The 453,665-nt window shown below is 58.5% G+C and carries 435 protein-coding genes and 4 tRNA genes (2 of these 439 only partly in view); 206 read left to right on the top strand and 233 right to left on the bottom strand.

What is annotated here, in order from left to right:
* Together ABXH05_RS05045 and rpmF are read right to left on the bottom strand one after the other, a co-directional pair.
* Positions 1-31, bottom strand: partial view of a hypothetical protein gene (locus ABXH05_RS05045; protein WP_353560053.1) — the 5' end (the start) only. 362 nt of this gene lie to the left of the window's left edge; 31 of the gene's 393 nt are visible here — the first part of the coding sequence; it begins with the start codon at positions 29-31; its stop codon lies off the left edge, out of view.
* Positions 32-290: 259 nt separating this feature from the next.
* A complete protein-coding gene (gene rpmF / locus ABXH05_RS05050) occupies positions 291-476 on the bottom strand; it encodes a 50S ribosomal protein L32 (protein ID WP_043949986.1) in 186 nt (61 codons plus the stop codon).
* A 135-nt stretch (positions 477-611) separates the two neighbouring features.
* On the opposite strand from rpmF, the gene ABXH05_RS05055 reads away from it, so the two are divergent.
* On the top strand, positions 612-1,811 hold the full coding sequence (locus tag ABXH05_RS05055; protein WP_353560054.1) for a glycosyltransferase family 4 protein: 1,200 nt from the start codon (positions 612-614) through the stop codon (positions 1,809-1,811).
* Here ABXH05_RS05055 and ABXH05_RS05060 read toward each other — a convergent pair.
* Positions 1,808-2,935 carry a DegT/DnrJ/EryC1/StrS family aminotransferase gene (locus ABXH05_RS05060; RefSeq protein ID WP_353560055.1) on the bottom strand — a complete coding sequence of 376 codons (1,128 nt, stop codon included), beginning with the start codon at positions 2,933-2,935 and terminating at the stop codon, positions 1,808-1,810. The two genes, ABXH05_RS05055 and ABXH05_RS05060, sit on opposite strands and share 4 nt — an antisense overlap.
* A gap of 198 nt (positions 2,936-3,133) precedes the next feature.
* On the opposite strand from ABXH05_RS05060, the gene ABXH05_RS05065 reads away from it, so the two are divergent.
* Both ABXH05_RS05065 and ABXH05_RS05070 read left to right on the top strand, forming a co-directional pair.
* The gene (locus ABXH05_RS05065) at positions 3,134-4,432 is read left to right on the top strand and encodes a nucleotide sugar dehydrogenase (protein WP_353560056.1); all 1,299 of its coding nucleotides are present in this window, start codon (positions 3,134-3,136) and stop codon (positions 4,430-4,432) included.
* 30 nt (positions 4,433-4,462) lie between these two features.
* Positions 4,463-5,467, top strand: coding sequence for an NAD-dependent epimerase (locus ABXH05_RS05070; protein WP_353560057.1), 1,005 nt, complete (start codon positions 4,463-4,465; stop codon positions 5,465-5,467).
* A 9-nt stretch (positions 5,468-5,476) separates the two neighbouring features.
* Here the strand turns inward: ABXH05_RS05070 and ABXH05_RS05075 are convergent, their stop codons facing one another.
* Positions 5,477-6,556 carry a glycosyltransferase gene (locus tag ABXH05_RS05075; protein WP_353560058.1) on the bottom strand — a complete coding sequence of 360 codons (1,080 nt, stop codon included), beginning with the start codon at positions 6,554-6,556 and terminating at the stop codon, positions 5,477-5,479.
* 89 nt (positions 6,557-6,645) lie between these two features.
* Here ABXH05_RS05075 and ABXH05_RS05080 point away from each other — a divergent pair, with 89 nt between their 5' ends.
* Complete coding sequence (locus ABXH05_RS05080) at positions 6,646-7,779, top strand: glycosyltransferase (RefSeq protein WP_353560059.1); 1,134 nt, start codon at positions 6,646-6,648, stop codon at positions 7,777-7,779.
* Positions 7,780-7,782: 3 nt separating this feature from the next.
* Here the strand turns inward: ABXH05_RS05080 and ABXH05_RS05085 are convergent, their stop codons facing one another.
* The 5 genes from ABXH05_RS05085 to ABXH05_RS05105 are packed head-to-tail and all read right to left on the bottom strand — an operon-like array spanning position 7,783 to position 12,475.
* Positions 7,783-8,655, bottom strand: coding sequence for an NAD-dependent epimerase/dehydratase family protein (locus ABXH05_RS05085; protein ID WP_353560060.1), 873 nt, complete (start codon positions 8,653-8,655; stop codon positions 7,783-7,785).
* A gap of 24 nt (positions 8,656-8,679) precedes the next feature.
* A complete protein-coding gene (locus ABXH05_RS05090) occupies positions 8,680-9,594 on the bottom strand; it encodes a transketolase family protein (protein ID WP_043949992.1) in 915 nt (304 codons plus the stop codon).
* A complete protein-coding gene (locus ABXH05_RS05095) occupies positions 9,594-10,436 on the bottom strand; it encodes a transketolase (protein ID WP_348136047.1) in 843 nt (280 codons plus the stop codon). The genes ABXH05_RS05090 and ABXH05_RS05095 overlap by 1 nt, the downstream gene beginning before the upstream one ends.
* On the bottom strand, positions 10,433-11,116 hold the full coding sequence (locus ABXH05_RS05100; protein WP_353560061.1) for a class I SAM-dependent methyltransferase: 684 nt from the start codon (positions 11,114-11,116) through the stop codon (positions 10,433-10,435). Before ABXH05_RS05100 ends, ABXH05_RS05095 begins: the two co-directional genes overlap by 4 nt.
* 60 nt (positions 11,117-11,176) lie before the next feature.
* Positions 11,177-12,475: an SGNH/GDSL hydrolase family protein gene (locus ABXH05_RS05105; RefSeq protein ID WP_353560062.1), complete on the bottom strand. Its 1,299-nt coding sequence runs from the start codon at positions 12,473-12,475 to the stop codon at positions 11,177-11,179.
* A gap of 251 nt (positions 12,476-12,726) precedes the next feature.
* Here ABXH05_RS05105 and ABXH05_RS05110 point away from each other — a divergent pair, with 251 nt between their 5' ends.
* From ABXH05_RS05110 to asnB, 17 genes are all read left to right on the top strand, one after another.
* Entirely contained in the window at positions 12,727-13,311 is a 585-nt protein-coding gene (locus ABXH05_RS05110) for an SIS domain-containing protein (RefSeq protein ID WP_043949995.1), read from the top strand.
* Positions 13,305-13,865, top strand: coding sequence for a D-glycero-alpha-D-manno-heptose-1,7-bisphosphate 7-phosphatase (locus ABXH05_RS05115; RefSeq protein ID WP_353560063.1), 561 nt, complete (start codon positions 13,305-13,307; stop codon positions 13,863-13,865). Before ABXH05_RS05110 ends, ABXH05_RS05115 begins: the two co-directional genes overlap by 7 nt.
* 57 nt (positions 13,866-13,922) lie before the next feature.
* Entirely contained in the window at positions 13,923-14,663 is a 741-nt protein-coding gene (locus ABXH05_RS05120) for a transaldolase (RefSeq protein ID WP_348136054.1), read from the top strand.
* Between the two features lie 95 nt (positions 14,664-14,758).
* Positions 14,759-15,763 (top strand): NAD-dependent epimerase/dehydratase family protein, encoded by a 1,005-nt coding sequence (locus tag ABXH05_RS05125; RefSeq protein ID WP_353560064.1) that lies wholly within the window; start codon positions 14,759-14,761, stop codon positions 15,761-15,763.
* Entirely contained in the window at positions 15,760-16,776 is a 1,017-nt protein-coding gene (locus tag ABXH05_RS05130; RefSeq protein WP_348136057.1) for a GDP-mannose 4,6-dehydratase, read from the top strand. Before ABXH05_RS05125 ends, ABXH05_RS05130 begins: the two co-directional genes overlap by 4 nt.
* Before the next feature lie 7 nt (positions 16,777-16,783).
* Entirely contained in the window at positions 16,784-18,331 is a 1,548-nt protein-coding gene (locus ABXH05_RS05135) for a PfkB family carbohydrate kinase (protein WP_353560065.1), read from the top strand.
* A 48-nt stretch (positions 18,332-18,379) separates the two neighbouring features.
* A complete protein-coding gene (locus ABXH05_RS05140; protein ID WP_353560066.1) occupies positions 18,380-19,312 on the top strand; it encodes a Gfo/Idh/MocA family protein in 933 nt (310 codons plus the stop codon).
* Positions 19,309-20,595, top strand: a complete 1,287-nt coding sequence (locus tag ABXH05_RS05145; protein WP_353560067.1) for a nucleotide sugar dehydrogenase — start codon at positions 19,309-19,311, stop codon at positions 20,593-20,595. Before ABXH05_RS05140 ends, ABXH05_RS05145 begins: the two co-directional genes overlap by 4 nt.
* The gene (locus tag ABXH05_RS05150; protein WP_353560068.1) at positions 20,588-21,466 is read left to right on the top strand and encodes an NAD-dependent epimerase/dehydratase family protein; all 879 of its coding nucleotides are present in this window, start codon (positions 20,588-20,590) and stop codon (positions 21,464-21,466) included. The genes ABXH05_RS05145 and ABXH05_RS05150 overlap by 8 nt, the downstream gene beginning before the upstream one ends.
* A 76-nt stretch (positions 21,467-21,542) precedes the next feature.
* The gene (locus ABXH05_RS05155; protein ID WP_353560069.1) at positions 21,543-22,727 is read left to right on the top strand and encodes an FAD-dependent oxidoreductase; all 1,185 of its coding nucleotides are present in this window, start codon (positions 21,543-21,545) and stop codon (positions 22,725-22,727) included.
* Positions 22,728-22,791: 64 nt separating this feature from the next.
* A complete protein-coding gene (locus ABXH05_RS05160; protein WP_353560070.1) occupies positions 22,792-23,568 on the top strand; it encodes a class I SAM-dependent methyltransferase in 777 nt (258 codons plus the stop codon).
* Between the two features lie 31 nt (positions 23,569-23,599).
* Positions 23,600-24,316 carry an O-methyltransferase gene (locus tag ABXH05_RS05165; RefSeq protein ID WP_348136067.1) on the top strand — a complete coding sequence of 239 codons (717 nt, stop codon included), beginning with the start codon at positions 23,600-23,602 and terminating at the stop codon, positions 24,314-24,316.
* 38 nt (positions 24,317-24,354) lie between these two features.
* Positions 24,355-26,028 (top strand): SGNH/GDSL hydrolase family protein, encoded by a 1,674-nt coding sequence (locus ABXH05_RS05170; protein ID WP_353560071.1) that lies wholly within the window; start codon positions 24,355-24,357, stop codon positions 26,026-26,028.
* Positions 26,029-26,048: 20 nt separating this feature from the next.
* Complete coding sequence (locus ABXH05_RS05175) at positions 26,049-26,198, top strand: DUF5989 family protein (protein ID WP_353560981.1); 150 nt, start codon at positions 26,049-26,051, stop codon at positions 26,196-26,198.
* A 48-nt stretch (positions 26,199-26,246) separates the two neighbouring features.
* Positions 26,247-27,647 carry a hypothetical protein gene (locus tag ABXH05_RS05180; RefSeq protein ID WP_353560072.1) on the top strand — a complete coding sequence of 467 codons (1,401 nt, stop codon included), beginning with the start codon at positions 26,247-26,249 and terminating at the stop codon, positions 27,645-27,647.
* Positions 27,637-28,707, top strand: coding sequence for an SGNH/GDSL hydrolase family protein (locus tag ABXH05_RS05185; RefSeq protein ID WP_353560073.1), 1,071 nt, complete (start codon positions 27,637-27,639; stop codon positions 28,705-28,707). The genes ABXH05_RS05180 and ABXH05_RS05185 overlap by 11 nt, the downstream gene beginning before the upstream one ends.
* Before the next feature lie 43 nt (positions 28,708-28,750).
* Positions 28,751-30,706: an asparagine synthase (glutamine-hydrolyzing) gene (asnB, locus tag ABXH05_RS05190; protein ID WP_353560074.1), complete on the top strand. Its 1,956-nt coding sequence runs from the start codon at positions 28,751-28,753 to the stop codon at positions 30,704-30,706.
* Here asnB and ABXH05_RS05195 read toward each other — a convergent pair.
* Positions 30,703-32,217, bottom strand: a complete 1,515-nt coding sequence (locus tag ABXH05_RS05195) for a fasciclin domain-containing protein (protein WP_353560075.1) — start codon at positions 32,215-32,217, stop codon at positions 30,703-30,705. The genes asnB and ABXH05_RS05195 overlap by 4 nt on opposite strands.
* Before the next feature lie 439 nt (positions 32,218-32,656).
* On the opposite strand from ABXH05_RS05195, the gene ABXH05_RS05200 reads away from it, so the two are divergent.
* Positions 32,657-34,153, top strand: coding sequence for a hypothetical protein (locus tag ABXH05_RS05200; protein WP_353560076.1), 1,497 nt, complete (start codon positions 32,657-32,659; stop codon positions 34,151-34,153).
* A 17-nt stretch (positions 34,154-34,170) separates the two neighbouring features.
* On the opposite strand, the gene ABXH05_RS05205 is transcribed toward ABXH05_RS05200, so the two are convergent.
* On the bottom strand, positions 34,171-35,520 hold the full coding sequence (locus ABXH05_RS05205) for a hypothetical protein (RefSeq protein WP_353560077.1): 1,350 nt from the start codon (positions 35,518-35,520) through the stop codon (positions 34,171-34,173).
* Between the two features lie 143 nt (positions 35,521-35,663).
* Here ABXH05_RS05205 and ABXH05_RS05210 point away from each other — a divergent pair, with 143 nt between their 5' ends.
* Together ABXH05_RS05210 and ABXH05_RS05215 are read left to right on the top strand one after the other, a co-directional pair.
* Positions 35,664-36,638: a tetratricopeptide repeat protein gene (locus ABXH05_RS05210; RefSeq protein ID WP_353560078.1), complete on the top strand. Its 975-nt coding sequence runs from the start codon at positions 35,664-35,666 to the stop codon at positions 36,636-36,638.
* A 270-nt stretch (positions 36,639-36,908) separates the two neighbouring features.
* Positions 36,909-38,030, top strand: coding sequence for a hypothetical protein (locus ABXH05_RS05215; RefSeq protein WP_353560079.1), 1,122 nt, complete (start codon positions 36,909-36,911; stop codon positions 38,028-38,030).
* A 21-nt stretch (positions 38,031-38,051) separates the two neighbouring features.
* Here ABXH05_RS05215 and ABXH05_RS05220 read toward each other — a convergent pair whose 3' ends face one another.
* Complete coding sequence (locus ABXH05_RS05220) at positions 38,052-39,329, bottom strand: SGNH/GDSL hydrolase family protein (protein ID WP_353560080.1); 1,278 nt, start codon at positions 39,327-39,329, stop codon at positions 38,052-38,054.
* Positions 39,330-39,478: 149 nt separating this feature from the next.
* Here ABXH05_RS05220 and ABXH05_RS05225 point away from each other — a divergent pair, with 149 nt between their 5' ends.
* The gene (locus tag ABXH05_RS05225) at positions 39,479-40,795 is read left to right on the top strand and encodes an SGNH/GDSL hydrolase family protein (RefSeq protein WP_353560081.1); all 1,317 of its coding nucleotides are present in this window, start codon (positions 39,479-39,481) and stop codon (positions 40,793-40,795) included.
* A 6-nt stretch (positions 40,796-40,801) separates the two neighbouring features.
* Entirely contained in the window at positions 40,802-41,950 is a 1,149-nt protein-coding gene (locus tag ABXH05_RS05230) for an SGNH/GDSL hydrolase family protein (protein ID WP_353560082.1), read from the top strand.
* On the opposite strand, the gene ABXH05_RS05235 is transcribed toward ABXH05_RS05230, so the two are convergent.
* Positions 41,947-42,933, bottom strand: coding sequence for an FkbM family methyltransferase (locus tag ABXH05_RS05235; RefSeq protein ID WP_353560083.1), 987 nt, complete (start codon positions 42,931-42,933; stop codon positions 41,947-41,949). The genes ABXH05_RS05230 and ABXH05_RS05235 overlap by 4 nt on opposite strands.
* A gap of 367 nt (positions 42,934-43,300) precedes the next feature.
* Between ABXH05_RS05235 and ABXH05_RS05240 the strand changes: the two genes are divergently transcribed.
* From ABXH05_RS05240 to ABXH05_RS05320, 17 genes are all read left to right on the top strand, one after another.
* Positions 43,301-44,578, top strand: coding sequence for a hypothetical protein (locus ABXH05_RS05240; RefSeq protein WP_353560084.1), 1,278 nt, complete (start codon positions 43,301-43,303; stop codon positions 44,576-44,578).
* Between the two features lie 164 nt (positions 44,579-44,742).
* Entirely contained in the window at positions 44,743-45,564 is an 822-nt protein-coding gene (locus tag ABXH05_RS05245; RefSeq protein ID WP_353560085.1) for a sporadic carbohydrate cluster 2OG-Fe(II) oxygenase, read from the top strand.
* A gap of 23 nt (positions 45,565-45,587) precedes the next feature.
* Entirely contained in the window at positions 45,588-46,010 is a 423-nt protein-coding gene (locus tag ABXH05_RS05250) for an LIC12192 family sporadic carbohydrate cluster protein (protein ID WP_353560086.1), read from the top strand.
* A complete protein-coding gene (locus tag ABXH05_RS05255) occupies positions 46,007-46,891 on the top strand; it encodes an NAD-dependent epimerase/dehydratase family protein (protein WP_353560087.1) in 885 nt (294 codons plus the stop codon). Before ABXH05_RS05250 ends, ABXH05_RS05255 begins: the two co-directional genes overlap by 4 nt.
* Positions 46,892-46,960: 69 nt before the next feature.
* Positions 46,961-47,404, top strand: coding sequence for an SxtJ family membrane protein (locus ABXH05_RS05260; RefSeq protein ID WP_353560088.1), 444 nt, complete (start codon positions 46,961-46,963; stop codon positions 47,402-47,404).
* A gap of 10 nt (positions 47,405-47,414) precedes the next feature.
* Positions 47,415-47,564 (top strand): DUF5989 family protein, encoded by a 150-nt coding sequence (locus tag ABXH05_RS05265; RefSeq protein WP_171815978.1) that lies wholly within the window; start codon positions 47,415-47,417, stop codon positions 47,562-47,564.
* A 21-nt stretch (positions 47,565-47,585) separates the two neighbouring features.
* The gene (locus tag ABXH05_RS05270) at positions 47,586-49,424 is read left to right on the top strand and encodes a carbamoyltransferase family protein (RefSeq protein ID WP_353560089.1); all 1,839 of its coding nucleotides are present in this window, start codon (positions 47,586-47,588) and stop codon (positions 49,422-49,424) included.
* A gap of 65 nt (positions 49,425-49,489) precedes the next feature.
* The gene (locus ABXH05_RS05275; RefSeq protein ID WP_353560090.1) at positions 49,490-50,686 is read left to right on the top strand and encodes a hypothetical protein; all 1,197 of its coding nucleotides are present in this window, start codon (positions 49,490-49,492) and stop codon (positions 50,684-50,686) included.
* On the top strand, positions 50,679-51,509 hold the full coding sequence (locus tag ABXH05_RS05280; RefSeq protein WP_353560091.1) for an ABC transporter permease: 831 nt from the start codon (positions 50,679-50,681) through the stop codon (positions 51,507-51,509). Before ABXH05_RS05275 ends, ABXH05_RS05280 begins: the two co-directional genes overlap by 8 nt.
* 4 nt (positions 51,510-51,513) lie before the next feature.
* Entirely contained in the window at positions 51,514-52,296 is a 783-nt protein-coding gene (locus ABXH05_RS05285; protein WP_353560092.1) for an ABC transporter ATP-binding protein, read from the top strand.
* Positions 52,293-52,790: an NUDIX domain-containing protein gene (locus tag ABXH05_RS05290; protein WP_353560093.1), complete on the top strand. Its 498-nt coding sequence runs from the start codon at positions 52,293-52,295 to the stop codon at positions 52,788-52,790. The genes ABXH05_RS05285 and ABXH05_RS05290 overlap by 4 nt, the downstream gene beginning before the upstream one ends.
* Positions 52,791-52,817: 27 nt before the next feature.
* Complete coding sequence (locus ABXH05_RS05295; RefSeq protein ID WP_353560094.1) at positions 52,818-53,711, top strand: NAD-dependent epimerase/dehydratase family protein; 894 nt, start codon at positions 52,818-52,820, stop codon at positions 53,709-53,711.
* 42 nt (positions 53,712-53,753) lie between these two features.
* The gene (rfbF, locus tag ABXH05_RS05300; protein ID WP_353560095.1) at positions 53,754-54,554 is read left to right on the top strand and encodes a glucose-1-phosphate cytidylyltransferase; all 801 of its coding nucleotides are present in this window, start codon (positions 53,754-53,756) and stop codon (positions 54,552-54,554) included.
* Positions 54,551-55,627: a CDP-glucose 4,6-dehydratase gene (rfbG, locus tag ABXH05_RS05305; RefSeq protein ID WP_353560096.1), complete on the top strand. Its 1,077-nt coding sequence runs from the start codon at positions 54,551-54,553 to the stop codon at positions 55,625-55,627. The genes rfbF and rfbG overlap by 4 nt, the downstream gene beginning before the upstream one ends.
* Before the next feature lie 8 nt (positions 55,628-55,635).
* Positions 55,636-56,880: a methyltransferase domain-containing protein gene (locus tag ABXH05_RS05310; RefSeq protein ID WP_353560097.1), complete on the top strand. Its 1,245-nt coding sequence runs from the start codon at positions 55,636-55,638 to the stop codon at positions 56,878-56,880.
* Positions 56,877-57,422: a dTDP-4-dehydrorhamnose 3,5-epimerase family protein gene (locus ABXH05_RS05315; protein WP_353560098.1), complete on the top strand. Its 546-nt coding sequence runs from the start codon at positions 56,877-56,879 to the stop codon at positions 57,420-57,422. The genes ABXH05_RS05310 and ABXH05_RS05315 overlap by 4 nt, the downstream gene beginning before the upstream one ends.
* Complete coding sequence (locus ABXH05_RS05320; protein WP_353560099.1) at positions 57,419-58,288, top strand: NAD-dependent epimerase/dehydratase family protein; 870 nt, start codon at positions 57,419-57,421, stop codon at positions 58,286-58,288. The genes ABXH05_RS05315 and ABXH05_RS05320 overlap by 4 nt, the downstream gene beginning before the upstream one ends.
* Before the next feature lie 11 nt (positions 58,289-58,299).
* On the opposite strand, the gene ABXH05_RS05325 is transcribed toward ABXH05_RS05320, so the two are convergent.
* Entirely contained in the window at positions 58,300-58,881 is a 582-nt protein-coding gene (locus tag ABXH05_RS05325; RefSeq protein WP_353560100.1) for a D-sedoheptulose 7-phosphate isomerase, read from the bottom strand.
* 243 nt (positions 58,882-59,124) lie between these two features.
* Complete coding sequence (locus ABXH05_RS05330) at positions 59,125-60,675, bottom strand: NADP-dependent isocitrate dehydrogenase (RefSeq protein WP_353560101.1); 1,551 nt, start codon at positions 60,673-60,675, stop codon at positions 59,125-59,127.
* A 143-nt stretch (positions 60,676-60,818) separates the two neighbouring features.
* Between ABXH05_RS05330 and ABXH05_RS05335 the strand changes: the two genes are divergently transcribed.
* Positions 60,819-61,757, top strand: coding sequence for a hydrogen peroxide-inducible genes activator (locus ABXH05_RS05335; RefSeq protein WP_348136117.1), 939 nt, complete (start codon positions 60,819-60,821; stop codon positions 61,755-61,757).
* 11 nt (positions 61,758-61,768) lie between these two features.
* Here the strand turns inward: ABXH05_RS05335 and ABXH05_RS05340 are convergent, their stop codons facing one another.
* Positions 61,769-62,863, bottom strand: coding sequence for an MBL fold metallo-hydrolase (locus ABXH05_RS05340; protein WP_353560102.1), 1,095 nt, complete (start codon positions 62,861-62,863; stop codon positions 61,769-61,771).
* A gap of 494 nt (positions 62,864-63,357) precedes the next feature.
* Between ABXH05_RS05340 and ABXH05_RS05345 the strand changes: the two genes are divergently transcribed.
* From ABXH05_RS05345 to ABXH05_RS05355, 3 genes are all read left to right on the top strand, one after another.
* A complete protein-coding gene (locus tag ABXH05_RS05345; RefSeq protein WP_353560103.1) occupies positions 63,358-64,494 on the top strand; it encodes a type III PLP-dependent enzyme in 1,137 nt (378 codons plus the stop codon).
* 50 nt (positions 64,495-64,544) lie between these two features.
* On the top strand, positions 64,545-65,999 hold the full coding sequence (locus ABXH05_RS05350; RefSeq protein WP_353560104.1) for a homospermidine synthase: 1,455 nt from the start codon (positions 64,545-64,547) through the stop codon (positions 65,997-65,999).
* A 94-nt stretch (positions 66,000-66,093) separates the two neighbouring features.
* The gene (locus ABXH05_RS05355) at positions 66,094-66,990 is read left to right on the top strand and encodes an amino acid ABC transporter substrate-binding protein (protein ID WP_353560105.1); all 897 of its coding nucleotides are present in this window, start codon (positions 66,094-66,096) and stop codon (positions 66,988-66,990) included.
* Positions 66,991-67,079: 89 nt separating this feature from the next.
* On the opposite strand, the gene ABXH05_RS05360 is transcribed toward ABXH05_RS05355, so the two are convergent.
* Complete coding sequence (locus tag ABXH05_RS05360) at positions 67,080-68,516, bottom strand: PQQ-dependent sugar dehydrogenase (protein ID WP_353560106.1); 1,437 nt, start codon at positions 68,514-68,516, stop codon at positions 67,080-67,082.
* Positions 68,517-68,702: 186 nt separating this feature from the next.
* Here ABXH05_RS05360 and ABXH05_RS05365 point away from each other — a divergent pair, with 186 nt between their 5' ends.
* Entirely contained in the window at positions 68,703-69,128 is a 426-nt protein-coding gene (locus ABXH05_RS05365) for a hypothetical protein (RefSeq protein ID WP_353560107.1), read from the top strand.
* Here the strand turns inward: ABXH05_RS05365 and ABXH05_RS05370 are convergent.
* From ABXH05_RS05370 to ABXH05_RS05380, 3 genes are all read right to left on the bottom strand, one after another.
* A complete protein-coding gene (locus ABXH05_RS05370) occupies positions 69,125-69,535 on the bottom strand; it encodes a VOC family protein (protein ID WP_353560108.1) in 411 nt (136 codons plus the stop codon). The two genes, ABXH05_RS05365 and ABXH05_RS05370, sit on opposite strands and share 4 nt — an antisense overlap.
* A 14-nt stretch (positions 69,536-69,549) precedes the next feature.
* Complete coding sequence (locus ABXH05_RS05375) at positions 69,550-70,359, bottom strand: acyl-CoA thioesterase (RefSeq protein ID WP_353560109.1); 810 nt, start codon at positions 70,357-70,359, stop codon at positions 69,550-69,552.
* A gap of 119 nt (positions 70,360-70,478) precedes the next feature.
* Entirely contained in the window at positions 70,479-71,582 is a 1,104-nt protein-coding gene (locus tag ABXH05_RS05380; protein ID WP_353560110.1) for a DUF2855 family protein, read from the bottom strand.
* Positions 71,583-71,723: 141 nt separating this feature from the next.
* Between ABXH05_RS05380 and ABXH05_RS05385 the strand changes: the two genes are divergently transcribed.
* Positions 71,724-72,671, top strand: coding sequence for a radical SAM protein (locus ABXH05_RS05385; RefSeq protein ID WP_353560111.1), 948 nt, complete (start codon positions 71,724-71,726; stop codon positions 72,669-72,671).
* On the opposite strand, the gene ABXH05_RS05390 is transcribed toward ABXH05_RS05385, so the two are convergent.
* Positions 72,672-73,358, bottom strand: coding sequence for a cupin domain-containing protein (locus ABXH05_RS05390; RefSeq protein WP_353560112.1), 687 nt, complete (start codon positions 73,356-73,358; stop codon positions 72,672-72,674). It lies immediately after the preceding gene.
* A 108-nt stretch (positions 73,359-73,466) separates the two neighbouring features.
* Here ABXH05_RS05390 and ABXH05_RS05395 point away from each other — a divergent pair, with 108 nt between their 5' ends.
* Entirely contained in the window at positions 73,467-74,021 is a 555-nt protein-coding gene (locus ABXH05_RS05395) for a D-glycero-alpha-D-manno-heptose-1,7-bisphosphate 7-phosphatase (RefSeq protein ID WP_353560113.1), read from the top strand.
* Positions 74,022-74,201: 180 nt separating this feature from the next.
* Here the strand turns inward: ABXH05_RS05395 and ABXH05_RS05400 are convergent, their stop codons facing one another.
* Together ABXH05_RS05400 and ABXH05_RS05405 are read right to left on the bottom strand one after the other, a co-directional pair.
* Positions 74,202-75,917 carry an N-acyl-D-amino-acid deacylase family protein gene (locus tag ABXH05_RS05400; protein WP_353560114.1) on the bottom strand — a complete coding sequence of 572 codons (1,716 nt, stop codon included), beginning with the start codon at positions 75,915-75,917 and terminating at the stop codon, positions 74,202-74,204.
* 71 nt (positions 75,918-75,988) lie between these two features.
* Positions 75,989-77,185: an acyl-CoA dehydrogenase family protein gene (locus tag ABXH05_RS05405; protein ID WP_348136134.1), complete on the bottom strand. Its 1,197-nt coding sequence runs from the start codon at positions 77,183-77,185 to the stop codon at positions 75,989-75,991.
* Between the two features lie 60 nt (positions 77,186-77,245).
* Between ABXH05_RS05405 and ABXH05_RS05410 the strand changes: the two genes are divergently transcribed.
* Together ABXH05_RS05410 and ABXH05_RS05415 are read left to right on the top strand one after the other, a co-directional pair.
* Entirely contained in the window at positions 77,246-78,265 is a 1,020-nt protein-coding gene (locus ABXH05_RS05410; RefSeq protein WP_353560115.1) for an NADP-dependent oxidoreductase, read from the top strand.
* 2 nt (positions 78,266-78,267) lie between these two features.
* Positions 78,268-78,882 (top strand): NUDIX hydrolase, encoded by a 615-nt coding sequence (locus ABXH05_RS05415; RefSeq protein WP_353560116.1) that lies wholly within the window; start codon positions 78,268-78,270, stop codon positions 78,880-78,882.
* 4 nt (positions 78,883-78,886) lie between these two features.
* On the opposite strand, the gene ABXH05_RS05420 is transcribed toward ABXH05_RS05415, so the two are convergent.
* Positions 78,887-79,222, bottom strand: a complete 336-nt coding sequence (locus ABXH05_RS05420) for a hypothetical protein (RefSeq protein WP_353560117.1) — start codon at positions 79,220-79,222, stop codon at positions 78,887-78,889.
* A 166-nt stretch (positions 79,223-79,388) separates the two neighbouring features.
* Between ABXH05_RS05420 and ABXH05_RS05425 the strand changes: the two genes are divergently transcribed.
* The 6 genes from ABXH05_RS05425 (at position 79,389) to ABXH05_RS05450 (ending at position 84,852) form a co-directional block, all read left to right on the top strand.
* The gene (locus ABXH05_RS05425; RefSeq protein WP_348136138.1) at positions 79,389-80,024 is read left to right on the top strand and encodes a glutathione S-transferase family protein; all 636 of its coding nucleotides are present in this window, start codon (positions 79,389-79,391) and stop codon (positions 80,022-80,024) included.
* A 4-nt stretch (positions 80,025-80,028) separates the two neighbouring features.
* Positions 80,029-81,057, top strand: coding sequence for a glutathione S-transferase N-terminal domain-containing protein (locus ABXH05_RS05430; protein ID WP_353560118.1), 1,029 nt, complete (start codon positions 80,029-80,031; stop codon positions 81,055-81,057).
* A 29-nt stretch (positions 81,058-81,086) separates the two neighbouring features.
* A complete protein-coding gene (locus ABXH05_RS05435; protein WP_353560119.1) occupies positions 81,087-81,965 on the top strand; it encodes a crotonase/enoyl-CoA hydratase family protein in 879 nt (292 codons plus the stop codon).
* 11 nt (positions 81,966-81,976) lie between these two features.
* The gene (locus tag ABXH05_RS05440) at positions 81,977-82,402 is read left to right on the top strand and encodes a DUF1330 domain-containing protein (RefSeq protein ID WP_353560120.1); all 426 of its coding nucleotides are present in this window, start codon (positions 81,977-81,979) and stop codon (positions 82,400-82,402) included.
* A gap of 85 nt (positions 82,403-82,487) precedes the next feature.
* Positions 82,488-83,963 carry a CHASE2 domain-containing protein gene (locus ABXH05_RS05445; protein WP_353560121.1) on the top strand — a complete coding sequence of 492 codons (1,476 nt, stop codon included), beginning with the start codon at positions 82,488-82,490 and terminating at the stop codon, positions 83,961-83,963.
* Positions 83,941-84,852 carry a hypothetical protein gene (locus ABXH05_RS05450; protein WP_348136143.1) on the top strand — a complete coding sequence of 304 codons (912 nt, stop codon included), beginning with the start codon at positions 83,941-83,943 and terminating at the stop codon, positions 84,850-84,852. Before ABXH05_RS05445 ends, ABXH05_RS05450 begins: the two co-directional genes overlap by 23 nt.
* Before the next feature lie 33 nt (positions 84,853-84,885).
* On the opposite strand, the gene ABXH05_RS05455 is transcribed toward ABXH05_RS05450, so the two are convergent.
* The 3 genes from ABXH05_RS05455 to ABXH05_RS05465 are packed head-to-tail and all read right to left on the bottom strand — an operon-like array spanning position 84,886 to position 96,127.
* Entirely contained in the window at positions 84,886-87,933 is a 3,048-nt protein-coding gene (locus ABXH05_RS05455; RefSeq protein ID WP_353560122.1) for a CHAT domain-containing protein, read from the bottom strand.
* Positions 87,930-94,475 (bottom strand): two-partner secretion domain-containing protein, encoded by a 6,546-nt coding sequence (locus tag ABXH05_RS05460; RefSeq protein WP_353560123.1) that lies wholly within the window; start codon positions 94,473-94,475, stop codon positions 87,930-87,932. Before ABXH05_RS05460 ends, ABXH05_RS05455 begins: the two co-directional genes overlap by 4 nt.
* Positions 94,472-96,127, bottom strand: a complete 1,656-nt coding sequence (locus ABXH05_RS05465) for a ShlB/FhaC/HecB family hemolysin secretion/activation protein (protein ID WP_353560124.1) — start codon at positions 96,125-96,127, stop codon at positions 94,472-94,474. Before ABXH05_RS05465 ends, ABXH05_RS05460 begins: the two co-directional genes overlap by 4 nt.
* 413 nt (positions 96,128-96,540) lie before the next feature.
* On the opposite strand from ABXH05_RS05465, the gene ABXH05_RS05470 reads away from it, so the two are divergent.
* Positions 96,541-96,975 carry a tellurite resistance TerB family protein gene (locus ABXH05_RS05470; protein WP_353560125.1) on the top strand — a complete coding sequence of 145 codons (435 nt, stop codon included), beginning with the start codon at positions 96,541-96,543 and terminating at the stop codon, positions 96,973-96,975.
* Between the two features lie 22 nt (positions 96,976-96,997).
* Here ABXH05_RS05470 and ABXH05_RS05475 read toward each other — a convergent pair whose 3' ends face one another.
* On the bottom strand, positions 96,998-98,089 hold the full coding sequence (locus tag ABXH05_RS05475; protein ID WP_353560126.1) for a M14 family metallopeptidase: 1,092 nt from the start codon (positions 98,087-98,089) through the stop codon (positions 96,998-97,000).
* A 6-nt stretch (positions 98,090-98,095) separates the two neighbouring features.
* On the bottom strand, positions 98,096-100,018 hold the full coding sequence (locus ABXH05_RS05480) for an alkyl/aryl-sulfatase (RefSeq protein WP_353560127.1): 1,923 nt from the start codon (positions 100,016-100,018) through the stop codon (positions 98,096-98,098).
* Between the two features lie 98 nt (positions 100,019-100,116).
* Here ABXH05_RS05480 and ABXH05_RS05485 point away from each other — a divergent pair, with 98 nt between their 5' ends.
* Complete coding sequence (locus ABXH05_RS05485) at positions 100,117-100,707, top strand: class I SAM-dependent methyltransferase (protein ID WP_353560128.1); 591 nt, start codon at positions 100,117-100,119, stop codon at positions 100,705-100,707.
* Here ABXH05_RS05485 and ABXH05_RS05490 read toward each other — a convergent pair.
* The 5 genes from ABXH05_RS05490 to ABXH05_RS05510 form a co-directional block, all read right to left on the bottom strand.
* Complete coding sequence (locus ABXH05_RS05490) at positions 100,704-101,633, bottom strand: alpha/beta fold hydrolase (RefSeq protein ID WP_353560129.1); 930 nt, start codon at positions 101,631-101,633, stop codon at positions 100,704-100,706. The two genes, ABXH05_RS05485 and ABXH05_RS05490, sit on opposite strands and share 4 nt — an antisense overlap.
* Positions 101,634-101,663: 30 nt before the next feature.
* A complete protein-coding gene (locus tag ABXH05_RS05495) occupies positions 101,664-102,851 on the bottom strand; it encodes an acetyl-CoA C-acyltransferase (protein ID WP_353560130.1) in 1,188 nt (395 codons plus the stop codon).
* 76 nt (positions 102,852-102,927) lie between these two features.
* The gene (locus ABXH05_RS05500; protein WP_353560131.1) at positions 102,928-103,707 is read right to left on the bottom strand and encodes a hypothetical protein; all 780 of its coding nucleotides are present in this window, start codon (positions 103,705-103,707) and stop codon (positions 102,928-102,930) included.
* A 65-nt stretch (positions 103,708-103,772) separates the two neighbouring features.
* The gene (locus tag ABXH05_RS05505) at positions 103,773-104,165 is read right to left on the bottom strand and encodes an MAPEG family protein (RefSeq protein ID WP_353560132.1); all 393 of its coding nucleotides are present in this window, start codon (positions 104,163-104,165) and stop codon (positions 103,773-103,775) included.
* 83 nt (positions 104,166-104,248) lie between these two features.
* Entirely contained in the window at positions 104,249-105,490 is a 1,242-nt protein-coding gene (locus tag ABXH05_RS05510; RefSeq protein ID WP_353560133.1) for a Glu/Leu/Phe/Val family dehydrogenase, read from the bottom strand.
* Positions 105,491-105,700: 210 nt separating this feature from the next.
* Between ABXH05_RS05510 and ABXH05_RS05515 the strand changes: the two genes are divergently transcribed.
* Entirely contained in the window at positions 105,701-106,810 is a 1,110-nt protein-coding gene (locus tag ABXH05_RS05515; protein WP_353560134.1) for an efflux RND transporter periplasmic adaptor subunit, read from the top strand.
* A gap of 19 nt (positions 106,811-106,829) precedes the next feature.
* Positions 106,830-109,943 (top strand): efflux RND transporter permease subunit, encoded by a 3,114-nt coding sequence (locus ABXH05_RS05520; protein ID WP_353560135.1) that lies wholly within the window; start codon positions 106,830-106,832, stop codon positions 109,941-109,943.
* On the opposite strand, the gene ABXH05_RS05525 is transcribed toward ABXH05_RS05520, so the two are convergent.
* The gene (locus ABXH05_RS05525; RefSeq protein WP_348136158.1) at positions 109,924-112,299 is read right to left on the bottom strand and encodes an efflux RND transporter permease subunit; all 2,376 of its coding nucleotides are present in this window, start codon (positions 112,297-112,299) and stop codon (positions 109,924-109,926) included. The genes ABXH05_RS05520 and ABXH05_RS05525 overlap by 20 nt on opposite strands.
* A gap of 168 nt (positions 112,300-112,467) precedes the next feature.
* On the opposite strand from ABXH05_RS05525, the gene ABXH05_RS05530 reads away from it, so the two are divergent.
* The gene (locus ABXH05_RS05530; protein WP_353560136.1) at positions 112,468-113,562 is read left to right on the top strand and encodes a carboxylesterase family protein; all 1,095 of its coding nucleotides are present in this window, start codon (positions 112,468-112,470) and stop codon (positions 113,560-113,562) included.
* 69 nt (positions 113,563-113,631) lie between these two features.
* Here ABXH05_RS05530 and ABXH05_RS05535 read toward each other — a convergent pair whose 3' ends face one another.
* The 7 genes from ABXH05_RS05535 to ABXH05_RS05565 all read right to left on the bottom strand — a co-directional run bounded on the left by ABXH05_RS05535 (position 113,632) and on the right by ABXH05_RS05565 (position 122,645).
* Positions 113,632-114,894, bottom strand: coding sequence for a cytochrome P450 (locus ABXH05_RS05535; protein ID WP_353560137.1), 1,263 nt, complete (start codon positions 114,892-114,894; stop codon positions 113,632-113,634).
* Between the two features lie 81 nt (positions 114,895-114,975).
* Complete coding sequence (locus ABXH05_RS05540; RefSeq protein WP_353560138.1) at positions 114,976-116,238, bottom strand: cytochrome P450; 1,263 nt, start codon at positions 116,236-116,238, stop codon at positions 114,976-114,978.
* A gap of 79 nt (positions 116,239-116,317) precedes the next feature.
* Positions 116,318-117,574 carry a cytochrome P450 gene (locus tag ABXH05_RS05545; RefSeq protein ID WP_348136162.1) on the bottom strand — a complete coding sequence of 419 codons (1,257 nt, stop codon included), beginning with the start codon at positions 117,572-117,574 and terminating at the stop codon, positions 116,318-116,320.
* A 78-nt stretch (positions 117,575-117,652) separates the two neighbouring features.
* Positions 117,653-118,918 (bottom strand): cytochrome P450, encoded by a 1,266-nt coding sequence (locus ABXH05_RS05550; protein WP_348136163.1) that lies wholly within the window; start codon positions 118,916-118,918, stop codon positions 117,653-117,655.
* A 266-nt stretch (positions 118,919-119,184) separates the two neighbouring features.
* Positions 119,185-120,162: an NAD(P)H-dependent flavin oxidoreductase gene (locus ABXH05_RS05555; RefSeq protein WP_348136164.1), complete on the bottom strand. Its 978-nt coding sequence runs from the start codon at positions 120,160-120,162 to the stop codon at positions 119,185-119,187.
* 136 nt (positions 120,163-120,298) lie between these two features.
* A complete protein-coding gene (locus tag ABXH05_RS05560; RefSeq protein ID WP_353560139.1) occupies positions 120,299-121,744 on the bottom strand; it encodes an efflux transporter outer membrane subunit in 1,446 nt (481 codons plus the stop codon).
* 103 nt (positions 121,745-121,847) lie between these two features.
* Positions 121,848-122,645 (bottom strand): H-type lectin domain-containing protein, encoded by a 798-nt coding sequence (locus tag ABXH05_RS05565; RefSeq protein ID WP_353560140.1) that lies wholly within the window; start codon positions 122,643-122,645, stop codon positions 121,848-121,850.
* Positions 122,646-122,964: 319 nt separating this feature from the next.
* Between ABXH05_RS05565 and ABXH05_RS05570 the strand changes: the two genes are divergently transcribed.
* Entirely contained in the window at positions 122,965-124,617 is a 1,653-nt protein-coding gene (locus tag ABXH05_RS05570; protein ID WP_353560141.1) for an NfrA family protein, read from the top strand.
* A gap of 21 nt (positions 124,618-124,638) precedes the next feature.
* On the opposite strand, the gene ABXH05_RS05575 is transcribed toward ABXH05_RS05570, so the two are convergent.
* Genes ABXH05_RS05575 through wecB form a run of 3 tightly spaced genes read right to left on the bottom strand, consistent with a single transcriptional unit; the run spans position 124,639 to position 128,743 of the window.
* Complete coding sequence (locus tag ABXH05_RS05575) at positions 124,639-125,181, bottom strand: tetratricopeptide repeat protein (protein WP_353560142.1); 543 nt, start codon at positions 125,179-125,181, stop codon at positions 124,639-124,641.
* A 2-nt stretch (positions 125,182-125,183) separates the two neighbouring features.
* Complete coding sequence (locus tag ABXH05_RS05580; RefSeq protein WP_353560143.1) at positions 125,184-127,547, bottom strand: glycosyl transferase family protein; 2,364 nt, start codon at positions 127,545-127,547, stop codon at positions 125,184-125,186.
* The gene (wecB, locus tag ABXH05_RS05585; protein ID WP_353560144.1) at positions 127,547-128,743 is read right to left on the bottom strand and encodes a non-hydrolyzing UDP-N-acetylglucosamine 2-epimerase; all 1,197 of its coding nucleotides are present in this window, start codon (positions 128,741-128,743) and stop codon (positions 127,547-127,549) included. The genes ABXH05_RS05580 and wecB overlap by 1 nt, the downstream gene beginning before the upstream one ends.
* A gap of 356 nt (positions 128,744-129,099) precedes the next feature.
* On the opposite strand from wecB, the gene crtY reads away from it, so the two are divergent.
* The 3 genes from crtY to ABXH05_RS05600 are packed head-to-tail and all read left to right on the top strand — an operon-like array spanning position 129,100 to position 132,773.
* Positions 129,100-130,290 carry a lycopene beta-cyclase CrtY gene (gene crtY / locus ABXH05_RS05590; RefSeq protein ID WP_353560145.1) on the top strand — a complete coding sequence of 397 codons (1,191 nt, stop codon included), beginning with the start codon at positions 129,100-129,102 and terminating at the stop codon, positions 130,288-130,290.
* Positions 130,287-131,801: a phytoene desaturase gene (locus ABXH05_RS05595; RefSeq protein WP_353560146.1), complete on the top strand. Its 1,515-nt coding sequence runs from the start codon at positions 130,287-130,289 to the stop codon at positions 131,799-131,801. The genes crtY and ABXH05_RS05595 overlap by 4 nt, the downstream gene beginning before the upstream one ends.
* An 18-nt stretch (positions 131,802-131,819) precedes the next feature.
* A complete protein-coding gene (locus tag ABXH05_RS05600; RefSeq protein WP_353560147.1) occupies positions 131,820-132,773 on the top strand; it encodes a phytoene/squalene synthase family protein in 954 nt (317 codons plus the stop codon).
* Here ABXH05_RS05600 and ABXH05_RS05605 read toward each other — a convergent pair.
* From ABXH05_RS05605 to ABXH05_RS05640, 8 genes are all read right to left on the bottom strand, one after another.
* The gene (locus ABXH05_RS05605) at positions 132,770-133,243 is read right to left on the bottom strand and encodes a sterol desaturase family protein (RefSeq protein WP_353560148.1); all 474 of its coding nucleotides are present in this window, start codon (positions 133,241-133,243) and stop codon (positions 132,770-132,772) included. The two genes, ABXH05_RS05600 and ABXH05_RS05605, sit on opposite strands and share 4 nt — an antisense overlap.
* Entirely contained in the window at positions 133,240-134,028 is a 789-nt protein-coding gene (locus ABXH05_RS05610; protein ID WP_353560149.1) for a fatty acid desaturase, read from the bottom strand. Before ABXH05_RS05610 ends, ABXH05_RS05605 begins: the two co-directional genes overlap by 4 nt.
* Positions 134,025-135,134 carry an ABC transporter permease gene (locus ABXH05_RS05615; protein WP_353560150.1) on the bottom strand — a complete coding sequence of 370 codons (1,110 nt, stop codon included), beginning with the start codon at positions 135,132-135,134 and terminating at the stop codon, positions 134,025-134,027. The genes ABXH05_RS05610 and ABXH05_RS05615 overlap by 4 nt, the downstream gene beginning before the upstream one ends.
* The gene (locus tag ABXH05_RS05620; protein ID WP_353560151.1) at positions 135,134-136,078 is read right to left on the bottom strand and encodes an ABC transporter ATP-binding protein; all 945 of its coding nucleotides are present in this window, start codon (positions 136,076-136,078) and stop codon (positions 135,134-135,136) included. The genes ABXH05_RS05615 and ABXH05_RS05620 overlap by 1 nt, the downstream gene beginning before the upstream one ends.
* A 10-nt stretch (positions 136,079-136,088) precedes the next feature.
* Positions 136,089-137,063: a polyprenyl synthetase family protein gene (locus tag ABXH05_RS05625; RefSeq protein WP_353560152.1), complete on the bottom strand. Its 975-nt coding sequence runs from the start codon at positions 137,061-137,063 to the stop codon at positions 136,089-136,091.
* 199 nt (positions 137,064-137,262) lie between these two features.
* Entirely contained in the window at positions 137,263-138,390 is a 1,128-nt protein-coding gene (locus ABXH05_RS05630) for an acyl-CoA dehydrogenase family protein (protein WP_353560153.1), read from the bottom strand.
* Between the two features lie 19 nt (positions 138,391-138,409).
* The gene (locus ABXH05_RS05635) at positions 138,410-139,618 is read right to left on the bottom strand and encodes an acyl-CoA dehydrogenase family protein (RefSeq protein WP_353560154.1); all 1,209 of its coding nucleotides are present in this window, start codon (positions 139,616-139,618) and stop codon (positions 138,410-138,412) included.
* A gap of 13 nt (positions 139,619-139,631) precedes the next feature.
* Positions 139,632-142,937 carry an acetyl-CoA carboxylase family protein gene (locus tag ABXH05_RS05640; protein WP_353560155.1) on the bottom strand — a complete coding sequence of 1,102 codons (3,306 nt, stop codon included), beginning with the start codon at positions 142,935-142,937 and terminating at the stop codon, positions 139,632-139,634.
* Positions 142,938-143,188: 251 nt separating this feature from the next.
* On the opposite strand from ABXH05_RS05640, the gene ABXH05_RS05645 reads away from it, so the two are divergent.
* A complete protein-coding gene (locus ABXH05_RS05645; protein ID WP_353560156.1) occupies positions 143,189-144,715 on the top strand; it encodes a flavin-containing monooxygenase in 1,527 nt (508 codons plus the stop codon).
* 89 nt (positions 144,716-144,804) lie between these two features.
* Here ABXH05_RS05645 and ABXH05_RS05650 read toward each other — a convergent pair whose 3' ends face one another.
* The 3 genes from ABXH05_RS05650 to ABXH05_RS05660 all read right to left on the bottom strand — a co-directional run bounded on the left by ABXH05_RS05650 (position 144,805) and on the right by ABXH05_RS05660 (position 146,912).
* A complete protein-coding gene (locus tag ABXH05_RS05650; protein WP_353560157.1) occupies positions 144,805-145,194 on the bottom strand; it encodes a VOC family protein in 390 nt (129 codons plus the stop codon).
* A gap of 117 nt (positions 145,195-145,311) precedes the next feature.
* On the bottom strand, positions 145,312-145,797 hold the full coding sequence (locus tag ABXH05_RS05655) for a YHS domain-containing (seleno)protein (protein ID WP_348136176.1): 486 nt from the start codon (positions 145,795-145,797) through the stop codon (positions 145,312-145,314).
* Positions 145,798-145,985: 188 nt separating this feature from the next.
* Entirely contained in the window at positions 145,986-146,912 is a 927-nt protein-coding gene (locus ABXH05_RS05660) for an AraC family transcriptional regulator (protein ID WP_353560158.1), read from the bottom strand.
* Between the two features lie 179 nt (positions 146,913-147,091).
* Between ABXH05_RS05660 and ABXH05_RS05665 the strand changes: the two genes are divergently transcribed.
* A complete protein-coding gene (locus tag ABXH05_RS05665) occupies positions 147,092-148,942 on the top strand; it encodes an acetyl-CoA hydrolase/transferase C-terminal domain-containing protein (protein ID WP_353560160.1) in 1,851 nt (616 codons plus the stop codon).
* A gap of 27 nt (positions 148,943-148,969) precedes the next feature.
* On the opposite strand, the gene ABXH05_RS05670 is transcribed toward ABXH05_RS05665, so the two are convergent.
* Complete coding sequence (locus tag ABXH05_RS05670; protein ID WP_353560161.1) at positions 148,970-150,688, bottom strand: FAD-dependent oxidoreductase; 1,719 nt, start codon at positions 150,686-150,688, stop codon at positions 148,970-148,972.
* Between the two features lie 63 nt (positions 150,689-150,751).
* Entirely contained in the window at positions 150,752-151,600 is an 849-nt protein-coding gene (locus ABXH05_RS05675; protein ID WP_353560162.1) for an ATP-grasp domain-containing protein, read from the bottom strand.
* Positions 151,601-151,868: 268 nt separating this feature from the next.
* Here ABXH05_RS05675 and ABXH05_RS05680 point away from each other — a divergent pair, with 268 nt between their 5' ends.
* Positions 151,869-153,218 carry a sensor histidine kinase gene (locus tag ABXH05_RS05680; protein ID WP_353560163.1) on the top strand — a complete coding sequence of 450 codons (1,350 nt, stop codon included), beginning with the start codon at positions 151,869-151,871 and terminating at the stop codon, positions 153,216-153,218.
* Between the two features lie 5 nt (positions 153,219-153,223).
* Here ABXH05_RS05680 and ABXH05_RS05685 read toward each other — a convergent pair whose 3' ends face one another.
* Positions 153,224-154,114, bottom strand: a complete 891-nt coding sequence (locus ABXH05_RS05685) for a TauD/TfdA dioxygenase family protein (protein WP_353560164.1) — start codon at positions 154,112-154,114, stop codon at positions 153,224-153,226.
* A 175-nt stretch (positions 154,115-154,289) separates the two neighbouring features.
* Here ABXH05_RS05685 and ABXH05_RS05690 point away from each other — a divergent pair, with 175 nt between their 5' ends.
* A complete protein-coding gene (locus ABXH05_RS05690) occupies positions 154,290-154,991 on the top strand; it encodes a hypothetical protein (RefSeq protein WP_353560165.1) in 702 nt (233 codons plus the stop codon).
* Here the strand turns inward: ABXH05_RS05690 and ABXH05_RS05695 are convergent, their stop codons facing one another.
* Positions 154,992-155,900: a LysR family transcriptional regulator gene (locus tag ABXH05_RS05695; protein ID WP_353560166.1), complete on the bottom strand. Its 909-nt coding sequence runs from the start codon at positions 155,898-155,900 to the stop codon at positions 154,992-154,994.
* Positions 155,901-156,004: 104 nt separating this feature from the next.
* Between ABXH05_RS05695 and ABXH05_RS05700 the strand changes: the two genes are divergently transcribed.
* Positions 156,005-156,628: a class I SAM-dependent methyltransferase gene (locus tag ABXH05_RS05700; protein WP_353560167.1), complete on the top strand. Its 624-nt coding sequence runs from the start codon at positions 156,005-156,007 to the stop codon at positions 156,626-156,628.
* Positions 156,629-156,732: 104 nt separating this feature from the next.
* Here the strand turns inward: ABXH05_RS05700 and ABXH05_RS05705 are convergent, their stop codons facing one another.
* Complete coding sequence (locus ABXH05_RS05705; protein ID WP_353560168.1) at positions 156,733-157,899, bottom strand: sterol desaturase family protein; 1,167 nt, start codon at positions 157,897-157,899, stop codon at positions 156,733-156,735.
* A 226-nt stretch (positions 157,900-158,125) separates the two neighbouring features.
* On the opposite strand from ABXH05_RS05705, the gene ABXH05_RS05710 reads away from it, so the two are divergent.
* Together ABXH05_RS05710 and ABXH05_RS05715 are read left to right on the top strand one after the other, a co-directional pair.
* Positions 158,126-158,797 (top strand): TetR/AcrR family transcriptional regulator, encoded by a 672-nt coding sequence (locus tag ABXH05_RS05710; protein WP_353560169.1) that lies wholly within the window; start codon positions 158,126-158,128, stop codon positions 158,795-158,797.
* A gap of 87 nt (positions 158,798-158,884) precedes the next feature.
* Positions 158,885-159,673 carry an enoyl-CoA hydratase/isomerase family protein gene (locus ABXH05_RS05715; RefSeq protein WP_353560170.1) on the top strand — a complete coding sequence of 263 codons (789 nt, stop codon included), beginning with the start codon at positions 158,885-158,887 and terminating at the stop codon, positions 159,671-159,673.
* 12 nt (positions 159,674-159,685) lie between these two features.
* Here ABXH05_RS05715 and ABXH05_RS05720 read toward each other — a convergent pair whose 3' ends face one another.
* From ABXH05_RS05720 to ABXH05_RS05740, 5 genes are all read right to left on the bottom strand, one after another.
* Positions 159,686-160,180 (bottom strand): anthrone oxygenase family protein, encoded by a 495-nt coding sequence (locus ABXH05_RS05720; RefSeq protein WP_353560171.1) that lies wholly within the window; start codon positions 160,178-160,180, stop codon positions 159,686-159,688.
* 107 nt (positions 160,181-160,287) lie between these two features.
* Positions 160,288-160,377 (bottom strand) — tRNA-Ser (locus ABXH05_RS05725).
* A gap of 553 nt (positions 160,378-160,930) precedes the next feature.
* A tRNA-Ser gene (locus ABXH05_RS05730) sits at positions 160,931-161,020 on the bottom strand.
* Between the two features lie 327 nt (positions 161,021-161,347).
* Positions 161,348-161,542, bottom strand: a complete 195-nt coding sequence (locus ABXH05_RS05735; RefSeq protein WP_353560172.1) for a hypothetical protein — start codon at positions 161,540-161,542, stop codon at positions 161,348-161,350.
* A gap of 34 nt (positions 161,543-161,576) precedes the next feature.
* Positions 161,577-162,299, bottom strand: a complete 723-nt coding sequence (locus ABXH05_RS05740; protein ID WP_353560173.1) for an SIMPL domain-containing protein — start codon at positions 162,297-162,299, stop codon at positions 161,577-161,579.
* Positions 162,300-162,375: 76 nt separating this feature from the next.
* Between ABXH05_RS05740 and ABXH05_RS05745 the strand changes: the two genes are divergently transcribed.
* The 18 genes from ABXH05_RS05745 to ABXH05_RS05830 all read left to right on the top strand — a co-directional run bounded on the left by ABXH05_RS05745 (position 162,376) and on the right by ABXH05_RS05830 (position 179,408).
* A complete protein-coding gene (locus ABXH05_RS05745; RefSeq protein WP_353560174.1) occupies positions 162,376-163,134 on the top strand; it encodes a CDP-alcohol phosphatidyltransferase family protein in 759 nt (252 codons plus the stop codon).
* A gap of 172 nt (positions 163,135-163,306) precedes the next feature.
* A complete protein-coding gene (rplU, locus tag ABXH05_RS05750) occupies positions 163,307-163,618 on the top strand; it encodes a 50S ribosomal protein L21 (RefSeq protein ID WP_348136202.1) in 312 nt (103 codons plus the stop codon).
* Between the two features lie 44 nt (positions 163,619-163,662).
* Positions 163,663-163,941 (top strand): 50S ribosomal protein L27, encoded by a 279-nt coding sequence (rpmA, locus tag ABXH05_RS05755; RefSeq protein WP_043950092.1) that lies wholly within the window; start codon positions 163,663-163,665, stop codon positions 163,939-163,941.
* A gap of 125 nt (positions 163,942-164,066) precedes the next feature.
* Entirely contained in the window at positions 164,067-164,618 is a 552-nt protein-coding gene (locus ABXH05_RS05760; RefSeq protein ID WP_353560175.1) for a GNAT family N-acetyltransferase, read from the top strand.
* 7 nt (positions 164,619-164,625) lie between these two features.
* Positions 164,626-165,234, top strand: coding sequence for a GNAT family N-acetyltransferase (locus ABXH05_RS05765; protein WP_353560176.1), 609 nt, complete (start codon positions 164,626-164,628; stop codon positions 165,232-165,234).
* A complete protein-coding gene (gene obgE, locus ABXH05_RS05770) occupies positions 165,231-166,313 on the top strand; it encodes a GTPase ObgE (RefSeq protein WP_353560177.1) in 1,083 nt (360 codons plus the stop codon). The genes ABXH05_RS05765 and obgE overlap by 4 nt, the downstream gene beginning before the upstream one ends.
* Positions 166,310-167,491, top strand: coding sequence for a glutamate 5-kinase (gene proB, locus ABXH05_RS05775; RefSeq protein WP_353560178.1), 1,182 nt, complete (start codon positions 166,310-166,312; stop codon positions 167,489-167,491). Before obgE ends, proB begins: the two co-directional genes overlap by 4 nt.
* Positions 167,488-168,780 carry a glutamate-5-semialdehyde dehydrogenase gene (locus ABXH05_RS05780; RefSeq protein WP_353560179.1) on the top strand — a complete coding sequence of 431 codons (1,293 nt, stop codon included), beginning with the start codon at positions 167,488-167,490 and terminating at the stop codon, positions 168,778-168,780. Before proB ends, ABXH05_RS05780 begins: the two co-directional genes overlap by 4 nt.
* Positions 168,781-169,410 (top strand): nicotinate-nucleotide adenylyltransferase, encoded by a 630-nt coding sequence (locus ABXH05_RS05785; protein WP_353560180.1) that lies wholly within the window; start codon positions 168,781-168,783, stop codon positions 169,408-169,410.
* Positions 169,411-169,565: 155 nt separating this feature from the next.
* On the top strand, positions 169,566-170,924 hold the full coding sequence (egtB, locus tag ABXH05_RS05790; RefSeq protein ID WP_353560181.1) for an ergothioneine biosynthesis protein EgtB: 1,359 nt from the start codon (positions 169,566-169,568) through the stop codon (positions 170,922-170,924).
* Between the two features lie 77 nt (positions 170,925-171,001).
* Positions 171,002-172,015: an L-histidine N(alpha)-methyltransferase gene (gene egtD / locus ABXH05_RS05795; protein WP_348136210.1), complete on the top strand. Its 1,014-nt coding sequence runs from the start codon at positions 171,002-171,004 to the stop codon at positions 172,013-172,015.
* Positions 172,016-172,193: 178 nt separating this feature from the next.
* Positions 172,194-172,613: a ribosome silencing factor gene (gene rsfS, locus ABXH05_RS05800; protein ID WP_497887543.1), complete on the top strand. Its 420-nt coding sequence runs from the start codon at positions 172,194-172,196 to the stop codon at positions 172,611-172,613.
* Between the two features lie 25 nt (positions 172,614-172,638).
* Complete coding sequence (locus ABXH05_RS05805; protein WP_353560182.1) at positions 172,639-173,130, top strand: 23S rRNA (pseudouridine(1915)-N(3))-methyltransferase RlmH; 492 nt, start codon at positions 172,639-172,641, stop codon at positions 173,128-173,130.
* Positions 173,131-173,215: 85 nt separating this feature from the next.
* On the top strand, positions 173,216-174,724 hold the full coding sequence (locus tag ABXH05_RS05810; protein ID WP_353560183.1) for a hypothetical protein: 1,509 nt from the start codon (positions 173,216-173,218) through the stop codon (positions 174,722-174,724).
* Complete coding sequence (locus tag ABXH05_RS05815; RefSeq protein ID WP_353560184.1) at positions 174,708-175,952, top strand: murein hydrolase activator EnvC family protein; 1,245 nt, start codon at positions 174,708-174,710, stop codon at positions 175,950-175,952. Before ABXH05_RS05810 ends, ABXH05_RS05815 begins: the two co-directional genes overlap by 17 nt.
* Positions 175,953-176,071: 119 nt before the next feature.
* Complete coding sequence (locus ABXH05_RS05820) at positions 176,072-177,427, top strand: S41 family peptidase (protein WP_461494733.1); 1,356 nt, start codon at positions 176,072-176,074, stop codon at positions 177,425-177,427.
* 229 nt (positions 177,428-177,656) lie between these two features.
* The gene (locus ABXH05_RS05825) at positions 177,657-178,904 is read left to right on the top strand and encodes a divergent polysaccharide deacetylase family protein (protein ID WP_353560185.1); all 1,248 of its coding nucleotides are present in this window, start codon (positions 177,657-177,659) and stop codon (positions 178,902-178,904) included.
* 18 nt (positions 178,905-178,922) lie between these two features.
* Complete coding sequence (locus ABXH05_RS05830) at positions 178,923-179,408, top strand: RNA pyrophosphohydrolase (protein ID WP_348136215.1); 486 nt, start codon at positions 178,923-178,925, stop codon at positions 179,406-179,408.
* A 19-nt stretch (positions 179,409-179,427) separates the two neighbouring features.
* Here the strand turns inward: ABXH05_RS05830 and ABXH05_RS05835 are convergent, their stop codons facing one another.
* The 6 genes from ABXH05_RS05835 to ABXH05_RS05860 form a co-directional block, all read right to left on the bottom strand.
* On the bottom strand, positions 179,428-180,240 hold the full coding sequence (locus ABXH05_RS05835) for a ferritin-like domain-containing protein (RefSeq protein WP_353560186.1): 813 nt from the start codon (positions 180,238-180,240) through the stop codon (positions 179,428-179,430).
* Between the two features lie 150 nt (positions 180,241-180,390).
* Positions 180,391-180,786, bottom strand: a complete 396-nt coding sequence (locus tag ABXH05_RS05840) for a F0F1 ATP synthase subunit epsilon (RefSeq protein ID WP_348136217.1) — start codon at positions 180,784-180,786, stop codon at positions 180,391-180,393.
* A gap of 36 nt (positions 180,787-180,822) precedes the next feature.
* Positions 180,823-182,247 (bottom strand): F0F1 ATP synthase subunit beta, encoded by a 1,425-nt coding sequence (gene atpD / locus ABXH05_RS05845; protein ID WP_348136218.1) that lies wholly within the window; start codon positions 182,245-182,247, stop codon positions 180,823-180,825.
* A gap of 365 nt (positions 182,248-182,612) precedes the next feature.
* Positions 182,613-183,491 (bottom strand): F0F1 ATP synthase subunit gamma, encoded by an 879-nt coding sequence (locus ABXH05_RS05850; protein ID WP_348136219.1) that lies wholly within the window; start codon positions 183,489-183,491, stop codon positions 182,613-182,615.
* A gap of 35 nt (positions 183,492-183,526) precedes the next feature.
* A complete protein-coding gene (gene atpA, locus ABXH05_RS05855) occupies positions 183,527-185,056 on the bottom strand; it encodes a F0F1 ATP synthase subunit alpha (protein WP_348136220.1) in 1,530 nt (509 codons plus the stop codon).
* Positions 185,056-185,616 (bottom strand): F0F1 ATP synthase subunit delta, encoded by a 561-nt coding sequence (locus ABXH05_RS05860; protein WP_348136221.1) that lies wholly within the window; start codon positions 185,614-185,616, stop codon positions 185,056-185,058. Before ABXH05_RS05860 ends, atpA begins: the two co-directional genes overlap by 1 nt.
* Before the next feature lie 364 nt (positions 185,617-185,980).
* Here ABXH05_RS05860 and ABXH05_RS05865 point away from each other — a divergent pair, with 364 nt between their 5' ends.
* On the top strand, positions 185,981-188,449 hold the full coding sequence (locus ABXH05_RS05865) for a putative bifunctional diguanylate cyclase/phosphodiesterase (protein ID WP_353560187.1): 2,469 nt from the start codon (positions 185,981-185,983) through the stop codon (positions 188,447-188,449).
* 7 nt (positions 188,450-188,456) lie between these two features.
* On the opposite strand, the gene ABXH05_RS05870 is transcribed toward ABXH05_RS05865, so the two are convergent.
* On the bottom strand, positions 188,457-190,673 hold the full coding sequence (locus ABXH05_RS05870) for a primosomal protein N' (protein ID WP_353560188.1): 2,217 nt from the start codon (positions 190,671-190,673) through the stop codon (positions 188,457-188,459).
* Positions 190,674-190,795: 122 nt separating this feature from the next.
* Between ABXH05_RS05870 and ABXH05_RS05875 the strand changes: the two genes are divergently transcribed.
* Both ABXH05_RS05875 and ABXH05_RS05880 read left to right on the top strand, forming a co-directional pair.
* The gene (locus ABXH05_RS05875) at positions 190,796-191,662 is read left to right on the top strand and encodes a DUF484 family protein (RefSeq protein ID WP_353560189.1); all 867 of its coding nucleotides are present in this window, start codon (positions 190,796-190,798) and stop codon (positions 191,660-191,662) included.
* An 18-nt stretch (positions 191,663-191,680) separates the two neighbouring features.
* Positions 191,681-192,658, top strand: coding sequence for a tyrosine recombinase XerC (locus ABXH05_RS05880; protein ID WP_353560190.1), 978 nt, complete (start codon positions 191,681-191,683; stop codon positions 192,656-192,658).
* A 10-nt stretch (positions 192,659-192,668) separates the two neighbouring features.
* Here ABXH05_RS05880 and lpdA read toward each other — a convergent pair whose 3' ends face one another.
* The 7 genes from lpdA to ABXH05_RS05915 form a co-directional block, all read right to left on the bottom strand.
* Positions 192,669-194,075, bottom strand: a complete 1,407-nt coding sequence (gene lpdA / locus ABXH05_RS05885) for a dihydrolipoyl dehydrogenase (RefSeq protein WP_353560191.1) — start codon at positions 194,073-194,075, stop codon at positions 192,669-192,671.
* A 43-nt stretch (positions 194,076-194,118) separates the two neighbouring features.
* Positions 194,119-194,403, bottom strand: a complete 285-nt coding sequence (locus ABXH05_RS05890; protein WP_353560192.1) for a hypothetical protein — start codon at positions 194,401-194,403, stop codon at positions 194,119-194,121.
* A gap of 71 nt (positions 194,404-194,474) precedes the next feature.
* Positions 194,475-195,719 (bottom strand): 2-oxoglutarate dehydrogenase complex dihydrolipoyllysine-residue succinyltransferase, encoded by a 1,245-nt coding sequence (gene odhB / locus ABXH05_RS05895; protein WP_353560193.1) that lies wholly within the window; start codon positions 195,717-195,719, stop codon positions 194,475-194,477.
* Positions 195,720-195,774: 55 nt separating this feature from the next.
* Positions 195,775-198,741, bottom strand: coding sequence for a 2-oxoglutarate dehydrogenase E1 component (locus tag ABXH05_RS05900; RefSeq protein WP_353560194.1), 2,967 nt, complete (start codon positions 198,739-198,741; stop codon positions 195,775-195,777).
* A 229-nt stretch (positions 198,742-198,970) separates the two neighbouring features.
* Positions 198,971-199,846, bottom strand: coding sequence for a succinate--CoA ligase subunit alpha (gene sucD, locus ABXH05_RS05905; protein ID WP_348136230.1), 876 nt, complete (start codon positions 199,844-199,846; stop codon positions 198,971-198,973).
* Entirely contained in the window at positions 199,847-201,016 is a 1,170-nt protein-coding gene (gene sucC, locus ABXH05_RS05910; protein WP_043950112.1) for an ADP-forming succinate--CoA ligase subunit beta, read from the bottom strand. It abuts the gene before it with no gap.
* Positions 201,017-201,223: 207 nt separating this feature from the next.
* The gene (locus ABXH05_RS05915; protein ID WP_353560195.1) at positions 201,224-201,640 is read right to left on the bottom strand and encodes a hypothetical protein; all 417 of its coding nucleotides are present in this window, start codon (positions 201,638-201,640) and stop codon (positions 201,224-201,226) included.
* 161 nt (positions 201,641-201,801) lie between these two features.
* On the opposite strand from ABXH05_RS05915, the gene ypfJ reads away from it, so the two are divergent.
* Complete coding sequence (gene ypfJ / locus ABXH05_RS05920) at positions 201,802-202,731, top strand: KPN_02809 family neutral zinc metallopeptidase (protein ID WP_353560196.1); 930 nt, start codon at positions 201,802-201,804, stop codon at positions 202,729-202,731.
* Between the two features lie 82 nt (positions 202,732-202,813).
* Here ypfJ and mdh read toward each other — a convergent pair whose 3' ends face one another.
* Positions 202,814-203,776 carry a malate dehydrogenase gene (gene mdh, locus ABXH05_RS05925; protein WP_043951153.1) on the bottom strand — a complete coding sequence of 321 codons (963 nt, stop codon included), beginning with the start codon at positions 203,774-203,776 and terminating at the stop codon, positions 202,814-202,816.
* A 767-nt stretch (positions 203,777-204,543) separates the two neighbouring features.
* On the opposite strand from mdh, the gene ABXH05_RS05930 reads away from it, so the two are divergent.
* Positions 204,544-205,383: a hypothetical protein gene (locus ABXH05_RS05930; protein WP_353560197.1), complete on the top strand. Its 840-nt coding sequence runs from the start codon at positions 204,544-204,546 to the stop codon at positions 205,381-205,383.
* A gap of 75 nt (positions 205,384-205,458) precedes the next feature.
* Here the strand turns inward: ABXH05_RS05930 and zapE are convergent, their stop codons facing one another.
* The 13 genes from zapE to sdhC form a co-directional block, all read right to left on the bottom strand.
* Positions 205,459-206,586 carry a cell division protein ZapE gene (gene zapE / locus ABXH05_RS05935; RefSeq protein ID WP_353560198.1) on the bottom strand — a complete coding sequence of 376 codons (1,128 nt, stop codon included), beginning with the start codon at positions 206,584-206,586 and terminating at the stop codon, positions 205,459-205,461.
* Positions 206,587-206,663: 77 nt separating this feature from the next.
* Entirely contained in the window at positions 206,664-207,491 is an 828-nt protein-coding gene (locus ABXH05_RS05940) for an enoyl-CoA hydratase-related protein (RefSeq protein ID WP_353560199.1), read from the bottom strand.
* Positions 207,492-207,495: 4 nt separating this feature from the next.
* A complete protein-coding gene (locus tag ABXH05_RS05945) occupies positions 207,496-208,341 on the bottom strand; it encodes an arylamine N-acetyltransferase family protein (protein WP_353560200.1) in 846 nt (281 codons plus the stop codon).
* Between the two features lie 100 nt (positions 208,342-208,441).
* Positions 208,442-209,938, bottom strand: a complete 1,497-nt coding sequence (locus ABXH05_RS05950; RefSeq protein ID WP_353560202.1) for a CoA-acylating methylmalonate-semialdehyde dehydrogenase — start codon at positions 209,936-209,938, stop codon at positions 208,442-208,444.
* Between the two features lie 139 nt (positions 209,939-210,077).
* Entirely contained in the window at positions 210,078-210,743 is a 666-nt protein-coding gene (locus ABXH05_RS05955; RefSeq protein ID WP_353560203.1) for an aquaporin, read from the bottom strand.
* A gap of 6 nt (positions 210,744-210,749) precedes the next feature.
* Complete coding sequence (locus tag ABXH05_RS05960; RefSeq protein ID WP_353560204.1) at positions 210,750-211,256, bottom strand: arsenate reductase ArsC; 507 nt, start codon at positions 211,254-211,256, stop codon at positions 210,750-210,752.
* Between the two features lie 34 nt (positions 211,257-211,290).
* Positions 211,291-211,803 carry an ArsI/CadI family heavy metal resistance metalloenzyme gene (locus ABXH05_RS05965; RefSeq protein ID WP_353560205.1) on the bottom strand — a complete coding sequence of 171 codons (513 nt, stop codon included), beginning with the start codon at positions 211,801-211,803 and terminating at the stop codon, positions 211,291-211,293.
* Between the two features lie 44 nt (positions 211,804-211,847).
* Entirely contained in the window at positions 211,848-212,195 is a 348-nt protein-coding gene (locus tag ABXH05_RS05970) for an ArsR/SmtB family transcription factor (protein ID WP_353560206.1), read from the bottom strand.
* Positions 212,196-212,269: 74 nt separating this feature from the next.
* Positions 212,270-212,632 (bottom strand): VOC family protein, encoded by a 363-nt coding sequence (locus ABXH05_RS05975; RefSeq protein ID WP_348136242.1) that lies wholly within the window; start codon positions 212,630-212,632, stop codon positions 212,270-212,272.
* Between the two features lie 18 nt (positions 212,633-212,650).
* Positions 212,651-213,433 carry a succinate dehydrogenase iron-sulfur subunit gene (locus ABXH05_RS05980; protein ID WP_353560207.1) on the bottom strand — a complete coding sequence of 261 codons (783 nt, stop codon included), beginning with the start codon at positions 213,431-213,433 and terminating at the stop codon, positions 212,651-212,653.
* 21 nt (positions 213,434-213,454) lie between these two features.
* Positions 213,455-215,284: a succinate dehydrogenase flavoprotein subunit gene (gene sdhA / locus ABXH05_RS05985; RefSeq protein WP_348136245.1), complete on the bottom strand. Its 1,830-nt coding sequence runs from the start codon at positions 215,282-215,284 to the stop codon at positions 213,455-213,457.
* A 28-nt stretch (positions 215,285-215,312) separates the two neighbouring features.
* Positions 215,313-215,696: a succinate dehydrogenase, hydrophobic membrane anchor protein gene (gene sdhD / locus ABXH05_RS05990; protein ID WP_348136246.1), complete on the bottom strand. Its 384-nt coding sequence runs from the start codon at positions 215,694-215,696 to the stop codon at positions 215,313-215,315.
* Positions 215,696-216,112 carry a succinate dehydrogenase, cytochrome b556 subunit gene (sdhC, locus tag ABXH05_RS05995; protein WP_348136247.1) on the bottom strand — a complete coding sequence of 139 codons (417 nt, stop codon included), beginning with the start codon at positions 216,110-216,112 and terminating at the stop codon, positions 215,696-215,698. The genes sdhD and sdhC overlap by 1 nt, the downstream gene beginning before the upstream one ends.
* 287 nt (positions 216,113-216,399) lie before the next feature.
* On the opposite strand from sdhC, the gene ABXH05_RS06000 reads away from it, so the two are divergent.
* From ABXH05_RS06000 to ABXH05_RS06010, 3 genes are all read left to right on the top strand, one after another.
* The gene (locus ABXH05_RS06000) at positions 216,400-216,867 is read left to right on the top strand and encodes a hypothetical protein (RefSeq protein ID WP_353560208.1); all 468 of its coding nucleotides are present in this window, start codon (positions 216,400-216,402) and stop codon (positions 216,865-216,867) included.
* Between the two features lie 193 nt (positions 216,868-217,060).
* On the top strand, positions 217,061-217,510 hold the full coding sequence (locus ABXH05_RS06005; protein WP_348136249.1) for a PaaI family thioesterase: 450 nt from the start codon (positions 217,061-217,063) through the stop codon (positions 217,508-217,510).
* Positions 217,511-217,522: 12 nt separating this feature from the next.
* Complete coding sequence (locus tag ABXH05_RS06010; RefSeq protein WP_353560209.1) at positions 217,523-218,248, top strand: crotonase/enoyl-CoA hydratase family protein; 726 nt, start codon at positions 217,523-217,525, stop codon at positions 218,246-218,248.
* Here the strand turns inward: ABXH05_RS06010 and ABXH05_RS06015 are convergent.
* On the bottom strand, positions 218,245-219,288 hold the full coding sequence (locus ABXH05_RS06015; RefSeq protein ID WP_353560210.1) for a MaoC family dehydratase: 1,044 nt from the start codon (positions 219,286-219,288) through the stop codon (positions 218,245-218,247). The two genes, ABXH05_RS06010 and ABXH05_RS06015, sit on opposite strands and share 4 nt — an antisense overlap.
* Positions 219,285-220,154: an HpcH/HpaI aldolase/citrate lyase family protein gene (locus ABXH05_RS06020; protein WP_348136252.1), complete on the bottom strand. Its 870-nt coding sequence runs from the start codon at positions 220,152-220,154 to the stop codon at positions 219,285-219,287. The genes ABXH05_RS06015 and ABXH05_RS06020 overlap by 4 nt, the downstream gene beginning before the upstream one ends.
* 118 nt (positions 220,155-220,272) lie before the next feature.
* Here ABXH05_RS06020 and pdxY point away from each other — a divergent pair, with 118 nt between their 5' ends.
* A complete protein-coding gene (gene pdxY, locus ABXH05_RS06025; RefSeq protein WP_353560211.1) occupies positions 220,273-221,094 on the top strand; it encodes a pyridoxal kinase in 822 nt (273 codons plus the stop codon).
* Here pdxY and amt read toward each other — a convergent pair.
* From amt to ABXH05_RS06050, 5 genes are all read right to left on the bottom strand, one after another.
* Entirely contained in the window at positions 221,091-223,238 is a 2,148-nt protein-coding gene (gene amt, locus ABXH05_RS06030; RefSeq protein ID WP_353560212.1) for an ammonium transporter, read from the bottom strand. The genes pdxY and amt overlap by 4 nt on opposite strands.
* A gap of 153 nt (positions 223,239-223,391) precedes the next feature.
* Positions 223,392-224,300: a phytanoyl-CoA dioxygenase family protein gene (locus ABXH05_RS06035; protein WP_353560213.1), complete on the bottom strand. Its 909-nt coding sequence runs from the start codon at positions 224,298-224,300 to the stop codon at positions 223,392-223,394.
* 13 nt (positions 224,301-224,313) lie between these two features.
* Positions 224,314-224,916 carry a TetR/AcrR family transcriptional regulator gene (locus tag ABXH05_RS06040; protein WP_353560214.1) on the bottom strand — a complete coding sequence of 201 codons (603 nt, stop codon included), beginning with the start codon at positions 224,914-224,916 and terminating at the stop codon, positions 224,314-224,316.
* 102 nt (positions 224,917-225,018) lie between these two features.
* Positions 225,019-226,041 (bottom strand): aspartate-semialdehyde dehydrogenase, encoded by a 1,023-nt coding sequence (locus ABXH05_RS06045; protein WP_353560215.1) that lies wholly within the window; start codon positions 226,039-226,041, stop codon positions 225,019-225,021.
* Between the two features lie 337 nt (positions 226,042-226,378).
* Positions 226,379-227,101, bottom strand: coding sequence for an SRPBCC family protein (locus tag ABXH05_RS06050; RefSeq protein WP_353560216.1), 723 nt, complete (start codon positions 227,099-227,101; stop codon positions 226,379-226,381).
* A 135-nt stretch (positions 227,102-227,236) separates the two neighbouring features.
* Here ABXH05_RS06050 and ABXH05_RS06055 point away from each other — a divergent pair, with 135 nt between their 5' ends.
* Together ABXH05_RS06055 and ABXH05_RS06060 are read left to right on the top strand one after the other, a co-directional pair.
* Complete coding sequence (locus ABXH05_RS06055) at positions 227,237-227,497, top strand: hypothetical protein (protein ID WP_353560217.1); 261 nt, start codon at positions 227,237-227,239, stop codon at positions 227,495-227,497.
* A gap of 9 nt (positions 227,498-227,506) precedes the next feature.
* Positions 227,507-227,803, top strand: coding sequence for a hypothetical protein (locus ABXH05_RS06060; RefSeq protein WP_353560218.1), 297 nt, complete (start codon positions 227,507-227,509; stop codon positions 227,801-227,803).
* A 115-nt stretch (positions 227,804-227,918) separates the two neighbouring features.
* Here ABXH05_RS06060 and leuB read toward each other — a convergent pair whose 3' ends face one another.
* The 3 genes from leuB to ABXH05_RS06075 all read right to left on the bottom strand — a co-directional run bounded on the left by leuB (position 227,919) and on the right by ABXH05_RS06075 (position 230,570).
* Positions 227,919-229,022, bottom strand: coding sequence for a 3-isopropylmalate dehydrogenase (leuB, locus tag ABXH05_RS06065; RefSeq protein ID WP_353560219.1), 1,104 nt, complete (start codon positions 229,020-229,022; stop codon positions 227,919-227,921).
* Between the two features lie 694 nt (positions 229,023-229,716).
* Positions 229,717-230,103: a TerB family tellurite resistance protein gene (locus ABXH05_RS06070; RefSeq protein ID WP_353560220.1), complete on the bottom strand. Its 387-nt coding sequence runs from the start codon at positions 230,101-230,103 to the stop codon at positions 229,717-229,719.
* Complete coding sequence (locus tag ABXH05_RS06075) at positions 230,100-230,570, bottom strand: DUF4188 domain-containing protein (RefSeq protein WP_353560221.1); 471 nt, start codon at positions 230,568-230,570, stop codon at positions 230,100-230,102. Before ABXH05_RS06075 ends, ABXH05_RS06070 begins: the two co-directional genes overlap by 4 nt.
* A gap of 371 nt (positions 230,571-230,941) precedes the next feature.
* On the opposite strand from ABXH05_RS06075, the gene rsgA reads away from it, so the two are divergent.
* The gene (gene rsgA / locus ABXH05_RS06080; protein WP_353560222.1) at positions 230,942-232,042 is read left to right on the top strand and encodes a ribosome small subunit-dependent GTPase A; all 1,101 of its coding nucleotides are present in this window, start codon (positions 230,942-230,944) and stop codon (positions 232,040-232,042) included.
* A gap of 124 nt (positions 232,043-232,166) precedes the next feature.
* Here rsgA and leuD read toward each other — a convergent pair whose 3' ends face one another.
* From leuD to ABXH05_RS06125, 9 genes are all read right to left on the bottom strand, one after another.
* Positions 232,167-232,772 (bottom strand): 3-isopropylmalate dehydratase small subunit, encoded by a 606-nt coding sequence (gene leuD, locus ABXH05_RS06085; RefSeq protein ID WP_353560223.1) that lies wholly within the window; start codon positions 232,770-232,772, stop codon positions 232,167-232,169.
* A gap of 12 nt (positions 232,773-232,784) precedes the next feature.
* On the bottom strand, positions 232,785-234,191 hold the full coding sequence (leuC, locus tag ABXH05_RS06090; RefSeq protein WP_348136269.1) for a 3-isopropylmalate dehydratase large subunit: 1,407 nt from the start codon (positions 234,189-234,191) through the stop codon (positions 232,785-232,787).
* A 147-nt stretch (positions 234,192-234,338) separates the two neighbouring features.
* A complete protein-coding gene (gene rplS / locus ABXH05_RS06095; RefSeq protein WP_348136270.1) occupies positions 234,339-234,734 on the bottom strand; it encodes a 50S ribosomal protein L19 in 396 nt (131 codons plus the stop codon).
* A 53-nt stretch (positions 234,735-234,787) separates the two neighbouring features.
* Positions 234,788-235,531, bottom strand: coding sequence for a tRNA (guanosine(37)-N1)-methyltransferase TrmD (gene trmD / locus ABXH05_RS06100; protein WP_353560224.1), 744 nt, complete (start codon positions 235,529-235,531; stop codon positions 234,788-234,790).
* Positions 235,524-236,096 carry a ribosome maturation factor RimM gene (gene rimM / locus ABXH05_RS06105; RefSeq protein ID WP_353560225.1) on the bottom strand — a complete coding sequence of 191 codons (573 nt, stop codon included), beginning with the start codon at positions 236,094-236,096 and terminating at the stop codon, positions 235,524-235,526. Before rimM ends, trmD begins: the two co-directional genes overlap by 8 nt.
* A gap of 12 nt (positions 236,097-236,108) precedes the next feature.
* Positions 236,109-236,549, bottom strand: a complete 441-nt coding sequence (gene rpsP, locus ABXH05_RS06110; RefSeq protein WP_353560226.1) for a 30S ribosomal protein S16 — start codon at positions 236,547-236,549, stop codon at positions 236,109-236,111.
* 128 nt (positions 236,550-236,677) lie between these two features.
* Positions 236,678-238,243 (bottom strand): signal recognition particle protein, encoded by a 1,566-nt coding sequence (gene ffh / locus ABXH05_RS06115; protein WP_353560227.1) that lies wholly within the window; start codon positions 238,241-238,243, stop codon positions 236,678-236,680.
* A gap of 224 nt (positions 238,244-238,467) precedes the next feature.
* Positions 238,468-240,378 (bottom strand): ATP-binding protein, encoded by a 1,911-nt coding sequence (locus ABXH05_RS06120; protein ID WP_353560228.1) that lies wholly within the window; start codon positions 240,376-240,378, stop codon positions 238,468-238,470.
* 476 nt (positions 240,379-240,854) lie between these two features.
* Positions 240,855-241,985: a hypothetical protein gene (locus tag ABXH05_RS06125; RefSeq protein WP_353560229.1), complete on the bottom strand. Its 1,131-nt coding sequence runs from the start codon at positions 241,983-241,985 to the stop codon at positions 240,855-240,857.
* A gap of 91 nt (positions 241,986-242,076) precedes the next feature.
* Between ABXH05_RS06125 and ABXH05_RS06130 the strand changes: the two genes are divergently transcribed.
* On the top strand, positions 242,077-242,511 hold the full coding sequence (locus ABXH05_RS06130; RefSeq protein WP_353560230.1) for a hypothetical protein: 435 nt from the start codon (positions 242,077-242,079) through the stop codon (positions 242,509-242,511).
* A gap of 10 nt (positions 242,512-242,521) precedes the next feature.
* Here ABXH05_RS06130 and ABXH05_RS06135 read toward each other — a convergent pair whose 3' ends face one another.
* Entirely contained in the window at positions 242,522-243,352 is an 831-nt protein-coding gene (locus tag ABXH05_RS06135) for a PIG-L deacetylase family protein (protein ID WP_353560231.1), read from the bottom strand.
* 86 nt (positions 243,353-243,438) lie between these two features.
* On the opposite strand from ABXH05_RS06135, the gene dapF reads away from it, so the two are divergent.
* From dapF to ABXH05_RS06155, 4 genes are read left to right on the top strand one after another with little or no spacing between them, the layout of a single operon-like run.
* The gene (gene dapF / locus ABXH05_RS06140; protein ID WP_353560232.1) at positions 243,439-244,290 is read left to right on the top strand and encodes a diaminopimelate epimerase; all 852 of its coding nucleotides are present in this window, start codon (positions 243,439-243,441) and stop codon (positions 244,288-244,290) included.
* Positions 244,287-245,549, top strand: a complete 1,263-nt coding sequence (gene mtaB / locus ABXH05_RS06145; protein WP_353560233.1) for a tRNA (N(6)-L-threonylcarbamoyladenosine(37)-C(2))-methylthiotransferase MtaB — start codon at positions 244,287-244,289, stop codon at positions 245,547-245,549. The genes dapF and mtaB overlap by 4 nt, the downstream gene beginning before the upstream one ends.
* Complete coding sequence (ftsY, locus tag ABXH05_RS06150) at positions 245,546-246,580, top strand: signal recognition particle-docking protein FtsY (protein WP_353560234.1); 1,035 nt, start codon at positions 245,546-245,548, stop codon at positions 246,578-246,580. Before mtaB ends, ftsY begins: the two co-directional genes overlap by 4 nt.
* Positions 246,577-247,200, top strand: a complete 624-nt coding sequence (locus tag ABXH05_RS06155) for a septation protein A (protein ID WP_353560235.1) — start codon at positions 246,577-246,579, stop codon at positions 247,198-247,200. Before ftsY ends, ABXH05_RS06155 begins: the two co-directional genes overlap by 4 nt.
* Before the next feature lie 186 nt (positions 247,201-247,386).
* Here the strand turns inward: ABXH05_RS06155 and ABXH05_RS06160 are convergent, their stop codons facing one another.
* Both ABXH05_RS06160 and ABXH05_RS06165 read right to left on the bottom strand, forming a co-directional pair.
* The gene (locus tag ABXH05_RS06160; protein ID WP_353560236.1) at positions 247,387-248,520 is read right to left on the bottom strand and encodes a DUF2332 domain-containing protein; all 1,134 of its coding nucleotides are present in this window, start codon (positions 248,518-248,520) and stop codon (positions 247,387-247,389) included.
* A 97-nt stretch (positions 248,521-248,617) separates the two neighbouring features.
* Positions 248,618-249,286 carry an NUDIX hydrolase gene (locus ABXH05_RS06165; protein ID WP_353560238.1) on the bottom strand — a complete coding sequence of 223 codons (669 nt, stop codon included), beginning with the start codon at positions 249,284-249,286 and terminating at the stop codon, positions 248,618-248,620.
* Positions 249,287-249,681: 395 nt separating this feature from the next.
* Here ABXH05_RS06165 and ABXH05_RS06170 point away from each other — a divergent pair, with 395 nt between their 5' ends.
* Entirely contained in the window at positions 249,682-250,329 is a 648-nt protein-coding gene (locus ABXH05_RS06170; RefSeq protein WP_348136285.1) for a MarR family winged helix-turn-helix transcriptional regulator, read from the top strand.
* A 25-nt stretch (positions 250,330-250,354) separates the two neighbouring features.
* Here ABXH05_RS06170 and ABXH05_RS06175 read toward each other — a convergent pair whose 3' ends face one another.
* From ABXH05_RS06175 to ABXH05_RS06205, 7 genes are all read right to left on the bottom strand, one after another.
* Positions 250,355-250,714, bottom strand: a complete 360-nt coding sequence (locus ABXH05_RS06175; protein ID WP_353560239.1) for a hypothetical protein — start codon at positions 250,712-250,714, stop codon at positions 250,355-250,357.
* Positions 250,715-250,786: 72 nt separating this feature from the next.
* Positions 250,787-251,371 (bottom strand): DsbE family thiol:disulfide interchange protein, encoded by a 585-nt coding sequence (locus ABXH05_RS06180; protein WP_353560240.1) that lies wholly within the window; start codon positions 251,369-251,371, stop codon positions 250,787-250,789.
* On the bottom strand, positions 251,368-251,535 hold the full coding sequence (gene ccmD, locus ABXH05_RS06185; protein WP_353560241.1) for a heme exporter protein CcmD: 168 nt from the start codon (positions 251,533-251,535) through the stop codon (positions 251,368-251,370). Before ccmD ends, ABXH05_RS06180 begins: the two co-directional genes overlap by 4 nt.
* Positions 251,535-252,275: a heme ABC transporter permease gene (locus ABXH05_RS06190; protein WP_353560242.1), complete on the bottom strand. Its 741-nt coding sequence runs from the start codon at positions 252,273-252,275 to the stop codon at positions 251,535-251,537. Before ABXH05_RS06190 ends, ccmD begins: the two co-directional genes overlap by 1 nt.
* 84 nt (positions 252,276-252,359) lie before the next feature.
* Complete coding sequence (gene ccmB, locus ABXH05_RS06195) at positions 252,360-253,013, bottom strand: heme exporter protein CcmB (RefSeq protein WP_353560243.1); 654 nt, start codon at positions 253,011-253,013, stop codon at positions 252,360-252,362.
* On the bottom strand, positions 253,010-253,612 hold the full coding sequence (gene ccmA, locus ABXH05_RS06200) for a heme ABC exporter ATP-binding protein CcmA (RefSeq protein ID WP_353560244.1): 603 nt from the start codon (positions 253,610-253,612) through the stop codon (positions 253,010-253,012). Before ccmA ends, ccmB begins: the two co-directional genes overlap by 4 nt.
* A gap of 9 nt (positions 253,613-253,621) precedes the next feature.
* Positions 253,622-254,464: a crotonase/enoyl-CoA hydratase family protein gene (locus tag ABXH05_RS06205; protein ID WP_353560245.1), complete on the bottom strand. Its 843-nt coding sequence runs from the start codon at positions 254,462-254,464 to the stop codon at positions 253,622-253,624.
* A 271-nt stretch (positions 254,465-254,735) separates the two neighbouring features.
* Between ABXH05_RS06205 and acnA the strand changes: the two genes are divergently transcribed.
* A complete protein-coding gene (gene acnA, locus ABXH05_RS06210; RefSeq protein WP_348136293.1) occupies positions 254,736-257,507 on the top strand; it encodes an aconitate hydratase AcnA in 2,772 nt (923 codons plus the stop codon).
* Positions 257,508-257,712: 205 nt separating this feature from the next.
* Positions 257,713-258,477, top strand: coding sequence for a DUF1223 domain-containing protein (locus ABXH05_RS06215; protein WP_353560246.1), 765 nt, complete (start codon positions 257,713-257,715; stop codon positions 258,475-258,477).
* 24 nt (positions 258,478-258,501) lie between these two features.
* On the opposite strand, the gene ABXH05_RS06220 is transcribed toward ABXH05_RS06215, so the two are convergent.
* Genes ABXH05_RS06220 through ABXH05_RS06235 form a run of 4 tightly spaced genes read right to left on the bottom strand, consistent with a single transcriptional unit; the run spans position 258,502 to position 263,391 of the window.
* The gene (locus ABXH05_RS06220) at positions 258,502-259,632 is read right to left on the bottom strand and encodes a DUF4340 domain-containing protein (RefSeq protein WP_353560247.1); all 1,131 of its coding nucleotides are present in this window, start codon (positions 259,630-259,632) and stop codon (positions 258,502-258,504) included.
* Entirely contained in the window at positions 259,629-261,617 is a 1,989-nt protein-coding gene (locus tag ABXH05_RS06225) for a GldG family protein (RefSeq protein ID WP_353560248.1), read from the bottom strand. Before ABXH05_RS06225 ends, ABXH05_RS06220 begins: the two co-directional genes overlap by 4 nt.
* Positions 261,618-261,622: 5 nt before the next feature.
* Complete coding sequence (locus ABXH05_RS06230; RefSeq protein WP_348136297.1) at positions 261,623-262,357, bottom strand: ABC transporter permease subunit; 735 nt, start codon at positions 262,355-262,357, stop codon at positions 261,623-261,625.
* Entirely contained in the window at positions 262,354-263,391 is a 1,038-nt protein-coding gene (locus ABXH05_RS06235) for an ABC transporter ATP-binding protein (protein WP_353560249.1), read from the bottom strand. The genes ABXH05_RS06230 and ABXH05_RS06235 overlap by 4 nt, the downstream gene beginning before the upstream one ends.
* A gap of 684 nt (positions 263,392-264,075) precedes the next feature.
* On the opposite strand from ABXH05_RS06235, the gene ABXH05_RS06240 reads away from it, so the two are divergent.
* On the top strand, positions 264,076-264,465 hold the full coding sequence (locus tag ABXH05_RS06240; protein WP_353560250.1) for a DUF2794 domain-containing protein: 390 nt from the start codon (positions 264,076-264,078) through the stop codon (positions 264,463-264,465).
* Between the two features lie 3 nt (positions 264,466-264,468).
* On the opposite strand, the gene ABXH05_RS06245 is transcribed toward ABXH05_RS06240, so the two are convergent.
* A complete protein-coding gene (locus ABXH05_RS06245; RefSeq protein ID WP_353560251.1) occupies positions 264,469-265,710 on the bottom strand; it encodes a cation:proton antiporter in 1,242 nt (413 codons plus the stop codon).
* A 90-nt stretch (positions 265,711-265,800) separates the two neighbouring features.
* On the bottom strand, positions 265,801-266,556 hold the full coding sequence (locus tag ABXH05_RS06250; protein ID WP_353560252.1) for a Bax inhibitor-1/YccA family protein: 756 nt from the start codon (positions 266,554-266,556) through the stop codon (positions 265,801-265,803).
* A 122-nt stretch (positions 266,557-266,678) separates the two neighbouring features.
* Between ABXH05_RS06250 and ABXH05_RS06255 the strand changes: the two genes are divergently transcribed.
* On the top strand, positions 266,679-267,113 hold the full coding sequence (locus ABXH05_RS06255; RefSeq protein WP_353560253.1) for a PaaI family thioesterase: 435 nt from the start codon (positions 266,679-266,681) through the stop codon (positions 267,111-267,113).
* A gap of 154 nt (positions 267,114-267,267) precedes the next feature.
* On the opposite strand, the gene ABXH05_RS06260 is transcribed toward ABXH05_RS06255, so the two are convergent.
* Genes ABXH05_RS06260 through ABXH05_RS06270 form a run of 3 tightly spaced genes read right to left on the bottom strand, consistent with a single transcriptional unit; the run spans position 267,268 to position 271,159 of the window.
* Positions 267,268-267,798, bottom strand: a complete 531-nt coding sequence (locus tag ABXH05_RS06260) for a GNAT family N-acetyltransferase (protein WP_353560254.1) — start codon at positions 267,796-267,798, stop codon at positions 267,268-267,270.
* A gap of 2 nt (positions 267,799-267,800) precedes the next feature.
* Positions 267,801-270,413 (bottom strand): ABC transporter permease, encoded by a 2,613-nt coding sequence (locus ABXH05_RS06265; protein ID WP_353560255.1) that lies wholly within the window; start codon positions 270,411-270,413, stop codon positions 267,801-267,803.
* Entirely contained in the window at positions 270,410-271,159 is a 750-nt protein-coding gene (locus ABXH05_RS06270) for an ABC transporter ATP-binding protein (RefSeq protein WP_348136305.1), read from the bottom strand. The genes ABXH05_RS06265 and ABXH05_RS06270 overlap by 4 nt, the downstream gene beginning before the upstream one ends.
* A gap of 151 nt (positions 271,160-271,310) precedes the next feature.
* On the opposite strand from ABXH05_RS06270, the gene ABXH05_RS06275 reads away from it, so the two are divergent.
* The 4 genes from ABXH05_RS06275 (at position 271,311) to ABXH05_RS06290 (ending at position 274,261) form a co-directional block, all read left to right on the top strand.
* Positions 271,311-271,964: an arylesterase gene (locus ABXH05_RS06275; RefSeq protein ID WP_353560256.1), complete on the top strand. Its 654-nt coding sequence runs from the start codon at positions 271,311-271,313 to the stop codon at positions 271,962-271,964.
* Between the two features lie 149 nt (positions 271,965-272,113).
* Positions 272,114-273,154, top strand: a complete 1,041-nt coding sequence (locus ABXH05_RS06280; protein ID WP_353560983.1) for an NADP(H)-dependent aldo-keto reductase — start codon at positions 272,114-272,116, stop codon at positions 273,152-273,154.
* A 227-nt stretch (positions 273,155-273,381) separates the two neighbouring features.
* On the top strand, positions 273,382-273,930 hold the full coding sequence (gene thpR, locus ABXH05_RS06285; protein WP_353560257.1) for an RNA 2',3'-cyclic phosphodiesterase: 549 nt from the start codon (positions 273,382-273,384) through the stop codon (positions 273,928-273,930).
* 40 nt (positions 273,931-273,970) lie between these two features.
* Positions 273,971-274,261, top strand: a complete 291-nt coding sequence (locus ABXH05_RS06290) for a 4a-hydroxytetrahydrobiopterin dehydratase (RefSeq protein WP_353560258.1) — start codon at positions 273,971-273,973, stop codon at positions 274,259-274,261.
* A 12-nt stretch (positions 274,262-274,273) separates the two neighbouring features.
* Here the strand turns inward: ABXH05_RS06290 and ABXH05_RS06295 are convergent, their stop codons facing one another.
* On the bottom strand, positions 274,274-274,933 hold the full coding sequence (locus tag ABXH05_RS06295) for a class I SAM-dependent methyltransferase (RefSeq protein WP_353560259.1): 660 nt from the start codon (positions 274,931-274,933) through the stop codon (positions 274,274-274,276).
* 136 nt (positions 274,934-275,069) lie between these two features.
* Here ABXH05_RS06295 and ABXH05_RS06300 point away from each other — a divergent pair, with 136 nt between their 5' ends.
* Positions 275,070-275,636: a MarR family winged helix-turn-helix transcriptional regulator gene (locus ABXH05_RS06300; RefSeq protein ID WP_353560260.1), complete on the top strand. Its 567-nt coding sequence runs from the start codon at positions 275,070-275,072 to the stop codon at positions 275,634-275,636.
* Between the two features lie 12 nt (positions 275,637-275,648).
* The gene (locus ABXH05_RS06305; protein WP_353560261.1) at positions 275,649-276,095 is read left to right on the top strand and encodes a hypothetical protein; all 447 of its coding nucleotides are present in this window, start codon (positions 275,649-275,651) and stop codon (positions 276,093-276,095) included.
* Between the two features lie 58 nt (positions 276,096-276,153).
* On the opposite strand, the gene ABXH05_RS06310 is transcribed toward ABXH05_RS06305, so the two are convergent.
* The 3 genes from ABXH05_RS06310 to ABXH05_RS06320 form a co-directional block, all read right to left on the bottom strand.
* On the bottom strand, positions 276,154-276,522 hold the full coding sequence (locus tag ABXH05_RS06310; protein WP_353560262.1) for a VOC family protein: 369 nt from the start codon (positions 276,520-276,522) through the stop codon (positions 276,154-276,156).
* A 168-nt stretch (positions 276,523-276,690) separates the two neighbouring features.
* Entirely contained in the window at positions 276,691-277,059 is a 369-nt protein-coding gene (locus ABXH05_RS06315; protein WP_043950181.1) for a VOC family protein, read from the bottom strand.
* 178 nt (positions 277,060-277,237) lie between these two features.
* The gene (locus tag ABXH05_RS06320) at positions 277,238-278,020 is read right to left on the bottom strand and encodes an SDR family NAD(P)-dependent oxidoreductase (RefSeq protein WP_353560263.1); all 783 of its coding nucleotides are present in this window, start codon (positions 278,018-278,020) and stop codon (positions 277,238-277,240) included.
* Positions 278,021-278,282: 262 nt separating this feature from the next.
* Between ABXH05_RS06320 and ABXH05_RS06325 the strand changes: the two genes are divergently transcribed.
* Positions 278,283-278,687: a YkvA family protein gene (locus tag ABXH05_RS06325; RefSeq protein ID WP_081826525.1), complete on the top strand. Its 405-nt coding sequence runs from the start codon at positions 278,283-278,285 to the stop codon at positions 278,685-278,687.
* Positions 278,688-278,691: 4 nt separating this feature from the next.
* Here the strand turns inward: ABXH05_RS06325 and ABXH05_RS06330 are convergent, their stop codons facing one another.
* The 5 genes from ABXH05_RS06330 to ABXH05_RS06350 form a co-directional block, all read right to left on the bottom strand.
* Positions 278,692-279,612 (bottom strand): DMT family transporter, encoded by a 921-nt coding sequence (locus ABXH05_RS06330; protein ID WP_348136312.1) that lies wholly within the window; start codon positions 279,610-279,612, stop codon positions 278,692-278,694.
* Entirely contained in the window at positions 279,609-280,562 is a 954-nt protein-coding gene (locus ABXH05_RS06335; RefSeq protein WP_353560264.1) for a DMT family transporter, read from the bottom strand. The genes ABXH05_RS06330 and ABXH05_RS06335 overlap by 4 nt, the downstream gene beginning before the upstream one ends.
* Before the next feature lie 171 nt (positions 280,563-280,733).
* On the bottom strand, positions 280,734-281,549 hold the full coding sequence (locus ABXH05_RS06340; protein ID WP_353560265.1) for a GDSL-type esterase/lipase family protein: 816 nt from the start codon (positions 281,547-281,549) through the stop codon (positions 280,734-280,736).
* Positions 281,550-282,551: an NADPH:quinone oxidoreductase family protein gene (locus ABXH05_RS06345; RefSeq protein ID WP_348136315.1), complete on the bottom strand. Its 1,002-nt coding sequence runs from the start codon at positions 282,549-282,551 to the stop codon at positions 281,550-281,552.
* Between the two features lie 125 nt (positions 282,552-282,676).
* Positions 282,677-283,168 carry a DUF2141 domain-containing protein gene (locus ABXH05_RS06350; RefSeq protein WP_353560266.1) on the bottom strand — a complete coding sequence of 164 codons (492 nt, stop codon included), beginning with the start codon at positions 283,166-283,168 and terminating at the stop codon, positions 282,677-282,679.
* Between the two features lie 262 nt (positions 283,169-283,430).
* Here ABXH05_RS06350 and ABXH05_RS06355 point away from each other — a divergent pair, with 262 nt between their 5' ends.
* A complete protein-coding gene (locus ABXH05_RS06355; protein ID WP_353560267.1) occupies positions 283,431-284,081 on the top strand; it encodes an RNA methyltransferase in 651 nt (216 codons plus the stop codon).
* Here the strand turns inward: ABXH05_RS06355 and ABXH05_RS06360 are convergent.
* Together ABXH05_RS06360 and ABXH05_RS06365 are read right to left on the bottom strand one after the other, a co-directional pair.
* Positions 284,026-284,736, bottom strand: coding sequence for a ChrR family anti-sigma-E factor (locus tag ABXH05_RS06360; RefSeq protein ID WP_353560268.1), 711 nt, complete (start codon positions 284,734-284,736; stop codon positions 284,026-284,028). The genes ABXH05_RS06355 and ABXH05_RS06360 overlap by 56 nt on opposite strands.
* A gap of 3 nt (positions 284,737-284,739) precedes the next feature.
* On the bottom strand, positions 284,740-285,348 hold the full coding sequence (locus tag ABXH05_RS06365) for a sigma-70 family RNA polymerase sigma factor (RefSeq protein ID WP_353560269.1): 609 nt from the start codon (positions 285,346-285,348) through the stop codon (positions 284,740-284,742).
* A gap of 326 nt (positions 285,349-285,674) precedes the next feature.
* On the opposite strand from ABXH05_RS06365, the gene ABXH05_RS06370 reads away from it, so the two are divergent.
* Both ABXH05_RS06370 and rlmN read left to right on the top strand, forming a co-directional pair.
* Positions 285,675-286,235, top strand: a complete 561-nt coding sequence (locus tag ABXH05_RS06370) for an invasion associated locus B family protein (RefSeq protein WP_353560270.1) — start codon at positions 285,675-285,677, stop codon at positions 286,233-286,235.
* 7 nt (positions 286,236-286,242) lie between these two features.
* On the top strand, positions 286,243-287,451 hold the full coding sequence (gene rlmN / locus ABXH05_RS06375) for a dual-specificity RNA methyltransferase RlmN (RefSeq protein WP_353560271.1): 1,209 nt from the start codon (positions 286,243-286,245) through the stop codon (positions 287,449-287,451).
* Here rlmN and ABXH05_RS06380 read toward each other — a convergent pair.
* Complete coding sequence (locus ABXH05_RS06380; protein ID WP_353560272.1) at positions 287,444-288,709, bottom strand: hypothetical protein; 1,266 nt, start codon at positions 288,707-288,709, stop codon at positions 287,444-287,446. The genes rlmN and ABXH05_RS06380 overlap by 8 nt on opposite strands.
* 23 nt (positions 288,710-288,732) lie before the next feature.
* Entirely contained in the window at positions 288,733-289,320 is a 588-nt protein-coding gene (locus tag ABXH05_RS06385) for an ImmA/IrrE family metallo-endopeptidase (RefSeq protein WP_353560273.1), read from the bottom strand.
* Positions 289,321-289,463: 143 nt separating this feature from the next.
* On the opposite strand from ABXH05_RS06385, the gene ABXH05_RS06390 reads away from it, so the two are divergent.
* Positions 289,464-291,194, top strand: a complete 1,731-nt coding sequence (locus ABXH05_RS06390) for a tryptophan halogenase family protein (RefSeq protein WP_353560275.1) — start codon at positions 289,464-289,466, stop codon at positions 291,192-291,194.
* A 153-nt stretch (positions 291,195-291,347) separates the two neighbouring features.
* Positions 291,348-292,673: a DUF3422 family protein gene (locus ABXH05_RS06395; RefSeq protein WP_353560276.1), complete on the top strand. Its 1,326-nt coding sequence runs from the start codon at positions 291,348-291,350 to the stop codon at positions 292,671-292,673.
* A gap of 32 nt (positions 292,674-292,705) precedes the next feature.
* Here the strand turns inward: ABXH05_RS06395 and ABXH05_RS06400 are convergent, their stop codons facing one another.
* A complete protein-coding gene (locus tag ABXH05_RS06400; RefSeq protein ID WP_353560277.1) occupies positions 292,706-293,140 on the bottom strand; it encodes a VOC family protein in 435 nt (144 codons plus the stop codon).
* 155 nt (positions 293,141-293,295) lie between these two features.
* Between ABXH05_RS06400 and ABXH05_RS06405 the strand changes: the two genes are divergently transcribed.
* The gene (locus ABXH05_RS06405; RefSeq protein WP_353560278.1) at positions 293,296-293,883 is read left to right on the top strand and encodes a TetR family C-terminal domain-containing protein; all 588 of its coding nucleotides are present in this window, start codon (positions 293,296-293,298) and stop codon (positions 293,881-293,883) included.
* Here the strand turns inward: ABXH05_RS06405 and ABXH05_RS06410 are convergent.
* Positions 293,880-294,815 carry a LysR family transcriptional regulator gene (locus ABXH05_RS06410; RefSeq protein WP_353560279.1) on the bottom strand — a complete coding sequence of 312 codons (936 nt, stop codon included), beginning with the start codon at positions 294,813-294,815 and terminating at the stop codon, positions 293,880-293,882. The two genes, ABXH05_RS06405 and ABXH05_RS06410, sit on opposite strands and share 4 nt — an antisense overlap.
* A 114-nt stretch (positions 294,816-294,929) precedes the next feature.
* Here ABXH05_RS06410 and ABXH05_RS06415 point away from each other — a divergent pair, with 114 nt between their 5' ends.
* The 3 genes from ABXH05_RS06415 to ppa all read left to right on the top strand — a co-directional run bounded on the left by ABXH05_RS06415 (position 294,930) and on the right by ppa (position 297,309).
* Positions 294,930-295,403, top strand: coding sequence for an MAPEG family protein (locus ABXH05_RS06415; protein ID WP_353560280.1), 474 nt, complete (start codon positions 294,930-294,932; stop codon positions 295,401-295,403).
* Between the two features lie 134 nt (positions 295,404-295,537).
* Positions 295,538-296,758 (top strand): argininosuccinate synthase, encoded by a 1,221-nt coding sequence (locus ABXH05_RS06420; RefSeq protein ID WP_353560281.1) that lies wholly within the window; start codon positions 295,538-295,540, stop codon positions 296,756-296,758.
* Positions 296,759-296,781: 23 nt separating this feature from the next.
* Complete coding sequence (ppa, locus tag ABXH05_RS06425) at positions 296,782-297,309, top strand: inorganic diphosphatase (protein WP_348136329.1); 528 nt, start codon at positions 296,782-296,784, stop codon at positions 297,307-297,309.
* Between the two features lie 77 nt (positions 297,310-297,386).
* Here the strand turns inward: ppa and ABXH05_RS06430 are convergent, their stop codons facing one another.
* Entirely contained in the window at positions 297,387-297,758 is a 372-nt protein-coding gene (locus tag ABXH05_RS06430) for a VOC family protein (RefSeq protein WP_353560282.1), read from the bottom strand.
* A 40-nt stretch (positions 297,759-297,798) separates the two neighbouring features.
* Between ABXH05_RS06430 and ABXH05_RS06435 the strand changes: the two genes are divergently transcribed.
* On the top strand, positions 297,799-298,335 hold the full coding sequence (locus ABXH05_RS06435) for a winged helix-turn-helix transcriptional regulator (RefSeq protein ID WP_353560283.1): 537 nt from the start codon (positions 297,799-297,801) through the stop codon (positions 298,333-298,335).
* Positions 298,336-298,349: 14 nt separating this feature from the next.
* On the opposite strand, the gene ABXH05_RS06440 is transcribed toward ABXH05_RS06435, so the two are convergent.
* Complete coding sequence (locus ABXH05_RS06440; protein ID WP_348136332.1) at positions 298,350-298,943, bottom strand: TetR/AcrR family transcriptional regulator; 594 nt, start codon at positions 298,941-298,943, stop codon at positions 298,350-298,352.
* 90 nt (positions 298,944-299,033) lie between these two features.
* Between ABXH05_RS06440 and ABXH05_RS06445 the strand changes: the two genes are divergently transcribed.
* Genes ABXH05_RS06445 through ABXH05_RS06455 form a run of 3 tightly spaced genes read left to right on the top strand, consistent with a single transcriptional unit; the run spans position 299,034 to position 301,673 of the window.
* Positions 299,034-299,666 (top strand): GNAT family N-acetyltransferase, encoded by a 633-nt coding sequence (locus ABXH05_RS06445; RefSeq protein ID WP_353560284.1) that lies wholly within the window; start codon positions 299,034-299,036, stop codon positions 299,664-299,666.
* Between the two features lie 24 nt (positions 299,667-299,690).
* On the top strand, positions 299,691-300,686 hold the full coding sequence (locus ABXH05_RS06450) for a hypothetical protein (protein ID WP_353560285.1): 996 nt from the start codon (positions 299,691-299,693) through the stop codon (positions 300,684-300,686).
* Positions 300,687-300,698: 12 nt separating this feature from the next.
* Positions 300,699-301,673 (top strand): NAD(P)-dependent alcohol dehydrogenase, encoded by a 975-nt coding sequence (locus tag ABXH05_RS06455; protein WP_353560286.1) that lies wholly within the window; start codon positions 300,699-300,701, stop codon positions 301,671-301,673.
* A gap of 4 nt (positions 301,674-301,677) precedes the next feature.
* On the opposite strand, the gene ABXH05_RS06460 is transcribed toward ABXH05_RS06455, so the two are convergent.
* From ABXH05_RS06460 to ABXH05_RS06480, 5 genes are all read right to left on the bottom strand, one after another.
* Complete coding sequence (locus tag ABXH05_RS06460; RefSeq protein WP_353560287.1) at positions 301,678-303,204, bottom strand: serine hydrolase domain-containing protein; 1,527 nt, start codon at positions 303,202-303,204, stop codon at positions 301,678-301,680.
* On the bottom strand, positions 303,204-304,265 hold the full coding sequence (locus ABXH05_RS06465; RefSeq protein ID WP_353560288.1) for an aldo/keto reductase: 1,062 nt from the start codon (positions 304,263-304,265) through the stop codon (positions 303,204-303,206). The genes ABXH05_RS06460 and ABXH05_RS06465 overlap by 1 nt, the downstream gene beginning before the upstream one ends.
* Before the next feature lie 32 nt (positions 304,266-304,297).
* Positions 304,298-305,191, bottom strand: a complete 894-nt coding sequence (gene folD, locus ABXH05_RS06470; RefSeq protein WP_353560289.1) for a bifunctional methylenetetrahydrofolate dehydrogenase/methenyltetrahydrofolate cyclohydrolase FolD — start codon at positions 305,189-305,191, stop codon at positions 304,298-304,300.
* A 41-nt stretch (positions 305,192-305,232) separates the two neighbouring features.
* The gene (locus tag ABXH05_RS06475; RefSeq protein WP_353560290.1) at positions 305,233-305,511 is read right to left on the bottom strand and encodes a YggT family protein; all 279 of its coding nucleotides are present in this window, start codon (positions 305,509-305,511) and stop codon (positions 305,233-305,235) included.
* 100 nt (positions 305,512-305,611) lie between these two features.
* Positions 305,612-305,890 (bottom strand): SemiSWEET family sugar transporter, encoded by a 279-nt coding sequence (locus tag ABXH05_RS06480; RefSeq protein WP_348136340.1) that lies wholly within the window; start codon positions 305,888-305,890, stop codon positions 305,612-305,614.
* Between the two features lie 366 nt (positions 305,891-306,256).
* Here ABXH05_RS06480 and ABXH05_RS06485 point away from each other — a divergent pair, with 366 nt between their 5' ends.
* The gene (locus tag ABXH05_RS06485) at positions 306,257-306,742 is read left to right on the top strand and encodes a hypothetical protein (RefSeq protein ID WP_353560291.1); all 486 of its coding nucleotides are present in this window, start codon (positions 306,257-306,259) and stop codon (positions 306,740-306,742) included.
* On the opposite strand, the gene ABXH05_RS06490 is transcribed toward ABXH05_RS06485, so the two are convergent.
* On the bottom strand, positions 306,739-307,431 hold the full coding sequence (locus ABXH05_RS06490) for a Crp/Fnr family transcriptional regulator (protein ID WP_353560292.1): 693 nt from the start codon (positions 307,429-307,431) through the stop codon (positions 306,739-306,741). The genes ABXH05_RS06485 and ABXH05_RS06490 overlap by 4 nt on opposite strands.
* A gap of 122 nt (positions 307,432-307,553) precedes the next feature.
* On the opposite strand from ABXH05_RS06490, the gene ABXH05_RS06495 reads away from it, so the two are divergent.
* The gene (locus tag ABXH05_RS06495) at positions 307,554-308,636 is read left to right on the top strand and encodes a glutathione S-transferase family protein (protein ID WP_353560293.1); all 1,083 of its coding nucleotides are present in this window, start codon (positions 307,554-307,556) and stop codon (positions 308,634-308,636) included.
* A 96-nt stretch (positions 308,637-308,732) separates the two neighbouring features.
* Positions 308,733-309,458, top strand: coding sequence for a glutathione S-transferase family protein (locus tag ABXH05_RS06500; RefSeq protein ID WP_353560294.1), 726 nt, complete (start codon positions 308,733-308,735; stop codon positions 309,456-309,458).
* Positions 309,459-309,497: 39 nt separating this feature from the next.
* Here ABXH05_RS06500 and ABXH05_RS06505 read toward each other — a convergent pair whose 3' ends face one another.
* The gene (locus ABXH05_RS06505) at positions 309,498-310,076 is read right to left on the bottom strand and encodes a TetR/AcrR family transcriptional regulator (RefSeq protein WP_353560295.1); all 579 of its coding nucleotides are present in this window, start codon (positions 310,074-310,076) and stop codon (positions 309,498-309,500) included.
* Between the two features lie 24 nt (positions 310,077-310,100).
* Positions 310,101-310,583, bottom strand: coding sequence for a nuclear transport factor 2 family protein (locus ABXH05_RS06510; protein ID WP_353560296.1), 483 nt, complete (start codon positions 310,581-310,583; stop codon positions 310,101-310,103).
* A gap of 176 nt (positions 310,584-310,759) precedes the next feature.
* On the opposite strand from ABXH05_RS06510, the gene ABXH05_RS06515 reads away from it, so the two are divergent.
* The gene (locus ABXH05_RS06515) at positions 310,760-311,800 is read left to right on the top strand and encodes an SDR family oxidoreductase (RefSeq protein ID WP_353560297.1); all 1,041 of its coding nucleotides are present in this window, start codon (positions 310,760-310,762) and stop codon (positions 311,798-311,800) included.
* A 43-nt stretch (positions 311,801-311,843) separates the two neighbouring features.
* On the opposite strand, the gene ABXH05_RS06520 is transcribed toward ABXH05_RS06515, so the two are convergent.
* The 3 genes from ABXH05_RS06520 to ABXH05_RS06530 form a co-directional block, all read right to left on the bottom strand.
* A complete protein-coding gene (locus tag ABXH05_RS06520; protein WP_353560298.1) occupies positions 311,844-312,317 on the bottom strand; it encodes a 2TM domain-containing protein in 474 nt (157 codons plus the stop codon).
* Positions 312,318-312,459: 142 nt separating this feature from the next.
* Positions 312,460-313,656: an acyl-CoA dehydrogenase family protein gene (locus ABXH05_RS06525; RefSeq protein WP_353560299.1), complete on the bottom strand. Its 1,197-nt coding sequence runs from the start codon at positions 313,654-313,656 to the stop codon at positions 312,460-312,462.
* Between the two features lie 62 nt (positions 313,657-313,718).
* Positions 313,719-314,192, bottom strand: a complete 474-nt coding sequence (locus ABXH05_RS06530) for a DUF3237 domain-containing protein (RefSeq protein WP_353560300.1) — start codon at positions 314,190-314,192, stop codon at positions 313,719-313,721.
* Between the two features lie 81 nt (positions 314,193-314,273).
* On the opposite strand from ABXH05_RS06530, the gene ABXH05_RS06535 reads away from it, so the two are divergent.
* Positions 314,274-314,873 (top strand): methylated-DNA--[protein]-cysteine S-methyltransferase, encoded by a 600-nt coding sequence (locus ABXH05_RS06535; protein ID WP_353560301.1) that lies wholly within the window; start codon positions 314,274-314,276, stop codon positions 314,871-314,873.
* Between the two features lie 19 nt (positions 314,874-314,892).
* On the opposite strand, the gene ABXH05_RS06540 is transcribed toward ABXH05_RS06535, so the two are convergent.
* Positions 314,893-315,504 carry a TetR/AcrR family transcriptional regulator gene (locus ABXH05_RS06540; RefSeq protein WP_353560302.1) on the bottom strand — a complete coding sequence of 204 codons (612 nt, stop codon included), beginning with the start codon at positions 315,502-315,504 and terminating at the stop codon, positions 314,893-314,895.
* A gap of 150 nt (positions 315,505-315,654) precedes the next feature.
* Between ABXH05_RS06540 and ABXH05_RS06545 the strand changes: the two genes are divergently transcribed.
* Positions 315,655-317,199, top strand: coding sequence for a flavin-containing monooxygenase (locus ABXH05_RS06545; protein ID WP_353560303.1), 1,545 nt, complete (start codon positions 315,655-315,657; stop codon positions 317,197-317,199).
* On the opposite strand, the gene ABXH05_RS06550 is transcribed toward ABXH05_RS06545, so the two are convergent.
* The 9 genes from ABXH05_RS06550 to ABXH05_RS06590 all read right to left on the bottom strand — a co-directional run bounded on the left by ABXH05_RS06550 (position 317,196) and on the right by ABXH05_RS06590 (position 327,804).
* Complete coding sequence (locus ABXH05_RS06550) at positions 317,196-317,528, bottom strand: hypothetical protein (protein ID WP_353560304.1); 333 nt, start codon at positions 317,526-317,528, stop codon at positions 317,196-317,198. The genes ABXH05_RS06545 and ABXH05_RS06550 overlap by 4 nt on opposite strands.
* Before the next feature lie 93 nt (positions 317,529-317,621).
* Positions 317,622-318,389, bottom strand: coding sequence for an SDR family oxidoreductase (locus tag ABXH05_RS06555; protein WP_353560305.1), 768 nt, complete (start codon positions 318,387-318,389; stop codon positions 317,622-317,624).
* A gap of 47 nt (positions 318,390-318,436) precedes the next feature.
* Positions 318,437-319,237, bottom strand: a complete 801-nt coding sequence (locus tag ABXH05_RS06560) for an enoyl-CoA hydratase/isomerase family protein (protein ID WP_353560306.1) — start codon at positions 319,235-319,237, stop codon at positions 318,437-318,439.
* Between the two features lie 102 nt (positions 319,238-319,339).
* On the bottom strand, positions 319,340-319,984 hold the full coding sequence (locus tag ABXH05_RS06565; protein ID WP_353560307.1) for a TetR/AcrR family transcriptional regulator: 645 nt from the start codon (positions 319,982-319,984) through the stop codon (positions 319,340-319,342).
* An 86-nt stretch (positions 319,985-320,070) separates the two neighbouring features.
* A complete protein-coding gene (locus tag ABXH05_RS06570; RefSeq protein WP_353560308.1) occupies positions 320,071-321,264 on the bottom strand; it encodes an acyl-CoA dehydrogenase family protein in 1,194 nt (397 codons plus the stop codon).
* A gap of 47 nt (positions 321,265-321,311) precedes the next feature.
* Positions 321,312-322,115 carry an enoyl-CoA hydratase-related protein gene (locus ABXH05_RS06575; protein WP_353560309.1) on the bottom strand — a complete coding sequence of 268 codons (804 nt, stop codon included), beginning with the start codon at positions 322,113-322,115 and terminating at the stop codon, positions 321,312-321,314.
* A gap of 149 nt (positions 322,116-322,264) precedes the next feature.
* Entirely contained in the window at positions 322,265-323,320 is a 1,056-nt protein-coding gene (locus ABXH05_RS06580; protein ID WP_353560310.1) for a WD40/YVTN/BNR-like repeat-containing protein, read from the bottom strand.
* A 347-nt stretch (positions 323,321-323,667) separates the two neighbouring features.
* Positions 323,668-325,032: a DUF1329 domain-containing protein gene (locus ABXH05_RS06585; RefSeq protein WP_353560311.1), complete on the bottom strand. Its 1,365-nt coding sequence runs from the start codon at positions 325,030-325,032 to the stop codon at positions 323,668-323,670.
* Positions 325,033-325,191: 159 nt separating this feature from the next.
* Positions 325,192-327,804 (bottom strand): DUF1302 domain-containing protein, encoded by a 2,613-nt coding sequence (locus ABXH05_RS06590; RefSeq protein ID WP_353560312.1) that lies wholly within the window; start codon positions 327,802-327,804, stop codon positions 325,192-325,194.
* Between the two features lie 712 nt (positions 327,805-328,516).
* Between ABXH05_RS06590 and ABXH05_RS06595 the strand changes: the two genes are divergently transcribed.
* The 4 genes from ABXH05_RS06595 to ABXH05_RS06610 all read left to right on the top strand — a co-directional run bounded on the left by ABXH05_RS06595 (position 328,517) and on the right by ABXH05_RS06610 (position 333,258).
* A complete protein-coding gene (locus ABXH05_RS06595) occupies positions 328,517-329,887 on the top strand; it encodes a parallel beta-helix domain-containing protein (protein WP_353560313.1) in 1,371 nt (456 codons plus the stop codon).
* Between the two features lie 38 nt (positions 329,888-329,925).
* Positions 329,926-330,963, top strand: coding sequence for an SO2930 family diheme c-type cytochrome (locus ABXH05_RS06600; protein ID WP_353560314.1), 1,038 nt, complete (start codon positions 329,926-329,928; stop codon positions 330,961-330,963).
* Between the two features lie 107 nt (positions 330,964-331,070).
* Entirely contained in the window at positions 331,071-331,490 is a 420-nt protein-coding gene (locus ABXH05_RS06605; protein ID WP_353560315.1) for a GFA family protein, read from the top strand.
* Positions 331,491-331,533: 43 nt separating this feature from the next.
* The gene (locus tag ABXH05_RS06610) at positions 331,534-333,258 is read left to right on the top strand and encodes an N-acyl-D-amino-acid deacylase family protein (RefSeq protein ID WP_353560316.1); all 1,725 of its coding nucleotides are present in this window, start codon (positions 331,534-331,536) and stop codon (positions 333,256-333,258) included.
* On the opposite strand, the gene ABXH05_RS06615 is transcribed toward ABXH05_RS06610, so the two are convergent.
* From ABXH05_RS06615 to hemC, 10 genes are all read right to left on the bottom strand, one after another.
* Positions 333,255-333,638 carry a limonene-1,2-epoxide hydrolase family protein gene (locus tag ABXH05_RS06615; RefSeq protein ID WP_353560317.1) on the bottom strand — a complete coding sequence of 128 codons (384 nt, stop codon included), beginning with the start codon at positions 333,636-333,638 and terminating at the stop codon, positions 333,255-333,257. The two genes, ABXH05_RS06610 and ABXH05_RS06615, sit on opposite strands and share 4 nt — an antisense overlap.
* An 11-nt stretch (positions 333,639-333,649) precedes the next feature.
* Positions 333,650-334,114: a tellurite resistance TerB family protein gene (locus ABXH05_RS06620; RefSeq protein WP_353560318.1), complete on the bottom strand. Its 465-nt coding sequence runs from the start codon at positions 334,112-334,114 to the stop codon at positions 333,650-333,652.
* Positions 334,115-334,257: 143 nt separating this feature from the next.
* Complete coding sequence (locus tag ABXH05_RS06625; RefSeq protein ID WP_353560319.1) at positions 334,258-334,866, bottom strand: protein-methionine-sulfoxide reductase heme-binding subunit MsrQ; 609 nt, start codon at positions 334,864-334,866, stop codon at positions 334,258-334,260.
* Between the two features lie 290 nt (positions 334,867-335,156).
* Positions 335,157-335,232: transfer RNA gene (locus ABXH05_RS06630), tRNA-Thr, on the bottom strand.
* 176 nt (positions 335,233-335,408) lie between these two features.
* Positions 335,409-335,858: a GNAT family N-acetyltransferase gene (locus ABXH05_RS06635; RefSeq protein WP_353560320.1), complete on the bottom strand. Its 450-nt coding sequence runs from the start codon at positions 335,856-335,858 to the stop codon at positions 335,409-335,411.
* A 96-nt stretch (positions 335,859-335,954) separates the two neighbouring features.
* The gene (locus ABXH05_RS06640; protein WP_353560321.1) at positions 335,955-337,076 is read right to left on the bottom strand and encodes an alpha/beta fold hydrolase; all 1,122 of its coding nucleotides are present in this window, start codon (positions 337,074-337,076) and stop codon (positions 335,955-335,957) included.
* A gap of 69 nt (positions 337,077-337,145) precedes the next feature.
* On the bottom strand, positions 337,146-338,822 hold the full coding sequence (locus ABXH05_RS06645; protein WP_353560322.1) for a heme biosynthesis protein HemY: 1,677 nt from the start codon (positions 338,820-338,822) through the stop codon (positions 337,146-337,148).
* The gene (locus ABXH05_RS06650) at positions 338,819-340,312 is read right to left on the bottom strand and encodes a COG4223 family protein (RefSeq protein WP_353560323.1); all 1,494 of its coding nucleotides are present in this window, start codon (positions 340,310-340,312) and stop codon (positions 338,819-338,821) included. The genes ABXH05_RS06645 and ABXH05_RS06650 overlap by 4 nt, the downstream gene beginning before the upstream one ends.
* Before the next feature lie 95 nt (positions 340,313-340,407).
* Positions 340,408-341,127 carry a uroporphyrinogen-III synthase gene (locus tag ABXH05_RS06655; RefSeq protein WP_353560324.1) on the bottom strand — a complete coding sequence of 240 codons (720 nt, stop codon included), beginning with the start codon at positions 341,125-341,127 and terminating at the stop codon, positions 340,408-340,410.
* A 6-nt stretch (positions 341,128-341,133) separates the two neighbouring features.
* Positions 341,134-342,084 carry a hydroxymethylbilane synthase gene (gene hemC, locus ABXH05_RS06660; RefSeq protein WP_353560325.1) on the bottom strand — a complete coding sequence of 317 codons (951 nt, stop codon included), beginning with the start codon at positions 342,082-342,084 and terminating at the stop codon, positions 341,134-341,136.
* 131 nt (positions 342,085-342,215) lie between these two features.
* Between hemC and tsaD the strand changes: the two genes are divergently transcribed.
* Positions 342,216-343,289, top strand: coding sequence for a tRNA (adenosine(37)-N6)-threonylcarbamoyltransferase complex transferase subunit TsaD (gene tsaD / locus ABXH05_RS06665; RefSeq protein WP_353560984.1), 1,074 nt, complete (start codon positions 342,216-342,218; stop codon positions 343,287-343,289).
* A gap of 558 nt (positions 343,290-343,847) precedes the next feature.
* Here the strand turns inward: tsaD and ABXH05_RS06670 are convergent.
* Together ABXH05_RS06670 and ABXH05_RS06675 are read right to left on the bottom strand one after the other, a co-directional pair.
* Positions 343,848-343,991: a hypothetical protein gene (locus tag ABXH05_RS06670; protein WP_353560326.1), complete on the bottom strand. Its 144-nt coding sequence runs from the start codon at positions 343,989-343,991 to the stop codon at positions 343,848-343,850.
* A 517-nt stretch (positions 343,992-344,508) separates the two neighbouring features.
* On the bottom strand, positions 344,509-345,159 hold the full coding sequence (locus tag ABXH05_RS06675) for a TetR/AcrR family transcriptional regulator (RefSeq protein ID WP_348136392.1): 651 nt from the start codon (positions 345,157-345,159) through the stop codon (positions 344,509-344,511).
* Between the two features lie 71 nt (positions 345,160-345,230).
* Between ABXH05_RS06675 and ABXH05_RS06680 the strand changes: the two genes are divergently transcribed.
* Positions 345,231-346,241 carry an NAD(P)H-dependent glycerol-3-phosphate dehydrogenase gene (locus tag ABXH05_RS06680; RefSeq protein WP_353560327.1) on the top strand — a complete coding sequence of 337 codons (1,011 nt, stop codon included), beginning with the start codon at positions 345,231-345,233 and terminating at the stop codon, positions 346,239-346,241.
* Here ABXH05_RS06680 and ABXH05_RS06685 read toward each other — a convergent pair.
* A complete protein-coding gene (locus ABXH05_RS06685; protein WP_353560328.1) occupies positions 346,238-346,657 on the bottom strand; it encodes a hypothetical protein in 420 nt (139 codons plus the stop codon). The genes ABXH05_RS06680 and ABXH05_RS06685 overlap by 4 nt on opposite strands.
* A 160-nt stretch (positions 346,658-346,817) precedes the next feature.
* Between ABXH05_RS06685 and ABXH05_RS06690 the strand changes: the two genes are divergently transcribed.
* The 3 genes from ABXH05_RS06690 to ABXH05_RS06700 are packed head-to-tail and all read left to right on the top strand — an operon-like array spanning position 346,818 to position 347,850.
* On the top strand, positions 346,818-347,096 hold the full coding sequence (locus ABXH05_RS06690; RefSeq protein WP_353560329.1) for a YciI family protein: 279 nt from the start codon (positions 346,818-346,820) through the stop codon (positions 347,094-347,096).
* Positions 347,097-347,098: 2 nt separating this feature from the next.
* The gene (locus tag ABXH05_RS06695; RefSeq protein WP_353560330.1) at positions 347,099-347,422 is read left to right on the top strand and encodes a YciI family protein; all 324 of its coding nucleotides are present in this window, start codon (positions 347,099-347,101) and stop codon (positions 347,420-347,422) included.
* Entirely contained in the window at positions 347,422-347,850 is a 429-nt protein-coding gene (locus ABXH05_RS06700; protein ID WP_348136397.1) for an EVE domain-containing protein, read from the top strand. Before ABXH05_RS06695 ends, ABXH05_RS06700 begins: the two co-directional genes overlap by 1 nt.
* On the opposite strand, the gene ABXH05_RS06705 is transcribed toward ABXH05_RS06700, so the two are convergent.
* The gene (locus tag ABXH05_RS06705) at positions 347,843-348,274 is read right to left on the bottom strand and encodes a bleomycin resistance protein (protein ID WP_353560331.1); all 432 of its coding nucleotides are present in this window, start codon (positions 348,272-348,274) and stop codon (positions 347,843-347,845) included. The two genes, ABXH05_RS06700 and ABXH05_RS06705, sit on opposite strands and share 8 nt — an antisense overlap.
* A 77-nt stretch (positions 348,275-348,351) precedes the next feature.
* Here ABXH05_RS06705 and ABXH05_RS06710 point away from each other — a divergent pair, with 77 nt between their 5' ends.
* The 4 genes from ABXH05_RS06710 to ABXH05_RS06725 all read left to right on the top strand — a co-directional run bounded on the left by ABXH05_RS06710 (position 348,352) and on the right by ABXH05_RS06725 (position 350,374).
* The gene (locus ABXH05_RS06710) at positions 348,352-348,873 is read left to right on the top strand and encodes a GFA family protein (protein WP_353560332.1); all 522 of its coding nucleotides are present in this window, start codon (positions 348,352-348,354) and stop codon (positions 348,871-348,873) included.
* Positions 348,874-348,884: 11 nt separating this feature from the next.
* Positions 348,885-349,259: a Rieske (2Fe-2S) protein gene (locus ABXH05_RS06715; protein WP_353560333.1), complete on the top strand. Its 375-nt coding sequence runs from the start codon at positions 348,885-348,887 to the stop codon at positions 349,257-349,259.
* Positions 349,260-349,299: 40 nt separating this feature from the next.
* Positions 349,300-349,701, top strand: a complete 402-nt coding sequence (locus ABXH05_RS06720) for a DUF1761 domain-containing protein (RefSeq protein ID WP_353560334.1) — start codon at positions 349,300-349,302, stop codon at positions 349,699-349,701.
* Positions 349,702-349,876: 175 nt separating this feature from the next.
* Complete coding sequence (locus tag ABXH05_RS06725; protein WP_353560335.1) at positions 349,877-350,374, top strand: flavodoxin family protein; 498 nt, start codon at positions 349,877-349,879, stop codon at positions 350,372-350,374.
* Here ABXH05_RS06725 and ABXH05_RS06730 read toward each other — a convergent pair.
* Together ABXH05_RS06730 and ABXH05_RS06735 are read right to left on the bottom strand one after the other, a co-directional pair.
* On the bottom strand, positions 350,371-351,117 hold the full coding sequence (locus ABXH05_RS06730; RefSeq protein WP_353560336.1) for a creatininase family protein: 747 nt from the start codon (positions 351,115-351,117) through the stop codon (positions 350,371-350,373). The genes ABXH05_RS06725 and ABXH05_RS06730 overlap by 4 nt on opposite strands.
* Positions 351,118-351,122: 5 nt before the next feature.
* Complete coding sequence (locus ABXH05_RS06735) at positions 351,123-351,617, bottom strand: GNAT family N-acetyltransferase (RefSeq protein WP_353560337.1); 495 nt, start codon at positions 351,615-351,617, stop codon at positions 351,123-351,125.
* Between the two features lie 45 nt (positions 351,618-351,662).
* Between ABXH05_RS06735 and ABXH05_RS06740 the strand changes: the two genes are divergently transcribed.
* The 4 genes from ABXH05_RS06740 (at position 351,663) to ABXH05_RS06755 (ending at position 356,934) form a co-directional block, all read left to right on the top strand.
* A complete protein-coding gene (locus tag ABXH05_RS06740; protein WP_353560338.1) occupies positions 351,663-352,127 on the top strand; it encodes a GNAT family N-acetyltransferase in 465 nt (154 codons plus the stop codon).
* 15 nt (positions 352,128-352,142) lie between these two features.
* On the top strand, positions 352,143-353,393 hold the full coding sequence (locus tag ABXH05_RS06745) for a CaiB/BaiF CoA transferase family protein (protein WP_353560339.1): 1,251 nt from the start codon (positions 352,143-352,145) through the stop codon (positions 353,391-353,393).
* Positions 353,394-354,030: 637 nt separating this feature from the next.
* Positions 354,031-355,983 carry an acetate--CoA ligase gene (gene acs, locus ABXH05_RS06750; RefSeq protein ID WP_353560340.1) on the top strand — a complete coding sequence of 651 codons (1,953 nt, stop codon included), beginning with the start codon at positions 354,031-354,033 and terminating at the stop codon, positions 355,981-355,983.
* A 156-nt stretch (positions 355,984-356,139) separates the two neighbouring features.
* The gene (locus tag ABXH05_RS06755; RefSeq protein ID WP_353560341.1) at positions 356,140-356,934 is read left to right on the top strand and encodes an SDR family NAD(P)-dependent oxidoreductase; all 795 of its coding nucleotides are present in this window, start codon (positions 356,140-356,142) and stop codon (positions 356,932-356,934) included.
* Between the two features lie 9 nt (positions 356,935-356,943).
* Here ABXH05_RS06755 and ABXH05_RS06760 read toward each other — a convergent pair whose 3' ends face one another.
* Both ABXH05_RS06760 and ABXH05_RS06765 read right to left on the bottom strand, forming a co-directional pair.
* Entirely contained in the window at positions 356,944-357,645 is a 702-nt protein-coding gene (locus tag ABXH05_RS06760) for an extensin-like domain-containing protein (RefSeq protein ID WP_353560342.1), read from the bottom strand.
* A 57-nt stretch (positions 357,646-357,702) separates the two neighbouring features.
* Positions 357,703-357,921, bottom strand: coding sequence for a DUF1674 domain-containing protein (locus ABXH05_RS06765; protein WP_353560343.1), 219 nt, complete (start codon positions 357,919-357,921; stop codon positions 357,703-357,705).
* Positions 357,922-358,086: 165 nt separating this feature from the next.
* Here ABXH05_RS06765 and htpX point away from each other — a divergent pair, with 165 nt between their 5' ends.
* The 6 genes from htpX (at position 358,087) to ABXH05_RS06795 (ending at position 365,099) form a co-directional block, all read left to right on the top strand.
* Positions 358,087-358,959: a zinc metalloprotease HtpX gene (htpX, locus tag ABXH05_RS06770; RefSeq protein ID WP_353560344.1), complete on the top strand. Its 873-nt coding sequence runs from the start codon at positions 358,087-358,089 to the stop codon at positions 358,957-358,959.
* A 61-nt stretch (positions 358,960-359,020) separates the two neighbouring features.
* On the top strand, positions 359,021-360,391 hold the full coding sequence (locus ABXH05_RS06775) for an RsmB/NOP family class I SAM-dependent RNA methyltransferase (RefSeq protein WP_353560345.1): 1,371 nt from the start codon (positions 359,021-359,023) through the stop codon (positions 360,389-360,391).
* Positions 360,392-360,449: 58 nt separating this feature from the next.
* Positions 360,450-361,109, top strand: coding sequence for a ribulose-phosphate 3-epimerase (gene rpe / locus ABXH05_RS06780; RefSeq protein WP_348136417.1), 660 nt, complete (start codon positions 360,450-360,452; stop codon positions 361,107-361,109).
* A 53-nt stretch (positions 361,110-361,162) separates the two neighbouring features.
* A complete protein-coding gene (locus ABXH05_RS06785; protein WP_353560346.1) occupies positions 361,163-363,058 on the top strand; it encodes a heparinase II/III family protein in 1,896 nt (631 codons plus the stop codon).
* Positions 363,059-363,144: 86 nt separating this feature from the next.
* Positions 363,145-364,758: a bifunctional phosphoribosylaminoimidazolecarboxamide formyltransferase/IMP cyclohydrolase gene (purH, locus tag ABXH05_RS06790; protein ID WP_353560347.1), complete on the top strand. Its 1,614-nt coding sequence runs from the start codon at positions 363,145-363,147 to the stop codon at positions 364,756-364,758.
* A gap of 20 nt (positions 364,759-364,778) precedes the next feature.
* Entirely contained in the window at positions 364,779-365,099 is a 321-nt protein-coding gene (locus ABXH05_RS06795; protein ID WP_353560348.1) for a YbjQ family protein, read from the top strand.
* Between the two features lie 3 nt (positions 365,100-365,102).
* Here ABXH05_RS06795 and ABXH05_RS06800 read toward each other — a convergent pair whose 3' ends face one another.
* From ABXH05_RS06800 to ABXH05_RS06815, 4 genes are all read right to left on the bottom strand, one after another.
* A complete protein-coding gene (locus tag ABXH05_RS06800; RefSeq protein ID WP_353560349.1) occupies positions 365,103-366,533 on the bottom strand; it encodes an MFS transporter in 1,431 nt (476 codons plus the stop codon).
* 3 nt (positions 366,534-366,536) lie between these two features.
* A complete protein-coding gene (locus tag ABXH05_RS06805) occupies positions 366,537-368,012 on the bottom strand; it encodes an MFS transporter (RefSeq protein WP_353560350.1) in 1,476 nt (491 codons plus the stop codon).
* Between the two features lie 74 nt (positions 368,013-368,086).
* Positions 368,087-369,514: an MFS transporter gene (locus tag ABXH05_RS06810; RefSeq protein WP_353560351.1), complete on the bottom strand. Its 1,428-nt coding sequence runs from the start codon at positions 369,512-369,514 to the stop codon at positions 368,087-368,089.
* A gap of 65 nt (positions 369,515-369,579) precedes the next feature.
* Complete coding sequence (locus ABXH05_RS06815) at positions 369,580-370,218, bottom strand: TetR/AcrR family transcriptional regulator (RefSeq protein ID WP_353560352.1); 639 nt, start codon at positions 370,216-370,218, stop codon at positions 369,580-369,582.
* A 155-nt stretch (positions 370,219-370,373) separates the two neighbouring features.
* On the opposite strand from ABXH05_RS06815, the gene ABXH05_RS06820 reads away from it, so the two are divergent.
* Together ABXH05_RS06820 and bioB are read left to right on the top strand one after the other, a co-directional pair.
* Positions 370,374-371,804, top strand: coding sequence for an NAD(P)-binding protein (locus ABXH05_RS06820; protein WP_353560353.1), 1,431 nt, complete (start codon positions 370,374-370,376; stop codon positions 371,802-371,804).
* A gap of 179 nt (positions 371,805-371,983) precedes the next feature.
* On the top strand, positions 371,984-373,006 hold the full coding sequence (bioB, locus tag ABXH05_RS06825) for a biotin synthase BioB (RefSeq protein ID WP_353560354.1): 1,023 nt from the start codon (positions 371,984-371,986) through the stop codon (positions 373,004-373,006).
* Positions 373,007-373,048: 42 nt separating this feature from the next.
* On the opposite strand, the gene ABXH05_RS06830 is transcribed toward bioB, so the two are convergent.
* The 4 genes from ABXH05_RS06830 to ABXH05_RS06845 all read right to left on the bottom strand — a co-directional run bounded on the left by ABXH05_RS06830 (position 373,049) and on the right by ABXH05_RS06845 (position 376,759).
* Positions 373,049-373,813, bottom strand: a complete 765-nt coding sequence (locus ABXH05_RS06830; protein WP_353560355.1) for a TVP38/TMEM64 family protein — start codon at positions 373,811-373,813, stop codon at positions 373,049-373,051.
* Between the two features lie 18 nt (positions 373,814-373,831).
* Positions 373,832-374,602 carry a glycosyltransferase family 2 protein gene (locus ABXH05_RS06835; RefSeq protein WP_461494601.1) on the bottom strand — a complete coding sequence of 257 codons (771 nt, stop codon included), beginning with the start codon at positions 374,600-374,602 and terminating at the stop codon, positions 373,832-373,834.
* A gap of 97 nt (positions 374,603-374,699) precedes the next feature.
* On the bottom strand, positions 374,700-375,461 hold the full coding sequence (locus ABXH05_RS06840) for an FkbM family methyltransferase (RefSeq protein ID WP_353560357.1): 762 nt from the start codon (positions 375,459-375,461) through the stop codon (positions 374,700-374,702).
* A complete protein-coding gene (locus tag ABXH05_RS06845) occupies positions 375,458-376,759 on the bottom strand; it encodes an MFS transporter (RefSeq protein ID WP_353560358.1) in 1,302 nt (433 codons plus the stop codon). The genes ABXH05_RS06840 and ABXH05_RS06845 overlap by 4 nt, the downstream gene beginning before the upstream one ends.
* 215 nt (positions 376,760-376,974) lie before the next feature.
* On the opposite strand from ABXH05_RS06845, the gene ABXH05_RS06850 reads away from it, so the two are divergent.
* Both ABXH05_RS06850 and ABXH05_RS06855 read left to right on the top strand, forming a co-directional pair.
* Positions 376,975-378,234, top strand: a complete 1,260-nt coding sequence (locus ABXH05_RS06850; RefSeq protein ID WP_348136432.1) for a cytochrome P450 — start codon at positions 376,975-376,977, stop codon at positions 378,232-378,234.
* Positions 378,235-378,246: 12 nt separating this feature from the next.
* The gene (locus ABXH05_RS06855) at positions 378,247-379,506 is read left to right on the top strand and encodes a cytochrome P450 (protein ID WP_353560359.1); all 1,260 of its coding nucleotides are present in this window, start codon (positions 378,247-378,249) and stop codon (positions 379,504-379,506) included.
* Between the two features lie 62 nt (positions 379,507-379,568).
* Here ABXH05_RS06855 and ABXH05_RS06860 read toward each other — a convergent pair whose 3' ends face one another.
* The 3 genes from ABXH05_RS06860 to ABXH05_RS06870 are packed head-to-tail and all read right to left on the bottom strand — an operon-like array spanning position 379,569 to position 381,291.
* The gene (locus tag ABXH05_RS06860; RefSeq protein ID WP_353560360.1) at positions 379,569-380,363 is read right to left on the bottom strand and encodes a sulfite exporter TauE/SafE family protein; all 795 of its coding nucleotides are present in this window, start codon (positions 380,361-380,363) and stop codon (positions 379,569-379,571) included.
* Positions 380,363-380,911, bottom strand: coding sequence for a rhodanese family protein (locus ABXH05_RS06865; protein ID WP_353560361.1), 549 nt, complete (start codon positions 380,909-380,911; stop codon positions 380,363-380,365). The genes ABXH05_RS06860 and ABXH05_RS06865 overlap by 1 nt, the downstream gene beginning before the upstream one ends.
* Positions 380,908-381,291 carry an ArsR/SmtB family transcription factor gene (locus ABXH05_RS06870; protein ID WP_353560362.1) on the bottom strand — a complete coding sequence of 128 codons (384 nt, stop codon included), beginning with the start codon at positions 381,289-381,291 and terminating at the stop codon, positions 380,908-380,910. The genes ABXH05_RS06865 and ABXH05_RS06870 overlap by 4 nt, the downstream gene beginning before the upstream one ends.
* A gap of 88 nt (positions 381,292-381,379) precedes the next feature.
* Between ABXH05_RS06870 and ABXH05_RS06875 the strand changes: the two genes are divergently transcribed.
* Positions 381,380-382,252, top strand: a complete 873-nt coding sequence (locus ABXH05_RS06875; protein ID WP_353560363.1) for an MBL fold metallo-hydrolase — start codon at positions 381,380-381,382, stop codon at positions 382,250-382,252.
* Positions 382,253-382,262: 10 nt separating this feature from the next.
* Here ABXH05_RS06875 and ABXH05_RS06880 read toward each other — a convergent pair whose 3' ends face one another.
* On the bottom strand, positions 382,263-382,844 hold the full coding sequence (locus ABXH05_RS06880; protein ID WP_353560364.1) for a DUF427 domain-containing protein: 582 nt from the start codon (positions 382,842-382,844) through the stop codon (positions 382,263-382,265).
* A gap of 12 nt (positions 382,845-382,856) precedes the next feature.
* Positions 382,857-383,657 (bottom strand): acyl-CoA thioesterase, encoded by an 801-nt coding sequence (locus ABXH05_RS06885; RefSeq protein ID WP_353560365.1) that lies wholly within the window; start codon positions 383,655-383,657, stop codon positions 382,857-382,859.
* A 144-nt stretch (positions 383,658-383,801) separates the two neighbouring features.
* On the opposite strand from ABXH05_RS06885, the gene ABXH05_RS06890 reads away from it, so the two are divergent.
* Genes ABXH05_RS06890 through ABXH05_RS06905 form a run of 4 tightly spaced genes read left to right on the top strand, consistent with a single transcriptional unit; the run spans position 383,802 to position 386,807 of the window.
* Positions 383,802-384,425: a TetR/AcrR family transcriptional regulator gene (locus ABXH05_RS06890; protein WP_353560366.1), complete on the top strand. Its 624-nt coding sequence runs from the start codon at positions 383,802-383,804 to the stop codon at positions 384,423-384,425.
* Positions 384,422-384,628 carry a hypothetical protein gene (locus ABXH05_RS06895; protein WP_052535471.1) on the top strand — a complete coding sequence of 69 codons (207 nt, stop codon included), beginning with the start codon at positions 384,422-384,424 and terminating at the stop codon, positions 384,626-384,628. Before ABXH05_RS06890 ends, ABXH05_RS06895 begins: the two co-directional genes overlap by 4 nt.
* Positions 384,625-385,533 (top strand): fatty acid desaturase, encoded by a 909-nt coding sequence (locus ABXH05_RS06900; RefSeq protein WP_353560367.1) that lies wholly within the window; start codon positions 384,625-384,627, stop codon positions 385,531-385,533. The genes ABXH05_RS06895 and ABXH05_RS06900 overlap by 4 nt, the downstream gene beginning before the upstream one ends.
* A gap of 50 nt (positions 385,534-385,583) precedes the next feature.
* Complete coding sequence (locus tag ABXH05_RS06905) at positions 385,584-386,807, top strand: metal-dependent hydrolase family protein (RefSeq protein WP_353560368.1); 1,224 nt, start codon at positions 385,584-385,586, stop codon at positions 386,805-386,807.
* Between the two features lie 18 nt (positions 386,808-386,825).
* Here the strand turns inward: ABXH05_RS06905 and ABXH05_RS06910 are convergent, their stop codons facing one another.
* From ABXH05_RS06910 to ABXH05_RS06920, 3 genes are all read right to left on the bottom strand, one after another.
* Positions 386,826-387,296 carry a group III truncated hemoglobin gene (locus ABXH05_RS06910; RefSeq protein ID WP_353560369.1) on the bottom strand — a complete coding sequence of 157 codons (471 nt, stop codon included), beginning with the start codon at positions 387,294-387,296 and terminating at the stop codon, positions 386,826-386,828.
* A gap of 114 nt (positions 387,297-387,410) precedes the next feature.
* Positions 387,411-388,250 carry a class I SAM-dependent methyltransferase gene (locus ABXH05_RS06915; RefSeq protein WP_353560370.1) on the bottom strand — a complete coding sequence of 280 codons (840 nt, stop codon included), beginning with the start codon at positions 388,248-388,250 and terminating at the stop codon, positions 387,411-387,413.
* Entirely contained in the window at positions 388,251-389,030 is a 780-nt protein-coding gene (locus ABXH05_RS06920; RefSeq protein WP_348136449.1) for an SDR family NAD(P)-dependent oxidoreductase, read from the bottom strand.
* 236 nt (positions 389,031-389,266) lie between these two features.
* Between ABXH05_RS06920 and ABXH05_RS06925 the strand changes: the two genes are divergently transcribed.
* Entirely contained in the window at positions 389,267-390,130 is an 864-nt protein-coding gene (locus ABXH05_RS06925; protein ID WP_353560371.1) for a fatty acid desaturase family protein, read from the top strand.
* Here ABXH05_RS06925 and ABXH05_RS06930 read toward each other — a convergent pair.
* The 3 genes from ABXH05_RS06930 to ABXH05_RS06940 all read right to left on the bottom strand — a co-directional run bounded on the left by ABXH05_RS06930 (position 390,127) and on the right by ABXH05_RS06940 (position 393,689).
* Positions 390,127-391,722: a DUF3336 domain-containing protein gene (locus ABXH05_RS06930; protein WP_353560372.1), complete on the bottom strand. Its 1,596-nt coding sequence runs from the start codon at positions 391,720-391,722 to the stop codon at positions 390,127-390,129. The two genes, ABXH05_RS06925 and ABXH05_RS06930, sit on opposite strands and share 4 nt — an antisense overlap.
* A gap of 220 nt (positions 391,723-391,942) precedes the next feature.
* Positions 391,943-392,728: an alpha/beta hydrolase gene (locus ABXH05_RS06935; RefSeq protein ID WP_353560373.1), complete on the bottom strand. Its 786-nt coding sequence runs from the start codon at positions 392,726-392,728 to the stop codon at positions 391,943-391,945.
* A 73-nt stretch (positions 392,729-392,801) separates the two neighbouring features.
* Positions 392,802-393,689 carry a LysR family transcriptional regulator gene (locus tag ABXH05_RS06940; RefSeq protein ID WP_353560374.1) on the bottom strand — a complete coding sequence of 296 codons (888 nt, stop codon included), beginning with the start codon at positions 393,687-393,689 and terminating at the stop codon, positions 392,802-392,804.
* A 141-nt stretch (positions 393,690-393,830) separates the two neighbouring features.
* Here ABXH05_RS06940 and ABXH05_RS06945 point away from each other — a divergent pair, with 141 nt between their 5' ends.
* Positions 393,831-394,442, top strand: a complete 612-nt coding sequence (locus ABXH05_RS06945; RefSeq protein WP_353560985.1) for a glutathione S-transferase family protein — start codon at positions 393,831-393,833, stop codon at positions 394,440-394,442.
* An 80-nt stretch (positions 394,443-394,522) separates the two neighbouring features.
* A complete protein-coding gene (locus tag ABXH05_RS06950) occupies positions 394,523-395,500 on the top strand; it encodes a pyridoxamine 5'-phosphate oxidase family protein (protein ID WP_353560375.1) in 978 nt (325 codons plus the stop codon).
* 8 nt (positions 395,501-395,508) lie between these two features.
* Here the strand turns inward: ABXH05_RS06950 and ABXH05_RS06955 are convergent, their stop codons facing one another.
* Positions 395,509-396,177 carry a crotonase/enoyl-CoA hydratase family protein gene (locus ABXH05_RS06955; protein WP_353560376.1) on the bottom strand — a complete coding sequence of 223 codons (669 nt, stop codon included), beginning with the start codon at positions 396,175-396,177 and terminating at the stop codon, positions 395,509-395,511.
* A 127-nt stretch (positions 396,178-396,304) separates the two neighbouring features.
* Complete coding sequence (yghU, locus tag ABXH05_RS06960) at positions 396,305-397,180, bottom strand: glutathione-dependent disulfide-bond oxidoreductase (RefSeq protein ID WP_353560377.1); 876 nt, start codon at positions 397,178-397,180, stop codon at positions 396,305-396,307.
* Positions 397,181-397,448: 268 nt separating this feature from the next.
* Between yghU and ABXH05_RS06965 the strand changes: the two genes are divergently transcribed.
* The 3 genes from ABXH05_RS06965 (at position 397,449) to ABXH05_RS06975 (ending at position 400,946) form a co-directional block, all read left to right on the top strand.
* On the top strand, positions 397,449-397,829 hold the full coding sequence (locus ABXH05_RS06965; RefSeq protein ID WP_348136459.1) for a DUF4345 family protein: 381 nt from the start codon (positions 397,449-397,451) through the stop codon (positions 397,827-397,829).
* 149 nt (positions 397,830-397,978) lie between these two features.
* Positions 397,979-399,841, top strand: coding sequence for an arylsulfatase (locus ABXH05_RS06970; RefSeq protein ID WP_353560378.1), 1,863 nt, complete (start codon positions 397,979-397,981; stop codon positions 399,839-399,841).
* A 19-nt stretch (positions 399,842-399,860) separates the two neighbouring features.
* Positions 399,861-400,946, top strand: coding sequence for a glutathione S-transferase family protein (locus ABXH05_RS06975; protein WP_353560379.1), 1,086 nt, complete (start codon positions 399,861-399,863; stop codon positions 400,944-400,946).
* Here the strand turns inward: ABXH05_RS06975 and ABXH05_RS06980 are convergent.
* Positions 400,943-401,665: an HD domain-containing protein gene (locus ABXH05_RS06980; protein WP_353560380.1), complete on the bottom strand. Its 723-nt coding sequence runs from the start codon at positions 401,663-401,665 to the stop codon at positions 400,943-400,945. The genes ABXH05_RS06975 and ABXH05_RS06980 overlap by 4 nt on opposite strands.
* Entirely contained in the window at positions 401,662-402,078 is a 417-nt protein-coding gene (locus ABXH05_RS06985; RefSeq protein ID WP_353560381.1) for a hypothetical protein, read from the bottom strand. The genes ABXH05_RS06980 and ABXH05_RS06985 overlap by 4 nt, the downstream gene beginning before the upstream one ends.
* A gap of 91 nt (positions 402,079-402,169) precedes the next feature.
* Between ABXH05_RS06985 and ABXH05_RS06990 the strand changes: the two genes are divergently transcribed.
* The 3 genes from ABXH05_RS06990 (at position 402,170) to ABXH05_RS07000 (ending at position 404,400) form a co-directional block, all read left to right on the top strand.
* Positions 402,170-402,799: a TetR/AcrR family transcriptional regulator gene (locus ABXH05_RS06990; protein ID WP_353560382.1), complete on the top strand. Its 630-nt coding sequence runs from the start codon at positions 402,170-402,172 to the stop codon at positions 402,797-402,799.
* A gap of 72 nt (positions 402,800-402,871) precedes the next feature.
* Entirely contained in the window at positions 402,872-403,810 is a 939-nt protein-coding gene (locus ABXH05_RS06995; RefSeq protein WP_353560383.1) for an XdhC family protein, read from the top strand.
* On the top strand, positions 403,807-404,400 hold the full coding sequence (locus ABXH05_RS07000; protein ID WP_353560384.1) for a nucleotidyltransferase family protein: 594 nt from the start codon (positions 403,807-403,809) through the stop codon (positions 404,398-404,400). Before ABXH05_RS06995 ends, ABXH05_RS07000 begins: the two co-directional genes overlap by 4 nt.
* On the opposite strand, the gene ABXH05_RS07005 is transcribed toward ABXH05_RS07000, so the two are convergent.
* From ABXH05_RS07005 to ABXH05_RS07020, 4 genes are all read right to left on the bottom strand, one after another.
* Positions 404,401-405,006, bottom strand: a complete 606-nt coding sequence (locus tag ABXH05_RS07005; protein WP_353560385.1) for a hypothetical protein — start codon at positions 405,004-405,006, stop codon at positions 404,401-404,403.
* An 11-nt stretch (positions 405,007-405,017) separates the two neighbouring features.
* Positions 405,018-407,234, bottom strand: a complete 2,217-nt coding sequence (locus ABXH05_RS07010) for a xanthine dehydrogenase family protein molybdopterin-binding subunit (protein ID WP_353560386.1) — start codon at positions 407,232-407,234, stop codon at positions 405,018-405,020.
* Positions 407,235-407,248: 14 nt separating this feature from the next.
* Positions 407,249-407,704: a (2Fe-2S)-binding protein gene (locus ABXH05_RS07015; protein ID WP_353560387.1), complete on the bottom strand. Its 456-nt coding sequence runs from the start codon at positions 407,702-407,704 to the stop codon at positions 407,249-407,251.
* 224 nt (positions 407,705-407,928) lie between these two features.
* Positions 407,929-409,851 carry a DUF3604 domain-containing protein gene (locus ABXH05_RS07020; RefSeq protein ID WP_353560388.1) on the bottom strand — a complete coding sequence of 641 codons (1,923 nt, stop codon included), beginning with the start codon at positions 409,849-409,851 and terminating at the stop codon, positions 407,929-407,931.
* 244 nt (positions 409,852-410,095) lie between these two features.
* Here ABXH05_RS07020 and ABXH05_RS07025 point away from each other — a divergent pair, with 244 nt between their 5' ends.
* Complete coding sequence (locus ABXH05_RS07025; protein ID WP_353560389.1) at positions 410,096-410,758, top strand: glutathione S-transferase family protein; 663 nt, start codon at positions 410,096-410,098, stop codon at positions 410,756-410,758.
* Here the strand turns inward: ABXH05_RS07025 and ABXH05_RS07030 are convergent.
* Positions 410,755-411,528: a DAPG hydrolase family protein gene (locus tag ABXH05_RS07030; protein WP_353560390.1), complete on the bottom strand. Its 774-nt coding sequence runs from the start codon at positions 411,526-411,528 to the stop codon at positions 410,755-410,757. The genes ABXH05_RS07025 and ABXH05_RS07030 overlap by 4 nt on opposite strands.
* A gap of 47 nt (positions 411,529-411,575) precedes the next feature.
* Positions 411,576-412,640 (bottom strand): metal-dependent hydrolase, encoded by a 1,065-nt coding sequence (locus tag ABXH05_RS07035; protein WP_353560391.1) that lies wholly within the window; start codon positions 412,638-412,640, stop codon positions 411,576-411,578.
* 385 nt (positions 412,641-413,025) lie between these two features.
* On the opposite strand from ABXH05_RS07035, the gene ABXH05_RS07040 reads away from it, so the two are divergent.
* The 6 genes from ABXH05_RS07040 (at position 413,026) to ABXH05_RS07065 (ending at position 419,126) form a co-directional block, all read left to right on the top strand.
* The gene (locus ABXH05_RS07040) at positions 413,026-414,237 is read left to right on the top strand and encodes an acyl-CoA dehydrogenase family protein (protein ID WP_353560986.1); all 1,212 of its coding nucleotides are present in this window, start codon (positions 413,026-413,028) and stop codon (positions 414,235-414,237) included.
* A 117-nt stretch (positions 414,238-414,354) separates the two neighbouring features.
* Positions 414,355-415,863 carry a sulfatase family protein gene (locus tag ABXH05_RS07045; protein ID WP_353560392.1) on the top strand — a complete coding sequence of 503 codons (1,509 nt, stop codon included), beginning with the start codon at positions 414,355-414,357 and terminating at the stop codon, positions 415,861-415,863.
* A 191-nt stretch (positions 415,864-416,054) separates the two neighbouring features.
* Complete coding sequence (locus ABXH05_RS07050) at positions 416,055-417,083, top strand: alpha/beta fold hydrolase (protein WP_353560393.1); 1,029 nt, start codon at positions 416,055-416,057, stop codon at positions 417,081-417,083.
* 23 nt (positions 417,084-417,106) lie between these two features.
* A complete protein-coding gene (locus ABXH05_RS07055) occupies positions 417,107-417,973 on the top strand; it encodes an SDR family oxidoreductase (protein ID WP_353560394.1) in 867 nt (288 codons plus the stop codon).
* Positions 417,974-418,088: 115 nt separating this feature from the next.
* Entirely contained in the window at positions 418,089-418,496 is a 408-nt protein-coding gene (locus ABXH05_RS07060; protein ID WP_353560395.1) for a hypothetical protein, read from the top strand.
* A gap of 27 nt (positions 418,497-418,523) precedes the next feature.
* Positions 418,524-419,126: a CPBP family intramembrane glutamic endopeptidase gene (locus ABXH05_RS07065; protein ID WP_353560396.1), complete on the top strand. Its 603-nt coding sequence runs from the start codon at positions 418,524-418,526 to the stop codon at positions 419,124-419,126.
* 8 nt (positions 419,127-419,134) lie between these two features.
* Here the strand turns inward: ABXH05_RS07065 and ABXH05_RS07070 are convergent, their stop codons facing one another.
* The 5 genes from ABXH05_RS07070 to ABXH05_RS07090 all read right to left on the bottom strand — a co-directional run bounded on the left by ABXH05_RS07070 (position 419,135) and on the right by ABXH05_RS07090 (position 424,987).
* Positions 419,135-419,689: an NADPH-dependent FMN reductase gene (locus tag ABXH05_RS07070; protein ID WP_353560397.1), complete on the bottom strand. Its 555-nt coding sequence runs from the start codon at positions 419,687-419,689 to the stop codon at positions 419,135-419,137.
* Between the two features lie 6 nt (positions 419,690-419,695).
* Entirely contained in the window at positions 419,696-420,502 is an 807-nt protein-coding gene (locus ABXH05_RS07075; protein WP_353560398.1) for an SDR family NAD(P)-dependent oxidoreductase, read from the bottom strand.
* Positions 420,503-420,504: 2 nt separating this feature from the next.
* On the bottom strand, positions 420,505-421,725 hold the full coding sequence (locus tag ABXH05_RS07080) for a cytochrome P450 (protein WP_353560399.1): 1,221 nt from the start codon (positions 421,723-421,725) through the stop codon (positions 420,505-420,507).
* Entirely contained in the window at positions 421,722-422,201 is a 480-nt protein-coding gene (locus tag ABXH05_RS07085) for a DUF3237 domain-containing protein (RefSeq protein WP_353560400.1), read from the bottom strand. Before ABXH05_RS07085 ends, ABXH05_RS07080 begins: the two co-directional genes overlap by 4 nt.
* Positions 422,202-422,287: 86 nt before the next feature.
* On the bottom strand, positions 422,288-424,987 hold the full coding sequence (locus ABXH05_RS07090) for a winged helix-turn-helix domain-containing protein (protein ID WP_353560401.1): 2,700 nt from the start codon (positions 424,985-424,987) through the stop codon (positions 422,288-422,290).
* Positions 424,988-425,179: 192 nt separating this feature from the next.
* On the opposite strand from ABXH05_RS07090, the gene ABXH05_RS07095 reads away from it, so the two are divergent.
* Positions 425,180-426,265, top strand: coding sequence for an LLM class flavin-dependent oxidoreductase (locus ABXH05_RS07095; protein WP_353560402.1), 1,086 nt, complete (start codon positions 425,180-425,182; stop codon positions 426,263-426,265).
* A gap of 115 nt (positions 426,266-426,380) precedes the next feature.
* On the opposite strand, the gene ABXH05_RS07100 is transcribed toward ABXH05_RS07095, so the two are convergent.
* Positions 426,381-427,274 (bottom strand): SDR family oxidoreductase, encoded by an 894-nt coding sequence (locus ABXH05_RS07100; protein ID WP_353560403.1) that lies wholly within the window; start codon positions 427,272-427,274, stop codon positions 426,381-426,383.
* Complete coding sequence (locus ABXH05_RS07105; RefSeq protein WP_353560404.1) at positions 427,271-428,935, bottom strand: FAD-dependent monooxygenase; 1,665 nt, start codon at positions 428,933-428,935, stop codon at positions 427,271-427,273. Before ABXH05_RS07105 ends, ABXH05_RS07100 begins: the two co-directional genes overlap by 4 nt.
* Before the next feature lie 88 nt (positions 428,936-429,023).
* Between ABXH05_RS07105 and ABXH05_RS07110 the strand changes: the two genes are divergently transcribed.
* Positions 429,024-429,623 (top strand): TetR/AcrR family transcriptional regulator, encoded by a 600-nt coding sequence (locus ABXH05_RS07110; RefSeq protein ID WP_353560405.1) that lies wholly within the window; start codon positions 429,024-429,026, stop codon positions 429,621-429,623.
* 125 nt (positions 429,624-429,748) lie between these two features.
* Here the strand turns inward: ABXH05_RS07110 and ABXH05_RS07115 are convergent, their stop codons facing one another.
* The 4 genes from ABXH05_RS07115 to ABXH05_RS07130 are packed head-to-tail and all read right to left on the bottom strand — an operon-like array spanning position 429,749 to position 434,290.
* The gene (locus tag ABXH05_RS07115; protein ID WP_353560406.1) at positions 429,749-430,987 is read right to left on the bottom strand and encodes a cytochrome P450; all 1,239 of its coding nucleotides are present in this window, start codon (positions 430,985-430,987) and stop codon (positions 429,749-429,751) included.
* Positions 430,988-431,005: 18 nt separating this feature from the next.
* Complete coding sequence (locus ABXH05_RS07120; RefSeq protein ID WP_353560407.1) at positions 431,006-431,872, bottom strand: fumarylacetoacetate hydrolase family protein; 867 nt, start codon at positions 431,870-431,872, stop codon at positions 431,006-431,008.
* A gap of 37 nt (positions 431,873-431,909) precedes the next feature.
* Complete coding sequence (locus ABXH05_RS07125; protein WP_353560408.1) at positions 431,910-432,815, bottom strand: VOC family protein; 906 nt, start codon at positions 432,813-432,815, stop codon at positions 431,910-431,912.
* Between the two features lie 11 nt (positions 432,816-432,826).
* On the bottom strand, positions 432,827-434,290 hold the full coding sequence (locus ABXH05_RS07130) for an aldehyde dehydrogenase (RefSeq protein ID WP_353560409.1): 1,464 nt from the start codon (positions 434,288-434,290) through the stop codon (positions 432,827-432,829).
* A gap of 268 nt (positions 434,291-434,558) precedes the next feature.
* On the opposite strand from ABXH05_RS07130, the gene ABXH05_RS07135 reads away from it, so the two are divergent.
* The 8 genes from ABXH05_RS07135 (at position 434,559) to ABXH05_RS07170 (ending at position 442,084) form a co-directional block, all read left to right on the top strand.
* The gene (locus tag ABXH05_RS07135) at positions 434,559-435,131 is read left to right on the top strand and encodes a TetR/AcrR family transcriptional regulator (protein WP_353560410.1); all 573 of its coding nucleotides are present in this window, start codon (positions 434,559-434,561) and stop codon (positions 435,129-435,131) included.
* Positions 435,132-435,203: 72 nt separating this feature from the next.
* On the top strand, positions 435,204-435,983 hold the full coding sequence (locus ABXH05_RS07140; RefSeq protein ID WP_353560411.1) for an HpcH/HpaI aldolase family protein: 780 nt from the start codon (positions 435,204-435,206) through the stop codon (positions 435,981-435,983).
* Entirely contained in the window at positions 435,976-436,767 is a 792-nt protein-coding gene (locus tag ABXH05_RS07145) for a 2-keto-4-pentenoate hydratase (RefSeq protein ID WP_353560412.1), read from the top strand. The genes ABXH05_RS07140 and ABXH05_RS07145 overlap by 8 nt, the downstream gene beginning before the upstream one ends.
* A gap of 60 nt (positions 436,768-436,827) precedes the next feature.
* Positions 436,828-437,628 carry a dioxygenase family protein gene (locus ABXH05_RS07150; RefSeq protein ID WP_353560413.1) on the top strand — a complete coding sequence of 267 codons (801 nt, stop codon included), beginning with the start codon at positions 436,828-436,830 and terminating at the stop codon, positions 437,626-437,628.
* Between the two features lie 560 nt (positions 437,629-438,188).
* A complete protein-coding gene (locus ABXH05_RS07155) occupies positions 438,189-438,386 on the top strand; it encodes a hypothetical protein (RefSeq protein WP_353560414.1) in 198 nt (65 codons plus the stop codon).
* Positions 438,373-439,005, top strand: coding sequence for a TetR/AcrR family transcriptional regulator (locus ABXH05_RS07160; RefSeq protein WP_353560415.1), 633 nt, complete (start codon positions 438,373-438,375; stop codon positions 439,003-439,005). Before ABXH05_RS07155 ends, ABXH05_RS07160 begins: the two co-directional genes overlap by 14 nt.
* Positions 439,002-440,909 carry a primary-amine oxidase gene (locus tag ABXH05_RS07165; protein ID WP_353560416.1) on the top strand — a complete coding sequence of 636 codons (1,908 nt, stop codon included), beginning with the start codon at positions 439,002-439,004 and terminating at the stop codon, positions 440,907-440,909. Before ABXH05_RS07160 ends, ABXH05_RS07165 begins: the two co-directional genes overlap by 4 nt.
* A 14-nt stretch (positions 440,910-440,923) precedes the next feature.
* Positions 440,924-442,084 carry a serine hydrolase domain-containing protein gene (locus ABXH05_RS07170; protein ID WP_353560417.1) on the top strand — a complete coding sequence of 387 codons (1,161 nt, stop codon included), beginning with the start codon at positions 440,924-440,926 and terminating at the stop codon, positions 442,082-442,084.
* A gap of 533 nt (positions 442,085-442,617) precedes the next feature.
* Here the strand turns inward: ABXH05_RS07170 and ABXH05_RS07175 are convergent.
* Positions 442,618-443,514 carry an SDR family oxidoreductase gene (locus tag ABXH05_RS07175; RefSeq protein ID WP_353560418.1) on the bottom strand — a complete coding sequence of 299 codons (897 nt, stop codon included), beginning with the start codon at positions 443,512-443,514 and terminating at the stop codon, positions 442,618-442,620.
* A 94-nt stretch (positions 443,515-443,608) separates the two neighbouring features.
* A complete protein-coding gene (locus ABXH05_RS07180; RefSeq protein WP_353560419.1) occupies positions 443,609-444,955 on the bottom strand; it encodes a carotenoid oxygenase family protein in 1,347 nt (448 codons plus the stop codon).
* Positions 444,956-445,251: 296 nt separating this feature from the next.
* Between ABXH05_RS07180 and ABXH05_RS07185 the strand changes: the two genes are divergently transcribed.
* A complete protein-coding gene (locus ABXH05_RS07185; RefSeq protein ID WP_353560420.1) occupies positions 445,252-445,827 on the top strand; it encodes a TetR/AcrR family transcriptional regulator in 576 nt (191 codons plus the stop codon).
* 198 nt (positions 445,828-446,025) lie between these two features.
* Here ABXH05_RS07185 and ABXH05_RS07190 read toward each other — a convergent pair.
* Positions 446,026-446,100: transfer RNA gene (locus ABXH05_RS07190), tRNA-Gly, on the bottom strand.
* 381 nt (positions 446,101-446,481) lie between these two features.
* Here ABXH05_RS07190 and trxA point away from each other — a divergent pair.
* The 6 genes from trxA to ABXH05_RS07220 all read left to right on the top strand — a co-directional run bounded on the left by trxA (position 446,482) and on the right by ABXH05_RS07220 (position 449,760).
* The gene (trxA, locus tag ABXH05_RS07195) at positions 446,482-447,420 is read left to right on the top strand and encodes a thioredoxin (protein ID WP_353560421.1); all 939 of its coding nucleotides are present in this window, start codon (positions 446,482-446,484) and stop codon (positions 447,418-447,420) included.
* Between the two features lie 40 nt (positions 447,421-447,460).
* Positions 447,461-448,132: an LON peptidase substrate-binding domain-containing protein gene (locus ABXH05_RS07200; protein WP_353560422.1), complete on the top strand. Its 672-nt coding sequence runs from the start codon at positions 447,461-447,463 to the stop codon at positions 448,130-448,132.
* Positions 448,133-448,170: 38 nt separating this feature from the next.
* Complete coding sequence (locus ABXH05_RS07205; RefSeq protein WP_353560423.1) at positions 448,171-448,431, top strand: Trm112 family protein; 261 nt, start codon at positions 448,171-448,173, stop codon at positions 448,429-448,431.
* A 10-nt stretch (positions 448,432-448,441) separates the two neighbouring features.
* The gene (locus tag ABXH05_RS07210) at positions 448,442-448,822 is read left to right on the top strand and encodes a gamma-butyrobetaine hydroxylase family protein (RefSeq protein WP_353560424.1); all 381 of its coding nucleotides are present in this window, start codon (positions 448,442-448,444) and stop codon (positions 448,820-448,822) included.
* Between the two features lie 41 nt (positions 448,823-448,863).
* The gene (locus ABXH05_RS07215) at positions 448,864-449,313 is read left to right on the top strand and encodes an HIT domain-containing protein (protein WP_353560425.1); all 450 of its coding nucleotides are present in this window, start codon (positions 448,864-448,866) and stop codon (positions 449,311-449,313) included.
* Between the two features lie 75 nt (positions 449,314-449,388).
* Complete coding sequence (locus ABXH05_RS07220; protein WP_353560426.1) at positions 449,389-449,760, top strand: hypothetical protein; 372 nt, start codon at positions 449,389-449,391, stop codon at positions 449,758-449,760.
* Here ABXH05_RS07220 and ABXH05_RS07225 read toward each other — a convergent pair.
* Entirely contained in the window at positions 449,757-451,013 is a 1,257-nt protein-coding gene (locus ABXH05_RS07225) for an FAD-dependent monooxygenase (RefSeq protein WP_353560427.1), read from the bottom strand. The two genes, ABXH05_RS07220 and ABXH05_RS07225, sit on opposite strands and share 4 nt — an antisense overlap.
* A 109-nt stretch (positions 451,014-451,122) precedes the next feature.
* Here ABXH05_RS07225 and ABXH05_RS07230 point away from each other — a divergent pair, with 109 nt between their 5' ends.
* Positions 451,123-452,481: an amidase gene (locus tag ABXH05_RS07230; RefSeq protein ID WP_353560428.1), complete on the top strand. Its 1,359-nt coding sequence runs from the start codon at positions 451,123-451,125 to the stop codon at positions 452,479-452,481.
* A gap of 298 nt (positions 452,482-452,779) precedes the next feature.
* On the opposite strand, the gene ABXH05_RS07235 is transcribed toward ABXH05_RS07230, so the two are convergent.
* Positions 452,780-453,665, bottom strand: the 3' end of a protein-coding gene (locus tag ABXH05_RS07235; protein ID WP_353560429.1) for a PQQ-dependent dehydrogenase, methanol/ethanol family. Its footprint extends 1,400 nt past the window's final position; only the last 886 of its 2,286 coding nucleotides appear in the window; its start codon lies beyond the right edge, outside the window — the gene reads right to left on this strand; the stop codon is at positions 452,780-452,782.

Raw genomic sequence — 453,665 nt, forward strand, 5'->3', positions numbered from 1 at the left:
AAAGCAGCAGCAGTGGAATAATAGCAAACATGTGGGTCTTCCCCCGGATCCGTTAGATGGGCGCAGCCAAAAGGGTACGTCGCCCGTGTTATAAGTGGCCCCTGGAAATACGTACCATAGGCCACCTCAATCCCTCGCGTGGTTCAAAGAGGTACAGTTAAAATACGGCACAGCCGTGACGCGTACGCCTCACTTGCGCAACTCAAAAACACGAGAACAAAACAAGAAAAGGGGCCCCGAGGGACCCCTTGAACTTGTCATTTTTGGCTGAAAGCCTAAAGAAACGCCGCTTATGCGTCGTCTTTTGGTTCCAGAACCTGACGGCCGCGATACATGCCGCTCTTCAGGTCAATGTGGTGCGGACGGTGAAGTTCACCGGAATCCGGGTTTTCCACATAAGCCGGCTGCCCAAGGGCGTGATGGCTCCGACGCCAGCCGCGACGAGCCTTTGTTACTCTACTTTTGGGAACCGCCATGGGTATCTGCCTCAGTCTTGTGTTGTCGCGAATGCCCGCCCCCAGTAAAGGTAAGGCCGCGCGCCAGTTCTTAGAAAAAGTGCGAGGCCCGAGCCGCTTTTCAGCGCCGGGCCAGTTCAAGTTGCGAGGGTATACATGAAGACGCGGGTCAGTGCAAAGGGGGATTCAGCGCATTTGGCCGCTGATATCGCCACCCCTGCCCCGTCCGGCCCCCGCCTGCTGCTCGCGGCAAATCAGCTGGACTCATTCTTCAACCACCGTCTGCCCATTGCAAAGGCCGCTCAGAGCCAGGGCTGGGACGTGCATGTGGCCATCAACGAGGCCGATCAGGCCCGGGAAATGGACACAAACGGCTTCACCTTCCACCCTTGGCCCCTCGCGAGAAGCTTTGCGTCCCCGGCCCGTGAACTGGAAACCCTGGCGAGCCTTAACCGGCTGGTCAGCGCGCTGAAGCCAGACATTGTTCATGCCTTCACTCTGAAACCGGCCCTCTATGCAGCTCTCGTCTCCCGCTGGCAGCGGCAGGCCACGGTCATGTCCGTGACAGGCGTGGGCTCTTTCTTTTTGGGCCAAGGCTCCAAAGAACAGGCCATTCGGATTGCGCTGACAACAGCCCTGCGGCTGGCCCTTGGCAGCAAAAGGCAAATGGCAATCGTCCAGAACCCGGACGATCAGACCCTCGTCACCACCCGCTTTGGTGTTCCGGTAACGCGCACCCGCCTCATTCCCGGCTCCGGTGTGGACCTTGAGCAGTTTTCACCCACCCAAACGCCTGCACCGCCACCCGTGCAGATTGTACTGGCCGCTCGCATGCTGGCCGACAAGGGCGTGCGCGAGTTTGTGGACGCCGCCCGGCAACTCACGGGCGAAGGGCTAAATGCACGATTCGTGCTGGCAGGGGGGCTTGATCCGGCCAACCGGTCCGCCATCTCGGAGACTGAGCTGAAAAGCTGGCAGGCAGAGGGGTCAGTGTCCTGGCTGGGTCAGGTGCCGGATATGGCCGCGCTCTACCGCGACAGCCACGTTGCCTGTTTGCCATCCTATCGCGAAGGCCTGCCTAAGGCGTTGCTGGAAGCGGCTGCCTGCGGCCTGCCCTGTGTCACCACCGACGTGCCCGGCTGCCGGGACGCCATCATCGCCGAAGAAACCGGTCTGCTGGCTCCCGTGCGCGATGCAACGGGGCTGGCGGACGCCCTAAGACGCCTCATCACCGATGCAGCCTTGCGTCAGAAAATGGGTGCCGCTGGTCGCAGCTTCATATCCAAAGGGCATTCCAACGAGGCCATCGCCGCCGCTGTTCTGGAGACATATGCTCTGCTTGGCGCGCGCGCCTAACCGGCAATCGCCGACCGCACACCCTCGATGATCCGGTCCTGCGTCGCCTCATCCAGATAGGGATGCATGGGCAGGCTCAGAACGTCCGCTGCCAGCGCATCACATACGGGCAATCCACCCGGGCCTGTCGGGTAGTGCTTGTAAGCCGTCTGCCTGTGCAGCGGGATCGGGTAATAGACCTGGGTGGGAATGCCCGCGTCCTGGCATCGCGCCCGCACCGCATCACGGTCCGCAACCCGAAGCGTATACTGCGCCCAGGCAGACTTCGCCGCATTGCCCACAAAGGGGACCGTGGCGACGCCTTCGAGCGCTGCATTGTACCTCTCGGCAATCCGTTGCCGTGATACAAGCTCTTCTTCAAAGATCACCAGTTTCTCAATCAGGATCGCCGCCTGGATCGTATCAAGGCGGCCATTCATGCCGATGCGCACATTGTCGTAGCGGTCGGCGCCGGCCCCATGGTTGCGCAGCGACCGAATGTGATCCGCCATGTCGGCATCATCCGTAAAGATCGCGCCGCCATCGCCATAGCAGCCAAGCGGCTTGGCCGGGAAGAAGCTGGTCGTCGCCGCATCCCCCAAAGACCCGACCCGGTTGTCGGCCAGCGCACCGCCATAGCTCTGAGCCGCATCCGCCAGCAGGAAAAGGCCTTCTGCGTCACAGATGTCCTTCAGGGCCGGGTAGTCTGCAGGCTGACCAAACAGATCCACCGCAATCACGCAGGCAGGCTTCAAGCCCTGTTCCTTGGCCGAGGCGATGGAAGCCTCAAGATGGCGCGGGTCCATATTGAAGGTCCTGGGGTCCACATCCACAAACACCGGCGTTGCACCCAGCCAGGCCACAGCTTCACCTGTCGCGATAAAGGTAAAGGCTGGCACAAAGACGGCGTCTCCCGGCCGCAGCCCCCGCGCCATCAGCACCAGTCCCAGAGCATCCGTGCCGCTGGCACAGCCAATCACATGCTCTGACCCGCTGAATGTGCCCAGCTGCGCCTCAAGTTCGAGGATTTCCGGCCCGTTGATGTACATCCCATGGTCCAGAACCTTCGCAATCGCGACATCTACCTTGTCGCGGATACGGGCCTGCTGGGCGGCAAGATCAATAAAGGCTATCGGATCGCTCATTTGGGATGCTCACAATTGGGTCCATGCAATACACAAGGCCAGCACTTAGCGGTCCCAAGCCTCGCCCGCAACCTGTGCGATGGCCAGGGCTCAAATTCACCATCAATCCCGCTGTGGACTTGCTTTTTTCCGGCGGCCCTTGCAAAGACAGCGGATAGATACTCCCGCAAACGGGACCAATTCCAGAAGGACGCCGAGATGGCGAAACCAGCCGAGCTTCCCGCAGATATCTCAGGCCTTCGCCCTGCCGTCATCGGCATAGGCTATGTCGGCCTGCCGGTCGCGGTCGCCTTTGGCCATGCTCGCCCGACGATCGCCTTCGACGTCAATCCAAAACGTGTCGCCGACCTGACCGCAGGCCATGACGAGACCCGCGAAGTCGAGCCTGAAGAATTGGCCGCAGCATCCCAGCTGACTTTTGCCTCCAACCCGGATGATCTGGCGACCGCAAACTTCTTCATTGTCACCGTGCCGACGCCCATCGACGCCTTCAAGCGCCCGGACCTGTCCTACCTTGAACGGGCCAGCGAGACTGTCGGCAAGGTTCTCAAGCGCGGCGACATCGTTGTTTATGAATCAACAGTTTTTCCTGGCGCCACGGAAGAGCACTGCGTGCCCGTGCTCGAGAAAGTGTCCGGCCTCAAATTCAACGAAGACTTCTATTGCGGCTACAGTCCCGAGCGCATCAATCCCGGCGACAAGAAACATCGGCTGGCCGATATTCAAAAAGTCACGTCCGGCTCGACGCCGCAGGCAGCTGATCTGATTGACGCGCTCTACAGCAGCATCATCACGGCAGGCACGTTCAAGGCCTCGTCCATTCGCGTGGCAGAAGCCGCCAAGGTGATTGAAAACACCCAGCGCGACGTCAACATTGCCCTCGTCAACGAACTCGCTGTTCTGTTCTCCCGCCTTGGCATCGACACCGAAGAAGTGCTCAAGGCTGCGGGAACGAAATGGAACTTCCTGCCGTTCCGTCCCGGACTTGTCGGCGGCCACTGTATTGGCGTTGACCCTTACTACCTGACCCACAAGGCACAGGAAGTGGGCCATCACTCCGAAATGATTCTGGCTGGCCGCCGTATCAATGATGGCATGGGTGACCATGCAGGCCAGCTGGTGCTCGACGCGATGATTTCCAAAGGCACGGCCCCTGCCAGTTCACGGGTGCTGATGCTGGGCGTGACCTTCAAGGAAAATTGCCCGGACATTCGCAACACCCTTGTGGCCCGCACCATTTCCTACCTGCAGGCCCGCGGCGTAACCGTGGATGTGCATGATCCCTGGGTCGACGCTGAAGAGGCCCGCAAGGAACTGGGCCTTGATCTGGTTGAGACCCCTGAAAAAGGCGCCTATGACGCTGCCGTTCTTGCGGTCGCCCACGATGCTTTTGAAAAGATGGGGGCCAAGGGTGTGAAAGAGTTCCTCAAGCCCACAGGCATTCTCGCTGATCTTAAATGGGCCTTTGACGCAACCGACACCGATACCCGGCTTTAAACGCAACGACCACTCCAGACAGGACACATCATGACTTGGCTCGTCACCGGCGCTGCCGGCTTCATCGGTTCTCACGCAGCCCATGTGCTCCTCGACCGGGGCGAAACCGTGGTCGGTCTGGATAACCTCAACGACTATTATGACGTGCGCCTGAAAGAAGCCCGGCTGGAACGCCTCACCTCGCGTGACGGCTTTACGTTCCACAAGGCCTCTTTGGAAGACAAACCGGCCCTCACAAAGATTTTCGAGCAGCACAACATCAAGAAGGTCATCCACCTCGCCGCCCAGGCAGGTGTGCGCTACTCAATCGAAAATCCGGACGCCTATATTCAGGCCAACATCGTTGGCTTCCAGCACATGATTGACCTGGCCAAGGAAGCAAAGGTCGAACATTTCGTCTACGCGTCCTCAAGCTCCGTTTACGGATCAAACGAAAAGATGCCGTTCGCAACGGCAGACAGTGTGGATCATCCGGTAAGCCTCTATGCCGCCACCAAGAAGGCCAACGAGCTGGTGGCGCACACCTATTCGCACCTCTATGACCTGCCCACGACTGGCCTGCGGTTCTTCACGGTCTATGGCCCCTGGGGACGGCCGGACATGTCGCTGTTCCTGTTCACCCGCAAGATCATTGCAGGCGAGCCGATTGACGTGTTCAACCACGGCAAGCACCGCCGAGACTTCACCTATATCGATGACATTGTGGATGGTGTCATCCGCGTGGCCGACAACACACCGACCGCAAACCCGGACTACGACCCGCTTTCAGGTGATCCAGCCGCCAGCCATGCGCCCTATCGGGTCTACAATATCGGCAACAACAAGCCTGTTGAGCTGATGACGTTCATCGAAACAATCGAAAAGCATCTGGGTCTTGAAGCCAAAAAGAACTTCCTGCCCCTCCAGCCCGGCGACGTTCCCGCCACCTATGCAGACATCGAGCCCCTGCGCCGTGACACAGGCTTTGAGCCGCGCACCTCGATTGACGAGGGCATTGGCAACTTCATCGACTGGTACCGCACGTTCTACAACTAGAACAACGGCCTAGCGCTCATACAAAGCAGCAAACCGGTCAACGCACACGTCCATCGAAAATGATCGCTCAATGTGGTCGCGCGCACGGGCGCCCACGGCCGCGCGCTCGCCCGGTGTCAGCTGCGCCATCGTAGCGATGGCGGCACTCAGAGCCATTGAGTCTTCCGCAGGTACCACGCGGCCGTACTCATCCACAATCAGCGATACATCACCCACATCCGTGGCAACAGCAGGCAGCCCCGCTGCCATGCCTTCAGCCACGGCATTGGGAAATCCTTCGCTCTTGGACCCCAGAACGACCATGTCACAGGCGGACAAAATCTCCGGCACATCGCGGCGCATGCCCAGCACCACATGCTGCCCCGCATCCAGCTTTTCCGTGTCCGTTCCAACGAACACGCCAGTGACACCACCCGCATGATCCAGCGCCGCAATGGTCCCCGGCAGATCCTTGGCCGGATCGTTGCGCGCAATGACAGCGGCGGCAATTGCATGTTCACCCAACCCAAGAGACGCCCGCATTGAGTCGCGCCTGTCAGGCAGGGGACGAAACCGCTGTGTATCAATTCCGTTCTGAATGACCTGTAGCTTCTCAGGTGAAAAGCCCAGTTTCTGATGAGCCTCACGGCCCGCATCACTGTTGAAGACCACAGCACCCGGCCTACGGGACAGCCAGGCACCCAGTTTCACCACAAGACGCAGGCTCCAGCCATAATCTGCCGGGTCCATTTCAACAGATCGAATATTCCAGATGAGCTTTGCACGTGGTGCTGAGACCGCGGCCACAAGCGCCGCCACAAGGTTCGCGTGGTACAGCCAGCCCTGAACCACATCCGGGTTGAACGCTTTCATGCAGCGCGCCAGCCGCAGCAATCCACGCGGATCAGGTACACCGCGCGACATGCCAAGCTCATGCACCACAAAGCCCGCGTCACGCAGGGTGGTGGCGTGATCGCCCCCATCCACCATTACGGCAATTTCCTGCTCGATGCCGCGCGCGCGCAGTTTTGGCGCCAGCCCGGCCAGAAACCCTTCCGTGCCGCCACGGTCCAGTGATGTTATGACGTGCAGGACGCGGCGACTGGACATGAAATCTCTATCGTTTCCCTTGAGCCTCTAGGTGCTTACCCCTAAGAAATCCTGCGCGCAACGGCGCACCGCAATCGGACCCTGACGACGTGAGTGCAAACAAGCCCAATTTGATGTTCCTGATCCGCAGCCTGGAAACCGGCGGTGCGGAGCGCCAGCTTGTCGCTCTGGCAAACGGGCTGGCCGACACTGGCTGGGCCATCAGCGTGGTCACCTACTATCCCGGCGGCGATCTTGAAGGCACCCTTTCCCCCAGGATTGCCCGGCACGACTTGGGTAAAACAAGCCGCTGGCACCTCATTGGCCCTCTGCTCACCTACCTTTCACTCATCCGGCGCATCCGCCCGCAGGCCGTTCACAGCTACATGGACAGCGCCAATCTTCTGGCCGCAGCGCTTCGGCTTTTTGCGAAGCCTCACAAGCTCATCTGGGGCATTCGCACGTCAGACATGCGCGACGGCCATCAGGATGCGTTGCAAAAGCTGCTGTTCCGCCTCGAAACGCGCCTGTCGCGATCAGCGGACCTGATCATTGCCAATTCACAGACCGGCCTGGCATTCGCCCAGAGCCAGGGTCTGAGCACATCAAATGGCATTGCCATCCGCAATGGCATCAACACCGAAAAATTCAGCCGCAACGAACAGGCCGGCACAGCCTTGCGCAACAGTCTCGGCATCCCCGCCGTCGCGCCCGTCATCTCAATAGTGGCCCGCCTTGATCCCGTGAAAGGACATGGCGTGCTGCTTGAGGCTTTCTCCATCCTTGAGGACAAACACACACACCTGATCATTGCCGGTGGCGGGCCAGACACCCTGCGAACGGGCCTTGAAGAACAGGCCGCATCCCTTGGCATCACAGACCGTGTGCACTTCCTTGGAAACGTCACGGACACACAAGCCGTCTACAGCGCCAGCGACATTGCTGTTTTGTCTTCGCTCTATGGCGAAGGCACACCCAATGCTCCCGCCGAAGCCATGGCCTGTGGGACACCCTGCGTCGTTACTGAGCTTGGCGATGGTCCGTTCGTCGTTGGAGACACTGGCGAAACAGCACCGCCCGGTGACGCCCAGGCGCTTTCCACTGCGATTGGGCATCTGTTGCATCGCGTGAGGTCAGAGCCTGACCTGCGCCATCGCGCCCGCACACGCATAGAAGAGGAACTGTCCGTATCCAAACTGATAGCGGACACCGAGGCCGCACTTGAACGCGCTCTCGAAAAGTAGCTACTACCGGTTCTCTGAAATAAACCTGTCGAGCATGTCGCTCACGCTCATGGGCGTGTAGCCATACTCGTCCTGTGCCCGCGCACTGTCGATGAGGAACGTCCGCAGCTTTCGGTCGCCGACACTGATCTCAGATGTCGTATCCAGCCCTTGCGCAAGCCGCGTCACCACATCACGCACAACCATATCGCCCCCGGCACCAACGGCAGTCATATGGGCGCCGGTACGCTCGCCCGACAGCCAGCCAAAGATCATCTGGGTCAGGTCTTCAATGTGGCAGGCATTGTTGAACCGCACATCGGGGTTCACATAACTCAATGGCAACCCGGCCTTAAGCTTTCGCACACATTCAGAAAGCCAGTTCCGTTTGGAGCCCGGGCCGATAACCGCCGGCAGGCGGATCGACAGGGAAGGAAGTTGATCCTTCACATCTTCCAGGAGCCGCTCACCCAGCAGCTTGGTCAACCCATAGGCATCCGGATTGACCGATGGTGTCGCATCGCTGACCACATCATCGGCAACGTCGCCGAAGGCGGAAAAGGATGAGAAGAAAACGAATGCCTTGGCCTCACAGGCCAGCGCATGCCGGACCAGGGCCTGCGTCGCAGCCACATTGTCGCCGAGCATCTGATCAACGGTGATCCCGTCCCAGATCGACGTCGCAGCTGCATGCACAACCGCATCTACCGCAGGCAGGTCTTCACCTGCAGCAAGGTCTGCATGCACAACTGAAAAACGGGCTGCCGCATCCGCATCATCCGGCGGCGTCACCGGACTGGACCGGGTGAGTGCCACAACCTCCACACCCAGAGCAGCAAGCCGCCGGGCGGCATAGCCGCCGGCAAACCCACCTGCTCCGGTGACCAGCACCTTCATGATGCGGCCTTTCGCGAAGGGGCCCTAGGCAACCTGCTCAAGAATGAGCGGTACCGAGATGCCGTGCGCGGCCAGAAGGTCGTCCTGGCTGCCATAGTTGTGAATGAACTCATCCTTGAGCGTGAAGGTGTGCAGCTTGCACTTGGCCTGAACGTCCCAGGCAATCTGCTTCACACGGGAGGACAGACCCCCCTCCGGCACATGGTCTTCAACCACGATGACCTGATCGTGGCCGTTGAGTGCGGCTTCAATGCCCGGACGGTCCAGCGGCTTGATCGTGTGTGCGGAAACAACAGACACAGACTTGCCCTTGGCTTCCAGTTCCTTGGCCACTTCCATGGCTTTGGCCATGATCGTGCCATAGGCAAGGATGCAGACATCCGTGCCCTTCTGGATGTAGCGGATCTTGCCGAACTCGAACTTGTCCACGGCTGTATCGGTAAAGGTGGGCTCGCCCGCCTTGCCAATACGCAGATAGACAGGGCCTTCCTTCTGGTAAGCGCAATAGCGTGTCGCTTCCACAAGTTCAGCCGGGTCGCATGGTGCGAGCACACGCATGTTGGGAATGGCACTCGCCACCGCAACGTCTTCCATCGTGTGATGCGTGCCGCCAAGCGTTGAATAGATAACGCCTGCGCCCATGCCCACAATCGTCACCGGCAGGTTCTGGTAGCCCAGATCATCACGCACCATTTCAAACGGGCGATAGAGCGTGAACGTCGCAATGGTGTAGGCAAATGGCTGGCAGCCCTTGAGCGCCAGACCGGCACACATGCCGATCATCGTCTGTTCGGCCACGCCTACATTGATGAAGCGGTCTGGATGGTTGGTCTGGAAATCCATCATTGGGCCGGCAGGCGAAATGTCTGCCACCACGATGTAGATGTCAGGGTTTTCGCTGGCGCACTCAAAGAGTGTCTGTGAGAACATATTGCGCATTAGTTGGCCTCGTCGATCTCGCGGATCGCCTGCTTGTATTCTTCAGGATCAGGCGAGCGGTAATGCCACATGGGCACGCTCTCCATGTAGGACACGCCTTTGCCCTTGGTTGTTTTGCAGTTCACCAGCAACGGCTTGTCACCTGAGCGGTTCTGCACAGCATTGAAGATCGCTTCGCTGTCATGGCCGTCAACTTCAACAGCTTCCCAGCCAAACGCTTCGTACTTTTCAACAACCGGATAGAAGCTTGGATGCGTGTCCGTGGTGAACGTCGCGCTCTGCATGTTGTTGTTGTCGATGAAAGCCACGAGGTTCGACACACCAAGCGACGACGCCATCAGCGTTGCCTCCCAGGTGGAACCTTCCTGCACTTCACCGTCAGACATCACCGTGTAGATCGTGCCATTGGTGCCGCGGGTTTTCTCTGCATACGCCATTCCCAGCGCCATGCCCATGCCATGGCCCAGCGAGCCGGTTGAGGCTTCGATACCCGGGTTGCCGTAGTCAGGATGCACCCCGAGGATACCGTGCGGTGTGCAATAGCCCCGCAGATGCTCCTCAGTGAGGATGCCAAGATCAACGAGCAGCATGACCTGAATCATGTAGCCGTGCCCCTTGGACATCAGGAAGGTGTCCGGAGCCTCATCCCCCACAGGATTGCCGTTGGGGCCTGGCCGCATCAGATTGTAGTAGATGCAATCCACGATCTCGGTAGACGAGAAAGCGCCGCCTACATGGAGCGCCGTCACATACTGCGTCATGTCCAGGATGCGTTTGCGGTGACGCTTGCAGCGATCCTTCGCGGCAGCCACATCGAACGCGTTTTGTTCAGTTGCGGTCATTCGGTTTCCGTGTCCTCTCCAAGGATCAGCGTCCAGTAATAGTCGCCCTTGTATCCGGCTTCATCGAAGATGGCTTTCCACTCATCGGGATACCCGTAGGTATAAGCGGTGAGAACCCAGTCCTCGAAAATCTCTTTTTCTTCCGGCGTGCGGTAGCTATCCACCTGCACATACGCCTTGTTGTCCCGCGCCACGCGCTGGATTTCAGACAGGGCGTTGATGAGCTGCGGCCGCTTCAGGTTATGCAGCGTGTTGAGGCAGATCACAGCGTCAAAGCTGTCGTCTGGAAACAGCAGCGGGTCATTGAGGTCATGCTGATGCAGACGGCCTACGACTTCCGGTTCGCAATTCATCATCGCGTAACCTGAGATGTCAGAGCCGAAAGCCTGAATGCCCGGCTCGGCAATCATGAAATCCTTGACCAGAAACCCCTTGGCACACCCAAGGTCCAGCACCCGGTCGCCCGGCTTCAGGTCCCAGTGCGCAATCATGTCCTTGGCAATGGGGACCCAGCGGCCATCATAGCGGTAGCCGCCATAGCCGACTTCACGCGGTCCATCAAAATACTCTTCGCCATATTCACGCGACAGGGCGATCAGCTCATCCGTCTTTGAGGACGCGCGCTTTTCAATGTTGCGCTTCTTGCGCGGAAAGGCGCTCAGTAGATTGACTTCAGCCATGAGGTTTCCGGTTCCGGTAGTGGGTGTCAGCAGTCAGGTTCGTTCAGCAGGTGCAATATCTTATGGCTGCGGGGCATTCAAGTCGGCGTCCTGGGTGAGCCGCACCGCAATATGCTTTGCCACCAGTTCATTGCCTGCATTCGACATGTGACCAAAAATGCGGCCTTCGTCATGCATTACGAACAAGCCACGGTAGGCATCCATATCGCGCAGACCAATATCCTTCTGCGGCTGCCACATATCCAAAGTGTCTATGCCCGCCTCTCGCGCGCAGTCGAGCACGTCAGCGGCGTGCGGCTGACGTTCGACAATATCAATGGCTGCACGCCCGCCGAACTGCATGACAAACAGCAAACGCACGTCCGCAGCATCAAGGTCAGTCTGCAGTTTTTCAAGCAGCTTGCAGCTCACAGCGACAGGGTCATTGCCCGCCGATACATAGCTGGTCTGCGATCGCGCCCAGTAGCCGCCAAAACCGGTACGCTCTGCAACAAAGGTCACCAGATAGGAATAGCCAAGGACGCTTAGTCCCCCCACTTCCTCAGCCTTCCCTGTAAACAGGGGCACGGGATCATAATGGCGAACCAACGCGCCATCCTCGACGGTGAACCATGGCTTGTTTGACCCTGCATAGGTCCGATACCCGCTGCGCAGGATGTCATCCTGAAAGAACGACACGACCACAGTGTGCGGCTCAACAACCGGCAACAGGTCATAGACCCGGCGTACAATCTGATCTGTCGCCCACCCACCGACGCCGCCATTGACCACCGGAACGTCGATCATCTGTTCCAGTCGCGCTGGCCACGTATATTTGTTGCCGACTTCAGAGCCGGCAGTAAACGAGTCGCCAGTAGCAAGGATGCCGCCTTTGGGCAGTACCGACTTCATTTCAAAATCGTTCATCCGCACGCCGTGAACGCCGGTAGTGACGGAAACGCCCTCCGGGTTGGCGGGATTGCCCGGCATGTTGGGCGCAAGTACCCAGCCCAAATCAGGATGATAGACATTCGCCGTCTGAGTCCGCAGCAGGGCCTGACGCTCAGCAGTGATGTTTCTGAGCGGCCAGAAATCGATCCCGTCCATCACCCGCACAACCACTTCGAGGAAGATGAGCCCAACCAGCACTGACGCGAGTACGACACCAGAATTTCCAAGAAAGACCTTGAAGGTTTTCCAACGGGCCGAGTCGCGGTCCGGCAGTCCGACATAGGCCACAACCGCCAGCAATCCGGCAAACAGGATCGCAAAAAGCATCAAAATAACGGTGGCAGTCCGTGACCAGCCAAATGCGAGGTAAAGGTAGAAGGCCTCTGTCAGCCCTAGCCCCAGCGGCTTTGCCAGAAAGGCCGAAGCCATGAGGAGAAGCGCAATAGCAAAGAGGCCGACTGCCACAAGGGCCAGCGTGGGCAATTGCCAATCGATTCTCTGCCATTGAGCGGAAATTTGCGATCGCGCTCGTTCAAACGCTTCAGCGATGGCCTTCACCGGCGTCCCCCGACCCCAAATAGCTGATTTTATTGGCCCGACGGCCATTGCTGCATTGCATTGCCGCGATGTGCCGGGTACATGAGCGGGTCTTACGAAATGAAGAGCAGAGGCGCAAGCAAATGAGCCACGCAGAGAACTTTTTTAAGCTGGCCGCAGACATCGCCCTAGGCCTCCCCGCAGCTGATGTGGATCGGATGGCCCAGGAGCTTGCAGACCTGCGTGAACGCGGCGGCCGCCTCTTTATTCTGGGTGTTGGCGGCAGTGCCGGCAATTGCAGTCATGCCGTCAATGACTTCCGCAAGCTCTGCAATGTCGAAGCCTATGCGCCGGTCGACAATGTGTCCGAGCTTACAGCCCGTGCAAACGACGAAGGCTGGGACACGATCTTCGACGCGTGGATGAAAGTCAGCCGCGCCAATGAGAAAGACGCGATTCTTGTATTCTCAGTTGGCGGCGGGAACAAAGAGAAGAACATCAGCCCGAACATCGTCAAAGCTGTCGATCTGGCCAAGGAACTTGGCATGAAGATCTTCGGTGTGGTGGGCAAGGACACCGGCCACACCGCCAAGCACGGCGACATCGTGGTGGTTGTTCCAAATCCTGATCCTGATCTGGTGACCCCGCACTCAGAAGCTTTCCAGGCCGTTGTCTGGCATTGCCTCGTGTCGCACCCAGCTTTGCAGGTAAAATCAACCAAGTGGTAGCAGGACCGGCCGGTTCTGACCTCAAGCGGGCCGTTTTCCTTGATCGGGACGGCATTATCAATGAGTCCGTCGTCCGCAACGGCAAGCCCTATCCGCCCGCAACACTTGAGGATGTTGTCATCCTGCCCGGCGTCAAAGACGCGCTAGAGCGTCTGAAGGCAGCCGGCTATCTTACCATCATCGCCACCAACCAGCCTGATGTGACCACAGGGAAACAGTTGCAGTCGGTTGTAGATGCTATTCACGACATGATGCGCGAAACACTGGCACTGGATGATATCCGTGCCTGCTTTTGCGTTGAAGGGCCTGATTGCCCATGCTACAAGCCAAAACCTGGCCTCCTGACCGAAGCGGCAAAAGACTGGAAAGTCGAATTAAAACAAAGCTTTATGGTCGGAGACAGGTGGCGTGATGTTGGCGCTGGACAGGCGGCAGGCTGCACCACCTTCTTTGTGGACTATGGCTATCACGAAGACCTCACTTTCACTCCGGACTTTACAGTTTCGGGGCTGAGCGAGGCGGCAGACATTATTATTTCCGGGCGCGCCGACTGATTTTCAGCTATCGCACCGTTGAAACTTGAAATTGTGCTTATTGGGGGGATGTACCAGATGCGCAAAGTTGAAGACCTGAAGGTCAAGATTTTCGCCGACGGCGCCGATATCGATGCGATGCTCAAGCTCGCAGAAAATCCGCTGGTTAAAGGCTTCACCACCAACCCGACGCTGATGCGCAAGGCTGGCGTTGAGGATTATGCGGGCTTTGCCCACAAAGTGATTGCGGCCATCCCGAACCACCCTCTTTCATTTGAAGTCTTTGCTGACGATGTAGCCGAGATGGAAGCGCAGGCGCTGGAAATTGCTTCCTGGGGCAAGAACGTCAACGTCAAGATCCCCGTGACCAATACCAAGGGTGAGTCGACGGTTCCTGCCATCCGCGCGATTTCAGCCAAAGGCGTGCAGGCAAATGTGACTGCCGTATTCACTCTGGATCAGGTGCGCGAGATCACAGACGCGCTGGACGCAGACACACCCGCCATCATTTCAGTCTTCGCTGGTCGCATTGCTGACACGGGCATCGACCCTGTGCCCGTCATGGCCGAAGCTGCCAAGATCATGAAGTCAAAGCCAAAGGCTGAACTTCTCTGGGCAAGCCCGCGCGAACTCCTGAACATCTATCACGCTGAAGACAGCGGCAGCCACATCATCACCGTGGCCCACGATATCCTCGGCAAGCTCGGCCTCATTGGCAAAGACCTGGACCAGTACTCACTGGAAACAGTGGACATGTTCTACAAGGACGCCACTGCGGTCGGTTACACGATCAACACCAATTCTCAGGCTGCGGAATAACAAGCAGCCAATAGCGTGATCTGCCCTGACCAAGGGCGGGTCACGCTGACTTTCATCCTTATTGCGAACGATTTGGCGAACGAACGGGGACTATTGTGTTCAAGAATGTGCTTGTGACCGGCGGTGCCGGCTATGTGGGAAGCCTGCTGGTACCGCAGCTTCTGGACGAGGGCTACAACGTGACTGTCTTTGACATCATGTTTTTTGGCGATGACTTCCTGCCCAAGGACAACCCCAACCTGAAGATCATCAAGGGCGACATTCGCGAAACCGCGAAACTGGCCGAAGCCTTCAAGGGCATTGATGCAGTCATCAGCCTCGCCTGCATTTCCAACGACGCAAGCTTCGAGCTGGACGCGAACCTTTCAACCTCCATCAACATGGATGCGTTTGAACCAATGGTCATCGCGGCGAAGGAAGCAGGCGTTAAGCGCTTCGTCTACGCGTCATCATCTTCCGTATACGGCATTTCTGACTCACCCAACGTGACTGAAGACCACCCGCTTGTACCGCTCACGCAGTACAACGAGTACAAAGGTCTGTGTGAACCTCTTCTCTTCAAGCATCAAAGCGATGACTTTGTATGCGTGACCATCCGTCCGGCCACACTGTGCGGCTACGCACCGCGCCAGCGCCTCGACCTGTCGGTCAACATTCTCACCAATCACGCTGTGAACAACGGCAAGATCACAGTGTTCGGCGGCACACAGAAGCGCCCGAACCTGCACGTGGCCGACATGTGCGATCTGTATTCGCACCTGTTGAAGGAAGACTCCGCCAAGATCGCCGGCGAAGTCTTCAATGCAGGCTTCCAGAACATGTCCATCATGGAAATTGCTGAACTGGCCCAGAAGGTCGTTCAGGAACTCTTCCCTGAAAAGGGCGAGATCGAAATTGTCACGACACCGACGGACGACAACCGCTCCTACCATGTGAACTCCGACAAGATCCGCAAGCAGCTGGGCTTTGAGCCCAAGCGCAATGTGGAAATCGCGATCCGCGATCTTTGCCAGGCGTTCAAGGAAAACAAGCTGCCAGACAGCATGACCGACGACTTCTACTTCAATGTGAAGCGTCTGAAAGCCATGGAAGCCGCATGAGTAAGAAGCCTGTCGCTGTTGTAACCGGTGGAGCGGGCTTCATCGGAAGCCATATGGTTGATCTGCTCGTTGACGAGGGCTTTGAAGTCCGCGTCATCGACAGCCTGATCGGTGGTCGCGAAGCCAATATCGAGCATCACGCCAAAAACGACGTGACTGCCGAGTGGCGCGACATCCGCTCGCTGCAGCCCGGCGACAAGCTCTTCTCTGAAGTGGACTATGTGTTCCACTTTGCTGGCATCGGCGACATCGTGCCGTCGATCGAGCAGCCGCTTGAATATATGTCTGCGAACGTTCAGGGCACGGTCCACGTGCTCGAAGCAGCGCGCGCAGCGGGCACACTGAAGAAGCTTGTGTATGCCTCTTCGTCCTCCTGCTACGGTATGGCGCAGACGCCGACCCGCGAAGACCACCCCATCGAGCCGAAATACCCCTATGCCCTGTCAAAGTATCAGGGCGAACAGGCGGTGTTCCACTGGCACGAGGTCTATGGCCTTCCCGCCAACGCGGTTCGTATTTTCAATGCCTATGGCACCCGCTCGCGCACTTCTGGTGCCTATGGCGCGGTATTCGGCGTGTTCCTGCGTCAGAAGTTGGCCAACACCCCCTATACGGTTGTTGGAGACGGCACCCAGAGCCGCGACTTTGTGTACGCCAGTGACGTCGCCAATGCGTTCTACCTCGCAGGCATCTCAGACACTGTGGGCCAGGCCTACAATATGGGTGCGGGCGACCCTCAGTCCGTGAACAAGCTCGTTGAGCTGCTCGGCGGCGAAGTCACCTACATTCCCAAGCGTCCCGGCGAGCCCGACTGCACATTTGCAGACATCACAAAAATCACGAAGGAACTTGGGTGGAAACCCAAAGTATCTTTTGAAGAAGGCGTTCAGCGCATCGTCCAGAACATCGGCTATTGGGCGGAAGCTCCCCTGTGGGACCCGGACTCAATTGCCAAGGCCACGAAGACATGGTTCGAGATGCTGTCGCCTGAAGAAGAGTCAAAGAAGAGCTAGACCAGACATGGTTGAGAATAAATACAAAGCGAAAATCAAGACGGTCGAAGAGCTGGTTGATGCCATCGGCACCCGTCCCCGGCAGCAAAAGGTCATCATGTGCCACGGCACATTCGACGTTGTGCACCCTGGGCACATCCGCCATCTGATGTATGCAGGCGGCAAGGCTGATGTTCTCGTTGCCAGCCTTACTGCAGACGAACACATCAAGAAGGCCAACTTCCGCCCGTATGTCCCAGAAGAGCTGCGCGCGCTTAACCTCGCTGCCCTCGACATGGTCGACTACGTCATCATCGACAAGAACGAAGCGCCGCTGGAAAACCTCAGCCGCATCCAGCCGGATTACTTTGCCAAGGGCTATGAGTACGTCTCAAGCGGCCTGCCGCCCAAGACCCAGGCTGAAAAAGACATTCTCGACAGCTATGGCGGGGAGTTCATCTTCACGCCGGGCGACATTGTCTACTCTTCTTCCCGCATCATTGAGGCAGCTCCACCAAAGATCGGTGCAGACAAACTGCTGTCTTTGATGGAAGCCGAAGGCATCACCTTTGACGACCTGCGCAACACGCTCTCAAAAATGAAGGGCGTGAAAGCGCATGTGGTAGGCGACACGATCGTCGATACCTACACCTACACAGCCATGATCGGCGGCCAGACCAAGACACCGACAATCTCTGTTCGGTATGAAGGCCAGGACGATTATGTCGGCGGCGCCGGCATTGTGGCCAAGCACCTCAACGCCGCAGGCGCGGACGTGACCTTCTCAACGGTGCTGGGCGACGACAAGTGGCGCAGCTTCGTGATTGATGACCTGCGCACCGCAGGCGTGCACATGCGCGAAGTCATCGATGAAACACGCCCGACCACCAACAAGAACGCTATCGTCTGTGCGGATTACCGCATGCTGAAAGTCGATACCCTCGACAATCGCACGATCTCGGAAGCCATCGTCGAAAAGCTGGTGGACGCCATCAAGACAGTTGAAAGCGACTGCGTTGTTTTCTCCGACTTCCGCCACGGCATTTTCAACAAGGCAACAATCCCCACCCTTAGTGCCGCCATTCCCGAAGGCATGTTCAAGGTCGCGGACAGCCAGGTCGCGAGTCGCTGGGGTGATATCTGTGAATTCCAGGGCTTTGATCTGATCACGCCCAATGAGCGCGAAGCGCGCTTCTCTCTTTCGGATCAGGACAGCGTCGTCCGCCCGCTTGCTCAGAAGCTCTACGAAGTATCAAAAGCCAAGAACCTGATCCTCAAACTCGGACCGCGCGGCCTGATTGCCTACCGCCCAACCGAGGACAAGGAAGATGTTCGGTCGTTCTTTGCCGTCGACACTTTCGCCGACGACGTAAAGGACGCGGTTGGCGCAGGCGATGCATTGCTGTCCTACGCAACACTGGCTCACGTGGCCGGTGGGTGCGAGGTGTGTGCAGCGGTGCTGGGTGCCATGGCCGCCGCTGTTGAATGTGAGCATGACGGCAACATTCCGGTGACGCCTGATCATGTTCTCGACAAGATCAACAAAAGCGAGCAGCGCGCCAACTACGAAGGTTAGTTCCGGCACCTTCCGGTCCAGAAGGTCGCCCACGAGGAGTACGCAGGCATGAAAGTTATCGTCGTCGGGCTTGGTGTTCAGGGCCACAAGCGCCGCCACCACGCAGGGGACGATTTCGTCGCCACGGTCGATCCTGTTAATCCGGATGCGGACTACAAGTCCATTCAGGACGTGCCCCTGGCAGACTATGACGCGGCCCTGTGCTGTGTGCCGGACGCACCCAAGATAGACCTGCTGACCTATCTGTTTGAAAACGGCAAACACGCCCTCGTTGAAAAGCCGCTCTTTGCGGCTGACGACGCAGACCTTCTGAAGCTCGAAGCACTTGCCCAGAAGAACGGCGTTGTCGCCTACACAGCCTATAACCACCGCTTTGAGCCGCACTATGTGGCGATGCATGACCTGATTGCGTCCGGCAGGCTCGGCCGCATCTATCATTGTCGCATGTTCTACGGCAACGGCACGGCGCGCCTGGTGCGCGACAGTGCATGGCGCGACAAGGGATCAGGTGTGTTGCCGGACCTTGGTTCGCACCTGCTCGACACAGCTTCATTCTGGTTTGGGGATCTGGGTGACGACTTCAACATCGTCTCCTCCAGCAACTACGAAAACGAAGCGCCCGACCATGTGGTGTTTGCCTCCGGCGAGACCCGTCCAAAGCTCGAAATGGAAATGACGCTGCTCATGTGGCGCAACCATTTCACGTGCGACATCTTTGCGGAAAATGGCACCGCCCACATCACGTCCTTGTGCAAGTGGGGACCGTCTACCTTCACCACCCGCATGCGCGTGCTCCCCTCTGGCCGTCCGCCCGAAGAGAGCAAAACGCTGGTGCAGGAAGACCCCACATGGGCGGCCGAATATGCCCATTTCAAAGGTCTGGTGACCTCTGGCGCCAAGACCAGTCTTGCAAACGACATTTGGCTGAACCGGCTGCTCGGCAAACTGAGCGCGGAAGCCCTTGAGAAGGTGAGCCGATGACATCCACCGACACTCTGCCGGTCATCGGCTTTGCCGGGATGACCCATCTGGGCCTGAACTCTGCCGTGGGGATGGCTGAAAAAGGCTTCAACGTCGTTTGCTTTGATCCGGATGCCACGCTCATCGGGCAGCTGGAAACAGGCGAGATGCCGGTCCTGGAACCAGACCTGCCCGAACTGGCCGCCAAGAACAAAGACCGCATCACCTATGCCAGCGACCTGTCCGTTCTGCAGCAATGTGACGTGCTCTATGTGGCACCAGACGTGCCGGTGACCGATGACGGTGTGAGCGACCTCACTGACCTCGATGCCCTGCTTGAGAAAGTCATTCCGGCCATTCGCAAGGATGCTGTGCTGGTCAATCTAAGTCAGGTTCCACCCGGCTTTACCCGCGCCCGCACGCGCCCCGGCCTCAACATGTTCTACCAGGTTGAAACGCTGATCTTCGGCCGCGCCATAGAGCGCGCCCTGTATCCCGAGCGCTACATCATCGGCTGCCCGGATCCAGACGCACCCTTGCCGGATGCGTTCCGCAAATGCCTTGAAGCCTATGACTGCCCAATCCTGCCCATGCGCTATGAAAGCGCCGAGCTGTGCAAGATTTCGATCAATTGCTGCCTTGTGGCCTCCATCAGCGTGGCCAACACGCTGTCAGAGCTGTGCGAAGGCATTGGCGCTGACTGGTCAGAGATTGCCCCTGCCCTCAAGCTGGACCGCCGTATCGGCCAATACTCCTACCTGTCACCGGGCCTTGGCATTGGTGGCAGCAATCTGATCCGTGACCTCATCACCGTCACGCGCTTTGCTGAAGAGACCGGCAGCGACGCGTCTGTTATTGCCGCATGGATCCGCAACAGCGCCTACCGCAAGGAATGGGCGCTGCGCACCTTGCACGAACGCGTGCTGTCCACCATGGATGATCCGCTGGTTGCGGTCCTGGGCCTCTCCTACAAGGAGAACACCCACTCCACCAAGAACTCGCCCGCCTTCGCCATGATCGAAAACCTTCACCCCTACCGGGTCACAGCCTTCGATCCAGTGGTGAAGACCAGCGCCGCTCCCCATCCAGCCCCAATTGATGCCGCTGATCCATTGGACTGCGCCAAGGGGGCTGACGTCGTGTGCATCATGACCCCATGGGATGACTTCAAATCCATCGACCCAGCCAAACTGGCAGATGCCATGGCCGGTAAATGGGTCCTTGATCCATATCGGGTGCTGGACGCCAAGGCCTGTGCCAAGGCCGGCCTGTCCTATCTAACATTGGGGGTGTCTGATGCTTGAACACCTGAACACTGACCCGACCGCCCCTAATCGCGTTGTCATTCTTGGCCGTGAGGGCTTTGTTGCAAGCACGCTGGCTGCAACGCTTGAGGCTGCAGGCATCAATCACCTGGCCCTGGGGCATGCGGAGCTTGACCTGACAGCACCAGCTGCCGGCGAACAGCTTGCCGCAGCCCTTGAAGAGACCGATACGCTGGTTTTTGTCTCAGCAATCGCACCCAGCCGGGACGCGGCTGCCATGGCAACGAACATGCGCATGGTTGATTCGGTTGTGCAGGCGGTGTCCACCCGCTCGGTCAACCACCTGGTAAATATCAGCTCAGACGCGATCTATGAGGATGCGGCCCATCTGGTGCATGAGGGGCTGGCCCCGGCACCTGGCTCGCCCCACGGCGCCATGCATCTGGCCCGCGAGATACTGTTAACCGGGGCCATGAAGGGCGCTGGCGTACCCCTGGCCCACCTGCGTCCCAGCCTCCTTTATGGCGCCGCCGACCCTCACAATGGCTATGGCCCGAACCGCTACCGGCGTCAGGCCCAGGCTGGTGAAACCATCACATTATTCGGTGAAGGCGAGGAAAAGCGCGACCATGTGGCCATTGAGGACGTTGCCGCCCTCATTTCCCAGGTCATCCAGCACCGTTCGACCGGTATCCTTAATGTCGCCACCGGGACCTCACGCTCCTTCCGGGAATGCGCAGAACTGGCCGTGGAAATCGCAGGCAAAGGCGGTGTTTCAGGCACCCCACGCCAGAACCCGATTACCCACCGGCATTTCGATGTGACGGCTCGGCTTAAGGCCTTCCCGGCATTCAGCTTTATCGATTTTGACGAGGGATTCCGAAAATCCTTCAACCGGGTTGACTCATGATGGCGGCGTGCCGATTGTGCGCCGCAATGTTACCGCCCACCGCCTTCTGCGGACGGGTTTTTGGGGGATATAGGACGTGAAAACGGCTCTCGTTATTGGAGGCGGCTTTGCAGGCTGCGCCGCGGCTCACCAGCTTCAGCTGCAGGGCGGCTGGGACACCACCGTTGTTGAGGCTGCACCCTTTCTGGGTGCCGGCGTGCGCACCCAATATTATGGCGGCCACCCTTACACCTTCGGCCCACGTCACTTCCTGACGCCATGGCCCCATGTCTATGAATTCCTCAACACCTACGTTCCCATGCGCCGCTGCGCGGACCATCAGTTCCTGACCTATGTGTCAGACGATGAACAGTTCTACGGCTACCCGATCCACGCCGACGACATTCCAACAATGCCGGAAGCCAACCAGATCGAAAACGAGCTCTCCGCCGTTAACATGAGCGCCATCCAGCGCCTTGATAACCAGAAGTTCGCTGAGATGACCCGCAAGGACGTGCGGAACCTCAACAACGCTTCACTCGCCACAAACTTCGAGGATTTCTGGATCAACTCGATCGGCGAAACCCTCTACAAGAAGTTTGTCGACAAATACTCCCGCAAGATGTGGCAGATCGACGACAACAAGCAGATTGATGACTTCACCTGGTCCCCCAAGGGCGTGACCGTGAAGGAAGGTGGCCGCGCCGCTTGGGATACAGCCATCTCGGCCTATCCCATCGCCTTCAACGGCTATGACGACTATTTCAAGATCGCGACAGAAGACGCCAAGGTTCACCTGGCAACGCGCATCTCCGACTACGACATCCCCAACAAGACGGTGGTGATCGACGGCGAGAAGCGCAAGTTCGACATCATCGTCAACACCATCTCGCCAGACCACCTGTTCGAACAGTGCCATGGTGAGCTGCCATATGTCGGCCGCGATCTGCACACCATCGTATTGCCGGTAGAGTTCGCTCTGCCTGAAGACGTGTACTTCATCTACTTTGCAGGCGACGAAAAGTTCACCCGCATCACCGAGTACAAGAAGTTCACACTTCACAAGGCGCCAACGACGTTGATCACACTCGAGATCCCGTCAATGACGTCCAAGTACTACCCAATGCCGATTGAATCGGAAAAAGCCAAAGCACAGAAGTATTTCGACGAGATGCCGGACGGCGTGTTCTCCGTCGGCCGTGCCGGCAGCTACCTCTACAATGTGGACATCGACGACACGCTCGATCACGCCATGAAAGTTGCAGCCGACCTCAAGTCGTAACCATCCAGCCGGGTGTGACCGGCACCCCGAAGTCTCAACGGGTCTGAACTAGAAAGAATTTTCCATGTCCGACAAGAAAACCATGCCGCCAGTTGCAATTGAGCCCAGCCTAGATGAGCCATGGGTCAACCTTGGCAATGCCGACAGCCACAAGGACTGGGGCCGCGACGAGGAAATTCAGTACAACCAGACCAACCGTCAGACGGAGAAGGCGCACTTCTATCGCAAGACCTTCGACTTCCTGACCGACAACCGCGTGCATGGCGACTATCACGAGTTTGGCTGCCACCGCTGCCGTACATTCCGCATGGCGCTGACAGAAGCCCGTCGGCACAACCTCGACAACATGCAGTTCCACGCCTTTGACAGCTTCGAAGGCCTGCCCGACCCCACCACCGATACGTCAGTGGAAATCTGGAAGAAGGGCGTGCTCACCACAACTGAAGAACAGTTCATGGGCATGGTCAAAGACCACGGCATGTATGTCGACAACGTCTCGACCATCAAGGGCTACTACGACGACAGCCTGACAAAGGATCTGCAGAAGCAGTACCTCGATTCAGGCCGCAAGATTTCCCTCGTGAACATCGACTGCGACCTCTACGAGTCAGCGGTTCCCGTGTTCAACTTCATCGAGCCGCTCCTCCAGGAAGGCACGGTCATCTACATGGATGACATGTTTGCCGGCTACAAAGGCAGCCCCAAGAAGGGCGTCGCCAAGGCATTCCTCGAATGGCAGGAGCGCTCACGCTGGAAGATCGTCCGTCACATGGACATTTCCTGGTGGGGCCGTTCCTACATCGTCTATCTCGACAAGACCGGCGTCGACGGCGTCATCTAAATCCCGTCTGGCCGATCAGGAGATCATGGACATGAGCGACAAAGAAACAGTGCACTTCTGGGACAAGATGCTCCCCGACCAGCACGAGCACACCTACCACTACTCGGGCGACAACTACGCAAAGGCCCTCTATGAGGTCATTGCTTCCTCAAGCGGCATTCCAAACCCGCATGAGACGTTCAAGCTTGAGCACACCGACATGTTCACCGTTGAGGAAATGGCCTCAAACCCGGTCAGCATGCGCTTCTTCGAGTTTCTGATTGCGGTCGCTGGCATCAAGCGCGTGCTTGAAATCGGTGCCTTCATCGGTGTCTCGACCATGAACTTCGCCAAGTCCGTACCGGCCGACGGCAAGGTCGTTTCCATTGAGAAGTTCGATCACTTTGCAGCCATCGCCCGCAAGAACTTTGAGCTCAATGGCCTGTCAGACAAGATCGACCTTCACGAGGGCGATGCTTTCGAAGTCATCGACAGCCTGCCCAAGGACGAAAAGTTCGACCTGATCTTCGTGGACGGCAACAAGGAACGGTATCTGGACTACGTCCTCAAGACCGAATCCCTGCTCAACTCCGGTGGCATCATGGTCGTGGATGACTGCTTCTTCCACGGCGACGTCGCCAATGACACGCCGGTCAACGAAAAGGGTGCCGGCACCAAAGCCTTCATGGACTGGGCCGCCGGACAGGACAGCTGGTTGCGCATCGCCCTGCCGCTGGCGAACGGCATCTACCTGATGGTGCGCAAATAGCGTTCTTCGCCTACCCTCACCGTCAGGAGAGGTAAAAAGTGGCAGACAACCCGATCAGATCAGCGCTTGTTAATGGCGCTGTTATCGCAGGCACTTTCGTTGTTGGCTTCGCGTTCCTCGAAGTGGGACTACGCGTGGTCAACGGCGTGCCTGCGGCCCCCTGGTCGGACTGGCGAACCGCCTACGCTGTTGAGACAAATGCGGCCACGGCGAACCGCTATGATGAGACGCTTGGCTGGGTTCTCCGCGAGAATTTGAAATCCAATCACCTGAATACCATTGAGTACGGCATCCGCCGCAATGGACCTGACACAGTGCTGGCAGAGGGCGCGGTTCTGGCGTCTGGCGACAGCTTTACAGCCGGGTCAGAAGTCTTGGATCACGAGTCTTGGCCAGCGCATCTGGAACAGCTGATAGGCGAGCCGGTCATGAATGCCGGTGTGGGTGCCTATGGGACGGACCAGATTGTACTGCGGGCCGAGCAGCTGATCGATCCACTCAAGCCGCACACCATTGTTCTAAGCTTTTTTGATCAGGATATTCTGCGTTCAGGTTACTCACGGTACGGGGAAAACAAACCATACTTTGTAGATTCCCCCACGGGCATAGAGCTCAAGAATGTACCGGTGCCCGACTCCACACAGAACACCGCGCCGCAACGCGCAACCGGCATTGGTCACAACTTGTACCTTCCAGCCATCGTCATGTCAGCAATTGGCGGTACGCCTCTATACACTCCGACAGGGTCAACATATCGCAAGATAGCCAATGACCCAGTAGCCGTGTCTTGTGCCCTGCTGCAGCGGATGAAGCAGCGCACCTATGAGCAGGGCATCCATCTTGTTCTAGTGCTTCAATATGGCGGACAGATTCACCATTTGAGCGCTCCCCGACCGGGGCATGCAGATTTGGTAATTGATTGTGCCGAATCCTTGGCAATACCGGTGGTCGATGAGTTCGACAGCATTCGGGGCATCGCACAGGAAAGTTCCAGCAGCTTGCAGGAACTTTATGTTATGGGGGCTGGGGAGTTTAACTTTGGCCATATGTCATCAAAGGGAAATGCACTCGTCGCAAGACTGATTTCCGCTGCACTTGCTGACCTCCCCGAAAAACCGATGCCGCCTCCGGTTGATGTCATGTTTGGCCCCTCACCGTTTACTACCCCTCTAGGGGATGTTCTCGCGACAAGCGACCACGCCTTGGATCTGTCCGCTTTCGAGAACAACTTGATTGACGTGAGCCACTTGTGGTGGGGTCAAGATGGCTTCACACTTTCTTCTGACGGGCCAACCGGAGAACATTACCTTACAATTCCGATCCAGAAGAGCCTTCCTGCAGGACGGTATGAACTAAGCCTGCAAATGCGAGCTGGCTCGTCATCGCGTGCGCGCCTTCAACTCTTACATAGTGAAGTTGTGGGGGTCTTGGCGGATATCGACCTCTCAAACGAACAAGCAGACCTGACCCGGTTGGGTCCCGTACAGCGCATTGGCGCATCGGTCGAAGCATCTTTGCGGGACGAAGAGTGGAAAGAAGTGCGCTTCTACGCGCAATTCCCTGAAGGCAATGTTCGCATCTTACTGCAATTGCTTGATAGTGAGGGAAGCAGCTTGCTCCCCGGCAACGGTACCGATATCGATGTCGCAAATCTCAAACTAGATGGCTTCATTGGTGATGATCAAACTCCACCTATAGCCGAACGCAACTAAGAAACGGATCAATCAAGATGTTGAGTATTTTCCAGGAGTTGTGGCTTTTTTTGAGAGTCCGGAAAAAGTTCTGGCTGCTGCCAATCTTCGTAGCAATGGCTTTCTTCGGCGGTCTTGTCGTAATGACAAAAGGCAGCGCAGTCGCCCCGTTCTTGTACACTTTGTTCTAGGTCATCGGCCAGATCAGCGATTTATTGCATCGATGAAAGGTCGCGAAAATGCCATCGGTCAAAGACATCCTCCTTGCAGGCATATCCATCTTGTTCTGCCTTCTAATGGTGGAGGTCGGGTATCGATTCTATCTAAGTAATGAGCTGCAAACATCCGTCAACCAGCAGATCGAAGCCGCAAGGCTAGAAGCCGACACGTCCTCAAGTTTCACCGTGTATGAGTCTCCGTCACCCTGGGTGTACAACGAGGCCTATGGCTATGACTATCGCCCAGGCAACTGGTTGTCAGCGACGATTGAAGAGGGACAAATCGCCGAATGCGAACGGATTATCGGCGCAAATGATTTTGGAAATCACGCAAATACCACACCAGATTATTGGGACAGTGACATCCGCATCATGTTTCTCGGCAGCTCCTACACACAGACCAAGGATGTTAATGACCATACTCCGATCCAGCTACTGGAACAGGCACTCTCGGAACAATTGGGGGCATCCGTCGCGATACTGAATTTTTCGCGCGACGCTTCTGGCCTTCTTCTCTCCTTCGACCTCGCAGCTGCAAAGATTGAGGAATTGAAACCAGACCTCCTGATCTTTGGTTTTAACTCCACAGCACTAGGATATTCGCGCCACTGGCGAACAACGGTTCCGGTGACAGAAGACGTGGAACGGTTGCTTTTCATGCTTGACCCGCTGGACGCATCGGGCGCGCTGCCTCCGCCGGAGCGTGTCGTTGGAATGCCGCAACTGGCATCACCTCTGATTACCCAAGGTCTCTGCGATCGAGGCGCGCATCAAGACACAGGCAATGACAACAAAAACTCCGATGATCTTGAGGTCGCAGTCGAACAGTTGATCGAGGCACGGCGCAGAATAATTGTTGAGCCGAAAATCGACCCGATTGCCATCAACTTTTGGCGAACTGACGTGTCATTTGTCTGGAACGCAATCAACTATGACACTCCGTATGCGGACATGAAAATCACCCGCGACAACACGGTCTTCAACTCCCTGCGTTTGCTGGCATTTGACGAAGACCCGAGAGCTGCAGATGCAATATCGGCCGTTGTGTCATCAGACATTCCAATGGTTTTTCTACATATCCCGACCTATGAAGAAATGAAGGGCTCCTCGGATGGCCACATCATCCATGGCCGCGCTGGTGTAGACCCGACAGTCAGCAAAGCACTACTGCAAGATCTCCAGCGCCTTACCGGACGGGATGTGCACCATCTGTATCAGTGGTATTCCGAAACCGCGAAATCCTCTCCACGAGATTTGGTTGTTTCCGAGAGCGACTCCCACCCTACAAAAACAGGTGTTCCTGCCCTTGCAGCGTCCATGGAAACTGCACTCAAAAGCATTGATGAATCGGCCCAACTGCTTACAAAGTGGCGAAATTCAAATGACGCCAATTCGCCACAGGAAACAAACAATGCCGAGTAACACTCCTATTGCCCCTGAGGAGAAGAACGATAATGAGGCCGCCTCTCAGGGATGGGTTGCAAACAGCATTCTGCTAGGCGTCATCTCAATAGGCATTATCGGCATTCTTGAGCTCTACGTGCATGTATTCGTCGATGACGGCATGCAATATGACCTCGAAATGTGGAAGTACGCACGGGAAATCAAAAAGGTCGCTGAAAATCCGAACATAGGTCACGACCACCGGCCAAATGCTGAAGCACTTCTAATGGGCACCATGGTGACTACGAATAGCCTTGGCTTTCGTGACCGGGAGTTAGATGCATCACCATCGGCAAAGACCATCCGCATCGCAAGCGTTGGCGACAGCCTGACATTCGGCTGGGGCGTGCCCCAGGATCAGACATTTTCCAGAATCTTGGAAACAGAATTACGCTCAAGAGGGCGCGATGTAGAGGTGATCAACACCGGCGTGGGTAACTACAACTCAAAAATGCAGGCGGCAGCCTTCTTTGAAAAAGTGGTGCCATTGAAGCCTAACGTCGTTTTGCTCAATTACTTTATCAACGATGCTGAGCAAACGCCGACATATGAAACGAGTTTCATTGAGCGACATTCCAAGGCTTGGACGTTCTTCGCCGCGCGTTTGGATATAGCGGAACGCCAGTTAGGATTTGGTAGCAATGAAGACTGGCTTACCTATTATCGCGGCCTGTATGATTCACAGACAAATCCAAGCGGATGGGAGGATGCATCAGCGGCTATCCTCTCCATAGCGGAGTGGTGCAAGGAAAATGAAGTGCCACTCCTGATTTCTCACTTCCCTGAACTCAGACAACTTGACCCATACCCATTTGTGGATGTTGAAAGCAAAATTGAGGCTCTCGCTGACCGCGCCAACGCGCCTTACATTGATTTGCTATCCGCGGTTCAATCCGAAGAACCAGCATCGCTTTGGGTGACGGTCCCCGACCCGCACCCAAACACAAAGGCAAATCGGCTTTTTGGTAGAGCTCTGGCAGACTGGATTGACGAACAACCAAACCTTCTTGTCGGGGAACAGATTGGTCAATCAAATTGACAACAGGGTCAATAACCCGACCTGATCGCAAACCGGTGTACCCATGTGCGGCATAACAGGCTTCGCGACTGGCAAACATCTGTCCGCTGACGACGCACGCATCCTTCAGGGGATGACAGATGCGCTCGTTCATCGCGGACCTGACGCCGACGGCATGTGGAGCGACCCAGAAGCGGGCGTTGCATTTGGTCACCGCCGGCTTTCCATTGTCGACCTGTCTGAAGCTGGCGCACAGCCGATGCATGATGCGTCCGGTCGATACGTCATCACCTATAACGGCGAAATCTATAACTTCCCGGCACTGAGAAAAGATCTCGAAGCTGTCGGCGTGACATTCCGCGGACACTCGGACACCGAGGTCCTTATAGAGGCCTGCGCGTACTGGGGGATTGAAGCAACGCTCAAGAGACTGAATGGCATTTTTGCTTTCGGGCTCTGGGACCGTCAGCAACGCAGCCTTACGCTTGCGCGCGATCACATCGGCATCAAACCACTTTACTGGGCCAAAGCCGGGTCAACCCTACTGTTCGCGTCCGAACTGAAATCGATGCATGCGCATCCACAGTTCAACACGGCCATCAATCGCAACGCCGTGGCTGCGTTCATGCGGTTCAACTACATCCCTCAGCCACACTCCATCTATCAGGGCGCACACAAGCTTCCGCCAGGCTGCTATCTCACCTGCGACCTGTCTGGCGGAGCACCGTCAGAACCAGTCATAAAGACGTACTGGGATGGCCTGGAAACAGCGGAACAGGCGGCGGCAGACCCCTTCACTGGCTCGCCTGAAGAGGCCGTCGATCAGCTCAGCGATCTTCTGCACGACGCCATCGGCCAGCAGATGATTTCGGACGTGCCACTTGGCGCATTCCTGTCAGGCGGCATCGACAGTTCAACCGTCGTTGCTCTCATGCAGGCCCAAAGCAGTCAGCCGGTGCGCACATTCTCAATTGGCTTTTCAGAAGAAGGGTTCAATGAGGCGCACCACGCCGCCGAAGTTGCCAAACATCTGGGCACGGACCACACCGAGCTGTACCTGTCGTCCAGGGATGCGCTCGACGTCGTCCCCCAACTGGCGGACATGTATGACGAACCCTTTGCGGACAGCTCACAGATCCCCACCTATCTGGTCTCCAAGCTGGCCCGCCAGCACGTCACCGTGTCGCTCTCCGGCGATGGCGGAGATGAGCTGTTTGCCGGATACAATCGCTATGTCTGGGGTCGAACCCTCTGGCGCACGATCCGCACGCTCCCCTTGCCGGTGCGTCGGCTTGTGAGCCGAAGCATCCGCGGTCTGTCACCAGCACGGTGGAACCAGCTGACGCGCCCGATCCCCGACAGGATCAAACCCGGCAATCCCGGCGACGCGCTGTACAAGCTGGCATCTGTCGTGGAGCTGGATGGCCCCGGCGCCATCTACCGGCGACTGGTCTCAAACTGGATGTCACCGGAAGATGTTGTGCAGCAAAGCACCGAGCCGCCCGGTCTTCTGTGGGACGAGACAATGCGTGAGCGGTTCAAGGAACCGATCAGCCGCATGCAGGCCACGGACCTCATGACCTATCTGCCCGACGACATTCTCACCAAGGTTGATCGCGCCAGTATGGCAACCAGCCTGGAAGCACGTGTCCCCTTGCTTGACCCGCGTCTGATTGAATTTGCCTGGCGTCTGCCACTGAGCATGAAATTGCGCGATGGCCAGAGCAAATGGGCACTGAGACAGGTTCTGTACCGCCATGTCCCGCAGTCTCTCATCGACCGCCCAAAAATGGGATTTGGCGTGCCCGTTGGAGACTGGCTGCGCGGTCCGCTGCGTGACTGGGCGGAGCACCTGCTCGACGAAAAGAGACTCCGGGAGCAAGGCCTCTTTGACCCGAAAATCGTAAGAACCCATTGGGAAGACCATCTCTCCGGCCGCCGCAACTGGCACTACATGATGTGGAGCGTCTTGATGATGGAAGCCTGGCTCGACCGCTGGGAGCACAATCCACCGGGTTAAGCTGGAACAGAATCGCCGGACGGCAAAGTACCAGTATGGGTTAGCATCGAGCCGGCAGGCTCCAGCACTTTGTCGACGATGTAGACAATGTGTGGCCCCAACGAAATAGGCTCACCGACAACACGCGCGCCGCTGACAAAGAGCACGCCGTCGCGCCGATCTACGGTGTGGACCTGACCGGACACTGTGCCAATTTCTGCATTCACATCAGACAATGCCAATTGGGCCAGCGGATCAACGCCCGCCTCCACAGGGTCATGCTCAGGTACCAGATGCGCTTTAAACAGCTGACTGCGCACGGCATGCGACTTTGCGTCAAACAGGGCATCCACGAACTCTTGGCCCTCAGCCTCAAGCGCTTCATCAGAAGGCAGCAATACAATGTTGCCTTTGCGACCACGCGCCACACGGGCAGCAAGTCCCGTATAGATCGACAAAGCAATTAACTTCGCAGCAAGACGACACCCAAGATGACGCGCACCAAGCCAAAGACGGTTGGCCTCTCGGTTGGCGGCGGCTCGCCGGATAAACAGATCAGATGCCAGTTCCGCTGCCTGCCACTTCTTCTCCGTAACCGGCGCAAAGTGCCATCGGACTTTATGCGAAACGACAAAGTCATTTACCGGACTGTCGTAAGAAAGCCACCAGCCACCAACATCAATCGGATCAGCCGTCCGTCGGTTCACGTGCCAAGCAAGGTCAGTGCCCAGCGGCGCAAGGCTGACGGCGAACAAATCGTCGCTATCATCAATGAAGCAAGCTTCACCGGGTTTGAATGGTCGGTTTGGCAACGCCACCGCATTCAATTCAGCCTTGTTTGGATCGAAAAGAAACATTTCACGCGCAAGGACGCGCAGAACCATTCCTTCATCCTTGACCGGCCAGAACATCATTTCGGGGTGGATCGGGAAATAGTCACTGTTTCGCAAGTAGGCAGCCATCAATGGGTGAAGCGACCGCACGCAAAGCGTCACAAGATCATTTCCGCTGATCGTCAATGAATGAGATCCCGCAGTCCTCAAAGCAAGAATGTTTTTTTCAAACGATTTGTCTTCCACCCGAAGATAGGTCATCAAAATCGCCTGATGGCCTTCGGCAAGTTTCTGCCCAACTGTCTTGAATGAAGTCGATGACCACGCCACATCCGGCGGCATCAGCAGAGCGAGCATTCCAGCTGCCCGGGCCAAGTCGATTCCTTTTGCCCAAGCCGCATGGTGAGCCGCAATCGGGTTTGACAGGTCCACGTCCTTCAAAAGAGTGACGTTGACTTTCATGTAGCGCCGCATCTCGAGAATAATGGGGGCCTTGTCCAGACGATCAAAATCCTCGTCCCGCGTGTATATGACGTAGGTCACATCCACCTGCTTGGAGAGCGCCGGCATGTTGTCCGGGGCCAGCAAGGTTGGAATATTCATTTCCAACAACATTTTTGTATGCCAGTCGCCCCACACCGCGGTTACCATCATCAGCTTTGGCCTGCTGGATGACTGATGTTTTGCGCTCGATGTCACTGTAGGCTCCCCAAACACTCGAGTTGACTGTACCTTCTCTAGACCTTTCGAATACCAATCGCTAGTGCAATAGTCTCCGGCAACAAGCTGGGTCGAAAGCGCGCCAAAACTCGCCCCGCAAGAGATCGAAAAAGCACCCGAACCTTACGCCATGAACACAAGTCAGATCGAAAAAGCGACACTCGAAGTGGGTCAGTTCAATCACGACGAATGTAATCTTGAAGTGATCGAGAGTGCATTTTCCACATTGGGCCAAGTGCCTCGGCTAGGGGAACATGGCGTCACAGATACCCTCAAGGCTTCTGCGCTTGGGACGACCCACAGACAGCGGAGGAAACGAAGACGACAGGGAACACAGGAAAATTCCCAAAATCAGACTCCCACTGGTTGTATGGCGAGCCTGTCGGCTCTGCGCGAGTGCCAACTCAGAGCGTTCGACATGCGCGAACCTACCTACCTCGAAATCAACCGCCATTTTTTTCCACTACTGGACAATCCGTCCTACCAAGGGAGCCTGCCGGCCAAGGGGCTGTTTCAGGAATTGGACCGGATGCGGGCCAAGGGGGACTATGACAGCGCAGCCATTGCGCTCAGCAATGCGCTTTTCGATCTACGCGAACCGGAGTTCTTCTGTCTTTCTTGGAATCTGACCAGAGACATCAAAGCCTCACACCACGTCATGGAAGCAGCACGCCAGGCTTTTGGGGAAACTGCACCGCGCATAGATACAATGAGTATAGATTCTATGCCTCTGGTATCGGCCATCCACGATGTGGCACAGGAAATCGAGGCCTCTATTCCCAGTCAGTTCAGCGGCCTTCTGGAGATCCGATCCGCAATCCAGATCACAGCCTATGAAAATGCCCTGGATGGCATGAACATCACCCCCCACCTGCCGATGTTGAAAGACCAGTGCGTCGGCGGCTCTGTAGCGGCAAAAGTAGTTCTTGCAGAAGTCGCCATGCGGAACGAACAATTTCACCTGGCAGACAAAATCCTGAGCGATCCAGATGTTCAAAACAGCCCAACCAATCTGGTTCACAGACGCAAGGGTGAACTGGCCCTGCGCCGCGGCGATGGTGCAGCCGCAGCAGACGCCTTTGAGGCAGCAGCACTGATCCCCAATGAAAACCTGTCAAACGCTGATCGAGACCGAAGTAAGACCATGCAACTGGCGCGCCTGTCTGACTATTATTTGATTTTCAGATTTGAAGAAAAATACATAATTGTGCCTCAGGACAGAATGGTGGCTGGCCTGACCCGTGTGGCCGGCAGACCTGTACTGCTTCTAAAGGACAAGCAGCAAACTTGGCTTGAACGAAAAGCCTTTGATGCCGCACGGAAGGTCAAGCATCTGCTCGACCAGCGCTTTCTGACTAAAACGGCGCCAACACAGTCGGGGCCGACGATTTCACAGGTCTCACAGTTCAGCAAAGTCAGGAACTACGTAAAATCAACTGCGACTATGGTGTGGTCGATCCTGGCAAACTTCATAAGAAGAATCGGGGACTACCGCTCCTGGATGGCTCGCCTTCCTGCGCCTCTGACCAGAGTCCTGACCGCTGGCCTTGGCATTTCGAGAAGGGTCCTCAGTTCGCACAGATTAAAGAAGGCCAACCAGTTGAAAAAACGGGTGGTCAACATTGCCAAGCCTGCTCTAAGGCCGGCATTCCGCATCCTGATCCAACCTGTGAACTTCATTGTGGCCGCAGGTCGCAGGTGGGCCCAGAGTTCACTCAAGGACATCGTTTTCCATGCGTCACGCGCAATCTATCGAACACTATTGGGGCCAATAGTCATGAAGCTTGTGGGCGCACAGGTAGTCCAGCCACACCAAATCGCAACTGACCTGAATCAGTTGATAGAGTGTCTGTCTGACACATATGCCAATTCAGATGACGGCACACGCTCGCCGTTGCAATCGCACGCTGGATAAGCGCCAACTGGATGCAACTAACAGGGAGCAAACAGCCAAACAGTGCTGCCCTCAATGTCGAGTGAGTTCGCAAGCTGGCTGGACGTTGCAAGCTTCGGCGTGTCGGTTTGAGTCCAATCAACGGAAACTTCAGCATCGCCAAGACGAACAACCGTGCTCTCACCCACAGGCACACGGAGAGACATCAAAAACGCTCGCAGATGTGCTTCATGTCCTGGCTCGATAAGCCTCAAAAGCTCCTCACCAAAAGTCTGTGCAACAAGACGGTCCGTGAACGCAACGAAATCCAAGGGCTCATCTTCACGCCAGCGGCGTAAAAGGGGCGTCTCAAAAATCGCTACAGAAACGAGCTTGGCGAGTTGAGTGGCTCCATTTTGCTCAAGTGCCCGAACAATCTGCAGTGCTCTTCGACCTCCTTCCATCTCGATGGCCGCCGCCAACGACCTTGACTGTTCGCGCGTGTTCACCGCGCAGTCACCCCCATGGATACGAACATCCTCGCGCACAAATGACCGAGTGTGTCCGGTATCATTGAGCGGGTGCATGGTTGTCCGAGATAGGTCTATCGGTCCCATTGAGTGCCCGAGAATATAGTTCTGCGGATATTTGCTGATCGGGTCCACGCTCAGCATCAGCATGTCGTCGCTATCATCGCCAAAATACACGCGCGCATCAGACGGCTCTCCGCCTGCGTACCACAAAAACGTAATCGGGCATTTGTTCGGATCAAACGCCACAAGTTCACGAACAGCATACCGGCTGTGCATCACGTTTTTGTCGGCAGCCCAATGCATTTCGAACCCCGGCCTCGCATGGGGCGCCCCGGGCATGGCCAACATATGCAAAGGGTGCAAGTGCTGCAGGCCAAGTCTGCTCGTCTCAGCGCCTGTCAGGGTAATGGCCGTGCCATCATCATAAGCCTCAAGTTCCGATACCAGTGTGTCTGAATTGACCAGCAAAAATGGGCAAGCAACCCCATCATATCCATCGGCCAGCTTCTGCGCGAAGAACTCAAGACTACCGTCGGTCCACAACGTATCCGGCGGGATGAAGACCGGACATGCCCCTGCAAGTTTTGCCTCAGCCGTGGAACGATGAAACCAGTGCACATGCCAGACCACATCAGGCGTCCGGTCGCCAAGAGGGGTGACGAATTCAACCTCGCAGACAGCCTTCAGCGCCTCAAAGATCGGGCTCTGTGATATCTGATGTTGGCCGGCAAGCGTTGTGAAGATGCGGTAAGTCACACGGCCATATGCACCCATGGCCGGAAGGTTTCTGGCAGACAGAACATTGCGCAATGTCACGTCCAGGAAGAAGGCCACGTGCCGCTCGCCCCATACATTGGTGACGATATGGAAATGCATCAGGAATCCCCTTGCTGACTTGGCCGACCGGTCACATCACCGTATAGATACAGAGCAAACCACATAGATATCGCCCCTTCCCGCACTTAGCTATCCCGCTATGATCTGCGGCACCAAAAAGTCGCTTCCAGAAATACCGAAACATGGCCAGAAACACCTCGAACACATTTCCGGCTTTGGACATAGCCTTGGAGGCTGCCGCGCAGCAGCCTTTGTTGAACGAGCTGGGCGCACCCCAAAAGTCAATTTTGGACGAACGCGAAGGCTCCGATCAAAGCCTGGTATGGCTCCATCTGGGTAGCGCGTGGCTAAAAATGTCCGTGATTGCTGATCTGGCCGAATTTTACTGCAAATCGACCAGGACACCCCTTGAGTGGCTGGGCTACGGCCAAATTCTGCAAGAGGCTGGGGGTGCGTCGGGAATACGTGATGAGGCGCGCACATGCTTCAAGGCCGCCTTGGACGCAAACAATCGCCTCGCAGAAGCCCACTTTGGTCTTGGCCGCATCGAACAATTGGGCGGCAACGCCGACCAGGCGCTTGAACACTTTCAAACCTGCACCGGTCTTGCGCAGCACGCACATGCGGCGCCAGATGCACATCTCAAGGCAAATGCATTTTGGGAAGCAGCAACAATTCTGGATGACTCCGGACGCGATACCGAAGCCCTCAGCTGCTATCAAAGCGCAATATCACTCCTGGACAGCTTTGGGGTCCATCATGTGCAGTATGCCCGCTTCCTGCGCCGCATAGGCCGGCGGGAGGAAGCCGCCGATCACTATCTGGCCTGCGCAAGGTATACCCACCGCTATTTTCCAGAGTTCCAGCCACCACGCCTTGGGCCCGCAGCTGCGCCTGCATCTGTCGACGGGCTGGACACCATTTTTACAACGCCTGACGGCGACAACGTCTACTTTCATGCTGGTAAGTACACGTTGCTTCCTGCCGGCGAGCAGCCAAACAGCCCAGCAGAACTGGCCAAGCTGTTTGAGCCGGCGACCGCAGACCCCGGTGCCGGGCGTCGCGCTCGACTAATCAATTCGGTGACCCGGCTTCTGCGCCCAAAACTCAACCGCCCGTCGCCTCCGCTCGCCAACTCCGTTGCAGAGCTGGTTTGATGCGATCAGAATGTGTCACAAAGCATCCAAACACAGCACTTGTAGACATTTCACCTAGGGCTTTTGATCGGAACCAGGAATTTGCGTGATTTTCTAAGAGAGACCAAAAAGGTTTTGCGTCCGCGCACGCGGGTTCAAACTGCATTGAATGCGCTGTCTGCGAGAATGGCCAAGCCCGCATCAAACCAGACGCGTGTCGCCCCGACAGCGGCTCCAACACCTCCTGCAGCACCTGCCGAACCATTCATCAAGGGAGCCGAGGCGCCAAAAATGGTCGACCTATCAACATGGCAAATGCCGCTGTCTCCGAAATTCGAGGCAGACAAGTCCTCGTGGCGCGCCATATCGACGGCCGACTACAATGCCTCGGAGCAAGCCGCCATGCGGCATCTCAGCATTCCCAGTCTCATGGCCTTCCAGCCAGCTTCATTCCAGTCTGTCGGTTGGCCAACGCATGTTCGGGATGATGAAGAACTGGCCCGATACGCGGACCATAACTTCGAAGCTGAAGTGCCCGCGATGTATCATCAGAATGCGGAGTTTTCTCCCGTCGGTTTCGTCAACGCTTTCACCCCCATTGAGGCAGAACTGGCAGCAAATCTGCGCGAGACCGTTGCTGACTTTACGGCCCGGAGGTTCGGCCGCGCCGTCAAGCCAATGACAAATCTCATGGTGCAGTTTGGCCCCTATCGATGCATGGAAGCACTTTCCAAGTCCTACGGCCGAAAACTGGATGTATTCGAGCCGGGCCCCGGCGCCGGGTTCCTTGGCGCCCTCCTCGCCCAGAATGGATATACCTACGCAAGCTATGACGTGACCCAGTCACTCTATCTTTGGCAGAGCCACCTCTTGGACGCAGCAACAGGTGGCGGTTTCACTGAACTCGCCCATTCGGACAACCTGAACGATGTAGACAGAACCGCTGTCCTGCATTTGCCCTGGTGGATGTTTGCCCTTCAGCTCGGCACCACACCCTTGCGCTACGATCTTGTCTATTCGAACTCTAACCTTGGAGAAATGACCGCTGTCGCGTTCCGCCAGCTGATTCTCTATAGCAAGCTGCTGCTGCAAGACTCTGAAGTCGGTGCGTTTACCTTCTTCAGCAGCGGCATGACCCGCTATCAGACGCTTGAAACAATCGATGCAGGACTGCGCGCCGAAGGTTTTGTTCCAGTGATGACCGAGCCGTTCCACTGCTACCAGCTTCAGGGCCGCGACCCCAAACCAATACTGGACGCCTTTGAAAATGGGATCCCGCACATCGGTGGCACAAGGGCCGATGCGACACTGGATGCAAATGAGGTTTTCAGGACTCCAGTCAGCGAAGCTCCCGTGGATATGGAGCTCACCAAGTGGTTCCACGGGTGGAAGGCACCAACCAGCAACGACTAGCCCGAAAGCCAATCCCGGGTGTCAGTTTGCGGCTTTTTCGCGCGCAATCGCCTCTATGGTCGCTTCAAACACCAGTTCGTTGCCGGCTTGGGTGTAGTGACAGCAGTCATCGACATACATCTCACGCAGGTCTTGACCATCGAATACGCGTGTCATGTCAACGAAACTCACGCCCTGCTCACGTAAGGCTGCCCCGGCTGTGCGAAATGCGGGATAGACCGTGTTGATGGGCTCAATCACCCAATCATATGGATGGTCTGGTGCAATAGGATCATAGTCCGTCGTGGCACGATCCCACTGGTTGGGCTGCAGAATGTGCAGGTAGATTGCCCCATGCGCTTCAGCCAGAAGCGCCATGCTGCGGCTGGCCTGAGCCCAGCTATCGACGGTGACGTCCCAAACATCACTCCCATCCGGGATCGGGGATTTGATTGATGTTGGGAAATACCCGGAGCTTTTGAGCTCGGCCGGCGCCTTTGCCGCATTGCGGCCAGCCCGCCAGCGGTGCCAGCCGACCAGCCCCTTGCGGTAGAGTTTCAGCGATGCCAGCCGCGTATGGTGAGCATCATATGACGCCTGCTGGGCCGCGAATGAGTGATAGTTGGATAACTGGTTCCACATGCTGGCCGGGGCACCTTGCTGATCCAGATGTCGCCCCCAGGCACCCCACAGAGAGTCTGCAGGATAGGTTGGTTCAACGCCGCTATCCCAGTTCTTGAACGTTGTGACCGCTTCGTTGAAGCCATCAATGTTGATGACGATGTCGAAGTGCTGGCCGATGTTCAAAAAATACGCAAGCGTCATCAGCTGCTGCGGCTGCTTGAATCCAGGCAGCGCAAAGTTCAGAACACGAACTGTCTTGTTATCCCAGTCCCCGACTGTTCCTAACCTGGCAAGCGTACCGGATATCTGGCTGGAAAGCGCATAGCCACTGCCCACTGACCCACCGAAGACTCCCACCACGATTTCGTCTTCTTGAGGTGTATACGGATAGTCGCAACAGGCACTTCCGTCTTCGCGGACCAGATTGTGGATGCCGCGATTGTTTGCTCGCCATTGGGTGTCATCGATATATGCTCCTTCGCGGGTTGGGCGCAGCACATACCCCGCATACGGATGGAACACTGCATCAGCAACCTGGAGACCCGGGATGGTGATCGTTCCGTCCGCCTCATCCGGACCAAAATATGGAAGCCGCCCTTCATCAACGAGAAAGAACAAAGCGGCCATAACCTCAAAAATGACGACAAGCACTGCCGCTACAGCCAAATAGGGGGCAACAGTTTGAGCATTCGGCAAATTCAAATTCCGCACGTTTCCAGCCTAGTCAAAATATGTGATAACCCGCACCCATCGCGGGGGCGGCCAGTAACCTTGCGATGCAGATGACCTTTGCCGCGTAAGACTGTCAACCAGCAAGGCCATCAAAGCCAGGGAGCCTATGCTTTATGAGCAACTTTTGGGATGACGAAAGGGTGCGACGCGCCAGGCGGCTTGTCCGGGAAAAGGCGCTGCCTGAACTTGGCAGCATCTTCACGATCACATGCATTAGCCTTGTCGGCGGGCTTATTTTCCTGCTCTTCGCGAATTGGGCAGCATCCGGCTATCTGCGTGCCAACCCAGACATACTTCTATCCAGAGCAGAGCGGATCAACGAAAACACGCGCTCGGTTCGAGAGAAAATGATCCCGCCGGACAAAATTGCAGAGTGGTATGATTTCACATCCCCAGACGAACTGCAGCCCATGTGGGACGAGTACTACCAGGCGGGGGCCGTTTTTGAGAGCTATGTCCACTATCGCTCAAGGACACTGATCGGTGACTACTATGGAATGCGGGAAGAAGGCTTCCGCAATGTCCGCGATCAAGGCCCATGGCCGCTGGAAGCGTCAAACTACAACGTCTTCTTCTTTGGCGGATCAACTTCCTTCGGCGTGGGGCCCTATTGGGGCACGGTCGCATCTTACCTGCAGGAGGAGCTGAACTCGGCCGGCCAGTTTGAACGTCCAGTGAAGGTCTACAATTTTGGTCGGTCCGGCTACCACTCCAATCAGGAGCAAATTCTGTTTCATCGGCTCATGAGTGATGGGCATATGCCGGATGCCGTCGTCTTCCTGGACGGCCTCAATGATTTCTGCTTCCTAGATGGTCAGCCGTCCAGCTGGCAGATGCTCGCGCGCCACTTTGACAGTGTAAACGAGCAGGCACGCGCGCGAAGCAGCGGCGAAGACGTGGACACCAACTGGTCCGACCTCGGCGCATTCATAAGCGGCATGCCTCTCACACGCCTCATCGGTGCCTGGAACGCTCGCTCAAATGAAGAAGCCATTCCGACTTATACTGGCCCCCAAGGCGCTATTGATGAGCCTTCGCCACCGGCTGAAAAACTCAACAAGGTCATAGACCGCTACCTTGGCAATATCAGCCAGGTGGAAGCGGTTGCTAAGGCAAATGGCATTGCCTCTTTTTTCGTTTGGCAGCCCATCCCCACCTACAAGTATTCCGCCGAGCACCACCTTTTCTACCCGGACCGGCTGGGTTGCCACACCGGCTCCAAGTTCGGTTACCCGATCATGGCAAAACGGGTCGAACAGGGTTTGAACACAGAGTCGTTCATCTGGGCGGCCGATATGCAGAAAGATCTGCGGGAAAATGTGTATATCGACGCGTTCCACTACACAGCGCCCTTCTCACGCGACATTGCGAAATTGATCGCGGGCAACATGACCCCGTTCGGCACCACCACCGGAAAGACGTCGGAGTAAAAACTTATGAGCGCCGATCAGTTGGATAAACGGCAGATTGCGGTTGCAACCATCGCTGTCACAAGCGTTATTGCGGTCTGTTTCGTCGTTCTGGAGTTGCTGGTTCGCACGTTCATCTTTGACCCCGGCCTCTCCTACATCCGCACCCCTGGCTGGTCGATGCTTGTAAAGACCAACGGTCAGCTGCCGCATGTTGAAGGTGACCACCGCATCATCATCAACAGCCAAGGCTTTCGTGGTGACTTACCGCCTTCAGATGCCGCGCCACATATTGCAGTGATTGGAGGCAGCACGGTCGAGGATTGGGTGCTCAGTGAAGATGAAACCTGGTCAAAGCAATTGCAGGAAGATCTGCGGAAATGCGCACCAACGGCCTGGGCTTCCAACCTTGGCAAGTCAGGCACCAATGCACGGCATCACCTGATCCAGCTTCCCGAAACCGAAGCCTACATGCAGCACAACGACTACATCGTCGTTCTAATGGGGCTGAACGACTTTTTGTTCGACTTTCGGATACATCACCCATTCGAACTGCCGGAAAACTGGTGGATAGATCAGGCGCTGATGTCTCAGGGTGGTAGTGAAGGTTCATTAGCGTCGGTCGCACTCGCCAAAAGGCTGATCAGCGGTATCTTCGCGCCATCCAGTGGGGAACAGGTATCAGATTTCGGTGCCTATATGGAGTATCTGTGGGAGGCCTACCGGAACGTGAATGACGATCAATGGGTGGACACTTTGCCAGACGCCTCAGAGCACCTTGCGACTTACCGGCAAACAATCCGAAGCCTTAAGCAGTATGCTGATGAAAACGGCACCAAGATTGTTTTCGTCACGCAACCCTACGCCTGGTCCGACGACATGGACGAGACAGTCCGAAGACAGATTTACGCGGGCTTCATAGGTTCGGACATTACAAGCCCGGATACGAAGTGGTACACGCCTGACGCTCTGAGGCGCGGCCTCGATGCGTACAATGAAACGCTGCTAGATGAGTGTGAATCAGGCAACTTGATGTGCGTTGACGCAGCCCAAACCATGACGGGGCGTGCGGAGTTTTACTATGACGACTTCCACTTTTCTGAGCGAGGAGCAGACCACATCGCACAACGGGTGTCCGAGTTGCTGACACAGGATATCAAGAACGAATGCCGCTAGTTGAGCAGCGACATGTAGAGATGCCGGCCATTCGCTGACAGTTCAGCAATATCAGCAGCCTCTTTGTCACTTCCTTTGCCCTGCAAATGCTTTTCAAGCCAACCCAGCAACTCAAAGGCATACTCGACCTGGCCGAACACCTCGGCAAACGAAACAAGCTTCAGCACCTTTTCCAAGGTGAAAGCCGACATGTCTTCACCCTTCTGTTCGCATCGAATGGGGTCGCGGAAGTAAACGCCATGTGCCTCTATCAATTGGCCCCAAAGCGGATATAGACCCGGCAAATGCGATGCTGTCACATCTGAAGCGCTTCGTCCCATGTAGTGCAGGCCAATCATGTCAAAAAACTCAAAGCCTGCGGCTCGAAGATAGCTATCAATGTCGCTGAAGAAGGGGCGGTCTTTGTAAGACTCCACAAAGGAAATTTCTGCCATGATCCCAATCACGTTGGGCAGAAGTGTTTCGCCACCTCGAAGGATCTCTAGTTCAGCACCCTGAACATTGACCTTCATGAAATCAATGTCCGCGCCTCCACGCTTTTCAGCCCAATCGTCAAGCGTTGTCGTCTGCCACTGCTCAGTGCCGGTTGGATAAAAGATATCGGTCGACATGAAAGCGTCCTGCTGGTTCTGGAATTTCCAGCGGTCAGTCAAATCCGTATTCTGGGGAAAACAGGATCCGCCGCCCGGACTCTTGTTTTCATAGAATGTCACTTCCGTCTGTGTGCCCCACAAGGCTCCGGGGAAATACTGATAATCCAACCCGCGGTCAGCCGCTTCCTTATTGAGGTTTTCCACTTCTGCGGCATCAGGCTCAAACCCAAAGAGGCGAACCCGACTTGGGTCAAAAACCTGCCATCGGGGGTCCGACAAAGCCTCGCGAGCACCCCCGTCAAGAATAGTGAAACGCTCATCAACACCAAGTTTTCTGGAAATAATATCGGTCAGAATAAAGCCCTGACGGGTGGTGTAGCGGGTCCGCATCGCAGTGTGCTCATCTGAGAGCACGGGCGGAACAGCACCCTCATCGCCGGCTCCGTCAATAGACGCACCTGACTGTGGGCGCGCGGGAGAACGCAGAAACAAGCCCTTCACGAAATCACCAAGATTGGAATCTGGATCCGCCACTGATGCGCGATAGGCGCGCCTGGCACTACCCAACTTTGATCGTAAGCGGAATACAGCGTTTTTCATGTTAGATCCTTAGGCCCCAGACAACCGATGAGCCGACTCAACACCAAGTTACGTAGGCTGCGTATATCCGGAATGGTGTTATCGCCAAGGGTTTGACACTATTCCGTCCGCCATCCAAATGAAACCAACCTGAAACAAGCGACACCTCATGGGTCATATGGACAGATTCAAGCAGCCTGCACTGATTGCATTGTCAATTTTGATGGCAATCGTCCTGCTGGAGATATTCTCGTTCATTGCCCTGAGCATAAGGGCCGCCTCAGGCCCCAAGGTTTCCATTTTTGAGGCCGCCGACACGCTCGTATCCCGCCATCCGTGGATTGCCGAGAGCCTTCCATATGGCCTCTATGACCCTGTGGTCACCCAGCGCTACCGGTTCGGGCAGGACCAGGGGACCATGGAGATCAACGCGTCAGGCTTTATCCACAACGGATCTGACGAGCCGCTACTGAACACTTTCCCGGAAAAACCAGATGGTGTGTTTCGCATCATGTTACTGGGCGGCAGCTCCATGGCAGGCAATGCTCTGCAAAGCGGCAACACACAGACCATCGCGGCTTACTTGGAACGCCAGCTCAACGCGTCAGGTGTTTCAGCAGAAACAGGGCTGACATTTCAGGTTCTGAACTGGGGGCATAGCGGCGCGTACTCATATACCGAGGCGGTCAGGTTTCTGTCAGACGGCATCCACGTTCACCCCGACATGATCATGATGCTGGATGGCTGGAACGATACTGTGCAGGCCAATCTTGAGCACCGTCGGATGGACGTGCCCCACGCCCTGCTAAATTGGGGTAATTTGCACTACCAGTTTTATGATCGGATGTTCGCCCTGAGATCATCCACAAGCGGTCCTGCTCTCTTCACCTACACGATGGGTGTCATCAACTGGATGGGGCTGGGCGCGAATACCAGTGAGAAGCGCCCTGCCGCCTACGAAACAAACCCTGTCTACCCGCTTTCAAGCCACATCCTAAAAAGCGATCCAACCATGGCGGGCGTCCTGGCCGGCAATTGGAAAATCGTGGCTGGCTGGGCGGCTGCCAGCGACGTTGGCTTTGCCGCCTATCTTCAGCCCTTTGCCGGTCATCTAAGGGATGCCGCGCCACAAGAGGAAACAACCGATCTTGAAGCGCGTTTCCGCCTTCTGGCGGATATCCACGGGCCGGACTGGCAGCAGGACAACTACATGGCCACTATGACCGCAGCTTTTGACGCGTACCGCCAGGAACTCCGCCCACTGAACGACGCATTTCCCTCCCCGGATGTCCGGTTTGTGGATTTGACTGATTTCTTCTCGAATGTGGCTGAACGGGTCTATCTGGATCAGATCCACTACAACGAGCGCGGCAACGAAATGCTGGCCACGCGGTTTGCCGCAGATGTCGAAAAATACCTGGCGCAACGTCGCCAGACATCATCTGAGACCAACTGACGCGGTTACCTATGGCAAGCAGCAGCCAGACTGGGTATGACTCCCTCACTCAATATCCTGTTCAGCCAAGCTGATCTGGATCATTCCCGCACTTGGCAGCTTCTGGCAGATACCAGACACAGTTTGCTACATGAGTTCGAGACCACGGGGGCTTTCGCTGGACTATGGCACTTCAAACTTCCTTCATGTCGGAAGACGAACAGGACATTGCTTCTGAATTCCTTGAGCAGGGCTATGTCATCCGCCCTGTTGACGACAAGGCAGGCCTGGACGCCCTGCGTCTGGGTATCGTCGAAATCGCCTGCGAGCATCTGGGTATCGACGTCCCCAATGACATCGACCACTTCCTGAACAATTTTCAGGACCACGTCTCGATCGAAAATCTTAACGATCTGCGCCTCAACACCTACCGCAAGATGAATGCGAAAGAGTGGTTCCGGCCCACCTACTACGCTGCGGGCAAATCCAAGCTGGCAGCATTGGTCGGCAATGAGCTGGCCATGCAGAACCGGGTGAACCTCTCGATTCAGCTTCCTGATGACGACAGTTCGCTGCTGCCCATTCATGCGGACTCCTTCGGCGGCGAGACGCCCTATCAGGTCGTACAGTGGCTACCGCTTGTGGATTGCTACAAGACCAAGACCATGTTCATCCTGCCGCGCCCGGTAACGGAGCGCGTCTATGCTGATTTCAAGAAGTACGAAGGCCAGGGCCTGGATGCTTTGTATGAAGACGTAAAAGACGAACTCGTCTGGCTCGATGTGCCCTATGGCAGTGTTCTGATCTTTTCGCCCAACAATTTGCACGGCGGCGTCATCAACGTGGAACGTGAAACCCGCTGGTCCATGAACTGCCGCTTCACCGGTCTGTTCACGCCCTATCGGGGCGCTGAGAAGAAGCTTGGCTCTTACTACCTGCCCATCACCACACGCGCTGTGACCAAGACGGGCATGCAGTACCGTGAGCCATCAGGCTTTCAGGAATAGGAACGAGGAAGAGGGACACTCACATGACCAATCGCCATGGCTATCGCGGCTACGTCACCAATCGCTCCTTTGGCGGCCTGCAAATGCCGGTGCCCGTCCAGGCCCTCGTCATGCGCGACTACTGCCAGCGCAACGGCCTGACCTACAAGCTGCACATCAACGAAAACATCTTCCCGCACTCCTACATCGTGCTGGAAGGCCTGCCGGACGAACTCAACATCTATGAGGGCATTCTGGCGACATCGATGTTCATGATGCCCGCCCGCGCCGAGCGTCGTCGCCGCATTTATGAGCGCATCCTGGAAGCGGAAGGCTCCCTGCACTTTGTACTGGAGGATCTGGTCATCAGAACCGAGGCAGATATTGAGCCGGTTGAAGAAATCCTGATGGTGACCCAGTTGCTCGGGGAATCCCCATCACCTGACCAGGCTGGTGCTGCCGCTTGAGGGTCGCAGTCACCGGCGCGGGCGGCTTCGCCGGCAGCCATATAGCCAGGCATCTGAAGTCAGCAGGCATGGATGTAACTGCGGTCATCCGCAGTGTGCATCCCGATACGCTGGCTTCGCTGCCCCATGTCGATGTGCAGCAGGCAGACCTGACATCCGGAATCAGTTTCTCAGCACCCATCAATGCCCTCGTGCATTGCGCCGCTGAGATACCCGCCCGCTGCCCGGACCCCAATCAGCTATATGCCGCAAACGTCGATGCTACCCGCAACGTGCTTTCAGCGGCACTTGATGCGGGTGCGACACACATCATCTTTTGCTCATCCATGTCTGCCTTCGGCACCATCACCGCAGACCTGGTCACCCCCCAGACCCCCGTCTCAGATCCCGACAGCTACGGCCGCTCCAAGCTCGCCGGTGAAACAATGCTTGATGAGATGGTGGCCGCAAGGCCCGAGATTGGATCTGTGTCCCTGAGGTTGCCAGGCATCGTTGGCCCCGGATCTCATGACAATTTCCTGTCAGCTGCTGCGGGCCGCATGCTCGCTGGCGACCAGATTAACGCCCGAAATCCCGATGCGCCCTTCAACAACATCCTGCCGGTCGCAAGCCTCGCGAGATTTGTGGAACATCTGATCACACACACCCTGCTAGGCCACACAAGGTTAACGCTCGCGGCCCAGAACCCCGCCCCCATTCGCCAAATTTTGGCGGAAATACAGGCCGGAGCAGGTACACACGTGCCTGTGGCGTTCGGCTCAGGTGGCCACTCTTTTCTGGTGTCGTCCAAAGACGCCTGCAAATTTGGCTATCAACCGCCCGATGCCTGTCAGGCTGCTCGTCAATTCGGGCAGGATTGCAGGGATTTCAAAGACTTATAAATCCAGATGCGAATTGCATTGTGGGCCGCCAATATGCTACTGACCCGCAGATCAATGAGGGGTTAGCGCGTGGCTTCCAAGAACAACTCTCACGAGGATTATTCCCGTGAGGATGACGTACAGGTCGGCTCAGAACGCAGCTTCGGCTTTGTGTTTGCAGCCGTGTTCGGCATCATTGCCGTTATCAAGGTGGTTTTCGGCGCCGGAATGACCAATTGGACCATTTTCTGGTTCAGCGGCTCCGGTGTATTTCTCGCAGTCGCCCTTATCATTCCACGAATTCTGCGCCCCTTGAACGTCGTCTGGTTCAAGTTTGGCCTGCTGCTGAATTCGATTGTCAGCCCAATCGTCATGGGGCTCCTGTTCTTCGTAACAGTGACGCCCATCGGTTTGCTGATGCGCCTGTTCGGCAAGCGCCCCTTGAACCTGAAATTCGAGCCAGAAGCCGAGAGCTACTGGATTCACCGTACACCGCCAGGCCCTGAGGCCGGCTCCTTCAAAAACCAGTTCTGAGTGAGATCCAATGTCGTTTCTGCGTGAAATCTGGGCGTTCCTGATGGCCCGGCGTAAGTTCTGGCTGATCCCGATCTTCGTCATGATGGTGATTTTCGGTGGTCTTGTGGTGCTGTCGAAGGGCTCCGCCGTGGCGCCGTTCATCTACACCATTTTCTAGGCAGCGCTGGACATATCACCGATGAAGATTCTGGGCCTTTCCGCCTTCTATCACGACTCCGCCGCCGCCTTGCTGGTGGACGACCGCATCGTTGCGGCCGCCCAGGAAGAACGCTTTACGCGCAAGAAGCATGACTCGGCCTTTCCGACGCACTCGATCAATTACTGCCTTGAAGAGGCAGGCCTGACGATCGACGACATTGACCATGTGGCCTTTTACGATAAGCCGTTCCTGAAGTTTGAACGGCTGCTGGAAACATACGTGGCCTTTGCGCCGCGCGGCTTCCGCTCATTCCGCATGGCAATCCCGGTCTGGCTACGTGAGAAGCTCTTCCAAAAGGACCTTCTGGGCACTGAGCTCAAGGAAATGGCCAATAACGGCTTCGATCCGGCTGAACAGCTGCTGTTCTCCGAACACCATCTCAGCCACGCGGCCAGCGCGTTCTACCCTTCCCCCTTTGAGGAAGCGATCGTCCTGACGATGGATGGTGTAGGCGAGTGGGCAACCACTTCCGTGGCGCACGGCAAAGGCAACAAGCTTGAAGTCTTGCGGGAAATCCACTTCCCCCATTCCATCGGCCTGCTCTATTCAGCTGCGACCTACTACACGGGCTTCAAGGTCAACTCTGGCGAATACAAGGTCATGGGCCTGGCGCCTTACGGTGAGCCGCGCTTCAAAGACCTGATGATGGAGCACCTGATCGACGTGAAGGAAGATGGTTCCTTCCGCCTTGACCAATCCTATTTCGACTATTGCACCGGCCTCACGATGACCAATGACAAGTTTGCCAAACTGTTTGGCGAACCCGTCCGTGACGCTGATGAGCCTTTGACCCAGTTCCACATGGACATTGCCGCCTCTGTGCAGGCTGTGACCGAGGAGATTGTTCTGCGTCTGGCACGCAGTCTGCGCAAGGAATTTGGCATTCCAAATCTTTGCCTGGCCGGCGGCGTGGCTCTCAACTGCGTGGCAAACGGCAAGGTCGTCCTTGCAGACATATTTGACCGTGTATGGATTCAGCCTGCAGCCGGCGATGCTGGCGGCGCCGTTGGTGCTGCACTGGCAACCCGCTACCTGAACTTCGGCGAAGAACGCACAGTGCCAAATGGCCTTGATGCCATGGCTGGCTCATACCTTGGTCCGGAATACTCTCAGGAAGAAATCGAAAAGCAGCTGACCGAAGCTGGTGGCGTGTTCACCACGCTGTCTGACGACGACCTGTATGATCAAACGGCAAAGGCCCTCGCAGACGAAAAAGCCATCGGCTGGATGCAGGGCCGCATGGAATTTGGTCCTCGCGCCCTGGGCAACCGCTCTATCATTGGCGATCCACGCAGCCCGGCGATGCAGAAGACGCTGAACCTACGCGTGAAATACCGCGAGTCCTTCCGCCCCTTCGCTCCATCGGTTCTGCGCGAAGACGTTGGTGATTGGTTCGAGCTTGATGACGATTCGCCCTACATGCTGCTGGTTGCGGGCGTCAAAGAGTCTCGTCGCAAGGCAATGACTGCAGAAGAAGAGAACCTCTTCGGCATCGAAAAGCTCAATGTGCCGCGATCAGACCTACCGGCCATTACCCATGTGGACTACTCTGCGCGTATCCAGACCGTCCACAAGGAAAGCAATCCGCGCTACCACGCGTTGATTTCCGAGTTCAAGAAACAGACGGGTTGCCCGGTTGTGGTCAACACCAGCTTCAATGTGCGCGGTGAGCCTATCGTCAACACCCCACATGACGCCTTCCGTTGCTTCATGGGGTCAGACATTGAAGTTCTGGTCATTGGCAACGCCTTCCTGCGCAAGGAAGATCAGGACCCTGCCCTGGCACTGGACTACAAGAACGCCTTCGAACTCGACTAGAAGGCCACAGGCCTGACTGCTGGCTCAAACGAGCTGCGTGCAACAAATCAAGATGTCAGATCCGTATGTCGGACAATGACTATCCATCGCTAACCGCCCGCCTTGTGGATGCTGTCCGCAAGGGCAGGGAACGCGGATTGGGATGGGCAGTCACTCGCATGCGTGAGGAACTGGTCACGCCAACCTCAACGCCCGGCAGCGCTCTGCGCAACCTTCTGGCCGCCATTGAGCGGGGCATCCGCGCGCGAACACCTGACGCGGCATCGCAAAACACCCTGCACTACTTCTACGATCTCGAAATCGCACCCATCACCTACGACTTCGCGTCCTATCTTGCCTTGGCTGAAATGGAGCGGCGCAAACGCGGCCTGAACAAACTGCACATCGTCATAGTGCCGGGCCGGCGTCTGGAAAGAGAATTCGACGACTACCAGCACATCGTGACGCCGCAAATGCGGCAGGCCAGAATCATGGACATGCTGGCCCCGCTGGCAAAACTCCTGCCTTCCTGTATCGACCTAACCATCTGTGCATCCAAGTCTGAAGCCGCAAGCCTGCGCTTCGCGTCTGCAGCACACATCTGGCCTAACGGGTATTCCCCAACATTCCCCGTGTCACCTCACCACCGCCTCGTGCGCGACCGGGCACGCCAGGGCGAGGCCGTGTTTCCTGTTTTCACAGCGCCCCGTGAAGCGATGGAAACCGTACAACAGACATTGGCGCCACAACTTGAAGGGGCGCTGCCTGTCGTCATCACACTACGTGAATATGGATACAATCCCGCCCGCAACAGCAACATCGAAGCCTGGGGCGCATTTGCCCGCGGTCTTGATAAAACGCAGCACCGCGCAGTCTTCATCCGCGACACACAAACTGCCTCGGATCCGATCCCTCAAGCCCTCGATGGGCAGATCATCTACACCCCGGCAAGTTATGACCCGGTCCTCAGAATGGCGGCCTACGAGCTCGCCTACATGAACCTCGCTGTGATGCATGGCCCAATGGAGCTGTGCTGGTACAATCAGGCCTGCACATATGGCCTGTTTCTGGAGGCAGGAACGGCCCCACAAAACACCGAAGAAGCCATGATCAATCAAGGCTTTAACCTTCATGGCGACTTGCCGTTTGCGACGGCCCGTCAACACTGGTATTGGCAGGGCGATACGCACGACACGATTGCTCATGCCTTTGATGACATGGTCACTCGCATAGAGAAAAATCCCCCGGAAACCGAAATGCAGGCCGGACACAAACATGACTAATGCCAGCCAAGTGGTCGGTCAGGATAATAGAAGCCCCTTGCGTAAAGCGGTGGACGACATCGCAGACGGATTGCGCGAATGGCGCGTCTGGCACTTGCTGGGCCTGAACGAAATCAAGCACCGCTATCGGCGGTCAACAATCGGACCATTCTGGTTGACGCTTTCAATGGGGGTCCAGGCGGCCGTCATGGGCATTCTGTTCGCCTACCTTTTCCAGTCTCCGATTGACCGCTTTCTGCCTTTCCTCACCATGAGCCTGGTGCTCTGGGGCTTTCTGAATGCCACCATCATGGATGGGTCAAGCACATTCATATCTTCTGCCAGTTTCATCCTGCAGTCGCGGCGACCACTGAGCATCTATGTATTTCAGAACCTGTGGAAGAACATCATCATCTTCTTCCATCTGATCGTGATCTTCTTCATCGTGGCCGCGATCTACGGCATGTATCCGGGATGGCATTATCTCGTCGGCCTACTGGGACTATTGCTGTTCTGGGTCAACCTGGCCTGGGCCTCGTTTGCAGCAGCAATCCTCGCAGCGCGTTTTCGCGATGTTCAGATGATCATCCAGAATGCGTTTACCGTTCTATTTTGGGCGACTCCAATCCTTTATGCGCCCGAACAGCTCGGCGGCGGCCGCGCGACCCAGATAGTACAGTTGAACCCGCTCTATCACGTGATTGAAGTAGTGCGAGCACCAATGTTGGAGAACATGCCCAGCGCAATGAACTGGTACGTCGCCGGTGGCACCGCGATTGCCGGATGCATCTTCACGCTCTTCTTGTATGCACGTACCCGTGCACGCATCCCTTATTGGATTTGAAATTATGGAACGCGTGATCGCCGACATGGTCAATGTCGAGTACCCGGTATTCGACGCCAGCTCGCAGTCCTTGCGACATATGCTCTTTCTCAACCACATTCCGCGGTCTAGCGGCTCTGTGCATGTTGGCGGCACCCTTGAGCGGACGAAACACCGAAGTTTCGTCCGGGCTCTGAAGGATGTGTCATTCACAATCAAGGATGGCGAACGTGTTGGTCTTATCGGCCATAACGGATCAGGCAAAACTACGCTGCTGAGAACGCTCGCAGGTATTTACGAGCCGGCTACAGGCACAATGGCGACCAAAGGCCGTGTGATGCCGCTTTTCAACCTCACCGAAGGCATGTCACCGGATGCAACGGGCCGCGAACTGATCATGATTCGCGCCGTACTGCTGGGACTGTCGGAAGCTGAAACAGAAGAGATCACGCCTGAAGTGATGGAGTTTGCCCAGCTGGGTGACTACATCGACCTGCCCGTCCGCACATATTCCACCGGCATGCTCGTGCGGCTGGCATTTGCCATCACCACAGCAATCACGTCGGAAATTCTTCTGTTTGATGAGCTGATTGGTGCCGGTGATGCTACATTTGTTGATAAGGCACAGGCCAGACTGCAAAAGTTCGTTGAAAAATCCAGCGTCATGGTCGTCGCAACGCACTCTGCCGACATTATGAAAAAGTGGTGCAACCGCGCGATGGTCTTTGAGCATGGCACCATGATGTATGATGGCCCGGTGAACAACGCCTTGGCTGAATACGAAAAGATGGTGCACGCCGCAAAATGACAAAAGGCGAAGAGTTGGCTTATCTGGAGCCTATCGGCTCTTTGTCTCCGGCTCCTGCGGCGGTAGCGCTGATCGTCGACGAGCAAGGTCGCTATCTCGTCCAGTTGCGTGACGACATTCCAACGATCTTCTTCCCCAATCACTGGGGCTGTTTCGGCGGGGCTCTCGAGCCGGGCGAAACCCACCTTGAGGCACTCCATCGCGAGCTTCACGAGGAGCTTGAACTGGATTCAGCGCCTTTGGGTGCTGAAGAATTCACCCGCTTCACCTTTGATTTTGGTTTTGCCGGCGGCGGTATCATCGACCGCGCTTTCTTCGAGGTGCCAATCAAAGCCGCCCAGGTAGCTGATATGGTCCTCGGCGAAGGCAGCGAGTTGCGCCTATGGGAAGGCCCAAAGCTATTGAAGCAGCCTGTCGTCCCCTATGACAGGTTTGCCATCTGGATGCACTGCTACAGAACACAGCTTGCCCTGGGGCAATCCCCCACGCCATAACGACACTCCAACAGGAGATAACGATCCATGAGCCTTACGCATCTCAACGCCACCCCAACCAATCCGGAAAACACAGTCATTCTGGGTGCCGGTTTTGTGGGCGCAGCAACCGCCCGTCATCTTAAGGCTGCAGGTGCGAACTGCACCGCGCTCTCCAGCAAGGATCTCGACCTTCTCGCCGACGGCGCCGCAGACAAGCTGGCAGCGCTTTTGACACCCCAAACGACACTTGTGATCGTTTCCGCCCGCGCACCGGTCAAAAATCAGCAGATGCTGATCGAAAACCTGCAGATGTTGGCTCCCATCTCGGAGGCATTGACCAAGGTCATGCCCGCCCACGTGGTGTATGTGAGTTCCGATGCTGTCTACAAGGACAAGGACGGCCCCTTGGACGAGGCCTCCTGCGCTGAGCCAGGAAGCCTGCATGGTGTTATGCATCTGGCCCGTGAGGTCGCTATCGCAGACGCTGTAGGCAACACTCCCTTTGCAGTGGTACGTCCCAGCCTCCTTTATGGTGCAGGCGACCCTCACAACGGATATGGCCCAAATCGCTTCCGTCGATTGTCAAACACCGGCCAGACCATAACTCTATTCGGCGAAGGCGAAGAGCGCCGCGACCACATCCATATTGATGACGTCGGCACGCTGATTTCGCGGATCATCCGCCAAAAGAGCACTGGGGTATTGAACATCACGACCGGAGAAGTGGCATCATTCAAGGAAATCGCAGAAAAGGCCAATGCTCTTGCCGGCGGTAAATCCTCGATCGAGGGCTCACCCCGGGTAGGCGACATGCCCCACAACGGTTACCGCCCGTTTGACGCATCAGCCACTTACGCCGCTTTTCCTGACTTCAAATACCTTTCGATTGATGAAGGCCTGGCCAAGGCGCAGACTGAGGCAGACGCGGAAGGCAACTAGCCCTCCGGAACCCTGCTGCGATCAACGGAAAGCTAAAACACCATGAAAGCCGTAATTCTAGCAGGCGGATATGGCAGCCGACTGAGCGAAGAGACCGCCCTGCGGCCAAAGCCCATGGTGGAAATCGGCGGACGCCCGATCCTTTGGCACATCATGAAGATCTACGAACGCCATGGCATCAATGAGTTCATCATCTGCCTTGGTTACAAGGGTTACGTGATCAAGGAGTATTTTGCGAACTACTTCCTGCATCACGCCGACGTGACGATTGATCTCGCCTCCAACGGTATGGAGTTTCACCAGGCCAATGCCGAGCCGTGGAAAATCACACTTGTAGACACCGGCGTTGAGACAATGACCGGCGGCCGCATCCGACGCATTTCCCAACACCTTGATCCGGACACCCCCTTTTGCCTGACATACGGTGATGGCGTCGGTGATATCGACATTTCAGCATCCATTGCGTTTCACAAAAAGCAGGGCGTCGAAGCGACTATGACCGTGGTCGCACCACCCGGACGCTTCGGTGCAACAGTTCTGGATGGTGATCGCATCGCAGCTTTCGAGGAAAAGCCACGCGGAGATGGCGGCCGCATTAATGCGGGCTTCTTTGTGTGCGAACCAAGCGTCGTCGAGCATATTGTCGGTGACACAACTGTCTGGGAGCAGGAACCGCTGCACGCCCTTGCCGCCAAAGGCAGCCTTGCCGCGTGGCGTCACGACGGTTTTTGGCAACCAATGGATACCCTGCGTGAGAAACAAATTCTTGACGGCCTGATTGCTGACGGCACGGCACCGTGGATGCCGGATAACTCATCTGTGTCCGGAGCACCTAAAACGTGACCGTCCCGTCTCCCAGCTTTTGGCGAGGAAAACGGGTTCTGCTGACCGGCCACACAGGGTTCAAGGGGAGCTGGCTCGCAACCTGGCTTCTGGACATGGGTGCTGAAGTCCACGGCTTGGCGTTGCCTCCCGAAACTCAGCCCAATCTGCATGAAATCCTAGTGCTGCCATATACCTCACAAACCATCTGCGATCTTCGTGACGCAGAGGCAGTTTCAAATGCCGTCAAACAGATCAACCCGCAGATCGTCCTGCATCTCGCGGCACAGGCGTTAGTGCGCCGCAGCTATAAAGACCCTGTGGAAAGCATTGCTACCAATGTTCTGGGCACGGCCCATCTGCTTCAGAGCCTGCGCGGATGCGATACGCTGGACGCGATATTGGTCGTAACGAGCGACAAAGCCTACGACAATCCCGCATATGCGCCTGGACACACGCACCCTCCTTTCAAGGAAGGTGACCCGCTGGGCGGCCGCGATCCATACAGCGCCTCCAAGGGCGCTCAGGAGATCATTACACGGAGCTTTGCTCAGAGCTTCTTCAAAGAGGCAAATATACCGGTCGTCACAGCCAGAGCTGGAAACGTAATCGGCGGCGGCGATTGGTCGAATGATCGCCTGATGACAGATGTCATCGCAGCCTCCGCGAACGGCCAGCCGGTCATCTTGCGAAATCCACATGCCACCCGCCCATGGCAACACGTGCTGGATCCCCTTGCCGGATACCTGACCTACGTTGAATACACCTGTGCTCGCACCACAGATGCACCTGCTTTAAATTTTGGGCCGGATGGAGCTCATACGGTGGCCGAAGTCGTGGATGAATTTGCCAATTGCTGGCCGGGCAGCTTGGGATGGGCCCGTCCGGAATCTGCCACACCAGTTTCCGACAAAGCTGAGGCATCCGTGCTTGCCCTTGACCCCAGCCTCGCCAGGCAGACAATCAACTGGCAGCCGAGACTCTCATTTGCAAATTCTATTGAGTGGGTAGCAACCTGGCATCAGGCACATTTGGCCGGAGATGATATGGCTACGACTACCCGTGATCAGATCACCCGATTTCAGGACCTGTAACGCACGCCATGACCAACTTGCCCACCACACCTGCCTGCCGGTCATGCGGTACAGCGCTGACGCATACGCTGGTCGACCTCGGAGAAACGCCATTGGCAAACTCCTACGTCCGTCCAGACGAGGTCGCACGCCAAGATGCAGCTTACCCCCTGCACGCCCGCGTCTGCGCCAACTGCTTTTTGGTTCAGGTGGATGACGTGGTGCCCCCGGAAGCGATCTTCCGAGATTATGCCTATTTTTCCAGCTTTTCAGAGAGCTGGGTGGCACACGCCAAATCATACGCGGAAACGGTCCTAAACCGCCTTGAGCTTGACGCAACCAGCCTTGTTGCCGAAGTCGCCTCCAATGATGGCTATCTGCTGCAACACTTTGTAGCTCAGGACATACCGGTGCTTGGTATTGACCCTGCCCTTGATGCAGCTGAGGCAGCGCGCAAACGCGGCGTGAGAACAAAGACAGAGTTTTTTGGCCGTGAAACCGCAAAGTCCATACGTAAAACTGATGGGTCCGCCGACCTCATCGCCGCAAACAATGTCCTGGCACATGTGCCTGATATCAACGATTTTGTGGCCGGCTTCGTCGAACTCCTGTCAGACGACGGCGTGGCGACTTTTGAATTTCCCCACCTACTGAACCTGCTTCAAAGGGTCCAGTTCGATACAATCTATCATGAACACTTTTCCTACCTGTCACTCTATGCAGTAGAAGCCTGCTTCACGCGAGCCGGCCTGAGAGTATTTGATGTAGAAGAACTACCCACCCACGGAGGAAGCCTCAGGGTCTGGGCGTGCCGAACGGACGCAGCGCACGAAGAAGCTCCCGGTGTCTCCAGGATGCGTGACAAAGAGCAGGCATTCGGGATTGCCACCTTGTCCACATATGAGGGATTCACTTCGAGAGTTGAAGCGATCCGCAAGTCTCTCCTCAAGTTCCTGACCGACGCAAAGGCAAAGGGCAAGACTGTTGTCGCCTATGGCGCAGCCGCCAAGGGCAATACCTTGCTGAACTATTGCGGTGTTACTGCGAAGGACATCCAGTTTGCCGTCGATGCCAACCCCGCCAAACAGAATACATTGCTGCCCGGCAGCAGAATTCCCGTAAAAGCACCTGAAGAAATCAGCACTGCCAAACCGGACTATCTTCTCATCTTGCCCTGGAACCTGGCGGATGAAATCAGCAACCAGACGTCTCATATCCGCGACTGGGGTGGGCAACACGTTGTCGCCATTCCAGAGCTAACGTTCCTGCCATGAAGATCACTCCGACAAAGGTTGATGGCGTGATGCATATCGGCCTGATGCCGATAGAGGATGAACGTGGTTTCTTTGCCAGGAGTTTCTGCACCTCCTTTTTGGCTGAGGCAGGGCACCCCTTTGAAATCATCCAGGCCAATCTGTCGTATAATCACAAGGCAGGCACACTACGTGGGATGCATTATCAGGCAGACCCGCAGCCGGACCCGAAAATCGTGCGCTGTGAGCAAGGCGCAATCTTCGATGTCGTCGTGGATCTGCGCCCGAAATCACCCAGCTACCTGAAGTGGACGGGAAGCGAACTCACCGCGGACAATGGAAACGCACTACTCGTGCCTGCCGGCTGTGCCCATGGGTTCATCAGCCTCGTTGACGAAAGCAAGGTGCTGTATCTGATGGGCGCACCCTACGTCGCAGAACTTGCACGTGGCGTAAGATGGGATGACCCGGCCTTTGATATTCAATGGCCAATGGCTCCCGCAACGATACACCCACGCGACGCCTCATACCCAGATTACCAACCCGAAAAGCCTCTCTTATGAGAATTTTGGTCACAGGGGGCCACGGCTTCATCGGCAAGGCCGCTGTAGAAAACCTGGTGTCTCAGGGACACGAAGTATTTGCCCCGCGGCATTCAGAGTGCGATCTGCTTGACGCAACGTCCCGTCAGAAGCTGCTAGACCGGACAAGACCCGAAATACTTGTTCACCTCGCCTGGCAGACGGAGCACGGCGTTTTCTGGACCTCGCCTGACAATGTTTCATGGCGAGATGGCACCATAGGCTTCCTGCACGAATTTCTTGAGTGCGGTGGCACACGCGCGGTTCTCGCGGGCACTTGTGCTGAGTACGACTGGAACACCGGTGCCGGCAGGCTCGTTGAAACCGCACCCTGCAATCCAGCGACCCTGTATGGTCAGTGCAAGCATGAGACATTCACCGCATGCGAAAAACTTTTGGCTGAAGGTGTCTCAATTGCGTGGGGACGGTTGTTTCTACTTATGGGGCCTCGCGAAACGCCCACACGCTTCATGCCGTCAATCATTCGTCCAATGCTCCAGGGACATGCCGCACAAATGAGCGACGGTCGCGGCCTTCGCGATTTCATGCATTGCGCCGACGCTGGTGCGGCCTTTGGGGCCCTTGCAACACATGAAATGACTGGTGCGATCAACGTCGCAAGCGGACACGGCGCGAGCCTGGTCGAGGTTGCAAGGATCGCTGCCGCCAAGATACCCAATGGTCAACTGGACATCGGTGCACTACCCACACGCAAGGATGAACCGGATGCGCTGGTTGCGGACGTTACGCGCATGACGCAAGAGCTAAAATTCACCCCTCACCATGCGATTGAATCAGCCGTGGAAGATTGCGTTGAATATTGGAAGACGCAGGTTTCAGCGAAATAAGAGACGCCAATCTAATCAGCGTAGCCGAGTTCTTTTTCAATTGCGCCACAGAGCATCTGCCCAAGCAGAATATGCATCTCCTGCACGCGTGCTGTCGTGCCTGAGGGCACAACCAGCAACGGGTCCGCAACTGAACCCAGACTAGAGCCGCCGTTGCCTGTCAGGGCAGCGGCACCAATGCCAGCGTCCTTGGCACACTTGAGCGCCTCAACCACATTGGCGCTCGTGCCAGATGTCGTAATGCCAATGGCCACATCACCTGGCCTGCCAATGGCTTCGATCTGACGCGAGAACAGCTGCTCAAAGCCCAGATCATTGCCGATGGCGGTAATGGTGCTGGTGTCAGTGGTCAGCGCAAGAGCCGCAATGGCAGGTCTGTTCTTGATGTATCGAACGGACAGTTCCGTTGCCAGGTGCTGGGCATCTGCCGCACTGCCACCATTGCCAAAAAACATCAGCTTGCCGCCATTTTTCAGGCTGCTGACGCATAGCTCAACCAAGGCTTCGAACGGTCCACGCAGGTCTGCCCGCGTCGCGGCAACCACCGCGGCGTGTTCTTCCAGTTCGTCGTCATAAAACGATGATACGTGCACTGAAGTCCAGCTCCCCTGCGCTGCCGAAGCACCGGCAACTCTGAGGGGTTCTCATACAGGGTTTTCGCTTGCAGCGCCAAGTCCTGCTGATGAGATGGTGAACTGTTGAGTCAAAAAAGAGTTCGCCCGCCACGCACATGCCACGGGTCAGAAGCATGCGTATGACGGGCGAGGTCGCCTGTACGGGATCATCCGGGGGAGGGAATGGCCCGCACAAACGGTTTGGCGGATGTCTGTTGGCCCCTACTGCCCTTGGGCAACCGAGAAGCCGGGTGTTCCATCAATCATTTGAAGCCGCTCCACATGGCACCACCGGGCAAATTTGGAGATCCGGGCCATAAGTTCAGCCATTTGCTGTTCGGGCAGATCGTCCTGCGGGGCGCGGCTTGCAAACCGGCAGCGCCAGTGATCGGCAAAATCGGCCATCGGGACTGTTCCGGGATAAACCTTGAGCCCCCGGTTTGAGATCATCGCCAGCGTAAAGGGCAAGTCCGCAGAGGCGGCCCTAAGGCAGGCAGCAAGCTCGGTTGGACTGCCGCCATACTCCACAAAGATGTCCATGCCAGCGTCCGTCCGCTTTGTCGGGGCAGAGACCGCTGTCATCTGCAGCTTACCCTTGGGCATTGTGAGAGACGCTTTGGGGGCAGGTGGGCAGTTCTGAGACCGACGTCCAAGATTGCTGATGATGCGGTCGGCAAAGGCCACCGTTGAACCCGCCTTGACGTTGCGCGGGCCCGCCATGTCGGCAGTCAGGTCCTTGCCGTCTTCAAGCGTCACATAAAGAGCCTGCTCAATCCGCTCAGCGGCGGCAAGCTTGCCACCCTGCCGCAGCATCATGATCGCTGCCAGCAGAAGCGCCGTCGGATTGGCCAGACCTTTGCCTGCAATATCAGGGGCAGACCCATGCACCGCTTCAAACATCGACATCCGGGCACCGAGGTTGGCGCTGGGCGCAAGCCCCAGACCGCCGACCAGGCCGGCCGTCAGGTCGCTGATGATGTCACCATTCATGTTGGTGGTGCAGATCACATCGAAATCTTCCGGCGACATCACCAGACGGTGGGCCAGATTGTCGATGATCATATGGTCCGACTGAAGGGTCGGGTGCTTGGCAGCCACATCTTCGCAGGCCTGTTTGAACAGCCCCTCAGAGAGTTTCATGATGTTGGCTTTGCTTGCCACCGTCACCCGCTTGCGGCCTTCGGCCTTAGCCAGGGCGAAAGCGGCTTCTGCGATCTTGGTCGACCCGGCCCGTGTGATGAGTTTCAGGCATTGCGCCACATCCGGCGTCTGCATGTGCTCGATGCCAGCATACAGGTCCTCAACGTTCTCACGAACCACGACCAGATCAATGTCCCGATCCATGTAAGGGGTGATGACGCCAGGCAACCTCCGGGCAGGCCGCACATTTGCATAGAGCTCAAAGTGCTTGCGCAAAGTGACGTTGGCGCTTTTGCCACCAGCGCCGATACCGGTTTCAAGCGGACCCTTGAGAACAAATCCGGCTTTCGCGATTTCATCGAGCGTTTCGCCCGGTAGTCCCGAGGCAGCACCCTTGGCATTGGCCGAGGCACCAGCCTCACATGTGGTCCAGTCTATCCGTGCACCACCCGCGACCAGAATACGCTGTGTGGCGTCCATGATTTCCGGTCCGATTCCGTCACCGGGCAAGGCAACCGCTTTCAGACGAGACGGGACAAGCTTTGGCTTGCGTGCAGCAGGTGTTTCCTGCGCAAAGGCAAAGTCTGTTTCAGAACCGTCATAGGCCTGCTCAAGGGAAGAATTCAGCGTCATGGGTCATCTCCGGTGTAGGAGTGCATATCAGGCAGCGGCAATGCCTGTTTGATGACCTCAACTTAGGAAACCCGGTTACATTGATATAATCGATTTACTTGTGTAAATACATAGATATTATCTATGTATGAGAACTGGATCACATGCCCACACTGCGTCAGCTGACATATCTGGTTGCCATCGCCGAGACAGGTCATGTCGGACGTGCCGCAGAGCGCGTAGGCGTCACACAGCCAACCTTGAGCGCACAGATAGCTGAGCTGGAACGCAAGCTGGGCGTGAAGCTCGCAGAACGCGGCCGCTCCGGCGCCATGCTCACAGACATTGGCCGGGACACGGTAAAGCGGGCACGTGACATTCTAAGCGCAGTTGAAGACTTGAAGGACCATGCCGCCGGCGCCCAGACAGGCCTGGCGGGCACCATGCGCCTTGGCGTGCTGCCGACCATCGGGCCCTACCTGCTGCCGCACATTCTTCCCGCCCTGCACAGCCGCTACCCTGACCTGCGGCTTTATGTACGCGAGGATTTTCCTGGTCCATTGGAAACCGGATTGCTCGATGGCCGGTTTGATCTGCTCATCGTCTCTCTGCCGGTAGACATGGGTGGGTTTGAGACGGCTCCACTCTTTCGCGAGGAAATGCAGCTTGCCCTTCCCCATGACCATGCTGCGACTACCGCCGAGGAAGTGCCCCGCACACTCCTGCGCGGTGAAGACTTTCTGGGACTTGAATCCGGCCACCGGTATCACGCGCAGGTAAAAGACCTCTGTGAGGAACTTGGTGCCCGCCTCCTGCCGGACTACGAAGGCACCAGCCTCGATACATTACGGCAGATGACCGCCATGGGCGCGGGGCTGACATTCCTGCCCGCTCTCTACGTTCACTCGGAAATTGGTCCCAAGGGAAAACGGCAACGCGCTGAAGTGGCCGCGCGCAGCATTGCACCTCGCCCCCCACACCGCACGGTGGGCATGGCTTGGCGTCGCCAGGCATCCAATCGCAAAGACTACGAGACACTCACAACGTTGATCCGAAGCCGAATGAAGTCCCTGAAGATCGACGGTGTGACTGTCACCGACTGATCACAGCGCCTTTAAAGCCGCTCACTGTGGTGGATATCATCACTGCCAGCAGGCAGGGACCAGAAGTCTCCATCTACCGCAATCACCGCAGGGCCATCATAGGCATCACTCACACCTTCCATGAACACATCCTCGAGAGGCGCAAGGGGAAGCGGTGGAACGATGTGATGGAACACGAGCATATCGACACCTGCTTCCTGTGCCGCTTCAGCCGCCTGCACTGGGTAGGTGTGATAGTCGAGAATATCGACAGTGATTGTCGCGATGTTGTCACGCCCTGCCTTGCGGGCGCCATCCGTAATGATACCCACAAGCGTCGGTGACAACGCTTCATGCATCAGCAGGTCCGCGTCTTTTGCAAAACGAATGAGATTGTCAGATTTCACAGTGTCACCGGAGATCACAATTGACCGGCCCATGAAGTCAAACCGATAGCCGACTGCCGGTGAGACCGGAGTATGATCTACCTTAAAGGTCGTGATCTTGAGGCCATCGCGGTCAATAATGACAGGCGCCACTCCATCAACAGGCTCCGCAAAGGCAACGGCTGTCATACCCGCACCCGAAGCTGGCACAATGTCATCACCATGATGATCCGTACGGTGAACGAAATCATGGGAATAGGCTTCGTTGAAACCGTTCACAACGCGCTCAACACCAGCCGGCCCATAAACAGGAAGCGGTGACGTCGCGGTTCTGTTGACCCACCGCTGCATGGCAAGTTCGCCAAGCCCGTCGATGTGGTCAGAATGAAAATGCGTCAGCAACACGCCATCAATGGCGCCAACCGGTAGCATCATCTGTTGAAGCGTGCGTACGCCGCCCGTCCCCGCATCAACAACAAAGGCCTGAGTCTTGTCGCCTTGCTTGGCGATGACGACCGCACACGGACCACCACGGGCATTGTCAGCCATGGGCGCACCTGCACCGCACAGCCCCACATGCAATCCTTCGGAGAGCTCACCCAGCGGGTCGCTGGCCATATTCCGCTCGACCACCCCAGCCATCAGGCGGAGCGCGATTTGCTCGCGCATGGAATAGAAAACCGCCACCACAATGGCGCCAACTACCACTAGCCCCAATAATACTTTGCCGAAACGACCCATTTCTCTGCCCTCACAAATCCACTAATGCCCTGCATTATATAAATTGGCAGTAACATTGCCATTATAATCGGCATCGCCATGCGGAACCGCATAGGTGGGTCGCCCCACTTTTTTGGCAAAATGTCTTGAAAGCCGCTGCCAAAAGCCGTATTTCCCGCGTCGCCCAATAGTCGCACGTGCCCGTAGCCGCTGGAACACCAACAACACCAGTAGCCAAAAGCAACGACGGTGAGGGCTTTTTTGGTCTCAGTCGGTCTTCCAACCACCGGCGACGCTAAAGAGGCACACCTTCTTTGCCCGCGTGAGGACTTGGGGATGCTCCCAAATCCAATCCGGCATCAAACCACCCGGCGATGTTTCGCGCCAGTTTGGCCAATGAAGCAGACCCGGATCTGTCGCGCTTCTGACGGCGCCCGTGCAATGCGTCTCCAACACGCAGTCCACGGGCATACACTCAGATGGCGTGATGTATCTGGAACTGGGAGACCACCCCAATGGTGACCGACCGCATCAAAGATTTCCTGCGCACCACCCGATCAGACGAGCCCTTTGTCGTCGTCGATCTGGATGTGGTGCGTGACAACTACAATCGCCTGGCCCGCGCACTGCCGGAAAGCCGCGTGTACTACGCGGTGAAGGCAAATCCGGCCCCAGAAATTCTGGCGCTTCTCGCCAAACTTGGCTCGTCCTTTGACGCAGCCTCCGTTGCCGAAGTTGAAATGGTCCTGGCCGCCGGCGCCAGTGCTGACCGCATTTCCTTTGGCAACACAATCAAGAAAGAACGCGACATCGCCCGCGCCTACGAACTCGGCGTGCGCATGTTCGCGGTTGATTGTCCCGAAGAAGTTGAGAAGGTGGCGCGCGTTGCCCCCGCTTCACGTGTCTTCTGCCGCATCCTGACCGACTGCGCCGGTGCTGAATGGCCCCTGTCGCGCAAATTCGGTTGCGTGCCCGATATGGCCAGTACTGTGCTGCTTCACGCGCACAAACTTGGCCTTGAAGCACATGGCGTGTCCTTCCATGTCGGCTCCCAGCAGCCCGACACAAGCGCGTGGGACCGCGCTCTGGAAGACGCCAGCACCATCTTCCGCACGCTGGCCGATCAGGGCATCCACCTCAAAATGGTCAACCTCGGCGGAGGCTTCCCGACCCGGTACCTCAAGGAGGTGCCCTCGTCTGAAGACTATGGCAAAGCCATTTTTGGCGCGTTGCGCCGACATTTCGGCAACCAGATCCCCGAAACGATCATCGAGCCGGGTCGCGGCCTGGTGGGAGACGCTGGCGTCATTCGCGCCGAAGTCGTGCTGGTGAGCCGCAAGACGCAAGAGCCTGACGCCGACCGCTGGGTCTATCTTGATATCGGCAAGTTCGGTGGGCTGGCAGAAACCATGGATGAGGCAATCCGCTACCCCATCCGCACACCTCACGACGGTGAGCGCACGACACCTTGCGTGGTAGCAGGACCTACTTGCGATTCCGCAGACGTACTGTATGAAAAAACACCCTATGACCTTCCCGTGTCCCTTACCATCGGCGACGAGATTCTGATCGAGGCAACCGGTGCATACACCACCACGTATGCCTCGAATGGCTTCAACGGGTTTGCCCCCCTTAAGTCGTACATCATCTAAGCGGGACACCTGGGCCACGGACACCTGCGACCGGGAGAGATAAGACCACCATGACCACCAAGACCCCCTGGCCCGTCTATCACAGGATCTCCGGCCCCATCGTCATGATCGGCTTCGGCTCCATTGGTCGCGGCACACTCCCCCTGATCGAACGTCACTTCGATTTCGACAAAAGCCGGATGGTCATCATTGATCCAAGCGATGCGGGCAAGACCCTGGCAGACAAGCACGGTGTCCGTTTCCTCCAGCGCGAGATCACCAGCGAAAACTACAAAGAAATTCTGACGCCACTGCTGACGGAAGGTGAGGGTCAGGGTTTCTGCGTCAATCTTTCTGTCGACGTCGGCTCGGTTGACGTCATGCGACTGTGCCGGGAAATCGATGTGCCCTACATCGATACCGTTGTTGAGCCCTGGTTTGGTTTTTATGTCGACCAGGACAATGATCCAGCGGAGCGCACCAATTATGTCCTGCGCGAAACAGCCCGCACCGAAAAACGCAACAATCCGGGCGGCACAACGGCCGTCTCATGCTGTGGCGCCAATCCCGGCATGGTGTCGTTCTTCGTCAAACAGGCCCTCATCAATCTGGCAACCGACCTTGGGCTTGATTTCGACGAACCCGCCGCAGAAGACCGCGACGGCTGGGCCCGGCTCATGCAGCGCACCGGCACCAAGGGCATTCACATTGCCGAGCGAGACACGCAACGCGCGAAGTCACCAAAACCACTTGGCACTTTCGTCAACACCTGGTCCGTAGACGGATTTATTTCTGAAGGGCAGCAGCCCGCTGAACTTGGATGGGGCACCCACGAAAAATGGATGCCTGACAACGCACACCATCAAAAGGACGGTACGGGTTGTCAGTCGGCGATCTACATGACGCAACCCGGCGGCGCCACCAAAGTGCGCACATGGTGCCCGACACCCGGCCCCCAGCATGGCTTTCTTGTAACCCACAATGAGAGCGTCTCCATCGCAGACTTTTTCACCATCGGCGAAGGCACCAATCCGGAATACCGCCCCACGGTCCATTATGCCTATCACCCGGCGGATGATGCGGTCGTGTCCCTACACGAACTGTTTGGCAATGAAGGCAAGCCGCAGGCCATCTATCACATTCTTGATGAAGACGAGATCGTGGACGGCATAGATGAACTGGGCGTGCTCCTCTATGGCCACGCGAAAAACGCCTACTGGTACGGCTCGCAGCTTTCCATAGAAGAAACCCGGGACATTGCGCCCTACCAGAACGCAACAGGTCTGCAGGTCACATCCGCCGTCATTGCAGGCATGGTCTGGGCCATCGAAAACCCAAATGCCGGCATCGTTGAAGCCGACGAACTGGACTACAAACGCTGCCTCGAAGTGCAACTGCCCTATCTGGGGCCAGTAAAGGGCTTCTACACCGACTGGACGCCCCTTGAGGGCCGACCCAGCTTTTTTGCCGAAGACCTGGACGAAAGCGACCCCTGGCAGTTCAAGAATGTGCTTGTGCGGCCCTAGTTACGGTTAACGCACGAACAGGTCTGGCCAGCCCGCCAGTCCGGTGGCAAGGTCACCTCCAACAGCCATACTCTTAGCTGACTGGAGCCAATGAATGTCGCGCACGTCCACACTTCTTGACCACACCCGAACCATGGGCATCGCTGCTCTTGCTGTCTCCGCCTTTGCCATTAGCAGCCTTACTTTGTCCGGCAACGCTGAAGCAGGAACGCTTGAGAAGATTGCTGCCGACGGGCGCATTACCGTCGCGAATGTCGAGGACCTTGCGCCTTTCTCCTTTACCGGCGACGACGGCATTCCATCGGGCCTTTCCATTGAACTGTGTCGCGCCATTGTTTCCGAGCTCGCAACACAAATCGAAGTTCCAATTATCTCCATCGACTATGTACCGGTCACGGTGCAGTCGCGCCTCGACACGGTCGTCAGCGGGCGTGCAGACATGGAATGCGGCGCGACAACAGTGACGCTTGGCCGTCGCGAACGCGTCGATTTCTCGGTTCCATTTTTTGCATCAGGTGCATCCGTGGCTGTGGCCGACATCCAGTCGCTACCCGACATCGAAGCTCTGGCGGGCAAACGCGTGGCCGTGATCGAAGGATCAACAACACAGGTCGCGATCAAGAGAGCACTAAGGGCACAACGCATAGATGTCGAAGTCATTGCGGTAGAACGCACCGTCGATGCAGTTGCGGCCATCAAGGAAGACAAAGCGGATGCAATTGCCCACGACAAGATGATCCTTGTGGACCTGATGCAGGACCCGCTTGGCGCTGACCTTGTCGCGTTGCCCGGCCTTTTGTCCTTTGAGCCCTATGGCATCATCCTGCCACGTGGCGACGCGGATTTCCGCCTCGCCGTCGACCGCGCCATCATTGGTCTGTATCAGGACGGTGTGCTTGATGATCTGTATGAGAAGTGGCTGGCACCCCTTGGCGCCCGCCCTGGCGTAACCCTGGAACGGATGCTCCAGTTGCAAGCCGTGCCGGAGTAAACACACCAGGCGGCACAAGCAAAACAAAAGGGCAGCTTCAAAAATGAAGCTGCCCTTTTTCTTCTAACAGGATTGCAGCAAAGGCACGGTTATTCAGCGGGCGTGTCCGTAGCATCCGTTGACACGGCTTCCTTCACCGCATCCGCACCCTCTTTCACAGCCTCGGCTGTTGCTTCCACAGCATCATTTACAGCTTCTGCAACATCATCCTTGTTGGCCTCTATGACTTCCTCGACGGCCTCTGCCGCCGCTTTGGCACCTTCAGTCACGGCTTCGATAACGGCCTGTGTGGCTTCACCCACCGCTTCACGCGCGTCATCCAAAGAGGCTGAAGGACCAGGCATGCCGCCAGCCGGCACCAGACGCAGCACGTGCCCGCCTTCGCCATCAGTCAGCACATAGATGCTGCCATCCGGCGCCATGCGCACGTCACGCAGGCGCGGCGTGTCATCGCCTTCGGCACCAGGCACGGTGACACGAAGGGCTTCTTCACCCGCAAGCTTGCCATCATCAATAATGACGCGGCGCAGGTTACGGTCAGCAAATTCAGCGACATTGCCCGGCGCCAGTGCGGTGACAAGAAGATCACCATCCCAGTCACTGAAGGCCTCACCCGCTACTAGTGCCATGCCTGATGGAGCGATGGACGGCGTCCAATAGGTCAGAGGCTGGCTGGACCCTTCAAATTCTGTGAGGGGCGACACATAAGCACCGGAGTAATCAAGACCGAAGGTGGCAAGCGGCCACCCGTAATTGCCTTTGGGCTCAATGATGTTGATTTCATCTCCGCCCTGCGCCCCATGCTCATTTTCATAGATGCGGCCGGTGGAAGCGTCATACACAATCGCCTGCGGATTGCGGTGCCCGTAGGAGTAGATCTCGTCCCGCACGCTGTCATCGCCCACATAGGGATTGTCAGCAGGCACAGTCCCATCATCATTGAGCCGCAGCATTGCCCCAAAATGATTGTCCGTGTTCTGAGACTGCTCGCGATAGTCAAACCCATCGCCGCTGGTGACCATGAAGGTACCATCCGGCAGGAAGGTCATTCGCGCACCATAGTGCACGAGGGTTGAGCGATAGGCGTCAGCTTCAAAGACCACTTCAAAGTTCTCAAGCGCACTGCCTGTGAATTCAGCCCGCGCCACCACAAGCGTGTTGCCCTTGTCCCGTGCTGCTGAATAGGTGAGATAGACCAGATTGTTGGTCGCAAAGTCCGGGTGCAACACAACGTCAGACAAGCCACCCTGCCCGCCATAGATGACCTCAGGGGTGCCCGAGATAGGCGCTTCCACAAGCTCACCGTTATCGATCAGACGAAGCTGTCCAGTGAGTTCCGTCACCAACATGTCGCCATCAGGCAAAAACGCGATTGACCAAGGGAAATCGAGCCCTTCGGCCACTGTTTCCACAGTGAACTGATCATCCGCTGCGGCGGTAACGTCCTGCGCCAAAGCCGGCGTGACCAATACACCCGCCAGCATCAAGGCCCCCGCAACTGTGACCCGATCCAATCGATTAACCATGCCGCTTTCCCCGTTTCCGCCGTTTTATCTGTTCAATGCCAGTATCTGGCCCCCATATAGTACGCAAGATGGGGGCAACCGGGCTGGTTCTCAACGCCATCTTAAGCGAATATGGCACATAAACGCGACGCTTTAACCGCGCCGCCTGATCGCAGATGCGATGATAAATGGGGGAGGACGAACCTGATGCGCATGGTTCTTGGATACATTCTGGCTGTTGTGGTGGTGCTGATTGTTGGCGCCGGTGCCCACGCTTTTTTCAATCAGGGTGACCTTGCAGCGCTCGGCGGAGAGTTCTCCATCGGCCAACGCATTGAATGGATCCTCCACGACATCGTGGGCATGGCCCCCATCTATGGCGCGATCATGGGTGCTGCGCTTCTCGTAGCGTTCCTGATCGCAGGCCTTCTGTCCCGCTTCATGTCAGGCCTCCGCAGCATTGTGTTTGTGGTAGCCGGTGGCGTTGCCGTGGCAGTCGCACTTACCGCAATGACTCAGGTCTTCGGCATTACAGCCATTGCCAGTGCACGCGAGATGGACGGCTTCATCGGTCAGGCCATTGCCGGCGCTCTTGCGGGCCTCACTTATGTGATGATCAAGCGCCCGGCTTAAGGCGCAAGATCAAACGTCACACACTCAACGTTGTGGCCTTCAGGGTCGGTGACGAACGCTGCGTAGTACTCCGGGTGGTACATCTCCCGGACACCCGGCGCGCCATTGTCCACGCCGCCAGCGGCGATCGCCTGCTCATGGAACGCACGCACAGCTGCCCGTGATCCAACCCTGAAGCAAAAATGCGTTGTGGGGGTCTGATGGCCAGTGGCGGCAATCCACAGATTACCTTTTCGACCTTTGCCAAAGGCAACAAAGTGGGCGCCACCAGTGATGTCAGGTGTGAGTTCAGCTACGAGCTCAAGCCCTGCAGGCGCCAGCGCCTTTTCATAAAACGCCTTGGCCTTTGCAATATCTGCAACGCTGAGCGTCAAATGGTCGATGGTCAACGCCAGTTCGTCGGTCATACAGTTTCTCCGTGCTAATCGTGAACACGCACGATCATGGACTGGCTGGCGGTCGCCATCAGCTCGCCATCCTGAGCAAACTGCAGCATGCGCCCATGGGCAAACCCACCATGAACACCGTGGATTCGCGTATCGCACAGCACCCAGTCCGTGGGAACCACATGACGAATGCGCAGAGTATTGTCGAGGCTATTGCCGCCTGCATTCTTACCGATCGCATTGCCAACGGCTGATGGGATGAAATCAGCAATAATCGCAAGCATGCTGGTATCGATCTCGCGACCATCCTTGGGGCGGGCCCACAGATAGACTTCACCATCGTCGCTTTTCACACCGTCCCGGCGTGCTTTGCCATAGCGCCCCTTGGCTACGCGCAATTCCATGTGGTCGTGCAGCTCTTCGTCATCCCGCTCCCAGCGCTCCATGGGCGGGCAATCTTCCGGCTGCGGCACGTCCGGCATGGTGGCCCACTGCTCGCTATCATCGGTAGGCCGCTCACCAAGGGCTGCACTTGCCGTGATGATCTCCTGATCACCCACATGTGCCTTCGTGCGGGCCTGTGAGTTGAACTTGCCCGACACGGGCACCTCCACGTCCACATCAACGATGGAACCCGGCCGCGCAAAAGATAGATATTGCGCCGCAGCCCAGATCACCCGGCGGCCAGTCGTGCCTTCCATGGCTTTGATGGAGGCAGCAAGCCCGACGCCGCCAAACATGAACATGTTTCCTGTGCGGCCAACGCAGAGACCCTGAGTGACTTCAAGGGTCCAGCGATTGGGATTGTGAGTAGAACGGAGATCAAAAAAAGCAGAATTCGACATAAAGCACTCAACCTGCAGGCAAAGAAAAAGGCATGCGCGTACCTAAGCGCGCGCATGCCTTATGACAACTACCGCAAACGTATACCCGCTAGGCACACATCCGCAGAATTTGAGCTTTTCTAGTCCCAAAGCGACAGAATATGCGCCTTGTTGGGGGGTGTCTTGCCGCCAAGCACCTCAAGATAAACGTCTTTCACCTTATCAGCGCCAGCGGAGTGAATGACCTCAATCCACTTCTTGGTTTCAGGAATGAAACCGCCCCATGCCTTGGCGACACGCTCCTGGAAACCAGGGCCGCCCCATTCTTTCATCCGGCGCTCAATATGCGTGGGCGCAAAGAACAGCTCCACTGCAGGGCCGGGCAAATTCTCCTGACCACCACCAACACTGTCCCAATGGGTACCGCCAACAGCAGACGACACCTTGAGATTGTCCTTGAAGTGGTTGTGCACATCAGCACGCACAGAGGAGTTGCCCGCCATGTCCACAATGCCCGTCGGCACAGAGGCATCCATGTCGGAAATCTTGTCGTAGGTCACAATCTCATCATAGAAATTCGTGCCCTCGACAAACGCCACATTGGAGGGTGAGGTAAGCCCGACCACGCGGACCTTATCGCCACGGTTCTTCTTCAACAGATGTGCAAGGCCAAGCGAGGTCTTGGAAGATGCACTGGTCAGAATGATGGTCTTGGCGCCAAAAAAATCATTCTCCGCCAGCCAGTCATCCAGAATAAAGCTGGTGGTGAACAGCGGCCGGAACAGCATGATCTGGTCTTCGTCTTCCTTGGCATAAAGCGGGTCAGACGTCGTGGCCATGAACTGGCTGTAGACCGGCGCGAGCTCACCGCGAACACCTGAGGCATCCATGAAGCCGTGCTCGGAAATCTTGGCGGCCTTCGCAACCCGGTAGTTGGACATCGGGAAATATCCATAAACGCGCGATCCCACCGCCACGCCATCAGCGTTGGAGGCAACAACTTCGCCAAAGCCCCAGACCGGGATGCGGCCAAATTCAGCACCTTCGGTGCGGTCCGAAAAGAAGTCCCAGTAGCGCATGGCATCGCCAAACACGGCATAGGTGATGTTGTTTGCTGTGAGAGAGAACCGCTCAACCTTCATGAGCACCTCACCGGCACCGATTTCCGGCACTGCACCGGTTTCGGCGCGAGATGTGGTGAGTTCGCTCTTGCGGACTTCAAAATCAATGGCCTGATCGGACATGGATGTTTCCTCTTGATAGGGAGTATCTGATGGGTGTTGCGGCGGAGTGTGCCACGGCCACACGGCGAAGTAACAGGGGTTTGAGCAAAAGCCTTTGCCTTTTTGATAGACGCCGGACGATTTGAGCGTTTATGTGCCCTCATGAACGAAATGCCCCGCACAATCTCTGGCAAATTTCAGGACCCGCACCTGACCCTCAAAGGCGAAAAACGCGCCTGGATCATGCCGCACACCCTGGAAACCCTGTGGATCAACACAGGAACCTTGTGCAATCTCGCCTGCGCCAACTGCTACATTGAATCCACCCCCACCAATGATGCGCTGGAATACATCTCCACCTCCGAGGTGGCTGATCTGCTTGATGAAGCAGAGCGTGAGCATCTGGGACTGAAGGAAGTCGGCTTTACCGGCGGCGAACCCTTCATGAACCCGGACTTCATTCCAATGCTCGGCGACGCCCTGTCCCGCGGCCACAATGCGCTGGTGCTGACAAACGCCATGCGGCCCATGCAACGCCCCGGACCCGCTGAAGCCCTGCTGGCGCTGCAGGCACTTTATTCAGCCCGCCTCACAATCCGGGTCTCCATGGACCACTACACGAGCAAGGTTCACGAAGAGGAACGAGGGCCGGATTCCTGGGCCCCGATGATCGACGGGCTGATTTGGCTGAACCGCAATGGCTTCCAGCTGTCCATCGCCGGTCGCATGCTGTCTGGGGAAACGGAAGCCGATGAGCGGGCTGGATACGCAGCACTGTTTACAGAACTCGGCCTCGAACTTGACGCCACCAACCCAAACGACCTTGTGATCTTCCCAGAGATGGACGAGAACACCGACATCGCGGAAATCACCACCGGTTGCTGGAAGACATTGAATAAATCTCCTCGGGACGTGATGTGCTCAAACGCCCGCATGGCCGTAAAACGCAAAGGCGCCGATGCGCCTGCGATCCTGGCCTGTACGCTGATTGCGTATGACGATCGTTTTGAATTGGGACCAACACTCAAAGGCAGCATGAAGCCTGTGTCTCTGAACCATCCGCACTGCTCACGCTTTTGCGTATTAGGCGGCGCCAGCTGCTCCGGCTAGCTAAACGTCAGCGAGGTGACCGCGCTTCACCCAGATGCGGCATCCATCCGGTGACGCCATCGGCATTTCCTGGCCAGCTGCACGACGCAACCACGTGCCTTTGCCACACAGCGCACCGCCATATGACAAAGTACCTTCCAGCACGAAAACTTCCTCGCCCCCGGCAACATGCGCATCAATGCTCGTTCCCGGCTGCAGACGTTCAATCGTCACTTGCTCATAGCCTGAGTCAAACAGCACCTGCCTCTCATACCCAGCGACGCCGGCCGGCTCAAACGGCGCGGTCTTCGTATCAACATGGACCGTACGATCTTCGTCGTCAGGCATCTGCCGAAGCTTTACGAGAATCACACAGCCTTCATCCGTATGCGGTGCATGTGAAGAGCCTGGCGGATTGCGGACATAAGTCCCTTCAGGGAAGTCACCATCATTGTCTGAGAACGTGCCGGACAGAACGATGTATTCTTCGCCCATATCATGACGATGAGCCGAAAACCGGCTGCCGGCCGCATAACGCACAAGACTTGTTGCCCGTGCAACCTCACCACCGTCGCGCTCTATCATGCGGCGCTCCACACCTGCCATAGGCGATGGAATCCAGTCGATTGCCTGGGTATCCACCTGCGCTGATTGAGACAGATCCGCAAAAAGCGTAATCGGAGCCTGGCTGGCAGTCTGGTGTGACATCGTCGTGTTCCTTTGCTCAAGCGAGCGTCTTCGCGTTAGATAGGCGTAGAATTTTCCATGCGCCGCTCACAAGCTCGTGATGCCTTTCGACAAGGACACAAAACTGCCGTGACACGCCGAGCCCTATTTCTGGACCGTGATGGCATCATCAACGTCGACAAGGGATATGTACATGACGCAAAAGACTTTGAGTGGATGCCAGGCATCTTCGAGCTGGCACGAACAGCAATCGACCTCGACGCGGCCCTGATCGTTGTCACCAACCAATCTGGCATTGCGCGCGGTTACTATACGGAAGAGCAGTATCAAACGCTCACGGCCTGGATGTGTGCCCGCTTTGCAGATGAGGGCGTTGCGCTAACGGACGTGTTTCACTGTCCACACCTGAAAGGCCCTGACGGCCTCGACCACCCCATGCGCAAACCCAATCCCGGCATGCTCTACGCCGCCCGCGACGCCCATGACATAGACATGCCAGCCTCCGCCATGCTGGGCGACAAGTGGACGGATATGGAGGCTGCCATTGCCGCTGGCGTCGGCCACATGGCCATCATCGGTGACATGATCGAAGAGAAACGCAGCGACGCCAACTACACCACTGTCGCCCGCCATCCCGATTTGAATGCGGCTCTCACATGGCTGAATGGGGTTTTTGACGCCTGAATCGACCGGCCAATGACGACTAGCCACCCATCGAACGCACCAACAACCACAACCCGCATCCCCGGACTTGATCCGGGGTCCACTCTCATTTGCTGCAGCCTGAAGCGTCCGCGAGTAGGCCCCGGATCAAGTCCGGGGCTACGGCGTGCAAAGGTAATGCCCAGTCAACATACAGCGCGCCTAACCGCGTATTAGCCGTCCCGGCAATGCACCTGTCGGCTGGCCGTTCTCATAAACGGTTTCGCCGGACACGACGGTCGCAACATATCCATCAGCCCGCTGAAGCAAACGACGTCCACCGCCTGGCAGGTCGTGTGCAATCTCAGGCGCATGCAGGCGAAGCCCCGCATGATCGATCACATTGATGTCCGCCTTCATACCCGGCTTGAGCAGGCCACGATCAGACAGACCCACCGCGCGCGCGGTGTCAGCAGTCTGAGCTCTGATCACAAACGGCAGGTCCAGCTTGGGGCCCCGCGTGCGGTCGCGCGTCCAGTGTTGCAGCAATGTGGTGGAGAATGACCCGTCACAGATCGTACCCATATGTGCCCCACCATCTGACAGACCCATCACCGAATTGGGGTGCTGCATCATGGCGTAGGACGGATCGAGTGAGCCGTTAGCATAGTTGAGGAACGGGAACAGCAACATGCCCGTCCCCGGTCCACGCCCGCCGTCAGCCATCAAATACTCAAGCGCCAGTTCCTCAACGCTCTTGCCCTGCGCCTTTGCCTGCGCGCCGAGCATCTTGTCCGGAGTTGGCTCATAGTCGGGCACGTCACCCAAGGGGAACATCTGGTCGAACTGGCGGATAAGCGACTGCACAAACGGATGGTCCGACGATGGCTCTTCGCTCAACATCCGCGCCCTGAATGCAGGGTCAGACAGCTTTGCCATCTTCTCAGAAAGCGGCGCGTCTTCGATTTCCGCATAGGCCGGGTAAGCCGTGAACGGATTCAACGTCAGCTCAAGCCCAACAAGAATGCCCACTGGCCGCGGAGCGACCTGCGCCCGCATCTCAAGACCACGCTCATTCGCCCCTTCAATCTCCGACAGCAGCCACTTCCAGGCATCCGGCGCAAGGTCTGTCTGCGCGACGGAAATCGACATGGGGCGGCCGGACTTTTCAACGATGCGCTGGAACATTTCCATTTCATCGCGGCGTTTCTTGAAATCGGAAACAACCTGCAGCACGCCTTTGCCCGCTTTACCGATCTCCAGAGCAATGCCCATCAACTCATCTTCAGCAGCCGTCAGCGTCGGCGTTGGATCGCCTTCTGACGTTTGATGGTTCAGCGTGCGCGACGTCGTAAAGCCAAGCGCACCTGCTTCAATGGCTTCGCGCGCCAGAGTGGCCATGGTTGCGATGTCCTCGCCCGTCGCCATATCGCGATTGGCACCGCGCTCACCCATGACGAACACACGCAATGCCGCATGGGGAACCTGGGCCGCAAAGTCGATGTCAAAAGTCTTGCTGCCGAGGCTGTCGAGATATTCCGGGAAGCTCTCCCAGTTCCACGGAAGGCCATCCGCCAGCACTGGAAACGGAATGTCCTCAACGCCTTCCATCAACCGGATCAGGCGCGTGTGATCTTCAGCTTTGCAAGGCGCAAACCCAACCCCGCAATTGCCCATGATCGCAGTCGTGACACCGTGCCAGGACGAGGGCGTCAACTGACTGTCCCACGTCACCTGTCCATCATAGTGGGTATGAATGTCGACAAAGCCTGGCGTCACAAGGGCGCCGTCTGCGTTGATTTCGCGGGTTGCCGTGCCGGAAACCGAGCCGACCTCAGCCACAACGCCGTCCTTGACGGCCACGTCGCCGGAAAAAATCTCAGCCCCGGACCCATCTGCAATGCGTCCGCCGCGTACCACCAGATCAAATGTGCTCATCCGACCGCTCCCTGATTTTGTTTTCGCGAGGGAGACTAGCAGGGGGAAGTGCAGCTTGTCGCTAGTGCTGCTTACTCAGGCAGCCCCAGCCGAGCAGCAATATTGTTGCGCTGCATGTTGGAGGATCCGCCGACAATCGGCATCCCCAGAATATCCCGCACATGGCGCTCCATGTCATAGGCATCTGACAGGGCATAGGCCCCCATCACGCGCTGACACAGAAGAGCAATCTCCACGGCCGTATCACCAATAAAAAGCTTGGCCATGCTGGTTTCCACCGAGCAGGGGCGATCTTCCTGTGCCAGCCAGACCGCATGATAGAGCATGTGTCGGCAGGCCTGCAGCTTGGTGCGCGCATCGACCAGCGCGTGCCGGACGGACTGATGACCAGAAATCACCCGCCCGAACTGTTCCCGTTCCTGCGCGTACTGCCATGCCTCTTCCACCGCGGCACGGGCCAGACCAAAGGCCACCGCGGTGATCTCGATCTTTTCAACATCCAGCGTCTTGCCCGCCAGCTGCCCCCAGCCCTTGTTCCATTTTTCCGGCCCGCCCAAAACTGCTGATGCGGGCACACGCACGTCATCGAAATACACATCCGACGACAATGTGTAGCGTAGGTTGGCATGTTCAATCGGCTGCATGGTGACACCGGGCGCATCCGTCGGGATCAGCACCACGGAGAGGTTCTTGTACTTCTTGCCGTCCGGGTCGGAGTTGACCAGGCAATAGATCACGTCTGCAAAGTCCGCCCCGGTGCACCAGCGCTTGGACCCATTGATGACGATCTCATCGCCTTCCATCCGGGCGCGGGTTTTGACACTGGGCAGATCGCCCCCAACATCCGGCTCTGATAGTCCGTAGGCAAAAAACATCTCGCCGGCTGCAAGTTTGGGCAGCATCTGTGCCTTTTGAGCATCCGACCCGTTCTCGGACACATTGGCGCCACCATAAAAAGCCGCATGGATAAACGGCCCGGCCAGAAATGCGCCTGCCTGCGCCAGCTCCTCGATCACCGCCACCGCAGCAACCAGATCGACACCCGCCCCACCATTCTCCTCGGGAATTGTCAGCCCGCAGATGCCGAGCTTTGCCACTTCAGCAAACACGTCGCGGGGAAACTGGTGTGACTTGTCCCACTCACGCCGCTTTTCACGGGGTGCTTTTTCTTCCACGAACCGCTTCAGCGTTTCACGCAGCATGCCCACATGTTCCGGTTCGTCGATATAGGACTGCAACCCGCCAGCACCCCCAGCATCTCTTGTCATTTCATTTTTCCCCAAAGGCTTGCTATGTCGTTTGCAACAACAAAGCAGGGAGCGCCGCAAATGGGAAGCATGACAACACGCCGCTGGGTACTGGCTGAACGGCCTGCGGGTATTCCCGACGACAAGACCTTCAAATTCGAAGAGCAGGAACTGCCTGCGCTGGAAGACGGCCAGGTGCGCGTGCGCGTGACCCACTTCTCCCTTGATCCCGGTATGCGCCCGGCCCTGTCCAGGGACACCTATGTGGGGGCCACCCCCATCGGCAGCCTTATCACCAGTGCCGGCATTGGCATTGTGGAAGAGACCCGCGACGAAAAACTGGAAGTTGGCGACATGGTCACCGGCGGCTTTGGCTGGCAGTCAGGTCTGGTGGTGAAAGGCCGCCATTGCGTGAAGCACAATCCAGCGCTCTTCAAAGGCAAGGTAACCCCCACCGCCGCAATTGGCGTGCTTGGCATCCCGGGCATGACATCCTGGTTCGGCCTCAAGAACATCGCCGGTCTCAAGAACGGTGAAACCGTGTTGATTTCTTCGGCCTCAGGCCCCGTGGGTGCCACCGCAGGGCAGCTTGCCAAACTCATGGGCGCAGGCCGTGTAGTCGGCATTGCCGGTTCCAAGGCCAAATGCGACTGGCTCACGGCAGAAGCAGGCTTTGACGCAAGTATCAACTATCGCGATGCAGCCAATCTTGAAGACGCCATGCGGGAGGCAACCGGCGGCGGCGCTGACATCTATTTCGACAATGTCGGCGGCGAAATGCTGGATGCTGCGATCAATGTCCTCAAGCCCGGCGGCCGCATTGCGGTCTCCGGTCAGTTGGCCGAATACAATCTTGATGAGCCACGCGGCATTCGCAATACACTGCCCTTCATCACCCAGCGCTTGACCATGCAGGGATTCGTTGTGCTCGACTTCGTGCGTGAGTTTGGTCCTGCCGCCATGCAGATGGCCCAATGGATCAACGAGGACAAACTGCTCTACCGCGAAGAAGTGGTGGACGGCATCGAGAATGCACCGGCGGCGTATGCAGGCCTCTTCAAGGGTGAGAATTTCGGTCGCCGCCTTATCAAAGTCTCCTAAGCATGACCTCGGACCACGCCTTGCGTCGACAGATGCAGCAGAACCTGGCGTCCTTTGAGCCAAACCTGCTGGCCCAGACGGATCTGAAACGAGCAAGCGTTGCGGTCATCACAACGCTTGATGAAACAGGTGATGATCCTGCATTCATTATCACCCGTCGGGCGGCCAAGCTGCGGGGCCATGCGGGCCAATGGGCGTTTCCCGGTGGTCGGCTGGACGCCGGAGAATCATCGCTGGAAGGTGCAATCCGCGAAACCCAGGAAGAACTTGGCCTGACGCTCACTGACGAACATCTTCTGGGGCAGCTCGATGATTACGAGACCCACTCTGGATATGCGATGTCTGCTTTTGTGTTCTGGGTGACCAAAGCACAGATGACCGCAAACCCAGATGAGGTTGCGGCCATCCATCACTTTGAAATTGCATCCTTGGACCGACCGGATTCACCGGAGCTCTTGCCCGGCCCAGATCCAGAAAGGCCCATAATCCGAATGCATGTGGGAGCGGTCGATATCCATGCACCGACCGGCGCCATTTTGCATCAGTTTCACGAGGTGGCAGTCAAAGGCCTGAACACCCGCGTCGCCCATTTCGATCAACCCGATTGGGCGAGGTAAACACCTAGTCGGTGAATTCCCATTCGCCCAGATCGCACAGATCAGAATCGTACTCGACATATTCAGAACCATCATCCCAGACGGCGCGAATGTCGTAGTTGCAGTTGGACTGACCGTCCGCAATCAACACCTCAATCTCGTTGCCGGCTGGCAGCACATAGCCGCTGGGAATGAGATTGTCTGTCCAGTAGTCATCGCCTGGGTCAGACACCTGAAACTCGATGATGTCCGCGCTGGACGCATTTATCAGCAAAAAGTCCAGATCTTCAGCTTGTGCCGGACCAGCGTAAACAAACGCAGCCAACGCTGAAACCGCAGCAAACTTAGTAAAACTTGTCATTGGAAGTCCCCCTTTATGTGATGCACCCAAGCACCTGAACGAAACGCTACCTATGAATGACCATCATTACCAGCCGCCCAAATGGTATTTCGGGCCGCTTAGGAGTCGCCTCCTAGCCCCCGTTCATTTATAAAACCCGATAAATTGACACTCAGGGAGCCAATACATGCCGATAACATTTTATGACTTCACCCCCGCCCCCAGCCCGCGCCGAGCTCGCATCCTGCTGGCCGAAAAGGGAATTGAAGTAGAAAACAAACAGATCGACATGATGCAGGGCGAGCAGCTCTCTGACGAATACAGGAAGATCAATCCCAGCTGCACCATTCCTGCCCTGCAGCTCGAAGACGGCACAATCCTGACGGACAATTCGGGCATTGCGGCCTGGGCAGACGCCTACAAGCCTGAAAATCCAATCGGCGGGTCCACACCTGCTGAAAGGGGCCTGGTCGCCAGCTGGAACGCGCGCATCGAGTTTGAAGGCCTGATGGCCGTCGCAGAAATTCTGCGCAACACGTCTAAGGGCATGCAGGGCCGCGCCATGACCGGCCCCCTCAACCTTGAACAGATTCCAGCCCTCGCTGAGCGCGGCAAAAAACGTCTTCCGCTGTTCTATGACATGTTGAACGAACGCCTTGAGGGACGGGATTTCATTGCCATCGACACAATCTCCGTGGCCGATATCACTGCACTGGTCTGTGTTGACTTTGGCGCGTGGGTGAAAGTCACACCAACGGAAGCCCACACAAACCTCAATCGCTGGCACGCTGCAATGTCGGCCCGCCCAAGTGCCAAGGCATAAATCCATGACACTCAAAACACCTGTTACCCTCGCCGGCGCTCCGCCGTCGCCCTACACACGCAAAATGCTCAGTGTCCTGCGCTACCGGCACATCCCCTACCGCGTGATCTGGAAAAACCCACGCGAGATTGATGACCTGCCTCAGCCAAAAGTAGGTCTGTTGCCAACTTTCTATCTCGACAACGACGCCGGTGAAGTTGAAGCCGTCGTGGACTCGACACCGCTTATCACCCGCTTTGACGCTGAAGTTGCAGAACGTCGGGTCCGCCCGACGGAGCCTGCCATCCGCATGGTTGATGATCTGCTCGAAGACTATGGCGATGAATGGCTGACCAAGGCCATGTTCCACTACCGGTGGTACTATGACGCTGACATCAAGCAGGCTGGCGACGTTCTGCCCCGTGCCCGCATCCAGTCACCGAGCGAAGAACAGGCCAATGAGCTGGCAAAGATCTTCAGCGAACGACAGATTTCGCGGCTCTATGTGGTTGGCTCAAATGATGTAACAGCCCCTGTGATTGAAGAGAGCTACCGCCGCATTGTGGAAGCCCTGCGGGCCCATCTCGTTGAGCACCCCTTCATCATGGGCAACCGTCCCGGTGCGGCTGACTTTGCTTTCTTTGGGCAGCTCACACAGCTTGCCCAATTTGACCCGACACCGCTGGCCGTCACACTTGAGTCAGCGCCCCGCGTCTATGCCTGGGTATTGCTGATGGAAGATCTGTCAGGCGAAGAACCAACCGAAGACGGGTGGTTTGCCGCCAATGCAGTGCCCGACACACTCAAGGCCATCCTGACCGAAGTCGGTCGCGTCTATGCACCGTTCCTTCTGGCGAATGCCAAGGCACTGGAAGCAGGCGCTGAGGAAGTGGACACCACCATTGCCGGTGCCCGCTGGACGCAGAAACCGTTCCCCTATCAAGGCAAATGCCTGATGGAGCTGCGCAAGAACTATGCTGCGCTGGACGCTAATGCCCGCACGGCATTTGATGCCATCATTGCCGGAACCGGCTGCGAATCCATTTTTGCCTGATCAGAAAAGTAACGTCTCAGGAGACTGTCATGACAACAACCAATACCGAATGCTTTGAGGTCTCGATCGAGAACCGCATCGCACACATCAAGCTGAACCGGCCTGAAAAGCGCAACGCGATGATCCGTTCATTCTGGTCCGAGCTTCCCGGCATCATCAACAAGATCGACACCGAGGCGGAAGCCCGCGTGATTGTCATCTCATCTACAGGCCCGCACTTCACAAGCGGACTTGATGTCTCCTCCTTTGGTGGATCCGAGATTTCACCGGGCGGCGCAGGCGACGATGAAAACGCAAAGCGCAAGGCCAAGCTCACAGCCGGGCAGGCGTTCTACAACAACGTCCTGGGCATGCAGGATTCGTTTTCAGCTCTGGAGAATTGCCGCATACCGGTGCTGGCAGCCATTCAGGGTGGCTGCATCGGTGGCGGTGTGGACCTCACAACCGCCTGCGACATGCGCTATTGCACGGAAGATGCCTTCTTCACGATCTACGAAACAAAGATCGGCATGACCGCGGACGTCGGCACATTCCCGCGTATCGTCAAAATCATCCCTGAAGGCATCGTGCGCGAGCTGGCTTACACAGGTCGCCGCATTCACGCCGCTGAAGCCAAGGAAGTCGGCCTCGTAAACCGGGTCTTTGCTGACCAGGCAGCCATGCTGGACGGCGTGATGGAGATTGCCCGTGAAATTGCAGCCAACGCACCGCTTGCGGTCTCCGGTTGCAAGCGCCTCATCAACTATTCCCGTGACCACACCACGGCCGACGCACTGGACTACATCGCCATCTGGAACGCCTCCATGCTGCAGACCAGCGAAATCATGGAAGCCATGACAGCCAACGCGGAGAAGCGTGAGGGCGACTTTGCAGAACTGCCACCCAAGCGCAGCCTTGGCGCCGCATAGGAGTACGACACATGAAAATCGAAAACCGTGTCCTGCCCGACAAAGATCAGATTGAGACCATGATCAATGATCCGGGTCCTGATGGTCCCATTGTCATGGTCAATCTTCTGAAGTTTCGTGAAAAGGCAGCCTATGCCGATGGCAGCAACCCGGACATGACCGGAAGAGAAGCCTACGCACATTACGGCGCAGGCGTTGCGCCGCTCATTGCCAAGCACGGCGGTCGGATGATCTATGCCGGCCCCGTCTCTTTCTTGATGCTCGGTCGTGCCGATGAAATGTGGGATCAGGTTGCGCTTGTAGAATATCCCAAGCGCGCCAGCCTCTTCGAAATGTCGACATCTGAAGCGTATCAGAAAATCTCGCACCATCGCGATGCTGGTCTTGAGGGCCAGCTGAACATCGAGACAACCCCTGATTTCATTCTTCCCTCCTGAAATTGATCCTGTCTTAGGTCGTGCCCTGAGCTTCTCCTTGCGTTAGTCTTGCCCCGGCAGGGCTAACTCTTGGGGGCGGCATGAGATGACATCCATCACGCAGGATGCATCACCACAAAAAGAACGACTGGTTGAGACCGGCAAGGGGATGTTTGACGCAAACTTTCTCCTGAGTCTGGGGCTTGCGCTGATCGTATGGGCCATTCTGCGCACCCCCGAAGGCTGGCAGACTTTCCTGGGCGAAGCAGACCGCGAAGTGCTGCAGATCGCATTTGAACTCCGGGTCAACCAGACGGTCAAAGGCACCGGCCCGATCCTCTTTCTCAATCTCGACGAAAGCGTCTGGCAGTCCGATGAAACCGACGGGCCCGCCCTCGCCTATGCCCCGCGCAAGGTAGTGGCTGACATGCTCGAGGCCGCCTACGGCATTCCCGGCTTCCCTCGCCCGAAAGTCGTCGTGGCCGATATTGATCTCTTCTGGCGCACACCCGAAGAGGAACAGGAATCCCGCATAGACGACATTCTCACCCGGTGGGGAGCAGATACCGAAGCACCATTGTTGGTGATGCAGCGCGAAGTCGTTGATGGTGATGGCCATCGGGACCAGCTCGCCCGCGCCCGAGGCTCAGCGCGCGAGCGTATTCTCGCCGATGCCCCTGCCCAGAATATCGTGTGGTCCGTGGCCCAGATCACCGGCGACGAAGTTGTCGGTGCTCGCTACATGGCTCACTACCTGTGCATCAAGACACAGGCCGGCACGGATATTGTGCCCACAACCCCGCTCTACGCCATCGCCGGACGAACGGCATCATCCGCACAGGAAGCCATTGCGCTGGTAAACCGCGCCGTCGAGCGCCCGCGTCAGTTCTGCCGCGGCGAGATCGATGATCCGAGCTTTAATCTGCAGCGCATCGACCGCGAACCCATCGTTTTTGCGGAGCAGGAAAGCTTCATCAACTATTCGGCCCATCCCGGCAATGACCCGGTCACGGAGCCATCCCTTTTGGCTGCAGACATGTTCTATATCCCCGCTGGCTTTGCCAATCCGCCGATGGTTTCAGGCCTTGCCTCGAGTAATGGCGTCGTCATCATCGGCTCCGCTGCGACCATGGCCAGGGATCGCCACATGACGCCTTACGGCCTGATGGGCGGCAGTATGGTCATCGCCAATATGATCCGCGGCCTGGAAGAAGGGGGCGAAATACGGCGGCTTTACTGGCTTCTGGACGCAGTTTTGCTGACAATTTTCGTCAGCATGATTGTCGCATCCTTCTGGTACGCCCGCATTGCCCGCGACTGGATCGGCCCCACGTCACATTTACCATTTTTGGCGCGAATGGCCCGGTTACCAGCGAAATTGCTGACAAACCCTGTTATTGTTAAGCTATTGATTGGGGTGGGGATTTTCTGGGTCAGTACATTTGCCAGCTATCTTCTGCTAGACAATGGAATATGGGTGAGTTTTGCAGCGCCTGCCTATGTGGCCGCTTTGAACGAAGCCCGCGAAGATTTTGAAGAATTGATGGAGAGCTTGCGAAATGCGCGCAGCCAAGCAGCTTAGTTTTGCCGTTTCAGGTGCCATGGCACTTGGAGCCGTCGCCACGGGTTTCGTTGTCCCGACACTACCTGCACATGCAGCTGTCGGGCCTTGCTCAACACCTACAGTTGCCTTCGTCAAAGACGTTCAGGGCAGTGACGATAGTGTGCGGATTGCACGCGGCGGCTCTGAAGGCCCTCTGGGTGTATTCTCGCCACTTTGCGAGGGTGACGTACTGAAGCTTGGATCATCCGCTGACCGGGTTGTGGTCGCTGTTGCCGGCGCTTCGCACCCACGTGAGTTCCGCGGGCCATCATCACACACCATCGGTGGCGCCGAGACCGCATCACAGTCCGTGTCTGAGATCATCGAAGGCCGTCTGCTTCCACTCGGTGACCGCATGGTCGCTCAGGGGTTGGGACGGTCAGCAGAGGAATTCACTTTCGGTCTTCTCGACCTTGAAGCTGAATCTGCCCAGATCAAATCCGGCTTCCGCCCTCTGTGGGTGGGTTGGACCGGAGGTCAGGCTCCGTTCGAACTTCTTGTACTAGACCCGGATGATCGCATCTTTGCGTCCACCACCCTGTCCGACAAGTCCACCACCATTGCCGCTCGGGAAATTGTCCCCGGCCGCTATTCAATTGTCGTCAAAGACAGCTTTGGTCGCACAAACCAGACATTCTTCGATGCGGTGGACACAGCGCCACCCGCACCCGAAGTAGAAGCCCCGAACTGGATGGGCCGCGATACGGCCGCCATGTTCTCCGCTTTCTGTGTGGCGTCAGAAGACCCGTTCACGTGGTCTTATGAAGCAGCCCAGATCCTCAACCAGGCATCAGACAATGGCCTGGACCGGGATGCAGCCCTTGCTCTGCTGGCCTCCGGCGATACTGCTGCACTCTGCCCCCTTTAAGGCTTCGGCAGGCATTCACACCGACGCGGCAACCTAGCTGCGCGCATCCAGCGCGTGGGTTGCATCACCAATCACCACATAGGGCGCCCAGAAATAGGGGTGCGCTGTGTCGCTGGCATTCATCAATGATGCCTGCGCGTTTCTCAACGCCTCGTGCATGGGTGCACCGCGCGCTTCAGCAAAGAACTGCCGGGTGATGGCATCAGCTGCTTTGTCATCGGCAACCCAGTGGGTCGCCAGTACGGCGCGCGCACCTGCATAGATAAAGCTGCGAACCAGACCATCAAGCTGCGCACCATCGAACAATGCTGCAAGTCCCTGCGCACCTTCTCCGGTCCGTGCTGTGTCACACGCCGCAAGGAAAACAAGGTCAGCGGATATTTCCATGTCGAGAATTTCTGTTGCCGACAGCAACGCATCCCCCTCACTGCCAAGACTTGTCAGCAGGGCAGGTTCGGTAATGCAGAAGCCATCTCCAAAGAAACCATGTGTCACAAAAACCAGAACCTGCTGATCCCCGATGGATGGATCATTGAGGATTGCCTGATCGGTGAAGGCTGACCCATCGACGGTTCGTCTGCGAAAAGAACTCGCAACGCCCGGCGCCAATGGCGTGAGCGGCGCCTGGAGGTTGTCCTGCCCGGCAAACACTCGCCCGCAACGTTCCGGACGCCCCGCTTCCACCATGCGCTGCGAATACCGGTTGATCCACGGATCCGTGGACCGTGGTGGTGTAGGCGGACCAAACACCGTCAAACCGCCTGGCGCGGATTTGCGCTCCGTCCGTCGTGTGGCAACAAAACTGCCTGCACTTGGGGAGGATATGAACGCATAGTCTTTCGCCAGAAACGCTATCTGGCTGTAGTCCCGGCTCCGCATGCTGCCTCCATCCAAAGGCAACTCCGTCACCAAAGCCGCCGGTGGCATGGACCCCAACGATCCGCGAGGAGAGAATATCAATGTTTCGACACCCGCCGATTTCATATCGGCATGGACGGGACCAAACACACCTTTGAAAAGGTCATGCGCCTGCGCCACCGCATAAGGCACCGTACCCCCACGTCTGCTGCGCAGTGTAAGGCGCAGTCGGCGCACCAGCTTGGCAGCCTCACCACTGGTCAGATCGGTTCTGAAGGGGCGCACCCGACCATCAAAAACCGCATAGCCAAACCCGCCGGACCGCGTTGCCGCAAAAGCAACAAATGCTTCCCCGGGCAGCACTGCTTCCACAAGGTCAGTTGCCGACGCGCCCTTGTTGACCAGCTGCATGTATTGGGGCTGCGCGCGACGCGCTGCATCCTCCGCCGCAAGAAGTTCCTGCTCAATCACATCCGTGGCTTCGCGTAGTTCGGCCAGGCGCACAGGATCCGCAGTGCCTGCTTCTTCCTGCAAACGCTTTTGCGCATCCGCCAGTGCGCGTTCCGCATCCTGCAGTTCACGTATTTCCGTCGCCGCATTGTCGTTTGCCAGACGGGCGGCAGCCTGGGCCATGGCCGCTGCAGCCCGCGGCTCGACCACATCTTCAAACGCATTGAGGAAATCAAGCGTTGCCTGCGCATTCCCGCCGTCTCCGGCGCGTCGAACCAGCAGATCAAGATACTCGCCTGCCCGGTCCGGAGACACGCCGAAGGATCCTTCGACGCTGGAGTAAAGATCAAAGGCCTCGCGATAGGAGACCAGTGCCTGTTCCTCACGGCCAGCTGCAGCCTGTGCCCGACCGAGACTCGACAGAAGCTGGGCCGTCAACAAAGAACGCGGCTCCCGGCTGCGCCAGTCTGCCAGAATAGACAGAAGCTGCGACTCCGCCGCCGATGCGCGGCCGTTTTTAAGGGCCGTGAGTGCACGCTTCTCGCCAATAAGGGCCCGCAACCAGGGCGCGGAGCCAGCCGGCGCGGCACTCACGCGCACATCCGCTTCATTCAGAGCATCAATCGCACCTTCACGACCGCGCAAATCAAGAATGGACGCAAGAATGTAAGCACGGTGGGCTTTGAGGATGGTCGCCCGAATACCAGGCTCAAGCGCACTGTCTGAATATAATGGCGGGACTTCTTCACCACGACGCTGATTCACAAATTCTGCTGCACGCGGGCTGATAGTTGTCAGCTTGCCACCACTTTGCGCACTGTCGAATGCCGCAATAGCGCCCGTGGTTTGTGAGGAGAACGGCGATTGCGCCATTGCCAGTGCTTCACGCAATGCCCCTTTGTTGAGCAAGTGCACCGCCCGATAGTTCGTAAGTTTGTCGCTCAGCCAGGGTGTGCCCAGCGTCGCCGATGCGTCACGCGCATCGTCCAGCAAAGTTTCAGCTTCGGCAAAACGCCCCTGACTTGAAAGATTGAGAGCAAGATCAAGCGCGATGTCCGCACGCCGCACCGGGTCTCCACCAAACAGCCCATCCTGAATGGACACGGCGCGGGCAAAGTCTTCAGCGGCCAGAGCAAACCGGAAGGAGGCGTTGCGCTTGTGCCCACGCCGCCGCAAAACTTCCTGATCCTGCAAGGCAACAACTCCAGGCAGCCCCTCAACATCGCTAGCTGACAATTCGACAGGCGCTTCATTGCCAACAATGGCCGCCGCGCCACGTCGCATCACCGGCAGGAGGGCAGGCAAGCCGCGTCCGGCGCTAACCAGACCATTGCCCTGGTCGCGCACCGCTATGTCGCGGAACAAGTCCGCTGATGATGTTCCCGGACAAGTCAGGCCCGAGGATGCCAGCTGCAACTCTTCTTGGCTGACCGCTTCGCCCGTCACGCCTTGCCCGCGGACACAGCCTGACAGAAAGGTTTCAAGCTCTGATGTGCTTTGTTCAGGATAAACCTGAATGATACCGGCAGGCCGACGCCAGGACCCGCAGAACACGTCGTACTGCGCCCCGAGCCCTGCCAGCTGCATGTCGATGCGTCGGGTCGCACGGCACTGCTCCGCATCCGCACTCGTGCCAAGATCAAGAGCCTCCGGCAGCCCGCCAGACGTGGTGGCAACGCCTCCAAAGCCAACACCCTCGCTGATGGATTCACAGCCAGCCAATGCAAGGCCCGCCACCAGCAGCACCGTCAATGATTTCTGTTTTGCGATCATGGTAGGCCAACCCCCCAAAGACCTTCATTGCCGGAGCCTGCTACGCCACCAAGATCCTCTTCCTCATCGTCATCGTCATCGTCGTCTTCAAACCCGAAGAGTGTCGAGTTTGTCAGACTGCTGAGCGCGCTATTGCGCGACCGCGCACTTTCCTGCGCTTCGCGAAGGATGGCGATGGAGCAGCTGGATGAGTCTCCGATAACGCAAAGGTTGAGACGCAACTCACCATTCTGCGACAGCCCCGGGCCAAGAAGGTTTGGCTCCAAGCCGGCTTCAAAGCTGGTCACCCGCTCACCGGTTGAGCGAATGACCGTCCCGAAGAGATTGACCCGCTCCGGGCCACCGCCGGTATTGACGATTGTGCCCTCGCCGGCCGGTGCCTCACCAAAGACAACCCCAGCGCCGACAAAACTCGTTCCGGTGTTCAGTTGTACAATTTCGCCCGGCGCGAACAGACGCAATTGATCAGCGGCAATGAACACATGGTCCTGTGTACCATTGAACCGCGCGAGATCTGGCTCACCCAGCGTGGATAGATCAAGGTCACCACCTGCACGTTCAAACTCATCAAGAAACGCTTGCGTGCCGATCACGATATCTTCCGAACTTTCCAGTCTCAAAGAGGCAAGACGGTCAGCGGCAGTATCCTTGCCAAGTGCGCCTGAGACCAGGATCAGACCCGGCCTGGCATTGGCAGCACCATCCACAAAACCCAGCTGAAGGTGAGGAAGGCCCGTGACGTTGCCCGCTGCAATGATGCGCGCATTCACGTCAGCGCCGAGGAAAAGGGACTGAAGAGCAGCAGGATCAAACGTCGCATCAAGCAACGCCAGATCGTTGGCACCTGCATTGATCTGAAGCTTTGAGGCAATAATCCGGGTTACTTCGGACGCATCAAGGGTAAAGCCCTGTGGACGGCGCAGCGTAACCCCGTCCGTTCCCCCCGAACCGCCAATAATGATGGTGCGCCCGGTACCAGCCGGTGTCAGGTTGAATTGGTCGCCAGCACTGATCGTGCCGGTAAGGTCGAGATCAAGTACCACCAGCGACACATCTGTGTTTGACGCAATGCTGTTGATGACAGCCGACCCCGACGGCGCTTCGATGAGCAAAATGCCACCCGTGGCCGCCACTGATCCCGCTACATGCACATTACCTGTCAGGGCTTGTAGCGTTGCCGTGCCGCCAACAGTCGAGGCCCCGGTCATGGTGCTTGACCCACCAACAAGAGACAGGTCGCCGCCGATCATGACATTGTTCAAAGTTGCAGCGCCGCCAATCGCGCGCGCCGTCAGACCTCCATTGGGTGCCACCACGGAGCTGGCACCACCGCCTGTCAATGCACCTGTCAGCGCTTCAAGATTTACTTGGCCCTGGGTAACCAGCGCCCCTGCGTAGTTCACCGCCGCACCGACAAGGGAAATACCCCCTGGCGCGTTGAGACCCTGGATCGAAACCGTACCAGCCGGTGCACGCAGATCAGCAGACCCCGCCGTCGTCGCCATATCGCCGCCGGTCGCTGTGATACCGCCGGTTGATGCATCAAGGTCAATGCCAGTCCCGGCCTGCACCGTCCCGGTCAGGCTGATGGACCCCCCGTCAATATCCAGAAGACCCGGCGTCGAAATGTCACCAGCAGTAGCGGTCAGTGACGCAGGCCCTGCGCCCGCGTTGATGCTGCCCGTCACATCAATGTCCTGAGCAACAAACGTGGCACCGGTCGCACCGGAAACCGACGTAACGTCTATATCGCCATTGACCGCACTCAGGGCAACGGTACCGCCCGCGGACGTCACAGCGCTATCCGCACTCACATTGCCAGTGGTTCCCGAGAGCGCCACACCACCAGCGCCATTGACCGGTCCATTCACAGTCACAGACGTGCCGGTGACGTCCACCACACCGCCTGAAGAAATGACCGTCACATCGGCTGTCAGGGCCACAGCACCCCCGGCTACAACCGGCCCGGAGAGCTGGATGCTGTCTCCATCAATATCCATGGCCCCGGCAGCGGATATGTTGTTTGCGCCACCACCGGTCGCCGAAAGCGACGTAGCACCGTTCGCAGATTGCACAGATCCGCCTGCGCCCGTCAGGTCAACATCAGTACCAGAGATCGTGACACCAGCAGGACCTGTGACGTTGCCCACATCCACGGCGCCAAGCGTCGACACCACACGTACGGTCGTTGTGGCGGAAACGTCATCAACGTCGATCCCGTTGGAGGAGTCGACTGACACGCTGCCACCTGTGGCTGTCAGCGTGCCGCCATTCACAGGTCCGTTGGTTGCATCAATATCGATGCTGGCACCTGTCGTTGCCCCCGAAAGATTGACCTGATGCGCATCAATGTCGATTGCACCCGCAGCAGAAATATTGCTCGCACCACCACCAGTCGCTGTCAGGTTTGCAGGCCCCGTCGTGACCTGCACAGACCCGCCTGCACCGGTCAGATCAATGTCGGTACCGGAGATATCTGCCTGCGTAACTGCCGAGACATCTCCCACATCAACAGATCCAGTTGATGAAACCACACGCACGGACGTCGTTGCCGAGACATTGTCGACGTCGATATTGCCAGTTGCGTCAACGGCAACAGCCCCACCCGTCGCTGCAATGCTGGTTGCCGTAACCGGGCCAGCGTCAGCATCAATATCGACCGACCCGCCCTGAATGCTCGTCGCACTCACCTGGTTGGCCGTCAGCGTAATCCCGGTGGACGCCTGAATGGCTTGAAGGACTGCATTGCCCGCATTGGCAACGACAGACACCAGACCACCGGTAGAGGTGATGGACCCATTGGTGGAAGCATTGCCCGTCGCCGCATCGATGGTGATGTCACCCGTCGCCGACATATTGCCACTCAGGGTGACCACATTGCCATCAATATCGATCGCACCCGCCGACGAGATGTCGTTCGCACCACCGCCAGTTGCCGTCAAAGCTACAGTGCCAGCCGTGGCAACAACGTCACCATTGGTGCCCGTAAAATCAATGTCCGTTCCCGACACTGTCACACCCGCAGGGCCGGTAACATCCCCCACATCCACAGCCCCGGTGCTCGACACGACCCGAACTGTCGTGGTTGCGGAGACGTTATCCACATCAACATTGCCGGTCGCGTCGATAGAGGCTGACCCGGCTGACGCGGTGATAGCATTGGCTGTGACCGCTCCATTGTCCGCATCAATGTCTATCGCAGTGCCCGTCAACGGACCTGACAGCACCACGGCATCGCCATCAATATCCATGGCACCCGCCGCTGAAATATTGTTCGCACCGCCCCCGGACGCGACAACCAATATGGTGCCACCGGTGGACTGCAAGCTGCCGCCCGCGCCAGTGAGATCGACATCCGTGGCTGAAATCGTGATGCCGGTTGCGCCGGTCACATTGCCCACATCCACAGCGCCGGTCGTGGAAACAACCCGTGCTGTCGTCGTCGCCGAAACGTTGTCCACATCGACATCACCAGCGGCCTGCACCACAGCAGACCCACCCGTCGCGGTGACACTCGTTGTCGTGACCGTGCCCACATCCGCGTCAATACCAACAGATGAACCTTGTACCGTCGTCGCTGAAATCTGGTTGGCTGCCAGCGTCACGCCGGTCAGAGCCTGGACGGCTTGCAGAACCGCATTGCCTGCATTGGCAATGACGGAAACCAGCCCACCCGTTGACGTGATCGAGCCGGTGGTGGATGCGTTGCCGGTCGCCGCATCAATGGTGATGTTGCCTGTAGCGGACGTGTTGCCGGCAAGCGTCACCGAGTTGCCATCGATATCAATGGCACCTGCGGAGGAAATATTGTTCGCGCCGCCTCCCGACGCGGTCACCGAAACCGCGCCATTCGACGCCTGGACGTCACCATTGGTGCCGGTCAGATCAACATCCGTACCCGAAACCGTAACGCCGGTTGTGCTAGTGATGTCGCCCACATCAACAGCGCCGGCGCCAGACACAACCGAAGCTGTTGTGGTGGCAGAGACGTCATCCACATCCACATCACCCGTCGCATCGACGGAGGCTGACCCGGCGGACGCGGTGATCGCATTGGCCGTGACCGTCCCATTATCCGCATCAATATCCACTGTTGTGCCGGTAACCGGTCCCGAGAGGGCAACCACATCACCATCAACATCAATGCCGCCAGCCGACGAGATGTTGTTCACACCGCCGCCAGACGCTGTAACCGATACTGTTCCGCCGGTGGATTGCAGCGAGCCACCTGTGCCGGTCAGATCAACATCTGTGCCGGAAATGGTGATGCCGCCCGGGCTGGTGACATTGCCCACGTCCACAGCTCCAGCACTCGATACGACTCGGGCTGTTGTGGTTGCGGAGACATTATCCACATCGACGTCGCCGGTAGCATCAATTGACGCTGATCCGGCTGAGGCTGTGACAGCGTTGGCCGTGACGGCCCCGTTGTCAGCATCAATATCTACCGCGGTCCCCGTCAGAGGCCCGGATAGCACCACGGCATCACCGTCAATATCGATTGCTCCAGCGGACGAAATATTGTTTGCCCCGCCCCCTGATGCTGTTACCGAAACCGCGCCGCCGGTCGACTGAAGCGAGCCACCAGTGCCCGTCAGGTCCACATCGGTTCCCGACACCGTGATCCCGCCCGGCCCCGTGACATTGCCCACATCAACGGCGCCAGCGCTGGAGACAACCCGTGCCGTCGTCGTGGCTGACATATCATCCACATCGACGTTCCCCGTCGCGTCAACGGACACAGCGCCAGCAGATGCCGTAATCGCATTTGCGGTGACAGTTCCGTTGTCGGCGTCGATATCAATGCTGGTACCTGTTGTCGCCCCGGAGAGCGAAACAACATCAGCGTCAATGTCGATTGCCCCGGTTGCCGAGATATTGTTCGCGCCGCCACCTGTCGCCGTGACAGACACGGTCCCGCCTGTCGATTGGAGCGATCCGCCGGTGCCGGTCAGATCAACGTCGGTGCCCGACAACGTGATGTTGTTGTCACTTGAGACGTTGCCAACCTTGAGGGTGCTGGCGGTAGATATCACTTCTGCTGACTGGCTGGCGGTGACGTCACCAACACCAACACTCCCGGTAGCGCCAATGCGCACAAACTGGACGTTGAAGTCATCCGCTGTGACCGTTCCTGGCACAGCATCTATGGCCCAGGACGAAGTGGCGCCGGTCGCATTGCCGCTCAAGGTGACATTGGTACCGACATCGATATCGACAATACCCGCACCCTTGGAGATGTCGCCGTTGGTGGCGGTCAGAGAGAGAGCCCCGTTGGTCGTACGCAGCACCGTTGTCGTGCCTGTCGTATTTCCGTTTGTCAGGTCGATATCGCGCCCTGAAACGGTAATACTTCCCTGGGCAATGAGTTCCGCTACGTCGATATTGCCGTTTGTGGCCTGAATGTTCACATCCCCGGCTGTGGCCTGGAGGTCGGCTGCGATCGTGACGTCACCGGTTGTGCCGGTGACACTGATGGCACCGGTGCTGCTGTTTGTGTTGCCGCCGGTGTTGAGTGGTCCTACGGCGTTCCCGATGGTTACTGCCGTGCCCTGCAAAGAAGCGGTTCCCGGCGCCACGATGGTCATGTTGTCCGTCTTGACGGCATCGGTGGCGGCTGCCCCCAAAACGCCGCCGGTGATATCCACGCCGCCAAGCAGCATGACATCACCCGACAGGGTCCCGACGTTCTGCGCTTCGACCAGCCCTTCCATATTGAGGAAGGCGCCACCGCCGACGCGGGACGCATCGGCAATGACGCGGCCCCCAATGGCCCGACCAGTAGATGTCTGATGCACGACATCCCCACCGGCAGCTACGGTGGAAGATCCGCCATCAACGATGAAGTCGGTCACAAGCAACTCGTTGAACGCCGCACCATTATTGCGTGCCGTGCTGGCAAATTTGATGCGGAAGGCTTCCGCACCTCCCAGCAGCACATCACCGTGGGACGATGTGAGGTCACCCGAATTGGTGACCATCGGCGCCACCAGCGCGAGAAGTCCCGTCGTGTCGAGGTCCGCGCCATTGGCAACGATGATGGCTCCCGTGCCGCCGGCATCGGTAAAGGTGAACGTGCCGGTAGTCGGGTCAGTGGCCATGAAGGTGGCGTTGTCGATGTCCGCCGTCGTGGCCAGCAGCGCTCCCACATCAATATTTGCGTTGGCCCCGAAGGCCACACCGGCAGGATTGAGAATCCACACATGTCCGTTGGACTGGAGAATGCCGTCAATAGTGCTCTGCGCCAGTGGCCCGGTGACCTTGTTGAGCGCAATCGACTGGTTGTTCAGCTGGTTGAAGATAACCGTGTCGCCATTGTCGATATTGAAGCTGTCCCAGGTAATGACGCTCCTGGGGTCTGTCCCGGTGTTGATGGTCACGTCACCACCCGACGGAGTGATGCTGCCGCCAGCGCCACCGGCAACAAAGGTGCCGTTGGCCGGTGTCGCCGACGCCGCCGACACCGCAAGGGCCGCCGTCGATACGCCAGCCAGCAGCCGCGCGAGTGTTTTGCGGATCAATGGAGTAGAGGACTTTGTCATCCGCCATGCCCCCCAAACAGACCCGAGACCGCGTCATACGCATCCTTGGCAACGCGGCCGACATTCGTTGTCAAAGAGAACAGGACTCGCGGGCTTTGAACGCCCTCGCCCTGTCCGCGCGGCTCACGCATGGGTTCCGCGTAGACGATCTCAGCGCGTGCATACTCATCAACAGTTACCCGCATGCCGACACCGGATGACGCAAGCGTATGCTGTGCAACCGCAGCCTGATCCCGGTTCCAGTACTCGCCCACATCCAGGAATCCGAAGAATTCAACATGAGTGCGATCGTTGAAAGGGCGATGGCCAAGGCCGGTTAGCTCCACTGACCCGGCAACTGCCGCATCCCCCGTCGCAGCGCCGGGGTCATATCCGCGTACAATCGTGTAATTGCCGAAAGAGAACTCTTCCACGGCCATGAGCGGATCGCGCGCATGCTGCCCCATGCCGCGCAGGTCCAGGCGGAAGGTCTGGAATGTCGGCGTCGTGATGTTGGTTTCAGCAAGCAGTGACCATGCATTGGGTCGCGCCTCAGGCCGAGCAAGATTGGGCTCGCCACGTTTGCTGGCCCCCATGATGCCCACACCCTTACGGGCCTCAACCCAGGTATCGATGGACCACCCGTCCCAGCTGAACTCACTTTCAGCACCCAGATAGGCGGTGCGTGTCTTGTCGTTGCTCAAAAGAACAGTCTGGTTAAACAGCTCGCCTTTCAGGTCCGCATAATCCAGCCCGCCATAAAGATCGACCAGATTGGTCCTGTCCCGATAGATCGGGTGGCTGACTTCAAGCTTGCCCGTGTAGCTGCGCGAGGTCGCTCCAAGCGTCGCCACAACGCCGGTTGGCTCTGCTTCCCCATAGGTACCTTCAACCCGGACCTTGAGACCGCTGGCAGTCAGCCCACGCTCATAGGCCAGTTGACCGACAAACTGCTCGCCCCAGTCCCGGGTCGTGAAGAACGAGGCCTGGATTTCATCGCCATAGAGCGCCAGCCCGGGCACACGCACAAATCCGGTGATCCCCTCACGCCCCAGCGCTTCAGGCCCCCAATTGTGCATATTGATGAGAAAGCGCGGCTCTTCACGCTTGGCTTCAGCAATGATCCGCATGGTGCCCGGCCCCTGCGTGCCGCGGGCAAGGGAGACATTGGCATTCAAACCGGGAATATCCGAAAGGGCGGCAATAGCCTCTTCAACCGACGCCACGGGAACAGGCCCAAGATTGTTCAGCTTGGATAACTGAGCTTCCGCCTGACGCTTCGCCGTCGGCGACTCGCCTAAAACGACCACACCCTCAATCTGGCCTTCGATGACCTGCAGTTTGACCTGGCCGTCAGCCACACGCTGTGGCGGCAACACGACCCGCACATAGGGATACCCTTCGTCACGGAAGACGGCTTCCATGCCGGTCGCTATCCCGCGAAGCTCATCGAGTGTTACGTCCTGACCAATCAGGCCATCTGCGGCCGCGAGCAGCATGTCATCGCTTACAGCACTTTCTTGCGGTAGCTCGCTGACGCGCTCAAGTTCAATCGATTTGAGGGTGAGGCGGGGCGCCTCCGCCGCCGGTGCGGTTATCTGAGCAGCAGCTTCAACGCGCGCTTGCTCAGCCGGCGGCACAGTGGCCCCGGCTGGCACTGCAGGCGTCGGCAATACCGAACACCCGGCAGCCAACCCGGCCCACAAGACCGTTAGCGCCAAAAAGGCTAAAGCCCGCACGAAAAATGCCCCCCAAGGACAAAGGCAACGCAACAAAGTGCATCATGTGCAAATGCCGGACCGCCAACCCCAAATGTGGCGTTCCGACTTGCGTGCCTTCCAAGTCCAGAAATCTAGAGGGTTTCAGCGCGAATCTCACTGAAAAAGTTACTAACTTCTTAATACTGTGCCGAAACCGGACACAGCCGGTCTGCCCCACGCTGACCACCTGTGATCCAAAACGGCTCATTCGGTTTCCCCGGCCAGGGGCGTTTATTTGAGATAGGGCACCGCAACTGCTCGCAAGGGAGCGCGCGAAGTCGCTATAGTCCCCCCAAACCAACACCAGATATCGCGGAGACGACCCCATGATCGACGCCCTCAAACAGCTGCTTGGAGGTGGATCAGACCTGCCGGATGAAACTACTGTCGCAGTTGGATTGTTGCTGGAAGTCATCCGCATGGATGATGACTTTGATGCAGCCGAGCGTGCCGCTGTGGCGCGGACCTTGTCGCGGCGGTTTGGAATGTCTGAAAGCGAGGCCGGGCGCATGGTGGTTGAAGCAACAACGAAACCCCGCACAACTTACGATGACAACCAACTTCTCAAGTCGGTGAACCAGCATTTTTCACTCGAGCAGAAGACCGCTTTGGTAGAGATGCTGTGGGAAATTGCCTTGGCGGATGGCGAGCTGCACCGGTTTGAAAACCACGCGATTTTGGCAATTGCCAACCAACTTGGCATGGGCCAGGCCGAACTCAATGCGACCCAGGCAACTGCCAAAGCTCGTTTAGCGGCGTAGATCTGGCACATCTTAATGACAACTAAGTTGCGTTAATAGCCTGTCGGACCGCGATTCGAGTCTGATCGACCACCGTTGTGCGCCAGCCGGCATCATCAGGGTAAAACGCCTCCCGCATCTTCTGCTTGATGGCGGGGGCAAGGCTACCCGTTGGATCGCTGTGTTCAACAAGCCAGTTGTCCAACCGCAACGCCACCAGCACCGAAACCGGGTCCTGCGTGCCATACTCCAGGGCAATTCCCGCAGCATCCATATCCGGTGAAACCGCGTCGAAAAAAGCGCCGCCGATATCACCGGCGACTACAGCAGACACGCTGTCGCCGCCTGCCAGATCGGTGACGTCTTCACCCCAGACGCTTTGGGCCCTTTTGACGTCGCTCGACGTCCCAAGCCCCAGTTTTTCGCCATGACCAAACGGGCCAAGACCGGTGTGGATATCAATAAAGCGAATCCGCGTCGCCTTGGCAGCAAGGCTCTGCATCAACTCCCTGACCATGCTGTTGGACCATGAGGGTGCTGTCCCCCCAAAAAACAGCCCGTCCGGGCGGGTGTACTGCCCCCCACTCACAGCCTGCCGAAAGGCATCCATCCCGTGGGCACCAATCCACTGCAGCACTTCAAGATCCCAATGCTCCGGGCGATCGCCATAGTCCGCCGGCGCAATAATCGGGTGGATGGCTTCATAGGCTGCACTGTCAGGATAGCTGGAAGCGTGATTTACAAAATTCCGGTTGAGGTCGACATTATTCTCATTCACACGCCGTTGGTGTGAAAAGCCATACGGATTGACCGCGTGCACGAGAACGACCCGGGTATCCGAGGGCAAGACGCCAAACAGGCCCTCCTGCACCAAGGCGGTCTGGCAGCCTGATCCACAATACCCCTCAATACCGTGCGTCCCCGATGTAACAAGGATCACGCTGGACGCATCCTTTGGCCCCTTTGAGGCAATGTCAGCGTAGAGCGCTTCTCCATCGCGACCGCTCGCAGTGGTATTCTGAACGGCCTCCAGCTCAAATCCGGCAGCCTCGCAGACAGACAGAAACTTTGCTCGGGCTTCAGAGTAGGACGCCGAAAAACAAGCCTCCACGCTAGGCGTGCTTGCGTCGGACATCAGTGTCTAACTCCAGGCTGGGCGCGGCGTCACAATCGGCCAACGCGGGTTGAATTTGTCGAAGAATCCCGCCAGCTCAGCAAAAGCCAGCGCTTCACCTTCTATCTCAAGCTTACCTTCTCCCATCAGAGTCGCAGCATCCCTGACTTGAAGCATCAACAGTTTGAAATCCAGGGTCGCCAATTTGAGGGTCGCCGTAGGGCTGGGGTTCGAGCGCCCCGGGAAATAGTTGAGCACGCAATTCTCCAGAGTCAGCTCATAGCTCTCCTTGGTGTCCGTAAACTCGAAGTTGAAGGCAAAAGTCTTTCCGTCCGCCTTGGGCCCATTGAGCCGAACAGCCATCGCCTGAAACAGGTTTTCAAGCGGCATACCGGCAGCCATGCCCTCACTGACCTGCAGTGGACGCCCTTCCGGCACGCCATGACGTAGCTCGAGCGCACCACACAGATAGAAATTCCGCCACGGCCCGGATTCAGCCTGATACCCCAGCTGCTCAAGGGCATCTGCTGCCAGCAATTTCGCCTCGGTGTTGGTCTCGTCCGCCATGATTACGTGGTTCAACACCTCCGCCACCCAGCGATAATCACCTTCATCAAACGACTGCCTGGCCTGCGCAATCACGTTGTCGGCGCCGCCCATGAATTTCACATAGCGGGCACCGGCAGCAGTGGGCGGGTGAGGGAAAAGATTGGCCGGATTGCCATCAAAGTGGCCCAGATACTTGACGTAGACAGCCTTCGCGTTGGCTGCGAGCGCCCCGTAATAGTCGCGGTTGTAGAATTCTTTGGCCAGCGACGCAGGCAATTCAAGCTGCTCAGCGACCTCTTCCTTGTTGTAGCCAAGGTTCGCCAGACGCAGCGACTGGTCATGCACATATTTGTAGAGATCACGCTGCTTTTTGAGATAGTCCACCGCCCGCTCACGGCCCCAGATGGGCCAGTGGTGTGAGGCAAACTCGACTTCCAGCCGATCGCCGAACAGATCAATGCTTTCATTGATCTGAGCAGACCAGGCCAGCGCGTCGCGCACCTGCGCACCGCGCGGCGTATAGACATTGTGCATGTGGTGAGACGTAATCTCCGACATGCAAAGCGCTTTGAACTGCGGGAAATAGAAGACCATTTCCGCAGGCGCTTCGGTGCCTGGGGTCATTTGGAATTCAATTTCAATCCCGTCCAGCACCCGTGTTTCACCGGTTTCACAGATCTCGTCATTGGGCGGCACAAATCCGGTTGTCCCCATGGAGAGGGCCGCACCAAGGCCGGTGGTCAAAAACGCTTTTGGGTCCGGCTTGAGCAGATTGCCGTACATGTACGTCGCACGCCGCTGCATGACCGGGCCGGCCAGCACGTTTTCGGACAGGGATTCCTGCGTGAACCCGACCGGTGTCACCAGCGGTATCTTGCCCGAGGCCACATCAGCAGGATCGACCACACCCAAAGTGCCCGCAAAATGGTCTGCGTGACTGTGGGTAATGATGATGGCCTTGACTGGCCGTTCTCCAAGCTCCCTGTTGGCAAGGGCAAGAGCGGCAGCCGAGGATTCAGACGATGTGAGCGGATCAATCACAATCCAGCCCGTTTCGCCCTTGATGAGGGTCATATTGGCAATATCGAAGCTGCGGACCTGATAAATGCCCGGCACCACTTCAAAAAGGCCATGATTGAGGCCATTGAGCTGCGCCATGCGCCACAGGCTTGGATTTGCCGTGGCCGGGGCCTCACCCTCCAGAAACTTCACCGCCTCAAGGTCATAGGTCGTCTTGCCGTCGCTCTCGCGCGTAATGGTGATGGGATCAATCGTCGCGATGAACCCACGACCGGCATCCTCAAAACTCTGACGATCTGAAAAATCCAGTACACCGTCCATGACAGCTGCATTGGCTGCGGCTGTAATGAGACTTGCTTCTTTTGGATTTGTGTCCGACATCCCTTGATCCTCTCCCAAAAACACGCCGCATTTTGTGTTGTTTGCAGCGCGCGCGTTCACATTTTCTGCCAGTATGCGCGACCCGTAGCGTCTCCGCCATGAGTTTGATGACAGACATTAGCCAACCCCCGAAAAAACCGTCTCCGCTGAAGTTTATTTGGCAGTTCATTCGCAACCCGAAGAGCGTTGGCGCTATTGCACCGTCCGGTGCAGTCCTGTCTCGCAAGATGGCAACTGGCCTCGACGCGAACTCGAAGGTGCTGGAGTTGGGCGGCGGCACCGGCACACTGACACGCGGCATCGCGAATGCAGGTGTCAGCGGCAATAACCTGACAGTGATCGAAATGAACCCGGACTTCATTCGCTCACTTATCGAGCAGTTCCCCGGCGCACGCATTGTCGATCATTCGGCTTTTGAAATTGAGACGCTGCCCGAAGAGGTCTGCGACCTCGACGCTATTGTCAGCGGCCTGCCGCTGGTGAACATGTCTCGCGACAACCATCGCGCGATCATGCGCGGCGCCTTCACCCGGCTGAAATCAGGAGGGTGCTACAGGCAATTTACCTACCGGCCGCGTTGCCCGATCGGCCCTGATGTCCTGGATGAGTTCGATCTCAAAGCGACCTATGAAGCGATGGCGCTGCGCAATATTCCACCAGCCTTCGTCTACAGGATCGAGCGCGCCTAGATACCATTCGCCTTGAAGAAGGCAGATAGCTTGCCAGCCAGTTCATCCTGTTTGGTCGCAGAGAAGAAGTGCCCGCCCGTATAGGTATGGACGTCTGCGGCTTCGTAATTGCTGATTGCAGCCTGAACGCTTGTTGGCGAAATTTCAGGATCATCCGTCGCGTACACGAACTGCGTCGGGATGTTGGCCGCAGCAATGGTCGCGTGATCATCCAGCCGGCTGGACATGGCATCGCCCGTCAACATGGACATCAGCAGGCGTTGGGTGCCCTGCACTTCAAACTGCGTCTTGAAGTGATCCACCACCCGCCGCTGCTCTTCGGTTTCAACGCCAAAGCTCTCACCACGATCAATGATCGCAGGCACCAAGACCATGCGGCCGACCAGAGGTTTGATCAGCGGCAGACTGGCAAGCTGCAGCAACCCACTGCGAGGTGATTCAATCAGCGGCACCTGGAAGCCAAGACCGGTCACACGATTAGGGTGAGCTGCCGCAAACCGCGCAATGACGGCGCCCCCGAATGACACGCCATACAAAGCGGCATTCTCGATCTCAAGGTGGTCCAGCAGGCCAAGCAGCTGCGTGTGCATCAACTCAACCGAAAGCTCTGCATCAGGCCGGTCGGAGAACCCCCGGCCATACTGGTCATAGGCAATGACGCGGTACCCGGCATCCAGAAACGGCTGATAGTAAGCCTCATAGGCAACAGACCCCAGCGTCGCGCCGTGCACAATCACCAACGGAGCTGCATCCTTTGGGCCCATGTCCTTATAGGCCGTGACGCCGGTAGTAAGGGCAACAGTCTCGTATCCGGAACCCGCACGGAATTCTTCTGCGGTCATCGTCTCGCGATCTGCCAGCGCATACGCAATAGCAACACCAACAACGATTACCGCCAGAACGCCGATGATCCAGAACTTCCACATAGAGGTTGCCTCCTGGCCTGAGCTGCGTTGCTAGTTCAGCATCTCAAGGGCAATAGCGGTTGCTTCGCCGCCACCGATGCAAAGAGAAGCAACGCCCTTTTTCTGACCCCGATTGCGCAACGCATTCATGAGCGTGACCATGATCCGCGCGCCAGATGCGCCAAGCGGATGTCCAAGCGCACAGGCGCCACCATTCACATTGACCTTGTCGTGGGGCAGGCCGAGGTCATGCATCGCTGCCATGGCAACAACAGCAAAGGCTTCATTCACCTCAAAGAGATCGACGTCATCCGTTGACCAGCCAGCGCGGTCAATGACCTTCTCAATGGCCTTGACCGGCGCCGTCGTGAACCACTCAGGCGCGTGTGAATTCGTCGCGTGCGCCCGAATAGCAGCGATGGGCTTGAGACCGCGCTTTTCAGCTTCTGACTGACGCATCATGACAAATGCCGCAGCGCCATCTGAAATGGAACTGGAGTTTGCGGCCGTTACCGTGCCGTCCTTGCGGAAGGCTGGACGCAAATTGGGGATCTTTTCCGGTGATGCCTTGAACGGTTGCTCATCCGCCGAGATCGTCACCTCACCCTTGCGGGTCTTGATGGTCAGCGGTGCAATTTCGCCGTCAAAGCTGCCGTCTTCGTTCGCAGTTTTGGCGCGCTTGAGGCTTTCAATCGCATAGGCGTCCTGCGCCTCGCGCGTGAACTGGTACTTCTCGGCAGTGTCTTCCGCGAAAGTGCCCATGGCACGGCCTTCTTCATAGGCGTCTTCCAGACCATCCAGGAACATATGGTCTTTCACTTCACCATGGCCGATGCGCATGCCGCCGCGGGCATTGGGCAACAGATAGGGAGCATTGGTCATGCTCTCCATACCACCAGCAACCACAATATCCGCGGACCCGACCAGAATGCCGTCATGGGCCAGCATGGCGGCTTTCATGCCCGAGCCACACACCTTGTTGATCGTTGTAGCGCCTGCTTCGTCCGGGATACCTGCGCGGCGTGACGCCTGGCGGGCTGGTGCCTGACCGGTCCCGGCCGGAAGCACCAGACCCATAATCACTTCATCCACCTGATCAGCCTCAAGGCCCGCATCTTCAAGAGCGGCTTTGATGGCATGGGTCCCAAGATCAGGCGCACTGACACCAGACAGATCACCCTGAAACCCGCCCATGGGCGTGCGCTTGGCACCAACGATTACAACGGGATCTTTTTCCATGGGGCTTGCTCTCTTCTTTGAAGATGGTCTGTCGATGTCGGCATCAAGGCCGAGACATATCAATATGGGCGCGGTTTTAGCGTATGGCGCCGGTGATTGAAAACGTAAAGCTGTCGTCCCGATCAATCACCACATGAGCCCGCGCGGGCATTTCGTCCCAAATACGCAGGGTCAATCGCTCATAATGCGCCACAAACCGGCGCACCGCGGCTTCATCCATGGTGGGTTTGTCAGGTTCAGCGGCAGCAAGCCCCGCTTCCTGCTTGATACGCGACTGAACAACACTCTCGATCCCCGCCACACGGATCAAAATGAGTGGATCAAGGTCGCACCAGGTAGGCCAGTAGTCATTGGCAAGTGCTTCATTCCACCATCGCCACCAAACGCCATCCGGGTCTTCCGAGGCTTCAAGATCGTTGATCGCTCCCCGCCAGCCATCCAGTGCCTGCGGTTGAGCCCCTACGCACCAGCCTTCAAACAAAACCACATCCGGACACCCGACATAGCTGTCCCATTGGTCCACCGGCAGGCGATCATCATCGAGCTTTGAAAAAACCGGCAACGCCGTCGTCTCCTGCGGTCCAGCAGATGCGACAGCCGCAAGTGTTGATGAGTAAAGACCCATGTCATGGGTACCCGGCACACCGCGAGTGGCACAAAGCGAATGGACCTCACGGCCAAGCTGGTTGCGATCAGCTTTGGGTAGATAAAAATCATCAAGCGACAGGGTGAGCGCCCGCCTGCCACGCGCCGCCAGTTCATATTCCAGGGCATGGGCAAGCGTGGTCTTGCCAGACCCCTGTGCACCACAGATGCCGGCAACCACAAGACCATTTGGCCCAGGTCTCGTAGTCATCAACCGATCAGCAAGTGCTGGCAACAGGGCTGTCAGGCTCGGATCAATAAGTGTATTGCCCCCGGTCACGCGACCGTCTGATAGGCCGCGAAGCACATGGCAAAACCGGCAACATAGGTTCCAAGCGCGCCAACGGCCTTAAACACATGTGGCTTTTCAAGGGTCTTGCAGGTGAGAAATCCGAGCACCACAAGATAACGACTGACGGCAGCGACAATCATCGCCCAGCCAACCCACGCCGCAACATCCTGCGTGCCAAGGTAAAGGATCAGAATGGCAAGGACCGGCACATACTCGGCGGTGTTGCCATGCGCGCGCACCGCTTTATTCAGCCCGCTCGTCGGGTCGGTTTCAACGCCCGTCATGACGTCGGTTCGCCCGCGTTGGATCGAGACCCAGAACCCGAGCAGAAAAATCAGAAGCGCCATTGCAACGACGCACAGAACAGCAGTGCCCATATCAGAAATCCCCCTTGCAGTTGTGCCGTTAAGCCGACACTTGGCCTGAGACTAACATGCAAGGGCCAGCAAAGTTAAAAGGTCTATTCGTTGAACAGGCGACGCGTCCCCATGGACTCAATGGCTTCAGCTATGCGCGACACCGCAATGCGATAAGCCGCAGATCGCAGATCCGTATCATCACGCATTGCCCGGCTTGAAACGGCATGCGCCATACGCTCCATCCTGGCATCCAGATCAGCAAACACCTTGTCCCGACCCATCTGTTCGCCAGAGCGGTTCTGCACCCATTCAAGATAGGACACACTGACACCACCTGAGTTCGCCAGAATATCCGGCACCACATGGACACCGCGTTCCGTCAATCGATCAGCGCCCTCCACCGTGCATGCCTGATTGGAAACTTCGACCACAACGCGCGCTGCCACATGGTCCGCGTTCTTTCCATCAATCCAGCCACCCAGTGCTGCAGGAACAAGGACATCTGCCTCAACCCGGCGCAGATCATTGTGCGCCACAGTGTCAGCAAAACCCTTCAGGCTTCCGGTCTTTGCCTTGTAGCGCTCCGCCTCGCGGGGATCCAACCCGTCAGCCGAATAGACAGCGCCGGAAGAATCCGACAGGGCCACAATGCGGAAACCCGCCTCGTGCATGTCATTGGCAAACTGCGCACCCGCGTTGCCAAACCCCTGAACGGCAAAACTGGCATCATCTGAAAGGTCAAGATGATCCTTTAGCGCCATCACCACCTTCGCAGCGCCCCGTCCGGTTGCCTCTGCACGACCTTCGATACCACCCAGCACAATGGGCTTTCCGGTGATACTGGCGGTCTGAGCAGTACCTTCCAAAGCAGCTAACTCATCAGCCATCCATGCCAGAACCGTCCCGTTGGTATTGACGTCAGGCGCCGGCACATCGCGGCCAACACCAAGGTCATGACGCAACGCACGCACATATCCACGTGCCACGCGCTCCAGCTCATGGCGGCTCAGATCACCTGGATCAACCGCCACGCCACCCTTGCCGCCACCAAATGGCAGCCCTGCCAGCGCTGTCTTGAACGTCATCAAAAAAGCCAGTGTGTTGACTTCTTCTGCATCAACGGAAGGGTGAAACCGAATACCGCCCTTGGCAGGCCCAAGAGCATTTGAGTAAATGGTCCGCCATGCAGGAAAGGTCTGAAGAGATCCATCACCCATACGAACATTAATGCTTGCAGCAACGGACCGCTTGGGATGCCGCAGTACCTCACGCACATCTTCATTGAGGTCTAGCGCCTCAGCAGCGCGCTCCAGGAAAGTGCAAACATCAAGAGAAGAAGACATGAAAAACGCTCCGATCTACTGCTAGGGGCTTTCATATGGGTCTGAGACGAGTGGACGCCACTCACAAGAATTTGTCATTTCCGCATTGAGCAAGAGGTGGCGTACACTAGGATGAATCCCCATGAGCCTGTTTCCAGCACAGACGCGTCGGCGTTTTACATAGGGTGCTTTGTCACAGGTCGAGCCAATCGCCGGAAACGTTTGAAAGCCATGCAGCGCTCACTCCGTCAAACCACATCCGTCCTCGTAGCTTGCATCGCAATGGCTGCACTGTCGCCTGCCTTGGCTCAGGGACGCGGCGGCCCGGCTCAGGTCTTTGTGCAGGAAGCAACCACAAGCCGGTTCGTGGATCGCATTGAAGCCATCGGCACCCTGCGGGCAAATGAAACCGTTGAAATCACAGCGACCGTTACCGACACAGTAACGGGTGTCTACTTTGACGATGGCGCGAGGGTCGGCGTTGGCGACACACTTCTGACCATGGCGGACGGCGAAGAACGCGCCCTGCTTGAAGAAGAAAACGCCGCAGCAGAAGAAGCCCGCCGACAGTTGAACCGCGCCAGAACACTTGTGGGACAGGGTTCCATCTCTCGCTCGGTCATGGACGAACGCAACAGGGCCTACGAGACCGCCGTCGCGCGCAGACGCGCGCTCCAATCCCGCTTGAAAGACCGCGTCATCTCAGCCCCCTTTGACGGCGTGGTTGGACTGCGCCGCATCTCGGTCGGCGCCCTCGTCACACCGGGTGACATCATCACTCGCATCCATGATGACGGCGTCATGAAGCTCGATTTTTCTGTGCCCTCCACTTTTCTATCGTCACTAAAGCCGGGCATTGCCATTCGCGCCAAAGCCCGCGCCCTTGAAGGCCGGGAGTTTGAGGGCGAAATTTCCAGCCTCGATAATGAAATCGACCCGGTCACACGCTCCATCATCGTGCGCGCCCTGCTCCAGAACGAAGATCGCGTGCTGCGCCCAGGCCTCCTCATGTCCGTTGAGCTTCTACGCAACCCGCGCGAGGCCGTTTCCATTCCCGAAGAAGCAATTGTTCCCATTGCGCGCGAGACCTACGCATTTGTGGCGGTTGAAAAAGATGGCGTCATGATTGCCGAGCGCCGCCGCATCACGATCGGTGCGCGCCGTCCCGGCGAGGTGGAAGTGATTGAAGGGCTGAGTGCAGGTGAAGCCATCGTGACCCGTGGCGCAGGCCAGTTGCAGCCAGATCAGGCAATCATTGTTCGGGCGAATGGCACACAGGGCGACACGCTGGAAAACCTTCTGGGTTCAGACGCTGCGACCAACACACCTGCTGACGGATAAGCAAACAGGACACACTGCCATGTTTCTCTCCGACCTTTCCGTTACGCGACCCGTTTTCGGCATGGTGCTGGGGATGCTGCTGGTTGTCTTCGGCATCGTGTCGTTCACACAGCTCCCCTTGCGCCAGTACCCGGACATCGATCCACCCGTCGTCACCGTTGAAACCAGTTATCCCGGTGCCGCGGCTTCAATCGTTGAATCACGGATCACCGAAATCATCGAAGACCGAATCTCCGGCATTGAAGGTGTGGACTTCATTCAAAGCAGCAGCGAAGACGGCGAGAGCAACGTCACCATACAGTTCAAGACAGGCCGGGATGTGGATGCCGCCGCCAATGATGTTCGCGACCGCGTGTCCAGAATCCTCAACAACCTGCCCGAAGAAGCCAATCCACCGGAAGTCCAGAAGCGTGACGCCAATCAGGATGTGATCGTCTGGCTGTCGCTCTCCAGTCCGGAAATGTCCGTTCTGGAACTCACGGACTTTGCTGAGCGATATGTATTGGATCGCTTCTCGGTACTGCCCGGTGTCGCGCGTGTGCGACTGTCAGGTGCCAAGAGCTATGCCATGCGTATCTGGCTGGATCGTCTGGAAATGGCAGCACGCGGCCTCACAGCTTCAGATGTCGAACGCGCGCTGCGCGCTGAGAATGTCGAGCTTCCGGCAGGTAGCGTCGAAAGCCTGGAACGGCAATTCACAGTGCGGGTCGCCCGCTCCTTCAACGACGCTGACGACTTTTCCCACCTTGTGCTGGCACGCGGCGACGACGGCTATCTTGTGCGCTTGGGCGATATTGCGAGGGTAGAGCGCGCGGCTGCGGAGGATCGCACATTCTTCAGAGGCAATACGTTGCCGCGCGTCGGCATTGGCATCGTGAAGCAATCCACCGCCAACACAATTGATGTGGCGCGTGGTGCCAAGGCTGAGGCAGACCGCCTCAACCCAACACTGCCCGAAGGCATGTCCGTCACGGTAAGCTTTGACACATCTATTTTCGTCGAAGGTGCAATCAACGAAGTCTATAAGACGCTGGCCATCGCCATGGTTCTTGTGGTGCTGGTGATCCTTGCTTTCCTCGGCAATCTGCGCGCCATGCTGGTGCCCGCTGTCACCGTCCCGATCTCGATCATCGCAAGCTTCACGCTTGTTCTGATCCTTGGCTTTTCTATCAACCTGCTGACTTTGCTCGCACTGGTGCTTGCCATCGGATTGGTGGTTGATGACAGCATCGTGGTGCTTGAGAACATTCAACGCCGAATGGATGAGCTGAAAGAAACGCCCCTGGTGGCAGCTTTTGAGGGAACCCGCCAGGTCGGTTTCGCCGTCATTGCCACGACCATGGTGCTCATTTCGGTTTTCGTACCCATCGCATTCACCGAAGGGGACATCGGACGACTGTTCGCCGAGTTCGCCCTGACCATGGCTGCAGCCGTCGCGATCTCAAGCCTCGTTGCCCTCACCATCTCCCCAATGATCGCTTCAAAGATCCTCAAGCCCAACAAGTCGGACAGCGGCATCGGTGTTCGTGTGGAGGCACTGCTCCTGTCTTCCCGCGACTGGTACGCAGGCGCCCTTGAATGGTCTCTGTCACGCCCATTGATCGTCGGCGGCGTGTTCGTGGTTCTTCTGGGTGGCACTGTGGGACTGTTCGGTCTTCTCCCTAGCGAGTACTCCCCGCGCGAAGACAGAGGTGCGTTCTTCATTATCGTCAACGGCCCTCAGGGGGCAACGCACGACTACATGAGTGAATACATGGACGAGATCGAGGCTAGGCTGGTGCCCTATCTCGAGAACGAAGAAATGCACACGCTGCTCGTCCGCAGTCCGCGCAGCTTCGGCAACATCACCAGCTTCAACACAGGCATTGTCATCTGCGTTCTGAATGACTGGTCAGACCGCCGATCTGCTTTTGTGATTATTGATGAGGTGCGCCAGAGACTTTCCGATTTGCCGGGTGTCCGCGCCTTCCCGGTGATGAGCCGTGGCTTTGGTGGCGGTTCCAGCAAGCCTGTGCAGTTCGTTATCGGTGGCGGCACCTATGATGAAATTGCCCAGTGGCGGGACATCATTCTCGAAGAGCTGGAAACCAACAATCCGGGATTGGGCGGCCTTGACTGGGACTACAAGGAAACCCAGCCACAAGTGGAAGTCGATGTAGACTATGACCGCGCTGCGGAGCTTGGCGTCACGGTGTCGGAGATCGGCAGAACCCTTGAGACCATGCTCGGCTCCCGCCGCGTCACAACCTACATCGATGGCGGCGAGGAGTATGACGTCATCCTTGAAGGAGAACGCGACGCCCAGCGCACGCCGACCGACATGCAGAACATTTATGTTCGCTCCACACGCAGCGACAGGCTGATCCCGCTGTCAAACCTCGTAACGATCCGGGAGTTTGCCGGGTCCACAACCCTCAATCGCTACAACCGCGTCCGCGCGATAACACTCGAAGCCAATCTGGAAGACGGGCTGTCACTGGGAGGTGCCATCACACATCTCAATCAGATCGTTGACGACAAACTCCCCGAGACCGTGGTCGTTGACTACAAAGGCGAGTCCCGCGATTTCTTTGCAGCGGGTGGCGCACTGCTATTCGTCTTCCTGCTTGGTATCGCAATTGTGTTCCTGGTGCTGTCCGCTCAGTTTGAGAGCTTTGTGCATCCGCTCATCATCATGCTGACTGTACCGGTCGTCATCGGTGGCGGGTTACTCGGCCTGTGGCTTACAGGCTCCAGTCTCAACATCTACAGCCAGATTGGCCTTGTCATGCTGGTCGGCCTTGCCGCCAAGAATGGCATTCTGATTGTGGAGTTCGCTAACCAGCTACGCGATCAGGGTGTCGAGTTTGCCGACGCCTTGCGCGAAGCATCCATCACGCGCTTCCGTCCCATCCTGATGACCGGCATCACGACGGCGGCCGGAACCTTTCCCTTGATACTGGGATCAGGTGCAGGCGCCGAGACGCGTGCCGTCATCGGCATCGTGGTGCTGGCAGGCGTCCTCACATCAGTAGCGCTGACACTCTTTGTGGTGCCGGTGGCCTACAACATCATGGCGCGCAATACAGGCTCACCCGGTGACGTACGCCGCCGCCTGTTCCGCGAGCGTCCGTCTAGTCAGCCTGCCGAGTAATCTTGCGCGGCGCCAATCCTTCAAGCAGCCAGGCAAGTGCCGGCAGCAGCGTGACGGCTCCCACCATGTTCACCAGGAACATGAAGGACAGCAACAGCCCCATATCCGCCTGAAACTTGAGCGCTGAGAACGCCCAGCTTGCCACGCCGATTGACAGTGTCAGGCCGGTGAACACCACCGCCATGCCGGTTTCCTGCATGGCCTGCGGGAACGCATCCTGCAGACGAATGCCTGCCTCCAGCCGGAACTGCAGCCGGTTGTAGATGTAAAAGGCGTAGTCCACGCCGATGCCAACGGCGAGCACCAGCACCGGCAGCGTTGACGACTTAAGACCAATACCCAGCTCCGTCATGAACCAGTAGCCCATGAAGGTGGCTACCAGCAGGGGCGCACAGCAGCAGATGATCGCGCGCCAGTCACGATAGGCAAACCCTACAAGCACAATGATCGCACCGAAAACATAGAGCAGCATCGGCAACTCATTCTCGCTGATCACCTCATTGGTTGCTGCAATGATGCCTGCATTGCCGGTTGCCAGCCGCAGTGTCAGCCCTTCAACAGGGTAATCTGCAATGTAGCTTTCAGCTGCAGCCACTACGCGCTCAACCGTTTCAGCCTTGTGGTCCGTAAGGAACGCAATCACCGGCATCACATTACATCGGCGATTTATAAGGCCGGTGCTGGATGGAATGGGTGATGTAATGAGACCAAGCGTTGTCGGGTTACGCGGCAGGTGCGACCAGCGAAGGTCATCCTCCATCCAAAGGCGCATATTGTTGCGCGCAACGGTAGCCGTGGACACGACGGCAGCAACACCCGGCACATTGTTGAGGTGCCAGCCATAGTCTTCCAGCGCCTTCATGTAAGTGTGGTCGATGCACGCTTCTCCAGGAAGCTCTGCCACGGTGATGAAGGCGTCAAGCGAGATGGCGAAGTTGTCAGTTACAAAATTTACATCCTGATTGTAGCGGGCATCTTCCCGCAGCTCCGGCAGGCCTGCATGAAGGTCGCCCACATGTCGGTCACGCGACTGATAGATCGACACAACAAACAAAACCGCACCCAGCAGCAAAATGAGTTTTGCAGGTCCTGGACGCGCCACGCCGCCCAGCTTTTTCATCAGGCTCGCGCGCGACGCACGCAGCTTGGAAATCTGCGCGACAAAATTGGCGCGCGGTTTCATGTATGAGGCCAGCAGGGGCAGCATGATGAGGTTGGAGATGATCTTGAGCGCAATACCCACCGTGGCGACAATCGCCATTTCCTGAATGATGGGGATAGGCACGAGTGCCAGAGTGAGGAAACCGACAAGGTCGGTGATCAGCGCCATGGAACCCGGCAGGAACAACCGACTGAAGGTCGACCGCGCAGCCGTCTCCGCCGTCGCACCATCAATCAGCTCACTGGTGAACAGATTGATCTGCTGCACCCCGTGACTGACACCGATGGCATAGACAAGGAAAGGCACAAGGATGGCCAGCGGGTCGAGACCATAGCCCAGCAAATAGAGGGCCCCGAACTGCCAGACCACAGACACGAGCGAGCTGCCGACAGCCAGCAGCATGAGCTGGAATGAACGCGCATAAAGATAAACAGCGATGGCCGTGAGGATGAGCGCCAGGCCCATGAAATAGACGACGCCGGCCGCCCCGTCCGCAATGTCGCCAATACCTTTGGCAAACCCGATGATGCGGATGGTGGTTTTATCGTCTTCAAACTTGCCGCGCAGTCCGATTTCAAGCTGATGGGCCAGTTCGATGTAATCCAGTCGCTCGCCCGTAATCGGGTTGATCTCTGCAAGTTCAAACCGGATGAGAACCGCGCTGTTGTCATGTGCCACATACTGGCCTGCAAATCCGCCGCGTACAGTGTCAACGCGAATGCGTTCAAGGGCTTCGGCAGTGATGCGTTCACGGGTCACGTTGGCAGGGATCAGGTTGTAGGCCTTGAAGCCTTCCTCATTGATTTCCATCACCCGCGTATTTGGGGTCCACATGGAGCGGATGGTGGCGCGGTCGACACCGGGCAAATAGAAAACTTCGTCAGAGATATCGTAGTAGCGCTGGAAAAATTCCGGCGTCCACACGTCCCCGTCATTGGCCTCGACCGCCACGATCACCGCATTGGCACCAGGAAGCTTCTCCCGGTAATCCGAAAAGGTCTCGATATAGGGATGCTCGGATGGCAACTGCTTCAGGAAGCCGGCATCGATTGCCAGCCCACTTGCCAGATATCCACTGATAAGCGTCAGGAGAACGAAGAAACCAAGAATGGTTCCACGAAAGGCGAACAAAAATCGTTCAGCCCCAGCAACAAACCCGGCGAGGGGACCCGGCGAAGCGGAAGAAGGCGACATAAGCATCCTCGAGGAAAATTGGCGGAGACCGTCCGCTCCTTATGTGCTCGCATATCGCAGACGCCGTCACAAGACCCGCACATCATCTGGAGTTTTGCGCGCACCTCAGATTCATGGCCAACTGGCTGGGAAACATGATTCTTAACCATGCTTGGGAGGCGGCGCATCATGGCTGATGACGACGCAACAAACGGCCAGCTCATTGCCGCCATGACGGCGCTCCTGCCACCCCTGTTGGCTGCCATGGACACATTGGACTACGTCGCCCGCAAGCTGCACCCGCCACAAGTAGATGACTTGATTAGCCATGTTGCAGGTGTGGATATGGCAGTGAGGGACGCTCGGCCGCAATTCGAAGCAGCTCCCTGGCCTGAACATCTCTTTCCAGTGCGCGACAGGGTGCTCAAGGCAGCCGAAGAAGTTCTCATGGCCTATGGCGAACTCGCGGCAGCCGGCAATGCGGAGAACGCCATTCTTGAATGTTACAAATCCCTGCGCCACGCATCGCGGGCCAGTGAGGCAATCTACCCCGTCTCCGCCATTCTGCCTCCCGTCAGCCGGTTCTTTCTGGAAGCCTCCGTGCGGGACAACAAGGAAAAGATCGAGGCACTCTCGTCTGGCGCAGACAGGGACAATACGGGCGTCATCGAAGCCAGCAACGCGCGCGACCAGCGCGGAGGGTTTTCTCTTTATGTGCCGGAGGACTATGACGAGGCACGCGCCTACCCGGTCATCATGGCGCTGCACGGCGGTTCAGGCCATGGCAGGGCATTTTTGTGGACATGGCTGCGCGAAGCCAGAAGCCGCGGCGCCATCCTCATATCGCCAACGTCCCGCGGCGACACCTGGTCACTGATGGGCCCGGACGAAGACACGCCCAACCTGGAAGCGATGCTTACTCATGTGCGCGAACGCTGGAACATCAACCCTGCAAAAATGCTGCTCACCGGCATGAGCGACGGCGGCACATTCTCCTATGTGACGGGCCTGCGTGACGAAAGCCCCTTCACTCACCTCGCCCCCATGTCGACAGCCTTTCACCCCATGCTGGGTGAGATGGCCTCACCCGGGCGCCTCAAGGACCTGCCCGTTTATGTCATTCACGGAGCGCTGGACTGGATGTTCCCATCCAAGTTTGCGGAAATGGCCGCACAGACACTCACCGCAGGCGGCGCCAACGTGGAACTGGAAATACTGGCCGACCTGTCTCACACCTATCCGCGTGAAATGAATGCGCGCGTGATGGACTGGTTCTTGTCCTAAGCCCCAAAAACAAAAACGCCGCAGCTCCTGTAGGAGGCTGCGGCGTTTTCATATCGGATAGCATCCGGCTTATTTCGGAATACGCACTGGCATGTAGGTGTAACCCTTCACGAAGCAGCCCGGTGAGCGTGTCGGCTCGGCCATGAGTTCGATCTTCGGGAACCGCTTCAGGATTTCTTCCCACAGGATCATGATCTGCAACTCGCCAAGACGGTTGCCAACGCAGCGGTGAATGCCATAGCCGAATGACATCTGACGACGGGCATTCGCGCGATCAATGATCACATCATTCGCGTTTTCAAAAACCGTCTTGTCGCGATTGCCTGACACGTACCACATGGCAACCTTGTCGCCCTTCTTGATCATCTTGCCGCCAAGCTCGAAGTCTTCAAGCGCGGTGCGGCGCATGTGAGCAAGCGGTGTCTGCCAGCGGATGATTTCAGATGACAGGTTGGGGATCAGACCCGGGTCAGCAATGAGCTTGTCGTATTCCTTCGGGAACTTGTTGAGCGCATAGACGCTGCCCGTCATGGAATTGCGGGTCGTGTCATTGCCGCCCACGATCAGCAGAATGATGTTCCCCAGATATTCCATGGGGTCCATGTTCTTCGTCGCCTCACCACGCGTCAGCATGGTGATGAGATCATTGCCTGGCTTGTCTGAGTTGACGCGCTGGTTCCACAATTCAGTGAAGTAAGCGAGGCACTCAAGCAGGTGGCCTTTCCACTCTTCCTCACCGCCTTCAAGTGTATTGGCATCGGTCGTGACCATGTCCGACCAGAAGGTCAGCTTGCGCCGGTCTTCAAACGGGAAGTCAAAGAGCGTGGCGAGCATCATGGTGGTCAGCTCGATGGACACATTGTCCACCCAGTCAAACGTTTCGCCGCGCGGCAGTGAATCCAGCACCATGCCGGTACGTTCACGGATCAGCGGTTCCCACGACTTGAGATTGTTGGGCGCCACAATCGGCTGAACCGTCTTGCGTTGTTCATCATGCTTTGGCTGGTCCATCGCGATGAACATGGGCAGCTGGAAATCTTCCGGCCCATCAAAAAGCGTGATGCCGCCGTGTTCCCAGCTTGAGGAAAACACCTGGTGATTGGTGTCTACCGCCATGATGTGTTCGTAGCTGCTGACCGCCCAATACTCACCGAACTCTTCGTCGAAGCACTTGTGAACCGGCGCTTCCTCACGAAGGCGCTCGAAATATGGCCAGATCACATCATTCTGGAATAGATCGCGCTGCGCGGGATTGAACTCATTCAAAGGCATGCTCCAGGCACGCTCGGTATGATCAATCTCGGTCTGCGGTTCGGCAACGGCCTGGGACATGATCTCTTCTTTCCTGATAGTGACGACGCGTCATTTTTAAGTGAGGGCGCGCCCTGTAGATTTCAACCTAATTCACAAAGATTAAGCGGGAATACGCACCGGCATGTACGTGTAGCCTTTGACGAAGCAGCCCGGTGTGCGCGTTGGCTCTTCCATCAGCTCGATCTTGGGGAAACGCTTGAGAATCTCTTCCCACAGAATCTTGATCTGAAGCTCGCCAAGGCGATTGCCGACACAGCGATGGATGCCATAGCCAAAGGACATCTGACGACGGGCATTAGGCCGGTCGATGATGATGTCGTCAGCATTTTCAAAAACGTCCGCATCCCGGTTGCCGGACACGTACCACATGGCCACCTTGTCGCCCTTCTTGATCATCGTGCCATTCAGCTCGATGTCTTCAAGGGCCGTGCGGCGCATGTGGGCCAACGGCGTCTGCCAGCGAATGATCTCTGACGACAGATTGGGGATCAGGCTTGGATCCGCGATCAGCTTGTCATACTCACCGGGGAACTTGTTCAGCCCATAGACGCTGGCCGTCATGGAGTTACGGGTCGTGTCATTGCCGCCCACGATGAGCAGGATGATGTTCCCCAGATACTCCATCGGGTCCATGTTCTTGGTGGACTCCCCACGGGTCAGCATAGTGATCAGGTCATTGCCTGGTGTGTCGGAGTTGATGCGCTCATTCCAAAGGCCGGTGAAGTACTCCAGGCATGCCAGAAGATGGCCGCGTTTTTCCTCAACGCCGCCTTTCAGAGTCTTGGGATCCGTCGTCACCATGTCGGACCAGAAGGTCAGCTTGCGGCGTTCCTCAAACGGGAAATCAAACAGGGTGGCCAGCATCATGGTGGTCAGCTCAATCGATACATTGTCCACCCAGTCAAACGTTTCGCCGCGCGGCAATGAATCCAGAACAAAGCCGGTGCGCTCGCGAATGAGACCTTCCCAGTTCTTCAGATTGTTGGGCGCCACGATCGGCTGAACGGTAATGCGCTGCTGGTCGTGCTTGGGCGGGTCCATGGCAATGAACATCGGCAGACGGAAATCCTCCGCTGCATCAAAAAGCGTGATGCCGCCATGGGTCCAGTCTGAGGAAAACACGTGGTGGTTTGTGTCCACCGCCATGATGTCTTCGTAGCGCGTGACGGACCAGTACTCGCCAAAGTCCTCATCATAGGCCTTGTGAACCGGCGCTTCCTTACGCAGGCGTTCAAAGTACGGCCAGATCACGTCATTCCGAAACAGGTCCCGCCGCGCTGGGTTGATCTCATTGAGCGGCATGCTCCATGCGCGCTCGGCATGATCGATATCAGTCTGCGGTTCAGCAACGGCCTGAGACATGAACTCTACTTTCCTTTGATGCAACGGCGCCCTCATGGACTGAGGACGCCGCGCCAAACTTACAAAATGTGTGTGCCAGTTAGGCGGGAATGCGAACTGGCATATAGGTGTAGCCCTTAACAAAGGGAGAGCGGGTGCGGGTCGGCTCTTCCATCACTTCGATCTTCGGGAAACGCTTCAGCAGCTCTTCCCAGAGGATCTTGATCTGAAGTTCGCCAAGGCGATTGCCCACACAGCGATGGATGCCATACCCAAATGACATCTGACGGCGGGCATTCGGGCGGTCGATGATCACGTCATCCGCATTCTCAAAAATTGCGGTGTCCCGATTGCCGGAGACATACCACATGGCAACCTTGTCACCCTTCTTGATCATCTGGCCATTCAGCTCAATGTCTTCGAGCGCCGTACGCCGCATGTGAGCGAGTGGTGTCTGCCAGCGAATGATTTCTGACGAAAGGTTGGGGATCAGGCTTGGGTCTGCAATCAGCTTGTCGTACTCGCCGGCAAACTTGTTGAGCGCATAGACGCTGCCTGTCATGGAGTTGCGGGTCGTATCATTGCCGCCAACGATCAGCAGAATGATGTTCCCCAAATATTCCATGGGATCCATGTTCTTGGTGGATTCGCCACTGGCCAGCATGCTGATGAGATCATTGCCTGGCGTATCGGAGTTCACCCGATCGTTCCAAAGGCCGGTAAAGGCCTCAAGGCATTCCATCAGCTCGCCACGCCACTGCTCTTCACTCTTGTAGATTTCCGGGTTGTCGCGACCGGTCGCCACGTCAGACCAACGGGTCAGGCGGCGGCGCTCTTCAAACGGGAAATCAAACAGCGTTGCCAACATCATGGTGGTGAGTTCGATGGACACCTTGTCCACCCAGTCAAAGGTTTCACCGCGCGGCAGTTCATCCAGGATCAGACCCGTGCGCTCACGAATGAGACCTTCCCAGTTCTGCAGGTTCTTGGGCGCAACGATGGGCTGCACCGTAATGCGCTGTTTGTCGTGCTTGGGTGGGTCCATGGCGATGAACATCGGCGCCTTGAAGTCTTCCAACGGGTCCGCCAGCGTGATGGCACCTTCAGAGGAAAAGACATGATGGTTGGTATCCACCGCCATGATGTCTTCGTAGCGCGTCACAGACCAGTAATCGCCGAATTCGTCCGAATGCCCCTTATGGACGGGCGCCTCTTTGCGCAGCCGCTCGAAATAGGGCCAGATGGCATCGTCCTGAAAGAGCGCGCCATCAGCAACATTGATGTCTTCAAGAGGCATGCTCCAGGCACGTTCTTGATGGTCGATTGTGGAAGATGTTTCGACGGCGGCCTGTGACATGGGTGTTCCTCTTGATTGATGGCGTCAGACGCCCGGGACCATGCGACATGGCACCGGGCGGTCTTGTCGTTTCAACGGCTAGGCAGGAATGCGAACCGGCATGTAGGTGTAGCCCTTCACAAAGACGGACTTCGTGCGTGTCGGCTCTTCCATCACTTCAATCTTCGGGAAGCGCTTGAGAATTTCTTCCCACAGAATCTTGATCTGCAGCTCGCCCAACCGGTTACCCACGCAACGGTGGATGCCATACCCAAATGCCATCTGGCGGCGGGCATTTGGACGATCGATGATCACCTTGTCCGCGTCTTCAAACACACTCTCATCGCGGTTGCCTGACACGTACCACATGGCCACCTTGTCGCCCTTCTTGATGTGAGCACCGTTCAGAACGATGTCCTCAAGAGCCGTCCGGCGCATATGCGCCAGCGGCGTCTGCCAGCGAATGATCTCGGACGAAAGGTTCGGGATCAGATCCGGGTTGGCGATCAGCTTGTCATACTCACCAGCAAACTTGTTGAGGGCATAGACGCTGGCCGTCATGGAGTTGCGGGTCGTGTCATTGCCACCAACGATGAGCAGGATGATGTTTCCCAAATACTCCATCGGGTCCATGTTCTTCGTGGACTCGCCACGGGTCAGCATGGTGATGAGATCATTGCCCGGCGTATCGGAATTGATGCGTTCATTCCAGATGCCTGTAAAGGCTTCAAGGCACTCCAGCAGTTCCGCGCGCCACTGCTCATCGTCAGCAACAATCTCCGGGTTGTTACGACCAGTTGCCACATCAGACCAGCGCGTGAGTTTGCGGCGCTGTTCGAACGGGAAGTCGAACAGGGTCGCAAGCATCATGGTTGTGAGTTCGACGGAGACATTGTCCACCCAGTCGAACACTTCACCGCGGGGCAGCGCATCGAGAATCTGACCGGTACGTTCGCGGATCAGGCCTTCCCAGTTCTTCAGATTGTTTGGCGCCACAATCGGCTGCACCGTGATGCGCTGCTGATCATGCTTGGGTGGGTCCATCGCAATGAACATGGGCAACTGAAAATCAGAGATCTGATCGAACAGAGTGATGCCACCATGTTCCCAGCTGGACGAGAACACATGGTGGTTGGTGTCCACCGCCATGATGTCTTCGTAGCGGGTCACAGACCAGTACTCACCGAAGTCGGGGGAGTAGGCTTTGTGGACCGGAGCTTCCTTACGCAGGCGCTCGAAATACGGCCAGATGGCATCCGCCTGGAAAATGTCCGGATCAGCGATATTGATGTCCTTGAGCGGCATGCTCCACGCACGCTCTGTGTGATCAATCTCTGCTTCAGGTTGGATAGCTGCCTGCGACATGAACCGTTTCCTCCGGTTGGTTGGCACTCATACGAATGCCGACATGACAAACGACCCCGCCTCCCCGTTTGTTTCCACGAGGTAAGCCGAGCGTGCCGCATGTGACCTGCGGCCAGTTGGGAAAAGAGTAACGCAGCGGAAATCGAGGTTCTATAAAAAAATGACGCGGGCGTCATTTTTGCTGCACCGCAAAACAACCCACAAAAAAGGCGGGCTTTTCCTACAAAAAGACCCGCCTTCTGCCGATTTTTGCGTGTTGAGCCGATCTAGGCGGCGCGGAAGCCCGCCAGACGCTCTGCGATAATCTCGTCGGCTTCCTTCATGATCCGATCCACAAGCTCTTTGCAGGTCGGAATGTCATGGATAAGCCCGGCAACCATGCCACAGCTCCAGCCGCCCGCATCCATCTGGCCGTCTTTCATGATTTTTGGATAAACGCCGGCCACTTCTTCGGCGATGTCGCCAAAGCTGAGCTTGTCGCCCATTTCCTGTTCCTTCTGCAGAAGACGCTCAACCGCATCATTGTTGAGCACCCGTTCGGTGTTCCGAAGGGGGCGCATGATCAGGCGCGTGTCGAGTTCGCTTGCAGCAATCAGGGCCTGCTTCACATTCTCATGCACGGGCGCTTCCTGTGTGGCGATGAAACGTGTGCCCATGTTCATGCCTTCAGCACCCATGGCCATGGACGCAACAAGGCTGCGGCCGTCTGCCATGCCGCCTGACGATACGAATGGGATTTTGAGCTCTTCTGCGGCCCGTGGCAGCAAGATGAAGTTGGGCACATCGTCTTCACCCGGATGACCACCGCACTCAAAGCCATCAACACTTACAGCGTCACATCCAATGGCTTCAGCCTTGAGAGCGTGGCGCACAGATGTGCATTTGTGGATGACCTTGATGTCCGCTTCCTTGAGGGCGGGAAGCCACTTGGCTGGATTGTTGCCAGCCGTTTCAACAGCTTTGACACCGCTCTTGATGATGACATCAACAAATCCTGGATAGTCAGGAGGCGTTACGGCTGGGAGGAACGTCAGGTTCACACCAAAAGGCTTGTCGGTCATGCCTTTGCAGCGCTCGATTTCCGCAGCCAGTTTTTCAGGCGTGCCCTGCGTCAGGCCAGTGATGATGCCAAGACCACCTGCATTGGAAACAGCAGCAGCCATTTCCGCAAAGCCCACATAATGCATGCCGCCCTGAATGATCGGATGCTCAATACCAAAGAGTTCTGTAATACGCGTGCGCATGTTCGCCGCCCCATATGTTTTTGAAGACTGGTTCACGGCATGCTGAAACACGCCATCTCATGGCGCATTTTGGCCATCCCGGCGCGAAAAGCTAGAGCGTTCTTTTTTAAAACTGCGGAAGGGTATGAGAGATCCGCTAGAGGCCTGCAGCACTGGCCATTTCAGCAGGGCCATTGCTCCAACCGCCGCCCAGTGCCCGGAACAGGCCGATCTGGAACTGGGTTGTGTTTGCCTGCGACTGGGCAAGCGTGATGTCTGCATCTGCCAGCGTCCGCTCGGCATCCAGCACGGTAATGAAATCGTCAGCCCCCAACTCGTAGCGCGATTGCGCCATACGGGCGGACTGAGCTGCCGCATCGCGAGCCAGCGTCAAAGCAGCCTGCCGTTCGAGCTCCGCTGCATAGTTCTGCAACGCCGTTTCAGTTTCTTCCAGCGCAACCAGAACAGCCTGGTCAAACTCCGCCAGCGCCTGGGCCATACCGGCTTCCGCCGCCGCAATCCGAGCACGACCGGCCCAGATGTTCGGGAACGTCCATGAGATCAAAGGGCCAAACGAAAATGAAACAGCACCATCCTCCTTGAGGCTGGCAATCTGAAGGGCTGTCGTATCAATTGAGCCGCCAAGAGATATCTGCGGGTAGAGTTCTGCCGTCGCAACGCCAACACGTGCTGCAGCAGCCTTCAGAGCATTCTCCGCCTCACGCACATCTGGACGTCGCGCAATCAGGCCCGCACCGTCACCTACCGGAATGGTCGCCGCGACAATCGGCGCTCGCGTGCAATCCGTTGCTGCCTCCACCATCGCTGCAGGTGGCTGGCCCACAAGCGTTGCCAGACGGAAGCGTGCATTTTCACGATCCGCTTTCAACTGTGGCAGCGAGGCTTTGGTGTTTTCTACATTCACCTGCGCACGAACAATATCGAGCTTGGTGCCTTGACCGCCTTCGGTCAGCTGACGTGTCAGATCCACCGTACGCGTTTGAAGGTTCAGGGTATTCTCTGTTACGGCAATCTGCTGATTGGCAGAACAGATATCCGCATAGGCCCGAGCCGTTTCAGCGGCAATCGTAATGCGCGATGTGTGCAGCGCTGATTCAGCGGCCTGCGCATCAGCACGCGCTGCGGCAACTGAATTGCGAACACGGCCAAACAGATCAATCTCGTAAGAGAGGCTGAAGCCGGACGTATAGGAAAGGTCTTCCTTGTTGGCTTTCTGCGTTGCCTGTTGCGCTGCATCACGTTCATAGGTAGCGCCTGCATTAATATCCGTAGACGGAAGGTATGCACTACGGCTCTCGCCAAGCGCTGCAAGCACACGGTCGAGATTGGCAAACGCAGCCTTTAGGCTGTTGTTTTCGGATAGGGCCTTGGTGATGTACCCATCAAGCTCCGGGTCATCATAAAGACGCCACCAATTGGTGTCGGGGGCTTCTGGAGAAACAGGTGCAATTGCAGCAGTCACGAATTCGCTCTGGGCAATCGGCGTAGTCGCGACGGTGGATTTGGGAACGTCCGGCGCAAATGAGCACGCGGCCAAAGCCGCACTTGCCACACCACATGCCACTTTTGAACACGTACCCATTGCCTGCTCTCCTGAACGCCACCCTTCGGATGGCAGAATTTCAGGAAGAACAGTGCCTTATTCTGGTTAACACGACCCTTATTGGGGCCTGACGGCGCCAGCCCTACTCGACGGAGCCCACGGCAATCCAGTCAACCCGACAATCAGAAATTGTTGAGGCCCCGGCAGCCCGAATGGTCAGATCAAACTTGTTTTCAGTGATGCTGCCAGCTTCAAACGCAAGAATGACATTTGGCTCGCGGTAATAGGCTTCCAGGAGGTTTGGCGCCAAAAACACTTTGGGAGGGGAGGTGAACCCGGACTCAAAAGACACCGTCCGGGTCATGACTTCTTCCCAGCTATCTTCTGTCGGCCGATAGGCATGACCGCATTCAAATGAGCCTGCCTGGAGCCGGGACGCCATGAGCTTGTCGGCCAGCACGGACTGGACGGCCCCGGACCCAGCAACGGCAGCCGCCACCTTATCGAGCTTGCGATCCAGGTCCTCAGCGGCCGAAATCATGCGCTCGGCTTTAGCTGCTTTCTTGGCCAGCTTTCGGTAGGCCGCAGCAATGTCTTCCGCTTCATCACGGAGCTGCTCCTGCTGGCCACGCAGACTGGAGACTTCACGTTGGGCAAACCGTACTTCGTCAGTAATGCTCTCAGCCTGACGAAGCAAAAACTCGCTCAAAACCTCGCGATTGTCACCACCACCGCCGCCACCGTCAGCGTAGAGATTGCGCCAGTCCCAGGTGCCCTGATTTACCCAGAAGAAGAAGCCAAGGCCGCCTGCCAGCACGACAAGCAGCAAGAAGCTCAGCACACCAAACGTACCACCGCTATTGCGGTTGGTCCGCCCACGCACTTCAGCGTCAATCAGTCCACGCAATGCGGCGCGCTGTTCGTCAGAAAATTCAGCCATGCCCTGCCTCAGCCATTTGCCGGTTCATCTACATGAAGATTTACCGATTTCTATCCGATTGGACGGTCGCATACATCGCATCCGCCGCAAGGCACCCACTGGCAAGACCTATACCGCAAATACGACGAGCGTGTGCCCATCGTTCTGTTTACGGATTGTTAATCCGAATGCACGTGTCGGCACAGCAACACTCTGCTCGTTGGTTAACCGATTTGTCTTAGGTTTCAGCGCAATCTGCCAATTCAGGCTATGATGCCCACGACCCGGCTAGACAATTGCATGGTTGCGGGAAATAGCTCTTTTGCGGGAACAACACCTGATGACGTCACGACCCACCATTGCATTTCGCAACGCAGGCATCGCCATTCTGGCAGCCGGTGTCTTGCTGCCGGCAACACTTTCAGCAGCAACGCCTGATCAGCCCAATCAAATGGTTGTTGCCCAGGCCGAAATTGGCCAGACGCTCATCGCGGATGGCGACAAAGCATGGCAGGCAGGAAATCCGACACAGGCCGCAGACCTGTATAGCCGCGCCGTGGAAACAGGAAACCTCACCTCAGCCCAGCGCGCCTATGCCTTAAGAGCCCTTGGCTTCGTCTCCGCCGAGATCGGCAATCCTGACGAGGCAGCCCGCGCCTTCAAGGCATCCTTGAACATTGAGGACAATCCGGGCGCTGCCTTGGGTTTGGCTGTCTCACTTCGCCAGGCAGGCGATACCGCAGGCGCGAACGCAGCCCTTGCCAAGGTAGACCGGCGGGTCCTCACGACGGACCAGTTACCATTCTATCTCGACGAGAAAGCATCTGCGTCTCTACCGGGAAACCCTCAGGCAGCCATCACCGCTCTTGAAGAAGCCGTCAGTCTGAACGAAAGCGTCTACCGGCGTGTTCGCCTGTCTCAGCTTTATCGCCAGACAGGTGACACCACAAAGGCTCAGGCAAATCTCGAAAAAGCAGAAGCCGCCCTGGCCGCACAGCCTGGCGCTGCGGCGGATGTTGCATATGCAGCCTTGACGTCCGGCGACGACGCGGCTGCGGCCCGCTATTTTGAGCAAGCACGCGCGGGCGGTGGGCTCACATCCAACGGCCTTGCCGATTACGGCTATGCCCTCAAGCGCCAGGGCGATCTGGATGGCTCAACGGAACTCTTCCGCGATGCCATTGATACCCATGACGCCAGCCCGGACGCACAGGACGCATCTGGCAAGCGCCGCTTGTTCCGCCTGCGCCGTGAAGTCTCGTACACCGAACGGACCTGGTACGCGGATGCATTCCTGTCCTTCCGTGACAACTCAGTGGATCTGGTCAGCGCGCCGGAAGCCGGCGAAAGCGACAGCTTTGCAGGCTGGGAAGTCGGCTACATTGCGCCACAGATCGGCAGCATGAAACACCGCGCCCTCACCCTGTTCACCCGTGGTTTCACGGGGTTTGAAGGCGACACACTCAATACACGCGACGAATCCCTGCAGCTGGGTGTCGGCGCCCGATTCCGTCCCCTGACTGACCATAATCTGGTTTTCACCGTCGAACGGCTAATTTCCGTTGGCGATGCGGCACGCGATGCCTGGCTTCTGGTTGCCGGTTATTCTCTGGCTGACGGCTTGGATATTGATCCCGTGCTCAACGACTGGGAAAGCTGGAACGTCTATGCCGACGTGGCTTACATCCCTGACGACCCCCGCTTTGTTGCGACCAACTTGGAAGGCTGGTACGGCCATAGCTTCAAGCTGAGTGAGTCAGTCGTGTTGACGCCCCATGTGGTGGCAGCTGCCAGATACTCAGACGACAAGTTCGACACCAACCGTGTTGTTGAAGCGGGCCCCGGTGTTGGCCTGCGCTACTGGTTCAATGAAGACAAGTACACCGGGCCGCGGTCATATTTCGACTTCAAGGTTCAGTACCGCTACGCGTTCGTCAACGAAGATGATCGTGACGATGGCGCATTCGTTGGAACGGCCATTCTTCACTACTGATCCAAATAAAAATCGGATCCGCTACTCGCCGAGCGTTTTTTGCGCCAGCTCACGCTCGGCTTGTGTCAGCCCGCCGGCAGCAAGAGCTGCCGCGTAGTCCACGCGCGCTGCCACCACTTCACCTGCAACATCACGGGCAATCGCGCGATATAAAATCGCGCGTCCACTGGTCGCATCACGCGCGGCAGCCTCACTGGCAAACTCGGCTGCTTGGGCTGTCCTGCCTGATTGAATCGCAGCCTGTGACGAGATGATCCAGACCTGCGCTCGATCCGGATTGGTTGCACGTGCCCGGGCCAGATAGACTTCCGCTTCTGCGTACTGACCATCCGCCATCAGCCCATAGGCCCGATGGATAAATGGATAACTCTTGAAGTCCGCCATGGTCGTCGTGGGAAAAGGCGCGGCCTGCTCATCGGTCAAGGTCTGCGCGCGCATTACCGACAGATCCGGAATCCACATTTCCTTCGTGGCGAACCAGATACCCACGGCGCCAAAGACCATGAAGGCCGTCAGCACCAACGAAGCCTTGATACGTGCCCGGCGTTTTTCACTGGGAGACATCTTTAGCGCGCCCCCTCTAGCTCTTTTTGAACCTGCTTGACCTGAGACGCCGGGATAAGCCCAAGCTCAACAGCGACACTCAGGATATCAAGCGGTGGATGCGGCTGCAGGTCCAGTGCATCACTCAACTGGGCTTTGGATATGGCTCCGGATGACACAAGCGCGTCACCGATCAGCTGGACATTGTCGCCTCGTAGCGCCAGCGCATTGGTCAATGCGTCATGTGACACGAGCCCAAGGCGCACCAGCACGTCACCAAGCAGCACGTGGCGGCGCCGCATATGCCGCCACAAACGTTCGATACCGTCATGATCAACCATCTGCAAACGCCGCAGAAGAACCGCGTCTTTGATTTCCCGATCGATGGGTGTGTGATCCCACGCATAACGCAGCCCGAACGCCACATCGCTGCGCGGTGCAATCACAATGCTGATACGACGGACAGAGGAGAGGCCGGCGCGCAGTGCCTCAATCTGATCCTTCGAGAGAGGCTCCGCAGCAGCCAGCTTCAATTCACCGTTGGAGAGCGACACAGGCACGACTGCAAACCGAGCCGCATCACGCGGAGACAGCTCCGCAAGCGCCTCAGCCTGAACCTTGAGCGCATCAAATCCTTCAAACGCTACCCCCGCCTGCTCAGCAAACGCATTGGCCAGACTGTCTTCGTCCACCAGGGCCTGATCAAGAAGCGATAACCCAAAGGGGCGATAGGAATCCTGTTGCTTGGCCAGCGCTGTCTCTACATCTGCTGCTGCAATGGCGCCCCAATAGGTCAGCACCTCACCAATCTTGGGTTTGCCCTGCTTCAGTTCGGCAAGAGATGGATAGGCATGGGTTGTCTTGTCCCATGTCAGCCGCTGGCCGGAAATCCGGTACCAGAGATACTGCTTGAGGGCGCGCAAGCTGGCACGGAAGCCGATCCAGTTCGCCACCACCGCCCGCAATGGAGACAGCGGCACATAGATCAGTCCGTGCGTTCGCCCGACAAACCACGCGCGATGGAACAGCCTGTTGAGCAGAAAGAACAGATTGGCGGCGATGATGTACCAGACCCAGCTGCCCGGTTCGATCAGTGGCGGCATCTGCCACAGATCCGGAATGTAATTGAGCGCCAGATAGTAGGCCGCAATCTGCAGAACAATTGCATAACCAATAATGGCTGCTGGAGCGGTGATCATGCCCTTACGATCACGATACAGGAAGTACAGATCCTGCCACCGGCCTTGCCAGCCAAGTTGTTCCCACCCCAGAAACGAAATGCCAAGCGTCCACCGGGCCTTCTGGCGGATGGAGGCCCACATCTGATCCGGGAAGAACTCCTTGGTGGAGACGATCTCGCGCTTTGTCCGCATGACCTTGCGGCCAGTGATCCAGCTGGCCCGTTCACGGGGCACTTCAGCCCAGTAGCGAACAAAAGCGCCGGGCATATCAAGGTCATGCAGGCGCATGGCGATGTCATAGTCTTCCGTCAGACTGTCCGTGTTAAACGGCTGATCATCGGTCGCAGCAGACAGGGCGATAAGCGCGTTACGTGAAAAGGCGCTAGCAACACCGGCGCTCGGCACGATGCCCGTCATCGCTTCGCGCACCAGCAGGTCCTTGTTATGCCACTCGGCAAACTCGTCCATGTAATGGCAGGCCACCATGTCCAGCGGATCCCGGTTCATGGAGAATACCGGCAACTGCATGAAGTCGCGTGATGGCAGCACCCAGTTGATCACCCTCAAGGAGAGTGGGTTCACCACATCCTCGGAGTCCTGCATGACAAAGCCATCGAACTTCTCACCAGTTTCTTCTTCGTACAGAAAAATCCGCTGTACGATCCAATTGAGGCAATCGGCCTTGCTGGTGGGTCCTGGGTGTCCGACCTCTGCGCGGTGCACATTGGGGTAGCGCGCAGCCATACGATCCACTTCACGTGCCGAATCCGGATCGTTGGAATAGGTACCTGCGAAAATATGGAAGTTGTCGTAATCGACCGTGTTGATGGTGTTGGAGATCATCCGCGCGATCACATCGCTCTCGTCCCATGCGGGCACGATGATAGCGAGCTTGAGCTGCGGCACAGCCTTCAGGCTCTTCAGCTTGCGCGGTAGCTCATGCGGATCCTTGTCACCCAGCCGCTTTAATCTCAGCCACCAGTAATAAAGGTCGATAAAGAGGTCTTCCGCACCGCTGACAAAAATCACCAGTGCTATCGTCAGCATCAAGAACTTGATGACAAACCAAAGGACGGCAAACGCCTCTACAAGGTCGAAGCCGAAAGACTGGGAGGCAAGATAGGACCAGTCGAGCAGAAACACCCACTCGATACCGAGCAGGATGTTGCTGACCATGTCCTGGAACGCACTAAGCGTTTCCGCCATCAAGAGGCGGATCGCCGACCAGTACCATCCTTGGCACCATCCGGCCCTTCTGTTTCACCGCTACGAACAACACGCAAAGCACCAACCTCGCGCGCCAGCAGCGAGGCAATGCGTTCACCCGCCTTACCATCACCAAACGGGTTGCCGCCCTGCGCCATGACCTGGCGGTCCGTTTCATGAGTGAGCAGGTGGATCGCCAGTGTTTCGATATCATCACGGTCAGTGCCGACAAGTTTTGCAACACCAGCGTCCAGCGCTTCGGTGCGCTCGGTTACCTTGCGCATCACAAGCGTGGGCACACCCAACGTCGCGGCCTCTTCCTGCACACCGCCTGAGTCAGTCAGGACAAGCGACGAGCGACGCAATACGGATACAAAGTCTCCATAGGCAAGCGGAGGCGTCAGTCGCACACCCGGATGCGTATCGAGAACAGCCGCGAGTGGGTCCCGCACAACAGGGTTGGGGTGCACCGGCAAGATGATTTCAGCATCAGGGACGGCATCGGATATAGACGCAACGGCGCGCGCAATGCCCTCAATCTGCTTGCCCCAGCTTTCCCTGCGATGGGTCGTAACAAGCACAAGCCGCTTGCCTTCCTGCGGTGCCTTAAGCGTTTCAGGCCATGCTGGCAGCGTCGGGAGGACGCTCAGCAAAGCGTCGACAACAGTATTGCCTGTGACGTGGATTCGCCTGTCGGAAAATCCTTCAGCGCGCAGGTTTGCAGCGGCGTTTTCGGTGGGCGCAAAATGGAGCTGTGCCAGACGGGCAATGATGACCCGAATGCTTTCCTCCGGGTTTGGATGGTCAAAATCAAACGAGCGCAGACCTGCTTCCACATGGGCCACAGGAATGCCCCGGGCAGCAGCAGCAAGGGCACCAGCAAGAGCAGACGAGGTGTCGCCTTGAACAATCACAAGCTCCGGATCAGACGTGACCAGCGCTGGTGCCAGAGCGGCAACAGTTGCCCCGACTTGAGCCGATACGCCCGCAGGCACATCCGTCAGCTCAACAGTCATGTCCGGTTTGACGCCGAAATCAGCAAATGCCTGATCAGCCAGAGAACTGTGCTGGCCAGTGGCGATCCACGTTGGCGCAAAAATTTCGGGGCGTTTCGCCAACGCGGCATAGACCGGCGCCAGCTTGAGGATCTCAGGCCGGGTACCACTGATAATGCTTATGCGATGAACTGCTGCCACGTTGTCCCAATCTCGTCCTGCCTCGGACGCGTTTTCGCCCAAAGGTAATCAAACCCTTAACTTTCGGTCTCCAGAGACCACATCCCGCCTGTCTGGAACATGAACGGCAGTTCAGACCGGCAAAAAAGCCTGCTGAGGCAGGGGTTTTGGCTTTCGATTGTGACCTGTCAGCCGCACTTGAATGACCCAGAATGGGACACTTGCGATTGAACAAGCCCAATTTGAGCAAAACCCCGCCTCAAATCGGATTTCCCCTCTGACACAGCAAGAGATACGCCGCTTTTCTCATCCACATGTCGGGTTTCTGCGTATCCTGAAGCAGTGATTTAACAACGAGCTATGAGCGCCCTATCTCCGTGTCCGCTTCCCCACATTTGCCAAACCTCAAATACGACCTGCTGCTGGCAGGGGCGGGAATGGCAAATGCTTTGATCGTACGGGCCCTCAAAGTCTCTCACCCCGATTTGACAATTGGGATGGTGGACCGGAACCCGCAGCCCGACCCCAGCCACACCTGGTCTTTCCACACCAGTGACATTTCTGACAGTGCACGCGCCTGGCTTGACCCGCTGATAGCCTATGAGTGGCATGGGCAGGATGTCCGTTTTCCCGGACATGCCCGCGCGCTGAAAACCGGCTACGCCAGCATCAGCGAAGAAAAACTCCGCAATCAGCTTGTACGAGACATGGAAGCAACGCCGATCCTCGAAGGCGAAGTTGCCTCTTTGGATGAGGAAGGCGTGACACTCAAGGGCGGACGCCGCATCGACGCCCACGCCGTCATCGACGGACGTGGCCAGAAAGCGAACAATTCACTGACCATTCGATTCCAGAAATTCGTTGGCCAGGAACTGGAGCTTGAAGAGCCACACGGGCTGACCCGCCCCGTCATCATGGACGCCACGGTTCCACAGGAAGACGGCTACCGCTTCTTCTACCTGTTGCCCCACACACCGACCTCATTGTTGGTGGAGGACACCCGATACTCCGACGGCGCTGAGTTGAACGACGACGTATTTCGCGATACCATTGAGGACTACGCCACCGGCAAAGGGTGGAGGATTAAGACAATCCTGCGCGAAGAGCGCGGTGTGCTCCCAATCGCCCTTGGTGGCAATTTTGATACTTTCTGGGAAGAGACCCCGAAGGGCACAGGCAGAAGCGGACTGGCCGCAGCCCTCTTTCACCCCGTGACCGGCTACTCGCTCCCGGACAATGTGCGTCTGGCGCAGGCGATTGCCGCTCTGCCACACATCACATCACAAACTGTCGCGCAGACAACCCACGCCCACGCCAAGGCCGCCTGGGACAAGCGCGGATTTTATCGCCTGCTGAACCGCATGCTGTTTGACGCCGCGCGCCCGCAGGATAGGTACAAGGTTCTGGAGCGCTTCTACCGCCTGCCCGAACCTCTCATCGCCCGGTTTTACGCTGGAACGACAACACTGCCTGACAAGGCCCGCATTCTCACAGGCAAGCCGCCCGTCCCCATCATGGCTGCGATGCGCTGCCTCAAGGAACCTAAGCCCGGAGTATCACAGACATGAATATCGCAACGCCTTCATCAAAGAAGGCCGTCGTTATAGGTGCAGGATTCGGGGGCATTGCCCTCGCCATTCGTCTGCAGTCAGCAGGCTTTCAGACAACGCTGCTTGAAAAGCGCGACAAGCCCGGTGGACGAGCCTACGTCTATGAGGATCAGGGTTTTACGTTTGATGCAGGCCCCACGGTCATCACAGACCCATCCGCACTCGAGGAGTTGTTCGCACTCTCCGGCCGTAAGATGGAAGACTATGTGACCCTTCTACCGGTTGACCCGCTCTACCGCCTGGAATGGGAAGACGGCACAAGCTTCAATTACACAAACGATTCCGACGAGCTGTTCCGTCAGATCAACAAGCTGAACCCCAAGGACGTGGACGGCTACAAGCGGTTTCTGGATTACTCCCGGGAGCTGATGGAAGAGGGCTACATCAAGCTGGGCCACGTGCCGTTCCTCAATTTCCGCTCCATGATCAAGGCCGCACCACAACTGGCCCGCCTGCAAGCCTGGCGCAGCGTGTACTCAAAGGTTTCAAGTTTCGTCGAAGATGAGCACCTGCGTCAGGCGTTCAGCTTCCACTCGCTGTTGGTCGGCGGCAATCCGTTTGAGACATCCGCCATCTATGCGTTGATCCACGCACTGGAGCGTGAATGGGGCGTTTGGTTTGCCAAAGGCGGCACCGGCGCACTGGTGAGCGGCATGCTTGATCTGTTCAAGGATCTGGGCGGCGAGCTCTATCTAAACGCGGACGTTGCGGAGATCACCACATCCGGCACCAGGACAACCGGCGTGACCTTGAAAGACGGCACCCACTTTGTCGCCGACATGGTCGCCAGCAATGCAGACGTGGTTCACACCTACGAAAAAATGCTTGGCCACACAGACCGCGGACGCAAGGAAGCTGCCCGCCTCAAGTCCAAACGCTTCTCCATGTCGCTCTTTGTCATCTATTTCGGCGCCAGCAAGCCTTACGAAGATATTCAGCATCACACCGTCATCTTCGGGCCGCGTTATCGCGAGCTGATCGGTGAAATCTTCAAGGGCAAGGAACTGGCCGACGACTTTTCCCTGTATCTCCATGCCCCAACGCGCACGGATCCGTCGCTGGCGCCAGAAGGGCATGGATGTTTCTACGTATTGTCACCCGTGCCGCATTTGGGACACGCCGACATCGACTGGGATGTGGAAGGCCCCAAATACCGCGACCGCATTCTGGGCTATCTCGACAAGCACTACATGCCCGGCCTGATGGACAATCTCGTCACGACACGTCACTTCACACCAAACGATTTCCGCGATGAGCTGAACTCCTACAATGGTTCCGCTTTCTCGCTGGAACCGGTACTGACCCAGTCAGCATGGTTCCGCAGCCACAACCGTGATGACAAGCTGCAAGGCATGTACATCGTCGGTGCAGGCACGCATCCAGGTGCCGGTATTCCAGGGGTTGTGGGGTCTGCCAAAGCAACCGCGCGTATCGTTCTGGAAGACTTCGACATGGAGCCTGTGGCCTAGCGCCAGGAAAACCAGACCATGGATGACGTCGTCGCCGAAGCCCGCACCACGATCCAGCAGGGCTCCAAGTCCTTTGCCGGCGCTGCCGCCCTGTTTGGGCGCGACATGCGCGAAAGCGCCTACATGCTCTATGCATGGTGCCGCTACTGCGATGATGTAATCGACGGTCAGGAACTCGGTTTTGCGAAGGCCGAGGAAGACACGAGCGATCCCCACGCCCGCTTTGAGATGCTGTTGGAGCGCACCCGTGCCGCCTATCGCGGCGAGCCGGTGAATGATCCGGTATTCACGTCGTTCCAGCGCGTGGTGCAAAAGCATGATGTACCAGAGCAATATCCACTGGATCTGCTGCGCGGCTTTCATATGGATGTGGCGGAACACACCTACGCCACCCCAGCAGACACATTGACCTATGGCTACTACGTGGCGGGGGCAGTGGGCGTCATGATGGCAATGGTCATGGGTGTGCGCGACGAGCATATTCTTGACCGTGCCTGCGACCTCGGCATCGGTTTTCAGCTCACCAATATTTCGCGCGACATCATTGATGACGCCCGCATTGAGCGCATCTATCTGCCAAAGAGCTGGCTGGAAGAAGAGGGCGTTGCCTATTCCACGGCGGCTATTCTTGATCCAGACAACCGTCCTGCCATCGCCCGCGTCGCCCGCAGGCTGGTGATGGAAGCAGAGCCCTACTACGCATCATCCGTTTATGGCATTGCCCATCTGCCGTTTCGCGCCGCATGGGCCATCGCCACGGCAAAACGCATCTATCGCCGTATCGGCATGGAGGTGCTGGCCAAGGGCGAACAGGCCTGGGACGACCGTGCGGGAACCTCAACGCTACAGAAAATTGGCTATGTGTTCCTGGGATTGGGCGATGCAATCGTGTCGCGCTTTCGCAAATCGGCGACAGGCACCAACCGCACCGGGCTCTGGACCCGCGCTACGGATCTCGAGGCTGTTGACTAGGCAGCCTTCTTGCTCGCTCTAAGTTGCTCTCGGAGTTTGTCCGGGTCCGGTGCATATACAAATCCGAACGACACACATCCCTCCCGCGTATGCACCGCATGATGAAGATGGTGACTTTCCACCAGCCGCCCTAGATAGCCACCCTTGGGGTGGTATCTGAAAGGCCAGCGTTGATGCACCAGCCCATCATGGGCCAGATAATACAGCACGCCATAGGCAGTGATACCGGCAGCCACCCACCAAAGCGGCAACCACAGATAGGTACCCGCCAGGAAAAGCAGGATCGAGAACCCGGCAAAGACGAGCGAATACAAATCGTTCTTCTCAAACCATCCGTTGCGGGCACGGTGATGGCTTTCGTGCCACGCCCAGCCCCAGCCATGCATGATGTTCTTATGTGCCCACCAGGCAAACAGCTCCATAGCTGCAATGGTGCCAAGCACAATTGCCAGAGGGCCAAACATACTCATGCTGCGCGAGCCTCCCCGTTATGAGCCACAAGCGACACCCGGCGAACCGCAGGTAGACGCCACCATGGTTCGTTTGGATGATGGTGGTGCTCGAGATGGTAGCCGAAGTGAAAACAGGTCAACAGCGACAACACCGGCGGCAGATCAACGCTGCGGGCCCGATGGTCATCTTCAAACGGTTCGCCCGCAATCGGGCGGTGCGGCTGATAGGTACCAAAATAGAAAAGCTGCAAAGACGACAGCAGCGCGGGCAGCGCCCAGAACACCAGCAGATTGACAATCGGCGCCCCGATCACGAACACATAGACCGCAAGAATGGCCGTGAGAATGCCAAACTCCTTCAGCCCGAAATAGTATCGAAAGAAGCCGTAGTACCAGGCCACAAAGCTGTTGGGATTTTCAAAATTGTAGTCGGGATCATCGGCAGTCCCCGGCCTTGCGTGATGCCGCATATGTTCCCTGGCCAGGGCCTCAAACGAGAACCCCGCGTAGATCAGCAGGCAGAACCTCGCTATGCCACGGTTCAGCCCCGGTCGGAACGGCGCTATGGACCCGTGCATACCGTCATGGGCAACAATGAAAAGCCCGACCGACAGCACGGTCTCGGTTGCCACTAACACGGGTGCCAGCCATACCCACACGCCGGAAAGCGGCAAAATGAATACGGCCGCAACGTGCACTACGAGCCAGGGCACAATGACTACGGCAGACACAGCAAGACCCATCACCGTCTGCCGGTTTCGCGATAGCTTGGGCAGCCGCCCGTCACGGAGCGGATTCGTCATGCAGCGCGCTCCTTCACCCGGGTAGCGATCCACGAAAACAACAAAGCCACCAACGAGAACCCGGCAAGCAGCATCCATGTGCGCTCAAGGTCCGGGGCGGCAACATCCCTGAACAGGACTGCCTGATAGGCGTCAATGACCCAGCCTGTCGGGGTCATTGCGCCAAGGTCCTGTATCCACTCTGGCATCATATAGCGCGGCACCATGGACCCGCCCACCGCTGACATAACCAGCACAATGGCGTTGCCCGTCGCAAGCGCCTGTGCCCGCGTGGCAGCAACAGACACAATCGCCATGGCAAGCCCGGCAGCTGATGTCGCTGCAAGAAGCGTCGTCACCGCAAAAGTCCCAAACGCATCCCAGACCATGACTTCATAGCCAAGCCAGGCAACCGCGAAAACCACAATCGCCTGCATGGCCCCCTGCCCGGTCAAGAACAGGTATTTGCCAGCAACCAGGGCTCCGGCGCCACCACGTGTGAGCATCAGGCGATCGACAATACCGCTCGCGCGGTCCTCGATCATGCCCACCGCCCCCTGAAGCGCGGCAAAGAACAGAAACATGATGGTAATGGCCCCGGCATAGTAGGTGACAGCAGGGTCACGCTCCCCCTCCGCCGCCGCCTGGATGTCAACGACCGGAGGTGACACAGACCCTGGCACCGCGTCACCCAGTGCCCGCTGCACAGCTGCAGCGGCCAACGCGCCGGCGATTGGTTTGGCATCGTCCGCCAGAACAACGACGGGAGGTGCGCCCGGTTCCCGTGGACCTGGCACTAAGACAGGTCCCACCACAACAATTGCCGCATCTGCTTGGCCGGACAGCACCATGTCGCGCGCCGTCGCCCGCGACATGCCGTCTGCTGGTGCGCCGCCCTGTGCAAAACGTAGCTCTGCGTCGCTTGAAAGAGCACCCCCGATGGCTGTGCCCTGTTCGGACTGCGTGGTATCGGCGAACACCACCTTGATCTCAAGTCCGTCGCCTTGCGTGCCTGAAAACACCGCAGCAAAAATCACAAAAATGAGCGCAGGCAGGACGAACGCCATGATGAGAGCACCGCGATCTCTCAACAACCCGATGAGGCTGGTGTATGCGATGACGAACACTATGCCACCTCACTTTCACCAGTCAGGTCCGCATACAGGCTATCAAGCCCCGGCTGGCGCACTCGCATTTCGCGAAGTCTGGCACCGGCTGCAGACAATTCCGCCGTCAATTGATCAACACTCGGTCCCGTCGAAGACATCCGTCCGCGCCAATGGCGTCCTTCTTCCAACGACTTGAAACCGTGACGGAGCAGAAGCGCTTCAGCTTTGCTCTGCGCTGGTTCCCCTAGCAAAAGGACCAGCTCCTGATCATCACCAAAGCGCGCGGCAACCAACGCATCCGGGGCCCCGGATTCAACGATACGCCCCTCAATGATGATACCCACAGTGCTGGCAACAGACGCTGCCTGATCAAGATCGTGAGTTGTAATAAGAACGGACATACCGCTCTCTGCCAGGGAGCGCAGGACGGCATTGATGCTGTTACGCGCATCAAGGTCAACACCCACAGTCGGTTCATCCAGCACAAGAAGTTTAGGTGAGTGCAGCAAAGCTGACGCAATATTTGCCCGTCGTTTGTAGCCGCCCGACAGAGTCTCGACACGCTGGTCAAGGCGGTCTTGCAATCCTGTTGACGTTACCGCGTGATCAATCATTGCAGTCAGACGCACGCCTCGAACACCAGCAAGCCGCCCGAACACCGACAGATTCTCCGCAACTGTCATGTAGGGGTAAAGTGCAATGTCCTGTGGAACGAGTCCGATGCATCCACGGGCAGCCCTTGATCTGGCAGGGTTGCGTCCATCCACCAAAACGGTGCCGCCGTTTGGCCTGAGCCGCCCACAAAGCGTCCGGATGAGCGTGGACTTTCCTGCACCATTGGGGCCCAGCAAAGCGAACACATCGCCGGATCGGACCATAAGACCAATCTTGTTCAGGGCAACACGCTCACCATAGCGATAGGAGACGTTGTCGATTTCAAGAACGGGGACAGGTTTGGTCACGAGATGCCTGTTACGTCTTGAGCGCTGCATCGAAGACGAAACCGCACAGGTGCCGCATATCCGGGGACGGCCCGACACCTGCCTCAAACGCTTCAAGCGCATGGTCTATGTGATGGCGTACCGCCGCGCGAGCGGCTTCCATACCTTCAACGCGAGCAAGCGTCGGTTTGCCACCATCCTGATCTTTGTCTTTTCCTGTACCAGCAACCGAGGTCACATCCACATCAAGGATGTCGTCAAGGGTCTGAAAGGCGAGGCCAAGATGATTGCCAAAGTCATCCAGATGCTTCAACTGATCGTCCATGTTGGCTGCATCACCGGTGAGCGCACCCGCTTGCGCTGCAAGTGAGAACAATGCACCGGTCTTGCGACGGTTGACAGTTTCAATGTCTGCAGGACTGGCACCCGCCGCACCGTTGACGTCATATTCCTGCCCACCGGCAAGCCCCTCTGGTCCTATCGCCTGCGTGAAAAGTGTCGCCATCCAGGTGCGGTGCTCCGCATCAATGCCGGAAAGGCCTGCAACAATCCCGTAGGCCTGGTTCATAACCGATATGGCCGCCAGAATGCCCGTTGCATCACCATAGACACGATGTGTGGTCGCCCGACCGCGACGCAGTTCGGCATTGTCCATTGCGGGGAGATCATCAATCACCAACGAGGCAGCGTGAACCATTTCGACGGCACACCCTGCATCAAGCGCGGCGGCTTCGTTCCCGCCGCATTGGCGTGCCACCAGCCCGGTGATCACCGGGCGCAAACGCTTGCCAGGAGACAAGACGCTGTAGCGCATCGCAGCATGAAGCTGCGACGGCGCACGATCTTCTGGCGGCAACAGGTCCGCCAGTCTCGTTTCAATTCTCTCTCGAAATGCTGCGATCATTGCAAGCGTAGCGTCCAAGTCGTCTACTGACGCAGAACCTGCTTCATCAGCCAGACCGAGATGTGACGTTGCAATCGACAAAGACGCAGCAGCTCCTGGCACGTGACCGCTCCAAACAAATCCGAACCTGGAAAAATCGCAGGTTTCCTACCCATCCATTATGTACGACCTGGATAGGAGATCGGATTGCAGCACTGAGACCAGGATAGGCCACGCCGGGCGGTCACCCACGAGTGTGACACGCAAAAACGGGCCTGTCTTGGTAAACAGACCCGCTCATACACACATCCCAGGTGCGGCTTTAAAACATCAAGTCCGCGAGCTTTTTGCGCTGATAGGCAGCGTCACCATGCTGGCTGTCACCCCAAAAGGCGCGGCGGCGATAAAGCTGGGCGTCACAGTCATAAGTGAAACCAAACCCACCATGGAACTGAATGGCCCGGTCCGCGGCAAAACTCATGGCAGTCGCCGCCTGTGCCTTGGCCATGCGGGTAGCGATTTCGCCCTCGCCCTGCTCCGAGAAACTGTGCGCTGCCGCATAAACATGGCTGCGGGCCTGCTCATAGGCGATCAACGCATCCACTGCGGGATGCTTCAGAGCCTGATAGGAGCCGATGAGCTTGCCGAACTGTTTGCGGGTTTTGAGATAATCGACCGTGTAGTCGATGCAGCTGGCGGTGCCGCCACACATCTCAGCGGCCACCAACAGGCTCGTCACTAGGTCGATATGCGCCAGTGTCTGCACCGCGGTAGCGCCACTCAGCAGCTGGTCCGCCGATACGCGAACGCCATCAAGTGTGACTTTGTAAGAGCGGCGCGTCTCATCAATGACAACTTCCCGCGTCAGTGCATCAGCACCCAACGCGTCCTTCGCCACAATGACCAAAGCAGGCGCGCCATCAAGGGAAACAGACACCAGCAACCACGCAGCAGCCGCAGCATCAGCCACAAGTACCTTGGTGCCCGACAAAAGGAGCTCATCGCCGTCACGTGTTGCTGTGCAGGCTGCTTTGGTGAGATCCCAATCGCCTGAACCTTCCACGAGAGCAACAGCTGCCGGCGTACCCGCGCACAGGTCCGGCAACAGCGTATTCTTCTGGGCGTCCGTCCCGCCATGCAGCAAGCCTTGGGCCGCGATGGTTGTTGAGAGGAACGGGCCACCCATCAGTGCCCGGCCCATCTGTTCAACCACCGGCACCACTTCTGCGAGGCTCAGACCCACGCCGCCAAACTCTTCCGGCACCGCAATGGCGAGCCAGCCAAGCTCCGACAACTCGTTCCACACAGCCGGGTCATGACCGGTTTCGTCATCGATCAATGAGCGCACTTTGTCGACGGGCGATTTTTCGCGGCAGAAGCGCTGGGCAACCTCCAGAAGTTCCGCCTGTTCATCGGAAAACCCGATGGATCCATTGTTGCTGAATGTCATTTTCTAGAACCTGCGCTTCTTATGATTTCGGCAGGCCGAGCACATGCTCGCCCACAATATTGTGCTGGATCTCGCTGGTGCCGCCGCCAATGGTGGCCGAGAACGAATTGAGATAGCCACGCTGCCAGACGCCATGCTCATGGGCATCCACGTCGCCCACATAGTAGGCCGCACGTGTGCCCTGGAGGCGCGTCGCAAACTCAGCCATGTGCTGCATGAACTCGGTTGAGGCGAGTTTCGAAGACAGGGGAATGGAAAGTGGGCGATCCTGATTGAGCGGCGCCAATCCTGTACGCGCAGACGAGAGGCGCAGTGAACGGCTCTGCATCAGGAGACCAACCAGCTCATCCCGAATGAGCGGGTCTTCAATGGCAGGCTTGCCGTTGTAGTTTGCCGTCTTGGCCAGCTCCACAACTTCCGTAATGTCTGGATATGTCATGACATATCCACCCGGCTGGCCACCGCGGGCGCCGCGCTCATATTCAAGGGTGCGCATGGCTACTTTCCAGCCTTCGCCTTCTTCACCCATCAGGCAATCACCTGGAATGCGCGCTTCGTTGAAGAAGGTCTGCGTAAATCCGTACTCACCGGTGAGCTTGCGGATTGGCGTCGTTTCAATGCCCGGTGCATCCATGGGAGCCAGAAAGAAGGACAGACCCTTGTACTTGGTAGGTGCATCCGGATTGGTGCGCGCCAGAAGGATCATGTACTTGGCGAAATTGCCTTGGGTCGTCCAGATTTTCGAGCCATTGATGACCCACTCATCACCATCACGCACAGCCTTGGTCTGCGCATTGCCAAGGTCCGAGCCGTGGTCAGGTTCGGAGAAACCCTGACACCAGATATCTTCCGCAGACAGAATATTCTTGATGTAACGCGCCCGCTCTTCTTCGGTGCCCATATCCAGGATCAACGGCCCGGCCCAGTTAAGACCAATCGCATTGAGCATGATCGGACCACTTGCGCGGCCCATCTCCTTGGTCGCGATGTTCTGAAACACCTCAGGCAGACCGCGCCCGCCATACTGCTCGGGCCAGTTGGACCCCAGATAACCGGCAGCCCAGACCTTGTTCTGCCATTCGCGCAGAAAATCAAACTGCTCCTGTGTACCCACTTCCATGAAGGTCAGTGGCAGCATGAAGCCGGGATCCTTGGGCGTGTTCTCGGTGAACCAGGCCCGCGCATCGTCGCGGTACTCGTCCAATTCGCGTTGGGTAGGATTGCTCACAATCATGTCTCCGTTACCAGGTATCTACAAAGGGACGGCGGCGCTGTCGGGATGCGGCTTCAACGGGCACCGTCTTGATGCCGTTGACAATCCATTTGCGCGTCTCAATCGGGTCAATCACCGCGTCAATTTCGTGGAGCGTTGAAACGCTCAGGGCCTTGCCGTGCTCGTAATAGGCCGCAAGAAGTTTCTCAAACAGGGCATCGCGTGCCTCGGGACTTTCAGCAGCCGCCAGTTCTTTTGAATAGCCAAGCCGCACAGCGCCTTCGAGGCCCATGCCGCCATATTCCCCCGTAGGCCAGGAGATCAGGAATACCGGCGACGTAAAGCTGCCCCCGGCCATTGCCTGTGCACCAAGCCCATAGCCCTTGCGCAGACAGATCATGAAGAGCGGCACTGAAATGCTCGCGCCCGTTACCAGCATTGACGATGCACGGCGCACGGTCGCCAGCTCCTCATGGTCTGGCCCGACCATGAAGCCCGGCGTGTCACACAAGGACAACAACGGAATGCCGAAGGCATCACACAGCTGCATGAAGCGTCCGGCTTTTTCGGAAGCCTCTGCATCAATGGCACCACCCAGATGGTGCGGATCATTGGCAAACAGGCCAAACGGGCGGCCTTCAATGCGCACAAGCGACGTGATCATCCCGCGCCCATAGCCTTCGCGCAGCTCAAGCACTGAACCTTCGTCGGCAATAAGAGAGATGGCGTCACGCATATTGTAAACGCGCTTGCGGTCTTCGGGGATCACATGGCGCAGCTTGCGCTGGTCGGCACATGTCCAGGTGTCAGTACTTCCCTGAAAGAACGCCAGCAGCTGCTTGGCCTGCGCCACCGCATGGGCTTCATCATCCGCCACCAGATCAACAACGCCATTGTTGGCCTGTACGTCTATGGGCCCGACTTCGTCCGGCGCGTAGGTGCCAAGACCTCCACCTTCAATCATGGCAGGCCCGCCCATGCCAATGGCGCTGGACTTGGTGGCAATCGTCACATCCGCACAGCCGAAAATGACGGCATTGCCCGCAAAGCAGCGACCATTGTTGATGGCAACGCGAGGCGCCGCGCCCGAAGACGCCGCAAAAGTCGCAAAGGTTTTTACGTCGAGACCAGTTGCCGACACATTGCGCACATCCGTATCACCGGGGCGGCCACCGCCACCCTCGGTGAAGAACATCACCGGCACATGCCACTTGTCGGCAAGCTCCAGCACGCGGTCAGTCTTCTTGTGGTTGAAGTAACCCTGCGTCCCGGCCAGCACCGTGTAGTCATAGGCCAGCACCGCGGCACGGCTTGTGGTCTCGTCAAAGGTGTTGCCGTTGATGGCCCCAAAGCCCGCCACCATACCGTCGCCCGGCGTGTTGGCGATCAAGTCATCCAAATCGCGCCGGTTGCGCTGGGCCGCCAGCACCATCTGCCCGTATTCAAGAAAGCTGTCCTCGTCGCACAGGTCAGATACGTTTTCGCGCGCCGTGCGGAAGCCAAGCTTGTGGCGCTTGGCAACTGCAGCCTGCCGCTCATGGTCCAATGTCTTGTTGATGCGCGCGTGCAACTCAGCGAGATCCGGTCGGATGTAATCAAGATCAATATCGGCAGTCGCGGCGTCTTGTGTGCCTGCGTCATCCGTCGGGTCGATGAAGAGAACAGCTGAACCTTCGTCCAGAACATGGCCAGGTTCTGCCGCCAGTACGCGAACGGTACCCGCGCGCGGCGCTGTTACACCGTGCTGCATCTTCATGGCTTCAAGCACAGCCACTTCCTGCCCTGCCGTTACCTGCTCGCCTTCAGCAACCATGATGGAAACAAGCAAGCCCTGAAGTGGGGCTGCGGCGCCAATTGTGCCGTCCGGCGCATCCATCTGGACCATCGTCTGCGTGGCTGCGACCGGAGCATCTGTGTCAACAGTCCGCACGCCATCATCATTTGCTGCGGACGCAGCAAGTGCAGCACCATTGCGCTCAATCAACCGGGTGTCGACCTGCCAGTTTGAAACCTCATCACTGGCCAGTAACGCCCGCAGGAATGTCTGGTTGGTATCCACGCCACCGATGGCGAATTCGCCAACTGCCCTATGCGCCTGACGCATCAAGCCCGGCCAGTCCTGATCACTTCGTCGAATGATGAGCTTGGCCAGCAATGAGTCGAACTGCGGATTGGTCGCGTAACCGGCAAAGCCGTGACTATCGACGCGAATGCCCTGCCCACCGGGTGCATCAAACCGTGTCAGCGTGCCGCCGGCAGGCCGCACAGCGCCGTCAGCTTCCATGCTCTCCGTATTGACGCGCAGCTGCACAGCCGACGCCGTCGGCACTGGTAGTGCATCAAGTCCGCAGTCAGCAACGCTCTCGCCCGACGCCAGACGGAACTGCAGCGCAACCAGATCAAGCCCGGTGATTTCTTCCGTCACCGTATGCTCCACCTGAATGCGTGGATTGCATTCAATGAAATAGAATGGCGTATCGTCGCCCTCGCCGGAGGCATCAAGCAGAAACTCGATCGTGCCCAGGCCCAGATAGCCCGCAGCCTCACCAAGCTTAACAGCTGCCTCGAGCATGCGCGCCCGAAGTGCCGGAGCCAGACGCGGCGCGGGTGCCAATTCAATGAGCTTTTGATGCCGCCGCTGAATAGTGCAGTCGCGCTCCCACAAATGGGCAACACTTTGACCGTCACCGGCGATCTGCACTTCGATGTGCCGGGCGCTTGGCAGGTATCGCTCCATGTAAAGCGAGCCATCCCCAAAGGCGCTTTGCGCTTCAGCCGATGCCTGCGCGAATGCTGAAGCAATTTCATCCGCACTCTGAATGATGCGCATGCCGCGCCCGCCGCCACCGGCAACAGCCTTGAAAATCCCCGGCGCACCATTGAGCGATGCAAAAAAGGCCTGCGCGTCGGCTTCGTTTGCAAGAACCGGTGACCCTTCAATCAGGGGAATACCGTTGGCCTTGGCAAGGTCTCGCGCTGCGACCTTGTCGCCAAGCTGTGACAGTGTTTCGGGTTTGGGACCAATGAATACCAATCCGGCATCAGCGCAGGCAGCTGAAAGCTCAGCACTCTCCGCAAGCAGCCCATACCCCGGATGGATGCTGTCGCACTTCTCGGCCTTCGCGATGCCGACAATGGCCGACACATCAAGATAGGCAGCAACACCCGCACCCTTAAGCTGAACGGTCTTGTCCGCAATCTGGGTGTGCAGCGCCCCCGCATCGTCCGGCGAGTTGATGGCGACCGTTTCGATGCCACGCGCTGCCGCAGTGCGCACGACCCGCACGGCAATCTCGCCACGATTGGCAATCAGGCACTTATGATTCGAGGTCAAACTGGTGTCCCTGGTAGATATTTTTGTTTTTTCGGGCCGCATACTGGCAGGGCTTGGCCGCAATCAAAAGGGGCATTAGTCCCGGAATTCTGCGGGCTTCCCCAAGGCCGACCGCTACCAACCCCTTGAAGGTGAACAGGGATCACACTACCTGACATCTTGTCAGTTGAGCAAAAATACTGTTCTGTCGGTGACAAAGCGACATATCCCCGACGTAAAGCCTTACATGTCGGCGAAATCAGGTGGACCACATGACACTTCAGGAAACTTCGATCACGGCCAAGCCGGAGCATATTGATGTGCTCATCGTTGGCGCAGGCATATCTGGCGTCGGTGCCGGCTATCACCTCAAGGCCAACAGCCCGGGCAAGAGCTTTGCCATCCTGGAAGGCCGCGAAACCATGGGCGGCACCTGGGACCTGTTCAAATATCCAGGCATTCGCTCTGACTCCGACATGTACACGCTGGGCTACTCCTTCCGCCCGTGGACAGATCCCAAGGCAATTGCCGATGGCCCATCGATCCTGAAATACGTCAAGGACACAGCGCGCGAACACGGCATCGACAAGCACATCCGCTTTTCGCACAAGGTCATCAGCGCCGACTGGTCCACACCTGACGCCCTGTGGCACATCAAGGCCGAGCGCGGCCCGCTGAAGGAACCGGTGAACTTCACCGCCAACTTCCTCTTTATGTGCGGCGGCTACTACAATTATGACGAAGCCTTCACGCCTGATTTTGAAGGCCGCGAGGACTTCAAGGGTGAGGTGATCCATCCGCAGTTCTGGCCGGAAGACATGGACTACTCCGGCAAGAAGGTGGTGGTGATCGGCTCCGGTGCCACCGCAATGACACTCGTGCCTTCCATGACCGACAAGGCAGCGCATGTGACCATGCTGCAGCGGACACCGACCTATGTCGTGTCCCGCCCCGGCACGGATGCCTTTGCCAACTTCATGCGCAAATACCTCCCCAGCAAGCTGGCCTACGGCATCACCCGCTGGAAGAACGTCCTCATGGGCATGTACTTCTATCGCATGTGCATGAAGCAGCCTGCCAAGGTGAAGGACTACCTGCTTGGCATGGTCCGCGAGGAAATGGGCGATGAAGAAGTGAAGAAGCACTTCACGCCCACCTACAATCCTTGGGATCAGCGCGTCTGCCTTGTTCCTGACAGCGACCTCTATGGGGCACTGAAATCCGGCAAGGCATCAGTCGTGACAGATCACATTGATCGCTTTACGGAAAACGGCATCAAGCTCAAATCCGGTGAAACGTTGGACGCGGACATCATCGTCACCGCAACCGGCCTCAAGCTGCAGGTCTGGAACGGTCTGGATGTGTCGGTCGATGGAAAACTCATGACCGCCTCGGACACCATGGCCTACAAGGGCTTCATGTATTCCGGCATTCCCAACATGGCATCGTCCTTTGGCTACACAAACGCTTCATGGACGCTGAAATGCGACCTTACATGTGAATATGTGTGTCGTCTGCTGAACCACATGGATGCCAAGGGCCTGGATCAGGCAACGCCAAGCTTCACTGAGGGCGACGTGGAAGTCGAACCCTGGCTCGACCTCAAGTCGGGCTATGTCCAGCGCGCAATGGAAAGCTTCCCCAAGCAGGGCTCCAAGACGCCGTGGAAGCTGCATCAGAACTACGCCAAGGATCTGGTGATGCTGCGCTTCGGTAGCCTGCACGACGACGGCATGGTGTTTTCAAAAAAGCCTGCAGCGAAAGCAGCTGCCGCACCGACTGCGATTGCCGCTGAGTAGCAGCCCTCACAAGACAAAAATCACGCCCACCCCGCAAGCTATGTGGGGTGGGCGTTTTGGTTTCAGCAGCGCAAAAACCTGTCTGCACCCTAAGCTGCAAAGCCACCAAAAATGACTTCAAGCTTGTTGCCGAACGGGTCACGCACATAGGCAGTGTGCACGTCCGGATTGGGATACCCATCCCGTGGACCCGGCTCGCCCTCACACATGCCGCCATTAGCAATGGCGAAAGTGTGGAAAGCATCAACATCTTCCCTGCCAGCCGCCTTGAAGCAGATGTGGGTTCCATTCCCTGCTGAATAGGGCTGCCTGTTGAAGGGCAGCATGATGAGGAAGTCGACAGTCTCCTTGCCGTAGGCCGCAAAGCCATCAGTTGTGGCGAGACGCGAGCAACCAAGCGTCGCAAGAAGGCCGTCATAAAAAGCGCACCCGTTCGCTATTGACGGGACACCTACACTGAGGTGGTCAATGATCTGCATGTTTCTGTTCCGAAGTTTGGACTTTGAAGGGGGATCCGTCTGCAGAGATGGCCCATGTCACCACCCCCACAGACGAATGAAGCTCAGGCTCTGTCAGTCAGCCAGACCTGCGCTGGCTTAGAGGTCAGTGGACTTTGTGTGCTTGATGTCTTCCCACTTGGATTCAGCTGTGGCGATCGTGCCTGCCTTGTCCTTTTGGTAGGCGTTGAAGATCTCTTCATTGAGAAAGACATAGAGCTTGCCGTTCTGCACATCTGCGAACTGCGGGTCACCGTCGAACTTCTTTCCAACCGAAACCCCATAAGTGCAAAAGCCACCATTCTGCGGCGTGTAACGCTCAGGGTTGGCTTCAAAAGCCTCCATGTTGTCTTCAGACGCAAAGTAGTACGCCACGCCGTCATGGACGGCTGTAAAGTCTGACGTGCCCGACAGGCGGTTGCCGATATCAAGAAAGGCAACCGGGTCCACACCATGCAGGCCCAGGGGCGCACCAACGGCAGTAAGGCCGGGTACGACATTGTGTTCATCAGCTGCAAAGGCAGGGGCCGTCACGGCAAGGCCCGCAAGTGCGAATGCGGCAGCGGCAATAAGTGTCTTCGACATTGGATAACTCCCATTGAGTGTTTTCAGCCACCGGAGGAATGAAGAACCCCGCATGATGCGGTGCCGGTGACGATAGGAGCGATTTGAGGGGAGCTGGACGATCTATCAACCAGCAGAGCTGTTTGGCGGACGGCCTGCAACACATCTTGGACCATGCGCAAAGTCAGGCGAGATTTGAGCCGCTATTGCTACGCTGACTGGCGGCGCATCTGGGTTGGAGCAACCCCAAACTTGTCAGAAAACGCCCGGGTGAATGCGGCTGGCGACCGATAGCCCGCCAGTGCTGCCACCTGTTGAACTGGCAACTGCGAGTCCGTCAGCAAGGACAGTGCCTTTTGCAAGCGCCAGTCTGACAAATAGTGCATGGGACCAAGTCCCACCGTTTGCCGGAACTGGTCGGCAAAGCTGGAACGCGACATGCCCACTTCAGCGGCTAGCGTTGCAACAGTCCACGGGTCACCAGGGCACTTATGGATCAACTCCAGTGCTTTTCCAATTTGTGGATCACGCAGGCCACCCAGAACTTTCGCCAGATGCTCGTCAGCCCCGATACCAAGTCGCAACAGCTCAATGAAAATGACTTCAGACATCCGTCGTACCGCTGATGCTGACCGGCCTGCATCCTGGAACACCCGCCGTGTTAGCAAGCGCAATGTTTCGTCAAACAGCGGCTCTTTGGCCCGGTCCGCAGCACTCGCCACAATGAAGTTGGGAAGAGCTCGCAAGATTGGATGATCCGCACCCTGTCGAAATGAGAAATGGCCGCACACCATTTGAGTGGACGCACTCGGGTTCCCTGATCCAACCACGAGGACGTTATCGTCCTCATAACCGGCATCCTGCAAAACAGTTTCAAGTGGCGGTGCATCACGTCCCGGCTGGTCGGAAAGCTCATGCGATTGACCGCGGGGAATGAGTATCAAGTCACCCGGACCAAGCTCGACTGTTTCATCGACGCCAGTTCGAACGTGACAGCGCCCCTGAACCACCAGGTGAAACCGAGCAACCTGCTCATAGTCCGGCACCGTGACAGCCCAGGGTGCAGAAAAATCCGTTCGAAAGTAGAGCGCACCCCTTAGCGCAAATGTGTCGAATATGTCTTCAAGAACGTCCATCAGGTGCCCCTGCTCTCAATAGCAATGACGACAATCGCACACACATAGACACACCAACGCACCCACACGATGCACAACATCGTGACTAGCATCGCCTTACGCCGCAAATCAGGGAGGTGATCAGCACAAATTGCGATAAAACAATGCAAGGACCCCTGATCCGCAGCCAAGGTTGGACCATGACGAAGCACCACACTGATCCATCGGCCCTTGCCGACGACATCATTGCCGCCACGGGCGGCAAGATCGTGCTTGCCATGCCGCTGGGGTTGGGAAAAGCCAATGTCACCTGCAATGCCCTGTTTGCCCGGGCCATGGCGGACCAATCCATCTCACTGACCATCCTGACGGCACTGACGCTGGAAAAGCCCAATCCGGGAAATGAGCTTGAACGCAACTTCATCAAGCCGGTCATTGATCGCCTGTTTGGGGACTATCCCGAGCTGGACTACGTACGGCCGCTGCGCAAAGGCGCGCTTCCAGACAACATTACGATTGTTGAGTTCTTTTTCCTGGCCGGCAAATGGCTTTCGACGCCTGCCGCACAGCAGAACTACATTTCAGCCAACTACACACATGCACTGGGCGCCATTCTTGATCGCAAACCAAATGTCATGGCCCAGATCGTGGCGCGGCGTGAAACGGCGGATGGCCCCAGAATATCGCTGAGCTGCAACCCCGACCTGACCGTTGACCTGCTCAATGCCCGCGATGAAGGCATCATCAGTCCCATCATGGTCGCGGAAGAAAACGAAAATCTCCCTTTCATGGGGGGTGATGCAGACTACGCAGAAGGTGAACTCGACCATCTACTCACAGGCCACACCTGGCCGCTATTTGCCCCGCCACGCGAACCCGTGAGCCTAACCGACCACGCCATCGGCCTGCAGATCGCACGACTGGTGCCCGATGGCGGCACGTTGCAGATAGGCATTGGCTCCATAGGCGATGCCGTGGCTGCCGGCCTGATCATGCGGCACAGCAAGAACGCAGATTTCCAAGAAGCGATCACAAGCCTTGAGGGCACCACCATCCGCGGCCCTGCACATATGGACCCATTCGACCAGGGTCTGTTTGGTGCCAGTGAAATGTTTGTGCCCGCCTTCCTTGATCTGATTGAGGCAGATGTCCTCAAGCGCGAAGTTGACGGTGTCTGTCTGCAGGCTGGCTTCTTCCTGGGGCCAACGGACTTCTACCAACGCCTGCGCGACATGGACGAAACACAGCGGGCCCGCATTGCCATGCGCCCCGTCTCCTACGTCAACGAACTCTACGGACCCGAAGCGGAGAAACGCCGCGCACGCACCAATGCCCGTTTCATCAATAGCGGCATGATGGCCACCCTCATGGGCGCTGTGGTGTCTGACGGTCTTGAAGATGGGCGCGTCGTCTCAGGCGTCGGGGGCCAGTACAATTTTGTGGCTCAGGCATTTGCACTGGAAGGCGCACGCTCAGTCATTGCCATACGCGCAACGCGCGAAGGCACAAAAGGTGCTGAGAGCAACATTCGCTGGTCTTATGGGCACACGACCATCCCCCGCCACCTGCGAGACATCGTGGTCACGGAATATGGCGTCGCTGACCTGCGCGGAAAATCAGACGCGCAAGTCATCGCCGCCATGCTGGAAATCAGTGACAGCCGCTTCCAGCCTGACCTGATGGCGCAGGCCAAGAAGGCAGGGAAGCTGCAGGCCGACTACACCATTCCCGAACACGCCTTTGAAAATACGCCCGACGGCCTGGCACGCCGGCTCAGGACAACATCAGCGAAAGGGGACCTACCGGCCTTTCCGTTTGGTTCGGACTTCACGGATATTGAACAGCGGCTCATTCCAGCCCTGGGGCAGATGCGTGAAGCATCCGCCTCTCCCCTCGCGGCCCTGCGGCTTGCGATGACGGGCCGAGGCAAGGGATCAGCAGATGAGGATGAAGCTGTTGCGCGGATGAAACTGGACGCACCCAAAGACATGCGCCAAAAACTCTATGCAGCCTTGCTGCGCGGCGCGCTGCGCAAGACCGCAACAGCCTAGTCTCTTTCCCTGGTCTCCCCAGTGGGTCTAACGCGTGTCTCTCTGGCTTTCAGAGATGGCGCTGTGGACAAAACTCACACATACCGAGCCATCGCCCACGGCAGAGGCCACCCGTTTGATAGACCCCGAGCGGATGTCACCGACGGCAAAGACCCCCGGGCAGCTCGTCTCCAGATGAAATGGCTTTCGCTCCAAAGGCCAGTTCGCGGTTTCAAGATGGTCCGCAGTCAAAGTATCGCCTGTACGGACAAACCCCTTTTCGTCACGGATGATCCTGTCTTCCAGAAAGCCCGACGCGGGTTGCGCACCGATAAACAAAAAGAGGTGCGTTGCATCCATCGCTGTGTCTTCACCGGTTTGGTTGTTGCGCACGTGAATGCGTTCCACGCCGCTCTCACCTTCAAGGCGCTGCACCTCTGTGTGAACAACAAGCTCGATGTTCGGTGTGCTTTCAATCCGCCGGATGAGATATTGCGACATGGTATCGGCCAGACTGTCCCGGCGGATCAGGATCGACACCTTGCGGGCGCGGCCGGAAAGATAGACCGCCGCCTGTCCGGCTGAGTTTCCACCGCCGACAATCACGACATGCTGGTCCCGGCACATCATCCCCTGGATATGGCTGGCACCGTAGTGAACGCCCACGCTTTCAAACTTCTCAAGACCCTCAATATCGGGCTGACGGTAGATTGCACCTGACGCAATCACAACAGCTCGCGCTTTCAATTGCCCACCGCAATCAAGTGTGAGGTGATGAAAGGGTGATCCGCAGGTCAATGCTGCGGCTTCCTGCGCCACGGCAACTTCAGCGCCGAACTTTTGCGCCTGCAGGAATCCCCGCCCTGTAAGCGCCTGACCGGAAATGCCGGTGGGAAACCCAAGATAGTTTTCAATGCGCGACGATGAACCCGCCTGACCGCCAATGGCGCATTTTTCAAGCACCACAACATCCAACCCTTCAGAGGCGGAATACACCGCAGCAGCAAGGCCCGCAGGGCCACCGCCAATGACAGCGACATCAAAGGATGCGTCAGCCGGCAATTCCGCCGTCAGCCCAAGACAATCCGCCACTTCCTTGATTGTGGGCTGCGATAGCCGCGTATGACCACAAATCACCAAGGGCTTGGGGCAGGTTTCGGCATCCAGCGCATTGCGCCGTTCAGCCGCCACGTCAGATGAGGCATCAACCACCGCATAGGGAACGGCATTGCGCGACAGAAACTCGCGGATACCGGCAGCCTGCTTGTCGGCCTCATCACCAACAATAATGATGTCACCCAGATGCTTCGAAATCATATTCATCCGCCTAAGGATGAACGCCTGCAAAACCTTCTCACCCAGCTCAGCTTCGACAGCCAGAAGATCGCGCAACAGGTCATTCGACACCTTGACCGCACGCAGGTCAGATTTTGCAGCCCCTGCAACGAAGGCACCTCGCCCGGTCATCGTGACAGTTTCACCGCTGAAACCGCCCCGCTCATGGGTATAGACGACGTGCTCACCCGCCTCGTCACGGCGCAGGATATCCATCTGCCCCTCCAGCACGAGATAGAAGGCAACGTTGCGCTCACCGATCTCCCACAGACGTGTCCCCGCAGGCACTGAAACTTCATCGCCATACGTCAACACGGTTTGGGTTTCAGCCTCATCAAGGCGGGGATAAAGCTCATCCATGCGTCCTTCGACGCCGGCCGCCCATGGCGGCGCGTCAGGGGCCGGAGATGGCTGGACATCAGACGTACTCATGGAACAACCCTCACTCTGGCATGGATATAGGCATCGGCAGGCGCACCAAGTTACCTTAGCCCGTCACATAGAAGCCAAGCCATCGCCGCCAAGTGTTCTCGCGCACGCGGAAGCCAGCATGGCCCCAAGACCATCATTGTAGCCTGGGAAAAGATGCGCCTCGATCGCTTCGAGCTCCATCAATAAAAGCTGACCTTGATGCGGTACAACATCAACGCGGGTAGCCAACGCAGGCGCTGGCATCACATCGAGGAAGGCCCGACAGGCATCAATCTCCGCCGAAGAAGGAAGGTACGCCTCGTCCGCACCCCCATGATGGGTATGGATCAGATAGTTTCCATCAGCAGGCCGCTTGCGCAGAGCGTGAGAAAACTCACGCTCGACAAATACGAACGACAGTTCGCCCTGATCCAGAATTCCAGAGATGAACGGTTGGGCAAAATGGGTGTCGGCAACCAGGTCCGCCCCATCTTCATCATGCGTTACCCTGCGCATATCAAACCCGCCGCCCCCATAAAGCGGCTTGAGCACGATCTCCCGCGAGCCCAACCGCTCTCGCAGATCGTCCACGATGGTTCCGGGACCATCAACAAAGGCACTTGGGATCACCGGTAGCCCCTTGGCTTGCAGTTCACCGAGATATCGCTTGTTCATGTTCCAAAGAATGGTCTGAGGATCATTCATTACGGGCGCAAACTTGGCCGCGCGCACAAGAAAGTCCGCGAACGCATCGGGCTTTTCTTTGTAGTTCCAGGTCGTACGCACGAAGTAGAGGTCAAAGTCATTCGAGGCTGGATCAACCTGCTCCCAATCCACCTCAATCAACTCAAGCCCAACCGCAGCAAAGGCAGGCACAAAAGCCGCTAGCTCGACATCATGCTCAAACGCATCAGGCCACCTGTCAGGCGACATCGTCAGATTGTGCTTGCAGGCAAGAAAAGCGATCTTTCTGGGGGCAGGCATATGGCACCAAAAACAGTTTGATTACGATACGGGCAAGTTCGCCAGCATAGCGACACCCGCCCGCCCCGCGACCACTTTCCCATGGGTGCAAAATGAGCCTCAAAGATGTAAGCGCCCAGCGGGATGGAAAATCCGTAGTGCTTTGAAGTCATTGGCCTTTGATTAAGACAATCATGATTAGGTACCAAGTTACCCGCACCACACTTGGCACCCTGATATGCTCAGCCTGCTGAAGACGAAATACTGGCCTGCGACGCGCGAAGGCGCCGAACTTCTGGTCGCTTCAGAGCGCACATTTGCAACCTTCTGCATCCTCGCCGGCGTTTCAGGCACGCTCGTCTCAATCACCAATATACCCTATCTGGCCGTTCACCCGGTTGAGGTTGTGGTTGGCCAACTGATCGCCATTGGATTTCTGACCGGGCCCACCTTCATCAATGGGCGCCCATCGTTCAACAGGCGAGTAACCCTGACCGGCTATGGCGTCATGACATTGTTCATCATGATGTCGCTCAGTCTGGGCAATCTGATTTCATCCACCAACCTCCTGCTGCTCCCGGCCATCGCAGCCTTCACCCTCATCCTGGGGTGGCGGTTTGGCCTCCTGACAACGGTCGCTGCCTGTGGTGCATTCGTCTTTGGCTACATCAGCCAAATCAGTACTCCCGCCGGGCCGCAGCCAGATCCTGCATTTCTGGTCAGTCTCACCTGCGGGTCAATTATTCTCTTCCTTGGCAGCACGATCTATCGCCACGAAATGCAACGCGCCACGAACCGGATTGAGGCCGAACGCAAACGCGCTATGGAGGCCGACAGGGCCAAGTCAGAATTTCTGGCCATGATGAGCCACGAAATCCGCACACCGATGAATGGCGTCATCGGCATGCTGCAGTTACTGACAATGTCTGAGATGCAAAAAGCCGATCATGAACATGCCGAGATTGCCCTGCACTCAGCTCGATCGCTTCTATCCATTCTCAATGACATTCTTGACTACTCAAAAAATGAAGCAGGCGGCCTCAAGCTCAAATTCGCATCGTTTGATCCGACCCAGCTGGCAAATGAAGTCAAAGACCTGTTCAGCCCCCTAGCCTCTTCCAAAGACGTGGCTTTGACCCTTCACGGCCTTGATGCGCTACCCCCGCTCGTCATGGGCGACCGTGAGCGGATACGTCAGGTCCTTTCCAACCTGATCAGCAATGCCGTCAAGTTCACGGACGCAGGCTCAGTGGATGTAACCTTCAAACACACACGCAGTATCGGCGGCGGGCGACTATACGTGGAAGTGCGGGACACCGGCATCGGCATTCCCAATGACCAGGTCGGCACAGTCTTTGATCGTTTCAGACAGGTTGAAGCCAGTAACACCCGTCGCTACGGCGGCACCGGACTTGGCCTCGCGATCTGCCGTCAGATCACGGAGCTTATGGGCGGCAATATCAGCGTGAGCAGCCGCCTGGGCGAAGGCTGCTGCTTCCGGTTTGACATACCTAGCGCCGCAGTTGCTGCAGGTATCGCGCCTCAGCAGACGCCAACGCCTGCATCAAAGGCCAGCCTCGCAGGCTGACGGGCCTACTCAGCAGCCTGCTTGCCTTCACGGTCCCGCAAGAACCTGTAAAGCTGCGCGTCCCAATGGCTGGTGGCTGACAGCTTAGCCCGCTTGGTCCACGGTTCGAAGTGGGGAGCCCGCACACCTTCAGGACGATCACCCAATACCGTCACACGCTGAATGACACGCTCGCCCACAAAATCATTGATTACGAAATGCTGGGTTACCCGATTGTCCCACATGCCGATCATGCCCTGGGACCAGTTGATGCGCGCCGTGAAACGCGGGTTTTGAACCCAGCGTGTGAGGAACGCGAGGAGCGCCTCGCTTTCGAACGCATTCATCTCGACTATGCGCCGCGTGAAATGCTCGTTGACGTAAAGTGCCTTCTCTCCGGTTTCAGGATGCACCCGCACCACCGGATGAATAGCCATCGCTTCGCGGTTGCCGTGCGGCCGCGCATCGTGGAGGGCTGTAAGCCCTTCAAGCATTTCCTGCATCGGTTCTGAAAGGTCAGCATAGGCAGCAATCAGATTGGTCCACATGGTGTCACCACCAGACTCCGGACACGTCACCATGTTGAGGATCGACATCAGGGGTGGCGAGTCGGTGAAGGTCAGGTCCGTATGCCACTCATCCGCAATGCCGCCTTCACTGGCTGCAAGCTCAAAGATGTGGGGGTCAGGTGCATCGGGCTTCGCAAGGTTCGGATGCGCCCCTTCCAGTTCACCGAACTTCTGTCCAAGGGTGACATGTTGTGCTGGCGTCAGGTTCTGGTCTGGAAAAACAAGAACTTTGTGTTCCGTAAGAACAGACTTGACCGCATCCACATCACTTTGGCTGGCCTCCGCCAGATTGACGCCAGTCACCTCTGCTCCCAGCGAACCCGCCAGCGGACGGATGTCCAAACTCATGCTCATATCCTGCCCCTTACGATCATGGGATCTAGTGCGTCCCTTGATCCCATTATTCAACGGAAGCCGGCGCAAGGCCAGCATCGACCGTGCCGAAAACTATTGACACTTAAAATGCCAATATTACCATGAAGCACTTGCGTATGGATTGTTGGGTTCGAATGAAGGCCTCCGGATGAAGCTATTTGCCAAGATTGCCCTGTCCACGGTGACCGTACTGTTTATAGGTGCAGCCGGTCTCTTCTGGTTTGCCTTATTCTCAGAGCGCCCGCCCCTGGCAACAGAGCAGGCGACGCTGGAAGGTGATGGCAGCCTCATCGACTATTGCGCCATCCCAGAACTCGACGGCAGCGGCAAACTGGCAGCGGACATTCCAAAGGGAAACACGCCCGGCTGCAGCTACTCGCACTTTCCCCTGCCGATACTACGCGCGTGCACAGAACCGTTGCCGGATGGCGCCGCTGACATTCGCGGCCTCTGGATTGCTGTCACCGGCAAAGTCGGACACGTAGAGCGCGTTGAGCAATGCGGCACACGGACGGTCATCACCAGCAGCGGCATCATCCACGATTCAGGCCCCAACAGCACCGGTGGCTTCACCTCCAACGACACGGAAGGCATGGTGCTGTTCACTATCGGTGACAGGGAATACTGCCCACGCACATCCGCCGGGATGACCTGGAACCAGAACATCCTTGAGTTTCGAGTATTCGGCTGGGGCCCCATCGTGGTGAAACGCTATCTCGATGGGCAACAACTCGTCTGGGAGTATGCTGATGGCAGCACGACAAGGATGAACCGTATCTGCGCATTGCCCGAAGACCAGAAGGTCCCAACACCACGCGGCCCGCGCTACTCCTTGTTCGCCACAGACTGATCAGTTGCCGGGCGACACAAGATCGCCGGAAAGCCGTTCCGCCAGCAGGTCAAAAACAATCCGAATACGGCGGCTTGTGCGCAACTCCCTGTGGGTTACAAGCCATACGGGCACCGGGACGGGCTCCATGGATGGCAGTACCTTTTCAAGGTCGGCATATCTATCTCCCGCATCATGAGTCAGGAAGGTGGCCCCGACACCGGCACGCGCAAGTTCCACAAGCAGACTGCCACTGGACGTACTGGCGCGCATGTTGTTCCGCGTCACCGGCATGCCCAGTCCCTGCAAAAACGGAACGATGTTTTCCGCTTCATCAAAGCTGATCAGGTCAAGATCGGCCATATCGTCCATGGACCGCGGTCGCCCTACCCGGTCGAGATAGGCTTTGGACGCATACAGATGCGCCGTCGTCTCATTCACCAAGCGGCCGATAAGGTCAGCCTGCTCAGGCCGTGCGTGCCGGATGGATATGTCTGCTTCACGCCGGGTGAGATCGCGCACGTCATTGGAGACGATGACCTCGACAAGAAGCCGGGGTGCAATCTCCTGAAGCTCGGAGATGATAGGTGCCAGATGGTAGCGGGCAAAAAGCTCGGTGGCCGTGATGCTGACCTTGCCCTCCACATGCTGGGACTGGCCGGATGCCGCAAGCGATACCTTCAATGCCGCGTCACCCATCGCCCGCACATGGGCCAGCACCTCATGGCCAGCCTGGGTCAGCCGCATGACGCGCGGACCGCGCTCGAACAGAACCACCCCAAGCGCTTCTTCCAGGCCCGTGACCTGCCGGCTGAGGGTCGGTTGCGTCTGCCCAAGGACGCGGGCGGCCGCCGACAGCGAGCCTTCTTCAGCCGTCGCCAGAAAAGCGCGGATTTGGTTCCAGTCAAAAGCGATTGCAGGCCAATTCATGGATTTTCGTATACCAGATCGACAAAATTCAGCAATTTCTATCTGAAATACGCATAGGTATGTAAGGGCCCAACAACACACCCACCAACACGCAGGAGCCTTCCATGGCGCATGAAAGCAAGTTCTGGGACAACATAGCGGACAAGTACTTTGCCTCTCCCATCGGCAATCCGGAGGCCTATGAGGAAAAACTTCGCCTCACCCAGGAGCAGTTACGACCGGACATGAAAGTGATGGAGTTTGGCTGCGGGACCGGCGGCACCGCGTTGCGACATGCACCACACGTCGCCCAGATTGACGCCTTCGATATCGCAGAGGCCATGCTGGTCATCGCCAGACGGCAGGCGGACGAGCAAAATGTCCGCAACGTCACCTTTCAGCGCGCTGACATCGCCGAGATGGATGTGGCGGATGACACCTATGACGCCGTCCTCGGCAACAGCATCCTGCACCTCATCGAAGACCCGGCAGCTACCGCGAAAAATGTGTACCGCTGGCTCAAGCCCGGCGGCATATTTGTCTCAAGCACCGTATGTTTGGGCGACGGCATGAACTGGCTGAAGCTCATCCTGCCCCTCGGCCGCGCCATCGGCAAGGTGCCCTATGTGCAGTTCCTCAAAGGCAACGGCCTGGTCGGCTTCATGACCGATGCTGGTTTCAAGGTCGAGACCCACTGGCAGCCCGGCGACGGCCGCACGGTGTTTCTCATCTGCCGCAAACCCGGGTAGCCAATTGGGCGACGGGCGCACCCAGGGAAAGTCCTGGATACGCCCGCTCATTTGGTCTTGATCTTTGTGCCATTCGCCGACCACTTGCCGGCGTTCAGGCGGCATCAGGTGCTGGCTTCACCCACCTGCAGGGGAGGGTCAGATACTGGCGGCGCCTCACTGCTGGCCTGCTCACTTTCAGGACCGAACACCTTCTGGTCCGGCAGGAAGGGTGCGATCAGTAGTCCGGCCACGGTCATTGGGTAGTTGGGCGCTGTGCCGATGCCAATGTTGTCGCTTGGACGTTCGTTTGCCGGATTGTGGAATGTCCCGAAGAGAATATCCCAGACGATGAACTCACCGCCGTAATTGCTGTCGCCAACTTCCTTGTTTGGGTAGTGGTGGTAGCGATGGTTGTCGCCAATCGAGAAGATGTATTCCCAAAAGCGCAGCTTCAGATCCATGTTGCCATGCTGAAACACGCCAATGCACAGCTGCATGAGGATGGCGACCATCGCTATCTCTGGAGAGGGCTGCAGCAGGGCGAAGGGCAACGCATAGAAGAACACCTGCATCACCACTTCAACAGGATGGCTGCGAATGCCGTTGAGCCAGTAAAGCCGTTTCACCGAGTGATGGGCTGCATGGAATCGCCACAGGAATGGTACTTCATGCATGGCGCGGTGAAGCCAGTAGCGGAAGAAATCCTTGATCAGGATCAGCAGGAAAACCTGTACGACACCAGGCAGCTCCGACGGCCACAGACCATGACCATACGGCTCCAGCACTTCGATCAAGCTCAGGATGAAGAGCACCTGCAACAGGTACTGGCCAAAGCCATTCCAAAAAGCGCCGGATACAAAAAAGATAATATCGACCGTCGTGTCGTTCCCGCCTTCCAGCCACTTGCGGCTGAACGGCATCAGCCGCTCAATGGGCGCCACAATAAGTCCAATGATGACCGGTACCAGCGCCAGCGTGAGCAGCGAATTGAACGTCACACCGTTGGCCGCAAACTCAAACCCCAGCCAGAGCGAGAATATCAGCGCCGCAGGAAAGATCGTGTGCTGCAGGACGCGCCGTAGCAGCGTGCCTTCCAGCCGATACGACAGCCCGTCGAGATGCCGCAGCGCCCAGTTCATGGGCAGGACAATCAGATACGCCCCGATCAGTTCAAGCAGGTTGAAGGGCAATCCAGCCCATTTCTCGAGTCGGTAGGCCATCCGGGAGGTCGGCGGCAGGGTTTTGTTTTTCAGCGCCGATGTATGCGCCTGAGCGTCAGCTTGTGTCACGTCGCTCTCTCCTTTGGGTATGGAGCGCCTGGGGGTTGGCGCTCATTGGGCAAACGGGCGGCCGGCTAGTCGCCGCGCCTCACAGGTTTAATGAACATGTTCTTTTTACTGTTCGCTAAATGCCCTGTCAACCCGGCCCAAGACAGCAAACGTGCAAGACAGGACATGAAAGGCGATCGAACACGGCCTTCGACTTGCGCCCGCGCGAAGGAAATGCCACTTCGGTATGACCAGTTACAAAAGGCAGTTTCCCGTGGCCCGACCGTCAATAACCCCAGAAAAGCGCGAAGAAATGCGCAGCCATGTGCGCGAGGCCGTCGTCCGGCTGGTCCGCAAGCGCAACATCGCACCCGGCGACACGCAGGCCTGGAACGACATCTCGATCAGAGACGTGATTGAAGAAGCCGGGATATCGATCGGGACGTTCTACAAATACTTCGAAAACCGCGCGGACCTGGCCCAGACCCTGTGGGCTGAACCGGTCGGACGCCTGCGCGACGACATGCAGGCCAGCGTCGATGCCGCCTCAGGTCCCGTCGATAAGGTCCGCGCCCTGCTCGACCACTACGTGCGCTTTGCGCTCGACAACGACCGTCTGTTCCGAAGCGCTTTCCTGCTGGTGCGCGACAAAAGCAGCAGCCCGCCGGACCAGGCAGACCTCAACGAGGAGACCTTCTACAGAAATCTCTGCGCAGCTTTCCGCGAAGGTCAGGAAGCAGGCCTCTTCAAGCCCTTCGACCCGCACATGATGGCGCAGATTTTCTGGGCTGGCATCCACGGCAGCCTCGCCCTGCCCATCAATCTGGACCGATACAAATTTGAAGCCCCCAAGGTGCTGGCCGCCCGGATGGTTGATGCATTGATGGAGCTTGTGAAAACCGACATACCGGAGAGTTGATCTCCCGCCCCCTATCGGTGGGGCCGGGTGTTCAGCTTCATACAAAATCGCCCGAAGAACTCAAGCACTCACCCCTAGGAGACACACATGACCGACGCCCCCTTTGTCGCCACCCAGCTGGACGCAGTGCGCGTCATCTCCATCAATGACGCGCCTTACAATCGCATGTCACTGGCCTTCATGGACGAATTGGAAAGGGAGGTCGAGGCTATTGCCGATGACGATGCGACACGCGCCGTCGTCATTACCGGCGAGGGGACGGAGAACTTTTCCGTTGGAATGAACCTCAAGGAGCTTGGCGCGGGCATGGCCGAACGGGGCGGCCCGGACGCCATATTCGATCAGCGCCTGAAAGTACTCGGTGCCATCGAGAATATGGGAAAACCATGGGTGGCAACACTCTACGGATATTGTCTCGGCGGCGGTCTTGAACTGCCATTTGCCTGCCACTTCCGGGTTGCTGCAGAAACCGGCGCCCAAATCGGGTTGCCGGAAGCTGATCTGGGGTCAGTGCCTGCATGGGGCGGCAGCGCCCGCCTGTGCAAACAGGTCGGCAGCACCAATGCCCTCGACATGATCCTCCGGGCCAAGAAGATTTCAGGCCCGGAAGCCTTCCGCATTGGCCTCGTCAACGAGGTTTGGCCCATGGACAAGCTGAAGGACAAGGCGGTTGCATTGGCGCAGGAACTCGCAGCTGCGCCGCGCATGACTGTCCGGACCATGATGAACAATCTGGTGCATGGCGACGAGAAGAGTCTGGATGAACTTATCCGAATGGAGCGCGAAGCCATCCACGCCTGCAACGGCACACCCGATGCCAAAGAGGGAATCCTAGCGTTCTTGGAAAAACGCGAGCCTGTCTTCAACCAGAACTAGGCGCATCCGCAATCAGAGCCACGTGAGGGCCACCAGCAGAAGAATGACCGTAAGAGTCGCCGCGATGGTGCGAAAGGTATTCCAACGCACCCAGCGCCTCTTGAAAGCCTCCGCGGTCTCGACAATCTCGGATTCTGCCACAGCGTCGAGATCCAGAGACTGAAGACGATTGTTGAGCGGTATGTTGAAGGCGATCGTTGGAACCTGGACGCAAAAAATGTAGAGCGCGCAGGCAATGATCAGCAGGCCCCCGTCTGGTCCGTCCAGTTGCAAGGCACCCAGTGCGGCCGCTGCGATCAACACAAGCGCGGACCCAAGCCAGACCAGAATGAAAACCGGTGGGTTGTTCTGAATGATCCCGTCCATAGCCTTGAATGACCTGAGAAAGTCCCGGTCGCCCAAGGTCCTGATCCCCGGCATAACCACGACCGAAAAGCAGAATACAAACCCCGCCACCAGCGAACAAAGCAAGGCCGATACAAGCACCAGAATCTGAATGAGTTCCAAAGGTGTCGCCTCCTGGCCATTGTCCCAACGTCTGCACGCCCTTGAACATTACCACCAATTGCAGACTATTGGCGATCCGTATTCGGACGGACTTTGGCAGACTGAATTGGCGGAGAGGGAGGGATTCGAACCCTCGGTACGCTTGCGCGCACAACGGTTTTCGAGACCGCCCCGTTCGACCACTCCGGCACCTCTCCGCGGGGCTTGCATGCACTCAACCCAAAGCAAATGATAGCGCACTGACGAACGGGGGCCTGTCGGCACACAGGCTGGAACCAACAGGAGACATACTATGAGGCTAGCGCTGCCAACAGCGGTCGTTTCGGGTATCGGCTATTGGGTATTCATGACCCAGGACCGCTGTGCATTTGGCTTCTATGTGAGTGTCGTAATCGGACTAACAATCGCTCTCGTCTTGCTTTGGTATCGAAGCACAGCATTGTCAGCCAATCCACATACTACAAAACCGACTGACCAACTATACAACGATCCCCCGCTGAATAGCCGAACGAAGAGCCTGTTGAAGTCAATTGGTTCGATTACCGTCCTCGCACTCTTCTGGATGGCCATAGTTGTTGGATTCTCGCTTTCGGACCACACGATCACAAGAGCAGTCTTCTTTGGTTGTTTCTTTGGTTACATAGTTTTTTTCCACGATTACGTGTTCTACCGCCGCTGTAGTCCAACCTGATCGGTTGTTCCACAACTTACGTGAAGTGCCGTGTGTCAATGAGAATGGAGCTTTGTCATTGGCGGAGAGGGAGGGATTCGAACCCTCGGTACGCTTGCGCGCACAACGGTTTTCGAGACCGCCCCGTTCGACCACTCCGGCACCTCTCCGCGGGGCATGGGCTGATGGCGCATTACGTGCCAAGCCCACTGGTCAACAGGGCGCGGACAATAGACGCGCGGTGGCGTGATCTGCAAGCGGCGGGGCTTGGAAATCCGTTGAGGCTGGTGGCCCCACCTACAAGCATCATGGTCGGACAGGTGCGGGTGGACCCCGGGTCAAGCCCGGGGATACGGAGCTGGGTGTGGGGGTCGGTGCGTCATCACCGTGTCCCCGGGCTTGGCCCGGGGCCTACTCGCTTTGGTACCAACCGCAAATTTGGAAATGCCGGTGTAGGCCGGCCACGCCAAGGCGACCTCGACACCGCCTGAAAGCGACTACCCGTCCGTGATTGCATCCCATAGGGCTGACAGGAAATCTGACAGCCAGTCGATCACGGGATCAGCCACATCAAAGAACGGGATGTAGTCCTCCAGCACATCGCGGATGTCGCTATCCAGCGCGGCTGCGAAAAGCGCGATGAGCACTGCCCAGAAGATGATGATGAGAAGTCCGCGAAACAGCGATCCCATGGGGGAGTCCCTTTGGTGTGCGACGTTGGAAGATCTAGTCGCTTAGAGAGTAGTCCACTGTCGCCACAACGCGAACCGTCTTTTCAAGCTGGCTTTCCTGACTGACACCGCCGGTATTATCCCGCGGGCGAATGACGATGACGCCTTGATTGGCGCGCAGAATGCCGCCCAGCTTCGAGCCTGAATTGTCGGCAAATTCCTGGGCACCCGTCCGCGCAGCGGCTGTCGCCTGCGCAATCAGCTCCGGCTTGATCGCGTTGAGACCATTGAAGGAGTAGGTCGGCCCGCCAAGGTCTGCCAGCACCACGCCACGGCGCACCAGCTCGCCCGTGTCGCGGCCCAGCTCATCCAACAGTTGAACATTCGTCGTCCGCAGCAGCAGGTTCTGCGCAATGATGTAGCGCGCCTGACCGATGCCGCCGGAGCGGTAAGCCTGCGCCAGGAGGTCTGTCACCTCGAGGCGTTCAAGACTGATTTCCTCTGCCTTGACGCTGCGCGACATCAAGAACTCGCGAATGGTGTCCGTATTGCCGTCAATCTCGGCCTGCACCTGCGTGAGGTCACTGCCTGCCGCTGTATAGCGCAAACGCCACATGGCGAGGTCAGCGGTTACATCCCGCTCTGCCAGCCCTTTGACGGTGACATAGCGCTCAGCCTTGCGGCCTTCAAAAAAGCCTGTGCCCACCTGCCACCCGGCAAATGCAACGCCGACCGCCAGCACCACGGCGCCCAGAAATCCAAAAGGTCCGCTATTCATTGATCCCGCTCCCACCGCCAATTGCCGGTTATGACGTACCTGCCCTCGAGGCACCTGCTATTGTTATGCGACTTTGATGATCCACGAATCGAGCAACAACATGGCAACAGTGCCACCCGACCACGCGCCTGACGAGACTTTCACGGCCTTTGACCGCCAGCGCGCATGGGCGATTCATGCCTTTACAGCGTCCGGCGCCATTATTGCCATGCTCGCACTGACCGCCGTCACCAATGGCGACCCGCAGGCCGCATTTTTGTGGCTGGGCCTGGCTTTTGTGGTGGATGGGCTCGATGGACCTCTGGCCCGTCGCTACCGGGTTCTGGAGGTTTTGCCCCGGATTTCCGGAGAAACCCTCGATCTGGTGGTGGACTACCTGACCTATGTGGTGGTGCCCGCCCTGATGCTGGCGAGCCTCGGCCTGCTGCCCGAAGGCTGGGGCGCTGCCACCGCCGGCGTGGTTCTGGCCGTGTCGCTCTATACCTTCGCCAATCGCGACATGAAGACCGATGACAACTACTTTGAGGGCTTTCCAGCCGTCTGGAATGTGCTGGTGCTCTATATGTGGGTGCTGGAAACAGACCCTTGGGCGAATCTGGCTGTGATTGCCGTGTGTGCGGTGCTCACCTTCACCCGGTTGAAGTTCACCCATCCCATGCGGGTGGTGAAATTACGGCTGGTTACCTTGGTTTTCACAGCCCTTTGGGCCGCATTGAGCCTGGTCATGGTGATGACCTATCCAGCCCCGCCCATGTGGGCTGTGGTCATCTGGATCGCGCTCATAGCCTATTTTCTGGGTCTGACGGCGCATAGGAGCCTTGTTTCAGGCAGTTAAGCGCCCCAAACGGCCAGAGGCGGCTTGACTTGAGGCCCTCAAAAAGTATGATCCGCGCCCAATCGCCGGGTATCTTTCGATCTCCGGCGGATTTTCTTTTGACCAAGGGCATCTTTGGCGCGGAACGTGTCCGCCGCCTTTCCTCGTGCCCTTCATTATATGGACGACGCTCATGTTCGCGGTCATCCGCACCGGCGGTAAGCAGTACAAAGTGGCTCAGGACGATGTCCTGTCAGTTGAAAAGCTACTTGGCGAGCCCGGCGACAAGATTGAAATTTCAGAAGTGCTGATGGTCGGTGGCGACGGTGCCCCGAAAGTCGGCGCTCCGCTTCTAGAAGGCGCTAAGGTTTCTGCCGAAGTTGTCGGCCAGAGCCGTGACCGCAAGGTACGCATCTTCAAGAAGGTCCGTCGGCACACCTATCGCCGCACGAAGGGCCACCGTCAGCACAAGACACAGATCAAGATCACTGGCATCAGCGCGTAGCACGCAGCCGACCGGTATTTTAAAGACATACGGAGACAAACAAGATGGCACATAAAAAAGCAGGCGGCTCATCCCGCAACGGTCGCGACTCAGCCGGCCGTCGTCTTGGTATCAAGAAGTACGGCGGCGAAGCCGTAATCCCAGGCAACATTATTCTGCGTCAGCGCGGTACCAAGTGGCACCCGGGCGACAATGTCGGCATGGGCAAGGACCACACGATTTTTGCAAAGGTCGAAGGCAACGTGTCCTTCCGCACCCGCGCAGGCGACCGCACCTATGTATCAGTGGTACCGGCAACCCCGGCATCAGCGGCAGCTGAATAAGAACACGGTGGACCAATTGCCACCGTTTGGTGGCAATCCATTCATGAGGCAATAGCCAACCGGGAGGGAGATGGATCGCCATCTCCCTTTTGTTTTGCTCTCTCGCCATCATGAAAGGACGTCCCATGCGGGCGCAGATGAAGACACAACGCCTACTGCTGCGGTGGTTGGAACCAGAAGACGCCAAAGCCGTGCAGGCAGGATGTAACAACTGGAACGTGGCCCGGATGCTGGCCGTGGTCCCGCATCCTTATCCTGACGGTCTGGCCGAAGAGTGGATTGCCGGACACGCCAACCAGCGCGCACGCGGCCTGGGCTCAGCCTTTGCCATCACGCTTGAAGGCACATTGATTGGTGTCGTGGGGATCGACAACCAGAAGACAGGCGAGTTCGAGCTTGGATACTGGCTGGGCGAAACTTACTGGGGCAAAGGCTTTGCGACAGAAGCAGCGCAGGCCGCCGTTACCATCGGATTTGCCGATCTCGGCGTGGGACATCTCACATCCGGCTACTTTGAAGAAAACGCAGCCTCCGGCGGCGTGCTCACAAAGTGCGGCTTCGAGTATAGTGGCAAATCCAACCGCCATTGCCTGGCGCGCGGCGAAGACATGCCTTCCCTTGATCTGGTCATGACACGTGACCGCTGGATCGATGGGCTGGTGCAACAGGGAAGCTGAAAAAATCATGGCGCATACACTGCCCGGCATGAGCGACATTCTGATCGAGACGGACCGTCTGATCATGCGTCCGCTCGCGTCGAGGTATGCGGATGACTACGCCCGCATTGCTAGTGATGCGCGGATTGGTGCCGTGATGTCTCACATTCCCACACCCTGCCCTGCAGAGTTGGTGCAGCAGTGGAGCACCCGTGTGCCCGAGCTGATTTCAGCGGGCACAGACTACCAGCTGATCATCACCGCCAAATCGGATGGCGCCCTCCTTGGCGCGACAAATATCGGCTGCATGGTCGAGCTCGGTGTCAGCGGACGCCAGTATGAACTCAGCTATTGGGTGGACCCTGCACGCTGGGGTGAAGGTCTCGCCACGGAGTGCGCCATCGGCTGCCGCGACTGGGCTTTTGAGATGCTCAAGGCCGGTGGCCTGCGCGCCGCCTGCGCCATGGGAAATGCAGCGTCGGCGCGGGTGCTGGAAAAAGCCGGGTTTCATTTCATGAATACGGCGATGTCAGCCTCATCCGATGCTGATGACGCAAAGCTGCGTAACAACTATCGTATGGACAAGCCCCGCTGGGAAACACTCAAGAGGCGTCCTCACATGAGTAAAGCATCATGAAGTTTCTTGATCAGGCAAAAGTCTTTATCGCGTCCGGCGCAGGCGGCAACGGCACCATCTCGTTCCGGCGCGAAAAGTACATCGAGTTCGGCGGACCCGATGGCGGCGACGGCGGCAAGGGGGGCGATGTCTGGGCCGAGTGTGTCCACTCCCTCAACACCCTCATCGATTACCGCTACCAGCAGCACTTCAAGGCACGCCGTGGCGAAAGTGGTGCTGGCCGTGACCGTTTCGGCAAGGGTGGCGACGATGTGGTGCTCAAGCTACCCGTCGGCACTCAGATCTTTGAAGAAGACAACGAAACCCTGATTGCTGATCTGACCGAGGCTGGCCAGCGCGTGCTGCTGGCCCAGGGCGGAAACGGCGGCTGGGGCAATGCCCGCTTCAAAAGCTCAACCAACCGCGCGCCCCGCCGCGCCAATGAAGGTCAGGAAGCCGAAGAACGCTGGATCTGGCTGCGCCTGAAGCTGATTGCCGATGCGGGCCTCGTTGGCCTGCCCAATGCCGGCAAGTCCACCTTCCTTGCAACTGTCACGGCTGCAAAACCCAAAATCGCCGACTATCCCTTCACAACGCTGACGCCCAACCTTGGCGTCGTCAAAGTAGACGAGGCGGCCTTTGTGCTGGCCGACATTCCCGGCCTGATTGAAGGCGCCAGCGAAGGCCTTGGCCTTGGTGACCGCTTTTTGGGGCATGTGGAACGCACAAACGTGCTGCTGCATCTCGTAGATGCAACACAGGAAGACGTTGCCGCAGACTACCGCACCATCCGCGGCGAACTTGCCGCCTATGGCAATGGTCTGTCTGAGAAACCCGAATTGGTCGCGCTGAGCAAGGTGGATTCTCTGACGCCGGAAGCGCGTGCCGAGAAGGAAGCCGAAATCACGGCCATCACCGGCACCAAACCCATCATGCTGTCCAGTGCCAGTGGCGAAGGCGTCACAGAAGCGCTGCGCGCCATCAACGTCTACGTCGCCAAGGTACGCCAGATGCTGATTGATGAAGCGGAAGCGAAAGAAGCAGAAGAGCTCGCAGCCAAAGAGCAGCGGCCCGCGCCGTCCGAAGGCTGGCGCCCATGAGCGATCGCCTGGTCACAGCAAAACGCGTTGTTATCAAGATCGGGTCTGCCTTGCTAGTGGACTCAGCGTCTGGACGCATGCGCCGTGACTGGCTTCAGACCCTGGCCGACGACGTGGCACGGCTGCGCGCCCGTGGACAGCAGGTGATCATCGTCTCCTCAGGCGCCATTGCGGTCGGCAGCAAGGCGCTTGGCCTTGGCGCACGCAATACACTGGCCCTGGAAGAAAGCCAGGCCGCGGCTGCCTTTGGCCAGATTGGCCTGGCCCGCGCCTATCAGGAAGCGCTTGAGACCCGTGACATCCGCATCGCACAGGTTTTACTGACACTTGGCGACACGGAAGGGCGGCGATCCTACCTTAATGCCCGCTCGACCCTGACCAAACTGCTGGACTTCAATCTGGTCCCCGTTGTGAACGAGAACGACACAGTCGCCACCACCGAAATCCGCTATGGCGACAACGACCGGCTTTCAGCCCGCGTTGCCAGTATGGTCGACGCAGACTGTCTTGTTCTTCTCTCGGATGTCGATGGTCTTTATACGGATGACCCTGTCCGAAACCCGGATGCCACTCTCATCCGCGAAGTTGATGCCATCACACCCCAGATTGAAGCGATGGCCGGCACCGCCGGCACTGACATGTCCACTGGCGGCATGATCACCAAACTCGAAGCCGCCCGCATTGCGACGGAAGCCGGTGTGCATATGGTGATTGCAAAGGGCGCAACCGACCATCCCCTCAAGGCCATTGAAGACGGTGCCAACGCCACCTGGTTTGCCGCCCACGAAACACCTGTCGTGGCGCGCAAACGCTGGATATCCGGCAGTCTCCAGCCTTCCGGCATCATTACCGTAGATGATGGTGCTGCCGCCGCCCTGGCCCGCGGCCGCAGCCTTCTGCCCGCCGGCGTCTGCAAGGTCAGCGGTACTTTTGATCGCGGCGACGCTGTGATTGTGCAGACAAAAGCAGGTGTAGAGCTTGGCCGGGGCCTTGTGGCCTATGCATCAGCTGATGCCTCCCGCATCGCTGGTCACAAAAGCGGTGAAATCGAAGCCCTGCTTGGCTATCGTGGTCGTGACGAGATGATCCACCGGGACCATCTGGCCTTGAACCGCGCCGCCAAGGACACACAACAAACTACGAGTAAGACCAACACAAAAAGCGAGCTGGCAAAATGAGTGTCGTTGAAAAACTCCATACAGCAGACCCTGATGTGGTCGCCACCATGCGCGACATTGGCGCCCACGCCCGTGACGCTGCCAAAGTACTGCGCTCAGCTCCGCGCAAACAGAAAGACGCAGCCCTGCTTGCTGCTGCAATGACTATCCGCGCCGACGTGGATCTCATTCTTGCCGCCAATGAAAAAGACATGGAAGCAGCACAGGCACGTGGCCTGACCGGTGCTATGCTTGATCGTCTGAAACTTGACGATGACCGCATCGAAGCCATCGCCAAAGGTCTTGAGGCCATTGTTGAACTCGAAGACCCCGTTGGCACAACCATCACTGAATGGGACATGCCTTCCGGACTGCACATTGAGCGCCGACGGGTGCCCCTTGGTGTCATCGGGATCATCTATGAAAGCCGTCCCAACGTAACCGCGGACGCTGGCGCACTGTGCCTCAAATCCGGCAATGCAGTCATCCTGCGTGGCGGTTCGGAGAGCTTTCATTCATCGCGCGCAATCCACACCATTCTGGAACACGGGCTTGATGCAGCGCAGCTCCCTTCAAAGGCAATTCAGCTTGTGCCCACCACAGACCGAGCGGCCGTTGGAGAAATGCTCAAGGGCCTTGATGGCTCCATCGATCTGCTCGTGCCCCGCGGCGGCCGCAGCCTGACAGAACGCGTGACCAATGATGCGCGTGTGCCTGTGCTCGGCCACCTTGATGGCCTTTGCCATGTCTATGTCGACAAAGACGCAAACATTGAGATGGCACAGAAGATAGCCGTTAACGCCAAGCTGCGCCGCACCGGCATTTGCGGATCTGCTGAAACACTGCTGGTCGATGAAGCCGTCGCAGACACCCACCTGCCTGCTGTTGTGAAGGCACTACAGGACAAGGGCTGTGAAATCCGGGGCGATGAAAAATCTCAGGCTCTTGTGCCCGGCATTTCTGCAGCCACGCAGGAAGACTGGAGCACCGAATATCTCGACGCGATTATTGCTGTTGCTGTTGTGCCCGGCGTCAAAGGCGCGCTGGCGCACATTGCCGAATATGGCTCGCAGCACACCGAATGCATCGTGACCGACAATCAGGAAACCGCAGACAAGTTCCTGACCGATTGCGACAGCGCCATTCTGCTGCACAACGCCTCAACACAATACGCTGATGGGGGTGAATTCGGCATGGGCGCTGAAATCGGCATTGCCACTGGCAAGCTGCATGCGCGCGGGCCCGTTGGCCTGGAGCAACTCACATCCTTCAAATATGTGGTGCGCGGCAGCGGCCAGACCCGGCCGTAGATGTCGTCAGAGCTCAGCAGCAACCCGATCAATGGCATGATCGGTGGATTGCGCATCGGCCTGCTGGGCGGATCGTTCAATCCGGCTCATGAAGGGCACAGGCATATCAGCCTCGTAGCGTTGCGCCGGTTGCAGCTCCATCAGGTGTGGTGGCTGGTGTCTCCGCAGAACCCGCTGAAGCCCGAAAAAGGTATGGCCCCGTTTACACAGCGCATGGAAAGTGCGCAGGCAATGGCAGATCATCCCGCCATTCGCGTGACGGACATCGAAACTCAGATGGGCACCCGGTACACTGCTGACACTATCCGTCAGTTGACCGATCGAGCGCCCGGCACGAGTTTTGTGTGGTTGATGGGTGCGGACAATCTTCTGAGCTTTCCCAAATGGCATCAGTGGACCAGCATCATGGAACGCGTCCCCGTCGCAATTATTGCCCGCCCCGGCTACAGCCTGAAAGCACGGCTGTCACATGCTGCAAACCGTTATGCTCACAGGCAATTTCCCGTTGAGCATGCGTCGCGTCTGGCCAATGAAGAAGCACCTGCCTGGGTCTTTATCGAAGACCAGCCAACACCGCTCTCATCGACACAGATCCGTCGTCAGAACGGATCAGACTGGGTCGCAGACTGACCTCAGAAATGGTCCGTAGCGGTCCAATTGCGGGGCGCGGGTCGCCTCTGGAAACACACAATCGCGTCACTTACCTGACACGTGGTTGACTTACGCCTTTGAACTTGGCGGAGTTGGCACCTCGCAGTTCTCAAAAGATGCCGAAAGACGCCGCTATGCCTTCTTCTGCCAGCCAAGCGACAGCCTCCAGTGACATTGCATCCACTGGTGCACAACGCCTGTCGCGCGCGACGCTCATGGCACACTTTGAGCGCGTGCGCGCTGCAACTGAAAGCCTGGCTGCCCCGCTGACGCCGGAAGACCAGATGCTGCAATCCATGGAGGATGCAAGCCCGGCCCGCTGGCATCGTGCGCACACCACATGGTTCTTTGAGACATTTGTCTTGAAGCCACACGACGCGACCTATCAGCCGGTCGACCCAATCTACGACTATCTGTTCAATTCCTACTATCAGGCCGTCGGCCCGCAATACCCGCGCCCGAACCGTGGGCTGGTCTCGCGCCCCAGCGTGGCGGAAGTGGGAATATATCGAAGCCAGGTCGATGCGGCGCTCCTGGGCTTTGCCCAGTCCACTGACGACGACACATGGCAAACCATTGCGCCGTTGATTGAGCTGGGACTGCATCACGAACAGCAGCATCAGGAACTACTCGTCACAGACCTGAAACACGCCCTGTCCTTCAACCCGATGTGGCCTGCAATCTATCCAGCACCTGAACATCAAAGCGATGCAGCATCTGCTCTTGGCTGGGTCGACTTTCCCGGCGGCATCACCATATGCGGCCACTCCGGTGATCTAGCCAATGACGGGTTTGCCTATGACTGCGAAGGCCCGCGCCATCAGGTGCTGATGCGCGACTACGCGCTGGCAACCCGACCTACGACGAATGCGGAGTATCTCGAATTTGTTCGTGATGGCGGATATGCAGACCCACGTTGGTGGCATGCCGAAGGATGGGACCGGGCGCAGGCAGATAACTGGCATGCCCCGCTTTACTGGATACAGGACGACACAGCGTCCGACACCTGGACAACCTACACACTGCATGGCCGCGTTGCCGTGAACCCACATGAGCCCGTGTGCCACATCTCTTTCTTTGAAGCAGCCGCCTATGCTGCATGGCGCAGCGAACAGGGCGACGACGTACGTCTGCCAACCGAGTTTGAACTTGAACACGCTGCCGCAGGACTTGAACCGACAGGCAACTTTGCCGGCACGCAGCCCGGACAATCCGCACTGCACCCCAAAGCTGCAGACCACGCAGGACAACTTGAGCAGGTGTTTGGCGACGTATGGGAATGGACACAGAGCGCATACACGCCATATCCCGGTTTCAAACCGGTCGCCGGTGCCATTGGTGAGTACAATGGCAAGTTCATGGCCAATCAGATGGTCCTGCGCGGCGGCAGCGTCGCCACGGCTGAGAACCACATGCGTGCGACCTACCGAAACTTTTTCCCTGCCCATGCACGATGGCAATTCTCAGGGTTGCGCCTTGCACGCGACACTTAATAGTCCCACATCACAAAGCCTGCCAAGAAGCCTGAACGGCCAATCCACAGCCCGACCAGCATCGGGAAGGAAACAATATGACCGCCCACGACACGACAACACTTGATCGACCCGACATCGACTCCTCCGCACTCGCGTTCTTCGTAGACGAAAAGCCTGCGCTGGCGACATTTCTTGATGATGCCATGACAGGCCTTGCCGCCTCTCCCAAGCGGATCGCGCCCAAGTACTTTTACGATGAGCGCGGCTCCGAGCTGTTCGACAAGATTTGTCAGACTCCGGAATATTATCCAACCCGCACGGAACTTGGCCTTCTCAAGAAGCACGGTGCGGACATTGCCAGGGCCGTTGGCCCGGACTGTCTGGTGGTTGAATACGGCGCGGGCTCAAGCCTCAAGATACGCCGCCTGCTCGAGGCCCTCGACAAGCCGGCGGGCTATGTAGCTGTCGATATCAGCCGCGACTACCTGCACGGCCAGATGAGCGGCCTTGCCGGCGACATGCCGGAGATTGCCGTCGGTGCCATTTGTGCCGATTTCACGCAGGGTTTCGACCTGCCCGCAGAAACCCGAAATCTGGGCACACGCAAGCTTGGTTTCCTGCCCGGCTCGACAATCGGTAACTTTGTGCCTGCCGAGGCCGAAGCCCTTTTGGCACGTAGCACCAAACTGCTGGGCAAGGGTGGCCAGTTCCTCATCGGCGTTGACCTGAAGAAGCCAAAACACATTCTGGATGCCGCCTATGACGATGGCGCCGGGGTCACAGCGGCCTTCAACCTGAACCTGCTCAAAAGGATGCAGTCAGAGCTGGGCGCGGAGCTCAACGAGGGCGGATTTTCCCACGTGGCCTTTTACAATGGCGATCAGGGCCGCGTGGAAATGCACCTGGAAGCCAAAGGCCCACAGACAATTCGTCTGGAAGGCCAGAATTTCGACTTTGATGACGGCGAGCGCATTCACACGGAAAGCTCTTACAAGTATGAGCCTCAGGAGTTCGCAGATATGGCCAAAAAGGCCGGATTTGTGCCGCGCGGTCTGTGGACAGACGTGGATGGCCTGTTCTCGCTCCACCTGCTGGAAGTCGCCGGTTAACCGCCTGAAATCACTGCATTTGCGGTTGCAGGCCTAATCGTCATATTGTCCTCATGGAAGCGGGCCATGGTGCCCGTACCGGCAGGAAATTTCGCCGATTCGGCAAAGTTTCCATGAGCCGGCACCCTTCCCCACAAATGAAATGGGTGGAGGGCAAAAGTGGAGCTGAAACCTGAGTATCGACTATGCTGGCCAAGAGGCCAAAGCGGCGGAAGAGACATCTTTCGCAGGCACACAGTCAGAAGACCACAACCAGTCCGACCGGCTTCGCGCAGCAGCGCTGGCGTGTCTTGAAGACACCAAGGCCGAAGACGTTGTCACCATCGAACTCGCAGGCAAATCATCTATGGCCGACTGCATGGTAATCGCCAGCGGCCGGTCACAGCGCCATGTGGGGTCTGTTGCGGACTATCTGGTTGAGGCCCTGAAGAAAGCAGGCTGCAAGGCACCGCGTGTTGAAGGCATGACCCATGCTGATTGGGTCCTGATCGACGCCGGTGACGTTGTCATCCATGTTTTCCGTCCGGAAGTGCGGGATTTCTACAATCTTGAGCGCCTCTGGTCCTCTGACATGCCCGAAGACCAGTTGGCCAACTAGCCAGCTGCAGGACGCTCCTGCCTGAGTGCAGGCGCAGACAAAGAAGAACACAATGCGCATCACCGTCTGCGCCATAGGCCGCATGCGTGACAAGAATGAGCGCGCGCTTGCCGACGATTACCTCTCACGGGCACAGGCTCTGGGCCGGAATCTGGGCATCACGGACATCAAGACAATCGAGCTGGACGCAAAGCCAACCAGAGAACTGGAAGGCGAGGCCTTGCTGGCTGCCTTGCCTGACAACGCGTTCATCATCGCCATGGACGAAACAGGCAAACAGCGGCCAAGTCGTGATCTGGCAAAATGGCTGGATACCCTGAAGGACGGCACCCACCGCGACATTGCTTTTGTGATTGGTGGGGCAGATGGCCACAGCGCCGCGGTAAAAACCAAGGCGAACGCTACGCTGTCCCTGGGCGCCATGACTTGGCCGCATATGCTGGCCAGAATCATGCTGCTTGAGCAGGTCTATCGGGCCATATCCATTCTGGCTCGCCACCCTTATCATCGCGACTAGTCACCAAGACCAGATGGTGAGTCGGAATCTCCAGTGAGTCGGAGTTTCCAAATCACCCACAGCAGGCCACAAGACCAAAAACATCATGAGACTTTTCGGCCGACCCAAAACAACTGGCGACGCACCTGCGCGCCCCGTCGTCGTGGCCATGCTGCAGGGATGGGGCGCGGTTGCAGACAATCCCCGCGCGCCGATTTTCAGCACCCGTACGCCAGCCTTCAACCGCCTGGCCCAGCGCGCTGCTGCAACATCCATAGCCCCTGCCACCACGCCCACAAGTATGAGCAGCGCCCTTGCAGCAATTGCGGAGGGCAACAGTGCTGTTGCGCCCAGCTCACCTCTGGAGGCGGTCCTTCGGGCCCCCGGCGGCTTGGCGGAACACGCGGGCTTTCAGTCTTTCGTCAAAGACCTGACGCGTGTTGGGGGTGATTGCCACCTTCTGTGCTGCCTGACATCCTCGGGCATTGAAGGGTTCACAGCTCACGCTGCAAAAATCGCAGCCAATCTCAGTCATGCAGGCGTTCGCGTCTGGGTCCACGCCATCCTGGATGGCCGAGATACAGCGCCTGATGCTGCACTGGGCGCCCTGCACGAGTTTCACGAAGATGTAGCAGGCGTTGACACGGTGCGCTTTGCAACCGTGTCCGGCCGGGCCTTCGCCCTCGACGAAACAGCAGATGCCAAGGCACTGGCTTTAGTGCGCGATGCCATCGTTGATGCGAGCCCGCAGCAACGCAGCGGTCTTGCGCAGTACATCGATGCCCAAAACCAGACAGGCGTGAATGATGGAGACATCAAACCTGCAGCGGACCAGACCTATCCAGGCCTGCGCAGTGACGACGCCTTATTGGTTCTTCATCCGCAGGCAGATGGTTTTTCAGACCTGCTGAAAGTTCTGGTGCCCGGCGATACACTGGATGTGCCTTCGGCACGCCCTTCCACACTATCCGCCTGTAGGCGGATGATCGGCTGGCCACAAGCCGGCACGTCGCCCGCAGCACAGGCGCGCCAGCCCCTGTCGTTGTTTCAACCCTCCCATCCTCGACTGCCTGACATTGTGCGCAGCGCAGATCTGAGCCTGATGATGGCCGCGCCGCGTCACGAGCACACATTGTGGGCGGCGTCCGTTGAAGGGTGCACGCCCAAGGCCAGCAAGACATTGGTGGCAACGAACGCTCTGGAAGCGGCAGATGCTGCCGTTCGCGCTATCAAGGAAGACAAGACCGACGTAATTTTCGCGTTGCTGGCAGGTGTGCCGGCGGCAGCGCGCATGCCGGGCAGCCGATCACTTGATCCAGCGGCCCGCCGCATCATTGAACAACAGGACAAGGGACTGGGCCGGATCGCAGCCATCATCGAGCGGCGCGGCGGCACATTGATGGCCATCGGCACCGATACGAGCCTTGGCCTTGCAACGTCGCTTCCCTGCCTCATTCATGGCGGCCCGTGCACAAGCGACACACCGCTTAACGCGGGCACACTTGCCGACATTGCACCCACCATCCTCGATCTGGCAGGCGCACAGCCCCATGAGCAGCTGTCCGGCATGTCACTTCTGGCCCATGAGGAGGTCATTGATGCGGCGGCATCGTGACATCTCATTTACATCGACACTGGCAATTGCCCTTGCCGTTGCCTGGCCGTCCGGACATGCGCAGGAAACACGCATAGACCCCGCCCAGGCAGAAGAACTTATGGAAGTGGAGCGTGCCCTTGGCGGCGCGTCATCCTCTCGGGATGCCGCTGAAGCCAAGGCCAAGGCAGCGGCCCGCGCGGTGCTGCGCCTGCGTGAAGAACTGGTAGCCGCCGGTGACCGGGCCGCCGCGCTGGAAACCGCAGTCAGCGAAAATCAGTCTCACATTGAAGGTCTCGTTGCCGCCCGCGCAGTAAGCGAAGCATTGCTGGCTACACGGCGAGAGCAACTCGTTGAAAGCCTTGCCGCCCTCCAGCGCCTCGACCTCGAACCACCGCCCGCTTTGCTGGTGAAGCCGCAGGATGCCTTGGCGGCAGCGCGCGGAGCGATGCTTCTGGGTACGCTGGTACCAGAGTTGAAGAGCGTCGCAGACGATCTGTCAGAGCAGATCAAGAGCCTTGAGGACCTGACCCGCACCATCACCAGCCAGCGCGAACAGCTGACCCAGGACGTGGCAGCCCTGAATGTTGAGCAGCGCCGGATTGATGAATTGCTGGTCGCCAAGCGCGAAGAGGAACTCATAAGCTCCACCGATGCCAAGCGCGCCGCAGACAAATATGCAGAACTGGCAGGCCGCGCCCGCTCCCTGCGCGATTTGCTGGGCGGTCTGGAGGAGGATGTGCCGACATTTGCGGCCCTGCGCCCCGGCGATGATGCTGAAACAGCACCGCCCGCCTTCTCAACCCTGCGCGGCACCCTGCGAAGCCCTGCAACAGGAAGGATTATCCAGCGTTTTGGTTCCGATGACGGCTCAGGCAGTCCCTCTCAGGGGGTCAGCTTACGTGCACGGGCCGGGGGGCAGGTCGTAAGCCCTGCGGATGCCGAAATCGTGTTTGCGGGGCCATTTCGCAGTTATGGCAACGTGTTGATAATCACCCCAGGCGACAATTACCTTATTGTTATCGCTGGATTGGCTGAGATTTACGCCGGACCAGGCCAGCAGTTGCTTGCCGGTGAGCCCATTGGGCGGCTTCCGACGGGCTCAAATGCGGCAAATGGTGGCCAAAATGGGCTTCTGGAGGCCGGTAGAGGTGCAGGTAATACACCTGTGCTCTATATAGAGATGAGAAAAGACGGGAAACCGGTTGATCCGGCCCCGTGGATCAGGTTTCAGGGCCGCCCGGCCTAGGCAGAATGCGTCTTGAGCATCGCGCTTAGGCCACAATCTGGCGGAATTGTAACTGGTACGAGATCAAGAGCGGCAGCACCGTGTGCGCGTCGGTCAGATGTGAGAATGAAGGGTAGCGAATGATGCACCGTACGGTGATTGCAGGGGCCGCAGGCCTGGTGAGCCTGGCTCTTGTAGGGATTTTTGCCCTTGATGCGGGCCCGACCCGTGGTGGTGCGGAAGCCGCAAGTTCTGAGACATACCGGCAGCTAAACCTGTTTGGCGATGTATTCGAGCGGGTCCGCGCAGACTATGTCGAAGAGCCGGCTGACGCTGATCTGATCGATAACGCGATCAACGGCATGCTGACATCACTCGACCCGCATTCAAGCTACCTCAACCCCAAGACCTTCCGCGATATGCAGGTGCAAACCCGCGGCGAATTTGGCGGACTTGGCATCGAAGTCACCATGGAAGAGGGCTTTGTCAAAGTCGTTGCCCCCATCGATGACACACCGGCAGACAAAGCAGGCCTGCGCGCCAATGATCTGATCACCCATCTGGATGGTGAGCCGGTGCTTGGCCTCACGCTTTCAGCTGCGGTTGAAAAGATGCGCGGACCAGTCAACGCCCCCATCACCGTGACAATCGTTCGACAGGGCCGCAACGAAGCCTTTGACGTAACGGTCGTGCGCGACATCATTCGCATCAAGTCCGTGCGCTACAAGCGCGACGAAGGCGTGGGCTATATCCGCGTCACAACATTCAACGAGCAGACATCAGACGGTGTGCGTGCCGCTCTGCGCGAAATGTCGGACATGCCCGGCTTCGTTGTGGATCTGCGCAACAACCCCGGCGGTCTGCTGGATCAGGCCATTGAGGTCTCCGACATCTTCCTTGAAAAGGGCGAAGTCGTTTCAACCCGCGGCCGCTATCCTGAAGACACCCAACGGTACAACTCGCGCCCCGGCGATCTTGCCAACGGCAAGCAGGTAGTCGTGCTCGTGAATGGCGGATCCGCTTCAGCGTCGGAAATCGTCGCCGGTGCCCTGCAGGATCATGAGCGTGCACTGGTGCTTGGCACCCGCTCCTTTGGCAAGGGCTCTGTACAGACCATCATCCCACTTGGTTCCGATGGCGCCATTCGCCTGACAACAGCCCGCTACTACACACCAGCCGGCCGGTCGATCCAGGCCAAGGGCATTACGCCAGATATCAAGGTCGAGCAGAACGTGCCGGAAGACGAAGACATCCGCACAACCGGTGAAGCCGGACTGGCGGGCCATCTGGCCGCTGAAGACGAGGACGAAAAGGGTGGGTCATCCGCCTACGTGCCTCGAGATGCCAAAGATGACCTTCAACTCATCTATGCCCGTGACCTGATCCTCGGCAAGCGGACATATGATCCGGCAAATCCGGCGCCAACTGCTGATGCAAGCGCCGCAGCAGGTGCTGGAAGCGAAGGCGGCGCTGCTATGGCCCCGATTCCCAACTAATGCGCCAATTGGTCAGGGGTTAGCGACCCTAACTCCTGATTTCTTTCATTTCGTTCATCTTATCCGGCCACGGCGACCTCAAAAGGTCTTCCGTGGCCGGATTCCTTTAAGCCAGCCTGCCCCGTGTTAAGCGTGACTGGACGCACGGCGCGCAAGCCCTTATGCCAGCACAGATAAACCGCTATCGTGAGCGCTCTTGAATTCATATCGGTGCACCCACCTGCCTGCCATGACCGCCATCCCGACAGATACAGACCACCAGGACACAGCTGATACCGGCACGACGCGGATCAGCCCACTGGCTATTGCCGTATTCGCAGTCGCGCTGCTGATCGGTGGTTTGCTCATCTGGCTGTCCTTTGCAGGCGATGATGGCCGCCCCGCCGAGCACGTTTTGCAGCTCTCGACCGACGAAGACGCTGGCACCGAAACCCTGATAAGCGGCGAGACCGTTTCCATTCCCCCGCGGCCGCAGGTTCTGAATGGCGATGAAACGCCCAGCGCTGGAGACGAGACGGACACACCAACGCAGAACGACAACACACTGCCCGCCACAGACGGTAACCTTCAGCAGATCGGATCACTGCCACTACTGACCGCAGGCGCGTCCCTGGAAGGCGCCCCGATAGAAGGCCTGTATGAAGAAACCACGGCTGGGCTTCTTCCCGTTGTGGCCACCGATGGCCGGCGCCCTGTCGCCAGCTACGGCCGCCCCTTTGAGCTGCCACTCACAGGCGACGATGCCCGGCCGCGCGTGGCCATCATGATTATGGGCTTTGGTCTAAATCGGACATTCGCTGAACGTGCCCTTGAGCAACTCCCTGCTGACATCTCTTTGGCATTCACGCCGTATTCCAGTGAACTGCAAAACCAGATCAATGCCGCACGGGCCGACGGCCATGAAGTTGCTCTTGAGCTTCCAATGGAGCCGTTTGACTATCCCGATAATGATCCGGGTCCCTACACATTGCTGACCAACCTGCCCGCCGAAGCAAACCGCAAGCGCCTCGAATGGCTGCTGGCGCGAACAACGGGCTACTTCGCCACCGTCAATCGACAGGGCGGACGGTTCCTATCGGAATCTGAGTCACTTGCGCCCATCATGACTGCTTTGATGGAACGCGGCGTCGGCTTCGTCGATACCGGCGACGGCGCACGCAACGCGACCGAAGATGCGGTGCCGGAAGGCTTCAACTGGGCGGTCGGCAATCGGGTTGTGGATGCCGCCAAATCCCCACGCCAGATTGACAAGGCACTGTCTGATCTTGAAGAGGCTGCACGCGACAACGGCATGGCCGTTGGCATCGGGACAGCCCTTCCCATTACCGTTGAACGCGTTGCCCAATGGGCTGAAAGCCTTGCGGAAAAGGGCATTGATCTCGTTCCGGTTTCTGCAGCCCTTGCCCATGGCACGTCCGTTCCGGCTGGCAATGATGCAACAAGCCAAGCGGACGCTTCCGGTGATCTCAGCGAATAGAACCGGTATCTTTCTGCCATGAGCAAACTCCCCTACCGCCCCTGCGTCGGCATCATGCTGCTTAACTCGTCCAACAAGGTATGGATTGGTCGACGGGCCATGAAGCGATCTGTGCAGCAGGATGAACCCGGCTCATGGCAAATGCCGCAAGGCGGCATCGACAAGGGTGAAGACCCATTGCCTGCAGCGCTGCGGGAGCTGGAAGAAGAAACCGGCATCAGCGATGTGGAGGTGATTGGGCAGACGGAAGACTGGCTGACCTATGACCTGCCGGAGCACCTCGTTGGCAAGGCCCTCAAGGGAAAGTATTGCGGCCAGAAACAGAAATGGTTCGCCATGCGCTATCTGGGCAGCGACAGCGCCATTGATCTTTCAAAGGCGGAAGACGATGAGTTTGACGACTGGCGCTGGGAAGATGCGGCAGAGCTTCCAGGGTTGATCGTGGAGTTCAAACGCCCGGTCTACGAACAGGTCGTTGAGCGTTTCGCGCACTTAACCGCTTAGTTCGACCTGGGTCAAAACGTCAGGCGGCTTTGGCCAGACGCTTGGCATGGTTTGAAAAACCCCACCACACAACGGACGTCAGCGGCTTTGCAACGCGGGCACCAATCTTGATGCCGCACGCATTGGCGATCATGGCAACCAGCCGGTCTGTGTGACGGCGCTGATACAGCCCCAATGCGCGCGCCTGATAGGCTTTGGCGCACCCTTCGCGATCGTAATCAGCAGAAGGGGTGTTGGCGCAGTAATAGGCGTAGGACAGTTCGTCGTCGTCCGCTTCACTGACACGTCCCAGCGCGATCTTCAGCCGGCGCATCTTCGACGGCACGTCTTTTTCGTACCTCAGGAAGTGATCGTAGAAGAGCTTGTAGTGATTGAACTCATCGCGGGCGAGATTGGCAGCTACCTGCTTGAGCACGGGCTCTTCGCTAGCATCGCGGATGGCTGAATAAAATGATGACGTTCCCGTTTCCACAACGCAGCGCGCCAGCAGTTCACCGCCGCGACTGCCGCGCGTGGACTCATCAACATCCATCGGGATGGAATACCCCGCCTGGAAGTCTTTCAGTGCTTTGTCGAAACTGAATGTGGGGTCAGCAAGTTCAGCCCAGCGGGCCAGGGCCGCGCCATGTTGCTCTTCCTCAACACCCCAGCGCTCGATTTCAGCCAGCAGCTCCGCATCGTCAGAAAACACCTGGCTGAGATAGGTCACATAGTCAGGCGCATTGGCTTCCACCAAGGAGGCAGCTTTGACCGTGCGCAAGAGATCTGCGTCCACCTTTGACGCGTCAAAAGCGGCCCAATCGATGTCATCGAGGGTCCAGTGCTGAGTCATCTATGGGTAATCCCCACCTTATTGCGCCGGTTGAAGCCCCCTCACCGGCAATATCCCCATACAATAAACCCGCCCGGACATCATTTTGTCCAGCCGGGTTTATCGACAATCTTTTTGTGGGTTCGACGCGGCTGCGCCCAAACCACGGTTCTAAAGCGCGTCGCGAAGCTGCTTGAGATGGTTGAGCTTTACTTCCGCTCGCGATTTGACGGCCTCAGATGCAGCATCGTCCACATCTTCCTGCGCATTCTGGATTTCCTGGTCCAAGGCGGCGCTGTCCAGCTCATCAAGCGGAACAGAATGCTCAGCCAGAAGTGTCAGACCTTCTGCATTCACTTCCGCAAAGCCGCCACGCACGAACAGGCGGGTTTCTTCCCGACCGTCCTGAACGTCCACAACACCGGGGCGCAGGGTGGTCATGAAGGGAGCATGTCCCGCCATCACACCAAAGTCGCCTTCAGCACCAGGTACAGTCACCATGTCCGCATCCGCAGACATGAGAAGCCGTTCCGGGCTTACGAGTTCAAAATGCAGCTTGTCAGCCATATGCTTTTACCAATCCAAACGCTCGAGCCAGAAGGCTTAAGCAGCTTCCGCAGCCAGACGCTCAGCTTTCTCGATGGCAGTCTCGATTGTACCGACCATGTAGAAAGCGGCTTCCGGAAGATGGTCATAGTCACCATCACACAGAGCCTTGAAGCCTTTGACCGTGTCCTGAATGTCCACAAGCACGCCAGGCGTGTTGGTGAACTGCTCAGCCACGAAGAACGGCTGTGACAGGAAGCGTTCGATCTTACGGGCACGGGCCACGGTGAGTTTGTCTTCTTCAGACAGCTCGTCCATGCCGAGAATGGCAATGATGTCCTGCAGCGACTTGTACTTCTGCAGAATTTCCTGCACCCGGCGGGCCGTGTCGTAGTGTTCCTGGCCAACAACGCGCGGCTCAAGAATACGGCTTGTTGAGTCAAGCGGATCCACAGCCGGGTAGATGCCCTTTTCAGAGATCGCACGGTTCAGCACGGTCGTCGCATCAAGGTGAGCAAACGATGTGGCTGGTGCGGGGTCGGTCAGGTCATCGGCAGGCACGTAAATGGCCTGCACGGACGTGATCGAGCCTTTGGTTGTGGTCGTGATGCGCTCCTGCAGAGCGCCCATGTCCGTTGCCAGTGTTGGCTGGTAGCCCACAGCAGACGGGATACGGCCCAGGAGGGCTGACACTTCAGAACCAGCCTGCGTAAAGCGGAAGATGTTGTCCACGAAGAACAGCACGTCCTGGCCCTTGTCGCGGAAGTCTTCCGCCACGGAAAGACCGGCAAGAGCAACACGCGCACGCGCTCCGGGAGGTTCATTCATCTGGCCGTAGATCAAGGAGCACTTGGAGCCTTCTCCGCCGCCTTCCTTGTTCACGCCTGATTCGATCATTTCCCAGTAAAGGTCGTTGCCTTCACGGGTCCGCTCACCAACGCCGGCAAACACAGAGTAACCACCGTGCGCTTTGGCGATGTTGTTGATGAGTTCCTGAATAAGAACCGTCTTGCCCACGCCGGCACCACCGAAGAGGCCGATCTTGCCGCCCTTCGCATATGGCGCAAGCAGATCCACCACCTTGATGCCCGTTACGAGCATTTCAGCTTCCGTTGACTGCTCAACGAAGTCTGGTGCTTCAGCGTGAATGGGACGCTTTTCTGTGAACTGGATCGGGCCAGCTTCATCCACTGGCTCACCGATCACGTTCATGATGCGGCCCAGCGTGCCGTCACCGACGGGCACCTGAATGGCGACGCCCATGTCGGTCGCTGTCTGTCCACGAACAAGACCTTCAGTCGAGTCCATCGCGATGGCGCGAACGGTGTTCTCGCCAAGATGCTGCGCGACTTCCAGAACAAGGCGGTTGCCGTTGTTGTCGGTTTCAAGCGCGTTCAGGATCGCCGGCAGGTTATCTTCAAACCGGACGTCCACAACGGCGCCGATGACCTGGGTAATTTTGCCCACTGCGTTGGAGCTCATGGTCTGTATCCTCGGTCTCGTCTCAGTACCTGGCAGCACGTCATGCGCTGCCTTTGTTGATACCGCAGCGGCAGATGCCGATACGGGCTTGGTCTCAATTTCATTTGCGGCCACATCAATGACCGCAGAAGTCTTTGTGTCCGGCGCTGGCAGGGCGCGAGGCCCCGGTCGCTGTTGCCGGACAAACAGCCCAAGAACACTTGAAATGCTCTCGAGCAACGGACGCAGATAGCGTCCAATTCCGTTTTGCTTCGCCACCGACAGCGCCCCCCGGCTTGCTGTGTGCCCAGTTACTGATTCCCTTGTCAGCATGGGCATTGGTTGTGGTCGAAGGGGCTTATCGCCGCTCTTGTATCGTGTTGTATCTAGACCGCTTCCGCGCCCGAGATAATTTCAATCAGTTCCTTGGTGATCTGTGCCTGACGCGACCGGTTATAGGTCAGTGTCAGCTTGTCGATCATGTCACCAGCGTTACGCGTCGCATTATCCATGGCGCTCATACGGGCACCCTGTTCAGACGCGGCATTTTCCAGAAGCGCGCGGAACACCTGTGTCGTCAGGCTGCGCGGCAGAAGATCATTCATGATCTCTGTTTCTTCCGGCTCATATTCATATGGCACCGGCTCACCCGCATCCGCAGGACGCTCAGGGATGGAAGCCGGAACAATCTGCTGCTCAGTCGGGATCTGCGTCACAACATTCTGGAAGGCAGAATAGAAGAGCGTCGCAACATCAAACTCACCAGCCTCAAACATGTCGAGGACGCGCTTGGTCACGATTTCAGCCTGCGCATAGCCAATGCGGCGTACATCGGTGAACTCAAATGTGTCGACGATCAAATCAGCAAACTGCCGCTTGAGAATGTCGCGGCCCTTGCGGCCCACACACAGGATCTTCACCGTCTTGCCATCAGCCAGAAGATCCTGAACCTTCAACCGGGCAATACGAGCGATGGAGGAGTTAAAGCCACCGCACAGACCGCGGTCTGCCGTAGCGACAACGAGCAGATGAACCTGCTCGCTGCCGGTGCCGATCAGCAGCGGCGATGCACCAGCTGATGTCAGCATGGATCCACCAAGGTTGGCCATCACGCTGTCCATACGCTCAGCATACGGACGAGCAGCTTCGGCAGCTTCCTGCGCCCGGCGCAGCTTTGACGCTGCCACCATCTGCATGGCCTTGGTGATCTTCTGCGTCGCCTTGACGCTTGCGATCCGGTTACGGAGTTCCTTGAGGCTCGCCATTGCTTGCTCTCGTATCCTTCTAGCGGCTTATGCCGTTATGCGAACGACTTTGCGAAAGCTTCAACGCCTTCACGAAGCTTGGCATTGGTGTCGTCAGACAGGGCGCCCGTGTCACGGATGCTTGTCATCACGTCAGCATGCTTTTCATGGAAAGTGCGCAGCAGCTCTTCTTCAAAGCGGGCGATGTCTTCAACCGGAAGGTTGTCCAGGAAGCCCTGGGTACCGGCAAAGATCACAACAACCTGCTCTTCCATGGACAGCGGCGAGAACTGCGGCTGCTTGAGCAGCTCAGTCAGGCGCTCACCACGGTTGAGAAGACGCTGTGTCGTGGCATCAAGGTCAGAACCGAACTGCGCGAACGCCGCCATTTCGCGGTACTGCGCCAGCTCACCCTTAATGGCACCAGCCACTTTCTTCATGGCTTTGGTCTGGGCAGAACCACCCACACGCGACACCGACAGACCCACGTTCACAGCAGGACGGATGCCCTGGAAGAACAAATCTGTTTCAAGGAAGATCTGGCCGTCCGTGATCGAGATCACATTGGTGGGGATATAGGCCGACACGTCGTTGGCCTGCGTTTCAATGATCGGCAGCGCCGTCATGGAACCAAGACCATTGTCTTCGTTCAGCTTGGCAGAGCGCTCAAGCAGACGGGAGTGAAGATAGAACACGTCACCGGGATAGGCTTCACGTCCTGGAGGACGGCGAAGCAGCAGGGACATCTGACGATACGCCACAGCCTGCTTGGAAAGGTCATCATACACGATCAGGGAGTGCATGCCGTTGTCGCGGAAGTATTCCGCAATGGCGCAACCACCAAATGGCGCAAGGAACTGAAGTGGTGCAGGTTCGGACGCGGTTGCGGCCACAACCACGGAATATTCCATGGCACCGTTTTCTTCGAGCGTCTTCACGATCTGAGCAACCGTTGAACGCTTCTGGCCGATGGCGACATAGACGCAGTAGAGCTTCTTGCTCTCGTCATCGCCTTCATTGACCTGCTTCTGGTTGAGGATGGCGTCAATCGCCACAGCCGTCTTACCAGTCTGGCGGTCACCAATCACAAGCTCACGCTGGCCACGGCCAACAGGGATAAGAGCGTCAATCGCCTTGATGCCTGTCTGCATCGGCTCATGCACAGACTTGCGAGGAATGATGCCCGGCGCCTTCACGTCAACGACGCGGCGCTCAGTGGCTTCAATCGGGCCCTTGCCGTCAATCGGATTGCCAAGCGGGTCAACAACGCGACCAAGCAGACCCTTGCCGACCGGCACGTCCACAATGGCGCCTGTGCGCTTGACGGTGTCGCCTTCTTTGATCTGCTGGTCAGAACCAAAGATCACGATACCAACATTGTCGTCTTCCAGGTTGAGCGCCATACCGCGCACACCATTGGGGAATTCGACCATTTCACCAGCCTGAACCTGGTCAAGACCGTAGACGCGGGCAATGCCGTCACCAACGGAAAGAACCTGGCCGATCTCGGTGACTTCAGCATCGGAGCCAAAGTTCTGGATCTGCGTTTTCAGGATCGAGGAAATCTCGGCGGCTTGAATGTCCATCAACCGGCCTCTTTCATAGCAAGCTTCATGCGATTGAGTTTTGTGCGCAGGGACGTGTCGACCATCCGGCTGCCGAGCTTGACCACAAGGCCGCCCAGAAGTCCGTTATCAACCTTGGTGCTGAGCGTCACGTCGCTGCCCGTCGCGGCTTTGAGCGTTTCAGTCAGTTTTTGCACCTGCACATCGGTGAGGGGGTGGGCAGAAGTAACTTCTGCCGAAACTTCGCCGCGATACTGCGCGACGAGAGCTTGGTAGGTCTTGATCATGCCATCCAGCGCAAACAGGCGCCGGTTGGTTGCAACAAGGCCGATAAATTTCTTGGTGAGGTCAGAAGCCCCGGCGCGCTCAAGGATCGCACCCATGGCCTTTGTCTGGTCATCCCGGCCAAAAAGCGGGCTTTTGACGAGATCGCGAAGGTCCGCGCTCTGCGTCATCATCTGCTCAAGGCCCGCCAGATCAGCAGCTACCGCATCAATGGCACCCGCATCCTTTGCGAGGTCAAAGAGAGCACTCGCATATCGTCCGGCGACACCGGTAAAATTCGCGTCTTCGCCTGCCACGTAACCGCCCGCTAGAAATTACTGGTTGGATATTTCGTAACCCTGGGGCCGGACGACTGCCACAACCTGCCAAGGCATTGAAATACTTAAGAAAATCGGGTGCAGCCCAAGCGTTAAGAAATACCGCTTTCGGCCAAACCGCGCGTTAGGTAACACACCGTTTTCCGCTGTGCAACATAAGCAGCGCGGCGTGCTGACGCACTTGCCTCGCAGGTAAGCAGATTCAGTCAAAAGGGGCATCCCTCACCCACCTTCACGTCTGAGTTGCACTTATTTAATTACTTATAGGCACTCTCAGACCTGCGGGCAGAATGAACCGCTGGAGTGACCTGCCACTTGAGGCAGGCCGGAGGTCTTCAGGGACATGACGAAGCAAAATCTCTGGTCGACAAAAGGCGCTGCAGCCGTGGTGCTCGCGACTGCCATTGGCGGCATTCTGGCAACATCCGCCTCCTATCAGTTCGCCCTCAAGACAGAACAGCTTGCCGCTGAACAGCGCTTCATGTTCGCCCGCGCGGAAACGGTGGCAGCCATTGAAGCCCGCATGCGCAACTACGAGTCCGTGTTGCGCGGCTCTAGCTCAGTCTTCGAGATCAGCCAGGACCTGACCCGCCAGCAATGGCATGCCTTCACGAGCGGCCTTCAGCTAGATCGCAATTTCCCCGGCATACAGGCCCTTGGTTACGCAAAATGGGTCCAGCCTGAAAACAAGGCCGGATATGAAGCCACAGTCCGCTCGGAGGGCTTCCCCGATTTTCGCATCAAACCTGACGGCATTCGCGAGGCGTACACCTCCATCACATTCATTGAACCAATGGACGTGCGCAATCAGCAGGCGTTCGGTTTTGACATGTGGTCTGAGGAGACCCGCCGCAGCGCCATGGCGCACGCCCGCGACACCGGCGAGATTACAATCTCAGGGCCAGTGAAACTGGTCCAGGAAATCGATTCTCGGGTACAGGCCGGCATTCTGATGTACCTGCCCCACTATGCTGGCAGCGACCTGAGCACGACGACCGCAAGGCAGGCTGCCAACGCGGGATTCGTTTACGGCGCATTTCGTATGGACGATTTGATGGCCGGCATTCTTGGGTCAGACCATCAGCACATCGAGATCGAGATTTTCGACACGACAAGTGGCGACCAAAACAATCTGCTCTACACCAGCGATGCCTCCAAGGACGCGGCCGGCAAAACAGCACCTCTCACCGCAACAGACGCCATCACCGTATATGGCCGAACATGGCAACTGGCGTCTCGCGGCAAACCTTCTTTGTTTATGCATGACGGTGGTGTAAGCCTCGGCCAGGTCGCCATCACTGCCAGCGCTGGCGCGAGCCTGTTCCTTTTGATTTTGGTTCTTCTCGCGCTCAACACCCGCAAGCGCGCTGCGGACATTGCAAAACACATCACCCACGACCTAGACCAGCGCACAGAAGAGCTGTCCGCGTCCCTGCGTCGTCAGGTCCGCATCGAAGACGAGCTGCGCAGTCTGGTGACGACTGACACGCTAACGGGACTGGCCAACAGAAGCGCATTCAATGTCTGGCTGAAAGATGCCGGCAAAAAGCATCAGGGCACATTCGCCTTCCCGACAGACGATGTCGATGGCGGCCATAGCATCATGATGATGGATCTGGATCGCTTCAAAACCATCAACGATACCCTGGGCCACATCATAGGCGACGAACTTCTGACCGCGGTAGGGGCGAGGCTCAAAAGCGAACTTCCCTCCAATTGCAGACTAGCCCGCCTCGGCGGGGATGAATTCGCCCTCCTTGTACCCGACGATCATGATCAGACGGAATCTCTCAAACTCGCAGATCAAATCAGCAACCTGTTTGCGGAACCTTTCGAGTGCGATGGGCGCTACATCAAAACCACCTGCAGCATCGGAATGGCCTTTATCAGTAGCGCGGTGCCGAACGCCGAGCGGGCCATGTCTCAGGCTGATATTGCACTGTATCGCGCCAAGGATACCGGTCGCGGCGTCATCAAGGTTTTTGACGAAGCACTGGAGGCGGAAACTGTCCGCCGCGCGACCATTGAAGACGCACTGGACGGCGCGTTGGCCCGTCGTGAATTCCATCTCGAGTTCCAGCCCAAGATTGGCAGCAATGGCGGCGACGTCGTGGGCGCTGAAGTATTGCTGCGCTGGGTTCACCCGACCATGGGTTTCATCCCACCTGACATGTTTATTCAGACGGCGGAAGAAACCGGTTACATCGAATCTATATCAGCCTGGATTCTGGACGCGACCTGCGAGCAGATGCGTACATGGATGGACAACGGCGTAACGGACATTCCGCTTGCCATAAACCTGTCATCTCAACAGCTCCAGTCTCCCGAGCTGATCGCGACAGTCACCAATACATTGCGCCGGCACAACATCCCGCCGGAAAAACTCGAAATTGAAATCACCGAAAGCATGCTCATCGATGATTTTGAGCAAGCCTATCAGCGTCTCAAACAGTTGCGCGACATCGGCATCAAAGTCGCGCTGGACGATTTTGGCACCGGATACTCATCGCTTTCCTATCTCCACAAGCTGGAAGTAGACGTTCTGAAAATTGATCGATCCTTCGTGGGCAGTCTTGAAACACCGCAATCCAGGACGATCGTTCAGTCGATCATGACGCTCGCCAAGACGTTGAACCTGAGCACTGTTGGCGAAGGTGTTGAGACCGTGGAGCAGGCACAGTTTCTGCGGGCAAACGGGTGCGATGAAATGCAGGGCTGGCTGTTTGCCAGATCGCTACGCGCAGAAGATCTTGAAAAGTGGCTGGCCGACGCAGACGCCATGACAACATCCGCAAAGCTCGCAGTCGTCTGACGCCCGCTTACAAAAAACTTTGTGGGTCGACATCCACAGCAAGACGCACGGCATTGGGCAGCTTCACCTGCGCCAGCCATGCGCGCACATATTTCTGCACTTGAAAATCGCGCGTCGTCTTGATGAGGAACCGCACCCTGTGGCGGCCGCGCAGCAAGGCAATGGGCGCAGGTGCAGGCCCCAGCACACGAACGCCCTCAGCCGCAGGAACAGCCCGCGCCAGTTGACGGGCCACCTCAGTGGCCTGTGGAAGTTCCGGCGCTGACAATATGAGAGACACCAGCCGACCATAGGGCGGCATACCCGCGTCTTCGCGCTCCTGTGCCTCTTGCTGCAGGAACTGGTCACGGTCTCCTGCCACCAGCGCCTGCATCACCTTGTGATGCGGCATGTAGGTCTGAAGGATCACCCGGCCAGGTTTTTCGCCACGACCGGCACGCCCAGACACTTGATGCAACAGCTGATACGTCCGTTCAGCGGCCCGCAAATCACCGCCTGTGAGACCAAGATCCGCATCCACAACACCCACCAAGGTAAGATTGGGGAAGTTGTGCCCCTTGGCGACAACCTGCGTCCCGACAATGAGATCGACTTCCTGCCGGGTGATCTGGCCAACAGCTTCCTGTGTCGCTGCAGGCCCATGCAGATGGTCACTCGACAGGACGCTCAATCGCGCCTCGGGGAACCGTTCAGCAGCTTCCTCCGCTATGCGCTCCACGCCAGGACCGCAAGCTGCCAGCGAGTTTTCACTCTGGCATTCAGGGCACTCATAGGGTGTCGGCGCACGAGTGCCGCAATGGTGGCACTGCAGCTCCTTGCGAAAGCGGTGCTCGACCAGCCACGCATCACAATTGGGACACTCGAAGCGATGTCCACAGGTCCTGCATAGGGTGAGCGGTGCATAGCCGCGCCGATTGAGAAACAGCATGGCCTGATTGCCGGCTTCCAGCGTGTCCACAATGGCTGTCACCAATGACTGCGACAACCAGCGCCCGCGCTCAGGCGCATCAGCACGCAGATCAATCGCCGTGACATCCGGCAGTTCAGCTGCACCGTGCCGCTCTGGCAGAACAAGCCGCTGATATCGCCCGCGTTGCACATTGACGACGGTTTCAAGCGAGGGCGTGGCGGACGCCAGCACAATGGGAATGTCCCCAAGGGATGCCCGCGCAACTGCCATGTCCCGCGCATTGTAGATAACGCCCTCTTCCTGCTTGAAAGCGGACTCATGTTCTTCATCCACAACAATCAGACCAAGGTCCGTATACGGAAGGAACAACGCGGATCGCGCACCGACAATCACACGCGCGCGACCTTCAGCGACGCCACGCCAGATACGGCGGCGTTCCTTCTGGTTGAGGTCGGAATGCCATGGGGCAGGCGGCGCACCAAAGCGGGTTTCAAAGCGCTTCAGCAATTGCGGCGTAAGCGCGATTTCCGGCAACATGACCAGAACCTGCTTGCCTTGCCGCAAAGCCGTCGCCACAGCTTCGAAATAGACTTCTGTCTTGCCGGCGCCCGTCACCCCATCCAAAAGTGTCGCGGAAAAACCGTTGCCCACATGAGCGCCAAGATCATGAGCCGCAGATGATTGTGCGTCACTCAGCTGCGGTCCTTCAATGTCACCGTCGGGTTCGCTGAATGCCCTCTCTCCGGGCATCTCCACCACTTCAAGGGCACCCGCCTTGACCAGCCCACTCACGACGCCGGTTCCCACGCCCGCCATCTCGGCAATTTCGCGCGCGGGGCGGGCAAGCTGCGGGCCGGTCTCCCGCAGCACTTCCAACACACGTTGGCGCTGGGGCGTGGCGCGCTGGGGTTCTGCTCCACTCAGACGGTAGCCGGTAACGGTCGGGGCAGGTTCAAGAGCCTGGGGCACCCGCATGGCGAGACGTAACACGGCGCCCGGTGGGGACAGTGTGTAGGCTGCGACCCAATCCACGAACTTGCGCAACACGTCAGGCATCGGCGGCGCGTCAAATCGACTCACAATTGCCTTGAGTTTTTTGGGATCCACCGGCTTGGCCTCGACACCCTCTGGCAGCGCGTCCCAGACAACACCGGTCACTTCCCGCGGCCCCAAAGGCACGCGCACAAAGTCTCCCGGACGCACATCGAGATCATCCGGCACCGCATAGTCATACGCGCCCGGCAGCGCGAGCGGCAGCAACACGCGCGCCGTGACGACGTCAATATCCATATCTAGCGTGGGTTGGTCGGCCATTTGATCTCGATGCCGGGTTGGCGGGGGCGAATCCCATACCGTACAGTCTACGATACGCAAAAGATTCGTTTTTGCAGTCTGCTGGAAGCCTGATTTTCCGCGCAGATGTCAGGGAAAAACACATGACGTCACCCACAGAAACCGGCGGTGGACCAAGCACCGGAAGCACCGGCGAAAGCCAAGGCGAAAGCAATGGCTCGCTCAAAAGCACCATTGGTGGCGCTGGAGCGCTGCGCTCGGCCCTGACCCGCCCCGCCGCAGACGAGGCGCTGACCGCTGAAACCGTCAAAGCCTTTTTGATGGCGAATCCCGGCACACTGCAGGATGAGCCGGACCTGCTGGCCAAACTGACACCAGATGCACACCGCGAGGGTGACGGCGTGGTCGACTTTCAGGTTTTCACCATCGAGCGCCTGCGCCAGGAAATCGAAGACCTCCGCGAGCTGCAACAGGCTCTGGTGACGGCATCAGAAGAAAACGCAATTTCCCGTGACCGCATCTTTGCCGCGGTCCTCAAGGTGCTGGACGCGCGCAATTTTGAGCACCTGATCCACTACATCACCACTGAACTCGCCGACGACATCGAAGTTGATCTTGTGGCCATGGGTGTTGAGGCATCGGACTCGACCCGCAACATGGCCGGCATGCGCTCGCCAACCGACACACCCGGCGGCCCGTCCGTCATGGTGCTTGAATCAGGCATGGTCGATGCGCTGCTTGGCGTCCGTCCTGATGGCTCTCCTCGCCAACATGCATTGCGGGACGATGTGGAAGGCGCCCAGGAGCTGTTTGGGCCCCATGCCGTGCAGGTTCAGTCCGAAGCCCTGATCCGCATGACGTTTTCCCGCGCAGCACCTCCGGGCATTCTCGCGCTGGGTTCAACCCGTGCGAACCAGTTTTATCCGGAACAGGCCGTGGATCATTTGAAGTTCCTGGCGCAGGTGATTGAGCGCAATGTGCGCCTGTGGCTCGACCTGCCGCCTGCCTAGAGCAAGAGCACCATCAGTGTGAACGCATCCCACCCTGTCCGAGAGGCCCTGCCGCGCAAAACCCGCGACGCTCTGGACGGCTGGCTTTCGTCTCTTGCTCTCGAGCGACGCCTCAGCGCCCACACGGTCACCAACTACCAGCGCGATGTACTTGGCTTTCTCGGCTTCACAGCCCACCACACGGGCGAGTCCGTTTCCTTCAGCACGCTCAGCAATCTGCGTGCGGCTGACTTTCGTGCATGGCTTGCCCAGCGCCGCACACATGACGATGTCGGTCCACGGACACTGGCACGCGGCCTGTCGGCAGTTCGGACCTTCTTTCGCTACCTTGCCCGCGAGGACCTGGCCAAAAACGCCCAAATCGCTCTGGTGCGCACTCCAAAGCAACCGGTCTCTGTTCCCAAGGCACTGAGCGTTGAGGCCGCTGACAAACTGCTGGACAATCTCGAGCCCGAAAAAAACTGGATGCAGGCCCGTGACCTTGCGGTTCTGACGCTCCTCTATGGGGCGGGCCTACGCATCAGCGAAGCACTCACGCTGGACGTGAAGGACTGGCCCAAGCGGGGCACGCCCCTGCGCGTCATCGGCAAAGGCAACAAGACGCGCATATTGCCGGTGATTGAGGCCATTCACGACGCCGTGGAAGATTACCGCGAGCAATGCCCGCATGTTCTGGCCTCCGCAGGTCCACTCTTCGTCGGTGCACGCGGCGGGCGTTTGAACCCGCGCAGCCTTCAAGGGACCTTGGCACGGCTGCGCTCGGGGCTGGGGCTACCGGACAGCGCAACACCGCACGCGTTGCGGCATTCCTTCGCCACACACTTGCTTGGTGCGGGGGGTGACCTGCGGACAATTCAGGAACTGCTTGGCCACGCTAGCCTGTCAACGACGCAGACATACGCTGCTGTGGACACAGCGCGGCTCATGGAAGTCTACAACGCCGCCCACCCCAAGGCCGGACCAAGGGCTGAATCTGGTTCAGCTGACAAAGGCTAGCGCCACACCACTACATGCTCAGTGAGCGACCATCCACGGCCAAGGCTGCTTCCTTGACGGCTTCCGTCAATGTCGGATGGGCATGACAGGTCCGGGCAATGTCTTCAGACGACGCACCGAACTCCATGGCCAACGCGGCTTCCGCGATCATGGTGCCGGCTTCCATACCAAGGATGTGAACACCCAGAACACGGTCCGTCTTGGCATCCGCAAGGATTTTCACAAACCCGTCCGCCTGCTTGTTGACCTTGGCCCGGCCATTGGCACTGAACGGGAACTTGCCGACCTTGTAGTCGACGCCTGCCTCTTTAAGTTCTTCTTCAGTCTTACCGACCGTGGCCACTTCCGGTGCCGTGTAGATCACACCGGGGATCACATCATAGTTCACATGGCCGGACTGGCCCGCGAGGATTTCAGCAATAGCGACGCCTTCATCTTCCGCCTTGTGCGCCAGCATGGGGCCAACGATAGCGTCACCAATGGCGTAGATACCGTCCACATTGGTCTTGAAATGCGCGTCGGTTGCAATGCGCCCGCGATCATCCATCTCGACACCCGCCTCTGCGAGGCCCAGCCCATCCGTATAGGGACGGCGTCCGATGGCGACGAGCGCATAATCCGCCTCGATAACTTCCGTGTCCCCACCCTTGGCAGGTTCCACAGAAACCTTGAGACCGCTCTTGGTCTTCTCGATGCCAGTCACCTTCGTGCCCAGCTTGAACGCAAAGCCCTGCTTCTTGAGGATGCGCTGGAACTGCTTGGCAACCTCATTGTCCGTCCCGGGAATGATGCGATCGAGGAACTCAACCACAGTCACCTTGGCACCCAGACGCGACCAGACCGAGCCAAGCTCAAGGCCGATGACGCCACCACCAACGACCAGCAGATGCTTGGGCACCTCCGGCAATGTCAGGGCCCCGGTAGAGGAAACAATGCGCTCCTCGTCGATCTCAACGCCGGGTAGCGGCATAACGTCAGACCCAGTGGCAATGACAATGTTCTTTGTTTCAAGAACACGCGTGCCGCCGTCATTGAGCGCCACCTCCACCTTGCCTGCTGACAGCACCTTGCCTGTGCCGAACACAGGCTCGACCTTGTTCTTCTTGAACAGGAACGCAATGCCCTTGGTGTTGCCCTCTACGCCTTCATCCTTGAACGCCATCATCTTGGGCAGATCAAGCGACACGCCTTTGACGTTGATGCCAAGGTCCGCCATGTGGCCAGTGCTTTCCGCATAAAGCTCCGACGCATGCAGCAGCGCCTTGGACGGAATGCAGCCAATGTTGAGGCATGTGCCACCCAGCGTATCGCGCTTTTCAACGCAGGCGACTTTGAGGCCGAGCTGGGCTGCACGAATGGCACCCACATAACCACCAGGGCCGGCACCGATCACCACAAGATCAAACTGGTCAGACACGGGCATATTCTCCTTGAGCGCAGCCAATCATCGGCTGACTGAATTAGTTTGCAGGCGGCAAAGGTACCTTTTCGCCACTGAGGCCGGCGTCACCGGGCGCAGCGCTTTGCGACGGCATGTAGAAGGCATGCTCCTCCGCCCAGTAGAGACGTTCATCAACACGCACACGAACGAATGGCCCGCCGGGTGCCTTGGGGGCACGGCCAACCGGGCCATAAAGGTCCATGTGTTTTTCAACGCGGACACATCCTGGCACTTCAGTGCCGGACGCAACCGTCTGAAAGTCCTCAAGCTGCGGACAGACAAGTGCTGTTTCAGCAGACACCATCAGCGCGTGCGCAGAAGTGGGGGCCGGTGCCGTCAGAAACAAACCCAGTCCAGCAATGGTCAGCAGACGGATCACAGGTCAAGCAACAGACGCTGAGGATCCTCAAGGCTCTCCTTCACGCGCACCAGGAAGGTTACAGCTTCGCGGCCATCCACAATGCGGTGATCATAGGAAAGCGCCAGATACATCATCGGACGAATTTCAATCTGACCATTCACGACCATCGGGCGCTCCTGGATTTTGTGCATGCCCAGAATGCCGGACTGCGGCGCGTTGAGGATCGGTGTCGACATCAATGAGCCATACACACCACCATTGGAAATGGTGAAGGTGCCGCCCTGCATCTCATCCATGGTGAGCTTGCCGTCGCGCGCACGACGTCCAAAGTCGTTGATCGTGCCTTCGATATCCGCAACGGACATCTCATCCGCGTTGCGGACCACAGGCACAACAAGGCCATTTGGCGTACCAACAGCGACGCCCATGTGAACGAAGTTCTTGAAGACCAGCTCTTCGCCATCAATCTCGGCATTGACCTGCGGCAGTTCCTTCAACGCATGGGTACATGCCTTGACGAAGAACCCCATGAAGCCAAGGCGAACGCCGTGCTTCTTCTCAAACAGTTCTTTGTACTGTTTGCGCAGTTCCATCACCGGACCCATGTCCACCTCGTTGAAGGTGGTGAGCATGGCGGCTGTGTTCTGAGCTTCCTTGAGACGGCGCGCAATGGTCTTGCGCAGCCGCGTCATCTTCACCCGTTCTTCGCGCGGCGCATCGTCGGCTGAAGAGGGAGCGCGTGGTGTAGAAGATGGGGCTGGAGCAGCCGGGGCTTCCGTCTTGGCTTCAAGCGCTGCCTGAACATCTGCCTTTACAAGTCGGCCACCTTTACCTGTGCCTTCGATTGTAGAGGGATCCACATTGTTCTCTTCCACCATCTTGCGGACGGCGGGTGAAAGCGGCGGCTCTTCTGCGGCTGCCGCAGGAGCGGGTTCCGCTTTGGCTGGCGCAGGCTCTGCCTTGGCCGGTGTGGGGGCTGGAGCAGGTTCTGCTTTCTTGGCGGTGACTTTGACGTCACCGGCACCTTCTCCGATAGCACCAAGGAGTGCGTCCACTTCAACGGTATCGCCTTCCTCAGCAGTAATCTCCGCAAGCACGCCCGCAGCAGGTGCTGGAACTTCCAGTGTCACCTTGTCGGTTTCAAGCTCCAGCAACGGCTCATCTGCGGCTACCGCATCGCCAGGTTTCTTGAACCACTGCGCCACCGTTGCTTCGGTAACGGATTCGCCAAGCGTGGGAACTCTGATTTCCGTGCTCATGTTATGGCCTCTTTGGTGCGGCGTTTGTCAGCCGTCGTGAAACGTAATGTGAAAATTAGATGGTGAGCGCTTCATCCAGGAACATATTGAGTTCCTGCTTGTGCTTGCTCATCAAGCCGGTTGCTGTGGATGCTGTGGAGGCACGGCCCGCATATCGCGCGCGCCGGTGCTTGGCATCAATGTGTTTGAGAACCCATTCAATGTTTGGCTCCATGAATGTCCATGCACCCATGTTCTTGGGTTCTTCCTGACACCACACCATGTCCGCATTCGCGAAGCGTTCCAGCTCCTTGATCATGGATTTGGCGGGGAATGGATAGAGCTGTTCCACGCGCATCAGATAGACGTCATCAATGCCGCGCTTCTCGCGCTCTTCCAGCAGATCATAATAGACCTTGCCCGAGCACATGACGACACGCCGGATCTTCTGCGGCTCCACCAGTTTGACGGTTGAGCCGGGCATGTATTCAGCGTCATCCCACAACACCCGGTGGAACGAAGATCCTTCGCCCATTTCCTTGAGTGTCGAGACGGCTTTCTTGTGCCGCAGCAGCGACTTGGGCGTCATGATGATCAGCGGCTTGCGGAACTTCCGGTGCAGCTGACGGCGCAGAATGTGGAAATAGTTTGCCGGCGTTGTGCAATTGGCAATCTGCAAATTGTCTTCTGCACACAGCTGCAGGTAACGCTCAAGGCGGGCCGAGGAATGTTCCGGACCCTGACCTTCATAGCCATGCGGCAGCAGCATCACGAGACCGGACATACGCAGCCACTTGCGTTCACCAGATGAGATGAACTGGTCAATAATCACCTGCGCACCATTGGCGAAGTCACCAAACTGTGCTTCCCACAAAACAAGTGCATTGGGCTCGGCCAGCGAGTAGCCATACTCATAGCCAAGCACTGCAGCCTCAGACAGCATCGAGTCGACCACGTCATACTCAACCTGGCCTTCTTTGAGGTTGTTGAGCGGCATGTAGCGCTCTTCGGTTTCCTGATCGATGATTGCAGAGTGGCGTTGTGAGAACGTACCGCGCGTTGAGTCCTGCCCCACCAGGCGAACCGGGAAGCCTTCGTCAATCAGCGATCCGAACGCCAGGGATTCAGCTGTCGCCCAGTCGATGTTTTCGCCGGACGTCACTGCATCCATGCGCGCTTTGAAAACACGTTTCAGCGTGCGGTGCGCATTCACTTCTTCGGGAATGGTCGCAAGCTTGGTGCCGATATCCTGCAATGTCTGCTCAGGAACCGCTGTTTCGCCACGACGCGCTTCACCTTCGGCAACCGAAAGGCCGCTCCAGCGCCCGTCCAGCCAGTCAGCCTTGTTGGTGCGGAAATTGTCAGCGGTATCAAAGCTTTCAGAGAGCATGGCGTTGAAGCTCTCCTTCATACCGTCGATCTCAGCCTGATCCACCAGACCTTCAGCAATCAAACGCTCTGAGTAGATCTGCAACGTTGTCGGCTGCTTTTTGATGGTTTTGTACATCAGCGGCTGGGTGAACATGGGCTCGTCGCCCTCGTTGTGCCCAAAGCGCCGGTAGCAGAACATATCGATGACAACATCGGCGCCGAACTGCTGACGGTATTCCGTCGCAATCTTCGCCACGTGAACCACGGCCTCCGGATCATCCCCATTCACATGGAAGATCGGAGCCTGAACCATTTTCGCAACGTCAGATGGATAAGGCGACGAGCGCGAGAAACGCGGGCTGGTCGTGAAACCGATCTGGTTGTTGACGATGAAGTGGATGGTGCCGCCATTGCGACCACCCTTGAGCTGCGACAGCCCGAAGCATTCAGCCACGATACCCTGACCGGCAAAGGCCGCATCGCCGTGCAGCAGAATTGGCATGACCTTTGTGCGGTCACGACCATGCTGCATGTCCTGCTTGGCGCGGGCCTTGCCCAGCACCACCGGGTTCACCGCTTCAAGGTGAGACGGGTTGGCGGTCAGCGACAGGTGTACCTTGTTGCCATCAAACTCACGATCAGATGACGTACCAAGATGATATTTCACATCACCGGAACCCGCGATGTCCTCGGGATTGACCGAGCCACCTTTGAATTCATGGAAGATCGCCTGATAGGGCTTGCCCATAACCGTGGCGAGCACATTGAGGCGACCACGGTGCGGCATGCCGAGGATAATTTCCTCAAGGCCCATATTGCCGCCGCGCTTGATGATCTGCTCCATGGCGGGAATGAGGCTCTCGCCCCCATCCAGACCGAAACGCTTCGTGCCCGTATATTTGACGTGCAGGAAATTCTCGAACCCTTCGGACTCGATGAGCTTTTGAAGGATCGCCTTCTTACCCATGTCCGTGAAGGAGACTTCCTTCCCACGGCCCTCGATGCGCTCCTGAATCCAGCCCTTTTGTTCCGGATCAGCGATATGCATGAACTCGACGCCAATCGTGTCGCAATAGGTGCGCCACAGGATTTCCATCATCTCGTTGATGGTTGCCGTCTCCAGACCCAGCACATGATCAATGAAGATGGGGCGATCCATGTCGTCATCAGTGAAGCCATATGACTTTGGATTGAGCTCGGGATGGTCTTTTGGCGGCTCGATGTTCAGCGGGTCAAGCTTGGCAATGAGGTGACCACGAATACGGTAGGCACGGATCATCATAATCGCGCGGATGGAATCCAGTGTGGCGGCCCGCACCTGCTCGTCGGTCAGGCTGACGCCGGCACTGGACGCCTTGCCTTCAATTTTGCCCTTCAGGTGTGATTCGGTGTCGCCCCAGTTGCTGTCCAGAGCCGAAACGAGGTCACCATTGGCAAGCGGTGGCCAGTCGGTGCGCGCCCAGGAGGGGCCATTGGCTTCGGTTGCTACCGCACCCGGATCATCTTTCAGGCCATCAAAATAGGCCCGCAGACGCGCATCCACAGAACTGGGGTTCTGGGCGTACCGGTGGTGCATCTGTTCGAGATATTGGGCGTTGCCGCCATAAAGGAATGACGTCTCGTCAAAGGCTTCATTTGCAGGCGTCCGCTGACGCCCCGAGCCATCTGCCATTTTGTGTCGCTCCCGCGCGGTCGCAAGGTGCTGTGGGGCGTCCGGCCCGCGCGCTTTCGAATACCAAAAGCCCCAAATTCTCCGCAGCTTCGCACGGGTTTGGTTAACGCGCTATTCAAAATGCCCCAATTTCCGGTGACATTTTGAGAATACTGGCCCCGCAAAACCGCATATGGGCGGTCGCGGGGCCCGCATTCATTTTGTCTTAACGAATTCGATCCGCCTCGGGTTAACCCTTGAGCACATCCACAAGCGTGGAGCCCAGCGCTGCAGGCGACGGAGAGACCGTAATCCCGGCAGATTTCATTGCTTCGATCTTGCTTGCTGCATCGCCCTTGCCGCCAGAAATGATCGCACCGGCATGGCCCATGCGACGGCCCGGAGGTGCTGTCACGCCAGCGATGAAGCCCACGACCGGCTTTTTGGTCTTGGACTGCTTGAGGAACTCGGCTGCATCTTCTTCAGCAGACCCGCCAATTTCACCAATCATGATGATGGATTCGGTCTTGTCGTCGCCCAGGAACATGTCCAGGCAATCAATGAAGTTGGTGCCGTTGACCGGGTCACCGCCGATGCCGATGCATGTCGTCTGGCCAAGGCCCGCAGCCGTCGTCTGGCCCACAGCCTCATAGGTCAGTGTGCCGGAGCGCGACACGATGCCGACAGTGCCCGGCTGGTGAATGTGGCCCGGCATGATGCCGATCTTGCACTGACCCGGCGTGATGACGCCCGGGCAGTTGGGACCAACCAGCCGTGTCTTCGAACCGCAAAGCGCTTTTTTGACCTTCACCATGTCGAGCACGGGAATGCCTTCAGTGATGCAGACGGCCAGCGGAATTTCCGCGTCAATCGCTTCAAGGATCGCGTCCGCAGCGAAGGGCGGCGGAACATAGATCATCGTGGCGTCCGCGCCGGTCTTTTCCACCGCCTCGCCAACTGTGTCGAACACCGGCAGATCAAGATGCTTGGTGCCGCCCTTGCCCGGCGTTACGCCGCCAACAAGCTTGGTGCCATATTCAATCGCGGTTTCCGAATGGAACGTACCCTGAGCACCTGTGAAGCCCTGGGTGATAACCTTGGTGTTGCTGTCAATCAGAACGGCCATCTATTTGGCCTCCTTCACGGCTTTGACGATCTTCTCGGCGGCATCCGCCAGATTGTCAGCAGGAATAATGGCAAGGCCGCTGTCGGCCATGATCTGCTTGCCAAGCTCAACATTGGTGCCTTCAAGGCGCACAACGAGCGGCACCGCAAGCGATGTCTCCTTGGCCGCTGCAATCACGCCTTCCGCGATGATATCGCAGCGCATGATGCCCCCGAAGATGTTGACCAGAATGCCTTCAACAGCCGGGTCAGACAGGATGATCTTGAAGGCTTCCGTCACCTTCTCCTTGGTGGCGCCGCCACCCACATCCAGGAAGTTGGCAGGCTCTTCGCCATAGAGCTTGATGATGTCCATGGTTGCCATGGCAAGGCCTGCGCCGTTGACCATGCAGCCGATGGTGCCATCGAGCTTGACGTAGGAGAGGTCGTATTTGGCAGCTTCAAGCTCGGCAGCTTCTTCTTCAGCCGGGTCATGCAGATCTGCAATTTCCTTGTGCCGGTAAAGCGCGTTTGAGTCGAAGTTCATCTTGGCGTCGAGGCAAAGAACATCTCCGCCCTTCGTCACAACCAGTGGGTTGATCTCGACCAGGCTGGCATCAGTGCCGATGAACGCGTCATAGAGTCCCTTGAACAGCTTCGCACCCGCCTTGGCTTCTGCGCCCTTGAGCTGCAGCGCGTGAGCAAGAGCACGGCCATGGAACGGCATGAAGCCGGAAGCCGGGTCCACATCAATGGTGTGGATCTTTTCAGGCGTTTCCGCTGCCACTTCTTCGATGTTCATGCCGCCTTCGGTTGAAGCCACAAAGGCCACCCGGCTGGTTTCACGATCAACGAGGAGCGAAAGATAAAGCTCACGATCAATGTCGGAGCCTTCTTCCACATAAAGCCGCTGCACCAGCTTGCCCTCAGGGCCGGTTTGGTGCGTCACGAGCGTCATGCCCAGCATGCGTTCGGCTTCAGCGCGGACTTCATCGATGGATTTCACCACCTTGACGCCGCCGCCCTTGCCGCGCCCACCTGCGTGGATTTGCGCTTTGACGACCCAAACAGGGCCGCCCATGTCTTCTGCAACCTTGACCGCTTCATCAACGGAGAAGGCGGGCTTGCCCTGGGCAACGGCAACGCCGAAGCCACCGAGCACGCCTTTGGCCTGATACTCGTGGATGTTCATGTTTTTCCGACTGGCTGGGGAAGTCTGATGGAACTCATCAAAATTCCAAGTGGAAGGAGAACTAGGATTCGTTCTCCCGTATAGCACTGCACTCACCCACGCCAAAGGTCTCAGCAGGTGAAAACCTGAGGAGCACAAGTCAAAAAGGGCAGCCATTTGGCTGCCCTTTCCTCTGTTCGTGATGTCATTGATCGTTTCGGACCCGGATTACAGGTTTTCCGGATTGCCTTCGACAATGACGAACTCAACGCTGTCTGCCGTCTGGCCGGACCGCACAAGCTGGCCGTCCTCGCCTTCTATGTAGTTGAAGCAGCCACTTTGACGGTCAGAGCCCGGATAAACGCAGAATCTGCCTTCTTCCACGGTCCACTTGCCAACATAAGTGTCCCAGTTGCCTGCCATACCGCAGTTGCGCTCCTTGCCATGGAACGTTCCATCAGCCTTGTAAAACTCGAAAAAGTCTTTGCGTGGAGCAGCACAGGAGCGATAGCGCCCCTCAACGGTGTTTCCCACGACCTGTTCCGCCACCATATGGCCCGGAATGAAGTTGTCTGCCAGCACAGGCCCCGAAAATCCTAGGGCCAGGGCAGCTGTCAAAATCAAAGATGCAATATACGTACGCATAATCGACTCCTTTCTTGGGTTCCAATTGCATCCCCCTCAAAAGCCGTTCTACGCCTGCCCTTCATGTACCTGAATGATCTACCTCAACTCACACGCGACGCCGTGCGTCGAGCGGGCTAGACTTTGCGGGAAACGTGAACTTTCCGGGGGAAAACAGGCCGATGAAATGGCGTGGCAGACGGCGCAGCACCAATGTGGTTGACCAGCGAGGTCAAGGAGCAAGCCGTGGCGGCGGCTTTGGCCGATCCCGCACCGGCGGCATGGGTCGGCATTTCCAGATTCCCAGAGGCCGGGGCGGCAAGGTCAGCTTTTCCGGCATCCTGATCATGATCGCGCTGTTTGCCATCGCTTACTACCTGAATGGCGATGGTTCCAGTGGCTCCGGCGGCGGGTTCACCACCAGCGGCCCGTCCCAGAACCTCACCGCCGAACAAAAGGCCGCCCAGGACGAAATGGCCGAGTTCACAGCCGTTGTATTGGCCGACACCGAAGATGTATGGAACCCGCTGCTACCAGAAGCATTTGGTCAGGAGTATCGGGAACCCAAACTGGTGCTGTTCACCGGTGGCGTTGACTCCGGCTGCGGCTTTGCAAGCTCTGCCGTTGGACCCTTTTACTGTCCGGCTGGCGAACGCATTTATCTGGACCTCGATTTTTTCAGCGAACTGCTCAACCGCTTCAATGTGGAAGGGGACTTTGCCCCGGCCTACGTCATCGCCCATGAGGTCGGACACCACGTGCAGACGGTACTGGGCATCTCCGCTCAGGTGCGAGAAGCAAAAAGCGAGGTCGGCAAGGTCGCCGGTAACAAACTCTCAGTAATGCAGGAGCTGCAGGCAGACTGCTTTGCAGGTGTGTGGGCCAACCGGGCAGATGGCATCAGCCAGATACTTGAACCAGGAGACATTCAGGAAGCCATGAACGCCGCTGAAGCCATTGGCGACGACACACTCCAGCGCCAGGCTGGCCGCAACGTCGTGCCTGATAGCTTTACCCATGGCACATCGGCCCAACGACAACGCTGGTTCATGAAGGGCTACCAGACTGGTGACCCCCTGCAGTGCGACACCTATTCAGCCCGCACGCTCTAAGCAGACCGCCATCAGCCAGACACACAAAAGGCGCGGATCCAGAAGGACCCGCGCCTTTCAGTCTATCTGGAAGCAGTCAGACCTATGCGAGGTCTGGATTGATCTTCTTGCAGCTTTCAACGAGGCCTTCCACGGCATCAACAGAGACCTTGAACATCTCTTTTTCTGCCGCATCGAGTTCAATTTCGACAACCTTCTCAATGCCACCGGCACCGATGATTGTCGGAACACCGACGTAACGATCATTGACCCCGTACTGACCTGTCAGCTGAGCTGCACATGGCAGCAGACGCTTCTTGTCCTTGAGGTAGCTCTCAGCCATGGAGATCGCAGAAGACGCTGGTGCGTAGAACGCAGAACCGGTCTTCAGCAGGCCAACGATTTCAGCACCGCCATCGCGGGTACGCTGAACGATCTGGTCGAGCTTCTCCTGGCTCGTCCAGCCCATCTTCACGAGGTCTGGAAGCGGAATGCCACCCACTGTGGAGTAACGAACGGACGGCACCATCGTGTCGCCGTGGCCACCCAGAACGAATGCTGTGATGTCTTCAACAGAAACGTTGAATTCTTCAGCCAGGAAGTAGCGGAAACGCGCTGAGTCGAGCACGCCAGCCATACCCACAACCTTGTTGGCAGGCAGACCGGAGAATTTCTGCAGGGCCCACACCATCGCGTCGAGCGGGTTGGTGATGCAGATCACAAACGCGTCCGGGCAGTTGGCCTTGATGCCTTCGCCTACGGACTTCATGACCTTGAGGTTGGTTTCAACCAGATCATCGCGGCTCATGCCCGGCTTGCGGGGCACACCGGCCGTCACGATCACCACGTCAGAACCCGCGATGTCCTTGTAGTCGCTTGACCCGGACATGGCAGCGTCAAACCCTTCAACCGGGGACGCTTCAGCAATGTCCAGCGCCTTGCCCTGGGGCACGCCGTCCACGATGTCGAAAATGACGATGTCGCCAAGTTCCTTGAGGCCTGCGAGCAGGGCGAGCGTGCCGCCAATCTGGCCGCCACCGATGAGAGCAATTTTCTTGCGAGACATTGGGGTACTCCGCTGTTGATGTGTGTTTTGGGCAGGCGCGGGCTGACGGTCAGCCGTGCCCCCACCACGTTTTTTGGGTGGACGCCCCATGAACCAGTTGAAAAAGCCACCGGACATAGTGGGTTCATCCAGGAAATTGAGGCCGCGGCACCAGGTACGTGCAGCCTGCGGTTAAGAATGCTGCGCTTCACCTATCTCATGGCCGGACATGGTGCAAGCGGATGCCAGTGGAACACCAAACCATGCTGTTTCATTCCGGTTTTGGCAGGGCCCCGATGCCTCGAATTGTGGCCCCGAATTGAGACAGCCCCATACCCCATTGCCGCATCTGAGGCTATTCAGGCACACGCCACCCCAATCCGTTAACCCTTGTTAAACATATATCCGTTCCCGTTTGACACGCAGACCCTCGAAGAGTCACAGTTTCTTAGTCAAATCAGCCGATTATTGGCGGGTGTGACGCACAACAAACCTCCATGTGGGAAATGTTCTGCGCCGTGCCCTGGATACGGAAATTAGAGCCGTATCAAAGCCGTTTTTAGCTGAATTTGGCGCAAAATTGGGGGCAGGCAGCCACACAAAAGACCCACCACGCATCCAGGAGCTCTGCGTTAAAGAGCACCTAAAATACGGATAGCGAGGCAAACCGGCCGGGAACCGGGGGTCTGATACATGAGTGCCTGGCAGTCTTTTTGCAGTGAAACCGTCGAGATCCGCACAGTGATCGGTAGTGGCACACGCAAGAAGGTATTTTGGGGGCGTATTTGATGAACCAGACTGTGTATCAGCTGGATGCAGCACAAAAAGTGGAAGCAGCGCCAAAGCGCAGCCGTTTCCGCAAATTGGCTGCCCCGTTGGCGATCGTTGCCGGCACGCTGAGTTTGGGTGGCTGTGCTGCCCCTGTTATCGGCGCCATTACCGTAAGCCAGCTTTCAACAGCCGCCGGTATCGCCTCTTCCATCATGTCTGGCCGTGATCTGACAGAACATGTCGTCTCAGCCATTGTTGGTGAAGACTGCCGCTTCCTTGAAGCCATCCTGCGCGGACGCCCCATCTGCGTGCCTTATGGCTCACCGGAAGCAGATGATTCTTTCCAGGGCATCATCGTTGCCCTGCAGGACAACGACGAAGAGCAGCCTGACTTTGATCGCTCCGGGGAGTATCAGGTGGCTGGCCTCGACCCAACGGCCATTCAGCTTGGCTTTGCCCCCATCGTCCCGGACTACGATATGGCAACCGCCTCCCTTGAAGCTGTAGACCGTGACATCCGCGACAGTGACCGTGGCGATATGCGTCGCGTTTCCTTCGGCATGATGTCCGCGACCTATGGCGCAAGCCACTCCATGGACGACCTGCTAGCCGCACAGCGCGCCGACGAAGCGCAGCCCTTCCTCAAGGGTGCCGCTATTGAAGGCCCTGATGTGATGACAGCTCCGGCCCCTGCACCACGCGTCATCATGGCGTCAGCGGCAGCACCAACCGTGATGCCCCAGCCTCTGGCTTCCAAACGCAGCGACGGGCGGACGATCGTGCCGCACCTGCCAGCCCAGAAAACGCGCATTCAGCAGATCATCGAACGCGCACACATGGCGCCGATCCCTGACTAGGGCAAATCAACCCAAGACACACAAAAGGCCGCAACAGATGTTGCGGCCTTTTTTGTTGCGCAGAGACGCCGTGCGTCAGACAGCATGCCCGGCGGACATATACGCCTCACTTTGCATCTCAAACAGCCGCGACGCTGTACGCTCAAATTCAAACGAGCCATCGCCTGCCGGGTAGAGATCATCGGGGATAGCCTGCGCTGAACACACGAGCTTCGTCTTGTTCTCATACAGTGCATCAATCAGCGTCACGAAACGTTTGGCTTCGTTGCGTGATTCAGGGCCCATCTGCGGGATTTCATCTACCAGCAACGTGTGAAAGCTGCGTGCGATCTTGAGATAGTCTGCGGCACCCAAAGGCTGGCGGCACAGGTCATCAAAATGAAACCGCGCAATTCCCATGGCGGCACGCGGCACCAGCACCTTGCGGCCTTTGACCTCGACCGAGCAGGGCGCGGGTTTGACGCCGGTCGTCAGGCGGCTCCACGCATCCTCCATGGCCTGAGACGCCACGCCATTGAGCGGCGCGTGATAGACGGGCGCACCGGCCAGATGCTTCAGGCGATAGTCGGCTGCCGCAACAAGTTCCATCACGTCCATCTGCTGCCGCAGCAGATCAATGAACGGCACAAACAGCTGCCGGTTGAGACCATTCTCGTAAAGCGTACCCGGGTCCCGGTTGGACGTCGCAACCACCACAAGCCCGCGCTCGAACAAAGCCGTGAAGAGACGGCCAAGGATCATGGCGTCCGTGATGTCGGTGACCTGAAACTCGTCAAAGCATAGAAGCGTCGTCTGCTTCATGATGGCATCAACCACCGACGGGATGGGATCTCCGCCCGCGCTCTTGGAAACCTTGCCCTGCTTCTCGCGCTGTCGCCATTCATGGACGCGCCCATGCACGTCCTGCATGAAGTCGTGAAAGTGAATGCGCTGCTTCTGTTTCACCGGAGCATGGGCAAAGAACAAATCCATCAACATGGATTTCCCGCGCCCCACACCACCAAAGATGTAAAGGCCACGTGGCGCCTCAACCGCACCGCCCAGCCCGAACAGGCCACGCTTCTGACCGGGCTGATAGCCCTTGAGCGCGTCATGCAGCATCTGCAGTTGATCCGCGGCAGCTTCCTGCGCCGGGTCATGCTCGATCGCGCCTGAGGCGACCAACGCACGATAGGCATCAATGGTGGTTGAAGGTTTAGCCATAGGAGGCGATTAGCGGCTTTGAGCGGCAGCGGCAAGTCACTGTGTTTGACATTGAGTTTGAAGGTCCAGTGGCAAAGCTACTTGTTCGGCCATTTCCAGTCAGCTTTGCGCTTGCCCATCCAGGCGCGCACGGCTTCCTTGTAGTCAGGTTCAGCCACCATTTCGTCCAGCAGCCTGTCGGCCTCTGCAACCGCCGATCCGACATCACGATGCTGGTCCACGTAGATTTGCCGTTTCGTTGCAGCCAGCGAGTGCGGCGCGACGCCATCCGCCAGCTTGCGGGCATAGGCCGTGACGTCGGCCATCAGGTCTTCGCGCGCCACAAGCTGGTTGATAAGCCCCATATCGTAGGCCTCGTCCGTGAGAAACACCCGGCTGGACATCAACAGGTCATTGGCCCGGGCAAGACCGACAATACGCGGCAGCAGCCAGGACAGGCCGTACTCCGCAGGCATGTTGAAGCGTCCATGCGCTGTGGTCAGCTTGGCACCAGGCACGGCAAACCGGATATCCGCAAAACAGGCAAGCACGAGGCCCACACCTGCAGCCGCCCCGTTCATCGCGGCAATCACCGGTTTGGTGAGACCAAAGTGATAGGCAAAGTTCTGATCAAATTCAGGGCGCACACCAAATCCCGGCTTGGAAATGTCATCCTTTGTACCGGAGTCGTACCCGCCCTTCGATGCATGGCCTTCCAGCGCCTGCATGTCGGCCCCGGCGCAAAAGGCCCGCCCCTCACCAGTGACGATGATCACCCGCACTGACGCATCAGCTTCCGCCTGCTCCAGCGAGTAGCGGTACTCTGTATGCATTCGTCCGGTCCATGCGTTCATGCGGTCCGGTCGATAGAGGGTGATTGTCGCGATGCCGTCGGCAACGTCGTAGCGCGTTGATTTGAGTTCCATGCCCTCAGTTTGCACTGAGAGAGCGCCACCCGTCGAGATGGGGCGCAAGAATGGTCTTTCGCTCATCAGCTGATAAATGCAGATCAAAGTGGTCCGCGAGTGCCATCGCAATCTCGTCGACGGTGTGAAGCTTGGTAACCTCAGCAACGCCATCGCGCCCGCGGATCGTCAGGTCCGTATTGAACAGCGTGATGCGCCTGTCGGCTTCAGGCCGGGCTGCAATCAGAAACTGCACGAATATAGACTGCGGATGCGTGGCTGTGTACCAGTTCGACAGTTCGTAATCTGCCGCCGACTGCGCCTCCAACGAGAATTGATAGACCGGCGCCCATTGGTCACCCAGCATCACCTGCAACTCATAGGTATCCACCGCACCTTCAACCGACAAAAGCCTGCGCGGTTCGTGTGGCGTCTCCAGCTCCACATCCGTCTTGAAGGGAATGGGCCCGGTCATGGTGATGCCGCCAAAACCAGCATCCGCCAGATAGGGCCCTTCCGGCAGGGCGATGTGGAGCAACATATGCGTGCGGCCCGTCGCGACATCGTTTGGTGTCTTCCAGCGCACACGGCCCATGAGGCGGGTCACGTCAAAGCCAAGCGCATCAAGCGCTGACGCCAGAAGCGCGTTTACCTCAAAGCAATATCCACCACGGCCTTCGTCAACAATCTTGGTCTGCAGCGACGCAATGTCGAGTGTCGGCGGTGACTTGGCCAGCACTGTCAGATTTTCGAAGGGGACTTTGAGCGCCTGTGCATAGTGGACGGCCTTGAGCACATCCAGCGTCGGCTCGCGGACACCCGTGTACCCGATATGGCCAAGATAGGCATCAAGATCAAAGTCAGCAGACATGGTGCACCTTTCAATGATTTCAGTAGGCACAAAGACAAACGGCCCTGTCCGGGGACAGAGCCATTTGCTCAAAACCTGTATAGCCAATCAGAGAATGGGCTTACTTCATTGTGGGAATGACGAAGCTTGCGCCCTCATTGCCGCGCGACCAGCGGGCGGTCACGGTCTTGACCTTGGTCCAGAACTTCACACCTTCCGTGCCGTGCTGGTTGGTGTCGCCAAAGGCTGATCGCTTCCAGCCGCCAAATGAGTGATAGGCCAGCGGCACAGGGATCGGCACATTGATGCCAACCATGCCCACATTCACTTTAGAGGCAAAGTTGCGCGCCGCATTGCCGTCTTCGGTAAAGATCGCAACACCGTTGCCGTACTGATGGTTGGATGGCAGCGCGATGGCTTCTTCAGGTGTCTTGGCGCGGGCAATCTGCAGCACCGGCCCAAAAATCTCTTCCTGGTAAGACGTCATCTCCGGCGTCACCTTGTCAAAGAGCGAGCCGCCCATGAAGAACCCGTCTTCATAGCCCTGAAGGGAGAACTCCCGACCATCAACCAGAAGCTCAGCGCCTTCTTTGACGCCCATATCGATATAGCTTTTGATCTTCTCGCGGTGCTCTGCCGTAACCACGGGACCATAATCCGCATCCGGATCAGTGGACGTGCCTACTCTAAGGGCTTCAACACGCGGGATGAGCTTCTCGATAAGACGGTCCGCTGTTTCATCACCAACAGGCACGGCAACCGAAATCGCCATGCAGCGCTCACCGGCCGAGCCATAACCCGCGCCAATGAGATCATTCACAACGCCATCGAGATCCGCATCCGGCAGGATGATGGCGTGGTTCTTGGCGCCACCCATGGCCTGCACGCGTTTGCCGTGGGCGGCACCCGTTGCGTAAATATATTCAGCCGTGGTGGAGGCGCCGACAAAGCTGATGGCTTCAACGCGTGGATCTGTCAGCAGCGTATCCACCGCGTCCTTGCCACCATTGACCACATTCAAAACGCCTGAGGGCGCTCCGGCTTCCATCATCAGTTCCGCAAGGCGCAGCGGCACGCCGGGGTCTTTTTCAGACGGCTTGCAGACGAAAGTGTTGCCGCAGGCGATGGCGACCCCAAACATCCACATGGGGATCATGGCGGGGAAGTTGAACGGCGTGATGCCGGCGCACACGCCCAGAGGCTGGCGCATGGAATACATGTCGATGCCAGGACCCGCACCTTCAGTGAACTCACCCTTTTGCAGATGCGGAATGCCGCAGGCAAATTCGATGACTTCAATGCCGCGCTGAATATCGCCCTTACTGTCGGCGATGACCTTGCCGTGCTGGTTGGAGAGCAGCTCGGCAAGCTCATCCATATTGGCTTCGACCAGGCGCTTGAACTCAAACATCACCCGGGCGCGGCGCTGCGGGTTGACCTGAGACCAGCCCGGGAAAGCGGCTTCGGCAGCAGCAATGCCGGCGCGGGTTTCATCTGCAGTCGCAAGCGGTGTCAGCGCCTGAACCTCGCCGGTGTTCGGGTTGAACACATCATAGAAATTGCCACTGGTGCCGGACACCTTGGCGCCATTGATGAAATGAGTGAGTTCTGTCGACATTGCACTGACGAAGGGGGTATGCCCCACGCCTCCCTGACTGTGACCCCGTTACCGGTGAGTTGTTGAAAGTCACTTAGCGCCATCACGCCCCTGCCTGCAAGCCGGAGCACATCCAACGCACGGCACTCCGCACCAGCTGCTAGCGCTGCTTGTACATCCAGGCAAAGAAACCCACGGCTGACGCTGCGGCAATCAACTGGGCCGCAATGAAGGGTCCCACATCGTCAGGTCTGATACCCGCAAATGTATCAGTAAAGGCACGGGCAATGGTCACCGCGGGATTGGCAAACGACGTGGAGGATGTCCACCAGTAGCCAGCGGTGATCACAAGCCCGACCGCGTAGGGAATGGCCTCCGGGCGGGTCTTGAGCAAAGCAAGGATGGAAGCCAGCAGGGCAAAGGTGGCCAGAAACTCTCCGAGCCATTGGGGTGGTCCTGCCCGCACATGGGTCGACGCCTGAATGATGTCGAGCTCAAACATGGCATGGGCAAGGCCTGTCCCAACCAGCCCGCCTGCGACCTGCACAACAACGTAGGCCAGCGCCGCCGCCAGCGTGATGTCGCGCTTGAGCCAGAAGGCAAAAGTGACCGCCGGGTTGAAATGCGCGCCGGACAAGGGCCCGAAGACCATGATGAGAACCACCAGAATGGCGCCCGTGGCGATCGTGTTGCCCAACAAGGCAACCGCGTCATTTCCAGATGCCAGCGCGACACCCATGATGCCCGAGCCGACAACCGTACCCACAAGGATGGCGGTGCCCACAGCTTCTGCCGCGAGGCGACGCGTCAACGTGAAATCAGACATGGAGCGTCAGCCCGCCTCAGACATATCGCGACCGATGTCATCGAGTCGTTTCTGCAAGGTGAGCTTGTCCAAAGAGGCCAGCGGAAGGCTGACAAAAATCTCAAGACGGCGTTCGATCTGCCCATAGACCTCGGCAAACTTCTGCGCGATCTCAGCTTCACTGCCTGTGGCTGCTGCCGGGTCCTCAAACCCCCAATGGGCCGTCATAGGCTGCCCCGGCCAAATGGGACAGACCTCACCAGCGGCGTCGTCACACAGGGTGAAAACAAAATCCAGTTTCGGCGCACCGTCCGCAGCAAACTCGTCCCAATTCTTGGACCGTAGCTCGCCGGTCGGGTAGTTCAGTTTCTGCAGGAGTGCCGTTGCCCCGGGATTGATCACCCCCTTGGGGTGGCTGCCGGCACTGTAGGCCCTGAACCTCGGTTTTCCCGCACGGTTGAGAATGCTCTCGGCCATGACGCTGCGGGCCGAGTTGCCGGTGCACAAGAACAGAACGTTGTAGGTTTCAGTCATTCGTCTTTCCCGATGGTCTTTCGACAATCACCCCTCAGCAGCAACAGCTACCCTTGTCGGCAATGGGTGCAGGTATGTAAGTCTCAACAGGAGCTTCATCGCCTGACACTGATGCCTCACTTTTTTCACCTTCAGATGACGTGCTGATGACATCTTGCTCCGTAATCGGACCATTCCCGAAGGTGTCGATGATTTCGCTGGTGAGAAATGCCTCCCAGCCCAGCCCCGCCGGATCGGTGACCCAACTCTTCTCAGACTTGGCGAAGCAACACTCCGTCTTGCCTTCTTCGCGCACATCATCAGATGCCGCCTCGAAGCGCTCATAGAGGGAGTGAAGACCGGCTTCGTCTTCCGTCTGGATACCCAGATGATCGACGCCATTTGCCGCCGCACCTTCATTGGCAACGAAGTTCACCCGCGGATCATCAAGCATCCATTTGGCGTAACCCGGCCGCTCAACGCTGGGATCGGCACCAAACATGGCCGCATAGAATGTCTTGGCTTCTTCGATGTCGGGAACGGTCACAGATACATGCAAACGGTTCATCGCGTTGTCTCCTTCAGACGGTCGGGCAGGTGAATGGGAATTGGTCAGGCAGATTCTGTTTCCAGGTTCGACGTACTGACGCAGACGCCACAGCGCCCCTCGCAGCAATCCTCCAGCAGGAAGTTCGCAATCGCCGCGACCTTTTCAAACTGAACCCGGTAGATGATGGAGCGTCCGTCCTTGCGGCTCACCAGAAGCCCCGCCCGCGCCAGTTCCTTGAGATGAAAGGACAGCGTGGCCGGTGCGACCCCCATGCGGGACGCAATCTCGCCCGCAGGAAGACCGCCCTTGGCAGGATCAGGATCATGCGCCTTCACCAGCAACCGAAACACGTCCAGACGTGTGTCCTGGGAAAGGGCGGCAAAGACTTCTACTGCGTCAATCGTTTTCATATTTCGAATATGGTTGAAATATCGAATATTGCAAGCCAAAAAGTGACCACGCCTGTCCAAAGGCAGAAATTTGGTTACTCAGGCTGAAGAATTTCGATGCGGTTGCCGAAGGGGTCAGCGACGAAAAAGCGGCTGAAGCCTTCAAGGGCATTGTCGTCTTTGACATCGACGCCACCGGCGATCATCCGGTCACGAATGGTGGTGAGATCAGACACCTGAAAGGCAGGGTGAGCTTTTTTGGCGGGGCGGAACTCGGCTTCGACGCCCAGATGCACGCGGATGTCACCGCTTTCAAACCAGCAGCCACCGCGCTTTGCCAGCTCTGCGGGCTTGGGAACTTCAGGCAGGCCCAGAAGCTCGTCGTAAAACCGCCGCGCTGCATCTTCCTCGCCCTTTGGCATGGCCAGTTGAACGTGATGCAGCGCGGTGATTGTCATGTTGGTTTCTCTCAGCAGTTAAACCTGCCGCTCCACCATCATCTTCTTGATTTCCGCAATGGCCTTTGCCGGGGATAGACCCTTCGGGCAGGCCTTGGCGCAGTTCATGATGGTGTGGCAGCGATAGAGCCGGAACGGATCTTCCAGATTGTCCAGACGCTCACCCTTGGCTTCGTCGCGGCTGTCGGCCAGCCAGCGATAGGCCTGCAGCAAGGCCGCCGGACCAAGATACCGGTCCTGGTTCCACCAGTAGCTGGGGCACGCCGTCGAGCAACACGCGCACAGGATGCACTCATAAAGACCATCCAGCTTGGCGCGGTCTTCGTGGCTCTGCTTCCATTCCTTTTCAGGGGCGGGCGTATCCGTCTTGAGATAGGGCTCAATGGAAGCGTGCTGCGCATAGAAGTTGGTGAGATCAGGCACCAGATCCTTCACCACCTGCATCTGCGGCAGGGGATAGATCGCCACAGCGCCCTTCACGTCATCAATGGCCTTGGTGCAGGCCAGCGTGTTGGTGCCGTCAATGTTCATGGCGCAGGACCCGCAGATACCTTCACGGCAGGAGCGCCGGAACGTCAGCGTTGAGTCCATCTCGTTTTTGATCTTGATGAGCGCGTCAAGCACCATCGGGCCACAGGTGGACATATCCACCTTGTAGGTATCGACCCGTGGGTTCTCGTCGTCATCCGGCGACCAGCGATACACCTTGAAGGTTTTGACCTTCTTGGCATCCTTGGGCGCTGCATAGGTCTTACCCTTGCCATTGACCTTCGAATTACGCGGCAGCGTCAGTTCGACCATGGTTCTAAGTCCTCTTTACGCTTAATAGACGCGCGCCTTGGGCGCGATATATTCAATGTCGTTGCTCATGGTGAAGCTGTGCACGGGGCGGAAATCGATGGACACGTTGCCCTTGTCATCGACCCACGCCAGCGTGTGCTTCATCCACTCGTCATCGTTGCGATCCGGATAGTCTTCGCGGGCATGCCCACCACGGCTTTCCAGACGGTTCGCAGCAGACCTCATGGTGACGGCGGCCTGTGAAATCAGATTGTCGAACTCAAGTGTTTCGATCAGGTCCGAGTTCCAGATCATCGAACGGTCCGTGACCTTGATGTCCGGCAAGCCCGAATAGATGTCGGCCATCTGCGTCACGCCTTCGTTCAGCGTTTCGCCGGTCCGGAACACTGCACAATTCGTCTGCATGTTCTTCTGCATCTTGAGGCGAAGTTCGGCTGTCATGGTGCCGCCATCCGCATAGCGGAAGTGGTCCAGACGATCGAGAGAGGCCTGACCTGCATCTGCAGGAAGTTCGCGCTGACGCTCACCCGGGGTGAGAATTTCAGCACAGCGCAGACCAGAAGCGCGACCAAACACAACAAGGTCAATCAGTGAGTTGGAGCCAAGACGGTTTGCACCGTGTACGGACACACATGCCGCTTCACCAATGGCCATGAGGCCCGGCACCACCGCATCAGGATCGCCATCCTTCGGCACCACGACTTCACCGTGATAGTTGGTGGGGATACCACCCATATTGTAGTGCACCGTCGGCAGAACCGGGATCGGTTCCTTGGTGACATCAACACCGGCAAAGATGCGCGCTGATTCAGAAATACCCGGCAGGCGTTCCGCCAGGATTTTCGGATCAAGGTGATCAAGATGCAGGAAGATATGATCTCCCTCATCGCCCACACCGCGGCCTTCACGAATTTCCATGCTCATGGACCGGGACACCACGTCGCGGGATGCAAGGTCCTTGGCGGATGGCGCGTAGCGTTCCATGAAACGCTCGCCTTCGGAGTTGGTGAGATAGCCACCTTCGCCGCGCGAGCCTTCCGTAATCAGACAACCCGATCCGTAGATGCCAGTCGGGTGGAACTGCACGAACTCCATATCCTGCAGCGGCAGGCCTGCGCGCAGAACCATCGCATTGCCGTCACCTGTGCAGGTGTGAGCGGAAGTGCAGGAGAAATAGGTCCGGCCATACCCGCCAGTGGCAAGGATCACCATGTTCGCTTGGAACCGGTGAATGGTGCCGTCATCCATGTTGAGAACCATGACACCGGCGCAACGGCCATCGACCATGATGAGATCAAGCACGAAATACTCGATGAAGAATTCAGCGTTGTGACGGACAGCCTGGCCATAGAGCGTATGCAGAATGGCATGGCCCGTACGGTCAGCGGCCGCACAGGTACGCTGGGCAATGCCTTCACCGTAATTGGTGGTCATGCCACCAAACGGACGCTGGTAGATCTTGCCTTCTTCAGTACGCGAGAACGGCACACCAAAGTGCTCAAGCTCATACACAGCTTCAGGCGCATTGCGGCACAGATACTCAATCGCGTCCTGGTCACCCAACCAGTCCGACCCCTTGACGGTGTCGTACATGTGCCAGCGCCAGTCATCATCGCCCATGTTGCCAAGGGAGGCTGAGATGCCGCCCTGCGCTGCGACTGTGTGCGAGCGCGTTGGAAACACCTTGGAGATGCAGGCAGTCCGAAGACCCGCTTCCGCACAGCCAAGGGTGGCACGAAGGCCCGAGCCCCCGGCACCGACGACCACAACGTCAAATGTGTGGTCAGTGATCTCATAGGCAGGCCCGGCCTTGCCGTTGCCCGCACCGTTTGTTGACCCGTTCGTGCTCATACAGATTTCCTTTTTCGAGCCTTGGCCCTTACGCGCCCAAAGCCAGTTTCAGAACCGAGAAACCGGCAACGGCAGCGACAACAATCGCGAAAAATGTGCTGGCCAGAAGTGCCAGAACTTTGCGGACCTCAGTGTGCACGTAGTCTTCAATGACCACCTGCATTCCAAGACGCATATGATAGGTGCCCGTGAAGATCAGCAGCAGGAAGCCAACTGCAATCAGCGGGTTGCCCATGAAGGACTTAAAGCTTTCATGGTCGGCGCCAAGCTGGGAAATGATGGCTGCAACCAGCGCAATGCCAAGCGGCACCATGGCAATGGCCGTCACGCGCTGCGCGATGAAGTGGCCGGTGCCCTCTTTGGCAGACCCAAGACCGCGAACTTTGGCGCGGGGTGTACGAAGATCGCTCATTACATCGCTCCCATCATGCGGAAGGTGGCAAACCAGATCACCAGCGTGAGGGACACAGACAGGATCAGTGTGCCCCAAGCCATCAGATCAACCATGCCAAGGGCAAAACCGCGTCCCGTGTCCCAGATGAAGTGACGAAGGCCGCCCAGCATGTGGTGGATCAGCGCCCAGGTGTACCCAAAGAGCACAAGGCGTCCGATGGTGCTGTCTGCCAGCGCCATGAAGCTGGCATAGGCATCAGGGCCGATAGCGGCTGCTGCCAGCCACCAAGCCAGCAGGACGGTGCCAAAAAACAATGCCACGCCGGTCATCCGGTGCACGATGGACATCACCATCGACATCAGCGGCGTATAAATCTGCAGATGCGGCGACATCGGCCGCTCTCTCAGCGCCGGCTCCACCTGTGTGTCTGCCATTTGCGAATGCCTCTCAAAAACCTTGGAAACCTGAGGGAAAACCCCTTTGGAGGGTTACTTATCGCGGCACCGCGCGTGTGGCAAACCGTGCAGCGGGGATTTGGCGATCAAAATCCCAGTCTGAAAAGAGATCTATCCCACCCACACCACTGGACCAGCCCACATGAGCCCTATGCGGCGAGACGCCGCGACACTCGTTTGACGTTGCGGCAAGGCCATCATTTTTCCGACATGAAGCGTCACCACACTGGCTTCTCGGAGTACTTCACAGGAAATGGTCAAATCAGATGGTCTTCAAATCCGGCAAAATATCCTTGTTCGCTCTGGGTTTTGTTCTCGCGGGCTCAAGCGCCGCCAGCGCCCAGGAGCCTGCCCGAAACATTACCGTCGACCCTTCTCTCACCACCCTCTCCGTGCCTCATCTACAGGCCTGCCAGCAGGGGTTTGAGGCGATATTCGGGATACCGGACGGCATGGATCCAGACGAGAGCCTGATCATCCGGGGGGCCCGGCAGAGCTATTTCCAGGATCAGCGCTTTGGTGATCAGTTCAAGAGCACCCTCGAAATTGCCATGCCCTATGAACGCGTTCTGCCTCCCGGCCCACCGGACGGCGCAGTGATTCCCGGACGGATCACCTGCAGTTTTGTGGAACGTGAGGACAACTCCTTTGCGACAACGCCTGATGTTGTGGCCATCGAGGAAGAAGGGGTCACCCGGACCCTCAGCAACCAGGAACGCCGCCTTTTTCAGTAAGTTGGCGCAGCAGAGCTGCCAAATCCTGTCCGCAATGCCATTTGCGAAAACCGCGCGACAGCCCAAGCGACGCAGCGACTGACTGACACTTGTGTAAGTACGCAAATCGCGTTGCATCCCGCACCGATTGTACCGACGCGCCCACATGCTGACCTTGACCTCACATTTTATGAAGTGCGGGGACAAACGAAGCATGACCATTCAACCACTCGACACCGCCGCGCTGTCCAAAGAACTCCACCGCGTCGCCACCACAGTTCTTGGCCAGCCATTCACCAAGCTGGTCGGCGCCCGGATGTCGGCCATCGGTGAAGGACATCTTGAGCTCTATGTGGACAACCGCGAAGAGCTGAGTCAGCAAAACGGGTTCATCCACGGTGGCGTCATCGGCTACCTCGCGGATAACGCAAGCGCAGCCGTCGCCGGCACCATGCGGCCCGAAGGCGCGCTGGGGGCCGTCACCGCTGAATACAAGATCAACATCCTGCGCCCTTCAGTCGGCGAGCGCGCCATCGTGCGCGCCAATGTCATCCGCCGCGGCAAAACGCAGGCGGTCACCGAAGCCAAAGTGTCATGCATCAACGACGGTGAAGAAAAACTCGTCGCCGTTGCGCTCGCCACCATCAGCTACATGTACCCGTGAAGGAAGCAGACCATGACACACAGCCCCCGCATAACCAGCGACACGACGGACGGCGTTACCTCCATCACCATGGACGACGGCAAGGTCAATGTCATGTCCCCCGCCATGCTTGGCGATCTGCACACCGCTTTCAGGAAAGCAGAAGCCGACAAGGAAACAAAGGTCATCCTGCTGACCAGCACAGCGAAAGTGTTTTCCGCGGGCTTTGACATGGGGGTGTTTGCCGCAGGCGCCGACGCCTCATTGGAAATGCTTGTGCTCGGTGCCGAGCTGGCAGAGCGGATTCTCAAATGTTCAAAGCCCGTGGTCACCGCATGCAGTGGCCACGCCTATCCCATGGGTGCCTTCTTGATGATGTGCGCGGATGTGAGACTAGGTGCCGACAGCGACTACCGCATCGGCATGAATGAAGTTGCCATCGGCCTGACACTGCCAGCCTTCGCGATCGAGATCGCCCGCCAACGCCTGACCCCCGCCTACTTCAACAGATGTCTCATGACCGGCGAAATGCTGGGGCCATCAGAAGCAGCCCTTGCCGGTTTCATTGACAAGGTCGTGCCCGCCGACACGCTAGAGGCCCAGGCCCGCTATACGGCCCACAGCCTGGCGCAAATTGATCTCAAGGCACACGCAGGCAGCAAGAAGAAAGCGCGCGACACAGCCGTCAAAGCACTGCGATGCGCGATAGAAAGCGAACTGACACCGGACAATCTTGCAGCCTCGCTGGGCGCCGCCTAGCGCGGCATCGCCACCCACATATCAAGATCCAGAATAACACCGTCCGCATGGTCCGGCTGCGGGAAGTCGGCACACGGAAGATCCTTTGTCGCGATCATGCGCAGGCGCAAAAGGCCCGCATCATCGCGCCCTGCGATCTCTGCCTTGGCCAGCACTTCGCTCCAGGCAAAGACGGTATCGCCTGAGAAGAGCGGTGCCACATGCCGCCCGCCATTGAGCGCCACTACCTTGACAGCATTGGCCAGTCCGTTGAACGACAGCGACCGCGCCAGACTAATGACATGGCCGCCATAGATCAGTCGCTTGCCAAATCGACCTTTGCTTTCCGCAAACTGATTGAAGTGCACACGAGCCGTGTTCTGGTACAGCCGCGTCGCAAGCTGATGCTCTGCTTCTTCAACCGTCATGCCGTCCATGTGGTCGATCTTCTCGCCGACCTCATAGTCACCCCAGCGATGCGCCTCACCACTCAGGCCGAAATCAAAGTTCAGGAAGTCAGGCACTGACCGCGACGCGATGCTCTCCGGTGCCACATGGTCCGCCAGTGCTGGCGGCGGCGCGGCAGCAATCACTGATGCTTCATCGCGCTTGCGCACCATCACCCAGCGCGCATAGGACAGGACTTCCTGATTGTTCTGATTGAGCCCCCGCGTCCGGACATAGACGACACCTGTCTTGCCGTTGGAGTTCTCCTTGATGCCAATCACTTCAGAGACAGCGCGCAGCGTATCGCCCGCATAGACGGGAACACCAAAGCGCCCGTCGGCATACCCCAGATTGGCTACAGCATTGAGTGAGATGTCCGGCACGGTCTTGCCAAAGACGATATGGAATACCAGCCAGTCATCCAGCGGCGCCTGATGCAGCCCACATGATTGCGCGAAGATTTCTGAGGATTGAAGCGCAAAGCGCGTACCGTACAGTGCCGTGTACAGCGCAACATCACCCGCCGTCACCGTGCGTGGCGTTGCATGGTCAAGAACCTGCCCGGCAGAAAAGTCTTCAAGATAATTGCCGCCACTGGATTTGGACACGCTCATTTCGCCGCCTCCTTGGCCGCAATGGCATCTGCCACGGCCACCAGCCGCCGTGATTCTTCTGCATGCAGCAGTTCAACCATCTTGCCCCCGACCGTGATGACACCCTTGCCCCGCGCGTCCGGCGCGTCAAACGCTGCAATGATGTCCCTTGCCTCCGCCACAGCGTCAGCCGATGGCGCAAACACGTCATTGCAGGGCGCAATCTGCGAGGGGTGGATCAATGTCTTGCCGTCAAAGCCAAAGTCGCGGCCCTGCACGCACTCTTCTGCGAAGCCGGTTTCATTCTTGATGTCATTGTAGACGCCATCAATCGCGATGCAGGCCGCATCGCGCGCTGCCAGCAATGACATCTGCAACGCCGTAAGCAACGGCGCACGCCCCGGCACCCGAGCGGCCTTCAGTTCTTTCACAAGATCGTTGGTGCCCATCACCAGAACGCACAGCAAGGGGTGCTGCGCAATCGCCTGCGCCGCAAACATCGCAGCCGGTGTTTCCATCATCGCCCAGATCGGTTCGTTCGTCAGAAGCCCAGCCGCTGCATCAATGTCACCGGGTCCGTTGACCTTGGGCACCAGAACACCGTCGGCCCCAATCCCGTTGACGGCGCGCAGGTCATCTGCACCCCACGGCGTATCCAATCCGTTGACGCGCACAACAACCTCGCGTGCGCCATAGCCACCGGCCTTTACCGCCGCCACCACCTGCTCGCGGGCAAGTTCCTTTGCATCCGGCGACACCGCATCCTCAAGATCAAGGATCAGAGCATCCGCATCCAGCGTCCGCGCCTTTTCAAGCGCCCGAGCATTGGCACCGGGCATATACAAAACAGACCGACGGGGACGCCCGGCATCAAACTGAGGTAGCATGGTTGTTCCATCTCATGGGGGAGAGTGCTGCGATATCGGCCCGCACCTTATGTCTCAACAGACCATCAAGCCAACACCCACCGGCTTAGAACAAACAGGATGACCAAGACAGGCCCATATGACGATCCTTGCCATTTCATCTCAGGTCGTTGCCGGGCATGTCGGCAATTCAGCAGCGCAGTTCGTGCTGGAGACGCTAGGTCACGAGGTTTGGGCCATACCCACCGTCCTGCTGTCGCATCATCCCGGCCACGGCACACCGGCTGGCCGCAGCACGCCGGCAACAGAGATCGAAGCACTCCTGGAAAATTTGTGGGCTGGCGGCTGGATGGATCAGGTCACCGCCGTCATGACCGGATATTTCACCAGCCACGACCAGATTGACGCTGCGGCAAAGACCATCTCGCGTCTCAAACATGCGACGCCCGATCTGCCCGTGTTGATTGATCCCATACTTGGCGACAATGGCACGGTGTATGTCCACGAGAGCGTCCCGCCAGCCTTGCGCGATACGCTCATGCCCCTGGCCACCATTGCCACGCCCAACCTGTTCGAGCTGACCACCCTCACAGGCCTGCCCTGGCCCATGGATGACAAAGCCGGGATCGATGACGCAGCGCTCAGCCTGAAAACCGCAGAGGTGCTTGTCACGTCTGCCCCAGGCACATCACCTGAAACGATCGCGACCCTTGTCTATGCGCAGGACGAAGACATGACGTTCGAGACACAGCGCGCACCGTCACCTCCCAACGGGATTGGAGACGTCATGGCTGCAGCCTATCTGGCCATACGGCTTCGCGGAGCAGACCCCACACCAGCGGCTACAGCCGCATCACAAATTGTCAGCGAGTTGATCGAGACAGCAAGCCGTCAAGGTCTTGCGGAGTTGCCACTGGTAGGCGCGGGTCACGTCATCAGGAAGATTGCAGATAGCCTTTAGGCAGCCGCTGTCTTGTTGACAACGATACGCTCAAGCGGGAAGCGGATCGTAATCGCCGTACCTCTGCCCGGTTCGCTATCCACCACCAGCGTCGCCTGATGACTGCGCGCCAGGGCTGCGGTCAACGGAAGACCAAGGCCTGTGCCGTCAGCCTTGAAAACCGTTGCATCGGCCTGCAGCTGAGCGAAGGGCTCAAACGCCTTGGCAATGTCAGAGCGCGCGATACCTACCCCGGTATCGGCAACCTCAATGGCGATGCGTCCATCAGCTTCAAGACGCGCCCGCAGTGCAATGTCACCACCCTCTGGCGTGAACTTCACAGCGTTGGACACGAGGTTAATCAACATTTGTTTCAGGGCACGCTCATCAGCCACGAGTGCTGGCAGGTCGGGTTCAATTTCAACAGCAAGGTTCAGCTGACCACTTTGCGCTCGCGTACGGATCATGCGCTCGCACGCCGTCATGACGTCGCGCACATTCAGCTCATCCTCGGCCAGGTCGTAGCTGTCTGCTTCAATCTTTGACAGATCAAGAATGTCATTGATGATCGACAGGAGGTGAGAGCCGGAGTCGTGAATGTCAGAGACATATTCCTTGTACTGCTCGTTGCCCAGCGGACCGAACAGCTCACCATTGATGATCTCAGAAAAACCGATGATGGCATTGAGCGGCGTGCGAAGTTCGTGGCTCATATTTGCCAGAAATTGTGACTTGGCGGCATTGGCAATCTCCGCCTGATCGCGCGCTGTCCGCAGCTGGGCCGAGGTCTGTTCGCGCGCCGTCATCTCCCCGTGAACACGGTCCAGAACCTGATTGTACTGAGCAGCGATCTGCCCAGCTTCTGTGTAGGGCTCCACCGGCACACGCATGGAAAAGTCGCCCGTCTGCTTCTGGGTATCCATCGCATGTATCAAGTCATGAATGGCTGTGGACGCCCCATGTTCAGACGCATTGAGACCCATATGTTCAGCTTCGGCGGTGACACGCAGCGGCATGAACCAATTGATAAGAGATAGCACCGCATAGCCGACGCCAAACGCGTAGATACCCGCGACGGTAACCCCAAGCGCCTGAACACCAAACTGCTCAAGACGTGTATAGCCTGTACCCCACAGCGACGCGTCACCAACCAGCGCCACCGCAAGTGTGCCCCAGATGCCCGCAGCCAGGTGAACCGGCACCGCCCCAACCGCATCATCAATGCGATAGCGCTGCAACAATGCCTTACATCCAAGAGCGACAACCGCCCCTATGCCGCCAATAAGGATCGATGCTCCAATCGTTGCCACATGAGCGGAAGCTGTGATCGCGACAAGTCCGGCAAGGACACCGTTCAAAGAGTCGACTGCGTTTGGCGCCCCGCGACTGTTCCAGGTCAATGCCATCGCAGTCACACCACCTGCCGCCGCTGCAATGAGCGTGTGCACCATGATGTGAGGGACGGACACGTCCATCGCGAGTGTCGACCCGCCATTAAAACCGAACCAGCCGACCCACAGGAGAAACATGCCGAATACGGCAACAGGCGTGTTGTGAGACTCCGTGGCTGAGTTGCTTTCATCAAACTGGCCAAGACGAGGACCAATGATGATCACCGCGGCCAGAGCCACCCAGCCACCGATGCTGTGCACAACCGTCGAACCGGCAAAGTCGATAAAGCCAAGTTCCTGCAGCCACCCCATCTGGGTATCAATGCCAAAGCCACCCCAGGCCCAATGCCCGAAAACTGGATAAATGCACGCACTCAGAATGACAGCAGTCATCAGGTAACCGCGAAAACTCATGCGTTCTGCAACCGCGCCGGACACGATGGTCGTCGCCGTGCCACAGAAGGCCAGCTGAAAGAAGAAGAACGCCATCAACCAGGCGCTACCCGTGCCATCAAACGGACCGGTATCAAAGAAGAAGAACGATGTACCGAACACACCACCGGCGGTGGCACCAAACATGATGCCGAAGCCCACGGCCCAGAAGGCGAGGCTGGCAACGCAGAAATCAGCTACGTTTTTGACCGCAACATTGATGGAATTTTTGGCCCGGACAAGCCCCGTTTCGAGGCACGTAAATCCGGCTTGCATCAGCAGCACCAGGACGGTGCACACCAGCAGCCAGATTGTATTGTCCGTAATAGCGGGATCGCCCATACCAAACTCATCGAGACGCAGGTTGAAACAAATACCTGCAGGCGAGTTTGGTGGAAGAAGGTTAAGATTGACGGAACGTCAGTAGCAAAAGTGTGACGGGTCCGGCCTATTTCCTTCGTCCGAACCCGTCATATGTTAACGATGCCTTACCGATCACTGCCCTTCGAGGGGCACAAAAGACCCTATTTCGGCTGAGGAGTTCTCCATGATCTTCTTGGCCACAGGAGCTTCCCGCGGCAGTCGACCCAGCGCCAACTCAGGCGGCACAGTGTCGGGAATCTCAGGGCTGGGTTGTGGCGGGCTGTAGTAGCCAAGCGCATAGGACCCCATCGTGTAGCCAAGCAGTTCCTGAAGCTCAGGGGCCAAAGTCCTGGCAACGTCCGGCGGGCAGGAGAGGTACTGGTTCTCTTCTGTTCTGAGCCAGCCCAGACAGTAAGTAATGTTCATTCCCACCCGGGGGGCCTGCGACTTGTTTTCACCACCACTGTGAATGACCGAGCCCGTATACAGCAGCACCGAGCCACGTGGCATGACAGCCTGACAGACCTCGTGAGGCTCAGCCTGGCGCTTCTCGTCCCATTTGTGACTGCCCGGCACGACCTGCGTCGCACCGTTCTCTTCGGTAAAATCCGTCAGGGCCCAGATGGTGTTGAATTGCGGTTCAATGTCCGGCAGGTAGCCGCCCCAGGCGAGCCTGTCGCGGTGAAGCGGCTGCTTGCCCTGCCCCGGCAACAGCCGGATGAGCTGCGTCAGGTGCAACTGGATCCGATCGCAATAGGGCAGCAGGAAACGGTTGGCGGCTTCCAGAACCGTTGCATCCATCACCGCCTCACGACATGCCGGAGAGCGGGATACCAGCGCGCCCGTCCGCGTCGTGTTGTGACCGGTGAATGCGTCATTGCCCTTGGCAGACGCATCCATCAGCGGCTGCGTCTCCGCATCAATACGCGCAAACAACGCATCATCCATAGCGCCCGTCAGAATCATCGCACCATCGCGGTCCATGATCTTGGCAATTTCTTCCTGCGACGCAGTCGCCAGCAGGCTCGTCAGTTGAGGCATGGGTAACTCCCTGTCAGTTCGCATTGTCTGGATTGTCTGGGGTGTCTGGGGTGTGCGCCGCCATCAGCGGTAAAATCAGAGCGGAGATCGTCTTGCGCATGCGCGTCATGTCCCAGGCGTCCGGCTCCATCGCCACACGCACAGCAATGCCATCAACGCCCGCAATCATGGCATCAGCAACAGTCTGCGGATCGGTCGCGCCACCGGCTTCAAGCTCAAGACGCAGCGAGTGGGCAAGCGCCTCATACCCGGCGCGGTGCCGCTCCCGAAACGCCGGATCACTGACCCCGCGTCCCCAGAATTGCAGGAAGACGCGCCACTCCCGCGCCGTCTCATCATTATGGGGCAGATAGGTCATGGCCCGGTCCACCGGGTCCATGCCGCGCGTCTGCTCAAGACGCTCCGCATTGCGCAGCCCGACCTGATCAAAGGCCGCCAGAAGCACGTCGTCCTTGTTGTTGAGGTAGTGGACCACAGCCCCGGTGGTGAGCTTGGCCTCGCGGGCGACATCGATCAGTCGGACGCTGTCGAGCCCGTGGGTATCAATGGCGACGACGGCCGCTTCGGCAAGCTGGGAACGGCGCTGATCATGGTCCACCTTTTTTGGCATAATCATGATTATATAAAAAGCGTGCCGCCTGGCAAGCCTCAAAACGCCAGTGGGCCGATCCTGATGCTCAGAACCGGCCCACCTGATGTCGTCGACGGCTGGTGCCGCTTAAGCAGCTTTCGCCAGATACTTCGTATTCAGCAGCTCAGCGATCTGCACTGCATTGAGTGCTGCGCCCTTGCGTAGATTGTCAGAGACGACCCACAGCGCCAGGCCATTGTCCACGGTCGGATCCGTGCGGATGCGGCTCACAAAGGTCGCAAAGTCACCCACGCACTCGACCGGAGTCACATAGCCACCGTCTTCACGCTTATCCACGACCAGCACACCCGGTGCCTCACGCAGAATGTTACGCGCTTCCTTGTCGGAGATCGGCTTGGCGAACTCGATATGCACCGCTTCGCCATGACCCACAAACACCGGCACGCGCACGGATGTGGCCGTGAGCTTGATCTTGGGATCAAGGATCTTCTTGGTCTCAACCGTCATCTTCCACTCTTCAGTGGTGTAGCCGTCCTCCATGAAGTCGCCCCCATGGGGGATCACGTTGAACGCGATCTGCTTGGGGTAGATCGACTTTTCAATCGGATCATTCACAAACACCGCACGGGTCTGGTTGAACAGCTCATCCATCGCGTCCTTGCCCGTGCCCGACACGGACTGATAGGTCGACACGACCACGCGCTCGATCTGAGCCGCGTCATGCAGCGGCTTCAGCGCCACCACCAACTGCGCCGTTGAGCAATTGGGGTTCGCGATGATGTTCTTCTTGGTGTAGCCCGCAATCGCGTCCGCATTCACTTCCGGCACGATCAGCGGAACATCCGGGTCGGTCCGCCAGGTGGATGAATTGTCGATGACAACCGCACCCTGCTTGGCAATCTTGGGAGACCACTCTTTCGAGACACCGCCGCCTGCAGACATCATCACGATGTCCGTGTCGGAAAAATCAAAATTCTCCAGCGCCTGACACTTCAGTGTCCTGTCGCCATAGGACACTTCCTTGCCCTGGCTGCGGCGCGAGGCTATGGCCACGACTTCCGTCGCTGGAAACTGACGCTCTTCGAGAATATTGAGCATCTCATGCCCCACATTCCCCGTGGCGCCCACAACTGCAACTTTCAAACCCATCGGTCCTGTTCCTTAACGTCTCTGCCTCTTCCGCGCCCGCCTGCAAAACAGGCAAAGCCCCAACTCGTCTGCTCTTGCCTCAAGAGCCGGCAGAAGAGAGAACAAGCGGCGCAAGGGGCAGGATCAGACGGTGGTGGCCGTCTTTTTGGTGGTCGGAGTGGTGGTGGTGGCCGGCGAACACGCGTAATCGCCCGCAAGACACATGTCCCGCGCGGTCAAAAACTCAGGGTTCGTCAAATACCTGGCCATCAAGGTCCAAATTCCATCAATTTCCGGCGCTTATATCTCACTGCACACCCTTCCAGTCAATGAATGGCGCGCATGGCTGCTGCCACGCCTAAAAGGCGGAGGCGCCGCCAAATTTCAGCTTCCGCACTGTCCGTTCCAGCCCTTCATCAAACACAGCCTCAATGCTCTTTTGAATCTGATCCTGCTCGACATCCGTGTAACCGGCGGGATTCTCCTTGAATTCGACAGGCAGCGGCATGCAGGGGCCATCCCATGAGTTAAAGCCCCACTCCCACGCCAGCCGATCACCTGTGTCCGCATCCAGTATCCGGACAACAGTCTGCTGGTAGGCACAGTTCTGCCCGAGGCCGAAGGCGACTTTGCGGTAAACGCCGTATCCAGGCGTCACATAGGGGTAATTGTCGTAGCCGGACGGATGGATGACAGCCACGGCATCAAACCCCTGCTCCTTGGCTGCCGCCAGCAGGGCAGACGGCGATCCAGCAAAACGGTCCTTATCAAGACCGTCCGCGTCGATGATGCCAACCCGTCCCGGCATGGGACCCGCATCGAGATACTTCACAAGCGTCGCTTCCGCAAAGCCGGGAACATCCCAGTCCGATACGTCAACCTTCTGGCGCTTGTTTTCAAAAATGAGTGTCCCGACAAAATCATGTTGCCGCATGTTTGACAGGGCAGACGTGACACCCAGCCGCTGGATACCCGCAACATCCTCAGCATCCATCGTCCGGTCCAGCGTCGCACAGCCCGCAACCAACATAGCCAGACCTGCGGCAATTGCCGTCTTCACATGATCGATCAATTCACTCACTCCCAAACACTCAGTCAGCCCAAATCACTCAACCTGATAATCGCATCATCATACCCAAACACCAAAGCTCACCAACATATGATACGCTGGCCCTGCGCGGGGGTGGATAAGGTTGTGGTCCAAGGAGATGACCTCATGACACCAACGAAAATCAGTGCTCTGGCCCTCATCTGTACGCTGGGCCTGGCGCTATCGGCCTGTGCCGGTGATCGCTCCGAGCAGATTGCGGCACAAAACGAAATCGACCATCAAAACTGCCTCGTGCTTGGCTTCGAGGAAGGCACGGAAGCCTATGGCAACTGCCGCCTGAAACTGCGCGAAATCCGCGCCGCTGAGAGCCAGCGTGATAGCGGCGGCAATTTCGGTGTCGGCATCGGTATTGGCATCGGACTTTAGGAGGGGATCATGAACCCAATCCGGCTCATCCCCATTCTCGCTCTGGTGCTTGGTCTGTCCGCCTGCGCCACCGCTGAAGACCGGGCCGCGCGCGCCCAAGCCCAGCTTGCCGCCGACAAGGCGGAATGCCAGAGCCTCGGCTTCAAACCTGAGACCGAAGCCTTCAGCAACTGCTTGCTCAAGCTGCGCGAAATCCGCGCTGAGGAAGCTGCTGCCATCGAGCAGCGCCGCGCCAACAACCGCGCCATCTGGGGCCCTGACTGGCCGTGGTACTACAACCGCGGCTACCGCAACCGCCACTGGTAAGAGAGCTCACACCAACCAATCCCGCTTTCCCTCCGGCTTGACCGGAGGGCCCGTCTGAACCCGCCCATGGATCCTCCGGTCAAGCCGGAGGAAGAGCGGATAGGTGGTTGCCCCCCTAGGTGTTGGCCATCTCTTCAACAACCGCACGGCCCATCTGCGACGTAGACACCTTGGTCATGCCGTCCTGCATGATGTCACCGGTGCGCAGACCCTTGTCCAGCACGGACGTAATCGCGCCTTCCAGCTTGTCGGCCACCTCACCCATGTTGAACGAATAGCGAAGGCACATGGCCAGGCTCGACAGCATGGCGATGGGGTTGGCAATGCCGTTGCCCGCAATGTCAGGCGCTGAACCGTGCACCGGCTCATAGAGCGACTTGCGCTTGCCATTTGCGTCCGCCGCACCAAGCGACGCTGACGGCAACATGCCCAGCGAGCCCGTCAGCATGGCAGCCACGTCTGACAGCATGTCGCCGAACAGATTATCCGTGACGATCACGTCAAACTGCTTGGGCGCGCGCACCAGCTGCATGCCGCCCGCATCCGCCAGCATGTGGGTGAGTTCCACATCCTGATAGTCGCGCTTGTGAACCTCGGTCACGACTTCATTCCACAGCACGCCGGACTTCATGACGTTGCGCTTTTCCATGGAGCAGACGCGATTGCCGCGCGTGCGCGCAATGTCAAACGCCGCTGCTGCGATGCGCTCAATCTCATATGTGTCATAGACCTGCGTATCGATTCCGCGCCGCTGGCCGTTTTCAAGCTCGATGATTTCCTTGGGCTCACCGAAATAGACGCCACCGGTCAGCTCACGAACAATGAGAATGTCGAGCCCTTCAACCAGCTCCTTCTTGAGCGAGGATGCTTCCGCCAGCGCACCAAAGCAGATGGCCGGGCGCAGATTGGCAAACAGTTCCATGTCCTTGCGCAGGCGCAAAAGACCGGCTTCCGGCCGCACGTCGTACGGCACGTCATCCCACTTGGGCCCGCCCACAGCACCAAACAGTACCGCATCCGCCGCCATGGCCCGCGCCATGTCGTCTTCGGAGATCGATAGCCCGTGGGCGTCATAGGCAGCACCGCCCACAAGGCCTTCTTCCACCTCAAAGGAGGTCAGGCCCTCGCCATTCATCCACTCAATGGCGCGGCGCACCTCCCCCATGACTTCAGGGCCAATGCCGTCGCCGGGCAGAAGGAGGATTTTCTGGGTCGCCATGGAACTATGTCTCCGCACTAGAAATGTCGTGTGTCGTTGGCCGGGTTCCTAGCAGGGACCCACAGGCAAGGCCAGCCCCAGAAATGCCGAGCCGGGCCGCCTCACGGCCCGTATGGCCGCAAGGGGAAAGATGGGATGGCAGGAGCACCGCCCAAAGGCAGCATGTCCGTGTCTGAGGCATTCAACGCACACAAGCGCGTCCGGCTACCTGATGGCAGCGCTCCTGCGCGGATGGTCTTCGGCGCCGACCGTCTCCACCGGTGAGCCCGGGTGTTACCCGGTGACCCGCCCGATGCTGCTTTTGTACCGGTCTATCCCTCGTATGAGACGCGAGAACCGCCGGGGCCTGCGAGGACGCGCAGGCCAGCAGAGTCGTCACCGCCATATCGCCAAAGTCCGTTACCCTTCAGCACGCCCGATGACATCCCGCCCTTGTCCCTGTTGGGCAGTCATCACCACGCTCCATGGCATCCGCCCTCCCACCCAGCACCCGGACGGTCCGGACTGCCCAAAAGCAGGAGGCATGCGTGAAGTATGAGGCCCCGCAAGAGACCGGGGATAAGTTTTTGAATTTTTCTGAAGTTTTTTCGCCATCCCCCCGTTTAACCCGGGGGATCCATCCAGCGCCGGTATGTCGACACAGAGCTGGATTGTCCGGTCAAGCCGGACAATGGCGGGTCAGATAGGCAGCAACCTAAAGCGCGCCTTTTTCCAGCCCAAGCGCCATCGCAATCCGATCCAGTGCGTGTTCTTCCTGCGGCGAGATCGCCTGATCCGCAATCACAGCTACCCTCGCTGCATGCTTCACAGCCCGTCTTTCCACGTCGTGGTCCTTGATGGATGCAATCGATACCAGTACATCCAGCGCCGTCGCTTCATAATCGTCGGGGAAGGCCTTTACTAGTTCTGCCATCTCAGCCGTAAGCGCGGCCTGCTCAAATCGTTTGAACGCCTCGTCGGCCGCCAGCTCGCTCATCAAACGGCCTTCTTCCACCGGCGCAAACTGGCCATCTGAGTAGGCGACCATCAGATAGGCACCGCAGATGGCGTGCAGGGCTGTCTTTGGGTTTGTCTCACTCATGCACTCATGCGTCCCCGCGCCTTGTTGTAGGCCCCGTCGGCCTTGATGTGATCGCCTGCAGCACCGAGGCCAAAGCGCGGCATGTTGCCGTAGACGGCTTCAAAGGCATTGGGCTGAACCACATAGGTTTCATGCCAGATGCCGACAGACCCGTCTTCACCAATCGCCCGGTTGAACTCCCGCCACGCCTCCGTATGCGTCGCCACCTTGGTGGCATAGTGCTCCAGATGTTCAAAACTCTTCCAGTACTGGATCGTTGCAAAGCCGCGGCGATACCTGATCGGTTCCACATGCAGCATGCCAAGCTCGGGATCAGCCCCAAGCTCGTTGAGCATGCGCGGCATGGCCTTGGCCACGGGCAGCCATTTGTGCACAGCCCACAGCTTGTTGATCCGCATACCGATGATAAAGACCGCGAACGGTTCATCCATCTTCGCCGCAAAGCGTCCGGGAATGACTGTGGTCATGGTGCTACTCTCCCTCACCGTCCGATCACGCATCATGGCGCGTCCAGACAAGCCGAACAATGACCGTAGATAAATCACCCAACCGCTTTCATTGATCCCGGTCATGTACAGGCGCCTCCAAAACCCGTACCGTTGCACCCACATCGACCGGACACCGACACAGGAGATTTTTGTGACTGCCATTGTGCGCCAGCCCGCTGGTGGACCAACAGGATAAGACAGCACCCAACGCGTGCTTTCCGGTCAGGCATACATGCTGACCGCCCTGTCACCGGCCCTTTTTGGAACCCCGCCCCCGGACCTCTTCGGTGGTGGACCTGTGTTCGCCCTGCGCCCGGCAGTCCGGAGCTGCAGAAGCTGGTAGACCAACAATGACAACGCGAATTTCAACCCCAATTTCCAACCTGGCCGATCTCGGCTGGACCAATTTCTTTCTTTCTCAACTCGATGCCGATGATCTGGCAACCCTGGCGCCTGCCCGCGTCATGTCCGTGCACCGCACCAAGATGGACGTCGTGGGATGTGGCCCGGACCTTGTGCCGTTTGAAAAAACCATCATGCCCTTCAGCGAACCCGAGGACCCCGACGACGGGTCGCCGGGGCGCACCGCCACCGTTGGCGACTGGGTGCTGCTTGATCCCGAAACCGGACAGGCGCAACGGCTGCTGGACAGAACAAGCGTGTTCAAGCGCAAGGTGGCCGGCCATGAGCGTAAAGAGCAGCTCATCGCGGCCAATGTGGACACCCTCTTTGTGGTCACATCCTGCAATCAGGATTTCAATGTGGCGCGGCTGGAGCGATATCTGGCGCTCTCACAGGATGCGGGCGTAACGCCGGTCATCATCCTCACCAAGGCGGACCTCACCGACGACCCGCACGACTATGAACAGCAGGCCATGGGACTGATGCCGGGCATCGTGGTCGAAACCCTGGATGCCCGCGACCCCGACCAGATCGCCAGCCTGCTGCCCTGGTGCACAACAGGTCAGACGGTGGCCTTTGTCGGGTCATCGGGTGTCGGCAAATCGACCCTGATCAACACCCTGACCGGTCAGGACGCGATTGAGACCGCAGGCATTCGCGAGGATGACGCCAAGGGACGCCACACCACCACCAGTCGACAGTTTCATCGCCTGGCGTCCGGCGCGTGGCTGCTGGATACTCCGGGCATGCGCGAGTTGCAGCTCACCGATGTGCAGGACGGCATCGACGCGGTGTTTGCAGATGTGGTGGCACTGGCGCAGGCCTGTCGCTTCAGTGACTGCCAGCACGAAACCGAACCCGGCTGCGCGGTCACGGCAGCCATCGACGCAGGCACCCTCGACCCCAAGCGCCTGCAGCGCTGGCGCAAGCTGGCCCTGGAAGACCAGCACAACACGCAAACAATTGCCGAACGCCGCTCCCGCGAAAAATCATTCAAGAAAATGGTCAAACGCACCGTGGCGCAGAAGAAGCGACAGCGCGACGACTGATGTACCAGCAACAAAAAAGGCGGCACTCATCTTGAGCGCCGCCTTTTTGGCAGAGTTACAATCACGTCCCCACACCGCTGTTCCTCCGGCTTGACCGGAGGGAAAGCGGGAATGGGAGCAGGCGCTAGACCCAGCTACGCGCTGCCTTGTCCTTGCCTTCAAAGCCGTCAATGGCATCGGCCTGCTGCATGGTCAGGCCGATGGCATCAAGGCCGTTCAGCATGCAGTGCTTGCGGAACGCATCGATCTCGAATTTGATCGTGCCGCCGTCCGGGCCTTTGATTTCCTGGGCTTCCAGATCAATGGATACAACGGCGTTGGAGCCGCGCTCCGCGTCATCCATCAGCTTGTCCACATCCGCCTTGGGCAGGACGATGGGCAGAATGCCGTTCTGGAAACAGTTGTTGTAGAAAATGTCCGCGAACGACGTGGAGATGATGCAGCGAATGCCAAAATCCATCAGCGCCCACGGCGCATGCTCGCGCGACGAGCCGCAGCCAAAGTTGTCGCCCGCCACCAGAATCTTGGCATCCCGATAGGCCGGCTGGTTGAGCACGAAGTCTTCAACTTCAGAGCCATCATCCTTGTAGCGCATCTCGTCAAACAGATTGACCCCAAGCCCCGTCCGCTTGATCGTCTTGAGGAACTGCTTGGGAATGATCATGTCCGTATCAACATTCGTGATCGGCATCGGCGCCGCAACGCCTGAGAGTTTGTTGAATTTATCCATTGCCCAGATCCCTTACTTTACGTCGCGAACATCAACGAAGTGCCCGGCGATAGCTGCTGCAGCGGCCATCGCTGGCGATACCAGATGTGTGCGTCCACCGCGGCCCTGACGGCCTTCGAAGTTACGGTTGGACGTTGACGCGGAGCGTTCGCCCGGGGCCAGCTTGTCCGCATTCATGGCGAGGCACATGGAGCAGCCCGGCTCGCGCCAGTCAAAGCCTGCTTCGATCAGTACCTTGTCGATGCCTTCAGCTTCCGCCTGCTCTTTCACAAGGCCCGAGCCCGGCACAACCAGCGTGCGAATGCCGTCCTTGACCTTCTTGCCCTTGGCGACTTCCGCCACAGCGCGCAGATCTTCGATGCGGCCATTGGTGCACGAGCCGATGAACACCGTGTCGATGGCGACGTCGGTCATCTTGGTGTTGGGCTTGAGCCCCATATAGTCCAGCGCGCGCTCAACGGAGCGGGCCTTGTCCGCGTCTTCAATCTTGGCGGGGTCCGGTGTCGTGCCGGTGATCGCCACCACGTCCTGCGGGCTCGTGCCCCAGGTGACGATCGGCGACAGATTGTTGACGTCCAGCGTCAGCTCGCGATCGAACTTGGCGCCGTCATCAGATGGCAGCGAGCGCCAGTAGGCTTCCGCCGCCTCCCATGCGTCACCCTTCGGCGCACGCGGGCGGCCCTTGAAATATTCAATGGTCTTTTCGTCCGGCGCGATAAGGCCGGCGCGGGCGCCGCCTTCAATCGTCATATTGCAGACGGTCATGCGGCCTTCCATGGAGAGCGCGCGGATCGCAGGACCCGCAAACTCGATCACATAGCCCGTGCCGCCCGCCGTACCAATCTCACCGATGATCGCCAGGATGATGTCCTTGGCGGTGAGATGTTCCGGCAGCGTGCCTTCCACATTGACGCGGAAGTTCTTCGCTTTCTTCTGGATCAGCGTCTGCGTGGCGAGCACATGCTCAACCTCGGACGTGCCGATGCCATGCGCCAGCGCGCCGAAAGCGCCATGCGTGGATGTATGGCTGTCGCCGCACACAATGGTCGTGCCCGGCAGCGTAAAGCCCTGCTCCGGCCCAACGATGTGCACGATGCCCTGGCGGATATCGTCCGTCGCCAGATACTCGACACCAAACTCCTTGCAGTTGGCTTCGAGGGTCTCGACCTGAATGCGGCTTTCTTCATCCGCAATGCCCTTGGAACGGTCGGACGTTGGAATGTTGTGGTCCGCCACAGCCAGTGTCTTTTCAGGACGGCGCACTTTGCGGTCCGTCATGCGCAGACCTTCAAAGGCCTGCGGGCTGGTCACTTCGTGAACAAGATGCCGGTCAATATAAAGCAGGCCCGTACCGTCTTCGCGGGTTTCAACAATGTGATCATCCCAGATCTTGTCGTACATCGTGCGCGGGCCGGACATCAGCTTGCTTCCTTCTTGTTCAAATATCGAAATATGCCTGCGTCGCTCAGGCAACCGCATGGAACAGGGCACACCTGTCCATGCGGATCGGTCATATAGGCATCAAAGGCGGCAACAGGAACCCTGCTGCCAATAGGGAAGAAGCCCTTACGCTTTCTTCTTTTTGCCCTTGGGACCGTTCTTGTGGTCCACGCGTTCTGCGATACGTGCAGATTTACCGCGACGCCCGCGCAGATAGTAAAGCTTGGCGCGACGGACCTTACCGGTGCGGACCAGCTCGATTGAGTCGATCAGCGGGGAGTAGATTGGGAACACACGCTCCACACCTTCATTGTACGAAATCTTCCGTACCGTGAAGTTCTGGTTCAGGCCATCGCCTGAGCGTGCAATGCACACACCTTCATAGGCCTGGATACGCTCACGTGAGCCTTCCACAACCTTTACGTTGACGCGCACGGTGTCGCCGGGACGAAAGTCAGGAACTTTCTTGGTTTCGCCCAGTTTCGCAGCCTGTTCGGCGTTGATTGTCTCAATGATATTCATGGGATGAACCCTCGTTTTCTATTCGTCAGTCAATTATCAGGTCGGGCGCGCGCTTACCTTAACGGCGCTCCCGCATCTTTCGTCGCATAGGCCGCCCACAAGTCAGGCCGCCGTTCCTTCGTAATGCGCTCGGCTTCATGCAGCCGCCACTCACGCACTTTTTCATGGTGGCCGGAGGTCAGAACCGCCGGTATCTCCATGCCGTCAAACTCCTGGGGCCGCGTGTAGTGCGGGTACTCCAGAAGTCCGTTCTCAAAACTCTCATCGTCGCCCGAGGCTTCCGCCCCCATGACGCCCGGCAGCAACCGGACGCAGGCATCAATCATGGTCAGGGCAGCAGCTTCACCGCCTGACAGAACAAAATCCCCAAGGCTCACTTCCAGCCCCGGCCGCGTGGCAAACACCCGTTCGTCCACACCCTCAAACCGTCCGCACACAAACCGTGCGCCCGGCCCCGCCGCTATCTCGCGGACAAGACCCTGGGTCAGCGGCACGCCGCGCGGCGTCAGATACACCAACGGCCGCTGAGGCTCATTGGGTTGATCGGCAGACGCATCAATGGCTGCCGCCATCACATCCGCCCGCATCACCATGCCCGGACCACCGCCCGCCGGCGTGTCGTCCACCGTGCGGTGCCTGTCGGCGGCATGGTCACGGATGTTCCGCGTCTCAAGCGCCCACTTGCCCTCTTCCAGCGCCCGGCCCGCAAGGCTCAGCCCCAAAGGCCCCGGAAACATGTCCGGGTACAGCGTCAAAACGGTGGCGGTCCAGACCGAAGAAAGCGGAGCATCAGTCATCTGACATCTCCCCTTCTTCTGGTTCCGCATCTTCGAGGAGACCGACCGGCGGCACACACACGATCCGGCGCGCGGCGATATCAACTTCCGGACATACCGCGCGCGTGAACGGCACCAGCACAGTTTTACCCGCGCCTTCCGCATCACTGCGCAGCACATCAAGCAGATCGCCCGCGCCAAAATCGTGAACGGCAGTCACCCGTCCAATCTCCTCGTTGTGCTCACTCACCAAAATGCAGTCCACAAGGTCTGCGTGGAAGTAAGCCTCGTCACCGTCATCGTCTGCACCGGCTTCACCCAGTGCCTCGCGAGACACATAGAGCCGCGTGCCCTTGAGTGCCTCTGCCTGATCGCGGTCCGTAACCCCATCAAGCTTTGCGGCCATGCCGCCTTTCACCGGTTTGGTGACTTTCAGGGTGAACACCCGTCCGTCTTCCGTATGCACCGGCCCGTAGTCACCAATGGCTGCCGGGTCCTGCGTAAACGTCTTGAGCCGGACGTCGCCCCGCACCCCATGGGCACCGGACACCGCACCTAACAAGACATCGTCAGAGCCATCAGCCATCAAGCAGCCGTCCTAGGACGCAGCTTCTTCGGTTGCTGCTTCTTCAGCCGGAGCTTCTTCAGCAGGTGCCTCTTCGGCAGGCGCTTCAGCCGCAGCCTTTGCAGCTTCAGCCGCGTCTTCTTCAGCAATACGCTTGGCTTCGATGCGCTCCTGCGCCTTCTTGCCTGGCAACGCCTTCTGCGGGTTGTTGCGTGCTTCACGCTTGCCGATGCCTTCGATCTCCAGCAGACGCGATACGCGGTCTGTCGGCAGGGCACCCTGGCCAAGCCAGTACTTGGCACGATCCACATCGAGCTTCAGACGCGCTTCGTCGTCCTTGGCCAGCAGCGGGTTCAGTGTGCCGATCTTTTCAACAAAGCGGCCATCGCGCGGGCTGCGGACATCCGCAACAACGATGCGATAAAACGGACGCTTCTTGGCGCCACCACGGGCAAGCCGAATCTTCAATCCCATAACAATAGTCTCCTTAGGTTGTCTCTTTGACCGGCGCGTTGTCCGCGTCCGGCAATCTCAATTAATCCGTAGTCGTCGTATTTCCGGGCTGCTCTTTTTGGTTGTTCTTTGCCCGGCACTCAAAAACTCTATTTCTTCTTTGGTCCGCCAAGGCCGGGGAGTGTTGGAGCACCTCCCAGACCGGGCATCCCGCCAGATCCACCGCCCAGTCCCGGGGGCAAGCCGCCGCCCAATCCGGGCATGCCACCGCCCATGGGACCACCAAGGCCACCGGGAGGCGTCACGCCGGGAGGCAGGCCGCCGCCTCCCCCCGAACCTAGAGCGCCCATCATGGCTGCGAGGCCTTTCTTGCCGCCCTTCTTGCCCATCATCTTGAAGACATCGGCCATTTGCCGGTGCATCTTCAACACGCGGTTCACTTCCTGAACCTGGGTGCCCGAGCCTTTGGCCACGCGCTTCTTGCGGCTGGCGTTCAATACTTTGGGGTTACGGCGCTCGGCTTTCGTCATCGACGAAATGATCGCCCCCTGCCGCTTGAGGACATTGTCGTCCATGCCTGCGGCATCCATCTGCTTCTTGGCCTTGCCCATGCCCGGCATCATCGCCATCACACCAGACATGCCGCCGAGCTTCGCCATCTGCTTGAGCTGCTCTGCCAGATCATCCAGGTCGAACTGACCCTTCTTCATCTTGGCGGCCATCTTCTCGGCTTTTTCAGCGTCGAGGGTTTCCGCGGCCTTCTCCACGAGCGACACAACATCGCCCATGCCCAGAATGCGTCCGGCGATCCGCTCGGCGCGGAACACTTCCATCTCGTCCAGCTTTTCGCCGGTGCCCAGAAGCTTGATCGGCTTGCCGGTGACAGCGCGCATGGAAAGCGCCGCACCACCGCGCCCGTCACCATCCGCACGGGTCAGCACAATGCCGGTGAGGCCGACGCGCTTGTTGAACAGGTCAGCGGTATTGACCGCGTCCTGACCGGTCAGGCTGTCAGCCACCAGCAGAATTTCGTGGGGGTTGGCTGCCGACTTGATCTCGGCCATTTCAGCCATCAGCGCTTCATCAACGGACAGACGGCCCGCCGTATCCAGCATCACCACGTCGTAGCCGCCAAGACGGCCCGCTTCCATGGCGCGCTTTGAAATCGCCACCGGGTCCTGCCCGGCCACGATCGGCAGCGTATCAATGTCCGCCTGCTCACCCAGCACCTTGAGCTGTTCCTGAGCCGCGGGACGGCGCACGTCGAGCGACGCCATCAGCACTTTTCGTTTGGCCTTGTCGCGCAGGCGAATGGCCACTTTGGCGGTCGATGTGGTCTTACCGGAGCCCTGAAGCCCCACCATCATCACCGGCACTGGCGCCACGGCCGCAAGGTCGATGCCCGCCATATCGTCCGGCGAGCCTTCTTCGGCTCCGGACGCAGGCTCATCACCGGCCAACATCGAAATCATCTCGTCATGGACGATCTTGATGACCTGCTGGCCCGGCGTCACCGAGCGCAGAACTTCCTGGCCGACCGCGCGTTCCGTCACCTTCTTGATGAAGTCGCGCGCCACCGGCAGCGCCACGTCCGCTTCAAGCAGCGCCCGGCGCACCTCACGCATCGCCTCGGAGACATCTTTCTCCGACAGCGCCCCGCGCTTGGTCAGGCCCTCAAATATGGAGCCCAGACGATCCTGAAGGTTCTCAAACATTTATGCGCAAAATCCGCAGTTTTAAGCCGTTTTTGCCGAAAACACCGCCCCACATCCATCAGCCAAACGAAAAACGCACCCGTGGGCGCAACGCGCTGACGGGTGGCGACGTGCGGGCGCGTAAGCCCGCTGGCCGAAGGAGACAGGAGATGTCTCGGAAATGAGCCGGTGTTTTAGGAGGAAAGGGGGGTGGGGGTCAAGGTGGCCTTAGTCGGTTCGGCTCACTAATTCGTGGACTTTGAGAATGTGGCACTTGAGCTTAATGCCTTAGAAGCTGCCTCTTTTGTTGGTTCATAGTCCTTCCGGAGCAAGATAGGACGCTCGACTTTCAATGCCTTGCCGAATGCTAAGAATTCACGAGGTCTGAGGTTCGGGATCAGTCGAACGTGGCGCTTACTGTAAACGCTTTCCAAGAATGCGAGACTGGTTTGATCAATTAGCGAGTGGGTAAAAAACGTATTGCATTGAGAGAGTATCGTTTTGCTGACTAAAGCGGTTCGCTGACTGATCAACATTAATCCGACTTGGTATTTTCGGCCTTGCAATGCAATTTGGCCAATTCTGCTGACTACGTTTTGCTCTTCGCGCCCTAGGCCGGAACCAAATACTTCCGGGACAATTGTATGCGCCTCTTCAAGCACAACAAGCGTACGCGACGAGCCCCTGTTGGTTCGCGCCCACGCCATAATTGCAGAAAGATACAATTCAGTGATCCTCAAGGATGCCTTTGTGTTCGCAATTTCATTGAGTTCCAGTATCGCCAATTGCTCATTTGGAGAGGTTAGAAAGGATTCGATTTCGCTGGTGACATCAGTCCGCACACCTTCGACGAACGTCTGCAATATCTTTTTTTCTTTTCCACCACCATAATCTCCAGTCTCAGCATCGAATATCTTCTTCTCAAAGTCCGCCACCTTTGCGGCGGGAACTGACGGAAAGGTCGGACTGAACGCGGTTAGCCGGTGGCGATACTCTCCGGTTAAATCAACGCAAAACACTTTTGTATCCCGAGCTAGGACTTCGCCAATCAGGTCCAGTGCAAGCTCCGTTTTGCCGGTGCCTGTGATTCCAAGAACCGCAGAGTGGTAGTCTACCAAATCCGCCGCGTTCGCAGACACATGAATATCTGTGGACGGCACCCGAGCGACTCTGAACTCATCTGCAGAGAGCACCTGTGGCATCAACTTGGCGTTGGCGGCTGCAAACAACGGAGAATTCATTTTTGGAAGCCAGGCAAACTTAGTGAAGCCGGTGTCCTCAGTATAAATGCCGACTTGAGTTGCACTAGCGATATGGGTGCCTCTCGGATTCTGGTCAAAACTCTCCTCTGAAGTTTCTGCGTCGGTAATCTGATAAAACACCTGGCGGCCTTGCACATTCGCAAAAATCAGGTGCCCTTCCTCCAGTTCAGATGACGCTGACACCTCAAACCGGATGGATTCAATCATTGATCCCTCGACAACAAATCCAACCAACCTTGCATCCTTCATGCCGCTGAGATCTGACAGAAAATCGGATGTTTTCTCGTCGTCATGTGTGGCGCAAACATGACCCTCCTGGATAGGGAGCGGATCATCACCAGGTCGCGCAACCACCAAACCGGTGCCAACAACATTTGCACCTTGGAGTTGTTCAAAGAGGGCGATTACAAACCTCTGCGATCCATTTGGTAGAGCTGCGGTGTACAGGCGATTTGGGACCCAACTAGCTCCTGATTTCATCCGGACACGTACGATGTTGGGGTCATCAATCCGATCGATCAAACCAACTGAGGTCAAATCCTGATTTTGGCTGACCGCGTCAAACCACCAAGCCAGCACCGATGCGGCCCGCTCAATGGGCCTCGCAACAACAAGCGCAATCCAAATGAACGATAGTACCACTGGTTGGATAACGTCATTTTGGTATGCCGCTGCAATACTGACCAGGGCTGGAATTGAAAACAGGGGTACGGGATTGCCAACGACGCTGACCAATTTAAACGCAGCACTTGCGGTTGTTGATCCGGGCAAATGTTCATTTGTGAAAAGTGCCACGAGCGATGCAATAACAACTAACATCGCAAAGAAAACACCCGTCCAGCGCGCAAAATCTATGCTGGCATTGGCGCTAGCAACATCACTCAAATCCATCATTGCGAGCGCAAGTATGGTTGCTATTGCACTTACAAGCGCGTCCCTCGGGGGCAAGAACCACGGCGCGGAGATAAGTGTTAGAAACCAGGCCGAAGCAGCGGACAGCAACCAAACTGATTTGAGGTCTCCAAGCGGTCTCCAAGAACCTGACACCGCTACGTAGCAAATATAGGCTATACAAAGGTTCACTATCAGAACCAAAGCCCTCTGCATCAAATCAGGTTTTTGCACAAGTTAGACCTCGCAAGCTGAGACGGAGCGTTCAACTTAATGCAACCCTATTCAGCATTGAGCCAATTGTCTAAGTGCAATTTCCTTGGTGTTACTTAAGGAGTGCACCTTCAGCCCGTCACCGCACCTCTTCGACAAAGTAAAACTCCTTGTCGAAGAAGCTGTAGAGCACGTTGGCGGGGACCTGATAGGTCCCGGCCACATAGTCGCCCTGGCTGGTGCGGGGGTCCTCACGAGCGTCCAGATTACATCACCAGCCCCTCAGCCCACTCAACCGCTGCCGCCTGCTCCGCCTCATTGAGCCCGGCCTCAGCCCGCGCCAGATCCTGCGCCACGTCTTCCCCCGCCGCCTGCGCCAGCGTCAGCATCCCATAAGCGTATTGGATGTCGGAGAGAGGCGGATCGGTAGCCAGCATCACCATTTTAATGTCGTCATACTCCGGCGGCATCCCATCGAGCAGGTGCCGTCCATAGAGCGCCAGCGTGGGTCCATGCCCGTCCCAGACGAGACTCCCAAGCGTCCTGAAAACATCGCGCATGAAATCTACGCGATCCTCAATCGATTGGGGTTGGTACGGGCCGAACTTTCCTTCGGCAAGAGCACGCGACGCCCAGAGATATCGCCCTTCCGGCAACGCCCGCGCCGCTGTCAGCATCTCGTCAGCGACCACATGCCGGGGCGCCGGGGCATCAAGCCCAATATCGTGCGCCAGAGCGAGGGCGCGCCGGGCACACCGGCGCTCGAACACGGCCCAGGGACCGGCATCAACGTCCAGGTCAAAGTAGCCTCTGACACTCACCTCAAGGGTCGGCCACCGGGGCCGATCATGACGGCCAAGGGCATGCCCGCAGGTGAGCTGCCACATGGCATACGCCGCCCGGTGTCCCAACGACATGTCCATATACTCGCGACTAAGTCCGATACTGTCGCTGAACACGCGCACCCGGTAGCCACGCACGTCATAATAAAAACTCGCCAGACGCCCGGGCGCATTTGACTGCCCACCGCCATAGACACCCGCGTTCAAACGCAGTGAACCCGCCATATCGGTCAGATGCGCTGAATAAGCCTCCTCGGTCGGCCACAGATAATCCAATTCCTGCCGCCATCTGATCGGACAGGGACTGTCACCCGCCTGTGACACGATGCGCGCGAAGACATCCGCCCCTTCAGCAACACCGGCGTAAGCCGCGTCCTGTGCCAACAGACCCGCGTCATCACACGCCCCGGCATCAACGGCATGCTGAACAGCCGCCTGCCAGTCGACCGGCCGAGGCTGGATCGCTGCCGCATACAGCATCAGCACGCCCGTCCCCGCGATAACGGCCAAGACGAACGCGGCAGCGGTCAGACCTGCCAATCGAAAAATACGCACCAACTTATCCCCGGTGGTTTCTGCGGCCCGATACTTGTTCGCGCTCTGCGTGTTGTGGGTAGAGCTTAAATGTGGACATAAGGATTTGCCAATGCGCAGAAGCGAGACCATTGCCCCGGAATGCGCCCGTATACGGGATATCATCGTTACCGACCGGCGCGAACTCACGCCCCTGCTGAGACAGCGCTCAATGCTCAGGCCAACAGTTGACCGGCTGGAGAACGAACTTGACGACATCCAGCGAACAATCCGGACCGTCCAGAACGTCCGGCTGCCCTACACCGTTTCGCGCACCTGGCTTGGCATTGCCGTAGAATTGATTACCGAGGGCACGCGTGATCGGGTTCTTGATCGCCTGGCGGCGAGAAAAAACGCCAAGGAATCAGAGTTGCGGGGCCCCAAGTCAAACCTGAGTAGGGTCGAGGCCCGGATCGCCAGCTTGCAGGCAAACCTCCAGCAGCAGACAGCGCGGTTCCGCGGATTGAGGTGCGATCCCGGCGCCCTGGGTATGTGGACCGTAGGCTAGAGGCCGGCCCTCACCGCACCTCTTCGACAAAGTAAAACTCCTTGTCGAAGAAGCTGTAGAGCACGCTGGCGGGGACCTGATAGGTCGCGGCCACATAGTCGCCCTGGCTTTCGTGGATGTCCCAGCCGCGCAGTTTGGCGTCGGCATTGCTGGGCATGGCGTGGGTCGGGTCCGGCTGGTTCTCCGCCACAAAGTCCCCGCGCTCACCGCCCAGGCGCTGCATGACGCCGCGCGGCATCAGCGTGTAGGCGATGTGTTTGGGCCCCTGATAGACGTGAATGCCGTCGAACTGGCGCACGGCATGTTGGGCCGCCAGACCAATGCGCATGTGGTCACGATGGCCCGTCGCGCCGGATTCCGGCCAGAACGTGACCACCAAGTCCGGCTCAAAGCGATGAAACGCCTTGGTGATTTCTGCCGCCAGCGACAGGAACGGCACGTCGCGTTCCAGCGCCCCGTCCGGCATCGGCCACACTTCGTGGGCATCAATGCCCAGCGCATAGCTGTTCTTGAGGGCCTCCGCCATCCGGATGATGCCCAGGTGCTGCTGGTGCACGATCTTGGGCATTTGCGTGCCCGCTTCTCCGCGCGTGGCGGTGATCATGCCCAGGTCGGCCCCTTCGGCCTTGGCCGCCACCAGCAGACCGGCCACCAGCTGCTCATCGTCGGGATGCGCAAAAATCGCCATCACCCGCTTGGCGCCCAGCTCCTGCGTCAGCGACGACACATGTTGGACGCCCGGCTCCTCGAACAGGGAATCCAGCCAGATCACGCCCACCATGCTGGCCAGCAGCGCAATTCCGCCGATAACCGCGCCAACGCGCCCCAGAAGCTTGAGCATGCAACCTCTCCCGATTTCACGGGTCTGCTATTCGGACCCTGCCGTGTTTCTGGCATTTCACCGCCAAAAGCGCCATATAGGCGCCCATGAACGTGCAGTTTCACAAGATGAACGGCCTCGGCAACGAGATCGTGGTGATCGACGCCCGCGACGGGGGCTTTGCCCTCGACGCCGATGCTGCACGCCTGATCGGCAATCCCTCAACCGGCCCCGGCTGTGACCAGATCATGGTCATTGAACCGGGAAGGAAGGGTGCCGACGTCTGGACGTCCATCTGGAACAATTCCGGTGAGGAAGTGGAAGCCTGCGGCAATGGCGCCCGCTGTGTTGCCGCCTATCTGTTCAAGCAGAGCGGCGCGACCCAGCTCTCCATGGGCACCCTAGGCGGAACCATCGTCGCGACAGATGCCGGCGACGGCAACATCACCATCGACATGGGGACGCCGCGCTTTGACTGGCAGGACATTCCCCTGTCCGAAGAAATCCGCGACACCCGCGCCATCGAATTGCAGATCGGCCCCATCGATGACCCGATCCTCCATTCGCCCTCCGTCGCCAATGTGGGCAACCCGCACGCCATCTTCTGGGTGAAGGACGCAGACGCCTATGATCTGGAAAAGATCGGGCCGATGCTCGAGAACCATCCGATCTTTCCTGAGCGTGCCAACATCTCGCTGGCACAGGTGATCGACGACAAGACGATCCGCACCCGCGTCTGGGAACGCGGCGCCGGGGCAACCCGCGCCTGTGGCACGGCTGCCTGCGCCATCGGCGTCAGCGCCGCACGCACCGGCCGCACGGGCCGCGATGTCATGGTGCATCTGCCCGGCGGCCCCCTGCGCATCCAGTGGCGCGAGGCCGACGACCACATCCTGATGACCGGCCCCGCCGAGTTTGAATTTTCGGGCGACATCAATCTGTCCGGGAGCGGGTCATGAGCGCGCCAGAAATTGTCACCTTCGGCTGCCGCCTCAACGCCTATGAGAGCGAGGTCATGCGCGACCACGCCCGCGCCGGCGGCATCGACAACGCCATCATCTTCAACACCTGCGCTGTCACCGGCGAAGCCGTGCGTCAGGCCCGTCAGGCCATCCGCAAGGCACGGCGCGATCATCCGGATGCGGAAATTATCGTTACCGGATGCGCGGCCCAGATCGAGCCGGACACATTCGCCAACATGCCCGAAGTGTCGCGCATCGTCGGCAACGCGGAAAAGACAAAGGCTGAAACCTTCCTCAAGGGCTCCAACGCCCCGCGTGTCGCCGTGGCGGACATCATGGAGGTGCGCGAAACCGCAGGGCATCTCATCGCAGGCTTTGAAGCCCGCGCCCGCGCCTTTGTGGAAGTGCAAAACGGCTGTGACCACCGCTGCACCTTCTGCGTCATCCCCTATGGACGCGGCAACTCGCGCTCGGTCGCTGCTGGCGAAGTCGTCACCCAGATCCGTCAGCTGGTTGAAAACGGCACCCAGGAAATTGTCCTTACCGGCGTTGACCTGACCTCATGGGGTGGTGACCTGCCCGGCACGCCGCCGCTGGGCAATCTCGTGCAGCGCATCCTGAAGCTGGTGCCTGAGCTGCCACGCCTGCGCCTGTCGTCCATTGATTCAATCGAGGCAGACCCGGACCTGATGCGCGCCATAGCGGACGAAGAACGCCTGATGCCGCATCTGCACCTGTCCCTGCAGCACGGCCACGACATGATCCTCAAGCGCATGAAGCGCCGCCACTCGCGCGCTGATGCCATTGCCTTTTGTAACGAAGCCCGCCGCCTGCGCCCGGAGATCGCGTTCGGTGCCGACATCATGGCCGGTTTCCCGACCGAAACAGACGAGATGCATACCGCCAATCTGTCGCTGATTGACGCATGCGGCCTCACCCATGTGCATGTCTTCCCCTACTCACCGCGCCCCATGACCCCCGCCGCCAAGATGCCGCCGGTGGATGGCCCGACCATCAAGGCCCGTGCCGCAGAGTTGCGGGCCCGGGGCACACAGGCCCTTGCCGCAAGCCTCGACACCCATGTCGGGCACAGTGTCCGCCTCCTCGCCGAACGGGAAACCGAGGGGCATACGGATGATTTTGCCTCCATCCGCCTCACCCATGCGGTGACGCCGGGCAGCATCATCGAAGCGCAGGTGACCGGCCGGGACGGCACAACCCTTATCGCAACACCAAAAGTGTCCGCCGCCGCATGACCAACACCCCCCGCATTATCGACCTTGGCGCCAACGCGCCTGCACAACCAGACGAGCCCGAAAAGAAAGGCCTCTTCAAACGCCTGCGCGAAGGGTTGAGCCGCTCAACGTCGAGCATGACCACTGGCATTGCGTCCGTGTTCACCAAGCGCAAACTCGACGGCACCACCATTGAAGAGCTCGAAGACCTGTTGATCCAGGCCGACCTCGGCGTCGAGACCGCCACCGCCATCACGGATGCCGTGAGCGATGGTCGCTACGACAAGGAAGTGGATGAGGCGGAAGTCCGCAACATCGTCGCCAGTGAAGTGGCCAAGGTACTTGAGCCGGTAGAGGCTCCGCTGCTGCTGGACGGCACCCACAAACCGCACATCATTCTGGTCGTCGGCGTCAACGGCGCGGGCAAGACGACGACAATCGGCAAACTAGCCAAGAAGATGTCCGCCGCCGGAAAGTCTGTGGTGCTCGGCGCAGGCGATACCTTCCGCGCGGCTGCCATCGACCAGCTGAAGATCTGGGGGGACCGCATTGGCGCCCCCGTCGTTGCCCACGCTGTCGGCGCGGATTCAGCGGGTCTTGCCTTCGACACCATCACCAAGGCTGAAGAAGTGGGCGCCGACATCGCCATGATCGATACCGCCGGTCGGCTTCAGAACAAGACCGAGCTGATGTCCGAGCTGGAAAAGGTCGTGCGCGTCATCAAGAAGCGCGATGAAACAGCTCCCCATTCGGTTTTGCTGGTGCTCGATGCCACCACCGGCCAGAACGCCATCAACCAGGTTGAAGTCTTCACCAAGGCTGTTGGTGTCACCGGGCTGGTCATGACCAAGCTCGACGGTACCGCCCGTGGCGGCATTCTCGTTGCTATCGCCAAAAAGTCTGGCCTGCCCGTTCACGCAATTGGGGTTGGCGAAGGCGAAGATGATCTGCAACCCTTCATCGCCCGCAACTTTGCCCAGGCCATTGCCGGTCTAGATGATAGTCAGGCACAGCCAGACGCTGACACAGCCACATCCGAAAGCACCTCATGAGCGACGCCGCCGTCAAAAAAGAACCCCTCAGCCCGACCGTCCGCCTGCTGATCGAGATCGGGCCGCTGGCGGTGTTCTTCATCGCCAACTGGCGGTTTGATATTTTTACGGCCACCGGCGCTTTCATGGTTGCCATTACGGCATCCCTTGCCGCGTCATGGATACTGGCCCGCCACATCGCCACCATGCCGCTAGTGACCGGTGTCTTCGTCCTCGTGTTTGGTGCCCTGACGCTCTATCTGAACGATGATCTGTTCATCAAGGTGAAGCCAACGCTGGTGAACGGGCTGTTCGCCGCAATCCTGTTCAGCGGTCTTTTCTTTGGCAAATCGCTGCTGAAGATCGTGTTCGACGGCACGTTCCGCCTGACCCCGGAAGGCTGGCGCAAGCTCACCTGGCGCTGGGCCTTCTTCTTCGTGTTCCTGGCCATCCTCAACGAGATCGTCTGGCGCAACTTCTCAACCGACTTCTGGGTCAGCTTCAAGGTCTTCGGCAACATGCCCATCACCATGGTGTTCGCCGTTGCCCAAGTCGGCCTGCTGCAGAAATACGCCCTGCCGGAACCCAAAACGGAAGCCGAACTCGAAGCCGAAGCCGAGCGCCAGAACGAAACGCTGTAGGCCACCACTTTCAACAAACACCCCCCCGCGCCCCCGGACTTGATCCGGGGCCTACTCGCCTTGGCCACAGCCAACACATCACATGTTGGGTGAGGCGCGTGCCGTCAGACCTTATCAACGCCAATACTCAACGCGCTGAGAGTGGCCCCAGGATCAAGTCCGGGGATACGGACGGCGCTGCATTACCTAGTTAAAATTCTGCACCAGTTCCGGACTGTCCAGACGCCGCCCCTTGTCCCAGCCCAGCCAGCCGATCTGCGTGCCGTGGGGATGGGAGTCCGCCAGGACGCGCGCATCGCATGTGCCATCGCCGCGCCACAGGGCCAACGCCACCTGCATGGGCTTGTTGTTGGTTTCGGGCTCAAGCCGCAACCATGCCACGGGCGTCTCCGGCGTCGCAGCCTCACCCGCCTTCACAATGGCCGCATAGGCCCGGTCCTGAACATCCTTGGGCATGTACTGCCACATGACCGAATGCAGGACGCATCTTACCTGCCCCGGCACGGCCGGACTTCCCAGCACGTCTTCAAGCCACGCATCGGCTGACGCATCTTCCACGACCGGCCTGACGTCCTGCGCAATGGCAATCGCCGCATCCAGCCGCGCGAGACGCTCCGGCATATCCGTCCAGATATAGGACCGCACCTTGAGGGCATTGTCCGGGTTGAGAATGTCAATCGGCGTGGCATCACATGCGCGCCGTGCGGCAATCGTCAAAGGCGCGTCCACCGGCGGCGTTAATGGAAGTGTCCAATCCGGCGTCATGCGGCAGTCGGACGTATCATCCCCCCATGTTGCCGACCCGAATGTGTAGTGAAACCGGTCAAGCCCCTGCAACAGCCCTGCGCTCGCGCCCAGTTCAAATGTCGCCACCGGCATCTGCACCAGCCGGGCAAGTTCCAGCAGCCCCGGCACAAGCGAGCCGGACCGCGCCACTTCGTTGGTCTGGGGTGGCTGGGTGACATAGTCAGTGGTGAAGGCTGTGTGCGCGGCAAACGCCTCGAGGAGGTGTTTCCAGACGCCATCCGCCACACCATCACCACCACAGGAGGGGTAGTGCCGGGCAAGCACTGGCACATCTCCACTCAGCGCAAGCGCATGCGCACAACCCAGGAACCTTAGGGGCAGAACATCTGCTGCCACATAGGCCGCTGTGGACCCGTCCCACCACGGCATGTATGTCGCGACGATATCGTCTCCTGCTTCAAACGCATCCGCTGCCTGTTCAAGCAGGGCAGCTGAAAAAGGCGATCCAAGCAAATGGCAAAACTCTGCCTGTTTGCGAAAACCAACTGCGAAAGCCTCAAGACGGTCACTCATGCGACGCTCCGTTATGAACCCCACCAATCGAGGGCGGGCGAACGGTGCGGGCTAACCATGCGCCAAGGGAAGCCCATTGACGCAAGGCTGATATCCGTCAGTCAGGCTTGCCACCGGCATCAACAGGATTGGTGAAAGGGGCAAAAACCGGCGTTTGCGCAACTTCCTGAAACTGCGTCAGCGCCCAGCGCACACTTGGAAAAGCCAGGTCATCCCAGGGAATGTCTTCCTTGCGGAACAACGCCACTTCCAGACTTTCCTCACCTACATCAATGTCAGGAGATAGCAGGGTTGCCTTGTACATCAGCTGCACCTGAGAGATATGCGCCAGGGAATAGACCGCCAGCAGAGCATCAATGCGAATGTCCGCACACGCTTCTTCAAACGCTTCGCGCCGGGCGCCGGCTTCCGTTGTTTCCCCGTTCTCCAGATAGCCCGCCGGCAGCGTCCAGAACCCTTTACGCGGCTCAATGGCACGACGGCACATCAGATACCGCACCTCGCCATCTTCCGCCCCCCCTTCTGGATCACGCCAGGTCACGACAGACCCCACAACAATCTTGGGGTTTGTGTAGTGAATGTAGCCACAGTCGTTGCACACATGCCGCGCATGGGTATCCCCATCGGGAACCCGCAACGTGAATGCGTGTTTGTCATCTATCGAGCGCGGCAGCAAAGCCGCATTACGTTCCGCATCCGACACAACAGGCTGCGCGGGATCAGGTGTCTTGGTTGATTTGGTCACGATGGAATTGGCACTCCGCATGCGGATTGTTGCAGGCCGTCGCAGCTACGCAATGCAGCCGGGCTTAAACGGTAAAATTAGATCATGTTGCTGATTGAGCCAGCGCAAAACTGCATGCAATTCGGCATCGAATTACGCCCATGCTCTTGCGTCCCATTCTGAATGGTGCACTGTTAGCGTGTTGGAAAACTTTGTGCGGTCTAACGCACCAACTTGTTCTGCGCTCAACGTCATTGAAATTACGCGACGCAAATTGGACGCAAAGACAAAATACGTATGTACCCGGACGACATTTGAAATACCCGCGCCACGCCGCCTCGATCCCCGATCGCAAGCCTCATTGCAGGTGAGCAGTCCGAGGCGGACATATTCCCAAGGCGCGGACTCGGCAACAGAAGACAAAGGAAGCAAGCACCATGGCCAAGAAGCTAGACCTCGAACAATCCCCCGGACATCTGCTCCGCCGCGCGACGCAGTTTGCGCAGGACCTCTTCACCAAGGAAGTTGGCGCTGGCGGTCTGACCGCGCGTCAGTTTGCCGTGCTCGTCACTGTTGAACGCGACGAAGGCCTGAGCCAGACGGATCTTGTAAAGCAGACAGGTATCGACCGTTCGACGCTGGCAGACATGATCAGCCGGATGATTTCCCGCGGACTTCTGCAGCGCAAGCGCACCAAGACGGACCGTCGCGCGAACTCCGTGAACCTCACAGCAGCCGGTCGCCGGGCCCTGAACGCCACCATGCCTCAGGCCGTGCGTGCTGAAAAAATGGTGATGGATGCCCTGAGCCCCAAGCAGCGTGAAAACCTGTTTGAAATTCTCGGCGTCATCGCCAATCTCGGCAACGATGCCATGGAAGCCGTCAGCGCCGCCACAGGCCGCAAACCTGCCGCCAAGAAAAAGACAGCAGCCAAAAAGAAAACCGCTGCGAAGAAGAAAGCAGCGCCCAAGCGCAAGGCAGCCGCCAAGAAAACAACGGCCAAAAAGAAAACCGCCGCAAAGAAGAAGGCTGCGCCCAAGCGCAAGACAGCTGCCAAGAAGAAGACAGCAGCCAAACGCCGCTAGTCATCTGATCTCGCCTCAGCGGGACCTAAATTTGAATATCAAGATTGGTGCCGGGGCGCGTAGTGCGTGTCCCGGCATTTTGCTGGGCGTCCCTCAAGGGAGCTTCGCGGGTAAAATCACGGGCCAAATCTCGGGCCTGCGTATCTTCCGCATCACGCCGCTCGTCCGCACGCGTCTCGTTTTTCCGGGCATCCACAGTGCGCGTTTCAAAGCGTGCCTGTTCGGCCTTGCGGGCTTCTGCTGAGATTTCCACCTGAACCGCATTGCTGCTGCCCCGCGCCGCCAGTTTTTCCACCGGCGGAGGCGTATAGGCGCGCGCATTTTTGGGCGCAGCATAAGTCTGCGCCTGTGCGGCAATCAGCGATGAGGTAATGGGCAAAGCCATAAAAGCGCGCAAATCCTCGAAAGAAGGAAAAAACGGTCCTACCGGTTTAGGCCGTCCAGGGTTGCCGCAAAGTTAATCTGAAAGCTCAGATACGGGGGTTTTGGCGGTTTCCAGCTCTGGGAGGATCACGTTTTCGATATCCTCAGGCGCAATCGGCCCTACATATTTGAAGCGGATGATCCCATTGCCATCGACAATGAAAGTCTCCGGCACCCCATAGACACCCCAATCAATGGCCGTGCGCCCGGTTCTGTCCGCCCCCACCGCCTGAAACGGGTTGCCCAGCGTGCCCAGGAACCGCCGGGCATTCTGCGGCGCATCCTTGTAGTTCAGCCCCACAAGCCGCACGTCATCGCGTTCGGCAAGCTGCATCAATACCGGATGCTCGACCCGGCACGGGCCGCACCACGACGCCCAGACATTCACAATGGTCGGTGCGCCGGTCTTGAGATCATCGGAAGCAAGGCCGGGCATGTTCTGCAGGCCGTCCACCGGCGGCATCACAAAGTCGGGAACCGGCTTGTCCTTGAGTGCCGTAGGGATCTCGCTAGGGTCCCCCCAGAACAGCGCCAGATAGAGCAACGCCGCAAGGGCTGCAAAAACCGCAACGGGCACAAGCGCCCCAAAGCGACGCCCTGTAGGCGCATCCTCGCTCATGACCCGCGCCCGTCTGCCTGCGCCTCAAGCATGGCAACGCGTGCCTTCACCGCACGGTGCGCCTTCGCGCTCCACACAATCAGGCCAACAACCACAAGTGCCGTCACCCCGTAAGCAGGCCACACAAAGCTTGCATATCCACCCATGGCGAGAAACTCAGCCATTACATGCCTCCCGCCTGCGCCTGCTGCATTTCAAGCGCTGCCGCCCGGCGCTGCATGATTTCCGTCCGCGTGCGCACCAAGGTGAGCACTAGGAACAGCATCGTAAACCCAACCGCCATCACCAGCAGCGGAGTGAGGATGGAAGAATGAATGGCCGGCCCGTCCAGCCGCGCCACAGAGGCCGGCTGATGCAGCGTGTTCCACCAATCAACGGAAAACCGGATGACCGGCAGGTTCACCGCACCGGCAAGACAAAAGACCGACGTTGCCCGCGCCGCGCGGCCAAAGTCCTCGATCACTTCCCACAGGGCGATGTAGCCCAGATAGATGAAAAACAGCACCAGCACGGAGGTCAGCCGCGCGTCCCACACCCAGTAGGCGCCCCACATGGGTTTGCCCCACAAGGAGCCCGTGACCAGCGCCAGAAAGGTGAAGGCAGCCCCCAGCGGCGCCATCGCCTTGGCAGACGCAAAAGCCAGCGGATGCCGCCAGATCAGGCCAACAGCACAGGCCAGCGCCATCGACGCATAGCCAGCGGACGCCAGCCACGCAGAGGGCACATGCACATACATCATGCGCACGGTCTCACCCTGCTGATAGTCCGGGGGCGACGCAATCAGCGCCAGATACAGCCCTACACTCAGCGTCAGCGCCGTGGCAGCAATGGCCCACGGCAAAACCGCGCCGGAAAGCGCCATGAAGCGCGCCGGATTTGCAAACCGCTGTATGGATTTAGCCATATGATTTTTTATCCCCGCCACGCATCAGCAGCAAGAAAAGCTCCCTGCGGCGAAATAGCGTTTTCGTGAGGGTCTGGCGATGTTTCATGACACGGAAATCCGCAATGCCGCTGCCGCCGCAAAAGGGGCCAGCGCCAGGGAGGCCAGCGAAAAAGCCCCCAGAAACAGCATGGGCGTTCCCATAAGATCGCCGGTGCCCGCCGCCGCGCCGAAAATAAGCGCCGGCACATAAAGCGGCAGCACAATCAAGGACAGCACAAGTCCGCCCCGGCGCACGCCCACCGTCAGAGCCGCGCCAAGGGCGCCTATGAAGCTCAGCGACGGGGTCCCCACCAGCAGGCTCACAATGAGGGGGAGCAGAATGTCGGTATCCAGATTGACCAGAAACGCCACCGCCGGCATCGCGATGATCAGCGGTACCGTGTTGGTGATCCAGTGCGCCAGACACTTGGCGAGCACCTGCGCCTCCACCGGCAAGGGCGACATCAAGAACAGATCCAGCGACCCGTCTTCAAAGTCCGCCTGAAACAGCCGGTCCAGCGACAGCAGCGTTGCCAGCAGTACCGCCACCCACAACACACCTGGGCCGATGCGCGACAGCAGGTCCAGATCAGCGCCCACCCCAAACGGCACCATGGTCACCACAATGATGAAGAAGCCAAGACCCACAAACGGCCCGCCGCCCAGACGGCCCGCCAGCTTGATGTCCCGCGCCACAAGCGCCCAGAACGCGCTCATGACACATCTTCCCGGGAGCCGAGCCTCAATTCAGCAGCGTCAATCCCAAGGCCCCGATGGGTCGCGGCCAGCACAACACCGCCCAGAGACAAATGCTCCTTGAGCAGCTCGTCCAGCAACACACGACCGGCATCGTCCAGTGCACTGTCTGGCTCATCCATCAACCAGATCGGCCGCACACTGTCCTGGCCCAGAAAACACGAGAACCGCGCCAGCGTCAGACGCCGCCGCTGCCCCGCAGAAAGAACCCCCGCTGTCAGGTCAGGAATATGCCCGAGACCAAACCGCTCAAGGGCTGCGTGCAAATCACCGGTGCCGCCAAAAAGCGCGACCCAGAACCGCAAATTCTCCATCACGCTCATCTGCGGCTTCAGCGCATCCAGATGCCCCAGATACAGCATCTCGTCGTCATGACTGATCTCACCGTCTTCTTCCTCAAGAAGCCCGGCCAGAATGCGCAACAGGCTCGACTTGCCGGTGCCGTTGGGGCCCGTGATCACCAGCGCCTCACCGCGCCCAAGCGAAAACGACACGTCTTCAAACAGAAGACGCGTTCCGCGCTGGCAGGCCAGATTCGTTACGTCGAGAAGAGCAGTCACACGCAGCCTTTAGATGTCGTCAAAATTGCCGCCACGTCCCTTGCCCGCCGCAAAGCGCGCGGCGCCTTCACGGGTGGCACCGGAGGCCAGCGTCACCCGGCCAAGACGGAACTCGTTGGCCATGGCCTGATCGTAGGGCATGTCCCACTGCATGTATGCGGACATTCTGTCGCCGCGCATACAGCCCTGGGGGAATTTTGCCAGCTGCTGCGCAATCTTGATGGCTTCTGCCCGCGCCTCGCCTTCCGGCACCACGCGGTTGGCCAATCCAAGCTGCAGGGCTTCGCGCGCATCCACCGGGCGGCCCGTCAAAATCAGATCCATGGCCCGGCCATGACCAATGATGCGCGGCAGGCGCACCGTGCCGCCGTCAATCAGCGGCACACCCCAGCGCCTGCAGAAAACACCAAAGATCGCGCTCTCGCTTGCCACCCGCATGTCCGCCCAGCATGCGAGCTCCAGCCCACCGGCCACCGCATGGCCTTCCACCGCAGCAATCACAGGTTTTGACAGCAGCATGCGCGACGGTCCCATGGGGCCATCGTCTGCCAACGGATCGGCAACGATGCCCGTCTTGGGAAAAACGCCCTGATTGGAGCGGGATGTGTCGTCACCGGCGACGGCCTTGAGATCAGCGCCCGCACAGAACGTGCCCCGCGCGCCCGTGAATACCGCCACGCTGGCAGTCTCATCATGTTCAAATGCCAGAAATGCCTCCGCCAGCGCATCCGCTGTTGGCCGGTCCACAGCATTGCGTGCCTGCGGTCGGTCGATGGTGATGATTGTGACGGGTCCGTCTTTTTCAACGATGACGGGCTGGGTTGCAGCGTCCGCAGGTGCAGATTCGGTCATTTAGTGTGTTTCTCCCGTGCTTTAGCGCACTCAAACGGCCTAGTTGCTCTAGGCGCGCAAACGTCTTCGGAGTATAAAGCGCCCGCACACTCCCGCACGCCAAGAATGCGCGAATAGCTTTGCGCCGCCTGAGGGTCACAACCCCGGTGCCAGAAAAAATAAAACCGCGCGCGGATCACAGTCTTTTTCGCCCCGGCATGTGCCCCCAACAGTGCATATGCCCGGCGCTCAAGGACCCTGTCCTAACGTTGCCTGATGAGGAGGATCTCTCTTGGCACCTGCAAAGAAAAAAGCAGCAAAAAAACCGGCCAAAACCGCTAAAGGCGTTGTCCCGGTTTCCCTCGACAGCTTCAAATGCCGCAAGACGCTTAAGGTCGGCACGAAGAGCTATGAATACTTCTCGCTGAAAGACGCCGAGAAGAATGGCCTCAAGAACATCTCACGCCTGCCCTACTCCCTGAAGGTGCTGCTGGAAAACCTCCTGCGCTCAGAAGATGGTCGTTCGGTTACCAAGGCTGATATCGAGGCGATGGCCAAGTGGCTGACCCGCCGCAAGTCCACCAAGGAAATTGCATTCCGCCCGGCCCGCGTGCTGATGCAGGACTTCACCGGCGTGCCCGGCGTGGTTGACCTTGCTGCCATGCGCGACGCCATGGCTGCCGCAGGCGGCAACCCGGACAAGATCAACCCGCTCGCACCGGTTGATCTGGTGATTGACCACTCCGTGATGGTCGACAACTTCGGCGCCAAGGATTCGTTCAAGAAGAACGTGAACGTCGAATATGAACGCAACGGCGAACGCTATGAGTTCCTGCGTTGGGGCTCTGAAGCATTCAACAACCTGCGTGTTGTTCCTCCCGGAACCGGCATCTGCCACCAGGTGAACCTGGAATATCTGGCCCAGACCGTCTGGACCAAGAAAGAAAAGCGCGCAGCAGCCGGCGGCAAGACCAAGACCGTTGAAGTTGCCTATCCAGACAGCCTCGTCGGCACAGACAGCCACACCACCATGGTCAACGGCCTGTCCGTTCTGGGTTGGGGCGTTGGCGGTATCGAAGCTGAAGCGGCCATGCTCGGCCAGCCGATCTCCATGCTGATCCCTGAAGTCATCGGCATGAAGCTCACCGGCAAGATGGCCGAAGGCATCACCGCCACCGACCTCGTGCTGACCGTCACCGAAATGCTCCGCGCCCGTGGCGTGGTTGGCAAGTTCGTTGAGTTCTATGGCCCGGGCCTGGATCACCTGTCTCTCGAAGATCAGGCGACCCTCTCCAACATGGCACCGGAATATGGCGCCACATGCGGCTTCTTCCCGATTGACGCCGAAACGCTCAAATACCTCAAGGCCACAGGCCGCAAGAAGGCCCGCGTGGACCTTGTTGAAGCCTACGCCAAGAAGCAGGGCATGTTCCGCACTTCCAAGTCGGAAGACCCGATCTTCACAGACAGCCTGCACCTTGAGCTTGGCGACGTTGTCCCAAGTCTTGCCGGTCCAAAGCGTCCGCAGGACCGTGTGGCTCTCGCCGACATTGCAGACAGCTTCGCTGGCTCCATGGTCAACGAGTTCAAGAAGGCAGACGACGGCCACAAGCGCGCCAAGGTCTCCGGCACCGATTACACAATCGGCCACGGCGATGTTGTGATTGCGGCCATCACGTCGTGCACCAACACCTCCAACCCGTCAGTGCTTATGGCCGCCGGCCTTGTGGCACAGAAGGCCAACAAGCTGGGCCTCAAGACCAAGCCATGGGTGAAGCCTTCGCTCGCACCCGGGTCACAGGTCGTGACGGAATACTTGAAGGACGCTGGCCTCCAGAAGGAACTCGACAAGCTCGGCTTCAACCTGGTGGGCTACGGTTGCACAACCTGCATCGGTAACTCCGGTCCGCTGCCAGCGCCTATCTCCAAGGCCATCCATGACGCTGACCTTGTTGCGACGTCTGTTCTGTCAGGCAACCGTAACTTCGAAGGTCGTGTGTCTCCGGATGTACGCGCCAACTACCTGGCCTCACCGCCGCTGGTTGTTGCCTACGCTCTTGCCGGCTCCGTCAATGTGAACCTCACAAAGGAACCCATTGGTCAGGACAAGAAGGGCAACGATGTCTATCTCAAGGACATCTGGCCGACATCCCTTGAAGTGGCAGACGCTGTACGCAAGTCCGTGACACAGAAGATGTTCCGCGAACGCTATGCGGACGTGTTCAAGGGCGACCCCCAGTGGCGCAAGATCAAGGTCACTGGTGGCAAGACCTATGACTGGAACAAGAAGAGCACCTATGTGCAGAACCCGCCTTACTTTGAAGGCATGACGGCAGAACCCGCAGCGGTTGCGCCTGTTCAGAACGCACGCATTCTGGGTCTCTTCGGTGACTCGATCACCACCGACCACATCTCACCTGCAGGCTCCATCAAGGCGGACAGCCCGGCTGGTGACTACCTCAAGAAGCACAAGGTGAAGCCAGCTGACTTCAACTCCTACGGCTCACGCCGTGGCAACCACGAAGTCATGATGCGCGGCACCTTCGCCAACATCCGCATCAAGAACCAGATGGTTCCAGGTGTGGAAGGCGGCGTGACGGTTCACTATCCGTCAGGCGATGCCATGCCGATTTACGACGCTGCCATGAAGTACGCAGATGCAGGCAACAAGCTTGTGGTCTTCGGCGGCAAGGAATACGGCACCGGCTCATCCCGTGACTGGGCGGCCAAGGGCACCAAGCTCCTGGGCGTTGAAGCAGTCATCGTTGAAAGCTTCGAGCGTATCCACCGCTCCAACCTCGTCGGCATGGGCGTTCTGCCCCTGCAGTTCGAAGAAGGCACGAGCTGGAAGAAGCTGGGTCTGAACGGTTCTGAAACCGTGACGATCACCGGCAACGAAAAGGGCATCAAGCCCCGCATGAAGCTGACCCTTGAGATCACCAATGACAAGGGCGCGACCAAAAAGGTACCGGTGCTTTGCCGCATCGATACCGCAGATGAAGTCGATTACTACGAAAACGGTGGCATCCTGCACTTCGTGCTTCGGAACCTGATGGCGTCGTAAGACACCACCAACACCCACAAGAAAGCCCGGAAGCCGCTACGGTTTCCGGGCTTTTTTGTACCTGGTCGCCAGAGCGGCCTCCCGCGGGTTATCGACGGTTCATCTCGATCACGCGCCCCCTCACACTCTCTTGAGTGGATCATGAGCGGCCAAAACCCTAGTTTGAGTGTCAGGGAGCCTCACCCTTCAACGCGAAGAGACCGCAATGACCGCCCTGCCACTAATTACTTCACGCGCATCCATGCGCCTTGCTGCACCAGCCCTGCTGGCCGCTGCCATGCTGATGCCGGCCTCAGCTCAGGCGCGGCCCGCCGTGGTTGAGCTTTTCACAAGTCAGGGTTGCTCCTCCTGCCCGCCCGCTGACGCACTGATCAACGAAGTTGCCCCCCGCGACGACGTCATCGCGCTGACCTACAACATTACCTATTGGGACTATCTGGGCTGGCGCGACACGCTGGGCCGCGAAGAACACACTGCGCGTCAGGAAGCCTATGCGCAGCACTTCATGGACCGGAAGTACACGCCGCAACTGGTGATCGACGGCGAAACCCATATGCCCGGCAGCCGCCAGCAGGCGTCACGCAAGGCCATCAATGACCAGGTAGACAGCGTCAAAGGGCCTGAGATCCTTGTCACGGCGCCAACAGACACCGGCCTTGCCATCACAGCCGATGCGACGACCAGCACACAGACGGCAGCCGTATGGCTTGTGCAGTATGATGTGGCCCACGAAGTCATGATTACCCGCGGCGAAAACGCGGGCGAGACCATCACCTACTCAAACGTGGTGCGCGATATCATCCGCCTCGACAATTGGGACATGTCCAAACCGCTAAGCATTGATCTGGCCAAGGACATGCTGATGCAAGGCAACCACGATGGATGCGCCATCATCGTCCAGCAGGCCGGTGACTACGGCGTCGGCAAGGTTCTCACCGCCGCTCGCATCGACATGGCCCTGATGAACTAAAAGGCTGCCGGCCGCCTTGAGTGCCTAGTTGGCGCCGGGGCCTTCACCGCCTGTCACAGCTTCCAGATCAATCGCTGCTTCGCTGTCTGGCTTGGGTTCGGTCAACGTTTCAAACGCGCGCGTCAGGTCTGCCCCGCGCACCGTTGACACCACAAAGGCATAGGGCGCAAAGCCTGCGGCAAGCCGGGCTGCTTCCTGCACCACGGCGTCGTCAGCACCGTCCACCGCGCGGGCATCAAGCACAACGTAGTAGCTCTTGTCCTGCTTCTCCGCCTGCACTGTGACCTGCAGACCATCCTTGGTGTTGTAGACCGACGACACCGGCGCTTCGAGGATGACATCCTCCTGCGGCACGACATCCGTGAACTGAAGTCCAACCAGACCATTGCCGACACCGGTAATCGCATAATCCGTCACCGGCTGGAGATCATCCGCCAGGCCATCGATTTCATACGCAGGCTTGCTGGCACCATCCCAGTCCTTGAGTGACACCGCATAGGACGTGCCATCCTCAGGCAGCACATCCACGCGCGTCACGCGCCCAGCGGCCAGATCAATGACGCCTGTATCGAGCCACGCCACAGGCTGCTGTTCAAGGTTGAAGGACCCCCGGGCCACATAGGCCTGGTCATCTCCAACGCGCCGCACATAAATCGTGCCCGTTGCATCAATGTCCGCCGACCCTTCTAGCTTGCCCACAATAAGAGCCGCCAGTTCTTCGCCGGCAGCGCCATAAACAGACACTCGTACGCCGGTTCCCTTGTCAGCAGGGTCCGTGAGGTTGATGTGCTTGTGCCAGTCAGCCAGCGCCGTGCGCTCTTCAACAAGCTCGAGACCTGCCAGACCCACAACGGTGCGCTTTACAAGGTCCGCGCGCGCCGGGTGGTTTTCCTTTTCCACAAGACGCCAGGTGTCCCCGGCCTCGTCATCGCGCACAACGGTCACAGCCGTCAGACGGCTGACGACTTCAACTCGTGCTGCGTCATTCACCTTCTCGGTGAGATCAGGAAACATCGGCCGCGTCTCAAAGTCGGAGGTCAGCGCCCGCCGCTGCATGGAAACCGCAAAGATCGCCAGCGCCACGAGCAGCACCGTCACCACACCAAGCATGGTCAGCGTGCGCGCCTGTCCGCCGCGCAAAAGCACATCCCTCATGACGCAGCTCCTATGTTTGTATCAGCACTCATGACAGAGCGACCCGCCGCCTGCGCCCGCGTTGCGCGTTGACGCCGCCGCGTCCAGCTCAACACCAGCCAAACCGCCCCAACGAGCAGCGGCACCAGTGCCATATTGAGGAACGCAATCCGCGCACCCAGCGCATCAACGTCACGGCGCAAATCGCCCTGCACGTCGCGCAGCGCCCGGCGACCTTCCGCCAGCTCACGCTGCAGCGACGCCATTTCAGCTTCCTGTGCATCGGTCAGCAGCGCAGCAGCACCCGCCCCTTCGGGCAGCTCGGCGCGCAGGGCTGCAAGCCGTGCTTCTGTTTCATCAATGCGGGTCTGAAGCCGTGTTTCTTCAGCCAGGAACTTTTCTTCCGCGTCGCGGCGAATGTCTTCCACCACCGTGAACGGCCGGTCAGCCGGTTCGCGGGCACGCAATGAAATCAAGTCGTTGGACCCCATGAGGTTCTCAACCGCATTGACCACGAAAGATGCATTGTCCGCTGTCGGCACCGCGATGCGGTCGCCCAGGAAGTTTTGAACCTGCACCCAGAACCGGTCATCAAAGATGTCGCTGTCCGCAAAGATCACAATGTTGGCGTCATCAATGCTTTCAACCAGATGCTTGGATGATTTGAGTGCTGTGGGCACATCTTCCTCGTCGTCCGCCAGAGGGCGTCCGTCGGGAAAGGCTGTCTTCACAGGACCGGAGATCCGTGCCGCAACGGTGAAGCGTTCACCCGCGGGCTCAAAAGCCCGTAGCAGATCGTCCGGCGACGGGGCTGACTTGACCCGCTCAAGATCAAGGATCATCGCTTCGGGTGACGACTGCACGATCGGCGTAAACACCGTGGTCGCGTCCGCGGTCGGTTCAAGAATGCCCGCAGACCCCGTATGCAGCGCATCAAGCGGTGCCGTGATCGGGTCGTCGCTGGCAAAATCTTCCGGCAGCAGCCGCTGCCACAGAACATAGTCCGTCAACTGACGGCGCTGCCGTGCACCAGCGGCAACGCGCTGGGCGCGCAGCTTGTCCGCCAGCACTTCATTGGGGTTCATTTCAACGCCCCAGCTTTTCATCAGCTCGGGCATGTTGGAGGCTTCCGTATAGCCCTGCACCGGCTTGCCGGCGGGGCCTGCGGTGAGGCTCACTTCGGAGTGCGGATCCAAAAACGCAATCACCCGGCCGCCACGCATGACGAACTGGTCAATGGCGTACAGCGTCTGCGGGTCCATCGGTTTGGGATGCACCAGCGCCAGCACTTTGATCTCATTGGCAATGCGATCAAAATCCTGCTCGAGGAAATCCACCGTGAAGGAGTTCTTCAGCTCCTGATAGATCATGAAGGGTTCAGAGCGCCCCTCCATGGCCAGCAGCAGCCCGCCCGCGCCCGTATCAAGCGGCAGGTTGGACACAACACCCAGCAACGGCTTTTCAGGATTGGCCAGCGAGAAGATCAACCGCGCCAGGTCATATTCCAGATAGGTCGCCCGCTCCGGCGACAGGAAGCCGATAACTTCGCGGCCATCCACCGTATTGGTGCCGACGACACCCAAAAACACCTTGTCGCCTGTGCGCAGGGGTACGCCGGTAAGCCCCGCATCCGTCGCCTGATCTTCTTCGATCGAGAACGACTGCGGATTGATTTCTTCCACACGCACATTGCCATTGGAGGCTGCGGAAATTTCCTGCAGCAGATCACGCACCCGCTGAGCATGAGCCCGCAGCGCCGGGATCTCCGTCACAACGTCTTCGGAATAATAGAACCGCAGCGTGATCGGTTCGCGCAGGCCGTTGACCATGTTGCGCGTGCCGTCTGCCAGGGTGAACAGACTACGGTCCGTCAGATCCAGCCGCGCATTCTGAAATCCCACGGTCGAGAAGGTGTTGAGCGCCACAAACGCAATCGTGCTCAGCACCAGAATACTGGTCGCAAACACGGCGCGGCTGAAAACGGGTCTGACTTTTTTCTGGATCATGGCCGTTACCCCGCCCGCTTCAGGTCAATGACAATGCCCGTCGCCACCAGCCACACGGCAATGAGGGATGCGAAATAGACAAGGTCACGAAGGTCAATCACGCCATCCATGATGGCATCGAAGTGGGTGACAAAGCTGAACGACGCAATGGTGTTGAGCACCGCCTGCGGCACCCAGCCTGCAAAGAAGTCCAGCACCAGCGGCAGACCCGACAGCGTGAACAGGAAGCACACGACCACCGACAGCACGAAGGCAATCACCTGATTGGTCGTCACCGCTGACATGCACGAGCCAATAGCAAGATAGCCGCCAGCCATCAGCAGGCTGCCAATGTAACTGGCAAAGATCACTCCGTTGTCCGGCTCACCCAGATAGTTGACCGTGATCCAGATCGGGAAGGTCAGAAACAGCGCAATGGCTGCAAACGCCCACGCGGCAAGATACTTGCCGACAACACTGGCCCAGAAAGGCGCGGGCAATGTCAGCAGCAATTCCATGGTGCCGGACTTGCGCTCCTCCGCCCACATCCGCATGGAGATGGCGGGGATCAGGAAGAGATAAAGCCAAGGGTGAAACCCGAAGAAACCGCGCAGCGACGCTTCGCCGGCTTCGTACCACTGGCCCAGATAAAATGTGAAAGCCCCGATCGCCAGCAGGAAGATGACGATAAAGACGTAAGCCAGCGGCGTCGCAAAGAACGACCCCAGCTCGCGTTTGAAGATCGCGTACATCTGCCTCATGCGCTGATCTCCCCGCGGTCAACCGTGTCAGGCTTGTGGCCGTCAGGTGCATCTGAATGCGTCAGCATACGGAAGACTTCATCAAGCCGGCCTTTTTCAGCGTAAAGCGCCTTCACTTGCCAGCCCTTGTCCTGTGCCATCACGGCAACCTGTTCCGCCAGCGGCGCGCTTGTGTCGTCCGTGCGCGGCGCCGCAAATACCGTGAAGGTGTTTGACGGCCCATCGCCTTCCACACGTTCGACACTTGAAGTGCCGGGCAGGCCGCGCAGCGCGGCTTCCGCAACACCTGCTTCATCCTGCGTCGAGAATTGCGCGGTCATCGTCACCGCATCCTGCCAGCGCGAGCGGCCCATCAGCTGGGCTGGTGTGCCGTCCGCAACGATGCGGCCGCGATCAATAATCAACGCGCGGTCACACACAGCTTCAACTTCTTCAAGAATATGCGTCGAGATGATGATCGCCTTGTCCTGCGCCATCTCCTGGATCAGCAACCGCACCTGATGTTTCTGGTTCGGGTCGAGACCATCTGTCGGCTCATCCATGATCAGCACGTCAGGGTCATGCAAGATCGCCTGCGCCAGACCGACACGGCGCTTGAAGCCTTTGGAGAGTGTTTCAATCGGCTGGTCCAGAACCGGCGCCAGCGTCGTGCGCTCAACAGCAAGGCCAACCGCATTGGCCGCCTCTGCACCGCGCAGCCCGCGGATCTCGGCAATGAACCGCAAGAAGTCGATGGGCGTCATTTCGCCATAAGCCGGCGCGCCCTCGGGCAGATAGCCCATCAGTCGCTGGGCGGACATGGGATCGGTTTCCACATCATGACCGCACACCCGCACGTCACCCGCCGTCATGGCGAGGAAGCCGGTGATCATTTTCATGCTGGTGGACTTGCCCGCGCCATTAGGGCCAAGGAATCCAAGCACCTGCCCCTTGGGGACATCGAAGCTCACATTGTCGACCGCCACAAACGGCCCAAACCGCTTGGTCAGGCCGCTGATCTCGATCATCGGAGCTGAAGAATCCGAACCGCTCATAGTCTCTCCCGGATGCGCGCGGATACAATTGCCCGCGCGGCCATTTTGGTTCCTTCGTGCATAGAAATCTGCGCGACAAGGCGCAAGTGACTTTTCGGAAAGAATTATGCCCAAAGCGTGACGCGCAGCCCGGACATACAAGGTATGGGGCATATACAAGGTATGGGGCACCCTGTCTTGGACAGGTGGAGAATAGAGCGGGGAGAGAAAAGGCGGGCCGGGCGAAACGCACCTTCGTGTGAGAAGGGCCTTCACGCACCATCCACGAGGCTCGCAAGCCTAGGGGGATGGGGACGGGATGGTGGGAAGACGATAAGGTCCGCCTCCACCCGGCACCGCAAAAGGGGCCCCCGCAAGGGCCCATACGTTGGATACGCGGGTCATGCGGGGGGTCGCTGCAGCGGGCCTTGAACGGCTGCCCCGACGGGGGCTGGGGGGCTTGGGGGGTGCCGGAGAAACCGTTAACCCAAGGCCGCCTTGCGACAAAATGAATATGGGGACGGTTTGGGGCGCACCAACGGCTGAATTGGGGCCATTTTGTGAATTCGGATCACAGGATCGAGAGCCTGAAAAACCCATGACCCGCGCCAAAAATGGTTAACGCCGCAGCTCCTCCAAGGGCTGATGCCCCCGCACGGACCAAGCCCCTTGCACCGGCGCTCCATGAGGGAAACAATGGCTGTAATGAGCGAACCAACACACCTCACTGTTGTGTCCACACAGCAGCCCCAGTCAGCGCACAAGTCAGCCCGCCGGCATAACGCACCCAAATCCGTTTTCTGGGACCGTCGGGAGCTGGACGCCATCCTCAATATTTATGGCAGACGCGTCGCCGCCGGTGACTGGCGCGACTACGCCATGAGCGGCCTCAAGGATTGTGCGGTGTTCAGCGTCTATCGCCGCGCCAGCGAAATGCCGCTCTACCGCATCGAGAAACGTCCAAAACTGCGCAACAAACAGGGTGCCTACTCGGTCATCTCAGCCTCTGGCATGATCCTCAAGCGCGGCCATGAGCTCAAACAGGTCTTGAAGGTCCTCGAACCCAAGCAGTTATCGCTGGTCACAGACATCTAGCAGCTAGCGTTTTCGAGGATTCAGCAGCACGCCCAGCGCAATTGGCGCGATCAGCGTCGTCGCAATCGCCATCAGCACCAGAGCCGACGGCATCGCCGCAACCACCCGGTCTGTGGCGCCTATGGCAAACAGCCCGTGCTCCACCGCAATGGATATCACCACAAGTTCCACCGCACCGCGCGAACTCATGCCCATGCCGATGGCAGCCGCTTCGCGCGCACGAAACCCACGTAATCGCGCAGGCACGCCTGCGCCCACCAGCTTGCCGGCAATCGCCACACCGATGAGCGCTGCCAGAAAGACCGGCGTCTGAACCACTGCTGTGAGGTCTACCGCCAGCCCGATGGACGCAAAGAACACCGGCCCCAGAAACCCTGCCGTGATACCGCCGGTAAGAATTTTCATTTCTGCATAGGCCCGCGGTCCGACACGGTCCGGCTCGAAGAACAGGCCGGCCATGAACACGCCAATGATCCAGTGCATGCCCAGCACTTCCGCCAGCACCCCATAGCCCAGCGCCACACCCATGAGGATGGCAAACTCAGCAGACGCGATCTGCAGCACATGCAGCTGCCGCGAAATCCGCGGATAGACATGCGCACCCAGCAGCCCCGTGACCACAAAGAACGCCGCCGCCTTGAGCAGCATCACGGCGAACTCAACAACACCAGGCACCTCACCCGTTGCAATCAACGCGGTGATGACCGCCAGCAGCACCAGGCCGATGACATCATCAAAGATTGCCGCCGCCACCATGGTCTGCCCCAGCTGGGTCGACAGCAGCCCCATTTCAGCGAGCACCCGAACCGTGGTGGGAATGGCCGTGATGGCCAGTGCTACGCCCACAAAGGCTGCCTGCACCGCCCGCATGTCCGTGTCCGGCAAAAAGGTCCAGGCCAGCCACGTCCCCGCGACCAGCGGCACAACGGCACCACCTGCCGCCACCAGAAACGATGTCGTGCTGTGCGCTGCAATTTGCGTGGGCTTCATGTCGATGCCCGCCGACAGAAGCAGGAAGAAGATCCCCGCTTCCGCCACAAGATGAATCAGCTCTGAGTCAAGATGCACATAGGTTGCAAGGCCCGTGGGCCCGCCATTCAGCGACACGGCTGCCGCCAGCGCCAGACCGATCAACAGCCCCGCCAGCAATTCTCCCACAGCCGCCGGTTGCCCCACCCGTTCGGCACCTTCACCAAACAGACGGGCCAGCACGAAGACCACAAACAGCCCGGCGAGCGCTTCCATACCTCAAGCTGATACGAAAAACCCCCGGACGCTGGCAAGCGCCCGGGGGTGTGTTTCTTCAATCAGCGCGGTCTGCGCTGTGAGCCGAAGCTACTCGCGGTTACCGAACAGCTGCAGCAGCATGATGAAGAGGTTGATGAAGTCGAGATAGAGACGCAGGGCACCCATGATGGACTTGCGTCCGGATACCGTGCCGTCATCGTTGACGTCATACATCTCTTTGATCTGCTGTGTGTCGTAGGCGGTAAGGCCGGCAAACACGAGCACGCCAATGACTGAAATCGCGAACTGCAGGGCAGATGAGCCCACAAAGATGTTCACGACGGAGGCAATGATGATGCCGATCAGGCCCATGAACAAGAACGATCCCCAGCCGGAGATATCCTTCTTGGTGGTGTAGCCCCACAGGCTCAGCGCACCGAAGGACGCAGCCGTGATCAAGAACACCTGGAAGATGCTGCCACCGGTGTAGACCAGGAAGATCGACGAGAGTGACAGACCCATCAGGGCTGCAAACGTCCAGAAGGAGAACTGGGCCGCACCAACGCTCATTTTGTGAACGCGGAAGCTCAGGAAGAAGACCATGCCCAGCGGTGCCAGCATCACAACCCACTTGAGCGGGCTGTTAAACAGCAGGTTGCCGAATGCTGAAAGCATCAGGCCTTCAGGGGTCTGGACCACAGCCATGGAGTAGGCGAGATAGGCAATGACGCCTGTAATCGCCAAACCACCGGCCATGTAGTTGTAAACGCCCAGCATGTAGCTGCGCAGGCCGGCATCAATATCGGCGCCGCGTGCTTGCGCGGGGCTACGGCCACGAAGGACTTCGCTGTCGTAGTCAGCCATGGTGTTTATGATCCTCTCAAGGTTGATCAATCGAAACGTCGATAAACGAAACTCTGGCCCATAATATCGGCTGGAATTATGCCAGTTTCAAGGCGTTCTAAGGTGTCTCACGAGGAAATTCGTTGAATATTCAAACACTTAAAATGGATGTGGTTACTTTGAACGCGTTTTTGCAGCGCGAATTCCCTCAATGGAACAGCGAAACCGGCTCACAGGTGACCGATGTGACTGCCGACGGCGTCATTTGCCGCCTGCCCTTCAACGATAGTCAGCTGCGTCCCGGCGGCACCGTGTCCGGCCCCACAATGATGGGCCTGGCCGACAGCGCCATGTATGCCGCTGTCCTGTCACGTATCGGTCCCGTGGCCCTGGCGGTCACCACCAATCTCAACATCAACTTCATGCGAAAGCCCGAGCCCCGCGCCACCGTCGCCACCTGCCGCATCCTCAAACTTGGAAAACGCCTCGCTATCGGCGATGTCTCCATCGTCAGCGAGGGCGACACGGATCTGGTAGCCCACGCGACCGTCACCTACTCGATCCCGCCGCAGGGCTAGATACACCGTGACCATCCCGTATCTCCGGACTTGATCCGGAGCCTACTCGCAAACGATCAACCGCGCAGCCACCGCGAGTGGACCCCGGATCAAGTCCGGGGACACGGTGTTTTCGGATAATTCGACACAGGGCGTTGCAGGTGCGCTCGAAGCACTAAGCGCCTACTTCCCGCGAATATCGCTCCGCTCCTTCGGACATGTCGCCGGTGGCCGTCATGCCAAGCCGTTTGGCAAGCGCAATCGAGCGACCATTGACCGGCTCCACAAACGCATCAATGCGCGCCACGTCCTTGTCAGCCAACCGCCAGTCGAGCGCAGCCTCGCAGGCCTCCAGCATCAGCCCCTGCCCCCAATAGTCCGGGTGCAGATGATAGGCGATTTCAGCCGCCGGGCGCAGCGCGTTGAAACCAACCATGCCGGCAAAGGCCTGCGCAGCCCCCAGCAGCATCGCCCAGCGACACCCCCAGTCATCCGCCTGCGCCTTACGCCAGAACGCAATCAGCCGGTCGGCGTCATCCAGAGACGTCATGGGCATCATGATGGGAATGCCGAAGGCATCCAGCACGCGGCCTGAGTGCCGCACAACGGCAGGCTGCGACCACAGGGCCCGCACACCATCGCGGTGATCGTCGCCCAGGGGCACGAGCGTCATCCGCTCGGTTTCAAGGACCGGAACGTCAAGCATCTTTATTCAGACCGCAGGATCGGCGCCGCTTTGCGGCTCAGCGCCGACCATGTGCCCACGAGCCCAAAGCCCATGGTAATGACCGTCGCCCCGATCACCGTGATGGCCAGCGTCACGGGCAAAAACGCCCACTCCGCCTGCATCACCTGCGTGATCACAAGATAGGCCGCCAGCGTGCCAGCACTTGCCGCGATCAGTGCCGTGCCGAAGCCCAGCAACGCATACTCAAGCGCATAGGCACCCAGCACCTTGGCACGCGTGGCACCCAGCACCTTGAGCACCACCGAGTCATACACACGATGCCGATGCCCCGCCGCCATGGCGCCGGCCAGCACGAGAATGCCCGCAATGATCGTCACGACACTGGTCGCACGCACCGCAAGCACGAGGTCTTCCAGCAATGCCGATACGGAGCTGATGGCTTCCTTGACGCGAATGCTCGTCACGTTGGGGAACGCGTCCGTCACCTGACGCTGCAGTTCAAGCTCGCCCGCTTCTTCCATCGTCACCGTGGACAGAATGGTCTGCGGGGCGTTGTCCAGTACGCCGGGCGAGAACACGAGAATGAAATTGATGCCGCCCGTCTGCCACGTCACTTCACGCAGGCTGGCAATCTCAGCTGTGATCTCACGACCCAGCACATCAATGGTCAGCGTGTCGCCAATACCGATGCCCCAGCCATCTGCCAGATCCTTGACGAAGGACACAAGCGGCGGACCCGCATAGTCTTCAGGCCACCACTCCCCTTCGAGGATTTCAGACCCATCCGGCAGCGCAGCTGAATAAGTAAAGCCACGGTCACCGCGCAAGGCCCAGCGCGAGTCAGGTGTCGCTTCCACATCACCGGCGCGCACATCATTCACCGCAACAATCGGTCCTCGGATCATCGGCACCCGGTTGACGTTCGCAATCCCGTCCGTCTCATCCAGAATGGTATTGAAGCCATCCAGCTGACCTTTTTGCAGATCAAGGAAGAAGAACGACGGCGCACGATCCGGCAACTGCGTCGAAACCTGCCGAGTAATGTTGCCGTCAATGAGCGAGATCGTGACGAGCAGCGTCAGCCCCAGACCAAGCGACAGCACAACAGAGCCCGTAGGCGCACCGGGTCGATACAAATTGGCCAGCGCAATGCGCAGAGACGGCATCTTCGGACGGCCCACACGCTTGGCAACCCACATCATCAGGTCAGCGGTGAGCAGCAGCACACCAAAGGCCGCTGCGGTACCCACCAGGAACCAGACGGCAAAAAGCCGCTGATAGTCTTCCGTCAGCGCCACAGCCAGAACCGCCAGTGTCGCCAAAGAGCCTAGCGTCAAAACAATGTAGAACGGTCGCGGCCAGCGGCTGGCCGGCGCAACAATGTCCCGGAACAATCCGGCAGCCGGAATGTCCCGCGCCCGCGCCAGCGGCCAAACCGCAAAAGCAACAGCTGTCACAATGCCGTAGATCGCAGCCAGCACCAGCGGTCCTGTATGAACCGCAAACTCTGTCGGCACCGGCAGCAGTTCCGCCAGCGACGCCTGTGCAATCATCGGCACCATGGCGCCAATCCCAAGGCCGATGGCCACACCCACCAGCGCAATGGCCATCACCTGCAGGAAATAGATCTGGAAGATCAGCCCGCCCGGCGCGCCAAGACATTTGAAGGTCGCAATCACTTCGCGCTTCTTGTCGATGTAACTCTTGATGGCATTGCCCACACCAACACCACCAACGATCAGTGCCGTCAGGCCCACCAGCGTCAGGAACAACGCCACCTGCCCCACCGTGCGGCGAATACCCGGCGCGGAATTCGAGCGGTCACGGATGCGCCAGCCGGACTCAGGCAGCGCTTCCTTGGTCTCTTCCACAAACGCAGCAACGGCTTCGTTGGGCTGCTCGGCCGCTGGCAGTCTCAGCCGATACTCATAGTCCACAAGGCTGCCGATGGTCACAAGACCCGTTTCAGCCAATGCCTCGTCTGAAATCATCACCCGCGGCCCGATGGCAAAGCCCCCGGCCACACGGTCCGGCTCATTGTCTATGGCCGAGCGAATGACAAAGGTGAGGTTGCCGACATTGAGTTCATCGCCGGTCTCAAGACCAAGACGTTCCAGCAGCACCGGTTCAACCACAGCCCCAAAGGCCCCATCGCTACCGCGCGCCAGGGCTGCATCCAGCGACTGCCCGGACGCCAGTGAGACCTCCCCATAGAGTGGATAGGCATCGTCAACGGCCTTGAGCTCAACGAGTGTCCGCTGGGTGTTTTTCACCGCCCGGCCCATGGCCCGCATATCAGCGGTCTTGGACAACGCACCGCCGCGCTCGACCACCGCGTTCAGCCACGCCCGTTCGTCTTCGTTGGTTTCTCGGTGGACGATCTCAAAGCCGACGTCTCCGCCCAGAATGGTCTGGCCTTCTTCCGCCAGTCCTCGCATCAGCGCTGACGACACCGAACCAACAGACGCAATGGCGGCCACCCCAAGGGTCAGACACGCCAGAAAAATCCGGAAGCCTTTCAGACCACCGCGCAACTCGCGCGACGCAATCCTGAAGGGCAAAGGCAGCCGGCTGGAGCCGCCCCCACGAACGGACCCGGCCAGTGCAGGCGATGTTTCAGCGATATCGCTCAAGAGGCCGCTCCCACCAGGAGATCAGCTTTGTCGCGGGTGCCTTTGGTCGTCTTTTCCACCAGCCCGTCGCGCAGATGCACAACGTCGTCGCACAGCTCTGCCAGATGCATGTCATGGGTAATCAACACCAGCGTCGTGTCGCGGCGTGAATGCAGGTCAAACATCAGATCAATGATCGCGTCACCCGTTGTGCCATCGAGATTACCCGTCGGCTCATCCGCTAGCAGAATGGCCGGATTGGGCGCCACGGCGCGGGCCAGGGCCACACGCTGCTGCTCACCACCGGACAATTGACCCGGATAATGGTCCAGCCGATGGGCCAGGCCCACCGCCTTCAATTCTTCCGCCGCCACATCAAAAGCGTCCGCCCGTCCGGCGAATTCCAGCGGGATTGCAACATTTTCCAGCGCCGTCATGGTCGGGACCAGGTGGAAAGACTGGAACACAATCCCCACATTATCCCTGCGGAACAGTGCCAGTTGGTCCTCGTTCATCTGAGTCAGTTCACGATTGGCAACCTTGATGCTGCCGGATGTGGGTTTTTCGAGCCCCGCCAGTACCATCAGGAGCGTGGATTTGCCCGAACCGGACGGCCCCACAAGGCCCGCAGCCTTGCCGGGTGATACATCCAGGCCGATACCGCGTAGAATATGCACCGGGCCCGCTGTGCTCGGCAGCGTCAGATGGACGTCACTAAGAGAGATGATCGGATCAGATATGGACTTGCCGGCAGAAGCATCGGTCACGCGGATTTTCCAGACTTTGTTTGGTAACGCGCCTCAGCAGACCCCCCAAAAGGCTCCAGATGGGCGCGCGTCCTTGGCATATGGCGGTTTGCGGCTCTTATACAACCGTCGGTCAGATAAGAGTCCTACGCACTCCTTTGCAAGCTGGATCATGGCAGCAGCCCTGTTGGTTGCCCCCGGTATCCCCTCTGCCATGGCCGAAGAAGCCAAGGCAGACGCTAAGTTAACGGCCCAGCCGGTCAAAGTGGTCGCTCTGGGCACAAGTCTGACCGCTGGATATGGCCTTGAGCAGGGCCAGGGCTTTGTTCCACAGCTGCAGGCAGCCCTCGATGAAGCCGGGCTCAGCGTTGTGCTCGAGAATGCGGGCGTATCCGGTGATACCTCCGCCGGGGGCCTTGCGCGCCTGGACTGGTCGCTCAACGACGATGTGGATGCGGTCATTGTGGAGCTTGGCTCCAATGACGCCCTGCGCGGTTTCGAGCCGCAGCAGACCCGCGAGAACCTCACAGCCATTCTGGACGCCCTGAAAGAACGTGGCCTGCCGGTCCTTCTCACCGGCATGCTGGCCCCGCCAAATCTGGGTGAGGAATATGGCGAGGAGTTCGCGTCGATCTATCCAGACCTTGCGGCGGAATACGACGTGTTGTTTTATCCCTTCTTCCTGGAAGGAGTGGCCGCGGAGGCAGCGCTCAATCAGGCGGACGGCATTCATCCCAACCCGGATGGTGTGGCAGTGATTGTGGAGGCGATCACGCCCTATGCGGTTCAGCTTGTAGAACATGCCCGCAAGGACAAATCTTCCTGACCGACATTTAAGCTTCTGCGCGCCGCATCTGGGGAGAGGCGCGCTTTCCACCACTGAACACGTTTTTCGTGGCCGAACGCCGTTCGTGCCGCGCTTCAACCACATTCGCTTAATCGAAAAGATCGCACTCAAGGAAGCAACGCATGGCTATGGACTATCGCCAACTCGGCACCACGGACCTCAAAGTCTCTTCAATCTGCCTGGGCACCATGACCTGGGGCGAACAGAATACGGAAGCCGAAGGCCACGAGCAGATGGACTACGCGCTGGAGCGTGGCATCAACTTCTTCGATACGGCCGAAATGTATGCCGTGCCGCCGCGTGCTGAAACACAGGGGTCAACCGAGCGCATCATCGGCACCTGGTTCAAGGACCGCGGCAACCGCGACAAGGTCATTCTTGCCACCAAGGTTGCAGGCCGTGCGCCCTTCAGCTGGCTGCGCGACAATGACGAAGTGACCGACCACTCCGCCCGCCAGATCGAAGAAGCCGTTAACAAGAGCCTTAAGCGTCTGCAGACGGACTATATCGACCTCTACCAGCTGCACTGGCCGGACCGTCCCATCAATCTCTTTGGCGGTCTGGGCTACACCCACATCGACAAGCCCGGCACGCCGCTGGATGAAATCCTCGAAGCCCTCGACAAGATCGTGAAGGCCGGCAAGGTCCGTCACGTAGGTCTCTCCAACGAGACGCCGTGGGGCACCATGAAGTTCCTTCAGTATGCTGAAGAACGCGGTCTGCCGCGCATGCAGTCCATCCAGAATGCCTACAACCTCATCAACCGCACATTTGAGCAGGGCGGCTCCGAGATTGCCCACCGCGAAAAAGTCGGCCTCCTGGCCTACTCACCCCTGGGTCAGGGCTACCTCACCGGCAAGTACCGCAATGGCGCCAACCCAAAGGGCTCACGCAAGCAGCTCTTCAATCGCTTGCAGCGCTATGAAACCCCGGCTGCTGACCGCGCCATGGAAAGCTACTTCAAGATCGCCGAAAAACATGGGATCGATGTCTCTCAGATGGCACTGCAATATGTGACGCAGCGCCCCTTCGTGACGTCCAACATCATTGGCGCCACCACCATGGAGCAGCTCAAGGTCGACATCGACAGTGTGGATCTCGACATGAGCGAAGAGCTGGTGGCAGAGATCGAAGCAGCACACCTCGAGCAGCCCAACCCCTGCCCGTAAGGCACATCACAAAGATACCACCGGCCCCGCAGCCCCGGGCTTGACCCGGGGCCTACTCGCAGACGCCTCACACCGCAGCACACGCGAGTGGACCCGGGGTCAAGCCCGGGGATACGGAAGGTGGGAAACACACAATGACAAAGGCGGGTGGGTAGAAATGCCCGCCCGCTTTTTTGTATCGGCAGCGCCGCCTTTCAACTGACACACGACTCAGCTACGCCTGACCCATGATAAGATTGTTCGTTGCCATCGGACTGCCGCACGCCACCAGCGTTGACCTTGCCATGATGTGCGGCGGCGGCATGCCCGGCGCCCGCTGGGTGCCGATGGAAAATTACCACATCACCCTGCGCTTCATTGGCGAAGTCTCAGAACCGCAGGCCGACGATATTGATTCAGCCTTGGCCACCCTGTCGAGCAAACCCTTCGACCTTCAGATCAAGGGATGTGGCGTCTTCGGTCAGGACCACCCCCGCGCCCTGTGGGCCGGCATTGAGCCGAACGAAGCGCTGACAAATCTGCAAAAGAAGATCGCGCGTGTGTTCCAGCAGATCGGCCTTGCACCGGACAAGCGCAAATTTGCGCCCCACATCACCCTCGCCCGCCTGCGCAATGCGGAGCCCCTCAAGGTTCAGCAATTCATTCAGGATCACAGCCTCTACAAGGCCCCGCCAATCGCCATCGACAGCTTCGGGCTATACTCAAGTGATCTCAGCCATTCCGGTTCGATCTACCACCTGGAACAAAGCTATACGCTTGCCCGCGTCAAAGCCTGAGCCTAGGTAGAAGGCAACAACGCTCATCCAGGAGGCCACCATGACCGCAAAACTCGAAGGCGACGCCCGCGCCACAGCGCTTGCCACGCTCACCGGCTGGACCGAAGTCGCTGACCGCGATGCGATCAACAAGGTCTTCAAGTTCAAAGACTTTTCACAGGCCTTCGCCTTCATGACCCGCGTTGCCCTTAAGGCCGAGGTCATGGATCACCATCCTGAATGGTTCAACGTCTACAACAAGGTGGACGTCACCCTGACCACCCATGATGCGGACGGCCTGAGCCAGAAGGACATCGATCTGGCCACCGCCATGGAAGACTACGCCGCCTGAGCACTGGGCTATCTACCGCTCAAAAATCGCAATCGCCGCCACCAGTTTGCCGGCAGGTTCCTGCGTGACGTCCACCACGCTGAACCCGGCCTGCTTGGCCGCATCCACGGCCCGCTCCACCCGGTCCCAGCCACCCTGGGCCCCGGCAAAATTGCTCGTCGTGTCCGCGCCTGCTGATCTTTGAACAATGACAAGCCGCCCACCAGGTTTCAGGACCCGGGCCAGCTCCACCAGACCCTCATGGGGCTCTGGCCAGAACTGAAAGCTGTTGACGGCATATGCCTTGTCAAATCGCCCTGTCTCAAACGGCAGATCTTCCACGCTGGCCTGAAGCACCTGCGCGCAGCCGCGTTTGATCATCCAGTGAAGCTTATGCCGGGCCATGTGCACCGCCAAAGGCGCATGATCCACCCCAGCCACAAACCCGCTTTGGCCAATGATCCGCGCCACTTTGCGCAGAGAAACCCCAGGCCCACAGCCAATTTCCAGCACATTGTCACCCGGCTGCAGATCCAGCGCCTGCCGCGCGGCACCATTGTAGCGGCCATTCTTGTAAGCCATGGATGTCAGCGCCAGCCGCCCCAGAAGTCCACGCGGATTGCCAAACTGCGAGGCCACTGACCGGCTCTCGGCGGCGTCATTTAGCATCGCACCTGTCTTTGCCTTGCTCATACCGTCACCCTCCTGTCATGAATCTCTGAACGACAACTAAATTGTCATATAAGAGATCGTTTGCCCCCTTCAAGAGGCTCGCGGGGGGAGGTAGAGTCCGCGCTTCGTTTCGCACAGCACACCCAAGGGGGCACACGTGGCCAAAGACAATGGCGGCAAGAAGAAGCCCGGCAAAGGCGCCAAGAAACTGGTCAAAGCCGCCTCTCCCGCCAAGGACATGGGCCGCCGGGACTTGTCTCTTGCGGTCATGAACTGTGTGCCGTGGCTGTATTTTCGCCTGCAGGCGGAAGGTCAGGAGATCGGTGCCGTCAATGCCCAGCGCGGCGGCACCTGGGGCATGTTGAACTCAGTCATCACCCAGGGCCCCCAGACAGTCCCTCAGCTTGCACGCGCCCGGCCGGTGTCACGCCAGCACATTCAAAAGCTGGCCAATGAAATGGTCGCCGAAGGCCTGATCCGCTTCGTGCCCAACCCGGCCCATCGCCGTTCGCAGCTCATCGAAGCAACGCCCAAGGGCCTCGACGCCTATGCCCGCATGAATTCAAGCCTCGGCGAACTCGCAGACATGCTGGGCGACGGCTTTTCAAAGGAAGAACTGTTTGTGGCCGCCAGCGTGCTGGAACGCATGCGCGCCAAGCTGGCCGAAAATCAGGGCGGCGGCGGTGCCCCCGGCGCATTGCCGATATCCCTGGCCGCCGAATGAGTCACAGCCGCAATGGCCAAGCACACCACTCTTCACTCGATCGCCCACAATTGGGCTGACTCGTTGGCTTGCGGACTCGGATTTGCTCTGGGTGATCTCTACATGTCCGATATCTTCGCGGAGGCCGAATTATCAGAAGCCAAGTACATTTCAGTAGATTTCCTAACCGGAAAAATCGCTGGAGGTGAAGCTTCGGAAAGCCTGCAAAACGTGATCAGGCTTTACTGTGAACGCTTTCCACACTTCTGCGAAAAACACAGCGCTAAACGCGACGAGTATCGTGAGTTTACGGCTGTTTTCTCTGCAGGAGCCCTTGGCTGCGAGCCACGTTTAGAGATCATCGTTGCGGATGCAAAGGGCAAGAGATCATCAATACAATACCATGGCAGACTCGGGCGCCGCGTACGTGTCATGGATAAAGACGGCAAAATAATCCGCGCGAGGCGTAAGACAGTATGAACAAAAAAGGCCGCCCCCTGAGGAGCGGCCTTTTCTCATTGCAGATCGCGCTTATGCGCTATCCCATGTGAAACGCACAGATCTTGTTGCCATCCAGGTCACGGAAATAGGCCCCATAAAAGCCCTGACCGCGATCACCCGGCGCGCCTTCATCGGCACCACCCAGCTCCATGGCTTTGGCGTGCAAGGCATCCACCGCTTCCTTGCTGCCCGGTGCCATGGCCAGCATGTTGCCATTGCCCGGCGTGGCTGTGTTCCCGTCATAGGGTTTGGTGACCATGATCATGGCGCCCGGCCCACCGGCATAGACACGCATGGTGCCTTCTTCTTCCATCAGGACCTGAGGGTTCAGGTCAGCCAACAGCGCGTCATAAAAGGCCAGCGCCTTGGGCAGATCGTTGGTTCCAACAGTGGCGTAAGCAAGCATGTGTCTCTCCTGGAGGCGTGGGGGAAGATTGAATACACCCACTAAATCCCAAAGCACGCCAGCACACACTTACGCTGGAGGTAAGCACCACAGGGAAAAGCAGACGAACACGAAAAAGGCCGCCCCTCACAGGACGGCCTTTCCACTTTTATCCATCGCGCTGTGGGATCAACCCATATGGAACGCGCAGATCTTGTTGCCGTCCAGATCGCGGAAATACGCGCCATAGAAACCAGGCATCCGCTCGCCGGGGCCGCCTTCATCTGCGCTGCCAAGGTCCATGGCCTTTTTGTAGAGCGCGTCCACGCCCTCACGGCTGCCACCGGGAATGGCGATCATGCAGCCATTGCCAACTGTCGCTTCGCCGCCATCAGCAGGCTTGGTCACCATCAGCATGCCGCCCTGGCCATTGCTGTAAATGCGCATGCGGCCAGGATCTTCCATCACCATGTTGGGATTGTGATCGGCCAGCAATGTTTCGTAGTAGGTCAGCGCCTTGGGCAGGTCGTTTGTACCAACGCAGGTATATCCAAGCATCGAAATCTCCTCCGGGAGTAATGTGTTGTGGGAGTGGTTGTAAGGCCAAACGACCGCCTGTGCACTTACGTTTTCGTGATGCCCCCAATGAAAAAGGGCCGCCCGGCATTGCCGGACGGCCCCTATTCACTAACGTTATGTAAGGTCTACCGCGGTGCCATGCGGCCCCGCCCCGCGTTTACCGCGGCGCCATGCGGATTGCGCCGTCGAGACGAACGCTCTCACCATTGAAGTAGCCGTTTTCAATCATGGTCTTGGCCAGATGCGCGTACTCATCCGGCGCACCAAGACGTGCGGGGAAAGGAACCTGTGCACCAAGCGCCTGACGGACCTTTTCTGGAGCACCGGCCAGGAGCGGCGTATCAAAGATACCCGGCAGGATCGTGTTGATGCGGATGCCTTCGCGGCTCAAGTCACGGGCAATCGGCAATGTCATGCCGACAACGCCAGCCTTGGATGCTGAATAAGCCGCCTGGCCGATCTGGCCGTCCTGAGCTGCAACAGACGCTGTGTTGATGATCGCACCGCGATCACCGTTTTCCAGCGGGTCCAGCGTCATCATGCCGGCTGCTGATTTGGCGATGCAGCGGAAAGTGCCGACCAGGTTGATCTGGATGATCAGGTCGAACTTGTCCGTTGGGAACGCATTGATTTCGCCGGTTTCGCGGTTGCGACCAGCCGTCTTGATGGCGTTACCGATACCGGCACAGTTCACCAGAATACGTTCCTGGCCAATGGCCTCGCGTGACTTTGCAAAAGCAGCGTCAACGCCGGCTTCATCAGTCACGTTGCACTGGGCAAACACGCCACCGAGTTCTTTTGCCAGGGCTTCGCCCTTTTCAGCGTTGAGATCGAAAATGCCGACCTTGACGCCGTCTGCAGCCAGCGCACGGGCTGTTGCTTCACCCAGACCGGATGCACCGCCGGTAATGACGGCTGAAATTGAACTGTCGAGCTTCATGGAACAAAGCCTCCCTTTTGAGCCTTAAAGTGTGTGGTTTTGATCGTCTTGAACCGTGATTGGGCGCGGGTGTACCACGAAGAAAGGCCCATGTCACAAGGGGTTCCCCCTACATATCCGGCCCCAAAATCGCCCATAGTTTGACGTAGGGGAACGGTGGATGTGTCACGCAGATCGCTTGCGAAGCCGCGTTGAAACCCCCATCTTTGCCTCAAGGGCAACATGGATTTTGTGCATTTTTGCCCACCACGAGCAGGACCACATGACCAGCAGTTCCGCAGACAATGACGCTGTTACGCTTATTGAAGACCCCCGCATTCAGTTGCCGGTGGTCGCAGAGCGCAATGAACGCGTGGCCCGCAAGGGCTTCTGGCGCAAGCTGGCGCGTGTGGCAGGCAAAGTCCCCTTCGCGGAGGATGCCACCGCCGCCTATTACTGCGCCATCGATCCCGGCACGCCTATGCGGGTGCGCGCCACGCTGTTTGCAGCCATCACCTATTTCATTGTGCCCACAGACCTGATCCCGGATGTCATCGCAGCGCTTGGCTTCACTGACGATGCCACGGTGCTCACCACCGCGATTGCCATTGTCGGCAGCCACATCAAGGACCATCATCGCATTCGTGCCCAACGCACCTTGAAGCAGGGCGAGTTCGAAGACGCCTGATGGGCTACGTGCCCTCGGCGGACCGCCGCGCCTTGGCCTCAACCGCTTCCCGTCGCGCGATGTAGAGCGTCGTCGCCACAATGATGACGGCGCCGGCAATCGTCAGCCAGTCCGGCACATCACCGAAAATCAGGAAGCCCGCAATCGCTGCAAAAACGAGACGCGAATAATCAAACGGCACAATGGCCGATGCATCCCCTTCCCGGTAGCCGCGAATGAAACAGTTATGCGCGCCAGCCGCAAACACGCCCATGAGCACCAGCAGCCCCATCTCGTTCCACGTGGGCGTGATCCACACAAAGGCCGCAGGAATACCCGCCACCACCGTGCCGACGACGCCTGTGTAAAACATCAATGTGACCGGTGCGTCCTTCACAACGATCTTTACAAAGATTGTTGCCATGGCCACGCACAGCGCACCGGCGAGCGCCACCAATGCCGCAGGATCGATCTCCACCGTTGGCCGCAGCATCACCAGCACACCAACAAACCCGATCAGCACAGCACCGATGCGACGCGGACCTGCCGGCTCTTTCAAAATGAAATAGGCCAAGGGCACCACAAACAATGCCTTGGTAAAATTGTAAGCCAGCGCATCAGCCAGCGGCAGATGCACCAATGCGTAGAACCCGCACATCATGGCTGTGGAGCCAACCACGCCACGGGCGATCTGCAGCAGGGGATAGTGCGTCTTGATGGACGCCATGCCGCCGCGAATGAGAAACGGCACAATCACCAGCAGCGCAATGAACATGCGAAAGAACGCCAGCTGCAAACTGTCCAGCCGGTCCCCCAGCGTTTTTGCCAGCACTGCCATCGCTGTAAAACACGTGGCCGACAAAAGCAGCCACAAGGCACCGCGCACATTGGGGGGCAATGTCACCCAGTAGGCAGCCGCCCGCTCACGTTGGGACGCAACACTCATTCGGCTTTGCTTTCAGATACGGCTGCGGCAGCTTTTGCACGCGCGACCGCGGCTTCACGCTGCGCAATGTAAAAACTTGTAGCCGCAATAATTACCGCACCCACAATCGTATAGATGTCGGGCACCGTGCCAAAGAACAAAAACCCGGCAACGCCAGCGAACAGCAACCGCGTGTAATCAATTGGCGCCATGGCCGTGGCTTCACCCACCCGGTAAGCCCGCAGAAAACAGTTATGCGCGCCGGCACCGACAATGCCCATGCCAGCCAGCATCGCCCACTCATAAGGCGTTGGATCAATCCAGTTGAGGGCCATAGGCACGACCGTCATGGCGCAGCCGAACACGCCGGAGAAGAGCATCATGGTGAGCGGCCCGTCCTTGTCGGACACAAGCTTGACCATGATCGCAGCGCCCGCAATCAGCAACGCACCAAACAGCGCCACGAAGGCTGCCGGTTCAAAGTCGCCCGAAGGCCGCAGCATGACCAACACACCCAGGAAGCCGATAATCACCGCCGTGATGCGCCGCCACCCGGGCACCTCGCCAAGAAAGATGATGGCCAGCGGCACCATGAACAGCGCCTGCGCAAATTGAATGGCCTGCGCGTCAGCCAGAGGCAGTTTCACAAACGCATAAACCATGCAGATCATCGCGCCACCGCCGATGATGCCGCGCAGGGTCATCAACCGTGGATGGTTGGGAATGAACCCGCCATCCTTGATGAGCCACGGCATGATGATGGCGGTTGCAAAGAACAGACGAAAGAACGCGACCTGCATGGGGTCGAGCCGCGTGCCCAGAAATTTGGTGAGCACCGCCATGACCGTGAACAGCGACATGGACATCAACAGCCACAGGGCGCCACGCGTGTTGGGCGCGAGCGTGAACCACCACGACGTCAGGCGGTCACGGCGCGCCGAATAGGCGGTTGGTGTGTCGTGATCAGTCACGCGAGAGTTCATCCTGACGGGAATACAGCAGCCCCAGCACCACTGTGGATATGCCCAACCTAGGTGCCAGCCGCCGCAGCTACAAGATGACACAGCGTCATTTAAGCTGATGTCTGTTGTGCGCTGGCGGACATTGCCACAAAAAGGTCAATGGCTCCGCGCACTTAGAACCTATGGCGCGGGAACCGCCTGATCCAGCGGATCAACTGTCGGAGAGGGGGCAGATCGCAATCGGTCTCCCAGGTCCACCATCAACCGCTGACGGATCGCCCGCCCGATAACCGCATAGCCTTCTTCGTTGAAGGCCAGCCCGTCCCACCGAAACAGGCTTTCATCCATCTGGCCGTCATCCGTCGCAATGAGCGACGCGGTATCAACAAAGTGCACCCCGGCATTGGCGTCGGCCAGCGCCTTGAGCTGCGTATTGGCCTGCGCAAAGGCGGGCCAGCGAGCCGACCGCATGGGCGATGGCGTGATGGAAAGAATGTAGACCTGCGGCGCATCGCGCGATCGCAGCTCTGCTGGACGCAGCAATGCAATCAACTCTGCCATATCCGCTTCCACCTGATCCGGAGGCTTGCCGCCCACGTCAGCCAGATCATCCGCACCCGCCGAAATGACAACGGCAATCGGTTCGTAGGGTTGAATGATACGCGGCGCATAGGCTGTTACATGGGCAACATGCGCCCCGCCAAAGCCGCGCTTGATGACCGGTAGCGGAGCCAACGCCTGCTCCAGCGTGTCCCACTGGCGAATGGTGCCACCACCGGCAAACACGATCTGATTTTTTTCAGGGGGGTTTGAAATATCCAGCCGTTCAAACTCGGCTATTTCACCGGCCCAATAAACCGGATCGCTGGAGGCCAGCAGCACATAGACAAGAAACGCAAAGACGATAACCACAAGCCCAGCCACAATGGCGGCGGCGCGTATTGCTGCGCGCCGCCACCCCCGTGGATCACGATCATCGACCCTGTTCAGTGACACTTATTCAGTAACAAGAACAATCTTGCCCTTCACTTTGCGTGCCGCCATGTCGTTCAGCGCAGAGGCTGCGTCCGACAGGGGATAGGTCTTGGAGACCAGCGGCTTGATCTTGCCGGCTTTGAACATGCTCATCAGTTCAGCCAGGTTTTCCTTGTTGCGCTCTGGTTCGCGCGCCGTGAAGGCACCCCAGAACACACCAACAATCTGGCAGCCTTTGAGCAGCGCGAGATTGAGCGGCACTTTGGGGATCGGACCGGAGGCAAAACCAACAACCAGGAAACGACCTTCCCAGTTGGTCGCGCGAATGGCCGGTTCAGAATAGTCGCCACCCACCGGGTCATAGACAACGTCCGCACCCTGACCACCTGTCAGCTCCTTGATCTTTTCAGACAGCGCCTTTTGCTGATCGCGATCAAGTTCGCCGGTCGGATAGACAAGCCCGTCATCCGCACCATGGTCCTTGGCGACCTGCACTTTGTCTTCAGTTGACGCAGCCGCAATCACGCGTGCGCCCATGGCTTTGCCAAGCTCAACAGCAGCAAGGCCAACACCACCGGCCGCGCCCAGCACCAAAAGAGTTTCGCCCGGCTGGATCTTCGCGCGATCCTTGAGGGCGTGATGCGACGTGCCGTAGGTCATAAGGAAGGCAGATGCGGTCGTGAAATCCATTTCGTCAGGGAACGGTGTGCACCGTGCAGCTTCCAGAACGATCTCTTCAGCAAAGCCACCCCAGCCACATGAGCCGATGACCCGGTCGCCTTCCTTGAGCGTGGTGACGCCCGGACCAACCTTGTCGACAACGCCTGCAACTTCACCGCCCGGTGAAAATGGCAGCGGCGGCTTGAACTGATATTTGTTTTCAATGATCAGCACGTCAGGGAAATTGACGGCGGCGGATTTAACCGCGATGCGCACCTGGCCTTCGCCCGGCTCCGGTGACGCCACATCTTCCAGAACCAGCGTTTCCGGCGGCCCATATTCCTTACACAAAACAGCCTTCATGGCGCTCTCCCTTGCTTCGTTGTCGTATCGATTATGGCAATTGCACATGCGTGCAGCTTCGCCACGGGATGTACCATGGAGAGCGCATCAAAGCCAAAAGAAGTAAGAGGGTTGGCCCGTGTAGCCTAGGAGCCGGCGCGGCGGGCACCGGCCAGATTGCGCACCGTAATTTCAATCGCGGTTGCCCCATCGGCAACGCTCACTGCAGCATCTTCAAAATCCGGGGCTGAAAACACCGGCACCGCACCATTGGAAAAGCCGATCGGCTCCAGCGGAATGCCGAACAAACCGCGATCCAGCTCGCCATTGCCGTTGAGATCCTGATAGGCGACCGCTGCATATTCACCCGGCGCCAGGTCAGCGAAAGTCAGCTGAGACACACCATCGTCGGGCACCGCCACTTCAGCCTGCGCATCTTCCTGCTTCAAAAAGGCAGCTTTGGATGCGTACAGATTAACCCGCACCGTGCCGACGCCTGCTTTTGTGCCATCAACGGCAATTTCAAGCACGCCCGGCAATGCAGGAGCCGTCAAACTGGCGGTCGCAAGGCCATCCTCGGCCTGAACAGGCAAAACAAGTGCTGCTGCAAGCGGAAGCGCAAAAAGGAAGGCTGCCAAAGGTCGTCCAGACGTTTTTCTTGTTGTTTTCTGCCAGACAGTCACAAAAAGCCCCAGTGCTCACTCAACCTTTTATGCCCCAAATGAGGGCTTCGATCTCAAAGTCTAACGCTCTTTGGACCGCTAAACCGTTGCGTATATGACGCTTTTTCGCCCAATAGCAAATGCACATCCACGTGAGGCATCAGTGATTGGGACATGCTATGCAGGACCACACGTCCATAAACGACCTCAAGCAGACCACAGTCCGGCTGACACCACGATGAACACAAATGTCACCACCACCCGCGCCAAAGGCTTCTTCGCCATCGGGGCAGAACGCATCTCAAAGCCTGGAAATCTGGGAAATCTGGTGCGATCAGCCCATGCTTTTGGCGCCAGCTATTTCTTCACAGTGGACGCTCACAAGCGCATCAGATCCGGCCGGTCAGACACCTCCGACGCGAGCAGCAACATCCCCTACTACGGCTGGGACGGCGTCGATCAGATGCAAATGCCCGAGGGCTGCGATCTGGTGGGAATTGAGCTGATGGACGACGCGGTTGATCTGCCCAGCTTTTACCACCCCAGAAAAGCCGCCTATGTGCTGGGGCCTGAAGCAGGCTCCCTGTCGCCGGAAATGCGTGAGCGATGCACCAGCTTCATTCGCATCCCAACCGCCTTTTGCATCAACGTGGCCATGGCCGGGGCCATCGTCATGTATGACCGGGTCAAGACCCTGGGCAATTTTCCTGCCCGTCCCGTCTCATCCATGGGAATGCCCGAGGGCGTGGCCCCACCCCTTGGCAGCTACGCTGACAAACGCAACTCACCGCGCGGCCGCGGGTCCACGGCGACACCCTCAAATGGAACTGGTGCTAGTCGGAGCCGCCTAGGGACAGAGCGCGCTGCACGAGTCCGAGTGCCCCGGTAAGCTGCAGCGGCGCATCCGTAATCGCCAGAGCAAAACAGGTGTCTCCTGCTTCAGCAATGGGGCGATGGGTAATCTCAGGTGAAGCAACAGACACTTCCCCTGGACCAAACCGGTCCCGACCATCCGCGAACGCGCCCGTCAGGACCAAAGTTACCTCACTGCCCTTATGGGTATGCGTCGGTACGCCCTTGCCCTGCTCCAGCCGGTAAAGCTTCACTTCCCCCGGCGCTGAATCAGCACTGCCCTGCGGCGCGTCAAATCCAAGGTCCATTGCCTTGACGCCCGGCGTCACGAAAGACCACTTGCCGCCACATGCGGCAATTCTATCCTGAATGACCTGCGGCAGGACTGTCAGTTCATCATCCATGGCCCGATCTGCCTGTGCATCCACCGGCATCCGGTCGATCAAAGACATCACCGCGTCAAATGCGCCCTCGCGCATGGCCACGGGCTCCGCATCATCCAGCAGGGCACCGCCCACAAGGGTCATCATATCCACGGTCTTGCGCGCGTCCGGGCAAAGGTCGAGATGGGCCGCCACCATCAAATTTGTGGCTTCATCCAGAGAACCGGTCACGTAATCGAGTAGAATCTCTTCGCCAAACCGCCGGTCTGGAGCTGGAGCCTCTGTCTGTGTCGTCTCGATATTGGTCATCGTCTAAACAGTTCCCTCAAGTCCGCCTTTGAGTTTGCGGAAGGCAAGCCGCAGTCTCGATTTCACAGTTCCCAGCGGCAAGTTCTGATCTATGGCGATTTCGCTGTGTGACCAGCCCTTGAAGAAGGCCAGTTTTATCAACTCCGCCTGCTCCTCCGGCAAGGTTTCAAGCGCCGCACGCACTTTGACTTCTCGCTCGCCTGCCGCCACAGCCTCATCCGGCTGCTCAGCCTCAGAGGGCAACAGCAAGGGGTCGTCAGGGTCATAATCGGGAAATCTATCCCGCCGCAGCACATCAATGCGCCGGTTACGGGCAATCGTATAAAGCCATGTGGAGACCGATGACTGCCTGCGATCAAACTGCCCGGCCTTGCGCCAGAGGGTGATCATGACTTCCTGAGACAGCTCTTCCGCCAGCGGCTCGCCGGACCCCAGTTTCATCAAATAGCCTTTGAGGCGGGGCGCGAAATAGTCAAACAGGGTCGCAAAGGCTTGCTTGTCCTGCCGCGCAGCAACCGCCTCAATGCAATCTGCCATGGCCTCACGGTCGTAGCCGCCGGTTTTTCCGGCCCCTGCTGCCTTGGCACTTATCTGTGACGTTGCCACGTTCACCCGTCGTTTATCCTCATCAACCGTCTACCCCAGCATCATCCCCCACATCGTAGGGGCCAGAGCGACGGCAGCATCTCTAGACACAGCGCAGGGCCACGAAAACGCCATGTTCCCTGCGCACTATTTCGCCATTCAACGCCACTCTTATAGCAGACGCAACGCCCCAATACTCGGCATACTTACTATCTGGCAACCGCAATCTCCCCGCCGTTCCATAGGGATCATGCAGATAGGATTATGAGGTGCTGGTGACATTGACCGTCGAACAGCGATAAGAAGGGGCAATTGATGGCAAATGCCCATGGTTTAAGAGGATGTTTCCGCGCATGACACGCCCTGCCTTTCTGACCCGTTCTGTCCGCGCCTCAGCACTGGGGGCCGCTGTAATCGGCGCAGCATTGATGCTGCTCCCCTCAGCCGGCGCTCTTGCAGCAGAGCCCGTTCCCCTCGGCACCTTCACGGACTGGCGTGCATACAAGGTCACTAACGGGCCAAACACCATCTGCTATGCCCTGAGCCAGCCCAAGGACACAGCACCCAAAAACGTCAAGCGCGGCCAGATCTACGTCATGGTCGCCAACTGGCCGGGCCGCAACGTGAAGGGTGAAGTCAGCGTGGTTGCCGGCTATCCCTACAAGAAGGGCAGCAACGTCACAGCAGATGTGGATGGCGCCAAGCACACAATGTTCACAGAGAACGACGCCCAGAACGAAGGCGGCGCGTGGGTCCAGGACCGCGCCAGTGAGCGCAAGCTGATTGCAGCCATGAAGCGGGGCAACTCCCTGCGCGTTCAGGGCACATCAGGTCGCGGCACCCTCACAACTGACAGGTATTCTTTATCCGGCGTGACTGCCGCCATCAAAGCCATCGACGACGGCTGCAAGTAAGGCACACATGTCCACCCAGCCGCTTGATATTGCCCGCGCCAATCCCAACGCACCCACCATCACCGGTGGCGTGGTAGCAGCACCCGTGCGCCCATCACTCATCGGGCAGTCACGCAAGGCACTGGTCAAGACGCTAGAAGGCATTGGTCTCCCCAACCGGGAAAGCCGCATGCGCGCAAGCCAGATTTACAACTGGCTGTATGTACGCGGTGTCACGTCCTTCGACGATATGACGAATATCTCCAAGGCGGTGCGGGCACAGCTGGCTGACGCGTTCGACATCAGCCGCATGGAAATCGTCAGTGAACAGATTTCCACCGACGGCACCCGCAAATGGCTGATCCGTCTCTCAGACGGCAATGAAGTCGAGACCGTGTTCATTCCAGAGCCCGGCCGCGGCACGCTGTGCGTTTCATCGCAGGTCGGCTGCACCCTCACCTGCACCTTCTGCCACACAGGCACACAGCGCCTGGTGCGCAACCTCACCGCTGGTGAGATCGTTGGTCAGGTGCTGATTGCCCGCGACAGCCTGGGCGAATGGCCCGAGGTGAATACATCCCTCACCAACCAGCCCCGCACCCTGACCAATGTCGTGATGATGGGCATGGGCGAGCCGCTCTACAATTTCGACAATGTGCGCGATGCGCTGGAACTGGTGTCCGACGGCGACGGCCTGTCCATCTCCAAGCGCCGCATAACCCTGTCCACCTCCGGCGTCGTGCCGGAGATTGAGCGCTGCGGGGCGGAAATGGGCGTCATGCTCGCCATCTCCCTGCATGCAGCCCGCGACGATGTGCGCGACATACTCGTGCCCATCAACAAGAAGTACCCGATCAAGGAACTGCTGCGCGCCTGCCGGCACTATCCCGGCCTGTCCAATGCCCGCCGCATCACCTTTGAATATGTGATGCTGAAAGACATCAATGACAGCGACAAGGATGCCCGGGAACTGGTGAAGCTTCTCAGGGGCATTCCTGCGAAGATCAACCTGATCCCGTTCAACCCCTGGCCCGGCTCGGACTATGAGTGCTCCGACTGGGACCGGATCGAAGCCTTTGCGTACATCATCAACAATGCGGGCTACGCCAGCCCCGTCCGCACGCCCCGTGGCCGCGATATCCTCGCCGCCTGCGGCCAGCTCAAGTCGGAAAGCGAAAAAGAACGCGCCTCCGTCCGCCACGCGCGGGAACGTGCAGAAGCTGCTGAATCTACTTAGATTTGTTGCCTGATTTGTTTTGCGTTTTCGCCTTAGACTTTCGTTTTGTTTTTGGAGCGCTCCTTGAAGACCGCGCCTTTTTGGAGCTTGGTTTCTTAGAGCGGTCCTGCTTGCCGAGTACGTTCTGGGCAAAACTCTCAAGCTCCGATTTCGGAACATCCAGTTCTTCTGTGACTGGGCCCGGTTTGTCAGACAGCGACTGTGTCTCGGTCTCAAGCTTGATTCTCGTCTGATGCCAATCGTTCGATCGACGAGTGAGTTCTGCCTCATAAAAATCTGGCATTCGATGGTTTGAAAAACTCAGTGTTGAACAACCAACAACAAAAGGGTGAGTAATAAATGCATCATTCTCTTCGATAAATGCATTGCAAAATTCACTTACTTTGTTGGGAGAGATTTCTTTCTCATCCCTAATGGCATCTTCGATCTTGAGTAACTCATCATCATACAAAGCATCAATGTGGAATACCGGATATGGTTTTCCTCCTAGTATTCCTTTCAACGGCACGCGTCCCTCGTACCTAAAAAGAAATTTGCCAATGCTCTTTTTGGGTGCCTTGGAGATTTGGGTTTCTTGGAGGGATGACAAGATGCAGGCAAGTTCAACAGAGAGTATGAACTTCCGAGGTGACGCAAGAGACGCAAGGCGAAATCCAGCATCTAAGGACGGGCCAACAAAATCCCTTATCAGACCTGATCGTGCACCGTCATCTTCGTACCATGCATTGAGCAACTCATCACTCGCGTAAGTGGGAGCACCAGTACTGGATTCCCTAGCTTCAGAAGCGGACGCCGTTTGAAATATGATTTCCCGGTTTCTAACAGGAAACCCAGCGGTCCAAGCGGTCGCCTTGACGTCTATCCCTGAGAATTCTTTACGCATCAACTCGGCACGCGTTCTTCTCACAGCTTCCAACCAACAATGCACGACGGCTTGCGCCTCGATTACATCGGTCAGTATCTTTACAAAAATTAGTTCGTCACCGTTGGCTTTCCAAAGCTCCGGGTCCGAACCAAGTTCAAGTGTACCGTCTTTTGCTAAGGTAGTTTTCAGCCTCGTCCATTCATCAGCAAATGATGTCTCTACATGACGATAGAAGCTATTAAGAGTGTTTAGCCAACCGTCTGACAAGTTCTTGTCACGGTGCTCATCGCTTGATCGAACTGCCTGTTTTAATTTCGATGAGCCAACTAAATCTGCGCTCAAAAAAATTCTGAGGCGAGGTTTTAGGAAACTTGGCAGCGCTTCAAATTCCAAGATTCCAACCTAACGAGCGGGCTCTAAGCCGCCAGTGTGAGCGCTTTGGCCCGAGTATCAGCGGCGGACGTAGAAACGCCAAATTCACGCGCAACAAGACTAGCATTGCCACTTTTTTGCCAAGCCGCGCGGAACTCTTTTTCTGGCATGAGAAAGGCAGCCGCAAACCAATTTGCTTCCCACTCCACCCGATTTGACCCAAACCGGTTGGCCGCCATGCGTTCTAACTGCTTGCCCTTGTGACGCTGCCATAAAAAATGAAGTACGTAGTGCCCAAGTTCATGCGCAATAGTGAAGTTATCTCTCTCAACACTTGTATCAGGTGAGATGTAGATCTTGAACTTGCCAGGTTCCTCAACGATCATCGACTCTGGATTTGAAGAAGGATCGTCTCGAAAATTGTGCACCTCAATGGACCCACCGAGTTTTGCTACGGCATTAGATATTTCTGAACCTGGTTTGTAATCCAGCTGGCGGGCTATATCTTCTGCCAAAGAATAAATGGAACTCTTGGACAACTGCGTTGCTTCCGCAGCCGGATACTCCGGCACCTCGTGAGAGAGAGCTGTCATGATGTCCAATTTTTCGATTCGCGTGGCTGCTGTTACCATTTTGTTCTTCAAGACTTAAGTGTCAAGTCCCATACCGCCATGAGGCTGAAAGCACGGCTTGGCGTCAGGCGTCTCCCCTCCTAAAGTCCACACATGACCTAGGGCCTTGCAAAAAGGCCGAACGACCGGGGGGATCGTTGCGCATGGCTGACCCAATCAAGCACATCACCATTGTGGGTGGCGGCACGGCGGGGTGGTTTACCGCCAACATGCTGTCTGTGTTTTTCGGACTGCAGAAGAACCATCCGGCCAACCGGATGCGCATCACCCTCATTGAAAGCCCGAACATCCCCACCGTGGGCGTCGGCGAGGCCACCGTCCCCTCCATGTCCCTGTCGCTTCAGCAGACCGGCATCTCCGAGACGGAGTTCTTCAAGACCTGCAACGCGTCCTTCAAGCTGGGCGTGGATTTTGCCGGCTGGAATGTGGACGCCAAGGGCAAGCCCTTCAGCTACATCAACCCGTTCAACACAGGCCACCGCGTCGGCGGCATTGACCCCGGCTACTATTACGGGCGCTTTGGCGGCAGCGGCGCGAGCTTCGTGCAGACCATCTCGCCAGCCCAGGACCTGGGCATGATGCGCAAGGGCCCTCGCCCACTCGGCTCCAAACCATTCACCGAACCGGTCAACTACGCCTACCATCTGGACGCAGGCCTCTTCGCCAAAATGATGCAGGGCATCAGCGTGGCGCGCGGCGTTGAACATGTGCTGGACGACATGGTGGATGTGGAGCGTGCCGAAGACGGCAGCATCGCCGCCATCAATTTGAAAGAGACCGGCCGCCACGAGGTCGAGCTGGTGATCGACTGCACCGGCTTCAAAGGCCTGCTCATCAATGGCGCGCTGGATGAACCTTTCATCTCCTACGACAAATATCTGGCCAATGACCGCGCCATGGCCGTGCAGATTCCCCACCCGGAGCAAACCGCGAACGGTCCAAAGTTCATTGAGCCCGTCACCCGCTCCACAGCGCTGGGCGCAGGCTGGAGCTGGCGCGTGCCGCTCTTCAACCGCATCGGCACGGGCTATGTCTATTCATCCGCCCACCGCAGTGACGACGAAGCCCGCGACGAATTCCTCAAGCATCTGGGCGATGCAGGCAAGAACGCCGAACCCCGCGTCATTCCCATGCGCGTGGGCCGCACCCGCAACAGCTGGGTCAAGAACTGCATCGCCATCGGCCTGTCCGGCGGTTTCATCGAGCCGCTGGAATCCACTGCCATCTACATGATCGAAATGGCCGTACGCTGGCTCATCGCCTACTTCCCGGATAATTCGTACCCGGACAGTCTGCGCAAGCGCTACAACGAGGTGGCATCCGGCCTCTATGACGAAGTGCGTGACTTCATCTGCCTGCACTATGCCTTGGGCAACCGCACGGACAGCCAATACTGGATTGATGCCCGCGAAGAACTCGAAGTGCCCGACTCTCTGGCAGAGAATCTTGAGGTCTGGAAACACGCCATGCCGGTGATGACCGACCTGAAGTCGCAGCACCTGTTCTCGCCCGAGGTCTACACCGCCGTGTTGCAGGGCAAGCGCGTCTACCAGATGCGCGATGACTGGAACGCCGGCCTGAGCCTCAATCTCAACCGAGATATGTGGCGCAAGCATGTGAGCGGCCAGCGCCACAAGATCAGCCAGTTCGTCAAGGCCATGCCTGACCATGTGGCCCTGCTGCGCCAGATCCGCGGCGAGACGCCAGCGCAGGAGGCCCCAAGCCCGCTGATGGGCAACATGCAGGGGCTACCCGGCCAGCAGGCTCCCCTTCAGCAAGGTTCTGTGCCCTTGCCGGGCCTTGGCACACGGCGGACACCGGTCATCAAGACGCCCATAGCCCCCGCTGACGCAGGCGACGGCAACCTGCTCTAGGGCCTGACGCGCGCATCTGCCCATCTTGCGCTTGCAGCCGCAATCCGTATGATCCCGCGCTTCTTGCTGCGCCGCACAATTCAGCCGGATTGAGCCGCGCAGCCCCCAAACCGCCAGTCGCAGGACCAAGAGCCAATGCCGGGCCTTCGCCCCATGACCGCACATCCGCTGCGCCAGCAGCTCAATGACGAGGTGCATTCGCGCCCGTCAGCGGACGTGCATGCGCCCATGATGGTGACCCAGATTTCCGTCATCACTGGCGAAACCGGCGCCGAGGCGGAGCGAACCCTGCTGCGCGAACTTGCCGAGGAAATGGGTGTCGAGGCTCCCGGCGCCTTCGGCAATCATCTGGCCATAGATCTGGGGACGGACGAGACAGCCCTGCATCTGGTCTGGGAGCGCCACACCGAGTTTTCGACCTATGCCTTCTCCCGCCGGTGCAGCGCATCGCCGGACGCGGACATTCCAGACCTTGGTCGCCCGTTTTCAACACCGCCCCTGTCCGGCATTCCCGAAGGTTGGCGCGCGCGGCTGCCCGGTGAAGTTCTTGTCGGCATCAACCTGCTGGCAATCCCCGGCAATGCCTCCGACATCGAAGCGCGCCTGCCCGAAGCCTTTGGCGACAGCAAGTGCGTGGGCGCAGGCATGTCTGGCGGACGTGCAAGCGCCTGGACGGATTTCCAGCTGCACGAAGACGGGATGAGTCGCATCATTGTGGCCAATCAAACTTTGCGCCCCGGCCGCCTGGGTCGCCTCATCCAGCGTCTGCTGGACGTGGAGACCTATCGCATGATGGCGCTGCTGGCGTTCCCGCTGGCCCGCGACCTGACGCCGGATCTGGGTTCCATTGAAACCGAGCTGTCCACTCTGGCCGCAGAAACCGCCCGGATTCAAAACCTTGAGGACGAGCAGCGCTTGTTGGCCCAGCTGTCCACCCTGGCGGCCCGTGCCGAAGATCTTGCGGCCCGCAGCCATTATCGCTTCTCCGCCGCGCGCGCCTACCACCAGCTTGTGGAGCGCCGCATCAGTGAACTGGATGAAGTGAAGCGCGAAGGCCTGCAGCAGATCGGCACTTTCATGGAACGCCGCCTCGGGCCCGCCATGCGGACCTGCACCGCTGTGGCGGATCGGCTTGAAGCCGTGTCAGTGCGTATCTCCCGCGCCTCCAGCCTGCTCAACACCCGCGTGGAAGTTGCTTTGCAGGAACAAAACCAGAGCCTGCTGCGTTCCATGGAAGGCCGCGCCCGCCTGCAACTGCGTTTACAGGAAACCGTCGAAGGCCTGTCCGCAGTCGCCATCACCTATTATCTGGTCGGCCTCATTGCCTATGTGCTCAAGGCCCTGGAAAAAGCAGGCCAGCCCATCAACCCGACATTGGCAACCGGGGCGCTGGCCCCCTTCGTGCTGATGGGCGCCTATATCGCCGTGCGGCAGATCCGCAAACGCGTCACGCGCAGCGACGTTGGAGGCGATCTGTAAAGGACCGCCCCCACGACGCCTGACTGTGTGGCCTATTTCGGAGCCGCGGCGTCCGAGTACTGTGCTGCAAACTCAGCCGATGGCGGGATGATCTTGATGACATCCACAAGATTGCCGTCCGGGTCCTGCATGATGAAGTGACGCTGGCCAAAGTCCTCGTCCCGCAATGTCAGCAGGATGGGCGCCCCTTGCGCCGTCATCGCCTCATACAGCGCGTCCACATCATCCGTCTCGAAATTCATCAGCCGGGGAGCCGCCACACCGCGGTGACCCGCAGGCATCGTTTCATGGCCCTCAACGATGATCGCCAGATTGCCCGGCCCTGCGCCCGTGCCGTCTCCGGCCGTCAGATGCACATACCAGTCAGAGTCAAACGCCGTGTGGAGCCCAAAGGCGTCCCGGTAAAAGGCCGTCAGTCGGGCCACGTCCTTGGTGGCAATCACAGGGTAGATGCTTGCAATGGTCATTTTGGTTCTCCTGCTTGGACCCGCCCAAAGGTCGTGTTCGCGATCATGGTCGGGCTAATCTTGGAAACAGACAGTCTGTTTGTTTTATCGATATACAAACAGGCAGACTGTTTGTAAAGTAGCGCGATTGAATTTTCTCAAAGATGCATCTTTCCATGGCCAGCAACGAACAACGCACCGCCAGAACCCGCGCCGCCCTCATCAAGGCGGCCCGCGCCGAGTTTGCTGCCAATGGCTATGCAGATGCAGCGACTACCGCCATCGTCGCCCGCGCAGGGGCAACGCGCGGCGCCATGTATCATCACTTCAAGGACAAGCTGGCGTTGTTCGACGCAGTGGTGGAAGCAGAAGACGCCCGCCTCGCCGCCCTGATTGATTCAGAAACCGTGGACATGCCCGATGCCTACAAGAGCCTGATGCACGGCATCGGCATCTATCTGGACAACGCAACAAGTCCCGCCACCCGCCGCATCCTGATGCTTGATGGCCCTTCGGCCCTTGGTTGGAAACGCTGGCGCGAGATCCAGTCCCACAATTCCCTGCGCACTCTGAGAGAGGGGCTTGAAGCGGCCCAGACCCAGGGCACCCTCAACAAGAAGCTGTCTGTCACGGTTGCAGCATCTCTGTTCGCAGCAGCCCTTGATGAAGCCGTCCACGTCATTGCCGAAGCCAAGAACCGCAAAGCAGCACGGAGCGATGCCATCAACGCCGCAGAAGCAATGCTGGAAGGGATGCGGGCTTAAACAGCATCCCCATGGATGCGCGGCATCTGCGCCCGCAAGGCCTCGGACATATGATCCATGAAGGCCCGCACCCGCGCCGTCTTGCGCAGGTCCGAATGGGTCAACAGCCAGATGTCGTAGGCATGCTCGCTCCTGTCAGGGAAAACCCGCGTCAGGGTTGGATCATCAAGCGCCGACATGAAGGGAAGCCGCGCAATGCCGCCACCGGCACGGACAAGCCCTGCAATGTGCAAGGGATCGCTGGCCGTCAGCGTCGCCCGGGACTCCGGCAGCTCCGCCCGCAACCAGGGCACATGCACCGCATTGTCGCGTCGGCCGTTATAGCCAAGCATCGGCGGCATGGTCGCCAGATAGGCATCCACCCCACCGGCCGCATCCACGGCATTGGTTCCGGCATAAAACCCGTACCCAATCGGCCCGAACTTCTGCCCGACAAGCGTCTCGGGCGGGCTGTCAGTCACCCGCACCACCACATCCGCCTCGCGACGATCAAGGTTGGCAGATATCGACGTTCCCAAAACCTCAATATTCACATCCGGGTAAGCGTCACTGAAGGCAACAAGAGCCTCCTGCAAGAGGCTCAGTCCAACCATCGGGTTGATCGAGACACGCAAGGTCCCTGTGAGCGTAAGGTCGCGACCGGCAATGCGCCGCAACGCCACCGCCGCCGCATCATCCATTCGCGCCGCTGACGCCGCTAGGTCTTCGCCAGCAGCGGTCAGCTCCACCGCACCTGATGCGGGCCGGTCAAACAGGCGGACACCCAGCTGTTGTTCCAACCGGGCCAACCGCCGCGACAGGGTTGCATGTCCCAACCCCAGCACAATGGCCGCCTTGCGCAAACTTCCCGACCGCCCCACGGCCAGAACCAGTTTAAGGTCATCCCAGGACGGATCGACGGGCTCACTTGTTGCGGTTTGTTTTTGGACCATTGCGGTGCTCTATTTCTGTCTTATGGACTGAAAACGAAACACCTACATCGGTGGTCCGGGGCGGTCCATCAAGTGACACGCCCCAAAAAGGCTCATTTTAGGGAGGTCCGGCACATGCCAGACGCAATGACCACAACCATGACACTTCCAGTCATCTCCGCTGCCCTCGCAGGCGTCATACTCATCCTTCAGCAGATTCTGATGCTCGCTACCGGCACCCGCCGTGGCAAAACCGGACAGGGCGTTGGCGTAGCCGGTGATGTGGAGCTTGAACGAATGGCCCGGCGCCACGGCAATCTGGCCGAGAACTCCGGCATCTTCATCGCGTCACTGGCCCTGCTTGAGCTGCTCATCGGCTCCGGCATGACCGTGCAGATCTTCGCCCTCGTCTTCCTGGTCGCGCGGCTGTTCCACGCCCTGGGCTTCAGCACCCTGCGCGGTTCCCATGGTAAGATTGACGGTGAAACGGCGCCGGGTTCTGCCCTTTTTGTAGGCCTGCGGGCGGGCGGCGCCACCCTCACAGCCCTCTCAGGCATCGCCCTTGGTGGCTTCATCCTGTTCAATGTCTGGGGCTATCTGCCTTTCTAGGGCGCTGACGCATTTCAGACCTGACATTTCGGCGGTGCGAACCCTTTGACAAACGCCGCCAGACGCGCAAAACCCCGCGCACGGACATCGTTTCCGATAGACTTTAATTTCCGATGCGCGGGGCAAGACCAAGAATGACCGTGACCGACGTCAAGAAGGTGGTGCTCGCCTATTCAGGCGGGCTCGACACTTCCATCATGCTGAAATGGCTGAAGGAGACCTACGACTGCGAGGTCGTGACCTTCACTGCTGATCTGGGCCAGGGCGAAGAGCTGGAACCAGCCCGCCAGAAGGCCGAGATGGCTGGCATCAAGGACATTTACATCGAGGATCTGCGCGAAGACTTCGTGGCGGACTACGTCTTCCCGATGATGCGCGCCAATGCCCTCTATGAGGGGCTGTATTTGCTCGGCACCTCTATCGCCCGGCCGCTGATTGCCAAACGTCAGATCGAGATTGCCCGCGAAACCGGCGCGGATGCCGTGTGCCATGGTGCCACGGGTAAAGGCAATGATCAGGTCCGTTTCGAGCTGGCCTATTACGCGCTGCAGCCCGACATCAAAGTCATTGCCCCCTGGCGCGACTGGGAGCTCAAGTCCCGCGAAGCCCTGATCGACTTTGCTGAAAAGCATCAGATCCCCATCGCCAAGGACAAGCGCGGCGAGGCACCCTTCTCCGTGGACGCCAACCTGCTGCATACATCCTCAGAAGGCAAAGCCCTGGAAGACCCCGCTGTGGAAGCACCGGAATATGTCTACCAGCGCACCATCTCGCCTGAAGCAGCACCGGACACACCGACTTACATCGAAGTCGGCTTTGAAAAAGGCGATCCCGTTTCCATCAACGGCGTTGCCATGTCTCCGGCCACGATGCTCACGGAGCTGAACCGCTACGGCCACGACAACGGCATCGGCCGGCTGGACCTGGTCGAAAACCGGTTCGTCGGCATGAAGAGCCGTGGCATCTACGAGACCCCCGGCGGCACCATCATGCTCATGGCCCATCGCGGCATCGAGCAGATCACGCTGGACCGCGGCGCGGCCCATCTCAAAGACGAGCTGATGCCAAAGTATGCAGAGCTTGTGTATTTCGGCATGTGGTTCTCACCCGAACGCGAAATGCTGCAGGCGCTGATCGACCAGAGCCAGGAGCGGGTCAACGGCACTGTCCGCCTCAAGCTCTACAAGGGCTCGGTCGATGTCGTCGGCCGCTGGTCGGATGATTCCCTGTACTCGATGGAACACGTCACTTTTGAAGAAGACGACGTCTACGATCAGGCGGACGCGTCCGGCTTCATCAAGATCAATGCCCTGCGCCTGCGCCTCCTCGCAGACCGCAACAACCGCTCCAAGTAGCAGCAACCACAAGGCTCACAGTTATGCGTATCGAAGCCCTGTCCATCGGTGACAACCCGCCCTACGACGTCAACGTCATTGTTGAAGTGCCCGTCGGTGGCGCGCCGATCAAATATGAATTCGACAAGCCGTCCGGCGCCTTGGTGGTGGATCGTTTCCTGAACGCGTCCATGCGCTACCCGTGCAATTACGGCTTCGTGCCGCACACCCTGTCCATGGATGGTGACCCGGTGGACGTGCTCGTCGCCGGAACACCTGCCGTGGTGCCCGGTGCCGTCATGGCCTGCCGCCCGGTCGGCGTGCTGATGATGGAAGACGAAGCCGGCATGGACGAAAAGATCGTCGCCGTCCCGCCGTCACGCCTCAACACCTATTATGACAGCGTCCAGAACTACACGGACCTGCCCAAGATGCTGCTCGACCAGATCGAGCACTTCTTCAACCACTACAAGGCGCTTGAAAAAGACAAGTGGGTGAAGCTCAACGGCTGGGGCGATGCCAGCAAGGCCCGCGGCCTCATTGAAGAAGCCATTGCCAAGGCAAAAGCGTAAACGGGCGCAATTGCCTTGTGCTCCCTGACAGATGCGGAAACAGGCTTACCCCTGTTTCCGCGACTGTTCACCCAAAGTTACTTTGTCAGATCCTGAGCCAGCATGAGGGCATTGCCATCGGGATCGTAGAAGGTCGCGGTACTGACCATGCCCTCAATGGTCTCTGTTGCCCCGTCAAACGACACATCGACCTTTTCCAGAGCCGCGCGCGCAACCGCAATGTCTGCAACGCCAAACACGGGAACCGTGTTGCCCGGCGTGGGCTCTGCTTGCTCGCCCAGACCCAGCGTCACGCCGGCGGTCTTGGTCTGCAGTTCGCTCCAGCCAGCCTCATCCGCATGATACAGCAGCCCAAATCCAAGATGCTTTTCGTACCATTCAGCGCTGGCGTGCCTGTCCCGCACCGAAAGAGCCAGAGTGATCGTATCGTCCAGTGAGACTACCGACATGATGCTTCCTTATGTAGCAAAAGTATAGTAACTATATTTCATGGATATAGCACTGCTTGTCAACATCACATCCAAGGCCTGGGCTTTGAAGATCCTGGCCCTGCTGGACTCCGGCGTGCCAGGTCGGCAGGCACCGCTGCTGGCTGCAACACAGGCAAGCCGCACATCGTTTGCGGCAAGCCTCCGTCATCTGGTGCAGCTTGGATTGCTTGAGAAGAACCCCGGCCATGGTCACCCCCTGCGCCCGGAGTTCCGACTGACCCCGGCAGGAGAAGTCGCCGCGTCGGTTGCCGGCAGGATCATGAAGATCGCCCCTGACGATGACGCATTTGCCATCATAAGGCGGAGTTGGGCCGTGCCCATTCTGGCTGTCACACAGTCGCCGGAGCGCTTCTCGGGCATCAAGTCCGGGCTGGGAACGATCACCGATCGCGCCCTGTCACAGTCCCTGTGCATTCTGGAAGACAAGGCATGGCTTAAACGTGAGATTGACGTTTCACAACGCGCACCATTTCCCACCTACCACGCAGCAAACGCCGGCAGAAAAATCAGCCACGCCATTGGCCTGAGCATCTGATTGGTAGCTGCGCCCTAGTCAGCGCGATGTTCTGACAGAGACCCAAGCATGAGCTGCGTCAGCACGGTTACAGCCGTCTTGCGCGGCATCCGACCCGCCGCCGCATCCGCACCAAGCGCATCTGCGGCCCCTAAAAATCCCACAATCAGGGCCCGTGCCTTTGAAGGTGACAGGGTCACAAACGGCTTGATGGCGTCATGGCAGGCGCGGATGTAGATCTCGCGCAGCTCGGCCTTCACCGCATGCATCTCTTCGCTGCCTTCAAGGGCTGCGGAAATAGCACCGAAGGCAGGTCCGGCCTTGACGCAGCAGTCCACATAGGACGCCGCCACGATCTCGCACACCGCATCGAGTGTGCCCGGCGCTTGAGCCAGGGCATCACGTGCCGCATTGATCTGCTCATTGTCCATGCGCTGGTAGAGCGCGATCAGCGCACCGTCCCGGGAGCCGAAATGCTCATACGCAATCGGCTTGGTGACACCGGCCCGCTCGGCCAGCGTCTGCAGGGTCAACGCGTCCGTGCCCGCCTCGCTTACAATGCCCTGTGCCGTCTCCAGCAACTGCTGCCGCCGATCTGCCTTGGACAGCCTTTTTTGTCCCGTCGCCACGATAGTGCTCTTTCTCGCTCTTGACTCGTCTGATTCCGTATATATCTTACTTTTCGTAACTTACGAATAGTAATTTATTGGATCATTATCATGACCGCCCATGCCCTGACGCCCGCGACCGCCAATGCACCAAGTGCACAGATCGCCAGCCTCGTTCACATGACCGGCCCGCAATCCTATGACTACATCTTCGGGTCACAGGCGAAGCTCGAAAAATTCATCGCCAAGGCCTGGCCAATGACCGGCACCCTGTATTCCTACGACGCAACAACGCTCGTCGAGGAAAACAACGCCATCATCGGCATCGAGCTGGGCTATCCCGGCAAGGAATTCTACAGCCGTCGCAATGCCTCCCTGCAGGCCTCCATCAAGGCGGCAGAAGATGGAAGTCTCACCGAACAGGACCTTTACGGCATTGGTGATCGCGCCGACAAAGCCAGCTATCTCAACGCCTGGGTACCAGAGGATGTCTACTACCTCATGGCCCTTGCGGTGCCAGACACTCAACGTGGTCGCGGCATTGGCAAACATCTTCTTGCATCCGCCATCGACAAGGCCCGTGCAGATGGCTTTCGCGCTCTGCACCTTGATGTCCTGTCCGGCAACCCGGCCATTGGCCTCTACACCGCCATGGGCCTGACCTGCCTCGCCGAAACAATCGCTCCTGAACCCTGCCGCGACCATGGCGTCCCCATGGAAATGCGCATGGGGATCACGCTCTAACTTTCAAACCTAAAGGGAACGCACATGTCCAAGACCATTCTCGTTGCTGGTGGCTACGGCCTCGTTGGCAGCCACATCGCACGGCACCTGCGCCGCATCATGCCGGACGCCAAACTCATCATTGCCGGGCGCAACCCGGACAAGGCCGCAGGCCTCGTCAGCGAGCTAGGGAATGCGCAAGCCCTGGGCCTTGAAACGACGGACCCGGTCGTAGCCCTCGAAAGCGTCGGCAAAATCGATGCCCTGATCGCAGCCCTTCAGGACCCCCACGACAAGATGCTGACCCATGCCATCAACAACGGCATTGCCCATCTCAGCATCACCCGCTCCGTGCTGGACATGTCCGGCTTCGTAGGACATGTGGCCCACGCCAACCTGACAGCACCCGTGGTTCCCACGGCCCACTGGCAGGCGGGCATTCTGTCGCTCGCAGCGCTCGATCTCGCATCGCAGTTCAAGAGTGTGGACAGCATCGCCCTGTCCGCCCTGTTCGACATGACAGACCCCATCGGCCCCATGACCGTGGAAGATGCCGGCCATTTCTTTGGCAAGGCCCTGCTGGTCAGGGATGGATTGTGGACCTGGGTGGACCCGGATGCAGAAGTAACGCCGATCACTATTGACGGCGAAACATTTGATGCCCGCCCCATGAGCAACCTGGACACCATGAGCCTGCGCTCGGCCACAAACGCGGCCGACATCACTTTCCACCTCGGCATCGCGAACTCACGCGGCACGCGCGCCGGGGGTGCGGCCTCCCATGACATGCAGATCGTCATGAAGGGCACGGATGCCAATGGCAGCGCCATCACCCGCACCCGCCTCGTGTCAGACCCCCGCGGCCAGGCACAGCTCACAGCGACCGGAGCAGCCCTTGCGGTCCAGCGCGCCATTGGCGGCGACGGCAAACCCGCCCCCACCCCCAAGCTCCACATGCCCGAAACAATATTGGACACAGCGGACTACACCGCACGGCTGCAATCAGAGTTCGGCATTCTCGTTCAGGACGCGGACGCGTAAGGGGTAACACCAATGGCTGAGACCATGATGCCTGGGACAATGAAAGCAGCAACATGGCCGCCCACCGGCGGTGCCATGCAGATCATCGACGCACCCGTACCAAAGCCCAAATCCGGCGAGGTGCTGGTGCAGGTCAAAGTCGCTGCCATCAACGAAATGGATGTGCAGACACGAGATGGCGGCTGGAAGCGGGAGGTGAAGACCTTCCGTAAGGCTGGTCCTGTCGTCACCGGCTTCGAGTTTGCCGGCATTGCAGCCAGCAGCGACGGGCACATCAAGGCCGGCATGCGGGTCGTCGCCTACAGTCCTGTCCTCAAGGGCCCCCGCGCCCATGCGCAATTTGCTGTGGCTCCAACACAGTCTTTGGCCGAGATTCCACACGACATGAGCTTTGCCGACGCCACAGCCCTGTCCGTGATGGGCCTTACAGCTATTGAGGTGGTAGATGACATCGCAAAGATCACCCCGGGACAAAAAGTCTGTGTGCTGGGCGCCGCAGGTGGCCTTGGAGCCTATACGGTCCAACTGGCGAAGGCGCGCGGTGCACATGTGACGGCGATCGCATCGGCCGAAAACGAGGCCTTTGTCATGGCGCAGGGTGCCGATGTGTTTCGCGCCAGAAGTGACACACCTGTTCTGCACAGGGGCGACCGCTTCAACCTCATTCTGGATGTGCCAGCGAAATACAGTTTTGCGGGCTCCCGCAGACATCTGGCTCCCGGCGGTGTGTTCGTCTCGTCAAACCCGTTGAACGACCTTACCGGCTTTCCCCGCGCGCTCGTGTCTCGACGCAAAGCCGGTTGGCTGCTGATGCTGAGCACGACGCCGCAGAAACTGAAACGCCTAATCGAAACGGCAGCATCAGGAGACCTGACGCCCGTGATCGACGCGACCTATGGGCTAGCGCAGATCGATGCAGCCTTTGACAGGTTTGCCACGCCGGGCAAGCAGGGCCGTGTTCTGATTGACATGGAGGCAGGCAGCTAGCGCCCTAGAAGTTCGGCGCAACAGCCGCAAACGGCACGATCCAGGATTCATCGCGCTCCAGTTCAACAAGCCCGCCGAACACATGCGCGCCAAGTTCCTGAACCAGACGACCACCGGACTGTGAGTTTGTCAGCACAACCAACGCGGCTTGGCTGCGCGGTTCAATCACCAGAAGGCTTGAGTAGCCCGGGTTGGAGCCCCACTGCCAAAGTGTCCGCTGCGTGTCGCCGTCACTCAGCCGCCGGTCACGCACACCAATGCCAAGGCCCCAGGCCAAGCCTTCCGGCGCGCCATGACCAACAGGCACATGAGGCCGTGTCATCTCGCGCATGTCAGCGCGTTCCAGCAAGCGCGGATCGATGATTTCCTGCGCAAACAGCGCGATCTCACCAGCCGTACCACGAAGGGACGCCGCCGGGTGCACATCACCTGCGGCGCGCAATGGCAAAGGCACGCTCATGAACATCAGCGGCAACAGGGAGACCACCGCCAGGACCACAGCAATGCGTGTCCAGAAACTGCCCGATACTTCTTCGCGCCGCATCACCGTGCCCGGTCGGGCTCGGGTGAACCCCAGAAGGTGAAACACCAGCCGCCACAACACAGCCGCCAGCGCCACGCACAAAACAAAGATGAAGGCGATCAACAGCACAGCCGTCAAAAGGCCCAGCCCCACCAGCTCCAGCAACACAACAATAGTGGCAATGCCCGCCAGAATGCCCGGCAGGACCAGATGTCGGCTTTCCATATGTGGCTGCTGCAGAACCAGCCGCACCACGAGGAAAGCAAGCAACGCTCCAATCACAAACACCGCGACGAACGGCACGAACACCATCGCCAGCGGCATCCAGAGGCCTGTGTGACCCGTTGCCACCAATGCCATCTGCGCGTCTTCGAGGGCAAACCCTGTTGCAGCCATGCCCAATGGCTCCAGCAATCTTACCCGCGCAACGTCTGCAAAGGGCCGTTGTTCATGGGCGGTGATCGCATAACCAAGATATCCAAACCCCTCACCGGCATAGGAGAAGGCGCCACCGGGAGGCGTCACGAGGCTGTGCGACGTACGGCGAATATCGTTGGAAAGTCCTGATCTATGGGTCAGGACCTGCTCAAGGGTGATCTTGGGAATGCTGCCGTCAGCTCCCGGCTCCAGCCATGGCGGCTCAAGCCCCAGACCAATGTCCTTGTCGAGCCGCAACTTGCCGGCGGCCACAAGCTGCAGAGCAACATGAGCCGCGACCGGCTTTGAGATCGAGGCCGCTTCAAAAATCGTCTCGGTGGTAACCGGCGCGCGTCCAATGACATTGCGCACCCCAAACGCGCGCTCATACACCATGCGCCCATCACGAATGAACGCGACCTGGGCACCGGGCACATTTTCTTCGTCCATCAGGCGCGGCATGAACGCATCAAGCGCCTGCGCAATCTCGCGGTCTTCCCAGTCCAGCATGCCCGTGTCTGCGCGCGCTGCACCACTCACAACAAGAATGCCGATCAGAACCGCCGCAAGATATGACCGGACCCGGCGCATCAGTGCAGCGTATCCTTGCCGTCATCCCCTGACATCGCCGCCAGAGCTTCCATCGAAAACTCTTCAAGCGGGATGCGCGGTTTCTGGAAGGCCAGCCGCAACGCATCGATGCGGTCACGCACATCATCTTCCAGTGGCCCGCGCGCTTCTGCGTCCACCAGCTGTTTCAGCTCTTCACGGTTTTTGACACCCAGAATGACACTGTCCACGCCTTCCATGCCGAGAGCATATCGGTGTGCAACCACTGCCGGGTCTTCACCCATTTCCTTGCACAGGGCGCGAAACGGTCCGGCCTTGGCGTAATCCGTCACCTGCTCATTGTCGTCCGGCAGGGCACGGTCAATAGCTGACGTCAGCGCGCCCGCCTGCACGGCCCGAATACCAAGCACACCCACATCGTTGTTCTTCGCCGTCCGGATGATATTGCGGGGCTCTGCTGGTTCCTCATAGCGGCGCATGTCGCCGGGGGAATCCATCAGGTTTGCCACCGCCTGCACCACGTCTGGCTTCACGTCGTGACGCAGCGCATCCATGATTGCGCGTGGCAGGCCGACACCGGTTATGCCCCACGCGCCAATCAGCCCACGCGAAACAAATGATTGCATCGCCGGGATCATATGGTCCGTATACGTGCTGAAGCGCGTGGCCCATTTGTGCTGGGTGTCCGCGTTGCGCGCATACTCATAATCGTCAGGGCAGATGTTGGAGTGCAGAAGGAAGATGTCTGCCTGCTCAACCCGCATGGTCTCAAGCGAGCGCACAAGCCGACGCTCAAGCTCGGACGCAACCTTGTCTGCTGGCGGCGTCCCCAGCTGACACTTGGTGGTGACACGCACGCCTTGCGGCAGGTTGCCTTCAAATGCATCGCCGATGACCGTCTCCGCCTCACCGCGCCCATACAGCGGCGCCATGTCCAGCAACGTGATGCCGCTGTCCACAGCAGCGCGTGCCGTTGCCACAGCCTCGTCCCGGGTCGTCTCACCCCAGATCTGACCAAGGCCACCGCCGCCAAGGGTCAGTGCGCTGACGGGCCACAGAGTGCCCAGTTGCCGTGTCTGCATGTCCCGTCTCCCTGTTTGAAAGTGGTTGTGGCCTAGACCGCCGGATCCGGTAGTCCGGCCTGACGGTGCGCTGCAATCAGCGTGTTGCGCATCAGGCAGGCAACAGTCATCAGACCCACACCGCCCGGCACCGGCGTAATCGCACCGGCGATGTCCGAAGCTGCTGCAAAGTCCACGTCACCCACAAGCCGCGTCTTGCCTTCGCCTTTTTCAGGCGCCGGAATGCGGTTGATGCCAACGTCAATCACAAGCGCACCCGGCTTTACCCAGTCGCCCTGTACAAAATTAGGCTTGCCAATGGCCGCGACCAGCACGTCCGCCGCGCGCGCCTCCGCCCGCAGATCCTTCGTGCGCGAATGCGCCATGGTCACGGTGCAGTTTTCGCGAAGTAGCAACTGCGCAACCGGCTTGCCCACAAGGTTGGAACGGCCAATCACCAGCGCCTTCAAACCGGACAGATCTTCCCGCACGCCTTTGAGCATGAGATAGGCTCCATAGGGCGTGCACGGCACCATGGCATCCAGACCACTGGCCAGCCGCCCGGCATTGAGCGGGTGCAACCCATCGACATCCTTCAACGGGTCAATCGTGTCGATCACCGCCTGCTGGGAAATCTGATCGGGGACCGGGAACTGCACCAGAATGCCGTTTACCTCAGGGTCCACATTCAGCGCGCGGACAAGTTGAAGCAAGTCTTCCTGAGAAGTTGATGCCGGGAGCTTGTGCTCGATCGACCGGATGCCGACTTCGCCGCTGACCCGCGCCTTGGAGGCCACATAAACCTTGCTCGCCGGGTCCTCGCCAACCAACACCACCGCAAGGCCGGGCGACGTGCCGGTCTTTGCCTTGAAAGCTTCAACGCCCGCTGTGACCTGCTCCTTCACCTTGGAAGCATAGGTCTTGCCATCAATGAGCGTCGCGGGCATGGGCGGGAAATCCTGGATATGAAGCGTGGAAGGGCCGGCGGCTACAGCATGTAGGTAATGATGATGACCCGCAGGGCATAAATGCCGACGAGAACGATCAGCGGTGACAGATCAATACCGCCAAGGTCAGGCATGATATTGCGGATCGGCCGATACAGCGGTTCCGTCAGCTGATGGAACATGTTGGTGATCTGGTAGACGAAATTGTTGCGGGTATCGAGCACATTGAAGGCGATAAGCCAGCTCAGGATCACGCTGATAATGACGAACCACCAGGCGATGTCGAGAATGAAAAGCGCGATGAGTGCAATGGCCTGCATCTGGGTATCCGTATTGCTGATTCCGGTTACACCACATGTACTTGCGCCACCTCGCCGACGCAAGGCGGGATGAGCCCCAACCCGCCCAATATGGCCACAGCTACCCCCGGTGAGAGCGGAATTTGACCCAGCCCATGACCATCACACACACCCAGACCAGAATATTGTTGATGATGATCGACGGCGCCTCCAGCACCACCCCATAGGCTGCCCACAGGGCAACACCCGCCCCAAAGGCTGCAAGCCATCCCCATGAAAAATCATCCGCGTGGCGCGTTTTCACGGTCTTCCAGACCTGCGGCAGGAAAGAAGCCGACGTCAGCACGGCGGCAATGGCGCCGATGATCTCGGCGTAGGGGGCAAGGGCAGCAAGAGACATCAATCACAACTCCACAAAACCGCCCGCCGGCACCCATGCCCGCGTGACGCGCATCACCCATACCCGCCAGACCGCCCCACTGAAAGCACCCAATGCGAAAGTACGAGATGCCCCGCCTTTTCACTGACCCGGTGCCGTATAGACAAATGACACTATGAATGCCAATTTATAAGCGCAACACGCATCAAAGAAGGAAACGGGATGAGAAACCTAGGCGCAGGCACATGGATATGGGGCACCGCACTTGCTTTGTCTTTGGCTTTCACCGCCTGGTATCACAACTGGAGCGGCCCGCTTACGGCAGCTGAGATCAGTGCTTACGTTGAACAGTTACAGGGTCGACCGGGCAGCAATCCAGAGGCCGTCATGACCCTGAAAACCTTTCTGGAGGCCGACGATGGGCGCGAATTCATCATGCTCAACGTCATCAAGCTGCACGCCGACCCGCAGCCACATCCCCAGACCGGCGAGCCAACCGATGCGGCAGAGCTGCTGGGAACCTATTCCAGTGCCTTTATGGGCCGGCTTTTGCGTAGCGCAGGTCACCCGGTGTTCGTCGCCGACAAGGTGGGCCCCTTTGTAGATACATTCGGCGTCACCGAGCGACCTGACTGGACCTTTACCTCCATGGTGCGCTACCGCTCCCGCCGCGACCTGGCAGAAGCGGCAACCTACGAAGGCTTCCCCGGTGCGCACCTGTTCAAGACCGCCGCCATTGAGAATACATTCAACTTTCCGACCCAGACCCGGATACAGCTCTTTTTCAGCCCTGGACTGCTGCTGCCATTGCTTTTGTTCTTCGTCGCGTCACTGACGCATCTCATCGTGATGGTACGGAGGCAAAGGCCTTAGGCCCTCGGCAGCATGAAAAGCGGATCATCCGCTTCCACCTTGGCAATAAGGCCCTGAACATCCGGCAGGCCGATGCGCCCATATCCAAGCTCGACCATCCCGTCCTGCTCGAGACGCTTGAGCGCCTTGCCCGTGGCAACGCGCGACACCCCCAGCGTCACCGCAAGATCCTCCTGACGGCACTCCACCGTATCCGCGGGTGCCTTGGGATCGACCGATGTCAGCAGCAACTGCGCAATCCTGATGGGCAGTGTCAGGCGACGCTGGGCATCCAGGAATTCCAGAAGTTCGTGATTGCGTAACAGGGCGATGGTCAGCAGGGCATGCGCGAAGGCCGGCTCCTCATCCATCAACCGGGTGGCAAGCGACCCTTTGATGAACGTGATCGTCGTCTCCCCCTGCGACCACAGCGTGTGCGTATGAGGCAGGTCGGCCATCACGGTGAATTCGCCAAATGTCTCCCCGGGGCGCAGCAGTGCGGACACCAAAAACGAGCCGTCGGCCCCTGCATTGCCCGCCACGATCTGCCCCGAGGTCAGAACGGAAATACCCTGCCGGTCATCGCCGCGCTGCTGAATGATCTGGCCATCCTTGAAACCACGTGACGTCCCGGTGGCGAGCACCCGGTCCAGAACCGGCTGCGGCAGCAGGTCATAGAGCGTTCTGGTCTTGGCCCGCAGCACCCGCATGGCGGCCTCCCGACAATCTGCCTCAAATGTAACTTGTTAGCATTCTAGGCCACATGACCCCGCTACTGTCAAAATACGGCAACTACAAAACAAGCCCACAAAACAAACGATGAGGGACGACAATGATCAAGGTCTGGGGCATTTCAGTTTCCTACTACACCGGCAAACTTGAGGCGTATCTTCGCTACAAGGGCGTTCCCTATGTGATGGACAACCCGTTTGCCTGCCAGGACCACATCAAGGAAAAGGCCGGCGCCGTTCAGGTTCCAATTATTGAGCGCGAAGACGGAAGCTTCCTCTCAGACAGCACGCCGACCATCCAGCTCATGGAACAGGAGTTCGTGGACAGCGGAGAGACAGACCGGATGGTCTTTCCAACCGATCCGGTGGTGCGGTTCATTGCATTGCTGATTGAGGACTATGCCGACGAATGGCTCTGGCGCTCCGCCATGAGCTACCGCTGGAGCAACGAGAATGATCGCGAACTGCTGACCAGCATTCTGACCGATGAGCTCACCAACCACGTCAAGGCACCGCGGTTCATCCGCCGTCGCATGGTCAAGAAACGGCAGCTCGCCCGGTATGTGGCTGGCGACGGCGTGACTGAGACAACGAGAGCGCATGTGGATGAAACATTCCTCAATGCCATGCGTGTCATGCTGTCCATGCTGGAAAACCGCCCCTACCTGCTGGGCGACACCCCCTCCATTGCAGACATCGGCATGATGGGCCCCATGCTCCGTCACTACAGTCAGGACCCCACGCCCTCCACCATCATGCGCAATGAGTGGCCAGCCATCACTGAATGGGTGGCCCGGGTCTGGAATGCGCGGGCAACCGCGGGTGAGACATCCCTGCTGGATCACGTCCCCGATGATGCAGCCCCGATGCTGCGCGAGATCGCCCAGACCCATCTGGTTCAGCACCGCGAAAACGCCCGCGCCTTTTCAGCTGGGCAAAGCCGTTTCGAAATGACCGTGCAGGGGTGCCACTACAAGAACCTTCCCGTCACCCAATACAGGGTCTATTGCCTCGAACGCCTGCGCGAGGAATTTGATGATCTGAGCGATGAGCACAAAGCCAAGGTCAAAGCACTGCTGCCCTATGAAGGCTGCGACCTGATCTGGGATCACACGGTGCAGGCAAAGTCTGGTCACGATGTGGAGCGCAAAGCCCCCTTCGCCCACGGCATCAACGTCGTCTAACCCGAAAGCTTCATTGGCAGGCAATGCACTTGGCATTGCTTGCCACTCCCCCGCCCGCCACTATGCGCGCAACCATTACAAATATGGATTGCACACATGACCGCGCCAATCACCCTCTACACGGGCCCCACGCCTAACGGCCGCAAGGTCTCCATCGCGCTCGAGGAAATGGGCCTGCCCTACACCCTCGAATATGTGGACATTCTCGAGGGGGACCAACACACCCCGGCCTTCCGCGCCCTCAACCCCAACAACAAGTTCCCCGTCATCATTGACCCGGACGGGCCAGACGGCGAAGAAATCGTTTTGTGGGAGTCCGGCGCCATCCTCTGGTACCTCGCAGAGAAGACCGGCCAGTTCCTGCCCGTCTCCGGCAAGGCCCGGCACCTTGCTCATCAGTGGCTGATGTTTCAGATGGCCAGCGTCGGCCCGATGTTCGGCCAGTTCGCGCATTTCTTCTTCTACGCCAAGGAGAAACACCCCTACTCCATCGAGCGGTATCAGTCAGAGATGCGCCGCCTGCTGGACGTCATGGAGGAACACCTCTCCACATCCACCTGGTTTGCTGGGGACGATTACACCATCGCCGATATGGCGGTCCTGCCCTGGGTCGAAGGAACAGTGGACATACCCGGCATTGAGAACGTCGACAGCCTGCGCGCCTGGGTGCATCGCATGAAGGATCGACCCGCCGTTATCAAGGGGCTGGATGTTGCACGCGAAAAAGTCCGCAAGGAGACCGTTGAAGGCGGCATGAAAGACCTCAACGACACGCACCGCTCACAGTTGTTTGGTGAAGCGCAGTACACCCGACAGAAATAATCCGTCTCCGGATAATCAGGGAGGCAACGACGTGGCTGTCTAGGCAGGCACCCGATCCCCCATCGCAGCGCGCAGGGTCTTGGCGCTGCGTGCCAGCGATGACGTGAAGATGGCTGCATCGTCAAAGGCATGCGCCATCAACAGGCCACCCTGTATATCCACCATGCAGGCCATGGCCTGGACCTTGCTCTCCTTGGCCGACAGGCCACCGCGCTTTAGACAGCCCGCCAGCGTCTCCACCCATCGTGAAAAATAGCTGACGATTTCAGCGTCAAACGCCGTGCGCACGTCATAAAGCGAGAATGCGCCCAACAGGCACAGCCTGCGGCCGGAGCGAAAATAGTCATCCACCTGCACGAACATCTGATCCACCGCCTCCATTGGATCAGTTTTTGAGGCAAGCACACCAAACACATTGTCCTCAAACCATCCATGCACATGGGCAAGGACGGCACGCGTCATGTCTTCTTTGCCATTGGGAAAGTGATTATAGAGACTGCCCTTGCCCAGCCCGGTCGCAGCGGTGATCTGCCCATAGGACGTGCCGTGGTAGCCGTGCTCCCGAAAGAGTTCACCAATCGCCACAACGGCCTGCGCACGATCCATTCTGGATGCCACTGACAACTCCCCGCTGGCTAACGTCTAAAGACCCAGTTCCGTTAGGCCGGGATAGTCTTCCGGCCGCGGACCCGCCTCCCACAGAAACTTTCGGTCAGACGGGTCAATCAGAACATCATTGATGCTTGCTTCGCGCCGCTGCATGTGGCCGCTGGGAGCAAAGGCCCATTGTTCGTTCCCGTAGGAGCGATACCACTGCCCCGCCGCATCATGCCATTCATACTGGAACCGCACGGCAATGTGGTGGTCATGAAAAGCCCACAGCTCCTTGATCAGGCGATAGTCCAGTTCACGCTCCCACTTACGGGTAAGAAACGCTTCAATCTCGCTATGGCCCTGCAGAAAGTCAGACCGGTTTCGCCACACACTGTCCGGCGTGTAGGCCAGCACCACTTTGGACGGGTCGCGCGTATTCCAGGCGTTTTCCGCCATGCGGGCCTTTTGAGCAGCCGTTTCCGCCGTAAAGGGGGGAAGCGGCGGGCGATCCTGCACCGAGCTATCTGTCATTCTGTTACCTACTCAACATATTTGTACCGATTGGTACAACATAGGCAGAGCGCACGCCCACATCAAGACCGCCCTTGAAAACACCCCCTCACCCCCCTAGCTAATTGACCAGCGGTCATTAATATGATCGGCGGCAGGTACCAAGCTGTGACACTGGCTCAAGGGGAGTGATGGATATGTCTGACCAGATCAACAAAGATGCGCCGGTTCTTGTGACGGGCGCCTCGGGCTACATCGCCCAGCAGGTGATCCTGTTGCTGCTGGACAAAGGCTATAAAGTCCGCGGCACCATCCGCTCCCTGGACAAGGGCCCGGCCCTCAAAAGCCTGCTGGCAACCCAGGACCCGCGCGCCGCAGACATTGAGCTGTTTGCTGCCGACCTCACATCGGACGCGGGCTGGGACGACGCGGTCGCAGGCTGCACCTATGTGCACCACATTGCGTCCCCCATTCCGCCGGAACTTCCCAAGGACCCCAACGAGCTGATCGTTCCTGCCCGCGACGGCGCGCTGCGTGCCCTCAAGGCCTCAAAGGCTGCGGGCGTCAAACGCGTGATCATGACCTCGTCTGTCGCATCCGTCGCCTACGGATATGACGACCAGCCGGAAGTCCTAACAGAGGAAGACTGGTCCAACCCGGACAACCTCAAGGACAACACGGCCTACACGCGCTCCAAGACCATCGCTGAAAAAGCCGCCTGGGAATATCTCTCAGGTCCAGGCCAGGGCCTTGAGCTAGTTACCGTCAATCCCTCTGCTGTGCTCGGACCAGTTCTGAACGGCGACTTCTCAGCTTCCGTTGAAATCCTCACCCAGCTGATGGGTGGCAAACTGCCTGCAACACCAAAAGTCGGCTTCCAGATCGTTGACGTGCGCGACGTAGCGGCAACCCATGTGGCGGCCATGGAAACACCCGGCGCTGCGGGCCACCGCTTCATTGCCGCGAATGACTTCTACTGGTTTGAGGACATCGCCAAACTGCTGCGCGACGCGTTCCCGGCCCAGAAGAAGAAGATCCCGACCCGCAAGCTGCCGAGTTTCCTGCTCCGCCTGCTGTCAATCTTCAACCCGGTCATGAAACAGGTCGTGCCCGAGCTCGACAAGAAGCGCTTCGTCTCCAACGACAAAGCCCAGTCCATGCTCGGTGTCACCTTCCGCCCCGGCAAGGACGCCATCCTCGACGGCGCGCAGTCCCTCATCGACCACAAGGTGGTCTGACGCCCTTACGCGCAAAGCACTCACGCACAAGGAACGTACCCGCCTAATCCCGGCGGGTGCGTTCCAGGCGTTTTTCAATCTCACGCTTTTCCCAGTCCGGGCTGAACAGCGACATCACTTCAAAGACCGACAGGCCGTGCGCGGCCACACCAACGCCCCAGCCGAGCATCGGCCAGATAAACCACGGCGTGCTGATGCCGGTGAACAGGTTGATGATGAACAACCCGAAAATCACAACCGCATAGGTCGCTGCATGGCTGTAAAAGGCCTTCAGATCGCGCACATAGCGGATCGCCCGGCGTTCTTCTTTCGACAGTTCGTTGGGTGTGTACATGGGAGCCTCCGTTGACAGGGTGGGAACATCCACCTCGAAGACCGCAGCCAGCGCTGTAAGAGTTTCCAGGCTCGCCTTGTCGCCCCGCTCGAGCCGCTGAATGGTGCGCACGCTCAATCCACTGACTTCCGCCAGTGTCTCCTGCGACCATCCCTTGTCGATCCGTAGCTTGCGAATAAGCACCTGAACTCTCTCCATCATGTGTCGGTTGCGGTGCCGCCAATCTGTGAATTCTCACAGACCATCGCCACGTCACCACCCCGTCACCAACCTGACAGCGCCGCGTCACACACCCGAAAACCCGCAGAAAATAGGAGTTTCTGCGCTAGAGGCCCAACACCCGCTTGGCAATGATGTTTTTCTGGATCTCATTGGTGCCGCCATAAATCGACTGTGCCCGACCCGCAAAATACGAGGACACCGATGGCGGCGCGTAGCTCGTCAGGGCATCCTGAGACCAGTCAGGGGACGCACAATCGGGACTGCCGATCTGGGCCGCCCGGCCACAGGCTTCCACCATCAGCTCGGTGATCCGTTGATGGGTTTCCGTCGCCAGAATTTTGACCGTGGACGCCTCATTGCCCGGTGACCCGCCTTCCGCCACCGACGACAGAATGCGCAGCACGGTTGTCTCCAACCCGTCCACGCGCATTTCCGTGTCAGCTATCTTCAGCTTGAACACTTCATCATCATAGAGCGCTTCATTGCCGCCCATGGGCGCTGCCTTGGCAATCTCCTTGAGGTCGGACAGCATCTTCCGCTTGGCGCCGATGCGCGCATAGGACGTGCGCTCATTGCCCAGAAGGTAGGTCGAGTATTCCCAGCCCTTGCCTTCTTCGCCGATCATGTAATCTACCGGCACACGCACATCTTCAAACACCACCTGATTGAGATAGTGCTTGCCGTCAATGCCGATGATCGGCACCAGCGTCACGCCTTCGCGGGTCATTTCACAGCACACAAAGCTGATGCCCTGCTGCTTGCGTTCGCCCTTGGAGGTCCGCGCCAGCAGAAAAATCCAGTCCGCATGTTGCGCAGCCGACGTCCAGATCTTCGTGCCATTGAGCACAAACTCATCGCCATCGCGCACGGCGGAAAACTGTAGCGACGCGAGGTCAGACCCCGAGCCCGGCTCGCTGTAGCCCTGCGCCCAGCCCATTTCGCCGGAGCGGGTGGGTCCAAGCCATTTTTCCTTCTGCTCGTCGCTGCCGAAATTGAAGATCACCGGCCCCACATAGATGACACCCATGGGCGTCACGGTCGGCGCACCGGCGCGCTCAAGCTCTTCATCAAAGATGTATTGCTCCTCGATGGTCCAGCCCGGCCCGCCGAACTCCTGCGGCCAGGCAGATGCCAGCCAGCCTTTGGCACCCAAGGCCATTTCGGCCTTACGGACTTCCGGCGTGCTCAGCGAATAGCCGGAACGCACCTTGTCCAGAATGTCCTGCGGGTAGTCATTGGCAAAGAAGCTGCGTACTTCCTGCCGAAACGGCTCAAGGTCCGCGCTGAAGCTCATATCCATGGGGTCGTCTCCCGAATAGCCGGGCCTCGCTTGCTCGCAAGGCCCTCAATATCTGTTCGGGTCTACTTTACCGCATGTACCTCATAAATCACGCCACCATCTCCGGTCCGGCCCTTGCCGACCGCCACTACGTGATTGAGCCATAGATATCGCTCATCTCCGGTTTCAAACAGCGGATTCGTTCGGAAATAGTACCGCTCCGCGCCGGCCACATCGTCCGGCTTGGCAAAATCCAGCGCATACTCATAATCACCGTCCAAAGCCAGCATTCGGCCGAAATAGGTCATGTAGATGATTGCCCCGTCATCCATCTCCAGACTGAGACGAACATCCAGCGCACCGGATCCATCGCCGCGCACCATGGCCCAATCACCACCGGCGTTCGGCACCACGCGCCCCTCCATGCGCGGGCCTTCAACAGTACCTTGCGTACCAATGCAGATCATCCGCATTCCGTTAGGCGTGACGCCACTGGTGACGGGGGCTGCAAGTTTCACGCGCAGTTCAAACAGGAATTCAGTTTCAAGTGTTGGCATGGGCTGGCCTTTCAAGCAGGTGTTGAGGTCGTTCAGCCTACGCATGTGCGATGTTCAGCCCGCATAGCCGGGCAGATGATCATGTCCGATTTCGACCAGCGCATTTCCCGCCAGTGCGATAGTCTTGGACATCGCCATCAACTGCCCGAGACCCCCATGCACATTCTCAAACGCGAGTTGCGCTACACCTATATTCCAAGCCCCATCGGCGACCTGCTGGTGGCCGGTGATGCAGATAGTCTGCACCTCATCAGCTTCCCTACCGGCAGCAAGACGATCCGCCATGCTGAGCACTGGCAGCAGGATGATGGTGGGTTCAGGAAAGTCGCAAAACAGCTGGACGCCTATTTCGCAGGTGACCTGACAGAGTTTGATTTGCCGCTAACCCTCGACGGCACTGACTTCCAGAACCAGATATGGCGCAACCTTGCCACCATTCCTTATGGCCAGACCGCTTCTTATGGAGAGATGGCAAAGAAGGCCGGTCGACCAAAAGCAAGCCGCGCGGTCGGTGCCGCCAATGGGGCCAACCCGTTGCCCATCGTCCTGCCCTGCCACCGTGTCATTGGGTCAACAGGGGCACTGACAGGCTTTGGCGGCGGCATGGAGGCCAAGAAGTTTCTACTGAAGCTGGAAGGCGCACTGCCGGACTCACCGGCCCAGCCTTCGCTGTTCCAGTAAGCACCACATGCACTGGTGGCTACTTGCCGTAAATCGCCGCGTTCCAGATCTCTGCTGACACCTTGCCGATCACCGCAGGATCATCAGGCTCTTCGCGCATCAGATTGTCATTCGCCAGCGCATTGTTCATCAGGATGAGGCTGCGGGCTGTCAGGTCGGGGTTTTCGACTTTGGATCGCCCAAGCATGATCTGCTGCCGGATGAAGCGTGCGGTCAAATCAATGAAGTAATCAATCACCCGCGACCGCCATTCGTCATGCACCTTTTCGCTGCTGTTGGAGGCGCGAGCGAGCGCCATCATGCCGGTGCGATGGTTGTCCATGGCCACGAACATTGTCGTGAGGCGGGCATGCGTATCAGCCCGGTAGTCGTCGGACCCGTCGCCATTGAGCCAGTCATCCACGGTCTCGCGGATGGCACCCTCGAGACGGCCCAGAAAGCCGAGTGCCAGCTCATCAACACTTTTGAAGTAGTGATAGAACGACGACCGCGTCATGCCCGTGCGCTGCATCACGGCATCCACCGTCAGGGCGTTGAAGTCCATTTCCGTCAGTGCCGCCTGGGTCGCATCGATAATCTCTTCGCGCGCCATTTCCGGTGTACGGCGAATACGCTGGGCTCTTTCAGACATGACGGGCTTTCTGCTGCGTTTGATGACTTCTCTTAGCCTGCTTGAGTCTATGCGTGCAATTCCTTATTGACAACCCGTCAATAAGCTATCATGTTAGCGTCAACAAGCAGAATAAAGGGCGCCGAACGGCGCGATCGGGAGAAGATCGTCATGAACATGCATACAAACGAGTTTGCATCCGGCGGATCAAACGGCTGGGCCAAGGCAGGCACACAGCCGCGCATCGCCGTTGTGGGTGCGGGCATGTCTGGCATAGCTGCCGTCGTGAAGCTCCGCGAAGCCGGCTACACCGACCTCACCGTCTATGAAAAGTCAGACAAAGTGGGCGGCACCTGGCGCGAGAATCAGTATCCGGGCCTCTCCTGCGATGTCCCCTCCCGCTGGTACTCCTTCACCTTCAATCTCAACCCCGACTGGTCTCACCGGTTTTCCTACGGCCCCGAAATCCAGGCCTATATGGAAGAAACCGCTGAGAAGTTCGGCGTTACCAAAGTTGTTAAATTCAATACGCCCGTGACCGACCTCACCTATGAAGGTCCGCAGTGGAAACTCACTGACGGCAATGGCGACGTTGAACACTATGACGTGGTCATTTCCGCGACAGGCGTTCTGCACAAGCCGACGCTGCCAAACATCGACGGCCTGGACAGCTTTGAAGGCGACATGTTCCACACTGCGCGCTGGGACCATTCGGTAAAGCTTGAAGGCCGCAAGGTCGGTATCATTGGTACCGGTTCCACAGCAGCGCAGATCATCGGCGCCATCACCCACAAGGTCGGCACGATGAATGTCTTCCAGCGCACCCCGCAATGGATGATCCCGCTGCCGCAAAAGGAATATGCAACCGGCTGGAAATGGCTGATGCGCAAGTTCCCGGCACTGCAGAAAGCCAGCTTCAATTTCTACTACAAGACCATGGTCAAGAACTTCGGTGCTGCCACCACCGGCGACCAGGAAAAGCTGGCCGACGTACAAAAGGCCTGCACGGAACATCTGGAAGAAGCGATTGCCGATCCAGAACTGCGCGCCAAATTGACACCCAGCTATCAGGCAGCCTGCAAGCGCCTGATTTTCTGCTCCGAGTTCTACCCGGCCATCAGCCGTGACAATGCCAACCTGATTACAGACGGGATTACACGCATCACCCCCAAGGGCATTGAGACTAAAGACGGCAAGCTGCATGAGCTGGATGTGCTGATCCTCGCCACAGGCTTTGATGCATCCGCGTTTATCCTGCCCACCAAAGTCACCGGCGAAAACGGTCAGGACCTTGGCGAGAGCTGGGACGGGTCTCCCCGCGCCCACCGTGCCGTCGGCATGCCCGGCTTTCCAAACTTCTGGATGCTGGAAGGCCCGACAGGCCCCGTTGGAAATCTGTCCCTGATTACAATTTCAGAACGCCAGGTCGACTATGTCATCAGCATGCTGAACAAGATGCGCGATGAAGGCTTGGAAGCCATTGCCCCCAAACAGGCCTCTTTTGATGCCTACAACAAGAGCATGGCCGAGCGCGCGCCGCAGACAGTGTGGGCATCTGGCGGCTGTGACAGCTGGTACTTCGACAAGTCCGGCACGCCGAACCTCTACCCGTTCCCGCCTCAGCAATATCTCGAAGACATGCACAACCCGGACTTCTCCGAGTTCCGTCTGATTGCTGATGTGAAAGAAGGGGATGCGGTTTCAGGCGCGGCCTAGATAACTGTATCCAGAAGCGTTTCAACAACTTCGGCCTGAGCCTTAAAGGCTTGGGCCGTTGCTTTGTAGGCAAACTCTGCACGCGTCAGATTGACCGCCGCAACTGCAAGGTCAGGTGACTGGGCCTGCGTGCTGGGCGCCAGTGGCGGCGTGTAACGCGGCGCCGCACTGCCCGAAGAGGAAGCTGATGTCCTGGATGCAGCAGATGCCGTCTGTTGATAAGCATTGCTGGCAGACTGCGCCGAGCGCACGACATCACTCGCCGCCTTGCCCACACCAACGCGGGCTGACCGCAAGCCTTCTGCCGCACTGGTCAATGATCCGATCATCACGCCCAGCCTAGCGGCGGCGGATTCCCCGCGCACGTCTAAGTGCACGGGAAACCTAATGAGCCGTTAAGCGTGTATCAGACCGAAACACAGCTACATGGCAGAGATGCCACCATCGATCTTGATCTCGGAGCCGGTGACAAACCGGCTCTCATCGCTGGCGAGATAAAGCACCGCATAGGCCACATCATTGGGTTCACCAATGCGCCCAAGCGGCACCTGCTTGGCGAGCTTGGTCTCAGCGTCTTCCGCGCGGGCCAGCAGACTTTCCAGAATAGGTGTCCGGATGAATGTCGGATGCACCGAGTTGGACCGAATGTCATAGCCGCGCTTGGCGCAGTGCAGTGCGACCGACTTCGAGAACAGCCAGACACCCGCCTTGGCCGCATTATAGGCGCCCATGTTGTGTCCCGCGATCAGACCGGCAATCGAGGAAATATTGACGATCGATCCGGGCTGATGCGCTTTCATGTGACCAAGCGCATATTTGCAGCCCAAAAACACACTATCGAGATCAACAGACTGGATCTTCTTCCAGTTTTCAAACGTCTCATCCTCAACCGGCGCGGAGCCGCCAATGCCTGCATTGTTGACGAGAATGTTGAGACCACCCATGAAGGCAACCGCTTCATCAAGCGCGGTCTGCCAACCGCTCTCTGACGTCACATCAAGCTCAACAGCCTTGGCACTGCCCGGCGCGTCCTTGTTGATGGCGTCAGCCACGTCCTGCGCCCCTTTGAGATTGATGTCAGCAACAACGACCTTGGCGCCTTCAGCGACCAGCAACTTGCATGTTGCAGTGCCCAGACCTGACGCACCGCCCGTTACCATTGCCATTTTTCCGTCTACACGTCCGGCCATATCAGACCCTCCTGTTTTTGATGTTGTGTTTGATTGGTCGTCGGGCGCTATTCGCCCGTGAATTTCGGTGTGCGCTTTTCAAGAAAGGCGGTAATGGCCTCGCGCTGATCCTTACCCGTTGCCGCCAGCGCAAATTGATCCCGATCCATATAGGTCGAGACCGGATTGAGCGCCTTCGCCGCCATCTCGATGGACTGCTTTGACATGCGCAAGGGAACCGGTGGCACGGCCGCTGCACGACGAGCGAGCTCAAGCGCTGCATCCAGCGCACTCCCATCTGCCACGACGTCTTCGATCAGACGCCAGTCAAGCGCATCTTGTGCCTTGAGCACTTCACCAAGAATGACAAACAGCTTGGCCCGCGCCGGCCCCATCAGATTGACCAGCCGTGGATTGGAGTGCCAGCTCATGTTCATGCCGAGCGGGATTTCCGGAAGTCTGAAGCCTGCGGACTCACCGGCAATGCGAATGTCGCACGCCCCAACCAGCGCCACACCACCCCCGATGCAATGACCTTCAATGGCACATATCGTGAGCTGCTCGAGGTCTTCCCACGCATCACACATGTCGGGACCGACCTTGAGGCCGTGACGGCGTGCCAGCAGCCCGTCTTCGCTACCGGCCATTTCGGGATCCTTGAGATCAGCACCGGCACTGAAAATCTTCGCGGTGCCTGTCAGCACAATCACATGGGTGTCGATATCATCGCGAAAGTCCCGCGCAATCTGCGTGAGTTCACGCATGGCAGCGCGCGACAGGGCATTCAGCCCATCGCCACGGTCGTAGCGCACAATGGCCACTGGACCATCTCGTTCGATGGTTGTGAATTCTCGTTTTTCGATAGCCAAAGTCTCTCCGCCCACCCTGTTACTGCCATTGGTGACAATTTTGGCGACACGCTAGCCGATAGACTGCGGTCGGGGAAGGCAGGTGCACCCTGACCGACAAGCCTAGGTGCGCAATGCGTCCCACAGGCTTGCTTCTGCGTGAGCGACCACAGATGCCTCGATGGAGAGATGGCCGTCCTCTGCCATTTTCAACATGCCAAGCGCCCCACCCCAGATAAGGGCAACGGCGACGGCAGGTGGCATGTCCCGAACCTCTCCGGATGCCACAGCACCCATGACAAAACGCTCAATGCCCTGCACGAAAATGCCATCCGCCTCACGGCTTTTCTCGTCAAGCAGCGGCTTATGATAGTGCTGCTCCAGAAATGTCGCTTGCTCCGGGTATTCAGCCAGCCAACCGGCAAGCCGGCGCCACAGGACACCAAATACGTCGCGGGCAGATGGTCCTGCAGGAGCGGGCGCAAACACGCACGCGTTGAGCTCACGCCTCGACCGCTGATACAGCACGTTCAGCAATGCGTCCTTAGTGTCGAAATGCCGATAGATTGTGCCGGTCGCCACACCGGCAGACTTGGCAATATCAGGGACAGCCGTCGCCTGATATCCACGCCGGGCAAACAACTCCAGTGCAGCACTCAGAATGCGCTCCTGCTTGTTGAGTGCCTCTGGCAGCACATCAACTGAGGGCGGAACCGCTTGCTCGGCGGCCTCAGGTGCACTGTCAGGAATACGCGGAGGATGTGCCATTCAATCAAATTGAATGAACATTCACATTCGGTCAAATGGGTTAAGGCCCCGCGCAGGGCCAACCGGCGTGAACACAGATCAGCCGGTCAAAGTGTGGCGGTGTCTGTCTCGAGTCCGAACAGGAGCCTGCCGGTCAGTTCCCAGGTCGCGGGCGCGGTCATCATATGCTGCGTGGCCACGTGGACGTCCCGGAAGGCCCGTTGCAGCGGCGACGTCCGGTGGACAGAACTACCACCACCCAGCAGATACATACGGTCAACCACCCTGGCAGATGCCGTTGTGGCATGGGTCGCAGCAAGACGCAGGTCGCGGCGATGGTCGACGCCAATAGACCCGTCCGCAGTGGCAGCATCCCATGCCGCCCCGACTGCATTCTCCAAAAAGGAATGCGCGGCGCGCAACTCCGCTTCACCCTGCGCAAGCTCGGACTGAGCCTGCGGCCGATGGGCAAGAGTCTTGCGGCTTCCCTGAGGGACTTTGCCGCCACCAATTTCAATGATCTCGTCAATCGCCTGCCGGGCCAGTCCCGTTGCGACAGAGGCAATGCCCACGGCAAGCAGGCCGAACACCGGGAAGGCATAGAGTGGATTTGTGAGACTTGGAGGCTTGGTAATGTCCGCCCCATGCCCAAGCGGCACCACCACATCATTGGCCTCAAAGTCGCTGCTGCCGCTGCCCGCAAGGCCTGACGGGTCCCAGTTGTCATGCAGCTTCAAATCCTGAACCGGCATGGCAAACATCTGCGTCCGTGGCCGCCCGGCATCGTCCATCACGGGCGCACCATCGGATATCAACCGCGCACCGCCAAAGACCCATTGCGCATTGTGCGAGCCGGAGCCCCATGCCCAACGCCCTTTGACCGTTGCACTGTCTGTGGACATGTCCGCCGTGCCCATGGGCGCAAAGACACCTGCTGTAATGGTATTGGGGTCATCACCATAAATGCGCGCGGCCGCGGCCGGGTCAAGATAGGCGGCCGTAAGCCCGGTCGTGGATCCGATCATCACACACCAGGCCGCTGACCCATCCGCCTGTGCCAGAGCATCGATCACCCCGGCGATCTGTTGCGGTGTTGCTTCAAGCCCACCCAGCGCCTTGGGTACAGCCATGCGATAGAAGCCCGCGGCTGCAAACCGGTCTGCTATGTCCTGCGGCAACTGACGCCCGGACTCAATCTCCGCTGCACGCTCGCGCAGTTCACCGGCAAAGCCATGGGCAGCAGCGATAAGACCGTCACCGCCCGTGGGGTGGTCTACTATCTGTGCTGTGTCACTGGGCATAATGATCTCCCTCTTCGATCCTGAGCATCGAACGCTGCGTCATAGGCTTATGTGCCGGTAAAGGTCGGCCGCCTCTTTTCAAGAAACGCAGACACGGCCTCTCGATGGTCGTCCCGCGTGAACGAGATCATCTCATAGGCCAGCGACGCATCAAACACTGTAGCCGCGAGCCGCTTGAGCTCCATGTTGACCGCCGCTTTGGTGTGCTGGATGGCCTGCGGCGCACCAGCTGCCAGCTTGGTCGCAAAGGCAAGAGCTTCCGCCTGCAATTCATCATCGCTGACCACATAGTTGACCAGTCCGATACGCTCAGCTTCCGCAGCGCGCACAGGATCACCGGTCATCAGATATTCCTTGGCACGCGCATAGCCCACAAGCTGCGGCCAGATCACAGCCCCGCCATCACCGGCCACGAGTCCAACGCGTACATGCGGGTCAGCGACCTGCGCGCTCTCACCCATGAAGATGACGTCACAGAACAAAGCAATCGTTGCCCCAAGACCAACCGCAGGCCCGTTGATGGCAGCCACAATCGGCTTCTCCACATCAAGAAGCGTCGTGACGATGCGTCGCCCTTCAGACGCACTGGGACTGGCAGCCTTGCCCTCAAGTCCAGCTTTCATCCAGGCGATGTCGCCCCCTGCGCAAAACGCATTACCGTCCGGATCGCCAGTGAGAAGAATGACATGGGTCTGATCATCTTCCTGCGCGTCCACAAATATGTCCGCCAGCTCATGATGCATCTGCTCATCCACCGCATTGCGCAGCTTTGGATTGGACAGCATCAGAGTCAGGATCCCGGCATCGCGCGATGCTTTGATGCGTGTGTATCGGTCGAAGCGGTCAGCCATTGGTCACCCCAGCGAGGACGTCCAGTTCGGACGTATTGCGAAAGACGTTCAGACAAAAAAGTACCGCCGCCCTGCCCATGACGTAAACCTTGTTTCAGGTCTGTCCGGGCGGGGCGGCGGCTATGTCGCGGGTCTATGGTCGGACGTGACTAGCTTCCGCTGCGGAAACCTTCAGCCGTGTCGGGATGCTTCACAACGCCAGGCTCACCAAAGATGAGAACGCTGCCGTCAGGGCCATCCACAACAGCCGAGTAGCCCTTACGGTCCGGACGGTCCACAACTTCGAATGTGTTGCCACCATCCGTGCTGTAGGCAACACCGCCATTGAGGCCGGCAAGGACAATCGCTCCATTGTCCATCTGCATGCCGCCACCAAATGACTTCTTGGAGCCGGTATCAACCTGCGCCCATGTTGTGCCCTGGTCTTCAGAGCGCCAGACATTTCCACGCATGCCGAAGATCAGAATGTTGCCGTCATCGAGCGTCATGCCACCCCAGAACGAGCCGAAATAGGGTGTCTTGATGGGTTCCCAGTTCGCGCCGCTGTCGAGAGACCGGAACACGAAGCCGGTTTCAGCCGCAATGAACATGGACCCATCAGGTCCTTCAAAGAGCGCATTGAGGTGTGGTTCGTACTCAAGACCTTCCAGCGGGGGAGGAGGATCGGGAATGACCGACTGGAGGTTCCAGGTCTCGCCACCATCCGTGGTAGACAGCGCGGTAGAGAACGCGCCTACCGCGACACCAGTGTTGGCGTCTGCGAAGCGAACCGAGAACAGAGGCATTTCAGCTTCTGCGTCGTCGTATTTCAGTTCCCAGTTTTCGCCACCGTCTTCTGTCTTGATGATGACGGCGTCATGGCCAACCGCGTAGCCGACTTTGTCATCAGCAAAATAGACCGATGTCAAAAGCGCCTGGGTTGGAACAGACGCTGCCTGGCGCCAGGTCGCGCCGTCATCGTCTGAAATCACAATGTGCCCAAACTGGCCAACAGCAACGATGCGTTCGCCAAGATCAGCGGCCGCAACCAGAAGCGTTTTGGAGGCAAGGTTGGAGGGCGTGGCGTAGCCTTTGGTTTCCAGCTCGCGGATTACCGCAGCTTCTGCCGGATCAACTGAAGGCACGGCCTGGGCAGGCACGGATGCAACGCCGGCGAGAACCAGCGCGGCAACGCCGCCTTTAAGTGCTGTGCGTAGTGTGCTCATGGGTCTAACTCAATCCACTCATTCGCCTCTCACACAAGAGGCATATACGTGCAGGTCCGGCATACAGAAAACAGATTGCCGCCGGTCTGACACTCGATTGCGTGTCTAATTCTGTGTCTAGCTCTAGGTCTATCCTACACCCTGAAACGGTTTCACCTAGCGTCAAATCGACCCCAAATCACGATGCTGAAACTATGGCTAACAGCCGCAGCCAGGCCTCGGTTGGGCGATGGAACCAGGTGAGATGGTCCAGGTTTTTGATGTGTATGGATGGACAGTAACAAACGGGCCGGACCTCGGGTATGAGGACCGGCCCGCCGTTGGATCGTACTTAGGCGTACAGCGACTTAGCGCACACCGAGCTGACGGATAGCCGAAGGCGTATACCGGTCAGGGTTGAGCTCATCGGCGAAGTAGTTCACGCCGGGCTCTTCGTTCTGCATGGCGAGTGACAGGTAACGACCGTTACCAGTGTCGTACACCACTTCAGTACCTGAACCACAGGTCGGTACGTTGTAACGCTGGATCGTGTGCAGTTCCTGCACGCGCCACAGCTCACCGCGACCGTCATAGAGTTCAGCCTGTGCCAGCTGCCACGCATCTTCATCCATGTGCTTCACACGACGGCTGTAGATGTGGCGGTTTTCAGCACGCAGGTTCGCTTCGATTGTCCACACACGGTGCAGTTCGTAACGAATGTTGTCCTGGTTCAGGTGACGAGCCTGGATGTACTGGTCGTATGGAGCTGTTTCAGCGTCATACGTGTTGTAGGCAATGATCTTTTCGCTCTTGCCCTTAACAGTCCAGTCAAACCGGTCTGGCGCGCCATTGTAGCCGTCAAACGAGTCTGAAGTAGACAGACCGTCTGAGTTCGTGCCCGGGTTGTCATACGCAATATTCGGAGCACGACGCACGCGACGTGTACCTGGTGAATACTGCCATGCCTTACGAGCATCGAGTGCACGGTTGAGGGTCTCATGCACCAGGATCACGCTACCAGCCGCACGCGCCGGAGCGGTCGTGTTGGCAATGTAGTAGATCGAGATGTTGTCGAGTTCCTCAGCTGCACCCTTGGAAGGGTCAGACCACTGAAGGATGGCTTCATCCTGAACCGTCTGCAGTGTGTAGTCGCCGGTTGCCGTAACAGGAGCAGCCGTAAACTGACGCGTCACCTTAAAGGCACGATAGCGCAGAGTGTGGTTCCAGATTGCTTCCAGACCAGAATTGATGATCGGGAAAGGCGAACCCATGATGCCTTTGCCAACACCATTACCGCCACCAACAAGTTCTGAAACAACAGCGTTATTCTTGTTTGCTTCATAAACGAATTCAGGGAACGCGCATGAGCGGCGTGTCTGATAGACGTTCATTTTGTAGGTGTCGTAGGTCGAAAGCAGTTTCTTGTAGCCTTCGGTCAGAACACCGTCGTACTGGCCCATGTTGCCAGAATTGATTGTGTACTGAACTGCGTCACCCGAGAACGGGTTCTGCAGACGGTCACCTGCATTGTAGGTAACGCCCGGAGGGGGTGTCGGCAGACCACCGGTCCATGCCGGGATCGCCCCGCCATTGCCGGCCTTCTCGCCACCCATCGGGTTGAGATCATTACCCAGGCGGTCTGCCTGAGCCTGCGGAACTGCTGCGAGAGCGGCTGACGCGCCGAGCGCTACACCACCTGCAATAGTAGCCGCAATAATGCCACTGGTTTTCATTGAGAATCTTCCTCCACTGAAGAGTTCGTTTGCGGCCATCCGGTTCACAGCATCACCTGCGCCTTAGGACCAATCGTGTTCCCCACGAGTTTTTGGTGTGACGCCCGGACCGCCTCAGGATTGAGACGGTCCGGTGTCAAAGTCGTTTTCAGTCTAACCTTAGAACGAGTAGCTCGCTGTGAGCGACACAAAGTCGTCATCAAGGTTGTTCTGATAGGTCTCGGAACCCATGAAGTCCGTGTAGCTCAGGCCAACACGCCATGTGCTCTGCAGGTTTGCAGTGACGCTGATGCCGATTGAACGACGGTCTTCAACAAAGTTGCCGAGCGGAGCTGGTGTGAAGCCCTCCAGGTCGTGACGGTACACGAGCTGTGGTGAGAGCGTCCAAGCAGTGCCGAAGGCATTGTTGTAGTCGAGACGTGTCAGGAGGATACCACCGTAAGACGTTTCAGTCGGACGGCAACCCTGACGGGTGTCGAGGTTCAGGATCGCGCCGAGCGGCAGATCCGTACCAGAGCGGCAAACTGGAGCGAGGCGGTTGAATTCAACCACTGCACCGGCAGCCTGCGTACCAGGCGATTCATCGGGAACACCAGGAACGTGCACGACGCCAAATTCCGTCACCAGGATACCGATGTCGGCACCCAGGAATTCGATGAGCGGGTTGGAGTTTGTGTACGTAGCCGTCGTACCGATCTGGAAGGTAAATACTTCCTCACGAACGAAGGCAGTTGGCGTACGACCAAAGTTCTCAGGCTTACAACCAGTAAGGTCGGTTGCGAGTGGCTGAGTACCTGGCTCTGTGGAAAGCGGCGAAATCGCCGTCCGCAGAACGTCACCGAAGGTGATGGCACCGACACACTGTGCACCAGCGGCAGAAATAGTCTGCTGCGTGGTGTCAACCTGCAGCGGCTGGTTTGGACGGTAGGACACTTCGCCCTGCACGCCCCAGTCGCCGACTGTGGTGTTGAAGCTGATACCCCAAAGCTCAATGTCTTCTGGGTAGATCAGTGTGGTTGACAGGTTCTGTGTCACGCCGATGTTTTCAACGCCATCCGGAGCGATCGGGATGTTACCCAGACCCGGAATTGCGATCGTCGTGGAGGTACCGATGAAGATACCGCACTTGATGAGCGCAACCTGACGCATGTTCACTGTGGACTGGCCAGCAGTGATACCCGCGAGATCAGCAACAGCAGTTGCGTTACCCAGAGCACCGTAAACAGCAGCAGCAGTTGAAGCCATGGCTGCAGCGGACGCATTCGGGTCAGCAACATTCACGCCTTCGAGGAAGCCACCATTGGCAAGTGAGGTATCCGCAAAGTCACGGTTACCAGCGCCAAGAAGCGCGCCACAAGCCTGTGCACCAGAAGCAATGGCCGTACCGGTGGAACCAGGAGCCTGAATGCTTGTTTCAACCTGAGCGATGCCGTCTGGCTTCACCTGGGCGATTGGCAGACGGGAGTGGTACTTCATGTAGTAGAAGCCAAACTCGGTTGAGTTCAGAGCTTCTGAGTACCAGCGAAGAGCAACACCGAACTGACCTTCGTCCTTGGCGTTGATGTCACGACCACGGGTCGTGCCTTCAAGAGCATGAACGTTGGACACATCGTCAACGATGTTCGTGCCGGTGCTGGCGCTAGTGTAGCCGTTCAGGAGAATTGTCTGAGCGGAGCCATCTGTCGGCAGGTTTGTCAGGTAATGCTGCGATGAAGCAGTGGAGCAACCCGTACCAACCAACTGAGCATAACGTGCAGCCTGACCAAGTGCCGCCGCAAGGTTACGCGTGGCGTTGGTTGTGTTGTCACAGTTACGCAGGTTTGGACCGGAGCGCAGTGAGCCGGAATAGAAACCGACACCCTGGTTACCACCGATGCTGGAGTTGGCATTCGCCACGTCTGAACCAGCGAACGGCGTACCGGCTGGATCAAGCTGGAATGGTTCCCAGTCAAGCTGGTAGAACGCTTCCAAAGACAGGTCGAATGGCAGACCCACAGAACCGTACAAGGCCCAGACCGGAATCAGGCCTTCCTTGATTTCCACACCTGGACGACGGAATGCGCTGACGTCAACTGGGTTGACCGCGTTGATGCCGTTGAAGATGAAGGTACCTTCACCCCAGGAGATAACCTGCTTACCAGCGCGGAAGTTGACCGGCAGGCTGCCGAGATCAAAGTCAGCTGACAGGTAAAGGTCGAGCAGGCGAATGTCGCGGCCCACTTCTTCCTTGTTGTTGTCGTCAATACCGAACCGGTTGTACGAGCTGTCATTATCCAAAACAGCGTCATAGAACTCCGTGGCACGGGCGAACAACGTGAAGTTGCGCCATGTGGCCTGGAAGTCGTGGTTGGCTTTGATGTTGGCAGACGTCAGATCGCCGGCACCGAAGTTCAAGAAACGGTCGTCCGTGTTGGGCGAGTCGTCAAAGTTGAACGGCACGACAGTGCCGCCAAGGGCACCGTTGTTTGTTGACGTCACCGGCGCAACAGATGCCGGGAAACCAAACAGGTTGGCAGTACCCGTAGGCACCAGAGTCGTAACGCCAATTGTGCTGGCCTCACGTGGGTCGAAGTTACCGCCGTTGAATTCTGTCAGGAACGCAGAGCGCGCATCCTTGGTCTTCATCTGAACACCGACGGAAACCGTCGTGTCAAAGAAGATTTTCAGTTCGCCGAACTCAGTAGACAAAGCATGTGCTTGTCCCCCTGAGACCAGCAGACCCACACCCACGGCACTGCCTAGGAGTGCGGATCGCAAATTGCGAGTAGTCATTTGAGCGATCCTCCTCGATCCTCGCTTATTAGACGTAATGACGAAGCTAGGAGGAGTAGGGGCTCTAAAATATAGAGCACGTTCCCTGTCCCCCCGGCCAGTCAGCATCCCTCGCGCCTAGACCACTGGATGACCCCCTGTGAGTCAACCCGATTGTGATGGAATGTGACGCCGCGATAACATCATTGGGTACGGGTATGGCTTTTTGGTCACGTTTTGAGCAGTTTTGTTAACGATACGCTAATCATTCACTCCATGCTGCGGTGCAATATATCCATATGTTCAGTCGCTTAGCAGGAGAGCGATCCCGCCTTCGGGACGAATCAAAACTGCCCCTTTTAGCGCCAGAAAGGCGTGCAAATCAGCAACAGCCGCCCCACGAAAAACGCACTCAGTGCGGTTGTTCCGGGACTAGTCCCCAGCTGCCCGCTCCGCCTCAGAGCATCGTCTGGCGACAGCTGTTTCGTCCTCAAAGCGACCCGCAATCCGGGATTTACTTCGTCTTCAGGCCTGCCGGGCCACTTTTGGGCGCAAGCTCTCCTGAGTGCGCCTGATCTGCCTCAAGGCCAAATCTCATCGTCATGCCAATCTTCCTGTCAGGAGAGTGTGATGTCGAGTTACGGTTTGGACAGACACACCGGCAGCCACACTGGCCCCACGGCCCAAAATCAATCTCAGCGTGCCCAAGCAAGCACGCACAAAGGATCGCCTGATGACCGTGACGCAGCACCAACCCACACCATTCCAGCTCACTCTCAGCCTGTTTGCCGCACTGACCATTGCGACCGCTGTGCCAGCCATGGCGCAGTCGAACGAGCCCGTTGCGCCAGAAACCTCACAAACGGCGGAAGAGAGCGTGCCGGATCGCGCCGCATCCGAAATGACCGCGGCTCCGGATGCCTACACAGCCATTCAGCAGGCCTTGATGATGGCCGAACCTGGTGCCGTCATCGAACTGGGCCCGGGCCGATATGAATTGACCGAAGGGCTGTCCCTCAATGTGGACGACGTCACCATCAAGGGTGCGGGCATGGATCAGACCATCCTGTCCTTCCGCACCCAGGAAAGTGGTGCCGAGGGCCTTTTGGTGGAGTCCTCCGGCGTCGTCCTGATGGATTTTGCCGTGGAAGACGCCAAGGGTGACGCCATCAAGGTCATTGGCGCCGATGGCATCTCCTTCATCCGCGTGCGTACGGAATGGACAAACGGTCCTGACCCGCTCAACGGTGCCTACGGCCTTTATCCGGTCGCGTCCAAGAATGTGCTGATTGATGGTGCCATCGCCCGCGGCGCATCTGACGCTGGCATCTATGTCGGCCAGTCAGACAACATCGTCGTGCGTAACTCGTTGGCCGAATACAACGTGGCTGGCATCGAGATTGAAAACAGCTACGTCGCCGACGTCTATGACAATGTGGCCCAGCACAACACCGGCGGTGTTCTTGTGTTTGACCTCCCCAACCTGCCGCAGCAGGGCGGACATTCCGTCCGCGTCTTCAACAACAAGATCATCAACAATGACACGCCCAACTTTGCCCCCGCCGGCAACATCGTTGGTGGTGTGCCCATGGGCACCGGCGTCATGGTGATGGCCAATGCAAAGGTGGAAGTCTTCGACAATGAGATTTCCAACAACGGCACAGCCGGCGTCATGATTGTCGCCTACCCAAATGAATTTGAAGACGACAATTATTATCCGTATCCGGAAGGCATTTCCGTGTGGGGAAACAGTTTCACCAGCAATGGCATGGCACCTGACAACGACATCGGTGAGTTGATTGCTTCGATCTCCGGCACGCCCGTTCCCGATATCGTGTGGGACGGCAACATCCCCCTGTGGCATTACTTCACCGGCATCCCTGAAGACCGCGGCGTCTACATTGGCGACAACGCAGGCAGCGACCCTGAAACCGGGCAAGCCACCTTCATCGACGTGGATGTGATCGGCTACTTCGCCTGGAACTGGTTCCACTCGCCAAGCCGTGAGCTGCCAGATCATGCCGGCGGCGGCACGCGCCTGGCGGGCGCTAATGTTTCAGCACCAGGCTCAGAGGCTGCATCCAGTGAGGCGCCCCAGCAGTGACCATCCGGCGTGTAAGTAAATGGCTCGTTGTCCTGAGTATGGCATGGGCCGCCGCAACATCAGCGCATGCAGCCGTCAACGACGCCGCCATCACCGGCAGCGTCGCACCCAAGGCATTGTCCGAGTATGGCTTCTTTGATGACCTGAAGGCGCACACGCCTGCGGACCGCGTCTTGCCCTACGATCTCATCACACCGCTGTTCACGGACTACGCTGAGAAACTGCGCTTCGTCTATGTCCCTGAAGGCAAGACCGCTCAGTACAATCCTGATGATGTCTTTGCATTGCCGGTGGGCTCTGCCCTCATCAAGACATTTGCCTACCCGCAGGACGCCCGCGCACCCGGTGAGAACCTGCGACTGATTGAGACGCGCATTCTGGCGCACACCCCCAAAGGCTGGCGGACCTATCCCTATGTCTGGAATGCGGACATGACCGACGCCGCGCTGTCTCCCTTGGGCGCCAAGCTCGACGTTTCATGGATTACCGCTGACGGCACCAACCGCACCATTCGCTATGCGGTGCCGAACATGAACCAGTGCCGCTCCTGCCACGTCAAAGGCACGGGCCGCGACCGCACTACGGTCCCCATCGGGCCGGAAGCCAAGCACCTCAACAAAGACTATTCGTATACGGATGGCATCACCAACCAGCTCACCAGGTGGACCGAGGCAGGCATCCTGACAGGCACACCGGACAGTCCTGATGACGCCCCCCGTATTGCACAGTGGGACGACGCCACACTACCTGTCGCTGACCGCGCGCGCGGCTACCTGGATATCAATTGCGCCCACTGCCACGCGCCTGATGGCCCGGCTCATACATCGGGCCTCTATCTGGACACCCGCGCCACCACACCTGCGCAATTCGGCATCTTCAAACGCCCTGTTGCAGCAGGCCGCGGATCAGGCGGGCATGATTTTTCAATCAACCCCGGCGACCCTGAGTCTTCCATCATCGTCTACCGCATGGACTCGACTGATCCGGGCATCATGATGCCGGAGCTTGGCCGCTCCACGATCCACCGCGAGGGCGTTGCTCTCATCCGCGAGTGGATCGCTGGCATGGACGACTAGTGCCGCCACCCATTTTCCCCTTAGGTAGCCATGCTGACACAGCCCCCTGACTCCCAAGACACCACGGGCTAGACTATCGCCAACAAAAAACACGACAGGGAAATGACATGACCAACACAGCAACCGGCGGCTGCCTTTGCGGCGACATAACCTACTCTTTTGATCGCGATCAGGTGGTCTCTAGCCACCATTGCCATTGCACGGACTGTCAAAAGTCCACAGGCAGCGGCAAGGCAACAATCGTGTTCGTCCCATCTGCTGCGGTCGACATGAAGGGTGACCTCAAAACCTACACGGTGCAGGGAACAGCAGGCAGCCATGTCAAACGCGGCTTCTGCGGCAAGTGTGGCTCTCCCCTTGTGAGCTTCATTGAAGAAAACCCCGGCCTGACAATCATCAAGGCAGGTTCCCTGTCCGACAGCAGCTGGGTGCAGGTGGCTTCAAGCTTCTGGTCTGACTCTGCTCAGTCCTGGTCACCGGTTGATCCAACCTGCGACTCGGTTCCCCAGAATCCCAACATGGGCTAGCGAACCGCATATCGGGCAGAACGAGACGGCAAGGAAGACACCCATGACTCACGACCTCATCATCCGCGGCGGCACCATCGCTGACGGCACCGGCGACGCCGCATTCACCGGCGACATCGCCATCAAGGACGATGTGATCGTCGAAGTCGGAACCGTATCCGGCACTGCCACCCGTGAGATTGATGCCAAGGGCGCGCTCGTGACACCGGGCTGGGTTGATATCCACACCCACTATGATGCCCAGGCAACATGGGACACAGCCCTTGCGCCTTCTTCCTGGCATGGCGTCACAACCGCCGTCATGGGCAATTGCGGCGTCGGCTTTGCCCCCGCCGCCCCTGACAAGCACGACTGGCTCATCGGCCTGATGGAGGGTGTGGAGGACATTCCCGGTGCCGCCATGACCGAAGGGCTGACATGGGGCTGGGAGAGCTTTCCGGAATATCTGGATGCACTGGACCGCCACTCCTATGCCATCGACATAGCCGCCCAAGTGCCCCACGGCGCAGTGCGCGGCTACGTCATGGGCGAACGTGGTGCCAAGAACGAAGAAGCCAGCGAAGACGATATCGCCCGCATGGCGCAGATCGTCGAAGACGGCGTGCGCGCCGGAGCCGTCGGCTTCTCCACCTCCCGCACTTTTTTGCACAAGGCCACCGACGGCGAATACGTGCCCGGCACCTTCGCCAAGGAAGACGAACTCTTCGGCATCGGCGACGCCCTCAAGCGTGCAGGCCACGGCGTCTTCCAGATGACCTCCAACCACAAGGATATGGACAAGGAGTTCGGCTGGATGGAGCGCATGGCGCGCGACCTTGGTGTCACCGTCACGTTCAACCTCGTCCAGACCGACGAAGCACCCGAACTGTGGAAAAAGATGCTCGGCCTTCTCGACAAGGTAGATGCAGAAGACCTGCCGCTCTACGCGCAGGTCGCCGGACGCCCCGCAGGCATCCTCATGGGCTGGGAATGCACGGTACATCCCTTTATCGCCTTCCCAAGCTGGGCCGAGCTTGCCGCTCTGTCTCCAGCGGATCGCCGCACCCGTGTTGCTGATCCAGACTTCCGCACACGGATGATCAACGAGACACCTGCCGACATGACAGGGTTCGGCCTGTTCGTCACACGGTCTTTTGAAAAGATGTTCGTGCTGGATGCAGGCGACGGCTCCGCCCCGGACTACGAACCAACGCCTGAACAAAGCGTTGCGGCCATCGCCAAGGCGCAGGGCATCAAGCCTGAGCAGGTGATCTACGACGCCATGTGCGCCAATGGCGGTGAAGGCCTGCTCTACTTCCCGCTGTTCAACTACACGTCCGGCGCCATGGATCCGATCCACACCATGCTGCAGCACCCGCGGACTAACATTGGCCTGGGTGACGGCGGCGCCCATTGTGGTGCGATCTGCGACGCGTCCATTCCCACCTTCATGCTGACCCATTGGGTCAAGGGCCGCACCCGCGGCGACAAGCTGCCGCTCGAATTCATCGTCAAGCGCCAGACCCGCGACACCGCGCTTCTGTATGGCTTCGCCGATCGTGGCCTCATCAAGCCAGGCATGAAAGCCGACATCAACATCATCGACCTGGACAAGCTGGCCATCCCAGCCCCCCACATGGCCCACGACCTGCCGGCAAACGGCAGACGTCTGGTGCAGGAAGCCACCGGCTACATCGCAACCCTCAAGTCAGGCGTCGTGACGTTTGAAAACGGCAAGGACACCGGCGCACGGCCGGGCGGATTGTTGCGCGGGCCTCAGTCAGCCTAGGCAGACACCCGAGCCATCTCGGACTCAAATGTCTTGAGATCAAAATAATCGCGCCATTTGCGGATGATCTGGCCATCCATTTCAAACGCACCCATGACGGGCAGTGTCATCCATTTGCCGTTGATGAGGAACTTGTCGCTGCGCTCCGTCAGCACGGTGCCGTCAGCCGTTTCCGAGATGGCGTGCATGACCCAGTCGATTTCACTGGCGGAGTTGAAGAAGGCTTCAAGCACGCCACGGATCGCAGCGGTGCCGGTGACCGGGTCCATGGGCAGATTGTGATAAAAGCTGTCTTCATCGAAGAAGCTCATGATCTTGTCGAAGTCGCGCGCATTCCACGCCCCGACAAAGTCCATCACCGCCTGCGTGTTCGCTGACATGGCGCTCGCTCCTATTTGCTCATCAGAGCAAACAGCTTAGAGCGGACTTCGTCGCGGTAATAGTCCGGCACCCGCAGCAGGTTGGACGCGCGGTTCATGAGGTTTTCCTCAAACACATCGACCTTGCCGTCTGCGGCAACAATCTCGAACATCATGTCCAGCACTGAGATGCGCCCGTCCCGGTCCATCTTTTCCGTCACGACATTTGTAAACTTGAAAAGGTCCGTCGCGTCGCGCTCCGCTTCCTTGGCTTCCTTGAACAGGTCTTCGGCTTCACGATCAGACAGCTCGAACTGGCTCTTGAGAAGATCAACAAGCTTCATCGCTTCCTCGATGGTTTCCTCCCCGTCGATCACAAGTGAGCGCACCAGCAGCGTGGCGATGGCCTTTTGCAGCTGCTGGTCTTCCGCCGCAGCGTCCTCTTCATCCCCAATCAAAGATTTGAAACGAGCGGTGATGTCATCAAGAAAACCCATGGGACGCTTTTCCTTCTGCCTTGAGGCATGAACAGGTGGATTGCGACCACATATAAGGGGAAATCATGGGGCGGTCAGGTGCAAAGTGCCCTGGTGCCAGACATCGACTTCACAAGCCCGGCCTGTGGTGAGAAGAGACCTGTCTACGCCATGGACTGGCCAGGTTCACTTCCCTTTCTGCCCGACGACACCTTCCAGATCCGATAGATCTCAAGTCCCACCAGGGGTAAGAAATGGACTAGGGCCCCACCAAACGTGTTGTGGATAAAAATCCAGTGCAGCAATGTGGCAACCGCAGCCACATAAACAAGCCGCTGCAGGTTCCCCCATCCTTTGCCCATGGTGCGCACGGACACGGAATTGGATGTCATCGCCAGGGGAACAAATATCAAGAAGGCAACCCAGCCGGTCCAGATCCCAAACCTGACAGCGTCTTGCAGCACCAAAGACAGGGTCCCAAGGTCAATGACATAGTAGAGCGTGTGGAGCGCCGCATAGCCGAAGGCCGCCACGCCAAGATACCGGCGCCGCTGCATCAGCCACGCCGTCCAGCGCGCGCCGGGAAAAAGCATACGCAAGGGCGTGAGCATCATTGCAATAATCATGAACCGGGCAGCAAATTCGCCTGTCGGGTGCAGTAGCTCTTCAATGTCCCGGCCGTTGAGCGCACCGTTGATCATGCCAATTGACGGCAGGGTAAGGATCAACCAGAAGAAATAGGGCGAGTTTAGAATTGTTTTGATGTGTTTCATTCTCCGGCCTCCCAACCATCCCGCACTTGAAGCTATGCATCAACGCAGGCCGGTTCAACACCGGGAAGACAGATGTCCCACCCCACACCTGCCTGCGGCAGCTTGAATTTCCGCCAGATGTATAGGCTGGAGACGCGGTAAAAATCTTTCGCAGCACATTGAACCGGTGCTTCCGGGGGTGCCGGGTCAAGAGGATAGGCTTCGTTGGATTTTTCAAGCTTCTGCGACCATCGCCTGCGATCAACCTCTCGCCGTGAGATTGAAGTCCAGTGAGGTTGAGAGAGAGCCGGTGGTGCCGCTTAGGTGACTTGAACACCTGACCCCGTCATTACGAATGACGTGCTCTACCAGCTGAGCTAAAGCGGCTTGACCATTGTGAGGCTGGCCCGCGAAAAGCGGGGTGACCTGACCGGCGGGCGCGGAAGATAGGGGGAATATGGCCCCGCTGCAAGTCATGAAGCAGGGCAAATCCACCTACCGCCAGTGCGCGCTGAGCCTACCCATTGATGGTTAATAGAACCTTGGGCGACACGGCCCCGCCTTCAACTCGCCGGATAGCGCAGCCGCAGCATCATGTGACCTGAGTCCTCGTGGAACCGCTCCGACACCGGAACAAAGCCATAGGCGTCATAAAACCGGCGCCCCACTGCATTTTCCTTGAAAACATCAAGCTCGAGCTTTCCATGGATATCACGCGCCTTGTCCATCAGCATGCGGCCAGCGCCGGTCCCATGCGACCCGGACTGCACAAAAATCGCACCGACCTCCGTGGTGCCCTCGCCCACCATCAGGGCAATGAACCCGACAACCTCCCCATCGCACTCACACACCCAAGTCTCGGTATTGGGCAGATAGACATTGGGAATGTTGTAGCGCTCCGTGTCCTTGAAGGTTTCAGACAGGAAGGGGTGCCCCACCAAAGTAGCACTCTCCCAGGCGGCCATCACCGCATCAAGATCAGTATCCGCATATGCCCGGAGGGTGTTCGTCATGGGTCAGGTCCATTTGGGCCCAGGTTTTGCCAAGAAAAAGGGGAAGACGCGTCTGCTGCATCTTCCCCAATCTGAAATTCTGAGTTGCGGGCGATCTTACTCAGCAGCCTCTTCAACCACGTCCTCTTCGGCGTCCTCGATGACATCGCCTTCAGCCGCGTCTTCTGCGGCCTCCACAGTCAGGGAGCCGTCATCTTCGACGGTAACCGTTGCTTCGAGCGGCGGCATCACCGGCGCAGCAGGTGCGGCCGCGGAGGCTGCGTTGGCAGCCATGAACGCCCGCACGTCATTGGCACTGACGTCAGCGACCTCTTCCATCGGGATGTGGCCTACATTCTCGTACACCACCAACGTGGAGTTAGGCAGCAGCTCATCAAACCGGTAGCCAACGGAGACCGGGATCAGCGGATCCTTGTCACCCCACATGACGAGGGCAGGCATCTCCAGGGACTGAACTGTTTCAGGCGGCACCTGAACCCGCGGCGTACCAAAGCGCGCGCGTGTGGCGTCCCGCGTGCCTGTCATGACATTCAGCTCGATGTAGCGATCCACCATTTCGTCGGTCACCACAGACTGGTCAACGAACACACCGCGCAGACCATCTTCAAAAATGAACCGCGGCGTGAGCCAGCGAAGCGCGGTGCTGACCACAGGCATGTTCACAAGGGAGAACGACCTCGCTGCATCACCGGAAGACGTTTCTGCTTCTTCCCGCGCAATGCCGGAGGAGCAGACAAGAATGAGCCCCTCAAGATCTTCGGGATACGCCACCGCATAGTTGAGCGCCACAGCGCCACCCATGGAGTTGCCAGCAAGAGTGAACTTCTCAACACCAAGCTTGCGCACCACTTCGCGGGTGAAAGCCGCCATTGCGGTCACTGAGTAATCCGCTTCAGGCGTGGCACCCGTCAGACCATGGGCAGGCATATCCAGCGAGATGACCCGGTAGGTGTCCCCTAGGTTTGCAACCCACGGCTCCCACGTATGGAGCGATGCATTGGACCCGTGCACAAGCACGAGAACATCACCATCCGGATTGCCCTCGTCACGCACATGCGCAACCGCGCCCGACCGCAATTCAATGTACTGGGATGCCTCACTGCCATACTTGGCCTGAAGCTCTTGGCGCGGAATATCAAACCGCAGCCACGCCGCAATAATGACTGCGACGGCCACCAGAATGAGCGCAACAACGCCCAGGAAAAGCCTCTTAAGCATCTCTTGATCCCCCTATGGTCGGCACGGCGTTGCCTGCCGCATCCCAGGCCGACGTCGTCCAATCTGGTTTTACCAGGAGGCGCGCCGGTCTTCGTCTTCTTCATCAAACGCAGCCGGACCTGGATCATCCGGGCGCGGCGGCATGAAATCAATTTCTTCGTGGATATCAATCAATTCAGGCGCTGGGGCTGCAACCGGAGCAGGCGGCACGGGCTGTTCGTTTGAGTTGTCCGCTGATGCCACCTTTGCAGGCGTGATGTCCTTCGCCGCTGGTTGGACCTCTGGCGCTTCTTCCTCAGGTGCAGGCGGTGTCGGTGCGGCAACAGGTACGGGCAGCACAACGGCTTCAGCTGCCTGTGCCATGGCTTCTTCCGTTGACGAGCTGCCAATCGGCATGACGGCGTCCGTCGGCGCACGCCATTCAAACGCATCAAACGCCCCGGTCGTCGGCACCACAGGTGCCCAGCTCGTGGTGCGATATCCATCCGCCACCCACTGAGCGTCTGCCGGTGCCTTGACCGAGCGCGACAGCCATTCGCGCGTCGCACCCATGTCGCCCATGCCCTCAGACAGTTCTGCCATCAACATGCAGATGCGACGGCTGGGGAATGGCTCGGCATACGCAATAAGCTGCTCCCGCGCATCATCAAACCGCCGGGCGGCAATGGCAGCCCGGGCAACAAGCACATGGCTTTCCACGTGATCGGGATTGCGAGCGGCCAGAGCGCGGGCGCGCTTGAGGCGTTGTTCCGCAGCTTCAACAGGGAAAATATCCAAAAAGACATTGGCAAGGTCGGGATGCGGTGACCGTGCCCAGGCATCTTCTATGATCTTCTGCGCACGGCGGGCACGCCCGTCTTCAAACACCAGCCGCGAGGCAAGGGCTGCAGCCGGCACGAGGTCCGGCGCTAGGTCACGCGCCTCAATGGCATGGCGAAGGGCACCGGCGCGGATGGCCTGAACCGACAGTGTGTCGCCGCCGTCAATGTCTTCTTCGTCACGCGGTCCGTCCGGCGCTTCGATCTTGGCAGCTTCTGATTGCGCCAGCGCGGTCAGAAGCACCGCCCGGCGGCGGCGCGCATCGGTGCGCTCCACCAACCCCTGCCCCAGACCCTTGTCCAGCGTCTCAAGGGCCGCTTCGTAACTGCCCTGCCGCGCTTCAATGGCAAGCTTGCCTTCAAATGCCCAGGGTGTTGCGGGCGACGCATCAAGTGCGCGCGCCGCATGGACCCGCGCCTGATCAAGGTCACCGGACGTCATGGCATGCTCGAACAATCCCTTGAGCGCCAGACCATGGGTTTCAGGCGCGGCAAGCATTGCCCTGAAGGCCTTGCCGCTTGCCACTTCGTCGCCATTGAGTTTCGCCGCCTGAGCTGACAGCAGCAATGTCATGGCGGGCTGGTCCAGCAGCTTGTCTGCCTTGTCCGCATAGCGCCGTGCCGACTGACCATCGCCTGAGGCCACAGCCAGCAGACCGCGCGACAGCGCCTCATAGCCGCGCACTTCCTGGCGTGACTGCCAGAAGCTCACAACATTGCCCGGCCCGTGCATCACGAAACTGATAATACGCTCCGCGAAAATCGCGAGGCCCACCAGCAAGGCAACCAGACCCAGCGCGGTCGCCACACTCATGGCGATCTGCCGGTCACCCACGGTCGCGACAATGTCACCGGGGACCCCGGCAATGGCGGCCGTCAGTGCGGCTAGAACAGCGACAATGAAAAAATACCAAAGGGCGCGGATCATTGCGCAGCGCCCCCATCTTCAGCCGCGGGGACTTCTGGAACCAAAGTCTCCGCCGCGGGAAGGTCTGCGTCCGGTTGGTGTGCCGTTGCCAGATCTGTCAGCAGGGATTTGCGCATGTCCGTGATTAAGCCGTTCACATCCGCCCGCGCACGCGCTGTCTCCAGCCACGGCGCCAGCGCCTCTGCCGCCGGGCCTTCAATGGCGGCAGCTTCTGCCACGGCAGCTGATACATCTCCATCACTCAGTGCGGCTTCTGTGCGGGCCAAACGTGCTTCCAGCCCATCACCTTCAACAGCGCCGGTCTGGCGCACGGTGATGAGTGACAGGGCGTTGCCGGTAAATCGTTGCCACACACTATCAGCAGCACCCGCCGCCTCAGCTCGCATTGCTTCGCGCGCTGCCGGCTGGAAGGACCGCAACAGCGAGGATGCATCTGCAACACCAGTTGACGCAGCCTGCTCCAAGGCCGCCACTTGCTCCGCACCCGGAGCAAGTTGATCGACGGCTGCAAGTTCGCTCTCAAACGGCTTCCCGTCATTGGCTGCCCCCGCAAGGCTCGCCAGGGCAATACCAAGGGCGGCGCGGCGGGCGGCTTCCGGGCGGTCAACGCGCGCTTCCACAGTTGCAAGCCGGGCCTCTGTGGCGTCGTCAGCAGCTGCCAGTGAAGAAAGGCGATCGCTCTGCGCCGCCAGCGTGTCCTTTGTGGCATCCGCCCGCGCACTCAGGGCACCAAGCTCAGCCTGCATAGTGCCAAGCTGTGTGCCCTGTGTTGTTTGCTGTGACCCGATGGCAGCAACCCCTGCCTCCATGGCAGCGACACGCCGTTCTGCGGATGCTGCGTTCTGCACAGCTTCTTCGGACGCAGCCACCCGTGTTTCCAGCGCAGTGATGATTGTCTGTAGCGCCTCGATCTGGTCTGGCTGAACCGCTGTTGCAGCAACGCCTACGGCGGTTTCCGTATCTGCAAGCCTGCCGTCAATCTCGGTGATCAACCGAAGCGCGGCATTGAGGTCGTCCGCGCTTGCCAATGCATCCACATCAGAGCCGGTTGCAGCGGCCAGTTGGGATTCCACGTCCGTCAATTTGGTATCAAGCGCCCCGCGGGCTTCTTCAGCATCACGCAGCTCTCCGCCCAGACGTTCAACGTCGCGCAGCAGGGCTGCAATACGTGTGTCCGCCGATTCAAGTTGCGCACTTACGTCTGACGACGCACTGCCGCCACTGAGCACCGCCTGCCCGGTCTGTTCATTGAGCAGACCCGCCTGCCACAAAACCGCTGCCAGAACGGCCGCGCCGCCAAAAAACGCCGCGATGGGCGCAGCTACTGTCATGGCCGATCCGCCACCGCTGCCGGATGCAGGCTTGGCCGGTGCATCCGTCACATCTTCCGCCGTGCCATCAATGACACGGGCTTTGCGCTTCTCCTCGCCGGAGGGCGCACTTGTTGTGGCGTCGGCAGGCTTTTCGTCAGGGGTATCGCTGCTGCTCATGGGGTCGCAAAAAACTCTTGTGTTAGGGGGCCAAATCAGGCGCGCCAGAGGACCAAAACGGATGGTCCATACGGGTCGCAAAGACTAGAGGGCACTTAAGGAGACAACAAGGCAATGAGATGCGGTGTTTCAGGCGCAGTTGCAACCTTGCAATGTGCCGAATTAGGCGCAGAAATCTGCGCTGAGAGCGCTTCTGCCACCGCAGGAGACAGGCAATAGGCATCAATGTCCGCCAGTTTGCCCAAAAGACCCGCTTTTTCGGCCAAATCAGCAAGCAAACGGGCACTTCTGGGGGAAAACAGCAGTACGCCGTCCAGATCACCCGCCAAAAGTCCACTGATGACACTCTCAGGCAGCGTCTCCAAAGGCCGCGCCTCATAGCCAACCACGCGATTGACCGTGAAGCCCTCCGCTTTCAGTGACCCTGCAAGGTCACCTGCCGCTGCTTTGCCTGAGACATGAATGAGAGATCCGTCCTCAGGCGACAGCCTGGCGGTGACCAGCGCTGCCAGAGCATCAACGTCACCGTCAGCCGTCTCGACCCGCATCCAACCCGCATCCCGCGCCGCCTGGGCGCTGGCCTTGCCAACCGCAAAGGCGGTCATGCCATCCGGCGGCGCGCCAATCTGCTCAGCAAACGCCCTGACCCCATTGGCACTGGTGAACAAAACCGCCCGCACACCGACCAGGTCAATGGAAAGATCGCGAACAACCACCTGCATCAGGGGCGCGACAAGCACCTCATGCCCAAGCCCCCGCAGAGTGTCCGCCAGCGCGGACGCATCAGGCTCTGGACGTGTGACGAGAAGATGCATGGGCGCTTAGCCCATATTGGCGACGAAATCCTCGCCAGCTTCTTGTTTCAGCGTACGACCTGCGCGGGTGCCCAGCGCCCGTGCGTCGGCCACAGCCGCATCGTCTTCAAAACGGAAGGCCTGCGAGCCATCTTCGGCCAGCAACACGGCTGTGAGTTTTATGCGGCCGCCTGGTATCAAAACCGCATGGCCCCCAATTGGCGTTCGGCAGGTGCCATCCAGTTCAGCCAGCATGGCCCGTTCACACCCAACGCATAGGCTGGTGTCGGCATCATCCAGTACTGCCACCGCAGCGCGCACATCTTCTGCGTCCTTGCGGATCTCAATACCGATGGCGCCCTGCCCTACAGCCGCAATCATTTCGGGCGCATCAAGGAGGCACGTCGCCTTGTCCTCAAGGCCCAGACGCTTGAGGCCCGCCAGCGCCAGCAACGTGCCCTGCACGTCGCCGCTGGCCAGTTTGTCGATGCGCGTCTGCACATTGCCGCGAAAGTTGACAATCTTGATGTCCGGACGCATGGCCCTGATCTGTGCACCGCGCCGCAGCGAGGCCGTGCCCACAACAGCCCCTTGCGGCAGATCGCGAGGGTGTGCCGCCGCCGGGCTCACCCAGGCATCGCGCGTATCTTCGCGTGGCAGCATGGCAACGATCTCGAACGCGTCATGCAGGACCGTCTCCACATCCTTCATGGAGTGGACGGCCAGATGAATCTCACCTTCATGCAGGGCTGTTTCCAACTCCACCGCAAACAATCCCTTGCCGCCGATCTCCGCCAGCGGACGCACCTGCTCCCGGTCGCCGCTGGTAACAATCGGCACAATCTCGACTGCTGCGTCCTCAAGCCCATGGGCCTCGCGCAGGCGGCGCGCCACTTCGTTTGCCTGCACCAGCGCAAGCGGGCTGCCGCGCGTACCTATGCGCAACGGGTGGTCAGCAGTGAACGGGGCGGATGTCATGAAACCTCGACGAAACAAGTACTTGTGTGCTTTATGCGCTCTTTCACCAACACGGGCCCCAGACACCGGCGACAACGCCAGCGCTGCAACGCGCGGGCATGGATAGCACATCAACGGCAATGACCAACCACATGGACGCCCACACACCGACGGCACCCCAGTTTACAGTCCTCGGCATTGAAACAAGCTGCGACGAAACCGCCGCGGCCATTGTGCGCGGCACGCCGGGTCAGCCCGGTGAGATTCTCTCCAATCTGGTGCTGTCCCAGTTCGAGGAGCACGCGCCTTATGGCGGCGTGGTCCCGGAAATTGCCGCCCGCGCCCATATTGACCATCTTGATTCGCTGGTAGCCTCCGCCCTGCGCGAAGCTGACGTGTCGCTTGGCGATCTGGACGCCATCGCCGCCACCTCCGGCCCCGGCCTTGTGGGCGGCCTGATGGTCGGCCTTGTGACCGGCAAGTCACTGGCCTTTGCCGCAGACAAACCCTTTGTCGCGGTCAACCATCTGGAAGCCCACGCCCTCACCGCACGCCTCGTTGCTGCCACACCTTTTCCTTATCTGGTCCTGTTGGTCTCAGGCGGCCACAGCCAGCTTCTCGAAGCACGCGGCGTCGGTGACTACACCTTGCTGGGAACGACCCTGGACGATGCGGTAGGCGAGGCCTTCGACAAGACAGCAAAGCTCATGGGACTTGGCTATCCCGGCGGGCCGCATGTTGAAAAATGGGCCCTCAAGGGCGACCCCAAACGCTTTGACCTGCCACGTCCCATGAAAGGCCGTCCGGGTTCGGACTTTTCATTTGCCGGCCTCAAGACCGCCCTGCGCCAGACGGTGACAAAACTGGCACCCCTGACCGAAACAGATCTCGCTGATGCCGCCGCCTCGTTTCAGGCTGCTGCCGCGGACACCATCGAAGACCGCACGCGCAATGCCATGCGCACCATGCGTGATGCATCTGATGCTGATGGCCCCATTCCCTTTGTGGTGGCGGGCGGCGTGGCCTCCAACAAGATGCTCCGGGCGCGGCTTGAAGACCTTGCAACCTCTGAAGGCTTTGCGCTGACAGCGCCACCATTGCCCTTGTGCACGGACAACGCGGCCATGATTGCCTGGGCAGGCGTAGAGCGCATGGCCATTGGCTCAACGGATGGCCTCGATACGGGCCCGCGCCCCCGCTGGCCGCTGGCCGACCTCACCGCATAGAAAAGAGGAGTGGATGTTTTGATGACATCAAAATACCGAACGTTGTTGGTGTGGATAATTAGCTCAACTCCGCTATTCACGGTTATGGCCTTGTCCCAAACAACGGAGGGAACGGTTGCATCAGTGCTCGCCGCTCTCAATGCAGCTGGATTTGCATACTTCATGCTTGCAAGAACAACGTTTAGCCGATGGATCGTCACACTCATCTTGACACTCATCGCCCTTGCGTTTGCCGGTTCCCTTACATTTTTTTCCGTGATTGCTTTCTCAGACGACGCACTCATCGTCGTTGAAAATCAGGACGCTGTTTTGAGAAGCAGTATGGCCTGGGCGTTTGGCTTCATACTACTCGAGATTGCGTGCATCATCTGGTTTCGAAGAGTAGCCAGGGCCTCAACATAAAAAAATGGGGCCGCACCTGAAATGCGGCCCCAGTTGGAAACCCTTCACCTGTGCCCGGGGATGTGAGCGTCAGCAAAGGGAGGAAGAAGGGTGCGGACAGTCCGGCCAGGTCCCCGGAGGAGGAGAGGGACCCGACAGGTCTGTCCGAATTCTTGATTAGATGACGTTTGCCGCCTGTGCGAGCAGCGCCACCACATAGGCAGCCAGAACGGCTGTGCCCACGAACACACCGACTTTGGTGCTGAGTGAGGTAGGCAGAAGCTCTGGGAGCTGGTTGGTCTGGTTTGCTGTGTTGCTCATTGGTCGTCTCCATCACACGCTGTTTCAGCGAAACGGAAATTCAGGATCATCCTGTGGTGAGATTTTGGCTGACGGGAGGCGTCAGACAATTACGCCGCGGGTCATGACTTCAGCGATCAACGCCACTGCATAAACAGCGACTGCCACAACCGGCAGATGGCGACTGATTGGACTGGAAAGTCTGAATGATGCGTACCGCATGATGTGCCCTCAATTCCCTAGCTGGTGCCCCCAAGGCCCCTATGACCTGGATGCGAACACCACCGGACCCCGTCCGGCTCACTCGATATAGGGGCACTCTAAATGAAAAACAATGAACGCTTCGCAAATTGTTCATTCTTTAGACGCGGTCGAATGATGCCGATAACACACTGAAAAATAAGGAATAATTGGACTTGAAGGCCGATTCCAGAAGTGGACCACAGCGGACCATGCATGGCAGGAATGCGCAAAATGCCGATTTTTCAACCGAATTTCAGCCCGGCTCAAATCACAGGCACATCGTGAAAATCAGGCGTCAGCCGGTCTTCTGGACATTGTCTTCGTCGGCCTGCGGGCGTTCACCGCCCACAAACAGGGTGCGATCCGGGCATAGCCCGCCCAGCACCAGGTCAAAAACCCCGGACAGTTCCCTCTCGAGATTGTCCAGCGTCAGCCGCGACCAGAGCTGCGGATAGCTGAACTTCATGGTGGCGGACTGAATCATCTCCGCCGTGAAGTTCACATCATTGGTGGCGAACTCGCCCAGCTCGCGGCCATTGGCGATGATCTCCATCATGATGGAGCGTTCCCGTTCCAGCATGTCCGTGGAGAATGTCGGCCGTTCCGCTGATACCGTGTGTGCCAGCTCGATGATCTTGGGATCTTTTTCAAGGTTCGTGTAGGTCATGCGCAGCTTGCCAAACAGATAGTCCCGCATGGCCTGCGTGGCGCTCTTGCCCGGTGCACGGATGGCTTTGGCAAGCTCTTCCATGGTCTCGACCGTCGCCCGGCTTGCAATTTCCTCGGCAAGATCGAGCTTGCCCTGAAAAAAGCGATAGAGATTGCCCGGTGACATGTCACAGTCCCGCGCGATCTCAGCCATTGTGGTCTTGCCGTACCCGTAGTGGAGAAACCGCTCCCGCGCCGCCTCCAATATACGTTCCCTGATGTCGTCTTTTTCTGTCATGACCTGCGAGTGTAAGGTGCGAGAATGAATAATCAACGAACCATTCAGTCAAAACAGGTTTCATCCCCCCAATGACCGTCGCAGACCCAAAAATCCACAGCATCGGCATCATTGGCGCAGGCGCCTGGGGCACGGCCCTGGCAAGCATTGCAGCACGGGCCGGCCGGGACGTGACCCTGTGGGCCTACGAGCCTGAAGTGGCCGACGCGATCAACGCGACCCACGAGAACACCACGTATCTTCCCGGCATCGCGCTGGACGACAGCATTCGCGCCACAACGGATCAGGACACTGTCGCCAAGGCGGATGCGGTTCTGCTCGTCTGCCCGGCCCAGACCATGCGAGGCGTTACGAGGGAGCTTGCCGCCAGCGTCAGCGCCGGGACACCGATCGCCATTTGCGCCAAGGGGATTGAGCAGTCCACAGGCAAACTGATGACGCAGGTTCTTGAAGAAACCGTGCCTCACGCGATCCCCGCAGTCTTGTCAGGGCCCTCTTTTGCGGCAGACGTGGCCAGCGGATTGCCGACAGCGGTGACACTGGCTTGTGCAGATGAAGAAGTTGGCGCTGCATTCGTTGATGCCATCGGCATTCAGACGTTCCGTCCGTACCAGGCAACGGATCTTGTGGGTGCTGAAATCGGTGGGTCTGTCAAAAACGTGCTGGCCATTGCCTGCGGCATTGTTGAAGGCAAGAAGCTCGGCGCATCCGCCGCGGCCGCCCTGACAGCGCGAGGCTTTGCAGAACTCACACGGTTGGGCGTGGCACTGGGCGCACGGGCCGAAACGCTAGGCGGCCTGTCCGGCCTTGGCGACCTCATCCTGACCTGCGGGTCACTGCAAAGCCGCAACATGTCTCTTGGCGCAGCCCTTGGCGAGGGGCGATCACTTGCGGACATCCTGGGTGAGCGCGTTTCCGTCGCTGAGGGCGTTGCAACGGCGCCGGCCGTCGTGGCTCTGGCCCGCACCCATGGCGTGGAAATGCCGATCTGCGAAGCCGTTGCGTCCGTCGTCATGGGTCAGGCAAGCGTCGACGAAGCGATTACCGCTTTGCTGTCGCGTCCGTTCAAGCGCGAGGCCTAGTTCTTAGCGGGGCGCCACATGGGCCCAACGATCATCAGCAGCACAAGAATGTTCCAGACGGCATTTTGCCAGGCACCCGATGCAATCGAACCCGCGCTGTCCAGAAAGAACCACGCCAGCGCCCCGACCAGCAAAGACTTACGCACGCCTTCCGGCTCGGCATCATAGACCCATACCGAAAGGCACCAGATCATCACGCCCCAGCCAAACAGAAACCCGCCCAGCAGCGCCGACACGAAATGCATCGTTGGACCTTCATAGGTCTGCTGGCCGTCTACCGGCCAAACCAGCACATCCAATGAAAAGCGAGCTACTTCAGAGTATTCCGGCATGGTTGCCAGAAAGGCGACCGGCCCGAATGAGGCGATCACAATCGCTGAAATCTTGAGCCAGAACTTGTGAAAGTCATGAGACATGGCGCTCTCCTGTTTCCATGAGGGTCAATTTTGTAGCAGGCGCTACATTTTGTCCAGCCCCTGGATCTGTCTTTGCCTGCCGGCAGGACAACAGCTCGCTTGCATGCGCCCCGCCGGTCGCGCATCTTGCCTGCCGAACCGACACACAAGGACACGCCTCATGCTTTTTGCCCTCACCTGCATCGACAAACCCGACAGCGAAGCCCTGCGCCTTGCCAATCGCGACGCGCATCTCGCCTATTGGGGCGAAACCGGCAAGGTCAAACTGGGCGGCCCCTTCACGGATGATGCAGGCGAACACATGGAAGGGTCGTTCCTGGTCATCGACGTGGCAGACCGGGCTGAAGCAGAGCATCTGCAGGCCGAAGATCCCTATCAGACAGCCGGGCTGTTTGCGCGCGTCGACATCCGTGCGTGGAAGTGGCTGCTGGGCAACTAGCCATGGCGCAGAACAATCGCCTGTGGATCGTGCTGGGCACCGACTATCCCGACAATCTGGAAAAGCGCATGGCCGCGCGGTCAGCACACTTTGCCTATTGGGATAATCAGAAGGACGCGGATGGCAAAGCCATCATGCAGATGGGAGGCCCCGTCACCGATGAGCCCGGAGACCGGATGATCGGATCGATGTTCCTGTTGCGCCTGCCCACGCTGGCTCAGGCGCAGGCCCTGCTGGCAGAAGACCCCTATGTCACCCAGGGCGTATTTGAAACCTATGAGATCAGACCCTGGAAATGGCTGGTCGGAACGCCGGAGAATGTCTGATGGCCTATTGGCTCTTTAAATCCGAACCCGGAACATGGTCATGGGATGATCAGGTCAAGTGCGGCGCCAAGGGCACCGAGTGGGACGGCGTGCGCAACTACATGGCCAACAACTTCATGAAAGAGATGAAGATTGGCGACAAGGGCTTCTTCTACCACTCGGTGAATGAAAAGCAGGTCGTTGGCATCGTCGAGGTCATCGGTGAGCACGTGATGGACCCGACCGACGCCAAGGGAAAATTCGGCATGGTGCAGCTCAAGGCTGTAGAGCCCGTGCCAAACTTCGTGACCCTCGCAGACATCAAAGGCGACCCAGCCCTCGAAGACATGGTGCTGGTCAAGAACTCACGTCTTTCTGTCCAGCCGGTCACGCCCGCTGAGTGGAAAAAGGTCTGCGCCATGGGTGGCTTGAAGAAAGCGCCTAAGTAGCCGCGCGTTCGCCGAGACTTTCAAAGAAACGCAGCAGATACCCGTCAGGATCAGCAACCGCAAACTGCCGGTTGCCGCGTTCCATATTGTCCGCCCGATACCACTTGTCTTCTAGCGGCAGATAGAGCGCCACATCAGCCTCCGCAAGCCTTGCCAGTATCGGCGAGACGGCATCGACCTCGATCTGAAAGTTCACCCCACGCCCGAATGGCTTATCAAGCACCGCGCCATCAACGGCAAAGGTACGACCCTTGTCCCCTTGATCCAGCATCACCTGCGCGGCACCCAGCTCCAGAAAGCCGAAGCCTTCTTCGGGTCTTTGATAGCGGACGGAAAATCCCAGCAGGTCACGATAGAAGGCGACGCTGGTGGCGTAGTCACTGACGGTGAGTTCGGGGACAAGAGTATTTTGCACGGCGTCCATTCCTGATGTCTGCTGTCCTCTGGCCTGATGTTCTATGGCCTGATGTCCCATGGCTGATGTAAGAGGGACATTCTATAGTGGCCCGCCATTCACTGGACCCTTATCGCAGCATGACGATCCTCAAGCCACCACCCTTGCCCCTCACTGACGGCTGCCAGTGCGGCGCCGTGCGCTACACGATTTCAGGCCCGCCGGTCGTCTTCTATCTGTGCCATTGCACCGAGTGCCAGAAGCAGACCTCAAGCGCCTTCGGCGAAAGCCTGAGGGTGCAGCGTGCGGACTTTGAGATGGAAGGGCCAACAAAAGTCTTCCTGCGCCCCATCTCAAAGGGCGGTCATCAGACCTGCACATTCTGCGAGACCTGCGGCACACGACTGACCCATCAACGCCCCGGCTATGGCGACAAACTGAACGTCAAGGCCGGCACCCTGGATCATGCATCCTGGCTCGTGCCCGCGGGACATATCTGGGCATCCTCAAAGCAGGCACATGTCACCATTCGTGCGGATGAACTGACCTATCCACACCAGCCGGAAGCAGATGCTGATCTGGAAGCCCGGTGGCAGGCAATGACGCCCACCTGGTACCCGGCCACATGACGCCCAACCACATGCCAGCGGAACCTTGGCACACTCGCGCCGGCGCGCCGGCGCCCGGCACGCAGCTTTGCGCCCTGTCTGAGATTCGCGAACCCGGCGCCCGCGGCTTCTTGTTCGGCGAAGGCAAGGAGCGGTTTGACATGTTCGTCGTCCGGCGGGGCGACAGCGTCGTCGCCTATGTGAACGAATGCCCCCACGCCTTCACGCCGCTGGAAACCTGGCCGGACAAATTTCTGACGCTGGCCGAAGACGAAATCATCTGCTCCACCCATGGCGCACTCTTCAACATCGGCGATGGCCTGTGCACGTCCGGACCATGTACCGGCAAATCCCTCATTGCCATTCCGGTCATCATAGATGATGGTATGATCACCATCAGCCAATAAGGCAAACTACAAAATCGCACTGCCGGGGGAGATATACAAAATGGACATTCTCATTAATCTGAACTGGCTGGCAGTGCTTGCTGCCGCGGTCGCAGGCTTTGCCACCGGTGCTGTCTGGTATGGCGTTTTTGCCAAGCCCTGGATGGCCGCTGCAGGCCTCACCGACGACGACATTGAGCAGGAAGCCTCGACCTATATTTTTGCAGGTGTCCTGCAGATCGTCATGGCCATCACCATGGCCATCGTCATCGCACAGACAGGCATAGCGTCGTGGCTGAGTGGTGCCATCCTTGGCTTTGTGATCGGCATCGGCCTCGTGACAGCCAACAAGGCATTGAACGCAGCCTTTCAGGGCACCAGCCGCAACCTAGTCATCATCGATGGCCTGCACGCGGCCGTCGCCTTTGCCTTCATGGGCGCGATCCTCGGCGGCTGGCAGTAACGCTCCTTCCGCATCCCCGGACTTGATCCGGGGTCCACTCTCGGCCGCTATGCAGTTGATCGTTTGCGAGTAGGCCCCGGATCAAGTCCGGGGACACGAGGCCTGTGTGTTCTGCCCATAGTCCATTTGACCCCGATCAAAGCATTTCTGCGGCATGCCGGGCATTGTCCGGCCCATGACACGCAGTAAAACCCTCATCATCTTTTTCTCCCGCACCGGACGCACCCGCCGACTGGCGCAGCGCCTTGCACAGCTTCTTGGTGCTGATATCGAGGAACTAGAATGCCCACGCTATCGCCTCGGCCTCTTTGGCTGGTGGCGCTACCTGCGCGCGGGGTTCAACAGTGTTCAGGGCAATGTACCGCCCATCAAGGACCTGCAGAAGAACCCGGCAGACTACGACCGCATCCTGCTGGGCACGCCGATCTGGACGAGCTATCCCTCGCTGCCGATGCGCGCGTTTCTCAGAGATACACCGGAGCTGCCTACAAGCGTCGCCGCCTTCCTCACCTATGGCGGACAGTCCGAGCCGGACAAAGCCTTTGACATGATGGCGGACATGCTCGGCCAACCAATCAAGCATCGTCTGGCGATCAAGACAGAGGACGGCAAGCTGCCGGACATGGACGCCAAGGCCGCCCGCTTCGCCAACATCCTTGAGAGTGACGCCTAGCTGGCGGCGAATGTTTCAAAACTGCTCTTCAGCCCGGTAACGGACAACGCCACCAGCTTGCCGCCGTCTTCAGGGTTCGCAAGTGTCGGGTCTGACCCCATGCGGCCGTCAGGAAACTTGGTGCGATAGTCTTCCGCATCCGTGAACCGGCCATTGGGCGCGATCTTGGGAGTGACCTCCGCCGTCTTGATCGAGTCCGGATAGGCCCATTGCGTCACCGCAACTTCAGATGGCGTCGCGTGGCTGCCATGTCCCTTGCCGTAGGTTTTCATGCACATGTCCATGACCGGCTTGTAGTCCCACCAATTGTCCAGCTTGCATTTGATCGGACCCCGGTTGGAAGCGTCACCCGCAAGCGAGCGGTCTGCATAAATCTCTGAGAAGGCCGCATTGATGGTGGCAATGTTGCCGCCATGACCGTTGAAGAACAGCACCCGCTCAAACCCGTGCACCGCCAGCGACGACACCCAGTCGTGAATGGCCGCAATCATGGTGGAGGGCCGCAACGTCATTGACCCGGCAAAGCCCAGATGGTGCTGCGCGCAGCCTACGTTAAAGGTCGGCCCCACCAGAATGTCCGCGTCCTTCTGGGCCTCATGGGAGATGATCTCCGGACACAGCGCATCCGTGCCGATCAGCCCTGTCGGCCCATGCTGCTCGGTCGAGCCGATGGGAATGACGATGGCTTTAGAGCGGGTCAGATAGTCATCGACTTCCTGCCAGGTGGAGTGGTGCAGCAGCATGTGGGTTAGCCCTTTATGAGATACTCAAATTCGATTTCGTCGCGAATGGGAATGCCCTTCTCGCCGGTCAGAGGAATTTCCGGCTTCAGCTTTCGGGCCTCCGCAATGGCATTGATGCCCACCCGCGCGATGGTCATCCCGATGACCTGATAGAACCCGATGGCGCGCAGATTGTCATTCGTCGTCACAAGATGCACGCGACGCACCCCCATGGTCCGCGCCATCTCAAACAGATCAAGCATCAGCGCGCGCCCGGTTCCCCGCACCGCGCCAGTTGCCGCAAGAGCGACAACCTCAAGCTCGTCGCCCTCAATCAGATAGGCAGCCACACCGGTAAATTCATCCCCCGACACGGCCACCCGCACCGGCAGCGTGAACGGATCAACCTTGCGCCCAAGGGACACCACACTGTCTCCCCATTGCTGCCGCAGCAGGTCATGGGCATCACGCAGCAGCGCCTCGTCCGGGTCCTGAATGGCAATATGATCAGCAGTGGTCATGCCCGACAGCTTGACCCAACTCACCGGGTTCCGGCAAATCACCCCATGACAAAGATCACCATCAGACCCGCCACGCCTGACGACGCAGCGGCCATTGCCCGCGCCTTCACGCCCGCCCGCGCCGCCATGCCCGGTGTGCCGGTGATTCACACAGCCGACGAAGATTTGTGGTTCATCACCCACAAGATGCTGCCTGAATGCTCGGTGGTGGTGGCAGAAGCTGGCGGCACCATCGCCGGCGTTGCCGCCTATACGGACGCTTGGCTTGAACAGCTCTATGTAGACCCGGCCCATCACCGAAAAGGCATCGGGCTGGCGCTGTTGACCCATGTGATGCGTGAACGCCCCCAAGGCCTTGAGCTATGGGTGTTCCAGAGCAACACCCCGGCCCGTGCCCTGTATGAATCCCAAGGCTTCCGCTGCGTCGAGATGACCGACGGACAAACCAATGAAGAAAAATGTCCCGATGCACGCTATAGCTGGCCGGGAACCAACCACTCACCTACCTGACACGGACCACGCACCATGACCGAGACAAAAAATACGGGCCCTCTTGCAGGCGTCAAAATCGTTGACTGCACCTCGGTGGTGCTCGGCGCCTATGCCATGCAGATCCTCGGTGATCTGGGAGCTGAGGTCATAAAGATCGAAGCGCCGACGGCGGAAGGCTCGCCGGGTGGCGACATCTTGCGCTGGGGCGGCAAGTCACCAGTGGGCCCGGGCATGGGGCCGCTCTTCATGACCTACAACCGCAACAAACGGTCCGTGATGCTCGACCTCAAGAAGGAAGAAGCCCGCGAAGCCCTGCGCACCCTCATCAAGGATGCCGACGTCTTCGCCTCCAACATCCGCTACGCGGGCATGGAGCGACTGGGCATCGACTATGAGGGTGTCAAGAAGATCAATCCTGAGATCGTCTATGTGCACGCCGCGGGCTTCGGCAAGGACGGCGCCTATGGCGGCCTGCAGGCCTATGATGATCTCATTCAGGCAGCATCCGGCGGCACCGACCTGCTGCCGCGCGTCAACAAGCGCGCCGGCCTTGAAGGCGAACAGTTTGAACGCCCCGCCTATCTGCCAAGCCTTGTCGCCGACAAGACGACCGGCCTGCACATGGTCTACGCGACGCTCGCCGCGCTCTATCACAAGCAGCGCACCGGCGAAGGTCAGTTCGTGGAAGTGCCCATGCTGGAATGCTTCACCAGCTTCACCATGAGCGAGAACCTCTATGGCCACTGCTTCGAGCCCCCCGTGGGCGGCTACGGCTACTCCCGCGTGCTGAACCCGAACCGCCGCCCCTTCAAGACCAAGGACGGCTATCTCTCCATTGTTCCGTATTCGGATCGTCAATGGGATGACTTCTTCGAGCTTGGCGGCCGCAAGGGCCTGCTGCAGGAAGACGACCGCTTCAACACCTACCAGAACCGCACCCAGAACGTGCTGGCGCTCTACGCCCTAGTGGAAGAAGTCGCCCAGACCCGCACCAGCGAGGAATGGATCGACCTCTTAAAGCAGAAAAACATCCCTGCCATGCGCGTCAATCGCCTCGACGACGTCACCAGCGACCCGCATCTGCAGTCCATCAGCTTCTTCGAACACCACCAGCACCCCACCGAAGGCACTTACGTGGCCATGAAGCAGCCGGTGAATTTTGAGAAGACCCCGGCGACGCACAGGCACCACCCACCAGCGCTGGGCGTGGACACGGAGGCAGTGCTGCGCGAGGCTGGGCTGAGTGAGGAAGAGATTGCCGCCGTGGCGACGGGCCAAGCCTAATGTGATCATGAAGCAAACGGGACGGGTTCTGCTATTTTCGATTTTCTAATTTATTGGGCTTTTCCGGCGGGGATTGCGGTGCTGGCAATGATCGGGCCACTTGCATACCAAGGACCCCATTGGAACCTATCCCGAGTTGGCTTTGTCACGGTGCTAATCATTGTTTTCGTGCTTGTCTACTTACCGCCGAAACTCAGTGTAGCCATCACCGGTCACACCATGGATTTCAAAGGTGCGGTCCCGGAAACCGAGATTTTTAGGCTCGCCTACTTAATAGGTATGTTGCTCGGCCTCGCGTTCATTGGCGCTGCTTCTGTTGCCAGACTTCGACATGCCGGGCGGCCGGATCTCTTGGCTCTGATTACCCTGATACCTGGTCTAAATCTTGTCCTGTGGATTGCATTGTGCTTCCTGCCACCACACGGGAAAGAACATGCAACGAGCAAGAGTCTATAAAAGGACTATGCAGCTAGTCTTTTTGACCCATCTCAATGCCTCTGGCGCTTGCCCCGCACCACTACCCGTCCCCATAATGCGGCCAAGAAAATGTCATGGGCTGGGAGGGTCTTCTGACTGACGGTCGGGCTGCGACACGCGCCCTCACCTCCCGGACCACAATTGCGTTCAGGGAGCCACCATGTCCGACGAAGTGATCAAAGTCCCCGCCGACTGGGCGAAGTCTGCTTATGTGGATGACGCCAGGTACAAGGAGATGTATGCCCAGTCCATCAAGGACCCAACAGCCTTCTGGGGTGAGCACGGCAAGCGGGTGGACTGGATCAAGCCTTACACCAAGGTGAAGGACGTCTCGTACCATGAGCGCGACCTGCACATTAAGTGGTACGAGGACGGCACCCTCAATGTCTGCTACAACTGCGTCGACCGGCATGTCGCAGACAAAGGCGACCAGGTAGCGATCATCTGGGAAGGTGACGACCCCTCCGTTGACCAGTCCATCACCTACACGCAGCTGCACCACCACGTGCAGCGCTTCGCCAATGTGCTGAAGGATCAGGGCGTCAGGAAGGGCGACCGCGTCACCATCTATATGCCGATGATCCCCGAAGCGGCCTACGCCATGCTGGCATGCGCACGCATCGGTGCGGTGCACTCCATCGTCTTTGGCGGCTTCTCGCCGGACGCACTGGCAGGCCGCATTCTGGATTGCGACAGCAAGTTCGTCATCACGTCTGACGAGGGCGTGCGCGGCGGCCGCCCTGTACCGCTCAAGGAAAATACCGACGACGCGCTCGACTCATGCCCGGACGTTCAAAGCGTCATCGTGGTGGAACACACCGGCGGTTCCGTCTCCATGAAGGAGGGGCGCGATGTCTGGTACCACGAGGTCGCAGGCCGCGTGGACCATGACTGCCCATGCGAAGAAATGGGCGCGGAAGACCCGCTCTTTATTCTCTACACGTCCGGCTCCACCGGCAAACCCAAGGGCGTGCTGCACACCACCGGCGGCTATCTCGTCTACGCGTCGATGACCCATCAATATGTCTTCGACTACAAGCCCGGCGACATCTACTGGTGCACGGCGGATGTGGGCTGGGTCACCGGCCACAGCTACATCGTGTACGGACCATTGGCCAATGGCGCCACGACCCTGATGTTTGAAGGCGTGCCGACCTATCCGGATTCGTCGCGCTGCTGGCAGGTCTGCGACAAGCACAACGTCAACATCTTCTACACTGCCCCCACCGCCATCCGCGCCCTGATGCGCGAAGGCGATGAGCCGGTGACAAAAACATCGCGCAAGAGCCTGCGTCTGCTCGGCTCCGTGGGCGAACCCATCAACCCGGAAGCGTGGAACTGGTATCACCGCGTGGTCGGCGACAGCCTCTGCCCCATCGTCGACACCTGGTGGCAGACGGAGACCGGCGGCATTCTGATTTCGCCCCTGCCCGGTGCAACGGACTTGAAGCCCGGCTCGGCCACGCGCCCGTTCTTCGGTGTGGAACCGGTACTGGTGGACAATGACGGACACCCCCTCAAAGGCGCCACATCCGGCAATCTGTGCATCGCGGATTCATGGCCCGGCCAGATGCGCACGGTCTATGGCGACCACAAGCGCTTCTTCGACACGTACTTCAGCCAGTTCAAGGGCAAGTATTTTTCCGGCGACGGCTGCCGCCGCGACGAAGACGGCTATTACTGGATTACCGGCCGCGTCGACGACGTGCTGAATGTCTCCGGCCACCGCATGGGCACTGCCGAAGTGGAAAGCGCCCTCGTGTCCCATCCACTGGTGGCGGAAAGCGCCGTCGTCGGCTACCCGCACGACATCAAGGGCCAGGGCATCTATGCCTATGTCACCCTAAATCAGGGCGAGGAACCGTCAGACGAGTTGAAGAAGGAACTCGTCCAGCACGTCCGCAAGGAAATCGGCCCCATCGCCTCACCTGACCTGCTGCAATGGGCCCCCGGCCTCCCCAAAACCCGCTCCGGCAAAATCATGCGCCGCATCCTGCGCAAGATCGCCGAAGATGATTTTTCAAATCTCGGCGACACCTCCACGCTGGCTGACCCAAGCGTCGTGGAAGACCTGATCAGCAACCGCCAGAATCTCGGCGGCGAGAGCGCTTAGAGCCCAATCGCTCTGCTGGGCCCTCCGGTCAAGCCGGAGGGACAGCGGGAGTGTTGTGCATCCAGCCTCACAACCTTGGTTCTCCCTCCGGCTTGACCGGAAGACCCATGGGCGTGTGCACTACGCACCGGCGCCGCAATTCGGGATCCACACACCATGACCACCAAAACCGTCCTCATCACCGGCGCCTCTGCGGGCATCGGCAAATGCTTCGCTGAGTTCTATGCAGCTAAGGGCTATGACCTCATCCTGACGGCCCGGCGCCTTGATCGCCTGACGGAGATTGCGTCGGCGCTATCCGCTGCCCACGGCATCAAGTGCGAGACGATCTCGGCTGATCTGGCAGACCCTGCCGCACCAGATGCCATCTGGGCCGAGATCACCGCACGTGGTCTCCAGGTCGATGTGCTCATCAACAATGCCGGCTACGGCATGAATGATCACTTCGTCGATTATGATTGGGCAGACCATCGAGACTTCATCCAGATCATGGTGACGGCCTATGCGCATCTGTGCCGCCTTGCCTTGCCCGCCATGCTGGAGCGCAAATACGGGCGCATCATCAATGTAGCATCGCTTGCAGGCCTCGCACCGGGCACCCTGGGCCACACCATGTATGGCGCGTCCAAGGCCTTCCTCATAAAAATGTCTGAGAGCCTGTCGCTGGAAACAGAAGGCACCGGCGTCCACGTCACCGCCGTCAATCCCGGCTTCACGCGCTCGGAGTTTCATACCACCGCTGGCGTGCAGGAGACCGTGGACAAGATGCCAAAGTGGATGTGGATGCAGGCACCCGACGTTGTCGCTGAAACTTATGACGCCAGCGAGAAAGGTCTCGCGCAGATCATTCCCGGCCGCGCCAACCGCATCACTGCCTCCATCCTGCGGCATTTCCCACCGCGACTGGCATTGTCGCTGTCGCGCCGACGCTCCGCCATGCAGGACAAATAGAGCCAGCCGCTACCGGCAGATGCCCCAGCCGCCGACTTCAAAATGAAAATGGTCTTTGTGGTTCACATTGTAGTCCGGCGACAGAACCGTCTTGAACACACCACACGACCCATCACGCACCTCTTGAAGAAACGCTGATTTGTTTCCGCTTCCATCCCAGTCGTTAAGCACAGACACCTGCTGGCCGTCCGCCAGCCAGAACCCACCCACATCCAACGCCTGGCCCGTTGCGTGCGCACTGCGCCGGCCGCCAATGGCTCCATTGACGTTGCGGCAGGAATAAGTGCCGAAATGCACGACGCGGGAAACATCCGTACCAAGATGTTTTTGTGCGGCGGGCGCCACCACATGCAGTTCCCATTGGGCCAGCGCAGCCATCATCGGGCAGGTAATGGTAATGCCGCCGCCATAGCGGTAGCGCGCCTGCTTGAGCAGCAGCCCCTGGTCCATGCCGCAGCCTGTCTCATCACTGGCAATACTGTGATCATCCACCTCAAGACCAGCCGCCCGCACGGCATTCACGCAGGCGGGAAAGGATCGATTGATCCGCGCCAGCTTCAAAGGCGTAACAAAGTTGGGTTCAACAGTGAGGTCAATCGGCGTGGACGGATCATAGCGGTCCGGCAGGAGCGGAAAGGCAAAGACGGAAAGCAGCGCCAGAGCGAACACGAGAATGAGCGGGCGCCATTTGCGCCACCAATCCTTCAACACGCATCAACTCCGCGCAGCGGTGCTTCAAAACCCTGCATTCTAAAAATCGCCGGGACTCTAGAAATCGGATGTAATCCCGTTGCGTTCCCAGTCACCAAAACGGGTTGGTTCTTCCCCCGACGGGCCGTTGATTTCAGCCGGCCGGTCCTTGGCGATCTTCTCCGCCGCCGCACGTCGTTCCTCAGCTTCCGCCAGGGCGCGGCGGGCTGCCGGTGACAGCACTTTGGGAGGGTCCTGGGGCTCGCCGGAAGGCTGGTCAGGGGTCTCGTCGCTCATTGGGTCTCACTCGTCTTGAAGCCGCCATATGCTGGCTCCATATATTATTCTACGGGGCCAATGGGATTTTGAGGAAGGATATAGACCTTCCTGTGGCAGCATCCAAACCAGCATGAAGGCTGGCGGGATGCACCTTTTGTTGTGTGGTGAAGGCAGGAGCACAAAATGGCCAACGGTTTGCGGACGGGTGTCCTGATTGCGGCAATGACCGCACTCTTTTTGGGTATTGGCTATCTCATCGGCGGTTTCGGCGGTGCGGCCATCGCATTTGTCATCGCCCTGGGCATGAACGCCTTCGCCTACTGGAACTCCGACAAAATGGTGCTGCGCATGTATGGCGCCCGCCAGGTGGACGAAGCCTCAGCCCCTGATCTGGTCAAGATGGTGAAGCAGCTGGCGCAGAATGCTGACCTGCCCATGCCCAAGGTCTTTATCATGGACAACGACCAGCCCAATGCCTTTGCCACGGGCCGCAACCCGGAAAACGCTGCCGTCGCTGCAACCACCGGTCTCCTGTCCCGCCTCACGCCGCAGGAAGTGGCGGGCGTCATGGCGCACGAGCTGGCCCATGTGAAAAACCGCGACACCCTGACCATGACCATCACCGCCACCCTAGCCGGTGCGATTTCCATGCTGGCCAATTTCGCGCTGTTTTTCGGCGGCAGCCGCAACAACCCACTGGGCATCATTGGTGCCATCGCCTTGATGATCCTGGCCCCGCTGGCAGCGGCTGTGGTTCAGATGGCCATCAGCCGCGCCCGGGAATATGAAGCGGACAAAATGGGCGCTGAAATCTGCGGGCGGCCTTTGTGGCTGGCCTCTGCCCTTGAGAAAATTGAGGGATTTGCGTCGCGTATCGACAACAATGTGGCCGAACGCAACCCGGCGTCAGCCTCCCTGTTCATCATCAATCCGCTGCACACCCAAAAGAGCGACGCGCTGTTTTCTACCCATCCCAACACGGCCAATCGGGTCGCAGCGCTGCGGGCCATGGCAGGTGAAACAGGCTCGCCTGAAAAGGCACGCCCCTGGGGGTAAAGCACCCGCCGGAACACGCAGCCTTTTACTTGCGCGCTCAAGCTGCGTATAGCTGCGCGCCATGAACACACCTCGACCAAAAAACAAGGCGCGCCCCAAGCGCCCCAACGCCAACAAAACGCCGGGCCTTGGCGCACGCCGCGCATCTGCAGCTCTGCTGGCTGCCGTCATGACGGAGGGCCGCCCGCTGGATGAGGCGCTGGCTGCCGAGCAGGACGTAAACGGCACCCTGGCGCGGCTGGACCCGCGAGATCGCGGCTTTGCCCGCACGATCGCGGCAACCGCCCTGCGCCGACAGGGTCAGATCACCGACATCCTGACCCATTTCCTCGACAAGCCCCTGCCAGAGAAGTCCGGCATCGCCCCGCAGATCCTCTACGGCGCCATTGCAGAGCTCTTGTTTTTGGATGTGGCACCTCATGCCACGGTAAGCGCCTGTGTGGCGCTCGCGAAAACCGACAAGAACGCGCGCCACTTCTCAGGCCTGCTCAATGCAGTGCTGCGCCGCGCCTCCCGCGAAGGTGCCGAGCTGCGCGACGCCCAGGATGCCGTTGCGCTCAACACACCCGAATGGCTGCTGACCAGTTGGCGCGAGACATATGGCGACGAAACGGCGTCTGCCATTGCGACGGCTCATCTGACAGAAGCCCCGCTTGATCTCTCCGTTAAGTCTGACGCTGCGGGCTGGGCTGAAAAGCTCAAGGGCGAAGTCCTGCCCACAGGCAGTGTCCGCCTGACCGAAGGCGGTCGGGTTGATACGCTGGAAGGATACAAGGACGGGGAATGGTGGGTCCAGGATGCGGCGGCAGCCCTGCCCGCAAAGCTGTTCGGTGACGTGAAAGACGCCCGCGTGCTCGACCTGTGTGCAGCACCCGGCGGCAAGACGCTGGAACTGGCAGCGGCAGGCGCCAACGTGACGGCGCTGGACCGCTCAGCCAAACGACTGGTCCGTGTGACCCATAATCTCAAGCGCACAAAGCTGAACGCAAAGGTCGTCACGGCAAATGCGCTGGGCTGGGAGCCCGACGGGGACGACAAGACCTTCACCCATGTGCTGGTGGATGCGCCGTGTTCAGCCACCGGCACCATCCGGCGGCACCCGGACATTCCCCACCTCAAATCTACGTCTGATTTGGCAAAGCTGGTGATGCAGCAGGAAAAACTGCTGGCCAAGGCAGCTGAGCTGACAGCCTCCGGCGGCACGCTGATTTATTGCACCTGCTCGCTTCAGCCCGAAGAAGGCGAGCAGCGGATTGAAAAATTCCTGGCGGCAAATCCTGCTTTTGAACGCAGCCCAATCACCAAGGCAGACCTGCCGGGTCTTGAAGAGGCGGTAACACCTTTGGGCGACATGCGCACTTTGCCCACGTTCTGGGCGTCAGAAGGCGGCATGGACGGCTTTTTTGCAGCCCGCCTTAAACGTGCCGAATAGGGCGGATATCCCCTCTCATTTGTTGCCGTGAACCGCCCGGCTCTGCTACGTCAAAGACATGCAAAACGTACGAATCGCCCCATCCATCCTGTCTGCCGACTTTGCCTGTCTGGGCGAAGAGGTCCGTGCCATCGACGCCGCCGGCGCCGACTTCATCCATGTGGATGTAATGGACGGCCACTTTGTGCCCAACCTCACCATCGGACCAATGGTGGTAAAGGCCCTGCGCGGACACTCGGACAAGGTGTTTGATGTTCACCTGATGATTTCGCCGGTGGACCCGTATGTGGAAGAATTCGCCAATGCGGGCGCAGATATCATCACGGTGCACGCCGAAGCAGGCCCGCACATCCACCGCACATTGCAGCTCATTCGCTCGCTGGGTAAACGCCCGGGTGTCTCACTGAACCCCGGCACGCCGGCAGACGTCGTGGACATGATCATCGACGACGTTGATCTCATCCTCGTCATGAGCGTCAACCCGGGCTTTGGCGGCCAGAAGTTCATTGAAAGCCAGTTGCGCAAGATCGAAGCCCTGCGCGCCAAGATCGATGCAACCGGCCGCGACATTCATCTGGAGGTAGATGGCGGCATCAATGCCGAGACGGCCCCGCGCGTTGTGGCTGCAGGGGCGGACGTGCTCGTCGCCGGTAGCGCCACCTTCAAGGGCGGCCCGGACGCATATGCGGCAAACATCAAGATGCTCAGGGGCGAGTAACCGACAAACGATCCCCGTATGTAGACGGGCAAAACAGGAGATGGCGTAAGACAATGAGCGGCCCGGCAGAACTGACCGGACATCTCGCAGCCCGCTCCCTCGGGCTTGCCACCCGCACGCTTGCCAATCTTGCTTATTCATCCAAGCCCTACCGCCTGACCCTGGGCGGCCCTATGCCGGACGCCATCGTGCTCAACCCGCCGGAACTGCGCCCTGCCAGAACCCAAACAGGCGAACGCATTCTCAACGGTCGCTTTGATCTCGACGGCGGCACCCTGGAAAGCACCGGCCAGAACCCGTTCCTGCTGGACGCACCATCACCTGCCTTCGCAGACGAACTTCACGGCTTTGGCTGGCTACGTCACCTCGCCATCCTGCCTGGCGATGACAAGACTGCCACCACCCAGAAGCTGGCACAGCTATGGCTGGACAGCAGCGGCCAATGGAACACTGTTGCATGGCAGCCCCATGTAATCGCGCGCCGGATCATCTCCTGGTCCAGCCATGGCGGCATGCTGCTTGAAAATGCCGAGCTGATTTATCGCTCGACCATGCTGCGTTCCATGGCATCTCAGGCGCGCCATCTGGCGCGGACAGCGCGCCGCGCACCCGATGGCCCCAAGCGGCTGACCGCAGCCATCGGCCTGACACTGTCGGGGCTGACCCTCACCGAAGGCCGGACCCGGCAGACAAAGGGTCTTGTGCTGTTGCTACGAGAACTTGACCGCCAACTGTTGCCGGATGGCGGACACATCAGTCGCAACCCGCAGATTCAGTTAGAATTGCTGACAGATCTCGTAACCCTGCGCGACGCCCTCATGGCCCGCAATGTGGAGGTCCCATCCACGGTACTAAGTGCCATCGACCGTGCCATGCCCATGTTGCGCTTCTTCCGACATGGAGATGGACGTCTGGCCATGTTCAACGGCGCTGATGAAAGTACCGGCGGTGCCGTGGATGCAGTCCTCGCCCGCGATGACGCCAATGGCAGACCTTTCGGATTTGCGCCGCATTCAGGCTTCCAGCGTGCCGCTGCAGGACGCACACTCATAGTTGTGGATGCAGGCGCACCGCCTAAACCTGCCCATGCCACCCAGGCCCATGCGGGCTGCCTGAGTTTTGAAATGAGCGCCGGGCGTCATCGGCTGATCGTCAATTGCGGCCCCAGCCATATGCACGCCCAGACACCACAGGCGGATCAATGGTCGGACGTCGCCCGCGCCACTGCTGCCCACTCCACGGTGACCGTGGACGACACATCATCTGCACACATTCTGCAGGCCCGCTGGCTACGGCGGATGCTCGGCCCGCGTCTGGTGCGCGGCCCCAAGCTTGTGGAAAGCCGCCGCACCGAAGAAGAGCGCGGCGTCTGGCTGGAAATGCGCCATGACGGCTACATCCAGCGCTTTGGCCTGGAGCATGAGCGCCGGGTGTACCTTTCCGCAGACGGTGATGATTTTCGCGGCGAAGACACCCTGTTTCGCCTGCGACCGGCTGCTGCCGCGTGGTGGGACCCGTTCAGGTTCTTCTCAAATGGCGAGCGCGAGGAAGACTTCACCATCCGCTTTCACCTGCACCCTGACGTCCGGGTTTCCCTCGCCCATGACGGCACCACCATTCTGGCGCTGCTGCCCAATGGTGATGGCTGGCAGTTTCGCGCCAGCGGCAACGCGGAAATGGGCCTGGAAGAATCGATCTATATGGGCCAGTCCGGCCCGCCCCGTCGGTCGCAGCAGATCGTGGTAAGCCACCACGTGTTCCGCGATGAAGCCCACGTCAAATGGAGTTTCCGCAGGCTGACCACCAAAAATCTGGGCACCGCGGACGAATCCACCACAAAGCCTGAGCAAACCGATGCCTTTGCCCAAGAGGATGCGGAACCGGCAGTCCCGCCCATCGGCGTCCCACCTGCACCGGCAGACCCCACCGAGACTCCACAAGACGCATAGCAGCTGTGGGCTTCATGCCGCCCGCCAAACGTGCTATCGCGCCCGCATTCACATATGCACCCGTCCTTCAAAGGCTTGTCTCCGTCATGACCGAACACCAGTCCCCCATTCGCCCCGTCCGCCGCGCCCTTTTGTCCGTATCCGACAAGACCGGCCTGATAGACTTTGGCAAGGCGCTGGCGGAGCGTGGCGTGCAGCTGGTATCGACCGGCGGCACAGCCAAAGCCCTGCGGGATGCCGGACTGGACGTCGCTGACGTTTCTGACATCACCCAGTTTCCGGAAATGATGGACGGTCGGGTCAAGACACTGCATCCCGGTGTCCATGGCGGCCTGCTCTATGTCCGCGGCAACGCCACCCACGAAGACGCCGCCAACAAGCACAACATCGTGCCCATCGACCTGTTAGCGGTGAACCTCTACCCGTTTGAAGAAACCATCGCCGCACAAGCAAAGGCGGGGGTTGCCGACTACGACACGTCGATTGAAAACATCGACATCGGCGGCCCCGCCATGATCCGCGCCGCTGCCAAGAACCACGACGGTGTTGCCGTCGTGGTGGACGCCAGCGACTACGACGCGGTGCTGGCCGACATGGACGCCAACGACAACAAGACCAGCTTCAAACTGCGCCAGCGCCTTGCCGCCAAGGCTTATGCACGCACAGCCGCCTATGACGCCGCGATCTCCAACTGGTTTGCCAATGAGATTGAAGACGACGCGCCAACCTATCGCGCCGTAGCAGGCACCCTGGCGCAGACACTTCGATATGGTGAGAACCCGCACCAGAATGCAGCCTTCTACACAACAGGTGAAAATCGCCCCGGCGTTGCGACAGCAACCCAGCTGCAGGGCAAGGAGCTGTCCTACAACAACCTCAATGACACCGACGCGGCCTTTGAATGTGTCGCCGAGTTTGGTGCAGACCAGCCCGCCGTTGCCATCATCAAGCATGCCAATCCGTGCGGCGTTGCCCTGGGCGGGTCGCTGCTGGAAGCCTACGAGAAAGCCCTGCGGTGTGATCCGGTCTCAGCCTTTGGCGGCATCATCGCGCTCAACGGCACGCTCGATGCCGCGACGGCAGAAAAAATCTCCGGCATCTTCACCGAGGTGATCATTGCACCCAACGCCGATGACGCCGCGCGCGAAATCATCGCAAAGAAGAAAAACCTCCGCCTGCTGATTACCGGTGGTTTGCCCAACCCCGAAGCAAAGGGCTTCACCGCCAAGACGGTTGCGGGCGGCATGCTGGTCCAGTCCCGCGACGCAGGCCGCATCATGCCGACAGACCTCAAGGTCGTGACAAAGCGCGCGCCCTCGGAGCAGGAATTGAGTGATCTTCTGTTTGCCTTCCGCGTTGCCAAGCATGTGAAATCAAACGCCATCATCTATGCCAAGGACAACGCAACCGTCGGCATCGGCGCCGGTCAGATGAGCCGCATCGATTCAAGCCGCATCGCTGCGCGCAAGTCGGAAGATGCCGCCAGGGAAGCAGGCCTCACCGAAGCCCTGGCCAAGAGGTCCGTTGTTGCCTCAGACGCTTTCTTCCCCTTCGCAGATGGCCTGTTGAGCGCCGCAGAAGCCGGGGCAACAGCTGTCATCCAGCCTGGTGGATCCATTCGCGATGATGAGGTAATTGCCGCAGCAGATGACGCAGGCCTTGCCATGGTCCTCACCGGCATGCGTCACTTCCGTCACTAGGTACAACGGGAGAGTTAGCCATGCTTGTCACGACCACCAACAGCATCGAAGGCCGCAGGATCACCGAGTACAAGGGTCTCGTCGCTGGCGAGGCCGTGACCGGTGCCAATGTGGTGCGGGATATCTTTGCAGGCCTGCGTGACTTCTTCGGCGGGCGCTCGGGCTCCTACGAAAAAGTATTCCGCTCCAGCCGCGAAGCCGCCATTGAAGACATGGTCGCCAACGCGCAGGCCATGGGCGCCAATGCGGTCGTGGGCGTGGACATCGATTATGAGTCAGTCGGCGCCAAAGGTTCGATCCTCATGGCCACCGCATGCGGTACAGCCGTGGTGATTGAGTAGCCCCTAGGTGTGAAGTCCCTCTGACCGCTCTTCCTTGACGAAGAACATCAGCGCCAGACCGGACAGCAGAAACACGAGTACGATGGAAAGACCCAGCCGCTGATTGCCAGTGGCCTGGGTCACGATGCCAATGGTGAGCGGCGCAAGGAATGTCGTTGCCTTGCCCGCCAATGCATAGAGGCCAAAGAACTCAGCCATCATGTCGCGTGGGGCCAGACGCGCCAGCATGGTGCGGCTTGAGGCCAGGGCCGGGCCAACGCCAAGCCCGAACAGACAGGCGATGACGAGAAACGCGATCTCGCCACTGCTTGAGAAGGGCGCAGCCCCTTCCGCCCGCGGCGCAACTTCAAAGACAAAGAACATCGTGTCGCTGTCAACGGAGACGAGGGCAACCGATGTGAGGATCACCACCACCAGTGCACCGACAATCGTCCGCTTGCTGCCGATGCGCGCATCAATGACCCCGCCAAGAAACCCGCCAAGGGCTGAAAACAGCGTGACGACAATGCCGAAGACAGCAAGCTCCAGGGCACTCCAGCCAAACAGCGCGCCCGCAATAATGCCGCCGAACATGAAGACGGCTGTGCAACCATCGTAGTAGAGCATCCGCGCAATGAGGTAGAGACCGACATTGCGGAAGTGTTTGAGCCGCCGGAATGTTTCGCCTAGCTGGCGAATGCCCTGGCGCGCCGCCGCAACACGCTTGAGCCCGGTCCTGGGCTGGTCCGGAGTCAGCAAAAACAGCGGCAGCATGAAGACCAGAAACCACAGGCCTGCCAGTGGGCCCACAATGCGCTCGTCTTCATAGGCTGACCTGTCCAGCCCCAACAGTGGCGCATCAGGAATGAACGACGCTTCGATATTGCCGGGCAGCTGAAACGCAAACAGCACGATCGCCAGGGCAAAGATGCCCGCCACCTGCGCAATGCCATATCCAACGCCGGACAAGAGCGCCATGCGCCGCTCGGTTGAAATATTGGGGAGCATGGCATTGGCAAACGTTGTGACGAACTCAGCAGAGATCGACGCGACAATCACCAGAACCATGATCGGCAACAAGGCACCGCCGGGCTCGGCGATCCACAAACCGATACAGCCGAAAGAGACGCCCAGCAGGAAAAACCCGATGAACGGTTTGCGCGGCCCCGCTGCGTCTGCCATGGCACCGAGAATGGGGGACATCAGCGCAATAGCAATGCCCGCAATCGCCTGCGTGTACCCCCAATAAGCCTGGCCGTCAGCCGCATCACCCTGAAAGAAGACGTTGGCGAAGTAGTTTGAAAAAAGAAAGATCGTGATCAGTGAGAAGTAGGGCTGGTTCGCCCACTCATACATAAGCCACCCGACCTGACCACTGGTGTGGTTGGACGGTTCGCCATGGGACGCTGTTTGCGTCGCAGTATCTTCTTCGCCGCGCGGCCAGCCTTCACTCATCTCCTAGTGGTCTCCATCGGCACGTTCGGCGCGCGTCTCGTTGACGAAGATCATGACGGCCATGCCCGCCAGCAGCAGGAGCAGAATGGACGCAAAGCCTGCCCGCTGGCTGTCAAACATGTCTGTCGAGATGCCCACAAGGATCGGCGCAACGAATGCTGTTGCCGTACCCGACAGCGCATAGAGCCCGAAGAACTCCGTCATCATTTTTGCCGGAGCAATGCGCGCCAGCATGGTGCGCGAATTGGCATAAGCCGCCGTGATGAAAATCGCGATGATGATTACAACGCACAGATAAAGAAGCTCAGGCAGCGTCTTGAAGAAAGGCAACGACCAGATTGGTCCGGTGCTTTCATAGGGCTGGAAAAACAGTTCCGTTGGTGTGATCGATACCGCCAGCAGCAGACCCAGCGTCGTGCCGCCAATCGACGTCATGATGGCGATCTTGGAGCCGAAGGTATCATCGAGCCAGCCACCGATGAGACCGCCCAGAACAGCAAACACCGACAGGATGATGCCGTAGACCAGCATGTCCAGGGTGCCCCAGCCGAACACGCCTGCGGCATAAACACCACCGAAGATCAGCACCGCCGTCTTGCCGTCATTGTAGAGCATCCGCGCGCCCAGATAGGTGGCAACATTGCGGTAGTGCTTCAGGCGCATGACGGTCAGCACCACGCGGCGCACGCCCTTCTGCATCGCTTCCCACGCACCGATCGTATTCTTGGCAGCGTCCGGCGTGAACAGGAACAGCGGCAGGGAGAATGCGGCAAGCCACATGCCCGCTACAGGTCCGGAAATCCGGCTGTCCTGGAACAGCGACTGGTCGAGACCGAAAAGCGGGGTATCCGGAATAAAGCTCCACGGCACATTGCCGGGCAGCGTGAAGAACACCAGCATGAAAATCAGGATCAGCAGGCCACCGAGATTGCCCAGCGCGAGCCCAAGCCCCGACAGAAAACCAATCCGCGAATGCGGCGCGATGGAGGGCAGCATAGAATTATGAAACACCGCCGAAAACTCATAGGCGATGGTGATGGTCACAATGCAAAGCGCAACACCCCAGATGCCAATGCCGCCATCGCCGGGCAGCGCAAACCACAGGGCAATCATCGCGGGCACCATCACCAGCGTGAACGCAATGATCCAGGGTTTGCGTGTGCCGCCGAGATCCGCGATGGCACCGAGGAACGGCGCCAGAATGGCAATGGCCGCCCCGGCAAAGCCATTGATGTAGCCCCAGATCGCCTGACCCTGAACCGGGTCACCGACCACATGATTGGAGAAGTAGGGCGCAAACACATAGATGGTGATGAGCAAGACATACGGATTGCGCGCCCACTCAAAAATTGCCCAGGAAATCTGACCGCGCCGGTCAGCGGGAGTGCCGCCATCAGCAGACTGTGTATCCGGCCCCGGGTTATCAACACCGGCAGGTGTGGACGGGGTGATGGGGATTTCAGTGACGTCCTGTGACAAACCTTGTGTGCCTCCCGGCGAGTGGGCCGCGGTTGATCCGGGTCCCGCTTATGTCGTGTTGGGGTGTGGGGAACTCAATCGCTGATGGCTTCTTCCCGGCGCTCAGCAACCCCGAAGAGCAGCATAAAGCCAACAACCAGAAAGGCCACAATCACTGCCAGGCCCGCGCGCTGGCTGTCGTAAGCCAGTGTTGCCCAGGCAATGGCGAGCGGCGCCAGAAACGCTGTCGCCTTGCCGGAGAGCGCATAGAGACCGAAGAATTCCGTCATCATGCTCGGGGGTGCCATGCGGGCCAGCATGGTGCGGCTTGCCGCCTGCGCCGGGCCACCTGAAATGCCGATGAGAATACCGAACACGAGATAGATCTGCTCCCCGATGCTGGAGAACGGTGCTGCGCCCGGCTGTGGTGGCTCAACAGGAACCGTGAAAAAGATCGTGTCCGGACCAATGGAGGCAGAGCCGATGGTCGCAACGATGAGGCCGAGCACGGAGATCTGAATGGTCCGCTTCGAGCCGATCTTGTCGTCGAGCCAACCGCCCAGAAAAGCACCGGCCGCTGCAAAGATTGACAGGATGATGCCGAACAGGCCGAGCGTCATGATCTCCCAGCCAAAGATGCCCGCCGCATAAATGCCGCCAAACGCAAAGATAGCGGACAGACCATCGAAGTAGAGCATGCGCGAAAACAGATAGAGCGCAATGTTGCGGAAGCGGCGCAGGTGACCCAGCGTGGTCTTGAGCTGCACAAGGCCCTGGCGCACTGCCGCGCCCGCCTTTACGCCCGTCGCAGGTGCATCCGGCGTGAACACGAAAAGCGGGATCACAAAGATCGCAAACCAGATGGCGACCATGGGCCCTGAAAACCTGTCCGCCTCGGACATGGCCGGGTCCAGACCAAACAGCGGCGGCTGCCCCAGCATGGTGAGGCCGGTCTCGCGATCCGCGGCCAGAAAGAACAACACGATGATCAGTGCCAGAAGGCCACCCACATAGCCGATGCCCCAGCCAAAGCCGGACAACGTGCCCATGCGTCCAGTTGAAACAAGCGAGGGCAACATGGCGTTGTTGAAAACAACCGCGATTTCCATGGCGATGGCTGCGCAGGCAACCGCCACCATGATGGGCGCAGGATTGATTGCCCCTTCGCCGGGCAGGGCAAACCAAAGGCAGGAGACAGCGAGACAAAAGCCAACGCCGCAGGCAGCAAGCCATGGCTTGCGACGACCGGTCTGATCAGCAATGGACCCGACGATGGGGGAGATGAACGCAATGGCCAGCCCGGCATAGCCGAGTGCCTGACCCCACAGCGCCTGACCCAGCGTGGCGTCACCCACATAGGTGGCAGCGAAGTAGGGAGCAAAAATGAAAGTAGTGATGAGCGCGAAATAAGGCTGGTTGGCCCAGTCAAACAACGCCCAGGAGACCTGACCACGACGCGGCGCAACTGGCCCGCCAATGGCACTTGTGACGCCTGTGGTGGCAGCGCCGGTATCTACACTCATACTCATCCCCCTGAACCCGAGGGGACTCTATCAGGCGCAGGGGTCCGGTCTACCCTGTTGACGCATCATTGATGGGCAGTGGCAGACCGAAGTTCCATCGCATCCACAAGAAGGCCAAGCGTGGTCAGTGCTCGCGCCTTCCAGTCACTCATATCCACAAGGCGGGATACTTCGTGCTGGCGCAGGCTGACATACCCATGCAGCAACGCCCATGTCTGCACCGCAGCGTCCTGTTTCTCCTTGTGGGTCGCTGTATCGGGAAGCAGCTTGGCCACATGCCACAACATCGTGTTGAAGGCCTTGGCGCCGACCAGTTCAGCGTCATGGGACGGCACAAATTCCGCATCCCGTTCGCCGAAGATAAGCCGATAGTGAGCTGCGTGGCTTTCCGCCATGTCGAGATATTGCTGCGAGGCACGCATGATGGTGTCCCGGTCGGAGAGACCAGCATCGGCAACGGTCATGCTCTCGATCACCAGATTGAAGCCCTCGATATACAGCGCATCCAGAATGCCCTGCTTACCCTGGAAGTGGCTGTAGATGCCGATGGTGGACGTCCCCGCCCTGGCAGCAATGGCACGAACGCTGAGCGACTTGATGCCACCTTCCAGAAATATGTCAGACGCCGCAGCCAGAATATTGGCCTTGGGATTGTCTGGATTTTGAGGCTTGGCCTCGGTTTTTCTAGCTGCTTTGCCGCTCATGAAAAGGATCGATCTTGAAAATGGGGAGACAGCGCTTGACACACCATAACACTGTTATTAGATATCCGCCCAGAACATAACAGCGTTATATCAAAGATCAAACCGAAATCTCCTGAACCCGCTAGGGCTCACAGACATCACAAGGGTGAAAGTTCATGACCGAGATACTGGAAACGGATTATCTGATCGTCGGCGCAGGTGCCATGGGCATGGCCTTTGTGGACACGCTGCTCAGCGAAACTGATGCACGCATTCTCATCGTCGATGGCCACGCCAAGCCCGGTGGTCACTGGAACGATGCCTACCCCTTCGTGACCCTGCATCAGCCCGCCTCCTTCTACGGCGTGGCGTCGCGCGAACTCTCCACCGGTGAAAAGGACCAGGCGGGCCTCAACAAAGGCCTGTGCGACCTGTCATCAGGCGCCGACATCAATTCATACTTTGACCATGTGATGCGCCACACCTTTCTGCCGAGCGGACGCGTGCAGTACTTTCCCATGAGCCACTACACAGGTGACTTCAACAGCGCGCACACATTCCATTCCCTCACCAGCGGCAAGCAGTACGAGGTGAAGGTCGCGAAGAAGATCGTCAACGCCACCTTCCTGAAAAACTCGGTGCCCTCCACCCACACGCCGAACTTTGCAGTCGAGGATGGCGTCAATTTCATGCCCCTGAATGACCTGCCGAAGGTCGACACTGCTCCTGACGGCTATGTAGTCATCGGCGGAGGCAAGACCGGCATCGACGCCTGTCTGTGGCTGCTGGAAACCGGTGTCGACCCGGATAGCATCTGCTGGATCAAGTCCCGCGACGCCTGGCTTCTGGATCGCAGCAATACCCAGCCGACACCGGAGTTCTTTGAAACCACAATCGGCACCCAGGCCGGCCAGATGGAAGCAATCGCCAGTGCTGAATCTCTGGAGGACATGTTCGACCGTCTGGAGGCTTGTGGCTACTTCGTGCGCCTGGACAAGAGCGTCAAGCCGACCATGTTCCACGGCGCGACAATCAGCCCGCTGGAACTGGAAGCCCTGCGCCGCATCAAGAACATCGTCCGCATGGGCCGTGTGCAGAAAGTGGGTGCGACTGAAATCATTCTGGACGAGGGTACCATCCCCACAACACCGGGCACGGTACATGTGGACTGTTCGGCGACAGCGGTCACCAACAAGGAGACGACCCCTGTCTTCAACAGGAATATCATCACCCCGCAGTTTGTGCGCTCCTACCAGCCTCTGTTCAGTGCCTCCCTCATCGCCCACACAGAAGCGATCTATGGCGATGACGACGAAACCAAGAAGAACCAGATCTGCGGCGTCGTCCCCCTTCCCGACAGTCTTGAGGACTTCGTGCGCTTCACCTTTGCGGCCATGATGAACCAGTACACCTGGTCACAGGAGCCCGGCCTTGATGTGTGGCTGCAAAACAACCGCCTGGACGGCTTTTCCAAGATGATCGCCGGCATCTCCCCGGACGACGAGAAGCGCATGGCTGTCCTCAAACGGATCCGCAAGGCAGCCGTTCCCGCGGTGACCAAGCTTGGCGAGTTTCTGAGCGAAATCGAGAAGAAAGCGGCCGCCTAGCTCTCAGGATACCAGCCAACCATCGGCCCCCGGGCGCGCTTGCCGTAGCGTTATGGGTGGGATTCCGGCAGATATGCGCGCTTGTACTCGCATTTGGCGGCGCAGGCAGGTAGGTTTGCCGGTAACCACGCGCATGTGCTGCGCGATACAGACCAGCGTATCCAAAAGAGGCCTGCCCCATGAGCACCCAACAGCAATCCGATCTGCGTAACGACTGGACCCGCGACGAGGTCAATGACCTGTTCGCCATGCCGTTCAACGATCTGCTGTTTGCAGCCCAGACGGCCCATCGCCGCTATTTTGATCCCAATGAAGTGCAGCAGTCAGAGCTGCTGTCCATCAAGACCGGCGGTTGCCCCGAGGATTGCGGCTACTGCTCCCAGTCCGCCAAATTCGAGACCGGCCTCAAGGCCTCCAAACTGATGGAAGTCGAAAAGGTGCTGACCGAAGCCCGCAAAGCCAAGGAGCGCGGCGCCACCCGCTATTGTATGGGCGCTGCCTGGCGCTCGCCCAAGGACCGCGACCTGGACGCCGTGTGCGCCATGGTGGAAGGCGTCAAGGACATGGGCATGGAAGCCTGTGTGACCCTTGGCATGCTCGACGCCATGCAGGCCAAGCGCCTGCGCGATGCGGGCCTCGACTACTACAACCACAACATCGACACCGGCCGCGAGTACTACAAAGACATCATCACAACGCGCACCTTCGATGATCGCATCGATACGCTGGCGCATGTGCGCGACGCAGGCATTCACGTGTGTTCCGGCGGCATCATCGGCATGGGCGAGGAAAAGAAGGACCGCGCCGACATGCTGATGGAACTGGCCAACCTTCCCGAACACCCCGAAAGCGTGCCCATCAACTCGCTGATGAAAGTCGGCGGGACCCCACTGGGCGAAGTGGAAGATCTGGACCCGCTGGACTTCGTGCGCACCATCGCCGTTGCAAAAATCATGATGCCCGCCTCCATGGTGCGCCTGTCAGCGGGCCGTGAACACATGTCTGATGAATTGCAGGCCCTGTGTTTCCTCGCCGGCGCCAACTCGATCTTCATCGGCGACAAGCTGCTTACAACGGACAACCCGGGTGAAGACCACGACAAGGCGCTTCTGGCACGCCTTGGCATGAAGCCCATGGCAGCCCACACCGCAGCCCCCGAAGTGAAGCCGGAACACATCGTTCCGTCTCACGCGGCCGAGTAGGCCGAAGACCCTGCACTCCGGGAAACTGTCTGGAAATACGGCCTATTTGACCGGGGTGTCTGCTTCCGGTGCTTCCACAGCATCATCAACAGCCTTCTGCCATCCTGACCGCTTCAGCGCCCGGCGAACCCACCAGGCAAAGACGATCCACAGCACGATGATACCCGCCATCAGGGCCAGGTCCATTGGATCACGGCTGGCGAGGAAGTCACCAAGGCTCGCACCCACATAGGCGACCACCGCCACCTTGGGGATGGTGCCAAGTCCCGTCCCAATGAGGAATTTGGCAAAGCTCACATGGCTGGCACCGAACGCCATGTTGAGAATGACGAAGGGCATGGTCGGCACGACGCGGCTGACAGCACTGGCCAGAATGCCATGGCGTCCAAGCGCCTCACTGATTGAATTGACGCGCACACCGGCAAACCGCCTCAGTGCCTGCGCGCCTGAGAAGTGCCCGGCCCAGTAAAAGACCGACGAACTGACAAGTGTCGCGCCCCACGCATAGGCAAAGCCAAGCCACGGACCGAAAACGACAATGGCCGCGGCTTGCAAAAGGAATTGTGGCGCGCCGAGTGCACCAAGCCCCACATAAACCAGAACAACCGCAAGCGGCGCGAGGATGGGATCATCCACACTGGCAATCATCGACGCGACATCGCCCTCGCCTTCAAGAGCAAGCCAGGCGCTGCCGAACAGAATGAGTGTGAGCGCTGTGCCGAACGCAAAGAACGCAAGGCCGATGACCATGACGGCCCGGCTGTCGAGCGCCCTCAACCGCGCCTTGATGCGTTCAGCAAGTGGCATGGTCTGCCAGAACTCCGGTTAGTCCGCTTGGTGACTGTCGTGGATGGTGTCGGGCCGGGAGATACGCCGCTGCAGCCACATGACGCCCGCAATATCAAAAATGCTGACGAACAGTCGGTCGAGCGTGCCGTATTTCGACGTGCCGTGCTCACGAAAGCGATGCTGCACATCATGGTTGATCACACGGTACCCATGCCGCTGCATGAGCGCCGGCAGGAACCGGTGCATGTGATTGAAATAGGGCAGCTCCATAAAGGCGTCGCGCGGAAACAGCTTGAGGCCACAGCCCGTGTCCGGCGTATCGTCCTTGAGAAGGCGGGCACGAATACGGTTGGCCCAGCGCGACGACACACGCTTGATCCACACATCGCGCCGCTTCATCCGGCGACCGGCGACCATCAGGTCTTCAGCACCTTCGAGCCTGCCCCACATGGCCGGAATGTCAGCCGGCACGTTCTGCCCGTCCCCATCCAGGGTCACGATCATCCGGCCCCGGGCGTAGCGTACGCCGGTGGCCACAGCACGGCTTTGGCCACAGCTGTTGGAATGAGTGATGATTCGCAGCGCCGGAAACGCCTGCTGCGTCTCTTTGAGCTTTTGCGGGGTCACATCGTCAGAGCCGTCATCCACATAGACGATCTCGTAATCTGCCCCGGTTTCGCGCAGGGCAGCATCGATTTCAGTCACCAGCGGAAGGATGTTTTCTGCCTCGTTCTTGACCGGCACAACGGCCGAAATCGCGAGGCTTTCAGGCGTAGTGGCCACAGGCGTGGGCTCCCCAGAAGGCATGCAGTCTTATCCGAAAGGGCCTCTTAGCACATTAGCGGCCCAAAGCACGCTTTTTGCGCAGGTTGAGGTAAATGGCAGCTGGCGGGTCTGACGTGGCCTAGGTCGGGATAAAGATGAAGTTGAAGACGTAGTTGGCCTTGCCGTCCGCTGACCTGTGGTGCACCTCAGGGTCAAAATGCGTAAGCGAGGTCAATTGGCCACGCCGCATGAAAAACCCCTGAAAGCCCATCTCACCGATCTCGCCCAGCATGTCCTCAATCGGCTCGCCCGTATGTGCCTCTTCCAGCTCGATGAGCAGGTTGGGCCGCTCGCGCTTCAAGGTTTCCCGCGCCCCGGCAATCACCGGTGCCTCAAAGCCTTCAACATCGATCTTGATGAACCCGATATTGCGCAGATCATAGCTGTCCAGCGTGCGCGTCTGCACCGTGACTTCCCCATGGGGAATATCCGCCTTGCGTGTGGACAGTGACCCGCCCTGATTGGAGTAGCCCTTGCGGCGCTGGGGAATGAACAGCCCTGCATCGCCGTCGCTGTCTGACAGGCCCACCGCATAGCTCGTGGCATTCTTCGGCAGCACCCGGTTCAGGATACCCAGCATCTTGGGGTTGGGCTCAAAGGCATGAACATGCTGCGCCGTGCGCGCCATCCACCATGTGTAGACACCGCGATTGGCCCCGATATCAATCGCGTCCTTATCGCGGGCACACAGATATGGCACGAGACCAAATTCCGGCTCGCCCTTGCGCAGTTCGCGATTGACCCGCCTGCGGATATCAACCGACGGCGGAACCAGCGCCAGCTTCACCCGCTCGGTCAGATCCGTTGGTGGTGTCCAGTCGGACGTATTGTTCGCACTCATGCCTGCTGCACCTCTTCAAGGCCACCGGCAACCACTGCCGCGCCCGCGCACATGACTGCGAATACAGCAATCACCACCCATGTGCCAGCCAGTGACGCCAAGGCACCAAACACAGCCGCGAGCATCAGCAGCCCGCCCACAATCGTGTTCGACAGGGCTGTATAGGCTGCCCTGTTATCGCCGGACCCCATATCGACAATGTGCGTAGACCGCCCAAGGCGTACACCCTTGTAGGCAATCATCAGTACAAAGAGGACCACGGCCATGGCATAGGCCAGAACCCATGTTGGCGCCAGAAAGGTAACGCTCAGGGCCAGCACCATGGAGACGCAGCCAAGCATGCCGGAGTAAATCAGCACCCGCCGCGACGAGCGGTCAGACAGGCGGCCCCAGAAGTACGAACTGACGACAGACGCCAGGCCCGAGGCAACAATGAAGGGGCCAAGCTGTGAGAGATCCGTGCCACCGCGCTGCGCCACAATGGTGACCAGATAAGGCGGCGCCAGGCCGGTAGCAATCAGCAGTCCGCGCGTCGCAATGAAACGTTGCAACTGCCTGTCTTCGCGCAGAAGGGACAGCTGGGACATGGCGGTAGAAAACGCGTTGCCGCCCCCTTCTGTTGCGCCCGGCTCCTCACGCAGGGTGAGAAACACCACAGCCGCCACGGTCCAGCAGCCGCCTGCAATAAAGAGTGCGGCAGACACCACCTCAACAGAACGCGTGAGAACATCAAACGAGAGCGCCAGCCCAAACGCCAGCACCACAAAAGCGGCAATACTGTCCGCCGTGCCGGTGGTCGTGCCGCGCTTGGCCTTGGAAACGGTTTTGCCCAGCACGTCCTTGTACGCGACGGAGGCGACCGACCGCGACAGGGCAAAAACGGCAAGCAGGCAGACAACAATCCACCCCACCATCGCACCATCAAAGATCAGCACCACGGCACCCATGGCAGCAACGCACACGCCCTGGATCAGGCTGGAAATTGCCCACGCCCATTTGCGCACCGGCAGCGCACGGATGGCTCCAGCGGCAAACAGCTGCGGCACCAGCGCCCCCGCCTCACGCAATGGGACCAGCAGGCCAATGAGAAACGCCGGTGCGCCAAGCGCGTTGAGCACCCACGCAAGAATGAGTTTGGGGTCAGACAGGCCGTCCCCCGCTTTGGTCGCGGCCAGGCTTATGAGGTGAGCAGAGACGTTTTCCGGCTGTGCATTGCACGCACTTTCAGGGATGTCGCGGCAGACCCGGCCTTCGTCATCGCCGAAAAGCGCGTCATATGCCGTGTTGTGCAAAGCCAAATCAAACGTCTCCAGTGGTCTTGAGTAATCTCATGTCGAAGTTTCGCAGGCCAGAAACCACCGCAGCACCCCGATTTCAAGGCTGACAGCCCGCCAGCCTTAATCACAGGCACTTTTCCCCTTGCGGACCAATTGAATGCGGAGTTACGCTACGCATTAAGTGAATGCGCAGCGCCAGACCCAAAATGCTGCCACGCTTTGGAGGGACAAGACCAATGAGCCAGGCTTTCAAGCACACGCCACCGGCCACACAGCCGCTGACCAGCAAGACCAATGTTGCCGATCCGGCATTGTGGGAGAGCTACAGCTACTTCCCGATCTTCGAGCAAATGCGTCAGGAAGACCCGGTACATTACTGCGCGGAGAGCAATTACGGCCCCTATTGGTCCGTCACCCGCTACGACGACATCATGGCGGTGGATACCAACCACCATGTCTATTCGTCAGACGCACATCTGGGCGGCATCATCATCGATGATGGCATTCAGAATGACCCGGAGAACGACTTCAAGGCGGTGAACTTCATCGCCATGGACAAGCCGAAACACGACGAGCAACGAAAATCGGTGAACGGCATCACCAACCCCAACAATCTCCAGCATTTTGGCGACATCATCCGCAAGCGCACGTCGAACTTGCTGGACGACCTGCCGGTAGGCGAGGAATTCGACTGGGTGTCGACCGTGTCCATCGAATTGACGACACAGATGCTCGCCACCATGTTCGATTTCCCTTTCGAAGACCGCCACAAGCTCACGCGCTGGTCTGATGTATCCACTGCGGAGCCAGGGTCAGGCATCGTTGAAACCCAGCAGCAGCGCATCGACGAGCTGATGGAGATGGCCGCCTATTTCAGCGACCTGCAACAAAGCCGCAAGGACAAGCCGGACAACATCGACCTGCTCACCATGATGACCCACAGCCCGGCCATGGCGAACATGCCACCGGAAGAGTTTCTGGGAAATCTCTCCCTACTCATCGTTGGCGGCAACGACACAACCCGCAATTCCATGACCGGCGGCGTGTTCGGTTTCAGCCTGTTCCCGGACCAATGGGACAAGATGGTCGCCGACCCCTCGCTCATCGACAACGCGGTCGCTGAAATCATCCGCTGGCAGACCCCCCTTGCCCATATGCGCCGTACCGCCCTGGAGGACGCGATCCTCGGCGGCAAACAGATTCGCAAGGGCGACAAGGTGGTGATGTGGTACGCCTCGGGCAACCGGGACACAGCCATCTTTGATGACCCGGACAAGATCATCATCGACCGCAAGAATGCGCGCCGCCATCTGTCATTTGGCTTCGGCATCCATCGCTGCATGGGCAACCGCATCGGTGAATTGCAGCTGCGCATTTTGTGGGAAGAAGTTCTCAAGCGCTTCTCCCGCATCGAAGTGACCGGTGAGCCGGCGCTTACAAACTCAAACTTCGTCAAGGGCTACACGTCCCTGCCCGTCAAGTTGCATGCACTCTAGGAGGTCATCCCGATGAGTCAGGCTTTTACCTATACGCCCACATCCGATGTGGAACTCAGCAGTGCCACAAACATTGCTGATCCAGATATCTGGTCAAACTATGAGTACTTCCCGATCTTTGAAAAGATGCGGAACGAAGAACCGGTGCATTATTGTGCGGATAGCACCTACGGGCCGTACTGGTCTGTCACCCGCTATGAAGACATCATGGCGGTAGACACCAACCACCACGTCTATTCGTCAGAAGCAGACTTCGGCGGGATCGTCATCGACGACCGGATCGCCATTGATCCGGAAACCAACTACAAGTCCGCCAGCTTCATCTCGATGGACCAGCCCAAGCACGACGACCAGCGCAAGTCCGTAAACGGCATCACCAACCCGAACAACCTTCAGCATTTCGGCGATATTATCCGAACACGAACGGTAAACCTGTTGGACAGCCTGCCGGTCGGCGAAGAGTTTGACTGGGTGCCGACAGTCTCCATCGAGCTGACGACCCAGATGCTGGCCACGCTGTTTGATTTCCCATTTGAAGATCGTCACAAGCTGACGCGTTGGTCTGACGTGATCACCGCGGAACCTGAGTCTGACATCGTCGAGAACCAGGAAGCCCGCGTTGCAGAACTCAACGAGATGGCCGCGTATTTCGTGGAGCTTCAGAAAAGCCGGATCGACAAGCCGGACAGCATTGATCTTCTGACCATGATGACCCACAGCCCGGCCATGGCGAAAATGCCGCCGGAAGAATTCATGGGCAATCTGGCGCTGCTCATTGTGGGCGGCAACGACACCACCAGAAACTCGATGACAGGCAGCATCTTCGGCATGCACCTGTTCCCCAACGAGTTTAAGAAGATGGTGGCGGACCCTTCTCTCATCGACAATGCAGTCGCTGAAATCATCCGCTGGCAGACACCCCTGTCGCATATGCGGCGCACCGCCTTGCAGGATGCTGTGCTGGGCGGCAAGCAGATCCGCAAGGGTGACAAGGTCGTGATGTGGTACGCGTCCGGCAACCGCGACACAGCGATCTTTGATGATCCCGACAGCATCATCATCGACCGCAAGAATGCGCGCCGTCATCTGTCGTTTGGCTTTGGCATTCACCGCTGCATGGGCAACCGCATCGGTGAGCTTCAGTTGCGCATTTTGTGGGAGGAAATCCTCAAGCGCTTCTCCCGCGTGGAAGTCACCGGCGAACCGGTGCTGACGCATTCCAACTTCGTCAAGGGATACGCATCCCTGCCAGTTAAACTGCACGCCCTCTAGACGCAGCATATACGTGCAGTGGCAGCACCCGGTCCTCACAAGGTGAGGCCGGGTGTTTTGCGTTAGAGCGCTTGCCAGATGATGAAAGCACCGACACACATAACGAGCACCGCAAAGACAATGGTGAGCAGATTGCCCGCGTCACCCAGGGCCTTGGAGGCGCGCTGTCCGGCAAACCCGCCCACTACGCCACCTGCAATCATGGCCACGGCAACCGGCCAGTTCACCAGACCCGAAACCGCATAGTTCGCAGCAGTCGTCGCGCCAAACGCCAGCACGGCAACAAGTGATGTCCCCACGGCGATGCGCATGGGCATGTGTGTTGCAGCCATCAGCCCCGGCGCGATCAAGAACCCACCGCCAATGCCGAAGAACCCGGCAGCGGTCCCCGCACCAAATCCGAACGGAACAAGACGAGGCAGAAGCGCGCGCGCGGATTGCAGCGTCAACCGTACATCAGGCTGGTCCTCACTGGACTTGGGCACAATCGTCCAGATGCCAATCAGAATCATGGCACCACCGAACGCTGCCAGCAGCAAATCGCCATCTATCGCCTTGCCGAGGCTTGAGCCCGCATAGGCGCCAATGATGCCGGCAATGCTGAAGACAACAGCGCAGCGCCATTTGACGGTTCCCGCGCGGGCATGAGCAACCAGACCTGAGGCCGCATTGGCCGCGACACCAACGGCGGCCGTGCCAATGGCCATATGCGGGCTGGCCACGCCGACCACATAAAGCAGAAGCGGGACAGCGAGGATGGATCCGCCACCGCCCACCAGCCCAAGGACGAAGCCCACAAGCACACCCACACCGCTGGCAAGCGCCAGCATGCTCGGGTCTGCCAGAAAGACATCCATTACGCGTTGGCCCCAGCGGTGTCAGAGTCGGACATTTCAGGGGCCCGGTTCCAGGGCATCAAAGCCAGCAGCCGTGCCATGCCACACCAGCCCGACGCACCGGCAAAGAACAGGCCTGCGCCGACGAAAGCGGACAAGCCAAAGAAGCCGGGCGAAACAAGATAGCCAAGCACCACGCCCAGCATCACGAGGCCACCGGCGGTCATCTGAACCTGCCGCATGATCTCAAGCGGAGCGTTGGGTGTTTTCTCAACCGCAAGACCAGCCTTCTTCCAGGCATCAAGACCACCCTCCAGGACATAGGCCGTGCCGGGGGCCGATGCCGACAGAACGCCCGCAAGGGCCTGCGTGCGGTTGCCGGAACGACAATGGAAGATGACATCACCCGAATCGCCCCCAAGCTCAGTGGGCACTTTGGAGGCGGGAATGCAGCGCGATCCGGCAATGCGTTCACGCATATGCTCATCGCGCTCGCGCACATCAATCAGGCGCGTGCCCTGGGCGACACGCAGCTTTGCGTCTTCTGGGGTAATCGGGTGAAGCGTCATGATTTTCGTCCTTTTCGTACTGGGGAAGCAGTTTCGGTTTCTGGCGGACAGAACATGTCGTGCAACAGCATCACCAGCCGCTCCACGCGGGTATCGCTGATGCGGTAGAGCACCGACTGGGCCTCACGCCGCGTTTCGACCATGCCGTCATCACGCAGCAGCGCCAGATGCTGAGACAGGGCCGACTGGGAGAGCCCCACGTCAGACGCAAGCGACCCGACCGAAGCCTCCCCCACCTCGATCAATCGACACAGCACCAGCAGACGCCGCTCATTGGACATCGCCTTGATAAAGGCTGCGGCTTCGGCGGCCTTTGCGGCCATGTCCTGCGCCTGCCCTGTGGCCGGTCGGCCAGCGGGTGCTTTTGTCGCAACGTTCATTCTGCATCCCTATATATTAGATATTGCTAAATTAGTGTTTCCTAATATATATGTCAAGCAACATGACCTCGAGAATGTGGAGAGCAGCATGACTAAGCACCCGGACGTGCAGGCCTTCTTTGATCCCCAGACCAATACGGTGAGCTATCTGGTGTCGGAGCCAGATGGCGCGGCCGCGCTGATAATCGACCCGGTGCTGGACTACGACCACGCAGGCGGCACATTCCACACGGCTGGAGCGCAGGCGATCCTCGATGCAGCGAACGAGCGTGGCCTGACCGTTGAGTGGATACTCGAAACCCACGCCCATGCGGACCATCTGTCCGCAGCCCCCTATCTCAAGGAAAAGACCGGCGCCCCCATCGCCATCGGCGAGCACATCACGCAGGTGCAGACCATCTTTGCACCGGTGTTCGCTGCCAAGGATGTAAGCGGCACCGGTGCTGAGTTTGATCGGCTGCTGAGCGACGGCGACACGCTGACCGTCGGCGCCCTCACCGTGGACGTGATGCACACCCCCGGACACACACCCGCCTGCGTGTCGTACCGCATTGGCGATGCTGTCTTTGTGGGCGACACGCTGTTTATGCCGGACTACGGCACCGCGCGTACGGACTTTCCAGGTGGTGACGCCCACGCGCTCTACACATCCATTCAGCACATTCTGTCATTGCCACCACAAACGCGCCTGTTCATGTGCCATGACTATCTGCCCACCGAAGGCCGAAAGACCCATGCGTGGGAAACGACCGTGGCCGACCAGCGCGCCCGCAACGTGCATGTACATGAAGGAACCAGCGAGGCGGCGTTTGTCGAGATGCGCAATTCTCGGGATGCCGGCCTGCCGGCGCCGCGGCTGCTATTGCCATCGGTTCAGGTCAACATTCGTGCCGGACACCTGCCACCGCCCGACGACAACGGGACGACCTATCTGCGCATACCGGTGAAACCAGCCGCCTAGACGACGCGCGCTACCAGCTCTGCGTGCCCGGATCGCCCTTGATGGGCCCCTTGATGGCGGACGTTACCCAGCCTGCATAGTAGCCGCCGGGCTGCGGTGTCACTTGTTCCTTGCCAACAAAGCACGCGTCAACGCGGGCAGGATAAAACGCGATCCACCCGGCAATACGGGCCATGTTGGGATCAAGATCATCCAGTGGCTCAGGATATGAGAAGGCTGCGTACTCAACGCGCGCGTCCGGCAGCACCAGATCATGGTGCACAGCGGCCCCTTTCCACTCGCACACCGTCACATAGTCGGTCTCGCGCAGCACGCCATCAACAACGTCCTCCGGCGGCACGAAATAGACCGGCGCACCAGCCGTCTCGACCACACGCAGGGCCCGGTCGCTTTTCGCAATCACCTGCCCTGCATGCTCGACACGCACCGGTCCCATGGCACCACGCAGTTCAGGCGGACGGGGATAGTCCCAGACGGATTCCTCGCCGGGCGCCACAGGATCAATCTGGGCTGGCCGCTCGCTGTTGCGCCAGGCGTTACGCCCCGCTCCCACGCGGTCCAGTAGCCATTGCTTGTCTGGTATCTTTGTCACGCTTGGGCTGCCTTAAGGATAAACAGCAAGGGTCTGCTCGCTGACGGCCGCCGCCTGCCCTTCGGGCGTCCACAACGTTGTGACGTGGTGACCAAAGCCATCGCGCAGTGACGTCAGCTTGGTGTGAATAAGCCACCAGCCACTTTCATCAACCGGCTTGGGCGGCTCGAACAGCGACACCGACCACGCCACGGTGCTGGACTTGGCAAGGCCCGGCATCACGCCGATAGCGGGTGATGGAATGGCGTCTGAGAACAGAACGCTCAATGCCTCAAGGCCGATCTGGCCATCACGCGCCCGCAGCCAGGTAAGGCTGTCCGTCTCCGTTGACCCTGAATAGGGAATGGCACCGCGCACCCAGCGAAACTCGAAATGCTGCAGGAACTTTGGCATCAGGCCGTCCACATAGGGGGCGGGCTCAATCGTATCCGGCCCCGGCGTATCTGCAGGCGGCACCGGCGGCGGCACGCGATCCACACTGTCCAACGGCAGACCAAAGATTGCCCGCGTCGTGGCAACACGCTCACCGTTCTGGAACCCGATGGCCCGGATCTGGGTGAGGTTGCGCCCGTCGCGCTCCATGGAAGGCTCAAAGCGCAGAGCCCCTGGCCCGGACGGCCGCACAAAGGTCGTCTGCAGCGCCCGCAAGCGCCGGTCCGGTGCTGCCAGGTGACGCGCCGCCATCAGACCCAGCGCCGCAACGAGACCACCAAAGGCAGCCCGGCCCTGAAGCCAGTCATCTGTCAGTGTGTAGATGGTGGCGTCGCCGTCACGCTCAAATTGGGTGGTCAGATGTTCAAGTGTTGTGAGCATGGAGGTTTGCTTTCAGTCTGTTTGCCCAAGATTTGGCTCGATTCCTGGAAGAAGCAAGTAAATGCCTGCTTTCCCAGCCCATGTAGGCATTGACAACATACAGGACCATTCTTATGTTGGCATTGTCTACATAAGGAGCGATCTGTGTCATACCATCATGGAAGCCTGCGCAAGGACCTCATCGAGCGCGCGGCGGAAGTCATTGCCAGCGACGGCATCGAGAAGCTGAGCCTGCGGGCATTGGCACGCGACCTTGGCGTGTCCCACACGGCTCCGGCGCGTCATTTCAAGGACAAGGCCTCCCTCATCAAGGCATTGGCTCAGGAAAGCTTCGGCGTTCTCATTACAGAGCTCGACGCAGCCACAGAACGCGCCGGCAGCGACCCCATGGCCCGCTACAACGCCATCGGCAAAGCCCTTGTCCACTTCGCGCTGGACCGGCCTGCCTACTTCAGAGCCATGTCTCATCCGGATGTGCGCGACGGATCAGACAAGGAACTTGTGCGCATGCATGCCGCCTACATGTCCCGCCTGCTTGACGCAGCCAAGGCCGCGCAGGCCGTAGGCTGGCTGCCCGGCAAGACCCCGGAATTCGCGGTGCTCTATTCCAGCGCCGCCGCCTACGGCATTTCACAACTCCTGACCAACACCTTGGACAAGAGTTTGCTCGCCGGCATTGATCCCAGCGCCCTTGGCGATGAGGTGATCGACCTGGTTGTGGCACCCAACAGCACACCCTCAATTTCCAACTCAGGAGATGCATCATGAAGGACATGATCCTCGCCACCCTGAAAAACCTGTTCGCCATAGGGCCGATCCTGTTTGGCGTGGCCTTTCTGGCACCGGTGTTTTCAGAACTTATGATCGCCGCAGACATCACACAGCCCTTCGGACTGCCACCCATCGCCATCGGCCTCGTCGCAGGTCTTGGCTGGGGCAGCTACGCCTATGTGAAAGGAAGCTGGGTATGAGCACGATGATGAACGCAGCCACCAGCGCACCACCCCTGACCCATGAGCGCGATGCTGAACTGCGCCGACAGGAATTTGCCATCGCCAAGAAATACACCGGCGGCACGCCCTGGCGTATTGTCTTCTGGGGACTGGGCAATGTGGCCGTCTGGCTCTCCCTGTGGCCGCTGGTGATGACCGGTGTCCTGCCCCTATGGGCGGGCTTCATCCTCGCCACCCTGTGTGTGACCGTCTGCTATCTGCCGTCACACGAAGCGCAGCACAACAACATCGCGCGCCCCAAAACATCCCTGCGCTGGCTCAACGAGTTGGTCGGCCATGTCTCCACCATTCCCATGGTGCTGCCTTATCGGACGGCACGGCTCACTCACCTTGAGCACCACGCCCACACCAACAATCCCGAGCTCGACCCGGACTATGGCGTGACCGCCGATGGCTGGTGGCCAGCCATCTCAAAATCGCTCCGCGCCCGGATTAACCGCAGCGGCGCGGGTCAGAACGCAGCCTATGCAGCCGCCCTTGACCGGATCGGTGGTGAAGCCGCCGCCAAAGCCCGCATTGAAGCCCTTGCGATGAACCTCGCCTATTGGGGCGTACTCACCGCCCTCGCCTGGAGCGGATTTGCGCTGGAAGCCCTGCTGCTGTGGTGGCTGCCGCGCCATGTGGGCGTGACCTATATCTCGCTGCTGCTCAGCTGGGCCCCGCACCATCCCGGAGAACTGACCGGCCGCTACAAGGACACCCGCGCCTTCAAGTACCGCTTCGGCAATATCCTTGCCATGGGGATGGAGTATCACATCATCCATCACCTCCACCCATCGATACCGCTGCACAAGAACATGCCCGCCTATCGGGAGCTGAAACCCATTCTTGAAGAACGCGGCTGCGATCTGGGCGGGCTATAGGCTACACTGCGCGCTGAACAAACAATTTCAGCGCGCAGGAACTCCCCAACATGCGAACGATCATCCGCAACGGCCATGTGCTTGACACCGCAACCATGCAAATGACTGGCGAGCAGACGGTGGTCATTGAAGATGGTGTGATTGTGGATGTCGGCACAGCTGCATCCGGCGCCCAAGCTGATCTCGACATGGACGCCGCCGGCCAGTTTGTTCTGCCCGGTCTCATCGATGCTCATGTGCACTTCCGTCTGGCGACACTGGATTTCAGCAAGCTCGCCACATGGACCGAAGTTGAATACGGCATCGCCATGACGAAACTCGCCCGCGAGACACTTACGCGGGGCTTCACCACCGTGCGCGACATTGGCGGTGATGTATCGGGCCTCATGCGTGCGATCCGCACCGGTGCCATTCCCGGCCCGCGCATCTTTCATGCAGGACGCATGCTGTCGCAGACCGGCGGTCATGCAGATGCGGAAGGCGGCCCCCGGCCTGTACCGACCTGTGCCTGTGAAATGCGCCATACGGCTTTCGGCATCGTCGCCGATGGCGTGGAAGCCGTCCGCAAGGCAGCGCGGCACAATCTGCGCGACGGCGTCGACTTTCTGAAGATTCATGTCTCAGGCGGTGTTGCCACACCGTCTGACCCGCTCGACTCGATCCAGTACACACCCGACGAGATCCGCACCGTGGTGCAGGAAGCGCAGCACCGGCATACCTATGTGGCTGCCCACGCCTACAGCCCGCAATCCATCTCCATGGCCGTGACAAACGGTGTGCACACCATCGAGCACGGCAACCTGATTGACGCGGACGCCGCTTCCAAAATGGCCGACGCGGATGCAGTGTTGGTGCCAACGCTTGTGACCTATCTGGCCATGCAGGAGGTTGGCAAACAGCTCGGCCTGCCGCAGACCAACATCGACAAGAACAAGGTGGTGGCCGACGCAGGCATTGCGTCGCTGGAAATTGCCAAGCAGGCAGGCGTTACCATGGGCTTTGGCACAGACCTGATTGGCGAGACCCAGGGAATGCAGAACCGCGAGTTTTCCATTCGCGCTGAAGCCCTGTCAGCCGCCGAGATACTTCACGCCATGTATGTGGTGAACGCGCAGCTGTGCCGTCTTGAAGGAACGGTGGGTGTCGTGGCACCCGGAGCGGCTGGTGACATCGTCATTGCAAAGACGAACCCGCTCGACGACATCAACGTCCTTGCAGACCCGCAAAACAACTTTGCGCACATCTTGCAGGCCGGGCAGCCGATTGCACGATAAGCGGATCGCCTAGCTACGCTAGGACCGGTTAAGACCGGGAATGCCAAACAGCGCCAGTTGCAGGCTCTGCGCGATCCGCTCTGCCCGCTGCATGAAATAGGCGACCGTCTTCTGGGACCCGGACAACTCTTCCAGAGTTTGCCGGAAGAGACCAAGCCAGATGGCAAAGTGTTCTTTTTGAATGGATGCGTGCTTTTGATGTGCAGGAACCGGCTTGCCCGAATAGCGCCCTGCATTCATGGCGACGGACGCCCAGAAGTCTTTCATGGTCGCCAGATGCGGACCCCAGTTGTCTCCGATGGCCGCATTGAAGATCGGGCCCAGCGTCGTGTCATCACGAATACGCCCGTAGAACGTCTCGACGAGCCGGTCGATGAAGGCATCATCAATGCCAAGCGACGCCGCATTGTCCTGAATTTCCTTGCGCCGTTCCTCTGCCGTTCTAAGGCGGGTGCGCGGCTCTTCCGGGGTGGTGGGGTTATTTGTCATCGTGACGTCAGCATGGCCTGAGATGGCCGCACTTAAAACCACAGGGGCACTCTTCAGGCTGCGCTACGTCGCCTCACCCGGCCCGGACATGAGCATATCCGGGCCGAACGCAGTCTATGCAGTGGCGGAAACGATCCAGACACCCGCACCAAGCATCACCTTGTCGTCCACCATCTTGGCTGCCATGGCGTCTGTCAGGTCACTCAGGACCGCTTCTTTTTCAGCGTCGGTCTTGTCCATCATCACCCGTGAGATCGGCCCGCGAAGCATCAGGCTTTCTGCAGCATCGCGCGCAGAACTGCCCTGGTTGAGCTTGGTCGCAAAGGGCTCTGCCTTGGCGTTGGACCATCCCGCATCGCCCAGAATGCCGAGCGTGCGCTCAATGTCTGCAAAGGCGAAGGGACCCGGCGCATACGGATCCGGCGGCGGTGGAAATCCCACATGCTTCTTGGCAATACCAAGCCCGATATGCACCCACTCGTTCTCACGCACCGGCTGCCAGCAGATGAACACCATCCGGCCACCTGGCTTGGTGTGCGCATGAATATTCTTGAAAGCCACTGTCGGCTCCTCAAAGAACATGACACCGAAGCGCGAGATCACCAGATCAGCAGCATCACCCAGGCCCTCGGTCTGCGCATCACCCACAGCAAAGCTGGCATGGCTCGCGCCCTGCGTTTCTGCACGGCTCTTGGCGAGGTCCAGCATGGGCTGGGAAATATCGACGCCATGAACAGAGCCGGAAGTACCCACCGCCGCGGCGGCCTTCAGCGACGTATCGCCGGTGCCGCAGCCAATATCGAGAACCCGCTCGCCTTTCGCAGGCACGGCATGTGCCATCAACTGCTCCGTAAACGGAGCAAGGAAGCGATCCATCTCTTCCTGGCCGGAAACCCAGCTGGAGCCACCATTGCCGTTCCAGAATTCCTTCTGGTCCTGATTGATTGCGGTCATCTATCGGCCACCCTGTCCGTCATCTACGGTAATCACCGTCCCGGTGACGCATTCAGACGAAGGCGACAGCAGGAACAGCAATGTTGAATCCATCTGCTCAGCTGTGCAGATGCGCTTGCGCGGGAAGTGCTTTGAAAAGTCACCCATCCGCTCAAGCATGCCTTCGAGCATTTCCGTCATGAAAGCGCCCGGGGCGATCCCGTTTACATTGATGTTGTAGCGCGCCCATTCAACCGCCAAGGCTTCCGACATGCGCGCAATGGCGCGCTTGGTGATGGAGTAAAGCGCAGCCCCATTGCCGTCATACCGGTAGGCGGCAACGGACGCGATGTTGACGATGCGGCCGGGCTTCTCAGCGGCGATCAACCGTTTGGCGACTTCGGCTGCAAGAATGTATGGCCCGCGCAGATTGGTATCGATGACCCGGTCAATCAGATCGACTTCCATCTTGTGCGCACGCTGCGCGTCAGGAATGCCGGCATTATTGATGAGGATGTCGACCGTCCCAAACGCTGCTTCCGCATCGGCCACAACTTTCTTGATGTTGTCGGCATCGGTCATGTCCAGCGGCAGCGCGAGCGCTGTACCGCCCAGGCTTTCGATCTGGGCTTTGACTTCCTCAAGACGCTCGACCCGTCGCCCGGTCAGCACAACTTTGGCACCACTTTGCGCCAGCACATGGGCAAACCGCTTACCCAGTCCCGAGGTCGTTCCCGTCACCAGCGCCACGCGGCCAGATAGGTCCGACGAAAATCGCGGGGCTTCAATTGCTTCAGCCATTCAAACATCTCCCTGTCGTGTTTTCGGTAATTTTTGTCGCCCCATCCTTACCGGTCCCCAGGATCAGCGGCAAATTTCCAGGACAAATTGGCGTGCATGACAGCCATCCATTTGCGGAGTATAACTACGCACAAATGCCCGCACGGCTCCAGCCGTTGCAGCGCAACATATATGCCCCAATATGAACTCATATCGGCGTATATCACCGTCGTGTTTCATGCCCGGAGATGTCCTGAATGCTGCCTGAGCTCAAACCCCACAGCGACGCCATGGCCACCACCGCCCACGCCATGATCGGCGGTGTCGTCTGGCAAACCGTTGCCCTGTCACTGGGGGCAGCAGCAGTCATCATCACCATCATGACCCTTGGCGCTTTGGAACTTGTACCGCTCTGGGCTGTAGCCATCGTGATCTATGTCAGCGTGTATCTGAGCTACACAGCGCTGCATGAGTCAGTGCACCAGAACATCACCGGCGGCCGCCAGGATCTAGCCTGGATCAACCGGGCCATCGGTACATTGTCCGCATTCTTTCTGTCTCACTCCTGTGAGATGCATCGCACGATCCATCTCACGCACCACCGCAATACCAATGACCCCGAGCATGATCCCGACCATTGGGTGAAGGGATCAAACTGGCTGATGACGCTGCTCCGCAGCATGACGATCTTTAACGGGTACTTTTTGTTTTGCCGCCGCCACTGGGACGACAAACGCATGCGCCGTGCCTATTGGATCGGCCTGCGCGACACGATGATTGCCACCGTTGCATTGGTGGCGATAGCGGTGTTTGTGGATTGGAAGCTGGCGCTGTTTGGTTATGCGATACCCGCCATGCTGGCCGCCATGACGCTGGGCCTGTTGTTCGACTACTTCGTGCACACACCGCACAAGGCCCGCGCAAGGTTCGAGAACACCCGCGTGTTTGTGTTTCCTGGCTGGCTCGACACGCTGGTCACCTGGGCCTATGTGCAGCAGAACTATCACGGCGTGCACCACGCCTTTCCCCGCATACCCTTCACCAAGTACCGGGCGTTCTATCGCAAAACGCAAGACGACATCACCGACGCCGGCATGCCGGTCGCAAAGCCACTTGGCTAGGCAGCGTTGGATGCACCCGTACGTCGTGTCTTGGTCTTCGTTTTAGTTCGGGCCTTTGCCGCAGCCCGCTTGGGTTTGCTGCCTGCAGTCCGCCCGCGGGTGCTGGACAGTGCGCTGCGCTCGGCATTCACCCGCGACACAGTTTCAGAGGTCAGGTCAATCTCGAGCGCGTCGTAGTCAACAAGAATACGATCCAGCGTTCGGCTGATCTTTGTGCACACACGGATCATTTCCAGCTTCGGCCACGTTGCCCGCTCCCCCTCTTCCACAAAGGACAGAACTTCTTCCTGGGTTGGGTGTGACAGGAGCTTGCGTGGATCAAACAGGCGTGCTGCCGGAATGATGTTGATGTCGCCTGTATAGGTCTGTGTCGCAATCGATGAGAACATCGACAGGATGAAATTCAGCCTTGGCATATCGCGCGTGAACACCTGCGTGATCGACACACCGCTTCTGATAATCTCTTTCGTCCAGCGCTCGACCTGTTGCGAAATCATCGCCGAGAACCCGCGCTCCGTCTTGGGATCGCGGATCCAGGGGATCACCAGCGGGTTCACCATCGACACAACGAAATGGTTCACGCCGTAAAGGCGGGTCAGTCGCTTGGCAGGCAGGTCATCATGGACCGAACCGTCCACCCATTTACGGGTCGGCAGATAGGGCTGGCGCTCGCCGCCCACGCTCTTGGCTTCAAGCATCACGGGCGGAAACACACCCGGTACGGCGCTGGATGCCAGAATGGCCTTGCGCACATACACATTCGGCGACGTGATGGCGTTCAACAGCCGCGAAGTCTGATGCATCTCAGCAGGTGCAACCGACACGTTGATGTGGCGGCCGGTTTTCTCAAACGCTTCCTGGAAGGTGAGGTCAGGCACCAACCGCGCAATCATTTCTTCCACTTCGTGGATATCAAGCTGCGGGTGGCGACCCCACAGGGCGCGGTCAAACCAGCTCGCCTCACGGCGTGCTTCAAGTGCAAGAGCAGGTTCAGCAATCAGCCGCGCCAGTTGTGCATCGCTGTTGGTGCCGATGACAGCAGCAACGATGGAACCCGCACTTGAGCCCGATACAACGGTCGGCAGAAGATCGTTCTCAATCAGCGCCTTCACGACACCCATGTGATAGTTGCCGAGAATGCCTCCACCCGAAAGCATGAGCGCCGTCCGCCCATAGCAGTGGCTGGCCCGGCGAAAGAAATCGATCTTTTCTTCGAAGGAGATTTCGTCCGTCTCAAGCGCTGCAAGATGCTCGAGCGCAGAAACGATCTCGCCCACATAATCTTCAATGAGCTTCTTCGTGCCGAACTTGGCGCGGTTGTAGAGGATGGGCTTGCCCATGCCGCCCATATTGCCGTGGATGCCTTCATTGAGCGCAAACAGCAGCCCAACATCATCATGACGGGCCCGCAGTTCCCGCAGGCGATCCAGCCGCGAGCGAATTTCAACGTGGTCGTAGAGACGCGTCTGATCCATACGCTTCCACCGGTCCAGACCGGTTTTGGCGTCATGTTCCTTTGCAGCGTCCGCCCACTCTTCATGGGTTTCCGCAGCCGACATCGCCTCTTCAATCTTGCTCAGACCATTGAACATGCACACTGACCTCTCGTTTCTTGGCGCCAGTACACACCCGCGACATGCTGCGGTGCAACAACTCTTTCGTCGCAGGGCTTAATGTTAACATAATCAATGGCTTAAGAGCCTTCAAGAAGCCTTCCAGCCCGGCTGACTCATTGTCGATCAGCCGAACATGGATCTGACTCGCCCGGATCCAAAACCATGGTGACCAGGTCCCAGGCAGAGGCGATTCCTCCTATCCGGCGAGAAAGCGCTCCTCAAGCCACGCGTTGATGGTACTGGCGCTTTCCTCCCACGCCGGATCAAGCATGAGATTATGTGCTCCGGTCACGACTCTAAGTGATGCCTGGAAAACTGTGGAAAGCCACTCCTGGTCCGCCATGGGAATGGACCAGTCATCGCGACCGGCGACCACAAGCACCGGCCTGGTATCAAGGTCCGGGGTCTCAGGCGGCGGGCGTTTGAAGAGCTCATGCATGGCACGCGGAGATTCGCCGCAGAGCTGGCTGATATATGTGGCTTTCAGGTCTTCATCCAGATTGTCGCCATAAAAGAAAGAGATGAACGCCGGCAGCCCGCCCTCAAAGTCACCCTTTACCTGTGCCTTGTAGAGCGCGATGGGATGCTGACGCAGCATCCGCCACGCGACACCCATGGAAGGCCTCATGGGTGAAGAGGCCAGCAGGACGGTACCAACAGCAGCAGTATTCCGGACACGGACCATCTGCGAAAGGACGCCGCCAAGCGAATGACCAATGAGAACCACATTACTGCCCAAACGCGCAATCATTTCGTTCACGTCATTAACAAAGTCATCCATGCCCGGCTGGTCTACGGCAAGGTTGCCGGGGCTCTGTCCATGACCGCGCGTGCTCATGGCGTGTGCAGCCCAGCCCCGCTCTGCAAACCACGGGAGGAAGTGATGGTCCCAGCACCGGGCATCGTGAAATCCACCATGGAGAAACAGTAGCTGCGGACGGCCCGGCACAGCTGTGCCGCGGGAAATCAGTTCGAGTGTCATGGCGTCCTCTTGATGTGGCGTCCAGCATGGACGCTTGCGCTCGGCGCACAATTACCTGGCAGAGAAGTACGCATTACGTGCTGCGGCAATGGTCAATCAGATGATCAACAAACACCCGCACCTTGCCCGACAGGTGCCGACTGTGCGGGTAAGCTGCGTAGATACTGCGGTCATAATAGTCATAGTCCTTGAGCACCTGTACAAGCCGACCTGCCTTCAGATCATCGCGCACCGTGGACCAAAGACAAAGCCCGACGCCCATCCCGGCACGCACCAGAGTTGCAACGCCCCGCGCCGTGTTGACCCTCATCCGCGCTGGAACCTGGACCCGGCTCACATCACCGTCGATGTTGAAATGCCACTGTCCGGTTGGATTGACCGGCGACAGGACAATACAGGCGTGGTTCGCCAGATCACTCGGGTGCTGAAGCGGGCCGCGGGCCGCCAGGTAGGCGGGCGATGCACAGACCAGATATGGAAAATCCATAACCTTCCGGATGATCAGGCTGGAGTCCGGCATGTCGTCCACCCGCACAGCCACGTCATACCCTTCACCGATGATATCGACCCGCCGCTCATCAAGGGTGAGGTCCACTGAAATGTCCGGATAGGCCTCCATGAACGAAGGCAGTGTCGGAACCAGCACATCTTCACCAAAGGCCCGCGGTGCCGCGACCTTCAGGGAGCCGCGCGGTGCCCCATGCCGACTGCGCACCATGTCATGGGCCTCGTCCACCTCGGCCACCAGAGCCGCGCACCGTTCGCGATAGGCTGCTCCGGTTTCTGTCAGACCCACATGCCGGGTGGTCCTGTTGAGAAGCCGCACGCCCAGATGCTCTTCAAGCTGGGCAACCTTCTTGCTCGTCAGCGCTTTCGACAGGCCCAATTGCCGTGCAGCCGCAGAAAAGCTGCCCTTTTCGGCAACCACGGCAAATATCCGCATGGCCTCCAGCGTATCCATTCGCCAAATCCCACTGTCATCATTTTGTTGACAGTATTTCGGATTAGAGCGGGATTATCAATACTTTGAAGAAGCCTCATCTTCCCCGTGTTGTTTCAAGCCGCCATCACTCAGGCGCTCACAGGGAAGACTGACACCATGATCAAACTTTACCGCCACGAACTCTCCGGCCACGCCCACCGCGTGGAACTGTTCCTGTCCCTCCTCGGCCTTGATCACGAGCTTGTGGATGTGGACCTGATGTCCGGCGCCCACAAGACAGAGGCATTTCGTGCCCTCAACAGCTTTGCCCAGTTGCCAGTCATCGATGATGACGGCGTCATCGTTTCAGATTCAAATGCCATCCTCGTCTACCTCGCCAAGAAGTATGGCAACGCGACCTGGCTCCCCGAAGACGCTGCACAGGCAGCAGAGGTTCAGCGCTGGCTATCGGTCGCTGCGGGACCCATCGCATTCGGGCCGGCAGCCGCACGTCTGGTAACCCTCTTCAAGGCACCGCTGGATCACGAACGCACCAAGAGCATCGCCTATACGCTGTTTGACGTGATGGAGCAGGAACTCGCCACCCGTGACTGGCTCGCAGGCACCGACGCAACAATCGCCGACGTCGCAGGGTACAGCTACATCGCCCACGCACCCGAGGGTGACGTCTCGCTTGAGCCCTATCCCCATATCCGTGCGTGGCTGAAGCGCATCGAAAGTCTGCCGGGCTTTGTCGCCATGAAGGCAACACCCATTGCATTGGCTGCGTAGTCGAAAATGCGCGGGGTAGTTGGTGTCGTGCTGACCACCCCGCGCGCCCATCGACCAAGCGACTCCGAAAGGAACCACCCATGACCGATCTCGATCAGCCACAAGCCGCGTCCCCGTTTCACGCGGGAGAAATTGCAGTTCAGAAAAGGCTCGGCGTTGATGAACGCATGGCTGTGATCGGTGCGAAGTTCGTTCGCGATCACATGCCCGACGAACATCGCGACTTCTATGAACAACTGCCATTTGTCGTGCTGGGCACACAGGATGCTTCAGGCCAGCCATGGGCGACGATACTCGCAGGCTCAAAAGGTTTTATCCAAAGCCCCACGGAACGTGCGCTCAAAATCGCAACGCACCTGCCTGCGGCAGATCCAGCCCTCGCCGTCCTGTCCAACGGGGCGCCGGTCGGGGGCCTTGGCATAGAGCTGGACACCCGACGCCGAAATCGCTTCACAGCGCATGTTGAGGCACACGCAAAGGAGTATGTGCATCTGGCCATTGATCAGAGCTTTGGGAATTGCCCGCAATACATTCAGACCCGGGCCCTGATCGAAACCCGCGATCCTGATACGCCTCACGTGGAATCGCCTGTCCGCGTCACATCCCTGGACGGAGACATACGCACATTGGTAGAGCGGGCAGACACGTTCTTTGTCGCCTCATCAACAAGATCTCACACACCACATGCGGCAAACAGCGGCGTAGATGTCTCGCATCGCGGCGGCGCGGCAGGATTCGTCAAGGTCGAAAACAGCCGCACACTGATCATTCCCGATTATGCCGGCAACAACTTCTTCAACACACTGGGGAACCTTCTGGAGAACCCGAAGGCCGGGTTGCTGTTTCCTGATTTCGAGACCGGCGCCCTGGTCCATCTGGCAGGCTCCGTCGGGATAATCTGGAGCGGCCCGGACGTGGACCAGTTCCCGGGCGCCGGGCGCGCATGGCGCTTTACCCTCGACCATGGGCTGGTACGGCCTGAAGCACTGCCCATGCGTTTTGAGTTTGGTGAGTTCTCCCCAAAATCCATCAAGCACGGAACGTGGCAACACAGCTGAGTGGGCCGTTAGCCTTTAAGGCTGGCTTCAATCGTTGCAATCGTCTGTGCACGGATGAGCATCTTGTTGGCAGCGTATGCACCATTGGGCAACTCACCCAGCTGCGCCGCAATGCCGGTTGCCGTGTCCAGCACCTTGTCCGCATCAACCACCTGATCAAGGTAGCCGACTTTCACAGCCCCTTCCGGGTCATACATCTTGGCCTGAACAATCGCTTCGGTCAGGAAGCGCGGATCAAGGCGGGCGCGGGGCAATTCAATGCCGAAGATCGGCAGTGTCATGCCGTTGACCGTTTCATTGGCGCCAATTGCAAACTCACCAGCCGCACCAATGCGCGTGTCGCAGCCCGCCAGCAAGAACACGCCCATGGCAATGGCATGGCCGGTACATGCAGCGACCACCGGCAACTTGTTGCCATAGAGCCGCAGGGCAAAGGCGCCACCGCGATTGACCAATGCTGTGACTTCTTCAGCACTTGCGCCGTTCATCAGCTTTAGGTCAAAGCCCGCAGAAAAAAGCCCGGGCTTACCGGTCAGCACAACCGCCTTGGCGTCCGCCTCGGCTTTGTCCATGGCGGCCTCAAGGCCCTCAAGCAGGGCGGGGTTCACCGCGTTTGCCTTGCCATCATTCATGGTGATGACCGCAACGTCGCCATTCATGTCCAGTGTAACGCTCATGAGTTCGCTCCCCGCCTAGATACAGTTTTGTGAGTTCATTTATAAAACCAATAAGGGGCCACATGACAAAATGCCAGTGGCCCCTTAAGGCAAACGATCACTTGTTTTTGCAAATCAGGCTGCAGGACTACTCCGCGGCAGCAACCTTGTCCTGCGTTTTGGTGTCAAAGTCGCTGGCATCGTGCCGCTCATGGAGCTGCGATTCCGGCGCGCCAAATACGCGGTTGACCATACGGCCGCGCTGAACAGCAGGACGATCACCCACAAGATCCATCCAGCGTTTCACGTTCTTGTATTCCTGCGTCTGCAGGAATTCCGCAGCGTCATAGGCAGCATTGGCCACCACAGCGCCATACCAGGGCCAGATTGCCATGTCGGCAATCGTGTACTCCTTGCCGGCCATGTACTCATTGTCCGCAAGGTGGCGATCAAGCACATCAAGCTGACGCTTCACTTCCATGGCAAAGCGGTCGATCGCGTATTCGATCTTGATCGGCGCATAGGCATAGAAGTGGCCAAAGCCGCCGCCCAGATAAGGCGCGCTGCCCATCTGCCAGAACAGCCACGACATGCACTCTGTCCGCGCCACATGGTCCGTAGGCAGGAACTCGCCGAACTTTTCAGCCAGGTACAAAAGGATGGATCCGGACTCAAACACCCGCGTTGGCGGCGTGGTGCTGTGGTCCATCAGGGCGGGGATTTTGGAATTGGGGTTGGCGCCCACAAAGCCGCTGCTGAACTGCGCGCCTTCACCGATGTTGACCAGCCACGCATCGTACTCAGCCCCGCTATGGCCTTTGGCCAGCAGCTCTTCGAGCATCACGGTCACCTTCACACCATTGGGCGTTCCAAGTGAATAAAGCTGCATCGGGTGTTTGCCGACCTGCAATTCCTTGTCATGGGTCGGACCGGCAATCGGACGGTTGATGTTGGCAAAGCGGCCACCGCTTTCCTTGTCCCATGTCCAGATTTTCGGGGGTACGTATTCGTTGGTATCGCTCATGGCGCGCTTCCTCAGGTTTGATAAGGCGTATGCAAATTGTTGTTGTTGCCCACATGTGACCACGCCTTGGCGCAGTCGTCGAGCCAACTTTCAGCTCCAAGGTGAGGTCGGGCCACCAGGCTTTCAACTGCTCGCCATGAGAAAAGGGGGCGTTTGACGCCTTCTCCACCGTGCGCGACACGACCGACGAAAGCCCAACCACAGGCATGTAGCCAATCTCACCAAGGCCCCATAAGCTGCGCCAACAAAAACAACCTAGGGGGAAATTATGATCTGGATTGCTCGTATTGCCGTCGGCCTCGTCTTTGCGTTTTCACTTCTTATGGGTCTGCAGACCTTTTTCACACCTGAAGCCTCAGCTGTAACGCTTGGCCTTGGCACCGCCCTGCCGGACCTGGGCATGAACACCTTCCGCGCTGATATCGGTGCATTCTTTCTGGCAGCTGCCACGTTTGCGGGCCTTGGCCTTTTTGCCGGCCGCACCGGCGCAATCTACGGCGCAGCGCTGCTTTATGGCCTTGCCCTGATCGGTCGCATCCTTGGTGTTGTCATGGATGGCGCACCAGCTGGTGTAGAAACGCCAATCATCATTGAAGCCGTGCTTGTGGTGTTGCTTGTTTTCGGCGCCAGAACACTCGCCCGACGCTAACGAAACTGGCGCGTGCTGCCCCAATGGGCGGCACGCGCTGATTGCACCACCTGCCTATGATTCCGTTGGACGTGCGCCCCATATAATGACAGTATAAATGCCATTAACGCATGTCATTAATTAGAAACGCCACGATGGAGCCTGTTCCCATGCGCCCTGGAACTCAAAAACCACGTTCTAAAACCCGCGCCCTTTTGGCAGCTGTTTTGAGCGTCGGCCTTGTCTCTTCAGGCCCAGGGGTATCTGCAGCACTTGCTGATACCACCCCAGAAACCAGTGCAGAAACCAGTGTAGAAACCAGTGCAGAATCCAGCGCAAAACAGCCCAACATTGTCGTTGTTCTCGTAGACGACGCCGCGCTGATGGACTTCGGCGCCTTCGGCGGTGAAGCCGCCACACCGAACATTGACGCTCTGGCAGAGCGCGGCGCGATGTTTACCCAGTACCGGACATCGCCCCTGTGCGCCCCAACCCGCGCCATGCTTCTCACCGGTATCGACAATCACAAGACAGGCGTTGCCACCATCCCGGAAGTGATCCCGGACGAGCATCGCGGCCAGCCGGGCTACACCCTGTCTTTGGAGCCCGGTGTCCTGACCATCGCAGATCGTCTGCGGTCGGTCGGCTATCGCACCTTGATGAGCGGCAAATGGCATCTGGGTGATGCCGAAGACGAGATGCCCCAGAACCACGGGTTCGACCGGTCCCTTGCCCTTGCCGCGTCTGGCGCGGACAACTGGGAAGACAAGTCGTTCATGCCCTACTACCACGAGGCACCCTGGTACGAAGACGGCAAGCCCTACGATCTGCCAGAGGATTTTTATTCTTCTAAGTATCTTGTCGACAAAATGATCGACTATCTGGATATGACGGATCCCGACAAACCGTTCTTTGCCTATCTGCCGTTCCAGGCCATCCACATTCCAGTGCAGGCGCCCGCTGAATTCACAGCCAACTACAAAGGCAAGTTCGATGAGGGCTGGCATGTCATGCGCGAAGCCCGTTACCAGCGCGCCCAGGAGCTTGGGCTGATCCGCGAAGGGGCGCCCATTGCCCCCATGCCCGCGAACAGCCGCGACTGGAACAGCATGAGCGATGAGGACCGCACCCTTTATGCGGCTCTTATGGAGGTCAACGCCGGGATGTTGGAGGCCATGGACTTCCACATCGGTCGTTTCATGGATCACCTCAAAGACGCGGGCACCTTCGACAACACGATTTTTCTCGTGACGTCCGACAATGGCCCGGAACAAAACCGCGGTGACAACAGCGCTACCCTCGCAATCTGGATGCACTTCAACGGCTATCACATCGATCTGGAAGGTGTCGGCGAAGTCGGCAGCTGGGGCTTCATCGGACCTGAGTGGGCCAACGCGGCTGCATCACCCGGCGACCTTTTCAAGTTCTACACAACAGAGGGCGGCATCCGGGTTCCGTTGATTATCGCCGGGCCAGGCGTTGAACCAATGCGCGTTGACTCACCCGCGATGGTGACCGACCTGACACCGACATTGCTGGATCTTGTGGGCGCACCCAAAACGGCCCTGGCCGACGACACGGTGTCTATCACCGGACGCAGCCTGCTACCGGTTCTCACCGGTGCCACCGACAGCGTGTACGGCAAAGATGACATTCGTGCGCTGGAAGTGTCCGGTAACTCTGCCCTCTACAAGGGCGACTACAAGATCACCCGCAACAACCCACCCGCCGGCGACAGCCGCTGGCGTCTTTTCAACATGACAGATGATCCCGGCGAGACCACAGACCTGAGTGAAGCACAACCGGAAGTCATGAAGGATATGCTTGCGTCCTTTGACGCCTACTCGAAGCAGATGGGTGTTCTGGAGATGCCCGCGGGCTACGACACGGTTCAGCAGATCACCAGAAACACGGCCGCAAAAGTCCTGGACCGCTATGGCTGGATTATCGCGTTGGTAGCTCTGGTACTGGTCGGCCTGATTGCAGGGGCGATTTTCGGCACGTGGCGCATACTGCGCAGCCGCACAGCCTAGGTATCAGCAGGAGCCACCCATGCATGTCTATGGCTGCAAGATTTCGTACTACACCGGCAAGGTAGAGACCTATCTGCGCTACCGGTCCATTCCCTACGACTACTCACCGACCGTGGGAAACGAGCGAAAGCTGATCGAGGGCGCAGGCGTCGTGCAGATGCCGGTTGTGCAGCATACGGACGGACGGTGGATGACAGATTCCACACCGATCCTTGCAGCCCTCGAAGCCGAGCAGGACCAACCGACAATTTACCCTGACGACCCGGCTCTGCGGTTTGCAGCCCTGCTCATTGACGACTACGCCGACGAGTGGCTGTGGCGTCCCGCCATGCATTACCGCTGGAGCTACGCGGCCGACCGTCGATACGCGGCCCAGTCCCTGTATGAAGATCTCATCAAGGGCACACGACGCTTGCCAGCCATTCTCGCGCGCCGATTTTTGACGCGCCGCCAGCTGGGCAACTTCGTGCTGGGAGATGGGGTGACGGACAAGACCTGGGACCATGTAGAGGGCGCCTATTTCAATGCGCTTGATCTGCTGCAGGCCATCTTTGAAAAGCGTCCCTTCATCCTAGGCGACACACCAACAATTGCCGACTTCGGCATGATGGCGCCCATGCTGCGGCACTTCAGCCAGGACCCGACACCCGCCGAGATCATGCGCAATCGCGCCCCGGCTGTGTATGAGTGGGTGGCGCGCATGTGGAACACCAAGGCGCAGCCCGGTGACACCGGCATCATCAAGGAAATTGATGAGCCTCTTGCAGCCCTGTTGGTGGAGGCAAGCGAAACCCACCTGGCCCAGCTCCGCCAGAATGCCGATGCCGTAACGCAGGGGCTGGTGCGCTATGACCAGACCATTCAGGGCTGCGAGTACACCCAGGTCCCGTCATCCCGCTATCGGGTGTGGTGTCTTGAGGAGTTGCGCCGCGAATGGGCGGACCTCCCTGCGGACGCACAGGAAAACCTGAAACAAATCCTGCCAACAGATGCAGCCATCCTATGGGAGGCGGCTTCATTCGCGCCGTCCAACTACGACACAGACCGACAGGCGCCCTTCAACAAGGCGATCAACGTGTTCGGCAAGGGCCTTCCACCGAGTTAGGCGTTGCCGAGCGTTTCCTGAATCATGTCCGACAGGCCAAGCGCCATGGGTCCGGCAATGCTGCTCTTGGGTTTGCTATCCGCCTGATGCTGAAGGCACGGCGCGAAGCAGGACTTGAAGTCGTCCCGTGAATGCTTTTCCAGAATGGCCGCAAGTGCATCAGCCGGGATTTCCTCAAGACGCATCCCGAACAAATCAAGCCCCGCACCAAAATGCACCATCGCAATCTCGGGCTGGCATTTATTGGCGATACCCGCCGACGTGTGCAGGGCGATGGCGTCATGCACCAGCGCGGCCCTTTCTTCTGCCTGCCCGTTTTGCAGACAGAAATCATGGGCCAGGCCTGCACCCACCCACTCAAATGAGCCAGGATCATTGGCATGTTTTTCTGACAGACCAAGGTCATGAAGAATGGCTGCCAGAAAGAAGATTTCACGGTCAAGCTTCAGGCCGTCCCGCGCCGCCAGCAGGGCACCAAAGCAATAGGTTCGGTAGGAGTGGCGGATGATGAAATCCGGACACACCGCTTCAGCAGCAGCAATGGCCCGAACCGCGATGTCACTGTCGGGAACCTTCCAGTCATCCGGTACAGCATCGCTGAGCTTCTTGAGGCCCAGCCGCAGCGCAAGGGAACGCGCATTCCCCCGCAAACCGGACCGGATGAAACGCGAAATGAGGACAGGTTTGGCTGTCCGCCCGGGGTCTTGCACAAGGGTCATGCATCCGCTCCTTCAAAGGCGTTGTTGCGGGTGAAGAGGATGAGAATGATGTTCCATGCATCGAGAACCAGACTGATCGCCATGGTGACAACCACATAGGCGAGCCAGATGCCAAAAGCGCCCACGGCACCTTCCGTCATCAAAACGTCCACCAACACCGGAAAGAGCGGCAGCCACACCACATGCACGAGGCTGGTGAGGCGGCTGAACGGGCGTCTCTTGTGAATCTGGGCCGCCACGACCACCGAAAAAACGCAGGTCGCGAGCACCAGCGCCGCCTCGATTCGGCCGATGAAGAAAAGGCCACCAACCACATGGGGAATATTGAGCGCTGGACCCCATACGCGCAGGAACGGCGATACGCGATTGAGGTCGGTGATCATGTCACGGGCGTCTTTCACAAAACCAATCATCGCGATGTTCCGCTTGTTATTTATATACCAGTCCGCATAATAATGACCAACAAAGTGCCCACGTCAAGAAATATATGCGAGTTAGTACATAATGGCTGCACGTCCGACCCGAGGTCGTCCCCGCAAGTTCGACAAGGAGGAAGTCCTTCAGAAGATCCTGAAGGAGTTTTGGATCAAGGGATTTGCTGCGACATCGCTGGATGATCTGTCCGCCGCAACCGGCCTGACACGGCCCAGCCTCTACGCCGCCTATGGCAACAAGACGCAGATGTATCTTGCCGCCCTTCAGAGTTTCGTGGGCCAGATGTCAGACAACGCACTGCCCGCATTGTCCGCTGCGGACGACCTGCAGGCCGCGCTTGAAGGCTTCTATCAAGGCGCCCTTAACGTCTATTTTGGAACCAGAAAGCAGGCACTGGGCTGCCTCGTCTTCACCACTGCCATTGCCGATGTTGCCTCTGACACACAGATCAAAAAAGCCGTAAGCGGATTTGTTGGGGGTCTCGACGGCGCCCTGGCTCAGTGCATCCATTCCTATGCCCCGCACCTTGAAGCTGCGCACGCACAATCTCTGGCCCGGCTCGCAAGTGGCATGTTGATGAACCTGGCCACCCGTGCCCGCGCCGGTGAAAAGCGCGAAACGCTCAACGAGCTTGCGGCAACATCCGCTGCGTTCATCGCACAGGCCGTGGGTGCGTCCAGCAGCCAGAAGAAGGCCTGAAAACACCACTGCGTTTTGGCATTGCGGCCGTGAAACATGGTAGGCTGACACTGGTTTTCACACGTGGTGCCCATGTCCAGCTATACTCATTCAGAAGATGTTTTCAGCTTTCTAACGCAGGCAGAAAAAGCCGGTCGAAAGACGGCCCTGATTGCCGTGACCGAGACTGTTGGCGGCGGCCTTCGTGCGCCGGGCGCCTTGATGGGTGTCGATGAAGACGGGGGCCATGCAGGCTACGTATCCAATGGGTGCGTGGACGCAGATGTGATCCTCAATGCGCAGCAAGCGATAGCCGATCGCAAGGCACGCCTCCTGACCTATGGGGCAGGCTCTCCTTTTTTGGACATAAGGCTGCCATGCGGCGGCAAGCTCAGCATGATCGTGGTCCCGTCACCGGACCCCGACACACTTCGCGCTTCACTCTCGAATCTGGAGGGGCGCAAAGCTGTAAGCCTGACCGTGTCGGACGCCGGGGTCTCCATGAGCAAGGACATGCCAGAGGAAACCCATTGGGCGGGCGACACGCTTCACCTGCGCATCGTGCCCAAACTCAGGCTGCGCATTGCCGGACGCGGAGAGGAACTGATTGCGCTTGGCAAGCTGGCCGCAGCGGCAGATTTCAGCGTCGTCATTCAGTCTCCGGACGATATGACCCTCGACAGAGCGGCCCAGTCCAGCCTCACTTTTGATCGATTGACCACCGCCCAGTCCTTGCCTGCCCTGGCCGATGATGAGTGGACTGCCTTCGCGCTGATGTTCCATGATCAGGACTGGGAAATCCCCCTCGTACAGCAAACCCTTGAGGGGCCTGCCTTCTGGCTCGGTGCCGTCGGCAGCCATCGTACCCACCAGGTACGGTGCGAGGCCTTGCGTGATGCCGGTGTCTCAAAGGAAGGGGTACGTCGGCTCAAAGGCCCCATCGGTCTGATCCCGCGCACACGCGATGCCTCCATGCTGGCTGTGTCCACGCTGGCGGAGATTGCGGGTTGCTACAAGGACCTCGAAGCGTGAACCTGAACCGCGTCGCCGCGGTCATTCTTGCCAGCGGCTTCTCTCAGCGATTTGGCGACGATGACAAACTGCTCTCCCACCTGAACGGTCAGCCACTGGCGACACACAGCGCCGCCCTGGTTTCAGCACTGCCGTTTCAAAGCGCCACCGCCATTGTTCCTGTGGGCAACGCCAGGCTCATACAGCTGTACAAAGAGGCCAGGATTGAGCCGGTCGAAAATCACAATGCGGATCAGGGGCAGGGTGCATCCCTGGCGCTGGCCGTCACCCACATTAAAAATTCATCGGTCGATGCAGCCCTGATCCTGCTCGCAGACATGCCATTTGCGACGGCAGAGCACATCAAGAAACTGGCCGACCGCATGGACGACCACGACGCCGTGGCAAGCAGACACGATGACGTACCGCAGCCTCCGCTTCTATTCGCCAGATCAACCTTCGAGGCATTGGCCGCGCTCAGCGGCGACAAAAGCGGCAAGGCCTTTCTGGCAACGCTCGACAGCAAAGCATTTGTCGACATGCCACAGCGCGAGGCAACAGACATCGATACGCCCGAAGCGCTGGCTCAAGCACAAGCTTCTGTGAAGTAGCTACTCGGCAGCCGCTGATGATGGACACGGCGCCCCGGCACTCTGCCACTCAAGCAGAAAGGCCACGGTTTCGTTGGCGCTATGCGGCGCAGGCTCGCGGCCCGGTCCCGGTGACCAGCCCCAGGCAACAAGCTCATCATTGCCCACATGGTCGGCAACTTCTTCAACCGTCCGGCCGCCATTACGCTCGGGATCTTTGATCTGCTCGCAGATTTCAGCAGAGCTCTTCTCCCACCAGACCATCTCAACCGGAGCAAGTGCCCAGTGCGGTGCGCCAGGAGCGCCACCGGGGAACGGCAAGTTCTGTTTGGTGTGGCATGCACTGCATGGCAAACCGGCAGCCCGCTTGCGGGTATCATCAGCAACAATGCTCATGCCGTGATACGGGCCTTTGGTGCCGTAACTCGGCCCGGACCAGCGCGGCTTGTTGTCATCCGGCACGTGGCAGTTGACACAGCGTGGATGCGAAAACACTTCATATGCCTTGTCCCAGGCCACAAGCCCCTCCGCTTCAGAGGCCTGCGTCTGTGCGCCTGACATTGTGGCGGTGAGCAGGGCGAAAGCGCCGGCGGACAACACCGTCACAAATGTCAGGACACGGAGCATATTGGCGTCTCCTATACCGAGTAGGACTGCCCGGCAAGCGGCAGCTTGCGCGGACGGATACCGGTTGCGTTGAACACAGCGTTGGCAACAGCCGGCCCAATCGGCGGCGTACCAGGTTCACCACCGCCACCGATGTCATCGGGATTGCCGTTGATGATCTCAACAACGATCTCCGGTGACTCATACATCCGCAGCATCTGGTAATCGTGGAAGTTGCTTTGTTCCACAGCACCATCGCGGATGGTGATGTCACCATAGAGAGCCGCAGTAAGACCGTAGATGATTCCGCCTTCCATCTGCGCCGCAAACCCATCCGGGTTCATGGCGTAGCCGGGATCAGCACAGCAATAGACTTTCTTCACCAACGGAGAGCCGCTGCTCATGTCTACGTCAGCGACCATGGCAACAATCGTGTTGAACGAGCGCACAAGGGCGACACCGCGACCATGATTGGCAGCCGTCGCGCTACCCCAGCCTGACATCTCTGCCGCCTTCTTGAGAACAGCTGCAAAGCGCGGCGACTTGCCGAGCATCGACATGCGGAATTCAAGAGGGTCCTTGCCGGCGGCGTGCGCCATTTCATCCACAAAGGACTCAACAAAGAAACCATGCTGGCTGTGATCGACGGACCGCCATGCCCAGAAGGGAAGCGGCAGTTCAACATCATTCACCGCACGAATGCGCTGCGATGAAATATCGTAATAAGGCACGTACGCCGCGTCAGCCGGGTCATTGTGGAACAGGAAGATGTTGTCCCAGCTCAGCGGCTTGCCGGTCTCATCGAGACCTGCCTTGAAACGGCTGGTCGTCGCGTTGCGATAGGCAGACTTCTGGGTGTCTTCTTCACGTGACCAGATCATCTTGATCGGTGCATCAACTTCCTTGGCGATACGCGCGGCCATGGTCACCATGTTGGCATCGGACCGACGGCCAAAGCCACCGCCCATATGAGCCAGGTGAACCGTCACATCATCGGTGCTGACGTCAAAGACTTCAGCCGCAGCCGAACGGCAGCGCAGAGGACTTTGTGTGCCGATCCACACTTCAGCTTCCCCATCATGGAACCAGACAGTGCAGTTGATGGGCTCCATCGCCGCATGGGCCAGGAACGGAACCTGATACTCGGCTTCAACTTTGGTGGCAGCAGACGCAAATGCATCCAGCGCGTCGCCCTCATCGACAAGACCGTCGCCACCTTCGTCACCTGCGTCGTTCAACGCTGCATCAAAGATTTTGAACATGCCCGCCTGATCGAGATTATCAGTCGGTGTTTCTGTGTATGTCGCAGTGACCGTGTTGATCGCCTGCTGTGCGTGCCAGTAGCTGTCAGCAACAACAGCAACAAACTCGCCCAGATTAAGCACATGGGTCACACCACGCATGGAGCGCGCTTCCGCATCATCCAGTGTTGCAACCTTGGCGCCGGGAACAGGGGCTGCCAGCACGGCTGCATAGCTCAACTTCTGACCGGGGATCTTGGCATCGATGCCGAACATCGCAGTGCCATCAACCTTGGATGGAATATCAAGCCGCGGTGCCGGTGTGCCCATCAGTTTGAATTCATCAACTGATTTCAAAGTAGGCTGTGCAGGCACGCTCTGCTCTGAAGCAGCGACAGCAAACTCAGCATAGGTCGCCGACTTGCCGCTGGCTTTGTGGAACAGCTGGCTCTTTTCAGTGGTGATCTCGGACGCGGGAACGCCCCAGCTGTCGGCCGCGGCACCAATGAGCATTTCGCGGGCCGCCGCGCCGGCAACGCGCATACCCTTCTGGCCGGTAGACCGGATAGAGAAGCTACCGCCTGTCAGATACAGATTCATGGAGCCCGCTAGCAGCTGAAACGCGCCGTCAATTGTCGGCTCGAGAAGCTCACCCAGATCAAGACCCGGTGCCACAAAGTGACGGGCCATTTCACTGGAGACGTAATCGCCATTGGCGGGCGCGGACATGACATTCATCTTGTCCCAGTCTGCGTCCATCTCGTCGGCCAGCATCTGCGCCATGGTGGACAGGGCACCCTGGCCCATGTCGGTGTGCGGCGTGATCGCGGTGACCACATTGTCTTCACCGATCTTCACCCACGCATTGACCAGCTGTTCGCCGTCAAAAGCTGCGTCTTTCGCAAGATCGCCAACCGGGTTGCCCGGACGGATGGCAACGCCAACCACCAGAGCCGTACCACCTGCGAGACCTGCGCCAATAAATCCACGTCGGGACCATTTGTTCATGATGTTCGCTCCCCTTACGCGCGCGCTGCGGCTTTGATGGCCGCGCGAATGCGTGGATAGGTACCGCAGCGGCAGATATTGCCGGACATTGCAGCGTCGATGTCTTCGTCGCTCGGATCAGGATTGTCGCGCAGCAGGGCTGCAGCAGACATCAGCTGACCGGACTGGCAGTAACCGCACTGCGGCACCTGCGCATCGATCCAGGCCTGCTGGACCTTGGCAAGTTTGCCGTCATTGTCCGGCAGGCCTTCGATGGTCGTGATTTCCAGACCCTCAGCAGCTGAGATCGGTGTCGAGCATGAACGGACGGGGACACCATCAAGATGCACCGTGCACGCACCGCAGAACGCAATGCCACACCCAAACTTGGTCCCGGTCATCTCCAGATCTTCACGGACCACCCACAAAATGGGCATGTCCGGATCAACATCCAGAACCTCAGGTTTGCCGTTAATCGTCACGTTGATCATGGGTCAGAATCCTCCCGACACCCAGCACGGGCGGCACGCGCACCACACGCACGCCTAAGCCCGCCTACCAAAACAGATTTTAAATATGACCTTAAGTCATCTACGCCGCCACGCAACACTAATTTGGCTGAATTGATCACAATTCAAGGGCTGCACGCCTTTCAATAATGAGAGGCGTTTTCAACAGGCGTTTTGCGCCAGTTGGCGGGTCGGATGCGATCTGCCTAGTTGACCCAGATGGGGGACGACCAGGCCAGCTCGGTTGTCGTCGGCGGAACACCCTCAGGTGGCGTCAAACCCAGCCGCAGGCTGTCATAGGTCGACCACCGGCATGTCGGGTTCTGGACAACGCGCACATAGTAGAAAGCTTTTTGGCCTTCCACATAGGTGTCGTCCGTCCACAAGGTGCTCAACTGAGCCGCGCCGCCATCCATATCGAATGCACAGTTTGCAAGGTCCACATTCGCAGACGTGTCAGCACATCTTTTGGTCTCAGCGTCAGGCTGCCGACCACCGCTGCACGCGACATCCATCACCAGTTCGCGGGTCTCCCCATCCTCAACCCAGCCTTTGATGATCTGAATCTTGTCCAAAGGCGCATCAATCGGGTCCTTGAGGGCCTGCACGAGGAATGACGGTTTCTGGCCCGCCGCACCTTCGATGGCACCGCCCATCGGCACGCCTGACTGATAGGCAGCCGCTATGGAGGCAGACTGCGGATCCACACCATCGCCAAAGGCAAAGCTGGCAAAGAACCGAAGGCCAATGCGCGTCCCGCTGGTGGCATAGACCTCCTTGCGCTTCATGGCGTCAAACAACGCATCCCGCGTGTTTTCCTCTGCCCAGACGGCCGCAATGCCACCTGGATTGCGCTTGAGCGCGCTGCGGCCAGGCCGCCCCGGAGCCAGGCGGGTTTTGGCCGACCCCACAAACACGGCAGCCGCGCCGCGAAAATCCCATTCTTCTGCATCGCCCGGATTGGAGTTGTGCGTATCCGTGCTGCCGATCAGGCCAACCGCCAGTGGATTGAACCCAAGTTCTTCATCCAGCATCAGGCCCTTTTTCAAACCGTCGCGGACCATTGAGGTCGGTCGGATGCACTCAATCTCGTCATCCGTCTCACAGCGCGGCAGGAACTGCTCGATTGCACATTCCTCATCCGTCGTGCCCATGCCAAGGGCGCATTCCGAGTTGCCCTTGATCTGGAACATCTCCACCAGTGGCTCCAGACGCTCCCGCGTGGCCCAGTTCTCAGCCGTATAAACATCGCCATCAATGGTCTGGCCGGCAAAAGCCAGTCCCCACGACTTGTTGGGGTTGTGCGGAATGGTCAAGAACTCGCACGGGCGGTCACAGCCAGCTTCAAGCTGTTCCCAAAGGTCAAACTCTGACAGGGCATCAAATGCAGAGACCGCGTGTGACGGCACATCGCCATTCCGGAAGATGACATTGCGGTGCATCTTTCCCGTGCCTTCAAGCGGCGGGGAGTACTCATAGGCGGCGAACGCAGTGAAGCGGCCTGGTTCATTATGCTGATCGGCCATGTCCACCACATGCGCCCATGTCGCCTCCATAAAGCGCCGCTCTTTTTCAGGATTCTCGACTACGAGCGCGAAGGCAGAAACCGGCGGGCGTTGGGCACCCTGCTGCCGCAGCTCCAAAAAGAGTTCGGCGCTGGGCTGCTCTATCGTCTCGCACAATTCCTGCGTTGCTTCATTCCGGTCGACGTCTTCGCATGCCTCCGCCAGACCAAATCCTTCTGCGTGGTCGGTGATGGCCGCAAAATCCAGGGGACGGGTCAGCTGCATCAGCTCTCCGGTCGGGCCTTCCATCGCTTCGCCTTTGGCAAACCGGTAGGACTCATCAACCGACAGCCGGTTGCCAAAGAGGTAGGCATCGAATGACAGGTTGGAGTGTGTGTGCAGCTCGCCAAAATAGACGTTGCGCTGCTCGCTGCGCTCTGAATAGGCCGCAGGCATCACCTCGGGCTGGTGAAAGGCATCTTCATTCTGCGCAGCAACATCCTCGCGCATCTGAGCAATATCTTCTTCGGAGAAAAGTGGGGCCTGCAAATAGGCCTGAACCCCCAGGTAGCCGGCACCTGCAATAACCGTCAAAACAGCTGCACCAATGGCAATTTTTTGCATGCGTCCCATCATGTCCCCCGGGGATTTTTTTGCAGCCCGGCTGACGACTATCCAGTCGCAAAGGTGGGCTACATTTGTTCAGCACCATTCTAGGAGCCAGTTAGGACAATTGCACCCCATCTCGCGTCCACCCAAAAACCAACCGATTCCGATTCCCAATTTGCAGCCAGCCTGTCATAGGATGGAGCCGACACAACAAACGAGCGCCCAAACAAACGGGCATCAGGAACAGGAACGATTGACCATGTTGAAGCTACTCGGATTCCCGGCATCGAATTACTACAACATGGTCAAGATGGCTTTGATGGAGAAGGGCGCCGAATACGAAGACGTCCGCGTCTATTCCGGCAGCGGTGAAGAGTACCTGTCCAAGAGCGCCATGGGCAAAGTCCCTGCTCTCGACACGCCGCACGGCTCCCTGAGTGAAACAAGCGTTATCCTTGACTACATCGAGGACGCCGTTGACGGACCGTCGTTCTACCCGGCCGACCCTTATGAGCGCGCGCGCACCAAGGAACTGTTGAAGTTCTCCGAACTGTATCTTGAGCTGCCTGCACGCCGGTGTTTTGGCGAAGCGTTTTTCGGCACCGGCCCTGTGTCTCAGGAAGTCAAAGACAGCGTGCGCCCGGTCATTGAAAAAGGCTGTGCGGCAATCAAGCGACGCGGACGTTTCTCACCCTATCTGGCCGGCGATGAGATCACCTATGCCGACATGGTTTTCCTGCACTCATTCCCCATGGCACTGGGTGTGGCCAAGATCGTGTTCGACTGGGACCTGTTCGAAGACCTGCCCGAAGCAGCAGCTCTCCTCGAGCGTCTCAACGAGCGTGACACCGTGAAGAAGATCGTTGCAGACACGGCAGAGGGCATGAAAGAGTTCCGCAAGAACTACGGCATGAAAGACTAGTTCAGACCGGACGGTTCGACTGGTTGAACAGGTGCAGGGGACACTCCGGTCTCCTGCGCATAAAGGTCGGGCAGAAAATCCGCCAGCGTTCCCATCTCTTCGATGGCGTGAATCATCACAGCCCGCGCGTCTGCTTCGCCGATAGCAAAAGCGCGCACAAGATAGGTGTTTCCCAGAACGCCCTCAATCGACGCCACCGTGTCGTTCCCGTCGCGTCGGCTGATATGCCCCATCCAGAAGCGGCTGCGCATCTCCGCACCAAATTCTGTGTTGCGGATGATGTGGCACATTCTGGTGACGTTGATCGGGGTTTCCAGAAGACCCACGCGTGCACACACCGCAACCTCATCCGGTTTGAGTTGTGCGTCCGTGAGGATTTCTTCCGGCGGCACAAACTGGATGCGTAGTTTCACCAGTTCCGTGCCGATGTACTCGTGCACAAGATGGCTGGCACCTACATATTCGCCGGGAACTTTGTTCTCCCAATCCATCCATACATGCGCGGTTGGATGCCAGCGTTTGTAGTGCTCTGTCGTCTGCATGTAGTCAGCAAACCACCAGCGAACCATGTCCGCCTTGACGCCGGGCATGCGCGTGAGCGCGGAGATTTCATAAACACCATTTGGATGCCGCTTTACCCCGGTCTCAGTGGACATATAGCTGTCAGCCAGCAACCCCTTGCCGCTTGGCCCACCGGTATAAGGCGGCCAGCCAAAGATCGCTACAGTCAAGGCGACAAAGCCGGCGGTGCCAAAGATCCACTTCTTCATATCTCGTCCTCACATCGACGATATCCTGAACCAGCAAGCCTTAGAGGTCAGCAAACAGCAATGCGCTCGCCACAACCTGAAAGAGCATCAAACTCCGCTTCCCGGATCACGGCACGACCAAGAAAGCGGTCGGACAGCCAGTCCAGATCCTGACCGATGGTGCCCGTCCGATTGCTCAGGGGGTCCGGCGGGATGGCAATCACCGTATCGCCGCGTTGCTCCGCAATAGCAAACCTGAACACATAGCTCGGCGTCAAACCCATGCGCAGGTCTGAGACGACAATCCGTTGTCCCTCCAGCTCGGCGCGATAATAGCCACGGCTGAACCACTCAAGCTTCTGGAAGGCATCCACGTCTCCAAGTTCCGCCACCAGTTCCGGATGCCGCGGGTGGGTGTAGATTCTCGGGGCCGACGTGCCATCAAACAGGGACAGATAGATGTTGTGATAGCGGTCGTCTTCAAGCCCGATGACCTTCCACACAACCGTGTTGAGCGGGCCGGCAATTGCAAAGACACGATCCGCCTCAATACCGGCATCGGCAAAGATGACCTTCGCCCGGCTTTCCACATAAGCCTGCAGAACAACGCTGAGCGCCATGTAGCCGGTGGTGAATACAAGCGCCGTTGCAAGACCCCGCGCCAGAACCGGCGTCCAATGCCTGCGTGACAAGGCCCAGATGACCACACCGACCAGCGGCAGGGTGTAGAGCGGGTCGATGATAAAGACCGACCCCACGCCGACCGGGTCTTGAAAAAACGGCCAAAACAATCGGGTGCCATAGACTGTCATGGCATCAATCATCGCGTGGGTCGTCAGACAAAGCAGGACCGTGAGCCAGACCAGCGCGCGATGCTCTTTCAGTGCCTTGATGGTGCGCACCAATAGCTCACCGATGACGGGCGCCGCCACAACATGGACGAACAGTGAGTGCGTCCAGCCGCGATGCAGCACAAACGCATCCACCGGATTATCAAAGGGCAGAAACACATCAAGATCGGGCAGTGTGCCCAACGCGCCACCCAGAAGCGCCGCCTTGCGCGGGCCGAGTGTCTTGCCCAGACACAGCGTTGAAACCGCGGCGCCCAGCGCGAATTGTGTCAGCGAGTCCATATGATCGATCTATTCCCGGGAGTGGCAGTCTTGGAGGTGGAATGGCTGAACTCTTGGGCAAGCCCGCACCACACAGCATGTGATGCCGAGGGCCGCGAGAGTCAAGAAATCCGAAGTACGCGGAGAAATACACCCACCGGCGTTCCTGTCCAGTCGGATCAGCGCCCACACTGCTCCCTGGATACAACCCTTGCCCATAAGGGAGACGTCAGCGCAGTATGCGGCATCCCGAAATTGGCGCTCCGCGATCCATTGCGGAGACACGCTGAAGCATGTTGGAAACATCCGCAAAACATGTCTCGGCACTGTCATCAATATCGAAAAATGAAACTCTCTGGAGGAAACCCGCGTGCAATCTCAAAACCCTGACCTTTTCAACCTCGCCATGTCTGAAAAGGCCCGTCCGCTGATGGACGCCGTTCAGGCCCATATCGAGCAGAACGTCATCCCCATCTCCGAGGAATTCAATGCCCTTGATGCCGAGAAGGAAGACCGCTGGACCTGGCATCCCCGTCAGCTTGAGCTGCTTGACGGTGCAAAGGCCAAAGCCAAGGAATCCGGCCTGTGGAACTTCTTCCTGCCGGATTCAGAGTTTGGCGACGGGCTCTCCAATCTTGACTATGCCTATATCGCTGCCGAACTGGGCAAATACCCGCTTGCCTCCGAGACGCTGAATTGCAGCGCACCGGACACCGGCAACATGGAAGTGCTTGAGCGCGTGGGAACAGCAGCCCAACAAGAGAAGTGGCTGAAGCCGCTGCTCAATGGCGAAATCCGGTCTGCATATGCCATGACCGAGCCGGGACTTCCCTCATCGGACGCCAAGAACATCTCCACCAGCGCCGTTCTTGAAAACGGTGAGTGGGTGATCAACGGCGAGAAGTTCTACATCTCAGGCGCTGGCGATCCGCGCTGCAAGATCATGATCGTCATGGTGAAGACCAGCCCGGACGCAGCACCGCACAAGCAGCAGTCCCAGATCCTTGTACCCAAGGACACACCGGGCGTTGAAATCCTCGAAGGCATGGAAGTCTTCGGCGAGGACCACGCACCACGCGGCCACATGCACATCAAGTTCAACAATGTGCGCGTGCCCGAAGAAAACATTCTGCTGGGCGAGGGCCGTGGCTTCGAGATTTCTCAGCTGCGCCTGGGACCGGGCCGCATTCACCACTGCATGCGCACCATCGGCAAGGCCGAAAAGGCGCTTGAGCTCATGGTGAAGCGTGGCGGCTCACGCAATGCCTTTGGCAAGCAGCTGATCAAGCTGGGCGGCAATCTGGAAAAGGTGTCGCGTGCCCGCATCGAGATCAACGCCATGCGTCTTTCCGTGTTGCAGGCTGCCAAGGCCATGGACGTACTGGGCAACAAGGAAGCCCGCGTCTACATCAGCGCGGTGAAGGCCATGGTGCCGGAAAAGGCATGTCAGATCATCGACGACGCCATCCAGATCCATGGCGCCACCGGCGTGTCCCAGTGGACACCGCTGGCATCGCTTTATGCGGACATCCGCCACCTGCGGTTCGCCGACGGGCCGGACGAAGTGCACCACATGGTGGTCGGCCGTAACGAGGTACAGGCGCACGGTCTCTGGTAGGCCTGAAGAACCAACCTCAACGAATACCTGACAGAGGGGGAAGGCGCAGGCATCACGCAGGCACTTCCCCCTTTCGCATTTCAGCAATCAGACTTTTCATCCTTGGCGGACCAATACATGCCCGGAAAACTTCTCGTCCTCGCTTTCGCATTTCTGGCACTGACCAAAGCAGCGCTGGGTCAGGAGTTGGTGGTCGAACAACCACAGGCCCACCAGCCACCCAATGTGGTTTTCATCTTCACCGACGATCTGGGCTATGGCGATATCGGGGCGTTTGGCGCGACTGATATTGCCACCCCCAACATTGATCGGGTTGCAGAACGCGGCGTGCTTTTTCCCGAATTCTATTCCGCCTCCCCAGTCTGTACGCCGTCGCGTGCCGCCCTGCTGACCGGCCGCTATCCGATCCGCATGGGGATCCATCATGTCTTTATGGAGAGCAGCTATCGCGGCATGCCGCAAAGCGAGATCACGATCGCTGAGACGCTGAGGGAAGCCGGATACGCCACTGCCATTGTCGGCAAATGGCATCTGGGGCATCAGCCGCAATACCTACCGACCAACCAGGGCTTTGATGAGTTTTTCGGGATCCCCTACAGCAACGACATGTCGCCCCTGCCTTTGATGCAGAACGAGCAGTACATCGAACACGCAATCGATCAGACAGAACTGACAGGCCGCCTGACAACTTATGCGGCGGACTTCATCGATCGCCATGCGGGTGAACCATTCTTCCTCTACATGCCGCACCCGATGCCCCATGTGCCGCTGTACCGCTCAACCCAGTTTGAAGGCGTCAGCGACCGTGGTCTCTACGGCGATGTCATCGAAGAAGTCGACGCGAGTGTCGGCGAGATCATGGCCGCACTCGAACGCAACGATATTTCTCAGAACACGTTGCTGGTGTTCACCAGCGACAACGGCCCCTGGATTGTGATGCAGGACGAAGGCGGGTCTGCCGGTCCCCTGCGCAATGGCAAGGGAACAACCTTTGAAGGCGGCATGCGCGTGCCAACCGTTGCCATGTTGCCGAACCTGATTCCCGCAGGAAGCGAGTACACAGCACCGGCCTCCATGCTCGACTGGCTGCCGACCATCTCGGCGTTTGCAAAGGTCGCGCTGCCGCAGGACCGTGTGATTGATGGTGTGGACCTCTCGCAAAGTCTGACCGCTGGCAACACGCCACAGGAGTCTGACCGTCCCTTCGCCTACTACTCGCATGGCAGGCTCGAAGCCCTGCGCGTAGGCGACTGGAAACTCAAACGCCCCTATCTGGCAGAAGGCAATCCGATACCCGCCATCATGCGGCCGTTTCTGGACGGCGAAGTGGCCCTCGCACCGCACGAGACATTGCTCTTCAATCTGAAAGACGATCCGGCCGAACAATATGACCTGGCCGCCAGACATCCGGACAAGGTGGCGGAACTTGAGGCCATGATGGTGGCGTTTGAAACGCGTATCGGCGACACGCCGGAAAACATCACGCCCATTGATCTGACAATGAGCCCCGCTGTCGGGGTCGTCATTTCCGCAGCAGCCAAGCTGGGGCTGATCCTCGTCGCAGTTCTCACCCTCGCCACCGCCTTGCTGGCATTCTGGGCAGGAAGAAAGTGGAGCCGGCGCTGAGCCTTGGCTGCCCGGAGAATAAATTGACATTGTTAATGCCATTTTTTTAGGATTGGGCCCGGATAGCCGTCAGAGATGTGATTCAGGCAGACCCGCAACCTTGGTTCCGATCATGGAGTGCCGGTTGCTGCAACCCTTGGAGACACACGCCTCCCGGCACATGGAAACGACGCGTTTGAAAGGTTGGGCACGTGAAAAAACTGATCCTGATTTCTCTGACGGTGGTTGTCATCGCCGCTGCCATCATCGCAAGCATCATGACCAGAGACGGTCAGCTCATGGTCCCAGATGGGCAGGGCACTGTCTCAATTGATGGTCAGGCATTCGAAGCTTTTCCGCTCCCGGACTATGCAGCGCAGAAAGTATCCAGCGACTACAAGAGCTACTTCATAGAAGTCGAGCCAGGCATCAAGGTTCATATGCTGGAGGTCGGCTCGGGCTATCCCGTGTTCCTGATGCATGGCAACCCGACATCCGGCTTTCTCTACCGCAAGATCGTGGCTGAACTGCCGAAAGACCGCCTCCGGCTGATCATGCCGACACTTGTGGGGCTCGGGTTCTCCAGCAAAATACCGGCAAGTCAGCACACGCTGGACAATCACATTCGCTGGATCAATACAGCTCTTGCGCAGCTTGACCTGAACGGAGTCGTTTATGTGGGGCAGGATTGGGGCGGACCCGTCGGACTCGGTGCCCTCAGCCGTTCCCCCGGCCTGATCGAAGGTGCAGTGGTGCTCAATACCGGCTTCAACGCACCAAAAGAGGCAAGCAGCCTTTCCAGAGCCCATGACATCGCAAAGACACCACTGGTCGGTGAGCTGATGTTTGAGCGCTTGGTTTCGATCTTTGAGCGGCTGCACGACGCACAAGGCGACCCTGAGTCGATTCCTGAGGATGTTGCTGACCTGTACGGCCGACCAGTACTCGAGAGCGGAAATGCCAAAGCACCATTGGCCATGATGCGGATGGTCCCCAACAGCCCCGATGAACCAAGCTCAGAGCAAATGAGAGAGATCGAACGCTATGTGCAGGGCCTGAATATTCCCGTCGAGATCGTCTGGGGCATGAACGATCCGATCCTTGCCAAAGGACTTCCTGTGATGAAGGAGAATTTCCCTGACGCAGCCGTCACCGAAACTCAGGGAGGACATTTCCTGCAGGAAGAAGTGCCAACGGAAATAGCAGCCGCAGTGTTGCGCATTGTTGATGAAGTTGAGTAGCAGGAACCAGCGGGAGGAATGTCATGGGACAGGACACAAGAACAGCCGTCGTGACAGGCGTCTCGTCCGGGATCGGGCGGGCGATCTGTGCACAGCTGATCAAGGACGGCTGGCACGTTTTCGGCAGCGTGCGAAAGGACAGTGACGCGGACGCGGCCCGCGACGCTTTGGGCGATGCGTTCACGCCGCTCGTTTTCGATGTCACAGACGAACCGGCCATTGCGGCTGCCTGCGACCAGGTAAGCGAGGCCCTGGCCGGAAGGACACTCAACGGCCTTGTGAACAATGCCGGCATCGCCGTTGCAGGGCCCGCCCGCTATGTATCCATTCACGATCTGAAGACGCAGTTCGATGTCAATGTGTATGGCGTGGTGCGTACGAGCCAGGCGTTCCTGCCCCTGCTGGGAGCCGATCATGAGCGCGAAGGAAAACCCGGCAAGATCATCAACATAAGCTCCTTGTCCGGACGGTTCTCCGTACCGTTTATGTCGCCTTACTCTATGTCGAAATACGCAGTTGAGGCCCTGTCTGACGCGATGCGCGCGGAGCTTCTACTTCATGGCGTAGACGTGGTGATTGTCGAGCCCGGCCCGGTCAAGACACCGATCTTTGCCAAAACGGAAGAGCTCGATTTCAGTCCGTACAGGGAGACCGAGTATGCCGATGCGCTGGAGAAAGTGATCGGGTCAACGCAGAAACTGGGCAAGGACGGGCTTGAACCGGAGGAGGTCGGAAATCTCATTGTCGAGATCTTCAACAACGCATCACCGAAGACGCGCTACCCGATCCTGAAAAGCAAGTTCAGCCGATGGACACTGCCCCGACTGCTGCCGGACCGTTTGGTTGACCGCGCCCTAGCCCGACGCGTGGGCATTCGCAAGCGACGGTAACAGGAGGGCTTCAGGCCCGACCGACTTGGCTGGTGAGGAAGCCAGATGAGTGCACATGCGGGTTCAGCGCAGGTGGGAACCGCGCAGGACCGGAATCGAATGGGAGGAGATATCCATGGAATTCATATTTGAGTTCTTCGGCGAGTTCAGAGAACAAGCGCAGGACCTGCCCGATTGGGTCAACATGTGGATGAACTTCATGTTCTTCGTATATGCGACCGGGCTGCTGTTCATCTTCCACAAATGGGGCGCCCGGCTTGCCGTCGGGATGATGATTTTTCTCAACGTGCCCGCATCCGCGTATGTCACTGACCTTACCGGGAACATTGACTGGATCGCAGCTGTGCACCTCGTTTTGTGGCCGCCGGTGCTCTACTACCTGCTGACGCGCGATGTTTTTGGGCCAGATGCAAAGCCACGCAGCTTCTATGGTGCTTGGGCGATTGTGATGTCAGCTACGATCGCGATTTCACTTGCCTTCGATAGCTGGGACACGATCCGGCTCATCCTTGGCACCAAGTAGCACCACAGGACTGATCGGCAGACACTCTTGAGTAACGCAACCGGTTCCAGCAACCAGCGGCTTCAACGCGCCAGGGATTTTACCGGCGACCGGCTCACCATGTTCCGCGAGGTGTTTCTGCGGCACGGCTTGCCGGGCGCCATCCTGGCTCTGATCTGCCTGGGCATCCCCGGCTTGCAGATCGTCTTTGCCGAGGGTCTCGAGAAAGGCTTCGCACGCCCACAGCTATATCTGGTGTCGTTGGTTCTGCTGTTCCTTGCCTTGAACGCGCACGCCTGGCTGATTGACCGGCGCTGGGACCTGCCAAAGCTGGGATGGATCGTCTATCTCGGCGCACTGTCCTTCTGGGAAGAGTGGGTGTTCCGTCTGGCAGTTCCAACTCTGCTGGAAGGCTTTGGCGCTTCGGTGTGGGTGGCGGCCACCCTAAGCGCCCTGGCGTTTGGAGCGGCGCATTACTTTACCTTGCGATGGAAGTGGCAGTGGTGCGTGGCAGCATTTGTCGGCAGCCTTGCGTTAAGTCGGCAGATGGAGCTGCATGAGGATCTGCTGCTCATAACCGCAATCCATTGGGTCGCCACCTATCTCAATACACCGCGCCCGCCTGGACACCCGGGAAAAGGAGTGACCTAACCCACCTGCTACCCGCGCAATGCCCACGCAAGTGCCACGATTTGTTCAGCCAAGGTCTCAAGCTGTAATTCTGTTTTGGAGGTCCGCTCTCTGGACTTGTCTGTGCTGTTGAAGACGACGCCATATGGCGTTGGTGTTCCACGCAAGGCGTGTGTCACATCGCGCAGCATGCCCAGTGTCGTCACCGCTGCTTGCATCCCAGCCCCGGCGGCAATGAGACCAACCGCGCGCCCGTCGAGGTAAGGACGCGGGTCCCGGCTCAGATCTTCCGCATAGTCCAAGGCGTTCTTGATCAGGCCGGAAACAGACCCGTGATATCCTGGCGACCCGATCACCACGCCGTCGGCCTGCCGCAGAGCGTCGACCAAAGCAGTCGCGCGCTGGGACCGGTCAGGTGTTTCCGGCGCGTAGAACGGAAGCTCCAGCTCCGGGCCTGCAAACATGCGCGTAGTAGCCCCAAGCCGTCCGGCATAGTCCAGCGCGCGTTCCACGGCAAACTGTGTCGACGACCCGTGCCGCAACGTGCCGCCAAGTCCGACAATCAGGGGAGCGCAGTCAGCCATCACGCGTCAAACAGCGACATAGGCGCCATCCAATGGCAGGGCGGCACCATTCATGTAGGCGGCCGTGTCGCTGCACAGCCACGCACACAACTCACCGACTTCGCTGGGCTCCGCCATGCGCCTGGCCGGGATATTGTCGATGAGCGGCGCCAGGACTTCCGGCGTTGTATCAAGGACATTTTGAACCAGGGGCGTTTTAACCGCGCCAGGACACACCGCATTGATGCGAATGCCCTGCGCGGCATATTCCGCCGCTGCACTCTTGGTCATGCCGACAACGCCATGTTTGGCAGCAGCGTACTGCACGATCTGCGGGCTGCCGATGAGGCCCATGATGGATGCAATATTGACGATGACACCGCTGCCGGACGTTTCCATATGCGCAAGCTGATGCTTCATGCACAGAAAGACGCCGCGCAGATTGACGGAGATCACTTCGTCAAAATCTTCGGTCTTCGTCTGCGAAAAGGAACAAAGCGCACCTTCGATGCCCGCATTGTTGATGGCAAAATCCACCTGGCCAAAACGCCCGACTGCATCATCAAACGCCTGAGCGACACTTGCTTCGCTGCGAACGTCACCTTGAGTGCACTCCGCGTTGTGGCCGGCGTCCAGCAGCTCCGCCGCAACTCTTTGTGCGGACTCGCCGTTGAGATCAAAGCCTGTGACGTTCGCCCCATACCCGGCAAAAACGCGCGCCGTGGCTTCACCTATTCCAGAGCCGATGCCGGTGATGAAGACTGTTTTTCTACTGAGGTCCATGGTCCGTTCCTTCCAATGTCCGCGCCTTACCGACGTCTCGCTGGTGTGCATTGCTAGTGGAATTCAATCGGCATCTTGCCAAGCACGCGGAAGAAGGACTCCGACCAAGCGCAGTCATCGTACTGGATTTCTGCTTTCGGCAAACGGGACACAAAGGCATAAAACGCCCGGCTGGCCTCCATGCGCGCGAGCTGGTTGCCAAGGCAGGTGTGGGCGCCACCGCCAAACGAGGCGTGGTTGATGACCTTCCGGGTGATGTCCATGGTGTCGGGATCATCATGAACGCGCGGGTCGTGATTGGCCGCCCCGAGCATCATCCAGAGAACCGCATTTTCCGGCAGCATCTTGCCGCCAACTTCATAGGGTTCAGTCAGAACACGCCAGTTGAACAGCACCGGCGTGTCATACCGCAGACATTCCTCTACCGTATTCTTGGCCAGGTCCGGGTTCTTTTTCAGCAGCTCCGCTTGGTCCGGATTTTCAATGAGCGCCTTGGTGCCGTTGCCGATGAGACCGATGGTCGTTTCAAAGCCGGCAATCAGCAGCCCGATGGCCTGTATGGCCAGCTCCACGTCGCCCAACCGGTCGCCCTTTTCTTCGGATTGAATGAGGTTCGTCAGAAGGTCCTCACGCGGGTTGGCGCGGCGCAGTTTGATCTGCTCCTCGAAATAGTCCGCCATCTGCTCGCCCGCCTGCCGTGTGTGCTCGACCACATCTTCCGGCAGGAAGCGGGCAAAGAACGCGTTGGTGCGCGCCGCCGTCCACACGGTGAACTGATCAATGTCTTCTTCCGGCAGCCCCATGATCCGGCAGATCATGCGAGAGGGAATGCGCAGGGCAAAATCTTCAACCACTTCCATGCCGCCCTGCTTGAGGGCCTTGTGCATGGCCTCGTCTACCACCCGATCGATCTCACCTTCGATGTGCTTGAGAGCCTTTGGCGTGAAAGCCCCCAGAACCAGACGGCGCAGGCGCGCATGTTCCGGGCCATCCATGTTGAGCATGAAATCACGGAAGCTGCCGCGGCGGTCCTGGTCATCCATGTTGGGGGATGATCCGTCAGCCAGGGTCTGGCTGGTGGGGGCATTGCGGAACACGTCCACCACATCGGCGTGGCGCGAGATGCGCCAGGGGCCGACGGGAGTTTCATTGACGGGGTCGTTTTCCCGCAGCTGGTTCATGGCCGGATACGGATCATCCCGGAAGCTTGGTGCAAAGGGGTTTGCACCAGCCCAGCCATCATCCTCGACCTCAGGTGTTGGGGCGCCGGTCATTTTGCACCTCCAGCCACTTTGAAGACGTCATAGATGACTTTGCCGGAACCAAACTCGCGCATGCAGCCAAGAAACACATGCCGGCCAAGCCACGCATGCTTTTCAGAGTCGGTCTGAAAATAGGGGGTGGAATAGAAATACATGTCATCGCCGGGAATCGTCCCGCCGCTTTGTATTGTCTCGATCTGATCCGGGGTCATGTCGCCGATGCCGTTGTAGTGGCAATACGCATGCGACCCGTCATCCAGCAGCACGGAGAAACGAACATCCAGATACCAGACACCGTTCGGCATGATGGTGATCCAGTCACCCGCCGGTGAAACACTGGACCCCTTGATTTCTGGTCCGTGCATGTCGATGCTGGTCACATTCCAGACCATCTGGGTGCCGACATTGTGCACAGGCGTCGCAACTGCATCCCATGTGAATGCATATTCGAGTTTCGGTGCAGTCGCACCAGCCGGTGTCGATCCCATAGCTGCTCCCCTTAAGCATTGAGCGTTCTTGTTGGGGGCAGTGTGGTGGACTGTTGCCGTCACCAACCTACCAATTTGGGTGGGCTTTAGGGGGAGAGGTCAAAAAACTGCGCCGCTTTGGCCGCAGCCGTGCGGTTTTTGACGTTCAGCTTGGCAAAGAGATTTTTCAGGTGCCAGGCAACCGTGTTGGGCGTGATCCCGTTTTCAGCGGCAATTTGTTTGTTGGTCTTGCCGGCTGCAATCGCGAGCAGAAGGGTACGTTCCCGCCGCGTCAGGTCCTCAATCGGCTCCACCACCGCCTCCGCGGGAGCAAAATCGAGTGTGACTGAAAAGAGCGATCCGAGCTCGGCCAGATAGGCATCATCAATGGGAGGCAGGTTGCCCGCCCGCCCCTGTGCAATGCGCCGCAAAGTATCGCGCACCAGCGTTTCGCATCCCCATAGCTGATCGATGAAGACCCTCAGATACCGCCCCGGCGCAGCGCGGGATATGGCCTTGGCAAGTTGGCGGGTCGCGCGGTCATCCTTGCCGGCCTGATGCAGCGCACGAACATCCAGCAGCAGAAACTTGATCAGCGCGCCTGTGCGCCCTGAGGCCTCCGCCTCGACCAGATACGGCGTCAGCAGACTGCGGGCCTGCTCGATGTCACCTTCCAGGGTGAGCAGCAATGCCTTGGCGCGCACAAAGTGGCTGCGGGACCGCGGCCAGATGCGATGTGAGATAGGCGTGTCGTTTGCTGTAATGCGGTCCAGATCCTCAACAGCATCCGCCGCCTGAACGAGCCGACCCATGGAGGCGAGGCAATTCACCCGCTCTGCCAGCGCATGAACCAGCAACCGCCGATGACCTTCCTGATGGCCAACAGCTTCAGCCTGCGCCAGAACACCCAGCGCTGTCGCCGCACCATCGCGGGCACGGGCATATCGAGCCTTGGTAAGATAGTAGGCGATAACAGCATCAATTACTGACGAGCCGGTTTCAGACCCTTCCGCCTGCGCGAGGCTGTTTTCGGCTTTCTGGAGCTGATTCCGCTCATACTCAATCTCGGCGATGAATGCATGCGGCATCGGAAAATCCGATTTGAAGTGCATGGCCGCCAGAAGTGAGATCGACGTGAATGTTTCAAGGGCGGCATCCAGGTCGCCGGAGATGTTTTCACCCACACCCTTGAGGACTTCAGCGTAGATGGCGCCAAGATAGTTTTGCGATTGCGTCTGAAGTTCCGCGGCGAACTCCGCAAGGCGCGACGCACGATCAAGACTGCCGGAAAAAATCTGTGCGTATATCACCACATCCAGAAGGATGCCCTGATGAAACGGCGACAGGTGTTCAAGACCCGATAGATCAACATCGCTGAGATAGGCAATCGCTTCGGCATCGTCGGCCACATAAAGAATGGCGCATTCCAGCAAGAAGGCTTCCAACTCGAAAGGGTCCTTGGGGAGCACAAGAGGCGTGCTTGAGCGGATGTCCGGCACGTCAATCGTGGCCAGCACTTCATTGGCCTTTCCAACCTGCCGGCGCAAAAGCAATGTCCAGCCAAGCGCAATGCGCAGTTCGGCGCGCTGATCCAGCGTCGCAGGAGGCAATGCGTTTATCCACGACCCAAGTTGGCCAAGACGATAAAAGCTGAGGAAGGATCGCCAGATATCTTCAAGCGCATCTGCAGTCTCTTCCCACAACTCAGCCTGAATACCGTGGCGCACCGCATGCTCGTTAAGACCGTGTGCAAGAAACCACCTGTGCGCACGCTCGTGGCGGCTCTTTGCAGTAGCCGGGTCCGTTTCAAAATGCTGCTTCAGGAAATCACTGAATAGATGATGGTAACGGTACCAGCCTGCCTCTTCATCAACAGGCTGCAAGAACAGGTTAAGCCGCACGAGTTCTTCGAGCTTAGCTTTGCTGCCGGTGCTCTCGGTTACCTGGTCGCAGAGCTCCGGCACCAGAAGGTCCAGATCAGCAGTGTCGCGCAAAAAGTCCTTGGCACTTTGAGACAGCTCGCCAATCACATCATGAGCCAGAAACTCCATGACGTCCGTATTGCCGGATTTGAAATTCTCGATGAACTGATCAGCTGAGCCCGACTTGGTGGAAACGATAGCAGCCACCTGCAGACCGATCGCCCACCCATCAGTATACCGATGAATGGCATTGAGCTGCTCCTCACTCAGTGTGAGGCCATATCCCGCTCTAAGGAAATCTCGTGCTTCCTCAATGCTGAATCGCAGATCACCCGTGCGCACTTCAATGACCTGATCCCGCACTTTCAGGGAGGCAATATTGAGGTTGGGCACCGTGCGGCTGGCAACAACAAGACAAAAGTTCGGTGGCGCGCCATGCAGCAACTGTTCAAGTATCTGGTTGGTTTCGGATGTCTCCGCGCGGTGAAAGTCATCGAGAAAAAGCGTTATGTCTGTGCCGGTCTGACGAATGTCGTGCAACAGCCCACTCACCATCATGTCCGCAGACGCGCTGGCCGGTTGGGTGAGGCTTTCAGGCGTCAGACTGTCCGGCCCGGCCTGGGCGGCAGCAACACCAGCAGCAAGCGAACTGAGAAAGACCTGCGCTGTCTGGTCGTTTTCCTCAAGCGATACCCAGGCAACCGTTTCCCCTTGAGCCGCCAGATCACGGCATCGCCGGGCCAGCACATTGGTCTTGCCATAGCCCGCAGGTGCAAGCGTGAGGGTCAAGAGATGCCGCTGACGGCCTTCAATCGCTTTGGTGAGATCAGGGCGCGGCACATCGTAGCCACGCGGGAGTGGCGGTTGAAAACGCGCAGAATTCAAGAACAAAGACACCCAAGGCCCCCCAGCGACCCCGATCACGGCCCCCCATTCAGGTGGGGTTTTCCAAGCCTAGCGGCACAGTTTGTATCTACCCCACCAGTTTTGGTGGCTTAGGGCCAGAGCAGATCAGCCACCTTATGCCCAGAACAGCCGATATCCGGCTGCAAAAACAGACAAGGCAGGGAGATTCCGATGCGTGTTGGGCTTCAGATGGTTTTTCAGAACTACGAAAAGCGCGTCCCGGACGCGCAGGTATTCCGTGAAGAGGCGGCCAACGCCATTTTGGCAGACGAGTTGGGCTTCGACGAGATCTGGCCCGTTGAGCACCACTTTGCGGATTACGCATTCTGCCCGGACAACATGCAGTTCCTGAGCTTCATCGCGCCGCAGACAAAAAACATCAAGCTGGGCACCGGCGCCGTCATCCTTCCATGGAATGACCCATACCGGGTCGTTGAAAAAATGATCATGCTCGACATCATGTCCGATGGCCGGGCCATGTTTGGCATGGGGCGCGGGCTGTCCAAAGACGAATACGAACCCATGGGCATTTCCATGGACGAAGCGCGCGGCCGCTTCGACGAGGCCGCCGAGATCATTCTGGAAGGTCTTGAGACCGGTAAACTGTCTGCTGATGGAGAATTCTGGAAGCGCGGCGAGACGATGGTGCGCCCGGGACCCATCGGGTCTTTCAAAGGCCGCTCCATGTCCGTTGCCATGTCACCGGACTCAGCCCTGCAGGCCGCCAAGCTGGGCGTGGGCGTGATGATGTTCACCCAAAAACCTGCCGAAGCCCTGCTACCGGACCTTGATCGCTACCGCGATGCCTTCAAGGAGCACCATGGCAAAGCATCACCAGCACCGCGCTTTGCAGACTTTGTGTATTGCTCAAGCGATGCTGCAGAAGCGGAGGAAAAAGGCTTCTCCAACATTGCGGCCTACTACTCGCAGGTGATGCAGCACTACGACCTGATGGGCGAGCACTTCTCCAAAATGAAAGGCTATGAGTCCTACGGCGAAGCAGCCGAAATGCTCAAAGACATTGGCCTTGAAGATCAGGTCCGCGGCTATGTAGATCAGCAGGCCTATGGCACGCCGGATCAGATCCTCGCCAAGCTCGAAAACCGCCGCAAAATCTTGGGGCCGTTCTCTCTCAATGCGTGTTTCCGCTATTCCAACCTGACCAATGAAGATGCTCAGGCCAGCATGAAACTGTTCGCGAAGGAAGTTCTTCCCGTCGTGCGCGAGTGGGACAAGGAACACGATCAGGCTGCGTAAGAGGCACCTTGATTTTCAGTGACAACACGGAACACTCAGGCAAAAGCCCCCGGACCTTTCGGCTCGGGGGCTTTTTCTATGTACCTTCAAATGGAAACGACGGTGACGAACGAGTTCAGCCAATCGATTGTGCAAAGAGGCTTTGCACGTGGTCTTCCAAAGAAGTCATTTCAAAGTTCCCGTCGTAAGGGACCGGGTCAGGCGACAGATATCCGTGGCTGTCGAAGTGTACAAGCAGGGGGATAACTGAAGACATGCGGTCCTTCCGTAAACGGAAGAACGGAAGGAGCGCACGGAAGATGTGAAATGTCGGGAATCTAGGTGGTGCCTTGATCTTGAAACCGGCAGTCTCGGCCAGCAGCTGTTCGATCTCCGGAATCAACCAGGTTCCCGGCGCCACCAGATCGATAGCCCTTCCCAGCGCTTGACCCTTGGCGATCAATTCGCGGACGGCGAAGCGCGGGATATCACGCTGGCTCGTGAAGGTGAACCGCCGGCGCCTATGCAAGGGGAAGAGAAATTTACCCTTCTTGAGCAACTCCAGCCGTGGATCAAACAAATCTTCCATGTAGGTTCCGCAACGCAGGATCGAGAATGGGATACCGCTATCACGAATGAGTCTCTCGATTTCATGTTTCGCGTCGAGGATCCCAACGCCCTGGGTACGGTCGACTCCAAGACACGAGGTATAGACGAGGTGAGGCAGCCCGGCAGCGCTCATGCCAGCAAGCGCGCGCCGCGCCGCCTCAATTTCAGTAGACGGATCGTTGTTCATCCCCATCGGTGTCACAAGAAATCCAGCATCGGCGCCCGCGACCACACCGGCGACATCGTCTGGATTCATCATACTGCCCTGGACGACTTGCGCATCAGGATAGCGAAGATTGATAGCGGCTGGGTTGCGTGCCAGCATCTTGAGGGCGACCCCTTCAGTCGCAAACCCCTCGACGAAGTGATGGGCAACTGGGCCCGAGCACCCGATTGCTGCCAGTGTAATGCCTGTGCTCATTGCGCACGCTGGCACTGCAGGAGTGCAGCGAGAACATCAGTCAGCGAGGAGTCGGCCTTTGCAAGTGAACTGGCGCGCCATGCGATATGGGCATCCGGACGGATCAGCACCGCACCATCCGCCGCAATGTCATAGGCCTGGATGAAGGCACCATCATCCTGCAGGCCGGCACTGCCGATGCGATAACAGGCAATGGGAATATTCAGAACCTTGCGGGCATCGGCAGCCTGCCGTTCCCAATCCAGCCCATCGGGGCCAGCAAAAAGCGTGAATGCGGGACCACACATGTCGATTGTCGATAGACGTGACACCTCATTGCCCAACCACACATGCGGCGCCCGACATCCAGGTGTCGCGGCTGGAATATAGTCCGAATAGGGATCTTCAGCTCTAGCAGGCGTCGTTCCATCTGACAGCACAGCCGGCGACTGGTACCAACTTCCAAACTCGACCCCCAGATGGTTGCCGTAGCGACGCGATTCCTCAAGAATCTGCTCTGTGGTCAGGCCACTATCTGTGTCACTTGCAGCGGCTTCACCTATCCGCTGGACGTTCGCCGCATTGATGAAAGACTGCATCACGATCTCAAGCGACACCGGACGGCGTTCATCATGGTAAGTTTTGACGAGGTTCCAGTCGGCCTTCCCTTGTGCGTAAAGTGCAAGTTTCCACATCGCATTGTGCATACCTTGCAGGCCCGTATTCACGCCTAGCCCACCCGTGGGCGGAAACTGGTGCGCAGCATCACCACAAACGACTGTCCGTCCTTTTGTAAAATGGTCTACAGCAGTTGCGTTGAGTTCCCACAGGCCTAAGGATTTGACCTCTACGTCCAGATCAGGCACGCCGGCCGCATCGCGGACCCATTGCGCAGCGCGCTCCTTGGTAAAATAGCCCAGAGAAAACTGGTGCGGTTCGACATTGATCTGTGACAGCCAGAGGCCTTTGGCATTGAGTGGCTGCAGAACGCCAGACGCGTTCTCGTTGTTGACGAACAGCAGCACGCCCTTGCGATCACCAAGGTGGCTCTCGATATCCGCCCGGAAGTAGCAATTGACTAACTGCTTGACTGCACGTTGCCCCTCGAGATTGAGACCAAGCGCACTGCGCATCGGACTGGCGGCACCGTCGGCAGCGACCATTGCGCAACCAGTTAGGATGTCGGTTTCGCCGGTGAGCTTATCGCGAACTTCCAGCCGGACCTCCTTGTCGGTATCCTCGCCTCCGCTCAACAGTTTGACCGCCTCCGTGGAGAAGCAAAGCTCTACAAGCTCACTGGCGCGCAGTGCCTGGACAAGTATTTCCTCTATCCGGTCCTGCGATGTCATAGTTGGCTCGGCCGGGCTTATGTCAGGGCCAGGACCTTCAAAGCCTTTGGAGTCTATCTTCCCAAACTCCTTGCCGCAGGCGTCTTCAAGAAAGCGGATGGGTGTCTTCCATCCCGGCGGGCAATCGATGCCCCGCAACCGCTGATAGGTCGAAAGACCCCAGCCGCGCGCAATTTCCATGGTCCGCGTATTGAAATTTCGAGTCTTGGGGTGCCGCGACGTGCTTTCATGCTTCTCGACAAGAATGCTAGGCACCCCAAAGCGGCTGAGTTCCAGCGCCGCACCAAGCCCAACAGGACCGCCTCCGACGATAATGACCTTTCCAGTAGCCATCTTTACCTCCCGGCTGGACCACCCGTGGCGCTTGCACCAATCGTCCATCGTGTTATTAACGAGACATATGTCTCATTAGGAAATGACGATGTCAAGTGAGAAGACTCAACAGCCCGTGGACGCTGCCACTCCCAAGCGGCCCGGCGGGCGCACAGCTGAAAACTCCAGACGCATTCACGATGCGACGATCGAGCTTCTGGTAGAAGGAGGCTTTGAGGCGGTTACTTTTCAGGAGATTGCCCGGCGCGCAGGCGTGGGGCGCGCAACCCTTTATCGGCGCTGGGATTCACCATCGATGCTTATCCGGGATGCGGTCCTGGACATCGTGGAGACGGAGATTTTTCCGGTTGATACCGGCACCTTTCACGGCGATCTAGTGCAACTGCTCCGCCAGATTGGCCGCTTCATATCGGGCACGGTCGGCGTGGCAGCCATGATAACGACCCTGTCCAATCCGGGGGCCCCCAGAGACATGACGGTCAATCCAGGCATCTGGATGTCACGGCTTGAAGCGATTGCTCCGATTTTTCAGCGGGCAATCAAGCGTGGCGAACTGGACCCGGATCAGGATGTCGAAGCTCTGTTCGCGAGCCTGGCGGGGGCACTCTATTTCCGCATCATCGTCATGACAGAACCTGTAGACGATGCGTGGATAGAGCGCGTTTTGAAAGAAGCGTTTCGAAAATAGCCACGCCAACTTCCCAGGCGCAGTTGAAATCTCACGTGGCGGCCGTCAATCAAATACGCCCGGCGACCACCAAGCTCCTGCCCCGCAGAATGGCAGCCTGCAAAACAGCGTGGAATCTACCCCGCTTACTGCCCTTCCGGCGTGAAAACCACCGGCAGGCTCAAGATCGCATTGAACCAGATTGAACGCATCCATACTGGATCACCGCTTACCCTTATGTCGGGGACTCTTGAGACAATCTGCTTGATTAGTGACCGGAGCTGCATTCGCGCCAGTCTTGCACCGATGCAGATATGAGGCCCTGTGCCAAATGCTATGTGGCGCCGCGCATTTGCACGGGTGATGTCAAACCGGTGCGGATCCTCGAAGACAGATGGATCGCGGTTTGCCGCTGCATAGGACATATAGATTTTGTCGCCCTTGCGAATGCGCTGCCCGGAGACTTCCACATCAACCGTTGCTGTCCTGCAGAAGTTCGTCGTTGTTGACGTGTAGCGCAGCACTTCGTCGATCGCGTTATCCAGGTGCTTGTCGACATCACCGAGAAGAAGCTCGTACTGATCCGGATGCTGGTTCATCAGATTTATGAAGTGTGCAGCAGTGCTGCGTGTTGTTTCGTGGCCCGCCATCGCAAACACGAGCACAAACTGGTTGATGGCCATCTGACTCAGATTCAGCGTCTTGTCGTTGACCATCTCACTAATAAGGGAACCATCGGGGTTTGCCCTCTTTTCTGCAGAGAGCTCCTCACTAATGGCGAATAGACCAATTGTTGGATCAAGCGACAATTCGCTCCGCGTTTCAACATCGGCCAGTTCGTTTCCGTACTCAGCGACCTTTTCGCGATAGTGCTCGGGAATTCCCATCAGTTCGCAGAATGTAAACACCGGCAGCTTTGACGCCACATCAAAGACGAATTCGCATTCGCCACGCGAGGCAACCGAGTCGATAATTTCTTCTGCCAGTTTATCCACCCGGGGCGCCAGGTTGTTGAGAGCCTTTGGCATGAAAGGCGGCATCAAGACGCGGCGTACCGCAGTATGATCTGCTGGCCGCATTCCCATAAAGTTGGACCGTTGACGCTCTAGTTCCTGGGGTCCTGGATCCCAGACAACGATACCATTTTCGTAGGAACTGAAAGTTTCCTGATCCATGGAAACCGTACTGACATCTTCATACCGCGTCAGAACCCAAAAGCCCTTCTCAAGGGTCGATCCCGGCATACCTGAAATGTAGTTCGGGTTTGCCGCATTCCAATGCACCGGATCTTGCTCACGCCACAAGTCAAAGATCCTGTGAGGAGGGCCCTGCTCATCGAGGAAAATGTCCGGGTCGATGATATTGCTATCAAGTGTGGCTTCCATGGTCGTTTTCTTCCTGAGTTACGCCTGTTTTCCAAGCTTGTCGATTTGGTCCCAGTAATCGCCGGCCAGCGCGACGCGACGCACAGCATCCGAATCCGTCGGTTCATGTCCGACGCTGTTAGCCGGCGCAGGAACCTCTTGAACCGTGTTGGACAGACGCCCAATGCCAGTGATTTCAACTTCGACCACATCCCCAATTGACATCGGCCGACTGAAAGCCGGTGTACCTGTGAGAACGACATCCCCCGGCAGCAGCGTGATATGGCGACAAAGATCCGCAAGGATGTAGTCAATGCCGAAGTTCATCTCGGAGACCGGCCCCTCTTGAACCACTTTGCCGTTTATGTAGGTGCGAAGGGTCTCCTTTCGGATATCAACGCCCCGCACAATTCCAGGACCGATCGGACAGAACCCGTCCTGGCCTTTCACCCGAAGCATCGAGCCGGCATCTGTATCCCTGAAGTCCTGAGCGCCCACATCGTTGGCTGGCGCGAAACCCGCGAGATGATCCCACACCTCATCAGGCGCCAGATTCTTCATTGGCTTCCCGACAATGGCTGCAATCTCACCCTCATAGTTCAGGTACTGACAGTCTGCTCCACGGTTCACATGGCCCCGATGCACATTCAGTGTACTGAGGGGTTTTTGAAAGTAGGTGGGGGTGACGAGATCTGGCGCCCGGAATTCTACTCGGCGCGACTCGTAGTTCAGGTGGATACAAATGATCTTGGTAGGATCACAGGGCGGCAGATAGACAGCGTCTTTCTCAGCAAGTGAGCGGCCATCAGCAAGCAACAAGCGGTCATCACTCGGGCGCACCCAATGGGGCGTTCCCTCGTAGAAAATACGTCGCAATTCTTCTCTTGGCCCATCAAGTACGGACATTTCGATCTTACCCTTTATTTTTGACTGGTAGCCCGCCTTAGGCCGGAACCATGAAGTCCTTCATGTTTTCGAGGACCGGTGCGTGGCCATATGCATCTCGCTGGAAATACTCGGACTGCCCGGTCGGTGCGCGACCGCCCCAGCCGATCTCGTTCATGAACCCCGACGGGTTCTTGAAGTAGAAGGAGAAGTTATGGTCATTAGCGTGGCTGCCCGGCTCAATGATCACGGGCAGCTGCGCCAGCCGGACGATATCGTGGGTGAGGCCCACATCCTCCAACCGCTCAACTTCAAACATGAGATGGTTGACCCGCTTCTCAGCAGGTCCACCAAACGCAAGAGTGTGCTGGCGTGAGTTGCAGTGCAGGAACATCAGCTCGACAGGTTCGGGCTGGCCGGGCAGCGCAATCTTGTATTCAACTCCCCCGCGCAAACCGAGGATCGTGTAGAACGCGTGCAGATCTTCAAAGCTGGCACGCCGGTTGAGCATCATGTGGCCAAAGCCGCCGCCTGCCGTCTTGAAGCCGCCATGCATGCCCCGGCCCGGATGAAAGGGCTGGTCATACTGGACGAGCGGGCCGTGGAAAATCTCAAGAGGAAAGCCGTTGGGATCCTCTAGGAACATGACCTCCAGAACATGCCGCTCAGTCGCCTCTGCATCCGTGCCCACGCGGACATCACACCCGGCACCCTCAAGCCGTGCTGCCATCTCGCGAAATTCAAGAACGCCGGCAACCCGAAGGCCGATCGCCATCACGTCATCTGACGGATCTTCAACAAGCTTGATGCGATGGTGCCAGTAATCCATCCGCAGGTAGCGCGTACTTGCATTTTCGCCCGGCCGCACATCGAGGGCCAAAACTTGCGATGCGAACGACTCCCATGCCGCAAGATCGCTTACCCCAATTGTGATGTAGCCCAGTTCAGTAATTTCTGTGGCCATTGGTATCCTCCCTAAGACGTGAATGCGTCTTTGCGCACGGCGATATTTTTGATGTCGGTATAGAAGTCGAAACTCCAGTTGCCGCCTTCCCGGCCAAGACCCGAGGTTCGGCTGCCGCCAAAAGGTGCCGACAGGTCACGGACAAAGAAGCAGTTCACCCAGATCGTTCCAGCAACCACCGCCGAAGCGATCCGCATGGCCCTGGCTTCATTGCCACAGAACAACGTGCCCGCGAGGCCGTATTCAGTGTTGTTGGCGATGGCGATCACCTCGTCATCTGACTGGAAGGTCTGCCATGTAAGAACCGGGCCGAAGACCTCTCGCTGCGAAATCTCGGCGTCCGCTGCTGCGCCGCCAAACATGGTCGGTTGGAAGTAGAGATCACCCTCCGAAGACTGACTTCCGCCCCACAAAACCTCGGCCCCATCTGCCTTGGCACGCTCGACGAAACCGGAAACGCGGGAAAAGTGCTCGGGGTGGATAAGCGGGCCGACACGGGTGCCAGGATCACGCGGATCGCCAACGACCATATGGCCGGCGGCAGCACGTACTTTTTCAAGGAATTCTTCCTCGATCGATTTCTCGACGAGAACCCGGGTGCCCGCGAGACACACCTGCCCTGCATTCATGTACTGCCCGGCAACGGTCTGCGCTGCAGCATCCAGATCTGCATCTGCACACACAATGAGGGGGGACTTACCACCCAGTTCGGCACTCAGAGGTGTAATGGACCGTGCAGCCGCCCCGCCAATGATCCGCGCCGTGTCGGTCGAACCAGTAAAGCTTATGCGCGCCACGTCCGGGTGATTGACCAAGGCATCTCCGGCCTCCTCACCAATACCCTGCACAACGTTCAGGACGCCGGGAGGCAACCCCGCTTCATCCGCGATATCGGCCATCAATGAGCACGTCATGGGTGCCCACTCCGGTGGCTTCACAACAATAGTGTTGCCGGCTGCGAGCGCCGGCCCAACCTTCCAAGTCGTCAGCATCAAAGGAGCGTTCCAAGGCGTGATCAACGCCGCGACACCAGCTGGGTCATATTGGACATGTCCCACGACTTCATCGGAATTGATTGTGTGACCCTGCATCTTGAGGGCCCATTCGGCGAAGAAGGAGATATTGAGCGCTGAACGCGGCACCAGCCGATGCTTGTTGCCCATCAGCAGCGACCCGTTATCCGCAGTTTCAACTGCAGCCAGGTCATCTGCACGAGCCAGCATCCGCTCCGCGAATTTTTTCAGAATGGGCAACCGCCCTTCCGGTCCAAGTGCTGCCCACGCGGGAAATGCCTTACGAGCCGCCGCCACGGCCGCATCGACATCTTCCTTACTGCCGGCAGAAACATCGGCAAGGAAGGCCCCGTCCACCGGAGAATTGTTCGTGAAATGCTGTTTTGACGCGACCCTGCGTCCCGCAATCCAATGATCAACGGAAACATCAACGCCTGCGATTGTCGCGGTTCTTGCCGCCATTGCCACCTCCCGGGAGCCCGGTCACAGATACAGAATGATCTGGATCAAAGCTTAATTATGACTATTATCGTTTATGATTACAGTCAGAATATGACAAGCTCAATTTTTGTCAAGCAGCCGTTTTCACCCTCGTGTATGAGGTGTACGGAGACATGTGTGATATTGGCCGCGTAAGAGAGGACCGCAGATGCCACGGCAATTTTCCCCTGCTAACAAGGCCGAGACACCGGACGAACCATCGCGAATGGGGCGGCGGGAAAGATCTAAGGTGGAGAAGCGTGCGCGCATCATTGGGGCGGCACGTGCCTTGTTTGCCCAGCAGGGTTTTGCCGAAACCACCACGCAGCAGGTTGCCGCAGCAGCTGATATCGGCACCGGGACATTGTTCCTTTATGTCAAGTCCAAGGAAGATCTGCTGGCGCTGGTCTTCAAGGACGAGATGCAGGCAACAGCCATTGATTCCTTCAAGAAACTGCCGCCAGACACAGCTCTTGTTGACCAGATCCTCACCGTGTTTGACCGGATGATCGAGTACCACGAAAAGGATCTCGACCTGGCAAGAGTGTTGATCAAGGAGATCGCAATACCTGCATCAGCAGAACGCGCGGCAGACCTGAACGATCTTGTCGAGACCATCATGATGGGCTTTGCCGACCTCGTCCGCACCGCCCAGAGCAACGGCAGTTTGCCCCGGGCGCTTGAGCCCATGCTCACCGCCCGCACGATCTTCGCTATCTACTATTTCGACCTTGTCGGTTGGCTCGGAAACGTCCATTCACGCGACGACTTCCTGAAGGGCCTGCGCTCCCAGCTTGAGTTGCTGCTTGACCGTCCCGCTTAAGTTCTGGTCTAAGTCAATTATGACTACAATCGGTTTTGGCTGATTGGGAAATAGCAGGCGGAGGCAAGACACATGTCCGGGAACCTCAAGGACAGGATGAAAAAGGGCGACGTGCTGCTGGGGGCCTGGTGCATGATCCCCGGTGCACTGACAGCAGAGATACTGGCCAGCAGTGGCTTTGATTGGGTGCTTGTGGATATGCAGCATGGCTGCATGGACTATGAGACTGCCCTGGAGATGATACGCGCGATCGATCTGGGCGGCGCAACGCCAATCGTCCGGGTTCCCTGGAATGAACCTGGAATTATCGGGCGCATGCTTGATGCCGGAGCCATGGGTATTGTGGCGCCGATGATCCAGACGCCTGATGACGCCGCCAGACTTGTAGAGGCATGCCTTTATCCGCCTGTTGGCCGGCGCAGCCTGGGCCCAATCCGTGTTGGCGTGCGTGACGGCGCAGGATATTTCGCCGGTGCAAACGACCGGGTGATGGTTATTCCAATGATTGAGACAGTAGAAGCACTCGAATCTGTTGAAGAGATCGCTGCCGTACCGGGCATTGATGCACTGCTTGTTGGCCCCTTCGACCTATCCATCGCACTGGGCCTGCCGCCCGGCGACAATGATGGGAAGCCGGCATTTGATGCAGCAGTCGCCCGGATAAACCGGGCCGCAAAAGACGCTGGACGCGCAACAGCCGTACTCTCAACGGGAGCTCTGGCCCCAGTGAGGGCAGGCCAAGGCTTCCAGCTCATCTCGACACTGACGGATGCGCCCGCATTCACCCGCACAGCACATATGGAACTTGAGAAAGCCCGCGCCGGACTCACAGAGGAAAAGACAGATGCTTGATCAGGAAACCCGCAGCGGGATAGCCCGAGATATTCTTGCCGTTTTCGAAACCCGCAAGCCACTTGGACTGCTGACAAAAACGCATCCCGGCATCACCGTCGAAGACTCTTACCGCATTCAGGAGATGTGCATCGCACAGAGGCTCTCCGAAGGCAGGTCCATACGCGGATACAAGGTGGGCCTGACATCGAAGGCCATGCAGGAATTGACGGGATCAACCGAGCCGGATTTCAGCGCGATGACCGATGACCTGTATCTGCCTGAAGACACGCCGCTGCAGATGTCAGACTTCATCCTGCCGATGATCGAGATCGAAATTGCGTTCGTCATGAAAGACGCCCTGAAGGGTCCGGGCATCCTGCCAGTGGATGTGATCCGCGCGACTGACTTCGTGCTGCCTGCCATCGAGATCGTGGATTTCCGCGTCGGCCCGGGTCCGGGAATGACAGTCGCGGACACGATAGCGGACTTTGCAGCGTGCGGCGCTGCCGTGCTGGGCGCCAACCCTCGCCGGCTCGACCAGATTGACATCCGGCGCATACACGGCGAGCTGATTCAGAACGGCGAGGTAAAGGAGGCGGGGGTCTCATCAGCCGTTCTCGGCAACCCCGTGACGTCAGTTGCCTGGTTGGCAAACAAGCTTGGCGAATTCGGAGTCGCCTTCGAGCCGGGACAAGTCATCCTGACCGGGTCATTCGTCCGAACTGTTCCTGTGCAGCCTGGAGATGAGATCATTGCCCGCTTCGACAATGGCTTGGGCGACGTCATCGCGTCGTTTGTCTAGGATGCCCGTCGGTCAGTCTCCCACAAAGCAGGCTCGGAGCAGTTTTGGAGCGGACCAAAGATGACCAGATTGCCTGCCATGTTCTTGTCACACGGGGGCGGCCCATGGCCCTACCTGACGGGCCCGCTTCGCGATGAGTTCAATCTTCTCGAAGCGTCCTTGAAAGCCCTTCTGCCCAATCTTCCTGTCCAGCCAAAAGCAATTCTGGTGGTCACAGCACACTGGGAAACACACAGCTTCATGCTCTCGTCGAGCAGAAAACCCCCGATGATTTACGACTATGGGGGATTTCCAGAGCACACCTACCACGTCACCTACAATGCTCCAGGCAGCCCGGAGCTTGCAGAACGCGCTTGCAAGCTCATCACAACAGCCGGCATGGATTGTGGGCTGGATAGGGAACGCGGTTTTGATCACGGCACCTTCAGCTTGATGGAGATAGTGCGACCGCAGGCGGATATTCCCGTTGTCCAACTCTCCATCCGACAAGACTTTGATCCACAGGCACATATCGCGGCAGGACGCGCCCTTGCTCCGCTGAGAGACGAGGGCATTCTCATCGTTGGTAGCGGCCTCAGCTACCACAATTTACAGAAGTTCGGTCCAGACGGTGCAGATGCCTCGCGGGATTTCGACCTTTGGCTGAAACAGACCCTGATGACGATGTCAGGCGCACAACGCAACAAGCAAATATGCCAATGGGAAGCCGCGCCAGCTGCACGGCTGGCTCACCCGAGCGAGGACCACCTGCTTCCATTGTTTGTCGCCCTGGGATCCGCCGAAGCTGACCCTTGCGCAATAAACTACAGCCAGTCGGACTTCATGGGACACCTGACTGTCTCAAGCTTCCGCTTCGGATAAGCACCCGGGGCAGTGCGGCATCTGTTTCGCAAGAAACACATCAATGCCTGTCACAATGTATGGAAAATTGGAGCGGGCGATGAGATTCGAACTCACGCCCCCAACCTTGGCAAGGTTTGCATGGCGGTGTTCGGGAATTCGAGTAGATTTGACGTGGGCTCCGGAGACTTCACCAAATCTGAGCGCTAACGACAGAGAGCACGGTTCGACAAATGCTCGGAACACCAGGATTTGGACGGGTAACCTTGGTGTAACCCGATTACAGACGGCTCTCGGCAGAGGGCCGCATTGGACGCACCCGTCACAATACGGCACCCAGCGTCATCCAGCGCCTCCTTCAGCACATCGAAATCCACTTCAGCGGTGAAACGCGGAATCTTCATTTGTGATTCTTCTCCCAAGCGCCTGAAGCACGATCAATACGGAACTCCAGAGATTTTGATTGTCGTGACAAGTGTCATGTTTTAGTGTCGAACGATGTTGCGCTGTGGCAGACACACGGCGAGACCCCGAGAGGGGCACGCGCGAGTCCTCGATTTGCGGACACGGGGAGAAAAGGAATGACCATGGAGGCCATCGTTCAAACAGACGGCACCTATGCCGGTCAGCAGAAGTTCCCACCCACGATCAGTGTGGACGGAAACGCTACCGCGCAAGTGTGGACCACAGCAGCGTGTGAAGCCGTCAAAGACCTTAAGACGGGGATTTGGTCTGGCGAAACGCTGGCGTGGATCACGGGTCGCCATGCAAGACTTTAAAGAAATTGAACGCACACCAAACACCAAGGGAGCGCGCAGCCGCGAGCATGTGCTCGAGGCCGCTCTGCGCGTAATTGGTACGTCAGGCACGGAAGCTGTCACCTATAGGTGCGTTGCAGATGAAGCGGGACTGACGCGCGGTGCCGTCGCCCATCACTTTCCCTCGCGGGAGCAGATCATCCTGCAGGCGTTTCGCCACTACATCGAGACCGTAGACGCCAGTCTTTCCGAGATTTCTGCGCGGCTGGACGATGACAGCATCGACGGCGTCATCGAGCTTTTGGTGCGGTACCACCAGCGCGAGTTTCGCGATCCCGCGCGCGTACTCGCAGAGTACGAACTCATCCTGTTTGCCGCACGGAACGAAGCGGTCGGCCGCGAAGTCCGAAGCTGGGAGCACGCCCTGATCGACCGGCTCGAGTCCCGGCTCAACCGCGCCGGTACAGATCAACCGCACCAGTCTGCGCAGCTATTGCTTGCGGTGTTTCGTGCATTCGAACTCGACAGTCTGACAGGCCGTGACAACAACCCCGAAGAGCTGCGGGCCCGCTTGCAGGCGCTGTTTCCGGCAAAGGTACGCAAACCCAGAACGACGACATCCAATGGAGCAAAGATATGACCGTGACGACTGCGGCAGAGCGCCACCCACTTGACCCCTGCACGGCCGACGAATTGTCAAAGGCCGTATCAATTCTGCGCAAAGAGGTCGAGCTCAGCCAGCGAAGCTTCTTCTCCTGCGGCATGCTGGTCGAACCCGAGAAGCAGACAGTCCTTGGGTTTTCTCCCGGCTCATCGATCGACCGGCGGGTCCGACTCATAGGTCATGACCGCGAAAAGGGTCAGAGTTTCGAAGCAATCGTCGCGCCCGAAGAAGACAAGCTCGTGGAGTGCCATTGGATCGAAAACGGTCAGGCCCCCTTGAATATGGAAGACGTCCTGGCCGTATACGCTGCCCTTGCGGAGCATCCCGACTGGCTGGCCGCGCTGGAGAAACGCGGGATCACCGACACATCACTGGTACACATTGAGCCGTGGCTATCCGGGATCCGCCCGCCGGAAATGCCGGAAGGCCGCGTACTGCGCGCACTGGCGTTCCTGCACACGCACCCCGACGACAATTACTACGCACGGCCGGTAGGTGGACTCATCGCGCTGATTGACACCGACAGCGGTAACGTCATCGTGCAGGACCACGGTGTGACCCCCATTCCCGAGTCACCTGCGGATTACGCAGCCAGCTTTGTTGAGACGCAGCGAGAGGACATAAAACCTCTCGAGATCACTCAGCCCGACGGCCCGAGCTTTGAAGTACAGGGCCAGGTCATTAAGTGGCAGAAATGGCAGATGCGCATCTCAGTGCACCCGATCGAGGGACTGATCCTCCACGATGTACGCTACGACGATGACGGCAAGGACAGGTCCATACTGTACCGGGCTTCGCTGTCCGAAATGGTCGTGCCGTATGGAGACTCGGACCCGATCCAGTATTGGAAGCATGCCTTTGACGCCGGCGAAACAGCACTCGGTCAACAGGGCAACTCACTGAAGCTTGGATGTGATTGCCTCGGGGAGATTCATTATTTCGATGCGGTTATGCTGGGCACGGATGGTAGTCCGTATACGGTCGAAAATGCCGTGTGCCTGCACGAAGAAGACTATGGGATCCTGTGGAAGCACACGAACCTGTTCCGCCCCGATCTGCCACCAGAAGTCCGCCGGTCGCGCCGGCTGGTGATTTCCATGATCCACACGATCGGCAACTATGAGTATGGCTTCTTCTGGTACTTCTACCAGGACGGCACCATCCAGTTGGAAGTCAAGCTGACCGGGATCATCGGCGTGTCAGTGGCGGAGAATGGTGAAGGGACGTCTACGTCGCCCCTCGTGGCGCCTGGCATCACATCACCCATTCATCAGCACCTGTTCTGTTTCCGTCTGGACTTCAACCTGGACGGCCTCGACAATACTGTGGTCGAAGCAAACGTCGTACCTATGGCCAACGATCCGCACCCCTATGGCGCCGGTTTCGAAGCAACACGGCAGGTGCTGACCCACGAGGCCGACGCCAAGCGGCGCATTGATCCCGCAGCCAGCCGCAACTGGCGGATCGAGAATCCGAATGTGACAAACCAGCTCGGCAAACCCGTCGCCTACAAGCTGTTGCCGCAGGCGTCGCCGACTTTCTTTGCAGGAGATGACACAGTGGCAGGCAAGCGCGGTGGGTTTGCGCGCCATAATCTCTGGGTCACACCTTACGACGAGGCTGAACACTACGCGGGCGCAGGCCCGTTCACGAACCTCCACACCGGCGGTGTGGGGCTTCCGGACTATACAAAGGACAACCGTGCGATCGAGAACACCGATGTCGTGGTCTGGCATACCTTCGGCGTGACCCACGTGCCACGGCCGGAGGACTGGCCGATCATGCCGGTGGAATACGCTGGCTTCATGCTGGTGCCGTCGGGCTTTTTCGACCGCAATCCCGCACTTGACGTACCGCCATCAAAAAAGTGCTCAGGCTAGGGGGCAGCTTTCGGATGCGATCGTTTTCACGCGACAACTGGCTCACGCCGCAACATAACCGGACAAGCTTTCAGCACCTGCAATCGCTCTTTCCAACGGCGCGATTGAAACGAGGAACTGAACCCCCATCGCCCCTGCCGTCAGACCACGTGGAAGTTGGACACTTCCGGTTCGGGTGGCCCAACGGCGATGAGCACACGATTAGTCAGTTCCTCGAGGACACGTACACGGATGCGTTCCTGATACTGAGGGACGGTGTCCTGATCCACGAACACTATGAAAATGGGATGCAGCCTGACAGCCTGCACCTGCTCAACTCGATATCGAAGACGTTCCTCGGGATGCTTGCAGGCGTGTTTGTGGCCGATGACACAATTGCCTTGGACGAGCGCGTCGCGACCTATGTTCCACAGCTCACAGGAACAGCCCTCGACCAGGCGACGCTGCGTCAGGCACTCGACATGACAGCGGGCGTCACCTTCGGTGAAGACTATGCAGTCGCAACCGATGACTTCTGGGTCGAAACGGCTGTTATCGGCTGGCGCCCGGACCTGGCAGACCGCGCGGCCACAACTTCCCTGAAAGACTACGCAAGCGATAAAAAATCAGCCGGGCACGCCGATGGAGAAGCGTTCCACTATCGCACCCTTCTCACAAACATCGTTGCCATGGCTATCGAAGGTGCAACGCACACGCCCGTTCAGGACCTCATGGCGCAGCACCTTTGGCAGCGGCTGAAACCGGAATACGACGCAAATGTCGTTGTTGATGGAGCAGGGTTCCCCTACTTCGGTGCCGGGATGAGCGCCAGCGCCCGTGACCTGGTGCGTTTCGGGCAGATGCTCCTGAATAACGGGCAGGTTGATGGCGAACAGGTGATTCCCGAAAGCTGGGTTCGATCAACGCGGGCCGGCAGCGACGAACGGCGGGCGCATTTCGCAGTGACCGATTACGCGCCTGTCCTGCCGAACTGGCATTACCAGAACCAGACCTGGGCATGTCAGGCCGACGACGCCCTTTTGTGTATCGGCATTTTCGGACAGACAGTCTATGTGCACCAGCCTTCAGGGATCGTCATCGTAAAACTGTCCACGCACCCCGAACCTGCAAATGACCGCCTTTATGCCCACACCTTCATGGCAATGCGGGCATTGGCAGAAGGGCTTGCAACCTGATTTGGCGCAACGCCTCCAAGGCCCATCCAATGAAGACGGCGTTCACAGCTGACAAGGAAAATTGGAGCGGGCGATGAGATTCGAACTCACGCCTCCAACCTTGGCAAGGTTTGCATTGCGGTGTTCGGTCATTGCAACGAGTTGAAGCAGGCTTTTGAGGAGTGCCGGACTAGCGTCCCATTGGATACGACGCTTCACCTCTAGGTTGCCCGGGACTCTGCAGTGCACACCATGTAACCGCCCGGTAACCAACGCCCTATTTCACACAAGAGCAACGCCGGCTCAAAAGGTCGAACGGAACAGTGTCCCAACAGGCAGTTGAGTTGGCCCTATCGGCTTTCCTTGCGACGAACTCAAGTCGTCACTCAACAGATGGGCGCTTGGGCCGGGATAATCAGTGTTTGACGTAATCGCAAATGGATTTGCTCACGTAGGGTGCCTATCACCGGGCTCTTCGGCCAAAACTCCGCTGAAAATCCGCTTCCTGAGTTTACGCGGCGATCCGAGAAACATCGAAACCGCACACAGCATCACTATTCTTCTAAGCCTAGAGATTGAATGACTTGCTCGTTGAATCGAGACGACCCTGTCAGATTTTGTCCACCATCAACTCGAATGCTGGTGCCGGTGATGAAATCTGCCAGTGGCGTAGCCAAAAATGCCGAGAGATTTGCGATCTCGCTGGCCTGCCCTAAGCGCCTCATGGGTACGGTCGAAACCCAAAAGTCTTCCGCTTCGCCGCCGCTCAACACTTCCATGCCGCGCGTGTTTGAAATCGGACCGGGCACGATACAGTTCACGCCTATTGAGTTCTCCCCCCATTCCAATGCGAGCGTCTGCATCAGCATTTCAATTCCAGCTTTTGCTGCTCCGACATGTGACTGGCCATAGTAGGGAGCAAACGCCTGCCCGGCGGAAATGAACAAGGCGCTCCCTTTCGTGGCCTTGAGTTGCTCAAAGGCACCCTTCGCCGCATGAAAAGTTCCTAGCAAGTCGATTTCAACAACCGTTTTGAACGCGTTTGAACTCATGGACTCAGCGGATGCAACGAAGTTTCCTGCAGCGGCACAAACCAGATAATTGACCGGGCCGTTAACCCGTCCACACGTTTCAAGCGCCTCGCAAACAGCGTCTGCGTCGCGAATATCGACAGCAAAAGTCGCGATCTTCCCCCCGTATACCAATAACGCGTCTTCGGCGTGCTTAAGTTTGTCGGCCCTCCGACCGCATATGCCCACATTGGCACCCAACGCCGCTAAGGTGTGAGCTATGCTCAATCCGATGCCACTCCCTCCACCGGTAATGAAGGCGCTGGAGCCATTCAGGCAACCTGGTGTCATGTACTCATACAGCGATGGATCGATAGAAGAATTCTGAGTCATATGATTGGTTTCGTTGGGTTGGGAGGATTGGCCGAGTGGATGCTTCATCAGGTCCGCGGGTCTCTTGATCGCTGGCGATGTGCTGAGTCGTCAGTTCAGGCCTGCGCGCTGCAATTTGGACGCTGGGCCGAAGTCCGTATCCCTACAGCGTTGCTTCGGGAATCCAGCTTCCATGAAACGTGACAGGAACGCGCTGCGGGAGGATGATCTCTCCAACCGGACCGTCACTAACTTTTGTTGCATCAAACACGGAGGCCTTTGATGCGCCTGTTTGCGCGTGGACCCCAAATGTCAAAATCCAACCGTCGCCTTCGTCGGCCGTTTCGCTCGCTGGCACGAACACGCCTTCACTTGCGACGACGCGTTCTTCAAAGCCATAAGAGGAAGCATTTCCGCGTCCATCATGGACAATGAGTCCAGAACCGCCATCGGAATTGAATAGTTCAGTTGTCACAGCGAAGCTTGATGGTTTTCCCCAGTACCGGTCATCAATGCGAGGATATTCTTGAATGCGCTGGTCAATCAGTTGATCTGTCATTTTTCCGGTCTTCATATTGAAGACCCAACGGTGCAGCTGAGGCGGCGCGGTATCGCCGGGACCGGTGCGGTCTTCGTCAAACATTTTCGCAAATTGCACGACATCGCAGATGATCTCGGAAAGACCGCCTGCCTCGTCATAGACCTCCCACGCATTGACGGCGTGAAACACAAAGCACGGCTCTAGATCGAACCAACGAACATCAGGCGTTTTGGCGTTCAGCGGGCGGATACCGACGCGAGTTGGGTAGTCCGGGTCCCACTTGTACGGAGCTTGTTCTCCGGCATCTTGAAGTTCTTGGCGATGCTGAAGCGGCATGTCCCAGATGATCGCGAAGTTTTCCGTCATTGCAAAATCATGGATCCAACTTGATCCCCCGAGCGGGATATCTGTTTTCCAGCCCAGCGATCCATCTGGCTCAATCACAAAATGCGTCGCGATCTTCTCAGCGTTTACATCGAATCCAATTGCATGAAGGCGCCCCGTTGCGGGGTCAGTATGTGGATGAGCTGTAAATCCCTGAGCGATGTCACCGTCAAACGTGTCACGCATGATCGTCTTAAGGCTTGAATCCAGCTGATAAGGAATACAAGCCTCCGTCATGGCGTACAGTTTGCCGGCAAACGGAACAATATGTGTGTTGGACGTGTCCTGGCGATCAACGGGATCGGCGACGGGCGTTTCACCAAGCTTGCGGCTCACGTCTTCTGTGCGAACCCAACGGTTCTTGTATGACGTGGCTTTGCCGTTAGACAGGGTCATGGCGTGAACCATCCCGTCACCAGCGAATAGATTGTGATCTTCCGCATGCGGCGGAATCGGGTTGGGTCCAATGCGCGTTAGCATCCCATTTAGCTCAGGGGGAATTGATCCGATCACTTCGAGATCGAACACCTCGACTTCTTGATCAACTGGCGCGTAAGGGCCGCGCACCCATTTTCCGGTTGTCATTACTGGTCGCCTCCTCAGAAGATAACTAAGTTATCACACCAAGTATGCCAGTTTTGTGGGACTGTCAAGGGACCCGGTTTTCGGTGGCTGTTACCGCCATAAGCCTAAGACACGACCAGAATCAGCCACACCAATTGCTCGTCCTGTCTGCGCGTTAGCGAACAGCAACAACGAAAGAGCAATCAATTGCTTGCATTTCCACCATTCGGCGCGCGACGTCGCCCGGTTATTGAGCCGCCATTTGCGTGATACGAAGAGCGGACAAATACGCTGTCAGAGTCGAGGAAAACGTCACCATGGCAATTGAAACACGCGCAAAAATCTTGAAAGCCGCGAGTGATTTGCTGGTTGAAGAAGGCATAAACGCACTCAATGTGCGGGCGATTTCGAGCAAAGCCGGCATGTCTACGATTGGCATATACCGCAGATTTGGCGATCGTCAGGGCGTGCTAGATGCTCTTTGCCAAGAGGGTTGGGTGCGGCTTCGCGACACCATGAATGCGTGCGATAGCGACGGGTCGCCAAAAGAAGTGATCATGCGTCGCATCGAAGTCTATGTCGACATCGCGAATGACTATCCCGCGCATTATCAGCTGATGTTCGAAGCATCGACACGCGGTTACAAGCCATCTGCCGATACGCGGGCCCTGGCCCGGGAAACATTTCAAGAAGTCTTGGACGGCGTTGCGACGCTTCCAGATCTAACTGTCGACTCAGACCTCCTCGCAATCGAACTACTAGGACTAACACACGGGTTGCTGACCGTAGGCGTGCATCCAAACAAAGGCATCCTGCGCGTAAAAGACTGGAGAAGCGCTATTCTGTCTGCTTGTTCGGCACATATAGAGGCGCGCACAGGACCTGTATCCTAGAATGGCGACTATGGACTTGATCTGAGACCCAACGCTCATCCCGTTGGAGGCGGTTTCCTTTGATCATTGGAATGCGGCAAGTCGGATTGCAGCCAGCCAAGTGCGGCCAAGGCGGCCAAATTAGGTCTCAGCGCAGTGTACGTAGCCGTACAGCGCGACAAGGCCCCGAAAAGCGCGGTATCTAAGATGTCGGAGAATTGGAGCGGGCGATGAGATTCGAACTCACGACCCCAACCTTGGCAAGGTTGTGCTCTACCCCTGAGCTACGCCCGCTCTGACGTGGACCGTGCACAAAGCTGCAAATCGGTCCTGATGGATTGAAAATCCACCCCAAGGGAGCGGTGTTATTGCGCAAGAAGTCCGTGATTGCAAGGGGCTTGTGATCCTTTGGAAAAGCCAAAGGAACCGCCGATTCCCGGCACATCCCCCTGGCCTCCACTTCACTACCTTGCCGTCGGGTCCCCTATCCCGGTAAACCATGGCCCGGACCTGCCCTCAGGCGGGCCTCGCAGGCCGCTTCAGCGCGGCTCACACCATCATGTTAAGGTGGGCAAAAGCCCGGCGTACCCCATATTCAGGGGCAACCGCTACAATCGGGGGCGCAGCATTGGGCCCAAACCGCCGCAGCACCCATTGCCCGGCAGGAGTTTTAAGATGAGTGATATTCACAGCACCCCTGAGGGCGCAGCACCCCTGGGCGCACAAGGCCCGGCAGGCGACCTGATCAAGGACGCCACCACCCAGAGTTTTGCTGTCGACGTGATGGACGCAAGCCAGCAGACCCCCGTCATTGTGGATTTCTGGGCCCCTTGGTGCGGCCCCTGCAAGCAGCTAACGCCGATTCTGGAAAAAGTTGTGCAGCAGGCCCAGGGCGCTGTTCGGCTGGTTAAGATGAATATCGACGAGCACCCCGAGATCGCACAGCAACTCCGCGTGCAGTCGATCCCGGCGGTCTTTGCCTTCAAGAACGGCCAGCCCGTGGACGGCTTTATGGGCGCTCTGCCCGAAAGCCAGATCAAACGCTTTGTTGAGACACTTCTCGGCGGCGAGCTGGCCCCGACACAGGCTGAACAGATGCTGGAAGCAGGCGCCGCCGCCATGGACGCAGGCGACATTGGCGCCGCTGCCCAGGCCTTTGCCGCTGTGCTGCAGGAAGACCGTGAAAACCCCAAGGCCATTGCTGGCTTGGCGCGCTGCTACATTGCCAGCAACGACCTTGACCGCGCGACCGAAGTCCTCGGACTTGCTGAAGGCAAGCTTGCCAACGACCCGGACATCAAGGGCGCTGTTGCAGCCCTTGAGATTGCCCGCTCCGGCCCTGCTGAACCGGAAAACGATCTGTCGCCCCTCCTTGCCAAGCTGGAGGCAGACCCCAAGGACCACGAGACACGCATTGAAGTCGCCATCGCCCTCAATGCCGCCAACGACCGTGACGGTGCAACCGACCATCTGATCGAGAGCATCCGCCTCGACCGGGCCTGGAACGAAGAGGCCGCCCGCACGCAATTGCTGCAGTTCTTTGAGGCATGGGGCCCCATGGACGAGGCAACGCAGGCGGGCCGGCGCAAGCTGTCTTCCGTCCTGTTTTCATAATCGTAACCAGACTATCCGCATACGGACCAAGAAAGGTCGCATGACCGAACGCTACTCCTCTATAAATGATCTGCCGGGCACTCTGCCCATCTTCCCGCTTGCAGGCGCCATGTTGCTGCCCCGCGGCGTGCTGCCGCTCAACATCTTTGAGCCGCGCTATGTGTCCATGGTGGATTCGGCCCTGCGCTCAGGCGACAGGCTCATCGGCATGATCCAGCCACAGACCGTTGGCCCTGCGGATGCGGGCACCAGTCCGGCTATTCACGATGTTGGCTGCGCAGGGCGCATCACAGGCTTCAATGAAACCGATGATGGGCGCATCCTGATGACGCTGACTGGCATCTGCCGGTTCAAGGTCAGCCAGGAGCTGGACGCCATGACAGCGTTTCGGCAGGTGAAGGCGGACTATGCGCCCTTTGCAAATGATCTTGAGGCGGGCAGCGGTGAGCTTGATGTCAGCCGCACGGCGCTGCTGGATGTTGTGCGCCGCTACCTGGACGCCAACAATCTGCAGGCTGACTGGGATGCGATCGAGCAATCCTCAAACGAAGCTCTGGTCAATTCACTGTCGATGATTTCTCCGTTTGGCCCGCAGGAAAAACAGGCCATGCTGGAGGCTGACAGCCTTGAGCAGCGCAACCAGATTTTGATTGCCCTGGCCGAGATGGCACTGGCACAAACACAGACCGACGACGACACAACGCTCCAATAGGAGCTGCCTTTACAGGTACACACCTCGCAGGAACCAACATGACAGACGACACCACCTCTGCTTCTGACAGCACCCCCGCTTCTGACAGCACACTGCACGCAGCTGCCGGTGAAGTTGACCCCAAGCTGCTGGAAATTCTGGTGTGCCCGGTCACCCGTGAAACCCTGTCTTACGACAAGTCGAAGCAGGAACTGGTGAGCAAGGCTGCCCGCCTCGCCTACCCGATCCGCGATGGCATCCCCATCATGCTGCCCGAAGAAGCCCGCGAGCTGAATGATGCCGAAGCCGGCAGCGCTTAGGACATACGCCATGAGCGCGCAGACGCAGACCACACAGAACCGACCCTGGCCGACAGAAATCCGCCTCAAGAAGAGCGAGCGGGTTCTCGAAGTCGATTTTGACGACGGCACCAGCTTTGCAGTCCCCGCAGAACTCCTGCGTGTTGAAAGCCCCTCCGCAGAAGTACAGGGCCATGGCGCTGGGCAGAAAAAGACCGTGCCCGGCAAGCGCATGATTGCCATCAACCAGGTGGAGCCGGTTGGTTCCTACGCGGTGCGTCTCATCTTTGCAGACGGCCATGATTCGGGCCTGTTCACCTGGGACTACCTCTATGAGCTTGGCCGCGATGCCGACGCCAGAATGAGCGCCTATATCAGCGCCCTTGAGGAAAAGGGCTTGAGCCGCGACTAGCTGCGCTCAACACTCGTGTCCAACCAAAATCGGGGGACACCATGCTGGCTCGCTTCAAAATTCCACTCATTGCACTTGCTGCCTTCATCATCGGCACGCTTGACCCTGTCAGTATGGTTTTCTGGAAGGTCGCCGAGTGGCACCTGCCCACCCTCAAGGCTGAGAGCCTTGCCGAGGACAGTCCCTTTCAGGGCATCAGCGAAGACAGATGGGTCGCGCAGACTGACAACGCGTTTGTTGTGAACGACATCAACCCGCAGGGGCCCGTACATCTGCTGGTGATCCCGAAACAACGCTACACGTCAATTCTTGAGGTTCCCCCGGAGATCAGAGCCGAGATGCTGGACCTTGCCGTCCGCATGGCGCGGGAACACGGCGTGGACGAAAGCGGGTTCCGGCTGGTCATCAATACCAACCCCCATGGTGGGCAGACGGTCTACCACACCCACATTCACGTGATTGGCGGACGCCAGATGGGATGGCTGGGCTAGCCTATCCACATTGCCTCGTTGCGCATGCCTGCGGGCATACCCATATGCGGTGACAAGCAAGGGGGCGAACACACAATGGCTTTCATCACGGATAACATCTTCTGGATACTGCTTGTGTCCGGTGTCATCACATCGAGCATGCTGGCGGCCGCCGTCGCGCCCCGTCTGGTGTTTCGGCAATTTTTTGGAACAATCCTCGACGGCCCGCTGGGCAACGCCATCATGCGCAACTGGGGCCTTGTCATCGGCATGTCCGGCCTGCTGCTGATCTATGCCGCCTACGACGAAACAGTCCGTACACCAATCATGCTGTTTTCCATTGTCGGAAAGCTGTTCTTTTCCGTGCAGGTCTTCGCCGCCGGATCAACGCTGAAAGCGGCACGTGGCGGCGCCATCATCGACCTTGTGATCGGCCTCGTGTTCTGCGCCTATTTGATCGGAAACTAGCCGCGCATCAAAGTTGGAAGGTCACCAACGGCACCGGCTGCCTGCCGCATGAACAGTCGGCGCGCCGGGCCAAACTGATTGACCAGCCCAAGACCAAGATCACGCACGACGCGCAACGGTCCGATGTCGTTTGAGAACAGGCGGTTCAGGCCGTCCGTCATCACAGCCAGGGCCGTGCTATCGAAACGCCTCCAGCGCTGATAGCGGTCAAGCACCGTGAGCGCGCCGATGTCGAGGCCGACCTTGCGGGACTCCACCAGCACATCCACCAGCGCCGCCACATCGCGCACACCCAGATTGTATCCCTGACCGGCAAGTGGATGAATGCCATGGGCCGCGTCCCCAACAAGGGCGAGGCGCGGTTTCACATAGTCACGCGCCAGCTGCAAAGAGAGTGGGTAGGACCAGCGCGGCCCCTCTGGCCGACAGTCACCCAGATACGTGCCGAACCTGTCGCGTGCTTCAGCCGCAAAAGCCTCGTCATCCAGCGCCATAAGATCAGCGGCAACGGTTTTGGTTTCCGTCCAGACAAGCGATGAGCGATTGCCCGTCATCGGCAGAACCGCGAAGGGGCCGCCGGGCAAAAAGTACTCCTGCGCCACACCTTCATGGGGCTTGTCGTGCACCATGGTGGTGACGATGCCCGCCTGCTCGTAGCCCCAGCCGATGGTCTTGATACCGGCTTTCTCCCGAACCGGGCTGCCGCGGCCGTCTGCGGCGATACACAGATCAGCCTTGATCGTGCGACCATCCTCCAGCGTCATCAAAGCGTAGCCGGGCTCATAGGCCACGTCCGCCACCTTGGCCGGTGCAATCAACTCAATGCCGTCACACTGGGCCACCGCTTCAAGCAGGGCCGCGCGCAGATGCCGGTTCTCAACAAAATGCCCAAGCGGCGCGTCGCCGGTTTCGTCCGCGATTTCAGCGGCGGCAAAATGCAGGAACATTGGCGACGCGCCTTCGCGCACCTTGCCATCTGTCACCAGAATGTCGTTGATCGGCTGCTCCCGGCCCTGCAGACGGTCTGCGACGCCCAGCGCCTCAAACAGCCGCCATGACGAATAGGCAATGGAGGAGTTGCGCCCGTCATAGGCCGCATCCACCACGGACTTGGGGTCCAGCGCATCCACCACCACCACGCGGAAAGGCGCACCCGCCGCGCCACTGGCCAGCGCCAATGCCGCCGTGAGGCCAACAAGGCCACCACCGGCAATGACGATGTCTGTTTCGTGAGGTGTCTGGTTCTCGCTCATAGCAGAAAGGTGGCTGACCGGCCTTCGTTCAGCAAGCCCCGGATCCACACAGACGCTAAAACGTGTCGAAATGTCCCGCATCCCATGGGGATTGAGCTAGATTTACACCATGACCAGCGAAATACCCCCCTCCGCTCTCGCCCTGGGCCGCGCCATTGCCGACGGCACAAAGGACCCACGCGATCTGGTGGAAGACTACGCAGACCGGATTTCACAAGCAGACCCCGACGCCCGCATCTTCTACCGGCGCACCTTTGATCGCGCGCGCAGCGAAGCCGCCGCATCCTATGAACGCGCCAGAGCAGGCCTGCGCCGCTCACCAGTGGATGGCGTCCCCCTGTCGTGGAAGGACCTCTATGACAGTGCCGGTGACGAGACCCCTGCCGGATCAATGATGCTCGCAGGACGCACGCCTCGACATGACGCGACAGCCCTGGCCCGACTGACGGCCGCCGGCACGGTCTGTCTTGGAAAAACCGCCATGACCGAGCTGGCCTTTTCCGGGCTGGGCATCAACCCAGTGATGGGCACGCCGGCCAATGCCCATGACAGCGACGTTGCGCGTGTGCCCGGTGGGTCCTCCTCCGGCGCAGGTGTCAGTCTGGCGCACGATCTGTGTGCCGCCTCTATTGGCACGGACACCGGCGGTTCTGTGCGCATACCCGCCGCATGGAACGGTGTTGTCGGGTTCAAGCCACGCCACGGCATTATTCCGTCTGACGGTGTGGTGCCCCTGTGTCCGACGCTGGACACCATCGGGCCCCTGACGCGGGACGTGGCCGATGCGGCCTGCCTCTATTCGCTGCTCTCCGGCAGCGCGCCCATCTCGCTGGACGACGAGACCCTGAAGGGACGCACACTTCTTGTCCCCAAGGAAATTGTGTTTGATGACGCTGACCCGGGCGTGGCGCAGACCATAGAGGCCGCTCTTGATGTGCTCGCCACAGCGGGAGCCACAATCCGTCATGAGACCATTGAGCCTCTAACGCAGATGAATGCGCTGACATGGGACAGCGGTATCTCACTCGCAGCAGTAGAAGCCTGGGCCGTATGGGGAGAGACCATCCGCGAACATGGCGACCTCATGTATCCGCCTGTGCGCACCCGTTTTGAAGGGGGCGCCAAACCAAATGCGGGTGATGTTTGGAAGCTGATGAGAGTGCGTGACCAGCTTCGCGCAACGCTTATCGATCAGCTGGCAAGCATTGACGCCATTGCCATGCCCACCATCCCCATCGACCCACCGCCGATCGCTCACCTTGAGGATGGCGGCCCGGCATATGATCGCGCCAACAAGCTCGCATTGCGCAACACGACGCTGGGCAATCAGCTGGACATGTGCGCCATCACCCTGCCCGCAGGCACAAGCACAGCAGGGCTGCCTGTTGGCTTGATGCTGATGGCACCGAAGGGGCGGGACGCCCGGTTGTTACGTCTGGCCAGCGCCGTCGAAAAAGCGCTTTCCTAAAGCCCGTTCCGTTTTGGTGAAGTCGGTCAGGAGTTCAAATGCGTTTCGCTGGGCGAGACGGTGTCAAACATGTCCGTATCTCCGGACTTGATCCGGAGCCTACTCGCAAACGATCAACTGCTTGGCATCTGAGAGTGGACCCCGGATCACGTCCGGGGACACGGGGATGGGTGGGAATAACCGAAACCGGGCCTCCAACTGAAAGTGAGGGGCTGTGTGCAGGCGAGAGCGCACAAACGAAAACGGGCGCTGGATGTCTCCAGCGCCCGTTTCCTGTCATCCGTAGACGGATGAGTGTCTAGCCATCCTGCGAACCGTCCGCGAGCGCCGCTTTGCGGTCTTCGCGGGCGCGCGACACGATGTAGCCGTAGATCAGATCCAGATCTTCGTCAGAGTGAAGATCAGAGAACTTGGCCATGCCTTGGTGCGCCAGCATGCCGTCCGCAACAATGGATTTGAAGTTCTCATGGATGACCGGAGACATACGCCGCAGGTCGGGGATCACACCCGGTGAGATGGCCAGAGCACCATGACACAGGGCACAGGTCCCCATGAACATCTGACCACCCTTGCGGATCTCAGCTGCCGTCAGCTGCACGTCCGTTGGAGGCTCTGGAATATCGAGGTTCTTCTCAACCACTTCCGGATACTCCGCCGTGCCGCCAACCTTGAAGACCAGCAACCGGCCTTCATTGCCATATTTGGCAGCCGCAGCCGTACGCGCGTCACCAGCTGTAATGGCGGCGCCACCCCAGCCAAGAAGCACGGACACATACTGCTCGCCATCAACTGAATAGGTGATGGGCGGTGCCATGATGCCGGTCTTTGTTTCGATCTCCAGCAGCTGTTCGCCATTGTCCGCACGATACGCACGGAACTTGCCGTCGCCGGTTCCCTGGAAAACAAGATTGCCGCCGGTCGTTAGCACACCGCCATTCCAGTGATCTGCATGAATGACCGTCCACGCTTCCTGCTTCTTCACCGGGTCCCATGCTTTGAGAACGCCGCGGTTGTAGGGGAGGTCTTCCCCTGCATCCAGGATCTTCAGGACTTCGTCGTAGTAGTCGCCCCAGCCCATACCGGTGTTCCACCAGTTCTTGCGGATCTGGTGGTTCTCGTTGGCATTGGCATAGATGGAGAAAGTTTCCATCGCCGGGATGTAGACAAGACCGGTGTTCGGGTTG

Origin of the sequence: Pyruvatibacter sp. HU-CL02332 (genome assembly GCF_040362765.1) — a bacterium.
GTDB lineage: Bacteria > Pseudomonadota > Alphaproteobacteria > CGMCC-115125 > CGMCC-115125 > Pyruvatibacter.

What these genes read in the sequence shown, in the direction of transcription:
- rpmF (WP_043949986.1), bottom strand. Translation starts at nt 476, where the DNA reads ATGGCGGTTCCCAAAAGTAGAGTAACAAAGGCTCGTCGCGGCTGGCGT.
- ABXH05_RS05055 (WP_353560054.1), top strand. Translation starts at nt 612, where the DNA reads ATGAAGACGCGGGTCAGTGCAAAGGGGGATTCAGCGCATTTGGCCGCT.
- ABXH05_RS05060 (WP_353560055.1), bottom strand. Translation starts at nt 2,935, where the DNA reads ATGAGCGATCCGATAGCCTTTATTGATCTTGCCGCCCAGCAGGCCCGT.
- ABXH05_RS05065 (WP_353560056.1), top strand. Translation starts at nt 3,134, where the DNA reads ATGGCGAAACCAGCCGAGCTTCCCGCAGATATCTCAGGCCTTCGCCCT.
- ABXH05_RS05070 (WP_353560057.1), top strand. Translation starts at nt 4,463, where the DNA reads ATGACTTGGCTCGTCACCGGCGCTGCCGGCTTCATCGGTTCTCACGCA.
- ABXH05_RS05075 (WP_353560058.1), bottom strand. Translation starts at nt 6,556, where the DNA reads ATGTCCAGTCGCCGCGTCCTGCACGTCATAACATCACTGGACCGTGGC.
- ABXH05_RS05085 (WP_353560060.1), bottom strand. Translation starts at nt 8,655, where the DNA reads ATGAAGGTGCTGGTCACCGGAGCAGGTGGGTTTGCCGGCGGCTATGCC.
- ABXH05_RS05090 (WP_043949992.1), bottom strand. Translation starts at nt 9,594, where the DNA reads ATGCGCAATATGTTCTCACAGACACTCTTTGAGTGCGCCAGCGAAAAC.
- ABXH05_RS05095 (WP_348136047.1), bottom strand. Translation starts at nt 10,436, where the DNA reads ATGACCGCAACTGAACAAAACGCGTTCGATGTGGCTGCCGCGAAGGAT.
- ABXH05_RS05100 (WP_353560061.1), bottom strand. Translation starts at nt 11,116, where the DNA reads ATGGCTGAAGTCAATCTACTGAGCGCCTTTCCGCGCAAGAAGCGCAAC.
- ABXH05_RS05105 (WP_353560062.1), bottom strand. Translation starts at nt 12,475, where the DNA reads ATGGCTTCGGCCTTTCTGGCAAAGCCGCTGGGGCTAGGGCTGACAGAG.
- ABXH05_RS05110 (WP_043949995.1), top strand. Translation starts at nt 12,727, where the DNA reads ATGAGCCACGCAGAGAACTTTTTTAAGCTGGCCGCAGACATCGCCCTA.
- ABXH05_RS05120 (WP_348136054.1), top strand. Translation starts at nt 13,923, where the DNA reads ATGCGCAAAGTTGAAGACCTGAAGGTCAAGATTTTCGCCGACGGCGCC.
- ABXH05_RS05130 (WP_348136057.1), top strand. Translation starts at nt 15,760, where the DNA reads ATGAGTAAGAAGCCTGTCGCTGTTGTAACCGGTGGAGCGGGCTTCATC.
- ABXH05_RS05135 (WP_353560065.1), top strand. Translation starts at nt 16,784, where the DNA reads ATGGTTGAGAATAAATACAAAGCGAAAATCAAGACGGTCGAAGAGCTG.
- ABXH05_RS05140 (WP_353560066.1), top strand. Translation starts at nt 18,380, where the DNA reads ATGAAAGTTATCGTCGTCGGGCTTGGTGTTCAGGGCCACAAGCGCCGC.
- ABXH05_RS05145 (WP_353560067.1), top strand. Translation starts at nt 19,309, where the DNA reads ATGACATCCACCGACACTCTGCCGGTCATCGGCTTTGCCGGGATGACC.
- ABXH05_RS05150 (WP_353560068.1), top strand. Translation starts at nt 20,588, where the DNA reads ATGCTTGAACACCTGAACACTGACCCGACCGCCCCTAATCGCGTTGTC.
- ABXH05_RS05160 (WP_353560070.1), top strand. Translation starts at nt 22,792, where the DNA reads ATGTCCGACAAGAAAACCATGCCGCCAGTTGCAATTGAGCCCAGCCTA.
- ABXH05_RS05165 (WP_348136067.1), top strand. Translation starts at nt 23,600, where the DNA reads ATGAGCGACAAAGAAACAGTGCACTTCTGGGACAAGATGCTCCCCGAC.
- ABXH05_RS05180 (WP_353560072.1), top strand. Translation starts at nt 26,247, where the DNA reads ATGCCATCGGTCAAAGACATCCTCCTTGCAGGCATATCCATCTTGTTC.
- ABXH05_RS05185 (WP_353560073.1), top strand. Translation starts at nt 27,637, where the DNA reads ATGCCGAGTAACACTCCTATTGCCCCTGAGGAGAAGAACGATAATGAG.
- asnB (WP_353560074.1), top strand. Translation starts at nt 28,751, where the DNA reads ATGTGCGGCATAACAGGCTTCGCGACTGGCAAACATCTGTCCGCTGAC.
- ABXH05_RS05200 (WP_353560076.1), top strand. Translation starts at nt 32,657, where the DNA reads ATGCGCGAACCTACCTACCTCGAAATCAACCGCCATTTTTTTCCACTA.
- ABXH05_RS05205 (WP_353560077.1), bottom strand. Translation starts at nt 35,520, where the DNA reads ATGCATTTCCATATCGTCACCAATGTATGGGGCGAGCGGCACGTGGCC.
- ABXH05_RS05210 (WP_353560078.1), top strand. Translation starts at nt 35,664, where the DNA reads ATGGCCAGAAACACCTCGAACACATTTCCGGCTTTGGACATAGCCTTG.
- ABXH05_RS05215 (WP_353560079.1), top strand. Translation starts at nt 36,909, where the DNA reads ATGGTCGACCTATCAACATGGCAAATGCCGCTGTCTCCGAAATTCGAG.
- ABXH05_RS05225 (WP_353560081.1), top strand. Translation starts at nt 39,479, where the DNA reads ATGAGCAACTTTTGGGATGACGAAAGGGTGCGACGCGCCAGGCGGCTT.
- ABXH05_RS05230 (WP_353560082.1), top strand. Translation starts at nt 40,802, where the DNA reads ATGAGCGCCGATCAGTTGGATAAACGGCAGATTGCGGTTGCAACCATC.
- ABXH05_RS05235 (WP_353560083.1), bottom strand. Translation starts at nt 42,933, where the DNA reads ATGCGGACCCGCTACACCACCCGTCAGGGCTTTATTCTGACCGATATT.
- ABXH05_RS05240 (WP_353560084.1), top strand. Translation starts at nt 43,301, where the DNA reads ATGGACAGATTCAAGCAGCCTGCACTGATTGCATTGTCAATTTTGATG.
- ABXH05_RS05245 (WP_353560085.1), top strand. Translation starts at nt 44,743, where the DNA reads ATGGCACTTCAAACTTCCTTCATGTCGGAAGACGAACAGGACATTGCT.
- ABXH05_RS05250 (WP_353560086.1), top strand. Translation starts at nt 45,588, where the DNA reads ATGACCAATCGCCATGGCTATCGCGGCTACGTCACCAATCGCTCCTTT.
- ABXH05_RS05265 (WP_171815978.1), top strand. Translation starts at nt 47,415, where the DNA reads ATGTCGTTTCTGCGTGAAATCTGGGCGTTCCTGATGGCCCGGCGTAAG.
- ABXH05_RS05270 (WP_353560089.1), top strand. Translation starts at nt 47,586, where the DNA reads ATGAAGATTCTGGGCCTTTCCGCCTTCTATCACGACTCCGCCGCCGCC.
- ABXH05_RS05275 (WP_353560090.1), top strand. Translation starts at nt 49,490, where the DNA reads ATGTCGGACAATGACTATCCATCGCTAACCGCCCGCCTTGTGGATGCT.
- ABXH05_RS05280 (WP_353560091.1), top strand. Translation starts at nt 50,679, where the DNA reads ATGACTAATGCCAGCCAAGTGGTCGGTCAGGATAATAGAAGCCCCTTG.
- ABXH05_RS05285 (WP_353560092.1), top strand. Translation starts at nt 51,514, where the DNA reads ATGGAACGCGTGATCGCCGACATGGTCAATGTCGAGTACCCGGTATTC.
- ABXH05_RS05290 (WP_353560093.1), top strand. Translation starts at nt 52,293, where the DNA reads ATGACAAAAGGCGAAGAGTTGGCTTATCTGGAGCCTATCGGCTCTTTG.
- ABXH05_RS05295 (WP_353560094.1), top strand. Translation starts at nt 52,818, where the DNA reads ATGAGCCTTACGCATCTCAACGCCACCCCAACCAATCCGGAAAACACA.
- rfbF (WP_353560095.1), top strand. Translation starts at nt 53,754, where the DNA reads ATGAAAGCCGTAATTCTAGCAGGCGGATATGGCAGCCGACTGAGCGAA.
- ABXH05_RS05310 (WP_353560097.1), top strand. Translation starts at nt 55,636, where the DNA reads ATGACCAACTTGCCCACCACACCTGCCTGCCGGTCATGCGGTACAGCG.
- ABXH05_RS05315 (WP_353560098.1), top strand. Translation starts at nt 56,877, where the DNA reads ATGAAGATCACTCCGACAAAGGTTGATGGCGTGATGCATATCGGCCTG.
- ABXH05_RS05320 (WP_353560099.1), top strand. Translation starts at nt 57,419, where the DNA reads ATGAGAATTTTGGTCACAGGGGGCCACGGCTTCATCGGCAAGGCCGCT.
- ABXH05_RS05330 (WP_353560101.1), bottom strand. Translation starts at nt 60,675, where the DNA reads ATGACGCTGAATTCTTCCCTTGAGCAGGCCTATGACGGTTCTGAAACA.
- ABXH05_RS05335 (WP_348136117.1), top strand. Translation starts at nt 60,819, where the DNA reads ATGCCCACACTGCGTCAGCTGACATATCTGGTTGCCATCGCCGAGACA.
- ABXH05_RS05340 (WP_353560102.1), bottom strand. Translation starts at nt 62,863, where the DNA reads ATGGGTCGTTTCGGCAAAGTATTATTGGGGCTAGTGGTAGTTGGCGCC.
- ABXH05_RS05345 (WP_353560103.1), top strand. Translation starts at nt 63,358, where the DNA reads ATGGTGACCGACCGCATCAAAGATTTCCTGCGCACCACCCGATCAGAC.
- ABXH05_RS05350 (WP_353560104.1), top strand. Translation starts at nt 64,545, where the DNA reads ATGACCACCAAGACCCCCTGGCCCGTCTATCACAGGATCTCCGGCCCC.
- ABXH05_RS05355 (WP_353560105.1), top strand. Translation starts at nt 66,094, where the DNA reads ATGTCGCGCACGTCCACACTTCTTGACCACACCCGAACCATGGGCATC.
- ABXH05_RS05360 (WP_353560106.1), bottom strand. Translation starts at nt 68,516, where the DNA reads ATGGTTAATCGATTGGATCGGGTCACAGTTGCGGGGGCCTTGATGCTG.
- ABXH05_RS05365 (WP_353560107.1), top strand. Translation starts at nt 68,703, where the DNA reads ATGCGCATGGTTCTTGGATACATTCTGGCTGTTGTGGTGGTGCTGATT.
- ABXH05_RS05370 (WP_353560108.1), bottom strand. Translation starts at nt 69,535, where the DNA reads ATGACCGACGAACTGGCGTTGACCATCGACCATTTGACGCTCAGCGTT.
- ABXH05_RS05375 (WP_353560109.1), bottom strand. Translation starts at nt 70,359, where the DNA reads ATGTCGAATTCTGCTTTTTTTGATCTCCGTTCTACTCACAATCCCAAT.
- ABXH05_RS05380 (WP_353560110.1), bottom strand. Translation starts at nt 71,582, where the DNA reads ATGTCCGATCAGGCCATTGATTTTGAAGTCCGCAAGAGCGAACTCACC.
- ABXH05_RS05385 (WP_353560111.1), top strand. Translation starts at nt 71,724, where the DNA reads ATGAACGAAATGCCCCGCACAATCTCTGGCAAATTTCAGGACCCGCAC.
- ABXH05_RS05390 (WP_353560112.1), bottom strand. Translation starts at nt 73,358, where the DNA reads ATGTCACACCAGACTGCCAGCCAGGCTCCGATTACGCTTTTTGCGGAT.
- ABXH05_RS05400 (WP_353560114.1), bottom strand. Translation starts at nt 75,917, where the DNA reads ATGAGCACATTTGATCTGGTGGTACGCGGCGGACGCATTGCAGATGGG.
- ABXH05_RS05405 (WP_348136134.1), bottom strand. Translation starts at nt 77,185, where the DNA reads ATGACAAGAGATGCTGGGGGTGCTGGCGGGTTGCAGTCCTATATCGAC.
- ABXH05_RS05410 (WP_353560115.1), top strand. Translation starts at nt 77,246, where the DNA reads ATGGGAAGCATGACAACACGCCGCTGGGTACTGGCTGAACGGCCTGCG.
- ABXH05_RS05415 (WP_353560116.1), top strand. Translation starts at nt 78,268, where the DNA reads ATGACCTCGGACCACGCCTTGCGTCGACAGATGCAGCAGAACCTGGCG.
- ABXH05_RS05420 (WP_353560117.1), bottom strand. Translation starts at nt 79,222, where the DNA reads ATGACAAGTTTTACTAAGTTTGCTGCGGTTTCAGCGTTGGCTGCGTTT.
- ABXH05_RS05425 (WP_348136138.1), top strand. Translation starts at nt 79,389, where the DNA reads ATGCCGATAACATTTTATGACTTCACCCCCGCCCCCAGCCCGCGCCGA.
- ABXH05_RS05430 (WP_353560118.1), top strand. Translation starts at nt 80,029, where the DNA reads ATGACACTCAAAACACCTGTTACCCTCGCCGGCGCTCCGCCGTCGCCC.
- ABXH05_RS05435 (WP_353560119.1), top strand. Translation starts at nt 81,087, where the DNA reads ATGACAACAACCAATACCGAATGCTTTGAGGTCTCGATCGAGAACCGC.
- ABXH05_RS05440 (WP_353560120.1), top strand. Translation starts at nt 81,977, where the DNA reads ATGAAAATCGAAAACCGTGTCCTGCCCGACAAAGATCAGATTGAGACC.
- ABXH05_RS05445 (WP_353560121.1), top strand. Translation starts at nt 82,488, where the DNA reads ATGACATCCATCACGCAGGATGCATCACCACAAAAAGAACGACTGGTT.
- ABXH05_RS05450 (WP_348136143.1), top strand. Translation starts at nt 83,941, where the DNA reads ATGCGCGCAGCCAAGCAGCTTAGTTTTGCCGTTTCAGGTGCCATGGCA.
- ABXH05_RS05455 (WP_353560122.1), bottom strand. Translation starts at nt 87,933, where the DNA reads ATGATCGCAAAACAGAAATCATTGACGGTGCTGCTGGTGGCGGGCCTT.
- ABXH05_RS05460 (WP_353560123.1), bottom strand. Translation starts at nt 94,475, where the DNA reads ATGACAAAGTCCTCTACTCCATTGATCCGCAAAACACTCGCGCGGCTG.
- ABXH05_RS05470 (WP_353560125.1), top strand. Translation starts at nt 96,541, where the DNA reads ATGATCGACGCCCTCAAACAGCTGCTTGGAGGTGGATCAGACCTGCCG.
- ABXH05_RS05475 (WP_353560126.1), bottom strand. Translation starts at nt 98,089, where the DNA reads ATGTCCGACGCAAGCACGCCTAGCGTGGAGGCTTGTTTTTCGGCGTCC.
- ABXH05_RS05480 (WP_353560127.1), bottom strand. Translation starts at nt 100,018, where the DNA reads ATGTCGGACACAAATCCAAAAGAAGCAAGTCTCATTACAGCCGCAGCC.
- ABXH05_RS05485 (WP_353560128.1), top strand. Translation starts at nt 100,117, where the DNA reads ATGAGTTTGATGACAGACATTAGCCAACCCCCGAAAAAACCGTCTCCG.
- ABXH05_RS05490 (WP_353560129.1), bottom strand. Translation starts at nt 101,633, where the DNA reads ATGTGGAAGTTCTGGATCATCGGCGTTCTGGCGGTAATCGTTGTTGGT.
- ABXH05_RS05495 (WP_353560130.1), bottom strand. Translation starts at nt 102,851, where the DNA reads ATGGAAAAAGATCCCGTTGTAATCGTTGGTGCCAAGCGCACGCCCATG.
- ABXH05_RS05500 (WP_353560131.1), bottom strand. Translation starts at nt 103,707, where the DNA reads ATGACTACGAGACCTGGGCCAAATGGTCTTGTGGTTGCCGGCATCTGT.
- ABXH05_RS05505 (WP_353560132.1), bottom strand. Translation starts at nt 104,165, where the DNA reads ATGGGCACTGCTGTTCTGTGCGTCGTTGCAATGGCGCTTCTGATTTTT.
- ABXH05_RS05510 (WP_353560133.1), bottom strand. Translation starts at nt 105,490, where the DNA reads ATGTCTTCTTCTCTTGATGTTTGCACTTTCCTGGAGCGCGCTGCTGAG.
- ABXH05_RS05515 (WP_353560134.1), top strand. Translation starts at nt 105,701, where the DNA reads ATGCAGCGCTCACTCCGTCAAACCACATCCGTCCTCGTAGCTTGCATC.
- ABXH05_RS05520 (WP_353560135.1), top strand. Translation starts at nt 106,830, where the DNA reads ATGTTTCTCTCCGACCTTTCCGTTACGCGACCCGTTTTCGGCATGGTG.
- ABXH05_RS05525 (WP_348136158.1), bottom strand. Translation starts at nt 112,299, where the DNA reads ATGTCGCCTTCTTCCGCTTCGCCGGGTCCCCTCGCCGGGTTTGTTGCT.
- ABXH05_RS05530 (WP_353560136.1), top strand. Translation starts at nt 112,468, where the DNA reads ATGGCTGATGACGACGCAACAAACGGCCAGCTCATTGCCGCCATGACG.
- ABXH05_RS05535 (WP_353560137.1), bottom strand. Translation starts at nt 114,894, where the DNA reads ATGTCCCAGGCCGTTGCCGAACCGCAGACCGAGATTGATCATACCGAG.
- ABXH05_RS05540 (WP_353560138.1), bottom strand. Translation starts at nt 116,238, where the DNA reads ATGTCTCAGGCCGTTGCTGAACCGCAGACTGATATCGATCATGCCGAG.
- ABXH05_RS05545 (WP_348136162.1), bottom strand. Translation starts at nt 117,574, where the DNA reads ATGTCACAGGCCGCCGTCGAAACATCTTCCACAATCGACCATCAAGAA.
- ABXH05_RS05550 (WP_348136163.1), bottom strand. Translation starts at nt 118,918, where the DNA reads ATGTCGCAGGCAGCTATCCAACCTGAAGCAGAGATTGATCACACAGAG.
- ABXH05_RS05555 (WP_348136164.1), bottom strand. Translation starts at nt 120,162, where the DNA reads ATGCGCACGCGTATTACAGAACTCTTTGGTATTGAGCATCCGATCATT.
- ABXH05_RS05560 (WP_353560139.1), bottom strand. Translation starts at nt 121,744, where the DNA reads ATGGGTACGTGTTCAAAAGTGGCATGTGGTGTGGCAAGTGCGGCTTTG.
- ABXH05_RS05565 (WP_353560140.1), bottom strand. Translation starts at nt 122,645, where the DNA reads ATGGCTGAATTTTCTGACGAACAGCGCGCCGCATTGCGTGGACTGATT.
- ABXH05_RS05570 (WP_353560141.1), top strand. Translation starts at nt 122,965, where the DNA reads ATGACGTCACGACCCACCATTGCATTTCGCAACGCAGGCATCGCCATT.
- ABXH05_RS05575 (WP_353560142.1), bottom strand. Translation starts at nt 125,181, where the DNA reads ATGTCTCCCAGTGAAAAACGCCGGGCACGTATCAAGGCTTCGTTGGTG.
- ABXH05_RS05580 (WP_353560143.1), bottom strand. Translation starts at nt 127,547, where the DNA reads ATGGCGGAAACGCTTAGTGCGTTCCAGGACATGGTCAGCAACATCCTG.
- ABXH05_RS05595 (WP_353560146.1), top strand. Translation starts at nt 130,287, where the DNA reads ATGAATATCGCAACGCCTTCATCAAAGAAGGCCGTCGTTATAGGTGCA.
- ABXH05_RS05600 (WP_353560147.1), top strand. Translation starts at nt 131,820, where the DNA reads ATGGATGACGTCGTCGCCGAAGCCCGCACCACGATCCAGCAGGGCTCC.
- ABXH05_RS05605 (WP_353560148.1), bottom strand. Translation starts at nt 133,243, where the DNA reads ATGAGTATGTTTGGCCCTCTGGCAATTGTGCTTGGCACCATTGCAGCT.
- ABXH05_RS05610 (WP_353560149.1), bottom strand. Translation starts at nt 134,028, where the DNA reads ATGACGAATCCGCTCCGTGACGGGCGGCTGCCCAAGCTATCGCGAAAC.
- ABXH05_RS05630 (WP_353560153.1), bottom strand. Translation starts at nt 138,390, where the DNA reads ATGACATTCAGCAACAATGGATCCATCGGGTTTTCCGATGAACAGGCG.
- ABXH05_RS05645 (WP_353560156.1), top strand. Translation starts at nt 143,189, where the DNA reads ATGACACTTCAGGAAACTTCGATCACGGCCAAGCCGGAGCATATTGAT.
- ABXH05_RS05650 (WP_353560157.1), bottom strand. Translation starts at nt 145,194, where the DNA reads ATGCAGATCATTGACCACCTCAGTGTAGGTGTCCCGTCAATAGCGAAC.
- ABXH05_RS05655 (WP_348136176.1), bottom strand. Translation starts at nt 145,797, where the DNA reads ATGTCGAAGACACTTATTGCCGCTGCCGCATTCGCACTTGCGGGCCTT.
- ABXH05_RS05660 (WP_353560158.1), bottom strand. Translation starts at nt 146,912, where the DNA reads ATGGACGTTCTTGAAGACATATTCGACACATTTGCGCTAAGGGGTGCG.
- ABXH05_RS05665 (WP_353560160.1), top strand. Translation starts at nt 147,092, where the DNA reads ATGACGAAGCACCACACTGATCCATCGGCCCTTGCCGACGACATCATT.
- ABXH05_RS05670 (WP_353560161.1), bottom strand. Translation starts at nt 150,688, where the DNA reads ATGAGTACGTCTGATGTCCAGCCATCTCCGGCCCCTGACGCGCCGCCA.
- ABXH05_RS05675 (WP_353560162.1), bottom strand. Translation starts at nt 151,600, where the DNA reads ATGTCGCCTGACAGGTGGCCTGATGCGTTTGAGCATGATGTCGAGCTA.
- ABXH05_RS05680 (WP_353560163.1), top strand. Translation starts at nt 151,869, where the DNA reads ATGCTCAGCCTGCTGAAGACGAAATACTGGCCTGCGACGCGCGAAGGC.
- ABXH05_RS05685 (WP_353560164.1), bottom strand. Translation starts at nt 154,114, where the DNA reads ATGAGTTTGGACATCCGTCCGCTGGCGGGTTCGCTGGGAGCAGAGGTG.
- ABXH05_RS05690 (WP_353560165.1), top strand. Translation starts at nt 154,290, where the DNA reads ATGAAGCTATTTGCCAAGATTGCCCTGTCCACGGTGACCGTACTGTTT.
- ABXH05_RS05695 (WP_353560166.1), bottom strand. Translation starts at nt 155,900, where the DNA reads ATGAATTGGCCTGCAATCGCTTTTGACTGGAACCAAATCCGCGCTTTT.
- ABXH05_RS05700 (WP_353560167.1), top strand. Translation starts at nt 156,005, where the DNA reads ATGGCGCATGAAAGCAAGTTCTGGGACAACATAGCGGACAAGTACTTT.
- ABXH05_RS05710 (WP_353560169.1), top strand. Translation starts at nt 158,126, where the DNA reads ATGACCAGTTACAAAAGGCAGTTTCCCGTGGCCCGACCGTCAATAACC.
- ABXH05_RS05715 (WP_353560170.1), top strand. Translation starts at nt 158,885, where the DNA reads ATGACCGACGCCCCCTTTGTCGCCACCCAGCTGGACGCAGTGCGCGTC.
- ABXH05_RS05735 (WP_353560172.1), bottom strand. Translation starts at nt 161,542, where the DNA reads ATGGGATCGCTGTTTCGCGGACTTCTCATCATCATCTTCTGGGCAGTG.
- ABXH05_RS05740 (WP_353560173.1), bottom strand. Translation starts at nt 162,299, where the DNA reads ATGAATAGCGGACCTTTTGGATTTCTGGGCGCCGTGGTGCTGGCGGTC.
- ABXH05_RS05745 (WP_353560174.1), top strand. Translation starts at nt 162,376, where the DNA reads ATGATCCACGAATCGAGCAACAACATGGCAACAGTGCCACCCGACCAC.
- rplU (WP_348136202.1), top strand. Translation starts at nt 163,307, where the DNA reads ATGTTCGCGGTCATCCGCACCGGCGGTAAGCAGTACAAAGTGGCTCAG.
- rpmA (WP_043950092.1), top strand. Translation starts at nt 163,663, where the DNA reads ATGGCACATAAAAAAGCAGGCGGCTCATCCCGCAACGGTCGCGACTCA.
- ABXH05_RS05760 (WP_353560175.1), top strand. Translation starts at nt 164,067, where the DNA reads ATGCGGGCGCAGATGAAGACACAACGCCTACTGCTGCGGTGGTTGGAA.
- ABXH05_RS05765 (WP_353560176.1), top strand. Translation starts at nt 164,626, where the DNA reads ATGGCGCATACACTGCCCGGCATGAGCGACATTCTGATCGAGACGGAC.
- obgE (WP_353560177.1), top strand. Translation starts at nt 165,231, where the DNA reads ATGAAGTTTCTTGATCAGGCAAAAGTCTTTATCGCGTCCGGCGCAGGC.
- proB (WP_353560178.1), top strand. Translation starts at nt 166,310, where the DNA reads ATGAGCGATCGCCTGGTCACAGCAAAACGCGTTGTTATCAAGATCGGG.
- ABXH05_RS05780 (WP_353560179.1), top strand. Translation starts at nt 167,488, where the DNA reads ATGAGTGTCGTTGAAAAACTCCATACAGCAGACCCTGATGTGGTCGCC.
- ABXH05_RS05785 (WP_353560180.1), top strand. Translation starts at nt 168,781, where the DNA reads ATGTCGTCAGAGCTCAGCAGCAACCCGATCAATGGCATGATCGGTGGA.
- egtB (WP_353560181.1), top strand. Translation starts at nt 169,566, where the DNA reads ATGCCTTCTTCTGCCAGCCAAGCGACAGCCTCCAGTGACATTGCATCC.
- egtD (WP_348136210.1), top strand. Translation starts at nt 171,002, where the DNA reads ATGACCGCCCACGACACGACAACACTTGATCGACCCGACATCGACTCC.
- ABXH05_RS05810 (WP_353560183.1), top strand. Translation starts at nt 173,216, where the DNA reads ATGAGACTTTTCGGCCGACCCAAAACAACTGGCGACGCACCTGCGCGC.
- ABXH05_RS05815 (WP_353560184.1), top strand. Translation starts at nt 174,708, where the DNA reads ATGCGGCGGCATCGTGACATCTCATTTACATCGACACTGGCAATTGCC.
- ABXH05_RS05820 (WP_461494733.1), top strand. Translation starts at nt 176,072, where the DNA reads ATGATGCACCGTACGGTGATTGCAGGGGCCGCAGGCCTGGTGAGCCTG.
- ABXH05_RS05825 (WP_353560185.1), top strand. Translation starts at nt 177,657, where the DNA reads ATGACCGCCATCCCGACAGATACAGACCACCAGGACACAGCTGATACC.
- ABXH05_RS05830 (WP_348136215.1), top strand. Translation starts at nt 178,923, where the DNA reads ATGAGCAAACTCCCCTACCGCCCCTGCGTCGGCATCATGCTGCTTAAC.
- ABXH05_RS05835 (WP_353560186.1), bottom strand. Translation starts at nt 180,240, where the DNA reads ATGACTCAGCACTGGACCCTCGATGACATCGATTGGGCCGCTTTTGAC.
- ABXH05_RS05840 (WP_348136217.1), bottom strand. Translation starts at nt 180,786, where the DNA reads ATGGCTGACAAGCTGCATTTTGAACTCGTAAGCCCGGAACGGCTTCTC.
- atpD (WP_348136218.1), bottom strand. Translation starts at nt 182,247, where the DNA reads ATGAGCTCCAACGCAGTGGGCAAAATTACCCAGGTCATCGGCGCCGTT.
- ABXH05_RS05850 (WP_348136219.1), bottom strand. Translation starts at nt 183,491, where the DNA reads ATGGCGAGCCTCAAGGAACTCCGTAACCGGATCGCAAGCGTCAAGGCG.
- atpA (WP_348136220.1), bottom strand. Translation starts at nt 185,056, where the DNA reads ATGGACATTCAAGCCGCCGAGATTTCCTCGATCCTGAAAACGCAGATC.
- ABXH05_RS05865 (WP_353560187.1), top strand. Translation starts at nt 185,981, where the DNA reads ATGACGAAGCAAAATCTCTGGTCGACAAAAGGCGCTGCAGCCGTGGTG.
- ABXH05_RS05870 (WP_353560188.1), bottom strand. Translation starts at nt 190,673, where the DNA reads ATGGCCGACCAACCCACGCTAGATATGGATATTGACGTCGTCACGGCG.
- ABXH05_RS05875 (WP_353560189.1), top strand. Translation starts at nt 190,796, where the DNA reads ATGACGTCACCCACAGAAACCGGCGGTGGACCAAGCACCGGAAGCACC.
- ABXH05_RS05890 (WP_353560192.1), bottom strand. Translation starts at nt 194,403, where the DNA reads ATGGTGTCTGCTGAAACAGCACTTGTCTGTCCGCAGCTTGAGGACTTT.
- odhB (WP_353560193.1), bottom strand. Translation starts at nt 195,719, where the DNA reads ATGAGCACGGAAATCAGAGTTCCCACGCTTGGCGAATCCGTTACCGAA.
- ABXH05_RS05900 (WP_353560194.1), bottom strand. Translation starts at nt 198,741, where the DNA reads ATGGCAGATGGCTCGGGGCGTCAGCGGACGCCTGCAAATGAAGCCTTT.
- sucD (WP_348136230.1), bottom strand. Translation starts at nt 199,846, where the DNA reads ATGGCCGTTCTGATTGACAGCAACACCAAGGTTATCACCCAGGGCTTC.
- sucC (WP_043950112.1), bottom strand. Translation starts at nt 201,016, where the DNA reads ATGAACATCCACGAGTATCAGGCCAAAGGCGTGCTCGGTGGCTTCGGC.
- ABXH05_RS05915 (WP_353560195.1), bottom strand. Translation starts at nt 201,640, where the DNA reads ATGCGTACGTATATTGCATCTTTGATTTTGACAGCTGCCCTGGCCCTA.
- ypfJ (WP_353560196.1), top strand. Translation starts at nt 201,802, where the DNA reads ATGAAATGGCGTGGCAGACGGCGCAGCACCAATGTGGTTGACCAGCGA.
- mdh (WP_043951153.1), bottom strand. Translation starts at nt 203,776, where the DNA reads ATGTCTCGCAAGAAAATTGCTCTCATCGGTGGCGGCCAGATTGGCGGC.
- ABXH05_RS05930 (WP_353560197.1), top strand. Translation starts at nt 204,544, where the DNA reads ATGAACCAGACTGTGTATCAGCTGGATGCAGCACAAAAAGTGGAAGCA.
- zapE (WP_353560198.1), bottom strand. Translation starts at nt 206,586, where the DNA reads ATGGCTAAACCTTCAACCACCATTGATGCCTATCGTGCGTTGGTCGCC.
- ABXH05_RS05940 (WP_353560199.1), bottom strand. Translation starts at nt 207,491, where the DNA reads ATGGAACTCAAATCAACGCGCTACGACGTTGCCGACGGCATCGCGACA.
- ABXH05_RS05945 (WP_353560200.1), bottom strand. Translation starts at nt 208,341, where the DNA reads ATGTCTGCTGACTTTGATCTTGATGCCTATCTTGGCCATATCGGGTAC.
- ABXH05_RS05950 (WP_353560202.1), bottom strand. Translation starts at nt 209,938, where the DNA reads ATGTCGACAGAACTCACTCATTTCATCAATGGCGCCAAGGTGTCCGGC.
- ABXH05_RS05955 (WP_353560203.1), bottom strand. Translation starts at nt 210,743, where the DNA reads ATGTCTGATTTCACGTTGACGCGTCGCCTCGCGGCAGAAGCTGTGGGC.
- ABXH05_RS05960 (WP_353560204.1), bottom strand. Translation starts at nt 211,256, where the DNA reads ATGACTGAAACCTACAACGTTCTGTTCTTGTGCACCGGCAACTCGGCC.
- ABXH05_RS05965 (WP_353560205.1), bottom strand. Translation starts at nt 211,803, where the DNA reads ATGAACCGTTTGCATGTATCTGTGACCGTTCCCGACATCGAAGAAGCC.
- ABXH05_RS05970 (WP_353560206.1), bottom strand. Translation starts at nt 212,195, where the DNA reads ATGAAAACGATTGACGCAGTAGAAGTCTTTGCCGCCCTTTCCCAGGAC.
- ABXH05_RS05975 (WP_348136242.1), bottom strand. Translation starts at nt 212,632, where the DNA reads ATGACAATCACCGCGCTGCATCACGTTCAACTGGCCATGCCAAAGGGC.
- ABXH05_RS05980 (WP_353560207.1), bottom strand. Translation starts at nt 213,433, where the DNA reads ATGGTCGAACTGACGCTGCCGCGTAATTCGAAGGTCAATGGCAAGGGT.
- sdhA (WP_348136245.1), bottom strand. Translation starts at nt 215,284, where the DNA reads ATGAGCACGAACGGGTCAACAAACGGTGCGGGCAACGGCAAGGCCGGG.
- sdhD (WP_348136246.1), bottom strand. Translation starts at nt 215,696, where the DNA reads ATGAGCGATCTTCGTACACCCCGCGCCAAAGTTCGCGGTCTTGGGTCT.
- sdhC (WP_348136247.1), bottom strand. Translation starts at nt 216,112, where the DNA reads ATGGCAGACACACAGGTGGAGCCGGCGCTGAGAGAGCGGCCGATGTCG.
- ABXH05_RS06000 (WP_353560208.1), top strand. Translation starts at nt 216,400, where the DNA reads ATGGTCTTCAAATCCGGCAAAATATCCTTGTTCGCTCTGGGTTTTGTT.
- ABXH05_RS06005 (WP_348136249.1), top strand. Translation starts at nt 217,061, where the DNA reads ATGACCATTCAACCACTCGACACCGCCGCGCTGTCCAAAGAACTCCAC.
- ABXH05_RS06010 (WP_353560209.1), top strand. Translation starts at nt 217,523, where the DNA reads ATGACACACAGCCCCCGCATAACCAGCGACACGACGGACGGCGTTACC.
- ABXH05_RS06015 (WP_353560210.1), bottom strand. Translation starts at nt 219,288, where the DNA reads ATGAGCGTGTCCAAATCCAGTGGCGGCAATTATCTTGAAGACTTTTCT.
- ABXH05_RS06020 (WP_348136252.1), bottom strand. Translation starts at nt 220,154, where the DNA reads ATGCTACCTCAGTTTGATGCCGGGCGTCCCCGTCGGTCTGTTTTGTAT.
- pdxY (WP_353560211.1), top strand. Translation starts at nt 220,273, where the DNA reads ATGACGATCCTTGCCATTTCATCTCAGGTCGTTGCCGGGCATGTCGGC.
- amt (WP_353560212.1), bottom strand. Translation starts at nt 223,238, where the DNA reads ATGGGCGATCCCGCTATTACGGACAATACAATCTGGCTGCTGGTGTGC.
- ABXH05_RS06035 (WP_353560213.1), bottom strand. Translation starts at nt 224,300, where the DNA reads ATGCCTCAACTGACGAGCCTGCTGGCGACTGCGTCGCAGGAAGAAATT.
- ABXH05_RS06040 (WP_353560214.1), bottom strand. Translation starts at nt 224,916, where the DNA reads ATGATTATGCCAAAAAAGGTGGACCATGATCAGCGCCGTTCCCAGCTT.
- ABXH05_RS06045 (WP_353560215.1), bottom strand. Translation starts at nt 226,041, where the DNA reads ATGGGTTTGAAAGTTGCAGTTGTGGGCGCCACGGGGAATGTGGGGCAT.
- ABXH05_RS06055 (WP_353560217.1), top strand. Translation starts at nt 227,237, where the DNA reads ATGACACCAACGAAAATCAGTGCTCTGGCCCTCATCTGTACGCTGGGC.
- ABXH05_RS06060 (WP_353560218.1), top strand. Translation starts at nt 227,507, where the DNA reads ATGAACCCAATCCGGCTCATCCCCATTCTCGCTCTGGTGCTTGGTCTG.
- leuB (WP_353560219.1), bottom strand. Translation starts at nt 229,022, where the DNA reads ATGGCGACCCAGAAAATCCTCCTTCTGCCCGGCGACGGCATTGGCCCT.
- ABXH05_RS06070 (WP_353560220.1), bottom strand. Translation starts at nt 230,103, where the DNA reads ATGAGTGAGACAAACCCAAAGACAGCCCTGCACGCCATCTGCGGTGCC.
- ABXH05_RS06075 (WP_353560221.1), bottom strand. Translation starts at nt 230,570, where the DNA reads ATGACCACAGTCATTCCCGGACGCTTTGCGGCGAAGATGGATGAACCG.
- rsgA (WP_353560222.1), top strand. Translation starts at nt 230,942, where the DNA reads ATGACAACGCGAATTTCAACCCCAATTTCCAACCTGGCCGATCTCGGC.
- leuD (WP_353560223.1), bottom strand. Translation starts at nt 232,772, where the DNA reads ATGGATAAATTCAACAAACTCTCAGGCGTTGCGGCGCCGATGCCGATC.
- leuC (WP_348136269.1), bottom strand. Translation starts at nt 234,191, where the DNA reads ATGTCCGGCCCGCGCACGATGTACGACAAGATCTGGGATGATCACATT.
- rplS (WP_348136270.1), bottom strand. Translation starts at nt 234,734, where the DNA reads ATGAATATCATTGAGACAATCAACGCCGAACAGGCTGCGAAACTGGGC.
- trmD (WP_353560224.1), bottom strand. Translation starts at nt 235,531, where the DNA reads ATGACTGATGCTCCGCTTTCTTCGGTCTGGACCGCCACCGTTTTGACG.
- rimM (WP_353560225.1), bottom strand. Translation starts at nt 236,096, where the DNA reads ATGGCTGATGGCTCTGACGATGTCTTGTTAGGTGCGGTGTCCGGTGCC.
- rpsP (WP_353560226.1), bottom strand. Translation starts at nt 236,549, where the DNA reads ATGGGATTGAAGATTCGGCTTGCCCGTGGTGGCGCCAAGAAGCGTCCG.
- ffh (WP_353560227.1), bottom strand. Translation starts at nt 238,243, where the DNA reads ATGTTTGAGAACCTTCAGGATCGTCTGGGCTCCATATTTGAGGGCCTG.
- ABXH05_RS06120 (WP_353560228.1), bottom strand. Translation starts at nt 240,378, where the DNA reads ATGATGGATTTGAGTGATGTTGCTAGCGCCAATGCCAGCATAGATTTT.
- ABXH05_RS06130 (WP_353560230.1), top strand. Translation starts at nt 242,077, where the DNA reads ATGCGCAGAAGCGAGACCATTGCCCCGGAATGCGCCCGTATACGGGAT.
- ABXH05_RS06135 (WP_353560231.1), bottom strand. Translation starts at nt 243,352, where the DNA reads ATGCTCAAGCTTCTGGGGCGCGTTGGCGCGGTTATCGGCGGAATTGCG.
- dapF (WP_353560232.1), top strand. Translation starts at nt 243,439, where the DNA reads ATGAACGTGCAGTTTCACAAGATGAACGGCCTCGGCAACGAGATCGTG.
- mtaB (WP_353560233.1), top strand. Translation starts at nt 244,287, where the DNA reads ATGAGCGCGCCAGAAATTGTCACCTTCGGCTGCCGCCTCAACGCCTAT.
- ftsY (WP_353560234.1), top strand. Translation starts at nt 245,546, where the DNA reads ATGACCAACACCCCCCGCATTATCGACCTTGGCGCCAACGCGCCTGCA.
- ABXH05_RS06155 (WP_353560235.1), top strand. Translation starts at nt 246,577, where the DNA reads ATGAGCGACGCCGCCGTCAAAAAAGAACCCCTCAGCCCGACCGTCCGC.
- ABXH05_RS06160 (WP_353560236.1), bottom strand. Translation starts at nt 248,520, where the DNA reads ATGAGTGACCGTCTTGAGGCTTTCGCAGTTGGTTTTCGCAAACAGGCA.
- ABXH05_RS06165 (WP_353560238.1), bottom strand. Translation starts at nt 249,286, where the DNA reads ATGCGGAGTGCCAATTCCATCGTGACCAAATCAACCAAGACACCTGAT.
- ABXH05_RS06170 (WP_348136285.1), top strand. Translation starts at nt 249,682, where the DNA reads ATGGCCAAGAAGCTAGACCTCGAACAATCCCCCGGACATCTGCTCCGC.
- ABXH05_RS06175 (WP_353560239.1), bottom strand. Translation starts at nt 250,714, where the DNA reads ATGGCTTTGCCCATTACCTCATCGCTGATTGCCGCACAGGCGCAGACT.
- ABXH05_RS06180 (WP_353560240.1), bottom strand. Translation starts at nt 251,371, where the DNA reads ATGAGCGAGGATGCGCCTACAGGGCGTCGCTTTGGGGCGCTTGTGCCC.
- ccmD (WP_353560241.1), bottom strand. Translation starts at nt 251,535, where the DNA reads ATGGCTGAGTTTCTCGCCATGGGTGGATATGCAAGCTTTGTGTGGCCT.
- ABXH05_RS06190 (WP_353560242.1), bottom strand. Translation starts at nt 252,275, where the DNA reads ATGGCTAAATCCATACAGCGGTTTGCAAATCCGGCGCGCTTCATGGCG.
- ccmB (WP_353560243.1), bottom strand. Translation starts at nt 253,013, where the DNA reads ATGAGCGCGTTCTGGGCGCTTGTGGCGCGGGACATCAAGCTGGCGGGC.
- ABXH05_RS06205 (WP_353560245.1), bottom strand. Translation starts at nt 254,464, where the DNA reads ATGACCGAATCTGCACCTGCGGACGCTGCAACCCAGCCCGTCATCGTT.
- ABXH05_RS06215 (WP_353560246.1), top strand. Translation starts at nt 257,713, where the DNA reads ATGACCGCCCTGCCACTAATTACTTCACGCGCATCCATGCGCCTTGCT.
- ABXH05_RS06220 (WP_353560247.1), bottom strand. Translation starts at nt 259,632, where the DNA reads ATGAGGGATGTGCTTTTGCGCGGCGGACAGGCGCGCACGCTGACCATG.
- ABXH05_RS06225 (WP_353560248.1), bottom strand. Translation starts at nt 261,617, where the DNA reads ATGATCCAGAAAAAAGTCAGACCCGTTTTCAGCCGCGCCGTGTTTGCG.
- ABXH05_RS06230 (WP_348136297.1), bottom strand. Translation starts at nt 262,357, where the DNA reads ATGAGGCAGATGTACGCGATCTTCAAACGCGAGCTGGGGTCGTTCTTT.
- ABXH05_RS06235 (WP_353560249.1), bottom strand. Translation starts at nt 263,391, where the DNA reads ATGAGCGGTTCGGATTCTTCAGCTCCGATGATCGAGATCAGCGGCCTG.
- ABXH05_RS06240 (WP_353560250.1), top strand. Translation starts at nt 264,076, where the DNA reads ATGAGCGAACCAACACACCTCACTGTTGTGTCCACACAGCAGCCCCAG.
- ABXH05_RS06245 (WP_353560251.1), bottom strand. Translation starts at nt 265,710, where the DNA reads ATGGAAGCGCTCGCCGGGCTGTTTGTGGTCTTCGTGCTGGCCCGTCTG.
- ABXH05_RS06250 (WP_353560252.1), bottom strand. Translation starts at nt 266,556, where the DNA reads ATGGCTGACTACGACAGCGAAGTCCTTCGTGGCCGTAGCCCCGCGCAA.
- ABXH05_RS06260 (WP_353560254.1), bottom strand. Translation starts at nt 267,798, where the DNA reads ATGCTTGACGTTCCGGTCCTTGAAACCGAGCGGATGACGCTCGTGCCC.
- ABXH05_RS06275 (WP_353560256.1), top strand. Translation starts at nt 271,311, where the DNA reads ATGGCAGCAGCCCTGTTGGTTGCCCCCGGTATCCCCTCTGCCATGGCC.
- ABXH05_RS06280 (WP_353560983.1), top strand. Translation starts at nt 272,114, where the DNA reads ATGGACTATCGCCAACTCGGCACCACGGACCTCAAAGTCTCTTCAATC.
- thpR (WP_353560257.1), top strand. Translation starts at nt 273,382, where the DNA reads ATGATAAGATTGTTCGTTGCCATCGGACTGCCGCACGCCACCAGCGTT.
- ABXH05_RS06290 (WP_353560258.1), top strand. Translation starts at nt 273,971, where the DNA reads ATGACCGCAAAACTCGAAGGCGACGCCCGCGCCACAGCGCTTGCCACG.
- ABXH05_RS06295 (WP_353560259.1), bottom strand. Translation starts at nt 274,933, where the DNA reads ATGAGCAAGGCAAAGACAGGTGCGATGCTAAATGACGCCGCCGAGAGC.
- ABXH05_RS06305 (WP_353560261.1), top strand. Translation starts at nt 275,649, where the DNA reads ATGGCCAAGCACACCACTCTTCACTCGATCGCCCACAATTGGGCTGAC.
- ABXH05_RS06310 (WP_353560262.1), bottom strand. Translation starts at nt 276,522, where the DNA reads ATGCTTGCTTACGCCACTGTTGGAACCAACGATCTGCCCAAGGCGCTG.
- ABXH05_RS06315 (WP_043950181.1), bottom strand. Translation starts at nt 277,059, where the DNA reads ATGCTTGGATATACCTGCGTTGGTACAAACGACCTGCCCAAGGCGCTG.
- ABXH05_RS06320 (WP_353560263.1), bottom strand. Translation starts at nt 278,020, where the DNA reads ATGAAGCTCGACAGTTCAATTTCAGCCGTCATTACCGGCGGTGCATCC.
- ABXH05_RS06325 (WP_081826525.1), top strand. Translation starts at nt 278,283, where the DNA reads ATGACCAGCAGTTCCGCAGACAATGACGCTGTTACGCTTATTGAAGAC.
- ABXH05_RS06330 (WP_348136312.1), bottom strand. Translation starts at nt 279,612, where the DNA reads ATGAGTGTTGCGTCCCAACGTGAGCGGGCGGCTGCCTACTGGGTGACA.
- ABXH05_RS06345 (WP_348136315.1), bottom strand. Translation starts at nt 282,551, where the DNA reads ATGAAGGCTGTTTTGTGTAAGGAATATGGGCCGCCGGAAACGCTGGTT.
- ABXH05_RS06355 (WP_353560267.1), top strand. Translation starts at nt 283,431, where the DNA reads ATGAACACAAATGTCACCACCACCCGCGCCAAAGGCTTCTTCGCCATC.
- ABXH05_RS06360 (WP_353560268.1), bottom strand. Translation starts at nt 284,736, where the DNA reads ATGACCAATATCGAGACGACACAGACAGAGGCTCCAGCTCCAGACCGG.
- ABXH05_RS06370 (WP_353560270.1), top strand. Translation starts at nt 285,675, where the DNA reads ATGACACGCCCTGCCTTTCTGACCCGTTCTGTCCGCGCCTCAGCACTG.
- rlmN (WP_353560271.1), top strand. Translation starts at nt 286,243, where the DNA reads ATGTCCACCCAGCCGCTTGATATTGCCCGCGCCAATCCCAACGCACCC.
- ABXH05_RS06385 (WP_353560273.1), bottom strand. Translation starts at nt 289,320, where the DNA reads ATGGTAACAGCAGCCACGCGAATCGAAAAATTGGACATCATGACAGCT.
- ABXH05_RS06390 (WP_353560275.1), top strand. Translation starts at nt 289,464, where the DNA reads ATGGCTGACCCAATCAAGCACATCACCATTGTGGGTGGCGGCACGGCG.
- ABXH05_RS06395 (WP_353560276.1), top strand. Translation starts at nt 291,348, where the DNA reads ATGACCGCACATCCGCTGCGCCAGCAGCTCAATGACGAGGTGCATTCG.
- ABXH05_RS06400 (WP_353560277.1), bottom strand. Translation starts at nt 293,140, where the DNA reads ATGACCATTGCAAGCATCTACCCTGTGATTGCCACCAAGGACGTGGCC.
- ABXH05_RS06405 (WP_353560278.1), top strand. Translation starts at nt 293,296, where the DNA reads ATGGCCAGCAACGAACAACGCACCGCCAGAACCCGCGCCGCCCTCATC.
- ABXH05_RS06410 (WP_353560279.1), bottom strand. Translation starts at nt 294,815, where the DNA reads ATGGTCCAAAAACAAACCGCAACAAGTGAGCCCGTCGATCCGTCCTGG.
- ABXH05_RS06415 (WP_353560280.1), top strand. Translation starts at nt 294,930, where the DNA reads ATGCCAGACGCAATGACCACAACCATGACACTTCCAGTCATCTCCGCT.
- ABXH05_RS06420 (WP_353560281.1), top strand. Translation starts at nt 295,538, where the DNA reads ATGACCGTGACCGACGTCAAGAAGGTGGTGCTCGCCTATTCAGGCGGG.
- ppa (WP_348136329.1), top strand. Translation starts at nt 296,782, where the DNA reads ATGCGTATCGAAGCCCTGTCCATCGGTGACAACCCGCCCTACGACGTC.
- ABXH05_RS06430 (WP_353560282.1), bottom strand. Translation starts at nt 297,758, where the DNA reads ATGTCGGTAGTCTCACTGGACGATACGATCACTCTGGCTCTTTCGGTG.
- ABXH05_RS06435 (WP_353560283.1), top strand. Translation starts at nt 297,799, where the DNA reads ATGGATATAGCACTGCTTGTCAACATCACATCCAAGGCCTGGGCTTTG.
- ABXH05_RS06445 (WP_353560284.1), top strand. Translation starts at nt 299,034, where the DNA reads ATGACCGCCCATGCCCTGACGCCCGCGACCGCCAATGCACCAAGTGCA.
- ABXH05_RS06450 (WP_353560285.1), top strand. Translation starts at nt 299,691, where the DNA reads ATGTCCAAGACCATTCTCGTTGCTGGTGGCTACGGCCTCGTTGGCAGC.
- ABXH05_RS06455 (WP_353560286.1), top strand. Translation starts at nt 300,699, where the DNA reads ATGGCTGAGACCATGATGCCTGGGACAATGAAAGCAGCAACATGGCCG.
- ABXH05_RS06460 (WP_353560287.1), bottom strand. Translation starts at nt 303,204, where the DNA reads ATGCGCCGGGTCCGGTCATATCTTGCGGCGGTTCTGATCGGCATTCTT.
- ABXH05_RS06465 (WP_353560288.1), bottom strand. Translation starts at nt 304,265, where the DNA reads ATGCAGACACGGCAACTGGGCACTCTGTGGCCCGTCAGCGCACTGACC.
- folD (WP_353560289.1), bottom strand. Translation starts at nt 305,191, where the DNA reads ATGCCCGCGACGCTCATTGATGGCAAGACCTATGCTTCCAAGGTGAAG.
- ABXH05_RS06475 (WP_353560290.1), bottom strand. Translation starts at nt 305,511, where the DNA reads ATGCAGGCCATTGCACTCATCGCGCTTTTCATTCTCGACATCGCCTGG.
- ABXH05_RS06480 (WP_348136340.1), bottom strand. Translation starts at nt 305,890, where the DNA reads ATGTCTCTTGCTGCCCTTGCCCCCTACGCCGAGATCATCGGCGCCATT.
- ABXH05_RS06485 (WP_353560291.1), top strand. Translation starts at nt 306,257, where the DNA reads ATGACCCTGAAAACCTTTCTGGAGGCCGACGATGGGCGCGAATTCATC.
- ABXH05_RS06490 (WP_353560292.1), bottom strand. Translation starts at nt 307,431, where the DNA reads ATGCGGGTGCTGCGGGCCAAGACCAGAACGCTCTATGACCTGCTGCCG.
- ABXH05_RS06495 (WP_353560293.1), top strand. Translation starts at nt 307,554, where the DNA reads ATGATCAAGGTCTGGGGCATTTCAGTTTCCTACTACACCGGCAAACTT.
- ABXH05_RS06500 (WP_353560294.1), top strand. Translation starts at nt 308,733, where the DNA reads ATGACCGCGCCAATCACCCTCTACACGGGCCCCACGCCTAACGGCCGC.
- ABXH05_RS06510 (WP_353560296.1), bottom strand. Translation starts at nt 310,583, where the DNA reads ATGACAGATAGCTCGGTGCAGGATCGCCCGCCGCTTCCCCCCTTTACG.
- ABXH05_RS06515 (WP_353560297.1), top strand. Translation starts at nt 310,760, where the DNA reads ATGTCTGACCAGATCAACAAAGATGCGCCGGTTCTTGTGACGGGCGCC.
- ABXH05_RS06525 (WP_353560299.1), bottom strand. Translation starts at nt 313,656, where the DNA reads ATGGATATGAGCTTCAGCGCGGACCTTGAGCCGTTTCGGCAGGAAGTA.
- ABXH05_RS06530 (WP_353560300.1), bottom strand. Translation starts at nt 314,192, where the DNA reads ATGCCAACACTTGAAACTGAATTCCTGTTTGAACTGCGCGTGAAACTT.
- ABXH05_RS06535 (WP_353560301.1), top strand. Translation starts at nt 314,274, where the DNA reads ATGTCCGATTTCGACCAGCGCATTTCCCGCCAGTGCGATAGTCTTGGA.
- ABXH05_RS06540 (WP_353560302.1), bottom strand. Translation starts at nt 315,504, where the DNA reads ATGTCTGAAAGAGCCCAGCGTATTCGCCGTACACCGGAAATGGCGCGC.
- ABXH05_RS06545 (WP_353560303.1), top strand. Translation starts at nt 315,655, where the DNA reads ATGAACATGCATACAAACGAGTTTGCATCCGGCGGATCAAACGGCTGG.
- ABXH05_RS06550 (WP_353560304.1), bottom strand. Translation starts at nt 317,528, where the DNA reads ATGATCGGATCATTGACCAGTGCGGCAGAAGGCTTGCGGTCAGCCCGC.
- ABXH05_RS06555 (WP_353560305.1), bottom strand. Translation starts at nt 318,389, where the DNA reads ATGGCCGGACGTGTAGACGGAAAAATGGCAATGGTAACGGGCGGTGCG.
- ABXH05_RS06565 (WP_353560307.1), bottom strand. Translation starts at nt 319,984, where the DNA reads ATGGCACATCCTCCGCGTATTCCTGACAGTGCACCTGAGGCCGCCGAG.
- ABXH05_RS06570 (WP_353560308.1), bottom strand. Translation starts at nt 321,264, where the DNA reads ATGCCCAGTGACACAGCACAGATAGTAGACCACCCCACGGGCGGTGAC.
- ABXH05_RS06575 (WP_353560309.1), bottom strand. Translation starts at nt 322,115, where the DNA reads ATGGCTGACCGCTTCGACCGATACACACGCATCAAAGCATCGCGCGAT.
- ABXH05_RS06580 (WP_353560310.1), bottom strand. Translation starts at nt 323,320, where the DNA reads ATGAGCACACTACGCACAGCACTTAAAGGCGGCGTTGCCGCGCTGGTT.
- ABXH05_RS06585 (WP_353560311.1), bottom strand. Translation starts at nt 325,032, where the DNA reads ATGAAAACCAGTGGCATTATTGCGGCTACTATTGCAGGTGGTGTAGCG.
- ABXH05_RS06590 (WP_353560312.1), bottom strand. Translation starts at nt 327,804, where the DNA reads ATGACTACTCGCAATTTGCGATCCGCACTCCTAGGCAGTGCCGTGGGT.
- ABXH05_RS06595 (WP_353560313.1), top strand. Translation starts at nt 328,517, where the DNA reads ATGACCGTGACGCAGCACCAACCCACACCATTCCAGCTCACTCTCAGC.
- ABXH05_RS06600 (WP_353560314.1), top strand. Translation starts at nt 329,926, where the DNA reads ATGGCATGGGCCGCCGCAACATCAGCGCATGCAGCCGTCAACGACGCC.
- ABXH05_RS06605 (WP_353560315.1), top strand. Translation starts at nt 331,071, where the DNA reads ATGACCAACACAGCAACCGGCGGCTGCCTTTGCGGCGACATAACCTAC.
- ABXH05_RS06610 (WP_353560316.1), top strand. Translation starts at nt 331,534, where the DNA reads ATGACTCACGACCTCATCATCCGCGGCGGCACCATCGCTGACGGCACC.
- ABXH05_RS06615 (WP_353560317.1), bottom strand. Translation starts at nt 333,638, where the DNA reads ATGTCAGCGAACACGCAGGCGGTGATGGACTTTGTCGGGGCGTGGAAT.
- ABXH05_RS06620 (WP_353560318.1), bottom strand. Translation starts at nt 334,114, where the DNA reads ATGGGTTTTCTTGATGACATCACCGCTCGTTTCAAATCTTTGATTGGG.
- ABXH05_RS06625 (WP_353560319.1), bottom strand. Translation starts at nt 334,866, where the DNA reads ATGAAACACATCAAAACAATTCTAAACTCGCCCTATTTCTTCTGGTTG.
- ABXH05_RS06635 (WP_353560320.1), bottom strand. Translation starts at nt 335,858, where the DNA reads ATGACGAACACCCTCCGGGCATATGCGGATACTGATCTTGATGCGGTG.
- ABXH05_RS06640 (WP_353560321.1), bottom strand. Translation starts at nt 337,076, where the DNA reads ATGCTTAAGAGGCTTTTCCTGGGCGTTGTTGCGCTCATTCTGGTGGCC.
- ABXH05_RS06645 (WP_353560322.1), bottom strand. Translation starts at nt 338,822, where the DNA reads ATGATCCGCGCCCTTTGGTATTTTTTCATTGTCGCTGTTCTAGCCGCA.
- ABXH05_RS06650 (WP_353560323.1), bottom strand. Translation starts at nt 340,312, where the DNA reads ATGAGCAGCAGCGATACCCCTGACGAAAAGCCTGCCGACGCCACAACA.
- ABXH05_RS06655 (WP_353560324.1), bottom strand. Translation starts at nt 341,127, where the DNA reads ATGCATCTTCTCGTCACACGTCCAGAGCCTGATGCGTCCGCGCTGGCG.
- hemC (WP_353560325.1), bottom strand. Translation starts at nt 342,084, where the DNA reads ATGACATCCGCCCCGTTCACTGCTGACCACCCGTTGCGCATAGGTACG.
- tsaD (WP_353560984.1), top strand. Translation starts at nt 342,216, where the DNA reads ATGGACGCCCACACACCGACGGCACCCCAGTTTACAGTCCTCGGCATT.
- ABXH05_RS06670 (WP_353560326.1), bottom strand. Translation starts at nt 343,991, where the DNA reads ATGAGCAACACAGCAAACCAGACCAACCAGCTCCCAGAGCTTCTGCCT.
- ABXH05_RS06675 (WP_348136392.1), bottom strand. Translation starts at nt 345,159, where the DNA reads ATGACAGAAAAAGACGACATCAGGGAACGTATATTGGAGGCGGCGCGG.
- ABXH05_RS06680 (WP_353560327.1), top strand. Translation starts at nt 345,231, where the DNA reads ATGACCGTCGCAGACCCAAAAATCCACAGCATCGGCATCATTGGCGCA.
- ABXH05_RS06685 (WP_353560328.1), bottom strand. Translation starts at nt 346,657, where the DNA reads ATGTCTCATGACTTTCACAAGTTCTGGCTCAAGATTTCAGCGATTGTG.
- ABXH05_RS06690 (WP_353560329.1), top strand. Translation starts at nt 346,818, where the DNA reads ATGCTTTTTGCCCTCACCTGCATCGACAAACCCGACAGCGAAGCCCTG.
- ABXH05_RS06695 (WP_353560330.1), top strand. Translation starts at nt 347,099, where the DNA reads ATGGCGCAGAACAATCGCCTGTGGATCGTGCTGGGCACCGACTATCCC.
- ABXH05_RS06700 (WP_348136397.1), top strand. Translation starts at nt 347,422, where the DNA reads ATGGCCTATTGGCTCTTTAAATCCGAACCCGGAACATGGTCATGGGAT.
- ABXH05_RS06705 (WP_353560331.1), bottom strand. Translation starts at nt 348,274, where the DNA reads ATGGACGCCGTGCAAAATACTCTTGTCCCCGAACTCACCGTCAGTGAC.
- ABXH05_RS06715 (WP_353560333.1), top strand. Translation starts at nt 348,885, where the DNA reads ATGCCAGCGGAACCTTGGCACACTCGCGCCGGCGCGCCGGCGCCCGGC.
- ABXH05_RS06720 (WP_353560334.1), top strand. Translation starts at nt 349,300, where the DNA reads ATGGACATTCTCATTAATCTGAACTGGCTGGCAGTGCTTGCTGCCGCG.
- ABXH05_RS06725 (WP_353560335.1), top strand. Translation starts at nt 349,877, where the DNA reads ATGACACGCAGTAAAACCCTCATCATCTTTTTCTCCCGCACCGGACGC.
- ABXH05_RS06730 (WP_353560336.1), bottom strand. Translation starts at nt 351,117, where the DNA reads ATGCTGCTGCACCACTCCACCTGGCAGGAAGTCGATGACTATCTGACC.
- ABXH05_RS06735 (WP_353560337.1), bottom strand. Translation starts at nt 351,617, where the DNA reads ATGACCACTGCTGATCATATTGCCATTCAGGACCCGGACGAGGCGCTG.
- ABXH05_RS06740 (WP_353560338.1), top strand. Translation starts at nt 351,663, where the DNA reads ATGACAAAGATCACCATCAGACCCGCCACGCCTGACGACGCAGCGGCC.
- ABXH05_RS06745 (WP_353560339.1), top strand. Translation starts at nt 352,143, where the DNA reads ATGACCGAGACAAAAAATACGGGCCCTCTTGCAGGCGTCAAAATCGTT.
- acs (WP_353560340.1), top strand. Translation starts at nt 354,031, where the DNA reads ATGTCCGACGAAGTGATCAAAGTCCCCGCCGACTGGGCGAAGTCTGCT.
- ABXH05_RS06755 (WP_353560341.1), top strand. Translation starts at nt 356,140, where the DNA reads ATGACCACCAAAACCGTCCTCATCACCGGCGCCTCTGCGGGCATCGGC.
- ABXH05_RS06765 (WP_353560343.1), bottom strand. Translation starts at nt 357,921, where the DNA reads ATGAGCGACGAGACCCCTGACCAGCCTTCCGGCGAGCCCCAGGACCCT.
- htpX (WP_353560344.1), top strand. Translation starts at nt 358,087, where the DNA reads ATGGCCAACGGTTTGCGGACGGGTGTCCTGATTGCGGCAATGACCGCA.
- ABXH05_RS06775 (WP_353560345.1), top strand. Translation starts at nt 359,021, where the DNA reads ATGAACACACCTCGACCAAAAAACAAGGCGCGCCCCAAGCGCCCCAAC.
- rpe (WP_348136417.1), top strand. Translation starts at nt 360,450, where the DNA reads ATGCAAAACGTACGAATCGCCCCATCCATCCTGTCTGCCGACTTTGCC.
- ABXH05_RS06785 (WP_353560346.1), top strand. Translation starts at nt 361,163, where the DNA reads ATGAGCGGCCCGGCAGAACTGACCGGACATCTCGCAGCCCGCTCCCTC.
- purH (WP_353560347.1), top strand. Translation starts at nt 363,145, where the DNA reads ATGACCGAACACCAGTCCCCCATTCGCCCCGTCCGCCGCGCCCTTTTG.
- ABXH05_RS06795 (WP_353560348.1), top strand. Translation starts at nt 364,779, where the DNA reads ATGCTTGTCACGACCACCAACAGCATCGAAGGCCGCAGGATCACCGAG.
- ABXH05_RS06800 (WP_353560349.1), bottom strand. Translation starts at nt 366,533, where the DNA reads ATGAGTGAAGGCTGGCCGCGCGGCGAAGAAGATACTGCGACGCAAACA.
- ABXH05_RS06810 (WP_353560351.1), bottom strand. Translation starts at nt 369,514, where the DNA reads ATGAGTGTAGATACCGGCGCTGCCACCACAGGCGTCACAAGTGCCATT.
- ABXH05_RS06815 (WP_353560352.1), bottom strand. Translation starts at nt 370,218, where the DNA reads ATGAGCGGCAAAGCAGCTAGAAAAACCGAGGCCAAGCCTCAAAATCCA.
- ABXH05_RS06820 (WP_353560353.1), top strand. Translation starts at nt 370,374, where the DNA reads ATGACCGAGATACTGGAAACGGATTATCTGATCGTCGGCGCAGGTGCC.
- bioB (WP_353560354.1), top strand. Translation starts at nt 371,984, where the DNA reads ATGAGCACCCAACAGCAATCCGATCTGCGTAACGACTGGACCCGCGAC.
- ABXH05_RS06830 (WP_353560355.1), bottom strand. Translation starts at nt 373,813, where the DNA reads ATGCCACTTGCTGAACGCATCAAGGCGCGGTTGAGGGCGCTCGACAGC.
- ABXH05_RS06835 (WP_461494601.1), bottom strand. Translation starts at nt 374,602, where the DNA reads ATGCCTTCTGGGGAGCCCACGCCTGTGGCCACTACGCCTGAAAGCCTC.
- ABXH05_RS06840 (WP_353560357.1), bottom strand. Translation starts at nt 375,461, where the DNA reads ATGAGTGCGAACAATACGTCCGACTGGACACCACCAACGGATCTGACC.
- ABXH05_RS06850 (WP_348136432.1), top strand. Translation starts at nt 376,975, where the DNA reads ATGAGCCAGGCTTTCAAGCACACGCCACCGGCCACACAGCCGCTGACC.
- ABXH05_RS06855 (WP_353560359.1), top strand. Translation starts at nt 378,247, where the DNA reads ATGAGTCAGGCTTTTACCTATACGCCCACATCCGATGTGGAACTCAGC.
- ABXH05_RS06860 (WP_353560360.1), bottom strand. Translation starts at nt 380,363, where the DNA reads ATGGATGTCTTTCTGGCAGACCCGAGCATGCTGGCGCTTGCCAGCGGT.
- ABXH05_RS06865 (WP_353560361.1), bottom strand. Translation starts at nt 380,911, where the DNA reads ATGACGCTTCACCCGATTACCCCAGAAGACGCAAAGCTGCGTGTCGCC.
- ABXH05_RS06870 (WP_353560362.1), bottom strand. Translation starts at nt 381,291, where the DNA reads ATGAACGTTGCGACAAAAGCACCCGCTGGCCGACCGGCCACAGGGCAG.
- ABXH05_RS06875 (WP_353560363.1), top strand. Translation starts at nt 381,380, where the DNA reads ATGACTAAGCACCCGGACGTGCAGGCCTTCTTTGATCCCCAGACCAAT.
- ABXH05_RS06885 (WP_353560365.1), bottom strand. Translation starts at nt 383,657, where the DNA reads ATGCTCACAACACTTGAACATCTGACCACCCAATTTGAGCGTGACGGC.
- ABXH05_RS06895 (WP_052535471.1), top strand. Translation starts at nt 384,422, where the DNA reads ATGAAGGACATGATCCTCGCCACCCTGAAAAACCTGTTCGCCATAGGG.
- ABXH05_RS06900 (WP_353560367.1), top strand. Translation starts at nt 384,625, where the DNA reads ATGAGCACGATGATGAACGCAGCCACCAGCGCACCACCCCTGACCCAT.
- ABXH05_RS06905 (WP_353560368.1), top strand. Translation starts at nt 385,584, where the DNA reads ATGCGAACGATCATCCGCAACGGCCATGTGCTTGACACCGCAACCATG.
- ABXH05_RS06910 (WP_353560369.1), bottom strand. Translation starts at nt 387,296, where the DNA reads ATGACAAATAACCCCACCACCCCGGAAGAGCCGCGCACCCGCCTTAGA.
- ABXH05_RS06915 (WP_353560370.1), bottom strand. Translation starts at nt 388,250, where the DNA reads ATGACCGCAATCAATCAGGACCAGAAGGAATTCTGGAACGGCAATGGT.
- ABXH05_RS06920 (WP_348136449.1), bottom strand. Translation starts at nt 389,030, where the DNA reads ATGGCTGAAGCAATTGAAGCCCCGCGATTTTCGTCGGACCTATCTGGC.
- ABXH05_RS06925 (WP_353560371.1), top strand. Translation starts at nt 389,267, where the DNA reads ATGCTGCCTGAGCTCAAACCCCACAGCGACGCCATGGCCACCACCGCC.
- ABXH05_RS06930 (WP_353560372.1), bottom strand. Translation starts at nt 391,722, where the DNA reads ATGTTCAATGGTCTGAGCAAGATTGAAGAGGCGATGTCGGCTGCGGAA.
- ABXH05_RS06935 (WP_353560373.1), bottom strand. Translation starts at nt 392,728, where the DNA reads ATGACACTCGAACTGATTTCCCGCGGCACAGCTGTGCCGGGCCGTCCG.
- ABXH05_RS06940 (WP_353560374.1), bottom strand. Translation starts at nt 393,689, where the DNA reads ATGGATACGCTGGAGGCCATGCGGATATTTGCCGTGGTTGCCGAAAAG.
- ABXH05_RS06950 (WP_353560375.1), top strand. Translation starts at nt 394,523, where the DNA reads ATGACCGATCTCGATCAGCCACAAGCCGCGTCCCCGTTTCACGCGGGA.
- ABXH05_RS06955 (WP_353560376.1), bottom strand. Translation starts at nt 396,177, where the DNA reads ATGAGCGTTACACTGGACATGAATGGCGACGTTGCGGTCATCACCATG.
- yghU (WP_353560377.1), bottom strand. Translation starts at nt 397,180, where the DNA reads ATGAGCGATACCAACGAATACGTACCCCCGAAAATCTGGACATGGGAC.
- ABXH05_RS06965 (WP_348136459.1), top strand. Translation starts at nt 397,449, where the DNA reads ATGATCTGGATTGCTCGTATTGCCGTCGGCCTCGTCTTTGCGTTTTCA.
- ABXH05_RS06970 (WP_353560378.1), top strand. Translation starts at nt 397,979, where the DNA reads ATGCGCCCTGGAACTCAAAAACCACGTTCTAAAACCCGCGCCCTTTTG.
- ABXH05_RS06975 (WP_353560379.1), top strand. Translation starts at nt 399,861, where the DNA reads ATGCATGTCTATGGCTGCAAGATTTCGTACTACACCGGCAAGGTAGAG.
- ABXH05_RS06980 (WP_353560380.1), bottom strand. Translation starts at nt 401,665, where the DNA reads ATGACCCTTGTGCAAGACCCCGGGCGGACAGCCAAACCTGTCCTCATT.
- ABXH05_RS06985 (WP_353560381.1), bottom strand. Translation starts at nt 402,078, where the DNA reads ATGATTGGTTTTGTGAAAGACGCCCGTGACATGATCACCGACCTCAAT.
- ABXH05_RS06990 (WP_353560382.1), top strand. Translation starts at nt 402,170, where the DNA reads ATGGCTGCACGTCCGACCCGAGGTCGTCCCCGCAAGTTCGACAAGGAG.
- ABXH05_RS06995 (WP_353560383.1), top strand. Translation starts at nt 402,872, where the DNA reads ATGTCCAGCTATACTCATTCAGAAGATGTTTTCAGCTTTCTAACGCAG.
- ABXH05_RS07005 (WP_353560385.1), bottom strand. Translation starts at nt 405,006, where the DNA reads ATGCTCCGTGTCCTGACATTTGTGACGGTGTTGTCCGCCGGCGCTTTC.
- ABXH05_RS07010 (WP_353560386.1), bottom strand. Translation starts at nt 407,234, where the DNA reads ATGAACAAATGGTCCCGACGTGGATTTATTGGCGCAGGTCTCGCAGGT.
- ABXH05_RS07015 (WP_353560387.1), bottom strand. Translation starts at nt 407,704, where the DNA reads ATGATCAACGTGACGATTAACGGCAAACCTGAGGTTCTGGATGTTGAT.
- ABXH05_RS07020 (WP_353560388.1), bottom strand. Translation starts at nt 409,851, where the DNA reads ATGCAAAAAATTGCCATTGGTGCAGCTGTTTTGACGGTTATTGCAGGT.
- ABXH05_RS07025 (WP_353560389.1), top strand. Translation starts at nt 410,096, where the DNA reads ATGTTGAAGCTACTCGGATTCCCGGCATCGAATTACTACAACATGGTC.
- ABXH05_RS07030 (WP_353560390.1), bottom strand. Translation starts at nt 411,528, where the DNA reads ATGAAGAAGTGGATCTTTGGCACCGCCGGCTTTGTCGCCTTGACTGTA.
- ABXH05_RS07035 (WP_353560391.1), bottom strand. Translation starts at nt 412,640, where the DNA reads ATGGACTCGCTGACACAATTCGCGCTGGGCGCCGCGGTTTCAACGCTG.
- ABXH05_RS07040 (WP_353560986.1), top strand. Translation starts at nt 413,026, where the DNA reads ATGTCTGAAAAGGCCCGTCCGCTGATGGACGCCGTTCAGGCCCATATC.
- ABXH05_RS07045 (WP_353560392.1), top strand. Translation starts at nt 414,355, where the DNA reads ATGCCCGGAAAACTTCTCGTCCTCGCTTTCGCATTTCTGGCACTGACC.
- ABXH05_RS07055 (WP_353560394.1), top strand. Translation starts at nt 417,107, where the DNA reads ATGGGACAGGACACAAGAACAGCCGTCGTGACAGGCGTCTCGTCCGGG.
- ABXH05_RS07060 (WP_353560395.1), top strand. Translation starts at nt 418,089, where the DNA reads ATGGAATTCATATTTGAGTTCTTCGGCGAGTTCAGAGAACAAGCGCAG.
- ABXH05_RS07070 (WP_353560397.1), bottom strand. Translation starts at nt 419,689, where the DNA reads ATGGCTGACTGCGCTCCCCTGATTGTCGGACTTGGCGGCACGTTGCGG.
- ABXH05_RS07075 (WP_353560398.1), bottom strand. Translation starts at nt 420,502, where the DNA reads ATGCACACCAGCGAGACGTCGGTAAGGCGCGGACATTGGAAGGAACGG.
- ABXH05_RS07080 (WP_353560399.1), bottom strand. Translation starts at nt 421,725, where the DNA reads ATGACCGGCGCCCCAACACCTGAGGTCGAGGATGATGGCTGGGCTGGT.
- ABXH05_RS07085 (WP_353560400.1), bottom strand. Translation starts at nt 422,201, where the DNA reads ATGGGATCGACACCGGCTGGTGCGACTGCACCGAAACTCGAATATGCA.
- ABXH05_RS07095 (WP_353560402.1), top strand. Translation starts at nt 425,180, where the DNA reads ATGCGTGTTGGGCTTCAGATGGTTTTTCAGAACTACGAAAAGCGCGTC.
- ABXH05_RS07100 (WP_353560403.1), bottom strand. Translation starts at nt 427,274, where the DNA reads ATGAGCACAGGCATTACACTGGCAGCAATCGGGTGCTCGGGCCCAGTT.
- ABXH05_RS07105 (WP_353560404.1), bottom strand. Translation starts at nt 428,935, where the DNA reads ATGGCTACTGGAAAGGTCATTATCGTCGGAGGCGGTCCTGTTGGGCTT.
- ABXH05_RS07110 (WP_353560405.1), top strand. Translation starts at nt 429,024, where the DNA reads ATGTCAAGTGAGAAGACTCAACAGCCCGTGGACGCTGCCACTCCCAAG.
- ABXH05_RS07115 (WP_353560406.1), bottom strand. Translation starts at nt 430,987, where the DNA reads ATGGAAGCCACACTTGATAGCAATATCATCGACCCGGACATTTTCCTC.
- ABXH05_RS07120 (WP_353560407.1), bottom strand. Translation starts at nt 431,872, where the DNA reads ATGTCCGTACTTGATGGGCCAAGAGAAGAATTGCGACGTATTTTCTAC.
- ABXH05_RS07125 (WP_353560408.1), bottom strand. Translation starts at nt 432,815, where the DNA reads ATGGCCACAGAAATTACTGAACTGGGCTACATCACAATTGGGGTAAGC.
- ABXH05_RS07130 (WP_353560409.1), bottom strand. Translation starts at nt 434,290, where the DNA reads ATGGCGGCAAGAACCGCGACAATCGCAGGCGTTGATGTTTCCGTTGAT.
- ABXH05_RS07140 (WP_353560411.1), top strand. Translation starts at nt 435,204, where the DNA reads ATGTCCGGGAACCTCAAGGACAGGATGAAAAAGGGCGACGTGCTGCTG.
- ABXH05_RS07145 (WP_353560412.1), top strand. Translation starts at nt 435,976, where the DNA reads ATGCTTGATCAGGAAACCCGCAGCGGGATAGCCCGAGATATTCTTGCC.
- ABXH05_RS07150 (WP_353560413.1), top strand. Translation starts at nt 436,828, where the DNA reads ATGACCAGATTGCCTGCCATGTTCTTGTCACACGGGGGCGGCCCATGG.
- ABXH05_RS07155 (WP_353560414.1), top strand. Translation starts at nt 438,189, where the DNA reads ATGACCATGGAGGCCATCGTTCAAACAGACGGCACCTATGCCGGTCAG.
- ABXH05_RS07160 (WP_353560415.1), top strand. Translation starts at nt 438,373, where the DNA reads ATGCAAGACTTTAAAGAAATTGAACGCACACCAAACACCAAGGGAGCG.
- ABXH05_RS07165 (WP_353560416.1), top strand. Translation starts at nt 439,002, where the DNA reads ATGACCGTGACGACTGCGGCAGAGCGCCACCCACTTGACCCCTGCACG.
- ABXH05_RS07170 (WP_353560417.1), top strand. Translation starts at nt 440,924, where the DNA reads ATGCGATCGTTTTCACGCGACAACTGGCTCACGCCGCAACATAACCGG.
- ABXH05_RS07175 (WP_353560418.1), bottom strand. Translation starts at nt 443,514, where the DNA reads ATGAAGCATCCACTCGGCCAATCCTCCCAACCCAACGAAACCAATCAT.
- ABXH05_RS07180 (WP_353560419.1), bottom strand. Translation starts at nt 444,955, where the DNA reads ATGACAACCGGAAAATGGGTGCGCGGCCCTTACGCGCCAGTTGATCAA.
- ABXH05_RS07185 (WP_353560420.1), top strand. Translation starts at nt 445,252, where the DNA reads ATGGCAATTGAAACACGCGCAAAAATCTTGAAAGCCGCGAGTGATTTG.
- trxA (WP_353560421.1), top strand. Translation starts at nt 446,482, where the DNA reads ATGAGTGATATTCACAGCACCCCTGAGGGCGCAGCACCCCTGGGCGCA.
- ABXH05_RS07200 (WP_353560422.1), top strand. Translation starts at nt 447,461, where the DNA reads ATGACCGAACGCTACTCCTCTATAAATGATCTGCCGGGCACTCTGCCC.
- ABXH05_RS07205 (WP_353560423.1), top strand. Translation starts at nt 448,171, where the DNA reads ATGACAGACGACACCACCTCTGCTTCTGACAGCACCCCCGCTTCTGAC.
- ABXH05_RS07210 (WP_353560424.1), top strand. Translation starts at nt 448,442, where the DNA reads ATGAGCGCGCAGACGCAGACCACACAGAACCGACCCTGGCCGACAGAA.
- ABXH05_RS07215 (WP_353560425.1), top strand. Translation starts at nt 448,864, where the DNA reads ATGCTGGCTCGCTTCAAAATTCCACTCATTGCACTTGCTGCCTTCATC.
- ABXH05_RS07220 (WP_353560426.1), top strand. Translation starts at nt 449,389, where the DNA reads ATGGCTTTCATCACGGATAACATCTTCTGGATACTGCTTGTGTCCGGT.
- ABXH05_RS07225 (WP_353560427.1), bottom strand. Translation starts at nt 451,013, where the DNA reads ATGAGCGAGAACCAGACACCTCACGAAACAGACATCGTCATTGCCGGT.
- ABXH05_RS07230 (WP_353560428.1), top strand. Translation starts at nt 451,123, where the DNA reads ATGACCAGCGAAATACCCCCCTCCGCTCTCGCCCTGGGCCGCGCCATT.